Source organism: Leptothrix cholodnii SP-6, from assembly GCF_000019785.1.
Classification (GTDB): Bacteria; Pseudomonadota; Gammaproteobacteria; order Burkholderiales; family Burkholderiaceae_C; genus Sphaerotilus; species Sphaerotilus cholodnii.
Window position 1 is genome coordinate 3,012,638 of the sequence record NC_010524.1, and the last position, 456,035, is coordinate 3,468,672.

A 456,035-nucleotide genomic window follows, 5' to 3' on the forward strand; every position below is an offset into this window, starting at 1 on the left:
CCAGCAGGCCGTCGGGCATGACGTTGAGCGCACCGGCGCGGGTGTAGGCCTCGGTGCCGTCGAGCGACTGCACCGCCAGCCAGCCGTTGCCCTGCATCGCCACGTCGAGGTTGCGCCCGGTGGCGGTGATGTTGCCTTGCGCCGGGTTGTAGCCGGTGGTGGTCTCGAGCGCATAGGCGCGGGTGGTGGCGCCGTCGCCGCGCACCGGCACGGCCCGGAAGGCCTGCATTTCGGCCCGGAAGCCCACCGTCGACACGTTGGCCAGGTTGTTGGCCAGCGTCTCCTGGCGCTGCATGGTGGCCTTGGCGCCCCCCATCGAAAGGTAGATGCGGCGGTCCATCGTCTACTCCGGCGTCACTTCAGGTTGACCAGCGTCTGCAGCACCGAGTCCTGCGTCTTGATGGTCTGCGCGTTGGCCTGGTAGACCCGCTGCGCGGTGATCATGTTGACGAGTTCGGCGGTCAGGTCGACGTTCGAGTCTTCCAGCGAGCCCGACTGCAGCTGGCCGAAGTTGCCCGAATCGGGCGTGCCGACGGTGGCGCTGCCGGAGGCAAAGGTCGAGGCCCAGGCGTTGCCGCCCACCGCCTGCAGGCCCTGCGGGTTGCGGAAGTTCGCCACCTCGATCTGGCCGGCCGACTTGGTCAGGCCGTTCGAATAGCGCGCGGTGATGATGCCGTTGCTCTCGACGTTCAGGCTCGACATCTCGCCGGGCGCATAGCCGTTCTGGGTCAGGTCGGTGACGCTGAAGGTGGCGCCGTATTGCGTGGCCTGGGTGAAGTCGAAGCTCACGCCGGTGATCGGCTCGGTGGTCGAGCCGTCGGCGGCGGTGGTGCCGGGCACGTCGAAGACGACCGGTGCGGCCGGCGAGATCGGCGCCGCGCCGCTGGTCGGGAACTGCAGCTGCGTCACCGGCACCGGGCGGCCGCTGGCGTCGACGTTGATCGAGGTGCCGTTGGCGGTGGCGTAGATGTTCCAGGTGTCGGGCGCGCTCTTCTGGAAGTAGTAGGTCATCGCCACCGGCTGGCCCTTGACGTCGTAGGCCGTCATCGAGGTCGCCTTGTTGTAGGAGGCGGGATCCTCGAAGTCGATCTGCGCGGCCAGCGGCGCGGCGGCCGCGGCGTCGGCCGTGGTCGTCACCGTGGTGGCCGCCTGCGCGGCCACCGTGACGGCGCGGTCGCGGGCGGCCAGCGCCGCCGTCGCCAGCGACTGCAGCCGGGTGTCGGCCGGCGCGGCGTCGGCGTTGGCCTGGGCGGTGTCGTAGGCGGCCTGCGTGGTCACGACCGCGGCGTCGGCGGCGGCCTGGGCGGTCACCGCATCGGCGGCAGCCTTGTTGGCCACGGCGGTCGGATCGGTCAGCACGCCGCGCGAGTCGAGGTTCATCTCCATCTTGACCTCGTCGGTCGCCATCGGCGCGATGCCGGCGGTCGGCAGCTGCAGCGCGCCGGCCGCACCCGGCACCACCACGCCGTCGGCGTTGGCCGGGTAGCCGAGCAGCTTCTGGCCCGAGTTGTTGACGATGAAGCCTTCCTTGTCGAGCTTGAACTGGCCGTTGCGGGTGTAGAGCTGGTTGCCGGCGGTGTCCTTGACCTGGAAGAAGCCGGCGCCGTTGATCGCCATGTCCAGCGGGTTGTCGGTGGCCGACAGGCTGCCCTGCGTGAACTGCTGCGACACCGCAGCCACCTGCACGCCGATGCCGACGTTGCCGGTGCCGATGTTGTTGATCGTGCTGGCGTACATGTCGGCGAACTCGGCCCGCGAGGCCTTGGTGCCGTAGGTGTTGGCATTGGCGACGTTGTTGCCGATCACCTCGAGGTTCTTGCTGGTGGCGTTGAGACCGGAGAGGCCTTGCTGGAAGTTCATGATCGGATCCTTTCAGGACGAATGTCGGGGCGTGTCGGGGCGGGAGTCGGGTGCGCGGCTCAGGACGAGAACGCCTTGACGTCGCCGTAGTTGATCTGGTTGCCGCTGGCGAGGTCGAGCTTGAGGCTGCCGCTGCTGTTGCTGACCGCGACCACCTGATCGCGCACCAGCGCCGTGCTGGTGACGGCGGCCGCGCCGTTGGTGGCGACGACCCGGAAGCTGATGCCGCTGGTGTCGGCCGGCATCTGCGCCGGTGCCCAGGTGAAGCTGTGGCGCCCGGACGTCTCGGCGCCCAGGTCGACGGTGTCGATCACCCGGCCGGCGGCCGACAGCACCTCGATCCGGGCGGCATCGGCCGGGCCGGCGAGTTCGTAGCCGGCGCTGGCCTGGCCGGTGGCGGGGTCGAGATTCAGGCCCTTGCCCGCAACCATCACGCCCTGCCCGACCAGTTGCGCGCCCTGCAGCGCCTGCATCTGGGTGAACTGGCCGCCCATCGCCTGGATGCTCTCGTTGACCTTCTCGATGCCCGAGACGGTGTTGATCTGCGCCATCTGGCTGGTGACCTGGGCGTTGTCCATCGGGCTGAGCGGATCCTGGTTCTGCATCTGCGCGACCAGCAGCTTGAGGAAGCGGTCGGCCGAGGCCTCGGTGGTGCTGGCCGTGCTGCCGCTGCCCGAGAGCTGCGAATAGATCGAGGCCGAGCTGTTGGTGGAACCGGTGACGGTGGTGGACATGGCGGGGGCGGTCTCGGTCGGTTGGGCGGACGGGTTCGGTGCGGTTTCAGGCTGCGATCAGGCGGCTCACGAGCCCTGGCCCATCTGCAGTGTCTTGAGCAGCAGCGTCTTGGCGGTGTTCATCACCTCGACGTTGTTCTGGTACGAGCGCGAGGCCGAGATCATGTTGACCATCTCCTCGACCGCGTTGACGTTGCTGTAGGTCACGTAGCCCTCGGCGTCGGCCTGCGGGTGCTTGGGGTCGTGCACGCGGCGGCCGGGGCTCTGGTCCTCGGTGATCTGCGAGACCTTGACGCCGGCGGCGCCCATCTCGCCCATCTGCACCGACTGGAACATCACCTGGCGGGCCTTGAAGCTCTGGCCGTCGGGGCCGGCGACGGTGTCGGCGTTGGCCAGGTTGGTGGCCACCGCGTTGAGCCGCTGGCTCTGCGCGCTGACCGCGCTGCCGGCGACGTTGAAGATGTTGAGCATGGACATCGTGGGCTCCTGCAGGTGCGGTCAAAGGCCGCGGTCACTGGCCCTTGATGGCCGACATCAGCGTCGAGACGCTGCCGTTGATGAAGCGCAGCGTCGACTCGTACTTGACCGCGTTGTCGGCGAAGCTGGCGCGCTCGCGGTCCATGTCGACGGTGTTGTTGTCGAGGCTGCTCTGGCTCGCGGTGGCGTACGTCAGCTGCGACGCCGACCTGGCGCCCACCGCCACCGGGATGTGGCCACCGTGGGTGGTGGCCAGCGCACCGCCGACCGACTGCTCGCCGACGGCCTGCTTGAGCGCGCTGGCGAAATCGAGATCGCGGGCGACGTAGCCGGGCGTCTCGGCGTTGGCGATGTTGCTGGCGATCAGGCGCTGGCGCTCGGAGCGCAGCACCAGGGCCTGCGACTGGAAGTTCAGCGTGTCGGTGATGCGGTTGAGCATGATCGGGTTCCCCGGCGTCCCGCACGGGTGCGGAACTTGGCTGATTGTTGGCAGGCGAGGCGCCAAACATGAGCGCGATAAGCGACCGGTAAACCGTGCATCTCCGCGCCTGGCCGGGCCCGGCACCGATCTACATTGATGCTCATGTATCCACGCTGCCCTCAGCCCGCCATGGCCTTGCCGCCGCCGCAGCGCATGTGGCTGCGCGTCTGGCAGCGCATGCACGCCGCCCGGTTCCGGCCGGGCTGGCCGCTGATGAGCCTGCTGGCGCTGCTCTTCTCGATCAGCAGCGCCCAGGCCGACAGCGCGCCTCAGGGCGGCGCCCTGCCGATCGCCGACGTGCTGTCGCTGGCGCGCAGCCAGGCGGCGATTCCGGCCGGCGCGCGGCTCGAGATCGAAGTCGGCCAGCTCGACCCGCGCCTGCGCCTGGCGCCGTGCAACCGCATCCAGGCCTATCTGCCGCCCGGCGTGAAACCGTGGGGCCGCACCCGGGTCGGCCTGCGCTGCACCGAAGGGCCGGTGGCCTGGAATGTCTATCTGCCGGTGACGGTGCGGGTCTGGGGCCAGGCGGTGGTCACCGCCGGTTCGCTGCCGGCCGACACCGTGCTCGGCGCCGCCGATCTGCGCCTGGGCGAAGTCGATCTGGCCGAACAGGCGTCGCCGGCCTACACGTCGATGGCCGAGCTGATCGGCCGGCGCGTCGCCCGCGCCCTGCCCCCGGGCGCCACGCTGCGCGCCGACAGCCTGCGCGCGCGCCAGTGGTTTGCGGCCGGCGATACCGTGCGCGTCATCACCCAGGGCACGGGCTTTGCCGTCAGCAGCGAGGCACAGGCCATGTCACCCGGGCTCGAAGGCCAGCCGGCCCGGTTGCGCACCGAAAGCGGGCGCATCCTGTCGGCCTGGCCGGTGGGCGAGCGGCGTGCCGAGGTGCGAATGTGAAAAAACGCCTGCTGCGCACGATGTCCGGCCGAGCGCGACCCGGTCGACGCCTCAAGTTCTGCGGTTCTCCAGCCGATAGTCCCCACACCTCAGGGGGTTCGGCGCAATGTGTAACGACAGGGGCTCAAGTCGCCCGCCACCCAGTCGATAAGCTTGAGGACTGCATGGTGACGAGCCGGCAGTGCCCGACAGACAGCGTCTACGTACCACGGTTCCGACCGGCCCCGAGCCACGGCGCCGCGGCATGTCAGACAATGGCTGCCAATCCACTGCCCTATCGCGCCCAACCCGGGCCAGTCTGCGCCCCAAGGAGAACGTCATGAAGATCGGCCAAACCAATGCCCCACCGGCGATCACGCCGGCCGGCAGCGCCGCAACTTCTTCTGCACGCGCCGCCACCGAAGGCGCACGCGACAGCCAGGGCCCACGTGCCGCCGCCACCGATGGCAGCAGCACGGTGCAACTCTCGAGCACCGCACGCGCGCTGCTCGAGGGCGCGGACGGCACCTTCGATGCCGAGAAGGTCGAACGGGTGCGCCAGTCGATATCCGACGGCACCTACAAGATCAACCCCGACGCGATCGCCGACAAGCTGATCGCGAACGCCCACGAAGTGCTGGGCAAGATCGATCCGGCATGACCCTCACCCACCCCACCCGACCCGAGATTCGCCACACGGCCGGCGGCTCGGCGAGCGACCTGGAAGGCATGCTGAGCCAGGTCGAAGACGCACTGGCGTCGCTGGGCGATGCCCTGCGCCTGCGCGACAGCAACGCCATCGAAGGCCACGCACAGCAGCTGCAGCTGTCGCTGGAACGCGCTGTCCAGGCCTTTCACGGCGCTGCCCGCGCCGGCGGCATCCCGGCGCCCTTGCGCAAGCGGCTGGTCAAGGCCAGCGGCCAGGTGGCGGCGCAACGCGAATCGCTGGTGCGCGCCACCGTCGCCCTCGACCGTGCCATCGACGCCCTGATGCCGCGCGAAGCCCCGGCGCTCTACGGCAGCCGTGGCTGGATCAGCTCCGGCGCGAGCAGCTACCAGGCCTGAATCGGGTCAGTGTTCGCTCTGGGTCTTCAGTGCCAGACAGGCCTGCACGAGCCGCGCGATCAAGTCGTCGTCGACCGCCTGACCCTGGCGCTGCTTGAGCTGGCGCATGCCCTTGCCGACGCCGTCGAGTTGCGGAAAACCGCCGGCGAGTTCGGCACCACAGAAGACCTGCAGATTGACGTGGGCCTTGTGCGCGGAAATCGCCAGCAGATGGCGTCCGTCGTGCAGGAACGTGAGATTGCCCCATTTGACGACCTGATCGAGGTCGGGCGCCGCCGCCAGCACGGCACGCTGCAAGGCCCGGGCGATGTCGGCCTGCGCCGGTGGCAGGGTATCGAAATAGGTGGCCACCAGCGCGCTGGATCGAACGAGATGACGCATGAACACCCTCCGATCTGTGGGTGGCTGCCCACGGACCGGATCGTATCAGCGGGCCGCCGGCGTCAGTGCCAGACCTGCTGCGCCTCGTAGAGCCGGAACAGTTCGAGCGCCAGGCGGCGCAGATCGGCGCTGGTGGCGCTGCTGTAACCCAGCACCAGACGGTCGCGGGCGTAGAGCGGATCGAGGCGCATGCGCGTGGCCTGCGTGGCCCAGCCTTCCTGCGTCATCAGGCGACAGAAACGATCGACCTTGCGCACGTCCAGTTGCGGCGTCAGCACCGCTGCCTGCGCCAGACCCGCATCGGCACCCGGATCGAGCGACTCGAAATCGGCATGACGCTGGTCGGCGCCGGCACGCCACTGCGCCACCAGCGGTGCAAAGGCACTGACGAACACGAACTCGCTGGGAAGCTCGTCCGTGATTTCGGTTGCCACCGGGCAGGGCAGCAGATCGGTGGGAAGGCTGAAAGCGGTGGAAGGCATGGTCAGGCTCTGGGTTGAGGCGGCGCGATGGAGCCACGATAAGCCGAGGCACCGCGCGCCGATCACCTGAACAGCACCGGCCCGAGCCGGCAATTCCCTGCCCTGGCAGCGGCCGCACCGCCGCCGCCCCGAGCGTCAGGTCTTGGGCAGCGTCACGCCGGTCTGGCCCTGGTACTTGCCGCCGCGGTCGCGGTAGCTGGTTTCGCAGACTTCGTCACTCTCGAAGAAAAGCACCTGCGCACAGCCTTCACCGGCGTAGATCTTGGCCGGCAGCGGCGTGGTGTTGCTGAATTCCAGCGTCACGTAGCCCTCCCATTCGGGCTCGAAAGGGGTCACGTTGACGATGATCCCGCAGCGCGCATAGGTGCTCTTGCCCAGGCAGATGGTCAGCACGTTGCGCGGGATGCGAAAGTATTCCATCGTGCGCGCCAGCGCGAAACTGTTGGGCGGGATGATGCAGACATCGCTCTCGATGTCGACAAAACTCTTCTCGTCGAAGTTCTTCGGGTCCACCACCGTCGAATAGATGTTGGTGAAGACCTTGAATTCACGTGCGCAGCGGATGTCGTAGCCGTAACTGCTGGTGCCGTAGCTGACGATCTTCTGGCCGTCGGCCGACTGGCGCACCTGACCGGGCTCGAACGGCTCGATCATTCCGGATTCCTGCGCCATGCGGCGGATCCACTTGTCGCTCTTGATGCTCATCGTCTTCTGGCTCGCTGGGGTCGGTGGCGGATTCTAGGAGGCGCGGCAATCCGACTCGCCGCGCTGGCATAACGCTGCCATCTGAGGCAATATTTCAGGACATTGAGATGCAGAGGAGACGGCCATGGTCAGCCCCTTCCGCCCCGCGCTCGAGTTGCTCGGCCAGTACGCCCAGTACCACCGCGACCGACGCAACATCGTCACCCATTGCGTGGGCATTCCGCTGATCGTGTTCGCGACCGGCATCCTGCTGGCGCGCCCCGGCGTGATGGTGGCCGGCCACCTGCTGACACCCGCCTGGCTGCTCTGGGCGGCCAGCAGTGCCTGGTACCTGAGCCGCGGCGAGCCGGTGCTGGGGGCGGCGGTGAGCCTGGCCAATGCCCTGCTGGTGGCGGCGGCACAGCCCCTGGGGGCGCTCGGCACCGCCGTCTGGCTGGCATCGGGGATCTTCACCCTGGGGCTGGGCGCACTGGTGCAGGTCATCGGCCATTACTACGAGGGCCGCAGACCGGCGTTTTTCGACGACCGCATCGGCCTGCTGGTCGGGCCGATGTTCGTCACCGCCGAGGCGCTGTTCACGCTCGGCTGGAATCGCGAGCTGTTGCGCGCAATCGAACACCGCGCCGGGCCGCAAGTGCTGCACGACCTGGCCGCCCGGGCCTGAAACCCGGCGCGACCACCGCCGCACAGCCACCCCGCGCCGTCAGACCGCCAGGTCTTCGGGCTTCTTGCCCGCTTCGATGGCGGCCTTGAACCAGTTCGGCCGCTTGCCGTGACCGGTCCAGGTGTGACCGGCCTCGTCGCGGTACTTGATCTGCGACTCGGCCTTCTTCGCGGCCGCCTTCGGTGCCTTCTTGCCGACCACCGGCGCAGCAGCGACTGTGCGCTTCTGGCGAGCAGCAGGTTTCACGGCAGCGACGGCGTCATCGAACAGATCGGCGCTCGTCAGGCTGTAGATCGCAATCGCTTCCTTGATGCGGGAAACCACCCCGGCAACCTCTTTTGCCTTCAATGCATCGGCTTCCCTCTGCAGTTTGGCAATCTGTGCATTCACTTGTGCCAAGGATTTGGCCATTCATGTTCTCCTCATTGCGCGGGCCGCAAGCATACGACAGCGACCCTGCACTTCCGCGCGATGACATACGATTCTTCTTCTGCGCGCCACTCGTCCCCAATTCAGAAGAGACAACAGCCATGCCCACCATGCAAGCAGCTTTCATCACCGGCCACGGCGGCAATGAAGTGGTCCGGATCGGCGAGCGGCCGATCCCGCCACGCCGCACCGGCGAGGTACGGGTGCGCATCAAGGCGGCCACGCTCAATCGCGTCGACCTCTACATGCGCGACAGCGGCGCCGGCATCACGCACAGCCTGCCGCAGATCATGGGGCTCGATGGCGCCGGCATCGTCGACGAGGTCGATGCCGGCGAGACGCTGCTGCAGCCCGGCCAGGCCGTCGTGCTGCACCCCGGCGTGGGCTGCGGCCGGTGCGAGTTCTGCCATCGCGGCGACGTGCCGCTGTGCACCCGCGTGAGCTATCTCGGCGAACACCGCGACGGCACGCTGGCTCAATACGTGAGCCTGCCGGCCAGCAATGTCTTTCCGATGCCCGACGGGCTCGATTTCGCCGAGGCCGCCGCACTCGGCGTCAATCACCTCACCGCCTGGCGCATGCTTTTCGGCAAGGCACGCGTGCAGCCGTGGGAGACGGTGCTGATCTTCGGCATCGGCGGCGGCGTGTCGTTGGCGGCATTGCAACTGGTGAAGATGATCGGCGCGCGCGCCATCGTGACCTCGCGCGACGACGCCAAGCTGCAGCGCGCCCTGGCCATCGGCGCCGATCACGCCGTCAACGGCCGGACCGACGACGTCGCCCGCAGCGTGTTGGCACTGACCGGCGGGCGGGGCGTCGACGTGGTGATCGAGAACGTCGGCTCCGCCGTGTGGGCCAGTGCGCTGAAGTCACTGGTGCGCGGCGGGCGCATCGTCACCTGCGGCGCCACCACCGGCGACCAGCCACCGGCCGACCTGCGGCGCGTGTTCATCCGCCAGCTGCAGATCTTCGGTTCGACGCTGGGCGACTTCGACGAATACCGCAACCTGCTCGAGGTCGCCTCGCGCGGCCAGGTCAAGCCGGTGATCGACAGCCGCTACCCGCTGGCCGATCTGCACGCCGCCCTCGACCGGCTGGAGGCCGGCGCGCAGTTCGGCAAGATCGCGATCACGCTGCCGGACTGAAGCGGGGCTCGGCCGGCAGGCGCAGCGTGAAGGTGCTGCCCTCGCCGAGCCGGCTCTCGATCTCGAGCGAGCCGCCGTGCAGTTCGGCGATCTGCTGCACGATGCTCACGCCCAGGCCGGTGCCCGGCAGCGCGCCGGACTTGTCGACCCGGAAGAAGCGCTCGCCCACGCGCGCCAGCTGTTCGGCGCTCAGGCCGATGCCGCGGTCGTGCACCGCGATGGCCACCCACGGCCCGCCCGACGTGCCCGTATCGAGCCGCACGGCAACCCGCACCGGCCCGCCGTCGGGCGAATACTTGTAGGCGTTGGACAGCAGGTTGCGCATCGACTGCTGCAGCTTGCGGTAGTCGACCCTCGCCCGCAGCGGCAGCTCGCCGGCCACGCCCACGTCGATGGCCTCGCGGCCGGCGGGCACGGCGAAGTCGTGCACCACGCCGCGCACCAGCGCGGCCAGGTCGGTGTCCTCGAACTCGAAATCCATGCCGCGGCCCGATTCGATGCGCGCCAGGTCGAGCAGCTCGTTGAGGATGCTGACCATCGCACCGCTCTGGCGGTAGACACGTTCGAGCACGTCCTGGCGCCGCTGCGGCGCCATCTCGCGCGTGACCAGCAGTTCGGTGAAACCGAACACGCTCGCCATCGGCGTGCGCAACTCGTGCGCGGCGGTGGCGAGAAACTCGCTTTTCATCTGGTCGATCTGCTTCTCGCGGGTGATGTCGCGCAGGTGCAGCACCTGCGTGGCCTGGCCGTGCATGCCCCCGTAGAGGCCGAGCTTGAGGGTGCGCGGCGCCGGCCGCAACAGACGGACGACGTCGCGCCCGGAGCGGTCGGCCGGATCGGCGCCGAGCGGCACCCGCAGGCTCTCGAGGCTGACGAGCAGATGGGGCGCCGTGCAGCGCGTGTTCAGGCGAAACAGGAACACCGCCTCTTCGACACCGTGCAGCATCTCGGCCGTCAGGCCGGTCATGCGCGTGAACGCCGCATTGACGCGGCTGACGCGGCCCAGCGCATCGAACATCACCAGGCCATCGGGGCTGAGCGCGAACACCGCGTCGATCTGATCGTTGCGCTCGAGCAGCTGCAGCACCAGGCGCTGGACCCAGACGCTGATGGCATCGACGTCCGAGCACACCATGCGGGCGCCGCCGGACAGCAGCGGGTGGGCCAGGCCCTCGACACTCTGGCGCAGCAGCGCCAGGTCGGCGACCGTGTCACCGGCTGCCGCCGCAGGCGCCGATGCGGCACCTCGACGGCGACGGCGTGCATGCTGCGCCAGCGATCGGCGCCGTGCCCCCAGGGGCAGGGAACGTGAATCAGGAAACACGCACCGACTCCTGCAATGTGGCGGGCACGCCGAAAAAACCGCGCTCAGGCGGGCTGCTGCTGCAAGGCCGACGGGGTCGATGCCGCAGCGCCGGACGCCGCGCGCGCCGCGCCCTGCCCGAACTCGCCCAGCCGGAACGAGCTCAGCACCTGGCTCAGGCATTCGGCATGGTCCATCAGCTCGCGCGCGATGTCGTTGGAGCGCTCGGCCACCGCCACGTTCTGGCGCGTCACCTCGTCGAGTTCCTTGACCGATTGCGTCACCGCGTCGATGCCGGCGGCGTGTTCGCTGGTGTCGGCCGACAGGCTGTCGAACACCGCGCCGACCTTCTGCACCGACGACACCACCTCGTGCATCGTCTTGCCCGCCGCATTGACCAGCACGGTGCCGCTTTCGACCGTGTCCATCGAGGTGCCGATCAGCACCTTCACTTCCTTGGCCGAATCGGAGGCGCGCAGCGCGAGGTTGCGCACCTCGGCGGCCACCACCGCGAAGCCGCGGCCCTGTTCGCCGGCGCGGGCGGCTTCGACCGCCGCGTTGAGCGCGAGGATGTTGGTCTGGAAGGCGATGCCGTCGATCACCGCGACGATGTCGGTGATCTTGCGCGAGGCGCCGTCGATGTCGTGCATCTTGGTCACCACCTGCTCGAAGATGTCGCCGCCGCGCTTGGCCAGCTCCGACGCCTTGGCGGCCATCGCCCGGGCCTCGATCGCGGCTTCGGCGCTGCTGCGCACGATGACGGTGATCTGGTCGAGGCACATCGCCGCATCGCGCAGGCCGGCATGGCTGCGTTCGGTGCGCGACATCAGCTCGTCGCTGCTGTCGCCCAGCACCTTCGAGGCGCCCTGCACGCCCTGCGCGGCCACGCTGACCTGGCGCATCGCCGCGGCCATGCGCTCCTGCACGTGCTTGAGGCGCTCGCCCAGTGCGGACTCGGCCTTGATGGCGTCGAAGTTGAGCCGGATCGGGCCGCTGCTGCCCATCGCGCGGATCAGGAACTCGATGTCGAAGCGCTCGCGTTCACGCCGCTGGTCCTGCCACGCAACATGCACCAGCAGCAGCGCCTGGGCCAGCAGGAAACCCAGCGGCAGGCCGGCCGAATCCGGCATGACGCCGGGCAGCCAGCCGTTCATCAAGGCCAGCGGGATGAGCGAGAAACCGCCCGCCATCGCGACGATGAAACGCCAGCTGCGATACGACGGCATCAGGCTCATCGTCAGCATGATGTTGAGGAACAGCACGCTCTGCCCCGGCCGCAACACGATCTCCAGGCCCACCATCACCACCATCGCGGCCCCCAGCACGGCGCGCGACAGCACGGTGCCGCGCCACTGCCAGAGCACGAGGGCGGCGGCACCCAGGCACGGCAGGGCCCATTGCGCCCACAGCGCATGGGACTGATCCGGCCCGATCAGCGCAAATGCCAGGACGGCGTTGGCGAGCAGCGCCGCGCCGATCAGCAGGTCGGTGTGACGTGCGGACTTGGCGATGGGAGAGTGTGAGGAAGACGGCATCGTTCTGGCCTGCATGGGTAGCTGATCTCACGATAGCCGGCCGGCTGCGCGTCCATGCCCGGATATGCGGCGGGATTGCCCGCCCATTTGGTGCTTCGTGGGCAGGCGCTGTCTCTACAGTGCGCAACATCCCCCGCCACACGCCCATCCACGCCATGAAAAAGATCCTCATCGTCGAAGACCAGCAGGACATCCGCGAACTGATCCGCATGACGCTGGAGATCGAAGACTACGAGGTGCACGAAGCGCCGCAAGGCGACATCGCGCTGCAGATGATCGGGCGCATCAACCCCGACGTGATGCTGCTCGACGTGATGATGCCCGGCGGCATCGACGGCTTCGAGGTCTGCCGCCGCGTCAAGGCGGACGCCCGCTTCAAGCGCACGAAGGTGGTGATGCTGTCCGCGCGCGGCAGCTCGGCCGACCGCGACACCGGCAAGCGTGCCGGCGCGGCCGACTACCTCGTCAAGCCCTTCAGCCCGCGCCAGCTGCTGCAGGTCATCGACCGTGTGAGCTGAGCGCCGGGTTCAGCGGCCGAGCACCCGCTCGGCGTGGGCGTACAGCGTGGTGTGGTCGCCGCGCGTGAAGCCGGCCAGCACCAGCCCGGCCGCCTGCGCGGTGCGCACCGCCAGCCCGGTCGGCGCCGAGATCGCCGCCAGCAGGCCGATGCCCGCACTCGCCGTCTTGTAGACCATCTCGTAGCTGGCCCGGCTGGTGACGGCGACGAAGCCGGCGCCGACATCGAGCCCGTCGCGGGCGATGCGGCCGATCAGCTTGTCGAGCGCGTTGTGGCGGCCGACGTCTTCACGCACGAACTGCACCGCGCCATCGAGCGCGCACCAGGCCGCCGCATGCGCGGCGCCGGTGCCGCGCTGCAGGTCCTGCTGCGCGGCCAGCTCCTGCATGGCCCGCGTCAGCGCGGCGGCCTTGACCTCCAGCACCGCTGCTTCACGGCGCACCGGGCGCACCGCCTCGGCCAGGCTTTCGGTGCCGCACAGGCCGCAGCCGGTGCGGCCGGCGAGCGTGCGACGGCGCTCCTTCAGGCGCATGAAACAGCGCAGCGTCACGCGCAGGTCGAGCGTCAGGCCGACCTCCTCGCGAGCCTGGCCGTCGACGACCATGCTGCGGGTGCCGGTCAGATCGCTGTGCTGCAGCTCGAAATCGAGCAGGTCGTCGGGGCTGTCGATGATGCCCTCCGACAGCGAGAAACCGAGCGCGAAGTCCTCGAGATCGAGCGGACTGGCCAGCATCACCGCGTGCGAGATGCCGTTGTAGACCAGCGCCACCGGCACCTCCTCGGCGACCCGATCCTCGACCCGCTCGACCAGGCCGGCGCGCAGCCGCGTGACCGGCAATCTGACGGACGATTCGAGGGCGGGCGGGGGCACATCGATGGGCATCTGCATCGCCGGATTGTCCCACCGGGCCCGACGCGGCGTTGACATGGCTCAGCGGCGCAACGCCCCGCAGGCCTACCATCGTCGGCGTCGATCGCATCGGGTGACACGACCTCCGCGCCTCGCACCACAGGAGCTGACCCATGAAACGCCGGCAAGCCGCATTCCTCGTCCCCGCCCTGGTCGCCACCGCGGCATTGGGCGGCTGCGCATCGATGGACAAGGGCCACAAGCAGCGCCAGGTGGCTTCGGTGCTGAGCTTCCTGTTCCCGGGCACCAAGGACGGCGCGCCGCCGCCGGCATCGACCCAGGTGGCCGTCATCAAGGTGCCGTTCCGCATCGGCGTGGCGTTCGTGCCGGACGCGGCGCAGTCGGAGTTCCGCCTCTCCGAAACCGAGCGCCAGCAGCTTGCCACGCGGGTGCGCGAGGCGTTCGCGAACTACCCGTTCATCAGTCACATCGAAGCCGTGCCCTCGCTCTACCTCGAGGCGGGCGGCGGTTTCGACAACCTCGACCGGGTGGCATCGCTGCTCAACCTCGACGTGGTGGCGCTGATCTCGTACGACCAGGTGCAGCACGCCGATGCCAGCGGCTGGTCGTTCCTGTACTGGACCGGCGTGGGCGCCTACGTGATCGAGGGCGACCGCTTCGAGGTGCTGACCGCCGTCGAATGCACCGTGTTCGACGTCCGGAGCCGGCGCCTGCTGATGCGCGCCTCCGGCACCGCGACCAACAAGGGCGAGGCGACGATGGTCGCGTTCGGCGAAAAGTCCCGCGAGGGACGCGGCAAGAGCTTCGCCGAGGCGATGGACCAGATGATCGGCGCGCTGCAGAAAGAGGTGCAACGCTTCCGCGAAACGGCGCCCAGGGATCCGATGATCAAGCTGGTGCTGCCGCCGGGTTACGACCCGAAGGCCGCCCCGGCCGCCCGCTGACGACGCTCAGCCGCGCGGCTGCAGGTCGCCGCGTCGTGCGCTGACCGCCTCGCGCACCAGTTCGCTCAGCCCGGCGCCCTGCGCGGTGCCATCGAGATGGGCGTAAAGCTGGCGGCGCATGCGTGGCTCCCAGAACTTGTGGATGTGCGAGGCCACGCCCTCCAGCGCCTCGTCGTGGTCGGGATAGGCCCCGAAGAAGTCGCCGATGCTGTTGGCCATGCGCACCAGGTGGCCGGTGCTGTCGGCGTGCGCGTGCGGCTCGGCGTGGTGGGCCTGGTGACCCGGGTCGGCGGGTTCGCTCATCGTGTGGCCTCTTCGGATGTCAACGGGCCGCCGGCCTGGGCCAGCAGCGCCTGCTGGGTGTGGTTGAAACGGTTGTACTGCTGCTGCCAGTCGCTGAGCTGGCTGACCTTGCTGACCTGCACCGCCGTCACCTTGTACTCGGGGCAGTTGGTGGCCCAGTCGGAGCTGTCGGTGGTGATGACGTTGGCGCCCGACTCGGGGAAGTGGAAGGTCGCGTAGACCACGCCCGGCTGCACCCGCTCGGACACCTCGGCGCGCAGCACCGTCTGGCCGGCTCGGCTGGCGATGCCGACCCAGTCGTCCTGGCGGATGCCCCGCTCCTCGGCGTCGTGCGGATGGATCTCCAGCCTGTCTTCCTCGTACCAGCGGCTGTTGTCGGTGCGCCGCGTCTGCGCGCCGACGTTGTACTGGCTCAGCACCCGGCCGGTGGTGAGGATGAGCGGGAACTTGCGTGTCACCTTCTCGTCCGTCGCCACGTACTGCGTGAGCATGAAACGGCCCTTGCCACGCACGAAACCACCCACGTGCATGATGTCCGTGCCGGCCTCGGGCGTGTGCTCGTTGCATGGCCACTGCACGCTGCCCAGGCGCTCGATCTTCTCGTAGCTGACGCCGGCAAAGCTCGGTGTCAACGCGGCGATCTCCGCCATGATCCGCTCGGGATGCGTGTAGGCCATCGGATAACCGAGCGCGTTGGCGAGCAGTTGCGTCGCCTCCCAGTCGCCGTTGCCGGCCAGCGGCGGCATCACCTGGCGCACGCGGCTGATGCGGCGTTCGGCGTTGGTGAAGGTACCGTCCTTCTCCAGGAACGACGCGCCCGGCAAAAACACGTGCGCGTACTTGGCGGTCTCGTTGAGGAAGATGTCCTGCACGACGATGCATTCCATCGCCGACAGCGCCGCCGCCACGTGCTGGGTGTTGGGGTCCGACTGCACGATGTCCTCGCCGACGCAATACAGGCCCTTGAAGCTGCCTTCGAGCGCGGCGTCGAACATGTTGGGGATGCGCAGCCCCGGCTCGGCCTGCAGCGCCACGCCCCAGGCGGCCTCGAACTCGCCACGCACCGTGGCGTCGGAGATGTGCCGGTAGCCCGGCAGCTCGTGCGGGAAGCTGCCCATGTCGCAGCTGCCCTGCACGTTGTTCTGGCCACGCAGCGGGTTCACGCCCACACCCTCGCGGCCGACGTTGCCGGTGGCCATCGCGAGGTTGGCGATGCCCATCACCATGGTCGAGCCCTGCGCGTGTTCGGTCACGCCCAGGCCGTAGTAGATGGCGGCGTTCTTGCCCTTGCTGGCGTACAGCCGCGCCGCGCCGCGCAGCAGTTCGGCCGGCACGCCGCTGACCGCTTCCATCGCCTCGGGCGAGTTCTGTGGCTGGGCGACGAAATCGCGCCACTGCGCAAAACTCTTCGGATCACACCGCTCGGCCACATAGGCCTCGTCGACCAGCCCTTCGGTGACGACCACATGCGCCAGCGCGCTGATCACCGCCACGTTGGTGCCGGGCCGCAGCTGCAGGTGGTAGTCGGCCTTGACGTGCGCCGAGTTCACCAGGTCGATCGCGCGCGGGTCGATCACGATCAGCCGGGCGCCCTGGCGCAGCCGCTTCTTCATGCGCGAGCCGAACACCGGATGCGCCTCGTTCGGATTGGCGCCGATCACCAGGATCACGTCGGCCTGATCGACCGACTTGAAGGTCTGCGTGCCCGCCGACGTGCCGTAGGTCTGGCCCAGGCCGTAGCCGGTCGGGCTGTGACAGACCCGCGCGCAGGTGTCGACGTTGTTGTTGCCGAAGGCGGTGCGCACCAGCTTCTGCACCAGATAGGCCTCTTCATTCGTGCAGCGGCTCGACGTGATGCCGCCGACCGAATCGCGCCCGTGCTGGGCCTGGATGCGCTTGAACTCGCTCGCCGCGTGGCCGACCGCCACCTCCCAGCTCACCTCCTGCCACGGATCGGTGATGCTGGCGCGGATCATCGGGCGGGTGATGCGGTCCTTGTGCGTCGCGTAACCCCAGGCGAAGCGGCCCTTGATGCAGCTGTGGCCCTCGTTGGCCTTTCCGTCCTTCCAGGGCGTCATGCGCACGACCTGGTTGCCCTTCATCTCGGCCTTGAAGGCGCAGCCCACGCCGCAATAGGCGCAGGTGGTGATGACGCTGTGTTCGGGCTGGCCGAGCTCGATCACGCTCTTTTCGGTCAGCGTGGCGGTCGGGCAGGCCTGCACGCAGGCGCCGCAACTCACGCACTCGCTCTGCATGAACGGCTCGTCCATGCCGGCCGATACGCGCGACTCGAAACCGCGGCCCGAGATCGTCAGCGCGAAGGTGCCCTGCGTTTCTTCGCAGGCGCGCACGCAGCGGTTGCAGACGATGCACTTGCTCGGGTCGTAGGTGAAATACGGGTTCGACTCGTCCTTGGCCGCGGCCAGGTGGTGGCGCCCGGTGATGCCGGCCACGCTGGTTTCGCCGACGCCATACCTCACGTTGCGCAGGCCGACCACGCCGGCCATGTCCTGCAGTTCGCAGTCGCCGTTGGCGGCGCAGGTCAGGCAGTCGAGCGGGTGGTCGCTGATGTAAAGCTCCATCACGCCTTTGCGCAGCTCCTGCAGCTTCGGCGTCTGCGTGCGCACCTTCATGCCGGCTTCAGCCGGCGTGGTGCACGAGGCCGGAAAACCCTTGCGGCCCTCGATCTCGACCAGGCACAGCCGGCACGAGCCGAAGGGCTCCAGGCTGTCGGTGGCGCAGAGCTTGGGCACGGCGATGCCGGCATCCACCGCGGCGCGCATCAGCGAGGTGCCGGCCGCCACGGTGACCTGATTGCCGTCGATCTCCAGCGTCACTTCCTTGTCGCTGTAGCTGGGCGGCGTGCCGTAGTCGATCTCGTGGATCTTGAAGACGGGGTAGTTCATCGTGGGCTCCTCACGCCGCCGACCGCTGATCGGCGGCGAGGCCGAAATCGGCCGGGAAATGATTCAGCGCCGACAGCACCGGGTACGGCGTCATGCCGCCCATCGCGCACAGGCTGCCGCTGACCATCGTGTCGCAGAGGTCGCGCAGCAGCTTGACCTGCTGCTCGCGCACCGCCGGTTGATGGTGATTGGTGACGATGCGGTCGATCACCTCGACACCACGCGTCGAGCCGATCCGGCACGGCGTGCACTTGCCGCAGCTCTCGATGGCGCAGAACGCCATCGCGTAGCGCGCCAGTTTCGACAGATCCGCCGTGTCGTCATGCACCACCAGCCCGCCGTGGCCGACGACTGCGCCCACTGCGGCGTAGGCCTCGTAATCGAGCGGGATGTCCCACTGCGACTCGGGCAGATAGGTGCCGAGAGGCCCGCCCACCTGCACCGCCTTGACCGGCCGGCCGCTGGCGCTGCCGCCGCCCCAGTCGAACACCAGTTCACGCAGCGTCACGCCGAAGGCCAGCTCGACCAGCCCGCCGCGGGCGATGTTGCCGGCCAGCTGGAACGGCAGCGTGCCGGTCGAGCGACCGCGGCCGTGGTCCTTGTAGGCCTGCGCGCCATGGCTCAGGATCCACGGCGCGGCCGCGAAGGTCAGCACGTTGTTGATCACCGTCGGCTGGCCGAACAGGCCGCTGAGCGCCGGGATCGGCGGCTTGGCGCGCACGATGCCGCGTTTGCCTTCCAGGCTTTCGAGCATCGCGGTCTCTTCGCCGCAGACGTAGCTGCCCGCGCCCATGCGCACTTCCAGCTCGAAGGCGTGGCCGCTGCCGAGGATGTTGTCGCCCAGGTAGCCGGCGGTGCGGGCACGCTCGATCGCCTCTCCGAACACCTGCACCGCCAGCGGGTACTCGCTGCGCACGTAGACATAACCGCGCGTGGCGCCGCAGGCGAGCGCGGCGATCGTCATGCCTTCGATCAGCAGATAGGGGTCGTCCTCCAGCACCATGCGGTCGGCAAAGGTGCCCGAGTCGCCCTCGTCGGCATTGCAGACGACGTACTTCTGATCGGCCTGGGCCTGCGCCACCGTGCGCCACTTGATGCCGGCCGGAAACGCCGCGCCACCGCGCCCGCGCAGGCCGGAGTCGAGCACCGTCTGCCAGATGCCGTCGGCCGGCATCTGCAGCGCCTGGCGCAGCCCGGCCCAGCCGCCGTGGGTGGCGTAATCGGTGAGCGACAGCGGATCGGTCACGCCCATGCGCACGCAGGTCAGGCGCTGCTGGCGCGCCAGGTAGGGGATCTCGGCGGTGACGCCGTGGCCCAGCGGGTGCGCGCCGCCGGACAGGAACCCGGCGTCGAACAGTCCCGCGACATCCTCGACCGCCACCGGCCCGTAGGCGACCCGGCCGGCGGCCGTCATCACCTCGACCAGCGGTTCCAGCCAGAACAGCCCGCGCGAGCCGTTGCGGATCAGCTCGACCTGCGCGCCGCGTGCGGCGGCCTGGGCGACGATCGCGTCGGCCACCTCGTCGGCACCGACGGCGAGTGCGGCGCTGTCGCGCGGCACGTAGACCTGGATCGCCTTCATGCCGTGGCCTCCTGCGCCATGGCCGAGGCGGCATCACGCGCCTCGGTAGCGTCGAGCAGCGCATCGAGCCGGGTGGCGGTCACGCGAGCGTGCTGACGCTCGTCGATCTGGATCGCCGGCGACGACGCGCACAGGCCCAGGCAATAGACCGGCTCGACGCTCCAGGCGCCGTCGGCCGAGCGGTGCACGTCGGCGCTGCAGCCCAGCCGCTCGCGCGCCTGCGCCAGCAGCGCCTCGCCGCCACGCGCCTGGCACGACTCGGCCCGGCAGACCTGCAGCACGTGGCGACCGGCCGGCTCGGCGCGGAAGTGGTGGTAGTAGGTGATCACGCCGTGCACCTCGGCGCGCGACAGGTTGAGCGCGCGGGCGATCTCGGGCACCGCCTCGCTCGGGATGTGGCCGATGGCGTCCTGCACGCCGTGCAGGATCGGCAGCAGCGCGCCGGCCAGGTGGGCGCGCTCGGCGATCACGGCGCGCACGGTGGCGAGCGCCGCGTCGGCATCTTGGGGTCGGTTCATTCGGGGTCTCCGCGGATCGTCCGGGCGGGTGGCTCGGCCAGAGCCGGCCAGGGCCGGGCTCGTGATCCGACGACTATCACCAGCGCGCCGTCATCTGTCCAATTGAATCGGGAAACACGGCGATTCGGCGTTTGAATCAAGCCGGCCAGGCGCCGGTCTGGGTCTTCAGATGGGCGAGCCATTCGACCGACGCGGCCAGCGCCTGCGCGGCCTCCAGCGCGCGCGACGGCCGGCTGCTGCCCAGGCTCATGAACCCGATCGGCGTGCGCAGTTCGGGCTCGACCAGCGGGTGCACCGTCACCGGCGCCTGCGGGGCCAGCGTGCGCAGCAGCGCGCCGGGCAGCACGGCGCTGAACGGGCCGGTCTGCACGGCGGTGATCAGGGCCAGCACCGAGTCGGTCTCGATGGCGGCGGGCGGTGCCACCGCGGCGCTCTCGAACGCCGCGTCGATGATCGAGCGGTTGTGCATCTCGGGCGTCAGCAGCAGCAGCGGCTGGTGCGCCAGGTCGGCCCAGCGCAGCGGCGCGCCCAGGCTCAGGCCGGCGGCGGGTGCGGGCACCGGCTCGTCGGCCGGCGGCTCGCGCCGCACGGCGAAATAGTGTTCCTCGTACTGCGGCCGGATCTGCAGCGAGCGCGCCTGCGCGTCGGGGCGGCCGGTGTAGCCCAGCGCCAGGTCGACCGCCAGGTTCTCCAGCCCGGCCTCGATGGCCGGCGAGCTGAGCCCGCGCAGCACCACGCGCAGGCCCGGATGGTTTCGCCGCAGCCAGACCGCGAACTGCGCCGCCACCGGCACGGCAGTCGGCACGGCGCCCAGCGTCAACACGCCCTGGGGCTGGCCGGCGCTGCTGGCCAAGTCCTGGCGCAGCAGTTCCTGCTCGTGCAGCATGCGCCGCGCGCTGGCGAGCACGCGTTCGCCTTCGGGCGTCAGGCCTTCGTACTGGCGGCCGCGCCGCACGATCGAGGTGCCGAGTTCGGACTCGAGCGCACGCAGCGCGTTCGACAGCGCCGGCTGCGTGATGTGGCAGGCCAGCGCGGCGCGGCCGAAGTGGCGGTGCTGCTCCAGGGCAGCGAGGTAGCGCATCGCGTCGAGCAGGTTCATGGACAAATCATAGGGGCCGGCCCGGGCGCCGCCGCTGCAGCCGCCGACACCGCGGGATGCCCTGTAACAACCGGCCGGCGATCCCGTTTATGATTTTCGTCACACTTTTCGCCCGGACGCCCTGGGGAACTCATGACCCGAACTGCCATGTTGTGCCTCCTGCGACGGGGACTTGTCGCTGCAGCCTGCGGCCTGCTGGCGACCTCGGCGTCGGCCGACGGCGTGCGCCAGCCCGGTGACTCGGCGCGGCCCGGCGCGCGGGCGACGCCGCGCGTGCACAACGTGCGGCTGGCGTCCTGGCGCTCGCACAACATCTGCCCGATGCACGGCGCGGTGCACAGCGTGCGCAGCGTCGACTCGCTGCGCGAGTGGCGCGACACGCTGACGCAGGACGAAGCCGGCGCCGTCGGCCGGCGCGTGCTCTGGTCGCGCGAGAAGGTGCTGGTCTACGCGATGGCGATGCAGCCCAGCGCCGGCATCCGGCTCGAGCCGGCCAGTTCGGTGCTGCGGCTGAAATCGGGCGTGCTGTGGTGGCCGGTCAAGCGCTCGCCACCCGGCCCGGGCGGCATGCCGATCACGGTGCAGTCGCGCCCGTGCCTGATCGCGCTCGTCAACCGGGCGCAGTGGCACCGCATCCGGATCGTCGAGCGGACGATCTGAGGCTCAGGTGTTTTTGCTGACCGTGATGGTCGGGAACTTGGTCGAGTAGTCCTTGGCCGCGTCGGCGATCTTGACCGCCACCTGGCGCGCCAGCGCCTTGTAGAGGCCGGCGATCTCGCCGTCGGGTTCGGCCACCACGCTCGGGCAGCCGGTGTCGGCCTGCTCGCGGATGCTGCGGTTGAGCGGCAGCGCGCCCAGGTAGGCAATGCCTTGCTCCTGGGCCAGCTTCCTGCCGCCGTCGGCGCCGAAGATGTGCTCGGCGTGGCCGCAGTTCTCGCAGACGTAGACCGCCATGTTCTCGACGATGCCCAGGATCGGCACGCTGACCTTCTCGAACATCGTCAGGCCCTTGCGGGCGTCGAGCAGGGCGATGTCCTGCGGCGTGGTGACGATCAGCGCGCCGGTGACGGGCACCTTCTGCGACAGCGTCAGCTGGATGTCGCCGGTGCCCGGGGGCATGTCGACGATCAGGTAGTCGAGGTCGTGCCAGTTGGTCTGGCGCAGCAGCTGTTCGAGCGCCTGGGTGGCCATCGGGCCGCGCCAGATCATGGCCTGGTCGGGGTCGACCAGGAAGCCGATCGACATCACCTCGATGCCGTGGCCGACCATCGGCTCCATGGTCTTGCCGTCGGCGCTTTCGGGCCGGCCGGTGACGCCCAGCATCATCGGCTGGCTCGGGCCGTAGATGTCGGCATCGAGCACACCCACCTTGGCGCCTTCGGCCGCCAGCGCCAGCGCCAGGTTGACGGCGGTGGTGCTCTTGCCCACGCCGCCCTTGCCCGAAGCCACCGCGACGATGTTCTTCACGCCCGGCAGCAGCTGCACGCCGCGCTGCACGGCATGCGCCGTGATGCGGCTGCTGAGGTTGACGCTGACGTTGCCCACGCCCGGCAGCGCCGCACGCACGGCCTCGATCAGCTGCTTGCGCAGACCGGCGAGCTGGCTCCTGGCGGGGTAGCCGAGCTCGACGTCGAACGCCACGTCGGCACCATCGACCGACAGGTTGCGGACTTGTTTGCCGCTGATGAAATCGCGGCCGGTGTTGGGGTCGACGACGGTCTGGATCGCGGCGCGGACGGCGCTGTCGGTGATGGACATGGTGGCGGGGTCAGGTGATGGGAGCGGTTCGGGAAACGTTTGCGCGCGCAGTCTAGCCGCAGCCCCGCCGCCGACACGCCCGGGTTCAACCCGGCCCTGCATCAGCGCGGTGATTGGGTGCCGCCTGCGCCGCGGCGATGCGCAGCACCAGTGCCGAGCGGGCCTGCGCCACGCACGGCAGGATCCAGCCCTCGGCCTTTTCCTCGCGGCTCAGGCCCGGCCACTCGATGCTGTGCACCACCTCGCCGCTCTCGACCTGGCCGATGCAGGCGCGGCAGCTGCCGTTGCGGCACGAACTCGGCAGCCGCAGGCCGGCGGCGCGGGCGGCGATCAGCAGGCTCACGTCCGGCGGCGCATCGAAGCGCTGGTCGCTGCCCGCCAGGCGCACCGGCCAGCCGGCGGCGGGGGCCTCCTCGCTCAACGCGCGTACACCCGGGCCAGGAAGGCCAGGATGCCCTTGGCCGCGTTGTCGCGCGCCGCCACGTTGCTCTCGACCGACGCGCCGACGGCGCTGCAGGCGCTCTTGCGGACGTTTTCCAGCGCCTCGGCCGACAGCCGCTCGCCGGTGAACCGGTTCGAGAACACGAGCGTGTCGATGTCGAGCTGGATCGGGCAGCCTGCCAGCGTGCGCTGCGCGCCGCGCACCTGGATGCGCCCGCGGCCGTCGGCATCGAACTTGTGGCGCGCGCCTTCGAGCGTCAGGAACTCGGTGGGCGTGCCGGCCTGGCCGATCAGCGCGGCGTAGTCGCTGCACGGGCCGATCGGCGTGTAGTCGTCGGCGTCGCCGTGCACCCAGAACATCGGCGCCTTGCCGAACACGCCGGGCCTGACCGCCAGCCGGAAGCTGCCGACGCAGCCGCCCGCGTACATCGGGATGTGGGCCGCAAACCGCAGGCCGTCGGGCAGGTTCTGCGCGGTGATCAGGCGCTGCGCCGCCGAGCGCCAGGCGGTGATGCCGCCACGCGACGCGCCCATCACCGCGATGCGATTGCGGTCGATGCGCGGATGCGTGGCCAGCAGCTTGAGCGCGGCAAACGCATCGGCCGTGTCGGCCGCGAACGGCACCTGCGACTGGTCCTCGGCAGTGCTCTTGACACCGCGCGGGCCGAACAGGTCGAGCGAGAACAGCGCGATGCCGGCGGCGTTGAACTGTTTGGGCCAGTAGTCGAGCATGGCGCTGTAGATGCCGCCCGAACCCGGCACGAAGATCACCGCGCCGACCTTGCCCTCGCCCGGGGGCAGGAACAGGTGGCCGACCGGCTGCGCCGGCTCGCCCTGGCCGGGGTTGCGGATCAGGTCGGCGAAGGTCCTGGGCGTGGTGCTGGCAAAGGCGTAGGCGCCGCTGGGCGGACCGGCGGACATGTCGGCGATCAGGGTCTGCGCGTGGGCCTGGGCCGACAGGCCCAGCGCGAGCGCGCCCATCCAGGCGGCAAGGCGGCTGCAGGCACGCAGGCATGAGTCGATCGATGGCATCGGACGGATTCCTCTCGGGCTGAAGGGCAACAGCTTACGCAGCGCGTCAGGGAGCGTCCACCCGGCCGCCTAAAATCGCCTGCTTCTCGCGCCGCGAGCCTCCACCGGTTGCCCGTCCATGACCCGCCAGCTCTTCGTCACCACCGCCCTGCCCTACGCCAACGGCAAGTTCCACATCGGCCACATCATGGAGTACATCCAGGCCGACATCTGGGTGCGGTTCCAGCGGCTGATGGGCCACCAGGTGCACTTCGTGGGCGCCGACGACGCACACGGCGCGCCGATCATGATCGCCGCCGAAAAGGCCGGCAAGACGCCGCAGCAGTTCGTGGCCGACATCGCCGCCGGCCGCCGCGAATACCTCGACGGCTTCCACATCAGCTTCGACAACTGGCACTCGACCGACGGGCCCGAGAACCACGAGCTGGCGCAGTCGATCTACCGCGCGCTGCGCGACAACGGCCTGATCGAGGTGCGCTCGATCGAGCAGTTCTTCGACCCGGAAAAGGGCATGTTCCTGCCCGACCGCTTCATCAAGGGCGAGTGCCCGAAGTGCGGCGCGAAAGACCAGTACGGCGATTCGTGCGAGGTCTGCGGCGCGGTCTACACGCCCACCGAGGTCAGGAACCCGTACTCGGCGCTCAGCGGCGCCACGCCGGTGCTGAAGTCGAGCGACCACTATTTCTTCAAGCTCAGCGACCCGCGCTGCGCCGCCTACCTGGAGCAGTGGACACACGAGGGCGGCAAGCTGCAGCAGGAGGTCATCAACAAGGTCAAGGAATGGTTCACCAAGGACGATGAGGGCAAGGGCGGCCTGGGCGACTGGGACATCAGCCGCGATGCGCCCTACTTCGGCATCGAGATCCCGGATGCGCCGGGCAAGTACTTCTACGTCTGGCTGGACGCGCCGATCGGCTACCTGGCCTCGCTGAAGAACTATTTCGACAAGGGCGGCCCGCGGGCCAAGTACGGCGAGGCACGTTCGTTCGACGAGTTCATCGCCGACCCGGCGGTGGAGCAGTACCACTTCATCGGCAAGGACATCACCTACTTCCACACCCTGTTCTGGCCGGCGACGCTGCATTTCAGCGGCCGCAAGACGCCCAACAACGTCTTCGTGCACGGCTTCATGACCGTCAACAACGGCGAGAAGATGAGCAAGAGCCGCGGCACCGGGCTCGATCCGCTGAAGTACCTGTCGCTGGGCATGAACGCCGAGTGGCTGCGCTACTACATCGCCGCCAAGCTCAATGCCCACGTGGAAGACGTCGACTTCAACCCGGACGACTTCGTCAGCCGCGTCAACGCCGACCTGGTGGGCAAGTACATCAACATCGCCTCGCGCGCGGCGGGTTTCCTGGCCAAGCGTTTCGGCGGCCGGCTGTCGAGCGACCTCGGCGTCGACGGCATGAGCCTGCTGGAGACGCTGCGCGCGCACCGCGACACCCTCACCGGCCTGTACGAGGCGCGCGAGTTCGGCAAGGCGCTGCGCGAGGTCATGGGCCTGGCGGACCGCGTCAACGAATACGTCGACGCCAACAAGCCCTGGGAGCTGGCCAAGAAGGAAGGCGCCGACGCCGTGCTGCACGACGTCTGCAGCGTCTGCATCGAGGCCTTCCGGCTGCTGACGATCTACCTGAAGCCGGTGCTGCCGGCGCTGGCCGCGCAGGTCGAGTCCTTCCTGCAGGTCGAGCCGCTGACCTTCGCCCAGGCGCACCGGGCGCTGGGTGCGCACACCATCGGCAGCTACCAGCACCTGATGCAGCGCGTCGACCCCAAGCTGCTCGACGCGCTGTTCGAGCCACCCGCGGTCGAGGCGGTCGAGCCCGGTGGCGAGGACATCGCCGCCGAGATCAGGATCGACGACTTCAGCAAGGTGGACCTGCGCATCGCGAAGATCGTCAAGGCCGAGGCGGTCGAAGGCTCCGACAAGCTGCTGCGCCTGACGCTCGACGTCGGTGAAGGCCGCACGAGAAACGTCTTCAGCGGCATCAAGGGCGCCTACAAGCCCGAGGACCTGGAAGGCAAGTTCATCGTGATGGTGGCCAACCTGGCGCCGCGCAAGATGAAGTTCGGCATCAGCGAGGGCATGGTGCTGGCCGCCAGCCACGCCGACGAGAAGGCCCAGCCCGGCCTGTTCGTGCTCGAGCCCCACGCCGGCGCCACGCCCGGCATGCGCGTGCGCTGAAGCCGTCGCGCACCGTGCCCGCCAACTACCTGCGTGGGCTGACCGGGCGCACCCGCACACGCAGTGCCAACCGCCAGCTCGGCGCCCTGCTGGCGCTGACCGCCGGCGCCATCAACGCCGGCGGCTTCCTGGCGGTGCAGCGCTACACCTCGCACATGACGGGCATCGTCTCGGCGGTGGCCGACGACCTGGTGCTCGGCCAGTGGGTGCTGGCCGCGGCCGGGCTGCTGTCGCTGGTGTCGTTCGTGGTCGGCGCGATGACCACCGCCGTGCTCACCAACTGGGCCCGGCGGCGCGCCATGCACAGCGAATACGCGCTCGCGCTGCTGCTCGAGGCCGTGCTGCTGCTGATGTTCGGCCTGCTCGGCAGCCAGCTGGCGCTGTGGTCGGCCACGCTGATGCAGCACGCGCTGCTGCCGGCCACGGTGATGCTGCTGTGTTTCATCATGGGCCTGCAGAACGCGGTGGTCACGAAGATCTCGCGCGCCGAGATCCGCACCACCCACATGACCGGCGTGATCACCGACCTGGGCATCGAGCTGGGCCGGCTGGCGTACTGGAACCGCACCCGATCGATGCCTGCCGCCAACGGCCTCGACGCCCCCCTGCCGCCGGTGCTGGCCGACCGCGAGCGCCTCGCCATGCTGGGGCTGATCCTCGGCCTGTTCTTCCTCGGCGGCGTGCTCGGCGCGCTGGCGTTCAAGCGCTTCGGCTTCGGCGCCACCGTGCCATTGGCGCTTCTGCTGATTGCACTGGCCGCGCTGCCGGTGCTTGATGACCTGCGCGCCCAACGCGTCTGACGCTGCATTCTGGTGTCGACCGGCCGCGCCCCTGACCACGCTCTCGTCCAAGAACAACTCATGTCAACGCAGACGCCCCCCATCCCCGCCGACGAGCCGGTTGCCGACACCCGCAACCCGCGCCTGCACCGCTTCCGGCCACGCCTGCTCGACAGCCTGAAGGGCTACGACCGGTCGCAGTTCGGGGCCGACCTCGGTGCCGGACTCACGGTGGGTGTGGTGGCGCTGCCACTGGCGATGGCGTTCGCGATCGCCTCGGGCGTCAAACCCGAGGCCGGCATCTTCACCGCCATCATCGCGGGCTTCCTGATCTCGGCGCTGGGCGGCTCGCAGGTGCAGATCGGCGGGCCGGCGGGCGCGTTCATCGTCATCGTCTACGGCATCGTCGAGCGTTACGGCCTGGCCAACCTGCTGATCTCGACCATGCTGGCCGGCATGCTGCTGATGCTGCTGGGGCTGTTCAAGCTCGGCGCGATGGTGCGCTACATCCCGGTCAGCATCGTGATCGGCTTCACCAACGGCATCGCGGTGCTGATCGCGCTGTCGCAGGTGAAAGACCTGTTCGGGCTGCAGATCGACAAGCTGCCGGCCGACTTCTTCACCCAGCTGCGGGTGCTGGGCGGCGCGCTGCACACGCTCAATCCGGTGGCGTTGCTGGTGGGCGGGCTGTGCCTGGCGCTGGTGGTGGTGTGGCCCAAGAGCTACCGCATGGATGTCGACCCGCACAGCGCGCGCGCGCGCTTTTCGCGCATCGCCGCGCACGTGCCGGGCACGCTGGTGGCGCTGGTGCTGGCGACCACGCTGACGGCCTTGCTGAACCTGCCGCTGGAGACCATCGGCCAGCGCTTCGGCGGCATCCCGCGCACGCTGCCGTCGCTGGCGTTTCCGGAGGTCAGCTGGGCCACCGCCAAGCTGCTGCTGATGCCGACGCTGACGATCGCGCTGCTGGGTGCGATCGAGTCGCTGCTGTGCGCGCGGGTGGCCGACAACATGGGCGAGTTCAAGCGCCACGACCCGAACCAGGAGCTGATGGCGCAGGGCGTGGCCAACCTGGTGGCGCCGCTGTTCGGCGGCATCCCGGCCACCGGCACCATCGCGCGCACCGTCACCAACGTGCGCGCCGGTGCCCGCACGCCGGTGGCCGGCATGGTGCACGCGCTGGCGCTGCTGCTGGTGGTGCTGGTGGCCGCGCCGCTGGCGCTGCACGTGCCGCTGGCGGCGCTGGCCGGCATCCTGCTTTTCGTGGCCTGGAACATGGGCGAGTGGCGCGAGTTCGCCCGCCTCAAGCAGTTCAACATGCCCTACCGCACGGTGCTGGTCGGCACCTTCGTGCTGACGGTGGTGTTCGACCTGACGGTGGCGGTCGAGGTCGGCCTGATCCTGGCGTGCGGCTTCTTCATCTGGCGCATGGGCCAGCTCTTCAGCGTGCAGCGCCTGGGCGAACACCCGCAGGCCGGCGCGATGGTGGCCGCGGTCGACGACGACGACGCATCGCCGAGCCCGACCCCCGTGCCGCCCGTGCCGCAAGCCTTGCCCGACGGCGTCGAGGTGCGCGAGCTCTACGGCGCGCTGTTCTTCGGCGCGGTCGGCAAGATCGAGGGCCTGGCCGAGCAGCTGCCCGCGTCGACCCGGCTGCTGGTGCTCGAGATGCACCGGCTGATCTGGATGGACACCTCGGGGCTCGATGCGCTCGAGCAACTGCACCGCCAGCTGCACCGACAGGGCATCGCGCTGCGCCTGGCGGCCGCGCATGCGCAGCCGCTGTCGCTGCTGCGGCGCTCGGGTTTTGCCGATCAGCTGGGCGTGCACGGCATCGCCGCGACCCTGGCCGAGGCACTGGCCGAACCGCCGTCGGCAGACGCTGCTGCACAGCACAAGCCGTAAAATCGCCTTCAGTTCCGAATCACTCCCACCGCACCCACCGCCATGCCGCTCTTCTGGAAACCCTACAAGTCCGACGCCACCCAGTTCATCGAGAGCCTCAAGCAGAAGGATCCGCAGCTCGAGGCCCGTCAGCGCGAAGGCCGCAACCTGCTGTGGGATCGCCCGATCGACCACACCGCCGAGTCCGACTTCAAGCAGGCGCGCGTCGACCAGCAGCCTTACGTCTACCAGACCAAGGCTTGAGCAAGCCGGCCACGCGGGCCCGGGCCGACAAGCCGGGCCCGGAGACGCCGCTGCCTGCGGCGAGCGTCGACGGCACCAGCCCGGTGGTCGACAACGTGGCGGTGGCCACGCTCTACGGCGAGCCGCTGTTCGCGCTGCCGCAAGACCTCTACATCCCGCCCGATGCGCTCGAGGTCTTTCTCGAGACCTTCCAGGGCCCGCTCGACCTGCTGCTCTACCTGATCCGCAGGCAGAACTTCAACATCCTCGACATCCCGATGGCGGATGTGACGCGGCAGTACCTCGCCTACGTCGAGCAGATCCGCGACCGCAACCTCGAGCTCGCCGCCGAGTACCTGCTGATGGCGGCGATGCTGATCGAGATCAAGTCGCGCATGCTGCTGCCCCCGAAGCGGGCCGAGGGCGGCGACGAAGCCGAAGACCCGCGTGCCGAACTGGTGCGCCGGCTGCTCGAATACGAACGCATCAAGCTCGGCGCCGCGCATCTCGACGCGCTGCCGGTGCTGGGCCGCGACTTCCTGCGCGCGCAGGTCATGATCGAGCAGGCGCTGGCGCCGAGCTTTCCCGAGGTCAGCCTGATCGACCTGCGCGACGCCTGGGCCGACGTGCTCAAGCGCGCCCGGCTCACCCAGCACCACCACATCAGCCGCGAACACCTGTCGGTGCGCGAGCACATGACACAGCTGCTGCGGCGCCTGCAGGGCCGGCGCTTCGTCGAGTTCCACGAACTCTTCGAGCTGAACTCCAGCCAGCCGGTGCGGGTGGTCACCTTCATCGCGATGCTCGAACTGGCACGCGAACGACTGCTCGAGATCACCCAGGCCGAGGCATTCGCGCCGATCTACGTGCGCCTGGCGTATCAGGTCAAGGAAACCGGCAACAACGCGGAATCCGACCTCGAGGCGTAGCGCCGGAGCGACACCCGTCGGTGCGTGACCGGTCACGCACCGACGCGCTCATGAACGCATCAGCTGCGATTAATGCCCATAGTCAGCATTTGTGTTAATTGCGACAACAATTTGCAAATCAGGCAGCGATTTGCCATTTTGGGCGATTAACCTCGTCGACATGACAACAGTCTGACGGACACGGTGGCGCTCGCCGCCCGACGCAACCACAAGAATGGCCAAGCCCAGCCCCGCCGCCTGCGATGCCTGCACCGCTGCGGACTGCAGCAGTCGACACGGCGGCTCCCGTGCCCGGACAGCGTCGCATGCCCGCGGCTCCCGAGGCTGGCTCAGCGTGCAGCCCTGGTGGATGGCCACCGCGCTGGTCGCCCTGCTGATCGGGCTGGTCGACCCGCTGCTGCACCGCATCGAGTTCATCAGCTACGACATGTTGATGGAGCTGCCGGGCGTGCTGCTGCGAGGTGCCGGCGACGCGCGGCACCCACCGTCCGGGCGCCTGGACCCCGCGCGGCTGATACAGCCCCTGAACGAGTCGATCTGCCACGCGGTCAACCTGCTGCCGCTGCTGCTGCTGGCCCTGCTGCAGCAATGCCGGCCGCGGCGCTTTCACGTCCACGGCCTCTGGCTGCTGCCGTTGCCGATGCTGGTGACCGGGCTGGCGCTGGCGCTCTGGCAGCTCTGGATACCGACTGTCGGCCTGAGCATCGGGCTGGTCACGGGCTGGCTGCTGACACGCAACCAGGAGCTGCGCAGCGCGCGCATGGCGCTGCAGCACGAGCGCGGTCAGGCCGACGCCACGCTGCAGGCGATCACCGACAGCGTCATCACGGTCGACACCGGCGCTCGGGTGCAGTACCTCAACCCGAGCGCCGAACGACTGGCCGGTCACAGTCTGGCCGAGGCCCGCGGCCATGCCGTCGGCACGCTGTTCCAGTGGGACGAGCCGGACGCGCAGACACTCGAGCAGGCGCTGGCCGAATGCCTGCAGGAACGCCGCGTCGTGCAGGTCGGCTTGGCGCTGCGACTGAAGGCGCCGCAGGGCGAGCGCCAGGTGCAGATCATCGCCAGCCCGGTGTTCGAGCGCCAGATCGAATCCGGCCTGTCCGGCGATCGGCTCGACCGTCCGCTGCGCAGGGCGCCGGCCGATCACGACCGCGACCGCGTCACCGGGGCCGTGCTGGCGCTGAGCGATGTCACCGAGGCCCTGCGTGCGGCCGACAAGCTGCAGCACGAGGCCACCCACGACGCCCTCACCGGCCTGCCCAACCGGGCCTTGCTGAGCGACCGCCTGCAGCACGCCGTGCTCGGCGCGCAGGCCGGCCAGCGCAGCGTGGCGGTGCTGTTCATCGACCTCGATCGTTTCAAGCGCATCAACGACAGCCTCGGCCACCGCCACGGCGACGCCGTGCTGAAGGAAGTGGCCTCGCGCCTGCAGCAGTGCTGCCGCGCCCACGACACGCTGGCGCGCTGGGGTGGCGACGAATTCGTCGTGCTGCTCGAGGACGTGCCCAGCCGTGACGCCGTCGCTGCCCGCGCGGCGCAGATGATCGACAGCGTGACCCTCGAGTTCGCGATCGACCAGGTCGAGGTGGCCTGCGGCTGCAGCATCGGCATCGCGATGGCGCCGCAGGACGGCGTGGCGGTCGATGCCCTGCTGGCGATGGCCGACACGGCGATGTACCGCGGCAAGTCGCGTGGCGGCAAGCGGTTCGAGTTCTATGCCAGCGAGATGCCGTCCTGGACGCGCGAGTGGCTGGCGCTCGAGACCCGCCTGCGCCACGGCCTGGAGACGCAGAGCTTCGTGCTGCACTACCAGCCGCAGGTGAACCTCAAGACCGGCCAGCTGGTCGGCCTGGAAGCCCTGCTGCGCTGGCGTCAGCCCGACGGCGAGCTGTGGCTGCCAGGGCGTTTCCTGCCGGTCACCGAAGAGACCGGCCTGATCCTGCCGATCGGCGAATGGGTGATCCGCGAAGCCACCCAGCAGCTCGCCCGCTGGCGCGACCAGGGCCTGCCGCTGGTGCCGGTGTCGGTCAACGTGTCGACCCGCCAGTGCCTGGATCGCCGGCTGGTGCAGGTGGTGGCCGAAGCGCTGCTGTGCAGCGGCATCGACGCCGGGCTGCTCAAGCTGGAAGTCACCGAATCGACCGCGATGGCCGATCTCGGCCACCTGCGCGGCCTGCTGGTCGAGCTGCGCGCGCTGGGCGTGCAGGTGGCGATGGACGACTTCGGCACTGGTTTCTCGTCGCTGTCGCACCTCAAGCATTTCCAGATCGACCAGATCAAGATCGACCCCAGCTTCGTGCGCGACATCAGCCGCGATGCCAACGGCGCGGCGATCGTGCGCGCCACCATCGCGCTGGCCCACGGCCTGGGCCTGCCGGTGGTGGCCGAGGGGGTCGAGTCCGAGGAGCAGATGGCTTTTCTCTCCGCCCACCACTGCGACATCGCGCAGGGTTTCCTGTACGCCCGCGCCCAGGACAGCGACAGCGTCGCCTCGATGCTGAGCCTGAGCCTGGCCACCGGCACGCCGCTGCAGAGCTCGACCTGGCAGGCCATGCCCGAGCAGCCGGCCAGGATCGAGACCGCGACCGCGGCCCCGACCTGATGCCTCACATCAGCAGGTGCTCGCCGGCGTTTTCGCCGCCCAGGATCACGTAGTTGACGCGCCGCAGATCGCTCAGCTGGCGACCGCCGGCGTAGCTGATCGAGCTCTGCAGATCCTCGCGCATCTCGCGCAGCGTGTCGGCCAGCCGGCCCTTGACCGGCTCGAGGATGCGCTTGCCCTCGACGTGCTTGTATTCGCCCTTGTTGAAGTCGCTGGCCGAGCCGTAGTACTCCTTGTAGAGCCGGCCGTCGACCTCGACCGTGTCGCCGGGCGACTCTTCATGGCCGGCGAACAGCGAGCCCACCATCACCATCGCGGCACCGAAACGCACGCTCTTGGCGATGTCGCCGTGGTGGCGGATGCCGCCGTCGGCAATGATGGGTTTGGTCGCCACGCGGGCACACCACTTCAGCGCGCTCAACTGCCAGCCGCCGGTGCCGAAGCCGGTCTTGAGCCGCGTGATGCAGACCTTGCCCGGGCCGATGCCGACCTTGGTGGCGTCGGCGCCCCAGTTCTCGAGGTCGATCAGCGCCTCGGGCGTGCCGACGTTGCCGGCGATCACGAAGGCCTCGGGCAGGCGCTGCTTGATGTGGGCGATCATCCGGCGCACGCTCTCGGCATGGCCGTGGGCGATGTCGATGGTGATGTAGTCGGCACCGACGCCGCTGGTGGCCAGGCTGTCGATCACCGCGTAATCGGCCGGCTTGACGCCCGAGCTGATCGACACGCAGAGCCCTTGCTCGCGCATCGAACGCGCGAACGCCAGGGCGTCGAGATCGAAGCGGTGCATCACGTAGAAGTAGTCGTTGGCGGCCAGCCAGCGGGCGATACGCTCGTCGAGCACCGTCTTCATGTTGGCCGGCACCACCGGCAGCTTGAAGCGGCGCGGGCCGAACTCGACCGAGGGGTCGCATTCGCTGCGGCTTTCGACGCGGCATTGGCGCGGCAGCAGCAGGACGTTGTCGTAGTCGAAGATTTCCATCAGTAAGGCTCTCGCGTCAGGAACCGTGCGCGGGGCACGGCGAGCGGCGGCGTTGATGCAGTGCCGCCACAAGGCTGCGAGCGCTTGATCCGGTCCCGGCGTGGCCCCCGAAAAGCCGCCGGCAAGGGCGGTGGAGGCACAAGAAAACCGGGCGCCAGTATTTGGGCCCGGTGCCTGATTCTACGCGCGGCGGGGCCGCCGTCAGCGGTGCCGCCAGGCCTTCACCGGCACGCCGGCCCAGGCGCCGGCGCGGCTGCCCTCACCCGCGTGGGTGACGTCGGTGAGCGCGGCCAGGCTGAACAGCGCGGCGGTCTCGCTGGTCAGGAACCCGGACTCGCGCAAGGCCAGTTCGGGCAGTTCGACATCGTGCATCTCCATGCCCGGCAGCGGGCCACGGCCGAAGGCCAGCACGCGAGCGCTGGCAGCGGTGTTCTGCCCGCCGACCACCGAGGCCGGATCGATCACGACCCGGTGGCCGCCGCCGAGCCGGGCTTCGAGCAAGGCCTGTTCGGCGCGCTCGAACAGATCGAGCTCGTCGCCATCGCGCTTGAAACAGGCCAGCCCGAGGCTCAGGCTGAGCGTGGCCGCAGTGGGCGAATCCGGGTGCGGCAGGCCCAGGTGATCGAGGGCGCGGCGCAGACGTGCCACCACCTCGGCGGCACCCTCGCCATCGGTGGCGGGCAGCAGCAGCGCGAAGGTCTGCGGGCCGACGCGGGCGACGATGTCGTTCTCGCGTTCGCAGGCCGCCGCCAGCAGGCGCGCCACCCGCCGCAGCACGTCGTCGGCGGCATGCCGGCCACGGGCCTGGATGTAGGCCGGAAAGTGGTCGATCTCGGCCATCACCAGGCTCAGGCCGTCGCCGGCGCGGCGCGCGCACAGCACCTCGGCACGGATGCGCTCGTCGAACTCGCGGCGGTCGGCCAGGCCGGTCAGGCTGTCGGTGCCGACCAGCCGGCGCACGCCCTGGCGCGGCTGCAGCAGCCGGGTCAGATCCTGCAGGCTGAGCACCACGCCGTCGGTCAGCGGGCCCACGTTGACGGCGATCTGGCGCAGCTCGCCGTCGTCGTTGCCGACCAGGCGGTTGAGCTCGCGCGACGTGCCGAAGCGCATCGCCGCGACACAGTCGGCACCCAGGTCGAGCTCGCCCCAATGCGGCAGGGCCGCGCTGGCGGTGCGACCGACCAGCGTCGCGGGATCGATGCCGAACATGCGACCGAGCGCCGGGTTGGCGACCAGGATCAGCCAGTCGAGCACCACGCCGCGCTCGTCGCTGAGCGCGCGCAGGCACAGCATCGGCGCGCTGGTGGCGTTGATCATGGCGTCGACCCGCTGGTGCCGCCATTCGAGGGCGTTGCGGTAGACCAGCAGCCAGTCATGGCCATGGTCATCGACCAGCGGCAGCAGCAGCTGCTCCCAGGTCGAGACGGCTTCGCTGTGGTGGGCGAGATGCACGGTGTAGCGCGCCTGGTTGCCGACCGCGGTGTCGCGACAGACATCGAGGAAGAAGCCGGCCATCTCGCCGCCCAGCTGCGACAGGAAACGGCCGGAGGGGTCGAACGGCAACTGCACCGCGATCTGTGCGCCGTGGTGGTAGATGCGGAAGTCGGACGGCCCCTCGCGGCGCAGCAGCATCATCTGTCCGGCCAGCTGCGGCCAGGTGCTCGGCGCGAATTGGGCCAGGTTGGCTCGACGGCCGGCCTGTTCGGATTGCTGCCATTGGCGGACCAACATCACGACATCGGGGTTGTCGACCGACTGGTCGATCCCCTGCGTGATCACCTTGTGCCAGGTTGTCGTGTTCATGGGGCGATGTCTTGGTGTTCGGTCGAACCCCCCTATCGCGCGGGCACAACCAGAGAGGCGATGGCTGGCAGCATAGCCACGCCCCCCTCGTCGACCTATCCCCGATTCAGGCGAACAGCGCCTGCAGGTCGACGGTGGCGGATTTGCCGACTCGAGCGCCGTCCTCGTCCAGCCAGCGCAGCGCGCGGTGGCGCCCGAGGTCCCGCAGGTTTTCCAGAAACGGCTTGTGCGCCAGCAGCTTGGTTTCGCTGGCGAGGTGGCCCAGCGCGTCCTGGCCGTCGATCAGGTGCCAGCGCAAGGCGCGCAGGCGCCGCTCGAGGGCGCCCGACGGCCACCAGTTGCCGCGCTGCGCGGCCGCGCAGGCGCTGCCCAGCAAGGCGGCCTCGCGCTGGAAGGTGGCGTTGAAGGCGATCTCGACGGCGCGGCTGCGGATCTCGGCCACGCTGGTGGGCGACTTGCCACCCGGCTCGGCATAGGCCAGCGGGCTGAGCATGACGATCAGCACGTCGTCGGCATGGCCGGTGGCGGTCAGCGGGAACAAGGCCGGGTTGGCGCTGTAGCCGCCGTCCCAGTACGCCTCGCCGTCGATCTCGACGGCGTGGTGCATGGTCGGCAGGCACGCGGACGCCAGGGCCGCGTCGACGTTCAGCTCGTGTTCACGAAACAGCTTGAGCCGGCCGGTGCGCACCTGGGTGGCGGCGATGTAGAGCCGGATCGGGCTGGCCAGGCGCAGCCGCTCGAAATCGACCAGCCGCTGCAGCAGGTCGCGCAGCGGGTTGAGCCCCAGCGGGTTGAGCTGATAGGGCGACAGCAGCTGCGTCCACTGCAGCGCCACCCGCGCGGCCGGCGCCAGGCCGGGATCGCTGGCCTTGCCCTCGGTGAACCACTCGAAGGGCAGCTGGGTGCCGACCTCGCTCCACAACGCCGCCAGCGCCTCGCGGGCGGCCTCGTTGGCGGCCGGGCCCGGGCCGTGGCCGCTGCGCGCCAGGCCGTCAGCCATCACGATCGCGTTGAGCGCGCCGGCGCTGGTGCCGCTGACGGCATCCCAGTCGAAGCGATCCGCTTCGAGCAGGGCATCGAGCACGCCCCAGGTGTAGGCACCGTGGGCGCCGCCGCCCTGCAAGGCCAGGCTCAGACGCGGGCGTCGATTGAACTTTCCGAACATCAGATGGCACTCCTCGCACCGGCCCCGAAGGGGGAAATGCTGCAGTGCAGTATCGCGGCAAAAATAGAATCGCCGGATGTCAGCCCTGCCTCCCTCGCCCCCCCTGCCCGATTCCGGCCATCCCGCCTTTGCCGACATCGGCTTCGACGAGCCCGACCGGCGGGATGAAACACACGACCCGCACGAGCCGCCGGCGCGGCCTGCGCTGCCCGCGGGCCTGCTCGCCAACCTCAACCCGGAGCAGTACGCCGCCGTCACGCTGGCGGCCGAGCCGGCGCTGATCCTGGCCGGCGCCGGCTCGGGCAAGACCCGCGTGCTGACCACCCGCATCGCCTGGCTGCTGCAGACCGGCCAGATCGGCCCCGGCGGCCTGATGGCGGTCACCTTCACCAACAAGGCCGCCAAGGAGATGGTGCACCGCCTCTCGACGATGCTGCCTTACAACGTGCGCGGCATGTGGATCGGCACCTTCCACGGCCTGTGCAACCGCTTCCTGCGCGCGCACTGGAAAATGGCCGGCCTGCCGCAGAGCTTCCAGATCCTCGACTCGGGCGACACGCTGAGCGCGGTCAAGCGCGTCATCAAGGCCATGAAGCTCGACGAGGAACGCTTCGTGCCCAAGCAGGTGAGCTGGTTCATCGCGTCCAGCAAGGACGACGGCAAGCGCCCGAAAGACCTGCCCACCGACGACGGCCAGGCGCGCACGATGGTCGAGATCTACCAGGCCTACGAGGACCAGTGCCAGCGCGAGGGCGTGGTCGATTTCGCCGAGCTGATGCTGCGCAGCTACGAGCTGATGCGCGACCACCCGGAGATCCGCGAGCACTACCAGCGGCGCTTCCGCCACATCCTGGTCGACGAATTTCAAGACACCAACCGGCTGCAGTACCTGTGGCTGAAGATGTTCGCCGGCACGCCCGGCGCGCTCGCCGGGCGCGAGCCGGCGGCGGTGTTCGCGGTCGGTGACGACGACCAGAGCATCTACGCCTTCCGTGGCGCGCAGGTCGGCAACATGAGCGACTTCGAGCGCGAGTACCGCGTCAGGCAGGTCATCAAGCTGGAGCGCAACTACCGCTCGTTCGGCAACATCCTCGACTCGGCCAACGCGCTGATCGCCCACAACAGCCGCCGCCTGGGCAAGAACCTGCGCACCGAGGCCGGGCCCGGCGAGCCGGTGCGGATCTTCGAGTCGACCAGCGATTTCGCCGAGGCACAGTGGCTGCTCGAAGAACTGCAGCAACTGCACCGCGGCGGCATGGCGCGCAGCGAAACCGCGATCCTCTACCGCAGCAACGCGCAGTCGCGCGTGATCGAGTCGGCGCTGTTCAACGCCGGCATGCCCTACCGCGTCTACGGCGGCCTGCGCTTCTTCGAGCGCGCGGAGATCAAGCACGCGCTGGCCTACCTGCGCCTGACCGAGAACCCGAACGACGACACCAGCTTCCTGCGTGTCGTCAACTTCCCGGCCCGCGGCATCGGCGCACGCAGCGTCGAGCTGCTGCAGGACGCGGCCCGCGCCAGCGGCCGCAGCCTCTATCAAAGCGTGGGCGCACTCGGCGGCGCGGCCGGCACCAAGCTGGCGGGCTTCACCGCGCTGGTCGACCGGCTGCGTGACGCCACCCGCGGCCTGACGCTGCGCGAGATCATCGAACGCATGCTCGACGCCAGCGGCCTGATCAACTTCTACCGCACCGAGAAGGAAGGCCAGGACCGCATCGAGAACCTGGAGGAACTCGTCAACGCGGCCGAGGCCTTCGTGACGATCGAGGGTTTCGGCAAGGACGCGGTGGCGCTGCCGGTCGACGAGACCGCGCCCGGCACCATCGCCGCGCCCCTGCCCGGCGAGCCCGAGGCGGTGGCCGCGGTCGACCTGCTGCCCGACGCCGAAACCGGCGAGATCCTGTCGCCGCTGGCGGCCTTTTTGACCCACGCCGCGCTCGAAGCAGGCGACAACCAGGCCCAGGCCGGCCAGGACGCCGTGCAGCTGATGACGGTGCACTCGGCCAAGGGCCTGGAGTTCGACGCGGTCTTCATCACCGGGCTCGAAGAAGGCCTGTTCCCGCACGAGAACTCGCTCAACAGCATCAGCGCCGGCGGCAACGAAGGCCTCGAAGAAGAGCGCCGGCTGATGTACGTGGCGATCACGCGGGCGCGGCAGCGGCTGTACATCAGCTTCAGCCAGACCCGCATGCTGCACGGCCAGACGCGCTACAACGTCAAGAGCCGCTTCTTCGACGAGCTGCCCGAGGCGGCGCTGAAGTGGATCACGCCCAAGCAGCAGGGTTTCGGCTCGGGTTACGCGCAGCAATACCAGCAGGCCTGGCAGCGCGGCTCGGGCCCCGGCGGCATGGTCGGCGCCGGGCGCAACAGCGGCTGGCAACCGGCCCCGGCGGCGCCGCCGTCATGGGCCGCGCCGGTGCCCGCGGCGATGCGCCAGAGCGCGGCCAAGGACAACGGCCACGGCCTGCGCCAGGGCCAGGGCGTGTTCCACACCAAGTTCGGCGAGGGCGTGGTGCTGACGCTCGAAGGTGTCGGCGCGGACGCCCGCGCCCAGGTCAACTTCGGCCGCCACGGCACCAAGTGGCTGGCACTCGCGATCGCCAAGCTGACGCCGATCGAGTGAGCGCGGCGGCGTCACCGGCTCGGTGACGCTCGCCGCCTCACGGCCTCACGACCTCACTCTTCGAGCAGGACGCGCAGCATCCACGCCGTCTGCTCGTGGACGGTCAGGCGCTGCGTCAGCAGGTCGGCCGTAGGCTCGTCGCTGGCCTTGTCGGCCAACGCGAAGATCGAGCGCGCGGTGCGCGCCACCGCCTCGTGGCCCTCGACCAGGATCGCCACCATCTCGAGCGCCTTGGGCGGCGTGATCGGCGCGTCCTTCAGCGAGGTCAGCTGGCCGAACTGCGCGTAGGAGCCCGGCGCCGGGTGGCCGAGCGAGCGGATGCGCTCGGCGATCGGATCGACCGCGTTCCACAGCTCGGTGTACTGGGCCATGAACATCGCGTGCAGCGAGTTGAACATCGGCCCGGACACGTTCCAGTGGAAGTTGTGCGTGGTCAGGTACAGCGTGTAGGTGTCGGCCAGCAGCTTGGACAGGCCGCCGACGATGGCCGCCCGGTCCTTGTCGCTGATGCCGATGTTGATCGAGGGGGTGTTCTTGGTGCTCTTGGCCATGGGTTCATCCGGTGGGTCGAGGACGGAACTCTAGAACAAGGTCGGCTCGGCCGGCCGATGCAGGTCAAGACCGGCAACAAAAAGCCCCGCGGCGGCACTGCGCGCGGGGCCGTATCTCGATCGGGTGCGAGGCCAGGCCCCGCGCCACGATCACATGCAGTCGATCATGACCTGACCGAAGCCCGAACACGACACCTGGGTCGCGCCCTCCATCAGGCGGGCGAAGTCGTAGGTGACCTTCTTGCTGGCGATGGCGCGCTCCATAGACACGAGGATCAGGTCGGCCGCCTCAAGCCAGCCCATGTGGCGCAGCATCATCTCGGCCGAGAGGATCTCCGAGCCGGGGTTGACGTAGTCCTTGCCGGCGTACTTGGGCGCCGTGCCGTGGGTGGCCTCGAAGCAGGCCACCGAGTCGCTCAGGTTGGCGCCCGGGGCGATGCCGATGCCGCCGACCTGCGCGGCCAGGGCGTCGGAGATGTAGTCGCCGTTGAGGTTGAGCGTGGCGATCACCGAGTACTCGGCCGGGCGCAGCAGGATCTGCTGCAGGAAGGCGTCGGCGATGCTGTCCTTGATGGTGATGTCGCGGCCGTTCTTCGGGCTCTTGAACTTGCACCACGGGCCGCCGTCGATCAGCTCGGCGCCGAACTCGGTCTGCGCCAGCTTGTAGGCCCAGTCACGGAAGCCACCTTCGGTGTACTTCATGATGTTGCCCTTGTGCACGATGGTCACGCTGGAGCGGTCGTTGTCGATCGCGTACTGGATCGCCTTGCGCATCAGGCGCTCGGTGCCCTCGATCGAGACCGGCTTGATGCCGATGCCCGAGGTGTCGGGGAAGCGGATCTTCTTGACGCCCATTTCCTCCTGCAGGAACTTGATGAGCTTCTGCGCCTTCTCGCTCTTGGCCTCGTACTCGATGCCGGCGTAGATGTCTTCGGAGTTCTCGCGGAAGATCACCATGTCGATCTTGTGCGGCTCCTTCACCGGCGAGGGCACGCCCTTGAAATACTGCACCGGGCGCAGGCAGACGTAGAGGTCGAGTTCCTGGCGCAGCGCGACGTTGAGCGAGCGGATGCCGCCACCCACCGGCGTGGTCAGCGGGCCCTTGATCGAGACCACGTACTCGCGCAGCACCTCGAGCGTTTCGGCGGGCAGCCAGACGTCGGGGCCGTAGACCTGGGTGGCCTTCTCGCCGGCGTAGATCTCCATCCAGTGGATCTGGCGCTGGCCGGCGTAGGCCTTGACCACCGCGGCGTCGACCACCTTGAGCATCACCGGGGTGATGTCCAGGCCGGTGCCGTCGCCTTCGATGTACGGAATGATCGGGTTGCTCGGCACGTTGAGCGAGAAGTCCGCATTGACGGTGATCTTCTGGCCACTCGTGGGCACCTGGATGTGTTGATACATGTCGCCGTCTCCGTTGTTCGGATCTGAACAGGTCCGCTAGAACCTGAAATTCTAGAACTGCGCGCCGCTCAGGCGCACCAGGCGGCTTGCAGCGGCTCGAACAGGCTGTGGCCGAGCGACCAGCCCATCGTCACGACGACCAGCGCGCCGGCCAGCCGCAGGGCCAGGCTGCCGCCCTCGTTGAGGCCGGCGCGGGCGCGCACGGCTGCGGGCATCAGGCGCAGCCAGAAGGCCGGACCGAGGATCAGGCCGACGCTGCTGGTGACGGCAAAAGCCAGCATCACGCCGGCCCCTTCGACAGGCCCGGACGCCACCGCGGCCACCAGCAGGGCCGCGTGCAGCAGGCCGCACGGGATGGCCGGCCAGAGCGCGCCGATACCGGCCGCCTTGAGTTCGCCGGGCATGCGCATGCGCGTCCAGCCCTCGCGCGGCGGACGGCGCACCAGCTGCTCGGCCCAGGCCTGCACGCCGGTGGGCAGGCGCCCGCGCACCAGCAGCCACAGGCCGAGCATCAGCACCATCAGTTGCAGCGCGGACCAGATCGGCCGCATCCAGGCGACGCTGTCGCCCAGCCAGCGCAGGGCACCGGCGGCAGACGCCACGGCCGCACCGGCCAAGCCGTAACCGATCAGACGGCCCGTCAGCACGCCAGCCAGGGCCCGTTCGGCCTGCTGCGGCTTGCACAGCTTGGCCACGGTGGCGCACCCGGCCGCACACATGCCCGCGCAATGCGGCGTGCCGGCCAGGCCCATCAACGCGGCCGATGCGAGCAGCGCGACTGCACTCATCAGATCACGCGCGAGAAGCGCTCGCGGGTCTGGTCGGCGCGCAGGTGGCGATCGAACACCATCGCCACCGAGCGCACGAAGTACCAGCCCAGCGGGGTGAGTTCGAAGCCATCCGGGTCGAGCGTCAGCAGGCCTTGGTCGGCCAGGTCGACCAGGGCTTCGAGTTCGGTGGCAAAGTAGGTTTTCACGTCGATCAAGTGTGCCAGGGCGACCGACTCGTAGCTCAGCCGGCCGTGGCACATGATGGACATGATGACGGCGCGGCGCACCAGGTCGTCGCGCGTCAGGGCCAGGCCGCGCACCACCGGCAGCTCGCCGCGGTTGAGCGAGTCGTAGTAGTCGTCGAGCGTCTTGGCGTTCTGGCTGTAGGTGGCGCCGATGCGGCCGATGGCCGACACGCCCAGCGCGATCAGGTCGCAGTCGGCCTGCGTGCTGTAGCCCTGGAAGTTGCGGTGCAGCCGCCCTTGCCGCTTGGCCTGCGCCAGGCCGTCCTCGGGCAGCGCGAAGTGATCCATGCCGATGTACTGGTAGCCGTGGCTGATGAAGCCGCTGATGGCCTGCGACAGCATGCCGATGCGGTCGCTGCCACGCGGCAGCTCTTCGGTGACGATGCGACGCTGCGGCTTGAAGCGCTGCGGCAGGTGGGCGTAGCCGTACATCGCGATGCGGTCGGGCCGCAGTCCGGCGACCTGGCGCACGGTGCGCGCGAAGCTCTCGGGCGTCTGCTTGGGCAGGCCGTAGATGAGGTCGACGTTGATCGAATGGAAGCCGAGCTCGCGCGCATCCTTCATCAGCGCCTCGACCTGCTCGAAAGGCTGGACGCGGTGCACCGCCTTCTGCACGTCGGCGTCGAAATCCTGCACGCCGAACGAGACCCGGTTGAAGCCGAGCTCCTTGAGGTGAGCCAGGCGCTCGCGGCTGACGGTGCGCGGGTCGATCTCGATCGAATATTCGCCATGCGGCTCGATGTGGAAATGCCGGCGCAACTCGCCCATCAGGCGGTCGAGTTCGGCATCGCTCAGGAAGGTGGGCGTGCCGCCGCCGAAATGCAGTTGCGAGACGCGCTGGCCCCGGCCGAGCGTCTGCGTGACCAGTTCCAGCTCGCGCGCCAGCGCGTCGATGTAGGCGGTCGAGCGGCCGTGGTCGCGGGTGACGATCTTGTTGCAGGCGCAGTAATAGCAGACCGATTCGCAGAACGGCACGTGCACGTAGACCGACAGCGGCCCACCTGCGCCGCCCACCGCACCGATGCTGCGCTGGGACAGTGCCTGGCGGTAGTGATCGGCGGTGTAGGCCTCGACGAAACGATCCGCCGTGGGGTAGGAGGTGTAGCGTGGCCCGGGGCCGTCCATGCGGCGCAGCAGTTCCTCGCTCAGAACCGGCTGGTGGTCCGTGGCGGCCACGTCGGCGTTGATCGTGGTCGCGGATTGGGGCTGCGTGCCTGCGGAGATCGTCGTGTGCATGTGCGCACTGTGCCGTGCCGGTGGCGCTGTACCTTGACATGGCTCAAGCACCATGCGTCCGCGCTATTCAAGAATTCCCTGAGTCGACCCTCACTTCGCCATGACCACAGAGGCACTTTGCCGGTGCATGCTGGTAAGGTGTCGGCCATTCCTTCCCAGGATCAACCAAATCATGCAAGACACTGCCGCCTCCTCCCAGCTCAACGCGCTCAAAGTGGCCTGCTCGGCCTGCAATCTGCGCGAACTGTGCCTGCCAGTGGGCCTGTCAGACGACGAGATGTCTTCGCTCGACAACATGGTGAGCACGCGCCGCAGCGTCAAGCGCGGCGAGAGCCTGTTCCATTCCGGCGACGCGTTCGCGGCGCTCTATGCCGTGCGCACCGGCTTCTTCAAGACCGTGGTGTCGGCCACCGACGGCCGCGAGCAGGTCACCGGCTTCCAGATGGCCGGCGAGCTGATCGGCCTGGACGGCATCAGCAACGACCGCCACTCGTGTGATGCGGTGGCGCTCGAGGATTCGCAGGTCTGCCTGATCCCGTACGGCCAGCTCGAGAGCCTGTCGCGCGAGTTCACGCTGCTGCAGCACCAGTTCCACAAGATCATGAGCCGCGAGATCGTGCGCGACCACGGCGTGATGCTGCTGCTCGGCAGCATGCGTGCCGAGGAGCGCCTGGCAGCCTTCCTGCTGAACCTGACGCAGCGCCTGCAGGCGCGTGGTTTCTCGGCCTCGGCGCTGGTGCTGCGCATGACGCGCGAGGAGATCGGCAGCTACCTGGGCCTCAAGCTCGAGACCGTCAGCCGCACCTTCTCGAAGTTCCAGGACGAGGGCTATCTCGAGGTCAAGCAGCGCGACATCCGCATCATCGACCAGGACGCCCTGCAGCGCGTGGTCAACGGCGCCGGCTGCTGAAGATCTGCAGGCTCAGGGATAACGACGCCGGTTCAGGTCGTTCGACTCACGCATCAGCAGTTGCGTGAGGCTGGAGGCGATGCCGATCAGCACCCAGAACGCGAAGAAGGCCGCCGTGTAGACCGCCGTGCGGTCGAGGTCGACCGGCGCGCCGCCGAGCCAGCGCAGATCTTCCGGGTCGACGAAGGCGAACACCAGCATCTCGGTCACGCCCGCCAACAGGAAGGCCGGCCACCAGACGACCGACAGCCGCTTGGCCCAATTCGACATCGGGAAGGTCGTGGACGCTTCGTAGTCGGGCGCCAGGTCCTCGATGTCGGGGTCGTTGCGCAGTTCGGCTTTCATTTGCCGCCCGTGGCCGCATGGTTGCGAGCCTGCTGAGCAGGCAGGCGCGAAGGGTCGATCGCCGATCCGGTCGCGCCGGCCGATTCGGTGCGTGCGGACTGCGCCGTGCTCAGCACCGGGTCCGGATGACTCAACGCCAGCGCCAGGGTCACGAAACTGGCCATGATCACCACCAGCGGGCCACCGAGCACCAGCCACAACATGCGCTCACGCCACCACGGCAAGGTGGCTGGACCGGGGGCTTGTACTGCAATCGACATGGCTGCTCCTGCTTGTCAACGTGGAATCACGAAGGTCGACTTCTCGCGCAGCGTCGCCGGCGCAGCGCCGCCGGACTCCACGCGCTGGATGTCGAAATGGATGGTGTGCGCCCCGCTGCCGGCACGGCTGGCGGACTCGGGCGGCAACTGCACGGCCACGGTGATCCAGCGCGCCTCGGCGCTTGCCACCTGCACCGGCGCCGTCACGGGCAGGCTCAACCCCGGCAAGCCCTCGACGGCGACGCGGTAGGACTGCGTCGTTTCGGTGGCGTTCATGATCTGCAGGCGGTAGACGTTCTCGATCACGCCGTCGTCGACGATGCGCGCCAATGACGCGCGGTCACGCACCACGTCGACCTTGAACGGCGATCGCATCGCGATGCTCACGCCCAGGGCGACCACGATCACGATCAGGATCACGGTGTAGATCAGGACACGCGGTCGCAGCGCACGCCGCCACATCTGGGCGCGCGTCCAGCGTCCGTCGAGGCCGTTCTGCGTGGTGTAGCGCACCAGGCCGCGGGCATAGCCCATCTTGTCCATCACGCTGTCGCAGACGTCGATGCAGGCGGCGCAGCCGATGCACTCGTACTGCAGGCCCTTGCGGATGTCGATGCCGGTCGGACAGACCTGCACGCACAGGTTGCAGTCGACACAGGCGCCCAGGCCCAGCGCGGTCGGGTCGGCCTTCTTGCTGCGTGAACCACGCGGCTCGCCGCGCTCGGCGTCGTAGGTGATGATGAGCGTGTCCTTGTCGAACATCGCGCTCTGGAAGCGCGCGTAGGGGCACATGTACTTGCACACCTGCTCGCGCATGTAGCCGGCATTGCCATAGGTGGCAAAGCCGTAGAACAGCACCCAGAACCATTCCCACGGACCGAATCCGAGCGTCATGGCCTCGGCGGTCAGCGTGTGGATGGGGGTGAAGTAGCCCACCAGGGTGAAGCCGGTCCAGAGCGAAAAAAGGATCCACGCGAGCTGCTTGCCGGACTTGCGCAACCACTTGTCGGCGGTCCAGGGGCCGGCATCGAGCTTCATGCGCTTGGCCCGATCACCCTCGAAACGATGCTCGAACCACAGGAAGATCTCGGTGTAGACGGTCTGCGGACAGGCATAGCCGCACCACAGCCGCCCGGCCACCGCGGTGAACAGGAACAGCGCGTAGGCCGAGATGATCAGGATCGCCGTCAGGTAGATGAAGTCCTGCGGATAGAGAACCAGGTCGAAGATGTAGAAACGGCGCGAACCGAGGTCGAACAGCACCGCCTGGCGGTCGTTCCATGTCAGCCAGGGCAGACCGTAGAAGACGATCTGCGTGACCCAGACCAGGATCCAGCGCCAGCGGATGAACAGGCCGCTGACGGCCTTGGGATAGATCTTCTTGGTTTTCTCGTAGAGAGAAACCGTCTTGGCCGCTGCATTTGCGGCGGAACCCGAAGCCGGCGCCGGGCCGGCCGCAGGCGCGGAGGGCAGCGGCGAGGCCGCGTTACTGCTGTCTTCCATCACTGCTGCCCTGTCGCTCACTTCATTGCACCGTGTTCAGCGCGGTCTGTGCTGCCGGCTTGCGCGACAGGCTCCAGACATAACCCGCCAGCACCTTGATCTGCTCCGGCGTCAGACGCGATGCATGCTGCGGCATCATGTTCGACTTGCCGTTGTTGATGATGGCGATGACCGCTTCTTCGCCCCAGCCGTGCAGCCAGATCTTGTCGGTCAGGTTGGGGGCACCCAGTGCCTGGGTTCCCTTGCCATCAGCGCCGTGGCAGGCCGCGCAAGCGCCGAACTTGCTCTTGCCCAGCTGCGCGGAAATGCTGTTGTGGGCGCTGCCCGACAGGCTGAGCACGTAGTTGGCGACGTTCTTGACGTCCTCCGGGCCACCCACTGCGGCAGCCATCGGCGGCATCATGCCCTGACGGCCTTCGGCGATGGTCTTGGCGATGTAGGCGGGACTGCCGTCACCACCGAGCCAGTCGCCGTCGGTCAGGTTGGGGAAGGTCTTGCTGCCGCGCGCGTCCGAGCCATGGCAGCCGGCACAGTTGTTGGAGAACAGCCGCTCGCCGATGCCCATCGCCTGCGTGTTGGCAGCCAGCGTCTCGACCGGCATGTTCTCGAACTGGGCATAGACCTGGGTCAGAGCCTCCTTGGCCTTGGCCTGCTCCTTTTCCCACTGACCCACGCTGCTCCACTTGAGGGCGCCTTCGCTGCTGCCGAAACCCGGGTAGATCGCCAGGTAGAGCACCGCGAACACCACGGTGATCACGAACAGGCCCATCCACCAGCGCGGCAGCGGGTTGTTGAGTTCCTGCAGGTTTTCGTCCCAGACGTGGCCGGTGGTGTTGTCGTTGGCCATCACCTTGCGCTTGCTGGCGATCACCAGCAGGACAACGCAGAACACCAGGCCGAGGGCGACCACGCCGGCCACGAAGAGCGACCAGCCGCTGGAAATGAAGTCACTCATGGGTGCCTCCGAGAGATGCTTGAGGGGCTCCGCTGCCGTTCTTGGGCAGTTCGGGCGATTCGTCCTGGAACGGCAGGTTGGCCGCTTCGTCGAAGCTGTTCAGGTTGCGGCGCGAGTAGGTCCAGGCCACGATGGCCAGGAAGCCTGCAAACGACAGCACCGTCACCAGGCTGCGCCAGGTATTCAGATCGGTGTCCATGTGATCCTCACTTGGCCGCGCCGGCGGTGCCCATGACCTGCAGATAGGCCACCACGGCATCCATCTCGGTCTTGCCCTTGACGTCGTCGGCGGCCTTGGCCACTTCTTCGTCGGTGTAGGGCACGCCCACCATGCGCAAGGCATTCATCTTGGGCGCCATGTCGGCCGGATTGACGGCCGCATTCACGAGCCACGGATAGGCCGGCATGTTCGACTCGGGCACCAGGTCACGCGGATTGGTCAGGTGGATGCGATGCCATTCGTCGCTGTACTTGCCGCCCACGCGGTGCAGGTCGGGACCGGTGCGCTTGCTGCCCCACTGGAAGGGGTGGTCATAGACGAACTCGCCGGCCTGCGAGTAGGGGCCGTAGCGCAGCGTCTCGGAGCGGAACGGACGGATCATCTGCGAGTGGCAGTTGTAGCAACCCTCGCGGATGTAGACGTCGCGGCCGGCCAGCTGCAGCGCGGTATAGGGCTTCAGGCCCTCGATCGGCTGGGTGGTCGAGCGCTGGAAGAACAGCGGCACGATCTCGACGAGACCGCCCCAGATGATGGTCAGCAGCACCAGCACGATCATCAGGAAGTTGCTGGTCTCGATCTTCTCGTGACCACCAACGGGAGTGTTTGCATTAGCCATGTTGTCTTGACTCCGGTTGGCTCAGGCGTGGGCCGCCACGAGCGGGATCGGTGCGGCTTCGGCGCGGCCGTTGCGCACCGTCATCACGGTGTTCCAGGCCATGATGATCATGCCGCCCAGATAGAGCAGACCACCGGCGACGCGGATCACGTAGAACGGATAGGTCGCCTTGACGCTCTCGACGAAGCTGTAGACCAGCGTGCCGTCGGGGTTGACCGCGCGCCACATCAGGCCCTGCATCACGCCGGCAATCCACATCGCGGCGATGTAGAGCACGATGCCGATGGTCGCCACCCAGAAGTGCAGCTCGATGGCACGCACGCTGTACATGGCCTTGCGACCGAACATGCGCGGGATCAGGTAGTACAGCGCGCCCATCGACACCAGGCCGACCCAGCCCAGCGCACCCGAGTGCACGTGGCCGACGGTCCAGTCGGTGTAGTGGGACAGTGCGTTGACGGTCTTGATCGACATCATCGGACCTTCGAAGGTCGACATGCCGTAGAACGACAGCGAGACGATCAGGAACTTCAGGATCGGGTCGTCACGCAGTTTGTGCCAGGCACCCGACAGGGTCATGATGCCGTTGATCATGCCGCCCCAGCTCGGCGCCAGCAGCACCAGCGAGAACACCATGCCCACGCTCTGCGCCCAGTCGGGCAGCGCGGTGTAGTGCAGGTGGTGCGGGCCGGCCCACATGTAGGTGAAGATCAGGGCCCAGAAGTGCACGATCGACAGGCGATACGAATACACCGGGCGCTCGGCCTGCTTGGGGATGTAGTAGTACATGATCCCCAGGAAGCCCGCGGTCAGGAAGAAGCCCACCGCGTTGTGGCCGTACCACCACTGCACCATCGCGTCCTGCACGCCGGCGTAGGCCGAGTAGGACTTGGTCAGGCTGACCGGGATGGCCGCGCTGTTGACGATGTGCAGCAGCGCCACGGCGAGGATGAAGGCGCCGAAGAACCAGTTCGCCACGTAGATGTGGCGCACCTTGCGGATGCCCACCGTGCCGAAGAACACGATGGCGTACGAAACCCAGACGACGGCGATCAGCAGGTCGATCGGCCATTCGAGTTCGGCGTATTCCTTGCCCTGGGTGTAGCCCAGCGGCAGCGAGACGGCCGCAGCCAGGATCACCAGCTGCCAGCCCCAGAAGGTGAACTGGGCCAGCGCCGGCAGGAACAGCCGGGTCTGGCAGGTGCGCTGCACCACGTGGTAGCTGGTGGCAAACAGCACGCAGCCGCCGAAGGCGAAGATCACCGCATTGGTGTGCAGCGGTCGAAGTCGACCGTAACTGAGCCAGGAAATGCCGAAGTTGAGTTCGGGCCAGGCCAGCTGGGAGGCGACGATCACGCCGACCAGCATGCCCACCACGCCCCATAACACCGCGGCCAGGGCAAATTGCCTGACCACGGCATCGGTGTAGACGGGGCGAGCCGTCTGTGAATTCAAAGCCATTGATTGCTCCTTGGAAGCTTTTTCGTCCGGGATCTGCGCATTCTTTGTCAGCTTGTTACCGACCTGCTTGATCGGTATCAACCTCGGCAGGCTCGTCGCGCAACAGGCGCTCGCCCTGTCGCTCCATGTCGTCAAACTGGCCCGACTTCAGGGCCCAGGCAAACACGGCCAGGATCGCGAAGACCAGCACCACCGACAGAGGGACGAGCAGGAAAAGGATGTCCATGATTCAGGCCGGTGCACCGACCGCTCGAGGGCCGGTCACCGCGCTTTGGGATTGCATGTCTGAAGTGTTGCGTGCAAGCCGCAGTGCATTCAGAACCACGACCAGCGAACTCGCTGCCATGCCGATTCCGGCCAACCAGGGCGGCAACCAGCCGACCAGTGCCAGCGGCACACACGCCAGGTTGTATGCAAAGGCCCACCGCAGGTTCTGGCGCACGATGCGCATCGTACGGTGTGCAGTCCGGTGCAAAACTGACAGATCGCCGATCCGGTCGGACAACATGATCACGTCGGCGCGCGCCTGCGCCAGCGCGGCCGCGCTGCCCATCGCGATCGAGACGTCGGCACGCGCGAGCACCGGCGCATCGTTGATGCCGTCGCCCACCATCGCGACCCGCTCGCCGCTGCGCTGCAGGCGCTCGACCGCCTCGAGCTTGTCCTGCGGGCTGCACCGGGCCTGGAAGTGCGCAAGGCCCAACTGACGCGCCAGACGCTCGACGCTGCCGGGCTGATCGCCCGACAGCAGGTGCAGCTGCAGACCTTCGGCATCGAGCGCTGCCACGCCGCGCTCGGCATCGGCGCGCAGCTGTTCGTCGAACTCGACGTGCAGCATCGGCTGCCAGCCGTCGACCGATTGACGCGCCAGCCAGACGGACGGACGCTCGATCAGCCCTGGCTGATCCGGCGACACCGCCTCCGTTGTCGACACACCACACCAGAGCGCATGACCCAACCGCCAGGTCGTTGCGTCCAGCCCCTGCGTGACGGCAACGGCCTGCAGACCCGCCCCGGGCTGTTCGATCACGTCACGCCAGGCAGGCACCGACCCGGCGACCGCCGGGGCAGGCTCGACCGAGCGTGCCAGCGCCTGCGCCAGCGGATGGCGCGACTGGGCCGCCAGCGAGGCGGCCAGGGCCTGCAAGGCCTCGGTGGAGGGGCCGTCGAGCGCAGCGGACGGCCGCCTGACGGCGGCAAGCGTGAGGCGGTCTTCGGTCAGCGTGCCGGTCTTGTCGAACACCAGATGGCGCACCCGCGTGAGTGCCTCGAGGGCATCCAGGCGCTGCACCAGGATGCCGCGCCGCGCCAGCTGGCCGGCAGCAGCCAGCCAGGCCACCGGCGCACCGAGCGACAGCGCGCAGGGACAGGTGACGATCAGCACCGACACCGCCACCCAGATCGCCTTGTGCGGGTCGATGAACGACCACGCGACATACGCGCCGCCGGCCAGCAGCAGCACCACCCACAGAAACGGGCCGGCGATGCGGTCGGCGCTGATCAGGTACGACGGCCGCCCGGTGAGCGCGCGCTCGACCAGCTCGACGATGCGCTGGAAGCGGGTCTGCGCGCCCAGCCGGGTCACGCGCACCGACACCGGGGCGCCGAGGTTGAGGCAACCAGCAGCCACCTCGTCGCCCGGGCCACGCTCGACCGGGCGCGATTCGCCGGTCAGCATGGCCTCGTCGACCTGGGTGCGGCCTTCGAGCACCACGCCGTCGGCGGCAAAGGCCTGGCCGACGTGCACCCGGATGTGGTCGCCGATGGCCAGCTCGGCCGCGGTGACGAGCGTGGCCTGGCCGTCGTCGCCCAGACGCTCGACCGCATCGGGCAGGCGCCGCATGACGGCATCGAGCGACTGCGCGGCGCGTGCGCGGGCCTGGCTCTCGAGCAGGCGGGCGCCGAGCAGGAAGCTCACGAACATCGTCAGCGAATCGAAATAGACGTCGCTGCCGGCCAGCGCCGCCTGCTCGAAGGTGGCGATCGAACTGGCCACGAAGGTGACGACGATGCCCAGCACCACCGGCACGTCCATGCCGATGCGGCGCTCGCGCAGGGCGCGCCAGGCGCCCTTGAAGAACGGCGAGGCGGCAAACAGCACCACCGGCACGCTCAGCACCCAGCTGGCCCAGCGCAACAGGCGCACCATGTCGTCGGTCATGTCGCCGGGCTCGGCCACATAGGCGGGGGTGGCGTACATCATCACCTGCATCATGCAGAAGGCCGCCACGAACAGGCGCCAGATCGCCCGGCGGGACTCGCGTGCGGCCAGCGCGACGGCCTCGGCGCCGGTGTCCGGGAAGGCGCCGTAACCGGCCCTGCGCACCGCCTCGACCAGGGTCGAGATGCGGGTGCGTGCCGGATCCCACACCACCACTGCGCGCTGCGCGGCGCCGTTGACCTCGACCGACGCGACGCCCTCGACGCGCTGCAGCGCGTCCTCGATCAGGCCACCGCAGGCGGCACAATGCAGTCCGCTCAGCAACAGCCGCGAGCGGCCGCGTCTCTCGCCTGATTCGGTCTCGATCCACTGCGTGCACACCTCCAGCGACGACGGCGCATCGACGGCGGCCACCTGTGTGGCGCTCAACGCCGCGACAGCCGCAGGAGCGGCCATCTTGTAGGAAGGCGGATTGGGGGCAGGCATGTCTATCGATCAGGAACAGCAACCCGACGGGGCGCGAGCGGCGACTGGCATTGTTCAGACACTTTGACACACCCAGCATGATCCAAATCAAGAATGACATCCTGACCATCAAGGACAACCCGACCTGTCGTGGCCACGCGACGGCGGCGGCGCGGATCCTTCGGCGGGTGGGGGCCGGCATCCTCGCGCTGCTGCTGAGCGCAGGCGCGGTGACGGCAGGCGCCCAGGAAAGCGCACAGAAGCTCGAGACGATCCGCCTCAACGCCGGCATGCACCTGATCACCGCCGAGGTGGCACAGACCCCCGCGCAGCGCCAGATCGGCCTGATGCACCGCCCGAGCATGCCGGCCAACGACGGCATGCTGTTCGTCTTCGAGGAGCGTGGCATGCACTGCTTCTGGATGAAGAACACGCTGCTGCCGCTGGCGATCGCCTTCATCGCCGACGACGGCCGCATCGTCAACATCGCCGAGATGCAGGCCGGCAGCGAGGCCTCGCACTGCCCGCGCCAGCCGGTGCGCTACGCACTGGAGATGAACCAGGGCTGGTTCGCCAAACGCGGTTTCAAGGCCGGCGCCCGGATCGACGGCGGCCCGTTTCCGGTTCGTTGAACGCCACGCCAGACGCCGCTTCATATTCCGAAACGCCATAAGCATCATCTGAATATGTAGTTTGCTTATAAGCATCGGGTGCCTAGAGTTCGACCCTCAAGAACGCCATCACGGCGTAAGGCGAACTCATGCAATGGATACACGCGATTGACTGGCTGGCCATCCTCAGCGGTTTCGGCATCGGCCTGATCGTGGGCGTGACCGGCGTGGGGGGTGGCTCGCTGATGACGCCGCTGCTGATCTCGGTCTTCCATCTCGACAAGGCGGTGGCCATCGGCACCGACCTCTGGTTTGCCGGCCTGACCAAGGTGTCGGGTTCGTGGGCGCACCACCGCCACGGCCATGTCGACTACCGCATCGTCGCCCTCCTGCTGGGAGGCAGCATCCCGGCGTCGATCGCCACCACCGCCTACATGCACACGATCGGCATGAGCAAGCAGGCCGACAGCACGCTCAGCTACGCGCTGGGCATCGCGCTGGTGCTGACGGCGGTGACCATCATCTTCCGCCCGGTCTGGTACCGCGTCGGCCTGTACCTGGAGCGCTGGATCACGCCGTCGCGGCAGACCTGGCTGACGGTGCTGTGCGGCCTGATCCTGGGCGTGCTGGTGTCGCTGAGCTCGATCGGCGCCGGCGCACTCGGCGCCACCATGATCCTGATGCTCTACCCGCGACTGAGCACGGTGCGGCTGGTGGGTTCGGACATCGCCCATGCCGTGCCGCTGACCATCGTGGCCGGCATCGGCCACGCCACGCTCGGCAACGTGCACTGGGCGCTGCTGCTCGAACTGCTGGTCGGCTCGGTGCCGGCGATCTGGCTGGGCGCGCGCCTGACCAAGGTGCTGCCCGACCTGTTCACGCGCATGGCCTTGTGTGTATCGCTGTTGTTCGCCGCCCGCAAAATCCTGTTGAGTGTCTGACGCGCAGCCCGCGCCGCCGCCCTCGCCCCGTTACCCTGCCCGCCCTCGCGGGCCTCACGACCCGCCTGACGCCATGTACCAGTACACCCCTTTCGACCGCCAGTTCGTGCATGCCCGCGCGGCGCAGTTCCGTGACCAGCTCGAGCGCAACCTGGCCGGCACGCTGGGCGATGACGAGTTCCGTGCCCTGCGCCTGCAGAACGGCTGGTACATCCAGCGCCATGCGCCGATGCTGCGCGTGGCCGTGCCCTACGGCGAGCTCAACAGCGCCCAGCTGCGCGCGATGGCCGACATCGCCCGCAAGCACGACCGCGGCTACACCCACTTCACCACCCGCCAGAACGTCCAGTACAACTGGATCCCGCTGCCGCAGGCTGCCGACGTGATGGACAAGCTGGCCGCCGTCGACATGCACGGCATCCAGACCAGCGGCAACTGCATCCGCAACATCACCAGCGACGCGCTGGCCGGCGTGGCCGCCGACGAGGCGATCGACCCGCGTCCCTACTGCGAAATCATGCGCCAGTGGAGCACGCTGCACCCCGAGTTCGCCCACCTGCCGCGCAAGTTCAAGATCGCCGTCAGCGGCGCCACCGAGGACCGCGCCGCCACCGGCTGGCACGACATCGGCCTGGTGCTGCGCAAGAACGAAGCCGGCGAGATCGGTTTCCAGGTGCGCGTGGGCGGCGGCATGGGCCGCACGCCGATCATCGGCTCGGTGATCAGCGAGTTCGTGCCCTGGCAGCAGATCCTCGTGTTCATCGAGGCCGTGGTGCGGGTCTACAACCGCTACGGCCGGCGCGACAACGCCTACAAGGCGCGCATCAAGATCCTCGTCAAGGCCGAAGGCCAGAAGTTCTTCGACGCCGTTGCGGTCGAATTCAAGAACATCCTGGAGCGCGACCTCGACGGCAGCGCCCACCTCATCACGCAGGCCGAATTCGACCGCGTCAACGCCTGCTTCGTGCGCCCGGCCGGCGTGGTGGCGCAGCCCGAAGTGGCCGCTGCCGCCGACCTGCCGCTGGCCTACCGCCGCTGGCTCGAACGCAACGTGCACGCACACCAGGTGGCCGGCTACCGCGCCGTGACGCTGTCGGTCAAGCGCGCCGGCCAGGCGCCCGGCGACGTCACCGACGCTCAGATGGACCAGGCCGCCGATCTGGCCGACGTCTACAGCTGCGGCGAGCTGCGTGTCACGCACGACCAGAACCTGCTGCTGCCGTGGGTCAAGGCCGCCGACCTGCCGGCGCTGTACGAAGCCGCCAAGGCCGCCGGCTACGCCACGCCCAACATCGGCCTGCTGACCGACATGATCGCCTGCCCGGGCGGCGACTTCTGCGCGCTGGCCAATGCGCGCTCGATTCCCGTCGCGGCCGAGATCACCGAGCGTTTCGACGACCTCGACGAAGTCTTCGACCTCGGCGACATCGACCTGCACATCAGCGGCTGCATCAACTCCTGCGGCCACCACCACAGCGGCCACATCGGCGTGCTCGGCGTCGACAAGGACGGCACCGAGTGGTATCAGCTGACGCTGGCCGGCTCGGACGGCTCGAACCACGCGCCCACCGCCGTCACCGGCAAGGTGATCGGCCCGTCGTTCGCAGCCAGCGAGGTCGTGGATGCGATCGAGGCCATCCTCGACGTCTACCGCGCCGAGCGCACGGCCGGCGAGAAGTTCATCGACGCCGTCAAGCGCCTGGGTCTGGAGCCGTTCAAGGCCGCCGCCAACGCCCGGCGCACCGCCACCGCACGCCATTCGGACACCGCCGAAGCCTGAAACAGCCCACGAAGCGACGCACCATGAAGTTCATCGACACCCATCGCGACGCCTGGCACACCGCCCTCGGCGAAGACGGCCCGACGCCGCACCCGATCGCCCGTGAAGGCCTGCTGCTCACGCTCGAACAATGGCACGCCGTGCGCGACACCTGGCCCGCGGGCCTGCGCACCGGGCTGATGCTGGGCAACAACGCCGACGTCGAAGACATCGCCGACGACCTGCCGCGCCTGGCGCTGATCGTGCTGAACTTCCCCAAGTGGGTCGACGGCCGCGCCTACAGCCAGGCCCGCCTGCTGCGCTCGCGTTACCGCTACACCGGCGAAGTGCGCGCCACCGGCGAGGTGCTGGTCGACATGATGCAGCTGCTGCATCGCACCGGCTTCGACGCCGTGGTGCTGCGCCATGACCAGTCGGTCGAGGTGGCCGAGCGGGCTTTGAGCTTCTTCGCCGGCCACTACCAGGGCGACGTGGGCGAGACCCGCCCGGTGTTCGTGCGCCCGGCCAGCGAGGCCTGGACGCCACGCGACGAATTCCTGAACGAAGGGGCTTCGATATGAGCGCGATCGACCTGTACGCCCGTCACACCGCCGGTTTCGAGGAGCGCCTGGCCGCCACGCTGCAGACCCTGCGTGACGCCGCCGCGGCGCACCCGGGCCGCGTCGTGCAGTCGACCAGCCTGGGCGCCGAGGACATGGTCATCACCGACCTGATCGCCCGTCACCAGCTGCCGATCGCGATCGGGACGCTCGAGACCGGCGCGCTGCATGCCGAGACAGTGGCGCTGATCGGCCGCATCGAACAGCGTTACGGCGTGGCCGTGGAGGTCTACAAGCCGGTCGCCGACGCGGTGATCGAGTTCGTGCGCAAGAACGGCGACAAGGCGATGTACGAAAGCCTCGCGCTGCGCAAGGGCTGCTGCGGCATCCGCAAGCTCGAACCGCTGGGCCGCATGCTGGCGCCGCGCACCGCGTGGATCACCGGCCTGCGCCGCGAGCAGAGCAACAACCGCGGCGAGATGCAGCGCATCGAGGCCGACGACGCCGGCCGCGCCAAGATCAACGCGCTGATCGACTGGAGCTGGAACGACGTCTGGCATTACATCCAGCAGAACGACGTGCCCTACAACCCGCTGCACGACCAGTTCATGCCCAGCATCGGCTGCGCGCCCTGCACCCGCGCCATCGGCGTGGGCGAGGACTTCCGCGCCGGCCGCTGGTGGTGGGAAGACGAAGCGGCCAAGGAGTGCGGACTGCACGTCCACCAGGTCGAGCCGCTGCCGGCGCGCTGATCCCGGCGCCCGCAGCTCCCGACCGCACGACAATCGCGAAACATGAACGCCCCCACCACCATGACCCAACTGCTTCCTGAAGTGGATCACCGCCACCTCGACGCGCTGGAAGAAGAAGCGATCTTCATCCTGCGCGAAGTCGCCGGCGCCTTCGAGCGCCCCGGCCTGCTGTTCTCCAGCGGCAAGGATTCCTGCGTCGTCCTGCACCTGGCCGAGAAGGCCTTCAAGCGCAAGCTGAGCGCCGCGGGCGAGCGCCCGCGCTTCGCCGGCAAGCTGCCGTTTCCGCTGGTGCACGTCGACACCGGTCACAACTTCCCGGAAGTGATCAGCTTCCGCGACGAGCGCATCGCCGAGATGGGCGAGCGCCTGATCGTCGGCCACCTCGAAGACTCGATGAAGCGCGGCACCATCCGCCTGGCCCATCCGCTGGAATCGCGCAACGGCCACCAGACGGTGACGCTGCTCGAGACCATCGAGGAGCACCGCTTCGACTGCATGATCGGCGGCGCACGGCGTGACGAGGAAAAGGCGCGCGCCAAGGAGCGCATCTTTTCGCACCGCGACAGCTTCGGCCAGTGGCAGCCCAAGGAGCAGCGCCCCGAGCTGTGGAACCTGTTCAACACCCGCATCAAGCCGGGCGAGCACTTCCGGGCATTTCCGATCAGCAACTGGACCGAACTCGACGTCTGGCTCTACATCGAGCGCGAGAAGATCCCGCTGCCGCACATCTACTACACCCACAAGCGCGAGATCTACCGCCGCAAGGGCCTGCTGGTGCCGGTGACCGACGTGACGCCGCCGGACGCGAGCGACGTGATCGAGACGGTCGACGTGCGCTTTCGCACCGTCGGCGACATGACCTGCACCTGCCCGGTCGAGAGCGATGCCTCGACCACCGCCGACATCGTCGCCGAGACGCTGCAGGTCACCGTCTCCGAGCGTGGCGCCACCCGCATGGACGACCGCACCTCCGAGGCCTCGATGGAGCGCCGCAAGAAGGAAGGCTATTTCTGACGGCCCCCACGCTCACTGGCGTTCGCTGCCCCCGAGGGGGCTCGTGCAGCGGACCGGCAGAGCCGGATCCACGCACGCGACTTGATGAAGACGGAATACCTCATGACCACTGCACACATTGATGCGGCTGACGAACTGGCCCACAAGGCGCTGCGCTTCCTGACCGCCGGCAGCGTCGACGACGGCAAGAGCACGCTGATCGGCCGCCTGCTGTTCGACAGCCGCGGCATCCTGGCCGACAAGCTCGACGCGCTGGAGAAGCGCGCCGCCGGCGCGCCGATCGACCTGTCGCTGCTGACCGACGGCCTCGAGGCCGAGCGCGAGCAGGGCATCACGATCGACGTGGCCTACCAGTACTTCGCCACCAAGACGCGCAAGTTCATCATCGCCGACGCCCCCGGCCACGAGCAGTACACCCGCAACATGGTGACGGCTGCGGCCGGAAGCGATGCCGCGGTGGTGCTGGTCGACATCACCAAGCTCGACACCCGCGTGCCTGACGTCGTGCTGCTGCCGCAGACGCGCCGCCACAGCCTGCTGGCGCGCCTGCTGCGCGTGCCGAGCATCGTGTTCGCGATCAACAAGCTCGACGCGATCGAGGTCGGCACGCAGGCCGCGTTCGACGCCGTCGCCCGCGCGCTGAACCAGTTCGCGCTCGAAGCCGGCATCACCGTGCGCGGCATCGTGCCGGTGTCGGCGCTGCGCGGCGACAACGTCGCCACGCCGTCGGCCAACTGGGACTGGTACACCGGCCCGACGCTGCTGCAGATCCTCGAGAGCCTGCCCGTCACGGACGAGGCACATGACGGCAACCTGCTGCTGCCGGTGCAGTACGTCGCCCGCGACGAAGGCGAAGGCACGGGCCACCAGCACCGCGTGATGTGGGGCCGCATCGCCCACGGCAGCGTCAAGGCCGGCGACACGGTGCAGATCTTCCCGAGCGGCGAGACCGCCGTGGTCGCCGCCGTGCGCCACGCCGGCAGCGATGTCGACGGCTGCGAGGCGGGCCAGTCAGCCGGCCTGGTGCTCGATCGCCAGGTCGACGTGTCGCGCGGCGACTGGATCTTCACGCCCGGCAGCAGTGCCACGAAGCAGGAGTTCAAGGCGACACTGGCCTGGCTCGACACCGAGCCGGCCGTGATCGGCCGCAAGTACTGGGTGCGCCACGGCAACCGCTGGGTGCAGGCGCGCATCACGAGCATCGATCACCGGCTCGACATCAACACGCTCGAAGAGCTGGATGCGCACCAGCTGGCGGTCAACGAGATCGGCCACGTGCAGATCCAGACCCAGCAGGCGCTGCCGGTCGAGGCCTACGCGGCCAACCGCGTCGGCGGTGCGCTGATCGTGGTCGATCCGACCACCAACCGCACCAGCGGCGCGCTGCTGGTCAACGCGACCGCCTGAACCGCATGGCCCGCGTCGTCTTCATCGGTGCCGGACCCGGCGCGGCTGACCTGATCACCGTGCGCGGCCTGGCGCGCCTGCGCGAGGCGCAGGTGGTGCTGTTCGACGCCCTCACCGATCCGGCGCTGCGTGACGCCGCGCCCGATGCGCGCTGGATCGACGTCGGCAAACGCGGTTTCAGCGCCGACAGCACCGGCCAGCAGCGCATCAACGAGCTGCTGGTGGCCGAAGCGCAATCGACCGAACGGGTCGTGCGGCTCAAGGGCGGCGACCCGAGCGTGTTCGGCCGGCTCGAAGAAGAGCTGCAGGCCCTGGCGGCTGCCGGCATCGAGGCCGAGGTGGTGCCCGGCATCACCGCGGCGGTGGCCGCCGCTGCATTGACACAACGGCCGCTGACGCGCCGCGGTGTCGGCCGCAGCGTGGCGTTCAGCACCGCGATGACGCAGCACGGCGAACTCGAAGCCCGCCGCAGCGCCGACACCGAAGTGTTCTACATGGCCGGCCGCCAGCTCGACAGCCTGGCGCACAAGCTGCTAGAAGTCGGCTGGGCCGCGTCGACGCCGGCGCTGGTGGTCTCGCGTGCCGGCTGGCCCGACCAGCGCATCAGCACCCTCACGGTCGGCAGCCTCGGCCAGGCGGTGGCCGATCACGCCGGCCTGCCGACCATCGTGACGGTCGGCGCCGGCGCGGTCGCCATCACGGATGCCGCAGCGCAACGTCCCGACTGAAGTCCTTGTGCTTGACCGGCATCAATTCAGCAACCGGCACTGCGCAGCTTAAAATCTGCGTTGATGTTCGTTGCTGTCGGCGTTGTCTGAAGCAAGCACCCACCCACTCCAACTCTCTTGTGTCATGACCCACGTCGTCACCGAATCGTGCATCCGCTGCAAGTACACCGACTGTGTCGATGTGTGCCCGGTCGATTGCTTCCGCGAAGGCCCCAACTTCCTGGTCATCGACCCGGATGAATGCATCGATTGCGCGGTCTGCATCCCCGAATGCCCGGTCAACGCCATCCTGCCCGAGGAAGACGTGCCGGCCGATCAGATGAAGTTCATCGCCATCAACGCCGAGCTGTCGCCCAAGTGGCCGAGCATCACCAAGCGCAAGGCAGCGCTGCCCGATGCCGACGAATGGAAAGACCGCAAGGACAAGCTCGGCGAGCTCAAGCGCTGAGCCGGCCACGCACTGCCCTCGACTGCGGCCGCAGCATGCCCTTCGATCCCAACCGGCTCGCCTGACGTTGCAACCGACACGTCAGACCCCGTCTGCCACCGCCGCCATTTCTGGCGGCGGTGGCGCTTCTGCCGGGGCGATCGAAACCGACGCGCTGGTCATCGGCGCCGGGCCGGTCGGCCTGTTCCAGGTCTTCCAGCTCGGTCTGCAGGATCTGCGCTGTCATGTCGTCGACGTGCTCTCGCAGCCGGGCGGCCAGTGCGCCGAGCTCTACCCGGCCAAGCCGATCTACGACATCCCGGCACTGCCGGTGTGCAGCGGCACCGAACTGGTCGAGCGCCTGCTGCAACAGGTGGCGCCTTTCGACCCGGTGCTGCACCTCGGCCAGGAGGTCGAGTCGCTCGCCCCGCGCGCCGATGGTCGCTTCGACATCGGCACCTCGGCCGGCACGCAGTTCATCGCCCGCGCCGTCTTCATCGCCGCGGGCGTGGGGGCCTTTTCGCCGCGGCGACTCAAGCTGCCGGGGCTCGACACGCTGGCCGCCAGCTGCGTGAGCCATCAGGCGCCCGATGTGTCGGCTTGCCAGGGCCAGACGGTGCTGGTGCACGGCGGCGACGACCGGGCGCTCGATTGGGCCTGCCGGCTGGCCGAACACGGCGTGGCGGTCAGCCTGCTGTATCGCCGCGATGTCTATCCGGCGGCGCCGGAACAGGTCCGACGGCTGGAACTGCTGGCCAGCCAGGGCCGCGTGACGCGCCGGGTCGGCCAGCCGACGCAGGCCCGTGCCGATGCAGCCGGCCAGCTGACGGGCGTCGACCATCTCGACCCCTCCGGCCAAACGCATCACGAGCCGGCGACGCGGCTGTTCGTCAGCCTCGGACTCAGCCCGCGGCTGGGGCCGCTGAGCAGCTGGGGCCTGCAGATGGAGCGCAAGCTGCTGGACGTCGAGCCGTCGCGCTTCGAGACCAGCCTGCCGGGCGTCTACGCGGTGGGCGACATCAACAGCTATCCGGGCAAGCTCAAGCTGATCGTCTGCGGCTTCCACGAGGCCACGCTGGCCGCCTGGGCGGCCGCGCACCGGTTGCGTCCCGATGCGCCGCATCACCTCGAATACACCACCAGCAGCGCACGCCTGCAGCGCCTGCTGGGCGTGCTGCCACGAGGAGCCGAATGAGACACGCGGCGCTCGTCCACCCGTGCGGCGCCTGCCCGCGCCCGAGCCGATACCGGCCGTCGGACACCGTGGGGTGCGCGTGAGCAGCCGGTTCACCCTGCCCCCGCGCACCAATGCACCGGCGGCCCTGCCCGGCAGGCGGCTCAACAGCGCGTATCTGCCGTGGATCGGGCTGGCGCTGCTGGCGCTGCTGCTGGCGCTGAGCGCCGCACTGGCCATCACCCAGCGCCAGCACATCATCGAATCCGAGCGCAACAACGCGGCCTTGCTGGCGCGCATGCTCGAAGAGCAGGCCTCGCGCCACCTCGATGCCACCGAGCTGGTGCTCGACAACATCGGCGTCCAGGTCAAGCTCAGCACCGCCCAGCAGATGGTGGCCCTGAACCCGGCTCTGCTCGAAGCCAGCCGAGGCACGCCGATGCTGCGCAGCCTCTCGGTCGTCGACGAGCGCGGCCTGATCCTGGCCAGCTCCGGCGCCGAAAACCGGCGCGTGCGCATCGACCTGGAAATGGTCGGCCGACCCCGCCAGCCCGGCCAGTCGCGCCTGGGAACCTGGCTGGCGGGCCATGACCTGGTCCCGGCCGGCATCCCCAGCGATCGCCCGACCGCCAACGGCAGCGTGCCCGAGCCAATCCAGCCCGGCGTGGGCCTGGTGGCCATGACGCGCACGGCCACCAGTGCCGACGGCCAGACGCTCTACATGGTCGCGGCCCTGCACACCGGGTTCCTGGCCGACCAGTTCGAGAGCACCCTCAAGGACAGCGGCCACAGCGCCACGCTGCTCAACTACCAGGGCATGGTGGTGGCCACCACCAGCCGACGGATCGAGGCCGGCGACGTGGTGGCGATGCACCCCGATCTGCTCAACCAGCTGCCACGCGAGGACCATGGCAGCTTCGAAGGCGCCGGGCTCGACGGCATCGACGTGGTGGCGGCGTTTCGCGCCGTGCGCATCCATCCGTGGGTGGTGCTGGTCGAGCGGCCGGCCAGCGCGATCGTGGCCTCGTGGCGCACCGACATGACCTGGCTGGTCCTGGCGACGCTGTTCCTGGGCGCGCTGATCGCGGCGGCCACCGGCCTCGCCTGGCGCACCCTGCGCACCCACGAACAGCTCGAGGACGCACTCGCCACCGCCAAGCAGCGACTGGAAGAAAACGAGCGGGCCCTGCGCAGCGTGATCGAGGCCGCGCCGGCGCCGATGTTCGTGCTCGATGCGCTCGGCCACTACGCCATGGTCAACCACGCGTTCGAGGATTTTCTCGGCATCCAGCGCAGCGCGATCATCGGCACCGGCCTGCCGCTGGCCACGCACCTGCAGCAACTCGCCTATCACCCGACGCACGACGTCGCGATCTGGCAGGGTGCCGGCCGCAGCCATTACCTCGACGACCTGCCGGGCGCCGACGGCCGCCTGCGCGAGGCGCTGGTCTCGAAGGTGGCAATTGCGCGCGAAGACGGCCGACCACGCGCCGTGATCGGCAGCATCACCGACGTCACCGAACTGCGCGAGGCCGAACGCCACACCCGCGAGGCGATGCAGATCGCCCAGCAGGCCAGCGAAAGCAAGAACGAGTTCATCGCCAACATGAGCCACGGCCTGCGCACACCGCTGCAATCGGTGCTGGGTTTTGCCGAGCTCGGCAAATGGCGCAGCGCCGAACAGCGCCCCCTGCAAGAGATGTTCAGCGACATCCACGCGGCCGGCAAGCGCATGCTCTTGCTGGTCAACGACCTGCTCGACATGTCGAAACTCGAAAGCACCGTCGGCACGATGCACTGCGACCTCGCCGATGCGGTGAACCTGACGCGCGAACTGATCAACGAACTCCAGCCCCTGTGCACGGCGCGCGGCATCACCGTGCGTCAGTTCGGCCTGTTCGAGACCGACGGCGAATCCGGTGAAAGCGCCGTCTGGGTCGATCGCCTGCGGCTGCAGCAGGCCCTGCGCAACGTGCTCGAAAACGCCCTGCGCTTTTCGCCGGCCGGCTCGTCCATCGACATCGAGCTGATACGCAGCGCCGACGGCTACCTGAACTGGAACATCCGCGACCGGGGCCCGGGCATCCCCGAAAGCGAGCGGCCGTATCTGTTCGAAGCGTTCTTCCATGGACACCGCAACCGCGACGACGGCGGAGGCTTCGGCCTCGGGCTGGCCATCACGAGCAAGATCCTGCATGCCCACGGCGGCAGCGCGTGGGCTGAAAACCACCCGGACGGCGGCGCCGTCTTCCACCTGCGCATGCCGTCGGGCACCGACATGTCGAAGTCGAAACCCAGTTCGAGCAACCTCAACATCTCGGCGGTCTGACGATCCGTCGGTGCTTGTTGATCGACACGAAAAAAGTGCTTGCGTCCCATCGAAAAATCTTCCTATAATCTATGTCTCAGCAGATAGCTGATCCCCGATAGCTCAGTCGGTAGAGCGACGGACTGTTAATCCGCAGGTCCCAGGTTCGAGCCCTGGTCGGGGAGCCAAAACTCGAAGGAAATCAAAGGCTTGGAAGCAATCGCTTCCGAGCCTTTTTTCTTTGTGATGGATGTCGAGCGATCGCCTGCGTCGTCGCACAAGGATCAAGCCGCACAGCACGCCAGCGATCAGCGCGGCTTTGTCGGCGGTATTTCGGCTTACGCAGCGCCCGACGCCGATTACGCTGACAGCGCCAGTTCCAAAGCCTGCATGCAGGCCCGCAGACTCCGGCAAAGGCCCGCAAATGACACACGACCACGCACATCACCGCGCACCGACGACGCAAGCCGAACATCTGGCAGCGCTCACCAGCCCTAACCTGGTCAGAACCAGCCTGAGCCACCCCCTGCGGATCGACGAGGTTGCGGCAGGTCGCTGCGGCGGGCGGATCGGGATTTCGCTGTGTCCGGGCAAGCGCGCCAGCAGCCTGCTCGGGCCGCGCTGGGAACGCGACCTCGCGGCCGATATCGACGTGATCCGTCGCTGGCGGCCTGACGCCGTGGTGACGCTGATCGAGGATCACGAGTTCATCGAACTGAACGTGATCCAGCTCGGCGCCCAAGTGCGCGCCAGCGGGATTGCCTGGCATCACCTGCCCATCGTCGACGTGCATCCGCCCGATGAGCGATTCGAGACCGGCTGGCAGACGAGCGGCCCGGCGCTGGTCGGATGCCTGAACGCAGGCGGGCGCGTGCTGGTGCATTGCCGCGGGGGGCTGGGCCGTGCGGGCACGGTGGCGGCGCGCATGCTGGTCGAACTGGACGTCCCGGCCCCGGACGCCGTCGCGCGGGTTCGCCAGGCGCGACCGGGCGCGATCGAAACCGCCGATCAACTGAACTACGTGCTGCGACTGCAGGACATCTGCAACGCCTGAGGCCCCAAGCCGGCTGCAACCGCACCGCCAAAGACGATCGAACCACTGCGCTGCAGGGCCGAAAGCCCTGCCGGCGCAGTCGGTCATTGCAATCGCCTAATGTTGTGCATTGCAACAAATGCAGGTTCAGACACCGTTTCTTCATTTGATCAAAGGGGAAACCCTGATCTACTCTTGGCTTATGGACCACCCTCTTCTTACCCAGGATCAAGCTCACGGCGCCGCAGACCCATCCGTCATGCGGGCCGTGCCCGGCGCCGACTACGCCCAGGACGCGATCGAACGCAGCGTGCTGTTCCTCGATGCCCTGCGCCAACGCGGCAACATCTACGTCGAACACGTCAACGCCGGCGAGCCGGACCTGCTGAAGTTCGAGCACGAACTGGTGCTCGACGGGCGTGATCTGCCGCGGCCGTGCAACTACGCCCTGCTGCACATCCTGCAGCCGGCCGATGCGCCGCTCGATCCGCTGGCACGGCCGGTGATGGTGGTCGATCCGCGCGCCGGCCACGGGCCGGGCATCGGCGGCTTCAAGCACGACTCCGAGGTGGGCATGGCCTTGCGTGCCGGCCATCCGGTGTATTTCGTGACCTTCCGCCCGCAGCCTGAAGAAGGCCAGACGCTGCTCGACGTGGCCGTGGCCGAAGCCCGCTTCCTCGAGACCGTGGCCGCCCGCCACCCGCAATGCACCGCCAAGCCGCTGGTGATCGGCAACTGCCAGGCGGGCTGGGCGATGGCCGGGCTGGCCGCGATGCGGCCCGAGCTTTTCGGCCCGCTGATCCTGGTCGGCTCGCCGCTGTCCTACTGGGCCGGTGGCGCCCAGCTCAACCCGATGCGCTACAGCGGCGCGATGCTGGGCGGCGCCTGGCTGGCGGCGCTGACGTCCGACCTGGGCGCCGACCGCTTCGACGGCGCGCACCTGGTCAAGAACTTCGAGAACCTGAACCCCGCCAACAGCCTGTGGGGCCGCTACTACAAGCTGTGGTCGCAGGTGGACAACGAGTCGCAGCGCTTCCTCGAGTTCGAGCGCTGGTGGGGTGGCTACTTCCGCATGAGCGGGGCCGAGATCGAAGCCATCGTCGAGAACCTGTTCGTCGGCAACAAGCTCGCGCGCGGCGACGTGCAGATCGGCGGCAAGCGCATCGACCTGCGCAACATCACGTCGCCGGTGGTCGTGTTCGCCTCCTGGGGCGACAACATCACGCCGCCGCCGCAGGCGCTGAACTGGATCATCGACGTGTGGGGCGACGAACGCGCCATCGCCGCCGCCGGCCGGGTGATCGTCTACGTGCTGCACGAGAGCGTCGGCCACCTCGGCATCTTTGTCGGCACCGACGTCGCGCGCAAGGAGCACGACCAGATCGTGACCTCGCTGGACGTCATCGACAACCTGCCGCCGGGCCTGTACGAGATGAAGCTCGAGCTCAAGGATGGCAGCGCCCCCGCGCCCACCGACGTGCTCGAGCCCGGCAGCTACAGCGTGCACTTCGAGCACCGCACGATGGACCACCTGCGCGCCCTCAACCCGGAAGGGCGCGAGGAAGAACAGCTGTTCTCCACCGTGGCCAAGGTCTCCGAGATCAACACGGGGATCTACAAGACCTGGATGCGCCCGTGGGTGCGGCCGCTGGCCTCGCGCGCCCTGGCCGACGCGGCCACCGACCTGCACCCGCTGCGCAGCCAGCGCCAGACCCTGTCCGACGCCCACCCGGGCGCCGCGCCGCTGGCCGCCCTGGCCGAGCAGGTGCGCGAAAACCGCCACACCCTGCCGGACGACCACCCGGGCCGCTCGCTCGAACGCATCGCCTCGTCGTGGATCGAGACCTCGCTGAACCTGTACCGCGACCTGCGCGACCAGTCGGTGATCCAGTTCACCCGGACGATGTTCGGGCCGATGGGCTTCGGCGCCTGGCTGCCGCCGGAACCGCCGGACGAGCAGATCGCCGTGACACGCGCCCAGGCCGAGCTCGAGCGCGTGCGACACGACGTGCTCGCCCACATCGACGAGGGCGGCTTCCCGCAGGCCGTGTGCCGCATCGTGATGGCCGCGATGGCCAGCGGCGGCAGGCTCGAGCGCCGCAGCCTGCGCCTGGTTCAGCGGCTGGCCGAACGTCGGCATCCGCCGGCCGACGGCAGCGCACCGCGGCCGATCTTCAACTGGCACCAGGGTGTGCGCGAAGAAGCCCGCATCAGTGCCGTGGCCCCGGTCGAAGCCTACGGCGCCCTGGCCCGGATGCTGCCGGACATGCCCGCGCGCGAACGGGCACTGGCGATCGGCGCAGCGGCCGTGATGGTGGGTCAGACCACCGGCACCAACCTGGCGCTCGAACTGATCGATCGGCTGATCACGCTGCTGGGCGCCGACCCCGAGCGGGTGATGAACCTGGCCGACCAGCTGACCGCGGAGGCCACGCTCGACGCCGTGCCGGCCCCCGTCGCCGCCCCCCTGCCCGCCTGACCCGACCACGACCTCCGACCATGACCGAATCCATCCACCTCCGCCCGCTGACGGGCAAGAACATGCTCGTGACCGGCGTCGCCAACGAGCAATCGATCGCCTGGGGCTGCGCCAAGGCCTTCCACGACATGGGGGCGCGCGTCGCCATCACCTATCGCAACGAACGCGATCTGGCCGCCGTGACCCCGCTGGCCGAACAGATCGACGCGCTGTGCCTGCCGCTCGACGTCACCGTCGACGGCCAGATGCAGAGCGTGTTCGCCGAGCTCGGCCGACATTTCGGCACGCTGCACTCGGTCGTGCACTCGATCGCCTTCGCGCCCAAGTCCGACCTGCACGTGCCGCTGAGCGAATGCTCGCGCGCCGGCTTCCTGAAGGCGATGGACTGCTCCTGCTTCAGCTTCATCGAGATGGCCCATCTGGCCGCCCCGCTGATGACCGAGGGCGGCACGCTGTTCACGATGAGCTACCACGGCGCCCAGCGCGTGGTCGAGCACTACAACGTGATGGGCCCGGTGAAGGCCGCGCTCGAAGCCTCGGTGCGCTACCTGGCGCACGAACTGGGCCGCCAGGGCATCCGCGTGCACGCGATCTCGCCGGGGCCGATCCGCACCCGCGCGGCCAGCGGCATCGCCGATTTCGACGAGCTGATCAACGCCGCCAGCCAGCGCGCGCCGGCCGGCACCATCGCCGGCATCGAGGACGTCGGCTACGCCACCGCGATGCTGGCCGTCGACGGCGCACGCCTGCTCACCGGCACGACGATCCACGTCGACGGCGGTGCGCACATCATGAATTGAAGGAGCGAACCGTGTCCGCCGAACAGAGCGACGTGACGGAGACCCGACTGCTGATCTTCGGTCTGTCACGCGACGTCACCGTGCAAGAGGTTCAGGCGCTGCTGGGTCGCTGTAAGCTGGCTGCCGTCGAATTGCTGGTGCAACCGGGTCTTGACGAGGCGGTCGGTGTGGTTCATCTGCCATCGAACCGCACGCAGGCCTGGCGGCTGTCCGACCAGCTCAACCAGCGCAGCCTGCGTGGCCGGCGCCTGCATTCGTGGGTTCCGGTGATGGCCTGGGCGTGAGCCGCCAGGCGGCCCTCGTCAACCGATACAGAGAAAGTCCCCCATGAACATCGATCTCAACGACGCGTGGCTGGTCAACACCACCTTCGATGAACTCACCGTCGGTCAGGGCGCCACGATGCGCCGCTCGCTGACCGATGCCGACATCGCCGGCTTCGCCGCGATCTCGGGCGATCTCAACCCGACCCACCTCGACGAGGCCTACGCGCAGGGCGAAGGCATGGCCGGCCGCACCGCGCACGGCATGTGGAGCGGCGCGCTGGTGTCCACCGTGCTGGGCACGGTCTTCCCCGGCCCGGGCACGCGCTATGTCGAGCAGCGCCTGCGCTTTCTCGGCGAGGCGCGGGTCGGTGACCTGCTCGACGTCTCGGTGCGCGTGACGTCCAAGGATCCGGCCACCTTCTTCGTCACGCTCGACTGCGCGGTGCGCCGCCAGGACGGCCGCGAGCTGATGGCCGGCGAGGCCGTGGTGATGGCGCCGATGCACAAGCAGCGCGTGCGCAGCGCCAACGGCCTGCGCTGGCATGTGTTCGACGCCGCCGCCGGCGTGCGCGGCCTGATCGCCAAGGCGACCCAGCTCGGCCGCCTGAACTGCGCCATCGTGCACCCGTGCGACACCGAATCGCTGCGCGGCGCGCTCGATGCGGCGCATCACGGCCTGTTCACGCCCGTCATCGTGGCGCCGCGCGAGCGCATCCTGGCGATCGCCGGCCAGGCCGGCCTCGACCTCGGCTCGGCCGTGATCGAGGACGTGCCGCACAGCCACGCCGCCGCCGAACGCGCCGCCGCCCTGGCCGCGACCGGCGAAGTGCAGGCGCTGATGAAGGGCAGCCTGCACACCGACGAGCTGATGAAGGCGGTGCTGTCGCGCCCCGAACTGCGCACCAAGCGGCGCCTGTCGCACGTGTTCCGCTTCGACGCGCCGGCGTATCACAAGCCGCTGCTCGTGACCGACGCGGCGATGAACATCGCCCCCACGCTCGACGAGAAGGTCCACATCGTGCAGAACGCGATCGACCTGGCGCGCATCCTGGGTGTCGAGACACCCAAGGCGGCGATCCTCGCCGCGGTCGAGAGCGTCAACTCGAAGATGGCCTGCACGCTCGACGCCGCCGCGCTGAGCAAGATGGCCGACCGCGGCCAGATCACCGGCGGCATCGTCGACGGGCCGCTGGCCTTCGACAACGCCATCTCGGCCGAGGCCGCGCGCACCAAGGGCATCGTCTCGCCGGTGGCCGGCGACCCGGACATCCTGGTGGTGCCCGACCTGGTGTCCGGCAACATCCTGGCCAAGCAGCTCGAATACCTCGGCGGCGCGATGGGCAGCGGCGTGGTGCTCGGCGCCCGGGTGCCGATCGCGCTGACCAGCCGCGCCGACGGCGCCACCGCCCGCCTGGCCTCGGCCGCGCTGGCGGTGCTGGTGGCCCACAGCTACAAGGCAGCACAACCATGAACGCCCGGGATCCCCAGACAAGCGACATCGCCGTGACGCATGCACCGATGCGCCAGGCCGTGCTGAGCGTCAACGCCGGCTCGTCGTCACTGAAGTTCGCGGTCTATCCGGTCGGCGCCGACGAGGTCGGCGAGGCCGGCCTGTCGGGCCTGGCCGAAGGGCTGGAGCCGGGCGGCCAGCCCTCGATCAGCGTCAAGTCGCCAGGTGCTGCCAGTGTCAAGCAGGCGCTGACGTTGCGAGAGGGCGAAACGCCCTTCGACGCCGCGCTGCGCGCCGTCATCGCCGCGGTCGAACACGACGGCGGGCCGCGCCTGCTGGCGGTGGCGCACCGCGTGGTGCACGGCGGCAGCCACTACGCCGCCTCGGTGCTGATCGACGACGCGGTGCTGGCGATCCTCGACAGCCTGTGCCCGCTCGCCCCGCTGCACCAGCCGGCCAACCTGACCGGCGTGCGGGCCTTCCGGCGCGCCCGCCCCGATCTGCCGCAGGTGGCCTGTTTCGACACCGCCTTCCACGCCACCACGCCCGATGTCGAACAGCGTTTTGCGCTGCCCGATTCGTTCAACGACGAAGGCGTGCGGCGCTACGGTTTCCACGGCCTGTCGTACCAGTACGTCAGCGGCGTGCTGGCCCGGGCCACACCCCGTGCGGGCGGGCGCATGCTGCTCGCCCACCTCGGCAACGGCGCCAGCCTGTGCGCCGTGCGCGAAGGCCGCAGCATCGCCACGACGATGGGCTTCTCGGCGCTTGACGGCCTGATGATGGGCACCCGCAGCGGCGCCATCGACGCCGGCGTGCTGCTGCACCTGATGCGCGCGGGCTGGACTGCCGCGGCGATCGAGAAGCTGCTCTACAAGCAGTCGGGCCTGCTGGGTGTCTCGGGTGTGTCGGCCGACATGCGCACGCTGCGCGCCAGCACCGAAGCCGGCGCCGCGCGGGCGATCGCGCTGTTCACCTACCGCGTGGTGCGCGAGTGCGGTGCCTTGTCGGCCTGCCTGGGCGGGGTCGACGTGCTCGGCTTCACCGGCGGCATCGGCGAACACGACGTGGCGCTGCGCGCAGATGTCTGCGCCGCGCTGGGCCATCTGGGCGTGCGGATCGACGCCGCCGCCAACCGCTGCGCCGACGGCAGCACCGTCGCCGCCATCCACGCCGCCGACAGTGCGGTCGAAGTCTGGGTGGTGCCGACCGACGAGGGCCGCGTCGCCGCGCGCGATGCGATGGCGCTGCTGCACGCCGGCCGTTGATAGGCCGGGTCGAGCGTCGACATCGGCGCGGCCGGGTTCACCAGGCCGCGCTGCCGTTCGAGCCGTCGAACCTGGTGCAGTGGGTCTTGTAGAACGCCGCGATGTTGGCCTTGAGCGCGTCGCCTTCCTTGGTTCCGGAGGGCAGGTCGGCGAGCTGCCCCTTCATCGCCAGATCGAGCTTGAAGCAGAAGTCGATCAGCTGCCTGCGTTCGGAACGGTTGGGCGTGGGCTGGGCCGCAGAGGCCTGCAAGGCGCTCAGTGCCAGCACGGCGGCCAGAAGGAACGGGCGTGAGTTCATGTCGCATCTCCGGATCGAACAGTCAGGGGCTCGCATTAAACCCAGCTTCGGATCCGCTCCGACAAGGTTTGGCCCAGCCTGATCTGATAAAAATGCAAATGCTGTGATTTACGGCGGATCAGCCGATTGAGCACATCGGCCGGGTGCTCCCGGCTCGCCGACCTTCCAGACGGGAACTGCATGCAAACGGGGATTCGAGTGCGCCGACGGGTTCGGTGGGCGCTCATCGGCGCGGGCTTGCTGGCGTGCCTGTCGGGCGCCTGTGCCTGGACGGTGGTGGGCGAGGTGACGCGGGTCAGCGACGGCGACACCGTGACGCTGCTCGACCGCGAGCGCCGGCGCCACAAGATCCGCCTGGCCGGCATCGATGCGCCGGAGCGGCAACAGGCCTGGGGCAAGGTGGCCGCAAGCGCCTTGCGCTTGGCGCTGCTGCGCCGCACGGCATCGGCCGAGTGCGACAGCGTCGACCGCTACGGCCGCGCGGTCTGCACGCTGACGCTCGATCAGCAGGACGTTTCCCTGGCCATGCTGAACGCCGGTCTGGCATGGCATTACGTGGCCTACATCCGCGATCAGACACGTGCCGAGGCACGGCGTTACGCGGCCGCCGAACAGGATGCACGACAGGCTCGCCGCGGCCTCTGGGCCGAACACGATCCGACCCCGCCCTGGGAATGGCGGCGCGCCATGAAGGACCGGACAAAGGCCCGCGCCGACAGCCAGGGCAGCAAGCCACGGCGCCAGGCGATCGAGTCGATGTTGTAGTTCCGTCGCGCAGGGCCTGGAGGCAACCGGCAAGCGGCCCGGCCAGCGCCCACAATCCAAGGACAGCGCCCCGAGGCGCAGTCCGACCCGGAGGACCTGCCATGAGCTACGCGCACACCATCGGCTCGCGCCGCTACACCTTCGACGACCTGCGCACCCTGCTGGCACGCGCCAGCCCGGCACGTTCGGGGGATCGCCTGGCGGGCGTGAGCGCCGCCAGCGCGCAAGAGCGGGTCGCCGCGCAGATGGCGCTGGCCGACCTGCCGCTGACGACCTTCCTGCACGAAGCGGTGGTGCCCTACGAGGACGATGAAGTCACGCGGCTGATCGTCGATCACCACGACGCCGCCGCCTTCGCACCGGTGAGCCACCTGACGGTGGGCGACCTGCGCAACTGGCTGCTGGGCGACGCGGCCGATGGCGCGTCGCTGGCCGCGCTCGCGCCCGGCCTGACGCCCGAAATGGTGGCGGCGGTCAGCAAGCTGTGTCGCCTGCAGGACCTGATGCTGATCGCGCACAAGTGCACGGTGGTGACGCGCTTTCGCGGCACGATCGGCCTGCCCGGTCGGCTGGCGACGCGGCTGCAGCCCAATCACCCGACCGACGACAGCGCCGGCATCGCCGCCAGCCTGCTCGACGGCCTGCTGCACGGCAGCGGCGACGCGGTCATCGGCATCAACCCGGCCACCGACAACCTGCCACAGGTGATGCGCATCCTGCAGATGCTCGACGGCGTGATCTCGCGCTACGGCATCCCGACGCAATCGTGCGTGCTCACGCACGTCACCAACACGCTGCAGGCGATCGAACGCGGCGCGCCGGTCGACCTGGTGTTCCAGTCGATCGGCGGCACCGAGGCCACGAATCGCAGCTTCGGCATCGATCTGGCGGTGCTGGGCGAGGCGCGTGCGGCGGCGCTGTCGCTGCGGCGCGGCGCGGTGTTCGATGACGGCCATGGATCGACGATGGGCGACAACGTCATGTACTTCGAGACCGGCCAGGGCAGCGCGCTGTCGGCCGGCGCGAACCACGGTTGCGACCAGCAGACCATCGAGGCGCGCGCCTACGCGGTGGCGCGGCACTTCAAGCCGCTGCTGGTCAACACGGTGGTCGGCTTCATCGGGCCGGAGTACCTGTTCGACGGCAAGCAGATCATCCGCGCCGGGCTGGAGGATCATTTCTGCGCCAAGCTGCTGGGCCTGCCGATGGGCTGCGACGTCTGCTACACCAACCACGCCGAGGCCGACAGCGACGACATGGACGCGCTGCTGACGATGCTGTGCGCGGCCGGCTGCAGCTTCATCATGGGCATCCCGGGCTCGGACGACATCATGCTGAACTACCAGAGCACCTCGTTCCACGACGCACTGGTGATGCGCCAGCTGATGGGCCGACGCGCCGCGCCCGAGTTCGAGGCCTGGCTGCAGCGCATGGGCGTGTTCGAGGCAGGCGTCAGGTCGCGCCTGGCCGACACGCTGCCGGCACCGTTTGCCAGCGTGCTGCGGCGTCTGGAGGCAGCATGACCCCCCCCGTCACCCCGGCGCGCTGGGACACGCTGCGCCGCTACACCGACGCCCGCATCGCCCTGGGCCGCGCCGGCCACAGCCTGCCCACCGCGGCGCATCTGGCCTTTCAGCTCGCCCATGCCCAGGCGCGCGACGCCGTGCATCTGCCGTTCGACGTGCGCGGCGTGTCGGCCGCCTTGCAGGCGCTCGGCCTCGAGAGCCTGTCGCTGCACAGCGCGGCGATCGACCGCGCGGTGTATCTGCAGCGGCCCGATCTGGGGCGACGCCTCGATGAGCCATCACGCCAGGCGCTGGCGCAATGGCGCGCCGGTCAATCGGGCCGTTTCGACCTGGCCTTCGTGATCGCGGACGGGCTCTCCGCGCTGGCCGTGCACCAGAACGCGGTGGCGCTGATTTCGGCCACGCTGGCCCGGCTGCGCTCGGACCCGGTGCAGACGTGGTCGGTGGCACCGATCGCACTGGTCGAAGAAGGCCGCGTCGCCATCGGTGACGAGGCCGGCCACGGCCTGCGGGCCGACGCCGTGGTGGTGCTGATCGGCGAGCGGCCCGGCCTGAGTTCACCCGACAGCCTGGGCATCTACATCACCTGGGCGCCAGGCCCCGGGCTGACGGATGCCAGCCGCAACTGCATCTCGAACGTTCGGCCGGCCGGTCTGTCGATCGATGCGGCAGCCACCAGGCTGCATCGTCTGCTGGCGCAGGCACGACTGCGGCAACTCACGGGTGTTGCGCTCAAGGACGACGTCGATGAACAGCCGTCGGCATTGGCGCCTGGCCAGCCAAAGGGGGATGAGTCCGACAGCTTCCTGCTCGCGCCGACAGGGCCCGGACGACCCGGCTCACAGCCCGATTGACGAGCCGGCGTCGGGCGTCGGCCTCACGCGCAACTGGTCGACGGTGTAGCCCTCGTACAACAAGGCTTCGCGCAACCACTGGGGTTGCGGCCCTTCGCCGTCCCAGGTGGAGCCGGATACCGGGTGCCGATAGCGGGCAACGGCAGCCGCAGCAGGCGCCGGCCGTGGAGCCGGGACACCGCGCCCACGCAACTCGGTCGGGCTGATGCTCCAGAACGCCATCAGCCGGCGTATCTTGCGGATCGCGGCTTCTTTTTCAGGTTCGATCACGTCATTGACCATGGAATGGATCGTCTTCAGCCAGTCCGCCTGAGCGGCCGACTGTCGACTGAATAATGTCACAGCGTCAAAGTCCCCCCGCGACACGGAACCTGCAAGCCCCCCCGGACGCGTAGCCGGGATACAGGAAACCGTTGTTTGGCGGGGCGGGGCAGATGCCGCCAGGCGAGAGGCTCTCGCGGTGGCTTACAATCTCGCTCGACGGGCCTCCCCGCATGGGGGCGCGGCCAAACGGGTCAGGTCGGGAACGAAGCAGCCCTAACCGTTTGCCACCAGTGCCGGGGTTCAGGCTCGTCACCCTTCTGCAGAAAGCACAGGAAAATCAACGGATCAGGCCGTGCCTGATCGTTCTGGCCTCTCGTGCATCACCCAGCTGTGACACCTCGCCTTCAGAAGGTCGGGCGCCATCTCACGGCTCAGCGGCCTCTACATGCACGGCACTGCGCACGACCTGCGCATCGTCCTGCTCAACAGCCCCCCCCGCAAGAGGCCCAACCTCAAGCCGCCTTGGTCGAGAGGTGCTGGTTCAGCTTGACCCTGGCCTCCTGCAGCGCCAGCTTGAGCTTGTCGGGCGTGGTTCCGAGCGTCTTTGCATACCGGTTGGCAACCTGCGTCAGCGCCCGGGCCTGCGCCGCGCCGGCCAGCTTCAGCGTCGCCAGCGTTTCGTTGGCACAACTGGCCACGACACGCATCCAGCCGTCGGCGCTGGTCGGCATGTAGACCGCGTGTCGCAACGGCAGGGGTTGCATCATGTCCTGCACCGACTCGTCCAGACCCCAATGCTTGGCCATGGCGTGTGCCATCGAAGCCAAGTCGACGCCCAGAACGGCCATGGCCGCAGCCTCTTCGCTCAGGCCGGGAGCGACCGGGTCACCCTCCTGCAACGGCGGACTGGGCTGCATCAGGGCCGCGATCTGAACCGCCTCGTCCGGAAAGTGATACCGCACGAGCAAACGACCAAGATGCTGCAGTTGCGCGGCAAGCAGCGCGCCTTCGGCATCGAGTCCACCGGGCGACAGCACATCGGCCAGATGACCGGCCAGGCAGGCGAGTTTCAGCGCTTGCTCGAGGGCCCGCGCAGCCGGCTCGTTCAGGGGGCCGGGCCAGGCACGCAAGGTGCCGGCAGCCCGTCGCACACCGCTGATGCCGACGAGCTGGATGGCCCGGCGCACCGTCGTCACGCCATCTTCGGCCTGCACGCGAAACTGGGCGGCGTTGACGGTGCGCAGCAGCTCGAACGACAAGGCCGGATCCTCCAGCACCACATCGGTCAGCTCGTCGATGCGCTGCGTCTCCATCCGCGAGAGCTGAACCACGCGTTGCGCCAAGCCTGGCATGGCCGGCAGGTGGCCGCTGGTGCGCAGGCGATCGATCAGCAGCGCAAGCGGGCCGCCGCGGTCGCTGGCCTGCACCCGGCACCAGCCCGACAGCGCCCGCTCGAGGCTGCGTGCACCGAGGTAGCGGCGATGCGCATGCCGGTCGGTCGCCCGGTTGATGATCGCCCTCAGCGCGTCCGGCACCGGCTGCGGCAAGGCCCAGGGCAATCGCACGATGTCCTGCCCCAGGCGGGCAATGGCGGTGGGCATGTCCCGTTCGTCGAACGCTGCGCTGTGTGCGACCCACTGGTAGAGCAGCAGACCGATCGCCAGAACGTCGCGCTCTCCGGCGGCACGCTGCTGGCGAAGGAGATCCGACTCGAACTCGCCGGACGTGACACCTTGAACGTCAGCTCGCAGGTTGGCGCCCCACACGAGCAGGCGACCGTTCTTGTCGAGCAGCAGGCTGTGCAGGCCGACATCGCCGTGCGCAAGGCCGGCGTCATGGAGGTAGGCCAATCCTTCGAGCGCGTCGACGGCCCAGCCGGCAGCTTCAAGCGGCGGCGGAGCTGGCCGACCCGCCAGGAACTGCGAGAGCGTCTGGACCCCCTGTGGGGCCTCGCACACGAGGTAGGGCCAGGCGTCGCGCTCGCCGGTCTCGATGGCCGGCAGCAGACGGGGGTGCTCCAGCCGCGCCGCACGCCGCATGGCATCGACCGCCTCCGCAAGCTGCCGGCGCTCCTCGATCGCCTGGCGCGCGATCAGCAGCAGCACGTCGCGACGGCTGCGCGTGTCGTGCGCGATCCAGGCCATCGACAGCGAGCTGCGGCCGATCAGCTGCCTGAGCGCAAAGCGGCCGAAGCTGCGCAGGCCGGCAATTCCGGCGGCGGCGTTGTGACCATGGGCAGCGGTGGATGCGTTGGCGGACACGCTGATCAAATCCGGACTCGAATGGGACTGGCCTGATTCAAACGCCATTCCGAGCGGGTGCTTGCCGGAAACAACCACGGTTTTCAAGCCATCTCCGAGCCGATGCGGATGGGTGCGGCAGACTGCACCGGCAGCGATCGCTATCGCATGCATAGCGTCAGACGCTTCGGGCATGCCATTGCACATCGCCCGATCGTGCCAAAATCAAGCTCAACCCGCCGCATAGCCGAAGCGGTCTTTCTTCCAATGGATACCCCATGAGCAGCGACCTCATCAAACACGTTTCCGATGCGACCTTTGACGGCGACGTCGTTCAATCAGACAAACCCGTTCTGGTGGACTACTGGGCCGAATGGTGCGGCCCCTGCAAGATGATTGCCCCGATCCTTGACGAAGTGGCCAAGGACTACAGCGGTCGCCTGCAGATCGCCAAGATGAACGTCGACGAGAACCGCGAAGTGCCTGCCAAGTTCGGCATTCGCGGCATCCCGACGCTGATGCTGTTCAAGGGCGGTCAGCTGGCTGCCACCAAGGTCGGGGCGCTCTCGAAGGCGCAGTTGACGTCTTTCCTCGACGCCCACCTATAATCGTCCTCAGAGTTCGGCGGCAGCGCTGCCGGACTCCTGAATGCCACTGCGCGATTTACCTCCGGCTGAGCCCCACGGGCTCGTGAAGCGCGCGCAGAGTCGGCTCCCTCCCCCTTGTCGAGCGTTTTGGCTACATGGTGCGGCACGCAGCAATGCGCGCAGCCACACAGTCAAATGCCGTGCGGGAATGCCGACGCCCCCGGTGCAAGCGGCTGGCACCGTCGACACCTGACTTCCGGGTACTCCCCCACATGCACCTTTCCGAACTCAAGGCCCAACACATCTCGGCGCTGGTCCAGATGGCCGAGACGCTTGAGATCGAAAACGCCAGCCGCCTGCGCAAGCAGGAGTTGATGTTTGCGATCATGAAAAAGCGCGCCCGGCAAGGCGAACAAATCTTCGGCGACGGCGTGCTGGAAGTGCTGCCGGACGGCTTCGGTTTCCTGCGCTCCCTCGACGCGAGTTTCCTGGCCAGCACCGACGACATCTACCTGTCGCCGAGCCAGATCCGACGTTTCAACCTGCACACCGGCGACATGATCGAAGGTGAAGTGCGGGTACCCAAGGACGGCGAACGCTACTTCGCGCTGGTGAAAGTTGACCGAGTCAACGAACTGACGCCGGAGGAGAGCAAGAACAAGATCATGTTCGAGAACCTCACGCCGCTGTTCCCCAAGGAGCAGTTCCGGCTTGAGCGCGACGTCAAGAACGAAGAAAACATCACCAGCCGCATCATCGACCTGATCGCGCCGATCGGCAAAGGTCAGCGAGCGCTGCTGGTGGCGCCGCCCAAGAGCGGCAAGACGGTCATGATGCAGCACTTCGCACATGCCCTGATCGCCAACCATCCCGACGTGCACCTGATCGTGCTGCTGGTCGACGAGCGGCCCGAAGAAGTGACCGAGATGCAGCGCACCGTGCGCGGCGAGGTCATCAGTTCGACCTTCGACGAACCCGCCGCACGCCACGTGCAGGTGGCTGAAATGGTGATCGAACGCGCCAAGCGGCTGGTCGAACTGCGCAAGGATGTCGTCATCCTGCTCGACTCGATCACCCGACTGGCCCGTGCCTACAACAACGTGCTGCCCTCGTCGGGCAAGGTTCTGACCGGCGGCGTCGACGCCGGCGCGCTTCAGCGTCCGAAGCGCTTCTTCGGCGCGGCCCGCAATGTCGAGGAAGGCGGTTCGCTGACCATCATCGGCACCGCCCTGATCGACACCGGCAGCCGCATGGACGAGGTGATCTACGAAGAGTTCAAGGGCACCGGCAACTGCGAGATCCACCTGGATCGGCGCATGGCCGAGAAGCGTGTCTACCCGTCGATCCTGCTCAACAAGTCGGGCACCCGTCGCGAGGAACTGCTGCTCAAGCCGGAGATCCTGCAGAAGACCTGGATCCTGCGCAAGCTGCTCTATCCGATGGACGAGATCGAGGCGATGGAGTTCATCCTCGACAAGATGAAGGCCACCAAGAGCAACATCGACTTCTTCGACCTGATGCGCCGTGGTGGCTGAACATGGCTGGCAAGCCATGACGGCGGGTCGGTGCTCGACCAGCCTGCCAAGACCCTTATAATGTTCGATTTTCCGCTGTCGGAAAGTGCGCTTGCATGGTGCAGCGTGGCTCCCGGCATCACAGCGAGGTTCTCATGAAAGACGGCATCCACCCGAACTACCGCGAAGTCTGCTTCGTGGACTTGTCCAACGGCTTCAAGTTCGTGACGCGCTCGTGCGCCCCGGCCCGCGAAATGATCACGATGGAAGACGGCCGCGAACTGCCGCTGTTCAAGCTGGAAACCACCAGCGAAACCCATCCGTTCTACACCGGCACGCAGAAGAGCATCGACAGCCTGGGCGGCCGGGTCGAGAAGTTCCGCAACAAGTTCAAGGTCGGCATCAAGAAGTGAGCTTCACGCTCGCTTGATCCGCAAGGCAGTCGCTGCCTTGACTCGAAAGGCAGCCCAGGCTGCCTTTTTTATTGCCTCGGCCAGAACGCTGCAAGAATCCCGCAGTCCTGCGACAGCGCCTTCTTCACGTAGCCCATCCGATCCTTGTGAACACACCCAACCCTGCCCTGGTATCGCAGCGTGCCGTGCAGCGCCTGCCGCGACTGGCCCTCTGGCTGCTGTGTGCAGCCTATGTGCTGCCGGGCGTGTTCGGCCGTGAGCCCTGGAAGAACGCCGACGTCACCGCCGTCGGCTACATGTTCAGCCTGCTCAGGGGCGACGCATCCTGGCTCGATCCGACGATTGCCGGGATCGGCAGCGACGGCAGCCTGCTGCCCTACTGGATCGGTGCGGCCAACATGCACCTGATGGGCGGACTTGTCGGGCCGGTGCTCGCCGCGCGGCTCCCGTTCGTGCTGATGCTGGTCGGCACCCTCGCGCTGGTCTGGTATGCCACGCTGCACCTGGCGCGGACCGAAGCCGCACAGCCGCTGCCCTTCGCTTTCGGCGGCGAAGCCGACCCGGTGGACTACGCACGAGCGATCGCGGACGGCTCGGTGCTGGCGCTCATCTCGACGCTCGGGCTGCTTCAGCTCGGCCACGAAACGACGCCTGAACTGGTCCAGCTGCTGGGTACGGCGCTGTTCATCTACGGTCTCGCCGCAGGGCCGTATCGATGCTGGCAGAGCCGCCTGGGTGTGGTCGTCGCGCTGCCGATGATGGCCGCCAGCGGCGCCGCCACGACCGCCGTGATGCTGGCGCTGGCCGGCAGCTGGGTGTGCCTGCGCTCCAGTTCAGAGGGGCTGCGCCGGCTGCTGCCCTGGACGCTGGCCTCGGGCCTGCTGGCCGCGCTCACCGCCTGGGCGCTGGGTGGATGGATCTGGCGCATCCCGGCCCAGTTCGACGCCTTGAGCGTCCTGCGCCTGCTCGCCTGGTTCACCTGGCCGGTCTGGCCCCTGGCGGCGTGGACGCTCTGGCAGTGGCGCCGCCACATCCTGCGCCGACACCTGGCGATCCCGCTGACCACCGGCGGTGCGGGCGTCATCGCCAGCCTGGCGATGGGCGGCTCGGACCGCGCGCTGATGCTGGCACTGCCCGCCCTGGCGGTGCTGGCGGCGTTTGCATTGCCGACCCTGCGACGCAGCATGGGCGCAGCGATCGACTGGTTTTCGGTGTTCTTCTTCAGTGCCTGCGCGATCTCGATCTGGGTGATCTACGCCGCCATGCACACGCGGGTTCCGGCCAAGATCGCCGCCAACGTCTACAAGCTGGCGCCGGGCTTCGAGGCCGTCTTCCAGCTGCCCGCGCTCGTGCTTGCCGTGCTGGGCACGTTGATCTGGCTGGCGCTGGTCAGGTGGCGCACCGGACGCAATCAGCATGCGATCTGGAAGAGCCTGGTCCTGCCCGCCGGTGGCGTGGCCCTGAACTGGCTGCTGCTGATGACACTCTGGCTGCCGTTGCTCGACTATGCCCGCAGCTATCGCCCGCTGGTGCAGCGGGTGGCGCAGCAGGTGCCGGCGGGCGCCTGCGTCAACACCGATGGCCTGGCGCGCGGCCAGCTGGCGGCCCTGAGCGTGCATGCCGACCTGAAACTGGCCCCGCAGCCCGGAGATCCGGCGTGCGACTGGCTGCTGGTCGCATGGCACGAATCACGCCACCGGCGATTCGTGCCGCCCGTGCGCGCCGGCTGGCGCTGGGTCGCCAAGGCCGAGCGGCCCACCGACCGCAAAGAATCGATCCTGATCTATCGACGCCGCTGACCGCCGGCACTGTCTGTTCAGACGCGCACCCGGGCGGCCGGGAAAACGAGCCGGAAACACGAACCCCGCCCGGGTTCGCTCTCGACCTCGAGCTGGCCGCCATGACGCTGCATCACATGCTTGACGATCGACAGGCCGAGCCCGGTGCCACCGGTTTCGCGTGAGCGGCTGCCGTCGACGCGGTAGAAACGCTCGGTCAGGCGCGGCAGATGTTCCCGGGCGATGCCCAGGCCGTTGTCGCGCACCTCGAACACGCCATCGCCCCCCGGGCGACGCAACCACCGCACGTCGATGCGCCCGCCTTCGGGCGTGTAGCGGACCGCGTTGCTGCACAGGTTGGTGAAGGCCGACAGCAACTCGGTCTCGCTGCCGGCCAGCAGGCAGTCGGCGCCGTCTTCGGCCAGCACGTCAGGGCACCCCTCGGACTTGAACCCGAGCAGATGCCGCCCCTTGGACAAGGCCACGATCTCGGTTTCGACCTGCGCGAACAGGCCGCGCACCGAAACCCACTGATCGACCGCCGGCCGCGGACTGCCTTCGAGCTGGGCCAGGATCAGCAGGTCAGCCACCAGCGTCTGCATGCGCTGCGTCTGGAGCGTCATCAGTGTGAGCACGCGCTTTCGTTCCGGCTCCGTGAGCGGCAGGTTGCTCATGGTTTCGACGAAGCCACCCAGCACCGTCAACGGCGTGCGGATCTCGTGCGACACGTTGGCCACGAAATCCCGGCGCATGCCTTCCGAGCGCAGGCGCTCGGTGACGTCGTTGGACAGGATCAGCCGCAAGCCCTCGCCGTAGGGGCGGACCAGCACCGACAGCGTCAGGTCACGCCCGTGGTTGATCACCGGAACGGCCTCGTCGTAGTCGCCAGCCTGCAGATAGGCGACGAACGCCGGAGCGCGCACGAGGTTGGTGATGCGCTGACCGAGGTCGCGCACGGGGTTGAGGCCGAAGTGATCGGCAGCCACCGAGTTGCACCAGCTGATCTGCTCGTCGGCGTCGAGCAGCAGCACGCCGTTGGGCGAGACCTCGATGGCCAGGAGGAACTGGGCCAGCCGCTGCCGCTCGGTCACGAGCGCCCGTTCGCGCTGCTGCAGCGCGCGTTCGATGCGGTAGGCCAGTTCGCCCCACATCTGTCCGCCGCGCGGGGCACCGCCCTCTTGTGTACCGCGCAGCCAGTTCACCAGCGCCTGGCTGCGCAGCGCGTCGCGCAGGTTGACCAGCAGCAGCCCGATGCAGGCGCCGCCCCAGGCACCCCACCAGGGTGCGGCAAACACGCGTCCCGCCAGCCAGCCGATCAGACCGCCGACGGTCAAGGCAAAGATGGCGCTCAGCAAACGTCCAAACAGAAAGTTCATGCGCCCGGGCCGCCGAGTGGCAATGTCATGTCACGCACTGCCGCCGATCGACGGGAGCAGCACCTGTTCCTGATCCGTGGTCGGCGGCTCATCGACCGGATGGCCGCCCGACCGTCACCGGATCGCCGACTCGACCGCGTCGAGCGAGTTGTGGCGCACGTCGGTGCCCTTGACGATGTAGATGATCTGCTCGGCCAGGTTCTTGGCGTGGTCGCCCACGCGCTCGATCGCCTTGGCCACGAACACCAGATCGATCGACGCCGAGATGGTGCGCGGGTCTTCCATCATGTAGGTGATGAGCTTGCGCATCAGGCCGTCGAACTCGGCGTCGATCTGGTTGTCTTCCTTGAGCACGGCCAGCGCCTGCTGGGTGTCGAGCCGGGCGAAGGCGTCGAGCGCCTTGCGCAGCAGGCCGGTGGCGAGCTGGGCCTCGAACGACACGTCACCTACCGGCAGACGCAGCCGGCTCGACACACCGGTGTCGACCAGGCGCTGCACCGTGCGCGCGATGCGGGCCGCCTCGTCGCCGACGCGCTCGAGGTTGCCGATCGACTTCGAGATCGCGATCAGCAGACGCAGGTCGCGCGCGGTGGGCTGGCGGCGGGCGATGATGGTCGACAGGTCGCGGTCGATCTCGATCTCGAGCTGATTGACGCGCTCTTCGGTCTGGATGACCTGCAGCGCGCTTTCGCAGCTGAAGTTGGCCAGCGCATGCACGGCTTGCGCCACCTGCGACTCGACGATGCCACCCATCTCGAGCACGCGGGTCGAGATGGCACTGAGTTCGGCGTCGAACTGGCTGGAAAGATGCTTGTCCATGAGCGGTCGTCCTTGATGCGTCGGTTGCTTCAGCCGAAGCGGCCGGTGATGTAGTCCTCGGTCTCCTTGCGCTGCGGGCGCATGAAGATGTCGTTGGTGTCGCCGAACTCGATCAGGTCGCCGAGGTACATGTAGGCGGTGTAGTCGGAGCTGCGCGCCGCCTGCTGCATGTTGTGCGTGACGATGACCACCGTGTAGTCGCCCTTGAGCTCGTCGATCAGCTCCTCGATCTTGCCCGTCGAGATCGGGTCGAGTGCCGAACAGGGTTCATCGAGCAGCAGCACCTCGGGCTTGATCGCGATGCCGCGCGCGATGCACAGGCGCTGCTGCTGGCCCCCCGACAGGCCGGCGCCGCTCTTGTCGAGCTTGTCCTTGACCTCGCCCCACAGCGCCGCCTTCTTGAGCGCCCACTCGACACGATCGTCCATCTCGACGCGCGGCAGGTTCTCGAACAGCCGCACGCCGAAGGCGATGTTGTCGTAGATCGACATCGGGAACGGCGTCGGCTTCTGGAACACCATGCCGACGCGGGCGCGGATCAGCGAGACGTCTTCGCGGCTCTTCAGGATGTCCTGGCCGTCGAGCAGGATCTGGCCTTCGGCGCGCTGCTCCGGGTAGAGCTCGAACATGCGGTTGAAGGTGCGCAGCAGCGTCGACTTGCCGCAGCCCGACGGCCCGATGAAGGCGGTGACCTTCTTCTCCGGGATGTCGAGGTTGATGTTCTTCAGGGCGTGAAAGTGGCCGTAGTAGAAGTTCAGGTCGCGCACCGCGACCTTGGTCTTGACGTTCACGCTGGGATCGACCTTGGCGTCCATGTCGAGGTCCTCGGGTTCATTGTTTGTTGCGCAGGAAAGTGCGCGCGATGATGTTCAGCACCAGCACCCCCATCGTGATCAGCAGCACACCCGCCCAGGCGAGCTTCTGCCAGTTTTCATAGGGGCTCATCGCGAACTTGAAGATCGTCACCGGCAGGCTGGCCATCGGCTCGGACAGGTCCGACGTCCAGAACTGGTTCGACAGCGCGGTGAACAGCAGCGGCGCGGTTTCGCCAGAGATGCGCGCCACCGCCAGCAGCACGCCGGTGATCACGCCGGCGCGGGCCGATTTCAGGGTGATCGACAGGATCACGCGCCATTTCGGCGTGCCCAGCGCGTAGGCCGCCTCGCGCAGCGCGTTCGGGATCAGGCCGAGCATGTTGTCGGTGGTGCGGATGACCACCGGGATCACGATCAGCGCCAGCGCCAGCACGCCCGCGAAGCCCGAGAAGCTCTTGAAGCGCGCCACCCACACGGTGTAGATGAACAGGCCGATCACGATCGACGGCGCCGACAGCAGGATGTCGCTGACGAACCGCGTGATGCGGCCCAGCCAGGTGCTGCGGCCGTATTCCGCCAGATAGACACCGGCCAGCACCCCGACCGGCGTGCCGATCAGCGTGGCCAGCCCGACCATGATCAGCGAGCCGAAGATCGCGTTGGCCAGACCGCCGATCTCTTCCTGCGGCGGCGGCGTCATCTCGGTGAACAGCGCCAGGCTCAGGCCGCCCAGACCGAGGCGGACGGTCTCCACCAGGATCCAGATCAGCCAGAACACGCCGAACACCATCGCCAGCAGCGACAGCAGCATCGCCGCCTGATTGATCCATTTGCGGCGACGGTGCATCGCCTGGCGCGTGGCCAGCAAGGCTGCGTCTGCCATCAGTTGCCCTCGCCTTTCTTGAGTTGCGCCAGCAGCACCTTGGACAGCGCCAGCACCACGAAGGTGATGAAGAACAGGACCAGCCCGAGGTAGATCAGCGAAGCCTGGTGCAGGCCGTCAGCCGCCTCGGCGAACTCGTTGGCGAGCGCCGATGTGATGCTGTTGGCCGCCTCGAACACCGACAGCGAGTCGAGCTGGTTCATGTTGCCGATCACGAAAGTCACGGCCATCGTCTCGCCCAGAGCCCGGCCGAGCCCGAGCATCACGCCGCCGACCACGCCGATCTTGGTGTAGGGCAGTACCACGTTCCAGACCACCTCCCAGGTGGTCGAACCCAGCCCGTAGGCGGATTCCTTGAGCATCGGCGGCGTCACCTCGAAGACGTCACGCATCACCGAGGCGATGAACGGGATGATCATGATCGCCAGGATGATGCCGGCCGACAGGATGCCGATGCCCACCGGCGGACCCGCGAACAGCGTTCCCAGGACAGGAATGTCGCTCGTGACGGCCTGCAGCGGCTGCTGGACGAACTCTGCCAGGATCGGCCCGAACACCAGCAGTCCCCACATGCCGTAGACGATCGAAGGCACCGCCGCCAGCAGCTCGACCGCGATCCCGAGCGGTCGCTTGAGCCAGGTCGGCGACAGTTCGGTGAGGAAAAGCGCGATGCCGAAACTCACCGGCACCGCGATCAGCAGGGCGATGAACGAGGTCATCAGCGTGCCGTAGATCATCACGAGACCGCCGTAGCGGTTCTCGACCGGATCCCACTCGCTGCGCCACAGGAACGACAGGCCGTACTCGCGGATCGCCGGCATGGCGCCGAGCACGAGCGAAGCGATGATGCCCAGCAACAGCGCGAGAGTCAGCCAAGCGGCCGACTGCGCCAGCAAGGCGAACAGGGTGTCCGCCCAGGGTGCGCGAACCGTCGCGCGAGGGTCACTTGACCCCGAAGATTGCGCCATCTTGATCAATCCAGCTGCAAAGTGGCGCGAAGTGTAGCGGCCGACCCACCGATCAGGCGCCCCGGGAACTCACTTGTACTCGACGGCCTTGCCGCTGCTGTCCTTGAAGCCGGACCACTGCTTGCGAACCAGCGCCTTGACGGATTCAGGCAGCGCGACGTACTCGAGTTCGCCGGCCATCGCGTCTCCGCTGGCATAAGCCCAGTCGAAGAACTTCAGCGTGGAGACCGCCTGCTGTGGCTTGTCCTGCTGCTTGTGCATCAGGATGAAGGTGGCGCCCGTCAGCGGCCAGGCGTCCTTGCCAGGCTGTTCGGTCAGCACCTGATAGAAGGACTTCGACCAGTTCGCTGCAGCGGCGGCCGCCTTGAAGTTGGCGTCGTCCGGCGACACGAAGTTGCCCGCCGCGTTCTTCATCTGCACGTACGCCATCTTGCCCTGCTTGGCGTAGGCATATTCGACGTAGCCGATGGCGTTGGGCAGGCGCTGGACGAACGCCGAGACACCCTCGTTGCCCTTGCCGCCTGCACCGGTCGGCCAGTTGACGGCCGTGCCCTCGCCCACCTTGGACTTCCACTCGGCATTCACCTTCGACAGGTAGTTGGTGAAGATGAAGCTGGTGCCCGAGCCGTCCGCCCGCCGCACGACGGCAATCGGCGCATCGGGAAGCGCAACGCCAGCGTTCAATGCAGTGATCGCCGGATCGCTCCACTTGCGCACCTTGCCGAGGTAGATGTCGCCGAGCACGGCACCGGTGAGCTTGATCTGCCCCGGCTGTATGCCCTTGATGTTGACCACGGGCACCACGCCGCCGATCACGGTCGGAAACTGCACCAGACCGTCCTTGGCCAGATCGGCATCGCTCAGAGGCATGTCCGAGGCACCGAAATCGACGGTCTTGGCCTGGATCTGGCGTATGCCAGCCCCGGACCCCACCGACTGGTAATTCACCTTTGCGCCGGAGAGCTTGTGGAAAGCATCGGCCCATTTTGCATAGATGGGCGCCGGAAACGTGGCCCCGGCGCCGGTCACGTTCTGCGCTTGCACACCACCCGACAGGGACCACAGCGTCGCAGCAGCCAACACCGTGGAAGCCAGCCTCTTGCTACCGATCACATTGCTCATCACTGAACCCGTTACTGAAAAGGCGAGGGTCCGCCGTTGCCCGCAACTGTAATCACGATGTGTGACATGTTTATGACAATTCACCGACCCGATCTGACGGACGATCTGGTCGCGGGCAGCGCCGACGACCGATCGAGTATCCGGATCAGCCTTCCTGTGCAGCGACGGCCAGTCGGTCGGCACAAAGGCGGGCCTGCGCAGCGTCGCGCGCCTCGACCATCACGCGCAGAAGCGGCTCGGTACCGGACGGACGAATGAGCACACGGCCCGACTGACCCAGTTCATTGCCGATGGCGATGCGCTCGCGTGCCAGGCGATCGTTGAGTTTCCAGTCCTGACCGGCGGCGAGCCGCACATTGATCAGCGTTTGCGGGAACAGTTCGACGCCGTCGAGCAGTTCGGCAATCGAACGGCCATTGCGCTGCTGCGCCTGCAGCACCTGCAAGGCACTGACGATGCCGTCACCGGTGGTGTGCTTGTCCAGCGCCAGCAGGTGGCCCGAGCCCTCACCGCCAAGCTGCCAGCCCCGCGAAACCAGCTCTTCGAGCACGTAGCGGTCACCCACCTTGGCACGCACGAATTCGACGCCGCGCTGCTGGAGCGCCACCTCGACCGCCATGTTGGTCATCAAGGTGCCGACCGCGCCAGGCACCGGCTCGCCCTGGGCCAGTCGATCGGCGACCATCACGTAAAGCAGTTCGTCACCGTTGTAGAGCCGGCCGTTGCGATCGACCAGCAGCACGCGGTCGGCATCACCATCGAGGGCCACACCGTAGTCGGCACCGTTCATGCGGACAGCCTCGACCAGCGCCTGCGGCGACGTGGCACCGACACCATCGTTGATGTTCAGGCCATCGGGCTCGCAGCCGATGCGCACCACATCGGCGCCGAGTTCATGAAACACGTCCGGAGCCACGTGGTACGCCGCACCGTTGGCGGCATCGACGACGATCTTCAGGCCCTTGAGTGAGAGCTCGTTCGAGAAGGTCGACTTGCAGAACTCGACGTAACGCCCCGGCGCATCATGCAGACGCCTGGCGCGGCCGATCTGCGACGAATCGGACCACTGCGGCGGCGCTTCGATGGCGGCCTCGACCTCCATCTCCCAGGCGTCGGACAGCTTTTCTCCCCGTGCCGAAAAGAACTTGATGCCGTTGTCCATGAAGTGGTTGTGCGAGGCGCTGATCACCACGCCCAGACTGAGGCGCAACGCGCGTGTCAGGTAGGCCACTGCCGGCGTGGGCAGAGGTCCGGTGAGCATCACGTCGACACCAGCCGAGTTCAGACCCGCCTCGAGTGCAGATTCGAGCATGTAGCCCGAGATGCGCGTGTCCTTGCCAATCAGCACCACCGGCCGGTCATGCGTGCCACGCAACACCCGGCCGACAGCGTGCCCGAGTCGCAGGACAAAATCAGGCGTGATCGGAGACGTGCCAACTTCACCACGAATACCGTCGGTGCCAAAATACTTTCTGCTCATGTGTACTCGCTGAAAAACCTGAAGAACGCGATGGACTGCACCGCAAGCGGTCGAGCCTAGGTCAAGCTCAGCACTCGGGCAAGCCGGCAGCACGCCACACGGCCAGTGCGTCGACTGTCGCTGCCACATCGTGCACACGAATCACACGGGCACCACACTGAACCGCAGCCAGCGCAGCGGCAACGCTGCCATGAACCCGCTCCCCGACGGCACGCCCGGTGACCGTGCCGATCGACGACTTGCGCGACCAGCCCGCCAGCACCGGGTAGCCCAGATCCAGCAAGGCGCGCTGACCCTTGATCAATGCGAAGTTGTGTTCGACCGTCTTCCCGAACCCGATGCCCGGATCGAGCACGATGCGCGCGGCCTGCACGCCGCGCGAACGCAAGGCATGACTGCGGTCGGCCAGGAAGTCGCGCACCGACCGCGTCACGTCGTCGTACCTGGGATCGCGCTGCATCGACCTGGGTTCGCCCTGCATGTGCATGAGACAGATGCCGCACGACGGGTGCGCAACCACGGCCTCGAGCGCACCATCGGCTTGCAGGGCAAGGATGTCGTTGACGATGTCCACGCCGAGGTCGAGCGCGGCACACATGACCTCCGGCTTCCATGTGTCCACCGACACCGGCACCCCCATCTGCAGAGCCCCACGCAAGACCGGAATCACACGAGCCAACTCATCCTCGACCGATACCGCAGGCGCGCCTGGACGGCTGGATTCGCCACCGATGTCCAGGATGTCAGCACCCTCGCGCAGCAACATCTCGGCATGAGCGAGTGCCTGGTTCGGGCTGCGTCCACCGTCTGAAAACGAATCGGGCGTCGCATTGACGATACCCATCACGCGAGGTTGTGACAGGTCAATCTGGAAACGGCTGGTTTGCCAGTGCATCGCTCTACTCCTTTGCGGCCGGCAGCAAGCGGACAGAAGCCGCGGCACCAATGCAAACGGGGCCGAAGCCCCGTCATTGTGTTTCACCCGACGCCTGGATCAGACCGTCGCCGCAGCATTTGGACTCACGGACGGATTCGACGGACCACCGGGGGGCTTCGATGCGGGCGGCACCCAGTCCTTCGGCGGACGCGGTTGACGACCCTGCATGATGTCTTCGATCTGGTCAGAGTCGATGGTCTCCCAGTCGAGCAATGCACGCGCCATCGTGTGCATCTTGTCCTGGTTCTCCTCGATCAACTGACGAGCCAGCGAATACTGGGTATCGATGATCTTGCGGATCTCCTTGTCGACCTTCTTCATCGTTTCTTCGGAAACGTTGACCTGCTTGGTGATGGAGCGGCCCAGGAACACTTCGCCCTCGTTTTCAGCGTAGACCATCGGACCGAGTTCTTCGGTCATGCCGTAACGGGTCACCATGTCACGCGCGATCTGCGTGGCCCTTTCGAAGTCGTTGCTGGCGCCGGTGGTCATCTGGTTCATGAACACCTCCTCGGCAATGCGCCCACCGAACAGCACCGAAATCGTCGACAGCATCCGCTCCTTGTCAAGACTGTAGCGATCGCCTTCGGGCAGCTGCATGGTCAGACCGAGAGCACGGCCACGCGGAATGATCGTCACCTTGTGAACCGGATCGGTCTTGGGCATCAGGCGGGCAACCAGCGCGTGTCCGGATTCGTGGTACGCAGTGTTCTTGCGCTCCTCTTCGGGCATGACCATCGACTTGCGCTCGGGGCCCATCATGATCTTGTCCTTGGCCTTCTCGAAGTCGACCATCTCGACCACCCGCGCGCTGCGGCGGGCAGCGAACAGGGCTGCTTCGTTGACCAGATTGGCAAGATCGGCACCGGAGAAACCGGGGGTGCCACGCGCAAGGATGTCGGCACGAATGTCCTGACCCATCGGAATCTTGCGCATGTGCACGTTCAGGATCTGCTCGCGCCCACGCACGTCGGGCAAGGTCACGTAGACCTGCCGGTCAAAGCGGCCCGGACGCAGCAGCGCAGGATCCAGGATGTCCGGACGGTTGGTCGCTGCAATCACGATCACGCCGAGGTTGGTCTCGAAACCATCCATCTCGACCAGCATCTGGTTGAGCGTCTGCTCGCGCTCGTCGTTGCCGCCCCCCAGACCAGCACCGCGATGACGACCGACAGCATCGATTTCATCGATGAAGATGATGCACGGCGCGTTCTTCTTGGCCTGCTCGAACATGTCCCGCACGCGAGCAGCACCGACACCCACGAACATCTCGACGAAGTCGGAGCCGGAGATCGAAAAGAACGGAACCTTGGCTTCACCCGCGATGGACTTGGCCAGAAGCGTTTTACCGGTACCCGGCGGGCCGACCATCAAGACGCCACGCGGAATTCGTCCGCCCAGCTTCTGGAACTTTTGCGGGTCCTTCAGGAAGTCGACCAGTTCCTTGACTTCCTCTTTCGCCTCGTCGCAACCTGCAACGTCGGCGAAGGTGACGGAGTTGTTGCTCTCGTCGAGCATGCGCGCACGGCTCTTGCCGAAGCTGAAAGCGCCGCCCTTGCCACCGCCTTGCATCTGGCGCATGAAGTAGACCCATACGCCGATCAGCAGCAGCATCGGCCCCCAGGAAATCAGCAGGCTCGTCAGCAATGACGGCTCTTCACGCGGCTTGACCTTGAACTTGACTCCGTTGGCGATGAGGTCGCCCACGAGGCCACGATCCAGGTAGGTGGCCGTGGTGCGAATGCGCTTGTCATCGGTGGTCAGGGCTTCGATCTCGGCACCACCAGGATTTTCCTGCAGCACCACCTCGCGAATGCGCTTGGCGCGCACTTCCTCGAGAAACTCCGAATAGCCGATCTGGTTACCAGCGGTCGCCGTGCGGTCGAACTGCTTGAACACGGTGAACAGCACCAGGGCGATCACCATCCACACTGCAACTTTGGAGAACCATTGATTGTTCACCGCGGCTCCTTCTTACAAATCTGTCTGCCCCGGACGGGCCCAGCAGCCGCAGCAGATTTGCTGCAACCAACGCGGTAGGTGGGGACGATTCTAGTCGAGTCAATACCCCTGACCCGATCAGCTTCACCCTGCGAAACGATGGGCAAGCTGCACGTTCGTGCAGTCTCACACCGCATCGGCATTTGGCATGCCAGTCGATTTCAGACCGATGCCGACCAGAAAAGTTTCAGCCGACCTGTCACGTGAAGCCTTCGGCTTCACTGCCTTGACGACCCTGAACGTGCGCTTGAACTGGTCGACCAGTTGGCTGTAGCCGCTGCCATGGAAGACCTTGCACACGAGGGCCCCCTGCGGCTTCAGGTGACTCTGGGCGAACTCGAGCGCCAGTTCGACCAGATTGGCGATGCGCGCAGCATCGGTGACCTCGACGCCCGACAGGTTCGGCGCCATGTCGGACAACACGACGTCCACCGCGCGGCCATCGAGCAAGCCCACCAGTTGCGCAAGCACGGCCTCTTCGCAGAAGTCGCCCTGCAAGAACGCCACCCCCTCCAGCGGTTCGAACGGCAGCAGGTCGAGGGCGATGATCCGACCATTGAGTTCACCGGCCGCAGCCCCGCCGACACCCGCCTCGCGTGGCGCAAACCGGCGCCGGACGTACTGGCTCCAGGCGCCCGGGACGGCCCCGAGGTCGACCACCACCTGACCAGGCCTGATCAGGCCACAGGTCTCGTCGATCTCCTTGATCTTGTAGGCGGCACGAGAGCGATATCCCTCCTTGTGCGCCAGCTTCACATAGGTATCGTGGATGTGGTCGTTGAACCAAGCCTTGTTGACTTTCTTGCTTTTTGTATTGATCTTCATGTCGACCCGATAATACGGACATGGCTGCCCTACAACTCACCCCTGCCCAGCGCAAGCAATATCGCGCTGCGGCACATCACCTTCACCCGGTCGTCATGATCGGCGCCGAGGGCCTAACCCCTGCTGTCATCAAGGAGACCGACGCCGCGCTGCTGGCCCACGGCTTGATCAAGATACGCGTCTTCAGCGATCAACGCGCCGAACGCGAGACCTTGCTGTCCACTCTGGCCGATCAACTCAAGGCCGCTCCCATCCAGCACATCGGCAAGCTGCTCGTCCTGTGGCGCCCTGAGCCCGAGAAGCACGCCACCCCTGCCGCGGACGAGTTCAAGGCTTCCGGGCCTCGGGTGATCAAGATCCTGAAGTTTTCCAAGAGCGGATCCCAGCGCGCCCAAGTCAAGAAGATGACCGTCATGGGCAATGAACGACTCACCGTCGGCGGCATCGTCAAGCGGGCCAAGAAACGGATCATCAGCCAGAAGAAGCGCTCGCTCGCCGAATGAGCACGCAACCCGTCCACCGCCGGTTCGCGGCGAGTGGGCGGGTTCAGAGCGGAACGCGAGGCGCCGTTGCGCGCCAAGCCAGGACAAGCAACAGCACGCCCTTGAGTGCAAACAGGGCACTCGAGGCGCCATGAATCGCGCCGAAACTCCAGGCCCCCTGTCCTGCACGAGCGGCCTCCATCGCCGGCTGCAGCGCGAAATAACCCAGCACGGTACAGAAAAGCGCCCCGAGCACCAGCAGGATCTCGGCGGACATCACCGAGACCTGCGCCTCCGGCGCCTTCGCGGCACGGTCGCAAGCGAGGCGACGATGGATCAGCAACAGCAGCAGGGCCAAGCCCAGCGACAGCTGAGCCTCGATCCGGAAACATTGCCCCGCCACCCGGCCAGCCAACGAGCGCTCCAGCACGGCAAACGCCGCCGGTGCGGCCACCGCCCCCAGCGTCAGTACCAGACCCAGCCACAGGCTGGCCAGCAAGGCGGCGAGACGTCCGAGCATCACGACGCCGTTCAGACGTAACGCACTTCGACGACCTCGTAGCGCTTGACGCCACCGGGCGCCTGAACCTCGGCCACGTCACCGGCTTCCTTGCCGATCAGGGCGCGGGCGATCGGCGAGCCGACGGAGACCAGTCCCTTCTTGAGATCGGCCTCGTCCTCGCCGACGATCTGGTAGGTCACGGCGTCGCCGCTTTCTTCCTCCTCCAGATCGACGGTGGCGCCGAACACCACCCGTCCGCCGGCATCGAGCACGGCCGGGTCGATCACCTGGGCGATCGCCAGCTTGCCCTCGACGTCCAGGATGCGGCCTTCGATGAAGCCCTGCTTGTCCTTTGCGGCTTCGTACTCGGCGTTCTCGGACAGGTCCCCCTGGGCGCGCGCTTCGGCAATCGCATTGATCACCCACGGACGTTCGATGGTCTTCAGGCGCTGCAGCTCTTCCTTGAGCAGTTCAGCGCCACGTTTGGTCAGCGGAATCGTGGCCATGTGCTTCAGTCAGGTCATTCGGGTGAACAAAAAAATGAGCCGCCGACGGCCTCCTGTACAGGAGGCTGGCAGCGGCAGACGCGATGCAAACAGTTTAGTTCAGTTGCGCGTGCAGTTCCTGCAGGGAGACCACCGACAACCCGGCCTGATGCTTGAGCGCCTCGGTGGCCGCCTCGCAGCCGGCCATCGTGGTGTAGTAGGTCACCCGGTTGGCCAGAGCCGCGGTGCGGATGTGGCGCGAATCCGCGATCGCCGTGCGGGTTTCATCGACCGTGGTGAACACCAGCTGGATCTCGCCGCCCTTGATCATGTCGGCGATGTGCGGCCGGCCGTCCTTGACCTTGTTGACCACCTTGACCGGCACGCCGCCCTGGGCGATCGCGGCCGCGGTCCCCTTGGTCGCCACGATCGTGTAGCCGAGCTGATGCAGGTCGCGCGCGACACCGACGGCCCGCGCCTTGTCGCTGTTCTTGACCGAGATCACCACCGTGCCCTTGGTCGGCAGGCGCGAGCCGGCACCCAGCTGGCTCTTGAGCATCGCCTCGCCGAACGTCAGACCCACGCCCATCACCTCGCCCGTCGAGCGCATTTCGGGGCCGAGGATCGGATCCACGCCCGGGAACTTGTTGAACGGGAAAACCGCTTCCTTGACGCTGAAATAAGGCGGAATGACCTCGTGCGGCGCACGACCGCCCACACCGCGCTGGTCGGCCAGCTTCTGACCGGCCATGCAGCGCGCGGCGATCTTGGCCAGCGGCTGGCCGGTCGCCTTCGACACGAAGGGCACCGTGCGCGACGCGCGCGGGTTGACTTCCAGCACGTACACCGTGCAGGCATCGAGCCCCTGCGTGACGTCGCCCTGGATCGCGAACTGCACGTTCATCAGGCCGACCACCTTCAGCCCCTTGGCCATGACCGTGGTCTGGCGGCGCAATTCGTCCTGCAGCACGGTCGACAGGGTGTACGGCGGCAGCGAGCAGGCCGAGTCGCCCGAGTGCACGCCGGCCTGCTCGATGTGCTCCATGATGGCGCCCATCATCACGTCGACGCCGTCGCTGATGCAGTCGACATCGACCTCCACCGCGTCATCGAGGAAACGGTCCAGCAGCACCGGCGACTTCTCCGACACGCGCACCGCGTCGCGCATGTAGCGCTCGAGGTCCTTGTCGCCGTGCACGATTTCCATCGCGCGGCCACCCAGCACGTAGCTCGGGCGCACCACCAGCGGATAGCCGATCTCGTGCGCCAGCGCCAGCGCGGCTTCTTCGGTGCGCGCGGTGCGGTTGGGCGGCTGCTTCAGGCCGAGTTCGTGCAGCAGCTTCTGGAAGCGCTCGCGGTCCTCGGCCGCGTCGATCGAATCCGGCGAGGTGCCGATGATCGGCACGCCCGCGCGCTCCAGATCCAGCGCCAGCTTCAGCGGCGTCTGGCCGCCGTACTGCACGATCACGCCGACCGGCTTTTCCTTGTCGACGATCTCGAGCACGTCTTCGAGCGTCACCGGCTCGAAGTACAGGCGGTCGGAGGTGTCGTAGTCGGTCGAGACGGTTTCCGGGTTGCAGTTGACCATGATGGTTTCGTAACCATCCTCGCGCATGGCGAGCGCCGCGTGCACGCAGCAGTAGTCGAACTCGATGCCCTGGCCGATGCGGTTCGGGCCACCACCCAGCACCATGATCTTCTTGTTGGCGGTGGGTTCGGCCTCGCACTCGCCGTCCTCGTTCTCGTAACACGAGTAGAGGTAGGCGGTCTGGGTCGAGAACTCGGCCGCGCAGGTGTCGACCCGCTTGTAGACCGGCCGCACGCCCAGCGCATGACGCGCCTCGCGCACGGCGTGCTGGTTGGTGCCCATCAGCTTGGCCAGGCGGCGGTCCGAGAAACCCTTCTTCTTCAGGAAACGCAGTTCGGTCGCCGTCAGGCTCGCGAGCAACCGGGTCTTGAGCTCGGTCTCGGTCTGGATCAGCTGCTCGATCTGGGCCAGGAACCACGGGTCGATCGCTGTTTCCTCGAAGATCTCGTCGAGCGACAGGCCGATGCGGAAGGCGTCGCCGACATAGAGGATGCGCTCGGGGCCGGCCTCGCCGATCTCCTCGATGATCTCGTCACGATCGGTGGAGCGCTCGCTGAGGCCGTCGATGCCGGTCTCCAGACCGCGCAGCGCCTTCTGGAACGATTCCTGGAAGGTGCGACCCATCGCCATCACCTCGCCAACCGACTTCATCTGCGTCGTCAGGTGCGAGTCGGCAGCCGGGAACTTCTCGAACGCGAAACGTGGGATCTTGGTGACGACGTAGTCGATCGACGGCTCGAACGAGGCCGGCGTGGCGCCGCCGGTGATGTCGTTCTTCAGCTCGTCGAGCGTGTAGCCCACGGCCAGCTTGGCGGCGATCTTGGCGATCGGAAAACCCGTGGCCTTGGAGGCCAGCGCCGACGAGCGCGAGACGCGCGGGTTCATCTCGATGACGACCATGCGGCCGTCGACCGGGTTGATCGAGAACTGCACGTTCGAGCCGCCGGTGTCGACGCCGATCTCGCGCAGGATCGCGATCGAGGCGTTGCGCAGCAGCTGGTATTCGCGGTCGGTGAGCGTCTGCGCCGGCGCCACGGTGATCGAGTCGCCGGTGTGGATGCCCATCGGATCGAGGTTCTCGATCGAGCAGACGATGATGCAGTTGTCCGCCTTGTCGCGGACCACTTCCATCTCGTACTCTTTCCAGCCGATCAGCGATTCCTCGATCAGCAGTTCCTTGGTCGGCGACAGGTCGAGGCCGCGCTTGCAGATCTCCTCGAACTCTTCGGGGTTGTAGGCGATGCCGCCGCCGGTGCCGCCCAGCGTGAAGCTGGGGCGGATCACCATCGGGAAGCCTGCGCCGCCGATGTCGGCCTGGATCGCCTTCTGCACCGCCCAGGCTTCTTCCATCGAGTGCGCGATGCCCGACTTGGCCGAGCCCAGGCCGATCGAGGTCATCGCGTCCTTGAACTTCAGGCGGTCCTCGGCCTTCTCGATCGCGTGCTCGTTGGCGCCGATCATCTCGACCTTGTACTTGTCGAGCACGCCATTCTTGTGCAGGTCGAGCGCGCAGTTGAGCGCCGTCTGGCCGCCCATGGTCGGCAGGATCGCGTCCGGGCGCTCCTTGGCGATGATCTTCTCGACCACCTGCCAGGTGATCGGCTCGATGTAGGTGACGTCGGCCGTGGCCGGGTCGGTCATGATCGTGGCCGGGTTCGAGTTGACCAGGATGACCTTGTAGCCCTCTTCGCGCAGCGCCTTGCAGGCTTGCGCGCCGGAGTAGTCGAACTCGCAGGCCTGGCCGATGATGATCGGGCCGGCGCCGATGATGAGGATGGATTTCAGGTCAGCGCGCTTAGGCATTCTTCTTCTCCGCTTGGTCGCTCATCAGCTTGGTGAAGCGGTCGAACAGGTAGGCAATGTCATGGGGACCGGGCGAGGCTTCCGGGTGGCCCTGGAAGCAGAACGCCGGCTTGTCGGTGCGCGCCAGGCCTTGCAGCGTGCCGTCGAACAGGCTCACGTGCGTGGTGCGCAGGTTGGCCGGCAGCGACTCGGCATCGACCGCAAAACCGTGGTTCTGGCTGGTGATGGAGACGCGGCCGGTGTCGAGATCCTTGACCGGATGGTTGGCGCCGTGGTGGCCGAACTTCATCTTGAAGGTCTTGGCGCCCGAGGCCAGCGCCATGATCTGGTGGCCCAGGCAGATGCCGAAGGTCGGGATGCCGGTCTCGATCAGTTCGGCAGCCGCCTCGATGGCGTAGTCGCAGGGCTGCGGGTCACCCGGGCCGTTGCTCAGGAAGATGCCGTCGGGCTTGAGCGCGAGCGCTTCGGCGGCCGGCGTCCTGGCAGGCACCACGGTGACCTTGCAGCCGCGCTCGGCCAGCATGCGCAGGATGTTGCGCTTGACGCCGAAGTCGTAGGCCACGACATGGAAACGCGGTGCGGTCTGGTCGCCGAACCCTGGCGTGCCGTCGGCGCCGAGGAGCTGCCACTCGGTTTCGGTCCAGGGATACGAGACGTCGGTGGTGACGACCTGAGCCAAGTCGAGGCCGGCCATGCTGGGGGCCTTGCGGGCCAGCGCGACGGCCTCGTCGCGCATGGCTTGTGTCACGACGGTGTCAGCTGCAAACGCCACGATGCAGCCGTTCTGGGCACCGTGGGTGCGCAGGATGCGGGTGAGGCGGCGGGTGTCGAGGTCGGCGATCGCAACGGTGCCTTCACGCACCAAGTATTGCGACAGCGTCAGCGACTGGCGAAAGTTGGACGAACGGATCGGGAGGTCTTTGATGATCAGGCCCGCAGCGTGTACTTTGCGGGCCTCGACATCCTGTTCATTGACGCCGTAGTTGCCGATGTGCGGATACGTCAGGGTGACGATCTGCCGGCAGTAGCTCGGGTCGGTCAGGATCTCTTGATAGCCGGTGAGCGCTGTGTTGAACACAACCTCACCCACGGTGTGACCGGCAGCGCCGATCGAGACACCTTGAAAGACCGTACCGTCTGCGAGTGCGAGGATGGCGGGAGGCAGGACGGGCAGCACGGGGACTCCGGATAGGTGGCACGCCCAGCTCTGCAGGTGGCTCGCCGGATGGCCATCCCTTCAAGAGATGTCATCCGGTCGACTGGCGCGAGTCCGCGGGGGGATTCGACGACAAATTCGCTAGGCGGCGGTGTTGACGGGCAAACCGCGGGATTATAGACGGCCGCGGGTTTTCCCCGGCCGCTGCGACCTACTTTGGGGCGTTGGCGCTCACGCGCCCAGGGCCGCGATACCCGCCTTGGCGACCTGCGCGTCCTCGACCGACTTGACGCCGCTGACACCCACGGCACCGATGCACTCGCCATCGACCATGATGGGCACGCCACCTTCGAGCAGGCCGTCGATCTCGGGCGCGCTCAGGAAGGACGTGCGCCCCTGGTTGATCATCTCCTCGTAAATGCGGCTCTCGCGCCGACCCAGCGCCGAGGTGCGCGCCTTGGCCGGAGCGATGTGCGCCGACAGCGCCGCAGCCCCATCCAGGCGTTGCAGCCACAGCAGGTGCCCCCCGTCATCGACGATGGCGATCGTCACGGCCCAGTTGTTGTTCAGCGCCTCGGCCTCGGCGGCAGCGGCCATGCGACGCACATCTTCAAGGGTCAGAACGGGCTTGGTTTTCATCGGTCGATCTCGTCTTCAAGCTCCGAAACGGAGCGGCGCGCCACTCTACCAAAGCCGCAGGAACCATCCGGCAGCCCGCAGGCCGGGCAATCTGCACGGCGGCAACGACAATCGGCGCGGGAACTAGAATGGATTTGAGCGATCTCATGTCGCGTCTGTTCAACCTGACTCTGGAGGTCACATGAATCAAAGCCTGCACACCTACACCGGCAACGCTGGCACGGGAGCGCTGGGCCTGCAGCGCAACCGCGTGCTGCGCAACACGTACGGGCTGCTCGCGCTGTCGATGCTGCCCACCGTCCTGGGCGCCTGGATCGGCGTCTCGACCGGCATCATGGCCGCACTCGGAACGGGCGCCTCGCTGGCGGTGTTCCTGATCGGCGCCTTCGGTTTCATGTTCGCGATCGAAAAGACCAAGGAATCGGCGACCGGCGTGGCCGTGCTGCTGGCCTTCACGTTCTTCATGGGCCTGATGCTGTCGCGCATGCTGGCCGCAGTGCTGGGCTTCAAGAACGGCGGCTCGCTGATCATGATGGCCTTCGGCGGCACCGCCGGCGTCTTCTTCGCGATGGCGACGCTCGCCACCGTGATCAAGCGCGACCTCAGCGGCATGGGCAAGTTCCTGTTCGTCGGCGCGATCGTCCTGCTGGTGGCCGGCCTGATCAACGTTTTCGTGCAGTCGACGGCGCTGATGGCGACCCTGTCGGTGATCGCGATCGGCCTGTTCTCGGCCTTCATGCTGTACGACATCAAGCGCGTGCTCGACGGCGGCGAAACCAACTACATCAGTGCCACGCTGGCGATCTACCTGGACATCTACAACGTGTTCCAGAGCCTGCTGGCCCTGCTGGGCATCTTCGGCGGCGAGCGCGACTGAGCGACAACGCACAGCGCATCCAGATCCCTGAATGAAGAAGGGGCTCCGAGAGGAGCCCCTTTTTTCTGACCTGCCTGGCCGACGCGATCAGTACTCGCTGCCGCCGCCGAAGCTGCCCGGCGCCAGGTTCTCGAACTTGGTCAGCGGCCGCAGGAACGCCAGCCGCACCGTGCCCACGGGCCCGTTACGCTGCTTGCCGATGATGATCTCGGCCACGCCGGGCTCCTTCGACTCCTTGTTGTAGTACTCGTCGCGGTAGATGAACATGATGACGTCGGCGTCCTGCTCGATGGCGCCCGACTCGCGCAGGTCGCTCATCATCGGCCGCTTGTCGGTGCGCGTCTCGACCGAGCGATTGAGCTGCGACAGCGCGATCACCGGACACTGCAGCTCCTTGGCCAGCGCCTTCAGTCCGCGCGAGATCTCGCTGATCTCGGCCGTGCGGTTCTCGCCGCCGCCACTGTTCGAGCCGCTCATCAGCTGCAGGTAGTCGACGATGATCAGTCCGAGCTTGCCGCACTGGCGGGCCTGGCGCCGCGAGCGCGCACGCAGTTCGGCCGGCGTGAGCGCCGGGGTCTCGTCGATGAAGAGGCTGACATTGCGCAACTGGTCGACCGCCTCGGACAACCGCCCCCATTCATCGTCACGCAGCGAGCCGGTGCGCAGGTGCTGCTGGTCGATGCGCCCGAGCGAGCCCACCATCCGCAGCGCCAGTTGCGAGGCGCCCATTTCCATTGAGAACACGACCACCGGCAGCTGTTCCTTCACCGCCACGTGCTCGCCGATGTTGAGCGCAAAGGCGGTCTTGCCCATCGAAGGCCGTGCCGCCAGCACGATCAGGTCGCCGGGCTGCAGCCCGGACGTCATGCGGTCCAGATCGGCAAAACCGGTCGGAACCCCGGTGACTTCTCCAGCGCCGTTTTCAGCCAGCTCCTGGACCCGGTCGATCAGCTGAACCACCAGCGTGTCCATCGAATGAAAGCCCTGCTTGTTGCGCGAGCCCTCTTCGCCGATCTGGAAAATCCGGGTTTCCGCCTCGTCGAGGATCGAGGCAACGCCACGCCCCTGCGGATTGAACGCGTTGGTGGCGATCTCGTCGCTGGCGGCAACCAGCTTGCGCAGGATGGCGCGCTCACGCACGATTTCGGCGTATCGCCGCAGGTTGGCCGCACTCGGCACGCTCTGCGCCAGCGCGTTGAGGTAGGCCAACCCCCCCACCTCTTCAGCCTTGCCCAGGCTCTTGAGCTGCTCGAAGACCGTGATGACGTCGGCCGGCTTGTTGGCCGAGATCAGCGCCATCATGGCGCCGTAGATCAGCTTGTGTTCGAAGCGGTAGAAATCGCTCTCGGTCAGCAGGTCGCCCGCCCGGTCGGACGCCGAGTTGTCGATCAGCAGGCCACCGAGCACGCTCTGTTCGGCCTCGACCGAATGAGGCGGGATGCGCAGGCGGGCGACTTCGTCATCGGCGCCTCGTGGCGGGTAGGGGGATCCTGACAGCTGAGCAGACATCTTTTGATGATAGGCCGGTGCAGACGCCATGCGCGAGGCATGGAACCGAGGGAAGGGAGTCCGTTCGCTGCCGCAGCGTCACGACGCTTGCGGAGCGCACAAACAACAAGGCCGGCATGAAGCCGGCCTTGTCAGGTCCATCGCAGGCCGTGCCCGAGGCACAGGCCTGCCGTGTGCGTCAGACGTGCTCGCCGACCACCGCCACGGTGATTTCAACCACGGCGTCGGTGTGCAGAGCCACCGAGACCGGGAACTCGCCGACGGTCTTCAACGGCCCGTTGGGCAGACGGATCTGCGCCTTGACCACATCGAAGCCCAGCGCCTTCAGGCTCTCGGCGATGTCGGCGTTGGTCACCGAACCGAACAGACGGCCGTCGACGCCAGCCTTCTGGCTGATCGAGACGGTCTTGCCGGCCAGCTTGTCGCCTTGTGCCTTGGCGGCAGCCAGCTTCTCGGCCTGAACCTTCTCGAGCTCGGCGCGACGAGCCTGGAACTCGGCGACGGCCTTTTCGGTGGCACGACGAGCGGCACCGGTCGGGATCAGGAAGTTGCGGGCGTACCCGTCCTTGACCTTGACGACATCACCGAGGACGCCGAGGTTGGCCACTTTTTCAAGCAGGATCACTTGCATCGCGTTTCTCCTCAGACCTTGTGCTGGTCGCTGTACGGCAGCAGAGCCAGGAAGCGCGCACGCTTGATCGCGGTCGTCAGCTGGCGCTGGAAGAACGCACGGGTGCCGGTCAGGCGAGCCGGCGTGATCTTGCCGTTCTCACCGACGAAGTCGCGCAGCACGTCGAGATCCTTGTAATCGATCTCTTTGACGCCGGTGACGGTGAAGCGGCAGAAACGCTTGCGCTTGAACAGCAGGGACTGCTGGTTGCGCTTGGTCTTGCGGTCTTTGGAAAACTTACCACGTGGCGGGGGCATGAAGACCTCCTTAGTTCAATTCAGGTGACTGGGGACTGGAAACGAAAGCGCTGATGTGCAGCATCACCCCTTTGCCATGTCGCTGCTTGCCGAGAAAGCCGGTGAACTCGGCGGTGGTGCCCACCGCAAGTCGACCGAGCTCCAGGGCGACATCCCCGATGGCAGTGGCGTGGATCTCCATCGAGACCTGCCTGGCCTGACCGGCATGTTCGACCTGCGAGGCGTGAGCCAATCGCACGTCGAGCGCCGGCAGACCTGCCGGGGTGTAGCGCATGACCGCACGTTCAAGCAGCTGCGCGGTGAGCAGGACCCGATTCATCATCGAGCCTGTCGTGCAGCGCAAACGCGCAGGGGATCAGGCATTCAGGCTGCCGTCTCCTGTTGCGACGACTTGCGGGCTTCTTCCTTCTCAACCCGCTTCATCACGGCCGACGGGCCGGTCTCGGCCTTGTCGCGCTTGACCGTGAGGTGACGCAGCACGGCGTCGTTGAAGCGGAAGCCGGTCTCGATTTCAGCCAGGGTTTCCTTGCTGCACTCGATGTTCAGGCACAGGTAGTGCGCCTTGGCCAGCTTGTTGATCATGTAGGCCAGCTGGAAGCGGCCCCAGTCTTCGACCCGATGGACCTTGCCGTTGGCGGCCGTCACCAGGGTCTTGTAGCGTTCCAGCATGGCCGGAACCTGTTCGCTCTGATCCGGATGGACCAGCAGCACGATTTCATAATGACGCATAGATGCTCCTTGTGGATTCCAGTTGCGGAAGCCGCCCCGTTGCGTCAAGAAACAGGTGCGGCAAAGGCAAGCCGGCTAGTATATCAGCGCGGCAGGCGCGGCCCCGAGCATCACGCTCAGTCGGACTCTCGGCCCGGGTCGCGCAGGCGGTCGACCATCGCCAGTTCGGCCGGTCCGGGGCCGGGCGTCAGCAGACTCGCCACGAACATCACGGCGGCGCCGACCGGCACGCCGAAGACCCCGGCGGCGGCCGGATCCACATCCCACCAGCGGGCCTGATCGATCGGCATGCCGATTCCGAACAGATCACGCAAGCGCGGATGCGTCGTGATCATGTAGTACAGGCACACACCCAGCCCCGAGAGCATGCCCAGCGTCGCCCCGGATCGGTTGGCGCGCCGCCAGAAGATGCCCAGCACCAGGGCCGGAAAGAACCCCGCGGCCGCGAGCGAGAACGCGGCCGTCACGAACTGCAGGATGTCGGCAAACCGCATCGACGCGATGAACGCGGCCAGCAAGGCGATCACCAGTACCAGGAACTTCGACAGCATGACGCGCCGCATCGCCGGCGCCCGCGGGTTGACGAAGCCGAAATACAGGTCGTGCGACAAGGCGTTGGAGATCGTCAGCAGCAGCCCGTCGGCGGTCGACAGCGCCGCGGCCAATCCGCCCGCCGCGACCAGGTAGGTCACCACCAGCGGCAGGCCGCCGATCTCGGGGGCGGCCAGCACGATGACGTCGCCGGCCAGGCGCAACTCGGCCAGCTGCAGCAGGCCGTCGCCATTGATGTCCTCGACCGATACCAGCGACGGATCCAGCTTGGACCAGCGCCGGATCCAGCCGGGCAGCTGATCGAAAGGCGTGCCGATCAGATTGGTGAAGACCTCGTACTTCACCATGGCGGCCAGCGCCGGTGCCGCCATGTAGAGCAACGCGATGAAGAACAGAGACCAGGCCACCGACTTGCGTGTCTCGGTGACGGACGGCGTGGTGTAGTAGCGCGTCAGCACATGCGGCATGGCGGCCGTGCCCAGCATCAGGCACAGCACCAGTGCCAGGAAATTCCGTCGTGCCGCACCGGGCGCTTGATCCGCTTTCGCCGCCCCCGAATCCGGATAGGGCTGGGCCTGCGGCGGCATGCCTGCCAGCGGCAACGCCCGCAAGGCCGACTGGTCCATTTCGCGCTGATAGACGACCCGCGCCTCGTCGATCGTGTGAGGCCGTGTCGCCAGCTTGCGCTCGGCCTGCTGGATGCGCGCCAACGGCGCCTCGGCCGCCTGCAGCGCGCGCACCTGGGCGGCCATGGTTTCGGCGTCGTCGATCATGGCCTGCGGCACGTCGGCCAGCTTGCGCCGGGCGTCGTCGGCACGCACCTGCAGCTGGTTGCGCACCTGCAGCTCACGCGGATCGTGCAGCAGCGCCTGTTCGCGCAGGCCCACCTGCTGAAGCTGCTGCCCGTATGAAAAGAGCGGGAACGGACTGCCGGTCTGGTTCATCGAGAGCCAGAACACGGGCGTCAGATAGGCCAGGATCAGCACGATGTACTGCGCCACCTGCGTCCACGTCACCGCCCGCATGCCGCCCAGGAACGAGCACACCAGCACGCCACCCAGGCCGACGAAGATGCCGATCTCGAAACTGAAACCGGTCAGGTGCGACGTGATCAGCCCCACGCCGTAGATCTGCACCACCACGTAGACGAACGACACCAGCACGGCCGCAGCCACGCCCACGATGCGCGGCAGCACGCCGCCATAGCGGGCGCCGAGGAACTCGGGAACCGTGAAGTAGCCGACCCGGCGCAGATAGGGCGCGAGCAGCAGCGCCACCAGGCAGTAACCGCCGGTCCAGCCGAGGATGTAGGCCAGACCCGCAAAGCCCTGCAGGTACAGCACGCCGGCAGTGCCGATGAAGGACGCGGCCGACATCCAGTCGGCTGCCGTGGCCATGCCGTTGTAGATGGCAGGCACGCGCCGCCCGGCGACGTAGTACTCGGACTCGTCGGTGGTGCGCGACATCAGGCCGATCGCCGCATAGACCGCCACCGTGCCGATCAGGAAGGTGCCGCCGATCCAGGTGCGCGGCCAGCCCATGCGCTCGAGGAGCGCCATCAACACGATGAAGCAGAGCACGCCCACGGTGTACGCGGCATAGCGCCGGTGCAGCACATGGGTGAAGACGCGCGTGGCCTGGGTCGGCCGGATCTGGCCGCCTCGACGTTCAGCCATGGGCGATGGACGACGCGTCAGTCAAGTGAGGACTCCGGTGATGAGCGCCCTGGTGCGACATCGGCTGCGGCCTGGCTGCGCCGCTCCAGCGCATCCATGATCCGGCCGTGCACGATGATGATGATCAGGTAGCCCCCGATCGCGCCCTGTGCCGCCAGCCAGTAGCCGGCGGGCGCACCGGCAACGGTCCAGGCATTGAAATCGCTGGCGAACCAGACCACCCCCCAGGTCACCAGCAGCCATCCGGACAGGCCCAGTGCGGTCCAGAGACACACCTTGCGCCAGTGCAAGGCGCGCGCCTCGACGGAACCTGCAGCGACCTCAGCCGTTTCTTGAACTCCCATGGATGAGATTGTGTCCGTGGCGGCACGCAGCCGCCACGGGGGAGTCACGGAGTAGAAGACGCCCGCCGAATTCGACGGTCGCCGCGACGTGTCAGCGCTTGGCCAGGCGCTGCCAGGTGGCGATCACCGAATCCGGGTTCAGCGACATCGACACGATGCCCTCCTGCGCCAGCCAGTCGGCGAAGTCGGGGTGGTCGCTGGGGCCCTGGCCGCAGATGCCGATGTACTTGCCGTGCGCACGGCAAGCCGCGATGGCACGCGAGATCAGCGCCTTGACGGCCGGATCGCGCTCGTCGAAATCGGCCGCCAGCAACTCCATGCCCGAGTCGCGGTCCAGGCCCAGCGTGAGCTGGGTCAGGTCGTTCGAACCGATCGACATGCCGTCGAAGAACTCGAGGTACTGGTCGGCCAGGATCGCGTTGCTCGGGATCTCGCACATCATGATCACGCGCAGGCCGTCGACGCCGCGCTTGAGACCCTGGTCGGCCATCATGTTGACCACCCGCTCGGCCTGCTTGAGCGTGCGCACGAAGGGCACCATGATCTCGACGTTGGTCAGCCCCATGTCGCGACGCACGCGCTTGAGCGCCTCGCATTCCATGGCGAAGGCCTCGCCGAAATCGGCGCTCAGGTAACGTGCAGCGCCGCGGAAGCCGAGCATCGGATTCTCTTCTTCAGGCTCATAACGTGAGCCACCGATGAGCTTGCGGTACTCGTTGCTCTTGAAGTCAGACAGCCGCACGATCACCGGCTTGGGCCAGAACGCCGCCGCGATCGTGGCAACACCCTCGACCAGCTTGTCGACGTAGAACGCGCGCGGGCTGGCATGGCCACGCGCCACCGACTCGACCGCCTTCTTCAGGTCGGCATCGACGTTCGGGTAGTCGAGGATCGCCTTCGGGTGCACGCCGATGTTGTTGTTGATGATGAACTCCAGGCGCGCCAGGCCGACGCCCGAGTTCGGCATCTGGCAGAAGTCGAACGCCAGCTGCGGGTTGCCCACGTTCATCATGATCTTGACCGGCGAGTACGGCAGCTCGCCGCGCTGCACCTCGCTGACCTCCATCTCGAGCAGGCCGTCGTAGATGAAGCCGGTGTCGCCTTCGGAGCAGGCCACCGTCACCAGCTGGCCGTCCTTGAGGATCTCGGTGGCGTCACCGCAGCCGACCACCGCCGGGATGCCCAGTTCGCGCGCGATGATCGCCGCGTGGCAGGTGCGCCCGCCGCGGTTGGTGACGATCGCGCTGGCGCGCTTCATCACCGGCTCCCAGTTCGGGTCGGTCATGTCGGTGACCAGCACGTCGCCCGGCTGCACGCGGCTCATCTCGGCGATCGAATGCACCAGCCGCACCGGGCCGGTACCGATCTTCTGACCGATCGCGCGGCCTTCGGCCAGCACCGTGCTGTGGCCCTTGAGCTTGTAGCGGTGCTCGACCTGGTTGCCCGCCTGGCTCTTCACCGTCTCGGGGCGCGCCTGCAGGATGTAGAGCAGGCCGTCGCCGCCGTCCTTGCCCCACTCGATGTCCATCGCGCGGCCGTAGTGCTGCTCGATGATCACCGCGAAGCGCGCCAGCTCGGTCACGTCGGCATCGCTGAGCGAATAGCGGTTGCGCATCTCGGGCGGCGTGTCGGTGGTGCGCACCAGCTTGCCGCTCGCGGCCTTCTCCTCGGGCGTGGCGAACTCCATGCGGATCAGCTTGGAGCCCAGGCTGCGGCGGATCACCGCCAGCTTGCCGTTCTTGAGTGCCGGCTTGTGCACGTAGAACTCGTCGGGGTTGACGGCGCCCTGCACCACCGTCTCGCCCAGGCCGTAGCTGGAGGTGATGAAGACCACGTCCTCGAAACCCGACTCGGTGTCGATCGTGAACATCACGCCGGCTGCGCCCAGGTCGGAACGGACCATGCGCTGCACGCCGGCCGACAGCGCCACGTCGTGGTGGGCGTAGCCCTTGTGCACGCGGTAGCTGATGGCGCGGTCGTTGTAGAGCGAGGCGAACACCTCGCGCATCTTGTGCAGCACGTCGTCGATGCCGACCACGTTCAGGAAGGTCTCCTGCTGACCGGCGAACGAGGCGTCGGGCATGTCTTCGGCCGTGGCCGACGAGCGCACCGCGAACGAGGCGCCCGGGTGCTCGGCCGTCAGCTTGACGAACTCGGCACGGATCGCCGCCTCGAAGTCGGCCGGGAACGGCGCCGACTCGACCCAGCCGCGGATCTCGGCACCGGCCTCGGCCAGCGCGCGCACGTCGTCGGTGTCGAGCGCCGACAGCCGCGCGTTGATCTTGTCGGTCAGGCCGCCGGCGGTCAGGAACTCGCGGAAAGCCAGCGCCGTGGTGGCGAAGCCGCCCGGCACCCGCACGCCCGAAGCGGCAAGCTGGCTGATCATTTCGCCGAGCGAGGCGTTCTTGCCGCCCACGACCTCGACGTCGGTCATTCTCAGGTGTTCGAACGGTACGACCAGGGCGGTCGCCAGGTTGATTGCAGACATGGAAAAGCTCCGTGATGTAAAAAAACCGGGGCTCGCGTCGAAGGCGCACAGGCCGACCCACAGCGCTTTATGGGCTGTTTTTCGTGGCGTGGGTGGAACGGCAGGTGCATGACGGCGAGCGTATGGGCGCGGATTCTACGGGCGGCCCGGCCTATCATGTAATCCGAAAGTACCCAACGACCCCACACTCGCGCGCCCATGCCCAATCGCACCGTGTTCTTCGTCTCCGACGGCACCGGCATCACTGCCGAGACATTCGGCAACTCCATCCTGGCCCAGTTCGCGATCAAGCCGCGCCATGTGCGGCGGCCCTTCATCGACAACGCCGAAAAGGCCGATCAGGTCATCACCGAGATCAACGGCGCGGCACTGGCCGAAGGCAAGCGGCCGATCGTCTTCATCACGATCGTCAACGACACCGTGCGCGAGAAGATCGGCTCGCACTCCAATGCGCTGGTGCTCGACATGTTCCGCACCTTCGTCGAGCCGCTCGAAGCCGAGTTGCAGCTGACCAGCAACCACCGCGTCGGTCGTTTTTCGGACGTGGCCAAGAGCCAGGAGTATCACGACCGCATCGAGGCGATCAACTTCTCGCTCGCCCACGACGACGGCCAGTCGTCGCGCAACCTGGCCGAGGCCGACGTGATCCTGGTGGGCGTGAGCCGCAGCGGCAAGACGCCGACCTCGCTGTACCTGGCGATGCAGCACGGCATCAAGGCCGCCAACTACCCGCTGATCCCTGAAGACTTCGAGCGCGACAGCATCCCGTCAAGCCTGGCGCCCTACAAGCGCAAGTGTTTCGGCCTGACGATCGATGCCGACCGCCTGAGCCAGATCCGCAACGAGCGCCGCCCCGGCAGCAAGTACGCCGCGCTGGCGAACTGCCGCTACGAGATCAACGAGGCCGAACGCATGATGAAGCGCGAGGGCATCTCGTGGCTGTCGTCGACGCACAAGTCGATCGAGGAAATCGCCACCACCATCCTGCGTGACATCCGGCCCGACCGGCTGATCTACTGACCGACACGGCGGGCATCCCGCTCACGATTCAGCCCGTGAGCGCCTGCCGGGCCGATTCGTAGAGACAGATCGCCGCGGCCGCCGCCACGTTGAGCGACTCCTCGCCGCCCGGCTGCGGGATGCGCACCGTCAGCGCGCAGCGGCGCATCACCGCCTCGGCCACGCCCTGGCCTTCGTGGCCCAGCACCCAGGCGCAGGGCTGCGGCAGCCGCACCTCGTGCAGGGACTGCTCGGCATGCGAACTGGTGGCCAGCAGCGGCAGATCGAGCGTGTCGAGCTCGTTGACCTCGACCCCTTCCACCAGATGCAGCGCGAAATGCGCGCCCATGCCCGCGCGCAGCACCTTGGGCGACCAGAGCGCGGCGGTGCCCTTCATCGCCAGCACCTGCTTGACACCCAGCGCCGCCGCGCTGCGCAGCAGCGTGCCGACGTTGCCGGGGTCCTGCAGGCGGTCGAGCACCAGCGTGTTCACGCCCGACTGCGTCGGCACCCGCGCGGCCGGCGCGGCGATCAGGAAACCCAATGGCGCGGGTGATTCGAGCGAGCTGATCTCGGGCAACAGGTTGTCGGCGATCACCACCACCTCGGGTGCGGCCAGCGCCAGTTCGCGCCAGTTCGGCTGCAGCCAGGCACTGGCGCCGACCACGCAGATCTGTGGCCGTCCACCTCGCGCCAGCAAGGCGCGGGCGAGGTGATCGCCCTCGAGCCAGATGCGGCCGAGCTTGCGGTAGGCGCCGGCCTCGTGCGCCAGCCGGCGCAGGTCCTTGACCAGCGCATGGCTGTGCGAGCTGACCTCGCGCACCTTGTGGGCGGCGGCGATCGCCGAAACGGGTGTGGGCGTGAGATCGGAAGGTTGTGTCATCAGGATGAGCTGGAGAGGGTCAGCCGCTGCAGACCCGCCTCGCGCACCGGCGCATAGGACTTGCGGTGGCTTTCGCACGGCCCGTGATCCTTCAGCGCCTGCAGGTGCGCCGCGGTCGGGTAACCCTTGTGGACCGCAAAACCGTAGTGCGGATAAAGCTCGTGCAGCGCCTGGCAGAGCCGGTCACGGTGCACCTTGGCCAGGATCGACGCCGCGCTGATCGCCGGCACCTTGGCGTCGCCCTTGACGATCGCCTCGGCCGGGATGCGCAGCACCGGCACGCGGTTGCCGTCGACCAGCACCTGCGCGGGCTTGAGGCGCAGGCCTTCGACGGCACGTTTCATGGCCAGCATCGTCGCCTGCAGGATGTTCAGGCGGTCGATCTCCTCGACGCTGGCCTGCGCGATGCAGAAGGCCAGCGCCTTGGCGCGGATCTCGTCGAACAGCCGCTCGCGGCGGCGCTCGGTCAGGATCTTGGAATCGGCCAGGCCGGCGATCGGCTGCAGTTCGTCGAGGATCACCGCCGCAGCCACCACCGGGCCGGCCAGCGGGCCGCGGCCGGCCTCGTCGACACCGGCCATCAGGCCGACGCGCTCGAAGTGCAGCGGCAGCTGCTCGCGCAAGGGCTCAGCGACCGAGGACTTGCGCGATCGCATCGGTGGCGCGCTGCGCGGTGTTCTGGCGCAGCAGGTGATGGAGTTCGGTGAAACGCCGGGCGAGCTGCTCGCAGCGCACGGGGTCGTCCAGCCATTCGAGCGCGGCGGCGGCGATCGCCTGCGGCGTGGCGGCGTTCTGGATCAGCTCGGGCACGGCAAAGTCGCGCAGCAGGATGTTGGGCAGGCCGACCCACGGTTGATAGGCCAGGCGCTTCATGATCTGCCAGCTCAAAGCGTGCAGGCGGTAGGCGATCACCATCGGCCGCTTGAACAGCGCCGCCTCGAGCGTGGCGGTGCCGCTGGCGATCAGCGTCAGGTCGCAGGCGGCCAGCGCGCCGTGCGACTGGCCGTCGAGCAGTTGCAGCGCCAGGCCGGGTGCGTGTTCGGCGATCAGCGGGTCGAGCAGCGCACGCAGCCCCGGCGCGACCGGCAGCACGAACTTGAGTTCGGGGCGCTGGCGCGCCAGCAGCATGGCCGCTGCCAGCAGGCTGGGCGCGATGTAGCGGATCTCGCTGCGCCGGCTGCCGGGCAGCAGCGCGATCACGGTGTCGTTGTCCGACAGGCCGAGTTGCGCACGCGCCGCCGCACGCGGCACCTCGAGCGGGATGTGGTCGGCGATCGGGTGGCCGACGTAGGTGGCCGCGATGCCCGCGCGTTCGTAGATCTGCGGCTCGAACGGGAACAGGCACAGCACGTGATCGGCCGAGCGGCGGATCTTCTCGATGCGCCCGCCGCGCCAGGCCCAGATCGACGGGCTGACGAAATGCACCGTCGGCACGCCGGCGGCCTTCAGGCGCTCTTCGAGGCCGAGGTTGAAGTCGGGCGCGTCGACGCCGATCAGCACCTCGGGCTTGTCCTGCAGCAGCCGGTCGCCGAGTTCGCGGCGGATGCCGGCGATCTCGCGGTAGTGGCGCAGCGCGTCGACATAGCCGAACACCGCCAGCTTGTCCTGCGGCCACCAGCTTTCAAAGCCCTGCGCGATCATCTTCGGCCCGCCGATGCCCTGCGCGCGCAGTTGCGGCCAGCGCTGGCGCAGGCCGCCCAGCAGCAGGCTGGCGAGCAGGTCGCCGGAGGCCTCACCGGCCACCAGTGCGAGCCGGGGGTCGGCGCGATTCATGGGTGGATGCGTGTCGGGCAGGCCGCGCGTCAGCGCACCAGGCCGCGCTTGGCGCCGGCAATGAAGTCGAGCATCACGGCGATGTCGGCGTCGCTCTGTGCTTCGGCCTGCTGGCCGCGCAGGGCGCCGACCGCCTCGACGGCCTGTTCCAGCGTGAGCGAGTCGCGGTACAGCAGCTTGTGCATCTGGCGGATCACGCCGATGCGTTCGTTGCTGAAGCCGCGCCGACGCAGGCCGGTGAGGTTGACCGCACGCACGGTCAGCGGGTTGCCGTCGACCGTCATGTAGGGCGGCACGTCCTGCGAGACATGGCCCTGGAAGCCGATCATCGCGTGCGCGCCGATGTGCACGAACTGGTGCACGCCGCTCAGGCCGCCGATGGTGGCCCAGTCGCCCACGTGCACATGGCCGGCCAGCGTGGCGTTGTTGGCCAGCACGCAGTGGCTGCCCAGCCGCACGTCGTGGGCCAGGTGCACGTAGGCCATGATCCAGTTGTCGCTGCCGACACGGGTGACGCCGTCTTCCTTGCGGGTGCCGGTGTTGAAGGTACAGAACTCGCGCACGGTGTTGCGGTCGCCGATCACCAGCTCGGTGATCTCGCCGTCGTGGCTCATGTCCTGCGGCAGCGCGCCGATCGACGAGAACTGGAAGAAACGGTTGTCGACACCGATCGTCGTGCGACCCTCGATCACGCAGTGCGGGCCGATCGTCGTGCCGGCTCCGATGCGCACCTGAGGCCCGATGACCGCGTAGGCGCCAACGACGACCGAATCGGCCAGTTCGGCCGCAGGGTCGACGATCGCGGTGGGATGAATCTGCGCCATGGGATCGGGCCGCCTCAGGCGATCTTGCGCATCGTGCACATCAGCTCGGCCTCGGTGGCGAGCTCGCCGTTGACCGTGGCACGGGTCTGGTACTTGAAGATACCGCCCTTGGCGCGCACCAGGGTCGATTCGAGGATCAGCTGGTCACCCGGCTCGACCGGGCGCTTGAAGCGCGCGCCGTCGATGCCGACGAAATACACCACCGTGTCGTCGCCCGGGTCCTCGCCCATCGACGCGAACGACAGCAGCGCCGACGCCTGCGCCAGCGCCTCGAGGATCAGCACGCCCGGCATCACCGGCCGGTGCGGGAAGTGGCCCATGAAGAACGGCTCGTTGATGGTGACGTTCTTCAGCGCCTGGATGCGCTTGTTGAGCTCGAGTTCGACCACGCGGTCCACCAGCAGGATCGGGTAGCGGTGCGGCAGCTTCTTGAGGATCTGGTGGATGTCCATCACGGTCATGGGGAACTCTTCTTTTCAAGGGTGCGCAAACGGTCGCGCAAGGTATGCAATTGACGCAGGGTGGCGGCGTTCTTTTCCCAAGACGCGTTGTCGTCGATCGGGAACACGCCGCTGTATTGGCCGGGCTGCTTGATCGAGCGCATCACGACACTGGCCGCCGAGATGTGCACGCCGTCGGCCAGTTCGAGGTGGCCCAGAACGATGGCGCCGCCGCCGACGGTACAACCGCGGCCGATGCGCGCGCTGCCGGCCACGCCGGCACAGCCGGCCATCGCGCTGTGTGCGCCGATCTGCACGTTGTGGCCGATCTGGATCAGGTTGTCGAGCTTGACGCCCTCGCCGATCACGGTGTCGTCGAGCGCGCCACGATCGATGCAGGTGTTGGCGCCGATCTCGACGTCGTCGCCCACCACCACGCCGCCGAGCTGCTCGATCTTTTCCCAGCGGCCCTGGTGCGGCGCGAAGCCGAATCCGTCGGCGCCGATGACGACCCCGCCGTGCAGCAGGCAGCGCTGGCCCAGCCGCGTGCCGGGCATCAGCGTGACGTGCGGCGCCAGCCGGGTCTGTGCGCCGATCTGCACGCCCGCACCGATGTGGCACTGGCTCGCGATCACCACGCCGTCACCCAGTACCGCACCGGCCTCGATCACCGTGAGCGGGCCGACCGAGACGCCCTCACCCAGGCGCACATCGGCCGCCACCACCGCGGACGGGTGCACACCCGATGGCGGCGCGACACGCAACCGCGCCGCCCACCATTGCGTCAGGCGGGCGAAGTAGTGGTAAGGATCGGGCGTGACGATGGCCGCGCCGCGCTGGGCGGCGTCTTCGGCCAGCGCGGGTGCGACGATCACGCAGGCCGCGGCGGTCTGCGCCAGCTGGGCGCGATAACGCGCGTTGGAGACGAAGCTGATGGTCTCGGCGTCGGCGCTGGCGAGCGGGCCGATGCGGCGGATCACAAGCGACGGATCCCCCAGCAACTCACCGCCCAACGCCGCATGCAGTTCATGCAGAGCGGCTTGCATCACGGGCGTGAAACCGGCTGGGTTGGGATGCGTCGCGCAGCAGGTGGGCGCAGCGCTGTGGCCGCGCGGCTCACCGGGCAGCGGCGGGGGGAGCCGCGTTGAGCGCCTTGATCACCTTGTCGGTGATGTCGACCCGGGCACTCCAGTGCACCGCGTCCTGGATGATGAGGTCGTACTTTTCCTGTTCGGCGATCTGCTTGATCACCTTGTTGGCGCGTTCGACCACCGCCGCCAGCTCTTCGTTCTTGCGCTGGTTCAGGTCTTCCTGGAACTCGCGGCGCTTGCGCTGGATGTCGCGCTCCTGCTCGACCAGTTCGCGCTGCCGGCGACCGCGTTCGGTCTCGCCCAGCGTGGGCTGATCCTTCTGGAACCGGTCGTCGGCCGCCTTCAGCTTGGCGGCGGCTTCGTTGAGCTCCTTGTCGCGCCGGCTGAATTCGGTCTCCAGCTTGGCCTGCGCGGCCTTGGCAGGCAAGGCGTCACGCAGCACGCGGTCGCTGCTCACGAAACCGATCTTCAGCTCCTGGGCCTGAAGCACCGGGGCCGACAGCAGCAGGCTGGCCGCACTGGCCAGCGTCAAGAGCATGGACTTCATCATCAAAATGCGGTACCGATCTGGAACTGGAAGCGCTGAATTCTATCCGTACGCGCATAGCGCAAAGGGACACCCCAGCTCAGCTTGAGGGGACCGACCGGAGAGACCCACGACAGGCCCACGCCGGCCGAGACCCGGATGGGATTGGCCTCGGTATCGGCCATCGATTCACCCTCGCGCCAGACGTTGCCGGCATCGGTGTAGCCGAAGATGCGCAACGTGCGGTCGTTGCCGGTGCCGGGGAACGGCACGTAGAGCTCGGCGTTGAGGTTGAGCCGGCGATTTCCACCGATGTAGGCACCCGTCACGTCGACCGGGCCGAGCGAGTTCTGGTCGAAGGCCCGCACCGTGCCGAGGCCGCCGCCGTAGAAGTTCTTGTAGATCGGATAGGCACGCCCACCCAGCCCGCGGCCGATGCCGAACTCGCCGTTGAGTCCGAGCGTGAAGCGCTTGCTGAGCGGAAAGTACTGCTGATACTGGTAGTTGCTGCGCAGGTAGCGGGTGTCGCCGCCGATGCCCCACTCGAGATTCAGGCGCTGATAGCGGCCATCGTTGGGCACCAGTGCGCTGTCGCGGCCATCGCGCTGCCAGCCGAGCGTGAGCGGAACCGAGGTGCTGCTGTCACCGAACAGCGCACGCTGGCGGAAGAAGTTCTCCGGCAGCGCGTTGGCACCCTTGATGGTGGTGCGCTCGATGCCGATGCCGACAAACACCGTGTCGAGCTCGGAGAAGGGCACGCCGAAACGGATCGCCGCACCCGGCGTGACGAGCTGGTAGTCCTCGCCCTGGCTGTTGAGCGGCTTGGTGGTGCGGTAGAACACGTCGATGGCACGCGACACGCCGTCATCGGTGAAATAGGGATCGACCGTCGACACCACCAGCGAGCGCGCCGACTTGCTGGTGTTGAATTCGATGCCCAGGTAGTTGCCCGAGCCGAACACGTTCTCCTGCTTGACCGAGGCATTGAAGGCGAGCTTGTCGGCGCTAGAGAAGCTCGCCCCCAGCAGCAGGCTGCCGGTGGGTTTTTCCTTCACGCTGACGGTCAGGTCGACCTGGTCGAAGGTGCCGGGCACCTCGGTGGTCTCGATGTCGACTTCGCTGAAATACCCGAGCCGGTCGATCCGGTCGCGCGACAGCTTGATGCGCGCGCCGTCGTACCAGGCCGATTCGAACTGGCGCAGTTCGCGGCGGATCACTTCGTCGCGCGTGCGTGAATTGCCCGACACGTTGATGCGCCGCACGTAGACCCGGCGCGCCGGATCGGCGTTGAGCTGCACCTGCACGCGGCCGGTGTTGCGGTCGATCTGCGGCACCGCCTCGACCCGCGCGAAGGCGAAGCCGAACAGGCCGAAACGATCGGTGAAGGCCTTCTGGGTGTTCGTGACGGCCTCGGCGCGATACGGTTCGCCCGGCTGGATCGTCACCAGCGACTTGAACTCGTCGTCCTTGCCGAGGTAGTCGCCGCTCAGGCGGACCGCGGTGACGGTGTAGCGCTGGCCTTCGCGGATGTTGATCGTGATCGAGATGTTCTGCTTGTCGGGCGAGATCGCGACCTGGGTCGACTCGACCACGAACTCGAGGTAGCCGCGGTTGAGGTACCAGGCACGCAGGGTCTCGAGATCGGCATTGAGCTTGGCGCGCGAATAGCGATCGCTCTTGGTGTACCAGGTCATCAGGCCGCCGGCCGTCAGATCGAGCTCGGTGAGCAGCGTGTTCTCGGAGAACGCCTGGTTGCCGGTGATGCGGATCTCGTTGATGCGCGCCACGCCGCCTTCGGTGACGGCGAACGTCACGTTGACGCGGTTGCGTTCGACCGGCGTGATGGTGGTGACGACCTCGGCGCCGTAGAGGCTGCGTGTCAGGTACTGGCGCTTGAGCTCCTGCTCGGCGCGGTCGGCCAGGCCCTTGTCGAACGGCTGGCCTTCGCCGATGCCGATGTCCTTGAGCGCCTTGATGAGGGTCTCGCGGTCGAACTCCTTGGTGCCGGTGAAGTCGACGTTGGCGATGATCGCGCGCTCCTCGACCACCACCACCACCACCTGGCCGGTGACCTCGAGGCGCACGTCCTTGAACAGGCCGGTGGCGAACAGCGCGCGCAAGGCCGCCGAACCCTTGTCGTCGTTGTAGGTGTCGCCGACCCGGAACGGCAGCGAGGCAAACACGGTGCCCGCTTCAGTGCGCTGCAGGCCTTCGATGCGGATGTCCTTGAGCACGAAGGGCTGGACCGCCCAGGCCGGCAAGCTGACGCTGGCCGCACTGACCGCGATTGCAAGGACGAGGGGATGAAAACGAGGGTTGGAGGCGGGAAAGTGCATGCGATCAGTGCAGGCCCATCAGGCGGGCCACGTCGTTGTAGAGGGCGAGCGACATCATCATGAGGATGACCACCAGCCCACCTCGCTGCAGCCGCTCGATCCAGACATCCGGGATCGGGCGCCCGACCACCCCCTCGAACAGATAATACAAGAGGTGTCCGCCGTCGAGCATCGGCAGCGGCAGCAGGTTCAGCATGCCCAGGCTGACGCTGACGACCGCCAGAAAACCGAGGTAATAGGCGATGCCGAGCTCGGCCGACTGACCGGCAAATTCGGCGATCGTGAGCGGGCCGCTGAGGTTGCGCACCGAGGCGTCACCGGTCAGCATGCGGCCGAACATCTTGAGCGTCAGGGCCCCCATCTCGACGGTGCGATCGAGGCCACGCAGCAGGCCGTCGACCAGGCCGTGCTGCACAGGGTCCATCTGCACGCGCGCGCCCACCACCGCCTCGATGCGGCCGATGCGCTGGCCGCGGTCATCGACGATCGCCGGCGTCACGACGACCTCCATCGCCTGCCCCGCACGCTCGATGCGCCAGCGCTGGCTGCCGGGGGGCAGAGCCACCGCTTCGACCGGCAGATCCGGCGCCGACAGCTCCTGCGCCAGGGACGAGTCCGGCGCCGACGGTGTCGGGACGGGTGACGTGACCTCCTCGGCGGGCTTCTGCGCCTCGAGCGCCGCAGCCCGGATCGTGGCGCGCAGCGCCGCCGCATCGTTGACCGACTTGCCGTCGACGCTCAGCACCCGGTCGCCCGGTCGCAGTCCTGCGCGCGCTGCCGCTCCGCCAGCCACGACTTCGCCGAGCACCGGCTCGGCAAAGGGCGCGCCCAGGCCGATGCGGCGCATCAGGCCGGGATCGGCATCGGTGGCATCGAGTTCGGACAGCGGCAGGCTCACCGAATCGATCCCGGTGCCGCCCGAACGCCGCAGCTCGAGGCGAACATCCTGGCCGTTGAGGGCAGCACGGGTGAGCTGCCACCGCAGGTCGGTCAGCGACAGCACCTCGTCCCAGTCGGCGTCAGGCCCGACCGCCATGCGCAGCACGTGGTCGCCGGCACGCACACCGGCACGCTCGGCCTGGCTGCCGGCGATCGGCGTGCTCAGCAAGGCACGTGGTTCGTCGGTGCCGATCCAGCTTGCCGCGGCGTAGAGCATCACGGCGAGGATCAGATTGGCCAGCGGGCCGGCGGCGACGATGGCGGTGCGCTGCCACAAGGCCTTGCGGTTGAACGACTGATCGAGCTGGTCCGGCGGCACGGGCGCCTCGCGCTCGTCGAGCATCTTCACGTAGCCGCCCAGCGGCAGCATGCCGATCACCCACTCGGTATCGCCGGACTGGCGCCGCCACAGCGGGCGGCCAAAGCCGATCGAGAAGCGCAGCACCTTCACGCCGCAGGCCCGAGCGACCCGGTAATGGCCCCACTCGTGGGCCACGATCAGCACCGCCAGCGTGATCAGGAAAAACAGCAGACTGTTCATGCGTACTCAGATTCTTCCGGTGCGGATCAGTTCGCCCGCGAGCGACCGGGCACGCCCGTCGAGCGCCAGCAGACCCTCGACCGATGCAGCCGCGTCGGCCGGGACGGCCAGGCGCTCGAGCACGGTCGCATTCAGGCGGGCGATCTGGTCGAAGCGCAACCGGCGGTTCAGGAAGGCATCCACCGCGATCTCGTTGGCAGCGTTGAGCACCGTGGTGCTGCCTTCACGCGATTCGAGCGCCTGCCAGGCCAGTTGCAGGCCGGGATAACGCTGCGCGTCGGCCGGCTCGAAGGTCAGGTTGGCAAGGCCGAGGAAATCGAGCTGCGACGCGCCCGACTCGATGCGCTCGGGCCAGGCCAGGCCGTAGGCGATCGGCACCCGCATGTCGGGCGTGCCCAGTTGCGCCAGCACCGAGGCGTCGCGGCACACCACCATCGAGTGGATGATGCTCTGCGGATGGATCACCACCCGCACCTGCCGCGGCGTCAGGTCGAACAGCCAGCGCGCCTCGATGACCTCGAGCGCCTTGTTCATCATCGTGGCCGAATCGACCGAGATCTTGCGGCCCATCACCCAGTTCGGGTGAGCGCATGCCTGTTCGGGCGTGACCTCGGCCAGCGTCGCCGGATCACGGCTGCGGAACGGTCCGCCCGAGGCGGTCAGCACGATGTGGTCGATGCGCTGCGGCCAGGTACGACGGTCTTCGGGCAGGCACTGGAAGATCGCCGAATGTTCGCTGTCGATCGGCAGCAGCGTGGCACCGCCCTCGCGCACCGCCTGCATGAACAGGGCGCCGCCGACCACGATGGCCTCCTTGTTGGCCAGCAGCAGGCGCTTGCCGGCACGCGCCGCGGCCAGGCACGGCGCCAGGCCGGCGGCACCGACGATGGCGGCCATCACGGTGTCGACCTGGTCGTGACCGGCCACCTGCACCAGCGCGTCGGCACCGTGCAGCACCTCGGTGCCCAAGCCGGCTGCACGCAGGCGCTGCGAGAGATCGAGAGCCTGCGCGGCGGTCGCCATCACGGCCCAGCGCGGGCGCCATTGCAGGCACTGCGCGGCCAGTTCGTCGACCCGGCTGTGGGCGGTCAGCGCGACCACCTCGAAGCGGTCGGGATGGCGCGACAGCACGTCGAGCGTGCTGGTGCCGATCGAGCCGGTGGAGCCGAGGATGCAGACGCGTTGCCGCGCGGCGGGCTTGTGATCGAGGTTCATGTCAACACCAGCGCCAGGGCCAGGGGAAAGACCGACAGCAGCGCATCGATGCGATCGAGCACGCCGCCGTGGCCGGGCAGCAGCGCGCTGCTGTCCTTGGCACCGGCGCTGCGCTTGACGAGCGACTCGAACAGGTCGCCGACCACGCTCATCGCCGCCAGGAACAGGCAGCCGAGCAGCAGGCCGAGCCAGCCGGCGCGATCGAGCAGGACGGTGTAGAGGCTCGCGCTGTCGGTGCCGCCGGAGCGGTCGAACGCGATCCAGCCCAGCGCCAGCAGCACCACGCCCGCCATGCCCGTGTAGACCCCCGCCCAGCTCTTGCCCGGACTGATGGTGGGCGCCAACTTGCGTCGACCCCAGGCCCTGCCACCGAAATACGCCGCGATGTCCGCCGCCCACACCAGGCAGAAGACCGACATCAGGAAATTCAGGCCGCGCGCGTGGCTCTCGGCGATCGCCAACCACGCCAGCCACAGCAGCAGCACACCGCCGGCCATGCGCAGGCCACGCGGCGTCGCCGGCCATGCCGACACGCCCCGGCGCAGCGCCAGGGCACCGCCGAGCACCCACACCAGCAGCGCCAGCACCCAGACCACGCCAGGCGTGTAACCGATCCAGCCGGACCACCAGGCCCAGGCGGAGCCCAGAGCGACCAGCGCGCCGATCAGCCAGGCCCCCACTCCCGGCAACTGGTTCAGGCGCGACCATTCCCAGCCGGCCGCGCCGATCAGCACCAGCGTCAGCAGTGCAAACGGCCATGCCGCCTCGGCCATCAGGGCGGGCAGCAGGATCGACAGCAGGACCACTGCCGTGATGATTCGGGTCTTGAGCATGGGGGCCGATCAGCGGTCAGGCGCCAAGGCGATGCGCTGGCCGTCGGGCGTCACATCGGTCTTGACACGGCCGAAGCGGCGGTCGCGCGAGGCGTAGTCGGCCAGCGCTGCGTCGAGCGCACGCTCGTCGAAGTCGGGCCAGAGGCAATCGGTGAAATACAGCTCGGAATAAGCCGCCTGCCAGAGCAGGAAATTGGAGATCCGCACCTCACCGCCTGTGCGGATGAAGAAGTCGGGGTCCGGCGCGTACGCCAGCGACATGTGGCGCGACAGCGCCGCCTCGTCGATCTGATCGGCGGTGACCCCCGAGGCCACCAGCGCGCGGCAGGCCTGCACCACGTCCCAGCGGCCGCCGTAGTTGAACGCCACCGACACGGTGATGCGGCGGTTGTTCTCGGTCAGTCGCTCGGCCTCGTCCCAGGCGGTGCGCACCTTCTGCGACACCTCGGCACGGTCGCCGATGATGCGGATGCGCACGCCGTCCTCGGCCATGCGGGCGAGGTACTTCGAGACCGCCACCAGCACCAGGTTCATCAGCCCGGAGACCTCCTCCTGCGGCCGGTTCCAGTTTTCGGACGAAAACGCGAACACCGTCAGATGGCCGATGCCGCGATCGGCGCAGGCATTGATGATGCGGATCAGCGCATCGACACCGAACTTGTGGCCGACCACACGCGGCATCAGGCGCCGGTTGGCCCAGCGGCCGTTGCCATCCATGACGATGGCAACGTGGCGTGGCAGGGATGAGGTCAGATCGGTCACCTTGCTTGTCGTGCTGCTCATGCCATCAAGCCGGGCGCGCACTCAGACGGCCAGGATTTCGGCTTCCTTGCCATGCACCAGCCGGTCGATCTCGGCGATCACGCGGTCGGTCAGCTTCTGCACCTCGTCGACCGAGCGGCGCTCGTCGTCCTCGGAGATCAGCTTGTCCTTGAGCAGCTTCTTGGCCTGGTCGTTGGCATCGCGGCGCAGGTTGCGCACCGCCACCTTGGAGTCCTCGCCGGCATGGCGCACGACCTTGGTGAGTTCCTTGCGGCGCTCTTCGGTCAGGGCCGGCATCGGCACGCGGATCAGGTCGCCCATGCTCGACGGGTTCAGGCCGAGATCGGATTCGCGGATCGCCTTCTCGATCTTCTGCGCCATGCTCTTTTCCCACGGCTGGACGCTGATGGTGCGCGCATCGATCAGCGTGACGTTCGCCACCTGGCTGAGCGGCAGGTTCGAGCCGTAGTAGTCGACATGCACCTGGTCCAGGATGCCCGGATGGGCCCGGCCGGTGCGGATCTTCTGCAGTTCGTTCTTGAACGCTTCCACCGACTTGGCCATCTTGGCTTCAGCGTTCTTCTTGATCTCGGCGATGCTCATCACTCGGTTCCTTGCAATTCAATCTTCTAGCCGACTCGGGGGTCAGACGTGCACCAGCGTGCCCTCGTCCCCACCCATCACGACGCGCTTGAGCGCGCCCGGCTTGAAGATCGAGAACACCTTGAGCGGCAGCTTCTGGTCGCGGCACAGCGCGAAGGCGGTGGCATCGAGCACCTGCAGGTTCTTGATGATCGCCTCGTCGAAGGTCAGCGTCGGATAACGCGTGGCGGACGGGTCCTTCTTGGGGTCGGCGGTGTAGACGCCATCGACCTTGGTCGCCTTCAGCATGATCTGGGCGCCCATCTCGGCGCCGCGCAGGGCTGCGGCGGTGTCGGTGGTGAAGAACGGATTGCCCGTGCCACCGGCGAACACCACCACCTTGCCCTCTTCGAGGTACTGCAGCGCCTTCGGGCGCACATAGGGCTCGACCACCTGGTCGATGCTGATGGCCGACATCACGCGCGCGGTCATGCCTTCCTGGCGCATTGTGTCGGCCAGCGCCAGCGCGTTCATCACGGTCGCCAGCATGCCCATGTAATCGGCGGTGGCGCGGTCCATGCCCACCGAACCGCCGGCCACGCCGCGGAAGATGTTGCCCCCGCCGATCACCACCGCCACCTCGCAACCGAGCTGCGTCACCTCCTGGATCTCGCGCACCATGCGCACGATGGTCGCGCGGTTGATGCCATACGCGTCGTCGCCCATCAGGGCTTCTCCGGAAAGTTTCAGCAGGATTCGTTTGTAGGCCGGCATGCAGGATCCCTCAGGGGCAGTCAAAACAGATCGAGTTTAGGTCAAGCCAACCGCGCGGACACCGGAAGCCCGGGTCCGCGCCGCTGACTCACTGACCCTTGGCAGCAGCGACCTGAGCCGCCACTTCGGCCGCGAAGTCGTCCTGCTTCTTCTCGATGCCTTCGCCCACCACGTACATGGTGAAGCCCTTCACCGTGGTGCCGGCAGCCTTGAGCATCTGCTCGACCGTCTGCTTGTCGTTCTTGACGAAGGTCTGGTTGAACAGCGAGACCTCCTTCAGGAACTTCTGGATCGAGCCTTCGATGCGCTTGGCGACGATCTCGGCCGACTGCGCCGGCTTGCCGGCCGCTTCGGCGGCCTTGGCATCTTCGGCAGCCTTGCCGGCCGCAACGGCACGCTCTTTCTCGATCAGGTCGGCGGACACGTCGGCCGAGGTCAGCGAGACCGGCTTCATGGCGGCGATGTGCATCGCCACGTCCTTGGCGGCGACCGCGTCACCGCTGTACTCGACCATCACGCCGATGCGCACGCCGTGCAGGTAATGCGCGAGGCTGCCGCCGTCGCCATAACGCTTGAAGCGGCGGATCGCCAGGTTCTCGCCGATCTTGCCGATCAGGCCCTTGCGCACGTCCTCGACCGTCGGGCCGAAGTCTTCCATCGCCAGCGGCAGCGCCGACAGCGCAGCCACGTCGGCCGGGTTGTGCTCGACGACCAGATTGACACAGGCCTGCACGAAGGCCAGGAACGAGTCGTTCTTGGAGACGAAGTCGGTTTCGCAGTTGACTTCGATCAGGGCGCCGGTCGAGCCCGACACGGCCGAGGCGACGACGCCTTCGGCGGTCACGCGCGACGCGGCCTTGCTGGCCTTGTTGCCGAGCTTGACGCGCAGCAGCTCTTCGGCCTTTTCCATGTTGCCGTCGGCCTCGGTGAGGGCCTTCTTGCATTCCATCATCGGGGCGTCGGTCTTGGCGCGCAGGTCGCCCACCATCTTGGCAGTAATCGTGGCCATGTATTTCTCCTGTTCAGGCATGACGCGCACGGGTGCGGTCACGAAAAATCTTGAAAAAAAGGGGCTGAATCAGCCCCTTGCACAGCGAGCCGGGAAGACTCAGGCGGGGTCGCTGACCTCGACGAACTCGTCGCTGGCGCCGGCGGCAGCCTCGACCACTTCATTGAGCGAGTTGGCCTTGCCTTCGATGATCGCGTCGGCCATGACACGGGCGTACAGCGCAACCGCCTTGGCCGAGTCGTCGTTGCCGGGGATGACGTAGTCGATGCCGACCGGCGAGTGGTTGGTGTCGACCACGCCGATCACGGGGATGCCGAGCTTCTTGGCTTCGGCGATCGCGATCTTGTGGAAACCGACGTCGATCACGAACAGCGCGTCAGGCAGCGCGTTCATGTCCTGGATGCCGCCGATGTCCTTCTCGAGCTTGGCGATCTCGCGCTGGAACATCAGCGCTTCCTTCTTGATCGCGGGCTGGGTGCCGGCCTCGACCTGGGCCTGCATTTCCTTGAGCTTCTTCAGCGAACCCTTGACGGTCTTGAAGTTGGTCAGCATGCCGCCGAGCCAGCGGGTCTCGACGAACGGCATGCCCGCGCGTGCGGCTTCCATCGCCACGACGTCACGCGCCTGGCGCTTGGTGCCGACGAACAGGATGGTGCCGCGCTTGCCTGCGAGCTGGCGTGCGTACTTGGTCGCCTCGTTGAAGAGCGGAACCGTCTTCTCGAGGTTGATGATGTGGATCTTGTTGCGATGGCCGAAGATATACGGGGCCATCTTGGGGTTCCAGAAGCGGGTTTGGTGACCGAAGTGGACACCGGCTTCCAGCATTTCGCGCATCGTGAATGACATAAGCACTCCAAAGGTTGGATCTAGAATCCGGCTCGAATTGCTAACAGTGACAAAAGATGCAAAACCTTGCGAACAGGTTCGATCTTTTGCGGCGCAACACCTTCAGGCAGCCGGATTCGGACTAGGCTCTCCCGCCCGAACGTGGGCGGAAAAACCCGAAAAGTATAACAGCCGTGAACGTCACCGACCTGAGCGCACACACATCGCAGGTTCGGCAGCGCACCGTCCGTGCCGCCGACCTGATCGAAACCAGCCTGACCGCAGCCGCGGCACCCTCGGCAAGACACGCCTTCATGGCGGTCGACGCGGAAGGTTCGCGCCAGGCGGCCGCCGCGGCCGATCGAGCCCTCCTTGAAGGCCGCGACGCCGGCGTGCTGTGCGGCCTGGCGGTCAGCATCAAGGATCTGTTCGACGTCCAGGGCCAGCCCACCCGAGCCGGCTCGACCTGGCTCGGCGCCGATCAACCGGCCCGGGCCGATGCCCCCGCCGTGGCGCGCCTGCGCAAGGCCGGCGCAGCGCTCGTCGGACGCACGCAGATGACCGAGTTCGCCTTTTCGGGCGTGGGCATCAACCCGCACAGCGGCACGCCGGCCAATGCCGCGATGGCAGCGCTCGGGCGGCCCGATTGTGTGCCCGGCGGATCGACCTCCGGCGGCGCCGTGTCGGTCGCCTGCGGCGCGGCCTGGGCGGCACTCGGCAGCGACACCGGCGGCTCGATCCGCATTCCCGCGGCACTGCACGGCCTGGTCGGCTACAAGAACACCCAGGCCCTGACGCCGCTGCACGGCAGCGTGCCGCTGGCGCCCAGCATGGACACCGTCTGCGCCGTCACCCGCAGCGTGCGCGACGCCGTGCTGCTGCACCAGGTGCTGGCGCAGCGTCGCGTCGCCCTGGCCGGGCGGACGTTGTCGAACCTGCGGCTGGGCTGGATCCGCAACCACTTTCTGGACGGCCTCGATGCCGAGGTCGCACAGGCCTTCGAGGCCAGCCTCGGCACGCTCGCCGCGGCTGGCGTGCAGCTGAAGGAACTCCGCGTGGACGCCCTCGCCGAGCTGCCGGCGCTGACCGAACAGGGCGGCATCACCGCAGCCGAAGCCTGGGCCTGGCACGCGCCGCACCTGGCGGCGCACGGCCACGAATATGACCCGCGCGTGCTCGGGCGCATCCGCCGGGGTGCGTCGATCTCGGCCGAGCAGCTCGCTGCATTGCATCAACGCCGCCGCGCCTGGATCACGCGCATGGAAGCGGCGCTGGCCGACGTCGACCTCGTGCTCAGCCCCACCGTGCCGCTGATCGCCCCGGCGATGGCGCCGCTGCTGGCCAGCGACGACGAATTCTTCCGCGTCAACGCGCTGCTGCTGCGCAACCCCGCCGTCGTCAACCTGCTCGACGGCTGCGCGATCACGCTGCCTTGCCACACGCAAAGCCAGCCCCCCGTCGGGCTGATGCTGTGGGCGCCAGGCGGGCGTGACGATCTGCTGCTCGACGCCGCCGGCGCGGTCGAAGCCGCCTTGCAACCGCAGCGGGGCGCCTGATGCGCGTCGGGGTCGTCGGTGCCGGCATTGCCGGAGTCACCACCGCGTTCGAGCTGGCCGAAGCCGGCCACGAAGTGACCGTGTACGAGCGCTGCGATGCGGTCGCCGAGGCCGCCAGCTTCGCCCACGCCGGGCTGCTGACGGCCGGACTGGTGTCCCCGGCCGCAGCACCCGGCCTGCGTCGCTGGCTGCTGCGCGGACTGCGCCACCACGAGTCGGCGCTGCGCTGGCGCCCCGGCCTGGATCCGGCGCACTACCAGTGGCTGTGGCAATGGTGGCGCGCCAGCAGCAGCGGACACGCCGGCGACGTGCGCGCCATGACCGAGCTGGCGGTCATCAGCCTGCAGCGCCTCGACCAGCTCACCCGCGACCTCGGCCTCAGCCACGAGCGCAGCCGCGGCGTGCTGGTGCTGCTGCGCGACAGCCGCGAGCTCGCGCCCACCCACCGCCACGCCGGCATGCTGCGCGAGCTGGGCTGGGCAGTGAACGAGCTGACGCCGCAGGCCTGCCTGGAGATCGAGCCCCACCTCGGCCGTTCGCGCCTGGCCGGCGGCCTGCACCTGCCCGACGACGGTGTCGGCAACTGTCGCCAGATGACCCAGCAGCTGCGCGACCACGCCGAGCGGCGCCAGGGCGTGCAGTTCACGTTCGGCACCGAGGTCGGCGCCATCCGCACCGAGGGCCGACAGATCACCCTGCAGCTGCGCGCACGTGAGCGCGACGCTGCCACGCCCTCACGGCCCGGGCCCGTGCTGCGAAGCCGCGCCAGTGCGGCCCATCCGCCCGATACCGCCGAGGCCGACTTCGTGCCGACCCAGCCGCTCGACCGCGATCGTCAGGCAACCCACGATGCCGTGGTGCTGTGCAGCGGCGCCGACACGACACTGGTCCACCGGCACGCCCAGGCCCTGCCGATCCAGCCGGTCTGGGGTCACGCCGCCACCTTCCGCATCCATCCGGACGGTCAGGCGCTGCAATCGGCGGTGGTCGACGCCAGCGCGGGGGTGACGCTGTCACGGCTGGGCCCGCGGTTGCGCGTGACCGGCGGCTTCGAGCTCGGTGGCTCGCCGGGCCCGGCCGGCGAGGCCGCGCTGAGCCCGCTCTATGCCGCGCTGGACCGCTGGTTTCCGCATGCGACCGAGCGCCGGCAGGCGCAGATCTGGCGCGGCGCGCGGCCGATGCTGCCGCACGGCCCGCCGGTGATCGGGCCGAGCGCGACGCCGGGCGTCTGGCTCAACCTCGGCCACGGCGCCCACGGCTGGACACTGGCCTGCGGCAGCGCGCGCCTGCTGGCCGAACAGATCAGCGGCCGGCCCTGCTCGACCGATCCGGCGCCGTTTGCGGCCTCACGCTGGGCGCACCCATGAACCCGCCGTCCGACGTCATTCTCGACACCAACGCTGTACTCGACTGGCTGGTGTTCGCCGAACCCGCAGCCCAGCCGCTCGGCGACGCGGTACGCCGCGGCGCGCTGCGCTGGATCGCCACCCCCGACATGCGAGTCGAGCTGCACGACGTGCTCGGCCGGCTCCTGACCCACCCGCCACTGCAACGCTGGCAGGCCGCCCATGCGCCGGCGCACGCCGAAGTCGAGCGCTGGATCCGGTTGGTCGACACGCCCGCGCCGCTGTCGGCGGCGCTGCGCCTGCATTGCACCGACCCGGACGACCAGGGCTTCATCGACCTGGCGCTGGCCCGCCGCACGCCGTGGCTGGTCACCCGCGACCGCGCGCTGCTGCGCCTGGCTCGTGGCGCCCGGCCGCATGGCGTGGCGGTGCTGACGCCCGCCCAGTGGAGCGCCACGGCCGCCGCCGGGCTGGTCTGACGATGACGCCGCACCCGTTCGACGCCGCAAGCGCACCGCCCCGGTCGGTGCTGACCGGCCGCGACCGCTCGAACCTGCTGCTGCACGATGCCCGCCACGGCAGCGAGCTCGAGCGTCTGCACGCGCTGGCGCTGCCACCGCACACGCTGATGCAACGCGCCGGCCAGGCGCTGGCACGGCTGGCCATCGCGCTGGCGCCGCACAGTCGGCGGATCGAGATCGTCGCCGGCCCCGGCAACAACGGCGGCGACGGCTTCGAAGCCGCGGCCCTGTTGCAGCAGGCCGGCAAGACGGTTCGGGTCTGGTGGCTTGGCCAGCCCGATCGACAACCGGCCGATGCCGGCGCTGCGCGACTGCGGGCACTCGCCTTCGGCGTGCCGGTCGTGCCGATCGACGACACCGGCCAGACGCTGCTTCAGGACACCCTGAGCCGCTGCGATCACGGCACGCTGGTGATCGACGCCCTGCTCGGTCGCGGCCTGAACCGCGCCGCCGACGGACGGATCGCCGAACTGATCGCGACCATCAATGCGAGCGCCGCAGCCGTGCTGGCGGTCGATCTGCCGTCCGGGCTGAACGGCGACACCGGCAGCTGGCCACCGGCTCCGGCAGGCGGTGCGGCGGCGGTGATCGACGCCGACTGGACGCTCGCGCTGCTCAGCCCGGCGCCCGGACTGTTCACCGGCTCCGGCCGCGATCACGCCGGCGAGATCTGGTGGCACGACCTGGCGGTCGACCTGCAGGCCGTGCCGGCGCAGGCCGTGCTCGAGCGTGGCGCCGCCTTCGATGCGGTGGCGGTGCCGCGGCGCCACGCCCAGCACAAGGGCAGCTTCGGCGACGTGTGGGTGATCGGCGGCGCGGCATCGATGGCGGGCGCCGCGTGGCTGGCCGCACGCGCGGCGCTGCAGTGCGGCGCGGGGCGGGTCTATGTCGATCTGCTGGACGCCCGCTCGCGCCACGCCGACACGCTGCATCCCGAACTGATGCCGGGCGCCACGCCCGACGCGGCGCGGCTGGGCGCATCGACCGTGGTAGCCGGTTGCGGCGGCGGCACCGACATCGCCGCACGCCTGCCGTCGCTGCTGGCGCACGCCGCCCGCCTGGTGCTCGACGCCGATGCGCTCAATGCGATCGCCGCCGATCCGGCACTCGATCGAGCGTTGCGGGCGCGTGGCACGTCGGGCCGGCCCACCGTGATGACACCGCACCCGCTGGAGGCCGCACGGCTGCTCGGCTGCAGCGCCGCCGACGTGCAGCGCAACCGGTTCGAGGCCGCGCAGACCCTGGCCGATCGCTGGCAGGTCGTGGTCGTGCTCAAGGGATCGGGCTCGGTGATCGCCGCGCCAGGCGAGCTGCCGTCGATCAACGGCAGCGGCAACGCCGCACTGGCCACGCCCGGCAGCGGCGACGTGCTGGCCGGCTGCCTCGGCGGCCTGTGGAGCCGTCACGCCAGCACGCGCCGCGACGCAGCCTCGGGCCCGCATGCGGACTCGCTGCAAACCGCAAGGCAGGCCACGCTGGCGGCCTGCCACCTGCACGGCGCCACCGCCCAGGCGCTCAGCCCGCAGGCCGAAGCACTGCCCGCGGCACGCGTCGCCGAAGCGCTCGGCGACGAGCTGCGACGCATCGCCGCGGCACGCCGGGCCTGAGGGCAGACCCGGCGGCGGGCTCAACCGCGGCCGTTGCGCCTGGCCTTGGCCTTGCGCGCCTCGGCACCCGCGGCGCTCTTGCGTGGCGTCGCCGGCTTGCCGGTCGACTTGCCGCCGGCCTCCTTGCGGCCGGCACGGCGCACCTGGCGATCGGCGTCCTTGATGGCCGCCAGCTCGTCCTGCGCATTGGCATGGCGTTCACGCGGAGCTCGCGCCGTCGGCTGCGGCGCGGCGCCTTCGCGCACCATCCGGAAATCGATCTTGCGGCCGTCGAGATCGACGCGACTGACCTGCACCCGGATGCGCCCGCCCACCACGTAACGCACGCCGGTGCGCTCGCCACGCATTTCCTGGCGCGCCTCGTCATAGCGGAAATACTCGCCACCGAGTTCGGTGATGTGCACCAGGCCCTCGACGTAGAGCTCGTCCAGCTGCACGAACAGCCCGAAGCTGGTGACGGAACTGATCGTGCCGGCGTACTCCTCGCCGAGGCGATCGCGCATGAACTTGCACTTGAGCCAGGCCTCGACGTCGCGCGAGGCCTCGTCGGCACGCCGCTCGTTGGCGCTGCAGTGCGCGCCGGCGGCTTCCCAGGCGGCACTTTCATGGTGTGCGGCCGACACCGGTTTGCCGCGCCGGGTCTCGGCCGGCGCGGCATGGCCTTGCGGCAGCGTCAGGTGATAGCGCTTGTTGTGCAGCAGCGCCTTGATCACCCGGTGCACCAGCAGATCCGGATAGCGCCGGATCGGGCTGGTGAAGTGCGTGTAGGCGTCGTAGGCCAGGCCGAAGTGGCCGCTGTTGGTCGGCGTGTAGATCGCCTGCTGCATCGAACGCAGCAGCATCTGGTGGATCTGCGCGACGTCGGGCCGATCGCGCGTCTGCTGCGCGATCATCTGCAGCTCCGCCGGCTTGGGTTCTTCGCTCAGGACGAAACCGAGGCCCATGCTGCGCAGGTAGTTCTGCAGCGTGGTGCGTTTTTCGGGCGTCGGCCCCTCGTGCACGCGATAGACCGACGGATGTTTGCCGCCGTGGATGAAGTCGGCCGCGCAGACGTTGGCCGCCAGCATCGCCTCTTCGATCAGGCGGTGCGCCTCGGTGCGGGTGCGCGGCACGATCTTCTCGATGCGGCCGTTGTCGTCGCAGACGATCTGGGTCTCGGTGGTCTCGAAATCGACCGCCCCGCGCAGTGCGCGCTGCTTGAGCAAGGCGCGATAGATCTCGTGCAGGTGCACCAGATGAGGCACCAGTTCATGACGACGCTGCGCCTCGGGGCCGCGCGTGTTGGTCAGGATGGTCGCCACCTCGGTGTAGGTGAAGCGTGCATGCGACAGGATCACCGCCGGATAGAACTGGTAGGCGTGCACCTCGCCGCTGGCGTTGACCAGCATGTCGCACACCATCGACAGCCGCTCTTCGTCAGGGTTGAGCGAACACAGCCCGTTGGACAGCTTCTCGGGCAGCATGGGAATCACGCGCCGCGGGAAGTAGACCGAGGTCGCGCGCTCGTAGGCGTCGTCATCGAGCGGCTCGCCGGGCTTGACGTAATGGCTGACGTCGGCAATCGCCACCAGCAGGCGCCAGCCCTTGGTGCGACCGACCTTGGCCGGCTCGCAATAGACCGCGTCGTCGAAGTCGCGGGCATCTTCGCCGTCGATCGTGACCAGCGGCACATCGCGCAGGTCGATGCGGCCCTTGCAGTCGGCCGCCCGCACGCGGTCGGGCAGCTTGCCGGTCTGCGCCAGCGTCTCCGGCGAGAAACGATGCGGCACCTCGTACTTGCGCACCGCGATCTCGATCTCCATGCCGGGGTCGTCGATGTCACCCAGCACCTCGGTGATGCGGCCAACGGGCTGGGCATAGAGCGAGGGCGGCTCGACCAGTTCGACGGCCACCACCTGCCCGACTTCGGCCTTGGCCAACGCGTTCTTGGGAATCAGGATGTCCTGACCGTAGCGCTTGTCTTCCGGTGCCACCACCCACATGCCGTTTTCGTTGAGCAGCCGGCCGATGATCGGCGCGCGCTTGCGCTCGAGGATCTCGAGCACGCGGCCTTCCGGTCGACCCTTGCGATCCTGGCGTATGACGCGCACCTTGACCCGGTCGCGGTGCAGAACCGCCTTCATCTCCTGGGGTGCCAGATAGATGTCGGGCTCGCCACCACCTCGGATCACGAAGCCGTGCCCATCGCGGTGGCCTTGCACCGTGCCCTCGATTTCACTCATCAGTGTTGTAGTCAAACAATACCTCTTGCTTTTCTGTTTGAATGGATGCTACACTTTCTTTCTCGGTTGATTACAGCAGTTCAGCAATCAACCGGAAGAAAATCCTGAAAGCCCAGGTGGCGGAATTGGTAGACGCACTAGTTTCAGGTACTAGCGGGTAACTCCGTGGAGGTTCGAGTCCTCTCCTGGGCACCAAACTCAATAATGGCCAGCACATGCTGGCCATTATTGTTTGTGGCGGCGAGAAATGTGCCGCACAGAGCCACACACCCGGTTGTATCGATGATCGTGTGAGCTGAACGTCGTCGATCCGATCGACGACCCAATAAAAAAGCGGGCCACAGACGGCCCGCCTTCTGACGACGGCGTCTTCACGCCTCATCATCGTCCGTCAAACCGACAGCTTCTTCGCCAAGCCATCCGGACGAAGATCGTCGTACTCCTCGAACGGCTGGTGGATCCAGGGGCTGGTCGGAAGCATCTCGACAAAATAGTCCGGCGTGTAGGTCGACACGCCCTTGACCCACAGCACGGCCGAGCGCAGATCGCTGATCGCAGGCATGCCGCGCAGCCGATCGACGACGGCCCGCAACGTCACACCGGAATCGGCCAGGTCGTCGACGAGCAGCACCCGCCCGGCCAACTCGCCCTTGGGCATGGTGATGTACTTGGCCAGATCGAGTCGACCCTGGATCGTGCCGGCCTCGGCGCGATAGGAACTGGTCGACATGATCGCCAGGGGCTTGTCGAACACGCGCGACAACACGTCACCCGGGCGCATGCCACCACGCGCCAGGCAGATGATCTGATCGAAGGCCCAGCCCGAGTTGTGAACCTTGATGGCCAGGCGCTCGATCAGCAGGTGGTACTCGTCCCAGGAAACATAGAGATGTTTTCCGTCATCGGTCAGCATAGGGGGCTCCTCTTGGGCACGATCTTCAACGGTCAAACCTTGTACGGATGCCGCAGCAAGATGGTGTGGTCGCGATCCGGACCGGTCGACACCATGTCGATGGGCGCGCCGATGAACGCCTGCACACGCTCCAGGTAACGACGCGCATTGAGCGGCAGGTCGTCCCAGTTCGTCACGCCGAAAGTTGTCTCGGTCCAGCCCGGGAACGTTTCGTAGATCGGCTGGCAGGCAATGATGTCGTCGGCGTCGAGCGGCAGGATGTCGACCTTCGTGTCACCCAGGTCGTAGCCGATGCACATCTTGATCTCGGCGAGACCATCGAGCACATCCAGCTTGGTCAGGCACAGCCCCGAGATGCCGTTGATCAGGATCGAGCGCTTGAGTGCAGCCGCATCGAGCCAACCGCAACGGCGGGCACGGCCGGTGACCGTGCCACGCTCCTGGCCGACGGTCGACAGGTGATGGCCCACCGTGCCGGGCTCGTCCATCGGCAGCTCGGTCGGGAACGGGCCACTGCCGACGCGGGTGGTGTAGGCCTTCGTGATGCCCAGGATGTAATGCAGCTTGTCAGGCCCGACGCCGGAGCCCGCCGCCGCATTGCCGGCCACGCAATTGCTCGACGTGACATACGGGTAGGTGCCGTGATCGATGTCGAGCAGCGTGCCCTGCGCGCCTTCGAACAGGACACTGCCGCCCTGCACATTGACCGCATGGATGCGCACGCCCACGTCGGCCAGCATCGGCTTGATCTGCTCGGCCACCTTCATGGCGTGATCGAAGATCGGCTGGAACTCGAGCGGCTGGCCATGGAGGTATCCCTCCAGCACGAAGTTGTGCAGGGCCAGCAGTTCCGTCAGCTTGGCGGCGAAACGCTCGGGATGCTTGAGATCCTGGGCACGCAGCGCGCGACGAGCCACCTTGTCCTCGTAGGCGGGCCCGATGCCCTTGCCGGTGGTGCCGATCTTGCCGATGCCGCTGGACTCGCGCATCGCCTCGCGCGCACGGTCGACCTCGACGTGGAACGGCAGGATCAGGGGGCAGGACTCGCTGATGTAGAGGCGCGAACGCACCTCCAGACCAGCCGCCTCCAGGCGCTCGATCTCGAGCAGCAGGTGGGTCGGGTCGACCACCACGCCGTTGCCGATGTAGCAGTTCACGCCGGCCCGCATGATGCCCGAGGGGATCAGCTGCAGCGCAGTCTTCTTGCCATTGATCACCAGCGTGTGACCCGCGTTGTGGCCGCCCTGGAAGCGCACCACGGCTGCAGCATGGTCGGTCAGCCAGTCGACTACCTTGCCTTTGCCCTCGTCACCCCATTGGGTGCCGACCACGACCACATTCCGGCCCGACGCAGCACTGCGTGTATCCATCTCAAACATCCGATCGAAAGGAAAGATCCAGCAACAACGGCGCGCGTTCAGCGCAACCGCACCTGCCACTGGCCATGCTCGGCGACCAACTCGCGGTCGCAATCAAATTCATCCGCCTCATGCTCGTGGCCCGGCAGCGCGCAGACCACGGCGTGGCCTTCGCCGCGCAGGCGTCGGACCTCGGCGCGCAGGCCCGGGTCTTCGCTCCAGGGTGCACGGATCGCCGAACGACGGCCATCGAAACCGACCAGGCCCACCACGGTCTTCAGGTCGAGACTGAAGCCCGCAGCAGGCCGCTTGCGACCGAAGACGGCACCGACATCGTCGTAACGGCCACCACGTGCCAGGGCATCGATGCCGCCCCGGCCGTAGATCGCAAACCGGGCACCGCTGTAATAGGCATGCCCCGACATGTCGCCCAGATCGAAGCCGACCGTGACAGCCGGATGGACCGCACCGATGTGCCGGGCCAGCCAGGCCAGGTCGGCGAGCGCGGCCTCGATCATCGGCACGGCCGGAAGCCGTTGCCGCGCCAGATCGAGAACACCGCTGTCACCATACAGGTCGACCAGAGCGAGCAGGCCGTCACGCACGGCAGGTGGCAACTCGGCCCCGATGGCCTCGAGCTCGGCCCGATCCTTGGCGGCCAACGCCGATTGCACCGCTTCGAGGACCGATGCCGAAATGGCTGCCGATCCGAGCACGCCGCGCAGCAGGCGCGCATCCGAAAGATCCAGCACCAGACCCTGGATACCCGCCAGGCTCAGGCAGTCGATCGCCAGCTCGAGCACCTCGAGATCGGCTTCGAGCCCGGCGTGACCGTAGGTCTCGGCCCCGAACTGCAGCGGTTCGCGGCTGCCATGCAATCCGGCCGGCCGCGTGTGCAGCACCGGGCCGCAGTAGCACAGCCGCGTCAGGCCGGCACGGTTGAGCAGGTGCGCGTCGATGCGCGCAACTTGCGGCGTCGTGTCGGCACGCACACCGAGCGTGCGGCCGCTGAGCTGATCCACCAGCTTGAAGGTCTTCAGATCCAGCTCGTGCCCGGTGCCGGAGAGCAGGGATTCGATGTATTCGAGCAGCGGCGGCATGACCAACTCGTAGCCACAGGTGCGCGCAGCGTCGAGCATGATGCGCCGCAACTCTTCGATGCGGCGCGCTTCGTGCGGCAGCACATCGGCTATGTGCTCGGGCAAAAGCCAAGCTGATGACATGGAAATCCGTGAAATCGAAACGGTGGATTCTAACGGGCCGGGCGTCGTGCTTCGACTCAACCCGCCACGAACACCAGGAGCAACAGCCCGACCAGGATGCTGCTGAGTCCGATGAAACGGATCTGCCCGTCACTCAGGCGCAGCACCTGCTCGAACACCTGGCGCCATCGGGTCGGATTCATGAACGGCATCAGGCCTTCGAACACCAGCATCAAGGCCAGTGCCGCCAACAGGATGTCGCCCATCCTGGTCGACTTACTTGCGTGGCGCAGGCGCGGCAGCGCCGCCACGCATGGCCCGGAAGAAATCGCTGCTCGGATCGACCACGATCACGTCGCTCTTGCTGCGAAAGCTCGCCCGATAGGCCTCGAGGCTGCGATAGAACTGCGCGAACTGCGGATCGCGGCCGAATGACTCGGCATACAGCGCCGATGCCTTCGCATCGCCCTCGCCCTTGATCTTCTGCGCATCACGATAGGCTTCGGCAAGCACGATTTCGCGCTGGCGATCGGCATCGGCGCGGATCTTCTCGCCTTCGGCCGACCCTTCCGACCGCAACTCGTTGGCCACACGCTTGCGTTCGGACTCCATGCGGCGATAGACCGACTCGGTCACCGACGAAGCGAAGTCGACACGCTTGATCCGCACATCCACCACCTCGATGCCGAAGTTCTTGGCGTCGTCACCCAGGCGGGCAAGCACGCCCTGCATGACACGATCGCGCTCACCCGACAACATCGCACGCACGCTGCGCTTGGTGACTTCCTCGTTCATCGCCGCCTGCACGATCGGCGACAAGCGGGCTTCGGCATTGCGAAGATCGGTGCCGGTGTTGCGGATGAACTGGCGGGCATCGACCACGCGCCACTTGACCAGCCAGTCGATCACCAGGCTCTGCTTTTCCGCCGTGAAGATGGGGCGCGTTTCCGGGCTGTCGAGCGACTGGGTGCGGCGATCGAGAAAGATCACGTTCTGCAGCGGCGGCGGCAGCTTGAACTTCAGGCCCGGCTCGGTGATCACTTCCTTGATCTCACCGAGTGAATAGACAACGGCAAAGTTACGTTGGTCGACCACGAAGAGGGTCGACATCGCGGTCATCAGCACCAGCAGGATGCCGACGACAATCAGTCCCAGACGGTTCATTTCTTGGTATCTCCGACTCAACGACCGTCACGGTCGCGGCTGCGCTGGCCATCGCGCGAACGCACATCCGTGACCGCACCCTGCATGGATTCAGGCGAGGGAATCACGGGCCCGGCCGCGGGTGCCGGACCGGACGCGGCCTGCTGGATCAGCTTGTCCAGCGGCAGATAAAGCAGATTGCTGCCATTGCGTGAATCGACCATCACCTTGCTGACGTTCGAATAGACCTGCGCCATGGTGTCGATGTAGAGGCGGTCCCGCGTCACGGCCGGCGCCTTCTGGTACTCGGTCAGCACGGAGCGGAAACGTTCGGCGTCACCTTCGGCCTGGGCGATCACGCGCGCGCGATAACCCTGCGCCTCTTCGGACAGCCGCGCCGCAGCACCCTGCGCCTTGGGCAGGATGTCGTTGGCATAGGCCTGGCCTTCGTTCTTCAGGCGCTCGCGATCGGCACCGGCCTTGAAGGCGTCATCGAACGCGGCCTGTACCTGCTCGGGCGCCTGAACGCTCTGAACGTTGACATTGACGACCAGGATGCCCGCCTTCAGGCGATCGAGCTGGGTCTGGATCGACTTGACCAGATCGACCGCGATCGCGTCACGCTGCTCGTAGAGCACCGAATCCATGTTGCTGCGCCCGACGATCTCGCGTACCGCCGATTCGGCCGCCTGCAGGACGGCCTCGTCGACATTGCGATTCTCGAACAGGAAGTCCTTGGCATCCTTCAGGCGCCATTGCACCGTGAACCGGATGTCGACGATGTTCTCGTCCTGCGTGAGCATCGACGAATCACGCAAGCCGGTGGCCTGCACGACATTGCTGCGCCCCACCTCGGTCGAGCGGGTCTGCGTCACCGACACGGTGTCGTGCGACTGGAACGGATAAGGCCAGCGGAACTGGATGCCGGCATCGACCGTGCGCGTGAACTTGCCGAAGGTCAGCACCACGGCTTGCTGGCCTTCCTGGACGATGAAGAAGCCGCTGCCGAACCACAGCAACGCGACGACGCCGGCGATCAGCCCACCACCGATGCCCATCACGCGGGCATCCGGCGGCTCACTTCCTGAGCCACCCGGATTGCCACGGCCGCCACGCGGACCACCGTTGCGACCGCCAAACAGGCCGCCGAGCTTCTGGTTGAAATCACGCCACAACTCGTCGAGATCGGGCGGCCCATCGTTGCGGCCATTGCTGGCCATGCCCGAGGCGCCTGCAGGCGAAACGAGGCGACGCACGGCAGCTGAAATCGAGGTCAAGCCTGATCCGATGGTGGCTCTCAGGCGCACTGGAAGACTGGGAAAGTAACGAATGGAAGTCATGAGAGTCAATGCTAACGGCAACGGCTCAAGCCTCGTGCGGGTGCGCCGGGACATCATTGGATGCCTCTGGCGCCATAGGTTCCGCATCAGGGGGCACGGGATCAAAACGGACATCGGCCAGAGGCTGGCCGCGACGGGCGTCGGCGTCGAGAGAAGCCTGGGCGATCGCGCGGCGCAATGCGCCCAGGCCTTCGTTGGCCGCTGCGCTGATGAAGAATCGGGACACGACCCGTCCCGGCTCGATCTCGTACTGATCGCACATCACACGCGGGAGCGCGTCATCCTCGAGAAGATCGATCTTGTTGAAGACCAGGAACTGCGGCACCGACTCGGCACCGATCTCGCGCAGAACGCGCTGCACTTCATGCAGCTGTTCAAGCCAGGTCGGACTGGCCGCATCGACCACGTGCAGCAGCAGGTCGGAGTCGGCAGACTCCTGCAGCGTGGCCTGAAAAGCCTCCACGAGGCTGTGCGGCAGATCGCGAATGAACCCCACCGTGTCGGATAGCGACACGCTGCGCCTGGCATCTTCGAGGTACATCTGCCGCGTGGTGGTGTCGAGCGTGGCGAAGAGCTGATCGGCCGCGTAGGCCTGCGCCTTCACCAGCACATTGAACAGCGTGCTCTTGCCCGCATTGGTGTAGCCGACCAGCGAGACCCGGAACGTGCCATGCCGCTCGCGCGACTTGCGTTGCGTGCCGCGCTGGCGCTTGACCTTCTCGAGGCGTTCCTTGACCGACTTGATGCGCACGTCGATCATGCGGCGATCGAGTTCGATCTGGGTTTCACCCGGGCCACCGCGCAGGCCGACACCACCGCGCTGGCGCTCCAGGTGCGACCAGCGGCGGACGAGCCGTGTCGAAAGGTATTGCAGCCGGGCCAGCTCGACCTGCAGCTTGCCCTCGTGGCTGCGCGCGCGGGCGGCAAAGATCTCGAGGATCAGGCCGGTGCGATCGAGCACCTCGACACCGAGATGGCGCTCGAGATTGCGCTGCTGGGCCGGGCCGATCGCCTGGTCGAAGATGACGCAATCGGCCTGATGGAGCGCGATCAGCTCCTTGATCTCGTCGGCCTTGCCCGAGCCGACGAACAAGGCCGGATCGGGCGCCTTGCGGCGGGCGATCAGGCGCGCGACGGCTTCGTCGCCAGCCGACTCGGCCAGCAACGCCAGCTCATCCAGCGTGGGATCAAATGAAGAACCGACCCCCAGATCCACGCCCACGAGCAAGGCACGTGGGCGGGGGGTGACATCCGATGCAGTCAAGGTGCTGATGGCGGGTGCGCTCTGGGTGCCGGTAGGGAAGCTCAGTTGGAGTCCTGGGCTTCGGTGGCGTGGAAATTCACGGGGCGACCCGGGACCACAGTGGAAATTGCATGCTTGTAGACCATTTGCGTGACCGTGTTGCGCAGCAGGACGACGTACTGGTCGAACGACTCGATGTGGCCTTGCAGCTTGATGCCGTTGACCAGATAGATCGAGACCGGCACATGCTCTTTGCGCAGCAGGTTCAGAAACGGGTCTTGTAGCAATTGCCCTTTGTTGCTCACGATATGCTCCGTGTTGGAAAGTTCGGAAGCCCTCACGTTATCACACGTGTACGGGCCGGCCGGGAGGGCTCAGGAATCCTTCGAGACGAAGGGATTGTGCGAGGCGCGCAACTCGATTCGCATCGGCGTGCCCACGAGCTTGAAGTGCTCGCGGAAGCGCGCTTCCAGATAGCGTTTGTAGACCTCGGTGACGTGCTCGACCGCATTGCCGTGGATGACGATGATCGGCGGGTTCTGGCCGCCCTGGTGGGCATAACGCAGCTTCGGACGCACGGCGCCGGCGCGCTTGGGCTGCTGGTACTCCACCGCCTCCAGCAACAGGCGCGTGAGCTGCGGCGTCGGCAGCTTGCGCGTCGCCGAGGCCCAGGCATCGTCGATCGCCTTCCACAGCGGCCCCAGGCCCTGGCGCTTCTTGGCCGAGATCATCAGCACCGGCGCGAACTTCAGGAATGCCAGCCGCTGCTCGATCGAACGCTGCAGCGTCTCGCGCTGGTAGCTGTCGATCGCGTCCCACTTGTTGATCGCGATCACCACCGCCCGGCCGGCATCGAGCACGTAGCCGGCGATGTGCGCGTCCTGGTCGGACACGCCTTCGGTGGCGTCGATCAGCAGCAGCACGACGTTGGCATCCGAGATCGCCTGCAGCGTCTTGACGACCGAGAACTTCTCGATCGACTCGAACACCTTGCCCTTGCGGCGCAGGCCGGCGGTGTCGATCAGCTCGTACTTCTTGTCGCCACGCTCGAACGGCACGTGGATGGCGTCGCGCGTGGTGCCCGGCAGGTCGAAGGCGACCAGCCGCTCCTCGCCCAGCCAGGTGTTGATCAGCGTCGACTTGCCGACGTTGGGACGGCCGGCCACCGCCAGCCGGGTCGGCCGGTTGCGCAGTTCTTCTTCCGAGTAGCCTTCTTCGGGCTCGGGCGGCTCGATGCCTTCGAGCGCCATCTCGATCAGGCTGCGCACGCCCTGGCCATGCGCCGACGACACCGCCAGCGGCTCGCCCATGCCGAGCTCGTAGAACTCGGCCAGCTGCGGGCCGTCCTTCATGCCCTCGGCCTTGTTGGCCGCCAGCAGCACGCGCTTGCCGGTGGCGCGCAGATAGCGGGCGATGTCGTGGTCCTGCGCCGACAGGCCGGCGCGCACGTCGACCACGAACACCACCGCGTCGGCCTCGGCCACCGCCTGGCGCGTCTGCTTGGCCATCTCCTTGTAGATGCCCGAGGTCGAATCGGGCTCGAAGCCGCCGGTGTCGATGACGATGAACTCGTGGTTGTCGAGCTTGCCGTCGCCGTAGTGGCGGTCACGCGTGAGGCCGGCGAAGTCGGCGACGATGGCGTCGCGCCGGCCGGTCAGGCGGTTGAAGAGTGTGGACTTGCCGACGTTGGGTCGTCCGACGATGGCAATCACGGGTTTCATCAAGGGATTCCGTTCAATGCGGTGCGCTGGCGTTCATTGCGGGCGGAAGGCGTAGACGCCCCCCGACCGCGACACCGCCAGCAGGGTCTGGCCCGAGCGCACCAGCGGCGCGGCGATGCCGCTGCTGTCGGTGGGCAGGCGTAAAAGGGTTTCGCCGCGATCGCGGCTGAGGAAGTGCAGCCAGCCTTCGAAATCGCCGAAGACCACGGTGCTGCCGCTCACCAGCGGCGCGCTCAGGCCGCGGTTGCGCAGCCGCTCGCTGGTCCAGGCGATGTCGCCGCTGGCGCGTTTCCAGGCGCTGATGCGGTCGCTGCCATCGGCGGCAAAGACGAAGTCGGCATCGGCCGCCAGGCCCTGGTAACCGCCGAAGGTGCGGGTCCAGACCGACACGGCACGCTCGACCTGGATGCAGCCGACCGACGACTGGAAAGCGCGCGCGCAGACCACGTCGCCCACCCGCGCCGCCGGCCCGACCAGGTCGGCCAGGCGTTCGACCTCGTTGGTGCCGCGCTGCGCCGGCAGGCCGACCTCGTTGCGCACCGAGCCCGTCAGCGGGTCGATCGCCACCAGCCGCGACCCCTGGCCCGCCAGCAGCGTGTCCTTGTAGGGCAGCAGCAGGCCGGCCTGCGCCAGCGCCAGCGGCTCGCCGCTGCGCGCCAGGCTCCAGAGCCGGCGGGCATCGAGCACGTCGTAGGCCTGGATGGTGCGATCGACCATCTGGATGAAGACCCGCTCGCCCGCCACCAGCGGCGCCGTGACGACCCGCGACGACAGGCGGATGCGCCAGCGCTCCTTGGCGCCGTCGATCAGCACCAGGTCGTTGTTGTCGCTGACGACCGCGCTGTAGCGGCCATCGCTGCCGACCCCCGCCGACAGCTTGACGCCCAGCGCGACGCGGCTGCGTTCGGCACCGGTCGCGACGTCGTAGCTGAGCACCACGCCGTCGCGGCTGGCGAGCACGAACCGGTCGCCGACCACGGCCACCGACAGCGCCGCCACCGGCTCACCCAGGCTCTGGCGCCAGATCTGCTTGCCGGCGATCTTGGCCGTCACGGCCTCGAGCGGGGCCGGCGTCGGCTTGCTCGGTGACGAACACGCCGCCAGCGCGGCGAGGCCCAGCCCGGCCCACGCCAGCACCCAGCGACGCGCCGGCGCGCTGCGCCCGACCTGCGGTCGTGCCGTGGCGTGTGCGCTCATGGCTTGGCAGCCGCCGATGCGGCTTCATCGACCGGCGCAGCGCCCAGCGCGGTCAGCTTGGCCTCGATCAGGCGGCGGTAATCGAGCGTGCGGTCCATGCCCTTGAACGCCACCTGATAGGCCGCCACGGCCTCGGCGTTCTTGCCTTGTGCGAGCAGGATGTCGCCGCGGCGGTCGGCCACCAGGGCCTCGTAGCTCGGCGGCACGTCACCGGCCAAGCGGGCCAGCGCCTCGTCGTATTGCTTGGCGTCCAGCAGCAGGCCGGCCAGACGCAGCCGTGCGCCCGCGCTGTATTCGGGTTCGCGGGCCTTGTCGGCCACCCAGGCCAGCGTGGCCTGCGCGGCATCGATCTGGCCCTTGTCGAACTGCACCTGCGCGGTCAGCAAGGCGGCCTGCTCGGCGAACGTGGTGCCCGGATAACGGTCCTTCAGGTCGGCAAAGACCTTGGCGGCGCGGTCGGCCTCGCCGGCCAGCACGGCGCGCTCGACCTCGTCGTACATGCCGCCAGCCTTGGAGGCCTGGTCACGCTGCCAGTAGTTCCAGCCGTTCCAGGCGGCGTAGGCACCGAACACCAGCACCAGCGTCCAGGTGATGAGGTTGCCGTAGGCGCGCCAGAAATGCTTCAGCTGGTCGAGCTGTTCCTGTTCTTCGAGGTCGAGATGCGTGGCCATGCTGTGCCTGATGGGAGAGAGCGTGCCGGGCGAGCTGGGCTGCGTCCGGCCTGTTGTGTGGGCCGCCGGGAGACGGCGACCGATGATCCGCGGGCGGCGCAGGCAGGCTGCGCGGCCACGGCGGACAGGTTCGCGATTATGCGGGCAGCGCGGCTTCGCCCTGCAGGCCGGCAGCCCAGAGCGCCACGTCGGCGATCGGGCGCAAGACCTGCGCGCCGCCACCGGCACGCAGCGGCTTGACCGCCACCATGCCCTGCGCCAGCTCGTCGGCGCCGAACACCAGTGCGAACGTGGCGCCGCTCGCGTCGGCCTTCTTGAACTGCGACTTCATGCTGCCCGGGCCGTCCTTGCCGGCGGCATGCATGACGACGGCGATGCCGGCCGCGCGCAGCGCCTCGGCGCAGGCGGTGGCGATCGGCAGTGCCGCCGCATCGGGCACCACGGCGTAGGCGTCGGGCGAGGTGGCGGGCGCGGTCACGCCGCTTTCCTTCAGCAACTCGATCACCCGCTCGATGCCCAGACCCCAGCCCACGGCCGGCGCCGGCTTGCCGCCGATCTGCTCGATCAGGCCGTCATAACGCCCGCCGCCGCAGATCGTGCCCTGCGCGCCGAGGCGGTCGGTGACCCACTCGAACACCGTCAGGTTGTAGTAGTCCATGCCACGCACCAGCCGCGGGTTGATGCGGTAGGGCTGGCCGACCGCATCGAGCTGCGCCTTGACCGCATCGAGGTGCTTGAGCGAAGCCTCGCCGAGAAAATCCATCAGCTGCGGCGCGGCCTCGACGATCGCCTGCATCGCCGGATTCTTGGTGTCGAGGATGCGCAGCGGGTTGCTGTGCAGGCGGCGCTGCGCCTCGGCATCCAGCTCGTCGAGGTGCTGCTCGAAATAGGCGATCAGCGCGGCACGGTGCGCGCGGCGCTCATCGGCCTGGCCCAGGCTGTTGAGCTCCAGGCGCACGTCGGTCAGGCCCAGATCGCGCCACAGGCTGCGCGCCATCAGGATCACCTCGGCGTCGACGTCCGGCCCGGCAAACCCCAGCGCCTCGACGCCCACCTGGTGGAACTGCCGGTAGCGCCCGCGCTGCGGCCGCTCGTGGCGGAACATCGGGCCGATGTAAAACAGCCGCTTGCCGCCCTCGTAGAGCATCGAATGCTCGACCACCGCGCGCACCACGCCGGCGGTGCCCTCGGGGCGCAGCGTGAGGGCGTCGCCGTTCATCTTGTCCTCGAAGGAATACATCTCCTTCTCGACGATGTCGGTCACCTCGCCCAGGCCGCGCACGAACAGCGGCGTGGGTTCGACGATCGGCGTGCGGATGTTGGCGTAGCCGTAGCGGCGCATCAGCGCGCGCACGGTGTGTTCGAACCACTCCCAGCGCGCCGACTCGGGCGGCAGGAGGTCGTTCATGCCTTTGACGGCTTTGAGGGCTTCGGCCATGGGAAATGTGTCTTCTGAAAAAACAAGGCCGGCCACGCACCGCGGGCCGGACCGGATCTGACGTGCCGTTCAGGCCTGCGGCGCGGTGGCGGCAGCGCCGAAACGCCGCTCGATGTACTGCTCGACCAGCGCCTGGAACTCGCCGGCGATGCCCTCGCCGCGCAGCGTCAGCGCCTTCTCGCCGTCGATGAACACCGGCGCGGCCGGCGCCTCGCCGGTGCCGGGCAGGCTGATGCCGATGTCGGCGTGCTTGCTCTCGCCCGGGCCGTTGACGATGCAGCCCATCACGGCCACCTTCATGGCCTCGACGCCCGGATAGCGGGCGCGCCAGACCGGCATCTGCGCGCGCAGGAAGTCGTCGATCTGCTTGGCCAGTTCCTGGAAGGTGGTGCTGGTGGTGCGCCCGCAACCCGGACAGGCCGTCACGCTGGGCACGAAGGTGCGCAGGCCGAGCGCCTGCAGGATCTCGTTGGCGATCAGCACCTCCTGCGTGCGCGATTCGCCCGGCTGCGGCGTGAGGCTCACGCGGATGGTGTCGCCGATGCCCTGCTGCAGCAGCACCGCCAGCGCCGCCGCCGACGCCACCGTGCCCTTGGTGCCCATGCCGGCTTCGGTCAGGCCCAGGTGCAGCGGGTAGTCGCAGCGCTGGCGCAGCGCCTGGTAGACGGCGATCAGGTCCTGCACGCCGCTGACCTTGCAGCTCGGGATGATCTGCGACGGCTTCATGCCCAGCTCGACCGCATAGGCGGCCGAATCGAGCGCCGACTGGATCAGCGCCTCGTACATCACCTGGCGCGCCTCCCAGGGCTGGGCGCGAGCGTGATTCTGATCCATCAGGCGGGCGAGCAGCTCCTGATCGAGGCTGCCCCAGTTGACGCCGATGCGCACCGCCTTGTCGTGCTTCAGGGCGGCCTCGATCATCATGCCGAACTGGCGATCGCGCTTGTCGCCCTTGCCGACGTTGCCGGGGTTGATGCGGTACTTCGACAGCGCCGCAGCGCAATCGGGATACTGGCTCAGCAGCGTGTGGCCGTTGTAGTGGAAGTCGCCGATCAGCGGCACGTCGATGCCCATGCGGTCGAGCTGCTCGCGAATGTGCGGCACGGCCATCGCCGCCTCGGGCGTGTTGACCGTGATGCGCACCAGCTCGGAGCCGGCGATCGCCAGTTCCTTGACCTGGATCGCCGTGCCGATGACGTCGACCGTGTCGGTGTTGGTCATCGACTGCACGCGCACCGGGGCGCCGCCGCCGATCGTGACCACGCGCTCGCCCCAGGTCACGCGCGCCTGCAGGCTGCGCTGCTGCCGGGGCTCGCCCAGCGCGATCGGTTGCAGTTCGGACGAATCGGACTCGATGGCCATGGCCGGACTCACTTCAGTTCGAGACGCGCCACGTTGTCGCGCGTGTGGGGGTTCAGGTCGATCGGCTGGCCTCGAAAGTGCAGCCGGGTGCCGTCGGCGTTGCCGATCTTGAGCCGGATCGGCAGGCTGCCGTCGAGCCCGACCACCTCGCCGGCCGGCAGCATGCGCGACATCAGCAAGGCACCGGCGCCGTCACGCGCCTCGATCCACGAATCGGCGCTGGTGCGCAGCACCACCGAGCCCGCGGCGGCCGCATTCTGCGACGACGCCGGCTCCTCGGGCGGCGCCGAATGCACCGTCTCGACCACGGCGCTGGCGCTCGACTCGAGGGTGGTGCTGACCGCGCCACCGTTGTCGGCGCCGTCGGCCGAGCGCACCTCGTTGGTGACCGCCTGGCTGGCCGCCACGGTGGCCTGCACGGCGCTGGCCGCGGCGGCCACCGGCTCGCGCATCAAGGCGCGCATCGGCGGCGCCAGCCAGAACAGCAGCGCCAGCAGCAGCAGCAGGGCCGGCACGATCACGCCCGGGCGCAGCCACTCGGGCCAGCTGCCCGGCAGCATGCGCGAGCCCGGTTCGCGATAGGGCGTCGCCAGCCCGCGGGTGACGTTCTCGAGCGCCTGCGGTGCCTGCGCCGCGGCCGGCAGCGCGGCCAGGATCGGCTGCGGATCGATCTCGAGCTGGCGGGCGATCGCCGTCGCCAGGCCACGCACGAAGGCCAGGCCGGGCAGCTGGTCGAGGCGATCGGCCTCGAGCGCCTGGAGCTTGGGCACCGGCACCTTCAGCAGCAGCGCGAACTGGTCGAGCTCCAGGCCACGGGCCTCGCGGGCGGCGCGCAGCAAGGCTCCGGCGCTGGTCCGGGCGCCTTCGGCGGATGGCGTTGCCGAGGCCGGCGACTTCGGTTCACTCATCGAGTTGTCCTCGTTCAAAAGCCGCACTTTCCCGTGAACCGGGGAAGCGGGTGCGCAACTGGCTGCCGAACTCGTCGACCGCCGTCGGATTCTTGCGCTTGTGTTCGATGCGTGCGGCCAGCCACAGCGTCTCGGCGGTGGCCAGTTCGTTGGCCTGGTTGACACGCTGGATGTAGAAGCGCGCCCGATCGAGGTCGCCCTTGCGCAGCAGCACCTCGGCCAGGTTGAAGGCGGTGGCCGGGTTGCCTGCGTCGAGCTCGTAGCTGCGCAGCAGCAGGCGCTCGGCCGCGTTCAGGTCGCCGGCGCGGGCTTCGCAGACGCCTTGTGCCAGCAGGCTCTTGGTCTGTTCGCGGTATTGGGGGATCGCCAGTGCCTGCTCGAAATAGCGGCGCGCATCGGGGTAGCGCTGCTGCCGGCACAGGAACCAGGCGTAGTTGTGCAGCGCGTCGGCATCGCCGCCGTTGAGCGACAGCGCGCGCCGGAAGCTCTCTTCGGCCAGCGCGTTCTCGGACATGCTGGCGTAGATCAGGCCACGCAGGTTGAAGGCCGAGGCGCTGTTCGGGTCGGCCACCAGGGCGCGCTTGACTTCGTCGAGCGCCGTGCCGGCCTGGCCCTGGGCGAAATAGGCCGAAGCCAGCTCGAGGCGGATGCGCGAGCGCTTGGCCGCATCGGTTTCATCGGACGCCGTGACCAGATCCGGCCGCGTCGCCGCATTGCTGCTGCTGTTGACCGCGACAGGCTGGGAGGGCGCCGGGATGCGCGTGTCGCCCACCGTGGTCGACACCACCTCGGTGGTCGTGGTGCACGCCAGCAGCGTCGACGCCAGCAGCAGCGCAGCGCCGAGCCGGACACCGATCCGGGTCAGGTGCGCGCCGGTCACGGGCCGGCGCTCGGATGAAGCAGGTTCACGCATGCGGGTTCACCGGAAATGGGAGGAGCAGGCCACCGAGGGCACCGACAGCGCCAGCACGCATCAAGCGGCGTCGGGCTGGGCGGCCGAGCGGATCACGCGGATCGGCGAGCGCGTCATGCGCTCCTGGACGCGGGTGCGGTCCTGCACCTCGCCGGCGAGCTGGCCACAGGCGGCGTCGATGTCGTCGCCGCGGGTCTTGCGCACGGTGGTCACCAGGCCACCGTCGATCAGCACCTGGGCGAAGGCCTGCACGCGCTCGTTGCCCGAGCGCTTGAGGCCCGACTCGGGGAAGGGGTTGAACGGGATCAGGTTGAACTTGCACGGCAGGCGCCCGACCGGCCCCTTGTCGCCGACCAGCTTGAGCAACGCACGCGCCTGCTCGTCGCTGTCGTTGACGCCGTCGAGCATGCAGTATTCGAAGGTGATGAAGTCGCGCGGCGCCGAAGCCAGATACGCCTGGCAGGCGCCCAGCAGTTCGGCCAGCGGGTACTTGCGGTTGAGCGGCACCAGCACGTCGCGCAGCGCGTCGTCGCACGCATGCAGCGACACCGCCAGCGCCACCGGCAAATCGGCGGCCAGGCGATCGATCATCGGCACCACGCCGGAGGTCGAGACCGTCACGCGGCGCCGCGACAGGCCGTAGCCGTGGTCGTCGAGCATCACGCGCAGGGCCGGCAGCACGGCGGCGTAGTTCTGCAGCGGCTCGCCCATGCCCATCATCACGACGTTGCTGATGATGCGCTCGCTGGCCGGGCCGGTGGCCGCACGCGCGCCCACCGAAACACCCTCGGCGCGCTCGCGGCGCAGGCTGTGCTCGGCATACCAGAGCTGCGCCAGGATCTCGGCGGTGCTCAGGTTGCGTGAAAAGCCCTGGTGTCCGGTCGAGCAGAAACGGCAGCCCACCGCACAGCCCGCCTGCGACGAGATGCACAGCGTGGCGCGGTCGTCCTCGGGGATGTAGACGGTCTCGACGGCGTTGCCGTCACCCACGTCGAACAGCCACTTGATCGTGCCGTCGGACGAGCGGTGTTCGGACAGCACCCGCAGGGGCGCGATGCACGCCACGTCGGCGAGCTTGCTGCGCAGCGACTTGGCCAGATCGCTCATCTGGCCGAAATCGGCCGCGCCGCGCTGGTGGATCCAGCGGAACAGCTGGACCGCACGGAAACGCTTCTCGCCCAGCTGCTCGCAGTAGGCGGCCAGCGCGTCGAGGTCGAAATCGAGCAGGTTGACCGCGGTCATGGCGTGCCAGGAAGTAGAAGCCGGCTGCAAGGCCCGCCTCGAACCGATCGCGGCTCGAGGCAGCTTGCAGCCAGGGGTTCCTCAGCGGCTGTAGACAGCCATGCCGGGGAAGAAGAACGCGATCTCGACCGCAGCGGTCTCGGGCGCGTCGGAGCCGTGCACGGCGTTGGCGTCGATCGAGTCGGCGAAGTCGGCGCGGATGGTGCCCTTCTCGGCCTTCTTCGGATCGGTGGCGCCCATCAGGTCGCGGTTCTTCAGGATCGCGCCTTCGCCTTCGAGCACCTGGATCATGACCGGGCCGGAGATCATGAAGTTGACCAGGTCGTTGAAGAACGGGCGGGCCTTGTGCACGGCATAGAACTGCTCGGCTTCGGCGCGCGACAGCTGTGCCAGGCGGGCGGCAGCGATCTTCAGGCCGGCGCCTTCAAAGCGGGCGAGGATCTGGCCGATGACGTTCTTGGCGACGGCGTCGGGCTTGATGATCGAGAGGGTGCGTTCGATGGCCATGTTTTTCTCCTGAATTCGGGGATGGGGGCAAAGCCCGATATTTTAGCCTGCGAGGCCACCCGGTGCCCGGTGGGGGCCACCGGTGCAGCCAGGCCCTGCCGCATGCAGGCCCGGCAGGTCAGCGGCGGCGACCGCCACGGCCGCGGTTCGGACCGCCCGGCTTGTTGAAATAGGCATCGGAGCCGATGTAGCCGACCGAGGTCTGCAAGGGATCGGGTTCGCGCGGGCCGCCCTTGCGGTTGTCGCCACCGCGGCCACCCGGCACGTCGTCGCTCGGCCTGCCGAAACCGGCGCTGATGCGCTTGGAACCGGTGGCAAAACGGCGATCGAAGGTCTGCTCGAGCGGGTTCGGGATGTGCAGCGGATCGTCGCCGAAATCGCCGTCTTCGCGCTCGCGCGGCGGCTCACGACTGACGTTGCCGTCGCGCGCCGGGCGCTCGTCGCGCCACTCGGCGCCCCCGCTGCGCGGCGCGCCGGGCCGGCCGTCCGGACCGCGGCGCTCGAAGCCCTGTCCACCCTGCCCGCCCTTGCCCACCGGCTTGTTGCCGCGCTGCTGATTGCCACGTCCACCCGGCGCGTTCTGGCCGCCCTGGGACATCTGCGGACCCTGGCCCTGGCCTTGGCCGCCACCCTTGCCCTTGCCGGCGCCGCGGCCGGGCTGCTGGCCGTCACGCGGGCCACGCTCTGCACGGTCGGCACGCGGGCCCCGTTCTTCGCGCTCGCCACGCTCGGCACGCGGGCCGTTGGCGATCTGGCGGATCTGGCGCACGTCGTTGTCGTCGAGTTCGACCCAGACGCCGCGCTTGAGGCCACGCGGCAGCACCACGGTGGCGTAGCGGATGCGGATCAGGCGGCTGACCGTCAGGCCGACCGCATCGAACAGCCGGCGCACCTCGCGGTTGCGGCCTTCGGTGATCACCACGCGATACCAGTGGTTGATGCCTTCGCCGCCGCCGTCATCGATCGACTTGAACATGGCCCGCTGGCCCTCGATCTCGACACCTTCGAGCAGGCGCGCACGCGCGGCCTCGTCGAGCGAACCCAGCACGCGCACCGCGTACTCGCGCTCGACGCCGAAACGCGGGTGCATCAGCTGGTTGGCCAGTTCGCCCGAGTTGGTGAACAGCAGCAGGCCTTCGGTGTTGATGTCCAGACGCCCCACCGACAGCCACTTGCCGACCGGCAGGCGCGGCAGCCGGCGGAACACGGTCGGCCGGCCTTCGGGGTCGTGGTGCGTGACCACCTCGCCGACCGGCTTGTGATAGGCCAGCACACGTGCCGGCGGCGGCGCGATGCGCACCTTGATCGGCCGGCCGGCAATCTTGATCTGGTCGCCCTGGGCGATGCGCATGCCGATGTGCGCCACCTCGCCGTTGACCGACACCTGACCCTCCTGGATCAGCTGTTCCATGTCGCGGCGCGAGCCGACACCCGCCTGCGCCAGCACCTTGTGCAGCTTGGGCGCCTCGGGCTCGGGACGCAGCACGCGCTTGCCCGGATCGGCGGAAACCTCTTCCTCTTCGGCGTCCTCGACGTCGTAGTCGCCCGACAGCACGGCAGCGAACAACTGCCCGGCATCGACCGGCAGCGCAAGCGCGGCGTCGGCAGCACCGGCCTCGCCTTCGGGCATCTCGCCCAGCGTGAAGATCGCCGGAGCCGCCTCGGCCTCGACCGCGCGCGGGCGCTCTTCACGCTGCTTCTGGCGGCGATCGCGGCGGCGCGTGTCGCGCTCGGGGGCCTGGACGACCGCACCGGACTGCGACGTTTCGCCCGGCTCGACAGCGGCCTCGACGCGGTCGCCTGTCGGCGCGTCGCCGGACGGAGCCGCCGACGCCTCATCGGCAGCCGCCACGGCGACGGCATCGCCTTGCGTCTTGCGGCCGCGCGAGCGACGAGCCGGACGGACTGCCGCATCGGCGCCCTCGTCCGACTGGACCGACGCCTCGGCCACGGGAGCCGGCGCGACGGCGTCAGGCGCAGCCACCACCTCGACAGGCGACGCATCGGCGCTCGGTGCGTCGACCCGCCGCGGCGCACGCGGCTTGCGGGCCGGGGCGGCAACGCCTTCAGCAGGCGCCTCGGCCGCAGCAGCGACAGGCTCGACCGACGCACGCGCAGCCCTGCGCTTCTTCTCGGCCGGCGCCTGAGCAGCGGGCGCCTGCTCGACCGGCGTCTCGACCGGCAGCTCAGCCGCCTGCGCAGCGCTGCTGTCGAGCGCGGGGACCGTGTCGTCCGCAGACTTGCGGGTGCGGCGACGCTTAGGTGCAGCGGTCGAGTCGGACGAGGGCGTGGCCGCAGTCGTGTCGGGTGTGTCGGGCATGTCGTTCATGGGTGCGGCCTCAGGCCTCGGAAGAAAGTGGAACATCGCTCGGCGCGAGATCGCGCTCCAGCGCATCGAGCAAGGAAGGTTGTATCGGCAAGGCCTGGGCATTGCCGGCGGCACTCGGCAGCGCCGCATCGAGCAGGGGCAGCTGGTCCAGCGACTTCAGCCCCAGGTCATCGAGAAATTGCCGTGTCGTTGCCAACAAGGCGGGACGCCCCGGCGCCTCGCGGTAGCCGATGGTGTCGACCCAGCCGCGGTCCTCGAGCTGGCGCAGCATCTGGCTGCTCACCGTCACACCGCGGATCTCTTCGATGTCGCCGCGCGTGACGGGTTGGCGGTAGGCAATGATGGCCAGGGTTTCAAGCGCCGCGCGGGTATATCGCGGCGGTTTCTCGGGGTGCAATCGGTCGAGATAGGTGCGCATCTCGGGTCGGCTCTGGAAACGCCAGCCGCTGGCGACGCAGACCAGTTCGACGCCGCGATCGCGCCAGTCGCGACCCAGTTCATCGAGCAGGTGCCGCAGCGTGTCGGCACCGATTTCGCCATCGAACAGCACCCGCATCTCGCGCAGCGGCAAGGGCTGATGCGCGCAGATGAGCGCCGTCTCGAGGACGCGTTTGGCATCCTGTGTATTCATGTGATCCGTCAACCACCTCGGCAACCGTCCCGGCTGCCCGTGCGTCGGGCCTGAGCCCAGGGATACTGACCATCCGGTCACGCGCCAGTGAGATGAGGCCTTGCCCATCATCACCTTGCATCGCGCCAGTCTGTGTTGTGTGCGGGAGACTTGGTCCCGTCTGATCTTGTCGTCCTGACGCCACTCACCGTTACTCGGGGCGACAGTCGAATGCGTTCGATGGGCTTGTCGCAGGCGGTGGACTTTTCAGTCCCGTGCAGGCCCTCTTCGGGGCCGCGACACCTGCTGCGGGCAAGCGACATCTCTCGTTATTGGCCCCGATTGTAGCCATATGGCGGCAATGCACTCGCGGGATCTCCCGCAACCGCGCGCCAGGCCAGCGCCAGATCGGCCGGCAGTGCGGCTTCGAAGGCCAGCGGCCGACCATCGATCGGATGCAGCAGATGCAGCCGTGCCGCGTGCAAGGCCTGTCGCTGCAGACCGAAGGCCGGCGCGCCACCGTACATGGCGTCGGCCAGCAAGGGGTGGCCACGCGAAGCCAGATGCACCCGGATCTGATGCGTGCGCCCGGTGTGCAGCTGGCAGTGAACGGCGCTCACCTGCCGCGGCGCGCGGGTGGCGCCGGGCAACTGGCGAACGCCGTCACCGGGCAGCTCGGCCACCGCAAGACGCCGCACGTCGGTGCGCGCTGGCTTGCCGCTGGCAACGATCGCCATGCGCACGCGCGACACCGGATCGCGGCCGAGCGGCGCATCGATCACCTGCAGGCCGTCCATCACCGCGCCATGCACGAGCGCCAGGTACTCGCGCTTGACGTCGCGTGCCGCGATCGCCCGCACCAGCGCGGTGTGCGCCTGCAGCGACTTGGCCACCAGCATCAGGCCCGAGGTGTCCTTGTCGAGCCGATGCACGATGCCGGCACGTGGCAGGTGGGCCGCCGCGGCGTGATGCGCCAGCAGGCCGTTGAGCAGGGTGCCGCTCCAGTGGCCCGCCGCCGGGTGCACCACCAGGCCGGCCGGCTTGTCGATGACCAGCAGGTGCGCGTCCTCGTGGACCACCGCCAGCGTCATCGCCTCGGCGCGAAAGGCCGTGCTCTGCGCGGTCGGCCAGAGCGCCACTTCGATCTGCTGGCCGGCCATCACCTTCTTGTGCGACTGCCGCAGCACCTGCTCGCCGCAGCGCACATGACCCCCCTCGACCAGCCCCTGCAGATGAGCGCGAGAGAACTCGGGCGCGATGCGCACCAGCCACTTGTCGAGCCGTTCGCCATGCGCAGCAGCCTCGACCACCGCCAGGCGCCGCTCGACTTCCAGCGGCTCGACCGTCGCCGCATCGGCCGATGCGACCTCGTCGTCGTCGGCCACGACCTCGTCATCGCCGAGCGGCCTCGATTCGTCGACCACGGAAACCCCGTTCATATAATCGACCGGATGCACCAGCCCGCGCCGGCGCCGATCAACCGGCAAACCCAGATCATGTTCAAGTTCGTTCAACCCCAAGGTTTGCGTGTGCTGACCGCGACTGCCGTCGTGGCCGTGCTGCTGGCGGGCTCGCTCGGCGGCTGCGCGGCCGATCCGAAGGCGCTGCCCGAGCACCAGAATGTCGGCAAATTGTACGAAGAGGCCCGCGAGGAAGCCGCCGCCGGTGCGAGCGACCGCGCCATCAAGCTCTACGAGCGCCTCGAAGGCCTGGCCGCCGGCACGCTGTTGGCCCAGCAGGCGCAGCTCGAACGCGCCTTCCTGCACTACAAGATGCAGGAGAAGGCGCAGTCGCTGGCGATCATCGAGCGCTTTCTCAAGCTGCACCCGACCAGCCCGGCGGCCGACTACGCCTATTACCTGCAGGGGCTGATCAACTTCAACGACGACCTGGGCCTGTTCGGCAGCATCGTCAAGACCGATCTGGCCGAGCGCGATCAGCAGGCCTCGCGCGACGCCTACCAGAGCTTCAAGCAGCTGGTCGATCGCTACCCCGACTCGCGTTATGCGCCGGATGCGCGGCTGCGCATCAACTACATCATCAACGCGCTGGCGGCGCATGAAGTGCACGTGGCGCGCTACTACTACCAGCGTGGCGCCTATGTGGCGTCGGCCAACCGGGCCCAGCAGGCGGTGCAGGATTTCCGCGGCGTGCCCGCGGCCGAGGAGGCGCTCTACCTGATGGCGGCCAGCTACCACCAGCTCGGCATGGCGCCGCTGCGTGACGACGCCTGGCGGGTGCTGCAGAACAACTATCCGAAGAGCCGCTGGCTGAGTCAGCGCCTGGGCAGCAGCGCGCTGCGCTGAGGTGCAGGCTCAGGCCGGCTCGGCAGGCCGGGCCAGCGAGGCCAGCCACTGCAGCGCCTCGGCCTCGTCGCCCACCAGCGGCATCGGTGGCAACGCGCCCATCAGGCGGCGCCCGTAGTTCATCGTCAGCAGGCGGGTGTCGCAGATCACCAGCAGCCCGCGATCGGTCTCGCTGCGGATCAGGCGCCCGGCGCCCTGCTTGAGCGCCACCGCCGCCTCGGGGATGAAGTAGTCGTCGAACGGCTTGCCGCCCTGCGCCTCCAGGCTGCGGCAGCGCGCCTCGGCCAACGGATCGTTGGGCGGCGGGAACGGCAGCTTGTCGATCAGCACGCACTGCAGCGCCGAGCCCGGCACGTCGATGCCCTCCCAGAAGCTGTGCGAGCCCACCAGCACCGCCCGCGGCGTGGCCAGGAAGCGCGCCATCAGCGCCCGCTTGGGCGCTTCGCCCTGCACCAGCACGTCGATCGGATCGGGCAGGGTCGCCAGACGGGCGCGCAGGTCGGCGCCGATGCCCTGCAGCGCCCGCAAGGTGGTCGTCAAGACGAAGCAGCGTCCGCCCAGCGCCTGCGCGCAGCGCGCAGCCAGCTGGCTCACGGCGGCCGGATGCGTCGCCTCGCTGGGCCGCGGGAAGCGCGCCGGCACGAACAGCCGCGCGTTGCGCCCGTAGTCGAACGGGCTGCCGGCGCGCAGCGTGTGGGCATCCTCGACGCCGGCGCTGCGCGTGAACCAGCTCAGCGCCGGGTCATCGCCCAGCGTGGCCGAGGTGAAGATCCAGGCGCGCCGCTCGCCCTCGATCTGCTCGCGCAGCGTCTCGCGGATGTCGAGCGGCGATTCGGCCAGCCGCGCCTGGTGCAGCGTCAGGTCGATCCAGCGCACGTGGCCATGTTCGACCGGGCCGAGAAACGCCGCCAGTTGTGCGGCCAGCGCCTGCGCGCGCTCCTGCAGCTTGGCGAGATCGGGCGCGGCGTCGGCCACCACGCCCAGCGCGTCCGACGCCGCCACGCAGGCCGCGCGGGCATCGGTCAGCGCGGCGACAAAGTCTTCCGACAGCCCGCGCTCGTCCCAGCGCAGGCGACCGGCCGCGCGCAAGGTGCCGGCGCAGGCCAGCCGCAGGCGGCGCGCGCCCTGTTCGACGGCACCGGCCAAGGCCTGCCAGTCCTGCAGGCCGCGGGCATGGGCCAGGCCGGCGGCGAGCAGGTCCCGGCCGATGTCGAGCAGCTGGCCGGTGCCGATGTGGCGGCCGAGGAACTGCACGCCGGCCTCGTTGAGCTGGTGCGCCTCGTCGAACACCACCGCGTCGACGCTCGGCAGCAGCTCGGCCATGCCGGTGTCGCGCAGGGCCATGTCGGCAAAGAACAGGTGGTGATTGACGACCACGATGTCGGCCTGCATCGCCTCGCGGCGCGCCTGCACGAGATGGCATTGGCGGAACTGCGGGCAGTCGCTGCCCAGGCAGTTCTCGCGGTTCGAGGTCACCAGCGGGATCACCGGCGAGCGTTCGTCCAGCACCTCGAGTTCGGCCAGGTCGCCGCTGCGGGTGGTCTTGGACCATTGTTCGACGCGCGCGAGCACCCGCAGCGAATGGCGATCGGGCAGCTCGGCGGTGTGGCGGGCGTGGTCGAGGCGGTGCAGGCACAGATACGACGCGCGGCCCTTCAGCAAGGCGACCTGCACCGGCAGGCCCAGCAGCTGCACCAGCCGCGGCAGGTCGCGCAGATAGAGCTGATCCTGCAGGCTCTTGGTGGCGGTGCTGACCAGCGCGCGCAGGCCCGACAGCAGCAGCGGCACGAGGTAGGCGTAGGTCTTGCCGACACCGGTGCCGGCTTCGGCCACGAGCACGCTGCGTTCCTCGAGCGCGTGAGCGACGGCGTCGGCCAGCCGGGTCTGCACTTCGCGGGGGCGGAACTGCTTTTCCGTGCGGGCCAGCACACCGGTCGCGGCAAAGGCCAGCGCGACTTCTTCGCGCAGCGCGCTCACTGGCGTCATGCGGGCTCGGGCGGGTTCTGCGTCATTTCCATTCGGACAATCATGTCGCGCAAGGCCAGTCGGCGCTTCTTCAGGCGCCGCAGCGCCAACTCGTCCAGCGGCTGCTGGTGCACGAGGCGGTCGATCATGTCGTCGAGATCGGCGTGTTCAATGCGCAATTCGATCAATCGACGCTGGGGAGAGTGCAGGTTGTCGTCCATCCTCGTGCATCGTCGACATGCTGAGACAGCACAAGCGATTATAGTTTTCGTCCATGACACTCAAGGCACCGGGACACCGGCTATCGGCCGCCACCGGCATCGACCGGGGCGACCGACTCTATCAACAAGATCAGGTCGAGATCTTCTCCCACCCACGTGTGTCCGGCTGTCTGCTCGCGGTACTCGCCGACGGCATGGGCGGCAAGAGCGGTGGCCGCAAGGCGGCCGATCAGGTGCTGCTGATCGCCAAGCAGCTGTTCGAACGCTTCGTGCCCGGCAAGGACAACGCCGCCGACCTGCTGCGCAAGCTGGTCGAGGAGTCGCACCTGCTGATCAAGCTGACCGCCATCACCTCCGAGCAGGAGCCGCACAGCACCATCGCCGCCAGCCTGCTGCTGCCGAGCCGCGAATGCCACATCATCCATGCGGGCGATTCGCGGGTCTACGTGTTCAGGGGTGCGCAGATGTTGAGCCGCACCTTCGACCACTCGCTGGTGCAGCGCCTGATCGAGCAGGGCGAGATCCGCGAAGAAGAAGCCAACGACCACCCGCACGGCCACCTGCTGATCGGCTGCCTGGGCGCCGACGAGGATCCGCCGATCACGCTGGCCCGCCACGACCAGCTCGAGGTGGGCGACTCGGTGCTGCTGTGCAGCGACGGCCTGTGGCACTACTTCACCCCGCGCGAACTGGGCACCATCACGCATGCGCTGCGTCCGCGCGACGCCAGCAAGATGCTGATCAGCAAGGCCCGCCAGCGCGCCCGTGGCGGCGGCGACAACCTGTCGCTGGCGCTGGTGCGGGTCGACACGCTGGCCTGACGCCCGACCCGCGCGCTGGCTCACCTGCCGAGCCAGCGCGCGCTCGCATCAGGTCAGCGAGGTGTCGACGTCGCGCCGCTCGAGCGCCAGGAATTCGGCCGACTGCATCTCGGTCAGGCGCGAGACCGTGCGCGGGAACTCGTGCGCCAGCGGGCCTTCGGTGTAGAGCGCTTCCGGCGGCACCGCGGCCGAGACGATCAGCTTGACGCGACGGTCGTACAGCACGTCGACCAGCCAGGTGAAACGGCGTGCCTCGGACGCCAGCTTGGGTGGCATCAACGGCACGTTCGACAGGATCAGCGTGTGGAACTGCGTCGCCAGCTCGAGGTAGTCGTTCTGAGAACGCGGCCCGCCGCACAGCGCCTTGAAATCGAACCACACCACGCCGCCGGCCTTGCGACGAGCCTGGATGCTGCGTTGCTCGATCTGCAGCACCGGCTCCTCGTCACGCGCCTCGGCCAGCTCGTCGAAAGCCGCGCCCAGCGCCGCATCGGCCTGCGGGCCCAACGGCGTGTGGTACAGCTTCACATGCTCGAGCGTGCGGCGGCGGTAGTCGGTGCCGTTGTCGACGTTGATGACCTCCATCTGCGCCTTCAGCAGCGCGATCGCGGGCAGGATGCGGTCGCGGTGCAGGCCGTTCGGATAGAGCCCGTCTGGGTGGAAGTTCGACGTCGTGATGATCGAGACGCGATTGCGGAACAGCGCGTCGAGCAGCCGGTGCAGGATCATCGCGTCGGTCACGTCGGCGACGTGGAACTCGTCGAAGCAGATCAGCCGGAAACGCCGCGCGATGCGCCGGCCGAGCTCGTCGAGCGGGTTCTGCACGCCCTTGAGGTCCTGCAGCTCGCGGTGCACCTCGCGCATGAACTCGTGAAAGTGCAGCCGGGTCTTGCGCGTCAGCGGCACGGCCTGGAAGAACGCATCCATCAGGAAGCTCTTGCCGCGCCCCACCCCGCCGTACATGTAGACGCCGCGCGGGATCGGCGGGCGCACCAGCGCCTTGGTCAGCGCATTGCTGCGCCGCGACTTGTAGGCCGCCCACTCGTCCTGGCAGCGCTGCAATGCGGCGACGGCGCGCAGCTGGGCCGGATCGGCCTGGTAACCCCGCTCGATCAGGGTCTGGTGATAGAGCTCGGTGACGCTGGTCATGCTGCTGACGCTTGATCGGACAGGAAATGGAAAAAGGGGCGACTCGCGCCGCCCCCGTTCGGGATCAGACCGACGGCCTGGCTCAGAAGTTGAGCGTGCGCTTGTCGACGGCCAGCGCGGCTTCCTTGGTCGCCTCCGACAGCGACGGGTGCGCGTGGCAGATGCGCGCGATGTCCTCGGCCGAGGCCTTGAACTCCATCGCCACGACGGCCTCGGAGATCAGTTCGGAAGCGAACGGACCGACGATGTGCACGCCCAGGATCTCGTCGGTCGTGGCATCGGCCAGGAACTTGACGAAGCCCGTGGTGTCACCCAGCGCACGCGCGCGACCGTTGGCGACGAAGGGGAACTGGCCCGCCTTGTACGCCACGCCGTCGGCCTTGAGCTGCTGCTCGGTGCGGCCGACCCAGGCGATCTCGGGCGAGGTGTAGATCACCCACGGGATGGTCGCGAAGTTCACATGGCCGTGCTGGCCGGCGATGCGCTCGGCCACCGCCACGCCTTCTTCCTCGGCCTTGTGCGCGAGCATCGGGCCACGCACCACGTCACCGACCGCCCACACGCCCGGCAGGTTGGTCTTGCAGTCGCCGTCGACCACGATCGCGCCGCGCTCGTCAAGCGCCAGGCCGACCGCTTCGGGGTTCAGGCCGATGGTGTTGGCGACCCGGCCGATCGAGACGATCAGCTTGTCGACCGCCAGCGTCTGCTCGGCGCCCTTGTCATCGGTGTAGGCCACGGTGACGCCGGCACCACTGGTGTCGACGGCCGAGATCTTGACGCCGAACTCGAACTTCAGGCCCTGCTTCTTGAACGCCTTGAGCGCTTCCTTGGCCACGCCTTCGTCGGCGGCGCCGAGGAAGTTGGGCAGCGCTTCGAGAATGGTCACTTCAGCGCCCAGGCGACGCCAGACCGAGCCCATTTCCAGGCCGATCACGCCCGAGCCGATCACGCCCAGCTTGGCCGGCACCGCGCCGATGCGCAGCGCGCCGTCGTTGGACAGCACCTTGTCTTCGTCGAACGCGGCACCCGGCAGCGCACGGGCATTGGAGCCGGTGGCGATGATGATCTGCTTGCCCACCAGCGTCTCGGCGGCGGCGCCGGCGACGTTGATCTCGTAGCCGCCCTCGACCGCCTTGGCGAACGAGCCGCGGCCGTGGAAGAAGCTGATCTTGTTCTTCTTGAAGAGATACAGGATGCCGTCGTTGTTCTGCTTCACGACGGTGTCCTTGCGGCCCACCATCTTGGCGACATCCATCTTCAGGTTGTCGAGCGTGATGCCGTGGTCACCGAAGTGGTGGGCGGCCTGTTCGTAGTGCTCGGACGACTGCAGCAGCGCCTTCGACGGGATGCAGCCGACGTTGGTGCAGGTGCCGCCGGGAGCGGGGCCGCCCTTGTCGTTCTTCCACTCGTCGATGCAGGCGACGTTGAAACCCAGCTGCGCTGCACGGATGGCAGCGATGTAGCCACCGGGGCCGCCGCCGATCACGACGACGTCGAATTGTTTGGACATGTTCTTGACCTATCTCGCCCGATCAGGCGGGTGGTTTGACGAGGGACGACGGCCCGCTCTCGAGGGGCACGAAGATCCACATCAGGATGTAGAGCAGCACGCCGGTGCCGGCAAAGAAGAAGAGCACCGCGAACACCAGGCGCCAGACCCAGGACTCGGCCCCGGTGATGCGTGCCAGCCCGCCGCAGACACCGGCGACCCAGCGGTCGCCGGCCGAGCGGCGAAAGTGATTGACCGCCACCACCGCCGGCGCAGGCATCGGCTGCGCCGTGAGCAACCGGGCCTTCGCGGCCGCGAACTCGTCATCACTGAGCACGCCGCGCTGGCGCAGTTGCTCGAGTTGCATCAGTTCGTCGGCCAGGCTCATGGCGGTCTCCTTGCGGTGGCAGGCCCGCACGCACGGCGCGCGGGCTCAGGTGACGCTCAGATGTCGAACAGCAGGCGCGCCGGGTCTTCCAGGGCGTCCTTCATCGTCACCAGGCCCAGCACGGCTTCGCGGCCGTCGATGATGCGGTGGTCATACGACATGGCGAGGTAGTTGATCGGACGCACGACCACCTGGCCGTTCTCGACCACGGCGCGGTCCTTGGTGGCGTGCACGCCCAGGATGGCCGACTGCGGCGGGTTGATGATCGGGGTCGACAGCATCGAGCCGAAGGTACCGCCGTTGGAGATCGAGAAGGTGCCGCCGGTCAGTTCTTCCATCGACAGCTTGCCGTCCTTGGCCTTCTGGCCGAAGCCGGCGATAGTCTTCTCGATGTCGGCAAAGCTCAGCTGGTCGGCGTTGCGGATGATCGGCACCACCAGGCCACGCGGCGAACCCACCGCGATGCCGATGTCGAAGTAGCCGTGGTAAACGATGTCGTTACCGTCGACCGAGGCGTTGAGCACCGGGTACTTCTTCAGCGCGGCGACCGCGGCCTTGACGAAGAAGCTCATGAAACCGAGCTTGACGCCGTGTTCCTTCTCGAACTTGTCCTGGAACTTCTTGCGCATCTCCATCACCGGCGCCATGTTCACTTCGTTGAACGTGGTCAGGATGGCGTTGGTCGATTGCGACTGCAGCAGGCGCTCGGCGACGCGGGCGCGCAGGCGGCTCATCGGCACGCGCTGTTCCGAGCGGTCACCCAGGTTCTGTGCGACCGGCGCGGCAACGGCGGGCAGCGGCTTGGCAACGGCCGGTGCTGCAGCGACCACGATCGGCGCGGCGGCGGGCTTGGCGCCGGCGGCCAGGGCATCACCCTTGGTCACGCGACCGTCCTTGCCGGAGCCGGCCACGTCGGTGGCCGACAGGCCCTTCTCGGCCAGGATCTTGGCGGCGGCGGGCATAGCCACGTCGCCCTTGTTGGCGGCGGCAGCCGGAGCAGCGGCAGCGGCGGCGGGGGCGGCAGCCGCAGCGGCGGCAGCGACAGCGCCGGCCTTGCCTTCGGTGTCGATCTGCGCGATCAGCTGGTCGCTGACCACCGTGCCGCCGTCACCCACCACGTGGGCGACCAGCACGCCGGCGGCCGGCGCGGGCACTTCGAGCACGACCTTGTCGGTCTCGATCTCGATCAGGATCTCATCGATGGCCACGGCTTCACCGGGCTTCTTCTTCCACGTCAGCATCGTCGCTTCTGCGACCGACTCGGACAACTGGGGGACTTTGACTTCAACGATAGCCATTTGGATTCTCTTGTTCGATAGGAAGGTGCGGCGCGTCGACAGACCGGCCCGGCCGGTCAAACACACGCGGTGGAGACGGCGCGCGGCGCCCGCCTCCACCACCCGTTACATCACTTGGTCAGGACGAAGCCCTTGAGCTTGCCGAATGCCTGGTCGAGCAGAGCCTTCTGCTGTTCCTGGTGCAGGTGGGCGTAACCCACGGCCGGCGAAGCCGATGCGGGGCGACCGGCGTAGCCGAGCTTCTGGCCGTCCTGCATGTTCTCGTGGATGTAGTGCTGCACGAAGAACCAGGCACCCTGGTTCTGCGGCTCGTCCTGGCACCACACGATGTCGTTCGCGTTCGGGTACTTCTTGAGCTCGTTGGCGAAGGCCTTGTGCGGGAAGGGATAGAGCTGCTCGACGCGGATGATCGCCACGTCGTTGCTCTTCTTCTCGTCGCGCTTCTTGACCAGGTCGTAATAGACCTTGCCCGAACAGGCGATCACGCGCTTGACCTTGGCTGCGTCGATGCCGGTATTGAGCTCGCCGATGACGGTGCGGAACTCGCCCTTGGTGAACTCGACCAGCGTCGAGGTGGCGTCCTTGTTACGCAGCAGCGACTTCGGCGTCATGATGACCAGCGGCTTGCGGAACTGGCGCACCATCTGGCGACGCAGCACATGGAAGATCTGGCTGGCCGTGGTCGGCTGCACGATCTGCATGTTGGTGTCGGCGGCCAGCTGCATGAAGCGCTCCAGGCGTGCCGAGCTGTGCTCGGGGCCCTGGCCTTCGTAGCCGTGCGGCAGCATCAGCGTCAGGCCGTTGACGCGGCCCCACTTGACTTCGCCCGAGGCGATGAACTGGTCGATCACGACCTGCGCGCCGTTGGCGAAGTCGCCGAACTGCGCTTCCCAGATCGTCAGCGTGTTGGGTTCGGCGGCGGCGTAGCCGTATTCGAAGCCCAGCACCGCCTCTTCCGACAGGATCGAGTCGATGACGGTGAAACCGGCCTGGTTGTCGCCGACGTGCTGCAGCGGGATGTAGGTGCCTTCGTCCCACTTCTCGCGCTTCTGATCATGGATCACGGCATGGCGGTGCGTGAAGGTGCCACGGCCGCAGTCCTCGCCCGACAGGCGCACCGGATACCCGGCAGCCACCAGCGAGGCAAACGCCATGTGCTCGCCCATGCCCCAGTCGACGTTGATCTCGCCACGGCCCATCGCGGCGCGGTCGTCGAAGACCTTCTTGACCAGCGGGTGCGGGCTGACGCTGGCGGGAATGGTGGTCAGGCGCTCGGCCAGACGCTTCCACTCGGTCAGCGGAATCGCGGTGTCGGCCGCGTCGGTCCACTTCTTGCCCAGGAACGGAACCCAGTCGACCGCGTACTTGCTCTTGAAGTTGCTGATGACCGGATCGACCGTGTGACGGCCTTCGTCCATCGCGGCGCGATAGGCCTTGGACATGTCGTCGCCGATGGTCTCGCCCAGACCCTGGGCGGCCAGCTTGTCGGCGTACAGGCGACGGGTGCCGGGGTGGGCACTGATCTTCTTGTACATCAGCGGCTGGGTCAGCGCCGGCGTGTCCTGCTCGTTGTGGCCGAGCTTGCGGAAGCAGATGACGTCGATGACCACGTCCTTGCGGAAGGCCATGCGGAACTCGAGCGCCAGCTGGGTGGCCAGCACGACGGCTTCCGGATCGTCACCGTTCACGTGCAGCACCGGGGCATCGATCATCTTGACGATGTCGGTGCAGTACAGCGTCGAGCGCAGGTCGCGCGGGTCGCTGGTGGTGAAGCCGATCTGGTTGTTGATGATCAGGTGCACCGTGCCGCCGGTGGAATAACCACGCGTCTCGGACAGCGCCAGGGTTTCCTGGTTGACGCCCTGGCCACCGAAGGCCGAGTCGCCGTGCACCAGCACCGGCAGCACCTGGGCGCCGATGGTATCGCCGCGACGGTCCTGGCGCGCACGCACCGAGCCTTCGACGACCGGGTTGACGATTTCCAGGTGCGAGGGGTTGAAGGCCAGCGACAGGTGGACCGGGCCGCCCGGGGTCGAGATGTCGGAGCTGAAGCCCTGGTGGTACTTGACGTCGCCGGCCGGCAGGTCTTCGGGCGCGGTGTGGTCGAATTCGGCGAACAGGTCCTTGGGCATCTTGCCCAGGGTGTTGACGAGCACGTTCAGGCGGCCGCGGTGGGCCATGCCGATGACGATCTCCTGCACGCCCTTCTCGCCGGCACGCTGCACCAGCTCGTCCATCGCGGCGATGAAGCTTTCGCCACCTTCGAGCGAGAAGCGCTTCTGGCCGACGTACTTGGTGTGGAGGAAGCGCTCCAGGCCTTCGGCCGCGGTCAGGCGGTCGAGGATGTGCTTCTTCTGCTCGACATTGAAGGTCGGCTTGGCACGGATGCTCTCGAGCCGCTCTTGCCACCAGCGCTTCTGCGTCTGGTCGGTGATGTGCATGAACTCGGCGCCGAGCGTGCTGCAGTAGGTCTCGCGCAGAGCCTGCAGGATCTGGCGCAGCGACATGTCCGCCTTGCCGAAATAGGTGTTCGTCGCGCTGAACGTGATGTCCATGTCGGACTCGGTCAGGTCGTAGAACGCCGGCTCGAGTTCGGGGATCTTCGGACGCTCCTGGCGCTTGAGCGGGTCGAGATCGGCCCAGCGGGCACCGACGTTGCGGTAGGCCGCGATCAGCGACTGGACGTGAACCTGCTTGCGCGCGACGGCGAGATCGGTCGAGCTGGCCTTGACGGCGAAGGCATTCGACTTGGCGCGCTGGGCGAACGATTCGATGACGGGGGCGTGAGCCACGTCACGGCTGTCGGTGCCGTCGGTGGCGGGAACGTGCTGGAGTGCGTCGAAGTAGGCGCGCCAGTTGTCCGGAACGGAGCCTGGGTTGTCGAGGTAAGCCTCGTACATCTCTTCCACGTAAGGGGCGTTGCCCCCGAACAGGTACGAGTTCGTCCTGTATTGCTGCATCATCTTGCGCTCACCTTTTGCCCTGGTATCCAGGACCTCGATGGGTTGAAAAACCTTCCGCGACACGGCTTGACCGGTTGGCGGATTGCGACCCGCCTTGACTGTTGCCAGATAAGGGGACGGGAAGGACCTTGTTCGTCAGGCGGGTGACTGTATCACCAGGGACCCGACGCGAAACTTGCAGCGACGCCTGAAAAGTGACGGGGTATATCCCGATGACACCGGCACACGGAGATGACTATCGCGAAGCAGGCGCACCGATGCTCAGCGGCGGGCAAACGGAGCCGCCAAGGGCTCGCCCACGAAAACGCCCTGCTGCGGCCAGCGCACGCTCTTCCAGTACGCCTCGATCAGCGTGCTGCCCTGCATGTAGTGCAGCAACACGAGTTGCGGGTCGGGGAATTTCTGCGGGTGGTTGCAGGGCTCGCTGACCGTGCCGTAACTGGCGGTCGCGCCCGAGTCGATCCACGCCAGGGCGGTGGTCTGACCGGACAGCTGATCGAGTTGGCCGGCATACGACGTCAGGTGATCCCCCAATGCGCCGGGCACCCAGCCCAGCGTGTCGAGGCCATCGAGCACCGCCAGACCGGTCTGGACCATCAGAAGCCGATCCTGTCCGCGGGGCAGATCGCCTTGTGCAAGCTTGATCGCCACCCCGGCGCGCGGCACCAGGCCCGGCGGCGGAAACATCGGCGCTCGCACATTGCGCGCGGCATCGGTGGTGGCCATGAAATAGGCGTCCACCGGAATCGCACCCCGCAAGCCGAGGCTCGCGTCAGCCGCGATGCCGCGATCGATCAACTGGCGGGCCGAGGCGGCGCTGCCGGCGGCCACCAGCATCGACGGACGGAATCCGTGATCACGAAACGGTTGCCCGCTGGCCGAGTTGAAATACGGCGACAGCGAGGTCTTGCCGCATGTGCTGCGGCACAGTTCGTCGTCGATCCCCAGCGCCAGCGCTGCGGTGATCGACATGCAGGAGACGGCGTAGGGCTGCACCCAGGTCAGCGCCAGCGCCTGCACCTGCGACCCGAAATGCGCATCGACATGCCGCTTCAGGACATCGAATTCAGGAACGGAAAGGCGGGCTTGCGTGGACAGTTCCAACCGCAGCACGTGAGCTGCGGGTATCTGCCGCTGGCGCACGTAGTACTCGCCCACCTCGACCGAATACGGATCGGCGGTATTGATCACCACCCCCAGTTCGGCCGGCATGACGCGCCCGATCACCCGGGGCGCCTGCGCGAACGTCCGCCGCACCGGCGCCGAAGCCGGCATCGATGCCGTCCGTGCTGCGGTGACGGGCAGCACGCCAGGCGCACTCGCTGACACCGCATGCTCCGACGCAGCGCTGGCGACACCGGCGGCAGCGCTGGCAGCAACGCGATCGCGCGCCGCTGCGGCAACGCCTTGTGCCTGTGCAGACACGCTGATGAGCATGGCAACCAGCATCGCAGCGGCCGGCATCGCGTTTGCACTCAGACGACACAAGGCCGCACGTTTGAACAGGCCCGAGGCCAAGGATGCTGACATCAACCTTTTCGCCATGCAAAAATAGCTTTTACGATTCAAGAGCACAGCCATGATCAAGAAAGACGGTCACACCCCGACGATCCAGGTACTGGAGCGGGTGTTCCATCTGCTGGACGTGCTGGCCACGCACCAGGATCCGGTATCGCTCAAGCAGATCAGCGAGCATACCGGGCTGCATCCGTCAACAGCCCATCGCATCCTCAACGACCTGGTGGCGGGGCGCTTTGTCGACCGCCCCGAGGCGGGCAGCTACCGGCTGGGCATGCGCTTGCTGGAACTCGGCAACCTCGTCAAGGCCAGGCTCGACGTGCGCGACGCGGCACTGGGGCCGATGCGAGAACTCCACAAGCTCACGCATCAGCCCGTCAACCTGTCCGTGCGGCAAGGCGACGAGATCGTCTACATCGAACGCACCTATTCCGAGCGCTCCGGCATGCAGGTGGTGCGCGCCGTCGGTGGCCGGGCGCCACTGCATCTGACATCGGTCGGCAAGCTCTTCCTGGCCCACGACGACCCGCAACGGGTTCGTGCCTACGCCACGCGCACCGGCCTGGCCGGCCACACGCGCAACAGCATCACCGATCTGCCGCAACTCGAGCGTGATCTCGCCAAGGTCAGGCAGACCACGCTGGCACGGGACAACGAAGAACTGGAACTGGGCGTGCGCTGCATGGCAGCAGGCATCTTCGACGATCAGGGCCGGCTGATCGCGGGGTTGTCGATTTCGGCACCGACCGACCGCCTTGAAGAAGGCTGGAGCGAACGACTCCGGGAAACGGCCAGCCAGATCTCGAAGGCCCTGGGCTATCTGCCGGCCTGACGAGGCAGGCCGATCACCTCAATGCGCGGTGCGCACACGGGGGCTGGCAGTCGGGTGTGCAGCGGTGGCGATCCCGGTGTCGCTCTCGAGCCAGCGGCGCACCCGCTCGGCATCGCCAAGACGCGAGTACTTGCCGGTTGAATCCAGGAACACCATGATCAGCTGGCGACCGGCAAACTTCGCCTGCATGACCAGGCAACGACCGGCTTCGACGATGTAGCCGGTTTTCTGCAGCCCGATGTCCCAGGTCGGATTGCGGATCAGGCCATTGGTGTTGCGGAACTGCATCGTGCGCCGCCCGACTTCGACCTCGGCCTCGGGCGTGGTCGAGAAATCACGAAGCAGCGGGTAGGCGTAGGCAGCCTTGACGAGACGTGCCAGATCAGGCGCGCTGGCCTGGTTGCGACTCGACAGGCCGGTCGGCTCGACGTAGTGCGTATCGGCCATGCCCAGCGAAGCGGCCTTGAAGTTCATCGCGTCGACAAACGCATTGAGGCCACCCGGAAAATGCCGTCCGAGCGCGTGGGCGGCACGGTTCTCGGATGACATCAATGCCAGGTGCAGCATGTCTTCACGGGTCAGACGGGTCCCCACGGCCAAGCGCGATCGACTGAATTTTTCAGTGTCGACGTCGGCCTCGCTGACTTCGAGGATCTCGTCCAGCGGCTGACCGGCCTCGACGACCACCAGGGCCGTCATCAACTTGGTCAGCGATGCGATGGGCAGGACGGCCTGCGGGTTCTTGCTGAACAGGACTTCGGAGGTTTCCTGATCGATCACGAACGCGACGCTGGATTTCAGGTCGAGCGCATCCTCGGTCAGGTGCAAGCCGAAACCCTGTCCGAAAGACGCCCTGACCGGGGCGTCCACGATGGCACGTGCACGCACGACACTGCGCCGCGGAATGACCTTCGCCGACTTGGACGCCTTGGCGATCTTGACGATCTTGGCGGCCTTGACGCGTTTCTTCCCCACGCGCTCCGCAGCCATCACCGGAGCAACCGAGGTTGCAGAGAAGACCAGCGCCAGAACGGCGGCAAGCCACCTCAGCATCGACCAAGGTTGTTGACGGAAAGGTGTGCGTACGGACATTTCAGCTGCAAAACGATACAAACTGAAATCAGTCTAGGCGAATTGACAATCATGCGCAACGCCTTGATTTATCGAAGATTTTCAGTTTTGGACCGCTTATTCGGGCTTGCACATCCGGGGCTTGCGGCCATCAACCCTGCGCAGCCACGCGTTCGGCCTTGCTGTGCAGCTTGTTCAACGCGGCCAGGTACGCCTTCGCCGAGGCCACCACGATGTCGGGATCGGCCCCCACGCCGTTGACGATGCGCCCGCCCAGTTGGAGGCGAACCGTCACCTCACCCTGCGACTCGGTGCTGCCGGATGTGATGGCGTTCACCGAATACAACAGCAGTTCGGCCCCCGTGCCCACTTTCGACTCGATCGCCTTGATGCTGGCATCGACCGGGCCGTTGCCATCGGACCGGGCGTGGTGTTCCACGTCACCCGCGGCAAACGCGACCTCGGCATGCGGGCGCTCACCCATTTCGGAATGCTGCGACAAGGCCAGCAGCCGGTAGTGCTCGGCCTGGTTGTCGCTCTGCTCGTCGCTGACGAGGGCCAGGATGTCCTCGTCGAAGATCTCGCTCTTGCGATCGGCCAGGTCCTTGAACTTCATGAACGCGGCATTGACCTCGGCCTCGGATTCGAGGGCGATGCCCAGATCCTGCAGTCGCTGCTTGAAGGCGTTGCGGCCCGACAGCTTGCCCAGCACGATCTTGTTGGCCGACCAGCCGACGTCTTCGGCACGCATGATCTCGTAGGTGTCGCGCGCCTTGAGCACGCCGTCCTGATGGATGCCCGATGCGTGGGCGAAAGCGTTCGCCCCCACCACCGCCTTGTTGGGCTGGACGACGAAACCGGTGGTCTGCGCCACCATGCGCGAGGCCGGCACGATCTGGCTGGTGTCCACCCGCAGGTCGAGGCCGAAGTAGTCGCGCCGGGTCTTCACCGCCATCACGACCTCCTCGAGCGAGCAGTTGCCGGCGCGCTCGCCAAGGCCGTTGATGGTGCACTCGACCTGACGCGCCCCGCCGATCTTGACACCCGCCAGCGAGTTGGCCACGGCCATGCCGAGGTCGTTGTGGCAGTGCACCGACCAGATCGCCTTGTCGGAGTTGGGCACGCGCTCGCGCAGATTGCGGATGAAGTTGCCGTAGAGCTCGGGGATCGCGTAGCCCACCGTGTCGGGGATGTTGAGCGTGGTCGCGCCTTCGTCGATCACCGCCTCAAGCACGCGACACAGGAAATCCGGATCGGAGCGATACCCGTCCTCGGGCGAGAACTCGATGTCGCCGCACAGGTTGCGGGCAAAGCGCACCGACAGCCTGGCCTGCTCGAGCACCTCGTCGGGCGACATGCGCAGCTTCTTCTCCATGTGCAGCGCACTGGTGGCGATGAAGGTGTGGATGCGCGCCCGGTTGGCACCGCGCAGCGCCTCGGCGGCGCGCGAGATGTCGCGGTCGTTGGCACGTGCCAGCGAGCAGATGGTCGAGTCCTTGATGACATCGGCGATCGCCTTGACGGCCTCGAAATCGCCGTTCGACGAAGCAGCAAAACCGGCCTCGATGACGTCGACCTTGAGCCGCTCGAGCTGGCGTGCGATGCGCAGCTTCTCGTCACGGGTCATCGACGCACCGGGCGACTGCTCGCCGTCGCGCAAGGTGGTGTCAAAAATGATGAGTTGATCGCTCATGACCTGTCTCCTCAGACGGTGGCGTCTTGTTGATTCACGGTGGATGGGCTGCAGGCTGCGCGGTGCCAGCCTGAAAGCACGGCCTTGATCGAGGCGGTGGCGATGTTGGCATCGATGCCGACACCGAACAGCGATGCACCGCCGCCGACTCGCAATTCCAGGTAGGCCGCCGCACGCGCCTGGGCGCCGGCACCGATCGAATGCTCATGGTAGTCGAGCACCTGGATCGCATCCCCGGTGGCCTTCGACAAGGCATCGACGAAGGCGTCGACCGGCCCGTTGCCGATGCCGTCGAGCAACAGCGGCGCCGGACCGCCGGCCCATGCACCGTCCAGGCTCGCCTGCAACTCGACCTGACCGTGACCGCGGTCCGTGATGCAGGGTGGCTGTGCGATCGCATCATCGACACGCCCGAGGCCGTACTCGCGCCCGAAGATGGCCCAGATGTCGGAGGCGTTCAACTCCTTGCCGGAGTCGTCCATCACCGCCTGGACCACCTGGCTGAATTCGATCTGCAGGCGACGTGGCAACTCGAGGCCGTACTCGGTCTCCAGCAGATAGCTGATGCCGCCCTTGCCCGACTGGCTGTTGACGCGGATGACCGCCTCGTAGCTGCGGCCGAGGTCCTTGGGGTCGATCGGCAGGTAGGGGATCTCCCAGGCATCGCCCTCACGCCGGGCGGCAAAGGCCTTCTTGATCGCATCCTGGTGCGAACCCGAGAACGAGGTGTAGACCAGATCGCCCACATACGGATGACGCGGATGCACCGGCAGCTGGTTGCAGTACTCCACCGTGCGGCGCAACTCGTCGATGTCCGAGAAATCCAGCCCCGGCGCCACGCCCTGGGTGTAGAGGTTGAGCGCCACGTTGACGAGGTCGAGGTTGCCGGTGCGCTCGCCGTTGCCGAACAGGCAGCCCTCGACCCGATCGGCCCCTGCCATGATCGCCAGCTCGGCCGCGGCAGTGCCGGTGCCGCGGTCGTTGTGCGGATGCACGCACAGCACGACACCATCGCGGCGCGCGATGTGACGATGCATCCACTCGACCATGTCGGCAAAGACGTTGGCGGTGCAGTGCTCGACCGTCGACGGCAGGTTGATGATGCAGCGCTGCTCGGGCCGTGCGTTCCAGACCGCGGTCACCGCGTCGACCACCTGCAGCGACACCTCGAGTTCGGTGTCGGAGAACATCTCCGGCGAGTACTGGAATGTCCAGCGCGTGCCCGACTGACGCGCGGCGTGTTCGGCCAGCAGCCGGGCGTGGCTGGTGGCCAGATCGATGATGCCGGCGACATCGAGCCCGAGCACCACGCGCCGCATCACCGGTGCGGTGGCGTTGTACAGGTGCACGATCACCTGCCGGGCGCCCTGCACCGACTCGAAGGTGCGTTCGATCAGATGCGCGCGGGCCGGCGTCAGCACCTGGATCGTGACGTCGTCGGGAATCAGCCGCTCCTCGATGAGCGTGCGCACGAAATCGAAGTCGGCCTGCGATGCCGACGGGAATCCGACCTCGATCTCCTTGAAGCCCACCCGCACCAGCGTCTCGAACAGCCGCAGCTTGCGCTGCACGTCCATCGGCTCGATCAGCGCCTGATTGCCGTCGCGCAGATCGGTGCTCAGCCAGATCGGCGCGCGGTCGATCACCGCATCGGGCCAGCGGCGGTCCGGCAGTCGCACCGTTGCAGCGGCACGGTACTTGACGGCTGGGTTCTCGAGCATGCTCATGAAAAGACTCCTGTGTGGCGCAGCGCCTGGGCTTGAAGGGACAGACAACGCAGGGTGTCGACAGACAAAAGAAAACGGCCCGCTGCGTTGCGCAAAGCGGGCCGTTGACTTGAAAAAGGATGAACGAAGTCGATCAGCGCGCCCTGTGCACGGTCGCTAGTAGCAGCGCAGGAAGCGCAGGGCGTTGGGCGGTCGAATTCATCACGACTTCAATGTATCACAGGCACTCACAGGCACAGCGGGCCTCAGCGATGCAGGCCCTCTTCATCGGGCTCGTCGGTCGAGGTGGCAATCACGCTGACCGGCTTGCCGCGCGACTTCTTGATGCCGTAGATCACGTATCCCGACAGGCCGTAGGCGCAGAACAGCGCGAACAGGACCCGTGGCGGATCGAGGCTGACCACCGCGATGCCCAGCGCGATCGCCACCAGCACGATGAAGGGCACGCTGCGTCGACCACCGAAGACCTTGAAGCTGTAGAAAGGCGCGTTGGTCACCATCGACAGCCCGGCGAACAAGGTCACGGCAAACGCCGACCAAGCCGCCCAGTCGACGCGGCCCACACCCTTGATGCCGGCGTCGTCGACGACCCAGATCAGCCCCATCACCAAGGCCGCAGCAGCCGGACTGGGCAAGCCCTGGAAATAGCGCTTGTCGACCACGCCGATGTTGACGTTGAAGCGCGCCAGGCGCAGAGCGGCTCCGGCGATGTAGACGAAGGCAGGAATCCAGCCGAGCTTGCCCATGTCCTTGAGCGCCCACTGGTAGACGATCAGCGCCGGCGCGGCACCAAAGCTGACCATGTCGGCCAAGCTGTCCATCTGCTCGCCGAAGGCGCTCTGGGTGTTGGTCATGCGCGCGACACGGCCGTCGAGGCTGTCGAGCACCGCCGCGGCGAAGATCGCGATGCAGGCGGTCTCGAAGCGGCCGTTCATCGCCATCACGATGGCGTAGAAGCTCGCGAACAGCGCCGACAGCGTGATCGCATTGGGCAGCGCGTAGATGCCTTTGGGTCGGGGCCGTGGCCCGACCGGCTCCAGATCGTCGTCGGCGTCGGGAGCGTTGTTCGGACTCTGGGGCAGGTTCATGGCTGGGGAAACGACCGCTGGCGGCGGCCATCGAATGGCAGGACAAACAGAGGCCGATGAGGATACATCAGCATGCACCAACAAAAAGGCCACCCGAAGGTGGCCCGATCAGCGCGCAAGCGGACTCAGTTGCGGCTCTTGTCGACCAGCTTGTTGGCCTTGATCCAGGGCATCATCGCGCGCAGCTTTTCGCCGACGACTTCGATCTGATGCTCTTCCGTCAGGCGACGGCGCGAGATCAGGGTCGGGGCACCGGCCTTGTTCTCGAGGATGAAGGACTTGGCGTACTCGCCGGTCTGGATGTCCTTCAGGCACTGGCGCATCGCGTCCTTGGTGGCTGCGGTCACGACGCGCGGGCCGGTCACGTACTCGCCGTATTCGGCGTTGTTGCTGATCGAGTAGTTCATGTTGGCGATGCCGCCTTCATAGATCAGGTCGACGATCAGCTTGAGTTCGTGCAGGCACTCGAAGTACGCCATCTCGGGCGCGTAGCCGGCTTCGACCAGCGTCTCGAAACCGGCCTTGATCAGCTCGACGGTACCGCCGCACAGCACGGCCTGTTCGCCGAACAGGTCGGTCTCGGTCTCTTCGCGGAAGTTGGTCTCGATGATGCCGGCCTTGCCGCCGCCGTTGGCGGCCGCGTAGCTCAGGGCCAGATCACGTGCCTTGCCGGTCTTGTCGGCATGCACGGCGATCAGGTGCGGCACGCCGCCACCCTGGGTGTAGGTGTTGCGCACGGTGTGGCCGGGGGCCTTGGGGGCGACCATCCAGACGTCGACGTCAGCGCGCGGCACGACCTGGCCGTAGTGCACGTTGAAGCCGTGGGCGAAGGCCAGCGATGCGCCCTCCTTCATGTTGGGAGCGACTTCGGCGTTGTAGACCGCGGCGATCTGCTCGTCGGGCAACAGCATCATCACGACGTCGGCGCTCTTGACCGCATCGGCGACCTCGGCGACCTTCAGGCCGGCCTTCTCGACCTTGGCCCACGAAGCACCACCGCGGCGCAGGCCGACGGTGACCTTGACGCCGGAATCGTTCAGATTCTGGGCGTGGGCGTGGCCTTGCGAGCCGTAGCCGATGATGGTGACGTTCTTGCCCTTGATCAGGCTCAGATCGGCGTCTTTGTCGTAAAAAACCTTCATGATCATCTCTCTCAAAATATGGGGCGACGGCTGAGTACAAGGGCTGGCGGGCCAGGGGCTCCACCGAAAAACCTGTCGCCGGGCCGCCCCAAAGACAGGTTTTGCGCCCCCTCGGGGGGCCAGTGCGCGGACCGCCGAGCAGCCGCACACCGTGGGGGTTCAGGAATCAGACACGCAAGATGCGCTCACCGCGGCCGATGCCGCTGGTGCCGGTGCGCACGGTTTCCAGGATCGCGGTGCTGTCGACGGCCTGGATGAAGGCGTCGAGCTTGTCGGCGTCACCGGTCAGCTCGATGGTGTAGGTCTTGTCGGTCACGTCGATGATGCGGCCACGGAAGATGTCGGCCATGCGCGTCATCTCCTCGCGCTCCTTGCCGACCGCGCGCACCTTGATCAGCATCAGTTCGCGGGCGGTGAAGTTGCCTTCGGTCAGGTCGACCACCTTGACCACCTCGATCAGGCGGTTCAGGTGCTTGGTGATCTGCTCGATCACCTCGTCGGAGCCGTTGGTGACGATGGTCATGCGTGACAGCGAGGCATCTTCGGTGGGGGCCACCGTCAGGCTCTCGATGTTGTAGCCACGTGCAGAAAACAGCGCGACCACGCGGGACAGGGCGCCCGGCTCGTTTTCGAGCAACAGGGCAATGATGTGTTTCATCTCGGGTCTCCGGACCCCCAGCGCCGGCCGGCGGCGGTAACCGCCGGCCTGGCTGAAGATCGGTCAACGAATCAGGAAATCAGACTGCCGCAAAAAGCCGGCTCGACACCCGTCGGGCAGCTGTTGGCCGCCACGCAATGAGGAGCCCGACCGATCACAGCTCCTCGGAACCCAGCAGCATCTCGGTGATGCCCTTGCCCGCCTTGACCATCGGCCAGACGTTTTCGGTCGGGTCGGTGCGCACGTCGAGAAAGACCGTGCGGTCCTTCAGGCGGATCAGCTCCTTGAGCGCCGGCTCCACCTCGGACGGCCGCTCGATCTTCAGGCCGATGTGGCCATAGGCCTCGGCCAGCTTGACGAAGTCGGGCAGTGCATCCATGTAGCTGTGCGAGTAGCGGCTGCTGTATTCGAGCTGCTGCCACTGCCGCACCATGCCGAGGTAGCGGTTGTTCAGGGCGATGACCTTGACCGGCGTGCTGTACTGCTGGCAGGTCGAGAGCTCCTGGATGTTCATCTGGATCGAGCCTTCGCCGGTGATGCAGAACACGTCCGCATCGGGCTTGGCCAGCTTGATGCCCATCGCGTACGGCAGGCCCACGCCCATCGTGCCCAGGCCGCCGGAGTTGATCCAGCGGCGCGGCTCGTCGAACTTGAAGTACTGCGCCGCCCACATCTGGTGCTGGCCGACGTCCGAGGTGATGTAGCTGTCGGAGCCGCGCGTCAGGTTCCAGAGCGTCTCGACCACGAACTGCGGCTTGATGACCTCGTCGGAGCCCTTGTAGCTCAGGCAGTCCTGCTTGCGCCAGTCGTTGATCTGCGACCACCAGGCGTTCAGCGCAGCCGGTTCGGCGCGCTGCTGCGACTCGCGGATCTGTGCGATCAGTTCCTGCAGCACGTCCTTGACGTCGCCGACGATCGGGATGTCGACCTTGACGCGCTTGGAGATCGACGACGGGTCGATGTCGACGTGGATGATCTTGCGCTCGACGCTGGCAAAGTGCTTCGGGTTGCCGATCACGCGGTCATCGAAACGCGCGCCCACGGCCAGCAGGACGTCGCAGTTCTGCATCGTCATGTTGGCTTCGTAGGTGCCGTGCATGCCCAGCATGCCCAGGAAGCGCGGGTCGGTGGCCGGCATCGCGCCCAGGCCCATCAGCGTGTTGGTGACCGGGTAACCCAGCAGGTCGGCCAGTTCGCGCAGCTCGGCCGAGGCATTGCCCAGGATCACGCCGCCACCGGTGTAGATGTACGGACGCTTGGCGCCGAGCAGCAGCTGCACGGCCTTGCGGATCTGGCCGCCGTGGCCCTTGCGCACCGGGTTGTAGGAGCGCATTTCCACCGTCTCGGGATAGTGGAAGGCGGTCTTGTTGAGCGAGACATCCTTCGGGATGTCGATCACCACCGGGCCCGGACGGCCGGTGCGGGCGATGTGGAAGGCCTTCTTGATCGTCAGCGCCAGGTCGCGCACGTCCTTGACCAGGAAGTTGTGCTTGACGATCGGGCGCGTGATGCCGACGGTGTCGCACTCCTGGAAGGCATCCAGTCCGATCGCCGGCGTGGGCACCTGGCCGGTGATGATCACCATCGGGATCGAGTCCATGTAGGCGGTGGCGATGCCGGTCACGGCATTGGTCACGCCCGGGCCCGACGTCACCAGCGCGACGCCGACGTCGCCGGTGGCGCGCGCATAGCCGTCGGCCGCGTGCACGGCGGCCTGCTCATGGCGCACCAGCACGTGCTGGATGGTGTCTTGCTTGTAGAGTGCGTCGTAGATGTAGAGCACCGACCCGCCAGGGTAGCCCCACATGTATTGCACGCCCTCGGCCTGCAGGCAGCGCACGAGGATTTCCGAACCGTTGAGTTCGGCGGAAGAAGAATCGCGGGAGGCTTGTGCCGATGCGGCACGCTTGTGTTCCGCGGCAGACATGTCCATGGTGTGAACCTTTCGGGTTTTCTCTGACGAAAATCGAACGGTGCTCCTCCTCGCGCCCCCAACGTCAACGGGGACTCGCCCTTGTGGGGCGGAATCAGAGCCTGCGCTGTCAAAACGGAGCCACCCGGGGTCGGGTGGCCGAAACTGACCAGTCCGCGCACGGTGTGCGGGGGGCCGGATTATGGCACCTTGCGTTGCAATGCAGCACGCCGCCTGGCGGTGCAGGCACTGCCCCAGCCCGGTGCCATAATCGCGCCCGCCTCTTTTCTGCCCTGACGGCACCCCTGCATTGGCCGCCGATCAAGAACTGTCAGACTTTCTCCAGAACGTCGAAAAGCGCGCCTTCAAACGCACCTTCTATGCGGTGCGCGACGAAGACGCGGCACTGGACATCGTGCAAGACGCGATGATCCGCCTGTCCCAGCGCTACGCCGACCGCCCCACCGCGGAGTGGCCGATGCTGTTCCAGCGCATCCTGTCGAACGCGACGATGGACTGGTTCCGCCACCAGAAAGTGCGCAAGGGCGTTCTGCAGGTGTTCTCGGATTTCGAGCCCGCCGGCGGCGATCCGGATTTCGATCTGCTCGAAACGCTCGAGATGCTGTCGAGTTCCGAGGGCACGGAAAGCTCGGCCGATGCCGCACAACGCTCACAGACGCTGCAGATCATCGAAGGCGAGGTGGCCAAGCTGCCAACCCGTCAACGCGAAGCGTTTCTGATGCGTTACTGGGAGGAAATGGATGTTGCCGAAACTGCCGGCGCCATGGGATGCTCTGAAGGCAGTGTCAAGACACACTGCTCCAGGGCGGTTCATGCGCTGGCAAAAGCATTGAAGCTCAAGGGAATTTCGCTGTGAATACCGTGTGGTCGAACCGTACCGTGCTGCCAGGCGAGGCAGAAGCGCTGGAGGCGCGATTTGGCCTGCGCGTGACGGCGCGCCTGAATGCCGGCACCGACATGCTGCCCCACGACGTGAGCGAGCGCCTGCGGGTCGCGCGCCAGCAGGCCGTGGCGATGGCCGCCAGTCCGGCCATCTCGGCCAAGCGGGCCGCCGCGACAACCGCGCAGATCGTCTCTGCACAATCGAGCACGAGCAGCGTAGCCTTCGGTCTGTTCAGCGGGGAACGGACCTCCTGGTGGAATTCGTTTGCGCGAGCAGTGCCGGTGCTGGTGCTCCTGCTGGGCCTGTTCGGCATCGATTACTGGAAAGACCTTGAGCAGATCGACACCGCCGCGACGATGGATGTCGCACTGCTCGGCGACGACCTGCCCCCTTCAGCTTTCACCGATCCCGGCTTCGCAGAGTTTCTGCTGGAGCCCGTGGTCGACGTCGCACCGCAATGAAACCTGATCTGCGAGCGCACGCTGCACCCATGACAAGAAATGGAACGCATGCGGCCCGGCCGATGGCCGTCTGGTCGGCGGTCATGGCGCTGGCTGCGGCACTTTCGATGGGCACGGTCAACGCCCAGGGGATCGCCAACACGCAATGGAACGAACTGACTGCGGCACAGCGCCAGGTGCTGCAGCCGCTGCAGCCGCGCTGGAACGAGATCGATGCGCTGCGCAAGCAGAAGTGGATCGACATCGCCGCCCGCTATCCGAAGATGACGCCCGAACAGCAGGCCCGCACCACCTCGAGAATGGCCGAATGGGCGGCCATGACACCGGCGCAGCGCAACGCGGCACGGCTGCAGTTCGAGCAGGTCAAGCAAGTGCCCGCCACCGAGCGCCAGGCCCGCTGGGACGCCTACAAGTCCCTGCCACCCGAACAACGGGACGCCCTGAGCAAGCAGGCCGCCGACCGCAAGCCGGTGCCTGTCAAGCCGGCCAAGCCGGTCGGCCAGGCACAGGTCAAGTCCAACATCGTCGACACCAGCCGCCCCATCGCCAAGCCCAGCCCGGTGGCTCCCGCCACCGTGCAGGCCGCCGTCGGCGCCAGCACCCGTCCGATCACGCAGCAGCCGATTCCGCCACGGCATCAACAAGCAGGCATGCCCAAGATCGCAGCCACGCCAGGCTTTGTCGACAGCGCGACCCTGCTGCCGCAACGCGGCCCGCAGGGCGCGGCCGTGGAGCCTCCCCGAGCACAGAAATGAATCCCGTGAACCTGGCCGGAGAGCCAAGCGGCACGGCCCGCACCGAAAACACCCCCGCCGCGGCCAATATCCCCACCCTGCGCCGCCGCCTGGCTGCCATGGTCTACGAGGGCGTGCTGCTGTTCGGCGTGGTGATGATCGCGGGCTTTGTCTATTCGGTCCTGACCCAGCAGCGGCACGCCCTCGCCGGCCGCCACGGCATGCAGGCCTTCATGTTCGTGGTGCTGGGCGTCTACTTCAGCTGGTTCTGGGCCAGAGGGCGCCAGACCGTGGCGATGAAGACCTGGCAGTTGCACCTGCAGACCGCCAGCGGCGAAGACGTCTCGCAGACCCGGGCCGCAGCCCGCTACCTGCTGAGCTGGCTGTGGTTCCTGCCGGCCCTGCTGGTGGCCGAACTGGCCGGCTGGCACAGCAGCCGCGACGTATCCGGCGCGCTGATCGTCGGCGTGCTGGCGTACGCCGGCCTGAGCTGGTGGATGCCGCAGCGCCAGTTCCTGCATGACCGGCTGTGCGGCACGCGTCTGGTCCATCTGCCGCGCGCCGCCAGATCACGCTGAATCGGCGAACGCCAGCCGCCCGAAGACCCGCTGGCACAATCGCGCGCATGTCAAATCCCTACAAAGGCCGCACAGGCCTGGATCGGGTCGTGCGAGCGGCCGGCTACTCATGGTCAGGCCTGCAAGCCGCCTACCGCAACGAAAGTGCCTTCCGCCAGGAGACCTGGCTCGCCGTGATCCTGTTGCCCCTGTCTTTCTGGATGGGCCGCGGCTGGGTCGAGGTGGCGCTGCTGGCCGGCAGCGTCTTGCTGGTGATGATCGTCGAACTGCTCAACTCGGCCGTCGAAGCCACCGTCGACCGCATCTCCTTCGATCTGCACGAACTCGCCAAACGCGCCAAGGACTTCGGCAGCGCGGCCGTCCTCATCGCGCTCGCGATCTGCGGCGGCATCTGGGCCGCGGCGCTCTGGGCTCGATTCACGGCCTGAAGACGCATGAAAAAAGCCCGTTCAGCCGAAGCGGAACGGGCGTCCTGACCCGCCGCAGCGGGTGGCCATGACGACGTCAGATGGCCTGTTCGTCGGTCTCGCCGGTGCGGATGCGCACCACCTGCTCGACCGCCGTCACGAAGATCTTGCCATCGCCGATCTTGCCGGTCTTGGCGGCCTTGACGATCGCCTCCAGGCAGCGATCGACGTCGGCGGTCTTGACCACCACCTCGATCTTCACCTTGGGCAGGAAGTCGACCACGTATTCCGCACCCCGATACAGCTCGGTGTGGCCCTTCTGACGGCCGAAACCCTTCACCTCGGTGACGGTGAGCCCGGTGACGCCGACATCGGCCAGCGCCTCACGCACTTCTTCCAGTTTGAAGGGCTTGATGACCGCGGTGATTTGTTTCATGACAAAGCTCCAAAAACGTTGCTGCGACTCAATTTAACCGATTTCACTGCCCTGCGTTACAGGCGCTCCTGATAACGCAAGGCAGGCCATGAAACGGTGCGGACGGCCTTATTTCAGGGCCTTGTAACGCACACGCTTGGGTCGCGCACCTTCTTCGCCCAGGCGCTTCTTCTTGTCGGCTTCATATTCCTGATAGTTGCCCTGGTAGAAGAACCATTGCGAATCGCCTTCGCAGGCCAGGATATGCGTGGCGATGCGGTCCAGGAACCAGCGATCGTGGCTGATCACCATCGCCGAGCCGGCGAACTCGAGCAGCGCGTCTTCGAGCGCGCGCAGGGTTTCGACGTCGAGGTCGTTGGACGGTTCGTCGAGCATCAGCACGTTGCCGCCAGTGGCCAGGGTCTTGGCCAGGTGCAGACGACCGCGCTCACCGCCCGAGAGGTTCTTGACCAGCTTCTGCTGGTCGTTGCCCTTGAAGTTGAAGCGGCCCAGATACGCCCGGCTGGGCATCACGAACTTGCCGACCACCAGGTTGTCGAGCCCGCCCGACAGGTCTTCCCAGACCGTCTTGTCGCCTTCGAGCGATTCGCGGCTCTGGTCGACGAAGGCCATCTTGACGGTCTTGCCGATCTTGACCTCGCCCGCATCCGGCTGCTCCTTGCCCGAGATCATGCGGAACAGCGTCGACTTGCCGGCGCCGTTCGGGCCGATGATGCCGACGATCGCACCCATCGGCACCTTGAAGCTCAGGTTGTCGATCAGCACCCGGTCGCCGAAGCTCTTGCTGACGTTGGTGAACTCGATCACCTCGGTGCCCAGGCGCTCGGCCACCGGGATGAAGATCTCGTTCGTCTCGTTGCGCTTCTGGTAGTCGAAGTCGCTCAGTTCCTCGAAGCGGGCCAGGCGCGCCTTGCTCTTGGCCTGGCGGCCCTTGGCGTTCTTGCGCACCCATTCCAGCTCGATCTTCATCGCCTTGGTGCGGGCGTCCTCGGTGCGCTGCTCCAGCTCGAGGCGCTTTTCCTTCTGCTCGAGCCAGGTCGAGTAGTTGCCTTCGTAGGGGATGCCACGTCCGCGGTCGAGCTCCAGGATCCACTCGGCGGCGTTGTCGAGGAAGTAGCGATCGTGGGTGATGGCCACCACGGTGCCGGGGAAGCGGCTCAGGAACTGCTCCAGCCACTCGACCGACTCGGCGTCCAGGTGGTTGGTGGGTTCGTCGAGCAGCAGCATGTCGGGCTTGGACAGCAGCAGGCGGCACAGCGCGACGCGGCGCTTCTCACCACCCGAGAGCTTGCCGATGTTGGCCTCCCACGGCGGCAGGCGCAGCGCGTCGGCGGCGATCTCGAGCTGCATCTCGGTGTTCTCGCTGCCGGCTGCGGCGATCACGGCCTCGAGCTGGGCCTGCTCGGCGGCCAGCGCGTCGAAATCGGCGTCTTCGTCGGCATAGGCTGCGTAGACCTCGTCGAGCCGCTGCTTGGCGGCCAGCACGCCGCCGATGCCCTGCTCGACCGCCTCGCGCACGGTGGCGTTCGGGTCGAGCTGCGGCTCCTGCGGCAGGTAGCCGATGCGCAGATCGGGCATCGCGGTGGCTTCACCTTCGATGTCGCGGTCGATGCCAGCCATGATCTTGAGCAAGGTCGACTTGCCCGAGCCGTTGATGCCCAGCACGCCGATCTTGGCGCCGGGGAAGAAGGACAGCGAGACGTCCTTCAGGATCTGCCGCTTCGGCGGCACGATCTTGCCGACGCGGTTCATGGTGAATACGTATTGGGCCATGGTGTGGAGGGTGTCTCCGAACAATCGAGGAGGCGGCGCAGCCGCGAATCCCGCGATTATCCGGGAGGACGGCCCCGCGGCGCCGACACGACCGGGGTGACGGTCGCAAAACCCGCTCAAGACCACGCGCGGCCCGATGGCCGGCGCGCGACGGCCAGGGGCTTGCGGACACCTGTAGACTGTATGAACATACAGTCATTTGAGACAACTTGTCGCTCCGATCACCCCCCCATCCGTCGCTCGATCCGTCAGCCGAGCCCGCGCACGACCTGCCCCGGCATCTGCATGCGGCGATCTGGCAGGGCGACCAGCTCGCCGGCTCGCCCGTGCCGGCCTGCCCGAGCGGCTACGCCGTGCTCGACGCCCAGCTGCCCGGCGGCGGCTGGCCCGGCGGCGGGTTGACCGAATTGCTGCTCGACGCCCCCGGCCAGGGCGAATGGCGCCTGCTCGCCCCGGCGCTGGCGCGACTCGGCCAGGCCGGTGGCGAATGGGTCGGCATCAGCCCGCCGCTGCGCCCGCATGCGCCGGCGCTGCAGGCGCTCGGGCTCGACCTCGGCCGCTCGCTGTGGATCGAGCCCCGCCACGGCGCCGACGCCGCCTGGGCCGCCGAACAGGCGCTGCGGTCCGGCAGCTGCGCCGCGGTGTTGTGGTGGGCCGACGACTGCAGCACGCCGCTCTCGGGCGGCGGGCCGGCGCTGCGGCCGGGCGCCTTGCGACGCCTGCACCTGGCCGCGCAGGCCAGCGACGCGCTGCTGTTCGTGCTGCGCGCGGCCGGCGCCACCGCGCAAGCCTCGCCGGCCGCGCTGCGCCTGCATTGCCGGGTGGTGGCCGAGGCGCCTCAGCAGCTGGCGCTGCAGATCATCAAACGCCGCGGCCCGCCGCTGGCCGAACGCCTGCTGATCGACACCCGCACGCAACTCGCCCCGGCGCTGGCCCACCGGCTGAGCCAGTCACTGCCGCAGGATCGGCGCCCGCCCGACGCCATCGCCCCACGTCGCCTGATGCGCACCAACCCTGCGCCCGCTCCACCATGCCGCCCGCCCTCTGGTTGTGCCTGAACCTGCCGACGCTGGCTCTCGACGCGCTCGGCCCCTGGCCGCCCGGGGTGAGCCTGCCGGCGCTGGTCTGGCAGGCCGATGCCGGCGGGCGGACTCGCACCGTGCTGATCGCCAATGCCGCCGCGCAGGCCCTGGGCGTGCAGGCCGGGCAGCGGCTCGGCAGCGCGCAGGCGCTGGCGCCGCAAGCCCTGGTGCTGGCGCGCGATCCGGCCCGCGAGGCGGCCCTGCTCGAACGCCTGGCGCTCGGCCTCGGCAGCCTGAGCCCGCAGCGGGTGATCGAGCCGCCCGACCTGCTGCTCGACATCCACGCCAGCCTGCGTCTGTTCGGTGGCCTGCGGCCGCTGCTGCGGCGAGCCGATCGGCTGGTGCGCGCGCAGGCCGTCCAGCCGCGCTGGAGCCTGGCCAGCACGCCGCTGGCCGCGCGCCTGCTCGCCCACGCCCCGCCCGCGCAGCGGCAGCGCCGCTGCGTCCAGCTGCGCAGCACGCGCCGACGGGTGTTGGCGTTGCCGCTGGCGCTGCTGGGCGCGTGGGGCCTGCCCTGCGGCGCAACCGACACAGAGCGCCGTGCAGCCGATGGCCCGGCAGACGCTGCCGGCGTGGCAGCGCGCCGGGTCGCGGCCGCTCACATCGCCACGCTGGAAATGCTGCACGCCCTCGGCGCGCGTTGCCTGGCCGACCTGCAGCGCCTGCCACGCGCCGGTCTGCGGCGCCGCGGCGCGCAAGACTGGGTCGACGCCCTCGACCGCGCCCTCGGCGATCAGCCCGACCCGCGGCGCTGCCACGAACCCCCCGAGGCCTTTGCACTGGCGCTCGAACTGCCCTGGCGCGCCGACGCCGTGCCCGCCATCGAAGCCGCCGCCGCACCGCTGGTGCAGGCGCTGTGCGGCTGGCTCGCCCTGCGCTGGCGTGCCGCGCAGGGCCTGAGCCTGATCCTGCGGCACGACTACAGCAGCCGCCGCAGCCTGCCCGACCAGGTGCTCAGGCTCGACCTCGCCACGCCCTCACGCGAGGCGCGCCACCTGCAGACCCTGCTGCGCGAGCACCTGCAGCACCTGGTGCTGGCCGCGCCGGTGGACGCCATCACGCTGCAGCTCGACACCAGCCTGCCCGAAGCCGGCCGGCCCACCACGCTCTGGCCCGACGCCCACCAGCAGGCGCAGGCGCACACCAACCTGGTCGACCGCCTGCAGGCCCGCCTCGGCGCCGCGCAGGTGCGGCGCCTGCTGCCGCAGGCCGACGCCAGGCCGGAGAAGGCCGATCGCTGGGTGAACGCCGGCACCGCAGACGCCAAGCCCCTCGCCCCGCATGCCGCGTCACGCGACGCCCTGCCGGCCCTGACCCACGCCCTGCCCCGCCCGACCTGGCTGCTGCCGGCGCCGCTGCCGCTGGCCGAGCACGACGGCCAGCCGCTGCACCAGGGCCGGCCGCTGCGCATCCTGAGCCGCGCCGAGCGCATCGAGACCGGCTGGCACGACGGCGCGCTGGTGCGCCGCGACTACCACGTCGCGCTCGGTCAGGCCGGCACGCTGTGCTGGATCTATCGCGAACGCGGCAACCCGGCCTTCGACGACAGCCCGGCCCAGCCGCGCTGGTTTCTGCACGGCCTGTTCGGCTGAACCCATGCAAGCCGGTCTGCCCGACTATGCCGAGCTGCACTGCCGCAGCAACTTCAGCTTCCTGAGCGGCGCCTCGCACGCCGAGGAACTGATCTCCCGCGCCGCCCGGCTCGGCTACCGCGCGCTGGCGATCACCGACGAATGTTCGGTGGCCGGCGTGGTGCGCGCGCATGAAGCCGCCAGGCACCCGCGTGGTGAACGCGCACCCGACGACCCGGGCCTGCTGCGCCTGATCATCGGCAGCGAATTCACCCTCTCGCCTGCAGCCGCCTCGGGGACCCGGCCCCCCCACCCGGGCGGCCGGCTGCTGCTGCTGGTGCGCAACCGGGCCGGCTACGGCCAGCTCTGCACGCTGATCACCCTGGCGCGCAGCCGCTGCGCCAAGGGCGACTACCGGCTAGACGCCGACGACTTCGACCCGGCCCCGAGCGACTGCTGGGCCCTGCTGCTGCCGCGCCGCGAGGACGACCTGCCGACGCTGCTCACGCAGGCCCGCTGGCTGGTGGCCCGCTTCGGCGAGCGCGCCCGCATCGCCATCGAGCTGCTGCAGCACGCCGACGACAACCTGCGCATCGCCCACGCCCGCGCCGCCAGCCAGGCCAGCGGCGCGCCGCTGGTGGCCGCCGGCGACGTGCTGATGCACGTGCGCTCGCGCAAGCCGCTGGCCGACACGCTGACCGCCATCCGCCACCACCTGCCGCTGGCCGACTGCGGCCACCTGCTGATGCGCAACGCCGAGCAGCACCTGCGCTCGCGCCTGGCGCTGGCGCAGATCTACCGGCCCGAGTGGCTGGCCGAGAGCGTGCGCATCGCCGACGCCTGCACCTTCAGCCTCGACGAGCTGCGCTACGAATACCCCGACGAGATCGTGCCCGCCGGCCACAGCGCCAGCAGCTACCTGCGCCAGGAAACCCTTGCCGGCGCGGCCCGCCGATACCCGCCGCACAGCCACCCCGACGGCATCCCGCCCGGCGTGCTGGCGCAGATCGAGCACGAGCTCGCGCTGGTGGCCGAGATGCGCTACGAGGCGTTTTTCCTGACCGTGCACGACATCGTGAGGCAGGCGCGGCGGCTCGGCATCCTGTGCCAGGGCCGCGGCTCGGCGGCCAATTCGGCGGTCTGCTACTGCCTGGGCATCACCGAGGTCGACCCGACGCAGACCACGCTGCTGTTCGAGCGCTTCATCAGCCGCGAGCGCGGCGAGCCGCCCGACATCGACGTCGATTTCGAGCACGAGCGGCGCGAGGAGATCATCCAGTACATCTACGCCAAGTACGGCCGCCACCGCACCGCGCTGGCCGCGGCGGTGAGCACCTACCGGGTGCGCGGCGCGCTGCGCGACGTGGGCCGCGCGTTCGGGCTCGACGAGCTGCTGATCGACGCGGTGGCCAAGTCCTACCAGTGGTTCGACGGCCGCGGCGCCTTGTCCGAGCGGCTGGCCGAGCAGGGGCTGGACGCCGAATCGCCCGTCACGCAGCAGTGGCTCGAGCTGGCGACCACGCTGATGGGCTTTCCGCGCCACCTGTCGCAGCACAGCGGCGGTTTCGTGATCGCGCGCGAGTCGCTCTCGCAGCTGGTGCCGATCGAGCCGGCGGCGATGGACGGCCGCCAGATCATCCAGTGGGACAAGGACGACCTGGAATCGCTCGGCCTGCTCAAGGTCGACGTGCTGGCGCTGGGCATGCTGACGGTGCTGCGCAAGTCGCTCGACCTGGCCAACGCCTGGCACGGCCGCACGGCGCAGGCGTGGCGCGGCGGCAGCGGTTCGTTCTCGCACCGCGCGCCGCAGCGCCCCGAACGCGAGCCCTGGACGCTGCACCACATCCCGCGCGACGACCCCGCCACCTACGCGATGATCCGCAAGGCCGACACGGTGGGCATGTTCCAGATCGAGAGCCGGGCCCAGCAGAGCATGCTGCCGAGGCTGCGGCCCGACAAGTTCTACGACCTGGTGATCGAGGTGGCGATCGTGCGGCCCGGGCCGATCCAGGGCGGCATGGTGCACCCCTACCTGCGGCGCAAGCAGGGCAAGGAGCGGGCCGATTCACCGTACCCGGCGCTCGATGCCGCGCTGGCGCGCACGCTGGGCGTGCCGATCTTCCAGGAGCAGGTGATGCAGGTCTGCATGATCGCCGCCGGTTTTTCGCCCGGCGAGGCCGACGGCCTGCGCCGCGCGATGGCGGCCTGGCGGCGCAAGGGCGGCGTGCACCATTTCCACGAGCGCATCGTCGGCGGCATGGTCGAGCGCGGTTACGAGCGCGCGTTCGCCGAGGGCATCTTCCGGCAGATCCAGGGCTTCGGCGAATACGGCTTCCCGGAGAGCCACGCCTACAGCTTCGCGATTCTTGCGTGGTTCAGCGCCTGGCTGAAATGCCACGAGCCGGCCGCCTTCCTGGCCGCGCTGCTGAACTCGCAGCCGATGGGCTTCTACGGCCCGGCGCAGCTGGTGGCCGATGCGCGGCGGCACCAGGTCGAGGTGCGGCCGGTCGACGTGACACGCAGCGACTGGGACTGCACGCTGGAGGCGCCGAGCCCGGCCGCGGCGGCGCCGGCCACCGATCCCCCAGCATCGGCCCGGCCGCCCGGCTCGGGCGCGGGGGGCCCGGCGGTGCGGCTGGGGCTGCGGCAGGTCGGCGGGCTGTCGCAGGCCAGCGCCGAGCGGCTGCTGCAGGCCCGGCGCGAGGCAGCCTTCATCGACGTGCACGACCTGGCCCGGCGCGCCGCGCTCGATCCGCACGAGCTGCAGACGCTGGCACGCGCCGATGCGCTCGCCGCCTTGGCGGGACATCGCCGCCAGCAGGTCTGGGCCGCCGCGGCGCCGCCGGCCGCACCGCTGACGACCGGCACCGGCCCCGGCGCCGGCCTGCTGCAGGACGCGCCGATCCGCGAGCCGCAGCTGTCGCTGATCGAGGCGCCCGAGGGCGAGGCCGTCACGCTCGACTACGCCGCCACCGGCCTGAGCCTGCGCCGCCACCCGCTGGCGCTGCTGCGTGAGCGGCTGCGACGCCAGGCGGTCAAGAGCGCCGCCGAGCTGGCGCGCGTGCCCGACGGGCGCGTCGTGCGCGCCTGCGGGCTGGTCGTCAGCCGCCAGCAGCCGGGCACCGCCCACGGCACGGTGTTCGTCACGCTCGAGGACGAGACCGGCGTGGTCAACCTGATCGTCTGGCAGGACGTGCGCGAGCGGTACCGCCGCGCCCTGCTCGAATCACGCCTGCTGGCCGTGCGCGGCACCTGGCAGCAGCGCGACGGCGTGGCGCATCTGCTGGCGCACGACCTGTTCGACATCAGCGGCTGGCTCGGCCCGCTGCAGACCCGTTCGCGCGACTTCCACTGAGCCGCACAGGCCGGGCCGGCCACCCTCCGGCCCGGATTACAAATGCAAGCACTTGCAACCGACAAACGGATCGGCGGCGCCGACGAGCGGCAGCGGCGCGGTTGCCCGGGCGCGCGGCCGCGACCTAACATCCCTTCACAGTCCGAAGAACCCTCGCCCCACCACCGCCGCCGAGCCCCTGCCATGCCTTCTGCCGACCACCGCTCCCCCCGTTCGACCGGTCCGCTCGTGACGCACCCGAGCCCCGGCACCGGTCGGCGGCGCAGCCGGGGCTTCACGCTGATCGAGCTGATGATCGCGGTGGCCATCGTCGGCATCCTGGCCGCGGTGGCGCTGCCCTCGTACACCGACTACCTGCGCCGCGGCCGCATCCCGGAGGCCTTCACCTACCTGAGCAACTACCGGGTGCAGATGGAGCAGTACTACCAGGACAACCGCAACTACGGCACCGGCACCGACTGCGCCGGCGGCGCCATCCTCAGCGCGCCGGCGGGCACCAAGTTCTTCACCTACAGCTGCGCGATCACCGACAGCGGCCAGGGTTACGACCTGACCGCCACCAGCACCGCCGAACTCAACAGTGCCCACGTCTACACCATCGACGAGGCCAACAACCGCGGCACCACGGCATTCAAGGGCGAAACCGGCCTCACCAACGCGTGCTGGCTGGTCAGGGGCAACGAATGCTGAAGCCCGGGCGTGTGGCGAGCGGCCCGGTGGCGGCAGGCTTCTCGCTGATCGAGCTGATGGTGACGATGACCATCCTCGGCCTGCTGCTGCTGGCCACGATGCCCAGCATCGGCGCCTGGCTGCGCAACACCGAGATCCGCAACGCCGCCGAGTCGATCAACAGCGGGCTGGCCAAGGCCCGCAGCGAGGCGGTGCGGCGCAACCAGCCGGTGCTGTTCTCTCTGGTGACGCCGCAGAGCGGCAACCCGGGCGTGCTCGACAACAGCTGCGCGCTGTCGGCCACGTCGGCGTCGTGGGTGGTCAGCCTGGAGACGCCGGAAACCCAATGCGCCGTGGCCGTCAGCGAGGACACCTCACCCAAGATCCTCGCCAAGTACGCCCAGGGCGACGGTGCGCGCAACGTCGCCATCGCCATCAAGAATGCCGACTGCAGCGCCGCGGCCAGCACCACCCAGGTCAGCTACAACAGCTACGGTCGCATCACCACGCCGGCATCGGCACTGCGCTGCATCGACATCAGCCACACCGCCAGCGGAGCCAGCCGGCCGCTGCGCCTGATGCTGGGCAACGGCGGCAACGTGCGCATGTGCGACCCCGCCGTCACCGACGACAACGACCCGCGCAAGTGCTGACGCGCCCCATCGGCCGAAGCCCCTCAACCGAAGCGACACCGACCATGCGCCGCATCACATCCCCCACCGCCCGAGGCCGCAGCGATCGGGGCTTCGCGCTGATCGAGGCGCTGATCGCGATCGTCATCTTCTCGCTCGGCGCGCTCGGCCTGCTGGGCCTGCAGGTGTCGATGATGAAGGCCACCAGCGGCGCCAAGTTCCGCGCCGACGCCGCCTATCTGGCCAACGACCTGGTCGGCACGATGTGGGCCGACGCCGCCAACCTGGCCGCCTACCGCGACAGCTGCTCAAGCCATCTGCCGTGCAGGAACTGGATTGCCAAAGTCAGCCAGACACTTCCGGGCAACGTTCCGCCCGAGTTGGAGATCGTTCCGAGCACCGGCTATGTGGGCATCAAGATCTTCTGGATCGTGCCCAACGAAGCGCAGCACAGCTTCAACACCAGCACCTCGATCAATCGCTGAGGATTCCGCGTGAACCTGCATCCAAGCGCCCGCACACGCCGCCCGCTGCTCGCGCGCCAGCGCGGCGTCACCCTGGTCGAGCTGATGGTCGGCCTGGTCATCGGCCTGCTCGCCACCCTCGTGATCGCGCAGGTGGCGATCGTCTTCGAGGGCCAGAAACGCAGCACCACCGGCGGCTCCGACGCCCAGCTCAACGGCGCGCTGGCGCTGCAGACGCTGCAGCGCGACATCCAGCTCAGCGGCTACGGCATCGCCACCGGCGGCGGCGCGGGCTGCGAATTGCGCGGCTCGCGCAATGGCACGGTGCCGCCGTGGAATGGCCAGCCGATGGTGGCGGTGCGCATCGTCGACGGCACCGACGTCGCCACCGGCTCGCCCGACTCGCTGTTCATGCTGTTCAGCGGCAAGGCCGACTCGTCGTTCTATTCGCTGCCGATCCGCGTCTATCAGAACCACCGCCGCGACGGCAGCGAGTTCGTGCTCGACGAGCGCACCAACATCGGCACGGCGCAGGGCGACATGATGGTGGTGGTGCCCACCCCCACCCCGCTGCCCAGCGCCAGCCAGGTCACGCCCAGCTGGTGTTCGGTGTTCAACATCAGCGTCGACCCGGCCACCACGGACAACCGCATCGTCCACCAGCCCGGCACCGACGGGCCGTGGAACCAGGACAGCACCAACACCGTCTTCCCCGGCGCCGTCAACGCCGACACCAGCTACGCCGCGGGCAGCCACCTGGTCAACCTGGGCACCATGACCTACCGCGAATACAGCCTCAGCACCAGCACCACCGGCAGCGCGCTGCAGATGCGCTCGGTCGACAACAACACCGCGCAGTGGGTCACGGCCGACGCGCTGTTTCCGCAGATCGTCAACCTGCAGGCGGTCTACGGCCGCGACACCTCGGTCACCCGCGACAACGTCGTCGACGCCTGGGACAACACCGCGCCGACCACCGCCGACGGCTGGTCGCGCGTGATCGCGGTGCGCATCGCGCTGGTGGCGCGCAGCAACCAGCGCGAGAAAGAGATCGTCACCGTCACCGAACCCACCTGGATGCCCGACGGCGTGAACACGCAGCCCCTCAAGGTCGACCACCTCGACAGCTGGCAGCACTACCGCTACAAGGTCTTCGAGGCCGCGGTGCCGCTGCGCAACATGCTCTGGCAATCGTGAGGTGACCGAGATGCTGCCCAACACATCCTCCCTGATCCGCCGCAGCCGGCGCACGGCCCAGCGCGGCATGTCGCTGGTGTTCTCGCTGATCACGCTGGTGGCGCTGTCGCTGGCGGCGGTGGCGCTGATCCGCTCGGTCGACACCGGCTCCACCATCCTCGGCAACCTGAGCTTCAAGCAGGACACCCTGCTCGCCGCCGACGATGCCTCGCGCCAGGCGATCCAGTGGCTGGCCGACAACGCCGGCAGCATCGGGCTGCAGAACGACATCGTCGCCCAGGGCTACAGCGCCAGCCTGATCCCCACGCTCGACCCCACCGGCGCACGCACCGCCGACACCACCCGGGCCGTGATCGACTGGGACTGGAACGACTGCGACAGCTACGCCAGCGGCAGCTACGCGCGCTGCCTGAAGCCACGCGAACTCGAGCTCGACCTGGCCAACGGCATCAAGGCGCGCTGGGTGATCCTGCGGGTCTGCAACAACGCCGGGGATCCGACGCTGACGACCGTCTCCTGCGCCAAGCCGATCACGGCCGCACTGTCGGGCAGCACCGAACGCGGCGACATCCGCTACGACGACCCGCGCCTGCAGCAGACCGTGCTGGCGCAATATTTCCGCGTCATCGTGCGTGCCAAGGGCGGTCGCAAGACCACCAGCACCACCGAGACGCTGGTGCACTTCTGATTTTTCGATCGAGGCCTGCCATGTCCATCCGCCCCACAAGCCCTGCAGCGCGCGGCGCCCGGCTCACATCGAAGGCCGGGCCACGGGCCCTGCGCAGCCCGATCCTGTCCGCCGTGCTGCTGGTGCTGCTGGGCAGCACCTGGGCCGCCACGCCCGACATCTCGAACGTGCCGCTGAGCTCGACGTCGACCACGACGGCCAAGCCCAACATCATGTTCATCCTCGACGACTCGGGCTCGATGGCCTGGGACTTCATGCCCGACGAGCTCGACGACAACAACGACCAGGTCGGCGACAACGTCTACGGCTTCAGGTCGGCGCAATGCAACGGCGTGGCCTACAACCCCGACATCACGTACACCCCACCGGTCCGGATCGACCCGACCACCGGCGCGGTCAGCAACTACGCCGACGCCAGCTTCACGGCGGCGCGCTCGGACGGCTTCAGCACCTCATCGGGTGTCACAGATCTGACGGGCCGCGTCTACTACCACTACCTCGGCAGCGAGCCCGCGCTGTCGTGGCGCTACGGCAGCAACGGCACGGTCGACAGGACCACCACGTTCTTCACCGAGTGCATGACCGCGATCCCCGCTGACGGGGCCGGCAACGCGCGCTTCGAACAGCGCACGATGAGCAACGCATCGACCGATGCACAGAACTACGCCAACTGGTATTCCTACTACCGCAAGCGCCAGCTGACCATGCGCTCGGCGGCAGGCCGGGCCTTTGCCGACCTGTCGAATGCCTACCGCGTCGGCTTCACCAGGATCAGCCAGACGGGTGTCACCGGCACCAGCTTCCTGAACGTCGGCGACTTCGACACGGCACAGAAAACCAGCTTCTTCAACCTGCTCTACACCAGCGGCATCAGCGGCAGCACGCCCTTGCGCGGCGCACTCTCCAAGGTCGGGCGCTACTACGGCAACGTGATCGCCGGCCAGACCGACCCGGTGCAGTACTCGTGCCAGCGCAACTACGCCGTGCTGTCCACCGATGGTTACTGGAACACCGGAAACGAGAGCACCACCTACCGGGCGCTGGCGCTCGACGGCACCACGCTCGTCGGCCAGCAGGACGGCACCGAAGTCCGGCCGATGAAGGACGGCAGCACCGTGACCGTCACGCGCGTGACGATCTCGGGCTCGGTCGACCGCACGCAGACGATCCTGGATCGGCGCACCGACATCACGCTGCGGCGCACCGCCAACACCATCACCAACAACAGCTGCAACTCCGGCAACGGCCGGCGCGTCTCCCAGCAGGGTCAGCGCCGGATCGACACCGCATCGTTCCAGCGCACGCTCGTCCAGGACGTCACCAACCGGACCACCGTCACGCAGGTGACCACCAACGGCATCCCCGCCAACCCGACCTCGACCACCACGGCCAACGCCGCGCAGGTCAGCGCGACCGACGGCAGCGTCACGGCCACGACCACCGGCACCTGGAACAACAACGGCGGCTCGAACACCAACTGCATTGCCCGGTCGAGCCTGCCGACCGGCTGGAGCACCGGCACGGTGTACTACACACCGGGCGTCGACGGCACCGAGCTGAGCCGCAACACGGTCACCCTCGCCACCGGCACGCCGACCGTGCTGAGCACGGGCCCCCTGGCCGACGCCGGCACGACGGAGACCACCGCCACCACCGCCGGCGACAGCAACTCGCTGGCCGACATCGCCCAGTACTACTGGAAGACCGACCTGCGCCCCGACATGGTCGACAACGTGCCCACCAGCGGTGACGACAGCGCAGCGCACCAGCACATGACCACCTTCACGATCGGCCTCGGCCTGAAGGGCACGCTCAGCTACGACCGCAACTACCTGACGCAGACCACCGGCGACTTCGCCGATCTGCGCAGCGGCGCGAAGAACTGGCCGGTGCCACGCGGCACCACCGGCGGCAGCGAAAACGCCACCCACATCGACGACCTCTGGCACGCCGGCGTCAACGGCCGCGGCCAGTACTTCTCGGCGGCCGATCCGAACCAGCTCGACGACGCCATCTCGACCACCCTGAGCGCGATCCGTCGGGTGACCGAATCCGGCGCAGCGGCGGCCGCCAGCACGCTCACGCCCGTGACCGGCGACGACTGGGTCTTCCTGCCCAGCTTCACCACGATCGACTGGACCGGCGACCTGCGCGCCTTCAAGTTCACCTTCAACAGCGCCAATGAACTGGTCGCGCCCAACACCGCCGCCGGCAACGAGATCTGGAGCGCCGGCAACCAGCTGCGGGCGCGCACATCGTCACGCCGCATCCTGTTCAACAACGCGGGCACGCTCGGGGACTTCACCTACGACAACCTGACCGCGGCCGGCCAGGGCGCGCTGTTCGACAACCGCTGCGGCAGCGCCCTGAGCTCGCCCGCGACCAACCTGAGCCAGTGCGCCACCCTGACCCCCGCCGCACTGGCCAAGGTCACGGGGGCCAATCTGGTCAACTTCCTGGCCGGTGACGCCACGCTCTACCAGAGCGCCGCCGATGTCGACAACCAGGTCTTCCGCACCCGCAACGGGCTGCTGGGCGACTTCGTCAACGCCTCGCCGGTGTATGTGGGCAAGCCGCCGTTCCGCTACGCGGACGCCGACTACGCCAGCTTCGTCAGCGCACAGGCCAACCGGACCAAGGTGGTCTACGCCGCCGCCAACGACGGCATGCTGCACGCCTTCAAGGTCGGCACCGGCGCCGGCGACGGCACCGGCGGTGCCGAGCTGTGGGCCTTCGTGCCGAGCGCGGTGATGCCCGAGATGTGGCGCCTGGCCAGCGAAAGCTACGACACCGACCACCGCTTCTTCGTCGACGCCACGCCCAACGTCTCGGACATCTACGACAGCGCCGCCGGACGCTGGCGCACCATCCTGGTCGGCGGCCTCGGTGCGGGCGGGCGCAGCTACTACGCGCTCGACGTGACGACGCCGGAGTCTCCCGTGCTGCTGTGGGAATTCAGCGACGCCAACCTCGGCCTCACCTACGGCAACCCGGTGGTCACGAAGGATGCGACGGGCACCTGGGTGGTGGTGTTCACCTCCGGCCTCAACAACAACGCCGGCTCCGGCGACGGCGTCGGCCGCCTCTACGTGGTCAACGCCGTGACCGGCGCGCTGGTCCGCACGGTCGCCACCAGCGCCGGCGATGTCGGCACCCCCAGCAACCTGGGCCGCCTGAACGCCTGGATCAACGCCGACTCCGACAACACGGCGCTGCGTTTCTACGCCGGCGACATGCTCGGCAACGTCTGGCGCTTCGACCACGACGACCGCCTGGCCCCGGCCGGCCGTGAAGCCGTGCTGCTGGGCAAGGCCCAGAGCGCCGACGGCACGGCCCAGCCGATCACCGGCAAGCTGGTGCTGACCGAAGCCAGCATCAACGGCCTGCAGACGCCGGTGGTGAGCTTCGGCACCGGCCGCCTGCTCAATCTCGATGACCTCACCAACACCACCCTGCAAAGCATCTACTCGATCAAGGACACCCTCGGCGAAACCGGCGTGGGCGTGTTGCGCGACACCGGCGCCGCCCTGGTGCAGCAGACCCTCAACAGCAGCCGCGGCATCGACACCGTCGCGCCGGTGGACTGGGGCACGAAGAACGGCTGGTACGTCGACCTCACGGTGTCGAGCAAGGAGCGCGTGCACCTCGACGGCGTGCAGCTGGCCTCGGGCGTGCTGGCCTTCGCCTCCACCGTGCCGACCGCCGACGCCTGCTCGCAAGGCGGCGTCTCCTACCTCTACCAGTTCGACCTGACCAACGGCAACGTGCTCGGCACGTCGTCGTTCACCACCATGATCGTCGGCCTGAACCGGGTCATGAGCATCAACGGCAAGGTCAGCGCCATCGTGACCACGCAGGACCAGAAGACCACGCTGACGGCCGGCGGCGGCGGCTCGGTGTCGCCGGGCAACACCGTCAAGCGCTCGTCGTGGCGCGAACTGACGGACTGATCGCCATGCGCGGCGCGGCCACCTTGCCGCCCCGGCCCACGCCCGGCGTGGCCGGCCGCGCCACCCGCCACCCGCGCCGGCTGCTGCTGATCTGCGCGCTGCTCTCGGCGCTGGTTCACGCCGCCCTGCTGGTGAACTGGCAGGATGGCGGTGGGCGCAGCGGCGGCGCCAGCAGCCGCCGGGCGGTGCCACCCTCGCCTGAGCCGGCCGGCATCTCGACCGTGCGGCTGCTCGATGGGCCGTCAGCACCCGCCGTGGCGGTTGCCGCCGTGGAAGCGCCCGCCGCAGCGACGGCGCCGGATCCGGTACCTGAAACCGCCCCGATCGCCGCGCCGGACGCAACGCCCCCGGCCCTGCCCGCAGCACCTGACGCCGCCACCGAGGCCGGCGCGATCGCCCGCGCAGGTCGCGACGATGACGGAACCGGCGGCAACGGCGATGGCGACGACCACTACCTGAGCCGCAGCCAGCTCGACCAGCCGCCCGCGGCGCAGGCCGAGATCGCGCTGCCCTTCCCGGACACCGCGCCGCTGGGCCGCTATCGCGCGGTGCTGACGCTGTTCATCGATCCGTCGGGCCAGGTGCAGCGGGTGCGCACCGAAAGCGACAGCCTGCCGCCGAGCCTGGACGACGCCGCCCGGCAAGCCTTTCTGGCCGCCCGTTTCACGCCCGGCATGAAGGACGGCCAGCCGGTGCGCAGCCGCATCCGCGTCGAGGTGCTCTACAGCACCGAGCTGCTGCCGCAGCGCTCGGCCTCGGCCGGTGCGACCGGCGGCGGATCGGCGCCCTGAACATCAGGGCGCGTGCCGCTCAGACCCCCGCCAGCACCCGCAGATGCGCCGCCACGCTGCGCGCCAGCGAGCTGAGCGAATAGCCGCCCTCGAGACACGAGACGATGCGAGCGCCGCTGTGGCGCTCGGCCACGTCGACGATGCGCTGCGTGATCCAGGCGTAGTCGGCCTCGACCAGGCCGAGCTGGCCGAGCTCGTCTTCGCGGTGGGCATCGAAGCCGGCCGAGATGAAGATCATCTGGGGCTCGAAGGCCTCCAGCCGAGGCATCCAGTTGGCCTCGATCAGCTCGCGGATCTCGGCGCCGCGGGTGTAGGCCGGGATCGCCAGATTGACCATGTTCGGCCCCATCGGGATGCCGCCGCTGAAGGGGTAGAGCTGATCCTGGAAGAAGCTCACCATCAGGATGCGGTCGTCGCCGGCCACGATGTCTTCGGTGCCGTTGCCGTGGTGCACGTCGAAATCGATGATCGCCACCCGCTCCAGGCCGCGCACGTCGAGCGCATGGCGTGCCGCCACCGCCACGTTGTTGTAGAAGCAGAAGCCCATCGCCTCGTTGCGCGTGGCGTGGTGACCGGGCGGGCGGATGGCGCAGAAGGCGTTGACCACCTTGCCGTCGAGCACCGCATCGGTGGCCGCGACCGCGGCGCCGGCGGCACGCAGCATCGCCTGGCGGGTGGCGGGGCAGACGGTGGTGTCCTGGTCGAGCGCACGGTGTTCGCCGGTCTCGGCGGCCTGGCGCATGAACTCGTCGAGCTCGAGCAGGTAACCCTCGCCGTGCGCCAGCATCAGGTCGCTGTGCTCGACCAGCGGCGGATCCATGCGCGTGAGCGCGATGTCCAGGCCGGTGGCGAGCAGGTGGTCCTCGATCGCGTCGAGCCGCTGCGGGCACTCGGGGTGGCCGGGGCCCATGTCGTGGCCGCGGCAGTCGGGATGGCTGAAATAGGCTGTGCTCATGTTCGGTCACGGCGCGCGGGTGCACGCTCATGCTGTCTCTCTGGTTTGGGTTATGGTGAGAATGATGAGGCCAACGGATCACCTGCAACTGACGCCTGCCACCGCCGGTGGCGCTGCCACAACGCCACGCCATGACCTGGCTCAAGGTCTGTCGCACAGGCCCGCCCGGGCGCCGCTGGCCCTCGTTCTCGACCGCCTCTTGCACCAGATTAGCACGGTGGTGGTGGGCAAACCGGCGCAGATCCGCGACGGCGTCGCCTGCCTTCTGGCCGGTGGCCATCTGCTGATCGAGGACCTGCCCGGCGTCGGCAAGACCACCCTCGCGCACACGCTGGCGGTGTCGATGGGGCTGCGGTTTTCGCGCGTGCAGTTCACCGCCGACCTGATGCCCAGCGACCTGATCGGCGTCAGCGTGTTCGAGCGCGGACGGGTCGGTTCGGGCGATGCCTTCGTGTTCCACCCCGGCCCGCTGTTCACGCAGGTGCTGCTGGCCGACGAGATCAACCGCGCCGGCCCGCGCACGCAGAGCGCGCTGCTGGAGGCGATGGAAGAACACCAGGTCAGCGTCGACGGTCAGAGCCACCCGCTGCCGGCGCCGTTCTTCGTCATCGCGACGCAGAACCCGGCCGAGCAGCTGGGCACCTACCCGCTGCCCGAGAGCCAGCTCGACCGCTTCCTGATGTGCCTGAGCCTCGGCTATCCCGACGCCGCGGCCGAGCGCGAGCTGCTGGTCGGCACCGACCGGCGCACCGCCATCCGCGAGCTGCAGCCGGTGATGAACGGCGAGCAGCTGCTGGCCGCGCAGGCCGCGGTGCTGCAGGTGCACGCCGCGCCGGCCCTGCTCGACTACCTGCAGGCGCTGATCGCCGCCACCCGCTCGGGCGCCTGGTTCACGCAGGGCCTGTCGCCACGCGCCGGCCTGGCCTGGCTGCGCGCCGCCCGCGCCCGCGCCCTGCTCGACGGCCGCGACCACGTCGTGCCCGACGACCTGCAGGCGGTCGCGGTGCCGGTGCTCGCGCACCGCCTGCTGCCGCGTGCCGGCGCCGGGCGCGGCCGCGCCGCGCAGGTGCAGGCGATGCTGGAGCACGTGGGGCTGGTCTGATGGCAGACCTCGGCGCAGCGGGCGCATGGCGCGCCGGCCCGGCAGGCTGGTGGCGCAACTGGTGGGACAGCCGCCACCCCCGCACCGAGCGCTGGCTGCTGACGCAGCGCAGCGTCTACATCCTGCCGACCAGCGCCGGCTGGCTCTACGCTGCGCTGCTGATCGCGCTGCTGCTGGGCTCGATCAACTACCAGCTCAACCTCGGCTACCTGCTGACCTTCGTGCTCGCCAGCGCCGGCGTGGTGGCCATCCACGCCACCCACGCGACGCTGCGCGGGCTCGAACTGAGCCTGCGCAACGACGGCCCGACACCGGTGCGCGGCCACGTCGGCCAGGTCATCGAGCTGCCGCTGCACCTGCAGGACACGCTGCAGCGCGGCGCCCTGGCGCGCTGGCTGTTCCTGGGCCGCCACGGCATCGGCCTGAGCTGGTCGGCACGCCAGTCCGGAACACCGGGCGAAGCCGGCCTGCAATGGATCGACGTGCCCACCGGCGGCAGCCAGGATCTGCGGCTCGGCCACGCCCCGCTGCAGCGCGGCCCGCAGCTGCTGCCGGCGCTGCGCATCGAAAGCCGTTTCCCGCTCGGCCTGCTGCGCGCCTGGTCGGTCTGGCGGCCGGCGGCGCAGATCCTGGTCTGGCCGGCGGCCGAGGCCGATCCGCCGCCCATGCCGCCGCTGACCGCCAGCGGCGACGACACCACGCCCGACTCGGCGCCACGCCCCAGCTGGATGGCGCGTGGCAGCGACTTCCCCGAGCCCGACGGCGTGCGCCCCTGGCGCCGCGGCGACAGCCCGAGCCAGGTGCTGTGGCGACTGTCGGCGCGCCAGCTCGACAGCGGCGGCGAACTGCTGGTGCGCGAACACCGTGCGCCGCCGCAGCGCGGCCGGCTGCTGGCCTGGCAGCACACCGCCGCGCTCGGTGGCGACGCCGAGGCGCGACTGTCACGCCTGTGTGCCTGGGTGCTGATGGCCGAACGCGCCGGCCTGCGCACCACGCTGCGCCTGCCCGGCGCCGAGGTCGGCGAAGGCAGCGGTGCGGCGCACCGGCTGGTCTGTCTGGATGCGCTGGCGAACGCCCGTGTCGATTGAGATGAACAGCCCCGCCGCGCCATCCGCCCCAACCCGCCGCGCACGCCTGGGCGCCGCCTGGCGCGAGCGTGCCGCGCAGCCCGGCCGCGAATCGCGCGACACCCTGTTCATGCTCGCGGTGCTGGCCTGGACGCTGCTGCCGCAAGCCCCGCACGTGCCGCTCTGGTGCAGCCTGTTCAGCGCCGCGGCGCTGCTGTGGCGCGCCGTGCTGGCCTGGCGCGTGCGTCCGCTGCCGCCGCGCTGGCTGCTGATCCTGCTGCTGCTGGCCTGCATCGGCGCCACCGTGCTGACCTACCGCAGCCTGACCGGCAAGGAGGCCGGCCTGGCGCTGCTGGTGCTGCTGACCGCGCTCAAGACGCTGGAGCTGCGGGCCCGCCGCGACGCGCTGGTGCTGTTTTTCCTCGGCTTCTTCCTGGTGCTGGCGAACTTTTTGCACTCGCAGTCGCTCGCCACCGCGGTCGCGATGGTGCTGTCGGTCTGGGGGCTGCTGGCCGCGCTGGTGCTGGCGCACATGCCGGTCGGGCGGCCGCGGCTGGCGCAGGTGGCGGGGTTGGCGGGGCGCATGCTGGTGCTGGGCGCACCGCTGATCGCGGCGCTGTTCATCTTCTTCCCGCGCATGGCGCCGCTGTGGGGCGTGCCGGGCGAGGCCGGCGGGCGCACCGGCCTGTCGGATCAGCTGCAGCTCGGCGACGTGGCCGAGCTGGCGCTGGACGACAGCACCGCGCTGCGGGTGCGTTTTTTCGGCCCGGCGCCGGCCGCGTCGACGCTCTATTTCCGCGGCCCGGTGCTGAGCCTGCCCGACGGCCAGCGCTGGGTCGCGCTGCCGTGGCGGCCGGGTGACACCAGCCTGGCGCTGCCGAATCCGTCGCCGCGCGACACCGCGCTGGCCTACGAGATGACGGTCGAGCCGCTGCGCGTGTCGACGCTGCCGCTGCTCGAAACCAGCGTCAGCCGGCCGCAGGTCGACAGCGGCGAGGTCGAGCTCTACGCCCACCCCGACGGCCAGTGGATCACCGGCCGGCCGATCGCCGAGCGCGTGCGGCTGCAGGCACAGGCCGCCGTGCGCTCGCGTGCCGCCGCGTCGCCCGAGGGCCTGCTGCCGACCTATCTGCAGCTGCCGCCCGGCCAGCACCCGCGCAGCATCGCCTGGGCCCAGGCGCTGCGCAGCCAGCCGGCCTTCGCGCAGGCCAGCCCGAACCAGCTCGCCGATCTGCTGGCGGTGGCGCTGGTCGTGCACATCCGCCAGGGCGGCTACAGCTATACGCTGGCGCCGGGCACCTATGGCGAGCAGCCGCTCGACGCCTTCTGGCTCGACCGCCGCGAGGGCTTCTGCGAGCACTTCGCCACCGCCTTCGTGGTGCTGATGCGGGCGATGGGCGTGCCCGCGCGCATCGTCACCGGCTACCAGGGCGGCCAGTTCAACCCGATCGACGGCGTGCTCGAGGTGCGCCAGAGCGACGCCCACGCCTGGGCCGAATACTGGCGCGCCGGCGACGGCTGGGTGCGCGTCGACCCCACCGCCGCGGTGGCGCCCGACCGCATCCAGCGCAGCCAGCGGCTGGCCCCGCCGCGCGGGCTGATGGCCGGTGCGCTGGCGCAGGTCGACCCGGCGCTGCTGGCGCGCGTGCGCGCGGTCTGGGGTGCGCTCGACCACCAGTGGAACCAGTGGGTGCTCAGCCACGGCCGCCAGCGCCAGCTCGACCTGCTGCGTGCGCTGGGCTGGCAGTCGCCCGATCTGGCGGATCTGGGCCGGCTGCTGGCGATCGGGCTGGCCGGGCTCGCCCTGCTGGGCGCGGCGTTGGGCGCCTGGCAAGCGCGCCGGGTGCGTCAGCGCGACCCCTGGCTGCGCGCCTACGCCGGCGTGCGCAAGGCGCTCATGCAGCGTGGCATCGACTGCCCGGCGCACCTGCCGCCGCGCAGCCTGGCCGCGGCGCTGCGCCGGCAACACGGCACGGCCGCCGAGACACTGGCCGCCGCGCTGCTGGCGCTGGAGGCCTGGCGCTACCAGGCGCCGTCCGGTGCGGCGACCGACCGGCGTACCCTTGGCGAGCTGCGCCGCCGGGCCCTCGCCGCCGCCCGCACGATGGCGCGTCAGCCCGCTGAAAATCGATCTTCCACCTGAAGGACAACCCGATGCGATTCCTCCACACCATGCTGCGCGTGGGCAACCTGCCGCGCTCGATCGCCTTCTACACCGAGGTGCTCGGCATGCAGCTGCTGCGCACCACCCATCGACCCGAGCAGCAGTACGACCTGGCCTTTCTCGGCTACGGCGGCAACCCGGAACAGGCCGAGCTGGAGCTGACCTACAACCACGGCGTCGACCACTACGAGCTCGGCACCGCCTACGGCCACGTCGCCATCGGCGTCGACGACGCCGCCGCCACCTGCGAGGCGGTGCGCGCCAAGGCCGCGCAGCTCGGCGGCGCCATCACCCGCGAGGCCGGCCCGGTCAAGGGCGGCAGCACCGTGATCGCCTTCATCACCGACCCCGACGGCTACAAGATCGAGCTGATCCAGCACGGCACCTGAACGATGCGTGGCGCGCCGCGCACCACCGACAATCCCGCGCCATGCCCATGACCCCATCCCCCGCCGATCCGGCCCTCGACATCGCGCGCGACCTGCCGCGCCTGCCCCATGACGCACTGAACGCCCTGCACGCGCTGGCGCTGGGCGCCGCGCCCCGGCCGCGCACCTGGGTGATGGGCCTGATGGTCGAGCTCGGCTGGCGCGACAGCCAGAACCGCCGCTACACCAACGACAGCGTGCGGGTGGCGCTGGCCCTGCTGGCCGAGCAGGCCTGGATCGCCGAGGCCTCCACCAAGCCGGGCTTCTGGCAGATCCATCCGCTGGTGCTGAGCGCGGTCTACCGCCACCTGCTCGACCAGTACCCGAGCGCCGACCTGCTGGCCGCGCTGGTGCGCCACGAACACTTCGGCGGCCTGGGCGGCGCGCGCGGCTACGACCATTTCCCGACCGTCGAAGCCGGCTGCGCGCTGACACGGCTGTCGCTGCTGAGCGGCCACGGGCCGGCCGAGGTCGAGCGCCTGAAAGCCGGCTGCGCCTGGGGCATGAGCTGGGAGCACGTGTTCGGCCGCGCCGTGCTCGACGTGCTCGACCAGCCCCTGTTCAACCACCTGCACCCCGCCGTGCAGGTCGAGGTGCTCAACCACGAGCTGGCCCAGCTCAACGGCCACTGGCTGGCGCAGACCGCCCTGCCGGCGGCCAGCCTGACCGAGACGCTGCTGGCCTGGCGCGGCCGGCCGGCCACCCATGCCGGCGCATCGGGCGCCGGCCTCGACCTCGCCGCGCTGCGCCTGAACTGGGCCGAGACCCTGCTGCTGGCCGGCCGCCACGACGAGATCGCCGCCGTGATGCAGCCGCTGGTGCAGCAGCACCCGGCCTGGGCGCCGGTGGCGCAGGTGCTCGACGCCGCGCGCCTGAGCCGCCAGGCCGATTGGCCGCAGGCGCTGGCCGGCTACGAACAGGCGCTGGCGCAGATGAAGAAGGACACCGGCCAGCGCAAGGGCCTGCTGTCGCTGACGCTGGCCACGCCGTATGTGCTGTCGCTGATGGCGCAGCGCGAGCCGGCGCAGTGGCAGGTCGCGCTCAAGTTCTGCCTGGCCGAAGCCGGCAAGCGCAGTCCCAGCCCCGACACCGCCTGGGGCCTGATGGCACTGGCGCTGCAGATGCGCCTGGGCGAGGCGCGCCGTGACCTGTCGCTGATGCGCCCGCACAGCCGCACGCCCTACGTGATGACGCTCGACTGGTGGCGCTGGCTGATGCGCGCCTGGCTGACCGAACAGGGCGACGCGCCCGAAGACGCCACGCTCGAAGGCGCCACGCTCGACCCCCACGACCAGGCCGCCGCCGCGCTGCTGCGCCGCCGCCTGGTGTCGGCCGGCCATCTGGGCCTGGTCGAGCAGCTCGACGCCGCGCTGGCGGTGATCCAGCACCAGCCCAGCCCGGAGTGGTTCTTCGTGCCGCCGCCTCGGGCCGGCTGGGAAGTGGCGCTGGCCGCGCTGGCCGCCATCGGCAGCGGCGCGCCGGCCGGCCCGGCCGGGGGCGCCGCGCTGGCCGAGACGCGGCTGTGGTGGCAGCTCGACGTCAGCCCGCAGGGCGCGCTGCGCGCCATCACGCCGCTCGAGCAGAAACAGGGCCCGCGCGGCTGGGGCAAGGGCAAGGTGGTGGGCCTGGCCCGCCTCGCCAAGACCGAGAGCCTGCCGCCGTGGGACGCCGCGGTGGCGCGCTGCATCCGCCAGAACACCGCCGACCGCAGCCTGCGCATCGACCTGGCTGCTGCCGCCGCCGCGCTGATCGGCCATCCGCTGGCGGCCTGGGCCGACGCACCCGATCTGCCGGTCACGCTGGTCGAGGCCAGCCCCGAGATCGAGGTGATCGACCACGGCGACACGCTGCAGGTGCGCCTCACCCCGCCGCCGCGCAGCGGTCTCGACGACGACGGCGAGGCCGACCTCAACGACGACTGGGGACGCCGCTGGCAACCCAGCGCCGCCGAGCTGAAGGAGGCCGAGGCCCTGCGCGGTCTGACGCTGCTGCGCGACGAGCCGCAGCGCGCCCGCGTGATCCGCTACAGCGCGGCGCAGAAACGCGTCGCCCAGCTGGTCGGCGCCGGCCTCACGGTGCCCAAGTCGGCGGTCGCGCAGCTGCAGCCGGTGCTGCACAACCTGGGCGCGCATTTCCACATCCACGCCGACGAGCTGCAGGCCAGCCGCGAGGTGCCGGCCGATCCGCGCCTGCGCGCCGAGCTGACGCCCGAGGGCGACGGCGTGCGGCTGCGGCTGGTGGTGGCGCCGTTCGGCGACGACGGCCCGCGCCAGACACCCGGCCACGGCCGCGCCCGCCTGATCGCCGCGGTCAAGGGCGAGACGCTGGGCGCGCAGCGCGACTTGGCGGCCGAGCTCGGCCACCTCGAGACGGTGATGGACGCCTGCCCGATGCTCACGCCGCTGCCGGTGCCGCGCACGCCCGGCCAGCTGGTGCCGGCGCAGTGGGCGATCGAGAACGCCGATGCCACGCTGGCGCTGATCGAGCGCCTGCACAGCCTCAACGCGGTGGCCGCGCTCGACTGGCCGAAAGGCCGCTCGATCCGCGTCGACAGCGTCGGCATCGGCCAGCTCAGCGTGCAGGTCCAGTCCGGCAACGAATGGCTGGCGCTGCAGGGCGGCCTGCAGGTCGATGAGAAGCTGGTGTTCAGCCTCGGCCAGCTGCTCGACTGGAGCGACAGCTCCCGCAGCCGCTTCGTGCCGCTGGGCGAAGGCCGCTACCTGGCGCTGACCGAGGAGCTGCGCGCCCGCCTCGACGACCTCGCCGCCGTCGCCGAACTGCAGCGCAAGGCCGGCGAAACCACCGCCCGGCTCGCCCCGGTGGCCGCGGCCTGGCTCGACAGCGCGCTGGCCGGCGCCCAGGTGCAGACCGACGGCGCCTTCCAGGACCGGCTCGAAACCCTGGTGCGCGCGCAGCACTGGGCGCCCGGGCTGCCGGCCACGCTGCAGGCGCAGCTGCGGCCGTATCAGGAAGAAGGCTACCAATGGGCGATGCGGCTGGCCGAGGCCGGCCTGGGCGCGGTGCTGGCCGACGACATGGGCCTGGGCAAGACGCTGCAGGCGCTGGCCGTGCTGCTCGAGCGCGCCGCCGGCGGCCCCGCGCTGGTGGTGGCGCCGACCTCGCTGATCGGCAACTGGCAGGCCGAGGCGCGCCGCTTCGCACCCACGCTCAATCTGCTGGCCTACGCCGAAGGCGACGAACGCGGCAACCGCGACGCGCTGATCGAGGCCGCCGGCCCGGGCGACGTCATCGTCGTGTCCTACCAGATGCAGCAGGTCAACGCAGAGGCCTTTGCCGGACGCAGCTGGCACACGCTGGTGCTCGACGAGGCGCAGGCGATCAAGAACGCCGCGGCCAAGCGCAGCCAGGCGGCGTTCGAGCTGAGCGCGGGCTTCCGGCTGGCGCTGTCGGGCACGCCGATCGAGAACCGGCTGACCGAGCTGTGGTCGATCATGCGGGTCTGCAACCCCGGGCTGCTGGGCACGCTGGCGCAGTTCAACAGCCGCTTCGCGGTGCCGATCGAGCGCGACCGCCACCGCGGCGCCCAGCGCACGTTGCGCCGGCTGATCGCGCCCTTCATCCTGCGCCGCAGCAAGGCCGAGGTGCTCGACGACCTGCCCCCGCGCACCGAACAGACCCTGATGGTGCAAGGCAACGCCACCGAACAGGCCCACTACGAGGCGCTGCGCCGCCAGGCCCTGCGCGACGCCGAGCGGGCAATGAGCGCCGACGGCGCCGGCCAGGCGCACCTCAACATCCTGGCCCAGCTGATGCGCCTGCGGCGCGCCGCCTGCGACCCGCGGCTGGTCACGCCCGACCTGGTCCAGCCCGGCGCCAAGGTGATGGCGTTCGGCGAGCTGGCGGCCGAGCTGGTCGCCAACGGCCACAAGGCGCTGGTGTTCAGCCAGTTCGTCGACTTCCTGGCGCTGCTGCGCGAGCCGCTCGACGCCGCCGGCCTGCGCTACCAGTACCTCGACGGCAGCACGCCGTCGGCCGAGCGCACCCGGCGCGTCGCCGCCTTCCAGGCCGGTGAGGGCGATTTCTTCCTGATCAGCCTGAAGGCCGGCGGCTTCGGCCTGAACCTGACGGTGGCCGACTACGTCGTGATCGCCGACCCGTGGTGGAACCCCGCCGCCGAGGACCAGGCCAGCGGCCGCGCCCACCGCATCGGCCAGCAGCGGCCGGTGACGGTCTATCGGCTGGTCAACAAGGGCACGCTGGAGGAGAAGATCGTGGCGCTGCACGCGGACAAGCGCGAGCTCGCCGACAGCGTGCTCGAGGCCGACCGCGACGGCCGCCAGGGCGCCGGCGTGCTCAAGGTCGACGAACTGATGAGCCTGATGATGGGCTGACCGAGAATCAGCCCCCGCCCGCGTCCCCCGACCCACAAGAAGAGACATGCAATCCAAAGAGACCGCCCGCCGCCTGCTGAGCTATCTGCGGCCGCACAAGCTCGAGTTCGGCCTCGGCATCCTGTGTTTCTTCCTGTCCGCGGCGGTCGAGCCGCTGATCCCGGCGCTGCTCAAGGAGCTGCTCGACCAGGGCTTCAAGCCCGAGCAGACGATCCCGACCTGGATCATGCCGGTGATCGTGATCGGGCTGTTCGCCGGGCGCGGTTTCCTGTCGTTCTGTGGCACCTACCTGTTTTCATCGTCGACCTCGAAGGCGGTGCTGACGCTGCGCCGCGAGCTGCTCGGCGCGGTGATGCGCGCCGACGCCAGCCTCTACAACTCGCTGAGCCCGGGCGTGGCCGCCTCGCGTGTCATCAACGATCCGCAGAACGCCACCGCCACGCTCGGCGGCGCGGTGGTCACGGTGCTGCGCAACGGCACCACGCTGGTGGCGATGCTCGGTTATCTGTTCTATCTGAACTGGCAGCTCACGCTGGTGACCTTCGCGATCGCGCCGCTGCTGGCGCTGGTGGTGCGGCGGGTGCAGCAGCGGGTGCACCGACTCAGCCGGTCGTCGTACGAGCTGCAGCACCGGCTGATCGGCATCGTCGACGACATCACGCGCGCCTGGCGGGTGGTGCGCACCTTCGGCGCCGCCGAGTTCGAGCAGAAGCGCTTCGACACCGAAGCCCAGCTGTTTCGCCGCGTCACGCTCAAGAGCGTGGCCGCCGGCGCCACCATGACGCCGCTGACGCAGATCGTCGCCAGCATCGGCGTGGCGGTGATCCTGACGCTGGCGCTGATCGAGGCGCGCCAGGGTCAGGCGACGGTGGGCGACTTCATCGCCTTCATCACCGCGATGCTGCTGACGATCTCGCCGATGAAGCATCTGACCGACGTTTCCCAGCCCATCACCTCCGGCCTGGTCGGCGCGGGGGCCTGCTTCGACCTGATCGACACCCCGCCCGAGCCCGACCGCGGCAGCCGCGACGTGCCCACCGACACGGCGGCGCGCGACATCCGCTTCGAGCGCGTGGCGCTGAGCTATCCGGGCTCGGAACAGAAGGCATTGGCCGGCATCGACCTGGCCATCCCCGAGGGCCGCACGATCGCGCTGGTCGGGCCGTCGGGCTCGGGCAAGACCACCGTCATCAACACGCTGCTGGGTTTCGTCGCGCCCACCAGCGGCGCGGTGACGCTGGCCGGCATCGACCTCCAGGAGATCCGCAAGGCCTCGCTGCGCAGCCAGTTCGCGGTGGTGTCGCAGGACATCGTGCTGTTCGACGGCTCGATCGCCGACAACGTGGCCTATGTGCAGCCCAAGGATCCGGCGCGCATCGAGCAGTGCCTGAAGGCAGCCAATCTGTGGGAGTTCGTGCAGCGCTCGCCCGACGGCATCGAGACGCTGGTCGGCAGCAACGGCAGCCGGCTGTCGGGCGGCCAGCGCCAGCGCCTGGCGATCGCGCGGGCGCTCTACAAGGACGCGCGCATCTGGGTCTTCGATGAAGCCACCTCGGCGCTCGACACCGAAAGCGAGCGCGTGGTGCAGCAGTCGATCGAGCAGTGGCACGGCAACAAGACGCTGATCCTGATCGCGCATCGGCTCAGCACGGTGCGCAACGCCGATTGCATCTACGTGCTGGCCGACGGCCGCGTGCTGGAGCAAGGCTCGCACGCCGAGCTGATGACACGCAGCGGGCTCTACGCCAGCATGGTGCAGGCCCAGGCGGTGGAATGACGCCGCCGGCAGCGGAATGAAAAACGGCCTCCGAGGAGGCCGTTGTTTCGTCCGGAAAGACGCTGGAGTCAGGCGCGCAGCGCGTGCGTCTCGCTCGCCAGCTTGGTGATGCGGGCCCAGTCGCCCGACTTGACCGCATCGGCCGGCGTCAGCCAGGAGCCGCCGCAGACCTTGACGTTGGGCAGCGACAGGAACTGCGGCGCGGTCTCGAGCGTGATGCCGCCGGTGGGGCAGAACGCGACGTCGTGGAAGGGGCTGGCAAAGGCCTTCAGCAGATTGACGCCGCCGACCGCGGTGGCCGGGAAGAGCTTGAGGAACTGGTAGCCGTCGGCGTTGGCCATCATGACCTCGCTGGCGGTCGACACGCCGGGCAGCAGCGGCAGGCCGATGTCGAGGCAGGCGCGGCCGATCTCGCTGGTGTAACCCGGGCTGACGGCGAACTGGCAGCCCAGTGCCTTGACGGCGCGGGCATCGGCCACCGAGCGGATGGTGCCGGCGCCGACGATGGCGTCGGGCACCTCGGCGATCATGGCCTCGATGCATTTCAGCGCGGCGGCGGTGCGCAGCGTCACCTCCAGCACGCGCACGCCGCCGGCGACCAGGGCGCGCGCCAGCGGCACGGCGTCCTCGACGCGGTCGAGCACGATGACGGGGATCACGGGGCCGTGGCTGGCGAGGCTGAGTGTGTTCATGGGTTCAGACTTTGTGGTTGAAAGGGTCACAGCCAGGTGATCGCGCCTTCTTCGGCGGTCAGCACGCTGCGGCGCATGCCGCCGAAGAGTTCGCGGCCAAGGCCGTAGGCGGCCTCTTCGGCCACGGCGGCGGGACGGTCCTCGATGGCACGGGCGGCCCATTCCTCGGCACTCACCAGGGCGTCGAGCGTGCCGGTGACGGCGTCGACCCGCACGATGTCGCCGCTGCGAACCTTGCCCAGCGGCCCACCGGCCAGCACTTCGGGGCTGACGTGGATGGCGGCCGGCACCTTGCCCGAAGCGCCGCTCATGCGGCCGTCGGTGACCAGCGCGACGCGGAAGCCGCGGTCCTGCAGCACCGCCAGCGGCGGGGTCAGCTTGTGCAGCTCGGGCATGCCGTTCGCCTTGGGGCCCTGGAAGCGCACGACGGCGACGAAGTCGCGTTCGAGTTCGCCCTTCTTGAAGGCGACGTGCAGTTCGTCCTGGCTGTTGAAGACGATCGCGGGCGCTTCGATGACGTGGCGGTCTTCGGGCACCGCGCTGACCTTCATCACGCCGCGGCCGAGGTTGCCGGCCAGCAGCTTGAGGCCGCCGGTCTCGCCGAACGGGGCGCTGGCCTTGCGCACGATGGACTCGTCGCCCGACTCGGCCGGCAGCGGCGCCCAGGCCAGCCGGCCGTCGGCACCGAACGCCGGCAGCGTGCCGTAGGCGGCCATGCCGCCGTCGGCCACGGTCATGACGTCGCCGTGCAGGCAGCCGCTGTCGAGCAGCTCGCGCAGCACGAAGCCGGGGCCGCCGGCGCTCTGGAACTGGTTGACGTCGGCCTTGCCGTTCGGATAGACGCGGGCCAGCAGCGGCACGCAGCCCGACAGCTCGGAGAAGTCGGTCCAGTCGATCAGGATGCCGGCCGAGCGCGCCACCGCCACCCAGTGGATCAGGTGGTTGGTGGAGCCGCCGGTGGCGAGCAGCGCGATCATGGCGTTGACGATGCAGCGCTCGTCGACCAATTCGCCGATCGGCCGGTATCGATCGCCGCCCGACCCGTCGGCGAGGCGCTGGCCCTGGCGGATGGCGAGCACCTGGCGCACCGCGGCGCGGGTGAGTTCCTCGCGAAGCTGGGCGTGCGGGTGCACGAAGGCCGAGCCCGGCACGTGCAGGCCCATCGCCTCGAGCAGCATCTGGTTGCTGTTGGCGGTGCCGTAGAAGGTGCAGGTGCCGGCGCCGTGGTAGGCGGCCGATTCGGCTTCGAGCAGCTTGTCGCGGCCGACCAGGCCTTGTGCGAACTGCTCGCGCACCTTGGACTTGTCGCTGTTGGACAGGCCCGTGCTCATCGGCCCGGCCGGCACGAACACGCACGGCAGGTGGCCGAAATGCAGCGCGCCGATCAAGAGGCCGGGCACGATCTTGTCGCACACGCCCAGCAGCAGCGCGGCATCGAACACGTCGTGCGTCAGGCCGACCGCGGTGGCCATCGCGATGGTGTCGCGCGAGAACAGGCTCAGCTCCATGCCGGGCAGGCCTTGGGTGACGCCGTCGCACATCGCCGGCACGCCGCCGGCGACCTGCACGGTGGCGCCGAGCTTGTGCGCCTCGTCGCGGATCACGGCCGGGAAGCCCTCGTACGGCTGGTGCGCCGAGAGCATGTCGTTGTAGGCGGTGATGATGCCGATGTTGGGTGCCTTCTCGGCCACCACGCGGAACTTGTCGGCGCCCGGCAGCGCGGCAAAGGCGTGCGCCACGTTGGCGCAGCCCATGCGGTCGGCGCCTCTGGGACGGGCGGCGGCGGCACGGGTGCGGGCGAGGTAGGCGTCACGCGTCGGGCGGCTGCGTTCGCGGATGCGCTGGGTGATGTCGGCGATCTGGGGCTTCATGGCGTTAGGTGGTTCAAGACGCTGATGGATGGCGGCCGAGGCGGAACCTTCGGCATGAAACTGGCTAATCAATTAGACCGAAACTAAGTTACATCGTCAAATCATTCCCCGATGCCCATGACGTCCGATCAGGCCCTCCCCGACACCGCGACACACATCGCGGCACACACGACGGCGCTCACCGCCCTGCACGCCGCGCAGGCACGCAGGCGCGCACTCGACCAGGTGCGCGAGCAGATGCGCGGACGCAGCGAGTTCTGGGTCTTCGCCTACGCGTCGCTGATCTGGAAACCCGCGTTCGAACCGGCCGAGCAGCGCATCGCGCGGGTCTGGGGTCATCACCGGGCGCTGCAGATGCATTCACGGCTGGATCGCGGCACGGCGCAGCGTCCGGGCCTGGTGTTCGCACTGTTGCCGGGCGGTTCGTGCCAGGGTCTGGTGCAGCGGGTGCACCGACCCGACGATGACGCCACCCTCGAACTGCTCTGGTCACGCGAGATGGACACCGGCGTCTACCGCCCGCGCTGGCTGAACTGCCAGACCGCCCACGGCCCGGTGCACGCGCTGTCGTTCACGCTGTCGCGCCGCAGCCCGAGCCATGCCGGCGACCTGAGCGAGTCGCAACTGCTCGAGATCCTGCGCCACGCCCGCGGCCGCTACGGTCGCACGCTCGATTACCTGCTGCACACCGCGCACGCCTTGCAGGCGCTGGGCATCCGCGACACCGACGTGCAGCGCCTGGTCGCGCTGGCGCAGCGCCATCGGCTGCTCGACGGCGACGCGCCGCATGCCCTCACGCCGTGGCGCCAGCCTCTGGCGCAGTCGGCAAGCGCAGGTTGAGCTGGGCACTGCGTGCCGCGAGCAGGTCGGCCTGCGTGTCGACATCGAGCAGGACACCGGGGTCGTCGACCTCGATCCCGTGCGCCGGATAGCGTGCGATCAGACGGCGTGCGCCCTCGTCGCCGCTGAGCGTGACGAGTTCGGTGTAGAGCTCGGCCGAGAAGCCCACCGGATGACCCCGCCGGCCGCGGTGCTGGGCGTAGACCACCGGGTACTGGCTCATGGCATGCGCCACCTGGCGCAGCGTTTCGGGCCGCACCAGCGGCATGTCGCCCGGCAGCACCATCCAGCCGTTGGCATGCGCGCGTGCGCTCACGCCGGTGGCGATCGAATAGCCCATGCCGAGCGGCTCGTGGGTGTGCGTGCCCACCGGCGGCAGCAGCACGATGTCGCGCGCCGCCACCACCTGCTGGGCCAGCGGCACCAGCGCCGCGGTGGTGACCACGACACACGGCAATCCGGCGGCCAGCACCTGCTCGAGCGTGGCGGCCAGCACGCTGGTGTGGCCCAGCGACTGAGCCAGCTTGTGCCCTTCGCCGTCGAAGCGTTCGCCCCGACCTGCGGCAAGCACCACCACCATCGGCAAGCCACGGACAGCGGTCATGGCGACCCCCTGTGCGACAGATGAAAAGAAGGAGCCCCTGCTGCCCCGTTACGCCTGCTCTTGTTCATGCTCGACTCCCGCTGGATTGCGACCCGGACGGCCCCGCCATGACATCTGGCTGTGAGAGTGGCATCCGATCCTCCGGCTCGACTGTGCGCGCACCGGCCCGGATGCCGAAAGTGGTGTGTTCACCTAAGTGCAATCGCTAGGCGCGAGCGCAGCCACCTCGTATCGGTATTTCTATACTGAGCCCATGAAGCACATCGCAGACCTGCGCAAGAGTTACGAGAGCGGCGAACTCGACGAGGCCTTCGCCGCCGACACCCCGCTGCTCCAGTTCGACACATGGCTGCAGCAGGCGCTGTCGGCCGGCCTGCCCGAGCCCAACGCCATGACGGTGGCCACCGTGTCCGCCGATGGCCGGCCGTCGACACGCGTGGTGCTGATCAAGGGCTACGACTCGCGCGGCATCGTCTGGTACACCAACTACAAGAGCCGCAAGGGCCAGGAACTGGCGGGCAACCCGTTTGCCGCACTGCAGTTCCATTGGGTGACACAGGAGCGCGTGGTGCGCATCGAAGGCCGGGTCGAAAAGACCAGCGCCGAGGAGTCGGACGCCTACTACGACTCGCGCCCGCTCGATTCGCGGCTGGGCGCATGGGCGTCGCCGCAGAGCCAGCCGATCGGCTCGCGCGCCGTGCTGGTGGCCAACGCGGCACGCACGGCGGCCCAATACGGCCTGCATCCGCCGCGCCCGCCGCATTGGGGCGGCTATCGACTGGTTCCCGATCGCTGGGAGTTCTGGCAGGGACGCAAGTCGCGCCTGCACGACCGGCTGGTCTACCGGCTGGTCGACGGCACCTGGCTGCGCGAACGCCTGGCGCCCTGAGCGCGACCGCGCGCCGGCACGCAGCGCAAGGCCGGATCAGCCCTTGCGCTGGTGCCGCGCAAACGCCTGGCGGAACTTGTTCACCTTGGGCGCGATCACGTAGGCGCAGTAGCCCTGGCCCGGATGGTTCTCGAAATAGCGCTGGTGGTAGGCCTCGGCCGGCCAGTAGTTGTCCAGCGCCAGCAGTTCGGTGACGATCGGCGCCGACCAGGCCTGCCCCGCCTCCTGCATCACCGCCTTCGCCACCTCGACCTGCTTCGGGTCGTGCCAGTAGATGCCCGAGCGGTACTGCGTGCCCACGTCATGGCCCTGGCGGTTCAGCGTGGTCGGGTCGTGGATGACGAAGAAGATGCGCAGCAGTTCCGCCAGATCGATCACGTCGGGCGAAAACCGCAACTGCACCACCTCCGCGTGACCGGTGTCCCCGCCGCAGACCGCCTCGTAGCCCGGGTTCACGACCCGGCCGTTGGTGTAGCCGCTCTGCACCGACTCGACGCCTTCGACCTGCAGGAAAACCGCCTCCAGGCACCAGAAGCAGCCGCCGCCGAGCGTGATCGTCTCGGCAGGCTTGGCCGCTGCGGGCGTGGTCGGATCGGATGGCGAGGCGGACATGTCGGACTCCAGGTTGAACGCCCGCGGATTATTGGACGAATGCGATGGCCCGGCCGCGTCACCCAGAATCGCGCCCCGGCCCCAGACCTCGAATGGAATCGAACCCCGTGCTCACCCTGATGCTGCCAGGCGACTGGAAACCCGTGCTGTCGGCGCTGATCCAGCCGCCCGCCAGCCTGCTGCTGATCATCGGCCCGGCGTTGCTGCTGCAGCGCCGCCACCGGGCGTGGGCCGCGACGGTGATCGGCCTGTGCTGTGCGCTGCTGTGGCTGCTGTCGTGCACGGTGACGGCCCACTGGCTGCAGGAGCGCTGGCTGCGCCCGCCACCGGCGCTTGGCAGCCAGCAGCGCAGCCAACTGCACGCCGGGCCGGATCAGGTGCCGACGGCGATCGTGGTGCTGGGCGCCGGCCTGCACAAACGGGCGCCCGAATACGGCGATCGGCCCACGCTGACGCAGCAAGCCATGGTGCGCCTGCGCTACGGCGTCTGGCTGGCCCGTCAGACCGGCCTGCCGCTGGCCTACAGCGGCGGCCGCGGCTGGGCGCAGGGCGACGGGCCGAGCGAGGCGGAAACGGCTGCCCAGATCGCCCGCGACGAAGCCGGCATCGCGATGAAGTGGCTTGAACACGATTCGCGCGACACGCGCGAAAACGCCAGCGGCACGGTCGCCATGCTGCGCGCGGCGGGCGTGCGGCGCATCGTGCTGGTGACGCACGCGTCGCACATGCCGCGCGCGCTGCGGGCGTTCAACGAGGCGGCCGGCAGCGACATCGCATGCCTGCCGGCGGCGGTGGCCTACACCACTCAGGACGATCTCGAGGTGCTCGACTGGCTGCCGTCCGCACAGGGATTCCAGCAGGTGCACGCCTTGTTGCATGAACTGATCGGCCTGTTGGCCGGCGCCTGAACGCAACGCCCCTCGACGCTGGCGAAAGACGCGTCGCACAAACAGATACCCGCCCGGGACGTGCTGTCCGCGGGCGGGCCTTGGAGGCCTGCGGCCGCCATTCGGAACTCCGGAGGATTGAGGTCCGGGGTTCCTTCCGCGCAGAGACTGCGTGGAGTGAAGTACCTGCAGTTGGAGCAGGCAGACGAAGCCTACGCCCGGCCATTCCTCACGGCAAGTGTGATGTATTTATCACTCCAGGAGCCGTCATCGCCAGACCTGCATTGACCGGGATGCTCCGTTGTGATGACGGATACCTCCGTGGCGTCCGGTCAGACGGATCTGCTCGCATGGAGACGGGACCACAGGGCCTCCATGCGCTGCGTCACGTCGGCATCCATCGTGATGTTGCGGCCCCATTCGCGGCTGGTTTCGCCCGGCCACTTGTTGGTGGCGTCCAGCCCCATCTTGCCGCCCAGGCCCGAGACCGGCGAGGCGAAGTCAAGGTAGTCGATCGGCGTGTTCTCGACCAGCGTGGTGTCGCGCACCGGGTCCATGCGGGTGGTGATGGCCCAGATCACTTCCTGCCACGAGCGGATGTCCACGTCGTCGTCGACCACCACGATGAACTTGGTGTACATGAACTGGCGCAGGTAGCTCCACAGGCCGAACATCAGCCGCTTGGCATGGCCGGGGTAGCTCTTCCTGATGCTGATGACCGCCATGCGGTAGCTGCAGCCTTCGGGCGGCAGGTAGAAGTCGACGATCTCGGGAAACTGCTTGCGCAGGATCGGCACGAAGACCTCGTTGAGCGCCACGCCCAGGATGGCCGGCTCGTCGGGCGGCTTGCCGGTGTAGGTGGAGTGGTAGATCGCGTTGTCGCGCATCGTCATGCGCTCGATCTCGAACACCGGGAACCAGTCCTGCTCGTTGTAATAGCCGGTGTGGTCGCCGTAAGGGCCCTCGAGCGCATGCAGGTAGCCGCCGATCGACTTGAGCGCCACGCCGTGTTCGCTGCGGCCCTCGAAGCCCGCTGCGGCCACCGGGATGTGGCCCTCGAGCACGATCTCGGCGCTGGCCGGCACCTGCAGCTTCAGGTCGCCCTCGCCAACACCGCTGTGCGCCAGCTCGGTGCGGGCGCCGCGCAGCAGGCCGGCAAACTGGTACTCCGACAAGGAGTCCGGAACCGGCGTGACGGCGCCCAGCATCGTCGCCGGATCGGCGCCCAGCGCCGTCACGATCGGAAACGGCTGGCCCGGATTGGCGCGCGAGAAATCGCGGAAATCGAGCGCGCCGCCGCGATGAGCGAGCCAGCGCATGATGGTCTGGCGCGGCCCGATCACCTGCTGGCGGTAGATGCCCAGGTTCTGGCGCAGGCGCGGGCGGGGCACCGACTGCGGACCGCGCGTGACGACCAGGCCCCAGGTGATCAGCGGCGCCACGTCGCCGGGCCAGCAGTGCTGGATCGGCAGTTCGGCCAGATCGACGTCAGCACCCTCCCGCACCACCTGCTGGCACACCGGACGGCGGACCTGCGACGGTTTCATGTCCCACAAGGTGCGAGCCAGCTGGAACAGGCGCCCGGCATCTTTCAGGCCCTTGGGCGGCTCGGGCTCCTTGAGGCTGGCGAGCAGCTCACCGATCTCGCGCAGCGCGGAAACATCCGGCGCCCCCATGCCCAGGGCGACACGACCCGGCGTTCCGAACAGGTTTGTTAAGACCGGAACCTGAAAATGTTTGTGTCCGTTGCATGGAACTCGAAACAGAAGAGCCGGCCCGGATTCGCGCAAGGCCCTGTCGGACAGACAGGTCATTTCCAGGTGCGTGGAGACCGGATCAGGGACTTCGAGAAGTTCGCCGCGGGTCTTGAGGACGGCGAGAAAGCCGCGCAGGTCTTGGTAGTTCATCACAAAAGAAGCTAACGCCTCGATCTCTCATGGTTGACCGGTTATTAGGAGCCCCCCTAGAATGCGTTCACTTATCCAGGGCGCGGGTAATTCTCTATTGCATGCCGCACGCCCATCTCGACCCCGTCGCACCCAGAGTGCTTCACCTGAAGCAGCTTCCTTCTGAGCAGTGTCAGCGGCGGGATTATCGAGGCGACTTGCGCAGGCCTGCCGGCCCGTCGCCGCAGGCGCCTCGCTTGAAGTGCAGGGAGTGTCATGCTTGCATTCCGATCCTGGGCACATCTGCGTCTGGCTGTATTGGCGTCTGTCCGTGTGTTCTTTTCCGACCTGGGTCACGGCATGCTTGCCGTCGGCCACAACAGCCTGGCTGTGATCGGCCTGGCCGTGCTGAGCGCGGTGTTCGTGTTGGGTGGCCGTGCCGAAGTGCGTGGCGTCCTCGAAGAGCGGGCCCTCGACTGGCTGCTCGAACGCCAGGAAGCCCGCGCCGTCGGCGCTGACGACCTGATCGAGGTGGGCGACCTGTCGGCCGTCGACCGCGCGACCGCGATCGACCCGGCCGAGCTCAACCGCCAGCAGGCGACCGTCGCGCAGTGGCTGGCCAGGCGCTACCGCGTCGCCCCCGAGCCGGTCAGCCGTCTTGTCCAGGAAGCCTGGAGCCTGGGCCAGCGCGTCGGCCTCGAACCGACGTTGATCCTCGCCATCATGGCGATCGAGTCGAGCTTCAATCCGTTCGCCCAGAGTTCCGTCGGCGCGCAGGGTCTGATGCAGGTGATGACCCGCGTGCATGACGACAAGTACGAGGCCTTCGGCGGCAACCACGCCGCCTTCGACCCGCTGACCAACCTGCGCGTGGGCGTGCAGGTCCTGAAGGATTGCATCGCCCGGGCCGGCTCGCTCGAGGGCGGCCTGCGCTACTACGTCGGCGCAGCCAACCTGGCCGACGACGGCGGTTATGCGTTCAAGGTGCTGGCCGAGCAGGAGTTCATGCAGCAGCTGCTGCGTGGCCGCTCGGTGCCTGCGACGGCGCGACTGCCGGTGCCACCGGTCCCTGTCGGCAGCGCAGCGTCCAGCCCCGTGACGACTCAGGCACAGGCCGACAGCCCGGCAGCCGCACGCCCGACGACCAAGCCGCCGGCTGCACCGGCCGAGCGCAAGAGCAACAAACCCGAGCGACTGGCGCTCGCGCAGTGAGTCTGGCGGGAGCCGACGGGCTTCCGCTACACTTTCGACACCACGCAACTGGCGTTCAAGGGCCTGCGCAATGCAGGCCTGAGGTGGGCAACCACCAGGGAGCGTGGACCACAACGGCTGTCGAGCCTTGTCGGTTTTAGCCGTGCGCCTGGGCAGCCCCACCGTTTTCGCGTGTGCGCCGCCTTGCTTGCGCGCGCAGCGGCAGGGGTCCAGCAACCATCGACCGGACTGCCTCACCATGTTTGACCGCGCCACCCAGACCCTGGCTGCCATCGACCCCGAAATCACCGCTGCGATCGACGCCGAAGTGCGTCGCCAGGAAGAGCACATCGAGCTCATCGCCAGCGAAAACTACACCTCGCCGGCCGTGATGGCCGCGCAGGGCTCGCAGCTGACCAACAAGTACGCCGAAGGTTATCCGGGCAAGCGCTACTACGGCGGCTGCGAACACGTCGACGTGGTCGAGCAACTCGCCATCGACCGCGCCAAGCAGCTGTTCGGCGCACAAAACGCCAACGTGCAGCCCAACTCCGGCTCGCAGGCCAACCAGGCCGTGTTCTTCGGCCTGCTGCAGCCCGGCGACACCATCATGGGCCTGAGCTTGGCCGAAGGTGGCCACCTGACCCACGGCATGCCGCTGAACATGTCGGGCAAGTGGTTCAAGGTCGTCTCCTACGGCCTCGACGCCCAGGAAGACATCGACTACGACGCGATGGAGCGTCTGGCCCACGAGCACAAGCCCAAGCTGATCATCGCCGGCGCCTCGGCGTTTGCGCTGCGCATCGACTTCGAGCGCTTCGCCAAGGTCGCCAAGGCGGTCGGTGCCTATTTCATGGTCGACATGGCGCACTACGCCGGCCTGATCGCCGCAGGCGTCTACCCGAACCCGGTGCCGTTTGCCGACGTCGTTACCACCACCACCCACAAGACCCTGCGCGGCCCGCGTGGCGGCCTGATCCTGATGACCGACGCGGTCGCCAAGCAGATCAACAGCGCGATCTTCCCCGGCATCCAGGGCGGCCCCCTGATGCACGTGATCGCCGGCAAGGCGGTGGCATTTCAAGAGGCGCTGCAGCCCGAGTTCAAGGCCTACCAGGAACAGGTGGTCAAGAACGCGACCGCGATGGCTGAAACCTTGACTGCACGCGGCCTGCGCATCGTCTCGGGCCGCACCGAGAGCCACGTGATGCTGGTCGACCTGCGCCCCAAGGGCATCACCGGCAAGGAAGCCGAGGCGCTGCTGGGCCGGGCCCACATCACCTGCAACAAGAACGGCATCCCCAACGACCCGCAGAAGCCGATGGTCACCAGCGGCATCCGCCTGGGTTCGCCGGCGATGACGACGCGCGGCTTCAAGGAAGAACAGGCCGTGCTGACCGCCAACCTGATCGCCGATGTGCTCGAAGCGCCCAACGACGAAGCCGTGCTCGAGCGCGTGCGTGCCCAGGTTGCGCAACTCACGCGCGACTTCCCGGTGTATCGGTGAGCCCCCACGTCGCTGCGCTCCTGCCCCCCGAGGGGGCGCCCAGCCGCCTTGGGACGGCCCGGCGGCGGCTGGGGCCAGTGAGCCCTCGCGTCGCGGCAGGTCTCTGACGCCACCCGACAGTGCGCTGCCCCTACTGCGGAAACGTTGAAACCACCGTCGTCGAGACCCGCGAGTCCGACGAGGGTGACGCCGTGCGTCGGCGCCGGCGCTGCAGCGCCTGCGACAAACGCTTCACCACCTACGAACGCGCCGAACTGGCGATGCCGGCGGTGGTCAAGAAGAACGGCGACCGGCGCGAGTTCGACCGCGAGAAGCTGCGCGCCTCGATGACGTTGGCGCTGCGCAAGCGCAATGTCAGCGTCGACCTGATCGATGCCGCGATCGCCCGCATCGAGGACAAGGTCTTCACCAGCGGCGCCAGCGAAATGAGCACCTCGCGCATCGGCGAGATGGTGATGCGCGAACTCAAGCGCCTCGACAAGGTGGCCTACGTGCGCTTCGCCTCGGTCTACCGCGAGTTCGAGGACATCGACGCCTTCAGCAAGCTGATCCAGGAAATCTGAGCGTCCTGAGCGGCGCTGGACGATCTCGCGCGCGACCGCAATCCCCCATCGACACCCCCTTAATGGGGACGCCGGCGCCGCGGCGTCTGCCTAGACTGGCTGTACACCACGCAGCCAGACATGACCGAGACCCCCTCCTCTGCCAGCCCCGCCAGCCCGGCCGCCAAGGGCTTCACGCTGATCGAGATGCTGATCACGGTGGCGGTTCTCGCCATCATCCTGACCAGCGTCGTGCCGTCGATGCGGGCATTCGTCGCACGCAGGCATCTCGACGGCGCATCGGCGCAGTTGCAGGCCGACCTGCACTTCCTGCGCAGCAGCAGCGTCGCCCTCAACCAGGCCCTGCGCATCAGCGTGCACAGCGGCAGCGCCGGCAGCTGCTACCTCGTTCACAGCGGCGATGCCGACCAATGCGCCTGCACTTTCGTGGCCGGCGCCGAGCCCGTCGGCAATTGCGAGCCGGGTGCCGAACTGCTGCGCAGCCAGGCCTGGGCCGGCAACGCCGTGGCGGTGCGTGCCAACGTCGCATCGATGCGCGTCGACCCGCGACACGGCACCTTCAGCCCCACCGGAAGCATCGAGATCCAGGCCGGCGACGGCCCGGTGCTGCGTCATGTCGTGAACATCCTGGGCCGCTTGCGGTTGTGCGCACCGGGCACGGCGATCACCGGCGTGGCAGCATGCTGAAACACCGCGGCTTCACGCTCATCGAACTGCTGATCGGCGTGGCGGTGCTCGCCATCGTGTCCACGCTGGCCTGGCCCAGCTATCAGCAGCAGGTGCAACGGGCTCGCAGGGCCGATGCCTACGCCGCCCTCGCCCGCCTGCAGCAGGCCCAGGAGCGCCGACGCAGCCAGCTGCCGGCCTACACCGCCACGCTCGGTGAAGGCGGCCTCGGCCTGAGCGCCGCCAGCACCGACGGCCACTACGCGTTGTCCACCAGCGTCGCCGACGAAACCGCCGGCACGGCCTACCGCGTCAGCGCCAGCGCATCGGGCGCGCAGAGTGCGGACACCGCCTGCCGCCACCTGGCGATCGACGTCGACGGCGGCCGCCTGCAGATGCGCTCGGGCAGCAGTTCCGCGCTGGGCAACGACAGCGCCACCAACCTGCGCTGCTGGAACCTGTGACCGCCATGCCCGACAGAAGCACCGGCCTGGGCCTGATCGAGATCATGGTGGCGATCGCGCTGGGGCTGTTCCTGGTGGCCAGCGTGGCGGCGCTGGTGGTCGGGCAACTGGCCGAACAGCGCCGGCTGCTGCTCGAATCGCGCCTCAACCAGGACCTGCGCGCCACCGCCGACCTGATCGTGCGCGACCTGCGCCGCGCCGGTCACTGGGGCAGCGCCGAACGTGGCGTGTGGTCGGGCGGCCCGACTGCCCCCGCAGCCAATCCCTACGCCGGCCTGCATCCCGGCGCCGACACCGCCGCCGCCAGCCTGGGCTACAGCTACAGCCGCGACACCACCGAAGACCAGGCCAGCGGCAACGCCGAAAAGTTCGGCTTTCGCATCAACACCAACACCCGCGCCTTCGAACTGCGCCTGGCCGGCAACGACATCACGCCCGGCAACGGCGACCAGTGGCAGGCCCTCACCGACCCGGCCCTGCTGCGCGTCACGCGCTGGCAGGTGCGCCACGAATCGCGGTCGGTGAGCCTGCTCGGCCACTGCGCCATCCCGGTCTGCCCCACCGGCAGCAGCACCTGTCCGCCCACCGTGCGGCTGCGTCAGGTCCACATCGAGCTCGACGCCACCGACGCACGCGACAGCAGCGTGCAGCGCAGCCTGGTGACGCGGGTGCGACTGCGCAACGACGAGGTCAGCGGTGCCTGCCCGGGGGCCTGACCGTCCACCGGCGGCGCAGGCCGGCAGCGGCACCCTGCCGGTGCTGCTGATCCTGCTGATGGCACTGGCCCTGATGCAGCTCTACAGCCAGCGCGCGCTGATCTTCGAGCAGCGCGCCGTCGCCAACCAGGTGCGTGCAGCCTGGGCCGCCGAAGCCGCCGAGGCCGGCCTCGCCTGGACGCTCGCCCAGCTCAACCGCAGCGGCAGCGTCGACGCCGCCTGCCTGCCCTTGGCCGCGCATCCCGCCGGCGGCAGCAGCTTGCGCGAACGCCTGCTCGGCACCGAGCCCGACACCGGCGCCCTGTCGATCGCCACGACCGACGCCGCCTGCGTGCGCGACGGCCACTGGCGCTGCAGTTGCCCGACCACCGGTGCGGCCAGCCTCGCGGCGAGCGCCGATGCACTCAACCACCCGGCGTTTTCGGTGCGACTGCAGGACGGCCCGCCGGGTACCGCCCCGAACGGCCTGATGCGGCTGGTGGTCACCGGCTGCAGCCACCTCGGACAAGGCTGCGGCGGCAGCGCCGCGGCCGACGCACGCGCCGAGATCCGCGCCCTGCTCGCCCCCTATGGCCAGCTGCTGCGCCCGCCCGCCGCGGCGATCACCGCGCTGGGCGGTGTCACCGTCGGCCCGGGGGTCTCGCTGGTCAACGGCGACGCCGGCAGCGGCGGCCTGACCGTGCAATCGGCGGCGGCCATCGCGATCGACCCGGCCGGCCGGCTGTTCGGCCCACCGGGCCGCCCGGCCGAAGCCACGCTGGTGGCCGACGACCCGTCGCTGGGCGGCGACAGCGACGCGCTGTGGCGGCGCCATTTCGGTGCCGGCGCCGGCAGCGTGCGCGATCTGCCCACCCTTCACCGCATCGCCTGCCCGGCCGGTGGCTGCGGCGCCACCGAGGTGCAGGCCGCCATCGACGCCGGTCACCGCAGCCTCTGGCTCGAGGGCGATCTGCGTCTGGCCACCCCGGTTCGCTGGGGCGACGCCGATCGCAGCCTGCTGTTGCTGGTGGACGGCACGGCGCAGTGGCAAGGCCCGCTCGAGATCGACGCCTTGCTGGTCGCCCGCAGCCTCGCCTGGCAGGCCGGCGCGACCGGCGTGGCACGCCTGCGTGGTGCGCTCGTCAGCCTGGGCGTGGTCGACCTGCAGGGCAACGCCGAGATCGTGCGCGATCGCGCCGTGCTCGATCGCCTGCGCCATGCAGCGGGCGCCTACGCCGTGGTGCCCGGCAGCTGGCAGGACTTCGTCAACCGATGAAACCGGTGTCCGGGCTCGCGCTGATCGAGGTTCTGGTCGCGATGGCGGTGCTGGCGATCGGTCTGGGCGGCACGCTGCGGCTGCAGACCTGGCTGCGTGTGGGCACCGACCTGTCGCGCCAGCGGGCCGAAGCGCTGCGGCTGGCCCAGGACAGCCACGAATCCCTGCGCGCCTACGCCAGCCTGGCGGACTGGACGGCCATTGCCGGCCACAGCCCCACGGGTGTCGCGCTGACGCATGCCAACACGGCGTACCAGCTCGAACGCAGCGTGACGACGCAGACCGATCCGCGCCTGAAGCACGTCAGCACGGTGCTGAGCTGGCCGGACCGCGACGGCCAGCAGCAGCAACTGCAGCTCGACACCCTGCTGGTCGGGCAGGACCCGACGCTCGCGGCCGCGCTGACACTCGACCGCGGCGCAGGGGCCACCGCGGGCAGCGTGGGCCGCGGGGCCAGCCCGCGCCACGCGCTGATCCCGGCCCGCGCCAAGTCGCTGGGCGGCGGACGCAGCGTCTTCAAGCCACGGGCGCAAGACCTGCTGGCCTGGGTCTTCGACGATCAGACCGGCAGCGTGGTGGCACGCTGCGACAGCACCGCCGGCCTGTCGAGCGCACAGCTCGACGCCAACAGCCTGGGCGCCTGCCGCGCCATCGCCGGCCTGCTGATCGGCGGCCACGTGCGCTTTGCGCTCGACACCGACAGCCCCGGCGCCGGCGACGCCCAGAACCCGCTGAGCCCCGCCCTGCCGCTCGACCTGCGCCTGCAGCTGACCAGCACCGGCCACCCCGACCCCGGTTGGGAATGCGCCGACGACGCGCCCGACTCGATCGGCGGCGCGCCGGCCCAGCTCGGCGTGATCTATCACTGCGTGATCCAGGGCGCCGGCCTGCCGCCGCGCTGGTCGGGCCGGCTCGACATCGTGCCGATCGGCTGGACGCTGGCCAGCAGCGGTGTCACCGGCTACCGCGTCTGCCGCTACAGCGCCGACCACAACCGCAACGGCCGCATCGACAACGCCGAACACCCGGCCAGCCACGCCGCGGTCGGCGAACCGCTGGGCGACCAGAACTTCCTGATCCTGCGCGCCGCGGCCGGCTGCCCGACCGACAGCGGCGTCTCGTTTGCGGGGCAAGGCGGCAACTGGCTGGACGACAGCAGCGTGGCGCACCAGCCCTGACGACGACATCGGCAAGATCGGCAATCTGCGACACGACACCGCGCCGCGCTGGCCGACCGCGATCACGCCGACAATGCCCGCCATGCCCGAGAACCACCCCCACGCCGACGCACCGGCCCCCTCGCCCGCCCCGTTCAGCCCGCAGGATCAGCAGGCGATGGCCCAGGCCCTCGCACTGGCCGAGCAGGGTTTCGGGCTGACCGAACCCAATCCGCGCGTCGGCTGCGTGATCGTCGACGCCCAGGGCCGGCTGCTCGGCAGCGGCCACACCCAGCAGGCCGGCGGCCCGCATGCCGAGGTGATGGCGATGCGCACGGCGCGCGCCGCCGGCCACTCGCTGATCGGCGCCACCGCCTACGTGACGCTCGAACCGTGCGCGCACCACGGCCGCACGCCGCCCTGCGCCGACGCGCTGATCGAAGCCGGCCTGAAGCGCGTGGTCGCGGCGATCACCGATCCGTTTCCGCTGGTCGCCGGCCAGGGCCTGGCGCGGCTGGCGGCGGCCGGCATCCAGGTCGAACAGGGCCTGATGGCCGAGGCCGCCACCGCCATCAACATCGGTTTCTTCTCGCGCGTGCTGCGCCAGCGGCCGTGGGTGCGCATGAAGGTGGCGGCCAGCCTGGACGGCCGCACCGCGCTGATGAACGGCCAGAGCCAGTGGATCACCGGCGCGGCCGCACGCGCCGACGGCCACGCCTGGCGGCGCCGCGCCAGCGCCGTGCTGACGGGCATCGGCACCGTGCTCGACGACGACCCGCGCCTCGACGTGCGCCACGTGCCCACGCCGCGCCAGCCGATGCGGGTGGTGGTCGATGCGCCGCTGCGCACGCCGGTCACGGCCCGGCTGCTCGCGCCGCCCGGCGAGGTGCTGGTCTACACCAGCGCCGACGAGACCGCCCAGGCCGCCTGGCTGGCCGAGGTGCAGGCGGCGCACGGCGCCCGCGCCGCGCTCGGCCCGGACGGCACCGACGTCGCGCCGCCGCTCGTGCAGTGCGTGTCGATGCCGGGCGGACCGGCCGGCAAGGTCGATCTGGCGGCGATGCTGGCCGACCTGGCGCGGCGCGGCGTCAACGAGCTGCACGTCGAGGCCGGCCATCGGCTCAACGGCTCGCTGCTGCGCGAGGGCCTGGTCGATGAATTCCTGGTCTACCTCGCACCCAAGCTGCTCGGCCTGGGCCGCGAGATGTGGAGCTGGGGCCCGCTCGAAAGCCTGGACCAGGCGATCGAGCTCGAATGGGGCGACGTCCAGTCCGTCGGAGGCGACCTGCGTCTGCTGGCGCGCCCGCGCGGCCGGCTCGCCGGCTGGCTGCCCGGCACGCCCTGAAGCCGCGATTGCAGCGGGCCCGGGCACCAGCCGCCTACAATTCACGGATGGCAATATCTCCAATTCCCGAGCTGGTGGCCGAACTGGCCGCCGGACGCATGGTCATCCTCGTCGACGAGGAAGACCGCGAAAACGAAGGCGACCTGGTCCTTGCGGCCGAGATGGTCACACCGGAAGCGATCAACTTCATGGCCAAGCACGGCCGTGGGCTGATCTGCCTGACGATGACGCGCGAGCGCTGCGATCACCTGCAACTGCCGCCGATGACGCCGCGCAACGGCACCAAGCACAGCACTGCGTTCACGGTCTCGATCGAAGCCCGCACCGGCGTGACCACCGGCATCTCGGCCGCCGATCGCTCGCGCACCGTCGAAGTGGCGGTGGCCCGCGACACCACGGCCGCCGATCTGGTCCAGCCCGGCCACATCTTCCCGCTGCAGGCGCAGGATGGCGGCGTGCTGATGCGCGCCGGCCATACCGAAGCCGGCTGCGACCTCGCCCGCATGGCCGGCCTGTCGGCCTCGTCGGTGATCTGCGAGATCATGAACGACGACGGCACGATGGCGCGCCTGCCCGAGCTGGAAGTGTTCGCCCAGCAGCACGGCCTGAAGATCGGCACCATCGCCGACCTCATCACCTACCGCAGCCGCAACGAATCGCTGGTCGAGCAGCTCTCGCGCCAGCAGCTCGCCACGCCGTGGGGCGGCTTCGACTGCCGCACCTTCCGCGACCGCACCGGCCAGATCCACCTGGCGCTGAGCCTGGGCGACTGGCAGCCCGAGGACGAAGTGCTGGTGCGCGTGCACGAGCCGCTGTCGGTGCTCGACCTGCTCGACGCCAGCACCTCGCGCCATTCGTGGTCGCTGCCGCAGGCGCTGACCACGCTGCAGGCCACCGGCCGCGGCGTGGCCGTGCTGCTCAATGCCGGCCGCGATGCCGAGGCGCTGCTCGGCCAGATCAAGCCCGACGGCTTCGAGCCGCAGCGCGGCTCCACCGACCTGCGCACCTACGGCGTGGGCGCGCAGATCCTGCTCGAGCTCGGCGTGCGCCGCATGAAGCTGATGAGCAACCGCCGCCGCCTGCCCAGCATGACCGGCTACGGCCTCGAAGTGACCGGCTTCATGCCGACCCCCGGCTGAATGCGCGCCCGGTCGTCGTCACCCACCCAGCACTCGAACCTTTCCAGGGAAACGCCATGAAAAACGCAGACCGGGGCGTCGCCGCGGAACTCGACGGATCGGACCTGCGCGTGGCCATCGTGCAGGCGCGCTTCAATGCCGCCATCACCGAACAGCTCGCCAGCAGCTGCATCGCCGAACTCGAGGCGCTGGGCGTGCTCGCCAAGCACATCAAGCACGTCACCGTGCCCGGCGCGCTCGAAGTGGCGCTGGCGCTGCAGGCGCTGGCCGAGCAGAAGGACCACGACGCGCTGATCGCGCTGGGCTGCATCATCCGCGGCGAGACCTACCACTTCGAGCTGGTCGCCAACGAAAGCGGCGCGGCGGTGACGCGGGTCTCGCTCGAACACGGCGTGCCGATCGCCAACGCCATCCTCACGGTCGAGAACGAGGCCCAGGCCTGGGCCCGTGCCGACGAAAAAGGCCGTGACGCCGCGCGTGTCGCGGTCGAGATGGCCAATCTGATGGAAGACCTCTCTTGAACGCTCCCCTGTCCAAGCCGGCGCCCGGCGGCAAGCCGCGCGGCAACGCCACGCCCGCCGGCGCGCCGCGCCCGAAGTCGGCCCGCCGACGTTCGCGTGAGCTGGCGCTGCAAGGCCTCTACGAATGGCAGGTCGGCCAGGCCGACTCGCACGTCGTCGAGGCCCACATGCGCGAGCAGGAAGACCACGCCAAGTGCGACACGGCGCATTTCTCGGCGCTGCTGCACGGCTGCATCGCCCAGGTGGCGGCGCTCGACGCGGTGCTGACGCCGCACCTCGACCGCCGCGTGCAGGAGCTGTCGCCGGTCGAACACGGCGTGCTGCTGATCGGCGCCTACGAGCTGCAGCACTGCCTCGACGTGCCGTACAAGGTGGCGATCAACGAGGCGGTCGAACTGGCCAAGTCGTTCGGCGGCACCGACGGGCACAAGTACGTCAACGGCGTGCTCGACAAGGCCGCCGCCGACCTGCGCCCCGCCGAAGTGGCCGCCCAGCGCAACCGCCGCACCTGATCCGGCCCGCAGCCGGATCGATCCTCCCACCCCACCGTCGCCACTAGCGTGTCCCACGCTGCAGGTTTCACCCTGAACCCGACCCCGGCCCGGACCGGGCCTTTGCGCCTGGCCCGCCGGGTCGACCAGATCGAGCCGTTCTGGGTGATGGAGTGCGCCAAGGCGGCCGACGAGATCGCCCGCAGCCCGGCCTGCGACCCGGCACTCGGCGGCGAGTCGATGATCTACCTGAACATCGGCGAGCCCGACTTCACCGCGCCGCCGCGGGTGCTCGAAGCCGCGCAGCGGTGCCTGGCCGAGGGCCGCACCCAGTACACGAGCGCCACCGGCCTGCCGGCGCTGCGCGAGGCGATCGCGCGCTGGTACGCCAGCCGCTGGGGTCTGGACATCGACCCGGCGCGCATCGTGATCACCGCCGGCGCCTCGGCCGCGCTGCAGCTGCTGTGCACCGCGCTGGTCGAGCCGGGCGACGAGATCCTGATGCCCGACCCGAGCTACCCCTGCAACCGCCATTTCGTGACGGCCGCAGGCGGCGTGCCCCGGCTGCTGCCGGCCGGCCCGGCGCAGCGTTTCCAGCTCGACGCCGCCTCGGTGGCCGAGGCCTGGGGCCCGGCCACGCGCGGCGTGATGCTGGCCTCGCCGTCCAACCCGACCGGCACCTCGATCGACGCCGACGAGCTGCAGCGCATCGTCGAAGTCGTGCGCGCGCGCGGCGGCATCACGATCGTCGACGAGATCTACCTCGCGCTCGGCTACGACAGCGCACACGACCGCAGCGCGCTGGCGCTGGGCGACGACGTGCTGGTGATCAACAGCTTCAGCAAGTACTTCGGCATGACCGGCTGGCGGCTCGGCTGGCTGGTGCTGCCGCCGGCGCTGGTCGGCGCGGTCGAGAAGCTGGCGCAGAACTTCTACATCTGCGCCTCGGCCGTGGCCCAGCACGCCGCGCTGGCGTGTTTCCACCCCGACACGCTGGCCGAGTGCGAGCGCCGCCGCGAGGTCATGCGCCAGCGCCGCGACGCCATCGTGCCGCAGCTCGAAGCGCTCGGCCTGGCCGTGCCGGTGCGCCCGGACGGCGCCTTCTACGTCTGGATGGACACCCGCCGCCATGCGAGCAACAGCTGGGATTTCTGCTTCGACATGATGCGCAGCGCACACGTGGCCCTCACCCCCGGACGCGATTTCGGCCATGCCGAGACCGCCCACTACGCCCGACTGTCGTTCGCCAGCTCGCTGCCGCAGCTGGAAGCGGCGGTGGCTCGCCTGCAGCGCGTCCTGCGCCCACAGTCATGAGCCGCATCACCCCGCACGCCCCCACCCGGCCCGGCCTGCTCGACACCACCGGGCCGCTCGACGCCGAGCTGTCCGGCCCGCTCAGCACCAGCGGCGCGCTCGATTTCCTGTCGCCGCGCCGGCACGAGGACACCCAGCGGCTCGACGGCAAGCCCGGGGCCCCCGCGGGCGCCGGGCCGAGCGGCCCCGACACCACGCCGCAGGTCGACCAGGTCGGCCGCTACAGCCTGGAGCAGCGCCTCGGCCAGGGCGGCCTGGGCACCGTCTGGTCGGCCTACGACACCGTGCTGGCGCGCCAGGTGGCAGTCAAGACGCTGACCATCGCCGCCGCGCCGGGTCAGCGCGAGGAACTCGCCGCCCGGGTGCTCGACGAGGCCCGCGCCGCCGCGCGCCTGAGCCACCCGCACATCGTCACCGTGCACGACGCCGGCGTCAGCCCCGAGGGCGCCTACATCGCGATGGAACTGCTGCGCGGCAAGGACCTTGCCGACCTGCTGCGCAGCGGCTGGCGGCCCAGCCCCGAGCAGGCCGCGCTGATCGTGCGGCGGGTCGCCGACGCGCTCGGCTACGCCCACAGCAAGGGCGTGATCCACCGCGACGTCAAGCCGGCCAACATCTTCATGGTCGGCCGCACCCGGCCGGTGGTGCTCGATTTCGGCATCGCCCGCCTGATCAACCGAGACCAGGGCGGCCCCGCGCTGGGTTCGCCGTATTACGCCGCGCCCGAGCAGTACGACGGCCGCGAATGCGATCAGCGCAGCGACGTCTACTCGCTCGGCGTGGTGCTCTACGAACTATTGACCGGCCAGCGGCCCTACAACGGCAGCTCGCTCGACGAGATCCGCCAGGCCGTGCGCACCGGCCGGGCTCAGCGGCCGACCCAGATCATCGCGGCGGTGCCGCCCGCGCTCGAGACGCTGGTGATGCAGGCGATCGACATCGATCCCGCCGCACGCCCACGTTCGGCCGGCGCGATGGCGCGCGAGCTGCGCACCTGGCTCGCCACCCTGCCCAACGCCCCCAACGCCACCTGGCCGCAGCAGCCCCCGGCCGCCAGCGCCGACCCGGCCCGTGCGCAGCGCCCGAACGCCGAGGCGGTCACGCGCCGGCGCGCCGAGCTGGAGGTGGCCTCGCTGCCGCCGGCTGCCAATCCGGGCGTCGCGCCGGCCGCCGACTTCCCGTCGCTGCCGACGAATCCGGCCGCCGGCGAAGCCGATCCCGCATCTCGGGGCACCGGCACGGCGCCGGGCCGGCCCTCCTTGCTGCCCGCCGTGCTGGTGGCCTGCGTGCTGGGGCTGCTGGTGCTGGTCGGCTGGCTGATGCTGAGCCGTTGAACCGAGCCATCCCATCACCGTGAACGCACCGATCCGGCCCGCAGACCGCGCGGCGACTGCCCCCTTCACCTGGCCCCTGCGCGTCTACTGGGAAGACACCGACGCCGGCGGCGTGGTCTTCTACGCCAACTACCTGAAGTTCTTCGAGCGCGCGCGCACCGAATGGCTGCGCAGCCTGGGCTTCTCGCAGGAGCAGTTGCGCCTCGATACCGGCGTGATGTTCGTCGTCACCGATACTTCGGTGCGCTACCGCCAACCCGCCCGGCTCGACGAAGAACTGCACGTCAGCGTGCGGGTGGTCGAACAAGGCCGCGCCAGCCTGGTGATCGACCAGCAGGTGCAGCGCGCCGACACGCTGCTGGTCGAAGGCCGCATCCGCATCGGCTGCGTCGACAGCCGCACTTTCGTGCCGCGACGCATCCCCCCTTTCATCCTTGAACGAATGACTGCTGCATGAACCAGGACCTGAATATCCTGCACCTCATCACCCAGGCCAGCTTTGTGGTCCAGCTGGTGATGGCGACACTGATGCTGGTTTCGCTGGCGAGCTGGGCCGTGATCTTCGGCAAGCTGATCGGCCTGCGCCGGGTGCGCGGCGCCAACGACGGCTTCGAGCGCGAGTTCTGGTCGGGCCGCAACGTCCAGGAGCTCTACGCCCACAGCGAGCGCAACGCCGAGATCGGCGCGCCGCTCGAACGCATCTTCGCGTCGGGCATGCGCGAGTTCCTGAAGCTGCGCGAGCGCCGCGTCGGCGATGCCGGCTCGCTGCTCGACGGCGCGCGCCGCGCCATGCGCGCGAGCCTGCAGCGCGAGATGGACGCGGTCGAGCACAACCTGTCGTTCCTGGCCACGGTCGGCTCGGTGTCGCCGTACGTGGGCCTGTTCGGCACGGTGTGGGGGATCATGCATGCCTTCACCGGCCTGGCCAACGTGCAGCAGGTGTCGCTGGCCACCGTCGCGCCCGGCATCGCCGAGGCCCTGGTGGCGACCGCGATCGGCCTGTTCGCGGCCATCCCGGCGGTGATCGCCTACAACCGCTTCTCGCGCGACATCGACCGCATCGCGATCCAGCTCGAGACCTTCGTCGAGGAGTTCTCCAACATCCTGGCGCGCAACATCGGCCAGGGCGCGGGCGCGGGTGCCTCGGCGCCCAACACGCGCTGAGCCGGAGACACCCATGGCAGCCCTCGCCAGCCGCGGCTCACGCCGGCGCACCATCAACGAGATCAACATGGTGCCGTTCATCGACGTCATGCTGGTGCTGCTGATCATCTTCATGGTCAGCGCCCCGCTGATGACACCCGGCGTGATCGACCTGCCCAGCATCGGCCAGGCCCAGCGCCAGCCCGACAAGGTGATCGAGGTCATCATCGACAGCGCCGAGATGCTGCGCCTGAAGGTCAGCGGCCCGCCCGGCAGCGCCGGCGCCGGCACCCCGGCCGACAAGGCAGGCAGCGAAGGCGAGCGCATCGCGCTGCGCCAGCTGAGCCCGCGCGTCAAGGCGCTGCAGGGCGGCTCGAACCAGGTGCCGGTGATCATCTCGGCCGACAAGGGCGTCAAGTACGAGGCCGTCGTGCGCATCATGGACACGCTGCAGAAAGCCGGCGTGGCCCGCGTCGGACTGGCCGTGCGCACCACCGGCACCTGAACGATGGCGACGAGGATGGCAAGCCCCGAGCTGGCGCTGGACGCGATGCGCCGCCCGCCGTCGCCCGACGGCATGGGCGCGGGCACGACGCTGGCCGTGCTGGTGCACGTCGGCCTGGTCGCCGCGCTGGCCTACGGCGTGGCTTGGCGGCGCCACGAGGTCAACACCGTCTCGGCCGAACTCTGGGCCGCCGTGCCGCAGATCGCCGCGCCGATGGCCGCCGAGCCCCCGCCGCCGGCCGTGCCCACGCCGGCACCGAAGCCGGCCCCTACCCCGCCGCCGCCTCCTGCGCCAGCCCCGCAGCCGCCACCCAAGGCCGAACCGAAACCCAGCCGCGACGCCGACATCGCGCTCGAGAAGGCACGCAAGAAGGCCGAGGCCGAGCGCGAAGAAGCCGAGCGCCTGGCCGAGAAGAAAAAGGCCGACGAGAAGAAGGCCCGGGACAAGCGCCTGGCCGACGAGAAGGCCGAAAAGCTCGCCAAGGCCGAGAAGGAAAAGGCCGAGAAGGCTGAAAAGGCGGAGAAAGCCGAAAAGGCCGAAGCCAAGCGCCTGGCTGACAAGAAGGAGGCCGAGGCAAAGGATCGCGCCGAAGCCGCCAAGGACGCCCGCGCCGCCAAGGCGCAGGCCGACGCCCTGGCCAAGCAGCGCGCCGACAACCTGCGGCGCCTGAACCAGCAGCTGGGCAACAACCCGGCCGTCGGCAACGCGACCACGCCCAGCGCCGGCACCGCGGCGCAGTCGGCCGCGCCGTCGGCCGGCTACGAGGGCCGCATCCGCGCGCGCATCCTGCCCAACATCGTCTTCACCGGCCGCATCAGCGGGCCGACGGTGGCCGAGGTCGAGGTGCGGGTGGCGCCCGACGGCACCATCCTCGGCAGCCGCCTGCTCAAGTCGAGCGGTCTGGCCGAATGGGACCAGGCGGTGCTGCGCGCCATCGAGCGCACCGAGATCCTGCCGCGCGACATCGACGGCCGGGTGCCGCCGCTGATGGTGCTGAGCTTCGACCCGAACCGGCGCTGATTCAAGTTCGCTCGGCGCGTCACCGATAAAGCTCTCAGAACCGGCCTGGCCGGTGCCTGACTGGGCCTGATCGATGACCGCCACCGCCAACCGCCTGCTCCTGAAAATCGACGCCCTGCGACTGGGCATGTTCGTCCAGCTCGACCTCGGCTGGATGAATCACCCGTTCCCGCGCAGCCGCTTCAAGCTCGACGATCCGGCGCAGATCGCCACCCTGCGTCAGCTCGGCGTGCTGGAAGTGCTGGTGCGACCGGACCTGAGCGATCCGGTGGCGTTTGCCGACAGCGCCCACGACGCCGGCCACGTCGCGGCTGCCGAGCCGGCGCCGTCTGGCGACACGGCCGCTGCCATCCCGACCCCCGCAGCAGCCACGGCTGCCGCCGACAGCAGCCCGCTGCGCCGGCGCATGCTCGAGCCGTGCTCGCAGCGCGAGCCGCTGCGTGCCGGCGACCCGACGCTGGCGATGCGGCGCGCGCAGCTCGGCCGCGAACGCGACAGCCTGGCACGCAGCGAACGCCTGCACGCGCAGGCCAGCCGCGCCTGGCTCGGCATCACCCGCGACGCGGTCAACAACCCGACCGGCGCGCACCACGCTGCGCTGCTGCTGGCCGACGGGCTGGTCGACGAACTGCTGGGCGACGACGACACCACCATCCGCGTGCTCAGCGAAGCCGCCGGCACCGCCGCTTCGCAGCATGCGCTCAACGTGACGGTGCTGTCGCTGCTGCTCGGCCGCAGCCTGGGCCTGGACGAAGCGACGATGCAGACCCTGGCCCTGGGCGCGCTGCTGCACGACATCGGCAAGCTGCTGCTGCCCGACCACCTGCGCAACGCCGACGCCAGCAACGGCGCGCTGCTGCTGCGTGAACGCCGCGAACACGTCGCCCAGGGCGCGCGCCTCGGCCTGGCGATGGGCCTGCAGGCCGCGGCGCTGCAGGTGATCAGCCAGCACCACGAGCAGCACGACGGCAGCGGCCTGCCGCTGGGCCTGGCGGGCAACGCGATCGCGATGCCCGCGCGCGTGGTCGCGCTGGTCGACACCTACGACCGGCTGTGCAACCCGATGGCCGGCCAGCCGCTGCGCACCCCGCACGAGGCGCAGGCGCTGCTGTTCGCGCACATGCGCAAGCAGCTCGATCCGGCCGTGCTGGCCGCGTTCATCAAGCTGCTGGGCGTCTACCCGCCCGGCTCGGTGGTGCAGCTCAACGACGAGCGGCTGGCGCTGGTGGTGGCGGTGCATCCGCAGCGCCCGCTCAAGCCGAGCGTGGTGGTGCACGACCCGCGCGTGCCGCGCGACGAGGCGCTGATCGTGCACCTGCAGCAAGAGCCCGGCCTGGGCATCCGCCGCAGCCTGCACCCGCAGCACCTGCCGCGGGCGGTGGTGGACTACCTGTCGCCCCGCGAGCGCGTCAGCTACTACTTCGCCCACGGCCTCGAACCGGCGGTGACAGCCACACACGGCCAGGCGGCGTGAAGCCCGACACCATGTCTCATCGCCTGCCCCCTCCCCTGCGCGACATCGAGTCGCCCGCCGGCGGCCCGGCCGCCCAGCCGACGGTCGAACCGGCCCTGCAGCAGCTGCTCGCCGGCCTGATCGAGGCCGCGTGTGTCGTCGACGCCCGTGCGCTGCACCTGCTCGCCGCCAACGCCGCCGCCTGCGACCTGTGGGGCTGCAGCCTGCCCGAGCTGCTCGGCCGGCCGGTGGTCGAACTGGCCGTCACGCCGGAAGACCAGCTGTTCTGGCTCGACCTCGAGGCCGACCCCGGCCAGCACGACGTGCACCTGCATTCCGACAGCCTGATCGAGCGCGGCGACGGCAGCCTGCGCGTGGTCGAGCGCCGCGTCAGCCTGATCCGCCTGGCCTGCGGCAGCCCCGCCTGGCTGCTCGTGCTGGTCGACCAGCAGAACGCCCAGCAGCTCGCCGACGAGGTCAGCCGGCTCGCCAGCGAACTCGGCGCCACGCTCGAATCGAGCCACGAGGCCATCCTCGTCACCGACCTGAACGGCCAGGTGCGCAGCCACAACGCGGCGTTCGCGACGCTCTGGCGACTCGGCGACGATGATGACAGCGGCGCCGACGACGGCACGGCCCGCACCGCCGGCGCCCGCCTGACCGCGCAGATCAGCCGCGCCATGGCCGACCCGCTCGGCTACGAGACCCTGCTCGACCAGCGCCAGGCCAGCCTGAGCGCCCCCCTCGGCGCCACCGAACCGGTCGGTGCCCGCTGCGCCACCGACCGGCTGCTGCTGGCCGACGGCCGCACCTTCGAGCGCCGGCTGGTGCCGCAGTACGGCCGCGGCCAGGCGGTCGGCTGGGTGCAGGTCTGGCGCGACCTGAGCCTCGAACTGGCCCAGCAGGCGCGCCTGCAGGTGGCCGCGCAGGTGTTCGAGGCCAGCCTCGACGCCCTGATCGTCACCGATGCGCAGCACCGCATCGTCGCCACCAACCCGGTCACGCAGGCCTTGACGGGGCTCGATGCCGGCGCGCTGCAAGGCCGCACACTGGCCTCGCTGCTGGCCGACACGATGCAGGCGCAGGTGATCTCCAACGCGCTGGCCGAGCTGCCGCGGCTCGGCCACTGGCAGGGCGAACTGACGCTCGGCAGCCCGCTGGGCGCGCTGCCGGTGCAGGCCCACCTGATCGACATGGCCGGCCTCGAACGTGGCGGCGCAGGCGGCTGCATCGTGGTGCTGCGCGACCTGCGCGAGCGCCTCGCCCAGGAGCGCCGGCTGCGTGAGCTGGCGCTCACCGACGCGCTCACCGGCCTGCCCAACAGGCTGCAGCTCGACCAGAAAGTGCGCGACGAGGTGCAGCGCTGCCAGAAGGCGACCGGCGGTTTTGCGCTGCTGCTGTTCGGCCTGGACCGCTTCACCCACATCAACGACTCGCTCGGCCACGGCTGTGGCGACCGGGTGCTGGTCGAGGTGGCGCGCCGGCTCAGCGCCAACGTGCGCCTGGGCGACGCGGTGGCGCGGCTGGGCGGCGACAGCTTCGTCATGATGCTCAAGGACAGCGACGCCGCCGCGGCCGAGCCGATCGCCCGCCGGCTGCTCGAGCAGCTGGCCGAGCCGCTGGCGCTCGACGGCCTGCGCCTGACGATCAAGGCCAGCGTCGGCATCGCGCTGTTCCCGGCCGACGGCGCCGACGCCGACAACCTGCTCAAAAACGCCGACAGCGCGATGCACCGCGTCAAGGAACGCCAGGGCGGCGCGCTGCGCTTCTATCAGCCGCAGATGAACGACGACCTGCTGGCGCGCATGCAGCTCGACCACGCGATGCGCCAGGCGCTCGCCCGCGGCGAGTTCCGGCTGCACTACCAGCCGCAGCTCGACCTGCACAGCGGCGCGGTGATCGGTGCCGAGGGCCTGTGCCGCTGGCGCGATGCCGAGCGGGGCGAGGTGTCGCCCGGGCGCTTCATTCCGGTGGCCGAGGAGACCGGCTTCATCGCCGAGCTCGGCCACTGGGTGCTGTGCGAGGCGGTGGCGCAGGCGGCGAGCTGGCGCCGCCAGGGGCTGCGGATGCCGGTGTCGGTCAACGTGTCGGCGCTGCAGTTCCAGGCCGCCGGTTTCGTCGACAGCGTGGCGGGCGTGCTGGCGCAGGCGCAGCTGCCGGCCGAGCTGCTCGAACTGGAGCTGACCGAGAGCATCCTGCTGGGCGACATCGACGAGATCGTCGGCCAGCTGCAGCGCCTGGCCGACCTGGGCGTGAAGCTGGCGATCGACGATTTCGGCACCGGCTACTCCAGCCTGCGCTACCTCAAGCGCCTGCCGATCCACCGCCTGAAGATCGACCGCGACTTCATCCGCCGCCTGCCCGACGACCCGAGCGACGCCGCCATCACCCGCACCATCGTCGACCTCGGCCGCGCGCTGCACCTGCAGGTGATCGCCGAGGGCGTCGAGACGCCCGAGCAGCACGCCTGCCTGGCGGCGATGGGCTGCCACGAGTACCAGGGTTTCCTGTTCGCGCCGGCGCTGCCGGCCACGCAGTTCGAGGCGCTGCTGCGGCAGAGCCTGCGCCGGCTCGCCTGACGGCCCGCCGATGCGCGATAACCCGCATGTCGGCGGGTCGGGGCGATGCGCGACACTGCCGCGCATGCCCGATTTCACTCCCTTCACCGCCACGCACGACCGCGAGCACCAGCGTTTCGAGGTGGTCATCGACGGCCATGCCTGCGTCGCCGACTACCGGCGCAAGGACGGCGTCGTCACCTTCACCCACACCGGCGTGCCGCGTGAGCTGCAAGGCCGCGGCATCGCCGCCGAGCTGGTCCGCCAGGTGCTTGCATGGGCCGAGGCCGAAGGCCTGAGGGTGATCCCGGCCTGCTCCTACGTGCAGGTCTACATGCGCCGCCATCCGCAGACACTCGGCCTGCTGGCGCAGCGCGGCGCGGTCTAGACCCGCCAGCGCGCGCTCACTCGCGCAGATCGATCACCCGCACCTTGACGCGGCGCTCGCGCTCGCCGCGGCGCACCGTCAGCTCGACGCTGTTGTCGACCCCGGCGCGCTCGAGTTCGGCCACGAACGACGACAGCGTCTCGGTCGGCCGGCCGTTGACCGCGGTGATCACGTCGCCGACATCGCCGGTGCGCTGGTTGAACGGCACCAGCCCCGCCTGCGCGGCCGGCGTGCCGCGGCCCACTTCGGCCAGCACCACGCCGGTGATGCCCGCGCGCGCCACCAGATCGGGGCGCACGGGGGTCACGCCGATGCCCGGCAGCGGCGCGCGGCCCTTGTTGATGAGCGATGGCACCACCCGGTTCACCAGGTCGGCGGGGATCGCGAAACCGATGCCCGAGCTGCTGCCGCTGGCCGAGCGGATCGCGCTGTTGACGCCGATCAGCCGGCCGGCGCTGTCGAGCAGCGGGCCGCCCGAGTTGCCGGGGTTGATGGCCGCGTCGGTCTGGATCACGCCCACCACCTCGCGGAAGTTGGCGGTCGGCAGCTCCCGGTCGAGCGCGCTGACCAGGCCCTTGGTCAGCGTGCGCTGCAGGCCGAACGGGTTGCCGATCGCGTAGACGGTCTGGCCGATGCGCAGGTCGCGGCTGCTGCCCAGCGGCACCGGGCGCAGGTTGGCCGGCACGCGCTTGAGGCGGATCACCGCCAGGTCGTATTCGGGCGCGCCACCGACCGGCTCGGCCTCGATCGGCTTGCCGGCGTCGAGCTGCACGAACACCCGCCGCGCGCCCTTGACGACGTGGAAGTTGGTGACCACGTGGCCGGCGTTGTCCCACACGAAACCGCTGCCCGCGCCCTGGCTGACCTCGGCGCCGCCCAGCACGTTGCGCTGCACCGTCTCGGTGGTGATGTAGGCCACCGACGGCGCGGTCTCCTCGAACAGCCGCACCACCGCCTGCTCGTCGGGCAGCAGGCCGCCGCGGGGGCTGACGCTGCGCGGCTGGGCCTCGCGCGCCAGGCTGTCGGCGCCCCACAGCAGGCCGCCCGCCGACACCAGCATCAGGGCGACGAGCGCGAAGCCGCTCACCGCACGGGCGCGGAGCTGGGCTCTGAGAGGGGCAAGGCGGGGCAGCAGCGGCATGGCGATGGGGAAGGAGCAGATCGACGCCGATTCAGATGATGGCGCAGCGGCGCGGCTTCAAGGGCCGGGAACGCGGTGTCACAAAGAGAGCGCACCCTCGGCCGGCCGACCGCCGGCAGGCCGGCTATGCTCGCCAGCCCCCAACGGGTCTCGACCGGCACCAGCCCGCCCGCCACCGCAACCCGCACCATGCCCATCGATCTGCCGCCGACCCCTCCCGCCCTGCCCGGAGCCGCCCGCTGATGCGCCGCGGTGCGCTCTACGCGGCAGCGGCGTACACGCTGTGGGGGCTGTTCCCGCTCTATTTCGCGCTCGTCAGCGAGATCCCGGCGCTCGAGATCACCGCGCACCGCGTGGTCTGGTCGCTGCTGTTCATGCTGGTGCTGATGGGCGCGCTGCGCCGCCACGCCTGGCTCGGCCCGGCGCTGCGCGACCGGCGCGTGCTGCTGGCCTTCCTGGGCAGCTCGGCGCTGCTGGCGCTCAACTGGTTCATCTACGTCTGGGCCGTCACGCACGGGCGGGTGGTCGAGGCGAGCCTGGGCTACTTCATCAACCCGCTGTTCAACGTGCTGCTCGGCCGGCTGGTGATGCACGAGCAGCTGCGCCCGGCGCAATGGGCCGCCGTGGCGCTGGCGGCGCTGGGCGTGGCCTGGCTGACCTGGCACCAGGGCGCGCTGCCGTGGATCGCGCTCGGCCTGGCGGCCAGCTTCGGCACCTACGGCCTGCTGCGCAAGGTGGCGACGCTGGGCGCGCTGGAGGGCCTGACGCTCGAAAGCCTGGTGCTCGCGCCCTTTGCCGCCGCCGGCCTGATCTGGGCGGGCTGGCACGGCCAGACCGGCTTCCAGCACGCCGACATCGGCCTGCAGGCGCTGCTGGTCTCGGCCGGCCCGCTCACCGCCATCCCGCTGCTGTTCTTCGGCGCCGCGGCGCAGCGCATCCCGCTCAGCCTGCTGGGCATGCTGCAATACATCGGGCCGACCCTGCAGCTGCTGATCGGCGTGTGGTTCTTCAACGAACCGTTCGCCGGCGCCCGCGCCCAGGGTTTCATGCTGATCTGGTGCGCCTGCGCGGTCTTCAGCCTCGAATTCTGGCTGCGCACGCGCGCCACCCCGGCGCCCCTGCCGACCTGATCCGAACCACGACCTCGAGACACCACCGCCGATGCGAAAGATCAAGACCACGATGCTGCAGATCTGGGATCTGCTCGTCACCGCCGGGCCGGTCATCCTGCTGGCTGCGCTGCTGCTGGTGCTGGCCTACCGCTTCCTGAACCCGACGCCGCCCAAGACCATGGTGCTGGCGACGGGGCCGCAGCAAGGCGCCTACGCCGAGTTCGGCAAGCGCTACGCCGCCTCGCTGGCCAGGCACGGCATCGCCGTCGAGCTGCGCGAAACCCGCGGCTCGCAGGAGAACCTGGCGCTGCTGCAGCAGGGCGCGGTCGACGCGGCCTTCGTGCAAGGCGGCGCCGATGACGTGCGCGAGCTCGACGAAGCGCCGCCCGAAGGCCTGGCGAGCCTGGGCAACCTGTTCCGCGAGCCGGTCTGGGTCTTCTACCGCGAAGCCGCCGTGCACGAGCGCAAGGGCCGGCGCACGCCCGACACCCTGGCGCAGCTCGACGGCTGGAAGATCAACATCGGCCACGAAGGCAGCGGCGTCACCAACCTGATGCGCCGCCTGATCGCCGCCAACGGGCTGGACCTGGCCAAGCAGCGCCTCGGCCGCCTCGAACCCACGCCCGCGGTGGTCGAGCTGCTGGCCGGGCGCATCGACGCGCTGGCGCTGGTGTCGGCGCCCGAGTCGGCGCTGGTGCGCATGCTGCTGATCACGCCGGGCATCCGCCTGCTCGACTTCGCCCAGGCCGAGGCCTATTCGCGCCGCGTGCCGCAGGTCGGCCCGGTGCTGCTGCCGCGCGGCGTGGTCGATCTGGCCCGCGACCTGCCGAAACAGGACGTGCGCCTGCTCGCCGCCAACGCCACCCTGGTGGTGCGCGACGAAACCCACCCCGCGCTGCAGCAGCTGCTGGTGCAGGCGGCCGGGCGCATCCACGGCGAGGCCAACTGGTTCCAGCGCAAGGGCGAGTTCCCGCAGGCCGGCGCCAGCGAGTTCGCGCTGGCCGCCGAGGCCCAGCGCTTCTACGAGACCGGCACGCCGCTGCTGCAGCGCTACCTGCCGTTCTGGGCCGCCAACCTGGTCGACCGGATGTGGGTGGTGCTGGTGACGATCATCGCGGTGCTGCTGCCGCTGTCGCGCGTGGTGCCGCCGCTCTACACGCTGCGCATCCGCTCGCGCATCTTCCGCTGGTACGGCAAGCTGCGCGACATCGAGGAGCAGGCCAGCCGCGAAGGCCGCAACCAGGAAGACACGAAGCAGCTGCTCGAAGAACTGGCCGAGGTCGACGCACGCGTCGAGCGCCTGCCGGTGCCGCTGTCGCACGCCGAGGAGCTGTACGCGCTGCGCAGCCACATCAGGCTGGTGAGGCGGCGTCTGCAGGAGGATTGAAGGGGCGTGCCGAGACCTCAGGTCCGGCTGCCGACCCAGTTCTCCACCAGCAAGCCGGGCACCCGCTCGAACTCACCGAGGTTGTTGGTGACCAGGGTGAGCCCCTCGCTGCGGGCATGGGCCGCGATGTGCAGGTCGTTCAGCCCGATGGGTTGCCCTGCCTTCTCCAGCGCCGTGCGGATGGCGCCGTAGTGGGACGCGGCCTTCGCGGTGTAGGGCAGCACTTCGAGCAGGCTGGAGAACTCTTCCACCACCGCCAGGTTCTGCGCGACCTTGGCGCTCTTCTCGGCCCCGTGGTAGAGCTCGCTCAGGGTGATGGCCGAGATGGCCATGCGGCCGGCGTTTTCGTTGAAGACACCCATCACCTCGATCGGCCGACGCTTGATGACGTAGATGACGATGTTGGTATCGAGCAGGTACTTGAGCATCTGCGCGCCGCCGTCAGAAGGCCTCGCGGTCGGCTTGCTGCTGCGAGGCCCGCTCGGCCATGAAGTCCTCGGAGGCCTGCGGTCCGCCCAGGAAGAACGAGTCCCAGGTGTGACCCACCGGCGAGATGATGCGGTCCAGGCCGCGGGCGCGCACCTGCACCTTCTTGACGCCTTCCGGCAGTCGCAAATCCGCCGGCAGGCGCACGGCCTGCGATCGGTTGTTCGTGAAGACCGATGTGATGCTCATGGGGGCTCCGGCGATTGGGATATGGCATCAGTATATGCCGTCAGACCGAGGCCGGACTCTGGCGCAGGAGCTCGATTTCGAGCGGATGGCGCGATGCCTGCAGCGGCTGGCCGAGGGTGAGGTGGTGATCCGCCGCACGCAGCGGTTCTCGCCGTTTGCGTTTCCGCTGGTGGTGGAGAGGTTGAGGGAGGAGGGGAGTACGGAGCAGTTGGGGGAGCGGGTGAGGAGGCTGGTGGAGGAGATGGAGAGGGCGTTGGTGGCGGGGAGCTGAGATAGTCCGGAATCGACCCGGATTAGTCCTTGCCGCATCAATTCGACGTCCGGAAACTGCTGCTCAAAGTTTGATGCGAGGGATAAGAATATTCTGATTTTGTGGGCGGTTGCTTTCGACATAACTCCCGACAAGCATTTGACTCACGCGCCAAGAGAAAATGTCACAAAATCTCGCGCGATTAGGCGATACTGACATCGCGCACTATCGGTGCGCCACTGCTAAATATAGCCGCTGAGTGACGTATGTAGTGAATGTGCTTTCAAGATGCGCTACCACATCCACCACAGCATCAAGACGCTGCAGCAACTCCGCTGAGCGGTAGGCTCGCCCCACTTCCTCCGCACCGGAGCGCCCATGCGATACAGCCCTTCGCTTCTCAACGAGTTCGTCGAGGTACCCAAAATAGCGTGGCGTAGGCACAACTGGAGTACGTATTCCAAAACAAGCAAATACCTGCTCAAGCGATTCGCGATCGATATTCTGGAGATACATTGAGAGCACTCTGTCGTCTATGACGCAGGGCTTGATCTGGGATTGCGCCTCAAACAATGTTATTCGGCGCTTCCATTTTGCCTGATTCATTCCACTCTCAATCGACGTGAGTTGCGGATGTAGCGCCAATGCAAAAAATGGCTGCTGCACTTTCGAGATGTCTACTGCTGCGCTGGATATTTCACGCAATGTCGCGCTGACAATTTGATTTACAGCGAATTCAAACCCACCATAAAGCAAAACATAGAATAGCCCTCTAAGAATTACGGCTCGAGTTGGGTCGGACTGCAACGGGTTCGATGACTCTAATTCGGTAATCGTTTGGTGCAAAGCACGCACTTCCAGCATGCGCTCTGCAAAGGACACCTGCTCCGCTTCGAACATTACACGGCATTCGCGACAAATTCGATTCGTCCCGAGACCATATTTCTGTTATTCGTTGCTCCAGTTGTGAGCTTCTTTAGTCCAGCGCTGTTGACAACACCCTTCAACTTTTGAGAATCTGGCGTCTTGCCCGCCTTGAGAGCCAAAGCGCATCCAACCGCCACCGCTTCAAACAAGTTGATTGGGGTGACAGCGCGGTTTCCACGGACTATTCCATCAGGCAGGGCAGCACCAATCAAATCAAATGTTTGATTGAATAGAGTGACCGATTGATGCTTCAAGGGCTTAGAGGCGCGTTCCTTCATATAGCCATTCAAGAAGTCTTTGACACTATGATCAAACTGCTGATAACACTCAAGATACGCAAAAAATCTAAGAACTAGCTCTTCCGCAGCTCCATTGCTCGCATCGGATGGCTTCAGTCGAATAGACTCGATGAAATTCGCCTGCTTGGAAAGCTTCTTTAAATGATCGTTGAGCTTTCCTCTAAAAATGCAGTTTCGAATTTCTTGATTCGTTAGCAATACGCCGCCAGTATTAAGGCGCTCAAAAAGATCAAAACGAACATTTAAGTCGCTCTTGTCATTCAGAACCGTCGCTCGGAGTGGCCTTGTCTCAAAGAGCAACTGAAGCGTCGCCGGTAGATCGGTGAAGCGCTTCCCATTAAGTTCTGATAGCTTTTCTAGGCCCTCGATTACAAGTGGGCCTTCCTTTTCAATCTGCTCAAGAAGCTCCTGCGATCCAACGAAATGAGCCAGCGAACCCAATCGCTGAACACCATCAACAACCTCCCATGTTGAATCTTCATTTGTGGCCATGAATACATTCGGAACGGGAATCCCGAGAAAAACAGACTCGATCAACTGCGACTCTCTGGCAGAGTCCCAAACAAACTGCCTTTGATATTCTGGGGGAACATGAATAGCCCCAGATTTTCTCATGTCAATCAATTGCTTGACACTAATGTCATAGTTATCAAAAGATACTAGGCGGCGTTCCTTCTGAAGTTGCGCTTGAAGTTTTTCTACTTGTTTATTGTTCATTGCCATTGGCAAGCACCTGACTTGTTTGGAGGATCGTAAACAGACGACAAAACCAGCACTTGGGCGGACCTCAGGGCACGCTAGGCGGCTCGATTGCCGGGAAAAAGCGGTGCTGTCCGGGCATCAAGGTAGCGCGGGGCGAGCCAACGTGCTTGTCGGTGCATGAGTTCCCCATGAGTTTGGCATCTAGTCTGTGGCATTACAGCCGTTTAAGGCAGCGTTACTTGCAACAGATTCTGTCTGTCCACAGCGAAAGTGCCAAGACCAACAGCTATCTTTTCGTGAGCACCCGCTCCTGGCCGAAAGCCATCACCCCCGCCTCGCCTCCTCCACCCCCGCAATCTCAATCTTCGTCATCCCCATCATCGCCTCGAACACCCGCCGCGCCGCCTCGCGGTCCGGGCTGGCCAGCGCATCGATCAGCGCGCGCGGCGTGATCTGCCAGTTCAGGCCCCACTTGTCCTTGCACCAGCCGCAGGCGCTGGCTTGGCCGCCGTGGTCGATGAGGGCGTGCCACAGGCGGTCGGTCTCGGCCTGGTCGTCGGTGGCGATCTGGAAGGAGAACGCCTCGGTGTGCGGAAAGATCGGCCCGCCGTTCAGGCCGATGCAGGGGATGCCGGCGACGGTGAATTCGACCGTCAGCACGTCGCCCTGCTTGCCCATCGGGTAGTCGGCAGGCGCGTGGAACACGGCGCCGACGGCGCTGTCCGGAAAGGTGGCGGCGTAGAACTGCGCGGCTTCGAGCGCGGTGCCGTCGAACCAGAGGCAGATGGTGTTCTTGGCGGTCATGAGCGGGCTCCTGTCGGGGGTGGATGCGGCAGACGCGGGTGATGATGCGCCCGCGAGCGGCGTGCAGGTCTTTGCATGCAGAAACCCGAACACGGTAGTTCGTTACGCGGTGATTGACTACTGTCAAGGCACGGTCTCGCCACCGTCCATGCACCGGGTTTCAGCCGGGTGCGGCGGAGCGGCGTGGCACGCAGCCGATCCACCTTCTGCCGAACAGGACGTCCATGAGCCACCGCACCTTGCCATCCTTCCGCTTCGACCCAGGCACCTGCATCGCGCAGGCCCAGCCGCCGCTGGCGCCGGTGGTGACGCTGGCCTCGCCCGCCAGCTCGGTCATGACCGACCTGACCCGCACCAAGGCCGCCACCATCGGCCAGGACGCCACGCTGGCCGAGGCCCGCCAGGTGATGATCCACCAGGGCGTGCGGCTGCTGTTCGTGGTCGAGAACCTGCCGTGCATTGAAGGCCTGATCACCTCGACCGACCTCGACGGCGACCGGCCGATGCAGGTGCAGTCGCAGCGCAATTGCCGTTACGACGAGCTGCTGGTGTCCGACGTGATGACCGGGCTGACGCACATCGACGCGATCGATTTCGACGACCTCGGCCACGCCGACGTCGGCTCGGTGGTGGCCACGCTCAAGCAGCTCGGCCGCCGCCACATGCTGGTGGTGCAGAAGGCCAGTGCCAGCGCCGGGCCGCGGGTGCGCGGCGTGATCTCGCAGACCCAGATCGAGCGCCAGCTCGGCCGCAGCATCGGCGCCACCGAGATCGCCAGCACCTTCGCGGAGATCCAGCAGGCGCTGCGGGCCTGAGGGCGGCGCCCTTGCGGCAAACTCGCCCGACGCGCCGCCAAGCCGGCGGGCGACAGCAGCGAAGGAGCCTGAACCATGAGCGAACTGGTCCTGTACACGAACCCGCAGTCACGCGGTCGCATCGCCCACTGGATGATCGAGGAAACCGGCCTGCCCTACCGCACCGAATGGGTCGCTTACGGCCCGCCGATGAAGGGCCAGCCCTACCGCTCGATCAACCCGATGGGCAAGGTGCCGGCGCTGCAGGACGGCAGCGCGGTGGTGACCGAAGCCGCCGCGATCTGTGCCTGGTTGGCCGAACGCAACCCCGAAGCCGCACTCGCCCCGCCGATCGGCAGCCCGGTGCGCGCCGCCTATTACCGCTGGCTGTTCTTCGCCGCCGGCCCGCTGGAGCAGGCCACCACCGCCCGCGCGATGGGCTGGCAGGTGCCCGAAGGCCGCAACGGCATGGTCGGTTTCGGCTGCTACGAGGACACCCTGAACGCGCTGGAATCGGCGCTGCAGCCTGGCCCCTGGATCTGCGGCGAACCGTTCACCGCCGCCGACGTCTACATCGGCTCGGCGCTCGGTTGGGGAATGATGTTCGGCACCATCGACAAGCGGCCGGCGTTCGAGGCCTATGTGACGCGGGCGCGGGCTCGGCCGGCCTGGTTGCGGGCGGAGGCGTTGAATGCGGCGCGGTTGAAGGAAACAGAGGCCGCCAAGCACTGAAGGCAAGGCCGGACGGGGCGTTATTGCACCTCAGCGTGCCCCTGCTGCCGTGAGAACTGCTCGCTCGATGGCAAGGAACGATGGCGCACACACCGTACGATCGAATTTTCCGCTTTCGGGCGGTTTTGATCAGGGTGCTGCATGGCCATCTTCCCGCAGGGATTGACGAACATCTCGCAACGCTGCCGCAACACCGAAGACGGTGGCGCCGAGCGGCGCGTGCTGGTGCAGCTGCAACTCTGCCTCGAAGACGACTACCTCGTCTGGCACAACATCCCGGTCGGGACGAAGGGGCGACAGCCCGATTTCGTGATCCTGCACCCGGGCCGCGGGCTGCTGGTCCTGGAGGTCAAGGGCTGGCGCGCCGGCAGCCTGCGCAACGCCACGCGCAACGACATCAGCCTGGCGACGCAGCGCGGCCTCGTGAACTGCATCCACCCGGAGCTGCAGGCACGCGGCTACGCCACCGAGCTGGTCAACCAGATGCAGCGCGACCCGGGCCTGTGCCATGCCGAAGGCCGCTGGGCCAACAAGCTGATCACGCCCTACGGCTGGGGCTCGGTGCTGGCCAACATCGAGCGCAAGAAGATCACCGACGAAGCCTGGGACGAGATCTTTGCGGTCTCGCGCACGCTGACGCGCGAAGACCTCGATGAGAGCGTCGACCCGGGCGCCTTCCAGGACCGGCTCTGGGGCATGTTCACCGTCAACGTCAAGCACACGCTGACCCTGCCGCAGCGTGACCGCGTGCGCTGGCACCTGTTTCCCGAGATCCGCATCCAGACCCAGGCCTCGCTGCTCGACGAGGCCGACGAGACGCCGGCCCCCTCGCCCGCCGACGAACTGCTGCAGGTGATGGACCTGCAGCAGGAAACGCTGGCCCGGTCGCTCGGCGACGGCCACCGCGTCGTGCACGGCGTGGCGGGCTCGGGCAAGACGATGCTGCTGGTCTACCGCGCCATGCAGCTGGCGGCGGCGGCCAAGCCGGAGCGGCCGATCCTGGTGCTTTGCTACAACCGGCCGCTCTCGGCCCGCATCGACGCCCTGCTGCGCCAGCGTGGCGTCGACGAACGGGTGCAGGTGCGCACCTTCCACAGCTGGTGCGAGGAGATGGTGCGCGCCTACCAGCTGGCGGTGCCGGTGCACCGGCAGGACCGCAACTACTGCGACGCGATGGTCGACACCGTCATCCAGGCCATCGATCACGGCCGCGTGCCGCGGGCCCAGTACTGCGCGCTGATGATCGACGAGGCGCATGATTTCGAGGACGCCTGGCTGCGGCTGGCGCCCCAGCTGATCGACCCCGACACCCGCTCGCTGCTGGTGCTCTACGACGACGCGCAGTCGATCTACCGCAAGCCGCGCCGCAACTTCAGCTTCGCCAGCGTCGGCATCGAGGCGCGCGGGCGCACCAGCGTGCTCAAGGTCAACTACCGCAACACCAGCGAGGTGCTGGCCCTGGCCACGCGCACGGCCGGCCAGTTGCTGAGCGGCGCCAACCCCGGCGCCGACGACGAGATCGCCCACCTCGCGCCGATGGCCGGCGGCCGCCGCGGCCCGGTGCCCGAGCTGATGCGGGCCCGCAGCGCCCGCGAAGAAGCCGACCTGATCGCCGAGCGCCTGGGCGATGCGCTGGCCGACGGCGTGCATCCGAGCGACATCGGCATCCTGGCGCGCCGCCACGATCTGCTCGATGCGGTCGAGGCCGCGCTGCGCGAGCGTGGCATCGCGTCGCAGCGGCTCAAGGGCCCGCAAGGCCGGGCCTGGGCGGCCGACAGCATCAAGCTGACCACCTTGCATGCATCGAAAGGCCTCGAGTTCCACACCGTGGCCATCGTCGGCCTGCAGGCCGTGCCCGACGCACGCCAGGCCGCCGACGAAGAGTGGCGGCTGCTGTACGTGGCGATGACGCGGGCGACCCACCGGCTGGTGCTGTCGGGCTGCGGCGACTCGTTGGCCGTCAAGCGGGTCGGCGAGGCGTTGAGCCAGTTGGGGCAGGCGTTTCAGGAAGCGGCTTGAGGGCGCGCTCGGCGATGGCTCAGGCCACCAGATGCCGCCTGACCACCTCTTCGATGAAATCGAAAGCGGCTTGCGGCACCACGTCGGCGAACTGCTTGCGGCGATGGATCGACACCGTGCCCTGATGCTGGAAGGCGCCGAGCAACAAGGTGGCCAAGGCGTTGGCGCGCAGGTCGAAGCGGTTGTTGACCTCCTGGTAGGCCCGGTCGTAGGCCACCAGAAACCGGGTTTCCTCGCGCAGGTCTTTTTGCAGCGCCTGCTCGGTCATGTCGAGCACGAACTCCACGCAGGCGGTGGCGTCCCAGTAGCGGTAAAGGCTGTCGTCACTCAGGCACTGGAACGCGTACTGGCCCTGATCGATCCAGGTCACGTTCCAGAAGGCCCGTAGCGGTTTCGAAAACCCCTGCAAAACCCGCAGGTACTCGGCCTCGTGGCGCTTCATCGCGATCGACACCGGCAGCACGAAGCCTGGGGGCAAACGTCCCGACTGGCCCAGGACGTGGTGCACCAGGAATCGCGAGAGTCGCCCGTTGCCGTCCATGAAGGGGTGGATGAAGACGAAGCCGAAACACGCCAGCGCCGCCATCACCAACGGGTCGGCGTGATGCGGGCCGTCGACCATGGCCAGCCATTCGCGCATCAGAGCATCCACCGCTTCCGGCGGTGGCGGCACATAGGTCACACCTGCGGCGCCACGGGCCGCGCCGCGCAGCCAGTTCTGCTCGGTGCGGTATTGCTGGGCGTGTTCCAGGGGATTGGTGATGACCGAGTTCTGCCATTGCACCAGCACGTCTTCGCTGAGTGCCGGGCCCTCTCCAGCCTGTTGCAACAACGCGGCAAACGCCTGCGCCTTGTCAGCGGTCGGCGCCTCACGTTCGATGGCGAAGGAGCTTTCCGTCTCGCCAAGATAGGCCCAGGTCAGCGCGCGGTCGAGCATATCCGGTCCGATCTCATGCGCGAACTGGCGGGCCTGTCCCAGCAGGTCGGCGGCCAGCAGGCGCTCGATGACCGGTGTGCGGCGCACGGCCGGGCAATAACGCAAGGAACCCAGGCCATTGAACGCCACCCGCTAGCGGGGATCGCGCCGTGCAGGCCCGGTGAGGTACAGGGCGGGGTCGAACAGCTCGACGGTGTTGCCACGTGGCGCCACGCCCTCCAGCACGCGGCCGGTGAATTGCTCCCACAGGTAACCCGCCTTGCGCACGAATTGGCCGCTGGGGGTGGCGGCAAGAGCCTGGCTCAGGCGGTCGGCGCTCACATGCGGTAGCGCATGGCGCAGCACCAGCAAGTCGGTGCCCTCGTGCTTGAGCGCAAAGAGCAGGTGTTCGAGCACGTCATCGGACTGCGGCGCCACACCGGGCGGCACCGCCAGGGTGCCGTCTGCACCGGGCGCCACGCGGATCACCGGCTGGACGGTGGCGGGGCGGGGCCGAGGCGGGATCGGCAACTGCAGATGCGCTCTCAGATGGTCGTAGCCGATCACCATGATTTTGGGTTGCCGCTCAGGATTTTTGATGAATCGGCCGATTCCAGCACTTTTTCAGGTTGGCTGTCTGGCATGACAAGAAGATGCCCCGTTCACCCCGGATTGCAGTCTGGCGGCGAAACCCACGAGGCGGACGGCTTGGTGAGCTTCAGATCGGCCGCCAGGATCGAGAGCCCGACGCGGTTGGCGCCCACCCGGCCTTCGAGCGTGTTCACGCTGACGATGTAATCGTCGAGCGCCCCCAGCCCGACGGCATTCGGAAACAGCCAGGCGATCACACGGGTGGCGCCGCTGCCGGGCTCGGTCGTCACCAGCGTCATCCAGAACCAGTCGGGCGTGCGGATGCCGTGCGAGGCCAGGAACAGGTCGTTGGCGGTGTCGTCGTAGACCACGCCGCCGGCGACCTGCACCGGCGCCAGGTCGCGATGGCACTCGGCGATGGTTTCGGCATCGGCCCAGAGGCCCTGGTTGAACGCCGAGCGCTGCGGCACGATGTTGGTCATGTGGAAGGTCTCGGCGATCAGCGCGTCGGACGCGTCCATGTGGTTGGCCGGGACCAGGTGGCCGCGGTCCCAGCCCGTCGACACGCTGGCGTAGCTGGCGGCGCTGAGCTGCTGGCCGCAGCCGGACGGCAACTGGGGGTCGCCGAGCGTGAACGTGGTCGGCCGCGCGGCGCTGCCGGTGTCGACCGCGAGCGTGTAGCCGTAGCGCAAGGCGGTGTGGGCGTCGCAGTCGTACAGCAACTCGAAGGTGCCGTGATTCAGCGTGACGAGGCGGTTGCCCGCGCCGGCCTGCAGCGTGAGCGGCTCGACCGTGCTGTGGCCGGCGCCGTCGGACACCATGAGCTCGACGCGATAGTCGCCCGCCACATCGGGCACCAGCGTGGCGAGTGCGCTGGCGGCATCGGCGAGTACTGCCTGGCTGCCGGCCGGGCGCTGCACGAGGGCCCAGGCGTAGGTGAGCAGGTCGCCGTCGGCATCGCGGCTGGCGCTGGCGTCCAGGCGCAGCGGGGTGTCGACGGCGGGTGCCACGTTGCCGAGCACGGCCAGCGCGGCTTGCGGCGCGGTGTTGGTGGCGGTCGAGGGCGGCGTCGAGCCTGAATCGCCACCGCCGCCGCAGGCGGACAGGCCGATGACGATCAGGAACATGACCGCCCTCGCGGCCGACCGCGATCGAGCCAGCCTGGCAACAAGAATCGCTTTGAAAGCGATCTTGAGTCGATCTGATGGGCCTGACCGGCTGTCAAGGCGGCTGCAGCGGTGGTTCAGCAGCGGCAGCTCACTCATAGTGGCTCCACATCCGAAGCACCCGAACCACGCGTTCTTCCACGAACACCTCGTACACCAGCCGGTGCTGGATGTTGATCCGACGTGAGTACGCGCCGGCCAGATCGCCGACCAGTTTTTCATAGGGGGGCGGGTTCTGAAAGGGATCGTTGGCCATGACAGCCAGCAGCTCTTCGGCCTTGGGCTTCAAGCCGGCGGCCAGCAGTTTCCTGGCGTCTTTCTGCGCGTGTTTGGCGAACACCAGTTTCCAGTTCACCACTCGAGACTTTCAGCGCTGTCTGCCAGCGGCTCGGCCATGCCTTCCTTGATGGATTCGCGCATGCCGGGAACCGACAGCAGATAGAGCGTCTCCTGGATCGCCTGCCAGTCGTCGGCCGAGACGAGCACGGCGCTCGTTCGCTTGCCGGCGATGTGGATGGGTTGGTGCGACGCAGCGGTTTCGTCGATCAGGCGATAGAGGTTGGCGCGCGCTTGGCTGGCGGTGAGGGTCGTCATGGTGAACTCCAAAACATAAAGCGTACGCTTAGTCGTACGTTTTGTCGACAAACCCGGCTGACACCTTCTGCACGCCAGCCTCTTGCCGAGCTTGTCAGAATCACCCATCCCGCCCCCAGATTCATCCTGCCCCAGGCCGCCCATGGACACCCGCACCGCATCGATCCGACAACGCCTCACCGAACTGCGCGAGGCACTCACCCGCCACGGCCTTGGGGCGCTGCTGCTGCCCTCGGCCGACCCGCATCTGAGCGAATACCTGCCCGAGCGCTGGCAGGGCCGGGTGCGCTATTCGGGCTTCACCGGCTCGATGGGCACGCTGGTGGTGACGACCGAGCGGGCCGTCGTGTTTGCCGACAGCCGCTACTGGGTGCAGGCCGAGGCCGAGCTGGCGGGCACCGGCGTGGAGCTGTTCAAGATCCCGACCGGCGCGGCCACGCATCACCTGAACTGGCTGGCCGAGAACCTGCCGCGCGGCGCCACGCTGGCGGTCGACGGCGCGGTGCTCGGGCTGGCGAGCGCCAAGGCGCTGGCCGACACGCTGGCGGCCAAGGGCATCGTGCTGCGCACCGATCTGGATCTGCTCGACGAGGTCTGGGCCGACCGCCCCGCCCTGCCCACCGCGCCGGTCTACGAACACCGCGCGCCGCACGCCGCCGTGAGCCGCGCGGCCAAGCTGGCCAACGTGCGGCAGGCGATGCTGCAGCACGGCGCGAGCCACCACTTCGTCTCGACGGTCGACGACATCGCCTGGATCACCAACCTGCGCGGCGCGGACGTCGACTACAACCCGGTGTTCCTCGCGCACCTGCTGATCGGTGCCGAGCGCGCCACGCTGTTCGTCGGCGCCGGCAAGGTCGATGGCGACGTCGCTGCGGCGCTGGCCGCCGACAACATCACGCTCGCGCCCTACGACGCCGCGTCGAGCCATCTGGCGCATCTGCCGGCCCACGCGGTGCTGCTGGTCGACCCGCGCCGCATCACGCTCGGCTTCCGCCAGGCGGTGCCGGCGGCGGTGAAGGTGATCGAGGCGATCAACCCGAGCACGCTGGCCAAGAGCCGCAAGACGGCCGACGAGGCCGCCTTCATCCGCCGCGCGATGGAGGTGGACGGCGCCGCGATGTGCGCGTTCTACGCCTGGTTCGAGGCCGCACTGGGCCGCGAGGCGATCACCGAGCTGACGATCGACGAACGCCTGAGCGCCGAGCGCACCAGGCAGCCCGATTACGTTTCGCTGAGCTTCCCGACCATCGCCGGCTTCAACGCCAACGGCGCGATGCCGCACTACCGCGCCACCGACGAATCGCATGCGGTGATCTCGACGCCACACGGCCTGGCCGCCGAGGGCCTGCTGCTGATCGACTCGGGCGCGCAGTACCTGGGCGGCACCACCGACATCACGCGGGTCTGGCCGATCGGCATGCCGAGCGCGGCGCAGAAGGCCGACTACACGCGGGTGCTCAAGGGCACGCTGGCCTTGAGCCGCACGCGTTTTCCGCTCGGCACGCTGGCGCCGATGCTCGACTCGATCGCGCGCGCGCCGCTGTGGGAGGCCGGGCTCAACTACGGCCACGGTACCGGCCACGGCGTGGGCTATTTCCTCAACGTGCATGAGGGGCCGCAGAGCATCTCGCCGGCCATCCCCGAGCCGCAGATGGCGATGCAGCCGGGCATGGTGACGTCGATCGAGCCGGGCCTCTACCGCCCCGGGCGCTGGGGCATCCGGATCGAGAACCTGGTGCTGAACGTGGCGTCAGCGGCGGGCGACGAGTTCGGCGAGTTCCTCGAATTCGAGACCCTCACGCTGTGCCCGATCGACACCCGCTGCATCGACTTCAGCTTGCTGCGCGATGACGAGCGGGCTTGCCTCAACGCCTATCACGCCGAGGTGCGACGCCGGCTGGCGCCGCGGGTGACGGGCGCGGCGCGCGACTGGCTCGAAGCGCGCACGCAGCCGATCTAGAAGTTCGACCAGCCGCGTTCGGGCCCCGGGCGCGGCGGGCGGCTGCCCTTGCGGGCGCCATCGGGGCCGTCGTGGCCGCCACCCGCGTCGGAGCCGGGGCCACCCAGCGGATCGAGCCCGCCGGGCTGGGTCTCGCCACGCGCGCTGGTGCGGGCGCTGTGGATGGCGGTGTGGGCGGTCCAGGCGGCTTCCTGGGTCTGCTGCAGCAGGCGGAACGCGCCGACCACCTTCTGCAGCCGCTCGGCCTGCTGGCGCAGCGCGTCGGCGGCCGACGCGCTCTGCTCGACCAGCGCGGCGTTCTGGCGCGTCAGGTCGTCGAGGCGGCGCACCGACAGGTCGGCCTCGGCCAGCTTGGCGGCCTCGTCGCTCGGGTGCTGGGTGATCTGGCCGACCAGGTCGGTGACGCTCTGCACCGACGAGACGATGGCGTCCATCGTGGCGCCGGCGTCGCGCGCCAGCCGGGTGCCGGCCTCGGCCTTCTCGACCGAGGCGGTGATCAGGCCCTTGATCTCGCGCGCCGCGCTGGCCGCGCGCTGGGCCAGGCCGCGCACCTCTCCGGCCACCGCACCGGCGCCCTGGCTGTCCTGGCCGGCACGGGCGGCCTGCACCGCGGCATTGAGCGCGAGGATGTTGGTCTGGAAGGCGATGCCGTCGATGGTGGCCAGGATCTCGTTGATCTTGCGGTTCGAGGCCGAGATGTCCTCCATGTTGGAGACCACCTGCGTGACCACCTCGCCGCCGCGTTCGGCCACCCGCGCGGCGTTGATGGCCAGCGCCTGGGCGCTGACCGGCGCACCCGCCAGGCCCGCATGCAGCGACGGCAGCGAGGCCATCGCGTCGAGCGACGGCGTGGCGACGAAGCCACCTTCAGCGTCCGCGGCGATCGGCCGGTTCGATGCGGCCGGCGCCGCAGCAGGCCGCTCGCTGAAATCGGCCACCGACTGCGACAGTGACGGCGGCAGATCCGCGGCCGGCTGCGGCGCGGCGGTGGCGTGGCTGTCGATGCCGCGCAGCGTGCCTTCGCGCAGGCGTCGCTGCAGGCCGGTCATGGCGTGATGCAGGCGGTCGAGTTCATCGCCCTGCAGCTGCGGCGTGTGCGCCGGCTCGCTGCCGTGCATCAGGCCTTCAGCCATGCGCACGGCCTGATCGACCGGCTCGCGCACGCTGCGCACCAGCGCCCAGGCCATCGCCGAGCCGGCCAGCAGGCAGGCCAGCGTGACCACCGCGATCAGCCCGACGGCCTGCTCGTGGCGGGCCTGCGCCGCGGCGGCTGCGCGCTGGCCCTGCTCGATCAGGGTCTGCGTCAGGCGGCGGGTCTGTTCGCGCCATTGCAGCTCGGCCGGGCCGACCTGCTTGAGCAGCTCCTGCACCGCCTCGCGGTTCTGGCCCTCGTGGCCCATGCGCGCGGCGGCGTCGATCAGCGGGCGCGCGGCGGCGCCGGCACCGAGCACCGCATCGACCACCGTGCGCTGTTCGGGCGCCCAGTCGAGCCCGCGCAGCGTCTGCTCGAGCTGCTGCACGCGGGTCTGCTGCTGCGCCAGCAGGCGGGCCTCGCGCGACAGCTGCAGCGGCGCATCGAGCAGCGCCAGCGCGCGGCTGTGCAGGCCGATCTGGCCGATGCCGTCCTGCAGGTCACGGGTGGTGGACAGGCGAGTCTGGCGCAGCGATTCGACCTGGTCGACGTCGGCACGCAGGTCGGCGAGCGACTGCAGGCCGATCAGCCCGATCAGCAGCTGCGCCAGCAGCAGGACCGCAAAGCCCAGTCCGAGCCGCTTCGAGACGGTCATGCGGACCCAGGACAGGCCGGAGCGTTCAGGCGAATGTGCAGACATGGGACACGATCAGAGTGGAAGCGAACAGCCGCCATTCTTCGCCGCCTGGGCCTGGCCACAAGCCACGAAACACGGGATGCAGCCGGCCTGATCCGGCAGACAACGCAAAGCCGATTCGATTCAGCGCCATGGCTCAGCATGCCACCACGCCATGACCCCGGCATGCCCCGGGCGATTGAAAAAACTGCACGGACCGAGCGCGGTCACAGCCCCGGTTCGGGGGCGCCTGAAGCTTCGCCGCCGATGCGGCTGCGGCGCCACAACAGGCCGGCACCGGTGCGGCAGGCTGGCTCAGCGGCTGAGCCCATCGGCCCGACTCGCGCGATCGAGCCGGTTCACCCGGCCGAAACGCGCACCACCCGGGCCGTCAGCGCCTCGCGCAGCAGCACGCCGATGTCGCGCAGGTGGGCGCGGCTGGCCTCGCTCCAGCGGCGCTGGCCGGCCACGCGGCTGACCGAAGCGAGCAGTTCGCGGGTCTGGCTGGCCACCAGCGTGCGGGCATCGCTGCGGCCGCTGCCGGCCGGGCGCAGCAGCAGCGCGACCAGCCGGTTGGCGTGTTCGCGCTGCAGTTCGCGGCGCAGTGGCGCGATGTCGCCGCCCGCACCCGCCAGCTCGGCCCAGACCTGCGACGCGATGCGCTGGTACAGCTCGGCCAGCTGCAGGCTGTCGTCGGGGCGGCTGGCCTTGCCCTCGCTGTCGAGCAGGCGCTGCGCCAGCGGGTCGCTCATCAGCTGACCCACCGCCGCGCGCTGCAGGCCCGACAGCAGCTGTTGGGGCACGAAGTCGGTGCCGATGCCGGTCTCGCCATGGCCGAGGCTGTCGGCGCGGTCGAAGAAGTCCGGCGCCAGCCGGCGCTGCAGCGCCGGCGAGATCGTCAGGCCCTGCGGCGACAGCACCGCGCCGGTGATCAGCTCGAGCGCGGCGCGCTGCTGCGCGGCGCTGACCGGCACCAGCGGATCGCGGCCGGTGCCGGGCTGGTCGCGCAGCGTGCGCACGCCGCCGATCTGGCGCATCAGCACGCCGGTGGCGGCCCCCACGTCACGCAGCGCGTACGACACGCTGCGGCGCAGGCGCGGGTAGTCCGAGCCGGCGTCACCGGCCTGCAGCGGCCGGGCCTCGATGCGCTGGATCAGGTCGCGCGCGATCTCGATGCGCTTGCGCGCGTGCGCCACCGGGTCGTCGCCCAGATCGAACTGCAGCGACTCGGGGTCGAGGCCGAGAAAGCTGTCCTCGTCGGTGCCGAACGCCAGCTCGGGCTCGGCGCTGCGCCCGGCGATGCGCGCCAGCTCGGCCTTTTCTGCGGCAGCCTCGATGGGCTTGTAGGCGTATTCGATCGCCCAGAAGTCGTACGGGCCGAGCACGGTCTGGAACGGCACCGGCGTGGGCGCGCCCGGCGCCGGCAGGTTGATCGCGGCGTAGTCCATCACCGAGCCGGTCAGCGGCCGGGTCTGGCCATAGGCCGGGTCGGCGATCTGGCGCTCGCCATAGGCGTGCGAGGCGCGGAAGTTGTGCCGCAGCCCGAGCGTGTGGCCGACCTCGTGCATCACCAGGCTCTTGAGGTAGCTGCGCACGAAGGCCTCGGTCACGTCGCCGGCCGGGTCGAGCGCGTCGCGGGCGGCCAGCACGTCGAGGCCGTAGCCGAGCTGGATCGCGCCCATCTCGGCCATCTCGCAGCGTTCGGTGTGGACGTGGGCCGGCCGGGTGTCGGCCTGGGCCTGATCGAGCGTGCGCGCGTCGGGCGACTGCATCAGCCGGGCCCAGTCGAAACCGGCCGTGGCGGTCGTGTCGGCCAGGATCTGCGAGCGCAGCAGGCGGTTGAAGCGCAGCGAGCTGCTCTCGAAGCCGATGTCGGCGTCGAGGATCTCGCCGCTGCGCGGGTCGACGTGGCTGGGCCCGATCGCCGCCATCCCGGACGGGCCGTTGACCATCCAGCGCACCGAGGCGACGCCGACGTCGAGGGTGTCGAAGTCGGCGTCGTCGGGCTGCACCTTGACGACGATGGCGTCCTGGAAGCCGATGCGCTCGAAGGCGGCGTTCCAGGCCAGGATGCCGTCGCGGACGGCGTCGCGGTACTTGAGCGGGATGGTGCGGTCGAGCCAGTAGGTGATCGGCTTGACCGGCGGCGACAGTGCGGCGGACGGGTCTTTCTTCTCGAGCCGCCAGCGGTTGACGTGGCGCAGCTTGGGGCTGCGCTGCAGGTCGTCGCTGAAGTCGCTGACGACGGTGGTGAAGTGGCCGACGCGCGCATCGGCGGGCCGCGCCGCCATCGGCTGCTCCGGCAGGCGCGACAGCGAGTAGTGCAGCTTGACGAACAGGCTGCGCGGATCCGGCAGCGTGACCGGCAGGCGCGGCGCCGGTGCGCCGGCCGGCGCGCCGGGCTGCGGCTGCGCCAGCGAGGCGGTGGCGTAGTGGTTCTGCACCTCCAGCACTAGCAGATCGGGCTTGTTGCGCACGCCGGTGATGGCCGAGTTGCGGCCGTCGTAGCTGTAGCCCTGCCGGTAGTTGCGCTGCAGCGCGCCGGCCAGGCCGAGGGTGTCACCCATCAGCAGCGCCCCGGCGTCGACCAGCACGGTCTTGCGCTCGGGGTGCGGCTGGCTGGCCACGGCGGTGCTGCCGATCAGGCTGGGCGAGTAGCTCGCCGCCACCGCGCGCGCCTCGGGCGTGCCGGCGCGGGCCACGTATTCGGCGTTGCGCTCGATCAGCTGCACCTGGTTGTGGATGCGCCGCAGTTCCACCCAAGCGCCGCTGCCGACCATCAGGCCGCCGAGCAGCCGGCTCTCGCCGATGCCGCTGGCGAGCTTGGGCGACAGGAACAGCGGCCGGTCGAAATCCGACTCGGCCAGCTCGAGCCAGAATTTCTCGTCCTTCTGCCAGACCGTGAACAGGCCGTCGATCTGGCGGGCGTCCTTGATGACGGTGGCGAATGCCGGCGGCTGGCCCGGTGACGGCGGCGTCGAGGCGGCGGCAGGTTTGCCGGCACCCGATGCGGCGCCCGATGCAGCGGCGGACACCGGTGTCGCCGGTCCCGCCGCCGGCGACGACGCCGCCACCGCCTGGGCCGGCACGGCGCCCGGGTTCTGCGCACACGCCAGCAGCGTGAGCGTCAGCGTGGCCAGCGCCAGCGTGCGGGCACCGCGGCGCAGCGGCAGCGCGGCGGCACAGCCGGTCAGGGACGACGGGAAGAATCGGGACATGGCGCAATCCTGGTGAGCCGGGCCGGCAGGCCTCAGGCGCGGAACTTGGAAGTGATCGGGTAACGCCAGTCGCGCCCGAAGCCGCGGTGCGTGATGCGCAGCCCCACCGGCGCCTGGCGCCGCTTGTACTCGTTGAGCTTGATGAGCCGCGTCACGCGCTCGACGTCGGCCGGTGCAAAGCCTGCGGCGACGATCTGCTCGATCGAGCGGTCTTCTTCCATGTACATCGACAGGATCGCGTCGAGCACCTCGTAGGGCGGCAGGCTGTCCTGGTCGGTCTGGTCGGGGCGCAGCTCGGCCGAGGGCGGCCGGGTGATGATGCGTTCGGGGATCACCTCGATCGGGCCCTGGCGGTTGCGCCACTGCGCCAGCCGGTAGACCAGCGTCTTGGCGACGTCCTTGATGACCGCGTAGCCGCCGGCCATGTCGCCGTAGAGCGTGCAGTAGCCGGTCGCCATCTCGCTCTTGTTGCCGGTGGTCAGCACGATCGAGCCGAACTTGTTGGACAGCGCCATCAGCAGCGTGCCGCGGATGCGGGCCTGGATGTTCTCTTCGGTGGTGTCTTCGGCGCGGCCCTCGAACTGCCCGGCCAGCGTGGCGCGGAAGGCGTCGAACATCGGCACGATGCTGAGCTCGTCGTAGCGCACGCCCAGGCGCTGCGCCATGTCACGCGCATCCACCCACGAGATCTCGGCCGTGTAGGGGCTGGGCATCATCACGCAATGGATCTTGTCGGCGCCGATCGCGTCGACCGCGATCGCCAGCACCAGCGCCGAATCGATGCCACCCGACAGGCCGATGATGGCGCCGGGGAAACCGTTCTTGCCGAGGTAGTCGCGCACGCCGGTGGTCAGCGCGCCCCAGGCCTGCGCCTCCAGCGACGGCAGCTCGGCACAGGCGCCGCTCACGGCGCCCGCGGCGTCGAGCGTGAGCATCAGCGTGTGCTCGGCGAACATCGGCGCGCGCGCGGCCAGGCGGCCGTCGGCCTGCAGCGCGAACGAGGCGCCGTCGAACACCACCTCGTCCTGCGCGCCCACCAGATGCGAATACAGCAGCGGCAGGCCGGCGTGGCGGGCGCGCTCGGCCATGCGCTGCTCACGCTCTTCCTGCTTGCCGAGGTGGAACGGCGAGGCGTTGAGCACCAGCAGCACCTGCGCACCGGCGGCGCGGGCGGCGGCGGCGGGCTCGTCGAACCAGGCGTCCTCGCAGATCAGCACGCCGAAACGCCGGCCGGCGGCCTCGAACACCAGCGCGTCCAGGCCGGCGTCGCGGCCGCTGACGAAATAGCGGCGCTCGTCGAACACCTGGTAGTTCGGCAGCTCGCGCTTGGCGTAGCTGGCGATCACCCGTCCGCCGCTCAGCACCGAGGCCATGTTCAGGCAGCCCTGCAGCGCCCACGAACGTGAACGATCATGCGTGCGAACATCCGACCCGCCCGCAGCGGCGAGCGTGGACAAGGCACGCGGGTGGCCCAGCACGAGGTGGAAACCGGCCAGATCGGCGAGGGCCGCGGCGCAGTCGGCCAGCGCCTGTTCGCAGGCGGCCAGGAAGGCCGGGCGCAGCAGCAGGTCTTCGGGCGGATAGCCGCACAAGGCCAGTTCGGGCGCCACCGCGACGCTGGCGCCCTGCGCGTGGGCGGCACGGGCGGCCTCGACGATGCGGCGCAGGTTGCCGGCCAGGTCGCCGACGGTCGGATTGATTTGCAGCAGGGCCACCTGGGCGGCAGCAGCCGGCAGCGCGGACGACACGGGAGTCGAAGAGGACATGGACGGCAGGGCAGACAAGGAAAACGGCGCGATCAGCGGCGGCGACAAGGCCCCGGCGAGCGGGCCCACGACAGACGCCGCAGGCGGGCCGGCGACGCCAGCTCATGGTAATCGGCCGCCTGCAGCCGCTTGGCCGCGTGGGCAAGCCGCGGCAACGGATGCATCGGCGGACTGGACCGTTCAACTGCGCGAAGGCCCGCACGCCGTGCCCGCGCACGCGTGGGACGCGCTGCTGGCCGACTGCAGCGAGCCGACACCCTTCATGCAGCACGCTTTCCTGGCCGCGCTGCACGCCAGCGGCAGCGCCTGCGACGCCACCGGCTGGCAGCCGCTGCTGCTGACGGCCGAACGTGGCGGCCGCATCGAGGGCGCGATCGCGCTCTACCTCAAGGATCATTCCTACGGCGAGTACGTGTTCGACTGGGCCTGGGCCGACGCCTACCAGCGCGCCGGCCAGCGTTATTACCCCAAGCTGCTCGGCGCGGTACCGTTCACGCCGGTGCCTGGCAGCCGGCTGCTGGCGCGCAGCGACGAAGCGCGTGCGGTGCTGCTGCAGGGCCTCGAGCAGGTGATGCGGCAGCACCGGCTGTCGTCGGCGCACCTGCTGTTCATGAGCGAGGCCGACCGCACCAGCGCCCAGGCCGCGGGCTGGCTGATGCGCAGCACGGTGCAGTTCCACTGGCAGAACCGCAGCGGGCTGCCGTACGCGGATTTCGCCGATTTCCTGGCCACGCTGCAGCGCGACAAGCGCAAGAAGATCGCCCAGGAGCGGCGCTACGTGCGCGAGGCCGGCGTCACCTTCCGGGCCCTGCGCGGCGCCGAGATCGGCACGGCGGACTGGGATTTCTTCTACCGCTGCTACACGCTGACGTATCGGGCGCACCGCAGCGAGCCGTATCTGACGCGCGATTTCTTCGCCCGCATGGCCGCCGAGATGGCCGAACACTGGCTGCTGTTCATCGCCGAGCGCGGCGGCGAGCCGATCGCCGCGTCGCTGATCGCGCTCGACCCGGCGCGCCAGGTGGCCTACGGCCGCTACTGGGGCGCCACCGAGGCGGTCAGCTGCCTGCATTTCGAGGCCTGCTACTACCAGCCGCTGGCCTGGTGCATCGCGCAGGGCTGGCAGCGTTTCGAAGGCGGTGCGCAGGGCGAGCACAAGATGGCACGCGGCCTGCTGCCCGTCACCACCTGGTCGGCCCACAAGCTGAGCCACCCGGCCTTCGAGGAAGCGGTGGCGCGTTACCTCGAGCGCGAAGGCCCGGGCGTGGCCGCCTACGTGGACGAACTGCGCGAGCACAGCCCGTTCAAGCGCAGCCAGTCGGCTGATTCAACAGCACCGACGCGACGTTGAATCCAGTTTGAATCGGATTATCTGAAAATGGGTCCGTCAATCCAGAAAACATCGCCACGGTGACCCGCAAGTGGCAAATATGAAAATCCTGGCATTATCTTCTTGAGGTGCCCGCCTAGCAGTTTGCAATCGATTGCGTCACCACCGGTTCAGGTGTCCGATCAAAACCGGCAGACAGCACCCGAAACATAATCACGAATTCGCATCCGGAAATCAGGCCGACCGAGACAGGCGAATGGACTTTGCCTATTATCAATATTCGACCGAAACAACGCTTTCTGGAATCACCGTTCCAGCCCCGACCTGCGACCGGACCCACCCCACGATGTCATGCACCATCAATCCCTTACGCGAACTCGACGGCTTCATCGCCGCAGCCCTGGTGGATTCCACCAGCGGCATGATGCTGGAATCCAACTCGACCGGCAGTTTCGAGATCGAAGCCGCCTCGGCCGCCAACACCCAGGTGGTGCAGGCCAAGCTGAAGGCCATGAAAGCGGTCGGGCTGGGCGACCAGTCGATCGAGGACATCCTCATCAGCCTGACCGGCCAATATCACCTGATCCGGCCGCTGTCGGCCAATAACGAGGTTTTCATCTACCTGGCCATCGACCGCAAGCACGGCAATCTGGCGATGGCCCGGATGGAATTGAAGAAACTCGACCAGAGCATCAAGAAAATCTGATCGGCGGCTCAGGCCGAGCCGAGCGCCCAGCGGCCGTCGCGCGCGAGTTCCAGCACCTGATCGTGAAACGCATGCAGCGTTTCGCGATGCCCGACACTGACCAGCATCGCCTGCGGCAGCTCGCGGCGCAGCAGGCTGTAGAGGCTGTGCTCCAGGCCGGTGTCGGTGGCCGAGGTGGCCTCGTCCAGAAACACCAGCGCCGGCCGATTGGCCAGCACGCGACCGAAGGCCAGGCGTTGCTGCTCGCCCGGTGACAGCACCTGCGACCAGTCCTGGTCGACGTCGAGCTGCTCGCCCAGGTGGCCGAGCTGGACCTGCTGCAGGATCGCGCGCGCCTCGCCGTCGCCGATGTCGGCCGACGGATAGGCCAGCGCGCCGCGCAGCGTGCCCAGCGGCAGATAGGGCCGTTGCGACAGGAACAGGCAATCGGCGTCGGCCGGCCGGGCGGCGTCGCCGCTGGCAAACGGCCACAGACCGGCCAGCGTGCGCAGCAACGTGGTCTTGCCGCTGCCCGATGGCCCGCGGATCAGCAGCGCCTGGCCGGGCGCGAGGCTCAGCTCGATGGACTGCGCCAGCACCTGGCCATCGGGGCGGCGCACCGTCAGGCCCTGCAGCTGCAGCGCATCGGCGCGCACCTGCAGCTGCGGCAGCTGCAGCGCGCGGGCGCCGTCGACGTTGCTGGTGAAGCCGCTCAGACGTTCGAGCACCGCGCGGTAGCTGGCGAACGAGTCGTACGAGGTGCGGAAGAACGACAGCGCCTCTTCCACCTGGCCGAAGGCCTGGCTGGTCTGGATCACGTCGCCGAGCTTGATGGTGCCGGCGAACAGCCGCGGCGCCTGGATCAGGAACGGGAACACCACCGCGACCTGGCTGATGCCGAGGTTGTAGCCGTCGAACTTGAGCGAGCGCCACAAGGTGGCCCAGGCGTTGGCGATCACCGCCGCGAAGCCGCTCGTCAGGTTGCGGTGCTCGACCGCCTCGCCGCGATACAGCGCCACGCTCTCGCCGTACTCGCGCAGCCGCATCAGCAGATAGCGGTAGGTGGCGTTGAGCTTCTCGTTCAGGAAGTTCAGGCGGATCAGCGGCCGGCCGATCCAGACCGCGAACACGGTGGCGGTCAGCACGTAGAGGTAGACCAGGAACACCATCGCACGTGGCAGCTCGACGCCGGCGAGCGTCAGCGGTGCCGACAGGCTCCAGAGGATGCCGGTGAACTCGACCATCGACACCACCGCGCCGACCAGGCCCATCGACAGCGCCAGGGTGTCCGACGCCAGGCTGGTGGCGTCCTGCTGGATGCGCTGCTCGGGGTTGTCGACCACCGGCTCGGCGAAGCGGCCGAGGTAGTAGGCCCGGCCGTCGAGCCAGCGCGCGACCATGCGCTCGTTCATCCACAGCCGCCAGTGGATCGTGAACGACGAGCGGATGTAGGCGTTGAGCAGCGCGCGCGCCACGTGCAGCGCCGCCAGCAGGCCGAACAGGCTCATGTGGAACCAGAACGCGCCGGCGTCGAGCGTCTGCATCGAGGTGTAGAAGCCGTTGTACCAAAAGGAGAACAGCACGTTCATGCGCACCGCGAGCAGCACGAAGAACAGGATCAGCGCGATGCCGGCCAGGCGCCGCCACGGCCGCTGCCAGCCGTGGCCGGCCCAGAAGTAGTCGCCGCTCAGGGCCCAGAACTGGCGGCCCCAGATCGTCGTGCGCGCAAGCGTCGCCATCACGGCGCCGAAACACACCAGCGTCAGCGCGTAGGCCTGCGCCAGCCAGGTGGCGCTCTTGATCAGTTCCTGGTTCCAGTCCATGGCAGCGGCAGCGTGGGCCGTCGGGGCCCCGTGGTTGGCAAGCCGCGTAGGCTAGCGCATCGGACGGACAAAAAAAGAGAGCCCGCAGGCTCTCTGTTCGGGTCGGCGCGGAGCCGATTTACTTGGCCAGTTCCTTGGCGTAGTTGGCCATGCCGTCGGTGATTTCCTTCTTGGCCTGCTCCGGACCTTCCCAGCCCTTGACCTTGACCCACTTGCCGGCTTCGAGGTCCTTGTAGTGCTCGAAGAAGTGCTGGATCGCCTTCAGGCGCATCTGGTTGATGTCTTCGGGCTTGTTCCAGTGCGAGTAGATCGGGCAGACCTTGGTGATCGGCACGGCCAGCAGCTTGGCGTCGCCGCCGGCTTCGTCGTCCATCTGCAGCACGCCCAGGGCGCGGCAGGTCACGACCACGCCCGGGGTCAGCGCGTAGGGGGTGATCACCAGCACGTCGACCGGATCGCCGTCATCGGCCAGCGTCATCGGCACGTAGCCGTAGTTGCACGGGTAGTGCATCGCGGTGGTCATGAAACGGTCGACGAACATCGCGCCGCTTTCCTTGTCCACCTCGTACTTGATGGGGTCGGCGTTCATCGGGATCTCGATGATCACGTTGAACTCTTCGGGGCACTTGGTGCCGGGGGTGACGTTGTGCAGACTCATGCTGGTGGACTCGCTGAGGTGGAATCGTTGAACGGGACGAACCTTCGGATAGGCGGCGATTTTACGGCCCGTGCTTTCAACGGCCTTGCTGCGCCGGAGTCTGCGGCAGGTCAATCGACTTCGATTGCGCCGTGTTGCTGATGGAAAACACGGGGCGTGGCGGTCCGGGCCTTCCCCTAGCATGCCCCGGGCACGTTAGCCTACGGGCAACCGGCGCAGCGAGCGACGCCGGCGTGACGGTTCTGTCAAGAAGTCCAATATCGATTGACCCCATGAGGAAGGAGAACCCATGTCGACATCCACAGCGCTGATGCTGGCGCTGCTCTGCGGCGTAGCCGCCGTCATCTACGGCTTCGTCTCGCGAAGCTGGATCCTCGGTCAGGACGCGGGCAACGCCCGCATGCAGGAGATCTCGGCGGCGATCCAGCAAGGTGCGGCCGCCTACCTGGCGCGCCAGTACAAGACCATCGCGATCGTCGGCGTGGTGCTGGCGGTGCTGATCTTCGCGTTCCTGGACGGCAAGTCGGCGGCGGGCTTCGTGCTCGGCGCGGTGCTGTCGGGCGCCTGCGGATTCATCGGCATGAACGTCTCGGTCAAGGCCAACGTGCGCACCGCGCAGGCCGCCACCCAGGGGATCGGCCCGGCGCTCGACGTCGCCTTCCGCGGCGGCGCCATCACCGGCATGCTGGTGGTCGGCCTCGGGCTGCTGGGCGTGGGCCTGTTCTTCTGGTACCTGACCGGCGGCACCGATGCGACGCCGGACACCCTCAAGCCGCTGCTCGGATTCGCCTTCGGTGCCTCGCTGATCTCGATCTTCGCGCGGCTGGGCGGTGGCATCTTCACCAAAGGCGCGGACGTCGGCGCCGATCTGGTGGGCAAGGTCGAGGCCGGCATCCCCGAGGACGACCCGCGCAACCCGGCGGTGATCGCCGACAACGTCGGCGACAACGTCGGCGACTGCGCCGGCATGGCCGCCGACCTGTTCGAGACCTACGCCGTCACGCTGATCGCCACCATGGCGCTGGGTGCGCTGATGGTCACCGGCGCCACGCTGCAGGCGGTGATCTACCCGCTGGTGCTGGGCGGCGTGTCGATCATCGCGTCGATCATCGGCTGCTACTTCGTCAAGGCCAGCCCGGGCATGAAGAACGTGATGCCGGCCCTCTACAAGGGCCTGGCGGTGGCGGGTCTGCTGTCGCTGATCGCCTTCTGGTTCGTCACCTCGATGGTGATGCCGGCCGACGCGCTGGGCGCGGGCACGCACGGCAAGCTGTTCGGCGCCTGCGCCGTCGGCCTGGTGCTGACCGCCGCGCTGGTGTGGATCACCGAGTACTACACCGGCACGCAGTACGCGCCGGTCAAGCACATCGCGCAGGCCTCGACCACCGGCCACGGCACCAACATCATCGCCGGCCTGGGGGTGTCGATGCGCTCGACCGCCTGGCCGGTGCTGATGGTGTGCGTGGCGATCCTGGTCTCCTACGGCCTGGCCGGCCTGTACGGCATCGCGGTCGCCGCCACCTCGATGCTGAGCATGGCCGGCATCGTGGTCGCGCTCGACGCCTACGGTCCGATCACCGACAACGCCGGTGGCATCGCCGAGATGGCCGAGCTGCCCAAGAGCGTGCGCGACGTCACCGACCCGCTCGACGCCGTCGGCAACACCACCAAGGCCGTCACCAAGGGCTACGCCATCGGCTCGGCCGGCTTGGCCGCGCTGGTGCTGTTCGCCGACTACACCCACTCGCTCGACGCGCGTGGCATGGACGTGTCGTTCGACCTGAGCGACCCGAAGGTGATCGTCGGCCTGTTCATCGGCGGGCTGATCCCCTACCTGTTCGGCGCGATGGCGATGGAGGCGGTGGGCCGCGCCGCCGGTGCGGTGGTGGTGGAAGTGCGCCGCCAGTTCCAGGACGGCCTGATCATGGCCGGCAAGCGCAAGCCCGACTACAGCGCGGCGGTCGACATGCTCACCAGCGCAGCCATCAAGGAGATGGTGGTGCCCTCGCTGCTGCCGGTGGTGGTGCCGATCGTGGTCGGCCTGACGCTGGGTGCTGCGGCGCTGGGCGGCCTGCTGATGGGCACCATCGTGACCGGCCTGTTCGTGGCGATCTCGATGTGCACCGGCGGCGGCGCCTGGGACAACGCCAAGAAATACATCGAGGACGGCCACTTCGGCGGCAAGGGCAGCGACACCCACAAGGCCGCCGTCACCGGCGACACCGTGGGCGATCCGTACAAGGACACCGCCGGCCCGGCCGTCAACCCGCTGATCAAGATCATCAACATCGTGGCGCTGCTGATCGTGCCGCTGCTGCCGATGACCGGCAGCAGCCAGCCGGCCAGCGCCGCCCATGCACCGGCCGCACAGGTCGCCGCCAGCGCCGTTCAGCAGGCCGCGCCGGTCGCGCCGACCGCAAGTCAGTAAAGTCAGAAGGGTCTTTGGGGTCTCGATCCCCTGAACCGATCTCGAGGCGTGGCTGCGGCCACGCCTTTTTTCATGGGGATCGGGAAATCCCGGTGCCCTCGCAGGCTTCTTTGTAAGAACGCTTTCAGTACGATCTCGCAAGCTGCTCGGCCACATGACCGACATCAAGACTTGGACTGCCGACAAAGAATTGAGGCACTGAAAACCGCGTCGCAGCGTAGAATGCTGCACTGCAACATGAGCCGCCGGCTCGTACGCGGCTCATCGTCGGCGCCAAGCCGACCGGAACTCGAAGGAATCGACATGCTTTACCAGCTCTATGAAGCCCAACGCGCTGTGCTGAGCCCGTTCGCCGAGTTCGCCACGGCCACGGCCAAGCTTTACAGCCATCCGCAATCGCCGTTCTCGACGGCACCGGGTTCGCAGCGCGTGTCGGCCGGTTTCGACCTGCTGCATCGCCTGACCAAGGAATACGAGAAGCCCGCCTTCGACATCACGTCGGGCAAGGTCGACGGTGTCGACGTGGCGATCCAGGAACAGCTGGTCGAGGTGCGCCCCTTCTGCCGCCTGCTGCGCTTCAAGCGCTACACCGACAACATCCAGGTGCTCGAGCGCATGCGCGCGCAGCCGTCGGTGCTGGTGGTGGCGCCGTTGTCGGGCCACCACTCGACCCTGCTGCGCGACACCGTGCGCACCCTGCTGCAGGACCACAAGGTCTACATCACCGACTGGGTCGATGCCCGCATGGTGCCGCTGGCCGACGGCGAGTTCCACCTCGACGACTACATCGGCTACATCCAGGATTTCATCCGCAAGCTCGGCCCCGACATCAACGTGATCTCGGTCTGCCAGCCGACCGTCCCGGTGCTGGCCGCGATCTCGCTGATGGCCTCTGCCGGCGAGGCCACGCCGCGCACGATGACGATGATGGGCGGCCCGATCGACGCCCGCAAGAGCCCGACCGCGGTCAACAACCTGGCGCTCAACCGCAGCCACGAGTGGTTCGAGCACAACGTGATCTACCGCGTGCCGCAGAACTACCCGGGCGCCGGCCGCCGCGTCTACCCGGGGTTCATGCAGCACACCGGCTTCGTCGCGATGAACCCGGACCGCCACGTCAACTCGCACTACGACTACTTCCTCGACCTGGTGCGCGGCGACGACGACAGCGTCGAGGCGCACCGCAAGTTCTACGACGAATACAACGCCGTGCTCGACATGCCGGCCGAGTACTACCTCGACACCATCAAGACGGTGTTCCAGGACTTCGCCCTGGTGCACGGCACCTGGGTCGTGCGGGGCAAGCCGGTGCGTCCGCAGGACATCACCGCCACCGCGCTGCTGTCGGTCGAGGGCGAGCTCGACGACATCTCGGGTGCCGGCCAGACCGAAGCCGCGCAGCACCTGTGCAGCGGCATCCCGGAAAGCATGCGCCAGCACTACACGGTCGAAGGCGCCGGTCACTACGGCATCTTCTCGGGCCGCCGCTGGCGCGAGATGGCCTATCCTCAGGTTCGCGACTTCATCCTCGCTCACCAGCGTTGAACCCGGGCACCGGCCGCCGCCGGTGCCACAGCGAATCGGGGCCGTCTTGCGGCCCCGTTTTTTTTACCCGCCATGATCGCCCCGCTCCGCCCCGTCGATGTCGACCCGATCGACGCCCTGCTGCCGCAGACCCAGTGCACGCGCTGCGGCTACCCCGACTGCCGCGCCTACGCGCAGGCGATCGCCGAGGGCGCGGCGCCGATCAACCGTTGCCCGCCCGGCGGCGCCGAGGGCATTCGGCGCCTGGCTGCACTGACCGGCCAGCCCGAGTCGCCGCTCGACCCCGAGTGCGGCACGGAAGGCCCGCGCACCGTGGTCTGGATCGACGAAGCCTGGTGCATCGGCTGCACCCTGTGCATCAAGGCCTGTCCGGTCGACTGCATCGTCGGCGGACACAAGCGGATGCACAGCGTGATCGAAGCCGATTGCACCGGCTGCGAACTGTGCCTGCCGGCGTGCCCGGTCGACTGCATCCAGGTCGAGGTGGTCACGCCGGGGGCCTCGGGCTGGAACGCCTGGAGCCCGGCCCAGGCCGGCCGATCGCGCAGCGCCTACGAGCAGCGCACCCGACGCCTGGAAGCCGCCGAGCGCGCACATGCCGACGCCCTGCTGGCCAAGACCGAAGACAAGCTCGCGCATCTCGAAGAACTCACGCGCCACAACACGCCGGCCGAGCTGCAACGCAAGCGCAGCGTCGTCGAAGCGGCCCTGGCACGCGCCCGCGCGCAGCGCAAGCCGCAGCCCTGAACACACGCCGGGCGACCTGCCGATCAGGCGCCCTGATCCAGCAATTCCCAGGCGAGCGACTGCACCCGCGTCCCCGGCTCGGCCAGTTCGTCGACGATCGACAGGTGATGAACGCCCGGCAGGGCCTCGCAGACCGGTACCACGCGCCGGCCCCAGGCCGATGCGATGAGCTGGTTCTGACGCAGGAACTCCTCGCTCTCCAAGCCCCCCACCAAAGCGGCGAAACGGCCCTTGGGCGCGGTCAGGCGCGCCGGACTCAATCGCGCCACCTGGCCTTCATCGAGCCGCAGATCCTGCTGCAGGAACGGCGTCGCCATCAGCGGCCCGAGATCGTAGACACCCGACAGCCCCAGACCGCTGCGCAGCATGGCGGCCGGCAGATCGGGCGCCAGCTTCGGCCAGTCAAGACCCAGCAACATCGCCGCCAACTGCGCGCCGGCCGAGTGCCCGGCCAGCACGATGCGGCGCCTGTCGGCCCCGAAACGCGCCGCATTGCGCCACACCCAGGCCACCGACTGCGCCACCTGCTGCACGATGGTGTCGATGCCGACGGCAGGGCAAAGGTCGTAGTTGGGCACCACCACCATCGCACCGCCGCGCACGAAAGCCGGCGCCACCAGCGACTGATCGGACTTGTCGAGCGAGCGCCACCAGCCGCCGTGCAGATAGACCAGCACCGGCGCACCATCGTCGTCACACGGAAAGACATCCAGCCGCTGCCCCGCGGTCGGGCCGTACGGCAGGTCGAGCTCACAGTGCGACTGCGCCCTCACCTGTGCCGAGACCGCAGCCCAGCGCGCAAAGATCTGCGGGTGCTCGGGAATGCGGGCCCGATTGTTGTACTGCACCTCGAGCCAGCGCGTTCGCTCGTCGTCCGGAGCAGTCCCTTCTTCTGCAACGCCCGGATGCGCCGGAACCTGCGACATGACCGTCATCTTCGCCCCTCTGCCGTCATGGAAAACCCAGTTTCTACACCATCACAACCGGCCGTTCAGGCACCTGATCGGCCTGTGTAGGGGGGCAATCTGTCTGCTAGACTTTGCATGTCGTGTGGGGGGGTAGCTCAGCTGGGAGAGCGTCGCGTTCGCAATGCGAAGGTCGGGAGTTCGATCCTCCTCCTCTCCACCACACAAGACCCCGCCAAGCACCGCTTGGCAACAAAAGCTCTAGAGAATCAACGCTCTAGAGCTTTTTCTTTGCCCGTATAGCAACGCATGGCAACGCTTGAAACCGGGGCATCGTGGGGGCAACATTGGGGGCAACTCAAAACGCATCTGAAAAGTTGCCCCCAGTTGCCCCCAAGCCATGGCCACCATCAACAACCTGACCGACACCGCCATCCGCAAGGCGACTCCCGGCGAAAAGCCGCGCAAGCTCGCTGATGGTGGCGGCCTGTACCTGGAACTGCAGCCCAGTGGCGCGCGTTACTGGCGGATCAAGTACCGGCTCGACGGCAAGGAAAACCGGCTATCCCTCGGTGTCTACCCGGCCGTCAGCCTGGCCGATGCGCGACGGCGCCGCGACGAAGTGCGAGCCCTGATCGCCGCCGGCACCGACCCCAGCCAGACCCGCAAAGACACGAAGGCAGCCAAGGTGCAGGTTCAGGTGATCGCCACGCTGCAGGCCGGCGGCGAGCCCCTGCCCGGCACCTTCGAGGCGGTGGCACTCGCCTGGCTGGTCATCCGCCGTGGCGACTGGGCGCCGCGCTACTTCGACAAGATCGAGGCCCGGCTGGCCAACGACGTGTTTCCCTACATCGGCCACCTGCCCGTGGCTGACGTCACACCGCCTGCGCTGCTGGTGATGCTGCGGCGCATCGAGGCCCGGGGCGCCATCGAGACCGCCCGGCGGGTGCGCGAGACGTGCTCGCTGGTGTTTCGCTTCGCGGTGGCCGAAGGCAACGTGACCAGCGACCCCGCGCGCGACCTGGCCGGCGCACTCAAGACCCATACCACCCGGCACATACCGGCCATCACCGATCCGCAGCGCTTCGGTGAGCTGCTGCGCTCGATTGACGCCTACCGCGGCACGCCCGCGGTGCGCACGGCGCTGCAACTGGCCGCGCTGGTGTTCCTGCGGCCTGGTGCTGAACTGCGTGAGGCGCAATGGAACGAGTTCGACCTGGATGCAGGCACGTGGCTGGTGCCTGCTGCGCGCATGAAGCGGCGCAAGACCGGCAAGGAGAACGGGCCCGACCACCTGGTGCCGCTGAGCCGCCAGGCGGTGGCGCTGCTGCGCGATCTGCACCCACTGACCGGCCGCGGTGCCTACCTGTTCCCGGGTGTGCGACACCGTGACCAGCCGATGAGCGAGAACACGCTGAATGCGGCGCTCGACGCCATGGGATACACCGGCGACGAACACCGCGCCCACGGCTTTCGGTCGAGCGCCCGCACGATGCTGCACGAGCGCCTGAACCTACCTACCGAGGCCATCGAAGCGCAGCTGGCGCACTCGGTGCCCGATGCGCTGGGCCGGGCCTACAACCGCACCGAATTCGTCGCGCAGCGCCGGCTGATGATGCAGACGTGGGCCGACTACCTCGACCGTCTGCGCACCGGTGCGCAGGTGGTGCATTTCAAGGGCGTGGCGTGACTGAAGACGCACAAGACGATCCAGCCAAAACTTTTTTCCGGGCGCACTCTGTATTGATGCGTGGAGGCGATCAGGCCACGGTCGACCGCGCAGCTCAAACCGCCATCGAATGCGCTGAGCGGCTTGAAGACCCTGGCGTGTGGGCGTTTCTTTTTGCTCGGCTTGAAGATTGCGTTTCTTCTGGGATCAGCATCCCATTGCCTTTGGTTCGTGGCATTTCTGCAGCACTTCAGCGCCACGGAATCAATTTGAAGCGCCCCACGAGGGGACGACCAAAGAGCGTGATGCACGACGAGTGGAGCCGGACAAATGCAGCGATGGTGAACCACTACTACACGAGGTGCGGAAACTTGGAAGAGGCATGTGAGCTTGCTTCTGAGTTTCGCCGCGGCGCGGTGTCGGCCCGGCAACTGCGGCGCGATTTCCGGGCATGGGTCAAGGTCAGTAAATCCGAATAAGTGGCCTTCGGCTTTTGGGCGGCGTCGCTTCTCATGAGCACATGAACACCGCAAAGCAACACATTTCGCCGCTTAAAGCGTCCACACCCCGCACTGTCCCCGTGCTCGCATCCAACGACTTGGCCGACATGCAGCGGCTCACGATCCGTGAGGTCAGCGTACTGGTCGGCCGCAGCGCATCGAACATCCGCGAGCTGATAGCTGAAAAGCGCTTCCCGGCCGCCGACTACCGCGACGGCCCGCGCTGCGTGCGCTGGTCGGCCGGCCTGGTCAAACGCTGGCTGGCGCAAACCACCACGCAGGGGCCGAAGTGATGCGCCTGCACCCTGACGTCTCCCTGGCCCTGCTGACCCAGGCCGCGGCGCTGCTGAAGGCCCGGCACCCGGGCTGCAAGGCCACCTTCTCGCGCGGTGGCGACAAGTACCTGGCCCGCTTCAATTGGCCCGGCCAGGTGGTGGTGACCGACCACAACACCGGCGTGGTGGTGGCGACATCCAAGCCTGGCCAGCCCACCACGCTTGAAGATCACCTGTGCGCAGTTGTGCGCGGTGACCCCTCGATGGCCGGGAAGGCGCATGAGAACGCTTGACCGCCCACAAGCCCGGCCGGCATACTGGCCGCAGGTGCTTGAAATCACCTCGAAATCAGCGTTTGGCGCCCACGACAGCGGCGCTTCGTCATGCCCGAATTCCGTCAAGGTTTCAATGGGCGAGATGGGTCATAGCGCGAGCGTGGCCGCCAGACTGATTTCTGGATTTCAACATCTCGCCCACCCTCTGCCGCGTGAAATCGGCAATGGTGGTTCTTCGATGCTCAATCAGGAGCCCGAGACCATGACGACCCCCAAAGTCGGCACATCCGCTGCCGCATCCGCGCCCCAGGCGCACACCCCGCCCCGCCACTACCTGAAGCGCCTCGCCTTCCGCCTGGCCGACCGCGCAGCCCTGCGCCGTGCCGAGCTGCGTGCCCGCACCTATGGCGTGATCGCCGCCGACCGCCTGAGCCGTGGGGGTGCCGACCATGCGTAAGCCCACCCCGATCATGAAGATCGCCCACCAGTGGCGCGACCTCACCGCGCAGATGGCCGCGCTGTGCGCCCCTGACCGCACCGATCTGGCGACCCTGAGCGCGCGCGACATCGAGTCCCTGCGCGTCGATGCGCAGTCGCTCGAAGTCCTGCTGTCCTGCTGGCAGCTGCAGCACCCCACCACCGAACAAGGAGGCTGACATGGCCGCCAAGAAGAAGACCGGCGCGGCCGGTGACGCCGCTGCATTGCCTGCCGTGTGGGATCAGCTGCCGTTCCGCACCAGCAAAAAGGACTGGGCACCGCGTGCGCCGGGTGCCGATGAAGACGCGTTCAGCGTTGCCCTGGAGGCAATGCGCGCCATGATGGTCTCGACCAAGGAGGTCGCGCCGGAGGACGTTCGCGCCCTGACCTACCGCATCTACTGCTCAGTGATGAGCGCCGCCACCGCTGCGCGGGGCGATTGGGACAACCGCGACCAGACGGCGCACTGGTTGATGCACGAGCTGATCGAGTGGGCGTGCCTGGCGATGCGCGAGGCTGGCCGCGTCGAGTACATCGACGCGAAGATCGCCAACCATCGCAAGGCGCTGGAGTCTGTTCGCCAGATCGAAGCCAAGAAGAATGCCGAGCGGGTGGCGCGGCTGGCCGCTGGCCGGCGTGCTGCTGCCGAGCGCCGCGCCGTCGCTGCGCTGAGTGCGTTTCCGCGCCAGGTGGAGGCAACAGAATGAGCGCCGCCGACCACTTCGAGGCCTTCATGCGCTCGGTCGGCCTGGCGCCGGCCAAGCCGCTGAATCTGACAGACGGCAAGCTCGAACGCTTCCGCGTGGAGGGCGACAAATCCGGCTCCCGCAACGGCTGGGCCGTGATGTACAGCCACCCCGACGTGTGGGGCGTGGTCGGTTCCTGGCGCACCGGTGAACAGCACAGCTGGCGCGAGCTGGTGCGCCAGCACATGACCGCGCAGGAACGCCGCCAGCTGCAGCTGCAGCGCGAGCAGGCGACCGCGGCGCGGCTGGCCGATCAGCAGCGGGCCCACGCCGAAGCGCAGGCCAAGGCGCTGAAGCTGTGGCGTCTGGCCAGGCCGGCGATCGACGCGCATCCCTACCTGCAGCGCAAACGCGTACACGCCTATGGCTTGCGCCAGCTGGGCGAGCGCCTGCTGGTGCCGGCGCGTGACCGCCAGGGCGAGCTGCACACGCTGCAGTTCATCGACGCCGACGGCACCAAGCGCTTCCTGACCGGCGGGCGCATCGGCGGCTGTTACTGCGCCATCGGCGAGCCCCGTGACGGGCTGCTGGTGTGCGAGGGCTACGCGACGGCGGCGACGCTGTTCGATGCCACCGGCATAGCCACGGCTGCGGCTTTTTCGGCCGGCAACCTGGCGCGGGTGGCGGTGGCGCTGCGATCGAAGTTCCCGCAGGCCCGCATCGGGATCTGTGGCGACCGCGACGACAGCGGCACCGGCCAGGCCGCAGCGATCGAGGCGGCGCGTGCGGTCGGTGGCCTGGTGGCGCTGCCGACCTTCGGAGGTAGCCAATGAACAAGCCGACCGACTTCAACGACCTGGCGGCGGCGGCCGGCCTTGACGCGGTGCGCGCACAGGTGGCCGACGCACTGCGCCTGTCTGAGCCCGCGCAGCTGTCCACCGATGCCCAGGCATGGGGATCGGGTGTCGCGGCGCTTGGTGATCCTGCTGCTGACGCTGAGGGCCTGCCCTGGCCGGCGCCGGTGCTGCCGGGCACACGCCCGACTCCCGAGATCCCGGCGCGGCTGCTGCCGACCTGGCTGGGCGACATGGCCGCGGCGGTGGCGGCGAGCACGCAGACCCCGCCGGCGCTGGCGGTGCTGACGGGCCTGTCGGTGCTGGCCACGGCGCTGCAGCGGCGCTTCGAGGTCTCGCCCTACGGCGACGACTACCGCGAGCCCCTGGCTCTGTTCGTGGCCGTGCTGCTGGGCAGCGGCAACCGCAAGAGCGCGGTCTTCACCGCGATGACGGCGCCGATCGTGCTGAGCGAGAAGCGGGCGCGGGATCGAGCGCGGGCACGGATCGCGCGCAACGAGTCGGAGCGGGCGGTGGCGCGCAAGCGCATCGAGCGCCTACTCGCCGAGTCGGCCAAGGCGAAGGACGAAGGCGAGCGCGAGAACGTGCGCGCGGCGATCCAGGCCGAAGAGGAGGCCATGCCCGAGGAGCTGCACACGCCGCGGCTGTTCACCACCAACGCCACCGCCGAGGTGCTGCAAGCCCTGCTGGTCGAACAGAAGGGCCGCATGGCCATCCTGGCCGACGAAGGCGACGTGCTGGCCGTGCTGGGCGGGCTCTACTCGGGCGGCAAGGCGGCGCTCGACGTGCTGCTGATGGGGCACGCAGGAACGCCGATCCGGGTGGACCGGGCGGGCCGTACCGCGCACATCGACCGGCCAGCGCTCACGATCGGCCTGGCCATCCAGCCCGGCACCATGGCGGAGCTGGCCGGATCGAAGCGCTTCCGGGATTCGGGCCTGCTGGCGCGCTTCCTGGTGGCCATGCCGGCGAGCAACCTCGGACGGCGTGACGTGCGCCAGCGGCTGCCGATCCCGGCCGAGGTGCGCCAGGCCTATCAAGAGCGCCTTCTCGCGCTGCTGGAAGCCGGGGAAGAGCCGCCCGAGGAGCCGGCGGTGCTGGTGTTCTCCGACTCGGCGCGCGAGCTGTGGCTCGACCTGGCCGAGTACGTCGAGCTCGGGCTCGCACCGGGCGGCGCCTTCGATGCGATCGGCGACTGGGCCGGCAAGCTGCCGGGCGCAGTGGCACGCATCGCGGCGCTGCTGGAACTGGCCGAGACGGGCCTGCATGCCGACATGGTGCACGAGGACACCATGCGCCGAGCCATCGAGCTTGGCGAGCTGCTGACCGTGCACGCGCAGGCCATGTTCGGCCTGTTGGGTGCCGATGCGGTCGACGTCGACGCGCAGGCGGTGCTGGCCTGGTGCCGGGCTCAGCAGCACCACGAGTTCACGGCGCAAGAGTGCCGGCTGGCCATGCGCGGGCGGTTCTCGACCACGGCGCGCCTCGATGCAGCGATGCACCGGCTGATGTCTGACCACGTGCTGCGCGAGGTGAGCCGGGCCAATCCGGGCGCGCGGCCTTCGCGTCTGTTCCTGGTCAATCCTGGCCTGTTTGTGCAGTAAATCCAGTAAGAGCCATTAAAGCCAAATGAAGACATTTCTTCTTCTATATCAATCACTTACCTCGCACGGACAAAAACCCACTGCACAAACCGCACAAACCGCACAAACCATGCCGAAGGGTCTGAGCGGTGCAGGTCGGTGCAGGGTGCTGAAAGCGGGTTTGTGCAGTTTGTGCGGTTTGTGCAGTGGGTTTGTGCGTGTGGGCGGTGGGGCTGGAAACCGTGCCGTGTCGACCAGTGGAGAGCGGCGTGCGAATGCCCCGGGTCCTCCCTGGTCCCTGCCAGCGCGGGTAGTTCTAATCCCGTTCTCGCGCTGTTGTGTGGGTCTCCTAAGGGGGTTATGTGATGGACGATGAGGTGATGACTCAGGCCGCCTTCGGTGCCCTGGTGGGCATCAGTCAGCCGGCGGTGTCTGGGCTGGTGCAGGCCGGCGTGATCGAAGCCGGTGACCCGTGGAAGATGTGGCTGCTGGCCTACTGCGCCCGACTGCGTGAGCAGGCCGCCGGGCGGCTGTCGGCTGATGGCCAGGGGCTCGACCTGGTGCAGGAGCGCGCCGCCCTGGCTCGCTCGCAGCGTGAGGCGCAGGAGATGCGCAACGCGGTGGCGCGCGGCGAATACGCGCCGATCGGTCTGCTGGCCGATGTGCTGGGCGCAGCGTCGGCCGCGGTGGTCGACCGCTTCGACCAGCTCGACGGCTCGCTGCGCAAGACCTGCCCCGACCTGCCCGAAGCGGCACGCACCGCCGTCCAGCAAGTGATCGCATCAGCACGCAACGAGTGGATTCGCTCGACGGTCGCACTGGTAGAGGCCCAGCTTGACGCGCTCGACGACGAAGTACCGGAGGAGGTCGGCCATGAAGACGATGCAACCGCCCGCTGAGGTCTCGGGTGGTTTGGGCGCGATGGCAGCCTGGCTGACCGGCGAGACAGCGAACCCGCTGCCGACGCCTGCTGATCGTGGCGAGCAGCTGCACAAGGTGATCGACCTGCTGCGCGCTTTCCCGGACGATCCGGCAGCACGCTGGTGTGCCGATGGCTTCGAGGCCTGGCTGAAGGACGGGCACGATCTGCAGGCCGCCTTGGGTCTCAGGCCGCGCCAGGGCGGTGCGTATGACGTGCCGGCTCGGGCCTTGCCACTGCAGCGCCGTGATGCCGCCCTGCGCGACCTGGCAGCCACACTGACAGATCCGAACAAGGCCCGGGCGCTGGTGGCCATGGTGCGCGAACGCCATCCGCTGATCCTGCGCATCGAGGCCGAAACCTGCGCCGCGCCCGGGTCCACTTCTCATATCAAGCGCATCTTGCACAGCACTGCCGGCGACTGATCGCCATAGGCTCATTGTGTGAGCCTGAGCCGATGGCGCCGACGATCGGTGCCATGAACACACCCACCCCACCCAGTACGCCACGCCCCGCCAGCGTGAGCCTGTACCTGCGCGTCGACGGCTCGCTGCTGATCGTTCGCGATGGCCAAGACATCGAGATGAAGTTGACCCCACGCCAACTTCTCGAACTGGGCATGGACGCGCTGCAGCTGGCCGCGCAACAAGAGCCCATGCTCATGGATGACGTGGCCGAAGTCTTGGCCAACACCCGCATCCCCACCGTTCAAGAGGCTGGCCATGTCCCGCACTGAGCTGGTCAACCGCTCTGCCACCTTCGAGCGGGCGCTGGTCGACCTGGCCGCGCGGACCGTGCCGGTTTCGTTGTCCAGCGAACGGCCAGTGATGCGTTACGGCGAGTTGGAGGTTCTGCGCCACGAACCCCAGTGCATCGACCTGAGCCGCGCCATCGGGGGCTTGCCGCTGCTGTACTGCCACGACCACGCCCAGCCTGTCGGCGTGGTCGAGAACGTGCGCCTCGATGGCCGGCGCCTGGTCGGCACCGCACGCTTCGGCCAGTCGGAGAAGGCCCAGGAGGTCTTCCAAGACGTGCGCGACGGCTTGTTGCGCGGCATCTCGGTGGGCTACCGCATCAACGCCACCGAACCCATTCTCGGCGGCATTGCCGCCACCTCGTGGACGCCCTACGAGGCGTCCGTCTTGGCCGTTCCTGAAGATTCAACCGTCGGTATCGGCCGCAGCGCTGGCCAACTCCAAACCCCTGAAGGGAATTCCCCCATGCCCGCAAACACCCTCGACCTGCACACCCGCGCAGCTGCCCCCAACGAAGTGCGCGAGCTGGTCAAGCTCCACGGCCTCAACGCCAGCGTGGCCGATGGCCTGATCCAGCGCGGCGCCACCCTGGACGCGGTGCGCGCCCACGTCCTGGACGCCCTGGCGTCGAGCGACCGGGCCTCGGGTGGCCACCTGAACACGACCTCCAACGGCATGGAGTACCACGGCCGCAGCCTGGCCAGCATCGGCCACGAAATCCACGGTCCGCAGGTTGAGCAGATGCAAGAGGCCCTGGTGGCTCGGATGGGCGGCCCGGCCGCCAAGACCGGCAACCAGTACCGCCACGCCCGCATGGCCGACATGGCGCGCGACCTGCTGGAGCATCGCGGCCTTCGCACAACGTCGATGGCACCGCGCGAGCTGGTCGAGCGGGCGTTGCATACCACGAGCGACTTTGCGGGCCTGTTGCAGGGCGCTGGAAATCGGCTGCTGCGCCAGGGCTACGAGTCGGCCCCCAGCATCAAGCGGGTGTTCAAGGCCAGCACCGTGGCCGATTTCCGCGCCAAGCAGAAGCTGAACTTGGGCGAAGCGCCAGCCCTGCTGAAGGTCAACGAACACGGGGAGTTCAAGAGCGGCTCCATGGCCGACACGACCTCGAGCTACAGCCTGGCCACATTCGGCCGCATCTTCGGCATCTCGCGCCAGGCACTCGTGAACGACGACCTGAACGCCTTCGGCGACATGTCCGTGCGCTTGGGTAAGGCGTCGGCCGAATTCGAAAATCAGTTCCTCGTGGATCTGCTGACCAGCAATCCCTCGATGTACGACGGCACCGCGCTGTTCCACGCCGCCCACGGGAACCTGGCCACCGGCGCAGGCTCTGCGCTACAGCTGTCCGCTCTGACGGTGGCCCGCCAGGCGATGCGACTGCAGAAAGGCCTGGACGGCAAAACGCCGATCGATGCTTCCCCGCGTTACCTGGTGGTGCCGGCTGCACTGGAAACGACCGCCGAGCAGTTGGTGAGCGCCATCACACCGAACCAGTCTTCCAGCGTCAATCCGTTCGCCGGCCGGCTGGAGTTGGTGGTAGATCCGCGCCTCGATGCGGTGTCTCCGACGGCCTGGTATCTGGCCGCCGATTCGGCCGTGATCGAGACGATCGAGTACGGCTACCTGGACTCGGCCAACGGCCCGGAGATCTTCACCGAAGAAGGCTTCGAAATCGACGGCCTGCACATGAAGGTTCGCCTCGACTTCGGCGGCGGTGTGATCGACTGGCGCGGCCTCTACAAGTCCGTAGGCGCCTGACAGTCCAACGAATCGGCGTGGGGTTGAGCGAGGCGACCATAGCCCCCACGCAATGAGCCTGGTCAACATGGCCGCCACCCGCTGGCTACTGCGTTTTTCTTCCTCCTCGCAGAGTCAGCCCGTCGACTTGGGCCGCACACCACGCGGGGAGGTCGACCCTATTCAACCCAACAGGGCGCCTTCGGGGCGCCCTTTGCACATGCGCAAGAGAACCCGCCGCAAGCACTTTGACTCTGACGCCCACCCGGTGCGCCTGGCGCTGTTCGCGAGCAAGCTGACCGAGGCGGACGACCTTTGCAGCCTGCGCACGCTTGAACTGATGAGCATGGCCGCGCTCGATGCTGGCCAGGCCACGCCCGCCGATTTGCTCACGCTGCGTCGATCGTGCCGGATCAGTGCCGAGCTGGCCGCCGCCGGCATCGGCCCCGAGGCTGCGCCGCTGGCGCAGGCCGCGCTCGATGCATTGCGCCGCTGCGGGCCCGGTGCCGAGCAGGTAGACCGCGAGGCAGTTCGCCAGTTGCTCGACGTCTACGATCAGCAGCGCCTGCTGACGAGCTGGGCCGGCCTGGACCGGGCAATCAACCGGGTGGTGCGGGGCCGGGTCCAGTAGCTCAAGCTTGCCAGCGCTGGGGGCAACTTTGGGGGCAACTGCTGGTGCCGAAAGTCCATGATCCGTCTTGAATCAACAGCTTGTGCCTGTGTTGCGAACCCCCTCCTCCCACCACCGTCAAAGAAGGCTCACTCTCCGATGGGGAGTGGGCCTTTTTCTTTGGTCAGCAGGCCGTGCAGACCGGGTACAGCGTTCTGGGCGCCGGGTCTCGAATCACAGCAAAGCGTTCTTTGATTTGATGCTCGATCTCAATACTTGACCTTCAGCATGTCGAGCTGTTCCTTCGTGATGGCAGGAACCTCGCCGCGTTTTTCCCAGCGATTGAGATTCCAGGCGCCTGGGCCGCCGACCCAGGTCTTGATGATCTCGAGGTTCTTCGCCCGCTCGGCCTCGGTCTCGCCCAGGTGCTTGTACATGTTGCCGGGCTTCTTGTCGGCGGTGTTGCTGCCGTCATCGAGCCGGCGCATCAGTGCGCCCGTGTCGGGCCAGCTGATCAGCTGGACCAGGTCGGCGTAGGTGTCGGTGCGCGGGCCGAGCTTTTCCTTCTTGTAGCGCTCCTCGGCCAGCTTGAACTCGGCCAGCGTCGGTGCCGTGTCGCCGTGGCATTCGTCGCACTGCGCCTTGATCAACGGGCGGATGTCGTTGCGGTAGGTCACGTCCGCGGCCACGGCGGGCACAAGCGCGGTGGAGAAGGCCAATGCGAGGGCGAAGCGAATCGTCATGTCGTTTTCCTTTCGGGTTCAACTGTCGATTCGACGGTCTGATGCGGCGCATCGACACCGTCGATCCTGTCTGCTGCAGCTGCCGGCTCTGTCACGAGTCTTGCCTGACGGCAAGGTTCGATGTTGCGCCGGCTCGCACTTGACGGGTCATCGATCTGATTGACCCAGGTCAAGTACCGCGATCGCTACGATGACGGCATGCGCCGGACGCTCAAGCCCCGTCTCCTGCCGTTGGCCGCGATCCTGTCTCTGCTGACGCTGTCGGCGCTGTCGGCGCCACTGGCGGCGGCCGAGGTGCAGACGGTCTGCACCGTCACCGTCAACTCCGCCGACGAGAAGGAAGCCTTTCGCCGCCACCTGCCCGAGGCACGGTTCCGCTTCGTCGAACTTGTCGAGCGCGGGCGGCCCGACTGGCTGGCGTCGGCGTGCCGTGCGGACGTGCAGTGCGACGTGCTCATCGTCTCCGGCCATTACGACGGCAGCAGCCAGTTCTTCTCGGACCAGCTCGACACCGGCGAGCACCTGCCGGTGGCCGAACTGGAGCGCATCTCCTGCAGCCAGTCGTGCCCGGCGCTGTTCTCGCAGCTGAAGGAGGTCTACCTGTTCGGCTGCAACACCCTGAACCCGAAACCGCTGGGCAGCACGTCGGCCGAGATCGTTCGGGCGCTGGTGCGCGAGGGGCACTCGCGCGCCGAGGCCGAGCGCGAACTGGCGTCGTTGAACACGGGGCTGGGCAACAGCAGCCGCGACCGGATGCGCCACGTGTTCAAGGACGTGCCGGTGATCTACGGCTTCTCGTCGACGGCGCCGCTGGGCCCGCTGGCAGGCGCCACGCTGGATCGCTATCTGCAGGCGAACGGCGGCCGCGAGATCGGACGCGGCCACCCGAGCGGCAGCCTGCTCGGGTATTTCGCGCCCTACCCGATGGCCGTGGCGCACGGCATCACCGACCAGGATCCGCACGCCGACGCCCGGCGCGACATGTGCCAGTTCGCCGACGAGCGGTCGTCGATCGCAAGCAAGCTGGCGTTCGTGCGCCGGCTCCTGCGCAGCGGGACGGCCGCCACGCTGCTGCATCTCGACCGCATCGAGCAGCTGATGACGGCGCTCGACGAGCCCGCGCGGCAGGCCCCCGAGACCGCCCTGGCGCTCGATCGCATCGCGCAGGACATCGTCGCCAGCGGCCACTTCCTGGCGTTTGCGCGCCAGACCGATCAGCCGGAAATGCGCGTGCGCATGGTCGATGTCGCACGCGAGCTGGGCTGGCTGTCGGCCGATGAACGCCGGGAGGAATTCGTGCGGATGCTGCGCGAACTGCAGGCGCGCCCCGCGGTCGGCCTGACCGAGGTCAACCTGGCCTGCACCCTGAACCGGCGGCACGAGCTCGACGGCGCCTTCAGCCGGCGCCTGCCGGCCGACGACATGCCGCACGCGGCCGTGCGCGCCTGCCTGGGCAGCGCCGAGGACCACGCGCGCACGCTGGCCGGGCTGGTGGGCGGCAACGAGGCCGATGCGCTGATCGCGCAGGCCTACCTGCGGCATCGGCCGCTCACCGACCCCGTCGCGCTGCAAGGCCTGGCGGCCGAGATCGTGCGCATGGACGCGCCCGTGGCCCAGGTGCGCGCGCTCGAGGCACTGGGGCGACACCACGTCGCCGACCGCGGCATCGTCGATCTGCTGGTCGAGCTCTATGCGAGGACGCCGTCGGAGCCCGTGCAGGACGCCGTCGCGGGCATCCTGATCCGCGCCGACCGGGCGTCGATCGCCAGCCCGCAACTCGTGCGCACCCTGCGCGAGCACCGCCTGGAGTCGCCCGCCGACGACACCCTGATCGACGCGCTGATCCGCCGGCTGGAATCGCCCTGAGCGTGCGCAGCGCGCCGACCCGCGGGCGCCGACCCGGGTTCGCCGACGGCCGTCAGCGCGCCGCGGTGCCGATCAGCGCAGCAATCGCCTCGCCCATCTCGGTGGTCGATGCGCTGCCGCCCAGGTCGGGCGTGCGCGGGCCCTGCGCCAGCACGGTCTCGATGGCGCGCACGATCGCGTCGTGGGCGTCGCGATGGCCGAGAAAGTCGAGCATCAGCGCGCCCGACCAGATCATCGCCACCGGGTTGGCGATGTTGCGGCCGTAGATGTCGGGCGCCGAGCCGTGCACCGGCTCGAACAGCGACGGGAAGCGGCGCTCGGGGTTCAGGTTGGCCGACGGCGCCAGGCCGATGGTGCCGGTGGTGGCGGGGCCGAGGTCGCTCAGGATGTCGCCGAACAGGTTGCTCGCCACCACCACGTCGAAGCGGCCGGGCTGCAGCACGAAACGTGCGCTGAGGATGTCGATGTGCTGCTTGTCGACCGTCACCTCGGGATAGGCCATCGCCATCGCATCGGCGCGGCCGTCCCACCACGGCATGCTGATGGCGATGCCGTTGCTCTTGGTCGCCACCGTCAGGTGCTTGCGGGCACGGCTGCGGGCCAGCTCGAAGGCGTACTTCAGCACCCGGTCGGTGCCGTGGCGCGAGAACACCGACTCCTGGATCACGATCTCGCGTTCGGTGCCGGCGAACATCACGCCGCCGAGGTTGGTGTACTCGCCCTCGGTGTTCTCGCGCACAACGCAGTAGTCGATGTCACCGGCGCGGCGCCCGGCCAGCGGGCACGGCACGCCCTCGAACAGCCGCACCGGCCGCAGGTTGATGTACTGGTCGAACTCGCGCCGGAACTTCAGCAGCGAGCCCCACAGCGAGACGTGATCGGGCACCGTCGCCGGCCAGCCGACCGCGCCGAAATAGATCGCGTCCATGCCCTGCAGCTGCGCCTTCCAGTCGGCGGGCATCATCTCGCCGGTGCGGGCGTGGTAGTCGCAGCTGGCCCATTCGATCGGCGTGAAATCGAAGGCCAGGTCGAAACGGCGCGCCGCGGCCTGCAGCGCGCGCAGGCCCTCGGGCATCACTTCGCGGCCGATGCCGTCGCCGGGGATGACGGCGATCTTGTAGCGGGCTTGCATGGGGGTCTCCGGTGTGACGATGTGGAAATGGCGCCGATGCTAGGCGCCTGCGACATCGTCACGCGTCGACACCGGCAAGGCCACCATCACCGCCTGGCCGGGCTGCGTGCAGCCGCTGTCGCAGCAGCGCCCGGGCTGGCGGTTGCGGGTGATGGCGCGGGTGTCGCCGCCTTCGGTGGGCGCGAGCACGCCACGGTCGAGCAGGCGCTCGACCAGATCGACCTTGTTGCCCAGCGGGTAGTTGCGCCAGATCTCCTGCTTCATCGCCGCCGGCGAGCCGCCGCCGTGCAGGCTGATGACCGAATACCAGCCGGCTTGGTACGACGCCGTCAGGTCCTCGACGAAGCGCGCCACCTCGATGCGCTTGTCGTAGGGCACCGCCGGATTGGCGCGCAGCACCTCGGCCAGCGTGGCGGCGGTAGCCGGGTTGTGGTCCTCGTCGGGCCCGGGCAGCGCCACGATCAGGCCGCCCGAGACCTCGTGCGCGAGCCGGTGCATGTCGTAGATCTGCGTGGCCAGCAGCAGCTTGCCGATGTTGGCGAACACCGGCTCGGGCATGAAGGTCCCGCTGTGTTGATCGGCCGTGCCGTAGACGCTGGCCGCCACGCCGCAGGCGAAGAAGCCTTCGGTGATCTTGATCAGCTCGACCATCGGCTCGCGCAGGCTCGACGTCTGGCCTGGGTCGAAGCCGTTGGCCTCGCACATCAGCGCGCCCGCGCCGATCAGCAGGTCGCCGAAACCGGCCCGCGCACCGATGCAGCTGTGGCGGTGGTGGGTGGCGTAGTGGTAGGTCAGCGTGCCCGAGTGCTCCCATTCACCGGCGTAGAACACGCGCTCCCACGGCACGAACACTCGGTCGAAGATCACCACGCCGGTCGACTGCCCGTAGCGGCGCGAGAACAGCGGCGCGCCGTGTTCGACCTTCTCGCCCGGCCGCCCCGCCGGGCGCGCCACGATGGTGATGCCCGGCGCATCCACCGGCACCGCGCAGCAGACCGCGAAATCGGCGTCCTCGCGGCTCATGTTGCGACCGGGCATGACGAGGAACTCGTGCATGTACGGCGCACCCGTGACGATCGCCTTGGTGCCCGAGATCACGATGCCTTGGGGCTTGCGCTCGACCACGTGCACATGGGTGTCGGGATTGGCCTGCTGGTGCGGGCGGCGCGAGCGGTCGCCCTTGGCGTCGGTCATCGCGATGCCCAGCGCCAGGTCCTCGGTCTGCACGCGCTGCAGGTAGGCCTCGAAACGGGCGCGGTGTTCGGTGCTGCCGCGGGCGTCGTCGATGCGGGCGCTGACCTGGCCGATGGCGTTGAGCGCGTCGTGCGCCAGGTAGCGCTGCGCGCAGCCGGTTTCCTGGCACAGCAGGCGCACCGCCTCGAGCTTGTCGAGCAGGTCGCCGGCCGACTCGTTGACGTGCAGCATGCGGTTGACGGTGCGGCCGCTGCGCGTGTGGCGCGCCGTCATCAGCCGCGCCATCGCCGGGTCGTGCGCCAGGTCGTAGGTGACGCCCAGCGCGTTGATGCCCGGCTGCAGGCTCGGCGCATCGGCCACCGACTCGATCCGCTGGCCGTCGACGTAGACCACGGGCCGCAAGCGGCGCAGCGATTCGCGGTAGTCGACCGCGGTCATCAGGCCGGCGGTGGCGGCGGTCCGGGTGGGCGGGGCAGCGTGCATCGGGTGTCTCCTCAAGCTCGTTGTCGAACGATTCTGACACCCGGGTCGAACGACGCCATCGACACCCGATTGCGCGATACGCTGGCGCCCGCCCGTGACGCGCCGATCGCGCGCACCTCGATCCTCGCCAAGAACCCTGGAGCCACGCCCATGAACCTGATCAACCTGCAACGCTCGACGCTCGTGCTGGTCGACTACCAGCAGCGCCTGCTGCCCGCCCTGCACGGCGGCACCGAGGCGCTGGCGCAGGCCACGCTGCTGGCCGACATCGCCCGCGACCTGGGTGTGGCCGTGATCGGCACCGAGCAATACCCGCAAGGCCTCGGGCCCAATCACGAGGCGATCCGCACGCGCTGCGACCACACGCTCTCGAAGCTGCATTTCGACGCCTGCGCCGACGGTCTGCTCGAGCAGCTGCCACCGGCCACCGCCAGCCATCCACGCGAGGTGGTGGTGGCCGGCTGCGAGGCCCATGTCTGCCTGATGCAGACCGCGCTCGGCCTGCTCGACGCGGGCCTGCGGGTGTGGGTGGTGGCGCCGGCCTGCGCCTCGCGTGTGGCCGACAACCACGCGCTGGCGATGCAGCGCCTGCAGTCGGCCGGGGCAGGCATCGTCAGCGTCGAGATGGTCGGGTTCGAGTGGCTGCGCAGCTGCGAGCACGCGCAGTTCAAGCAGGTGCTCAAGCGTTTGAAGTAGTCCGACGGGCCTCGCGGCCCACCATCTACTGCGTCGTCTGCAGCCGCAAGCGGCGAGCCGCCTCTTCGTCGCGCGCGTCGTCGATCTCGCGCAGCACGCTGCCCAGGTCGACCGCGCCGGCCTTGTGCTTGAAGCGGCCGGTCAGCGGCGTGTCGGGGTGCAGTTCGCCGCGCTGGAACAGCTCCCAGATCTCGTGGCCGTATTCGGTGCGCAGCAGCTCGGGTGCGAAGCGGCCGAAGAAACCGCGCAGGTTGTCGACGTCGCGCAGCAGCATGCGCTGGGCGTGGTTGTTGCCGGCCGCGTCGACCGCCTGCGGCAGGTCGATGATCACCGGCCCGTCGAGCGCGAGCAGGATGTTGAACTCCGACAGGTCGCCGTGCACCACCCCCGCGCCGAGCATGCGCACCACCTCGGCGATCAGCGTGGCGTGGTGGCGGCGCGCGTCTTCGGGCGTGAAGACGACGTCGTTCAGGCGCGGCGCGGCGTCGCCGTTTTCATCGGTCACCAGCTCCATCAGCAGCACGCCGTCATGGAAGTTGTACGGCTTGGGCACCCGCACGCCCGCGCCGGCCAGGCGGTAGAGCGCGTCGACCTCGGCGCTCTGCCAGGCCTCTTCCTGCTTCTCGCGGCCGAACTTGCTGCCCTTGGCCATCGCGCGGGCCTGGCGGGTGTTCTTGACCTTGCGGTTCTCGGTGTAGTCGACCGCCTGGCGGAAGCTGCGGTGGGTGGCTTCCTTGTAGATCTTGGCGCAGCGCGTGTCGTCGCCGCAACGCACCACGTAGACCATCGCCTCCTTGCCGCTCATGAGCTGGCGCACCACCGTGTCGATCAGGCCTTCGTCGACCAGCGACTGCAGCCGCTTGGGCGCCTTCATGCTCAGCGGCGCGCGCGGTGGCGCACCTGCGACAGCGGGCGCTTGCCCTTGAGCTGGCGCTCGATGCCGTCGTTCAGGTCCGAGCGCAGCGCGATCACCTCGTCGAGGTGGCCGTAGACGCCGGGGAACCGCAGGTCCAGCCACAGCCACAGCGTGCACGCACGCAGTGCCTGCTCCATGCGGTCGAGCCGGCTGTGGCCGTCGACGCCCTGCAGGAACCACGGCGTGCCGGCACGGCCGGTGCGGGCGTGGTTGCTGCTCCACTCCAGGTATTCCTGCACCTGCGATTCGGTGCGGGTGTCGACCGGCGCCTGCGCGTAGGTGAAGCGCTCCTTGAGCGTCAGGCCCGCGGCGCTGATGTCGAGCTTCTCGGCCAGGTCGAGCATCTGCTCGAGTTCGGCCACCGCGAAGTGGGCGTCGTCGAGCTTGAGCTGGTCCATGAAGACGTCGAGCACCTCGCGCAGGCGGGTCTTGTTGAGCCGCCTCGAGATCGTGTCGACGTGCCAGCCGTTGGGCGCCACCGGCGCCTTGAAGTCGCGCGGCGCGCGCGGGGCGCGGTGCAGCAGGTCCTTCAGGCTGCGCTCGGCCGAGGGCTCGGCCTCCTTCAGCACGCCGGTGAAGCCTTCCTCGTGCATGCCGTAGCGGCCGGCCCGGCCGGCGATCTGGTGCACCTCGGACTCGCTCAGCGAGCGGTCGGCCTGGCCGTCGAACTTGGTCAGGGTGCTGAACAGCACGCGGCGGATCGGCAGGTTCAGGCCCATGCCGATGGCGTCGGTGGCGACCAGCACGTGCGACTCGCCGTGCGCGAAACGCTCGGCCTCGCGGCGGCGCACCTCGGGCGGCAGCGCGCCGTAGATCACCGACACCGGGTGGCCGCTGGCGGCGATCTTGTCGCGCAGCGACAGCACCTCGCGGCGGCTGAACGCCACCACAGCGTCGCCGAGCTTGAGGCCCGACAGCGACACCGCGTGCGGCAGCAGCTCGACGTGCTGCTTGCGCTCGAACTCGCGCACCGTGCAGCGCTCGCCGCACAGGCCCAGCAGGTTCTCGATCGCCGGCACCGCGTAGGCCGAGCAGATGATGATGACCTCGCGCGCGGGCACCGCCACGATCGCCTGGGTCCAGGCCCAGCCGCGCGAGTTGTCGAAGATCATCTGCGCCTCGTCGATCACCGCCACGTCGATCGGCGTGTTGGTGCTGACCATCTCGATGGTGCTCGACACCACCCGCGCGCCCTCGGCCGGCACGTTCTCCTCGCCCGTCAGCAGCGAGCACGGCACGCCGCGCCCGACCAGGCGATCACGCCCTTCGAGCGCCAGCAGCCGCAGCGGCGCCAGGTAGGCGCCGTCGATCGCCTGGGCCAGGCGCTCGAAGGCGGCGTAGGTCTTGCCGCTGTTGGGCGGGCCGACGTAGAGCGTGACGTTGCGCTGCAGGTTGCGCGCCTTCACGAAGGTGTCCGGGTAGCCCTGGAACGCCAGCTCGGAGTTCAGGCCTTCGAGCGTGTCGAGCTCGGTGGCGCGGTGTTCCCAGCGTTCCTGGGCCCGGCTGCAGGCGGCCTTCAGCTCGGCGAACTGGGCCGGCGACTGCGGCACGGCACATTCGGCCAGCAGGCGCGGCAGCAGCGACTCGAGGTGCTGCGACTTGAACGAGCGGCTGCGCGCCAGCAGCGATTCGAGGTGCGCCAGCAGCTCGGCCGCATGCGGATAGCCGACCGGCGCGCCGATCGCCGCCAGCAGCGCGGCGCGGTCGCCGGTGCGGTAGAAGGCCCAGACCGGCTGCGCATCGACCGGCAGCCGGAACAGCACCGGCACGCGCCAGCCCGGCTCCGACAGCGTCAGCGCGTGGCTGATCAGGCGCGTCCACTCGCCCAGGTGGCGCGACACGCCCAGCGCCTCGAGCGCGGCGGTGCGTTCGAGCAGCGCCGGGCGCATCGTCGGCCCGGTGCCGACCGCCTCGATGTGGGCCAGCGCGACGTCCATCAGCTCGGGCGCGATCCAGCGGCTGGGCCGCGCGCCGGCCACCGCCTTCTGCAGCAGCACCATGCCGAGCGTGTCGAGGTGTTCTTCGAGGCCTTCGCTGTTTTCCGGCAGGTAATCGGCCGGCTTGACCACCTGCGGCAGGTTGTAGGCGTTCTGTCGAAGGCGCCCGACCTGCTCCTTGCTGATGTGCGCCGGCACCCGTTTGGCGTGGCGCGGCACGGGCAGGTTGAGGGTCTCGTTGGCGCGCACGGGCGCGCGCTTGGGCAGGGAGGGAGTCGGGTTCGATTGGTCGGGCATGGAGGGGGTTGGCATCTGGGCCGGGCGAACTCTAACCGCAGACTCACGATAATCGCGCATGAGCAGCTCTATCACCTCCGCGGCCGCGGCCGCAGATCCGGCATCGAACGCCGCCCTTTCCTTCAGCAGCCTGCCGCTGCCACCGGCCACGCTGGCCAATCTGCAGCAGCTCGGCTACACCGCCATGACCCCGATCCAGGCCGCCAGCCTGCCGCTGGCCCTGGCCGGCCACGACCTGATCGCGCAGGCCAAGACCGGCAGCGGCAAGACCGCCGCCTTCGCGCTGGCGCTGCTGGCCAACCTGAATCCGCGCCGCTTCGCGGTGCAGAGCCTGGTGCTGTGCCCGACCCGCGAGCTGGCCGAGCAGGTGACCCAGGAGGTGCGCCGCCTGGCCCGCGCCGAAGACCACATCAAGGTGCTGACGCTGGTCGGCGGCACCACCATGCGCCCGCAGCTGGCCAGCCTGGAGCACGGCGCGCACATCGTCATCGGCACGCCCGGCCGCATCATGGACCACCTCGAGCGTGGCAGCCTCGACCTGTCGGCGCTCAACACCCTGGTGCTCGACGAGGCCGACCGCATGCTCGACATGGGCTTCTTCGACGACATCAAGACCGTCATCCAGCAGTGCCCGAAAGAGCGCCAGACGCTGCTGTTCTCGGCCACCTACCCCGAAGGCATCGCCCGCATCAGCGCGGCCTTCATGCGCGCGCCCAAGGAGATCAAGCTGACCGAAAAGCACGCGGCCGGCAAGATCCGCCAGATCTTCTACGAGGTGCGCGAAGACGAACGCCTGCACGCCGTCTCGCTGCTGCTCGACCACTACCGCCCGGTCAGCACGCTGGCCTTCTGCAACACCAAGCAGCAGTGCCGCGACCTGGTGCAGGTGCTGCGCGCGCAGGGTTATTCGGCGCTCGAGCTGCACGGCGACCTGGAACAGCGTGACCGCGACCAGGTGCTGATCCAGTTCGCCAACCAGAGCTGCAGCGTGCTGGTGGCCACCGACATCGCCGCCCGCGGCCTCGACATCAGCCAGCTCGGCGCGGTCATCAACGTCGAGATCACGCCCGACATCGCCACCCACACGCACCGCATCGGCCGCACCGGCCGGGCCGACGAAGAAGGCTGGGCCTTCAGCCTGGCCAGCATGGACGAGATGGGCCGGGTCGGCCAGATCGAGGTGATGCACGGCTTCACCGCGCAATGGCAACCGCTGGCCACGCTCACCAAGACCAGCGCCGAGCCGCTGCTGCCGCCGATGCAGACGATCCAGATCCTCGGCGGGCGCAAGGAAAAGATCCGCCCCGGCGACGTGATGGGCGCGCTGACCAAGGACATGGGTTTTGCCGGCGCGCAGATCGGCAAGATCAACGTCAACGAGTTCTCGACCTACGTGGCGGTGGCGCGCGAGATCGCGCCGCAGGTCGAACGCAAGCTGGCCGCCGGCCGGGTCAAGGGGCGCAGCGTGAAGGTGCGGTTGATGGCGGGCTGACCGCCCCAAGCACAGAAGTCGTCTCGGATCAAGGCCTGCAGGCCTCCACCTCTTGGGGGATATCCACATCCCAAATCGGCAAATTACATTCTGGCGTGAATTGTTGATCTCCGATCATCCAGGTGCGGGAAGGCGTGCAATCGAACGCTTTCGCGTGCCGTGCCACGCCAAGCATGCAGCCCGCCCAGCGCCATCCCGATCCCGATCCCGCGCCCGTCGCGCCAAAACCCACGGTGGGCCACCGCGCCGATGCCAGCGGCCTGCCGGCCCTGTGCCTGCTCGCTCGCCTGCACCACCTGGGCGCCGACGCCGCCAGCCTGCGTCACCAGTTGGGCAAGTCACCGAACGAGGTATTCACCACCGACGACCTGCTGGTGGCGGCCCAGCACCTGGGCCTCAAAGCCAAGCGCCTGGCCAGCAGCGCCGAGCGCCTGCCGCTGGTGCCGCTGCCGGCGCTGGCGCGCCTGCGCATCGACACCGGTGACGGCTCAGCCGTCGAACGCTGGGTGCTGCTGGCCCAGTGCGACGGCCAGCGTGTGCTGTTCCAGGATGCCGCTGCGGCCGACGGCGGCCGCCCCACGATCGAGCCGCTGGCCACCTTCGCCGCGCAATGGAGCGGCGAACTGATCGTCGCCAGCAGCCGCGCCAGCGTCGCCGGTGATCTCGCCAGGTTCGACTTCAGCTGGTTCATCCCCAGCCTGGTCAAGCACCGCCGCCTGCTCGGCGAAGTGCTGCTGGTGTCGCTGTTCCTGCAGCTGTTTGCGCTGGTCTCGCCGCTGTTCTTCCAGGTCGTGATGGACAAGGTGCTGGTGCACCGGGGGCTTTCCACGCTCAACGTGCTGATGGTCGGGCTGGTGGTCGTGGTGCTGTTCGAGAGCCTGCTCACGCTCTTGCGCAGCTACGTCTTCACCCACACCACCAGCCGCATCGACGTCGAGCTGGGCGCGCGGCTGTTCCGGCATCTGCTGGCGCTGCCCTTGTCTTACTTCCAGGCCCGCCGGGTCGGCGATTCGGTCGCGCGTGTCAGGGAGCTGGAAAACATCCGCAGCTTCCTGACCGGCAGCGCGCTGACGCTCGTGCTCGACCTGCTGTTCTCGGGGGTCTTCATCGCCGTGATGCTGCTCTACAGCGTGCCGCTGACGCTGGTCGTGCTGGCCAGCGTGCCGATCTACCTGGGCCTGAGCCTGAGCGTGGTGCCGCTGCTGCGCGCCCGATTGAACGAGAAGTTCGCCCGCGGCGCCGAGAACCAGGCGCTGCTGGTCGAGACTCTCACCGGCATCCAGACCGTCAAGGCCAGCGCGCTCGAACCCGCCCTGGCGCGGCGCTGGGACGGCCAGCTCGCCGCCTACGTCAGCGCGAGCCTGCGCACCCAGACCCTGGCCAACGCCGCGCACGAAGGCGTCAACCTCACCGCCAAGCTCGTCAACGTGGCCACGCTGTGGCTCGGCGCCCAGCTGGTGATGGACGGCGCGCTGACGGTGGGCATGTTCGTCGCGTTCAACATGTTCGCCGGCCGGGTGGCGCAGCCCATCATGCGCCTGGCGCAGATGTGGACCGACTTCCAGCAGACCGGCATTGCGATGCAGCGCCTGGGCGACATCCTCGACACCCGCACCGAGGTGCCACCGAGCAGCGCCGCGCAACTGCCCGCGCTGCAAGGCCGCATCACGCTCGACGGCGTGAGCTTCCGCTACCGCCCCGACGCGCCGCTGGTACTGCAGGGCCTGAGCCTGGAGATCGCGCCCGGCGAGGTGATCGGCATCGTCGGGCGCTCCGGCTCGGGCAAGAGCACGCTGACCAAGCTGATCCAGCGCCTGCACGTGCCCGAACAGGGCCGCGTCAAGGTCGACGGCATCGACATCGCGCTGATCGACGCCGCCCAGCTGCGCCGCCAGGTGGGGGTGGTGCTGCAGGAGAACTGGCTGTTCAACCGCAGTATCCGCGACAACATCGCCATCGCCGACCCCGGCGCGCCGCTCGAGGCGGTGCTGGCGGTGGCGCAGCTGGCCGGGGCGCACGAGTTCATCAGCCAGCTGCCCGAAGGCTACGACACGTTGGTGGGTGAACAAGGCGCCAGCCTGTCGGGCGGCCAACGCCAGCGCATCGCCATCGCCCGCGCGCTGTTCGGCAACCCGCGCATCCTGATCTTCGACGAAGCCACCAGCGCGCTCGACTACGAGAGCGAGGCGATCCTGCAGCGCCACATGGCGATGATCTGCCGCGGCCGCACCGTGATCATCATTGCGCACCGCCTGTCGAGCGTGCGCGGCGCGCACCGCATCATCGCGATGGACCAGGGCCGCATCGTCGAGGCCGGCAGCCATGAGGTGCTGCTGCGTACTGACGGGCTGTATGCGCAGCTGTGGCGGCTGCAGGCGGGCGGGCCCGCAACAGGCCCCGCCACTCCCGCAGGCCAACAGGAGCCACGGCCATGACGCCCACATCCGCAGCCGCACCCGCATCGGCGCAACAGCTGCCGCATCCCTGGCTGGCCTTGCTGGGGCGCTACGGCGCCGTGCTGAACGCCGCCTGGGCCGCGCGCAAAGAACTCGCCGGCCCGAAGCGCCTGGCCGACGAACGCGCCTTTCTGCCCGCCGCCCTGGCGCTGCAGGAGAGCCCGCCGCATCCGGCACCCGGGCGCGCGGCGATCGCAATCTGCGCCCTGTTCGTGATCGCCATCGCCTGGGCCTGCCTGGGCGAGATCGACGTGGTGGCGGTCGCACCCGGCCGGCTGGTGGTGCACGAGCGCAGCAAGATCATCCAGCCGCTGGAGAGCGCGGTGGTCACCGCCATCCACGTGCACGACGGCGACAGCATCGAAGCCGGCCAGTTGCTGGTCGAGCTCGATGCCACCGCGCCGCAGGCCGATGCGGTGAGCGTCGAGGAACAACGCCGCCATGCGCAGGCCGAGCTGCTGCGCGCCGAAGCGCTGTTGCGCGAGAGTGCGGCGATCGAGCGCGGTGCAGCCGCGGGCGAGCGGGTTTCCAGTCAGCGAGGGCAAGCCGCCGACCTGCAGCTCGAAGCCGAGCGGCAGGACCTGCAGGCCCGGCTCGCCCGCCTCGAAGCCGATATCCGCCGCCGCGAGGCCGAGTTGGTCACCGCTGGCGCGCAGCGCGCCAAGCTGCAAGCGACGCTGCCGCTGGCGCAGCCCCCCCGCGTCAGAATAGTTGTCGCCCCGATAGGAATCTGAATCCCGGGGGTAGGAAGAGAGACGGAAGTGGCCCGATACGGACAAGCGTTCAAGGACAAGGCGGTGGCGAGGTTGTTGCCACCTGAGAGTGCATCGCTGGAAGACGTGGCACTGGAGACAGGAGTTTCGTCGGCCACGTTGGAGCGCTGGCGCAGCGAAGCCCTGGGTCAGCCCGAACGTGAGCGGGTATGGACCGCGGCGGCGAGGTTTGATGCCGTGCTGACGACGGCGGCCATGGATGAAGCCTCCAAGAGCGCATGGTGCCGCACGAACGGCGTGTACCCCCAGGAACTTGATCAGTGGCGGGCGTCGGCCACACAGGCGTTGGCAGCGCCCGAAGAAGCGCGGGCCAGTCCGCAGCAGACCAAACTCGACCGCAAGCGCATCCAGGAGTTGGAGCGCGAACTGCGGCGCAAGGACCGGGCCTTGGCTGAGACGGCGGCGCTGCTGGTACTGTCAAAAAAAGTCGAGGCGATCTTCAACAGGGGCGAGGACGAATGATCGGACTCGAAGATCGCCGTGAGTTGACCCGAGAAGTGGAGACGGCCCATGCCAAGGGGGCGCGACTGCGACAGGCCTGCGAGATGGTGGGCATCAGCGTGCGCACGCTGCAGCGGTGGAAATCGGCGGGGCTGGAGCGAGGTGACGGCAGACCCGGTGCCGTTCGTCCCCAACCTGCCCGCGCGTTGAGTGCCGCCGAGCGAGAGCGGATTGTCTGCGTGGCCAACGAGCCCCGGTTTGCCGACATGCCACCCGCGCGCATCGTGCCGATGCTGGCCGACGAAGGGGTGTATCTGGCCAGCGAATCCACCTTTGCGCGGGTGTTGCGCGAGCAAGGCCAGAACATGCGCAGGGGAAGAGCCAGGACGCCCAGCACGAGCAAGCCGCCGAGCACGCACATCGCGTGCGCGCCGGGCGAGGTGTGGTGCTGGGACATGACCTATCTGCCCGCCACGGTGGTGGGGCGCTGGTTCTACCTGTACCTGATCCTGGATCTGTACAGCCGCAAGATCGTGGGCTGGGAAGTGCACGAGGCCGACGATGCCGATCACGCGGCCCATCTGGTGCGGCGATGCGCGCTGGCCGAAGGCATTGCGGCCAAGGTCCGCAAACCCGTTCTGCACGGGGACAACGGCGCCACGCTCAAGGCCACCACGGTGCTGGCGATGCTGAACTGGCTGGGTGTGAAACCGTCGTACTCGCGCCCCAGGGTGAGCGACGACAACGCGTTCGTGGAAAGCCTGTTCCGCACGGCCAAATACAGGCCGGAGTTCCCGGTCAAGGGGTTTGCGGATCTGCAGGCCGCGCGCATGTGGGCGGCCGGCTTTGTGCATTGGTACAACGTCGAGCACCGCCACAGCGGTATCCGATATGTGAGCCCGGCGCAGCGGCATGCGGGTGAGGACCGGGCGATTCTGGATGCACGCCACGAGCTGTACCTGAGCGCTCGACGGGCCAACCCCGCAAGGTGGTCGGGGCCGACGCGCAACTGGAAAGTGATCTCGGCCGTGACGCTCAATCCCGAACGGGACGCAGTCATTACGGCCCACCTGGATCAGCTCGGCAAACAGCCCGAAGCTGCATGACTCAGGCGACAACTATGTTGACACGTACCGCAGCAGCGCGAGCGCGACATCCAGGGTTTGAGCGAACAGGGCTTCGTGGCCCACCACGCCGGCCAGGACCGCACCCGCGAACGAGTCGAGCAGGAGCGCGACCTGGCCACCGCCGAAGCGCGCCTGGCCGAGACGCAGGCCAGCCTCGCCGAGGGGCAGCAGGCCCGTGCGGCCTACCTCGCCGAGCTGCGCCGCACGCTGCAGGAGCGCGCCACCAAGGCCCGGCTCGAACTGGCTCAGCTCGGCCAGGCCGGGCGCAAGGCCGACCAGCGCAGCCGTCAGACAAGACTCACCGCGCCGGTGGCGGGCACGGTGCAGCAACTGGCCGTGCACACGGCCGGCGGCGTGGTCACGCCTGCGCAGGTCTTGATGGTGATCGTGCCCACCGACGCGCCGCTCACTGCCGAGGTGCAGTTCGACAACAAGGACATCGGGTTTGTGCAGCCAGGCCAAGCCGCCCAGATCAAGCTGGAGACGTTCAACTTCACGCGCTACGGCACGCTGGCGGCGACGGTGCAGTGGGTGGCGGCGGACGCGGTGGCGGCCGGGCAGCGCAGTGATGGGGCGGGGGCACCCCTGCAGGCGGGTAATTCAGCGCAGGCTGGGCAAGCAGTGTTTCCGGCGCGGCTGCAGTTGCAGAAAAACGACCTCGACATCGACGGCAAACGCGTCCGGCTGGGCGCCGGGTTGAATGTGACGGCGGAGGTCAAGACCGGCAGGCGGCGGGTTATCGAGTATCTGCTCAGTCCGATTCACCGGCAGGTGAGTGAAAGTCTAGGGGAGCGGTGATGCTAAATCATTTCAACGTCAACAGGAATCAATGCTATGAACCTCCTATTTGGGCGAACTTCGTTCCGAAGGGCTGACGGAATCAGCGTGAATATTGTGGCTCGGTTCGGGGCGTTCGCAGTATTTTTTCTTACTTTGACGGCGTGCGAACGTGCCCCCTCACTCAACTCACCGGAAACGAATGATAAGGTTTCTGAATTTATCGGAGAACAGTCAAAGTCGTGCATAGATCAGGCGACCGCCAAGATCAAAGCCACCGGCCAAAGGGTGAGTTCAAACTATTCTGGATATTTATCGTCAGATGGTAGCATCGATGTTTGGGTCGGTATACATCACTGGAAATTTAAACCACCCCATCTCGGGTGGATAGAATACAACAAGCCATTTCCAGGTGCGCAGGCTTTCGCGCAAACATCATTGGTGGATTGGAGTCGCGGCAACAGCGAATCCGATCGTGAGATTTATCCTGATGGCAAAGATCACGGCCTGTACGGACAACTACGCATCTTCTGTATAGAGACCGACAATCAGCGCCGTTCAATGCAGACCAACGATCGTCTGCTGATGTCCATAGATTCTATCCTAAGAAGTCCAACGAGTACCAAGCGACCACTTCCGGAAATTGGACTCATCGAGTGGCGCGAATCCCCGACATCAGGAGCAAACATCCTTTATGTCAGCGACGATTCTTCAATGAAAAACGAAGACGGCAGCCTCATCGAGATAGGGTGCCAAGTACCTATTGGCACCAGCAGTTTATCCGCACAAACCAACGGATTAAATCAGGACCGATGTAGATACGGCTATGTCTTCGCACCAGGAATAGCCGTTCAGATCGACTTCCCAGTCGCCTATCTTCCTGAGTGGCGCAAAGCCATTAAGGAGACCAAGCAGCACCTTCAAGTCAACCATATCAGGGATTGAACCATGCCAACAAATTTTAACTTTACGCAGGTCCAAATCAACCGTATTGCTACGCTCGGTGCACAAGGTGCTTCGCAAGGAAGCGCCATAGGTGCCTACGCACCTGTTTATCGGTATGTGGTTACGGCAGTACTCGGCGTGCCTGAGAATAGCCCTGACGACCTGCTACGGTCTTTACTCATGGTAATGCCAAGAGGGGATATTAAGAACTCCCTAACATGGCTAATAGGTGGCTATCAGGTCAACAAAAGCCAAGGCCTATTTTCGAAAATTATCCGAGAATACAACCGACGCGAAGGCGAACTACGTGGATTCACGTTTTCCGATGAAAAACTGCAAGAGGCGTCGAACGAAGTTGGCCGCTTGTTTGTCGACCAGATAGTCGCTGCAGGCTCGCAGACACAGGGCTTTCTCCCCTCAGTGCAGGAGATTGGAAACAGCGACCTGCTAGGCGTGAGAAATATATTATATCCAGGTAATGAAGTAACTGGTTCTGAACTAAATCTTAACCAAGCTTGGCCCGGCATCGTAATGCTCGGAAAACTGAACGGTCAGTACACCGATCGACTATTGTGGACGGACGGGCAAACATCGCCCACTTTCGATACCCTACTTGACCTAAAGCAAGTACTGTTTACATGGGACTCATTCAAAACGGCATTCGATCGCACATCAGCAACACTGTTTAGTTCCGCAAGCGGATTTGATTCAATTCTTACGGATGCAACGATCGGCCTTACGATTAATTCAATCGGTGAAATTATTACGGCCGGATTCGATCCTCGAGCATGGTTTAAGCAGTTGATTGTGTCTCAAAATCAAAAAGCGGGAATCGTTTTGTCGCAGGTCTCTGATATTGGTAGCGCGACAATCCTCGATATGGTATCTGGGGCCACAAAGGGACAGACATTGATTGGCACAACCACCGACGCCAACTTCAAGACGCAATCCCAAGAGTTCTTTGCTGGCTACACGCTGACCCAACTTCAGGCGTTGGCCGTCAAGTTACTGCCAGCCAACGCGGCAGCCTTGGCATCGCGTGCTGCGACTGACGTCAATGTTCGCGCTGCTTTGGGCGCACTATCTGTCATTAGTGTGGCTGTCGACAGCACAGTTGCACAGCAGTTCAGCCTGTATGACGCCATTGCAGGCACTGGCAACATAACTGACGCATGGATACGTGACCGCGCTGCGATGACTGACTGGCTCGTCGTGCGCAACAAAGCCGGCACCACGGGAGCGATTACCGGCGGTATGTCTGGCCGCACCATTACTGAATCGACCAACTACGAAGTCCGGAAGAATGACGGCACACTTGGTACTCGAATCTTGGTCGGCACCGCAGATCTGATAAACCTGCGAGTACAAATCCTCTTCGGTGGTGATGCTGCAGATTCAATTTCCGGTTCCGGTCGCAATGACCACCTTTATGGAGGTGCTGGCAATGACACTCTGAGTGGCCAAGGTGGCAATGATTATCTCGAAGGCAATTCCGGTTCAAACGTCTTGGACGGCGGTGATGGCAACGACAACCTTCTCGGTGGTATCGACAACGACACCCTCGACGGCGGCTTGGGTAATGACACGCTCAACGGTGGCCTTGGACTCGACACCTACAAATTTGTCACTTCAGCGGGAGAATTTGGCAAGGATGTGATCGTTGACGCAGACGGCTCGGGTTCCATCACGATGGACGGCGTGCTCCTGAACGGTGCCAGCACCACCAAGGTCGGCGAAGGCGTTTGGCGTAGCGCGGATCGCCGATATACCTACGCGCTCGTCAGTGCCAGTGCAACGCAAAAAGACCTGATCATTAGCATTTCAGACCGCAGCGACCGCATCATCGTGCGCGATTGGACGGTGAATCGCAGCGTTGGCATCACGTTGTCAGACGTGGCTGCGACGCAGACTGGTACAAGAATTTTTCCCGGAGAATTCATCAAGCAAAAAAGTCCGACGGACACGACCAAATACGCTTTTGACGCCGATGGGAACTATGTTTCTGCGGGGCCGCTGGCAGGTTCGGCTGATTTGATCACGGCTTCTGCTGGTGCCGACATCGTTCTGGGACTTGCCGGTGATGATGCATTGCTAGGTCGCGCTGGCGATGACTGGATCGATGGGGGAATCGGTAACGACGTGCTGATGGGTGGGGTCGGCGCTGACAACCTTTTCGGCGGTTCCGGAACCGACATCATTTATGGCTCTAGTTCGGGTGTGCTCACATATCCGATAGCGACAAACTTCGTGTCGCCAGTACAGTCCTATCCGAACCTTCTTGCGTCTGGATTCAATTGGTTGATCCAGTCTCCCGCACTGGACAGTGAAGGGTTTTACGGCGCCCTATTGACAACCACGATCCAGCGTGACCAGCAGCCCAGTGATGCCGGCAACTTCATAGATGCCGGTACGGGTAATGATTTTGTCTTGGCAGGTACTGGCAGTGATGTCGTGTTGGGTGGCGAAGGCAACGACGAAATCACTGGCATGGGAGGCTCAGACATTCTGCTGGGTGGCGCGGATGTCGACCGTATTTGGGGCGATGGCCCGGTCGTTCCGGTAACCGAATCAGTAGCAGCGACTGCTGGGACCGTGCACGGCGCCGATGTCATCGACGGCGGGCTCGGGAACGACATATTGATGGGACAGGGTGGCGATGACGTTATCTATGGGGGCGAAGGCAACGACAAGATCTGGGGTGATGATCGTAGCCTTGCTTCGACACCAGAAGAGTTTGACGGTCAAGACTACCTTGAGGGCGGTTCTGGCGACGATCAGTTGAATGGCGGTGGTGGAAGCGATGTTCTGATTGGCGGGGCCGGCGGCGATGTCTTGAATGGTGGAAAAGGCAATGACACTTATGTTTTGAGAGTGGGGGATGGCGGCCTGACGGGACAAGGCACGGCCGAGTCGATCTACGATGAAGCGGGCATCGAGAATATAGTTTTTGAAAACTTCGTGATCAACAGCGTTGCCACATCGCCCAATTTTTCAATCAATGGCAATGCCCTGGTTATCAACATCGGAACTGATATTTTCGCAGTCGATGGCGGCATGTCAGGGCGATTCAAGTATTCGATTGGTGGCAACCAGTCACGTTCAGCCGGTGAACTCATCGGCAGTTACAGCACACGGTTTGATGGCCTCAGTTCTGTAGATGCTTCAGGTCATTTGATGTGGTACGGCGGCGTGTGGGGTGACATTATCGGTTCGCAGACTGCTCATGCTGTTCTTTCAGGTGGCCGCGGCGACGACGAGATTACCATTGGGGCGGGCGATACGACCGTCCTGTACAGCTTGGGCGACGGCGCCGATACGGTAAGAGGAGGCGGTTCGGCCATAGACGAGAACGGACAATCAGCGCCAAACCGAATCCGGTTTGGCGAAGGAATATCTGCTGACGATATCAGTGTCAGCCTGAATGGAGGCTTGTCTGTTCAGGTGGGAAGCGAATCGGCAAATCGCCTAACTCTGACAGGCTACGACATTGCCAATTCCACTAACTCACCAGTAACTCGCTTCGAATTTGCGGATGGCGGAATACTGACCTACGAAGAACTGCTCGCGCGCGGGGTCGCCGGCAGTACTCTGGATGACATCATCGTTGGCACGGCGGTGGCCGACCTCATACGTGCGAATAATGGCAACGACCATGTCTCCGGTCAAGCCGGCAACGATACTCTCATAGGCGGCTGGGGCAACGACAGTCTGGCCGGCGGCTGGGGCAGCGACCTATATTCGGGCGGTTTCAAGTCCCAAGTGCAACACCCGGGTCAATGAATAGAAGAATCGGGTTGATCGAGCTTTTTCAACACGGCTGCGAATACCTCCAGGGGCGAATGGAAGTTGTGCGTCGCGCGGGGCCGGTTGTTGAGGCTGTCAGCAATGGCATCAAGCGCATCCTGCGTATGGACCGACAGATCGGTGCCCTTGGGCAGGTACTGGCGCAGCAGCCCGTTGGTGTTCTCGCAGGTGCCGCGCTGCCAGGGGCTGTGCGGATCACAGAAGTAGACCTTCACGCCGGTCGCGGCGGCCAACGCCTGGTGGCGGCTCATCTCCCGGCCCTGGTCGTAGGTCAGACTCTGGCGCATCGGCGCGGTGATCGAATTGAGCTTGGCAGCAAAGCCCGCCAGCGCTGAAGCGGCCGTCGCATCGTCCATCTTGGCCAGCAAGACCAGACGGCTGGTGCGCTCTACGAGCACGCCCACCGAGGACTGATTGCCCGCGCCCTTGATGAGGTCGCCCTCCCAGTGACCGGGCAGGAGTCGATCCTCGACCTCAGGCGGACGCACGTGGATGCTCACCATCTCGGGGATCTGGCCGCGCCGATCCTGGCCCCGCGTGCGTGGCAGGCGTGTACTGTGGCCCTGGCGCAGGCAGGCGATGAGTTGGCGACGCAACTCACCGCGGGGTTGCGCGTAGATGGCCGTGTAGATGGTTTCGTGGGACACGCGACGTTCGGGCTCTTGGGGGAACACGCGCTCGAGCGTAGCGGCGATCTGCTGGGGCGACCACTTCCAGCCCAGCAGGATCTGCACGACGCTCCACATCACACTGCGCGGATCGAGTTTGGCCATCGGTCGACTGGCCTGGCGGCGCGCGGTGCGCATCGATTGCGCGGGCACACTCGCATACCCGCCCGCAGTGCTGACGTTGCGGCGCAGTTCGCGACTGACCGTGCTCGCCGGCCGCCCCAGCGCACGCGCCATGGCGCGAATGCTGCACCCCTGCTGTTTCATGCTCGCCAGCGTCATGCGCTCTTCGGGTTGAAGTTGTCTGTACGTCGATCTGTCTTGCATCTGGGCACCTTACCGGAGGCAAGGTGTTGCACTTCAGATTTGAGGCCGCCTCGTTTGATCTTGGGGATGGACTGGATGAAGTCGACAATAGTGCAGTAGACAGTGCCACTACCACTGACGTGATCAAGTTTGGGGCGGACATTACAGCCGCACAAGTGATCGTCAATCGTGCTGAAAATGATCTTGTTCTGTATGTCGGCGACTACGACCGCATCATCGTCAAAAATCATTTTGCGGCTGATTCTGTGAGCCAGATCGATCAGATCAATTTCTCCGATGGTCTGATTTGGAGCACTGCAATACTGGCAACCCTGATTATCCCGACTGTGGCATCGGACCGCAGTGACGTTATAGCTGGCACCAATGGCACCGATGTGGTGTATGCCTCCTTCGGAAACGACGATCTGCGCCCGTCGGCTGGAAATGACTACCTTGACGGCGGGTATGGGAGCGACAATTACCACCTGACAACAAACTCCGGAATGGACGTCATCGTTGAGCTGGCTGTTGATGGCCAGTCCGTCAACACCCTAAATCTAGGCCCGGGCATCACTCGCGAAAATATTTCCATTGGTCGATCATGGTCCTCTATTTCGGGCGACGTGAACTTATCGATCGGATACAATCCGCAGCCCGGTCAAAACATAATTAATAGCGTAGACATCCACGGCTTCTTTGAAGGTGATGATTATTCTGACTCGATCGATATCGTGAGGTTCTCAGATGGATCAACACTGACAGCGCAGGATATATGGTCTTCAAACGGAATTCCGACCGGTGAACTTGTACTTCCTGGCAACACTGCCTTTGGAGGCATGACAAGTGATTTTATTGAAGGAGATGGTTTCCAGAACTATCTCTATGGGCTCGCGGGAAATGACACTATATGGGGAGGCGTCGGGGATGACTTGATCTGGAGTCACTCGGGAGACGACACCTTGAACGGCGGAATCGGCAATGATAAGCTGGACGGCGGCGCGGGCGTCAATGTGTATGAGTTCTCGCGTGGCGATGGTGTCGACACGATTGCAGCGCGTCGGGCCTGGACTGATGGCGGAACGGAAGTCGTGCGATTCGGCAGTGGCATTTCATCCAGTGACATTAGTGTTCGTTGGGATGATTCGTTCGACACGTATTGGCAAGAGCAATCAGCATCCACCAATAACGGCATCAGTGTGCGCCGCATACGCTTAGACGTGAACAGTGCCGGCGGTCAAGTGTTATTAAGCAGCCAATACCTGGAGATCGCATCTCAAACGGAACTGCTAGTTGAATTCGCCGACGGCACCGTGTGGCAGGCCGATGATCTACTGGCCAAATTGGAGTTCACTGGGACCGCAGGCTCGGACGTCATAGTCGGCACTGCGAACGCAGATCGCATTAATGGCGTGCAGGGCGATGACTTTTTGCAGGGTGAAGCTGGCAATGACACCTACACCTTCGTTGCAGGCGATGGCATCGATATCGTCAGCGATACAGAGGGGGCTGATACGGTTTATTTCGGCGCTGGAATCACCGCTTCGCAGTTATTCCTAAGCGAGCAGGCAGCCGGTCCGCTTGAGATTTTTTATTCTTCATTCGATCGCGTCAGCATACAACGCACCGTGAATGGCACGCGGGCAATTGAGAACATCAAATTCGCCGACGGCACCATCTGGTCACCTACGGATATTACTGATCATGTCAGCAAGGAAGCGGGCACGCCATTTTCAGATGTGATCAATGGAACTGACACCGTCGATTTGTTGAATGGACTTGCCGGCGACGATGAGATCGTCGCACTCGGTGGTAACGATACATTGACAGGGGGTGCCGATCGAGATCGGCTCAATGGTGGAACTGGAGCAGATACCTATATTTTCGCACCTGGCTCTGGGCGTGATTCGGTTACTGATAGCAGAGACGGTGTCGCCGACGACAACATCATTCGAATACAAAGCCTCTTGCCCGCACAGATAATCGTATCGAGGGATCAATCAGATCTTTATATTGGGGTGACTGGCACAAACGACTGGATCGCCTTGCGAGACTGGATGCGATCTCCCGTTTTACCGACTGATCTGAACTACCAAGCCTATCGGGTGCAATTTGATGATGGAACCCTATGGAACTCAACTGCACTTCTGTCGCGGTTGAATACATCTGTTCTCTCGACCTCTGACGATGTCTGGTACGGCAGCAGTGGCAATGATGCAGCTGACGGGCTCGCCGGGAGCGACGTACTCAGCGGTGCGGCTGGCAATGACCGCATATCCGGGGCTGGGGGTAACGATACCCTCGATGGTGGGGTCGGCAACGACTTGCTGTTCGGAGGTTCAGGCGACGATCACCTCTGGAGCGACGAGGGTGTCGATCTCCTGGATGGGGGCGACGGACTGGATGAATCGTCCTTGTACAGCACGGGCATCTTGATTGGCGGCACTGGCAACGACTTCGCCGATGTGGGCGATTTCAGTGGTGTCGGGATGAAGGTGTTGGGATTATTCAATAGCGGCGATGGTGACGACGAAATCCATCTCGATGTAGGCACCAATTCAACATTTGTGCTATCGCTTGGCGGTATAGGTGCCAGCGAAGTCGCTCTTTCGTCTAGTTCGACAGGGGGAGGTTTTCCTACGATCGGATTCGGCACCAAGGGCTCGGTTGCCTTGAATATCGTCGGCCCCCTGCCCACGACCATTCTGCAAACAGTCGCGCTGAATTCGATTCAAACCTAGGCGGCCTCAAATCTGAAGTGCAACACCTTGCCTCCGGTAAGGTGCCCAGATGCAAGACAGATCGACGTACAGACAACTTCAACCCGAAGAGCGCATGACGCTGGCGAGCATGAAACAGCAGGGGTGCAGCATTCGCGCCATGGCGCGTGCGCTGGGGCGGCCGGCGAGCACGGTCAGTCGCGAACTGCGCCGCAACGTCAGCACTGCGGGCGGGTATGCGAGTGTGCCCGCGCAATCGATGCGCACCGCGCGCCGCCAGGCCAGTCGACCGATGGCCAAACTCGATCCGCGCAGTGTGATGTGGAGCGTCGTGCAGATCCTGCTGGGCTGGAAGTGGTCGCCCCAGCAGATCGCCGCTACGCTCGAGCGCGTGTTCCCCCAAGAGCCCGAACGTCGCGTGTCCCACGAAACCATCTACACGGCCATCTACGCGCAACCCCGCGGTGAGTTGCGTCGCCAACTCATCGCCTGCCTGCGCCAGGGCCACAGTACACGCCTGCCACGCACGCGGGGCCAGGATCGGCGCGGCCAGATCCCCGAGATGGTGAGCATCCACGTGCGTCCGCCTGAGGTCGAGGATCGACTCCTGCCCGGTCACTGGGAGGGCGACCTCATCAAGGGCGCGGGCAATCAGTCCTCGGTGGGCGTGCTCGTAGAGCGCACCAGCCGTCTGGTCTTGCTGGCCAAGATGGACGATGCGACGGCCGCTTCAGCGCTGGCGGGCTTTGCTGCCAAGCTCAATTCGATCACCGCGCCGATGCGCCAGAGTCTGACCTACGACCAGGGCCGGGAGATGAGCCGCCACCAGGCGTTGGCCGCCGCGACCGGCGTGAAGGTCTACTTCTGTGATCCGCACAGCCCCTGGCAGCGCGGCACCTGCGAGAACACCAACGGGCTGCTGCGCCAGTACCTGCCCAAGGGCACCGATCTGTCGGTCCATACGCAGGATGCGCTTGATGCCATTGCTGACAGCCTCAACAACCGGCCCCGCGCGACGCACAACTTCCATTCGCCCCTGGAGGTATTCGCAGCCGTGTTGAAAAAGCTCGATCAACCCGATTCTTCTATTCATTGACCCGGGTGTTGCACTTGGGACTTGAAACCGCCCTACGACCTGAACGCGGTCTACGCCGATTTCCAGGCAGCGATCGTGGCCAATCCAGGCCTGACGACCTGGTCCGCCAGCACATCGCTGGCTGCGCACCGCATTTCGAGCAGCAGCAGCCAAGCCTACGGGGGTGACGTTGCCTACCGCTACGCGATCGATGGTGGTTTCGCCAACTTGGCGGACAGTGCCCTCACCCAATACCTGGGCAGCGCTGGTTTCCTCGTCAACCCGGAGGTTGTATCCACGGGATCGATCGTGGGTACGGCGGGCAATGACACCTTGGTAGGCACCGCAGCCGCAGACACCATCAACGGCTTGGCCGGCAATGACACGCTGGACGGTGGCGCGGGAATCGACACGATGGCCGGGGGTGTGGGTGACGACACGTACTTGGTAGACAACACCAGCGATGTCGTCACAGAGTTGGCTGGCGAAGGCATCGACACGGTCCGGTCGGCAATCACGCTGACCCTGGCCACCAACGTCGAGAATCTCACGCTGACCGGAACAAGCCTGATCAACGGTACGGGCAACACGCTGGCCAACGTGCTGACCGGCAACTCGGGCAACAACACCCTCACCGGCAACGCCGGCGACGACACCTTGGACGGTGGCGTTGGAACCGACAGCCTGGTGGGCGGTGCGGGCAATGACCTCTACTTTGTCGATGTGTCCACCGATGTGGTGACCGAAGCGGCCAGTGCCGGCACGGACACCGTGCGCTCGGCGGTGACGTTGACCTTGGCTACCAATGTCGAGAATCTGATCCTCATCGGAGCGGCGACCATCAATGGCACGGGCAATACGTTGGCCAACACCCTCAGCGGCAATGCCGCCGCCAATGCCTTGAACGGCGGCACTGGCGCAGACAGCATGTCGGGCGGCGCCGGTAATGACAGTTACACGGTGGACAACGTCGGCGACGTCGTCACCGAACTCGCGAACGAAGGCACAGACGCCATCAGCAGCAGCGTGACGTACACATTGGGAGTCCATGTCGAGAACCTCACGCTGACCGGCAGCAGCCTGCGCAATGGCACCGGCAACACGCTTGCAAACGTACTGACCGGAAACTCGGCCAACAACGTTCTCACAGGCCTGGAGGGTGACGACACGCTCAACGGCGGCACCGGCAATGACACGATGCGCGGTGGCGCCGGCAACGACGTCTACTTCGTGAACGTCGCCACCGACGTGGTGACCGAGGCGGCCAACGAAGGCACGGACACCGTGCAGTCAGCGGTCACCTTGACCCTGGGCAGCAGCGTCGAAAACCTCGTCCTGACCGGAACAGGCTTGATCAACGGAACAGGTACTACGCTCGCCAACACGCTCACTGGCAACTCAGGCAACAACACCCTGACCGGCTTGGCTGGCAACGACACCCTCAATGGGGGTGCCGGAACCGACATCCTGATCGGCGGCACGGGTGCGGACACCTACCAGTTCGGCGTGGGGTCGGGTGTCGACACCGTGCAGGAGAACGACAGCACCGCGAGCGTGATCGACGGGGTCAGCCTCTCGGGCAGCCTGACGCAGGCCAATTTGCAGTTCTCGAAGGTGGGCAACAACCTCGAGATGCTGATTGCCGGCGGCACCGACAAGATGATCTTCAAGGACTGGTATCTGGGCAGCGCCTTCCACGTCGAGCGATTCAGTTTCAGCAACGGCTCGGTGTTGACCGACACCCAGGCGCAGGGTCTGGTGGGAGCGATGGCCGCTTTTGCAGCACCAGCGGCGGCGAGCACATCGCTCGACAGCACGATGACGTCGAGCACGACGATGCGGATCGGCATCGCCGTCAGCGGGCTGCTGTGAGCCGGTTGCGGACATGCGCCTTCTTGTCATTCACCAGAACTTCCCGGGGCAATTCGGTCACCTGGTCCGGGCATGGTCGACACGCCGGGATTGGTCCATGTGGGCTACGCGGCGCGGCGATCGGCCTGATCGGGCCGTCGCTGACCGGCGTGGACCTGCAGGCCGAGGTCGAACGGTAGCGCGCCACCAGGCGCTGGCGCGCGAGTTCGGGCTCGTGCCGCCGCGATAAACCGCGAGCCGGTTCAGCCCAGAAATTTGCCCGGGTTCATCAACCCGAGCGGATCGAGCGCGTCCTTGAGCGCACGCATCAGCCCGAGCTCGACCGCCGACTTGTAGCGCGTCGATTCGTCGCGGCGCAGCACGCCCAGGCCGTGTTCGGCCGAAATCGAGCCGCCGCGTGCGGCCACCGCGTCGTGCACCAGCCGGTTCAGCGGCGCCTCCAGCGCGAGGAAATCGGCGGCGTGTCCGGCGCCGGTGCGGCCCACGGCGGGCGACAGGTTGTAGTGCAGGTTGCCGTCGCCGAGGTGGCCGAACACGACCAGCCGCACGCTCGGGAAAGTCGACGTGATCGCCGCATCGGTGGCCTCGATGAACTCGGCGATGCGCGAGATCGGCAAGGCGATGTCGTGCTTGATGGTCTTGCCTTCGGCGCCCTGCGATTCGGAGATGTTCTCGCGCAGCGCCCACAGCGCCTCGAACTGCGCCAGCGAGCTCGACACCGCCGCGTCACTGGCCAGGCCCTGCTCCAGCGCGGACTCCAGCAGCGCCTCGATCGCGGCGTCGGCGTGGGACTGGTCCTCGGCGTCGCTCGCCTCGATCAGCACGTACCACGGCGCGGCATCGGCCAGCGGGCGACGGCTGCCGGGCACGTGTTTTTCGACCAGGCCGAGGCAGGTGTCGCTGATCAGCTCGAAAGCCGTGAGCTGCGCGCCGAGCACGGCCTGCGCCTGCTGCAGCAGCTTGACCGCATCGGCCGGCGACGGCACCGCCGCCAGCGCCACCGCCTGCGCCGCCGGCAGCGGGAACAGCTTCAGCACCGCCGCGGTGATGACACCCAGCGTGCCCTCGCTGCCGATGTAGAGGTCGCGCAGGTCGTAGCCGGTGTTGTCCTTGCGCAGCGCGCGCAGGCCGCCCCAAAGTTCGCCCTCGGCGGTCACCACCTCCAGGCCCAGGCACAGCTCGCGGGCGTTGCCGTAACGCAGCACCTGCACGCCGCCGGCGTTGGTGGCCAGGTTGCCGCCGATGGTGCAACTGCCCTTGGCCGCCAGGCTGAGCGGGAACAGCCGCTCGGCCGCCAGCGCCGCAGCCTGCACCTGCGCCAGCGTGACGCCGGCCTCGACGGTGAGCGTGTTGTTGAGCACGTCGACCTCGCGCACGCGGTTCAGGCGTGTCAGCGACAGCAGCAGCGCGCGGCCGGAGTCATCGGGCACCGAGCCGCCCGACAGCCCCGTGTTGCCGCCTTGGGGAACGACCGGAACCTGATGCTCATGGCACCAGCGCAGCACCGCGGCCACGTCGGTGGCGCGGTCGGGCTGGGCCACGGCCAGGGCGCGGCCGGTCCACTTGCCGCGCCAGTCGGTCAGGAACGGCGCCATCTCGGTGGGATCGGTGAGCAGCCGGCCGCCGAAGGTGGCGCGCAGATCGTCGAGCGAGGGGATTGCGGTCATGGCGTCAGGCCTTCTCGTCGGCGACGGGGCACAGTCGCCGCGTCAGTTCACCGGCCGGCAGCGCCTGGCAGCCCGAGACGTTCTGGCCCGCCCACAGCGGCGTGAAATCGGCGCTGCCACGCGCCTCGGCGGCCGCGCGCAGCGGCGCGATCGCGGCGGTGGCGAGCGGGAAGGCCGGCGCCAGCGCGCTGATCGGTCCGCACTCGCGCATCAGCCGGTTGACGATGCCGCGCGCCGGCCTGCCGGTGAACAGGTTGGTCAGCGCCGTGTGCGCCGCCGCCGGGCTGGCGAGCGCGGCGCGGTGCAAGGCGCTGATGCTGGCCTCGGGGCACAGCAGGTAGGCGGTGCCGACCTGCACGCCCGCCGCGCCCAGCGCCAGCGCCGCGGCCACGCCGGAGGCATCGGCGATGCCGCCGGCGGCGATCACCGGCACCGGCACGGCGCGCACGATCTGCGGCAGCAGCGCGAAGGTGCCGACCTGGGTGCTGATGTCGTTGCTGTCATCGCTGAGGAACAGGCCGCGGTGACCGCCGGCCTCCAGGCCCTGCGCGATCACCGCGTCGGCGCCGTGCTGCACCAGCCAGCGCGCCTCGTCGACCGTGGTGGCCGACGACAGCACCTTGGCGCCCCAGGCCTTGATCGGCGCCAGCAGCGCGGCGTCGGGCAGGCCGAAGTGGAAGCTCACCACCGGCGGGCGGAACTCGGCCAGCACCGCGGCGAACTCGGCGTTGAAGGGCGCGCGGCCCGGGCCGGGCTGGATCGCGGCGGGGTCGAGACCGAACTCGCGGTAATACGGCGCGAGCGTGTCCTGCCAGGCGGCCTCGCGCGCGGCGTCATGCACCGGCGGGCGGTGGCAGAAGAAGTTGACGTTGAACGGCCGCTGCGTGGCGGCACGGATCGCCGTCAGCTCGGTGCGCAGGGCGGCCGGCGTGAGCATCGCGCACGGCAGCGAGCCCAGCCCGCCGGCCTCGCTGACGGCGATCGCCATCGCGCTGCCCTGGGCGCCGGCCATGGGCGCCTGGATGATCGGCCGGTCGATGTGAAGCAGGTCCTGCAAGGCGGTCATGGCGTGTCGATCCGAGGCAATCGGTGGATGGTTTCGGGCGCTTTTCGCGTTCAGCACGCAGTGTGCACCGAGCCGGCGGCTCACCTTAATGAACCGCTAACCCCGGTTGGCGATGCTCTGCACAACCGAATCGGACACCGCCCCACGCTACACCCCCCAGGAGCCGCCATGCACCCACGATGGAATGTCTACCGCGCCCTGCGGCTCGCCGCAGTGCTTGCCGTGACCTGCACCGCCAGCCTGACCGCACACGCCGGCGCGGCCACCACGCCGCAGGATCAGCTCAAGAGCTATGTCGACGCCGCCGGCGCACCGGCCCAGGCCGCACGCGGCGAGCAGTTCTTCAACAGCCGCCACGGCGCGGACTGGAGCTGCTCGTCGTGCCACACGCTCAAGCCGGCTGCCGACGGCAAGCACGCCAGCACCGGCAAACGCATCGCGCCGATGGCGCCGGCCGCCAACCCGGAGCGCTTCACCGACGTCGCCAAGATCGAGAAGTGGTTCGGCCGCAACTGCAAGGACGTGCTCGCCCGAGCCTGCACCCCCGCTGAAAAGGCCGACGTGATGGCCTACCTGATGAGCATCAAATCATGAATTCCAACCTGTCTTCCAACGGCACCGGATCGCTGATGGCGCCGCGCAGCAAGTGGATGCGGGTGTCGCTGGCCTTGCTGACGCTGGGCCTGGGCCTGGGCATTGCCGAGGTGGCCCAGGCCGACAGCGACCGCAAGCTGCGCGTGCCGCTCAACCCGAGCTACGTGACCGAGTGCGCCGCCTGCCACGTCGCCTACCCGCCGGGGCTGCTGCCGGCCCAGTCGTGGCAGCGCCTGATGGGCGGGCTCGACAAGCACTTCGGCAACGACGCCACGGTCGACGCTGCCGCGGCCAAGGAGATCGGCGCCTGGCTGGTTCAGAACGCCGGCCGGAGCGATCAGGCCGCGCCACCGCAAGACCGCATCACCTTGAGCCGCTGGTTCCAGAAGGAGCACGACGAGATCGACGCCGCCACCTGGAAGCGCCCCTCGATCAAGAGCGCGGCCAACTGCTCGGCCTGCCACGGCAACACCGAGCAGGGCCGCTACAGCGAACACGACGTGAAGATCCCGAAATGAGCACGCACACGAGCCCCTGCGAGCCGACCGGCCGGGTGCTGGTCTGGGACCTGCCGGTGCGGGTCTTCCACTGGCTGCTGGCGATCAGCTTTGCCGGCGCCTGGCTGACCTCCGAGAGCGAGCGCTGGCACCTGGCGCACATCACCTTCGGCTACACGATGGCGGGGCTGGTGGCCTTCCGGCTGGTGTGGGGGCTGGTGGGCACGCGGCATGCGCGTTTTGCCTCGTTCGTGCGCGCACCGGCCGCCGCCTGGCGCTATCTGAAATCGCTCGTCACGCCGACGCCCGAGCACCCGATCGGCCACAACCCGGCCGGCGCGCTGGCGATCGTCGGCCTGCTGGCGCTGATCGCCCTGACCACCGCCACCGGCTGGGCCAACGAGAACGACCTGGCCGGCGACTGGCTCGAGGAGCTGCACGAACTCGGCGCCAACGCCCTGATGCTGCTGGTGCTGGTGCACCTGGTCGGCGTGGCGGTGGGCAGCCTGATGCACCGCGAGAACCTGGTGCGCAGCATGATCACCGGCATGAAACGCGGCCCGGCCGCACAAGGCATCACGCGCTCGTGGCGCTGGCTGGGCGCGCTGGTGCTGCTGGCGGTGCTGGGTTTCTGGGGCCTGCAATGGCAGACTGCGCCGACCCCGGAGCAGCTGGCCGAGGCCACCTCGGCCGGCCAGTCCGGCCGTGACCATGACGACGACGATTGAGTTGAGCCCCCATGCGCATCCTGCTGGTTGAAGACGATCCCCTGCTCGGCGACGCGCTGCGCGCCGGCCTGCGCCAGCAGGGTTTCCAGGTCGACTGGGTGCGCGAGGGGCCGGCCGCCGAACGCGAGCTGCTGACCGGCGCCTACCAGGCCGCGGTGCTCGACCTCGGCCTGCCCGGCAAGGACGGCATCGAGGTGCTGGCCGACCTGCGCCGGCGCAAGATCGCCACCCCGGTGCTGGTGCTGACCGCGCGTGCGGCGGTGCGCGACCGGGTGCACTGCCTCGACCTCGGCGCCGACGACTACGTCGTCAAGCCGGTCGACCTCGACGAACTGGCCGCCCGCCTGCGCGCGCTGGTGCGGCGCGCCCACGGTCAGGTCGAGGACAACCTGCGGGTCGGAGAGGTCGAGCTGCGCCCGGGCTCGCGCGACGTCTTCTTCCGCGGCGAGCGGATCGCGCTGGCGGTGCGCGAGTTCGACCTGCTGCACGCGCTGCTGCTCAACGCCGGGCGGGTGCTCACGCGAGACCAGATCGAGCAGCATCTGTACAGCTGGGGCCGCGAGGTCGAGAGCAACGCGATCGAGGTGCACATCCACCACCTGCGCAAGAAGCTCGCGCCCGAGCTGATCGAGACGGTGCGCGGCGTCGGCTACATGATCGCGCGCGTCGACGGCTGATGGCAGCGCCCGAGCCTCTGACGGTGCCCGGCCGAGCCCGCAGCCACTCGCTGCAGGGCCGGCTGGTGGCGCTGGTGCTGTCGGTCGTCACCGCCGCGTGGCTGATCGCGGCGCTGCTGATCTGGCGCGACACCGAACACGAGCTCGAAGAGCTGCTCGACGGCCATCTGGCGCAGGCGGCGGCGCTGCTGGTGGCGCAGCAGTCACCCGAGTTCGACGACGACGAGCTCGAGGACGCGCCCAACCTGTACCGCTATGCACCACGGGTGGCGTTCCAGTTCTGGCACGAGGGCGAGCTGGTGCTGCGCTCGGCCAATGCGCCGGCCGAGCCGATGTCGACGCTGATACGCGGCATCGAGACCCGCCGCATCGGTGACGACGCCTGGCGGGTGTTCGCCACCCGCGGCAAGGAAAGCGACGTGCAGGTGTTCGTCGGCGAGCGCATCCAGGCGCGCGAGGACATCCTGGGCGCGCTGATCCGCAACCTGTTCATGCCGCTGGCGCTGGTGCTGCCGCTGCTGGCGCTGGCGCTGTGGTGGGCGGTGCGGGTGGGCCTGGCGCCGCTGCGCCAGCTCGCCGCGCTGCTGCGCCAGCGCGAGCCGCAGGCGCTCGACACGCTGCACCTGCCGGCGCCTTTTGTCGAGATGGCGCCGCTGCTCGAGGCGCTGAACCGGCTGTTCGAGCGCATCGCGATGCTGCTCGAACAGGAGCGCCGCTTCAACGCCGACGCAGCCCACGAGCTGACCACGCCGATCGCCGCCATCCGCGCCCAGGCCCAGGTGGCGCTGCGCGAGAGCGATGCCGAGCAGCGCCAGCACGCCCTGCGCGCCACGCTGTCGGGCTGCGACCGCGCCAGCCACCTGGTGGCGCAGCTGCTGCAGCTGGCGCGCATCGAAAGTGCCGACGCCGACGAGCGCGCGGCACAGGCGCCGCTCGACCTGAGCGCCCTGACCCGCAGCGTGCTGGCCGACCTGAGCCCGGCGGCGCGCGCACGCGGGCAGTCGATCGAGCTCGACGCACCGCCGCACTGCCAGGCCCGCGGCGACGCCGCGCTGCTGGGCGTGCTGATGCGCAACCTGGTCGACAACGCGATCCGCTACAGCCCGCCGGGCACGCCGATCCTGGTCACGATCGGCGACGGCACGGACGAACCGGGCGGCACCCGCGGCCGCGCGCCGAGCTGGCAGATCGACGACGGCGGCCCCGGCCTCGCCGACGCCGAGCTGGCGCGGCTGGGCGAGCGTTTCTTCCGCGTGCTCGGCAACGATGCGCCGGGCAGCGGGCTGGGCTGGTCGATCGTGCGGCGCATCGCCCGCGCGCTGGGGCTGAGCGTCGAGGTCGAGCGCTCGCGCCGGCTCGGCGGCCTGGCGGTGCGGCTGCGCTGGCCCGAGCCGGGCGCCCGACCGGGTGGGAGCGTGGCGCGCTGACGTCGTTGCGGCGCCGGTTCAGCCGAACGGCAGAAAGCGCCAGGCGGCGGCCCGCATACTTGCGGCGCGGCTGTCCGGCCGCCCGGCCGCGTGTGGCCGTCAACGCCCCCGGAGCTTCTGGATGCGCATCACCCGCCTGATCTGCCCGCCCCTGATCGCCGCCCTCGCCGCCTTGTCCGGCTGCGGCCTGTTCGGCCCGCGCGAGGCCCCGCCGGTGGCGGTCAAGGTGCTGGCGATCAACGACTTCCACGGCAACCTGAAGCCCCCGCTGGGCGGCGTGCGCATCCGCGATCCGCAGGATGCGGGCAAGACCGTCAGCGTCCCCGCCGGCGGCGCCGAGCACCTGGCCAGCGCGCTGCGCGAGGCCCGCGCGAAGAACCCGAACCACATCTTCGTCGCCGCCGGTGACCTGGTGGGCGCCAGCCCGCTGCTGTCGGCGCTGTTCCACGACGAGCCGACGATCGAGGCGCTCGGCCTGATGGGCCTGGAGGCCAGCGCGGTCGGCAACCACGAGTTCGACCGCGGCGCGGCCGAGCTGCTGCGCCAGCAGAACGGCGGCTGCCACCCGAAGGACGGCTGCCGCGGCCCGCAGGACTTTCGCGGCGCGCGCTTCCAGTACCTGGCCGCCAGCACGATCGACACGCGCACCGGCCGGACCTTGCTGCCGGCCTATCACGTCAAGCGTTTCGAGGGCATCCCGGTGGCCTTCGTCGGCCTGACGCTGGCCGGCACGCCGCGCATCGTGACGCCCGCCGGCGTGGCCGGGCTCGCGTTCCGCGACGAGGCGCAGACCGTCAACGCGCTGGTGCCGCAGCTGCGCGCGCAGGGCATCGAGGCGATCGTGGTGCTGATCCACGAGGGCGGTTTCCCGAGCGGCGACCACAACGAGTGCCCGGGCATCTCGGGGCCGATCGTGGGCATCGTCGAGCGGCTCGACCCGGCCGTCGACCTGGTGGTCAGCGGCCACACCCACCGCGCCTACAACTGCCGCATCGGCGGGCGGCTCGTCACCAGCGCCGACAAGTACGGCACCGTGCTGACCGAGATCGACCTGCAGCTCGACCCGCGCAGCGGCGACGTGCTGCAGGCGCGCGCCGACAACCTGATCGTGCGCACCGACCGCTACGCCCGTGACGCCGAACAGAGCCGCCTGATCGCCCGCTACGAAACGCTCGCCGCGCCGCTGGCCGGGCGGGTGGTCGGCTACATGAGCGGGCGCCTGACACGCGAGGAAAACGCCGCCGGCGAATCCGTCATCGGCCAGGTGGTGGCCGACGCCCAGCTGATGGCCACCGAACACCCGCTCAGCGGCGGCGCCCAGATCGCGCTGATGAACCCGGGCGGCCTGCGCGCCGACCTGGCCGCGGGCGACGGCGGCGTGGTGCGCTACGAGGACATCTTTGCGGTGCAGCCGTTCTACAACAACCTCGTCACGCTCTCGCTGACCGGCGCGCAGCTGCGCCAGCTGCTCGAACAGCAGTGGCTCGACCAGCCCCGGCCGCGCATCCTGCAGGTCTCGCGCGGTTTCAGCTACAGCTGGGACGCCAGCCGCCCGCCCGGCCAGCGCGTGCGGGCCGACAGCCTGCGGCTCAACGGTCAGCCGATCGGGGCGGACACGCGCTACCGGGTGTCGGTCAACAGCTTCCTGGCCTCGGGCGGCGACGGGTTCTCGGTCTTCAGGCAGGGCCTGGAGCCGGTCACCGGGATGATGGACGTCGACGCCTTCGAAGCGTATTTCCGCAGCCACGAGCGGCTTGACGTACGTCACGACGAACGCATCCGCCGCCTGCCCTGACGCCACGGCGAATTGGGTATGCTGTTCGGTTGATCCCACCCCGTTCCAGATTCACAGCTTCACCTGCGGAGACCTTTGCATGACACGCGTGTTCAACTTCAGCGCCGGCCCGGCGGCCTTGCCCGAGTCCGTGCTGCGCCAGGCGGCCGACGAGATGCTCGACTGGCACGGCTCGGGCATGTCGGTGATGGAGATGAGCCACCGCGGCCGCGAGTTCATCTCCATCCACGCCGAGGCCGAGAGCCTGCTGCGCGAGCTGCTGGCGGTGCCCGCCGGCTACAAGGTGCTGTTCCTGCAGGGCGGCGCGCTCGGCGAGAACGCCTTCATCCCGATGAACCTGCTGCGCGGCAAGACCAGCATCGACTTCGTCAACACCGGCGAGTGGTCGAAGAAGTCGATCAAGGAAGCCAGGAAGTACGCCCGCGCCAATGTGGTCGCCAGCGCCGCGGAGACCGGCTTCGACCGCGTGCCCGCACGCGACACCTGGCAGCTCGACCCCGACGCGGCCTACGTGCACATCTGCTCGAACGAGACCATCGGCGGCGTCGAATACCACTGGACGCCCGACACCGCCGGCGTGCCGCTGGTGGCCGACATGTCGAGCAACCTGCTGAGCCGCCCGGTCGACGTCTCGAAGTACGCGCTGATCTACGGCGGCGCGCAGAAGAACATCGGCCCGGCCGGCCTGACGATCGTGATCGTGCGCGAAGACCTGCTCGGCCAGGCCCTGCCGATCACGCCCTCGGTGTTCGACTTCAAGGAGCAGGCCGACAACGACTCGATGCTCAACACCCCGCCGACCTACGCGATCTACATGGCCGGCCTGGTGTTCAACTGGATCAAGGCGCAGGGCGGTCTGGTGGCGATGGAGGCGCACAACCGCCAGAAGGCGGCGCTGCTGTACGACTTTCTCGATGCCAGCAAGTTCTTCTCGAGCCCGGTGGCGCGCGCGGACCGCTCGCTGATGAACGTGCCGTTCAAGCTGCGCGACGAGTCGCTCGACGCCGAGTTCCTGAAGGGCGCGCAGGCGCGCGGCATGCTGCAGTTGAAGGGCCACCGCTCGGTGGGCGGCATGCGCGCCTCGATCTACAACGCCATGCCGATCGAGGGGGTGCAGGCGCTGGTCGCCTACCTGAAGGAATTCGAGGCCCGCCATGGCTAGGACCTTCGAGATCCTGGTGCTCAACCAGATCTCGGCCAGCGGCCTCAAGCGCCTGCCGGCGCCGAGGTATCACGTCGGCAAGGAGGTCACGCAACCCGACGCCGTGCTGCTGCGTTCGGCCGACATGCACACGATGGCGATCCCGGCCAGCGTGCAGGCGGTCGCCCGGGCCGGCGCCGGCACCAACAACATCCCCGTGCCGGCGCTCAGCGCTCGCGGCGTGCCGGTCTTCAACGCACCGGGCGGCAACGCCAACGCGGTCAAGGAACTGGTGCTGACCGGCATGCTGCTGGCCGCGCGCAACGTGCCGGCGGCGCTGCAGTTCGTGGCCGGCCTCGACACCGCGGCGGCCGATCTCGACCAGGTCGTCGAGGACGGCAAGAAGGCCTTTGCCGGCTACGAGCTGGCCGGCCACACGCTGGGCATCGTCGGCCTGGGCAAGGTCGGCGCGCTGGTGGCCGACGCCGCGATCAAGCTCGGCATGGACGTGCTGGGCTACGACCCCGAGATCACGGTCGACGCCGCCTGGAGCCTGCCCTCGCAGGTGCGCCGCGCCACCAGCGTGGCCGAGGTGCTCAAGAGCGGCCATTTCGTGACGCTGCACGTGCCGCTGGTCAAGGCCACGCGCGACCTCGTCAACGCCGACAACATCGCCCTGATGCGCCGCGGCGCGGTGCTGCTCAACTTCTCGCGCGACGGCGTGGTCAACGAGCAGGCGGTGCTCGGCGCGCTGGCGGGCAAGCACCTGGGCCGCTACGTCTGCGATTTCCCGAGCGCGGCGCTGGCCGGCAACGACGGCGTGATCGCGCTGCCGCACCTGGGCGCCTCGACCCGCGAGGCCGAGGACAACTGCGCCGTGATGGTGGCGCAGCAGCTGCGCGACTACCTCGAGCACGGCAACGTCGCCAACGCGGTGAACTTCCCGTCGGTCAGCATGGCGCGCGAGTCGGCCTGGCGGGTGGCGATCGCCAACGCCAACGTGCCCAACATGCTGGGCCAGATCTCGACCACGATGGCGCGCGCCGGGCTCAACATCCACAACATGGTCAACAAGTCGAGGGGCGACGTGGCCTACACGCTGGTCGACGTCGACAGCCCCGTGAGCGCGCAGGTGCTGGCCGAGCTGGCGGCGATCGCCGGCGTGCTGGCGGTGCGCTACCTGCCGCAACCGACCGACGGCGCGACCTCAGATCCGGACTGAAACGACCGCAACAACAGCCGGCCCGATGAGCCGGCCAGGGGAGGAAACCGCGATGAAACAGGCGACAAAAAGCCCGCATCCGGACAGTTTCGAAACACGCCGGATCGGCCCGCGGATGGCACGACGGCGGATGCTCGGCGGGGCTGCTGCAACCGCGGCCGCAACCGTGGCCGCGGCGATCGGCCTGACCGGCTGCAGCCGGCGCGAGCCGCTGCTGCGCATCGCCAGCAATGTCTGGCCGGGCTACGAACTGATGCACGCCGCCCAGGCGCTGGGCCGCTTCGACGAGGCCGAGCTGCGCATCATCGAGATGCCCTCGTCGACCGACGTGCTGCAGTCGCTGGCCTCCGGCGTGATCGAGGGCGGCGGCCTGACGCTCGACGAACTGCTGAGCGCACGCGCCGACGGGCTCGACCTGTGCGCCGTGCTGGTGTTCGACGAATCGACCGGCGCCGACGCGCTGATCGCGCAGGCCGAGATCGGCAGCCTGGCGGCGCTGGTGGGCAAGCGCATCGGCGTCGAGCAGACCGCCACCGGCGCGCTGGTGCTGCACGCCGCGCTGCAGGCGGCGGGGCTGCGGCTCGAGCAGGTTCAGCCGGTGTTCATGACGGTGGCGAACCACCTGGCGGCTTGGCAGACTCGTCAGGTGGATGCCCTCGTGACCTTCGAGCCGGTGCTCGGCGCCGCTGCCGCACAGGGCGCCAGGCGCCTGTTCGACAGCCATGCGATGCCGGGCCAGATCATCGACGTGCTGGCGGTGCATCGCAGCACGCTGCAGCGCAACCCGCAGGCCCTGCGCCGGCTGGTGCAGATGCATTTCGAGATGCAGGCGCTGTGGCTCACCGAGCCGCAGCGGCTGGCGCCGGGCATCGGCGCGCGCCTGGGCCTGGCGCCCGCGCAGGTGCCGGGCTTCCTGGACGGCCTGTCGATGCCCGGCCTTCTCGAGAACCACCAGTGGCTGGCCGGCAACCAGCCGCGCCTGCTGACGTCGGCGCGCCACCTGGAGCAGGTCATGCGCAAGGCCCGCCTGCTCACGCGCGCCGCGCCGCAGACGCCGCTGTGCAGCACCGCCGTGCTGCCGGCCCTGCCCGCGGGAGCCGACACGTGAACCCTGCTCTTGCCCGGTTGCCGCTGCGCGCGGCCCTGCCGCTGGCGGTCGGCCTGCTGCTGTTGCTGGTCGTCTGCGCCGGCTTGTGGGGGGCCTGGAAAGAAGGCCTGCAGCAGCTCGACACGACCGCCGAAACGGTGCTGCGCGACGAACTCTTCCGCCTGGCGCGCCACGCCGGCGAGCACGGCAACGTCCATCCGGACGCCCTGGCGCAGGACATCGGCCAGATCGCCACCCACCCGCTGGTGCGGCAGGTGGCGCTGATCGACCACCAGGGGCGCATCAAGCAGGCCCACCGGCGCGCCTGGGTCGGTCGGCCGGCCGCCGAGGTGATCGCCGAGTGGCAGCCGCAGCGGCTCGACGACAGCCTGGCGCAGCGCCGCGCCGACGTGCGCTGGGACGAGCCGACGCGGCGGCTCAGCGGCCTGCTGTCGTACCTGCAGCCGGTGTTCGAGGCGACGCACACGCGCCAGCTCGAGCCGGCGCTGGCCTACGTGCAGCTCGACCTGCGGCGCGCCCGCGAGGATCTGGCGCTGGCCACCTTGCGCAACCGCCTGCCCGACCTGCTCGCGATCGGCGCCCTGCTGGCGCTGCTGGCGGGCGGGCTGCAATGGGCGGTGGCGCGCCCGCTGCACGCCCTGGAGCGCGCGAGCCGGCTGTGGGCCGACGGCAACCTGGAGGCACGTGCGGCCGAACGCGGGCCGGCCGAGATCGCCCATCTGGCCCGGGCCTTCAACCAGATGGTGGCGGCGCTGCAGCACAGCCGGGGCGAACTCAGCGCCAGCAAGGAGCAGCTCTCAACCGTGCTCTATTCGACCGGCGACGCCCTGCTGGCGACCGACACCGAGCGGCGTATCACGCTGCTCAACCCGGCGGCCGAACGCCTGACCGGCTGGCGCGAACACGAGGCGCGTGGCCGCCGGGTCGACGAGGTGTTCCGCATCGAGCACGCCCACACCGGCGAGCCGGCGGAGATCCCGGTGCAGCGCGTGCTCGACAGCGGCATGGTGGTCGGCCTGGCCAACCACACCGTGCTGGTGTCGCGCCAGGGCGAGCGCATCCACATCGCCGACAGCGCCGCGCCGGTGCGCGACGGCCGGGGCACGCTGCACGGCGTGGTGCTGGTGTTCCGCGACGTCTCCGAGGCCTACCGCCTGGAGCAGGCGCTGGCCGACAGCGAGCACCACTACCGCACGCTCGCCAACGCCGGCCACGCGCTGCAGTGGGTCACCGACCTGCAGGGCCGCGGCAGCTGGTGCAACGACCCCTGGCTGGCCTTCACCGGCCAGGGCCGCGAAGACGCGCTGGCGGCGGGCTGGCTGGGTGCCGTGCATGCCGACGAGTTCGACCAGGCCCTGCTCGGCTGGCGCGGTGCGGTCGACGCCCACCTCGACTTCCAGCAGATCCTGCGGCTGCGCCGCCACGACGGCACCTGGCGCTGGATGCACGTCGAGGCGGTGCCGCGCCGCAGCCCGGACGGCCGCAGCCTCGGCCATGTGCTGCTGGCGGTCGACATCACCCGCGAGCACGAGATCGACTCGCGGCTGATGGCGCAGGTCGAAGAACTGCGGCGCTGGCAGAGCGCCGTGCTCGGCCGCGAGGAGCGCATCGCCGAGCTGAAGGCCGAGGTCAATACACTGCTGATTCGAATGGGCGAGACCCCGCGTTACGAACTGCTCACCACAGCCGCCCCGCGGACCGAGTCCCGGAGCCTGCCCGCCTCGTTGACCGATAGCCTTCCGACGTGACTCCGATGCAACGCGCCGCCGGCGGCGCCACCCTCATCCTGCTGCTCGGCACCGCCTGGCTGGTCGCCGGGCCGCAGCCGGCGTCGTGGTTCACCGCGATCCAGACGCTGCTGTGCGCCAGCCTGGCCGGCTGGCTGATCCGGCGTGCCGCACGGGCCCAGGAGCAGGCCGAGCAGGCGCACAAGCGGGTCGCGGACGTGGTGGCCGACGCCGCGGTCGGCATCAGCCTGACCGCGCTCGACGGCCGCCTGACCGAGGTCAACCGGCGCTTTGCCGAGATCGTCGGACGCACGGTCGAGGAAACCCAGCGCCTGCGCTTCCAGGACATCACCCACCCGGACGATCTGGCCGCCGACCTCGACAAAGTCGCGGATCTGCTGGCCGGCCGGATCGACCGCTACCGGATGGAAAAGCGCTACCTGCGGCCCGACAGCAGCACGATCTGGGTGACGCTGACGGTCTCGCTGGCACGGGGTGCCGACGGCCAGCCGCGCCAGTTCATCTCGGTGGTGCAGGACATCACCGCGGTCAAGCAGGCCGAAGGCGACCTGCTGCGCCAACGCCGCCAGCTGCAGCAGATCATCCAGAGCATCCCCGACTGCGTGGCGGTGCGCGACCTCGACGGCCGCTACCTGCTCGCCAACCCGGCCGCCGAACGACTGATCGGCCTGTCCGAAGCCGAGATCTGCGGCCGCACCCTCGAGCAGATCTACCCGGAGCCCGAGGCCGGCCAGGCACGCCGGGCCGACCGGCTGGCGCTCAGCCAGAACGGCCTGGTGCGGCGCGAGGCCAGCTACACCGCCGCCGACGGCAGCGTCGCCACGGTCGACCTGGCGATCTCGCCGCTGCTGGGCATCGACGGCCGCGCCACCGGCATCATCTCGGTCGGCCGCGACGTCAGCCGCGAGCGCCACAACCTGCGCCTGCTCGAACAGGCCCACCGGCGCAACCACGAACTGCTGGCCGAGGCCGAACGCTCGCGGCTGGCGCTGCTGTCGCTGCTCGAGGACCAGCAGCTGGGCCAGCAGGCGCTCGCCGCCAGCGAACGCCACCTGCGCGCGGTGGTCGCCGCGCTGCCGGACCTGATCTTCCTGTTCGACGCGGACGGCGTGATCGTCGACCTGTGGGCCAGCCAGCAGGACAAGCTGCTGATGCCGCGCGAGCAGGTGATCGGCCGGGCCATCGCCGACCTGCTGCCCCCCAGCCTGACCGCCACCGCGCTGCACCACATCGCCCGCGTGCTGGCCGAGGACGCGGCACAGATCTTCGAGTACACCCTGCCGCTGCCCGACGGCGAGCACGGCTTCGAGATGCGCATGGCCCGCGCGGGGAGCCGCGAGGTGCTGGCGATCGCGCGCGACATCACCGCCGAACGCGACGCCCGCGCCGCCCTGCAGCGCAGCGAAGCCAGCCTGCGACTGGCGGTCGACGGCAGCGGCGACGGCCTCTGGGACTGGGACCTGATCACCGACAAGATCAGCTTCGGCGCCGCCTACGCCCGCCTGCTGCGCTACCCCGGCAACGACCTGGCGCGTGATTTCCGGTTCCGCGAGCGGCTGCATCCCGACGACCGCGACCGGAGCATCGCCGCGGTGCGCAACTCGATCGAATACGGCACCCCGTTCGTCGCCACCTACCGCATGCGGTGCTTCGACGGCGAGTACCGCTGGTTCCAGGGCCGCGGCATGTGCCACCGCGACGCGCACGGCACGCCGCAGCGCTTCTCGGGCGTGCTGACCGACCTGACCGACCGCCTGCAGGCCGAGGAGCGCCTGCGCCTGGCCGCGCAGGTGTTCGACAGCACCCAGGAGGGCGTGATGATCACCGACGCGCGGCGCCGCATCGTCTCGGTCAACCGCGCCTTCACCACGCTGCTGGGCTACACCGAAACCGAGGTGCTCGGCCAGACCCCGCGCATGCTCAGCTCGGGGCGCCACGACCGCGACTTCTACGAGGCGATGCAGGCCCAGCTGGACCACACCGGCCTCTGGCAGGGCGAGATCTGGAACCGCCACAAGGACGGCTCGCCGGTGCCCGAACTGCTGTCGATCAGCGCGGTGCGCGATCCGCACGGCCAGGTGACCCATTACGTCGGCGTGTTCACCGACATCACGCACCTGAAGGAATCCGAGGCGCGGCTGGAGTTCCTGGCCCATCACGACCCGCTCACGCACCTGCCCAACCGGCTGCTGTTCAACAACCGGCTCGACCAGGCGCTGCACCAGGCCGAACGCGAGGGCCGCCGGCTGGCCGTGCTGCTGCTCGACCTCGACCGCTTCAAGGACATCAACGACAGCTACGGCCACCTGGCCGGCGACGAGCTGCTGAAGTACGTGGCGCAGCGCCTGACGCAGCGCCTGCGCCAGTCCGACACCCTGGCGCGGCTGGGCGGCGACGAATTCGCGCTGCTGATGCACGACCTGCGCCACGACGACGACGCCGCGCGGCTGGCCTCCGAGCTGCTGAGCGGGCTCAGCGAGCCGTGGCGCAGCAGCGAGGGCGTCGAGGTCAGCGTGGGCGTGAGCATCGGCATCTGCATCTACCCCGACCACGGCCGGACCCCGCAGACGCTGCTGCAAGGCGCCGACGCCGCGCTCTACCGCGCCAAGGGCGACGGCCGCGGTGTCTACCGCTACTACGCCGACGAGATGACGAGGATCGCACGCGAGCGCCTGCACATCGAGGCCCGGCTGCGGCGCGCGCTCGCCGACGGCCAGCTGCTGCTGCACTACCAGCCGCAGGTCGACCTGCGCAGCGGCCGCATCATCGGCGCCGAAGCGCTGGTGCGCTGGCAGGATCCCGAACAGGGCCTGATCCCGCCGGTGCGCTTCATCCCGGTGGCCGAAGCCACCGGCCTGATCGGCGAGATCGGCGCCTGGGTGCTCGGCGAGGCCTGCCGCCAGGCTCGGGCCTGGCTCGATGCCGGCCTGCCGGCGCTGACGGTGGCCGTCAACGTCTCGCCGCGCCAGTTCCACCAGGCCGATCTGGCCACGCAGGTGATGCAGGTGCTGGTCGAGACCGGCCTGCCGCCGACCCACCTCGAGCTCGAGCTGACCGAAGGCGCGCTGATGGAGCGCGAGGCCGAAGCGCTGCAGGTGCTGCAGCGCCTGCGCGGGCTCGGCGTGGGCGTGGCGATCGACGACTTCGGCACCGGCTATTCGTCGCTCGCCTCGCTCAAGCGCTTTCCGATCGACGTGCTCAAGATCGACCGCAGCTTCATCACCGACATCCCCGACGACCCGGACGACATGGAGATCGCCGCCGCCATCATCGCGATGGGCCACAGCCTGGGCATCCTGGTGCTGGCCGAAGGGGTCGAGACGGCCGAGCAGCTGGCCTTCCTGCAGCAGCGCAACTGCGACCGCTACCAGGGTTTCCTGCGCAGCCGGCCGCTGCCGGCCCAGGCCTTCGAGCAGCTGCTGCGCGAGCAGGCCAGCCTCACGGCCTGAGCCCGGCCGCCAGCCGGGCGACAACGGTGCACGGCAGGACATCGGCGGGCGATGCGCACCAGGTTGCGCAGGTCGCCACGGCAGCGCCGACCGCGCGACAACACTGCCCGCAGCAGGGCGGCTGAGCGGCCAGGGCTGACAAGCGGGCCGACCCGGCGCTAGTCTTGCTCCAGCGTGCTGATGAACCGCCCGACGCCCATGACCGCTGCCCTGCTCAACACCCTGCTCGACCAAGGTCTGAACTTCGCCCCCGAGTACCACGGCGGCCTCAGCAATCACCTGCCGATGGCGCTGGTGGCGCTGCAGCGGCTGGGCGCCGACGCCGCACGGCTGAGCCGGTTTGCCCACAGCCACGCGCAGCGGCTGCAGCCGCTGGCCGCCGACACCGCGAGCCTGATGGCCACGCTCGACCACACGCCCGAGCCCCAGGGCCTGCGCCGGCCCGAGGCCTACCGCGAGCTGTTCGACTCGTTTCGCGACCGGCTCGCGCTCGACGGCCGCGCCAGCGTGCTGACCGCGGTGCTGCCGCAGTTGCTGCCGGGCATCGGCGCGGCGGCTTTCCACGGCCTGATCCGCACCGCCTACGGGCTCGACAGCGGCCACGACGGCGAGCTGGCCGCCGGCCTGGCCTACTGGGCCAGCCGCCACCTGCCGCTGCTGGCCGCGCTGCCGCAAGCCGGTCACCAGGGCGGCAACGGCCACGACAGCGACCTGGGCGTGCGCGCCTGGATCGACGGCCTGGCGCACGCCTGCGCGCACTGGCAGGCCACGCCGGGGCTGATCTCGGAACAGATGCGCAGCGTCGCCGCCACCGAGGCCTTCCGCCAGCACGTCGGCCGGCTGCGGGTCGATGCGCAGACGCTGCCGCAGCTCGCCGCCCTGGCCGCCGATCGCTACCTGGCGAGCCGCAACTTCACCGTGCTGCACCTCGTCACCAGCGGCCACGCGCTGCGCCTGCTGCTGCCGCTGCTCGACGAGCCGCTGGCCGCGGTGCGCTGGTATTCGGTGGCGTTCGCCGCCGCCCTGCTGGGCAGCCGGGTCAGCCCGGGCCGCATCGCGCCGCCCCCCGACCCGATGGACTGGCCCGAACTGGCCGCCCGTGCCATCGCGTCCGACGACGAACACGTGATCAAGCTCGTCTACACCTGCCGTGCCGAGGCGCAGGCCCGTGACGAGCGGCTCTACCGCTGCGTCGCGACCCGCGCGATCGCCGGCTGAGCGCGCTGCCCGACCGGGGCGGCGCCCGCCTCAGCGCCGGGCCCGCCCGCGGGCCTCGTGCAGCGTCGACAGCGTGATCTTGCGCACCTCGGTCTTGCTCTGCTCGATGTGGCTGCGCAGCAGCAGCTGGGCCTGGTCGAGCTTGCGCTGCAGCACCGCGCGCAGGATCTGCGCGTGTTCGTCGTAGGTGGCGGCGATGCGCTCGCCGCGGGTGAAATCGAGCCGGCGCACGATGCGCACGCGCTCGGTCACGTCCCAGTGCACGCGCGCGATCTCGGCGTTGCCGGCCGCGCGCACCAGCGTGGCGTGGAAGTCCTCGTCGAGCTCGCCGACCTCGTGCGTGCCGGCCAGGCGTTCCTCGGGCGGCACCAGCCAGGCGGCCTTGAGGGCATCGAGCTCGGGCGGATCGGCGCTGCGCGCGCACAGCCGCGCCACGCTGGCCAGCTCGAGCACCACGCGCAGGTCGTAGAGCTGGTCGAGGCGGTCGAAATCGATCGGCCGCACGAACCAGCCGCTCTTGCTCTCGACTTCCAGGAAACCCTCGTTGCGCAGCCGGAACAAGGCCTCGCGCACCGGCGTGCGGCTCACGCCCAGGCGCGCGCCCATCTCGGACTCGGTGAAGCGGTCGCCGGGCAGCAGTTCGAAATCGTGGATCAGCCCCTTGAGCTGCACGTAGGCCTGTTCGGCCAGGTTGCTGCGGCCCCCGTCGTTGGCGGCAGCGTTGCGGGCTCGGGCAGTGGTCAGGGGCATGGGAAGAAGTCTAAGCGGCGGCCGGACGTGCCTCCTGCATGGCGCCCCGCAGCGCATCCTGCACGGCAGCCAGCGGCGCCGCCCAGCCGACGATGCCGCCCTGCGCCACCACCATCTCGACCACCGCGGCGTGAAAGTGCGGGAAGTAGCTCGCCGCGCAATCCTCGACCAGCAGGCACTCGTAGCCGCGGTCGTTGGCCTCGCGCATCGTCGTCTGCACGCAGACCTCGGTGGTGACGCCGCCGATCAGCAGGTGCGTGATGCCGCTGGCGCGCAGCATGGCATCGAGCCCGGTGGCGTGGAAGGCGCCCTTGCCCGGCTTGCGCAACACCGTCTCGCCAGGCAGCGGCTGCAGCTCGGCGACGAAACCCGCGCCCGGCTCGCCGGCCACCAGCACCCGGCCGAGCGGACCGACATCGCCGATGCCGCAGCTCAAGCCGCCGCGCGCGCGCTTGGACGGCGGGCAGTCGAGCAGCTGCGCGTCGTGCGCCTCTTGCGTGTGGATGACCCGCATCTCGTGCGCGCGCGCCAGCGCCAGCAGCGCCTGGCAGGCCGGCACGATGCGCTGCAGCGTCGTCACGTCATTGCCCAGCATCGCGCCGAAGCCGCCGGGCTCCAGGAAATCGCGCTGCATGTCGATCAGCACGACTGCCGTGTGCGCGGGGTCGAATGCGTAGGGATACGGACGGGCGTCGACGATGGGTTTCATGCGGCCTCGGCGGTGGATGGGACGGGGTGGCTGTCGTGGGCGCCTTCGCCGGCCATCGCGTGGCCGATGCGGGCGATGTCGGCCGTCGCGGTGGTGCATTCGAGTGCCACGCGGCCGTGCGACAGCACCACCAGCCGCGAGGCCAGCGCCAGGATCTCGTCGAGGTCTTCGCTGACCAGCAGCACGCCGCAGCCGGCGTCGCGTGCGGCGCGCAGGCGGGCGTGGATCTCGGCGGTGGCCTGGAAATCGAGGCCGAAACAGGGGTTGGCGACGATCAGCACCCGCGGCCCGCCGGCCTGGTCGTGTGACAGCTCACGCGCCAGCACGGCGCGCTGCACGTTGCCACCCGACAGCGTCTCGATCGGCGCGTCCGGGCCGGGTGTCTTGACCTTGAAGTTGGCGATGTGGGCGAGCGCCTGCCGGCGCATCGCGCTGCGCCGCAGCCACAGGCCGGCAGCCAGCGGCGCGCGGTCGAAGTTGCGCAGCGCCAGGTTCTCGGCCACCGAGAGCTTGCCGACGCAGGCGTTCTGCAGCGGCTCCTCGGGCAGGCTGCGCACGCCGAGCGCGAGCATCTGCGCGCGCGTCGGCGCATAGGGCTGGCCGTCGACGAACACCGAGCCACCGGCAATCGGCAACGTGCCGGTGAGCGCGGCCACCAGCTCGCGCTGGCCGTTGCCGGACACCCCGGCCACACCGACGATCTCGCCCGGCATGACCTGCAACCGCAGCCGGTCGATCGCCGACTGGCCGGCGTGGCCGAGCACCGTGAGCGCGTCGATCCTGAGGCGCGGGGCAGAGGCTGCAGGAGTGGCGGCCTCCGGCGCGACGGGCGTGACGGCTGCGACCGGCGCATCGACACCGACCAGCTCCGCCACCAGCGCCGAAGGCAGCACCTCACCGGTCGGCCCGGCGGCGTCGTGCGGCACGCCCATCATCCAGCTGGCGAGCTGGTCGCGCGAGGTGTCGACCACGCGCGTGCCGCCGGTACGCCGGCCGCGCCGCAACACCGTCACCTCGTCGCAGAAGCCGAAGACCTCGCGGAACTTGTGCGTGATGATCAGCACCGACAGTTGCCCCTCGCGGCAAAGCGCCTTGACGCGGCCCAGCACCTCGTCGGCTTCCTGCGGCGTCAGCACCGAGGTGGGCTCGTCGAGCACCAGGAAACGCCGCCGCGCGTACAGCGCCTTGAGGATCTCGAGCTTCTGCTTCTCGCCCGCGGCCAGCTCGGCCACGCGGGCGTCGAGCGCGAGCGGGAACGGCGCCGTGCGCATGAAGGCGGCCAAGCGCGCACGCTCGGCCTTCCAGTCGATCAGCGCGGTCAGATCGCGCCCGGCCAGCGCCAGGTTCTCGGCCACCGTCATGCCGGGCACGACGGTGAAGTGCTGAAAGATCATGCCCAGGCCGAGCGCCGCCGCGTCGCGCGGGCTGCCGATGGCACGCTCGCGGCCGTCGACCGACACGCTGCCGGTGTCGGCCTGGTAGAAGCCGATCAGCGCCTTGACCAGCGTCGACTTGCCGGCGCCGTTTTCGCCCAGCAGCGCGTGGAAGGATCCGGCCTCGACGGTGAGCGACACGTCATCGAGCGCCTGCAGCGCGCCGAAGCGTTTCGAGAAACCCATCATCTCGACACGGGCGGCGCCGGTCACTTCAACGGGCGGGGGAATCAACTCGCTCATGATGACTGCCCCTCGTCCGACGGGTACGTCGACCGATCCCCCGAGGGGATGTGGGCCGGCTTGGGAGCGGCCCGGCGCTCGGCCCACGTGCGCATCGAAACAGTCACTTTCATCACATCACTCCCAAAGCGGTGAGGATCGCGGCCGACGACGCCACCGCGCCGAACACGCCGCCCTGCATCGTCACCATCTTCAGCGCCGCATCGTGGTTGCCGCGGTCGGTGGCTGCCGTGCCGTCGCTGACGATCAGGCACTCGAAGCCGCGGTCGTTGGCCTCGCGCATCGTGGTGTGCACGCAGACGTCGGTGGTGATGCCGGTCAGGATCAGGTTGCGGATGCCGCGGCTGTGCAGGATCAGCTCCAGGTCGGTGGCGCAGAACGAACCCTTGCCGGGTTTGTCGATCACCGGCTCGCCAGGCGCGGGCGCAAGTTCTTCGATGATCTGCCAGCCGGGTTCGCCGCGCACCAGGATGCGCCCGCACGGGCCCGGATCGCCGATGCCCACGCCGCCCTCGCCGATGCGGCGCGAGCGCCAGCGCTTGTTGGCGGGCAAGTCCGACAGATCAGGCCGATGGCCCTCGCGGGTGTGGATCACGTGCATGCCGATGGCGCGGGCCTTTGCCAGCAGCGACGCGATCGGGCCGATCGGCGCACGTGTCAGCGACAGGTCGTAGCCCATGCGGTCGACGTAGCCGCCGACGCCGCAGAAGTCGGTCTGCATGTCGATGATGACCAGCGCGGTGTTGGCCGCGGTCCAGTCGCCATCGAAGGGCCAGGGGTAGGGGTTGGCGTCGACTGGGGAGTAGCGGTTCATGCGATGACTCCGGTCAGCGGTTCAACGACAGTTCACCCGGCGCGCCGTCGCTCGGCCCCGGTTTGCCCAGGCCGATCAGCAGCGCCAGCGTCAGCACATAGGGCAAGGCGCCGAACAGGTAGTAGCCGGCCGAATAACCCATCGCCTGCAGCGCCGGGCTGATGGCGCTGGCGCCGCCGAACAGCAGCGCGGCGAGCACGCAGCGGCGCGGATCCCAGCGCGCGAAGATCACCAGCGCCACCGCCATCACGCCCTGCCCGCTCGACAGCGCCTCGCTCCACGCGCCCGGGTAGACCAGCGACAGCGACGAGCCGCCCACCCCCGCGCAGGCGCCGCCGAATGCGGTGGCCAGCACGCGGTAGGCGGTGGGCGACAGGCCGAAGGCACGCGCAGCGTTTTCGCTGTCGCCGACCACCCGCAGGCGCAGGCCGAAGCTGGTGTGGACTAGCGCCCAGTGCACGATGAACGCCAGCACCAGGCCGACCACGAACAGCGAGTTGATCGATAACGCGGCCTTCAGCGCCGGTTGATCGGTCCAGCCGCCCAGCACGATCGGCGGCAGACCGGGCGCGGTCGGCTGGATCAGCGGCTTGCCGAGCCAGAACGCCAGGCCCGAGCCGGCCAGCATCAAGGCGATGCCCATCGCCGTGTCGTTGACCCGCGGCAGGCTGCACAACACGCCGTGCAGCACGCCAAACACGATGCCCATCAAGGCGGCTGCGATCACGCCCAGCCACGGGTTGCCGGTGCTCATCGAAACCGCGAACGCCGTCATCGCGCCCATCAGCAAGGTGCCTTCGAGGCCGAGGTTGATGCGGCCGGCCTTCTCGGTGACCGTCTCGCCCAGGCTCACCCACAGCAGCGGCGTGCCGACGCGGATCGCGCCGCCGATGATGGCCAGGGGCACGCCCCACCAGCCGATGTCGTTGCCGTCCATGCTTCAACCTTTCCGAGCGCCGCGGCGCAGAGTGAACGTGCGGCCGCGCAATGTCTCGCAGCCGATCAGCGCGACGAAGGCGAAGCCCAGCAGCACCGTGACCGACGCATCGGGCAGGCCGAGCCGGCGTTGCAGCAAGCTGCCGCTGGCGGCGATGCCGCCGACCAGGATCGCCACCGGGATCACACCACCCGGCGAGAAGCGCGCCGCGAACGCGATCAGGATGCCGCTGTAGCCGTAACCCGCCACCAGCGACACGTTGGCCGCGCCGTGTACCGCCGCCACTTCGACCGCACCCGCCAGGCCGGCACAGGCACCACCGGCCACGCAGGCGCCGACCGTCAGCCACGCCACCGGCAGGCCGACGCCGAGAGCCGCACGCGGGTTGCCACCGGCGATGCGCAGCGCCAGGCCCAGCGGCGTCAATCGCATCACGCCCCAGGCGATCAGCGCCACCACGATGCCGACCGCCAGGCCCCAGTGCACGTCCAGCCCGGGCATCGGCGGCAGCATCAGCGCCTCGGGCAGCGTGCGCGTCGAAGGCTTGTTCAAGCTGGCCGGGTCGCGCAGCACCGTCTCGACACACTGGTTGAACAGCGCGATGGCGATGAACGACATCAGCAGGCTGGCGATGGTCTCGTTGACCTCGCGCCGCTCGCGCAGCCAGCCGACCCCGCCGATCCAGATGCCACCGGCCAGCGCCCCGGCCAGCGCCATCGCCGGCCAGACGATCAGTGCCGGCACCTTCGCATCGGCCAGCACGTTGCCGAAGGCCGACGCCACCAGCCCGCCAAGCACCAACGCCCCTTCGGCGCCGATGATCACGCGCCCGGCCTGCGCCGGCAGCGCCACCGCGAGGCCGGTGAGCAGCAGCGGCGCGGCGCGCTGCAGCGTGTTCTGCCACGCAAAAGCGTCGCCGAAACCGCCGAGGAAGATCAACGACCAGACCTCGCCCGGATTGAAGCCCGCCAGCGCCACCGCCAGCGAAAACAGCAGCACCGTGAGCAACAGCGCGGCGCCGGCTGGCAGCAGCGCGTCGAACATCGCACGCACTTTCAGCGCGACCGGCGACGGCGCCGTGATCGGCGCGCTGGCCGGGATCGAGATGCTGCTCATGGCGGTACTCCTCGTTCAGCCTGGGATCGAACCGAGCACGCCCTCGACCAGGTAGTTCATCTTCTCCAGCTCGGGGTTGAACTGTTCGAGGTTGCTACCCGCCGGGATCACGACCGCGCCCTTGTTGTCCTTCAGGCCGCCCTTGAAGATGACGTACTTGCCCGCCACCATCGCGGCCTTGATCTCGTCGGCCTTCTTCTTGGCCGCGGCCGAGACGGCGGCGCCGTAGGGCGACAGCTTCACGTAGCCGTCCTTCAAGCCGCCGCGCAGGAAGTTGGGCATCGCCGCACCGCTTTGCGCCGCCTTGATCTGCGCGGCATAGGGCGTGGCCCAGTCCCACTCGGCGCCGGTGAGATAGCCCTTGGGCGCGAGCGCGGCCTGGCTGGCGTGGTAGCCGCAGCTGAAGACGCCACGCTTCTCGGCGGTCTCGACGATCACCTTCGGGCTGTCGACGTGGCAGGTCAACACGTCCACGCCCTGGTCGATCAGGCTGGTGGCGGCTTCGGCTTCTTTCACCGGCATCGACCACTCGCCGGTGAAAATCACGCGGGTGGTGAAGGCCGGGTCGACCGAGCGTGCGCCCATCGTGAAGGCGTTGATGTTGCGCAGCACCTGCGGGATCGGCTTGGCGGCGATGAAACCGAGTTTCTTGGTCTTGCTGGCGTGGGCAGCGACCACGCCGGCCAGGAACTGGCATTCGTCGATGTAGCCGAAGTAGCTGCCGGTGTTGGTCGGATGTTTGCCGGCGGTCCACATGCCGCCGCAGTGGGCGAAGCGCACCTTGGGGTACTTCTCGGCCATCTTCAGCATGTGCGGGTCGAAGTAGCCGAACGAGGTCGGGAAGATCAGCGTGGCCTTGTCCTGGTTGATCATGGCCTCCATGGTCTTCTGCACCGCGGCGGTTTCGGGCACGTTTTCTTCCTCGACCACCTTGACGCCCGGCAGCTTCTTGATCGCCGCGGCAGCCGCGGCCTGCGCCTGGTTGTAGCCGAAGTCGCCGCGCGGGCCGACGTAGATCACGCCGACCACGACCGGCGTCTGCGCCAGTGCGGCGCGCAGTGCGCCGGGCAGCGCAAGCGAGGCACCCGCCAGGGCGCCGCCGGCCAGCAGCTGGCGGCGCAGCGGGGAGGTGGTTTCGGGCTTGTCGGCGTCGTGTTTCATGGGGGCTACCTTTCAGGGTTCGGGTCGGAAGGACAGGGACAGGAAGGAAATCAGTCGGCAGGCAGGTCGAGCAGGCTGACGTGCGCGGCCACCACGCGCCAGCCGCCGTGGCCGGGCTCTGCCGTGCGCACCCACGTCTGGCTCTGCCGGCCCACGCGCAGCAGCCGGCCGTCCTGGCGGTAGGAGGGGCGCACGAACTCGGTCATGGCGGTGCCGAAGTCGCGGCCGAAGGTGGTGATGACGGTGTGGCTCAGCACGCGAGCCAGGCCTTGCGACGAGCGCGCGTTGCGGAAGGCGCGGATCGCCTCGATGCCGATCAGGTTCTCGCCGGTGCCGTAGCGCACGGTGTGTTCGCTGGCCCAGAACAGGGCGTCGAGGGTGGCGACGTCGTTGCTGACGAGGGCGGCCTCGTAGGCGTCGAACACGCCGCAGAGTTCGGCCTGCACGTCGCTCAGGTTGATGTCCATGCGGTGTCTCGCTGCGTCGATCAGTTCAGCTTGGCGATCGGTGCGCTGCACAGGCCGCGCGCCTCGAGGTGGGCGGCCACCCGCAGCGCCAGGTCTTCGCGCCAGGGCGCGGCGATCACCTGCACGCCGATCGGCAGGTGCGGCAACGTCGGGTTCATGCCCCACACCGGCACCGTCACCACCGGCAGGCCGATGCACGACACCGGCTGCGTCAGCAGGCCCAGGCTGGGGCGCGCGGGCAGGCGCTTGCCGTCGATCTCGAGCCATTCGGTGCCGATCACCGGCGCGACGCAAGGCGTGGCCGGCGCGAGCACGACGTCGACAGTCTCGAACGAACGCGCCACCCGGCGGGCAAACCAGTGCCGCACACGCTGCGCCTGCTGCACCCAGGCGGCGGGCAACAAGGCGCCGGCCAGGAAACGATCGCGTGACAACGGCTCGAAATCCTGCGCGCGCCGGCGCAGGTCGTTGAGGTGCAGCGTCGCGCCTTCGGAGTTGCTGATCAGGAAGGCCGCCGCGCGGGCCCGCTCGACCTCGGGCCATTCGATCAGCCGCGTCGTGCCGAGCGCCTGCGCCAGCGCGTCGACGGCAGCCAGCGCCTCGGGCATCGCCATGTTGCGGAACCAGCCGCCCAGCACGCCGATGCGCAGACCTTCGGCGCCGAGCCCGAGCTCGCCGGTCACACGTTCGGGGGCCCGCCGGGCGCAACCGGGATCGTCGTGCGACGGGCCTTGCATCGCGTCATACGTCAGCGCCAGATCGGCCACCGTGCGGGCAAACGGCCCGAGGTGATCGAGGCTGGCCACGAACGGGTAGCTGCCGGTGCGCGGCAGCCGGCCGAAGGTGGGTTTCAGGCCGAAGGTGCCGCACAGCGACGCGGGCACACGGATCGAGCCGTTGGTGTCCGAGCCGAGCGTGATCGGCACCTGGCCGGCCGCGATCGCCGCGCCGCAGCCGCCCGACGAGCCGCCCGAGATGCGCGTCAGGTCATGCGGGTTGCGGGTGGTGCCGTAATGGGTGTTTTCAGTGGTGAAGCCGTAGGCGTACTCGTCCATGTTGAGCGCGCCGACCAGGATTGCGCCGGCCGCTTCGAGCCGGCGCACCAGCAGCGCGTCGCGGGCCGCCGGCAGCGTGTCGCGCTCGATCTTGGAGCCCGCCAGCGTCGGCAGGCCGGCAACGTCGAACAGGTTCTTGACCGCGAACGGCACGCCCGCCAGCGACAGCTCGCTGCGGCGCGTGTGCTTGTCGATCTGGCCGGCGCGGCGCAGCGCCCGATCCGCCAGCACCGAGGTGAAGGCGTTGACCTGCGGCTCGGTGGCTGCGATGCGCGCCAGGCATTGTTCGACGCCGGCTCGCGCCGAGGTCGAGCCATCGCGCACGCCGGCGGCGATGCCGGCCGCGTCCGATTGCCAGAGCGCCGTCATGTTTGCCCCTCGTCAGACGGGTACGTCAGCCGGCCTTGCAGGCCGCGCTGGGCCGCACGGCCCAGCCCTTCGCCAGGCACGACCAGTCCACCGGACTGATCGTGTCCGGGCTCAGCCCCCGAGGGGATCCGGGCCGGCTTGGGAGCGGCCCGGCGCTCGTCCCGCGAGAGCGCGTTCAACGCTGAGTTGTTCATGCTGCAGACCCAGGCGACACCGGCGTGAAGACGCTGCCCGATTCGTCGTCGCGGCCGAGCGGCAGGCCCTGCACCAGATCGGCCATCTCGGCGGCCAGCGCCAGGTAGGTGGCCACACCGCGCTTCTGCTCGAAGGTCAGCTTCAGGCCGACGGCCGGCGCGGCGCCGTTGATGAGGTGTTCGATTTCAGTGGGCGTCAGGGCCATGGCTCAACTCCTCGGGGGGACAGGAAGGGCGGCGGCAACGGCTTGCAGGTAGGCCCGCCAGCCGCCCAGCTCGGTGATGTCGCTTGCCTGCGCGGTGGCTTCGGCCTCGCAGACGAAACCGTGCACCCAGCGGCCGTCGGCCAGCTCGATCGAGCCCAGGCCGAGCGGCTGCGGGATCAGCGCCAGGAAGCTGCCGACCGCGCGCTGCGGCATGCGCCAGACCTCGAGCGCGATCGAGCCGCCGCGCAGGCTGTCGCGCACCATGCCGGGCTTGGGCGGCACGGTGCCGGGCAGCGCGTGCAGGCGGTAGCGCGGCGCGGTGCGGGTGGCTTCGATCAGCGTGGCGCCGCGTTCGGTCAGCTGCCAGTTCAGCGGCAGGCCGGACAGATGCGCGCCGACCACCGCGATCGCCATCTCGGGCTCGGACTGGGGCCAGAGAGCGGGCGTCGCCGCCGGTGAGGCAACGCCCTGCGCCGCCTGCCAGCCCAGGCCGAAACGCGCCAGTGCGGCGTCGTGATTGCCCGGCGCGATGAAGGTCACGCCGAACGGCAGGCCAACCGCGGTGCGCCCGGCCGGCAGCGCCAGCGCGCACCAGCCCAGCAGGTTGACGAAGTTGGTGTAGCGGCCGAGCAGCGAGTTGACGCCCACCGGGTCGGCATCGAGTTCGCTGAAACGCGGATGGCCGGGCGCGGTCGGCACCATCAGCAGGTCGCAGCGCGACCAGGTGGCCTCCCCCGCCGCCTTCAGGTCCTGCAGGCGATAGAGGCCGCGGAAGGCGTCGGTGGCGCTCATGCCGACGGCGCGCGTGATGACGCGGCGCACGGTGGCGTCGAGCGCATCGGGTTGCGCGCTCAGCAGCGCCGCGACGACCGCATGGCGCTCGGCCACCCACGGGCCGTCGTAGAGCAGAGCCGCCACTTCGTCGAGCGGCGCGAAGTCGAGCGCGACGATCTCGTGGCCGAGCGCGGCCATCTGCGCCACGGCCCAGGACCACGCGGCCTCGTAACCCGCGTCGCCGAAGAAGAACGGCACGCGCGGCACGCCCACCTTCAGGCGCGGCGCCCAGGTCGACGGGCCGGGCGCGAAGTGGCTGTAGGCATCGGCCGCATCGGCGCCTTCGATCACCGACAGCACCACGGCGGCGTCCTCGACCGAGTGGGCGAACACCGACACGCAATCGAGGCTGCGGCAGGCCGGCAGCACGCCGGCGGTGCTGACCCGCCCGGGCGTCGGCTTGAGGCCCACCAGTTCGTTGAAACCCGCCGGCACGCGACCCGAGCCGGCGGTGTCGGTGCCGAGCGCAAAAGCCACGTCGCCACGCGCGGTCAGCACCGCCGAGCCCGAACTGGATCCGCCGCTGATGCGCGCGGCGTCGAACACGCTGGCTGGCCGGCCGTAGGGGCTGCGAGCGCCGACCAGGCCGGTGGCGAACTGGTCGAGGTTGGTCTTGGCGATCCACACCGCACCGGCTGCTTCGAGCCGGCGCACGGCCTCGGCCGACTGGCCGGCCACGTGCGCAAAGGCCGGGCAGGCGGCGGTGGTCTCGATGCCGGCGATGTCGATGTTGTCCTTGACCGCGAACGGCACGCCGAACAGCGGCAGCACCTTGAGCAGCGCGGCGCGGTCGGCATGGGCCGCGGCCACCTCGGCCAGCTGGCCGAGGCGGCGTGCCAACTCGTCGCCCGTCACCCAGCGGATCACCGCCGGATCGTCACCACGGATCAACCGATGTCGCAGCGCCGGCAGCAGGTCCGCCGGCTCGGCTCCGGCCCGGTAGGCCTCTTGCCATTGCGTCAGGGTACGGGGGGCTTGTGTGGTGGATGTCACGGTTTTGGTGCACTCACTGGTATACAACAAGGGATATTGCATGGAGCGTGCCATCCGACCGCAGGCCTTCGAGCCCGAGGCAAAGTGGTCCTGGGCGGCACAAACAGCCCCCCAGGTCGGTGCATTCACGGCAGATCGAACCCTGATCTGCGCCAATTCGGGGCTCGGGAAAGGGTGTGAGGCAACCCGTGGTTACATAAATCGGGGCACCCCGCTTGTCCGGTTTTTCGCGCTCTACTAGATTCAGAGCAGGCGCCAGTGGTCCGGCGTCCGCAGCGGGGGAGTCGACATGTCAGAACAATCACCTTCGTCCCGACAGACACGAGGCCGAGCGCGGGCCTGGTGCCCTGCGAGGGTTCGCGGATGAGCGCGGCCGCACCGCGGCTGATCGGCCGCTCGCCGGTGTTCCTGCAGGTGGTGGCGCTGATCGAGCGCATGGCGCGCAACGACGCGCCGGTGCTGATCGAAGGCGAGACCGGCACCGGCAAGGAACTCGCCGCCCGCGCCATCCACTACCAGTCGGCGCGCTGCGATGCGCCGTTCGTGCCGCTGAACTGCGGCGCCATCCCCGAGGCGCTGATCGAGAGCGAGCTGTTCGGCTGCGAACGCGGCGCCTACACCGACGCTCGCCAGGCGCGCGCCGGGCTGGTCCACGCGGCCGACGGCGGCACGCTGTTCCTCGATGAGCTCGACTCGCTGCCGCAACGCGCCCAGGTGGCGCTGCTGCGTTTCCTGCAGGACTACACCTACCGGCCGGTGGGCGGCTCGCGCGAATGCCTGGGCAACGTGCGCATCATCGCGGCGGCCAGCCCGCGGCTGCGCGAGCTGCTGCAGTCGGGCGCCTTCCGCGACGATCTGGCGTTCCGCCTCAACGTGCTGCCGCTGGAGATGCCGCCGCTGCGCCAGCGCCCGGGCGACGCCCGCATCCTGGCCGAACATTTCATCGCCCGCCATGCGCGCCAGTACGGCGTGGCCGCGCGGCAACTGCATGCCTCCAGCCTCGATTGGCTCGACAGCCACAGCTGGCCCGGCAACGTGCGCGAACTCGACAACTGCGTGCAGCGCGCCCTGCTGCTGTCCGACAGCCACGGCGCGGTGCTGCTCGAACCGCCGCGGCCGGCCGCGCCGCCGGCCATCGCGCTGCGCCGGCGGGCCACGGATCGCCTGCCGCTGCGTCTGGTCAGCGATTTCGCAGCCCTCACCGGTCTGACAACGCCAGCCCGCCCGAGCGACGAGCGCCGCCAGCCGCTGTGCGCCTACAACGAGGCGCGTGAGCAGGTCATGCAGCGCTTCGAGCGCGAATACCTCGAACAGCTGATGCTGGCCACGTCCGGCAACGTGACCCACGCCGCGCGGCTGGCCGGCAAGGAGCGCCGCGCGCTCGGCAAGCTGCTCAAGAAACACGGCCTGGGCCACACCCCAGAACCGCTCGACAGCCGCTTCTGAGCGCCCGCGGCCCACCCGCCAGGGGTGGGTCGAATCTGCCCCGGCGGGTCACGCCAGGCGGGTCGAAAACCACCCACCACCGGGCCGAGATGAAGGCGATATTCAATCGAATCAATCACTTGCGATGACATCGCAGGCTGGCACGCGCTTCGCGTCAGTTCTCCCAAGCTTGGGGAGACTTCCTTGCCCGATGACACAGGCGCCCGATCACAGCGTGCGATGCAGGCCATCCTGGCCTACCTGGCACGCCACCCAACGGCCGCTGACAGCGAGCAGGGCATCGCCCAGTGGTGGTTGCCTGAGATGAACGTGGAAGCGCCGCCGCCCGACGTGCGGCGGGCGCTCGATGAGCTGGTGCGGCAACAGGCCCTGGGCCGCACCACCCTGCCCGATGGCAGCGTGATCTATCGCGCTGTGCAGTCGGCCGTTCCCTGAGGCGGGCCCTTCGAACCCAATCAATCGGATCCCAACACGACGCATCCATGGCCAACGTCCGGGCAGTTCATTCGGTGGGGCAATCCATCGTGACCTATCTGCGCAACACCTATCCGAACAACCTCGGGGGCTCGCCGATGCCGGCCTGCGAGTTCGCGCTGCTGTCGTCAGGCGAGCTGGCCGCCGCGGTCGAGGAAGGCACGCGGATCTCGCTCTACCTCTACCGCGTCACCGTCAACGAACACAACCGCCAGCAGCGCCCCGACCGCATGACGCCCGAACAGCAGGCGCCGCTGGGCCTTGATCTTCACTACCTGCTGACGGCCTGGTCGGCCACCGCGCAGGAGGAGCAGATCACGCTGACCTGGGCGCTGCGCCAGCTCTACCTGCACCCGATCCTCGACGCCTCGTCGCTCTCGCCCGAGGCCGACTGGGCGCCCGACGAGGTGATCCAGGTGATCCCGTCCGAGCTGGCCAACGAGGACATGATGCGCATCTGGGACGCACTCGAGCCGGCCTACCGGCTGTCGGTGTCGTACATCGCGCGGTTGGTGCGCATCGACCCCGACGCCGTCACCGAAGGCCGCCCGGTGGTGGCGCGCCGGCTCGGCCTGGGCTCGCTCACCGGCACCGAGGGCACGCCATGACACGCGTGATCCACGAGCTGGAGCGGGTCGAGCACCGCGTGCTGGGCGCGCTGCGCTGCATCGACGTCAACACCGGCGTGGCGCTGAACACGCCGATGACGGTCGAGATCCCCCAGGCGCGCCTGCTGCGCAACCGCAGCGGCCTGCACGTCATCCACCAGCTGCCGGCGCTGGCCGCGCACGAGGCCGTGTTCGATGCACCACCCGCCAGCCCCGCCCAAGGCAGCGTGCAGCTCACCGCCACCGTGCGCGACCCGGCCGGCCGCTACCTGCCGCGGCTGGCCGCGATCGCGCTGCCACGCGACCCGGCAGCCGACAACGCCGACCAGGCCGATTCGCTGTTCCGCCCGATCGACGTGGCGCTGTTCCCGGCCAGCACCGCCGCCACCGGCGCCAACTGGTGCGTGCTGCGCGTCAGCGTCACCCACAACACCAGCGACGACGCGCTCGGCGGCGCGCTGCTGCTGGTGCGCCAGGGCAACCGCACCCTCGCCCGCGGCCTGACCGACTGGCGCGGCGAGGCGCTGGTGAGCGTGCCCGGCGTGCCGATCACGACCTGGTCGGACGTGCCGGGCTCGGTGGTCGTCAACGAGATCACCGCCCAGATCATCGCCGTGTTCGACCCCGCCGCCGGCCTGCGCACCAGCGCGGCGCGGGTGCGCGACGGCCGCGAGCCGGCCGCCCTGCCGCTGGTCGATCCCGACCGGCTCGAAGCCCAGCGCAACACGCTGCCACGCGCCAACCGCGCGGTGCAGCTGTCGGCCGGCACGAACCTCGTGTTGTCTCTTTCGCTCGCATTGCCATGAAGGCCCGCGAGTGCGTTGTCACGACCTCCCCCTTCATGCAAAGGAGTCCCAGCCATGCCTGAATACCTGGCACCCGGTGTCTACGTCGAAGAGACGAGCTTTCGCGCCAAGTCCATCGAGGGCGTGGGCACCAGCACCACTGCCTTCGTCGGCCCGACCCGGCGCGGCCCGGTCGGCACCCGCTCGGAGCTGATCACCAGCCTGCCGGACTTCGAGCGCTACTACGGCAGTCTCGAGAACCTCGCGCTCAGCGACGTCAGCGCGGCGGCGAATCGGCTCAACTTCCTGGCCCACGCGGTGCGGGCGTATTACGACAACGGCGGCTCGCGGCTCTACGTGGTGCGCACCGCCAACGGCGCCGGCAGCGCCAGCGCGCCGCTGATCCTGACCGGCGCCCCGCCGGCTGAACCCGCCACCGAGGCCGACCGCGTCACCGCCCGCGCCCGTTTCCCCGGCGCCAGCGGCAACGGCCGCCTGCTGCTGCGCGAAGTGCCGCGCCCGGCTACCGCCCGCACGCTCGACACCGCACCCGCCGGCAGTCTGGCGCGTGTCACCGTGAGCAGCGGCGCGCCACCGGTCGACACCGTCACGCTCTACCAGAAGGTCGGCAACCTCTGGCAGGACAGCGCCACGCCCGCCGGCACGCTGACCGTGGCCGACCCGATCCGCGCCGAGCTGCTGACGCTGGCCGCCGAGTTCATCGACGCCGACGGCTACGTGCAAGGCTGGGACGAGCTCGGCCTGGCCGCCGGCCACCCGCGCGCCATCGGCACCGTGCTGGCCGAACACCCGAGCACCCGCAGCGACGACCTGCAGAACCTGGTGTGGCTGCAGATCGGCAGCGGTGTCAACGCCTTCGAGCTGCAGGCCGCGATCGCCGCGCTGCCCGCGCTGGCCGGCGACACCGAAGGCCGACGCTTCGCCAACCTGAGTGGCGGCAGCGACGGCGCCGCACCCGGCGTGGGCGCCGCCACCAGCGTCGGCAGCTACGCCCACGCGCTGGCGCAACTGCTCGCGCTCGAAGACGTCGCCATCGTCGCCGCCCCCGGCAGCAGCGCCTACGCCGACGCGCAGGCGGTGCAGAACGCGCTGATCGGCCACGCCGAAACGCGCCGCGCCTACCGCATCGCCGTGCTCGACACGCCGCCGCTGCAGACCCCCGGCCAGGTGCGCGATGCGCGTGGCCGCATCGACAGCAAATACGCCGCGCTCTACTACCCGTGGGTGGTCACGCCCAACCCGCTGGCACGGCCCGGCCGCGACGACATCCCGCGCGAGATCACGCTGCCGCCGTCGGGCTTCGTGGCCGGCGTCTACGCCCGCAACGACATCGAACGCGGCGTCTACAAGGCGCCGGCCAACGAGGTGGTGCGCGGCGCGCTGCGTTTCGAGACCGACATCAACTTCGCCCAGCAGGAGGTGCTCAACCCGATCGGCATCAACTGCCTGCGCTACCTGAGCGGGCGCGGCTACCGGGTGTGGGGTGCACGGCTGGCGTCGAGCGATCCGGAATGGAAGTACGTCTCCGACCGGCGCTACTTCAACTACCTCGAATCGTCGATCGACCGCGGCACGCAGTGGGCGGTGTTCGAGCCCAACGGCGAGCGCCTGTGGGCCAACGTGCGGCAGACCATCTCCGACTTTTTGTACAACGAATGGCGCGGCGGCGCGCTGCTCGGCGGCTCGGTCGAAGAGGCGTTTTTCGTGCGCTGCGACCGCAGCACCATGACGCAGAACGACCTCGACAACGGCCGCCTGATCTGCCTGATCGGCGTGGCCATCATCAAGCCGGCCGAGTTCGTGATCTTCCGCATCGGCCAGAAGACCGCCGACGCCCGCGCCTGATGACGGCATAGCCCAAGGAGCATCAGCATGGCCAATCGCACCACGCCCTACGGCGCCTTCAACTTCATCGTCAACTTCGACGGCGGCGAGGTCTTCGGCGGCTTCTCCGACGTCTCGGGCATCGGCACCGACATCACGGTGGCCGAGTACCGCAACGGCAACGACAAGGAAAACCACGTGCGCAAGCTCGGCGGCGTGCACAAGGTCAACGACGTCACGCTCAAGCGTGGCATCCTCGACTCCAAGACCCTGTTCGCCTGGATCGGCGACGCCCGCACCAAGGGCCCCGAGGCGCAGAAGAGCGTGACCATCACGCTGCTCGACGAGTCGCAGAAACCGGTGCAGTCGTGGCTGCTGCGCGGCGTGATCCCGATGAAATACAGCGGGCCCACGCTGGCGGCCAAGGGCGGGGGCGACGTCGCGATGGAAGAGATCGTGCTGTCGGCCGAAGCGATGGAACTGGGCGATTGAGGCCATCCAGGCAAACGCCATGAGCCTCGTCTTCGAAGTTGCCAGCGCGCCGGTCGAACCCGATCGGCAGCGCGCCGACGTGGCCTGTTTCATCGGCCACGTGGCGCGCCGTCGCGGGGCGGCGCTGCCGGCGTCGGTGCGGGCGCAACTGCGGGCCGACGGCTGGATCGACGGCGTCTGGGCCCGGCCGGCGGTGCAGGTCGAGGCGCTCGACAACCTGCCCGTCGTGATCGACAACTGGGCGCTGTTCGACCAGCTCTACGCCTGGGAGCGACGCCCGCTCGCGGCCACGGGCAGCGCCGTCTGCGCCACCTACCTGGGCGCCGCGCTGCGCAGCTTCTTTGCCCGCGGCGGCCGGCGCGCGATCGTGATCCGGGTCGGCGATCCGTGGCCCTTCCTCGAAGACGACACCCAGCGCAGCGCCCAGTTACGCCCACGCCTGCGCCGCCTGATCCCCGACTTCGCCCAGACCGTCGCGCCCAGCCGCCCGTTCGCACCGCACGATCCGAGCACCTGGCAAGGCATCGAACACCTCTACGGCCTGCGCGACAACAGCTTCGTGCTGTTCCCCGACCTGGCCGACGCCTGCGCCAGCCAGCCGGTGGCGCCGCTCGCCAGCCCGGCCCAGACCACGCCCGAAACCTTCGTCGAATGCAGCGTCGAGGCCGAGCCGCCGCCCGACACCGGCCTGCGCCGCCTGCCCGCGCCGCGGCTCGACAGCGCCGGCTACGCCGCCTGGATGCTGGCGGTCGGGGCCGCGCGCGGTTTCCTGGCACGGCGCCAGCGCGAGCACCTGCTGCTGGCCTCGCTGCCGCTGCCATGGGTCGACACCCGCCGCACCGCGAGCGGCGGCGCGGCGGTGCACGCACAGGCCGACATGCGCGCCTACCTGGAGCGCATCGGCGTGCTGCGCCCGGACGGCAGCCGCGCCCCGGACGACGACACCGGCAGCGCCAGCGCCTTCGTGCAGCTGGCGTGGCCGTGGCTGCGCAGCGCCGCCGGCACCGATCTGCCCGAAGGCCTGGAGCCGCCCGAAGGCGTGCTCGCCGGCCTGCTGGCCAGCAACGCCACGCGGCGCGGCTGTTTCCGCTCGGTGGCAGGCGACTTCTCGCTGCCGTATCTGCGTGACCTGTTCGATGCGGAGCCGCCGCTGTCGTGGGGCCTGGGCGAAGGTGGCGCGGTGCAGCGGCTGGCGCGCCAGGTGTGTGTCTTCACGCCCGGCCCGCTGGGCTGGATGCTGCAGTCGGACGTGACCACCTCGCCGCAGGAGGCCTGGCGCTTCGGCGGCGCCAGCCGGTTGCTGGCGAGCATCCTGCGCACCGCACGCGCGCAGGGCGACCACCTCGCCTTCGAGACCAACGGCACGCAGACCTGGGCCCGGCTGCGCCGCAGCCTCGAAGACCTGCTGCTCGGCTACTGGAACGAAGGCGCCTTTGCCGGCGCCAACGCGGCGCAGGCCTTCCAGGTGCGCTGCGACCGCAGCACCATGACGCAGGCCGATCTCGACGCCGGTCGGCTGATCGCCGAGATCAGCGTGCGGCCGGCGCAGGCGATCGAAGTCATCACGGTGCGGCTGCAGCTGGGCAATGCGCTCGGTGCGACCGGACTGCGGGAGGCGGCATGAGCGACGAGAACCTGTTGGCGCCGTTGCACGTCTTCCGCTTCCACATCCGCTTCAAGCGCGCCAGCGGCGGCAGCAGCGATGCGGTCGAGGTCTGCAGCGGCGCGTTCTCCGAATGCAGCGGGCTCGAAGCCACGATGGAGCCCAAGGTCGTGAAACCCGGCGGCGCCAACTACGGTGCGGTGCAGCTGGCCGGGCCGGTGAGCTTTGCCACCGTGGTGCTCAAGCGCGGCATGACGCGCACGCGCGACCTCTTCAAGTGGTTCCAGCTGGTGGGCGGCGGCGGCTATGCGTGGCGGCTGTCGGCCGAGATCGAGATGCGCAACGCGGCCGACGAGACCGTCGTCACCTGGGGCCTGGACCGCTGCCTGCCGGTCAAGTTCAAGGCCGCCAACCTCGACGCCAAGAGCAACGAGATCGGCATCGAAGAACTGCACCTGGCGCACGAAGGCCTGCGCCTGGTCGACGCGGAGGGAGGCTGACATGGCCAGCCTGCCTGAAGTCCAGTCGATCGCGAAGGCGAACTTCCGCGTGCTCGAAGGCGCCGGCGGCGGTGCGACCGAGTTCGACGTGCAGTTCAACCCGGCCTCGCTCGAATACACCATCACCAACCAGTTCGACGACCGCAACGGCAACAACGGCGCGCGCCAGTTCGTCAAGAAGAGCAGCGCCAAGCTGGTGATGACACTGATCTTCGACAGCACCGACGACGGCAGCGACGTGCGCATCAAGACCGAACAGGTCTCGCGCCTGCTCGAACCCTCGCCCGACGGCAAGAAGAAGTTCGCGCCCAAGGTCGAGTTCGGCTGGGGCACCTACCGCTTCAAGGGCGTGATCGAGCAGTACAAGGAAACCATCGACTTCTTCGCCGCCAGCGGCGTGCCGCTGCGCGCCAGCATCGCGCTGACATTGGCCAGCCAGGAGGTCGAATTCGAGAGCAGCAAGAACCCGGCGGCGGCGGTGGACGGCAGCTTCGCGCCCGACCCGGTCGTGCTGCCGGCCGGCCCGGGGCCGACCGCCGGCGGCGCGGCGGCCATCGCCAGCGCGCTGGGCGACCCGCGGGCGGCACGTGCCATCGCCGGCGCCAGCGGCTCGGCCAGCCTGCGCTTTGGCGCTGGCGCGGGGCTGAGCGTGGGTGGCGAGATCTCCTTGTCGGCCGCGGTCGGATTCGCGCCGGCGGCGAGTGTCGGCGTGGGCGTGGGGATCGGAATCGGCGGCGGCATCGGTGTGGGTGCGAGCGTCGGCGCCGGTGCGGCCTTCGGTGGCCTGCGTGCCAGCCCGCCAAAGGTCTCGATCGGCCTGCCCGAAGCCCGCGCCGCGCTGCTGCCACCACCGCGCGGCGCCGGTGCAGCAAGCTTCGGCCCGGGCGGGCGGGTCCAGGTGGGCGCCGGCGGCAGCCTGAGTGCCGATGTGGGCGCGGGCGCCGACTTACATCAACGCATCAAGTTCGGAAACTGAAATGACCGACCACCCCCACGCTCACTGCGTTCACTGCCCCCCGAGGGGGCGCTCAGCCTCCTTGAGGCGGCTCGGCGGAGGCTGACATGGCCATCACCTTCGAAGAAGTCAGCGCCGACATCCAGCGCGACCCGGCCCGCGAGGCGCCGCCCACGCCACCGGCCGCGCCGGCTGCGGCGGGGGGCGAAACGCTGCGAGCCTCGCTCGAAACCGAGCTACGGCTGCTGGCCGAACGCAGCGCCCGACTGAGCGCGGACTGATCGATCGCCGACGAGCCGCCACCATGTCCGAGACCACCCTCAGCCGCACGGCGATCTTCAGCGCCCGCCCGACGCTGCGCATCGCCGACCAGCCCGACGAGCGGCTGTCGACGCTGATGACCGCGCTGAAGATGGACGAGTCCGAAGGCGGCCTGAGCGCACTCGAACTGCACCTGACCAACTGGGTGGCCACCCCCGAGGGCGGCGCCGAGCTGGCCTTCAACGCCGACAGCAGCCTGCGCCTGGGCGCGGACCTGGCGGTCTATTGCGGTGACGAGGCAAGCCCGCGCGAACTCTTCAAAGGCAAGGTCACGGCACTGGAGATGGTCTGCAACTACGGCACACCGCCCGAACTCGTGGTGCTGGCCGAGGACGGCCTGAACGCCGCGCGACGCAACCGCCGCAGCGAGGTCTACACCGACCAGAGCCCGGCCGACGTGGTGCGCACGATCGGCGCTCGCAACGGCCTCACGGTCAACGTCAACGGCCTCGCCAGCCCGACCGGCACCTGGGTGCAGCTCGACGAAACCGACCTCGGTTTTCTGCGCCGGCTGCTGGCGCGTTTTGACGCCGACCTGCAAGTGGTCGGCAGCGAACTGCAGGTGGCGGCCCGCCAGGATGCCGCACGCGGCGAGATCGAGCTGACGCTCAACAGCCAGCTGGCCCGCGTGCGCATCTGCGCCGATCTGGCGCACCAGGCCAGCGCCGTCAGCGTGGCCGGCTGGAATGCGGGCGACGGCAGCGCCGTCAGCAGCGAGGCGAGCAGCCTGTCGAGCACCGGGCCGGGCTCGGGCCGCAGCGGCATCGACTGGGCGAAAGATGTCTTTGGCGAGCGCAGCGAGCACCTCGCCACACCCGCGGTCGGCAGCAACGACGAGGCCCGCGCAGTCGCGCAAGCCGCGCTTGATCAGCGCTGCCGCCGCTTCGTGCGTGCCGAGGGGCTGTCCGAAGGCAACGCGCAGCTGCGGGTGGGCAGCACCGTGAAGCTGGTCGGCATCTCGGCGCAGTTCGACAACCGCTACTACGTGGTGCGCACCCGCCACCTGTTCGACATGGAACAGGGCTACCGCACCGAATTCAGCGCCGAGTGCGCCTACCTCGGCGGCTGAAACGAGACCTCGTCACCATGCACCGCGACCCCGTCTTCAGCCCACCCCCCGCCTGGACCCACGGCGGCTTCCTGGCGCGGGTGGTTTCGCTCGACGACCCCGAGCGGCGCAACCGCGTGCAGGTGCGCCTGCTCGCCTTCGACGCCGTGGCGCAGCAGGACGCGCCGCTGTGGGCGCGCGTGGTGGCGCCGTTCGCCGGTGACGACCGCGGCGTGTTTTTCCTGCCCGATGTCGACGACGAGGTGCTGGTGGTGTTCGTGCAGGGCGATGCGCGTTACCCGCTGATCGTCGGCGGCCTGTGGAACGGCGGGGCGCAGTCGCCGGCCGACATCGAGTCGGGCGGTCAGAACCGCTACAAGCGCATCAAGTCGAAAAACGGCATCGTCATCACGCTCGACGACCAGAGCGGCCAGGAGACGCTCCAGCTCGAAACGCCGGGTGGCCAGAAGCTGACGCTGAAAGACGGCCCCGGCACGGTGACGATCGAGGACAGCAACGGCAACAGCATCAAGCTCGAAGCGGCGGGCATCACCGTGCAGGCCAGCGCCAAGGTCAAGGTGCAGGCGGCGCAGGTGGAGGTGACGGCCGGCATGGTCAAGGTCGACACCGCGATGGCCACCTTCACCGGCATGGTCAAGTGCGAGGTGCTGCAGGCCACCTCGGTGATCTCCACCAGCTACACACCGGGAGCGGGCAATGTCTGGTGAACTGCGCAGCGCCCACCACGACGTCGTGATCGGCGCGCCGCGCGACCTCGTCGCCACGCGCCGCCCGGCGCTGCTTCAGCGCAGTGACGACGACTTCATCGGCGCCACGCTCGAAGCGCTGCGCGCACCGGCCGGCCGCGCGGCCTTGCGCGCCAAGCTCGCCCGTGCCACCGACGCACAGGGCCGGCTCAAGCTGTTCCAGCCGATCCAGCGCCAGTTCCACGTCGCGCTGATCGAGGCCTGGTGCGACACCCCCGGCGCGCCGCGCATCGACCCCAAGCGGGTCGATGCCGCCGGCCTGGTGGTGCGCCGACTCGGGCCTCAGGGCGCCGAAGGCTGGATGCACGCCAACGGCCAGGTGCGCGGCTGGGTGCCGCTCGCACGCATCGGCGGCGAGACGGCCGAACCGCAGGCCGCCGCACGCTTGACGGCGCGACTGACCGGCGTGGCGCAGATCGATCGGCAGCTCAGCCTGCACGCCCGCGAGGACGCTGACCACCCGCTCGAAGAGCAGATCAGCGGCCTCTATCTGGCGCCGCCCGACGTCAACGCCGACGCCGGCAAGACGCTGTTCTACGGGCTGGTGCCGACCACCAGCAGCGAGCTGAGCGACGTGCCGCCCGCACCCACAGGCGACGACGGTTTCGGCGCCGGCTCGGACGCCTTCCGCAACCACCTGGTCGAGGCGCTGCGCGGCGACGCGATGGACTTGCCCTTCCCCGGCGATCTGCTCGTGCCCGGCTGGTTCGAGGCCAGCGAATCACCCGGCGTACGCCCACCCGACGGCGTCACGCAAAACCAGTTCAACCTGCTGCAACAGGACGTGCGCACCGCGGCCGGCGCGACCGCCTTGCGCATGCAGCGTTTCCTGCTGTTCCTGCGCCAGATCGCGGGCGAGTTCAATGCCTTCGCGGGTGGCAACGAAGTCAAGACGCTGAAGACGATCCTTGCCTCCATCCAGCTGCCACTGGTGCTGCGCCCGGATGAAAAGGTCGTGCGCTTCGTCCGGGCCGATCAGTTCCTCGCCAAGGCCAGCGCGATCCTGCTGGAGCAGACCGCCAGCGCTAGCGTCGTCGAGATGCCGGCTTACTGGCCCGCGCTGGCCCCGGCCGACGCGACCCGCCTGAAGAACGCGCTGCACCAGGCGCTGCAAGCCCGGCTGGCCGCGATGCAGACCCAGGCCGGCCGCTACGACGAGCCGACCGCGCGCTACAGCGTGCGCGCCTTCGTGCGCCTCAAGCCCGAAGGCCACTGCCCCGCGCGCACCGTCTGGAGCGAGCCGAGCGAGCCCTTCGTGATCGCGCCCTGGTACGAAGGCGGCGGCGCGCCGCCGGTGCAGATCCGCCTGCCCGATGCGTCCGACCGCACGCTGCTCAAGGCGCTCAAACCCAACGTCGCCTTCATCGTGCCGCCGTCGATGCAGAACCTGCTGTCGGGCAAGGCGAAGGATCTGCTCGAAGGCAAGGGCAGCGTCGGCACGGCGGGCTTGAGCTGGATCTGCAGCTTCAACATACCGGTGATCACGATCTGCGCCTTCATCGTGCTGAACATCTTCCTGACGCTGTTCAACTTGGTGTTCGGCTGGCTGTTCTTCATCAAGATCTGCATCCCGTTCCCGAAGCTGGGCAACAAGCCACCCGGAGGGTCTTCACCATGAGCACGGCCTCGCGTCCGCTGATTGGTTGGCCCTTGCTGCCGCTGCCCGACGAGCAGGGCACGCTCGCCTGGCCCGATCTGGCGACCAGCGTGCGCCAGCAGATCCAGGTGATCCTGAGCACGCGAGCGGGCGAGCAGCTCATGCGCGCCGAGTTCGGCGGCGGCCTGGACCAGCTGCTGCACGAGCCCAACACGCTGGCCACCCGGCGCCAGATCCGCGACCTGGTGCAGGAGTCGCTGGCGCGCTGGGAGCGCCGCATCCTGCTCGACGCGGTCGAGGTCTGGGAGGTGCCCGACGCGCCCAGCCACGTGCGCGTCGAGATCGCCTATCGGCTCGCGCGCAGCGGCGCACCCGGTGCCCTCAACGTCACCGTGCAACTCGAAGGCTGAGCCATGCCCATCCGACCGCCCTCACTCGACGACCGCCGTTTCGACGACCTGGTCGACGACCTGATCGCACGCATCCCCGCGCACACGCCGGAGTGGACGAACCCGCGCCTGGGCGACCCGGGGCGCACGCTGATCGAGCTGTTCGCCTGGCTGGGCGACGCGCTGCTGTACCGCGCCAACCTGATCCCCGAGCGCCAGCGGCTGGTGTTTTTGCAGCTGCTCGGCATGGGGCTGAAGCCGGCGCTGCCCGCGCGCGGCATCGTCGGGCTGGCGTTCGCGCAGGAGAAGGAACTGGGCGCGCATATCCTCGCGCCGTTCGGCCGCATCAAGGCCACGCCGGCGTTCGAGACACTGGCCGAAATCACCGTGCTGCCGATCAGCGGCGAGGCCTACGTCAAGCGCCGCCTGCCTTCGGCCGAACTGGCGCGGCGCAGCGATTTGCTGCACGGCCTCGTACGCATCCACCAGCTGAGCGCCGCGCCCAAGGCCTACACGACCACGCAGGTCTACGCCGACGGCCGCGCCGCTGCAGAGGGCGTCGACGTGTTCGGCCAGAGCGCCGACCGCGCGCTGTGGATCGCGCTGCTGGCGCCGCCGGCCGGCAATCCCGAGGATCAGCCCGCCACCAACGAGGCGGTCAAATCGGCCATCGGCGGCGGCGACAGCGGCCTGCCCGCGCTGCTGTCGGTCGGCGTGGTGCCGGCCATCAAGCCGCTGCAACCCTTCGAGCAGACCAGCGCGCCGAGCCCCGTGCCGGTGTGGTGGGAGATCACCACGCGCGGGCAAAGCGACGTCGACACCGATTACCTGCGCCTGACCGTCGAACCCGGCACCGACACCAGCGCCGGCCTGACCCGCGCCGGCACGCTGCGGCTGCGTTTGCCCGACGAGCGCCACCTGTGGGCGCCATCGAACGACGTCGGCATCAACCCGCGTGCCGGTGTCGGCGATGCACCGCCGCGGCTCGACGACGCGGAGCGCGCCGCCCGCCTGATCGCCTGGCTGCGCCTGCGCCCGCAACCGGGCGCCAACGTCGAACACCTGGCGCTGACCTGGCTGACGCTCAACGCCGCCGAGATCGACCAGCGCCAGACGATCACCGCGCAGGTACTCGGCAGCGCGACCGGCGCGGCCGACCAGAGCTACGCGCTGCCGCTCGGTTCGGTCGATGCGGCGACGCTGGCGATCCAGGTCGAGGAGCCCGGCCGCGGTTACCAGGATTGGCAACGTGTCGACGACCTCGCCGCCATCAGCGCCGACCCCAACGTGGCGCGCGAGGCCCGTGCCTTCGAGCTCGACGCCGAAGCCGGCCGACTGCGTTTCGGCGACGGCCTGCGCGGGCGCGTGCCCGAGGCCGGCATGCGGGTGCGGCTGGCGAGCGGGCGTTTCGGCGGCGGCCGTGCCGGCAACCTGCCGCCGCAGAGCCTGGCCAAGCTCGAAGCGCGCCGCATCGACGGCCAGCCCGCGCCGGCGATCAAGGTGCTGCAGCCGCTGGCCTTGTCGGGCGGCGAGGATGCCGAAACGCTCGATCTGGCCGAGCGCCGCATCCCCGCGCTGCTGCGCCATCGCGACCGCGCCGTCACCGAAGAGGACTTCCGCCGCCTGAGTTTCGAGACACCCGCGGTCGACGTCGGCCGGGTCGACGTGCTGCCGCGTTTCAAGCCGAGCGATCGGCGTTTCAACATGCCGGGTGTGGTCAGCGTGATGGCGCTGCCGGCGGTTCAATTCGGCAGCACGCCGCACCCGCGGCCCGACCGGCCTTTCATCGAGCGCGTGCACGCGCACCTGTCGGCGCGCACGCCGCTGGCCACCGAGCTGTACGTGATCGGCTGCGACTACGTGCCGCTGGGGCTCAGCGTGGCGGTGACGCTGCGCGACGGTTTTGCGCGCGACCAGGTGCTGCTCGACATCAAGCAGGCGCTGACCCGCTTCCTCTGGCCGCTGGCGCCGGGCGGGCTGGACCAGGCCGGCTGGGCGCTCGGCCGCGCGGTGCGCAGCCGCGAGCTGGAGGTCGAGGTGTCGCGCGTGGCGGGGGTCGACGAGCTGCGTGGCCTGGCGCTGTTTGGCCAGCGTGACCCGGCCCAGGGCGACACCACCTGGCAGCGCCTGCCGGTGATCGCCGCCGATGGCGCGCAGATGCTGACGCTGCAGCCCTGGCAGCTGCCCGAACTGCTGGCAGTGGTGGCGGTCGAAGGCCCGAACGCGCCGGCCGACCTGCGCGCCTTGCCCAACCCCTACGCCGACCCGACCGCGATCGCGGTTCCTGTCGTGCCGGAGGTCTGCTGATGGACGCCAACGGCGCGCGTTTCTGGCTGCTCGGCGAGGCGCGGCACTTTCCGAGCCGCAGCGCGCTGCACTGGGACGACAGCTGCCGTGTGCTGCGGCTGGCCTCGCAGCGCACGCTCGTCAGCAGCCTGACGCCGGCGGCGGCCTTCACGCTGGCGCAGAGCGCGCTCGAGCGCGTGCCGCGTGCAGTCGACGCGCTCGAAGGCGTGGCGCGCTGGGACGCGGCGCGCTCGGCGGTGGTCGCCACCAGCCACCTGCCGGGTGACGCGGTGCTGCTGGCGCTCGGCGAGACGCCGACCGACCTGTGTGCCGCGCCCGACGGCGTGCTCTACATCGCCCTGCCCGGCCGCGTGCTGATGCACGACCTGCGCGGGCGCTGGGCCGATGCGTCGGTCAGCCTCGCAGGCTTCGAACCCTGGCGGCTGGCGCCGGCCGCAGTCGGTGGCGCCTGGGTGCTGGAGCGCAACACCGGCCGCGTCGCGCGCCTGAGCGGCCGGCCACTGCGCACGCAGACGCCACAGCCCGACGACTACGACGGCCGCACCTTCCGCCCCACGCCCGAAAACCGCTGCCCGCCACAACTGCGCCTGCTGCCCACGCCCACGCTGGCGCCGATCGAACGGGTGCTGGCGCTGGCCGGTGGCGCCGACGGCGTGCTGGCGCTGCTGTCGTGGCGCGATGGTGAAGGCACCGCGTGCGTGCGCTGCTGGCGCGAAACGGTCCCGGACGGCAGCATGACCGGCATCCCGCCGCGCTGGAGCGAGCCGCTGCAGCTGACCGGCGCGAGCTACGCCTACGCGATCACTTGGCTGGAGGCCGGCCGGCTGGCGGTGCGCGTGCCGGGCCGGCGCGATGCACCAGCGTTCGATCTGAGCGACGAGCCGACCGGCAGCGTGGCGCCGCTCGGCGACATCTACCCGCTGGCCGGCGAGAACAACGGCCCGCCGCTCGAAGCGCCGTTCGCCAACGGCGTCGCGCTGCCGCCGCATTACCCGCGCGGCGAAACCGGCACGGCGCCGCTACACGCGCTGTCGCTGAACCAGTTGGCGCGCCGCGGCGAAGCGGGCAACGCAGCCGACCCCACAGCCCCCGACACGCGCCACTGGCTGATCGACAGCGGCGACAACACCACCGTCTGGCACCGCCTGTTCGCCGAGGCAGAAATCCCGCCGCACACCGGTTTCGTGGTCTGGCTGGCGGCCGGCAACCAGGCCCAGCCGCCGGACTGGAACGCCGCGCAGGTCGACCGCGTCAGCTGGCAGCCGCATGGTTTCGGCGCCGACATTCACCAGCTCGACCCGGCGATGCGCGCCCCGCAACTGCCGCACGCGGTGTGGGAAAGCGCCGCCAGCGAACTCGCCGGCCACCCCGGCCTGCTGGGCGGCGTTCGCGAGCCAGGCCGGCGCGGGCTGTTCTCGGTGCTGGTGCAGGACAGCCGCCAGCGCGTGCGCCAGCTCGTCGGCCGCTACCTGTGGGTGCGCGTGGTGCTGCATGGCGACGGCCGCGCCAGCCCCGAGCTGGCCGCGCTGCGCGCCTGGGGCAGCCGCTTTTCGTACGCCGAGCAGTACCTGCCGCGGCTCTATCGCGAGCAGCTTTACGGCGACGCGGCCGCCGCGCCGGGCCGCCGGCTGGGGCAGATCGCCGCCAGCTTCGCCGCCGAGCTGGATGCGGCCGGCGCGGCCGATCCGCTCGACCTCGGCGCACCGCTGCTGACCGCGCTCGCCCTCGTCGACATCGAACCCGGCGCGCTGGCGCGGCTCACGGTCGAGCGCGCCGGCGCCGCTTGGCTGCTGCAGCAGGATCGCCAAGCGTGGCGCCTGCGCGTCGAGGCCGATCCCTTGCGCCCCGATCAGCTCGACTCGGTGGCCATCGGCATCTACCAGCCGCAGGCCACGCCGGCCGATTTCAACGCCCGCATGCTGGCCAGTTTCGAAGGCGTGCTGACGCAGCTCGAAGACCGCGTGGCCGCAGCGCATCTGCTGAGCGACCCGGAGGTCGTGCCCGAGGCCAGCCTCGACTGGCTCGGCAGCTGGATCGGCGTGGCCTTCGACCCCGCGCTGCCGGCGGCGCGTCGGCGCGAGTGGCTGCGCGCTGCGCCCGAGCTGGCGCGCTGGCACGGCAGCCTGCGCGGCCTGCGCGGTGCGCTCGACGTCGCCACCGGCGGCGCGGTGCGGCAAGGTGGGGTGGTCGTGATCGAGGATTTCCGGCTGCGCCGCATCCTCGCCACGCTGCTGGGGGTCGACCTGGCCGATGAAGACGACCCGCTGCTGCCGGGCCTCGCACGCAGCGGTAACTCGATCGTGGGCGATACGCTGGTGATCGGCGAGAACGAGAGCGTCGAGCTGCTGGCACTGTTCAACGAGGCCGTGGCCAGTGCGCGCGAAGACGCCGCGGTGGTCGCTTTTCAAGAACGGCTGGCGCACCGCACCACCGTGCTCGTCCATCAGGAAGTCGAGCCGCAGGACTTGGCGCTGATCCGCCGCATCGTCCGGCTCGAAGCGCCGGCGCACGTCGAGGTGCGGGTGGCCAGCGCCACCTGGCCGCTGCTCGTGGGCATTGCCAGCCTGGTGGGCGTGGACACCTACCTCGCGCCACCCCGCACGCCGCGGCCCGTGCAGGTTCAGCGCTCGGTGCTGGGCCTGGGCGACTACCTGATCGGCGCGCCGCTGCTCGACCCACGCCTGAGCGGCATCGCGCAGCCGGTGCCGCCGCCCGAGGCACACGCCGGGCCGGACCGCACCGTCGGCTCGGCCGCCAGTTTCGTGCTCGACGCCAGCGGCTCGACCGCCGCGCCGGGCCACCAGATCACCGAATACCGCTGGCGCTGGCTGGCGCCAGATCTCACCTAACCCCAGGAGCGCAACATGGCTGAATTCATCATCGGCACCGAGATCAAGTCCGACGTCCCGACGATCGAGGTCACGGTCAATCCGGACCGGCCGCTGCCGATCGGCCGCCAGCGTTTCCAGCTGGTGGTGGTCGACGACGCCGGCAATGTGTCGAGGGCCGACGAGGTCGTCATCATCGTGGCCGACCAGTCGGCGCCGACCGCGGTGATTCGCGCGCCCTCGCTGGTGCCGTCGGGCCAGAGCTTCACGCTCGACGGCAGCGCCTCGTTCGACGTCGGCGGCGGCCGGGTCACGACCTGGGTCTGGACCTACGCCGGCCCGGCCGTCTGAGGCCACGGCCATGGTCGCGTTCGTCATCGGTCAGCCGGTCACGACCAAGGTGCCGCAGGTCACGGTCGATGCCGGCCTGAAACCCGGCGCGCACCGGTTCCGGCTGGTGGTGACCGACGAACAAGGCCTGCAGTCGGTGGCCGACGAGTTCGTGGTGCAGGTGCGCGAGGTGATCGTGGCCCCGCCACCGCCGGTGTTGACCGATCCGATCGTGACGCGCCCGCCGATCCCGTTCCCGAGCAACCCGACGCTGCCGGTGTCTCCCATCGTGCCGGTGCGGCCGATCTCGCCGTTGCCCACGCCACCGTTGACGACCCGGCCGAGCGTGATTCCCCCGCGCCGCCCCAGGAGCAAGAAGCCATGAGCATCCAGACCCGGCTCGCCGATCCGCTGTTCAGCAGCCTGCCGCGTGCGGAGCGGCCGGCCTACGCCACCGGCATGCTGCTCGACGCGCAGGATTTCGGCGACGAGCAGACCTATCACCGCGGCCGGCTGGCGCGGGCGCTGGCCTTCCTGGCCGGCGGCGGCACGCTGGCCGGGTTGCCGGTGAGCCACGCCGCGGCGGTGACGCCGCAGCCGGAGGAGATCCGCGTCGCCGGCGGCCTGGCGGTCGATCGGCTCGGCCGCTTGATCGAGCTGCCGCGGCCGGCCTGCGTGCGGCTGGTGCGCTGGTACGAGGCCACCCGCGCGGCTGACGACGGCGCCACGCTGCGCCGCGCGACCTACGACGACCTGGCGCGATTTGTTTCGCCGCGCCTGGCCGCCAGCGGCGCCACGCTGCCAGCGCGCGCCGTGGTGGCCGACGTCTTCATCCGCTTCGCCGCCTGCGAGGTCGGCCTGACACCGAGTTTTGCCGCCGGCCCGTTCGATGCGCTGAACGCCGTCTCGACCTCGCGCCTGCGCGACGCCTGGGAACTGCAGCTGATCGCTCGCGAAGGCCTCGACGACAGCTACAGCGGCCTGCCGCTGCCACCCGGCGGCGCGGCGATTCCGCCGCTCGAAACTGACACCGCCGCCAGCCTGGCCGCGCGCCGCGACGCGCTGCAGGATGCCGTGCTCGGCGCCTACGCCGCCCTCGCCCGCCGCAGTGACGGCACCGAAGGCCTCGCCCCCGCGCCCGAACACCCGCCGACGCTGCTGGACACCAGCGCCATCTTCCTAGCCCGGGTGCTGATCCCGGTCGACGCCGCCGACCCGCCGCAGCGCACCGCCGACGCACCGCTGGTCGACAACGGCGCGCGCCGTTTCCTGCCCGCGCTGGCGCTGCTGGCGCAGGCCGGCGGGCTGTGAAAAACATGACCTGGAGCCTGCCATGACCCTCTCCCTGACCCGCGGCGCCGCACGTGTGCTGATCGGCGCCGGCGAAGTCCAGACGCTGCGCACCAGCGGCGTGCTGGTGGAAGATCCGCGGCGCGAGCGGCCACGCTACTTCGACGGCCGCTTCCTCGCCGCACGCGACCTGATCCGCGATCAGCAGTACATGCTGACCCGCGAGGCCGACCTGGCGCGCACCGCCGGCAGCGGCGTTGGCAACGGCCTGCTGGTCGATGCGGGACCGACACCGCAGAGCCTGCGCATCAGCGCCGGCCAAGGTGTGACGCCGGCCGGCGAGCTGGTGCGGCTGCCGCACGACCTCGACCTCAACCTGGCCGACATCCCGCTGGCCGAGCAGCTGTCGGCGCATTTCGGGCTGTCGCGCATCCCGGTCGCGCCGCTGCGCAGCCGCACCGGGCTGTTCGTGCTGGCGCTGCGGCCGGTGGAGTTCACCGCCAATCCGATCGGCGCCTACCCGACGTCGCTCACGGGCGCCCGCAGCGTCGAGGACGGCGACGTCATCGAGGCCACCGCGCTGGTGCTGGTGCCGTGGCAGGAAGACGGCGCCGCCGATGCGCCCGAGGCACGGCGCGGCCGGGCGGCGCGCATCATCTTCACGCAGTCGCAGCAGACCTCTAAAACGGCCACCTCGGCCAACGTGCTGCCGATCGCGATGCTGGCGCTGCAGTCCAACAGCATCGTCTGGATCGACGAGGCGATGGTGCGGCGCGAACTCGGCGCCGACCGCGGCGACCTGCCCGGCCTCGGTTTCGCGCCGCGTGCGCTGCGGCTGGCGCACCTGATGCAGCATCAGACGCACCTGGCCGAGGTGGTGGCGCAGCTGGGCGGGCGCAGCTTCTCGGCCGCCAGCCAGTTCGCCGCGCTGCCGCCGGCCGGGCCGCTGCCGCCGGGCACCATCAACACGCGCGACTTCACGCAGCGCTACTTTCCGGCCGAGGTCGACGTCGATTTTTCGATCATCCCGGACGACGAGCTGCCGGCGCTGGTCGAAGAATCGCTGGCGCTGCCACCGATCGACCTGCTGGCCAGCGATGCGGTGCTCGACCTGACCGCCGTGCTGGTGCTCGCACCCGTGCCGCGCGGCGAATTCCGCAGCGTGCTGGCGCGGCTGGAGAGCCGCACGCGCACGCTCAAGGCCGTCGCGCCGAACCTGATCGCGCAACGCAAGCCACTGGACATCCTGCAGCGCCTGCGCCTGCCGCTGCCGATCCCGCTGCCCGACATCAGCAACCCGGCCGACGCCGAATGGGCGCGGCTGGCCCGGCTGCCGACGCTCTGGTACGTGCGCCGGCGCAACCTGGCCTACCGCGACGACCTAGCCGGCACGCCGGTGGCGGTGGCCGGTGGCAACGAGCTGCTGATCGAGCGCTCGGTGCGCGACCGCATCGCCACGCTGGGCCTGAGCGGCGTGCTCGACAACGTGCTGCTGAACGCCAGCCCGAAGGCCGTGACCAGCACGCTCAACCTGCTGGGCTCGCCACGGCTGGTCGCGTCACCGGCGCTGACCGCGGCCACGCTGGGCGCGCTGGTGACGAAGGTCGAGGCCCAGCCCGCGACGGGCGACACCGTCAGCGGCGGAACCGGGGGCACACCCACCACGACCGCCGTGCTCGATCAGGCCAGAGTGCTGGCCGTCGCCGCCGATCTGGCCAAACCGAACGTCGGCGACGGCCTGACGCGGCTGGAGCAAAGCACGAGCACGCCGCTCGACACCGTCGCCTTGACCGAAATCGCCAAGGGCACCGACTGGCGCGTGCTCGACAGCGCCGCGCTGACCGCGAGCAAGACCGAGGTGCCAACGCTGACCACGCGGCTGACGACCGGCGTGCTGAAGACCGGCACGCGGATCAGCACCGGCATCACCGCGCCGATCGCAACGCGCAGCGCACGCAATGGCAGCAAGCCGGCATGAGCCATGCGGCCGGCCAGCCCATCACCGGGCCCACTACCGCGCATCACAGGGGAAAGCCGTGAGCAAGCGAAGCAACACTCCGATCACCCAGCCCTTGCCGGGCGAGCGGGTGATCGCGCTGTCACCGCAAAACGCCGAAGAGGCGGCCCTGACCTGGCAGCACCGCCCGAACATCTTCGCCGGCCGCGCGCTGACCGCCGGCACGCTCGACCAGCGCCAGCAATGGCAGGCCGGCCACATCGCTACCCGCGGCCAGTCGCTGGTGGCGGGCATCGACGACGGCCTGCAACTCGACATCGGCCCGGACGGCGGCGCCTCGCTGGCCGACGCCACGCTGCACATCGAGGCAGGCCGTGCGCTGACGGTCAGCGGCGAGGACGTGGTGCTGACCCGCACCCTCGAATGCCGCCTGGCCGACGTGCCGGTGGTGGCGCCGCCGGGGTTCTTCGTCGATGGCAGCGGCGTGGGTGACAGCAGCGGCGACGGCACCGTGCTGGCGCGCCGGGTCGGCCTGACGCTCGGCACCCTGCCCGCCGCGGCGCTGGCCACGCTGCCGGCGATCGGCATCCTGCTGCTGCAGCCGGCGCTGGTCGACCGCAGCAACTTCGATCCGCTCGACCCCTGCGACCGCAGCGCCTGCGCCGATGGTGCGGTCGACGATGTCACCGCCTTCGAGGACTGGCGCATCGGCGACGCGGTGCGGTTGCTCTGGTACGTCTGGCCGAGCGAGTGGCGCGCGCTGCCCGCCATGCCCGATCTGCAACTGCGCAACGCGCTGGCCTGGACGGTGTTCGACGCCGAGGCCCGCATGGCTGTCGGCGACTGCCTGCCGTGGGAGGAATGGGGCGCGCCGCTGGCGATGGTGCGGCTGGATGCCAACCGCTTCCCGGCCTGGGCCGACCGCGCCAGCGTGGCGCGCCACGGCGGCATGGCACGCGACGCGCGGTTGCAGCTCGGCGTGGCCCCGCCCGCCGATGCGGACTCGACGCCCAACGGCGTCGCGCTGATCGCCAACAGCCGCCTGCCGTCGTTGTGGCAGGCGCAGATCGAGCAGTTTGCCGAGCAGGTCGCCGCCGCCGGCAGCATCCCCGCGGGCGATCTGGCCGACGCCTTCGCGCGCCGCCTGCCGCCGGTCGGCCTGCTGCCGCGCAATGCCTACGACCCGGCGGCGTTTCGCAGCGACTTCTTCCCGCCCGGATTCGACATCGACGCCGCGCCGGTGCCGATCGAGCAGCTCGACATCGCCGTGCGCGCCAACGCCGCGCTGGCGCCGCTCGACCCGAGCGTGCCCGAGAGCGTGCGGCTGCTGGTGCCCGTGCCGCTGCAATCGTGGGAGCCGCGTCTGCTGCTGAGCGAGGCGGTCGACCCGCTGTTCTTCACCACGCTGAACCGCTTTCTGCTCGATCGCGCCCGCGCGCTCGGCGGCCGCCAGGGCCTGCGCCTGCGAGACGCCGTGCTGCAGCACGCGCTCGCCGGCATCGACGTGACCGTGCCCGCCTTCGACAACGACGCCGCCGCGCTCGAGACTGAAACGCTGTCGCCCTGGGGCCCGCCGCCAGCCGGTGGCGGCCACCGCAGCGCGCTGCTGGCGGGCATGCACCAGCACTTCTTCTTCGGCGCCAGCGAGACGCTGCCGGTGCGCGAGGACGCGCTGTTCTGCTGGGTCTACCTCGACCCGATCAACCCGCCGCGTGAGCTGATGCTGCAGTGGCACGTCGACGGCCAGTGGGAGCAGCGCGCCTACTGGGGCGAGAACCTGATCGGCTGGGGCGTCGACGGCACGCCCTCGCGCCAGCGCATCGGCGATCTGCCCGAGGCCGGCCGCTGGCTACGCCTGGACGTGCCGGCGGCGCTGGTGGGACTGGCCGGGCGCAACGTCGACGGCATCGCCTTCACGCTGTTCGACGGCCAGGCCGCCTACGGTTCGAGCGGCGCGTTCAACGCCAACGGCGAGCGGCGCTGGTTCGACAACCCGCTGCCCGCGCTGGCCCGCATCGGCGGCGAGGAGCCGTGGGTGCTGCTGACGCACAACGACCTGTGGACGCCGTTCGAGCCCACCGCCGGCGTGCTGCCGGCAGTGCCCGCGGCCCTGCCGTCGACGCTCGGCGGTCATTTCGATGCGCTGGCCAGCGGCATGCACCAGCACTTCTTCGACACCGTGAGCACGCCGTTCACGATCACGGCCGGCGAGAAGCTGTTCTGCTGGGTCTGGCTCGACCCCAACCACCCGCCGCGCGAGCTGATGCTGCAGTGGTTCACCGCCAAGGACGGCTGGGAGCAACGTGCCTTCTGGGGCTGGGACATGATCGGCTGGGGCGTGGCCGGCACGCGTTCGCGGCTGCGCCAGGGCGCGCTGCCGGCGCCGGGCGGCTGGCTGCGGCTGGAGGTCAGCGCCGCCAGCCTCGGCCTCGAAGGCGCGCCGCTGCTGGGTATGGCGTTCACACAGTTCGACGGCATGGCGGCTTTCGGTGCGACGGGGGCGTTGACGGCGACCGGCAACGGCGAGCGGGTCTGGTTCGCCGGCAGCGTGCCGCCGGGCGCGGTGCAACGCGGCGACACCTGGCACTTCATCGGCGCCGATGCGATGGCGATGCGCAGCCCGCTGCCGAGCGCGCAGATCGGCCAGGCGCAGGCGCTCGCCGATCTGGCCCAGCACCCCGCGCTGCAGGTGCTGTCGGCGCAGGAGCGCGCGCAGATCCACCTGCTCGGCGCCGAGGGTTTCACCGCCTATCTGAAAGCACGCACCGACCGCGCCGACGACGTCGTCGACTACGGTTTCGTCAAGGTGCAGACCGACATCTACCGCGTGCGCCAGCTCGTGCTGGGCAACACCGCGGCGACCCGGCTGGCGGTGTCGCCCACGCTGGCGGGCATCGCGCAATCGGAAACCGCCACCGCCTCGCAGACGCAGATCAACAGCTTCATCGCCGACCTGAAGCTCGGCCAGAGTACCGCGGGTGCGTTCGCCTCGATGGCCACCGCGCCGAAGGTGCAGGCCACCGAAACCGTCTCGCTGGCCACCAGCGCCGCCACGAGCACCGCGCCGGTCGCCAGCCGCGCCTTCCTGAGCAGCGGGCTGACGAGCAGCCTGTCGACCGGGCTGATCGGCAACCTCGACCTGTCGGCGATCCAGCTCGGCACGGTCAGCACCGTCAGCTCGCCCACGCTGCTGACGAGCAAGGAGCTGGCGAGCACCACCGCGATCCAGCGCCTGCCCACCGCCAGCATCGCGGTCAGCCCGTCGCCGCTGGACGTGGCGAGCGCCGCGCCGCTGGTCGGCCAGACCTTCATCCGCACCACCACCATCGCCAAGCGGCTCGAAGACCCGAAGTCCAAGGAGGTGCGCGACTACTCGACCTCGTCGCGTTTCGACGCCATCAACGCGCTGGTGCGGCTGGTCGATGCGCTGAGTGCCGAGGACGGCGGCGCCACGCCGGGCCTGTTCGAGGGCATCGACGTGCACGGCCTGCAGGGCGACGAGTTCCTGGCCGACCTGCCGGGCGAGGTCGGCCAGAAGCCGATCCGCCGGCCGTTCACCGACTTCATCGCCAACCGCGCCCTGCTCGGCCGGCTGATGACAGTGCCGCTGCGTGTGGTGCAGGGCGACCCGGACGAGGGCGCGTTCTTCTCCGACGCCACCGACCTGTCCGACCACGTGATCGCGCTGATGCGGCAGGTGGAGGGGCGCGTCAAGCGCTACCGCGAGGCGCTGACGGTGTGCCAGCAGACGGTCGACAGCTTGCGTGGTTCGCGTGCTGTCGTGCTGTCGGGGCTGGCGCGTTTTGCCGAGGATCTGGCCGAGGCGCGCCACGACGTCAGCGTGACCCGCGCGCTGCTGGCCGAGGAAACCGAGCGCATCACCGCCATCAATGCCCGGCGCGCCCAGGTGCTGGCCGAGCAGGTGCCGTTCATCGCCTACGTGCGACCACGCGAGGCCGACAACCTGCGCGCCACGCTCACGCATTCGGTCGACCCCGGCCTGCTCGAAGCGCCGGTGCCGGCCTGCCTGCGCGAGCACCCGGACCTGCCCGAAGAGCTGGCCGACATGCTGCGCGTGGTGCGCGAGGCGCCGGCCAACTGGTTCGTGCACCTGCCGCCGCTGATCCGCCGGCTCGACAAGGTGGAGCCGCTGATCCGCACGCTGCAGACCGCGCAGGTGCGCGCGCTGTCGGGCATCGCATCGCCGCTGCTGTCGGCGGCGGGCGGCGTGGCGGTGGGCAGCGGCGGCAACACCCGGCTCGCCGCGGCGATCTCGCAGGTATCCACACGCCAGGCCCAGGCGCTGGCGCCGCGGCTGGCGACGCTGCAGACGCTCAACATCACGAGCCTGCTCACCACCACCTGGCAGGGCCTGCGCGTGCAGGCCGAGCAGGTGCTGTCGTTTGCCGACGTGGCCGAAGGTGGCCACGGCCGCAGCGACGTGGCGCGCGCGGCGGCCAGCGAGCTGGAGAACATCCGCCGCATCGTGGCCTGCCTGCACGCCGAGTTCTCGATGATCACGCCGGCGCTGCGGCTGATCTGGTCGGAGACGCTGTCCGAGTTCGACGCCGCGCCGAACCTGCGCAACCTCGCCAGCCTGCCGCGCTGGGCCGAGATCGGTTATGTCGACCGGCGCCAGATGCAGGCTTATGTGGATTGGCTGTTCGGCCAGATCGAGCCCGGCCAGCCGCAAGCGGTGGCGCTGGTCAACGACGTGGTGCGCATGTGCCTGCTGCTGGCCAGCCACGCGCCGGTCGACCGCATCGTCACGGGCAGGCTGGCGCGGCCGATTCCCGGCGTGCGGCCTGGCATCCGCATCCCGCTGACGGTGCTGGAGCCGGCCAAGCTGCGCGTGGGCATGCAGGCGGTGCTGTACCGCGCCGACCAGGTGGTGGCGCGCGCGGTGGTCGAGGACCTGGGGCAGCTGGAGGTGTCGGCGCAGGTGATCCACACCACGGCGGCGCAGGTCGATCTGGGCGACGACGTGCGGGTGCATTTCGACGACAACGCGTCGCTGAGCCTCGCCGCGGCGAGCGCACGGCGCAGCCTGTTCGGGCGCTGAGCGATGACCAGCGACGCGCGGCTCGTGCGCCATCTGCGCGTCAGCGCGCCGGATGAAGCGGCCGTGCGCGCGCTGCTGCCGCGACTCGAAGACGCGCTGCGCTGCGCCAGCCTGCCCGACGGCGGCGCGCGCGTGCTGCTGGTGCGGCGGCTGGCGCTGGGCCGCGTCGCCGCGGGCATCAGCGCGGGTGCGCTGGCGCAGCGGGTCGAGCAGCGGCTGGCCGAGAGCGACGTGACCTGGATCGACGGCGGCACCGCAATGGCCGAGCGCGCCGAGCACGTCTGTTTTGCGAGCGCGCTCGACGCCCGCCTGCAACTCGCCGCCCGGCTGCTGCGCGGCCAGCCGTGCGAGGCCTGGTACTGGCGGCTGGCGGTGCCGGAGTGGCGCCGGGGCGAGCCGCTGGCGCTGCAGTTGCGCGCCATCACGCTGACCGTGGCCGGCTGGCCCGAGGCGGCGGTGGCGTTGCCGGTCTGGGCGGCGGGCGTGGTGCGCGCGTGGGGTGCCGGCTTGCTGGGGCAGGCGTTCGATGAAGCCCAGGGCGCGGCGCTGCTGCGCCACGTCGGCCGGCCATCGGTGCCGGCGCACGCGCTGGCGGCCGCTTCGCCCTCGCGCGCATCGTGGCTCGACACCTTGCTGGGCGGGGGCGGGACGGCCGTGACGGCGAGCCGATCGTCCGCCACGGCGCCGCCTGCACGGGCGGCCGCGCCGGGCATCGAGCCCGATCCGGTGCCCACCGGCCCCGGCATCAGGCCGGGCGTCGACCTCGTCCGCGATCGGCAGCCACGGCCAGGCGTCGAGACATCGGCCGATCACGCTGACGCCGCAGGGCCGGCGAACGAGGCGGCGATCAGGATCGGGCATCGCCAGCCCGCCGCCGCGCAGCAGGACACGGGCGATGACGCGGGCGCTGCAACCCTGGCGTCTGACGGCGCGTCAAAGGGACAGGCAGCGGCGGCCCACCTGCCGTCGCCACACGCGCCCAAGGCGTCGCCGGCCGATGCGGGTTCGAGCGCGCGGCCCGGGCCCGCGCCGCAGCCGGTCATTCAAGCCGCGTCGGGCCAAGCCGCAGACGACAGCGTCGCGCCGCCCCACCGGACCGCCGCGCCCGGATGGCCTGCCGCCACGCTGGCGCGCAGCCGCTGCGCCGGCCTGCTGTTCCTGCTGCCGGTGCTGGCGCGGCTGGGCATCGTCGACGCGTGCGAGGCCGCCGGGCTGGACTGCGCCACCTTCGCGCGCGCGGTCCTGCGCAGCGTGCTGCAGCGCCTGCGTGTGCCGCCGGACGACCCGGCCTGGGCGCTGGCCGAAAACCCGTCCGGGCGCGTGACACCCGCGCTGCCACCCGACGCGCTGCGGCTGGCCCACGCCTGGCGGCACGACACGCAGCGCTGGCTGCGCCGCGCCGGGGGGGGCGGTGGCCTGGGGCTGGCGCGGCTGGTGCTGCGGCCGGGGCAGATGGCGCTGACGGCCACCCACGCCGACATCCATTTCCGCCTCGCCGACGCCGACCTGCGGGTGCGCCGCCTCGGGCTCGACATCGACCCGGGCTGGTTGCCGTGGTTCGGCCGCGTCGTCGCCTTCCACTATTCGTCCGGCGATGCCCCGCTCGGCCGCGAGCCACCGCCATGAACGCGCCGGCCTGCGCCACCACCCTCGCGGCCAGCCTGATGCCGCCGCTGCACGCGCTGGCGCTCGGCGCCTTGCCACAGGCCGCGGGCGATGCGGCGGATTCCAATGCATCGGCCGAGGCCGGCTGGCTGCGCGCGCAGCGGGTCGGCGAGCCGGGGCTGTACAGCTGGCACGCCTGGGCCGCGTCGCCGCCGCCGGCCGACCGCCTGCTGCACACGCTGGCGACGGGCCTGCCGCTGCGGCCGGTCGAGGTGATCGCGGTGGCGCTGGCGGTGGCCGCCGAACTCGATGCCAGCGTGGCGCGGGTGGTGGCGTGGCTGCAGGCGCCGGCCGGCACCAGCGCGAGCAGCAGGCCGAACGTCGGTCTGCTGCTCGCGCTGGCGCAGGCGCTGGGCGTGGGCGCATCGGCGGGCGATCTGCTCGACGGCAGCGCCCGCGCGACCGGTCTGCTGCAGCTGGAGATGGACGCCGACCCGGCCGCCGGCCCGCGCGCGACGGCAGCGCCCGTGCTGCCGCTGGTCGAGCAGTCCGTGCAGGTGCCGCTGCCGCTGGCGCTGCTGCTGCGCGACGGCCAGGCGCGCTGGCCCGGCGTGGCGCTGCTGACGGGCGACGAGGAGCCCGCGCCCGCTTCCTTGCGCGAGGCCGCGGCGCGCCAGGCCGCGGCGCTGCGCCTGGCGCAGTCCTGGCGTGCGGATGCGGCCTCGCACTCCAGCGGCCCGGCGCTGGTGGTGCGCGCCGGCCATCCGCGGGTGGCGCGCGCGGCGGCGGCCTGGGTGGCGCAGGCGCTGGGGCAGCGCGCGGCGGTGTTCGACAGCGATGCGGCGGATCGGCACGGTGCCGGCAGCCCGGCCGGCGCCGCTCACGGCACCGGCGCGGCGCCACGTGGCAGCGGCCTGTGGCTGGTGGCCAACGGCGCGCTGCCGGTGTGGTGCGTCGAGCTGGCGCCCGGCGAGACCCGCCACCTGCCGAGCTGGCCCGGTTACCGCGGCCCGGTGCTGGTGGCCTGCGGGCCCGACGGCTGCATCGAGAGCGATGGCGACACGCTGCCGAGCTGGCGCGTGCCGCTGCCGCTGGCCGGCGAACGCAGCGCGTTGTGGCTGGCCGTGACCGGCGACGCCGCCCTCGCCGCGCAGCTGGGCACGCAGCAGCGCCACGACGCCGCGCGCATCCGCCTGCTCGGCCGCGCCGCCCGGCACCAGGCGCATCTCGAAGGCGCCGCGCAGGTCGGCTGGGCGCAGCTGGGCCGCGCCGCGCGCCAGGGCGTGGCGGCCGATCTCGGCACGCTGGCCGAGCTGATGCCCGAGGCGATCGACGACGCAGCGCTGGTGGTCTCGCCCGCACTGGGCGCCACGCTGGCCGCGCTGCAGCAGCGCTGCCAGTGCCGCGAGGGCCTGACCGACGGCCTCGGCCCGGCCGCGCGGGCGCGTTACCGGCCGGGCGTGCGCTCGCTGTTCGTCGGCCCGTCGGGCACGGGCAAGACGCTCGCTGCCGGCTGGCTGGCGACCCGGCTCGGCCTGCCGCTGTACCGCGTCGACGTGGCGTCGGTCAGCAGCAAGTACATCGGCGAGACCGAGAAGAACCTGTCGCAGCTGTTCGCGCGCGCCGAACACGCCGAGGTGGTGCTGCTGTTCGACGAGGCCGACGCGCTGTTCGGCAAGCGCACCGAGGTCAAGGAATCGAACGACCGCCACGCCAACGCGCAGACCAACTACCTGCTGCAGCGCATCGAGTCGTTCGAGGGCATCGCGATCCTGACCAGCAACAGCCGCAGCCGCTTCGACAGCGCCTTCACGCGCCGGCTCGATGCGATCGTCGACTTTCCGGCGCCGACGCCGCAGGAGCGGCACGCGCTGTGGCGCGCGCATCTGGGGGAGACACAGCTGCAGGAGCAACTGCACGGGCGCCTGCATGCACGACAGCAGCCACAGCGGCTCGACGTCGCGCTGCTCAACCGCATCGCCAGCAGCTGCGACCTGGCCGGCGGCCACATCCGCAACGCCGTGCTGGCCGCCGCGGCCTGTGCCCACGCGGCGGGCGGCGCGATCACCGAGGCGCAGCTGCTGCAGGCGATCGCGGCCGAATACCAGAAGCTCGGCAAGGCGCTGCCGGCCGGCCTGGCCGAGAGACACGGCGCCACCCCGCGCCCACCATCCGATCCGCAGGAGTCGCCATGAAACACAGCACCCACACCCGCCCGTCGCCGGGGACCGGCACGGCCGCCCAGGGCGGCGTCAAGGCCAGCACGAAGGGCCGTGTGAAAAGTGCCGGCATGCCGCGCTACGTCACCACCCACCTCCCGCTGCCGTCCAACCCGGCAGCCGAACGCGAGGCGCAGGCCCGCGCGCAGGCGCCCGATCAGGCGGCGGCCCACGCGTCGGGCCCCGGCGGTGCGCCGTCGGCGGCGGTGCAGACCACGCCGCTGGCGCGGCAGATCTCGCGCCGGATCGTCGACCAGGCCGGCAGCGGCCAGGCGCTGCCGGGCGGCTGGGCGCAGCAGGCTGCGGGGCTGGGGGCGCAGCCCGAGCAGGTGCGCGTGCACGCCGACAGCGCGGCGCAGCGGCTGACGGCGTCGATGGGCGCCAACGCGGTCACGGTCGGGCGCGACATCTTCTTCGCCCCCGGCCGCTACGCACCCGACACCCACAGCGGCGGCGCGCTGCTGCGCCACGAACTCACCCACGTCGGCCAGCAGGGCGGCGAACCCGTCGCGCCGCAGTGCGACCTGACGACGCCCCAGCCGACCGACATGGGCATCTTCAACATGGCCATGATCACGCAGGCGGCGCCGCCCGGCCTGATGGGCACGATCAGCTTCATGCCCGACACCGACGGGCCGTATTCGGCCGAGATCGGCCTGGTGCAGGCGATCAACATCACCGACGTGCCGGGCACTTCGACGGGCACGCCCAACACGCCGGTGGACTGGCGCAACATCACCGACTCCAACAGCATCACCCCCGCCAATCCGGCCGGCACCGTGGGCACCGAGGGCGGCCGCATGGACCTGATGACCACCGGCACCGACGGCGCACCGGCGGGCACCTACATCGACTCGATGACCGCCAACAACCCGCGCGGCAGTGCGATCGGGCCCAACTACGTCGAGCACTTCGGCAACTCGCAGCAGTTCGGCTGGCTGCGCTCGGACACCGACGTCGGCCCGGCCCAGCTGTGGGACTACCCGAACTTCAGCTTCGACACCAACTTCGACTTCGAGACCGTCGCAAAGGGCACCGACAACCAGGTGGTGTACGGCGCGCTCGAATGGGGCTTCCAGATCCGCTCGGGTGCGGTGGTGGCGACCTCCGAATACGCACGCGCCGGCAACGACACCTCGGCCACCTTCGACGAGGCGCTGGAGCGTTTCAGGGGCTACTTCACGCACGAGCCGATCGTCATCTACTTCGACACCGGCTCGGACCAGCCGATGGCCGGCGAGGAGGCCAAGCTCGACGGCATCCAGGAGTACCTCGACAACTACCCCGACGCGACGCTGGGCATCGACGGCTTTGCCGACATCCGTGGCTCGGAGCAGTTCAATTTCAGGCTGTCGGACCAGCGCGCACAGACCGTGCAGGCGCTGGTGCTGGCCGAGGGCATCGCCGCCGGGCGCATCGACTGGGCGGTGGGGGTGGGCGAGACGCAGGACTTCTCGCAGCACGGCACCGCGCCGGGCACGGCCCAGCCGGTCGACGCCGGGCGGCTGCGGGCGAACCGGCGGGTGGTGATCAGCTTCAACCGATCCAGCAGCACCGCGCCGATCGTGGTGCCGTGACCGGTGTCATGAGCGACACCGGACAGCCCGCCGACGACGCCGGCTTGCAGGCACTGATCGACCGGCTGGCAAGCGGCCCGCCGACCGGCCATGCCGACTGGACGCAAGGCGCGCTGCAGTGGGCGGCCGAAGGCCTGCCCGGCCTGCCGGCACTGCTGCCGCTGCTCACGCACGCCGAGCCGCTGGTGCGCCTGCGCGCGCAGCGGGTGCTGGAGCGCGCCAGCCGCGACTGGGTGGCGCAGCGGGTGGTCGAGCGGCCGCTGGCGCGGCGTGTCGACACCGCCTGGGCGTACCTGTGGGCGCACAACGGCAGCTACGACTGGCAGGGTGACGAGGCGAACCGTGCGGCCTCGGTCGAGCGCTGGCGCCAGTGGCTGGTGACGCCACAGTTGCCGGCCGCGCCGGGCTGACTCACGAGGCCGGTCGCAGCCGGCGAGGCTGCAGCCTCGCGATCAGGCCGCGCGCTTGCGGCCCTTCTTCGGCGGCGGCTCGGGGGCGTGCGCGCCCGGGGGCGGCGCGGTGAACAGCTTGGCGGCGCGGCCCTTGAGCTCGAGCAGTTCGCTCGGCGTGATCGAGTAGCGGCGGCCCATCACGTCGACCTCGATGCGGAACTCGACTTCCTTCGTGCCGTTGCTCAGCGTGCCGCAGGTGAATTCGTAGTCTTCGGCGTCGGCCGGGAAGCCGTCGGCCTCGAGGTCGTGGTCGACGTACTTGACGTTGCTGATCTCGCCGCTGGCGAGGTCGAGCATGCCGCTGGCTTCGATCACGTCTTCGGTCAGTTCGTCGTGGATGACGATGGGCAGTTTCAGGTCCATGGCTGGCTCCGGCGTTTCAGGGCTGAGCGACGCGGAAACGGCGCCTCTGGCTCAGGGGGCGCGGATCATGCCACAGGGGCATGACGCCAGAATCGTTCACCGCAGCGGCGGGCTGGCGAGCGAGGCGGTCGCGGGCACGCTGCCGGCGCTGTCGAGCAAGGCCTGCACCTGCGACTGCAGCAGTTCCGGGCTGACCTGCGCGGCCGCCAGCGGCGCACCGACGATCACCTCGACCCGGCTGAACAGCCCGCGGCGGAACGGCCGTGCCATCGCCTGACCGCCTTCGATGCGCGAGAAAAACGAGCCCCAGAGGTTGCACAGCGCGATCGGCACCACGGGCACCACCGGCGCGGGCAACTCGGCCAGGATCTTCATGATGCCGCCCTTGAAGGGCTGCAGCAGGCCATCGCGGGTGATGCCGCCTTCGGGAAAGATCGCAAGCAGGTCGCCGTCGGTCAGCACCTGGCGGGCCTGGGCGAAGGCCTGTTCGTAGAGCTTGGGGTCTTCTTTTTGCGGCGCGATCGGGATCGCCTTGCCGAGCCGGAACAGCCAGCCGAGCACCGGCACCGCGAAGATGCGGTGGTCCATGATGAAGCGGATCGGCCGCGGGCTGACCGCCATCAGCACCACCGCGTCGACGAAGCTGACGTGGTTGGCCACGATGATGGCCGCGCCGCTGGCGGGCAGGTTCTGATCGCCGCGCAGGCGCAGCCGATAGATCAGCCGGGTGGCGATGAAGGCGACGAAACGCAGCAGGTACTCGGGCACCAGCAGGAAGATGTAGGTCGCCACCACCGCATTGGCCAGGCCGGTGAACAGGAAGATCTGGCCGATGCTGGCGCCCGACGCCAGCAGGGCGCCTGCGATCAGCGAGCTGGCGATCATGAACAGGGCGTTCAGGATGTTGTTGGCCGCGATGATGCGGGCGCGGTGGCTGGCCGGCGAGCGGATCTGGATCAGCGCGTACATCGGCACGCTGTAGATGCCCGCCGCGAGCGCCAGCAGCGCTAGGTCGGCCATCACGCGCCAGTACCACGACAGCGACAGGAACTGCCCGACCGTCAGCGCCACGCCGTCGGCCAGCGGCGGCAGCGCCTGGGTGGCGAAGTAGAGGTCGATCGAGAACACGCTCATGCCGATCGCGCCCAGCGGCACCAGGCCGATCTCGACATGGCGGCGCGACAGCATCTCGCACAAGAGCGAGCCGATGCCGATGCCGATCGAGAACACCACCAGCAGCAGCGACGCCACCTGCTCGCTGCCGTGCAGCACCTCCTTGGCGAACGACGGGAACTGGCTCAGGAACACCGCGCCGAAGAACCACATCCACGAGATGCCGAGCAGCGACCGGAAGACGACGATGTTGCCGTGCGCGAGCTTGAGGTTGCGCCAGGTCTCGCTCACCGGGTTGAGGTTGATGCGCAGGCCGGGATCGGTGGCGGGCGTGGCAGGCACCGCCTGCGCGGTGAGCCGGCCGATCACGGCGACGCCGAAACAGGCCATCGCCACCGCCGTCGGGCCGACCTGCGGCAGCGCGATCAGCACGCCGCCGGCGACGTTGCCGAGCAGGATGGCCACGAAGGTGCCCATCTCGACCATGCCGTTGCCGCCGGTGAGTTCGCGCTCGCTCAGGTGCTGGGGCAGGTAGGCGAACTTGACCGGGCCGAACAGCGTCGAGTGCAGCCCCATCAGGAACACGCAGGCCAGCAGCACGGGCACCTTGATGTCGGCGTCCGGGTGCATGAAACCCCAGCCGGCCAGCGCCATGATGGCGATCTCGAGCGACTTGACCAGCCGCATCACGCGGGCCTTGTCGAACTTGTCGGCCAGCTGGCCGCTGGTGGCCGAGAACAGCAGGAACGGCAGGATGAACAGCGCGCCGATCACCAGCCCGGCCATCGCCGGCGGCAGCCAGGCGAGCTGCAGCTGGTAGGTGACCAGCACCGTGAAAGCGAACTTGAACAGGTTGTCGTTGGCCGCGCCGAGGAACTGGGTCCAGAAGAACGGCGCGAAACGGCGCTGGCGCAGCAGCGCGAACTGGCTCGGGTGGCCGTGCGCGTCGGCGTCGATCGGGGACTGGGGCATGGATTCCTCTGCAGGGCTGGGCCGGGAACGCGGTTGACTTTAGTGTGTTTTTTCAGCGCAAGGCCTGCGCCGCGCCGCCCAGGCCGCTGGCCTGCAGGAAGGTGAACACCGAGTCGACCGTGACGGTGGCGATGCGGTCGCCGTAGCGCTGCTCGCTCGGGTGGTCGTCGAAGGCGATGTGCGCCGTGCCGACGCGGGCGCCCAGGCGTTTCATCGCGCCGATGCGCAGCACGGTCGGCTGGTAGCCCTTGAACTGCAGCCAGGCCTGGGCCCGCGCGCGGTTGCCGGCGCCGGGCTCCATCGCGTAGGCCAGCGTTTCGAGCGCCCACTGGTTGCTCTGCTGGTAGCGCTGCGACCAGGGGTAGGCGAGCATGTTGTAGCTGGGCGTGTGCAGGGTGGCGACACGGGTGTTGTCCTGCAGCAGCGGCAGCAGGGCGTCCTGCACCGCGGTGCTGGGCACGATGGCGCCGCCTTCGGGCCGGTAGAGGTCGTCCATGAAGAACTCGCCCAGGCCCTGGCGATACAGGCCGCTGCTGGCGGTGCCGCACTGGTTGAGCTTGTGGACCACACGCCAGGCGCCGGCTGCCTCGTCGCGGTAGGCGTAGCCCAGGTGCGAATAGCGCAGGCCCCATTCGTCGAGGTTCTGGCCGCGCCGCGCCAGCACCACCACGCGGGCGCCGCTGGCGTCGAGCCACTGCGCGGTGCGGGCGGCCAGTTCGAGCGACTGCGCCACCTGGGCCACTCCGGGCGGCTTGGCATCGCAGTTCTGGCCGGCGTGAGCCGGCGTGGCGAGCAGGAGGCTGGCCGCGCAGAAGGCGGCAGACAGGGCGCGGTTCGGGGCGGTGGACATCGGGGTTCTCCTCGATCAGTACGCGATGCGCTCGTTGTGGAGCAGCGAGGTGCCGATCTGGTTGGGCACGAAACACAGCAGCTCGCCGGCGGCCGACAGCAGCACGCCCGCGCTCATCGCCGTGACCATCACGGTGGCGCCGACCGCCGCCGACGTGCCGTGCGCCACGTGGCCCGAGAAACGCAGCACCACGCGAGCCCCGTCGGAGGCGCGCTCGAGCACCCAGACCGTGCCGACGGCCGAGGCCTGCACGGCCACCACCGTCAGCACCACGCCGCCGGCCAGGATCGCCACCGGCGCCGAGGCCACCACCGCCACCGGCAGGCTCAGCGACAGCGCCGAAGCCGCGCTGGCGTCGACCGGATCGCCGCCGTGGGCCCGGGCCGCCGCCGGGCTCAGCAGCGTGGCGCCGGCGATCAGGCCGGCCAGCACCACGTGGTGACAGGCTTTGCGCAGGGCGGAAAGGGGGTTGGTGTTCATCGTGATCTCCTTCGGTCAGGTGCGGGTGCGGGGTTTTCAGCGATCAGGCGTCGGTGCCCAGCGCGGCGGCGCGCTGCTGCATGCGGCGCTCGTACTGGCGCACGTCGTGGGCGTCGCGCAGCGTCTTGGCCAGCGTGAACACCGTCGAGATCAGGAACAGCCAGCTCACCGCGAGGTAGGCCTTCCAGACCGGCTGTATGTCCATGCGCCACAGGCCCCAGGCGGTCAGTGCCATCGCCAGCATGAAACCGCCCCAGACCACGGCCGACCACATCGGCGTGGTCTCGCTGCGGGTCTGCTGCTGATCGCGCACATGCTTGGACAGCACGAAGGCCGAGCACAGACAGAACAGGTAGCCCATCACCATGAAGGCGCGGTCGAGGTCGACACCCGGCAGCCAGGCCAGGCCGGTGCCGCACAGCGTGACGGCGATGGCAAACGAGAGCCAGACCTGGAGCGTCCAGGCGCGGGTGTCGCGGCGCGGCGCGGCAGCGGCAACAGCGGTGGAAGAAGCCAGCAAGGAGTCGGTGGTCTGCATCACGAGGCCCGGTCGGTTGAACATGGACGCAATACTCGTTGCGCACCGACACAAGTGCAATCAGAAGAGACAGAATACCGTCGAGTGCCCCATCAGGTATCGAATGGCGATACCTCATGCACCATCACCCTCGTTCACCTTGTGGGCTCGACCCGCCGACCGCCATGTCATCCACCGCCGACCTCATCAGCGTGCTCAAAGCCGAACTCAAGGCCGCCGGCATGACCTACGCGCAGCTCGCCGCGGCGCTCGGCCTGGCCGAATCGAGCGTCAAGCGCATGTTCGCGGCTGGCGACATGCCGCTGTCGCGGATCGACGAGATCTGCCGCGTGCTGCGCACCGATTTCGCCGAGCTGGCGCTGAAGGTGGCGGACCGCCAGCCGCCACGCCGCGAGCTGACGCTGGAGCAGGAGCGCGCGGTGGTGGCCGACCGCAAGCTGCTGCTGGCCGCGATCTGCTGCCTGAGCCAGTGGACCTTCGATCAGGTGCTGACCAGCTACCGCTACGACGAGGCCGAGCTGGTGCGCTATTTCGTGCAGCTCGACCGGCTCGGCATCATCGAGCTGAAGGCGCACAACCGCTACCGGCTGCAGGTGGCCAAGACCTTCCGCTGGCGGCCGATGGGGCCGGTGATGCAGTACTTCCGCGCCGAGGTCGTGCCCGACTACTACCGCGGCGGCTTCGATGGCGCCAACGAGCTGCTGATGCTGGTGCACGGCGAGATCGGCCACAGCCTGGCGGCGCTGTTCAACGACCGCCTGGCCCGGCTGGCGCAGGACTTTGCCCAGCAGCACCTGGCCGACCAGAAGCTGCCCGAGGCGCAGAAGCGGCCCTACACGCTGGTGATCGGCATGCGCTCGTGGCTGTTCGGCGCGTTCAGGGAGCTCAAGCGCGAGGCTTGAGGCCGAACACGGAACAGGGGACGCCAATGAAAACGCCCCGCAGTGCGGGGCGTCGAACCGTCAGATCACCCCGCGCCAGGCGGGGCGACCCGATCAGTAGGCCTGGCCGAGCTGGTCCAGGATGGCCGGGTTTTCCAGAGTGCTGGTGTCCTGGGTGATGGTCTCGCCCTTGGCGATCGAGCGCAGCAGGCGACGCATGATCTTGCCCGAGCGGGTCTTGGGCAGGTTGTCGCCGAAGCGGATGTCCTTGGGCTTGGCGATCGGGCCGATCTCCTTGCCGACGTGGTCGCGCAGCTGCTTGGCGATCGCCTTGGCCTCGTCGCCGGTGGGCGCCGGGCGCTTGAGCACGACGAAGGCGCAGACCGCCTCGCCGGTGGTCTCGTCGGGGCGGCCGACCACGGCGGCTTCGGCCACCAGCTCGGTGCAGCTGACCAGCGCGGACTCGATCTCCATCGTGCCCATGCGGTGGCCGGAGACGTTGAGCACGTCGTCGATGCGGCCGGTGATGGTGAAGTAGCCGGTCTCGGCGTCGCGGATCGCGCCGTCGCCTGCCAGGTAGTACTTGCCCTGGAAGTCGGCCGGGTAGTAGCTCTTGACGAAGCGCTCGTTGTCACCCCAGATGGTGCGGATCATCGACGGCCACGGACGCTTGACGACCAGGATGCCGCCCTGGCCGTTGGGCACGTCCTTGCCGGTCTCGTCGACGATCGCGGCCTGGATGCCCGGGAAGGGCAGCGTGCACGAACCCGGCACCATCGGCGTCGCGCCCGGCAGCGGGGTGATCATGTGGCCGCCGGTCTCGGTCTGCCAGAAGGTGTCGACGATCGGGCAGCGGCTGCCACCGACGTTCTTGTAGTACCACTCCCAGGCGGCCGGATTGATCGGCTCGCCGACCGAGCCCAGCAGGCGCAGGCTCGACAGGTCGTAGCTCTTCGGGTGCACGGCGTCGTTGGCCTCGGCGGCCTTGATCAGCGAGCGGATGGCGGTGGGCGCGGTGTAGAAGATCGAGACCTTGTGGTCCTGGATCATCTTCCAGAAGCGGCCGGCGTCCGGGTAGGTCGGCACGCCTTCGAAGACGATCTCGGTGCCGCCCAGCGCGAGCGGGCCGTAGGTGATGTAGGTGTGGCCGGTGACCCAGCCGATGTCGGCGGTGCACCAGAACACGTCGTCGGCCTTCAGGTCGAAGGTCCACTGGGTGGTCAGCGCGGCGTGCAGCAGGTAGCCGCCGGTGCTGTGCTGCACGCCCTTGGGCTTGCCGGTCGAGCCGGAGGTGTAGAGCAGGAACAGCGGGTGTTCCGCGCCGACCCACTCGGGCTCGCAGGTGGTCGGCTGGCTGGCGGCCAGGTCGGCCAGCCAGAGGTCACGGCCTTCGACCATGTTGATCGGCGAGCCGGTGCGCTTGACGACCAGCACGTTCTTGACCGCATCGCAGCCGCCCAGGCCGAGCGCCTCGTCGACGATGCCCTTGAGCGCCAGCGGCTTGCCGCCACGCACCTGGTGGTCGGCGGTGATCACGGCGACGGCGCCGGTGTCCTCGATGCGGTCACGCAGCGACTGCGCCGAGAAGCCGCCGAACACCACCGAGTGGGTGGCGCCGATGCGGGCGCAGGCCTGCATGGCAGCCACGCCGTCGATCGACATCGAGATGTAGATGACGACCCGATCGCCCTTGGTGACGCCCAGCGACTTCAGCGCGTTGGCGTACTGGCAGGTCTTGGCCAGCAGTTCGCTGTAGGTGACCTTGGTGACTTCGCCGCCGTCGGCCTCGAAGATGATGGCAGTCTTGTCGCCCAGGCCGCGCTCGATGTTGCGATCCAGGCAGTTGTAGGAGGCGTTGAGCGTGCCGTCCTCGAACCACTTGAAGAACGGCGCGTTGCTCTCGTCGAGCACGGTGGTGAACGGGGTCTTCCAGCTCAGCAGCTCGCGTGCCTGACGGGCCCAGAAACCCTCGTAGTCCGTTTCGGCTTCCTTGCACAGCGCGTGGTACGCATCCATGCCCGACACGTGGGCAGAGGCCACCACGGCATCGCTGGGCAGGTACAGCTTCGATTGGGTTTCTGCTTGACTCATCTTTGTCTCCGAAGGTCGAAATGGAATGCCACGGACAATAGGCACAGGCTCTTACGAGCCCCTGACTTTTTCACGGTCTGCGAGGGGCTGCCGCGATGGCGCGCGGCGCAAAACGGCCCCGATGCTGACACGAAGCGCCGCCTAGAATCGCCCCGGTTTTCCCGATGGCCGGCGCCGGTGCGTGCCGGCGTCCGCCACTCACACACCAACACGACACCACGGATCCCATGAAAGAACCCCTCAGCCCGAAACCGGGCGCGTTGGCCAACCTGATCTTCGCCAGCCGCTGGTTGCAATTGCCGCTCTACCTGGGACTGATCCTGGCGCAGGGTGTCTACGTCTTCCACTTCTGGGTCGAACTGGTGCACCTGATCGAGGCGGCGTTCGGCAACCAGGCCGCGCTCGCCCAGCTGGTGGGCAGCATCGGCTACAAGAGCGACATCCAGGTCTCGCAGCTCAACGAGACCATCATCATGCTGGTGGTGCTAGCACTGATCGACGTGGTGATGATCAGCAACCTGCTGATCATGGTGATCATCGGCGGCTACGAGACCTTCGTGTCGCGCCTGGGCCTCGAGGAGCACCCGGACCAGCCCGAGTGGCTGAGCCACGTCAACGCCTCGGTGCTCAAGGTCAAGCTGGCCACCGCCATCATCGGCATCAGCTCGATCCACCTGCTCAAGACCTTCATCAACGCCGAGAACTACTCCGAGAAGGTGCTGATGTGGCAGACCGTGATCCACATCGCCTTCCTGTTCTCGGCGCTGTCGATCGCCTACGCCGACCGCCTGATGTCGGCAGGCAAGCCTGACGACCACTGATCCGGGCCGATGACCCTCCCCGCGGGCCTGTCACACGTCAGCCCCGGTGCAGATCGGGGTCCTAAACTTCCGTTCACACAGCCTCTTCGAGTTCTGCCATGACCACCACCATCCGCCAGGCCGACCTGATCGAAAGCGTCGCCGCCGCCCTGCAGTACATCAGCTACTACCACCCGGCCGACTACATCGCCCACCTGGCGCGCGCCTACGAGCGCGAGGCCTCGCCGGCCGCCAAGGATGCGATCGCGCAGATCCTGACCAACTCGAAGATGTGCGCCGAAGGCCATCGGCCGATCTGCCAGGACACCGGCATCGTCAACGTGTTCCTGAAGATCGGCATGGACGTCAAGTGGGAGGGTTTCACCGGCTCGATCGCCGACGCTGTCAACGCCGGCGTGCGCCAGGGTTACCTGAACCCCGACAACGTGCTGCGCGCCTCGGTGCTCGACGATCCGATCTTTGCCCGCAAGAACACCAAGGACAACACGCCGGCCGTGATCCACATGGAGCTGGTGCCGGGCAACACGGTCGACGTGATCGTGGCGGCCAAGGGCGGTGGCAGCGAGAACAAGTCGAAGATGTACATGCTCAACCCGAGCGACAACATCGTCGACTGGGTGCTCAAGACCGTGCCGACGATGGGCGCGGGCTGGTGTCCGCCGGGCATGCTGGGCATCGGCGTGGGCGGTACGGCCGAGAAGGCCGTGATGATGGCCAAGGAAGCGTTGATGGAAGACATCGACATGTACGAGCTTCTGGAACGCGGCCCGCAGAACAAGCTCGAAGAGCTGCGCATCGAGCTGTACGAGAAGGTCAACGCGCTGGGCATCGGCGCCCAAGGCCTGGGCGGCCTGACCACCGTGCTGGACGTCAAGATCAAGACCTTCGCGACCCACGCGGCCAGCAAGCCGATCGCGATGATCCCCAACTGCGCCGCCACCCGCCACGGCCACTTCGTGCTCGACGGTTCCGGCCCGGCCTACATGGAGCCGCCGAGCCTCGACCTGTGGCCCAACGTGGCCTGGGCGCCCGACTACAACAAGAGCAAGCGCGTCGATCTCAACACGCTGACCAAGGCCGAAGTGGCGAGCTGGAAGCCGGGCGACACGCTGCTGCTCAACGGCAAGATGCTGACCGGCCGCGACGCTGCCCACAAGCGCATCAACGACATGCTGGCCAAGGGCGAGCCGCTGCCGGTGGACTTCACGAACCGCGTCATCTACTACGTCGGCCCGGTCGATCCGGTGCGTGACGAGGTCGTCGGCCCGGCCGGCCCGACCACCGCCACCCGCATGGACGGCTTCACCCGCATGATGCTGGAGAAGACCGGCCTGATCTCGATGGTCGGCAAGGCCGAGCGCGGCCCGGTGGCGATCCAGGCGATCAAGGACAACCAGAGCGCGTACCTGATGGCCGTGGGCGGCGCCGCCTACCTGGTCGCCAAGGCGATCAAGGGCGCGAAGGTCGTCGGCTTTGCCGACCTCGGCATGGAAGCGATCTACGAGTTCGACGTCAAGGACATGCCGGTGACGGTGGCGGTCGACGCCAGCGGCACCAGCGTGCACAACACCGGGCCGAAGGAATGGCAGGCCCGCATCGGCAAGATCCCGGTCGTCGAAGCCTGAATCAGCCGCTGGCGTTCGTATCCGTCAGCGCTTCGTTCGATCCGGCCGCCAGCCTTGGCGCCGCGGCCGGTGTTTCTCGCAGGATGCGCAGCACCCGCTGCGGATAGGGAATCTCGATCCCGTCGCGGTCGAGGAGGGCCAGGATCGCCAGATTCACCTCCGACAGCACGTTGCCCTGGCCCTGGTCGGGGTCGGCGATCCAGAACGTGATCTTCAGATCGAGGCCATCGGCACCGAAGGCGACGAAGTGCGCGGTAGGTGCCGGATCGGGCAGCACGCGTCCGATCGATCCGACCGTCGTGCAGATGCGCTCGCACAGCGCGGCGACGTCGGTGCCGTAGGCCACGCTGACCCGGGTCGTCAGCAGCAGGCGGGAATCGCCCAGCGACAGATTCTGCACCGTGGTGGTGATCAGCGTTTCGTTGGGCACGATGGCCTCGCGCCCGTTGCCGGCACGGATCACGGTGTAGCGGGTGGTGATGTCGGTGATGCGGCCCTCGAAATCGGCCACCTGCACCAGGTCGCCGATGCGCAGCGAGCGCTCGGCCAGGATCACGAACCCCGAGACGTAGTTGGCCGCCAGCTTCTGCAGGCCGAAGCCGATGCCGACGCCCAGCGCGCCGCCGAGCACGCCGAGCGCGGTGAGGTCGATGCCGACCGCACTCAGCGCCACCAGCAGGCCGACGAACATCAGGAAAGCCCGCAATGCATTGGCCGCCGCCTTGCGCAGCGAGAGCTGGCCGCCCTGCACGCCGTCGAGCAGACGGGCCTCGAGCGCCGCCGAGACCCACAGGGCCAGCATCAGCACGAAACCGGCCGACAGCGTGCCTTCGATGAGGGTGCGCAGCGTCACCGGCTTGGCGCCAAGCTTCCAGCTGATCTCGTCGAGCCCGTCCATGAACGCCGGCAACACGCCCGTCAGCCACAGCACCAGCGCGCCCCAGGCCAGCCAGGAGATCGTGCGTTCGGCCACCCGCATGAACAGCGAATGCGGGAACGCCACCGTCAGCACCCGCACGCTCAGGCGAATCAGCGCCAGCGACAGCAGCACCGGGATTGCCAGCTTGAACACCGCCAGCGGCCAGCCCTGCAGGAACAGCACCTGGCGCGCCAGATAGGCCAGCGCGAGCGCCAGGCTCGGGAACAGCACGCCGTCGACGAGGTAGTCGCCGAACCAGATCGAGGCCAGCGGCGCGGTGCGGCCGGCTTCGGCGCGAACGCTGCGGGCCACGGAGCGCATCACGTACACCAGCACGGCGGTGACGGCCAACACGGTTGCCAGAACGCCCAGTTCGATCAGGGCGGCCGGCTTGGTCAGGGCGGCCAGCAGGGAGTCGAGCGCGGGAGGAGTGGGCAGCATCGGTGTCGGCATCGTGGTCGGATCTCGAGGGAGCGCGATTGTCTGACAAGGCCGGGCCGCGCATCGTCTCAGTGCGTATCAGCAGGTCGGGCTGCGACGGCACAATCGCCACCGCCCACTCCCGATTCCGACCGCTGCATCGACGCGCCGTGCCATCCGAGCCCCTCATCGACATCCTTCACCACGACGACAGCCTGCTGGTGGTGCGCAAGCCGGCCGGGCTGCTGTCGGTGCCCGGGCGCGGCGAGCATCTGCAGGACTGCGTGGCGGCCCGTGTGCAGGCCATCTGGCCCGACGCCCTGATCGTGCACCGGCTCGACATGGCCACGTCCGGCCTGATGGTGATGGCGCGCGGCCCGGCCGCCCAGCGCGCACTCGGCAGCGCCTTCGAGCACCGCAGCGTGACGAAACAGTATGTCGCGGTCGTGGCCGGCGACGTCGCCGGCGACGCAGGTTCGGTCGACCTGCCGCTGTGCGCCGACTGGCCGAACCGGCCGCGGCAGAAGGTCGACGCCGCGATGGGGCGTCCGTCACTGACCCATTGGCGCCGGGCCACGCCGGCGCACGAAGGCTCGACGACCGGCGACATCGACCGCACCCGGCTGGAGCTGGAGCCCGTGACAGGACGCTCGCATCAACTGCGGGTGCATCTGCTGGCGCTCGGCCATCCGATCCTGGGCGACACCCTCTATGCACCCGACGCGGTGCAACGCATGGCGCCGCGCCTGCTGCTGCACGCCAGCCGGATCGCATTGCCGCATCCGGCGGGGGGTGGAATCTGCGTCTTCAGCGACCCACCCGCATTCTGAGCGGACAAAAAAGCGCCCCCCGGCTTGCGGCGGGGGGCGAATGCTCTGATGCGCCGATCAATGGCTACCTGACCGCGATCGACAGGCTCAAGACTACGCTCACACGGCGAAAGGTCTACTAGGGAATGCGTTGAGGAACACCCCGGCACACCGTTCCTGGCCTTGACGCCGCGACATATGCACGCCGATCAGGCTGCCGCGTTGGCCACGTACCAGGCGATCGCCTCGGCCAGGCCTTCATGAACGTCGTGCGTGGGCTCATAGCCCAGCAACGTGCGCGCCTTGCTGACGTCGGCCAGCGAATGGCGCACGTCGCCTCCGCGGAAGTCGGCGTACGCCGGCTGCGCCACCTGGAGCGACGGCCGCTCCCGCTCGACGCCGGCAGCCAGCGCCGCATGCAGCTGATTGAGCGTGGTGCGATCGCCGACGGCGACGTTGTAGACCTGGTTCACGGCGGCGTCCTGGGTGGCCAGGGCGGCGCGCAGATTGGCCTGCACGGTGTTGGCGATGTAGCAGAAATCGCGCGACGTCTCGCCATCGCCGTTGATCGTGCACGGCTCGCCGCGCAGCATCGCGGCGATCCAGCGCGGGATCACCGCGGCGTAGGCGCCGTTCGGATCCTGGCGCGGGCCGAAGACGTTGAAGTAGCGCAAGCCGATCGTCTGCATGCCGTAGCAGCGCCCGAACACCTCGGCATACAGCTCGTTGAGGTACTTGGTGACCGCGTACGGCGACAACGGCCGGCCGATCACGTCCTCGACCTTGGGCAAGGTGGGCGAATCGCCGTAGGTCGAACTGGAGGCGGCGTAGACGAAGCGAGCGCCGACATCACGCGCAGCCACCAGCATGTTCAGGAAGCCGGTCGCGTTGGCGCGGTGCGTGGTCTGCGGATCCTTCAGCGAACGCGGCACCGAACCGAGCGCGGCCTGGTGCAGCACGAACTGGGCGCCCTCGCAGGCGGCCACGCAGGTGTCCGGGTCGGCGATGTCGCCTTCGATGAAATGGTGGCGCGCCCAGGCGGCCTCGCCCACCGATTCACGCACCGCCTGCAGGTTGTGACGGTGCCCGGTGGCGAAGTTGTCCAGGCTGGTGACCTGCTGGCCGTGCGCCAGCAGGGTCTCGAGCAGGTGCGAGCCGATGAAACCGGCGCTGCCGGTCACCAGCCAGCGGCGCGACTGGCCTTCGAGCAGCGCGACGAGGTCGGGTTGCAGCGTCAGCATCACAGGCGCCACACGTGGATGCCACGTGCCTCCAGCGCGGCACGGTCGGCCTGGGCCTTGACGTCGACGTACAGGCCGCCCGGCGCCAGCTTGGTCAGCAGGGCGTCGATCGGGCGATGCGCCAGTTCATCGTGGGCCACCGCCGCGACGATCGCGTTGGCGCGGGGCAGGTGCGCCCACTCGACCAGCTCGACGCCGTATTCGTGCATCGCCTCGGCCGGGTCGGCCACCGGGTCGTGCACGTGCACCGTCACGCCGTAGGTCTCGAGCTCGCGGATCACGTCGATGACCTTGGAGTTGCGCAGGTCGGGGCAGTTTTCCTTGAAGGTCAGGCCCTGCACGATCACGTGCGCACCCTTGACCGGCGCGCCCAGGCGGATCAGCTCCTTGACGGTCTGCTCGGCGATGAACTTGCCCATGCCGTCGTTGATGCGCCGCCCGGCCAGGATCACCTGCGGGTGATAGCCCATCCGTTCGGCCTTGTTGGTCAGGTAGTACGGATCGACGCCGATGCAATGGCCGCCGACCAGGCCCGGGCGGAACGGCAGGAAGTTCCACTTGGTGCCCGCAGCCTGCAGCACCTCGGTGGTGTCGATGCCGATGCGGTGGAAGATCAGCGACAGCTCGTTGACGAGCGCGATGTTGAGGTCGCGCTGGGTGTTCTCGATCACCTTGGCGGCCTCGGCCACCTTGATCGAGCTGGCCTTGTAGACCCCGGCGGTGATGATGCTGCCGTAGACATCGGCCACCTTGGCCAAGGTTTCGGGGCAGTCGCCCGACACCACCTTGGTGATGGTGGTCAGCGTGTGCAGCTTGTCGCCCGGGTTGATGCGCTCGGGCGAATAGCCGACCCAGAAGTCCTTCTGCCACTTGAGGCCGGACTCTTTTTCCAGGATCGGGATGCACACCTCTTCGGTCGCACCGGGGTAGACGGTCGACTCATAGACCACGATCGCACCCGGCTTGAGGTTGCGCCCGACCGAACGGCTGGCGCCCACGAGCGGGCTGAAGTCGGGGTTGTGAGCGTCGTCGACCGGCGTCGGCACGGCGACCACCACGAAATCGGCCTCGCGCAGCGCCGAGGCGTCGGTCGTGGGCTCGAGCCCGGTCGACGACTGCAGCAACTCGGTGCTGACCTCGCCTGTCGGATCGACATGGCGCTTGTACGCATCGATCTTGGCCTGCGACAGGTCAAAACCGATGGTGCGGTGCTTCTTGCCGAACTCGACGGCAAGGGGCAGGCCGACATAGCCCAAACCCACGACAGCAATAGTTGTCATCTTCTATTCAACCCAGCACAAGAGAACTGACTCGCGGGGGCCCCTGCGACCACCGCTCCCTCGCAATTAGACTGCACTGCACCGATCGTCCATGATCGAGACGAACCGTCGCACAGACGATGCGAGAACTCCCACACAGACAATCTGCCGCTGCTGACCGCTATCGTTCGGCAATCGCCTCAGGCGAGTGCTCCGAATTCTCGGGACCAGGGTTCTTGCGTGCCTGCGCCTGCCCGAGTCGAGCTGCCCGGGCCCGTTTTGCCTTGTTCAACTGGTAGAGCACCAGACCCCGCCAGTTGTCCCGGAACAAGGTGAACTCCAGCACGGGATTGCCCTCCGGCCGCCAGGGATCGGCCCATGCCGGATGTGTGATGAAACACAGACGATCCAGTTCCGGATCTTCACAGGCCCGCTTGAAGGTCTCGCGCAAGAGCAGCTTGCCGGGGCCGATCTGCGAGAGTTCCTCCAGATAGCCGATCTTCTGCAGGTGGATCTGACGCCCGGTTCGAAACCAGAGCACCGACGCAACCGGACGTTCACCGACATGGAGCACGTCGATTTCACACTGGCCGCGCGAGCCGAATCCGTCCAGCAGAGCGTTGTAGAACCGCATCAAGGCCGGGTTGCTGGCCACCGCACTGCCCGCCGCACCCTTCCATCCTGACGCCTCGATGGCGAGGAAAATCGGCATCAGACGAGCCAGATCCTGAGGGCTGCGGGCAAGTTCATACCGAAGAGGACCCAGGGCTTCTGCGCGCTTGCCCCCCCGTGACACACTGCTGCGGTGATTTGCACTGCATGACTTCAGCAGTTCTTCCATCGAGCGCCGGCAGTCGACGCGCGCACTGCTGGAAGCCACTGAGTGCAACATCCGCTGCGGCGCGAAGTGCTGCAACCAAGCCGCCATGACGCCATCAGCGGGAATCTGAGGCAAGACAAACCGGTCCCACTCGGGCGCATCACGCCCCTGCAACCAATTCCAGAACGCGGGCCACAGTGTCACATCGGCCCGATCTGCACAGACATCTGACAGTGTCATGTGCCCGTGATTGACAAAGCGAAGTTCGGGCACACGCAGCGGCCCCACCTTTCGCACCACGGACTGCAACGCAAACACAGCCTTCAACTGGCCCTCGTGATGAACGGAAACCCAAATCGATTTTTCCGGATTTTCGTTTATCGCCTGATGCGCATGAAACCACTGAGGACGTTGAAAGTACTCGGCATCGGGGAGCGAGTCAGCCAGCGCCTGCCATGCTGGCGCCAGTTCCCTCAAACCTGCGATACCGCTCGACCACGAAAACTGCCAGCCGTTCGACATTGCCTGTCCATCCTGTCAGATGACAGTCCGAGAAGCAGGCATGTGAAACGCACATGCCCATCGACTCATTTGCCACCGTTACATTCTGAACCATCATCGTGACAATGATCTGCGCACGAGTCCACTGACGAAAGTACTAGTCGCCCACCGAACTCATGCCTCCTCGGCAGCCTGTCTGGCTTCTTCCTGAGCGGGACCCGAGGCCTTATCGACTCGCGCAGCACGCCAGCGTCGATAGCTTCCAACAGCACTGCGGAGTTGTCGCTCGACCGCGAACCGGATCGCGGGCTTGCGCCAGACCGACCATGTCAACGTCTCGTGCACCGTCGAGATGGTGGACTTGTACTGCGATTCACCGGCCATCAAGTCATAGACATCGAAGCCGAGAGCCGCGTTGTGCTGCACCGCCAAGGTATGAGTCACCAAGCCGGGACGGCCGTGCTTCTCCAGCACGGTGTAATCGAAACCGGACTGATAGACGTAAAGTCGCTTCCCTCGTATGAAACTGTAGAGATACCCGACATCCCGCTCACCGGCTCGGACCCGCAGCATCTGGATTTCGCCCCGCGCCAACTGACGCGCAATGACCAGCCGATGGAGTTGGAACCGGAATTCGCTCTTGAATGAGCCATCTTCGCCGAGAGCCGCCCAGCGATCCTGATGCAGGGCCACCATCTTGTCGAAGAAACTCAGTGCCTGTTCAACATCAACGGCGACAGTCACCTCGATCGGACCCAGGGTCTGATACTCCTTGATGCTGCGACGGATGAACCGCCGAGCGTGGCCACTCACCAAAGGCGTGAAATCAAGCTTGTGCGCTCGAACAGGTTCGAGCGCAATCGCATAGGACATGCGCTGCTCATCGTGACGCTCCAGGTTTCCGCTCACTTCGGCAGAGTAGCCGTGCCCTTCGAGACCGGGCAGGTGCAACTCTTGACCGGCGCCCACGCAGTCGGCCCACCGCTTGACAAGGGCCTCCCGCAAGGCGTCGCCATGTTGACCGTCCAGCAGAAAATCATTGTGCTCGACCATCGCACCGTTGTAGATGGGATCTCCCGCAGCGTGCAGGTGCCAAGCCGTGCAGAACGGCATTCCGCCCAACTTTCGCGTGTTGCGCACCAGGACACCGAGCCCAACGACACGTCCACCAGAGACGGCCTTGAGCAGACGACGCTCGAACTGGTCCGGCAGCAACTCGAGCCAACAGCCGATCCAAGACCACGAGTTGAAGAAACTGGCATCTGGAGCGCGCAACTCAAGATCGCGCCAGAGAGCTTCAAGTTCGTTCAGGGGCGGAAGCGCATCAAATGAGATGCCGTATTGCGTTGCTGCCACGTTGATGTTTCGTTGGAGATTGGTGATCAGTCACTGCTTACGCATCGAACGTCGCAGTGACACGGGTCAAGTCAGCGATGGTTCCGTGCAGGAGACCACCGGACCATCGCGTGAAAGTCTTCAGGTTCAGACGGCACCCTGTGGCTCGACGCCGCGCCGTGGGGCCAGCAGATGCGCCCAGGCAGGCCGCTTGAAAAGAAACGAGAAGACGGTATTGCGCGTGATCAGATTGAACAGCAAGGCCGCAAGCAGACTCAATACGACCGTCAGGGTCGACAGAAGATTGATTTCAATCTGCCAACCAAAATGCGTGTAGGCAGCCAGCCACCATTGCAATGGCAGGTAAAAGCCGACGTAGACCACGATCGAATTCTTGCCGAGGTATCGGACCCACTGCATCCAGTCCTTGTCGGCCAGCAGACTGCTCAGTGCGATGATTGCACTGATACCGACAAAACCGCTGACCATATCCCAGAAAGGCAACAGCGACCACCCTTTCGAAACGACAAACGCATTCGCGATTGCCCAGCCGACGATCATCAACCACGCCTGCCGTCGATGCCCCGCGACCCAGTCCGCCCAACTGAAGATACGTGACGCAAAAAGATAGCCCGACAAGAAGAAAACATAGTAAACGCCAAAATTGTCAACCGGCGAGAAGCCGGTCCGCACGCGCACCACCATCAAGACTGCGGCCGCGGCGATCAACAGCCAGCCCGGCACGTTCCGCAGCAGTCTCGTCACGACAAAATAGGTCGCAAGAATCTGGATGAACCAGAGCATCGCCATCGGTTGGATCAGAAAATAGATATAGAGCTTGATCGCCTTGACGACCGTCAGGTCGGGCGGCGTCTCGTAGATCAGCCGCCACGCCAGATATGGCAAGGTCCACACGACCAGAAAGAAAAGGTAATGCGCAACCTTGGTATCCAGATAACTGCGCCAGGGTCGGTCGATGACGCGCGACAGGAAAAGGCCGGACAACAAGAAGAAGTCGGGCATGCGAAACGGCTTCGCGAAGGCCGACCACGCATCGAGCCACCCCGTCGAGGGCAAGATGTAACCAATGTAAGTGTGGGCGTAATAACACACGACGGCCACGATGCAGATGCCCTTGGCGATGTCGACCCAGCCATGGCGGCTGCGTCGAGGCACCTCGGCTTGAGCGGATGTTGAAGTCATGCACTGCCTTTCTTTTGGAAGGTGTCAAGGGCGGCGAGAGCGACCGACTGCGACAACGTTTCAGCGCTGGCCCGCAGGCGATGCACCGTGGCGCGGCAACCCCTGATCAATCGGGGCATTTTCAATGATCGGAGTCGAACAGTCGCTATCGGGCGGTACGGTCGACATCCGAAGCGGCATTCCTGCGCAACGAAAACCACCCCGCAACCACGAATCGAGGCATAGTTCACGAAGTTCGCGCCGGAAGTGATCAAGTGGGTGCGTCGAGCAGCGTAAATCCTGATCCCACTCAAAGTGGATAACGTGTGCGAAGCACGCCAGAAGTTCGCCCAGCATTTCACTTTTTTGGCCTACTCCGGATCGAGACGAGCACTGCGAACACCGGCCCCCCCGACAATGCCAGCTGGCAACGTACCCAGCGGCCGAGGCAGTTCGCACCACGCCGAGTGCGCGAACAGCATGACACATGCTGCAGAGCTGCCTACGCCATGGCGGCTCCCGCCCCACTCTCACAGGATCTGAATGTTCAAGCGCCTCGCTGTCCACGTCACCAACTACTCGTTAGGCACGTTGTTGGTCATTGTTGCCGGACTTGTGTCGTTCCCCATCTTCACGCGCGCATTCACGCTGGAGCAATACGGCACCCTGAGCCTCGTCTCGACCACTTTGCTGCTCGCCACCGTGGTCGGGAAATTTGGCATGCAGCATTCGATCGTGCGATTTCACGCAGAAATGCGGGCCGGCAAATATCCGGAGACCGAGTCCCAGTTCTTCTCGACGGTCGTTCTGGGAATGGCTGCCGTGGGGGCCTGCGTCGCTGGAACCTGGCTGATCGTGAGCCAGTTGGTGCCCGAAGCATGGTGGGGCCAAGAAGGCATTCGCGGTCTTTTCGCACTGACTGCACTGCTGATCGTCGTGCGGGTCATCGACAGCGCACTCGTGAATCTGCTCAGAGCACAACAACTCAGCGGCTGGTACAGCATCTACAGCGTCGCCCGTCGCTACGGGGTTCTTTTGAGCACCTTGATTGCGGTATTTCTCCTGGTACCCGGTCTGGAAGGATTCTTCGGCGGGGCCATGGTTGCCGAGATCATTGCAACAGGCATCCTCTGTTACATCCTGCTGAAGCACCACAATGTCTCTGCCAGCAATGTTTCGCCGCGCCTTCTGAAGTCAATGGCTGTATTCGGCCTGCCGATGGTTGCGTATGAATTTGCCGGCGTCATCCTGAACCTGGGCGATCGCTACGTGATCCAGTCGATCATGGGATCTGCTCCCCTCGGCGCCTATTCGGCGGCCTACAACATGTGCGAATACGTGCAGTCGATACTGGTTGCAGCGGTGGGCCAGGCCGTGACTCCGATGTACATGCGCCTCTGGGAAGAGCAAGGAAAAGATGCCACTCGGGCCTTTGTCGAGCGGGTTTTCCACTTCTACGTGCTGGCTGCATTTGCGGTCATTACCTGCATGTGCCTGATCGGATCGGATCTGCTGATACTGCTTGCATCCGAAAAGTACGCCCCTGGCACCGCCATCATTCCGGCAGTCATTGCCGGAATGGTGATCGACGGCTCTGTGCCGATCTTGGCTGCGGGGCTGTTCCTGGCCAAGCAGACCAAGGCGCTGATGTTGATCGTGATCGGCAGTGCAATCCTCAACCTGGGATTGAATCTCTGGTGGATTCCTGGCCATGGCCTGCAGGGCGCAGCGATTGCCATGCTCGTCAGCTATGTCGCGCTGACCGCGGGTGCTGGCTGGATCGGTTCCCGGACCCTTGCGATCCGTGTGCCGATACTGAGCATCTGCAAATTCGCTCTCTGTGGCGTCGCAGCCTACGGGATTGCCGACTGGGGCATTCCCTCGACCGGCATGCTCGGAATCACGGAAAAAGTTGCGCTCGGCGGTTGCATCTACTTTGCCTGTGTCCTGCTGATCGACGGCCAGTGCCGCAACATTCTGCGTGCAGCGTTGCAGCGCTTGCGTCCCATGCCGGGTTGATGACCGAGCCAGACATCTCTTTGCAGTAAAAGTGAGCAGCACCCCATGTTGAAGTCTCTCCTCAAGGTAGCCCTGACTCAGACCCCGGCCTGGAAGGTGGCCAGCTCGAGCTGGCGCCCTGATGGCGTGACAGTACTGATGTATCACCGCATCAAGAACGAGACCGATCCGTTTCCTGGCACCGATGCCCGGACGTTCGAGATGCAGATGCGATGGCTCAAGAAGAACTGCAACGTCATCACGCCCGAACAACTCGGCGATGTGGCACGTCAGCCACCACGCAGTTGCCCCGCGGTCCTGTTGACGTTCGACGACGGCTTCCGCGACTATCACGACAACGCCTGCCCGGTGCTGCGTGAACTGGGCTTCACGGGCCTGGTTTTCCTCGCCACCGGTGCGATGGACGACGAGATCCTGATCTGGACCGATGCGGTCACCTGGGCCACGCACGCCACCCGAATGGCATCGGTGACCCTGCCGTGGGACGCCACCCAACGCATGGCGATCGACGACGAACCCAGTCGCCACAGACTGGCCGAAGCCTGCAAGCGCTTCCTCAAGGACATCCCCGATCAGCAGCGCAAGGCTTGGCTGAAGCAACTCACGCAGGCACTTGAGATCGACCCCGACGACGGCACCCTGCCACGCCAGATGCTCAGTTGGGACGAAGTGCGGGCCACGATGGATTGCACTTTCTACGGCGGCCACACCCACAACCATCCGATCATGTCGCAACTCGATGATGCGACGATGGAAGCCGAGATCGAGACCTGTCGCAGACGCATCATCGAAGAGACCCAGGTCGCCCCGCGTTACTTCGCCTACCCGAATGGCCGGGCGCGGGACTTCACGGCGACCACCCAGGCGCTGCTGCGCAAACACGGGTTCGAACTGGGTTTTTCGACCATCGAAGGCATCCATCACGACGGCGATGACCTCTATGCGATCCGGCGCCAGAACACGGCTGGCAACACGCTGGGCGACTTCGCCCTGCGCGTGATCGGTCGCTGACGGAAGGACGCCATGCAGACCCTTTTCTGGATTGCCCTGCTGTTTGTCGCCTACACCTATGCGGGTTATCCGCTTGCGGTGTGGCTGCTGGCTCGGGCACGCGGAGCCGAGCCGATCGCCAATGATGACCCCACCGAATGGCCGGCCGTGACGGTGGTGATCGCCGTTCACAACGAGCAGGCGAGGGTTCTGAAGAAGATCGAGAACCTGCGCAACCTCGACTATCCGGCCGATCGCCTGCACTGGATCTTTGTCTCGGACGGATCCACCGACGCCACCAATGACCTGCTGCGGGCACAACCGCAGGGGCGCCTGATCGCCTATCCGGATCGACAAGGCAAACCGCATGCCCTGAACACGGCCCTGCGTGAAGTGACGACGCCGATCGTCGTGTTTGCCGACGTGCGCCAGCACATCGAACGATCGGCTGTTCGCAAGCTCGTGACGCGCCTGCTCCAGCCGGGCATCGGCGCCGTCAGCGGCGAACTCACGCATGTCGAGCCAGGCACGCAATCGGCAGCCAGCATCGGCCTCTACTGGCGCTATGAAAAATGGATCCGCAAATCGGAGTCTCGACTGGCCTCCACGGTCGGGGCCACGGGTGCGCTGTATGCGATGCGAACGGCCGACTACACGCCGCTTGCCTCGGACACCATCCTCGACGACTTCGAACAACCGATGCTGGTCGCGCGCAGCGGCAAGCGGGTGGTGTTCGAGCCTGGCGCCGTGATCTTCGATGAACTGCAGTCGGACATGGCCGGCGAGCGCAAGCGCAAGATCAGGACCCTGACCGGCAACTTCCAGTCCTTCGCACGCCACGGCTGGATGTTCGTGCCGTGGCAGAACCCGCTGTGGCTGCAGTTCCTGTCGCACAAGGTGTTTCGCCTGCTGGTGCCCTATGCGCTGATGGTGATGCTGGTCACCTCCGCCTTTCTACCTACTGCGTGGATGGCGCTGTTCCTGCCGGGCCAGTTGCTGTTCTACGCCCTGGCGGCACTCGGCCAGCGCACGGCCGCGTTCAAGCGCATGCGGCTCGCCAGTTTTGCGGGCGTCTTCGTCGAGATGAACTGGGCCGCCGTGATCGCGCTGCGCAACTGGCTGGCAGGCGGCGTCAATGCACGATGGGAAAAGACATGACACGCTGTTCCGTTCTGATGTATCACGGCCTCTACGCCAACGAGCGGGAATACCAGGCCATCGATGCGGCCGATCGCCCCTACGCCGTATCGACCCAGCGGTTCACCGAACAGCTGCAAGCCATGCAGCGCAGCAGGCTGAACATCATCGATCCCGGCCAGCTCGGCAGCCCGGCGATGTCGGCGGGCGGTGTCGTGCTCACCTTCGACGACGGCCACGCCAGCAACCATCGGCATGCCCTGCCGATCCTGCAGCAGCTCGGCTTGAAGGCGGTGTTCTTCGTCACCTCCGATTTCATGGAGCGACGCCCCGGCTTCTGCAGCTGGGCGCAACTGCGCGAGATGGCCGATCAGGGCATGACCATCGGCTCGCACGGCCGAACGCACCGCTTTCTCGACGATCTCTCCGATGCCGAGGCGATGGCCGAACTGTCCGATTCGAAACAGGCCATCGAGCAGGGCATCGGGCGCGGCATCGACCAGGTGTCGTTCCCCGGCGGGCGTTTCAGTGTGCGGCAGCTGGCCTTGTGGCAACCGCTCGGCTATCGCGCATTCCACTCCTCGCGCGTGGCGGCCGCCCCGGCGCGCCCCGTGCAGCCGGGCGACGTCCTGCCGCGGCTCGCGATCCGCCGTGACACCTCGCTGCCGGACGTGCTTGCGATGGCTCAGGCCGATCGCCGCTGGTTGATGCGCGCGACCGCGCTCGCGTCGGCCAAACAACTGGTGCGCCGGCTTGCGGGCAATCGCCTTTATCACCACCTGTATGAACGACTTCATCCCCAGACGCGTGGCTGAAATCGGCAACGCCTTGGCGGATGGGGTGCCGCTTGCAACCGGACAGGCCGAGCCCCCTTGGTGGCAACCCCTGCAATCGACGTTCAAGTTCTTTGCGATACCGGCGCTGATCGTGCTGGTGCCCAGGCTGTTCGGCTCGACCCTTCCCGTGCCGGCGCTGTATCTGCTGGCGCTCGTTTGCTGCTTGCTGCTGGCCAAACGGGCCCTGTCGGATCCTGAACTGATCCTGGCCACCTTCATTCTCTATCTGCCGTACACCCTCACCTACGCAGCGACGATCGCGCCCGGCGTCAATGGCACGAACGGACTCTATGCACTGCTGATCCTGGCCTGGGTCGCCCGTTCGGTGCGTGAACAGAGGCCGTTTTTCACCCCGATGCCATTCACCGGGCTGGTCAAGACCTGGGCCATCCTGAGCTTGATATCGGTGGCCACGGCGATCTCGACCATGGGCTTGGGGTTCATCACGAACGGCAAGCTGCCCGATATCAAGGGATGGTGCGATCAGTTCATCGTGTTCTTCGTGGTGCTCAACCTCATCCGCGACGGCGCCGCCGCGCGGCGTGTGGCGGTCTACATGATGGTCGGCACGCTTCTGGTGATTTGCTCGGGATTCACGGAGTGGCTGGACAAGCGCCACTACGACCGCATCGACAAGGCCCGGCTGCTCGGACCGCAGAACCAGCCGAACGATCTGAGCGCCTTCATCGTCTACGGCTTCGGGATTCCGGGTGCACTGATCATCTGCTACATGTGGCGCTTGCGCACCTGGGTCGTGGCAACACCGATGCTGCTCGTGACGGCACGCGTGCTGCTGGCCACCTTCTCGCGCGGAGGCCTGATCGGCATGGGCGCGGTGGTGGCCGCACTGCTGCTGATCCGTGGCCGCGTGCTGTTCGCGACGATTGCCGTGGCCGGCACCCTGCTCGTCCAGGTCGTGCCCGAAGTCCTGCCCGACTCGATGAACGCGCGCATGTCGCAGACCAGCGAACCCAGCGGTGAACTCGACAAGAGTTCGCAGACCCGGCTCATCTTGTGGAACGCCGCAATCGCGATCACGCTGGAAAACCCCATCTTCGGCACGGGCTTCCATACCTTCCGGGTCATCAAGGGCATGTACACGGAGATCCCGGTGCACGAGTCCGACAACCACAACATGTTCCTGTTCATCTGTTCGCAGATGGGCCTGCCGACCTTGTTCGTGTTTCTGCTGATCTTTGCCCGCCTGGCCTATGTGGGCGTCAGCCTGCACAAGCACGCCCTGCACCCGTTCGACAAGGCGATCGGCCTGGGTGGCGTCGGCCTGGCCGCCGGCGTGATGAGCATCAACATGTTCGGTTCACGCATGACCGACACCATCGTGATGGGCTACGTGTGGATCACGATCGCCGTGATTTCGCACCTGCGGAAAGAGCAGTTGGCCCGGCAGGCTGATGCGAGCGGCCGTGTCGACGTCGGCCCAGCACCCGGCGCGTCGACTTGACGGGCCATGCCTTTACGATCACGCGCATGAGTGCCTTCACCTCCCGACCCCTGCCTGAAGTCGACAACACCTTGGCCGGCACGGTTGCGGTCGCGCCGACGCAAGTCGACCCACCTTGGTGGCACCCGCTTCGGTCGACGTTCGTGTTCCTGCTCGTGCCGGCACTGATCGTGTTCGTCCCGCGGCTGTTCGGCGCCACCCTGCCGGTGCCGCTGCTCTACGTGCTGGCCGCCGTGTGCGGCGCCATCATGGCGGTGCGCGCCCTGTCGAACCCTGAACTCCTGCTGGCCACCTTCATCCTCTACCTGCCCTTCAGTCGCACCTACGCCGCAGCGATCGCCCCGGGCATCAATGGCACCAACGTGCTCTACGCGCTGGTCATCGTGGCGTGGATCGCCACCGTCGTGCGCGAGAAACGGCCGTTCTTCGTCGCGATGCCGTTCAGCCGGCTGGTCACGATCTGGGCTGCCATCAGCATCCTTTCCGTGTTCACGGCCATGTCGACCATGGGCGTCTCGTACATCACGACAAGCCGTCTGCCGCAGGTCAAGGCCTGGTGTGATCAGTTCTTCGTGTTCTTCGCGATGCTCAACCTGATCCGCAATGGCGCGGCGGCGCGTCGCATGGCCGTCTACATGATGCTCGGAACGCTGCTGGTGCTGATCTCGGGCTTCTTCGAGTGGCAGGACAAGCGCTACTACGACCGCATCGACAAGGCGCGCCTGCTCGGCCCCCAGCAGCAGCCCAACGACTTCGGCGCCTTCATCGTCTACGGGTTCGGGATTCCCGGCGCACTGATCCTGTGCCACATGTGGCGGGTGCGGACCTGGCTGCTGGCCACACCGGTGCTCTACATCGCCGCTCGCGTGTTGCTGGCCACCTTCTCGCGTGGCGCCGTGCTCGGCATGGGCGCCCTGGCCGCCGCGCTGCTGCTGGTGCGCGGCCGCATCCTGGCCGCGTCGATTGCCCTGATCGGAGCCCTCGTGGTGCAGGTCGCACCCGAAGTCCTGCCTGCATCGCTGAGCGCGCGCATGTCGCAAACCACCAGCGAAAGCGATGGCGAGCTCGACAAGAGCTCTCAGACGCGTCTGGTCCTGTGGGATGCGGCCATCCAGATCACGCTCGACTATCCGATCTTCGGCACCGGCTTTGCGACGTTCCCGAAGATCAAGGACCAGTACGCGTCGATACCGACGGTCGAATCCGACAACCACAACATGTTCCTGTTCATCTGCTCGCAGATGGGATTGCCGGCGTTGTTTGTCTTCCTGTTGATCTTTGCCCGCATGGCCTACATCGGAGCGTGCGTGCACAAGCATGAGCACGAACCCTTCGGCAAGGCCATCGGGCTCGGCGCCGTGGGCACGGCCGCCGGTACGCTGGCCATCAACATGTTCGGCTCGCGCATGACCGATGCCGAGGTGATGGCCTATGTGTGGATCACGATCGCCGTGCTGTCGCACCTGTGGCGAGAAAACCAGGCCCGGCAAGCCGGGCCTGCCGAGCCGCCGGCTCAGGTGACGCGGTAGTAGGCCTTGTACCAGGCGACAAAACGGTCGATGCCAGTCCGGATCGATGTCTTCGGCTGCACGCCGGTCCATTCGGCCAGCGCCGACACGTCGGCATAGGTCGCCTGAACGTCGCCCGGCTGCATCGGCAACATCTCCTTGATCGCCGACTTGCCGACGGCCGCTTCGATGGCGGCGATGAAATCGCCGAGCGCCACCGGATCCTGATTGCCGATGTTGAAGACACGGAACGGCTTCTGAGCCCGCCCCGGGTGCGGCAGCAACGGATCGAATGCCGCATCGGCAGTGGCGGGCCGATACAAGGTGGCCACGACGCCGTCGACGATGTCATCGATGTAGGTGAAGTCGCGCAGCATGTCGCCGTTGTTGAACACCTGGATCGGCCGGCCTTCGACGATCGCCTTGGTGAACGAGAAGTAGGCCATGTCAGGCCGGCCCCACGGGCCGTAGACCGTGAAGAAGCGCAGGCCCGTGGTCGGGATGGCGTAGAGATGGCTGTAGGCATGCGCCATCAGCTCGTTGGCCTTCTTGGTGGCGGCGTACAGGCTCACCGGGTGATCCACCGAGTCACCTTCCGAGAACGGCATCTTGCGGTTGCCGCCGTAGACGCTCGAACTGCTCGCATAGACCAGGTGTTCGATGCGGTGCTGCCGGCAGGCCTCGAGCATGTTCAGGAAGCCGACCAGATTGGCCTCGCCGTAGGCGTGCGGGTTGGTGATCGAATAACGCACCCCCGCCTGTGCCGCCAGGTGCACGACCCGCGTGACCGCATGGGCATCGAACAGCGCCATCAGCGCGTCGCGGTCGGCCACGTCGACCTGCACGAAGGTGAAACCCGGCAGCTCGGCCAGCCGGGCCAGGCGATCGCGCTTGAGCTGGACGTCGTAGTAGTCGTTGAGGTTGTCGATGCCGACCACCTGATGTCCGTCGGCGATCAGGCGTTGGGCCGTGTGCATGCCGATGAAACCGGCCGCGCCCGTGATGAGTATCTTCATGGTGTGTTCGATCGAGGGTCGTGAGTCAAGCGGCCGAGCCGGCGTACACCGCTTCGAGCTGGCCGAGCACGCGCTCGGAGCCGTAGCGGTCTTCGATGAAGCGGCGCGAGGCCTGGCCCATGCGGTGCATGGCGGCGGGGTCGGCCAGTGCGCGTGTCAGCGCAGCAGCCAGCGAGGCGCTGTCGCCCGCTTCGGCCAGGTAGCCGTTGACGCCGCTGACCACCAGATCTTCATTGCCCGACACGCGGGTCGCCACGATCGGCAGGCTGGCGGCCATCGCCTCCAGCACCGAGTTGGGCAGGCCTTCGTTGAGCGAGGGCTGCACGTACAGATCGGCATCACGCAGCGCACTGCGCACGTCGTCGGTCCAGCCCGAAAAACGCACGCCGGCGCCGAGCTGGTGCTGCGCCACATAGGCCTCGATCTCGACGCGTTGCGGGCCGTCGCCGACGATGTTGAGCTCGAGCTGATCGCGGTTCGGCAGCTCGTTCCAGGCCCGCAGCAGCACGTCGACGCCTTTGACCGGCGCCAGCCGGCCGGTGTAGACCACGCGCAGAACCTTGCGCGCCGGGTCGAATTCACGCGAGCCGTAGAGCGACAGATCGACCGCGTTCGGAATCGCCAGCACCTTGCTCGCCGGCATGCCCGAGGCCAGCAGACGGCGTTCGGTCTCGACGCTGATGGCCTGGAAGGCATCGTTGCGCTGCATCAGACGGCGCAGCGTCGAATAGACCGGATGCTTCTTCATGCGCTCGTCGAGCACGCCGCCCTCGAACTCCCAGGCACCCGACACCTTGACCAGCACCGGCCCCGGCAACCAGGGCCGCACGGCGCCGGCAGCGGCGGCCAGGTTCTTGGCCATGTGGATGTGCAGGGCGTCGTAGTGGCTGCGCTCGCGCAGCAGGAACAGCATGAACTTCAGGATCAGGAACACCGCACCGAAGCCCTTGATCTTGGGGTAGTCGATGCGCGTGACACGGGTGCCGTCGACCATCTCCTCGAGCGGCTTGGCCGGGTCCAGGCGTGGCGCGATGATGCGCACCTCGTGGCCGCGGCGCTTGAACAGCCGCGCCAGCAAGGCCACCTGGCTCTCGGTGCCACCGGGCCAGGGATAAAAACCGTCGATCACCAGGAACAGGCGCATGCTTGTACAGCCTCGAATTGTGCAGAGAGCGGGATGAGGACCGGGCGCGCGTGAATCACGCGGCCAGGTGCCCGAGAGACGGCGCCTGACCTGCACGCACACGCTGGGCGTAGCCGGCCAGCGTGGCACCGCTGAAATGCTTGGCGATGGTCTCGAACAGCTGCTCGAGATCGGAATACAGCGCCTCGATGTCGGCCTCGCTCACGAAGGTCGGATTGCCGCCCGGCATGAACTCGGACGAGTGCAGCATGAACTCGATGTAGGGCGCGTCGTCGGCCACCATGTCCTGCACCAGCTGCTGCATCTGCGCCAGGTTGCCGCGGCCGGGCCGCAGCCAGCGCGCCTTGCTGAGTTTCGGACCGATGCGCGGCAGGCGCTCGAACGCCGCGGGCAGGTGCCGGGCCCAGGAGCGCCGGCTGCTGCGGATGGTCATCGGCAGTTCGAGCAGCGGGCTGCGGCCGGGCCGATCGATCTGATCGAGGTCCATGAAATAGGCCTGGCTCGGAAACGGCCGGAAGTCGGTGCCGCCGTGCTGGGCCGGATCTCCGGGCGTGTCGCGCCACGACACCGTCGGCGTCACCGAGCAGTCGACGATGTAGCCGCAGTCGACCAGCGTCCTGGCATAGCGGCTGTCGAAGCTCCAGCGACCGGCCCGGTGGCTGAGCATCTTGGTGGCAAAGGTCTGCTCGAGCAGATCGGTCAGATGACGCACCTTCTGCTGCAGCACCGCGGTCGGATACTCGATCAGGAAGGGCTGGTGATGCAGATCGTCAGGCGTGAGCGCGTGCTCGGGCGGCGAGTGCCAGGCATGCAGGTGCATGCCGATCTCGCCGGTGCCGCGCCGGATGATGTCGTGGCCGAGCTCCTGCATCGCCGGGGCCAGCGCCATCTCGTAGTTGGTCAGATAGGTCGGCTTGAAGCCGAAGCGTTCGCACAGCGACTGGAAGCGCTGCAGGTACTGCGCATTGCGCGTTTCGATCACGCGAGGCTGTGCCCAGGCGGCATCACCCTCGGTGTCGATGGTGATCAGAAAGGCTTTGTCCCTGGCAATTTTCATGGCCGCCATCTTGCCAGAGGGCGGGCCATGAACCCGTCCGGGACGCGTGAGTTAAGCCACGCCGGCCCCGCGCAGCAACACCGTCAGGGCGTGTAGCCGGGCAGCTCGACGACGTAGGTGTCGACCGTCGAGCCGTTGTTCCAGTCGGACGCGAAGATCATCCGCGTGCCACGCGGGCTGATGTTCACGTGCGGCTCGGCCCAGTAGCCGATGTTGCCTTCCTGCCCCGCCGACCGGTGGTGCGCCACCCGGCAGACCACGCCGTTGTTGACGTTCGCCAGCGCGATCTCCTGGTCCAGGAACCGCTGGCCGGTCGGGCTGCCCGTCATCGACACCGCCACCCAGCCCGGGTTCTTGAACGCATGCGCCGACATGTGCGTGCCCACCCGCGGGTACCCCCAGCCGTTGCTCTCGCCGATCACCGTCGTGTTCACGCCGGTCGTCAGGTTGGTCGCGATCAGGTTGCCGTTGCCTCCCGTCGCGCTGGTGCCGTCGAACTGCACCGACGCCCAGAAGTCCTGCCCGTTGGCGTACATGCCGGTGGCCGCGTGTTCGCTGGCCTTGATCGTCAGCGTGCGCAGCAGGGCGTTCGTGCCCGCGCTGTAGACGTTCTGGCCTTGCACGTACAACGTACCCGAGGAGCCGATCTGAGGCGCCCCCGTGCTGGCCGCCGTCTTCTGCGTGGCAGTCGACTGGGTCCACAGGATGTTGCCCGCACCGCCCGACAGGCCGAACAGGTCGGACTTCCAGTCGCCGTACACCGGGTCTCCGCCGAAGCTGACGCTGCCCGTGAAGGTCTTGAGCGTGGTCGACGTGTTGGTGCTCGGCTTGTAGACCTTCAGCGTGCTGCCGCTCGGGTAGTACAGCGCGTCCGGATCGGTCGCCGACCAGTAAACGTGCTCCAGGTCCGCCGGGCTGATCGACAGGTTGCGGATGAACTCGTAGGTCTTGCCGTTGAACAGCTTGTGGCCCTGGCCCGGCACGTACAGGATCAGGTAGCTCTCGTCGGCGTTCCACGCCGGCATCGTCGAGTACACCGGCTTGGCGTACTGCCCTCCGAACTGCGCCACCACGTCCGTGATGCGCCTGACCGTGGTGCCGAAGTTCGGATCCCGGTACGACGCCAGCCGCGCCGGCTTGGCCACCGTCGTCATCGGATGCGCCGCCTTGTCGGTCACCAGACCGTCGCACAGATTCGCCGAGGTCGACGGCGCCGGAGACGGAGACGGAGACGGCGATGGCCCGGGTGACGGACTCGGAGAAGGAGACGGACCTGGCGAAGGAGAGGGGCTCGGCGACGGACTCGGAGAAGGAGAAGGGCTCGGAGAAGGAGAAGGCGTGGCCGACGAATCGGCTGCACTGTCGTCACCACCGCCGCCACATGCAGCCAGATTGACTGCGGCAAACATCACGGCCAGCACGGCCAGGCGGGTTGTAGAGATCATCACGAATACCTCGGAAAAACAGGCTCGATGTCAAAGGCCCGTCGCCCTCGTCCGGTTCGTGCATGCATCAACAGGCACCACGATCAGGACGTCGGCAATCGTGCGCTCAACGCTTGTTCGTAGAGTGACTCATAAGCGCGCGCGGTCTGTGTCGAGCTGTAGCCGGCCTCGACCGTGGCGCGGGCCGCCCGACCGATCTTTTCGCGCAAGGGTGCATCACGCAGAAGGCGTGACAGGGCCGCCGCCAGTCGTGACGGATTGCTCGGTTCGACCAGCATGCCGTTCTCGCCGTCGGTGATGACTTCAGGGATCGAACCGACCGCCGTGGCCAGCACCGCGCGCGCCATCGCCATCGATTCGAGCAAGGCCATCGGCAGCCCCTCGCGGCGCGACGGCATGGCAAAGATGTCGATCGCGGCCAGCACGTCGGCGACGTCGCTGCGCTGCCCCAGCAGGCGTACGACACCGTTCAGGCCGGCCTCGTCGACCTGCTGCTGCAACGCGTCGTGCAGGTCGCCGCCACCGACGAAGACACACTGGAAATCGACGCCCTCGCGATAGAGCTGAGCCAGTGCCACGATCAGATCGGCATGGCCTTTGAGCGGATGCAGGCGCCCGATCACGCCGATCAGCACCTGGCCCGGCAGAACGCCCAGTTCAGCGCGCAGACGCCGTCCGTCGGCACTTTCGAATCGCCGCAAATTGATGCCATTTGCAACCGTCTTGACACGATTGGGCGCAATTCCTTCCTGGGTCACCAGCATGCGTTCGACTTCGGCACCGCAGGCGATCGTGGCATCTGTCACACGGCTCAGGCTGCGGGCAATCCAGCGCCGCGACGCGCTCGGCCACGGCACCGTGCTGTGGCGGGTGGTGAAGAGCGTCGGCACGCCCGCCAGCCACGCGGCCAGGCGCGCGTAGCTGTCGGCGTTGTAGAGATGGGTGTGCACGACATCGGGCCGATGCTCGCGGAACCAGCCGAGCAGCGCCGGCACCGTGCCGAGATCGATGCCGGGCTTGCGCCCGAGCACGTGCACCGGCACGCCGATGCTCGCGAGCTCGGCTTCGAGCACGCCGCCCTTGACCATGCACAGCACCGAATAGCGGAAGCGCCGGCTGGCGTTCTGCAGCACCTCGACGATCAGGCGCTGCGCGCCGTCGGGCGGCAGTTCATCGATGACGTGAACGACGTGTGGAACCGGATGAGCCTGGGGATCGGACATGTCTCGAGAATGGCTGCGGCCCGATGCTCGGACCAGTTGAAAAGCGCGGGGCATGATCGCAGAAGGGCTGCCGGCGCCATCGCCTGCCGCTTCACGCTTTTGGCCAAAAGCGTGTACCTGCCACTGTCGCCGCACCGTCGCGGGCTGCGCATCAAGTGAGAATGCCGGGCGCGCAAACAGGCGCACACACGCGCTCCGACACGCGCCCCACACGAGCCCCATCCGCATGCATCCTCCATCAGTCGCCTATCTGCTTTCGGCCTATCCCGACTTCCACGAGACCTTTGTGGCCCGCGAGGTCGAGGCGATGCGGCAGTTGGGCATCAACCTGCGCATCTACTCGCTCAAGCGACCCGATCCCGGCGCCTACCTGTACCCCGATCACGCCAGGATGGTGCGCTACCTGCCGTTCCTGTTCGACGCCCAGGTGCTGCGCGGCGTGGCACGCAGCGTGGTGCGCCACCCGCTGCGCGTGGCGCGTGCGATCGGCTGGCTGGCATCGACCTACTGGCGGCGCCCGCTCGAGCTGGCCAAGTCGATCGCGATCCTGCCCAAGACGCTCGCGATCGCCGACGAACTCGAAGGCACCGACATCGCGCTGCACGCGCACTGGGCCACCATTCCGACCTCGGCCGCGGTGGTGATCCAGACCGTCAGCGGCCGGCCCTTCAGCATCACCGCGCACGCCTGGGACATCTACCTGCCCAGCCGCGCCGAACTGCAGGACAAGATCCGGCGCTGCTCGGGCCTGGTCACCTGCACCGGCTACAACGTCGGCTTCCTGCGCGATCTGGCCGGCCCCGGCAACGATGACAAGGTCCACCTCAACTACCACGGCATCGACCTCTCGAAGATCACGCAGACCACCCGCGTGCGCGAGTCCGGCCAGCCGCTGAAGGTGGTGGCGGTGGGCCGGCTGGTCGAGCAGAAGGGGTTTGCCGATCTGGTCGAGTCGGTCGGGCTGGCCAACAAGGGCGGCCGCCGGGTCGAGGTCACGCTGATCGGCGACGGCCCGCTCGAAGCCGAGCTCAAGCAGCTCGCGGCCAAACACGGCGTGGCCGATCGCATCGTGTTTGCCGGCCGCGTCGGCCATGCGCAGACCATCGCGACGATGTGCGCCGCCGACCTGCTGATGGCGCCCAGCGTGATCGCCAGGAACGGCGACCGCGACGGCATCCCCAACGTCGTGCTCGAGGCGATGGCCTGCGGCCTGCCGATCATCGGCACCTCGGTCTCGGGCATCCCCGAGGTGGTGCGCACCGGCGCCACCGGCGTGCTGGTGCCCCCGGGTGACGCGCCCGCGCTGGCCCAGGCGCTGGCCACGCTGCACGACGACCCGGCGCATGCACGCGAATGCGGCCGCCGGTCGCGCCAGTTCATCGAAGAGAACTTCATGGCCGAGAAGAACGTCTGCGATCTGGCCGGCCACCTCGGGCGCTTCCACAACTACCGATGAACTGGCTGGTGCACCTGACCGAGCCGGCGACCTTTGTCGCCGTGCTGCTGCTGCTGGCCACGCTCTACCGCCTGCGTGCCGCACCACGCGATCGCCGCAGCACGGGGGCCGGGCTGTGGGCCGGCATGCTGCTCGTCTACCTGGCCTTCGCGACGCCGCTGGGCGGCAATGCCCTGTTGCGGCCGCTCGAAGACCGTGCGCGCGAAGCCGCCGCGCTGTGCCTGGCCGACGGGCCACCGCCCACCACCGCCATCGTGCTGGCCGGGGGTGTCGACGCCGGCGCCAGCCAGCCGGGCGACTACCAGTTCCTGACCGAAGGCAGCCTGCGCCGCACCGTCGCTGCCGCACACTGGGCCCGTGCCGACGACACGCGGCGCCTGCTGGTATCGGGCGGCCACGGCAGCATTCCCGAAGCCGTGCTGATGACACGCATGCTAGCCGACCTGGGCATCGACAGCCGCCGCATCCGCATCGACAGCGCATCGACCAACACGGCACAGAGCGGCCGCAACATCGCCGCACAACTGGGCCCGGTGCAGGCCGGCCGCGTGGGCGTCATCACCTCGGCCGATCACATGCCGCGTGCGCTGCGCGAACTGCAGAGCCAGGGCATCGCCACCTGCGCGATGCCGATGGACTACCGCCACGTCGCACCGATCCTGCCCGGCCACCTCGTGCCGCAACTCACCGCGCTGGGCAAGAGCACCCGCGCGCTGCACGAGTACATCGGCCTGCTCAAGCACGCGCTGCTCGATCGCGGGTGATGGCGGCGCACCGGTCACGCCTTTCATCGCTCGCCGTTCTTCGGTCCGGCATCGGGCCGGCTGTCACGGCTTCAAAAAAGGAGCATCACATGCACCGATTTCCACGTACCTCCCGGCCCACCGCACAGGCCAGCGCACTCGCCTGCGCGATCACGAGCGTGCTGTTCGCCACGGCCAGCCAGGCCCAGGCGCCTGCGGTCGACCTCTGCGCCGGGCTGGTCACCGACAAGGCCGCTCACCCGCAGACATCGGCGCCACGGCCGGCCAAGGGCGTGCCGTTCAAGGATCCGGTGTTCGGCACGAAAGTGACGCGCATCAGCGATGTCCGTGCCGACTTCGGCAGCGGCGTCGCCAAGCCGATGTACGCCACCATCCCGGCCTGGAACATCGACGAGAGCCGCCTCGTGCTGTTCGTCAAGGACAAGGGCCACGCGCTGTTCGATGGCCGCACCTACGAGTTCCTCGGCATGCTCAAGGTCCAGCCGTCCGACATCGAGCAGCTCTACTGGGATCCCGTCGACCCCGACGTGCTCTGGTACAACTATTCGTGGGAAATGGGCGGGCGCTCGATGCGCCAGCTGACGCGCTACCAGGTCTCCAGCGGCCAGAAGACCGTCGTCTACGACTACCCGAATGCCGGCAAGCCACGCGCCTTCAACGTCGACAACGGCGGCGATCCGCAGTACCCGTCGTGGGACATGAAGCTCTGGGGCGTGCGCGTCGAGATGCCCAAGGGCAGCGAGAAGTTCTCGTTCTCCCTGCCCGACAAGGTCGAAGGTGCGCGGGTCTTCAACGACGGCCCGACACCGCAGGCCTGCCCGTCCGGCCGATGCATGTGGGCACCCGAGAAGAACGGCTCGCGCGTGGTCGATCCCAAGACCCTCGAGACCGTGCGCAAGCTCAGGCTCTGGGGCTACGAACACGGCAACATGGGGATGAACGCGGCCGGGCAGGACTTCTTTGCCGCGGTGCAGTTCGACTCCAAGCCGGCCGGGACGCTGATCGTCGAGAACCTGCAGACGGGCGAGATCAAGCCGATCATCTCCACCGCCAACGGCTACCCTTACCCGCCCACCAGCACGCACATCTCGGCCGTCGCGCTGCGCGCGCCGGGCTGGGTGGCGGTTTCCGCGGTGGGCAAGCCCGAAGGCCGGCGCCCGCTGGACCAGGAGGTGCTGCTGGCCAACGTCGACACCGGCAAGGTCTGCCGCATCGCCCATCACCACTCGTCGGGCAAGGACGGCAAGTTCGGCTACTGGGCCGAGCCTCACGTGACGATCAGCCCGAGCGGCACCCGTGCCATCTTTGCCTCCGACTGGGAAAACGGTGATGCCGTCGACACCTATGTGGTGGAGTTGCCGGCCTACAAGCCGGCCGCGGCCAAACACTGACCCAAGACAGACCGGGTGGTCCCGCGCCAGCGGGCCACCCGGTCTTTTTCATCGGCCCGACTGATCACTGTTCAGCCGGGCCACTGGCGTCTCAGGGCTTGTAGCTGGGCAGTTCGACGACGTAGGTGTCGACCGTCGAGCCGTTGTTCCAGTCGGACGCGAAGATCATCCGCGTGCCACGCGGGCTGATGTTCACGTGCGGCTCGGCCCAGTAGCCGATGTTGCCTTCCTGCCCCGCCGACCGGTGGTGCGCCACCCGGCAGACCACGCCGTTGTTGACGTTCGCCAGCGCGATCTCCTGGTCCAGGAACCGCTGGCCGGTCGGGCTGCCCGTCATCGACACCGCCACCCAGCCCGGGTTCTTGAACGCATGCGCCGACATGTGCGTGCCCACCCGCGGGTACCCCCAGCCGTTGCTCTCGCCGATCACCGTCGTGTTCACGCCGGTCGTCAGGTTGGTCGCGATCAGGTTGCCGTTGCCTCCCGTCGCGCTGGTGCCGTCGAACTGCACCGACGCCCAGAAGTCCTGCCCGTTGGCGTACATGCCGGTGGCCGCGTGTTCGCTGGTGTTGATCGTCAGCGTGCGCAGCAAGGCGTTGGTGGCCGCGCTGTAGACCCGCGTGCCCTGCACGTACAAGGTGCCCGACGAGCCGATCTGCGGTGTGCCGGTGCTGGCCGCCGTCTTCTGCGTGGCGGTCGACTGGGTCCACAGGATGTTGCCCGCACCGCCCGACAGGCCGAACAGGTCGGACTTCCAGTCGCCGTACACCGGGTCTCCGCCGAAGCTGACGCTGCCCGTGAAGGTCTTGAGCGTGGTCGACGTGTTGGTGCTCGGCTTGTAGACCTTCAGCGTGCTGCCGCTCGGGTAGTACAGCGCGTCCGGATCGGTCGCCGACCAGTAAACGTGCTCCAGGTCCGCCGGGCTGATCGACAGGTTGCGGATGAACTCGTAGGTCTTGCCGTTGAACAGCTTGTGGCCCTGGCCCGGCACGTACAGGATCAGGTAGCTCTCGTCGGCGTTCCACGCCGGCATCGTCGAGTACACCGGCTTGGCGTACTGCCCTCCGAACTGCGCCACCACGTCCGTGATGCGCCTGACCGTGGTGCCGAAGTTCGGATCCCGGTACGACGCCAGCCGCGCCGGCTTGGCCACCGTCGTCATCGGACGCGCCGCCTTGTCGGTCACCAGACCGTCGCACAGGCTGGCCGTCGGCGCTGGAGCCGGTGAAGGTGCAGGAGCCGGTGCGGGCGTCGGAGCGGGTGCCGGTGCGGGCGTCGGAGCGGGTGCCGGTGCAGGCGTCGGCGCCGGTGCCGGTGCGGGAGTGGGTGCCGGAGCCGGAGCCGGAGCAGGCGTCGGCGCGGGAGCGGGTGCCGGCGTCGGGGCGGGTGCCGGCGCGGATGCCAGCGAGAATTTCGCGGTGATATTTCGAGTGCGCGAATTGTCAGTTCTGCAGATATTGACCGTGCCGCTGCAATCTCCGCCCCAGCCGCGGAAAACCCAGCCGGCCTTCGGTTGCGCGGTCAGCGTGACACGGGTGTAGTTATTGAACTTCTGCGTGCACTGGATGGCACCATCGCCGCAAAGCAGCGTACCGGGTGCGCTCGACACCTTGCCGCTGCCGCTCACCGTGACGGTCAGCGGACGTTGCGAGTAGGTGCGACGAGCGCGCTCGATGGTCTGCATCGACTCGGCTTCGGCAGCCGCGTCGACCGTCGCCACGCTGCCGTCGACCGTTCCGGCCGCATCGCCACCGCCGCAACCGCTGATCGCCAGCACGATGGCTGAGAGTGAAAAGATCCCCGACCTGAATGCACGCATTTTCATCTCCGATTCTGCGAAAAACATATTCCTGATCCCACGACCTGTCTTTTATCAATATCTGCACCAGATACTTGCGGATACAAGCTGGCGGAGGGCACTGAATGAGTCGGGGTGATCCGAGGAATCAAGGATGCCTGTGCGCCGGAATATCCAGGTTTCCATTTGTGTGAATCGCCAGGAACCCCGGAAACCCCGTTTACAAATGGCGCCAGAGGTAGCAGGTGGGTTGCGCCCAGATTGTTCGTGAACAAAATCACGCCGGCGCAGCGACAGTTTGACCGCGCTTGTTACAAACAAGACCGAATCCGGACACCCCGTCTTGACCGGGTTGCGGCCGCTGGCCGCGCCGTCGTTTCAGCGCGGACGGCGCCGCGATCGACTCCGGATCAGCGCGAAAAGAAGGATCAGTCGGCCGCCGACAGCACGCTGCGCACCAGCGCGAGCTGGCGGCGCGAGATCGCCAGCCACTCGTCGGTGGCGCCGATGTGCACGGCCCAGGCCCAGGCGCCGTTGCGGTCGTCGGCGTCGAGTGCATCGGCCGCGTCGGTGAACGGGTGGCGCTCGAGCGCGCGCACCGCCGACACCGCCACCAGCGCGTTGCGGTGCACCCGCAGCAGGCGCGTGCCGAGCCGCTCGGCCAGATCGGCCAGCGAGTCGTCGAGCAGGTAGATGCGCGCGGCGGTGCGCAGCGTCACGTACTTCAGCTCGGCCTTCAGGTACAGCACCTCGGCCAGCGGCACGCGCACGCGCTCGCCGCGCTCGTGCACGACGATCACCTGATCGTCGGCCAGCGCCGGGGGAGCAACGGGCGGCCGGGTTGACGGCTCGGGTGCCGCGCGCGAGCCGATGCGCTGGGCCACCCGCGCCAGCGCCTCCTGCAGACGGGCGCGCCGCACCGGCTTGGTCAGGTAGTCGACCGCCTGCACGTCGAACGCCGCCAGCGCGTGTTCGGCGTGCGCGGTGACGAACACCACCGCCGGCGCCTGCGGCAGGCCGCGCAGGCGCTGCGCCAGCTGCAGGCCGTCGAGGCCGGGCATGCGGATGTCGAGCAGCAGCACGTCGCAGCGCTGCTGGGCCAGCCACTGCAAGGTGGCAGCGGCGCTGGCCAGTTCGGCCACCACCTGCGCGGCGGGCGCCACGCAGTCACCCAGCAGCGTGCGCAGGCGCAGGCGGGCGAGTTCCTCGTCGTCGACGATCGCCACCCGCAGCGGCGCCAGCGGCCGCACGTCGTCGCCCGCCATCGTCACGGCACCAGCGGCACGGCGATGCGTACCCGGTAGCGGCCGCCCTCGATCGCGCCGGCCTCGAAGCGCATCGTCAGGTCGTGCAGCAGCAGCAGGCGTTCGCGCACGTTGCGCAGCGCCATGCCCTGGCCGGGGCGCGGCGGGCCGCTGGGCACGCTGTTGGTGATGCTGATCAGCGCCTGGCCCTTGTGCGCCTGGGTGCGGATGCGGATCTCGCCGCCTTCGGCCGCTGCCTCGACGCCGTGCTTGACGGCGTTCTCGACCAGCGGCTGCAGCATCAGCGACGGCACCCGGGCGGTGGCCGCGCGCGGGTCGAGCTGCCAGCTGACCTTCAGGCGCGCGCCGAAGCGCACCTCCTCGATCGCCAGATAGCGTTGCGCCAGCTCGATCTCCTCACCGAGCGTGACCTGCTCGCCCGAGCCGACCAGCGCAGCGCGGAACAGCTCGGCTAACGCCTCCAGCACGTCTTCGGCGCGCTGCGGATCGATGCGCACCAGCGCCACCGCGCTGTTGAGCGCGTTGAACAGGAAGTGCGGGCGGATGCGCGACTGCAGCTCGGCCAGCCGCGCCACCGTGGTGGCCGGCAATTGCAGCCGCATGCGCTGCTGCAGCCAGTGAAAGATCGCCGCCGCCAGCGCAGCCCCGGCGGCCAGCGGCGCCCAGCCGCCCAGGCCGGTGGGTTCGAGCAGATGCAGCGCGACCAGCGGCGCCCAGCCCGCCACCGCACAGAGTGCGCCCAGGCCCGCCATCGCCGCCCACTGGCCGGGCAGTGGCAGCTTGACCCACAGCTTCTGCGCCGCGCACACCAGCACCAGCCACAGCAGCGTGGCCGGCAGGGCGATCGCCACCGCCAGGCCCAGATCGGTCAGCCAGCCCAGCCAGCCGGCGCTGCCGAAGGCCAGCCCCAAGGCGACCACGCCGTGCACGAACAGGATCGCACGCAGCACCACGCCGCCCTGGCAGACGTCGAAGGCCGAGCGCGACTGGCGCGGCACGGCACGAGGCGCAACGCGACGGTCGGCGGGGGGCTCTGAGTGGAGGTTGGACATCGCGGCTGGATGGCGGTCCGGGCGGGCCGGCTCTCTACAATCGCGGCCATTGTCGTCAATCCAGGCCCGAGATCCTCCGCCAGCATGAGCACCAATCAACTCGACACCAAATCCCAGGCCTGGTCGGCGCTGTTCTCCGAGCCGATGAGCGAGCTGGTCAAGCGCTACACCGCCAGCGTCTTCTTCGACAAGCGGCTCTGGCAGGCCGACATCGCCGGCAGCCTGGCGCACGCCGAGATGCTGGCCGCGCAACAGATCATCGGCGCGCAGGACCTGGCCGACATCCAGCGCGGCATGGCGCAGATCACGCAGGAGATCGAATCCGGCGCCTTCGAGTGGAAGCTCGAACTCGAGGACGTGCACCTCAACATCGAGGCGCGCCTGACGCAGCTGGTTGGCGACGCCGGCAAGCGCCTGCACACCGGACGCAGCCGCAACGACCAGGTCGCCACCGACGTGCGGCTGTGGCTGCGCGGCGAGATCGACGCCACCGCCGTGCTGCTGGCCGACATGCAGCGCGCGCTGGTGCATGTGGCGTCGAACAACGTCGACGTCATCCTGCCCGGCTTCACGCACCTGCAGGTGGCTCAGCCGGTGAGCTTCGCGCACCACCTGCTGGCCTATGTGGAGATGTTCGCGCGTGACGCAGAGCGCCTGGCCGACTTGCGCAAGCGCGTCAATCGCCTGCCGCTGGGCTCGGCCGCGCTGGCCGGCACCAGCTACCCGCTCGACCGCGAGCGCGTGGCGCGCACGCTGGGTTTCGATGGCGTCTGCCAGAACAGCCTCGATGCCGTGAGCGACCGCGACTTCGCGATCGAGTTCACCGGCTTCGCCACGCTGGTGATGATCCACGTCTCGCGCATGGCCGAGGAAATCGTGCTGTGGATGAGCCAGAACTTCGGTTTCATCAACCTGAGCGACCGCTACTGCACCGGCAGTTCGATCATGCCGCAGAAGCGCAACCCCGACGTCGCCGAGCTGGCGCGCGGCAAGAGCGGCCGCGTGGTCGGCCACCTGATGGGCCTGATCACCTTGATGAAGGGCCAGCCGCTGGCCTACAACAAGGACAACCAGGAAGACAAGGAGCCGCTGTTCGACACCGTCGACACGGTCAAGGACACGCTGCGCATCATGGCCGAGATGATCGGCGGCGAAGTGGCGGCCGACGGCAGCCGCTCGGGCGGCCTGACCGTCAAGGCCGAGGCGATGGAACGCGCCGCGCTGCGCGGCTATGCCACCGCCACCGATCTGGCCGACTACCTGGTCAAGAAGGGCCTGCCGTTCCGCGACGCCCACGAGGTGGTGGCGCACGCGGTCAAGGACGCCATCGCGCTGGGCAAGGACCTGTCCGAACTGCCGCTCGAAACGCTGCAGGGCTACAACGCCACCATCACCGCCGACGTGCACGCCGCTCTGACGCTGGCCGGCTCGCTCAACGCCCGCAACACGCTGGGCGGCACCGCGCCGAGCCAGGTGCGCGCGCAGATCGAGCGTCACCAAGCCCGCCTCGGCTGACGCAGGCGCGCGGGCCGTGGCGCACCGTGCGCCCGGCCCGCGCCGCATGGATCGGTGTCTGATCGCCGGGCGCACAGCGCAGAACCGACCGGCGTTTCTCGCGTTTTTTCGGGCTTCGGCCCGACCCCACCCCCCGCACCATCGGCTTCACATCAAAGTGGAGCGTGTCGTGCTGGTTTGGTCTGTCAAACGTCTGCAGCCGGGTTGGATCGCCGTTGCGCCAACGGGTGCGACGGCGCAGGCCGTGCATGTGGTCTGGCCCGCGGGCGAACGGCCCGCGCTGCGCTGGGCCTGCAGCACCGACTGGGCCGACCCCGCCACCGGCCTGCGCCAGTTGCGCCGCAGCCTGCCGCTGCAGCAGCACCGCTGCGTGGCCTTGCTGCAGCGCCATCAATACCAGCTGCTGCCGATGGACGCGCCCGACGTGCCGCGCCCCGACTGGCGCGACGCGGTGCGCTGGCGCCTCAAGGACATGGTCGATTTCCCGGTCGAGGACGCCGGCATCGACCTGCTCGAAATCCCCGCCGAACACAGCCAGCGTGGCCGCGCCGGCCTGCTCGCTGCCGTCGCCCCCCGGCGTGAACTCGAAGCCCTGGTGCAGGCCGGCGACAGTGCCCGCACGCCCTGGCAGGCGCTCGATCTGCCCGACACCGCGCTGCGCAACCTCTGCGCGCTGACCGAAGAACCCGGCCGCGGCCAGGCCCTGCTGAGCCTGGGCGCGGCGCACAGCGCGCTGGTGATCACGGCGCACGGCGAGCTGCTGCTGTCACGCCAGATCGACATCACGCTGGCCCAGCTCGGCGAGGCCGATGCCGACACCCGCCAGGCCACCTGGGACCGCGCCGCGCTCGAACTGCAGCGCACGCTCGACAACTTCGAGCGCCAGTTCAACCGCGTCGGCCTGTCGCGCCTGCTGGTGAGCCCGGCCGCGCCCGAGGGTTTCGTGGCCTATCTGGGCGAGCTGGTCTACCTGCCGGTGCAGAACTTCGCGCTCGACCAGGCGGTCGATCTGTCGGCCGTGCCGCTGCTGGCCGACCCGCTGGAGCAGGCGCGCTACCTGTGCGCCATCGGCGCCGCGCTGCGCACCGATTGACGGGCCACCGACCATGTCGCAACAACTCAATCTGCTCAGCGCCGACCTGCTGCGCCAGCGCCAGCGCTGGACCCTGCAACAAGGCCTGTGGCTGCTGCTCGCGCTGGCCGCGGCCGGCCTGATCGGCACGCTGGTGCTGCAGTTCCTGACCCGCCAGGCCGCGGCCGACCTGCAGCAGCTGCAGCAGGCGATGGACAGCCAACGCATCGAACTGACCACCCGGCAGGGCGAGGCGCAAGCCGGCCCGGCCGGCCGCATCGAGACCGAGCTGCGCCAGCTGCGTCAGCGTGAAGCCGCCGAGCGCCGTCTGCAGGAGGTACTGGCCGGCGGACAGGCCGGGCGCGAAAACGGTCACGCCGCGGTGCTGCAGGCGCTCGCCCGCCAGGCCGACCCTGCCGTCTGGATCACCGGCCTGAGCCTGGGCCAGGACGGCGACACGATGGAGCTGCAAGGCCGCATGGCCGATGCCGCCGCGCTGCCGGCCTATCTGCGGCGGCTGCAGAACGAAGCGCTGTTCCACGGCCGGCAGTTTGCGCAGCTCAGCCTGCAACGCGTCGAAGCCGGCGCCGAAGGCAACCTGGCCATCAGCGCCTACACCGAGTTCGTGCTGCGCACCCAGCTCGGCCCGGCCGGGGCAACCGCGGGGCGCACACCATGAAGATCGACCGCGAACACCTCGACCGCCAGTGGGCCCAGGCCGCACGCAGCTTCAATCAACGCCCGCAACGCGAACGCGTGCTGCTGATCACGGCCGCGGCGGTGCTGCTGCTGTGGCTGTTCAACCAGCTCTGGCTCAGCAGCCAGTGGCAGCACTGGAGCCAGGCGCGCCAGCAACGCCTGGCCACAGCCAGCGCCCTGGATACGCTGCGCGACAACAGCGCCCAGCAGCTCGCGCAACAACAGGCCCAACAGCAGCAGGCGCAGACCGACATCCTGGCCCTGCGCGAGCGACTCGACGGGCAGGCCCAGCACCCCACGGCCGGCACCACCGGCCTGGTCGACGCACAGGAGATGCTGCCGCTGCTGGCCCGCCTGCTCGACCGCGAACACGGCCTGCGCGTGCGCACGCTGCGCTCGCTCGGCCAGACCGCCGTGAGTGGGAGCGAAGGCGCCGGCCAGCCGCAGCTCTATCGCCACGCGGTCGAGCTGAGCGTCGAAGGCAGCTACGCCGACCTGCTGGGCTATCTGCAGGCACTCGAGGCGCTGCCGCAGAAGCTGCTGTGGGGCTCGCTGCAGCTCAAGGTCGAGAAGTACCCGCAGGTGCTGCTGACGCTGCGCCTCTACACGCTGAGCCAGCAGGCAGGATGGGTCGAGCTATGAGCATGCGCACCGTCTCATGGATGGCGGCACAGGCGCTGATCGCCTGCGCCTGTTTCGCCTGGATCGCCACCGCAGCGCAGGCGCAGAACAGCCCGGCCGCGGGCCGCACCGGCATCGCCGATCCGACCCGTCCGCCGGCCGGCCTGGGTGGTGCCCCGGCCGATGCCGCACCGGTCAACGCACCCGGCAACCCACCCCGCAGCGCACAGGCGGCCAGCAGCAACGCCGCCCGCCCCCTGCCCCGGCCAGCGCCGCCACCGAGGCTGCAATCGGTGCACCTGCCGCAGAGCGGGCCGGCCAGCGCGCTGGTCGACAACCGGCTGCTGCGCACGGGCGAGCGCATCGACGAATGGCAGGTCGAACGCATCGCGCACGACGGCCTGATGCTGCGCAGCGCCACGCGCCAGCTCTGGCTGCCGCTGCTGCCCGCGACCGCCATGTCCACGGCTACGGCCACGGCCACGGCCATCGGCGATGCAGCGGCCACGGACCGCCCCGCTGCGCCGCGGTCCGACACCCCTCACCTGGCCCGCACCACCGTGCGCAAGGAACCCTGATGCCCATTCCATCCACGCTGGCGTCCGCGGCGCTGAGCCTGCTGTTGCTGATGGCACCGGCCGCGGCCCGCAGCGCCGAACCACGCTTCGACCTGGCACTCAACAACGCGCCGGCCGCACAGGTGTTCATGCAGCTGTCGATGGGCTCGAACTGGCAGGTGCTGGTCGGCCCCGAGGTGGCCGGCCACATCACGCTGCACCTGCGCGACACCAGCGTGCCCGAAGCGCTGGAGGCGCTGCGCGAGCTCTACGGCTACGACTACCGCATCAGCGGGCGGCGCATCTACGTGCAGCCCAACACCGTGCAGACACGGCTGTTCCACGTCAACTACCTGCCCGGGCGGCGCCAGGGCACCAGCGACCTGCACGTGTCGTCGGCCTCGATGACCCACGGCGGCGGCGGCTCGGGCAGCAACGCCGGCCAGGGCGGCAACACACCCGCGTCCTACGGCAGCAGCAGCAACAACACGGCCGGCAACGGCAGCGGGCTCAACAACCGCAGCGACGACAGCGCCTACGTGCGCACCAGCTCCGACGCCGATTTCTGGCGTGACGTGCAGGCCTCGCTGCAATCGATGCTCGCGATCGGCGAGAGCGGCGGCGAAGCTCCCGCCGCAGCCGCCGCCAACCCGCAGCAGCGCCGCAGCCTGGTACTGAACCCGGCCGCCGGCGTGATCGTGGTGCGTGCCACGCCGGCCGAGCTGCGCCAGGTGGCCGACTACCTGAAGGCGGTGCAGGTCAGCATCGAACGCCAGGTGATGCTCGAAGCCAAGATCCTCGAAGTCGAGCTCGGCAGCGAGGCGCAGTCGGGCATCAACTGGAGCGCCTTCGGCCGCGCGCTCGGCGGCGCGCTCAGCATCGGGCTGGTGCAACCGGGTGTCACGCTGGCCGGCAGCGGCGCGCTGACGCTGGGCGGCACCTCGATCACGCCGGGTGGCAACCTCGCCGCCAGCAGCAGCGGGGCGCCGTTCTACGGGCTGGCCTTCCAGTCGGCCAACTTCGCCGCGCTGCTGAGCTTTCTCGAATCGCAGGGCAAGGTGCAGGTGCTGTCGAGCCCGCGCATCGCCACGCTCAACAACCAGAAGGCGGTGCTCAAGGTCGGCAGCGACGAGCTCTACGTCACCGGCGTGTCGTCGACCACCACCGCCACCGGCAGCACGTCGACGTCGACGCCGTCGGTGGTGCTGCAGCCCTTCTTCTCGGGCATCGCGCTCGACGTCACGCCGCAGATCGACGATCAGGGCCAGGTGATGCTGCATGTGCACCCGGCCATCAGCACCGTGAGCGAGAAGCAGAAGAACATCAACCTCGGCTCGCTCGGCAGCTACCAGCTGCCGCTGGCCAGCAGCACCGTCAACGAGACCGACAGCATCGTGCGGGTGCGCGACGGCCAGATCGTCGCCATCGGCGGCCTGATGAGCCAGGAGCAGCGCGAAGAGCGCAGCGCCGTGCCCGGCCTGGGCGACGTGCCGCTGGTAGGCGGCCTGTTCCGCCAGACCAGCACCGTGATGCGCAAGCGCGAGCTGGTGATCCTGATCAAGCCGACCGTGATCCGTGCCGACGGCCCGTGGCCCGAGGCCGACACCCATCAACCCGCGAGCCAGCTGCAACCGTGGCGGCCCGATGCGATGAGCCAGCTGCAACTGCCGCAGGCCGCGACCGACAGCCCGAGCGACGCCGCCACCGCGCCACGCCCGGCGTTGACGATCAACGGCCCGGTCGCGGCCCACTGAGAAAGCGCCATGGCCCGCCCCGAACGTGTCCGCCTCGGTGACCTGCTGGTCACGCAAGGCCTGATCAGCGCCGACCAGCTCACGCAGGCCCTGGCCGCGCAGAAGACCAGCGGGCGCAAGCTCGGCCGCGTCTTCATCGACAACGGCTGGGTCAGCGAGATCCAGATCGCGCAGGCGCTGGCCGGGCAGCTGCGCGTGCCGTTCATCGACCTCGGCCAACGCTCGGTGCGCACCGAGGTCGCGCGCCTGCTGCCCGAGGTACAGGCGCGCCGCCTGCGCGCGCTGGTGCTCGAAGAAACCCCCGCCGGCGTGCGCGTGGGCATGGCCGACCCGACCGACATCGCCGCCTACGACGAGGTCAGCCGGCTCGTCAGACGCGAGATCGCGCTGGTGGTGGTGGCTGAGAGCCAGCTGCTCGGCGCGATCGACCGCAGCTACCGCCACACCGAAGAGATCGCCGGCCTGGCCAAGGAGCTGACCAGCGAGCTGACCAGCGTCGAGGTCGGACTCGGCCTGGCGGGCAATCTGGGCAACCTCGGCGATCTGCTCGGCATGGCCAGCAGCAGCGCCGAAGACGCGCCGGTGGTGCGGCTGCTGTTTTCGGTGTTCGAAGAAGCCCTGCGTGTGCGGGCGTCGGACATCCACATCGAGCCGCAGGCCGGCTCGCTGCGCATCCGCTTTCGCATCGACGGCGTGCTGCACGTGCAGACCGAAGCCGACGCCAAGATCGCCGCCGCGGTGGCGCTGCGCCTGAAGCTGATGTCGGGCCTGGACATCTCCGAAAAGCGCCTGCCGCAGGACGGCCGCTTTGCCGTCAACCTGCGCACCGGCGCGGTCGACGTGCGGATCTCGACCATGCCCACGCAACACGGCGAATCGGTCGTGATGCGGCTGCTCAATCAAGGCACCGGCCTGCTGTCGATCGACGGCATGAACCTGCCGCCGCGGGTGGCCGCGGCGCTGCGCCGCGCCATCGCCAAACCGAGCGGCATGGTGCTCGTCACCGGCCCGACCGGCAGCGGCAAGACCACCACGCTGTACGCGGCGCTGAATGCGCTCAACAACAGCGAGCGCAAGATCATCACGGTCGAGGACCCGGTCGAATACCGCCTAGCCGGCCTGAATCAGGTGCAGGTGCACGAGAAGATCGACCTCAGCTTCAGCCGCGTGCTGCGCGCCGCCTTGCGGCAGGACCCGGACGTGATCCTGGTGGGCGAGATGCGCGACCAGACCACCGCCGAGATCGGCCTGCGCGCCGCGCTGACCGGCCACCTGGTGCTGTCGACGCTGCACACCAACGACGCGCTGTCCACGCCGATCCGCCTGATCGACATGGGCGTGCCGCGCTACATGGTGGCGCTGTCGCTGCAGATGGTGCTGGCGCAGCGGCTGCTGCGGGTGATCTGCCCGCATTGCGCCGAGCCGCACGAGCCCGATGCCCACGAGCTGGCCTGGCTGCAGGCCAACGGCAGCGGCGCGCCCGACCTCGCCACGCTGCGCCACGGCCGCGGCTGCAACGAATGCAACCACACCGGCTACAGCGGCCGCACCGGCGTCTACGAGTTCATCGAGATGACGCAGGAGCTGGTCGAGGCCATCAACCACGGCGACCCGGCGCAGTTCGTGGCCGCCGGGCGCCGCCAGATGGCCGGCCACACGCTGGCGCGCGACGCCGCCGCGCTGGTGCTGGCCGGGCGCACCACGGTGAACGAAGCCATGCGGATCAGCCATCAACTCGCCGAATGATGACCACCCCCACGCTCACGTCGTTCGCTGCCCCCCGCGGGGGCTCAGCCGGCTTGGGGCGGCCCGGCGCCGGCTGGAGACGCTGACACCATGCCGCACTTCACCTGGACCGGACACGCCAGCACGGGCGCCACCGAAGGCCGGCTCGAAGCGGCCTCGGCCTCGGCGGTGGCCGATGTGCTGCAAGGCCGCGGCATCACGCCGTTGACGATCCGAGCCGCAGCGGGTGGCGGCGGCGCGCGGGGCATCGACCTGTCGGCGCTGAAGAAGCTCGACTGGTTCGAGCCCAAGGTGCGCACCGTCGACCTGCTGCTGTTCAGCCGCCAGCTCAACACGCTGCTGCGCGCCGGTGTGCCGATCCTGCGCGCACTCGCCGGGCTGCAGGAGTCGGCCACCAACGAGAAGATGAAAAGCACGCTGGCCGAGGTGCGGCACAGCCTGGAGTCGGGCATCGCGCTGTCGATGAGCCTGGCGCAGCAGGGCAAGGTGTTCGATCCGTTCTACGTCGCGCTGGTGCGGGTGGGCGAGATGACCGGCCGGCTCGACGAAGTCTTCCTGCGGCTGTTCCACCACCTCGAGTTCGAGAGCGCGATGCGCCAGCAGGTCAAGGCCGCGCTGCGTTACCCGATCTTCGTGGTCAGCGCGATGGTCGTCGCACTCGGCGTCATCAACCTGATGGTGATCCCGGCGTTTGCCCCCGTGTTCGAAGCCGCCGGCACCGCCCTGCCCTTGCCCACGCGCATCCTGATGGCGAGCTCGCGTTTCACCATCGATTGGGGCTGGCTGATGGCGATCGGCGCGGTGGCCGGCTTCTTCGCGCTGCGCGCCTGGCGCACCACGCCCGACGGTCGGCTGCGCTGGGACACCGCGCTGCTGAAGATGCCGGTGGCCGGCAAGATCGTGCGCAAGGCGATGCTGGCGCGCTTTGCGCGCAGCTTCGCGCTGTCGCTGAAAAGCGGCGTGCCGATCGCACAGGCGCTGTCGGTGGTGGCGCAGACGGTCGACAACCAGCACATCGCCCGCAAGGTCGAGGGCATGCGTACCTCGGTCGAGCGCGGCGACTCGATCCTGCGTTCGGCCGCCGCCGCGGGCGTGTTCACGCCGGTGGTGTTGCAGATGATCGCGGTGGGCGAGGAGACCGGCGCCGTCGACGAACTGATGGACGAGGTGGCCGAGCTCTACGGCAACGAGGTGCAGTACGAACTCAAGACGCTGGGCCAGCAGATCGAGCCGATCCTGATCGTGTTCCTGGGCGTGCTGGTGCTGATGCTGGCGCTGGGCGTGTTCCTGCCGGTGTGGGATCTGGGCCGCACGGCGATGGCGCATTGACCACGGGGCCTGCACATGAAACCCCTCAAGCCCCAGACGGCAAAGCCGATACCTCAGATGACAAAGGTGTTCCTGCTCTGCAAGAACGCCGACAGCCCGCACCGCCACCGGGCCCGGTGCCGTGAACCCTGCGATCTGGCCGGCTTGCCTCAATTTCCGTTGCAATTCCATTGAGAACCTGGAGAACCACCATGAGACTGCGTCAACAAGGCTTCACGATGATCGAACTGATCGTCGTCATCGTCATCCTCGGCGTGCTCGCCGCCACGGCATTGCCGAAGTTCATCGACATGCGTGGGGATGCCGAAGGGGCTGCCGTCAAGGGCATGGCCGGTGCCGCCGCTGCGGCGATGAACCTGAACTACAGCGGCTGCGCGCTGACCAACAACGCCGTCACCGCCGGCAAGTGCGTGGCCGTCGACGCCTGCAGCGACGTGAGCTCGCTGATGCAAGGTGGCCTGGACGCAGCATATGCCGCCGCACCAGCCGCCAGCGGCGTCGACATCGGCACCACCAACGGCGCCACCGCGACCTGCCAGATCAGCAAGGGCACCTACAGTGCGACCTTCGTGGGCGTCGCCGCCGGCAACGCCACCCCCTGACGAGACGCAAGCTTCCGTTGCCGCAAGGCACCGGAATCGAGGTCCTGGCACGTGACCACTCCCGTCAACCTCCACACAGGCGCAACCGCCCCCGCAACCGCGGCGTGGCTGTTGCGCCTTTGCGCATTTGCGTGGCTGCTATTGGCCGGCACACTGGCTCACGCGGCGAGCTACACCTACCGCAGCGACAGCTACAACTGGGAAAGCGCCACCAACGCCGTCGCCTGGGACCGGACCTGCACCAGCTACCCCGGCGACGACGACAAGGCCACGCTCGCCTTCACCGGCGGCTTCACCTTCACCTTCGCCGGCATCAAGTACAGCTCGGTGCGCGTGCTCAGCAACGGCGGCCTGCAGTTCGGCACCGACAGCGGCTTCTTCCGCACCTACGGCAACACCAACCTGCCCGCCGCCGCCGCGGGCAGCCTGAACAAGTCCTGCGCGGGCGGCGCCACCAGCAACGTGCTGATGGCCTACTGGACCGACCTCGACCCCAGCCGCGCCGGCAGCGGCAACGTCACCTGGCAGCAGAAGGGCACGGCGCCGAACCGCTACGTGGTGGTGTCGTGGAACGCGGTCTACCAGTACAACACCAGCACGCCCTACGCCTTCCAGATCATCCTGTTCGAGAACGGCGAGTTCAAGTTCCAGTACGGCAACGCCAATGCCTCCGGCTCCAACGCCACCATCGGCGTGCAGGTGAGCGGCAGCGACTACACGCTCTACTCGTACAACAGCGGCTACAACGCCAACGGCAGCGCGATCCGCTGGTTCGTGCCCAGCGGCGCGGCGGCGCGGGTGGCCGAATACCGCTTCGACGAATACGGCTGGAGCGGCACGCTCGGCGAGGTGGCCGACGCCACCGGCAACGGCTACGGCGGCGTGCGCCTGGGCAGCGCCAGCCCGGTGGCCGGCGGCGTGGTCTGCCGTGCGCTCGACGTGCCGGCCAATACCAGCAGCACCAGCGCGGGCGTGGACACGCTGCTCAACGTCGCGAGCGTGCTCGGCACCGGCGGCTCGATCTCGTTCTGGCACCGCGCCAACGCCGCCTGGGCCAGCGCGGCCGACGGCCAGCTGTTCGACGCCACGCTGACGTCGAACCGGTCCTTCCACCTGGTGCGCCGCTCCGGCGGCACGCTGCGTTTTGCCGTCACCGACAGCGCCGGCGCGACGCTGGTGGCCGACACGCCCGCCCAGGTCGTCCTGGCCGGCACCTGGGTGCACATCACCGCCACCTGGCGGCTGGCCGCCGGCAGCAACCAGAGCGTGCTGCGGCTGTATGTCAACGGCGTGCTGGCCGCCACCCGAACCGGTACCACCAGCGGCGTGATCTCGCCCACGCTGGGCACGCTGGTGATCGGCGACAGCCGCGCCAACCTCACCAGCAACAACGCCACCCTCAGTTCGGCCAACGGCCGCATCGACGAGCTGCGCATCTCCAACTACGAGTTGAGCCCGGCCGAGATCGCACTCGACCTCGTGCAGACCCACGACTGCGCGCCGCCGCTGCACCACATCGAGATCCGCCACGCCAGCGGCAGCGGCCTGACCTGCATGGCGTCGACGCTGACCGTGGTGGCCTGCCAGGACGCCAGCTGCAGCACGCCCTACACCGGCGGCATCGCCGGCACGCTCAGCGGCAGTCACGCCGCCACGCTGTGGCCGGCCACGGCGGCCTTCGTGATCGCGACCGGCAGCAGCAGCACCACCGTGCCGGTGCAACTGCTCAGCGCCGGCAGCACACGCCTGGGCGTGGCCGCATCGATCCCGTCGGCACCGAGTGCGGCCACCTGCGACTTCGGCAGCCCAGCCTGCACCTACACGGCCGAAGACAGCGGCCTGCTCGCCAGCATCGGCCATCACGTGGCCGAGAGCAGCCAGACACTGACCCTGCAAGCCGTGCGCAAGGCCGACAACAGCGCCGCCTGCGTGCCCGCGTTTGCCAACCTGACCCGCGCGCTGCAGTTCAGCTGCAGCTACGCCAACCCGTCCAGCGGCAGCCGGCCGGTGCGCATCGGCGGGCGGGCCTTGAACGCGGCCAACAACGCGGGCGCCGCCTGCGACGGCAGCGGCCAGACGCTCAGCCTGCTGTTCAACGCCGCCGGCATCGCCAGCACCCCGCTGCAATACGCCGACGCCGGCCAGGTCGACCTCGGCGTGAGCTACACCGGCAGCAGCCTCACCAACGACCTGGGGCTGACGCTGGCCGGCAGCAGCAGCTTCATCGCCGCACCCGCGTCGCTGGCCTTCAGCGCCATCACGGCCGGGCCGATCCGGGCGGGCACGGCGTTCAGCGCGTCGCTCTCGGCGCTCAACAGCGCCGGTGCGGTGATGCCCAACTTCGGCCGCGAGATCACGCCGGCCACGGTCAGCCTGAGCCACAGCCGCGCCCAGCCGAGCGGCAGCGGCGCGAGCAACGGCAGCTTCACCGGCAGCCTGGGCAGCTTCAGCAACGGCAGCGCCAACGCCGGCAACCTGGTGTGGAGCGAGGTCGGCCGCATCGACCTCAACGCCGCCCTGACGAACTACCTGGGCAGCGGTCTGGGCGCCGTCGGCAGCACCGGCAGCAGCGGCGCGGTCGGGCGCTTCATCCCGCACCACTTCGACCTGAGCGCCACGCCGGCCTGCGGCGTCTTCAGCTACGCCGGCCAGCCGTTCAAGGTGGTGATGACGGCCCGCAACGGCCTGCCGATACCCGGCACCACGCTCAACTACGACGGCAGCACGAGCACCAGCCCCAACTTCGCCAAGGCGCTGACGCTCAGCGACACCGCGCTCGGTGGCATCGGCAGCTTCGGCGCCAGCGCGGGCGTGGCCGCGACGGCCTTCCGCGCCGGCGTGGCCACGGTGACGACGCCCGCCTACAGCTACACCGACAAGCTCACCGCGCCGCGCAGCCTGGCGCTGCGCGCGATCGACAGCGACGCCGTCAGCTCCGCCGGCACCACCGAACCCGCGATGCCGCTGCGCAGCGGCCGGCTGCGCGTGTCCAACACCTTCGGCTCCGAGAAAACCGCGCTCGCCCTGCCGGTGCAAACGCAATACTGGAGCGGCAGCGCCTGGGTGCTCAACAGCGCCGACAGCTGCAGCGTGGTGCCGGCCGCGGCGATCGCGCCGGTGCAGTACCTCGACCACAAGGGCGCCGCGCGCAGCGCCTGGGCCGGCAGCATCGGCGCCTTGAGCCTCACCGGCGGCCTGGGCCAGATCAGCGTGGCGGCGCCGCCGGCCGGCGTGACCGGCAGCATCGACCTGGCGATCAACCTCGGCACCAGCGCGGTCGACACCAGCTGCCTGGCCAGCCATCCGGCCAGCAGCGGCGCCGGCCTGCCGTGGCTGCGCGCGCGCAACGGCAGCTGCGCCAGCGGCTGGGGCAGCGACCCGAGCGCGCGCGTGAGCTTCGGCATCGCCGCGCCCGAGACGCGCAAATCGGTGCACGTGCGGGAGATGTTCTGATGCGCCGCAACCGCCGCTGCGAACGGGGCTTCACGCTGCCCGAGCTGATCGCGGTGATGGTCATCATCGGCGTGCTGGCGGTGGTGGCGATGCCGAAGTTCGACGTGGCGCTGAACCTGCGTGCCGACACCTACCGCGACCAGATCGTCGCCGCGCTGCGCCACGCGCACAGCAGTGCCGCCAGCCACCGCCGGCTGGTCTGCGCCAGCGTCGGCAGCCACGCCGTCAACCTCGCCATCGCCGCGGCCAACCCGGCCACGGCCTGCAGCACCGCGCTGCCCGGCCTTGACGGCGGCGCTGCCGCCAGCAGCAGCGCCAGCACCAGCAGCATCAGCCCGGCCGGCACGCTCTACTTCCAGCCCTCGGGCCGGGTGACGAGCGACGCCGCCGGTGTCAGCGCCGGGCTCTGGCGCATCGGCGTGAGCGGCGCCAGCGCGATCACGCTGACCGGGGAGACCGGCCATGTCGAGTGAGCGCCGACGACGCCATCAGCGGCCGCCACGCGGCTTCACGCTGATCGAGATGGTGGTGGCCATCGTCGTCATCGGCGTCGGCCTGGCCGGCGTGCTGCTGGCCTTCGGCGCCGTCACCCGTGGCTCCGGCGACGCGGCGGTGCGCAAGCAGATGCTGGCGGTGGCCGAGGAGCTGATGGAGGAAATCCAGCTCAAGCCCTACGCCGCCGCCGCCAACGCCGCCCCGGCGGCCTGCGCGCGCGACACCTACAACGACGTCGCCGACTACGACGGCTACAACGCCGGCTCGGTCTGCGGCATCGACGGCACGGCGATCCCCGCGCTGGCCGGCTACGCGGTCAGCATCAGCGTGCAGGCGGCGACGCTGCAAGGCGTGAGCGCCACCCGCAAGATCATCGTCACGGTGCGCCGTGGCAGCGACACGCTGGTGCTGACCGGCTGGCGGGCCGACTATGCGTCCTGAGACGCGCCTGCGCTCGCGCGGCTTCACGCTGGTCGAGCTGATCCTGGTGATCGTGATCGGCGGCGTGCTGGCGGCCACGCTGACGGTGTTCATGCGCCCGGCGCTCGACAGCTACCTGGCCACCCGCTCGCGCGCCGATCTGGTCGCCCAGGCGGACACCGCGCTGCGCCGCATGGTGCGCGACCTGCGGGTGGCGGTGCCGAACTCGATCCGCATCCCCAACAGCCAGTGCTTCGAGCTGCTGCCCACCGCGAGCGGCGGGCGCTACCGCATGGAGCCCGACACCGTCAACGACAGCGGGCCGGGCTGCACACCGGGCGCCGACTGCTCGGCCCCGCTCGACACCACCCAGCCCGTCACGCTGTTCGACGTGCTGACGCCGCTGGCCGCCACGCCGGCCGTCGGCGACGCGGTGGTGATCGGCAACCAGACGCCCGAGCAGGTCTACGGCGGCAGCAACCGCGCCACCATCACGCAGGTGAGCACGCCCGACGCGCGCTACGGCCGGCACCGCATCGGCATCGCCAGCACGCAGTTCCCGAGCGGCTACGACGGCGGCCGCTTCGTCATCGTGCCGGCCGCCCAGGGGCCGGTGTTCTACGTCTGCAGCGGCGCCGACGGCAGCACCGACGCGCAGGGCAACGGCCGCGGCACGCTGGTGCGGCTGATGGGCTACGGCTACAACGCCGGCTATCCGGCGAGCTGCCCTTCGGCCGCCACCGGCCACGTGCTGGCCAGCCATGTGCTGAGCTGCCAGTTCGTGCACGACCCCAACCAGGGTGCGACGCAGCAGAACGGCTTCGTCTGGCTGCAGCTGGTGCTGGCGCGCGCCGGCGAGCAGACCACGCTCGCCTTCGGCGCGCATGTGGACAACGCGCCATGAACCGGCCGTGCGGTTCGCAATCGGGCCTGGGCAGCATCGCGGTGCTGGTGGTGCTGGTCGCACTGGCTGCGCTGGCCGCGGCGATCGTGCGCATCGGCGGCACGGCGCAGGTGACGCTGGCGCAGGACGTCCTCGGCGCACGCGCCGGGCAGGCTGCGCGCGCGGGCACCGAGTGGGGCCTCTACCAGGCGCTCAAGGGCAGCTGGAGCACCTGCAGCAACCAGAGCCAGACCCTCGACCTGCGCGCCGACACCGGCATGCGCGTGACCGTGCGCTGCAGCTCGCAGGTCTACAACGAGGGCGAGTCCAGCCCCGGCGTGCCCGCCACCCTGCGCCTGATCACCCTCGACGCGGTGGCCTGCAACAGCAGCACCTGCCCGGACGACGCCATGGCCGTGACACCCGGCTACGTCGAGCGGCGCCGCCAGGTGCAGGTGACGCAGTGACGGCCGTGACGTCACGCCGAGTCACTGTCACCCACCCCGCCCGGTGCAACACTTTGCTCCGAATCTGAGGACGGCCACGGCGCAGTCGGCCTGCCGTCGCGGCCCCGGGCAGGTTGCTGCGCCGCAGCAACTCTCGCCCTGAGCCGCGCTGCCCCACGGACTTTCCCTAGGTTCGCGGCAGCGCCGGATCGACAGCGCAGGCCCGGCACTTGATCGAACGCACCCTGGCCGCCCATGTGCCGCCCGTGCAGGGCGTTCTTTCAGGGTATCCACCGAGAACCGGGGCAGACCCGGTTCGGGCGCCGGTGGCGGGCCCGGTTCGAGGCGTCAAGACAGGCACGGGAGTTGCGGAATTGCTCACGACGAGAAGGTCGCCGGGTTCCGGTGGTTGCCGGCGAGCTCACGTCCCCACGTCAGACAAGACCACCCGTGAGCAAGGAGACACATCCATGAAAGCATCCGGTGCAAGGAGCAATTGGCTGCTCGGCAGTGCGTGCATCGCCCTGCTGGGCCTGCCGACGCTGTCGATGGCCAACGCCGATGTCGAGAAGAACATCAGCAACCCGAAGAACTGGGCGATGCAGGCTGGCGACATGTTCAACCAGCGCTACAGCAAGCTCAAGCAGATCAACAAGGGCAACGTCGGCAAGATGCAGGTCGCCTGGACCTTCTCGACCGGCGTGCTGCGCGGTCACGAAGGCTCGCCGCTGGTGATCGACGGGACGATGTATCTGCACTCGCCGTTCCCGAACAAGGTCTTCGCGATCGACATCGACACCCAGAAGATCCTCTGGAAGTACGAGCCCAAGCAGGATCCGGCAGTGATCCCGCAGATGTGCTGCGACACCGTCAACCGCGGCCTGGCCTATGCCGAGGGCAAGGTCTTCCTGCAGCAGGCCGACTCGAACCTGGTCGCGCTCGACGCCAAGAGCGGCAAGGTGGTCTGGACCGTCAAGAACGGCGACCCCAAGCTCGGCGCGGTCAACACCAACGCGCCCCACGTCTTCAAGGACAAGGTCATCACCGGCATCTCGGGCGGTGAGTGGGGCGTGCGCGGCTTCCTGGCGGCCTACGACATCAACACCGGCCGGCAGGTCTGGAAGGGCTACAGCGTCGGCCCCGACAGCGAGATGCTGATCGACCCCGACAAGACCACCACCTGGATGGACGGTGCGGTCAAGCCGGTGGGCAAGGACTCGTCGCTCAAGACCTGGCAGGGCGACCAGTGGAAGATCGGCGGCGGCACCACCTGGGGCTGGTACAGCTACGACAAGGCGACCAACGCGGTCTACTACGGCACCGGCAACCCGTCGACCTGGAACCCGGCGCAGCGCCCGGGCGACAACAAGTGGTCGATGTCGATCTGGTCGCGTGACGTGGATACCGGCAAGGTCAACTGGGTCTACCAGATGACGCCGTTCGACGAGTGGGACTTCGACGGCATCAACGAGATGATCCTGGCCGACATCCCCGTCAAGGGCAAGATGACCAAGGCGCTGGTGCACTTCGACCGCAACGGCTTCGGCTACACGCTCGACCGCGTGACCGGCGCGCTGCTGGTGGCCGAGAAGTACGACCCGAAGGTCAACTGGGCCACGCACGTGGACATGAAGTCCGGGCGGCCGCAGGTGGTCAAGCAGTACTCCACCGCGCAGAACGGGCCCGACGTCAACACCAAGGGCATCTGCCCGGCCGCGCTGGGCTCGAAGGACCAGCAACCGGCCTCGTTCGACCCCAACACCGGCCTGTTCTACGTGCCGACCAACCACGTCTGCATGGACTACGAGCCGTTCAAGGTCGAGTACACCGCCGGCCAGCCGTACGTGGGCGCCACCTTGTCGATGTACCCCGCGCCGGGCAGCCATGGCGGCATGGGCAACTACATCACCTGGAACGCCGGCACCGGCAAGATCGTGCAGAGCAAGGCCGAGAAGTTCTCGGTGTGGAGCGGCTCGCTCAACACCGCGGGCGGCCTGAGCTGCTACGGCACGCTGGAGGGCTACCTGAAGTGCGTCGATGCCAAGGACATCAACAAGGAACTGTTTAAGTTCAAGACCCCGTCCGGGATCATCGGCAACGTGTTCACCTACGAGCACAAGGGCAAGCAGTACATGGGCGTGTTCTCGGGCATCGGTGGCTGGGCCGGCATCGGCATGGCCGCAGGCCTGGAGAAGGACACCGACGGCCTGGGTGCCGTGGGCGGCTACAAGGAACTCAACCAGTACACCGAGCTGGGCGGTTCGCTGACCGTGTTCGCGCTGCCGAACTGAGGGAAATCCCTTTCCCCCGAAGGACCGGGGGCGCGCGTTGAATGCAGAGGATGCACATCGACGCCGCCCCCGCACCGACCCGGACGGCCCGGTCTCCCGTGGCCGGCCCGGGTCGGGTCACCCCCTGACCTGGAGACATCCGACGTGAAGAGATACGCCGCCCTGGCCTTGATGCTGACTCTGACCACCGGCGCCGCGATGGCCGACGAGCCTGTGTACACCGTGACGGATGGCTACAAGGTCGATGCCAACACGATGAAGGGTTTCCGCACCTGGCGCGCGGCCGCCTGCGACCGCTGCCACGGCGCCAACCAGGAGGGCATGGTCGGCCCCTCGCTGGTCAACAGCCTGAAGACCCTGACCAAGGAAGAGTTCGTCAAGACCGTGCGCGACGGCCGGCTCGAAAAAGGCATGCAGAGCTTCGGCACCAGCCAGCAGGTGATGGACAACATGGACCACCTCTACGCCTACCTCAAGGGCCGCTCCGACGGGGCGATCACCCGCGCCAAGGTCGAAGAAGCCAAATGAATCCCACCCCGCGTCACACGCCTCGCCCGGCACGGCTCGCCGCCGCTGCGCTGCTGGCTGCCCTGGCCTGCAGCGCGCCCGTCGCGCAGGCGCAGGACGCCCCCGCGCGCAAGGCCCTGAAGGTCTGCCAGGACCCCAACAACCTGCCGTTCTCCAACCTCGCCGGCGAGGGCCTGGAGAACCGCCTGGCCGAGCTGTTCGGCCAGGCGCTGGGCCTGCCCGTCACCTACTACTCGTTTCCGGCGCGGCTCGGTTTCATCCGCAACACGCTGCGCTTCAAGCTGCCGGGCGACGACTATCCGTGCGACATCGTGATGGGCGTGCCGGTCGGCTTCGATCAGGTCTCCGTCACCAAGCCGGTGTACCGCTCGACCTACGCGCTGGTCTATCCGAAGGGCAAGGGGCTCGACGGCGTCGAGTCGGTGGCCGATTTCCTGGCACTCGGCCCGCAGCGCCTGAAGGCCCTGCGCATCGGCCTGCACGACCGCTCGCCCGCCACCGAATGGCTGCGCCGGCACGACCTGGTCGATCAGGGCGTGCCGTACGCGATGATGAATCCCGACCCGGCGCAATACCCCGGCGAGCTGCTCGAGAAGGAGCTGGTCTCGGGCAAGGTCGACGTCGCCATCGTCTGGGGCCCGATCGCCGGCTTCTTTGCCAAGCGTGTCACCTCGGTCGAGCTGAAGGTGGTGCCGATGAAGTCCGAGCCGGGCGTGCGTTTCGAGTACGAGATGGCGATGGGCGTGCGCTACGGCGAGCGCGAATGGAAACAGCAGGTCGAGCAGCTGATCGACAGCCAGGGCGCCGCGATCCGCGACATCCTGGCCGAGTACCGGGTGCCGCTGGTCGGCGACGGCGCCACCGCCGCGAAGAAATGAGCGTCGCGCCACGACCATGAAACACAGTGTCACTGCCCGCCGGCTCGCTGCGGGCCTCGGCCTGATCGCCGCCACGCTCACCGCCCTGCCCGGCCGCGCCCAGGCGCAGGACGGCAAGCAGGACTTCTCGCCGGCCGAGCGCCTGCTGCTGATGAGCCCGCAGCTGGGCGCCATCCGGCCGCCGACGACGCTGACCTACCGTTTCCGCAAGACCGGCACGCTCGAAGAAGCGTTCGAGGACAGCGTCGGCGTCCGGCTGGAGCGCCAGACCGATGGCCGATGCTGCAAGGCCAGCAGCGAGTTCCTGAACGGCGCCCGCCGGCTCCAGCTCGCCGAGATCGAGCAGGCCGAGAGCAACCCGGTGATCGTGTACTACCTCGAACACGACATCCGCGCGATGCAGCGCCGCACCAAGGGCGCGGCCAACCACTTCCGCAAGCGCATCCGCATGGCGCTCTACGACGGCGCCAGCATCACCGACCTGAAACTGACGTATCGCGGCCGGGCGATCGACGCCCAGGCGATCACGATCGAACCCTACCGCACCGACCCCAACCGCGCCCGCTTCGCGCAGCTGGCGGGCAAGCGCTACGTGTTCGTGCTGTCGGACGCCGTGCCCGGCAGCGTGGTGTCGATCCGCAGCACCGCGCAAGCCGACGGCAGCGCCGCAGCGCTGATCGACGAGGAGCTGCTGCTCGACGGCGCCGAGATGCCCGCCGCACCGCCTGCCGCGTCACCCTCATCCTGAAACGGAGTTCATCCCCATGACGATGCCGACCTCGATGACGCTCATGGCCCTGGGCGCGGCCCTGCTCGCCGCTGCCGGCCCGGCCGGTGCGCGGGTCAACGACTTCCCGACCACCGACCGCGTGCTCTACGTGCAGGAGTGCATGCGCAACCACCCCGGCCCGCACTACGAGATGGTCAACAAGTGCGGCTGCGCGCTCGACAAGCTGGCCGCCGAAGTGAGCTTCGACGACTACCTGACGATGTCGACCGCCTTCAATGCCAACAGCATCGGCGGCGAACGCGGCAACAGCATCCGCGATGTCGAGATGCTGCAGGACCAGATCAAGCGCTACCGTGGGCTGCAGAGCAAGGTCAAGAAGGCCTGCTTCGTGACGCCCTGAGCGGCCCGCCGCACCGCCTGCCACGACGCCCGCCGCAGCGCACCATGCCTTCACCCTGGCACCCGACCCGCCGCGCCCTGCCGGCCACGCTGATCGGCCTGGCCGCAGCGGCGCGGGCCCAGCTGCCCGCCGGTGACAACCCCGAAGCCAGCCCGCGCTGGCAGCAGGTGCGGGCCTCCTTGTTCGGCACGCGGCCCATCGCCAATGCCAGCGCCGCGCAGCTGGTGCTGGGCGCACCGGGCCGGGCCAGCGACCCGGCCTTCGTGCCGATCTCGATGCGCAGCCCGATCGCACCCGGCGAGCCCACGGCGGTGCGGCGCCTGACGCTGGTCATCGACAACAACCCCTCGCCGATCGCCGCCCACATCGACCTGCCAGCCGACGGCGCGCTGCCCGACATCGAGACCCGCGCCCGGGTCGACGAATACACCTTCGTGCGTGCCATCGCAGAAACCGCCGACGGCCGGCTGCTGATGGCCACGCGCTTCGTCAAGGCCTCGGGCGGCTGCTCGGCACCACCCGGCGGCGACGAGGCGGCGCTGCAGGCCGCGATGGGCCGCATGCTGTTTCGCGCCGGTGATCCGGTCGTCGACGGCCAGCCGCTGACGGTGCAGTGGATGGTCAACCACCCGAACCATTCGGGCATGGCGATGGACCAGCTCACCCGCATGTTCACGCCGGCGCATTACGTGCGCACGGTGCAGATCTGGCAAGGCGAGCGGCTGCTGCTGAACGCCGATGTCGACTTCGCGCTGAGCGAGAACCCGACGCTGCGGTTCCGATTCACGCCACGGGGCGACGCGCCGCTGCGCGCCGAAGTGACCGACACCCGGCAGCGCCGTTTCAGCGGCAGCACCGCGCTGAAGGACCTGCGGTGAACCTGTCGGGATCAGATGCCGTAGCGCGGCTGGCGGGCGCGCCGCTCGACCATGTCGCGCAGCATGTAGGCCACGCCGCGGCGCCAGGATTCATCGTTGTCACCGCGGATGTCGACCGACTTGGTCAGCACCAGGCGGTCCTCGCGCACCTGCCAGACGCCCAGGTTGATGTTGAGGATCAGGTTGCTGACGCGCTGCACCCAGCCCACCCCCACCCGCTGCGTGCCCAGCGCATCGCCCACGCCCGCCAGGCAGCCGTTGCAGCGGTGCAGGTACTGGTTCTCGGCACGCGCATGTTCGATCGCGGCCTGCGCCGGCGCCAGCGCCAGCACGCGGTAAAGTCCGCGTTCGTCGAGCCCCTGCGCCATCTGCCGATCGATCATCGCCAGGCGCGCCTGCAGCGCCGGCAGGCGGGCCGGATCGGGCTGGTCATCGATCAGCTCGAAGCCGAGGAAGGCCAGCGTCGGCACCTCGGCCTGCGCCTGCACGGCGCGGCTGCTGACGACACAGGCCCCGGCCGCCGCCAGCAGGCAGCGGCGGCGGGTCAACAGGGCCGGGGTCTCGATGCGGTCGATGGTCATGGCGATGCGGTGCTTTCGAGTGGGCCTGCGAACGCGCGGGCAGCGGAACTGGCCACGCATGATGACGGCCACCGAGGCGGCTGCAAAGCGGCCTTCTGGAAAGCACCGAGGCCGACCGCCCCAAGCCGCCTTGTTCGTGTTCATCGGGCCTGCGCCGCGATCGCCCTGCTGCTGGCTCAGGCCATGAGCCAGCCCGCTGCGGCCGCACCGTTTGCCTACGTCACCAACCAGGGCAGCCACGACGTCAGCGTGATCGACCTGGCCGACCCGCGCACCATCGCCCGCGTACCGGTGGGTCAATCGCCGGCCGGCGTGGTGGCAGCCAGCGCGCGCGGCGAGGTGTTCGTGGCCAACGCGGCGGGCAATAGCATCTCGGTGATCGACATGCGCAGCCAGCAGGTGGTCGACACCTTCGCGGCCGGCCAGGGTGCCGTCGGGCTGGATGCCAGCGCCGATGGCCGGCGGCTGTTCGTGGTCGACTGGTACGGCGCTGCGCTGCGGGTGTTCGATGCCAGCACGCGCCGCCAGATCGCCCACGTGCCGCTGGGCCCGGCCCCGGCCGGCGTGGCGGCCTTGCCCGACGGCAGCGCGGCCTGGGTGGCCGAACGCGACGACGACCGCGTCGCCCTGATCGACGTCGCCCGCGCGCAGGTGGTGGCACGCGTGGCGGTGGGCAGCCACCCGTTCGCGCTGCTGCTCGACAGCGCGCGCGAGCGGCTCTACGCGCTCAACGTGCAGAGCGACAGCGTCTCGGTGATCGATACCCGCAGCCGCCAGGTGATCGCCACGCTGCCGACCGGTCGCGCCCCGTACGGCGCCGTGCTGGCCGATGGCGCACGGCTGCTCTACGTCACCAACCAGCACGACGACAGCGTCAGCGTGTTCGATGCCCAGAGCCTGAAACCGCTGCGCACGCTGGGCGGTTTCGGCTACCCCGAAGGCATCGCGGCCAGCGGCGAGCGGGTCTACGTCGTCAACTGGATGGACGACCAGCTGAGCGTGCTTGACGCCGCCAGCGGCCGGCTGCTGGCCACGCTCGCCACCGGCCGCAACCCGCGCGGTTTCGGCGCCTTCATCGGCACACCCCCACCCCACCCACGGAGCCCTGACGAATGACCCGACGCCCCTTTCATCGCCACCTCCTGATGCTGCTGGCGCTGCTGACCGTGCCGCTGGCCGGCCAGGCCCACGGCCCGACCCGCCAGAAGGTGACCGAGAGCATCACCATCGACGCCCCCGCCGCCACCGTCTGGGCCCGCATCCAGGATTTCGACGCGCTCAAGAACTGGCACCCGGCGGTGGCCGAGAGCGCGGCCGACAAGGGCAACGAGGTCGGCTCGGTGCGGATCGTCAAGCTCAAGGGCGGCGGCGAGCTGGTCGAATCGCTCGAACGCCACGACGCCGCGCAGAGGCTCTACAGCTACCGCGCCAAGAACGGCGGCGCGCTGCCGGTCACCAACTACAGCTCGACGATCCGCGTCAGCGAGGCCGCCGGCAAGGCCAGCGTCGAGTGGCGCGGCGCCTTCTACCGCGGCTACCCCAACAACGACCCGCCGCCGGACCAGAACGACGAGGCCGCGGTCAAGGCCGTCACCGGCGTCTACCAGAGCGGGCTGGCGAACCTGAAATCGCTGGTCGAAGGCAAGTAGCGATGGACGACGGCGGGCGTCGACACATGCTGCGCGCGCTCGGCGCCTTTGCGGGCGTCGGCGTGGCCAGCCTGTGGGCGGGCTGCGCAGCGCCGACCGCCGCGCATGAATCGGGCGGTCTGCCCGTCCCACCGAGCGGCGTGTCTGGCTTTGCACCAGCCGGCACCCGCCGGATCGAGCAGATCGCCCCCGGCGTCTACCTGCAGCACGGCCTGCGTGGCGAGATCGGCCCCGACACGCTCGGCCGCACCGGCAACGCCGGTTTCATCGTCGGCGCGAGCGGCGTGCTGGCGATCAACAGCGGCGGCTCGCACCGCGACGGCCAGGCGCTGCTGGCGGCCATCACGCGCAGCACCGCGCTGCCGCTGCGCGGCGTGCTGCTGACACACGCGATGCAGGAGTTCATCTTCGGCGCCAGCGCCTTCCAGGCCGCCGGCGTGCCAGTGCTGATGCACCACGACGCCGCCCGCCTGATGGCCGCGCGCTGCGAGGGTTGCCTGAAGACGCTGCAACGCGTGCTCGGCGCCGACGAGATGGCCGGCTCCCGCGTGCCGCGCGCCGACATCACCTTCACCGCCGCCGACGCCGCACGCGCGCTGCCCGACATCGGCCGCCCGCTGCGCCTGCTCGCGCCCGCGGCAATCGCCGCCAGCCCGGGCGACAGCGCCGTGTTCGACGACAGCAGCGCCACGCTGTTTGCCGGCGCGCTGCTCGATGCCGACACCATCCCCGACGTGCAGGACGCCGACCTCGCCGGCTGGCATGCCGCGCTCGCCGCGCTGGCGCGGCTGCCGCTGCGCCGCATCGTGCCCGGCCACGGCCCCGTCGCAGGCGCCGGCCTGGTCGCGTCGGTCGACAGCTACCTGCGCCAGCTCGAACAGCGCACCGCCGCATTGCTGCAGGCCGGCACCGCCTTGAGCGAGGTCGCCGATGCGGTCGACCTGCCCGCGTTTGCGCATTGGCAGCGTTACGACAGCACGCACCGGCGCAACGCCTCGATCGTGTTCCTGCGCCAGGAGCGCGCACTGATGTTGAAGGACGCCCGACATGGCACATGACCCCGACCGTCGCCGCCTGCTTGTAGCGGCATGGGGCGGCAGCGCCGCGCTGATCGGCGCCTGGCTGCCCGGTGGCAGCCACGCCGCGATCGGCGGGCTGCCGAGCAACGTCGGCCACGCCGACAGCTCGCCGCAGTGGGAGCTGCTGCGCGGCAAGCTGTTCGGCGAGCGGCCGATCGCCGCCGGCGCCGCCAGCCAGGTGCAGATCATCGTGCCGCTGCGCGCGGCCTACGGCGCCTCGGTGCCGGTCAAGATCGTCTCCAGGATCGCGCAGACACCCGAGCGCCAGGTGCGCCGCATGACGCTGCTGGTCGACAAGAACCCCTCGCCGATCGCCGCCACGCTGACGCTCGGCACAGCGCTCGGCCAGGCCGATTTCGAGACCCGGCTGCGGGTCGACGAATACAGCCACGTGCGCGTGGTCAGCGAGCTGAGCGACGGCACGCTGCACATGGATTCGCGCTACGTCAAGGTCTCGGGCGGCTGCAGCGCACCGCCCAACCGCGAGGCCCTGCACCTGATCGGCCGCACCACGATGCGCCTGCCCGCCGGCCTGCACCCCGGCGCGCCCACGCCGGTCGAGCTGAGCGTGGTGCACCCCAACGACACCGGCTTCGAGCTCAACCAGGTCACGGTGATGTTCATCCCGCCGCACTTCGTGCGCAGCATCCGCGTGCGGCTGGGCGAGGCGCTGCTGTTCGAGGCCGACACCGATTTTTCGATCAGCGAGAACCCGAGCTGGCGCTTCAACTTCGTGCCACGCGCCGATCAGCACGCGCTGCTGACCGCAGAGGTCGAGGACACAAAAGAACAGCGCTTTCGCGGCACGCTCGACCCGTGGGCGGCGGCGTGATCGGCAGAAGATTCCTCGTGCTGATCGGCCTCGTCGGGCTGCTGAGCACGGCGCACGCGGCCTTGCCGGCGCCCTACGCACCGATCGTGATCCAGCCGCTGGTCGACGGCAAGACGCATGAATTCGACCTGCGCGCCGCCCAGCAGCGCGCCCGCAGCGAGGGCAAGTGGCTGTACGTCTACCTGGGTGCCAGCGACTGCGCGTACTGCCGCAAGTACGAGGCCTTTCTGGCGGCCAACGCCACCGAGCTGGTGCCGCATTTCGCGGCCAAGTATCTGGTGGTCGACCTGCGCAGCCAGCTGAGCGTGACCGAGCGCCAGCTGATCCTGCGCACCGAGGCGCACCGCCTGCCCTACGCCGACTTCCAGCGCGCCATCGGCGACCAGCGGGCTCGGCTGCTGGTCTATCCCAGCGTGTGGCTGCTCGAGCCCGACGGCAAGCCGCTGATGCAGATGCCGGCGGGCACCGGCACCTTCCAGACCGTGGCCGAGCAGTTGGAGATCCTGCGGCTGGAGGAGTGAATCGCGGCGACCGCGAGGGGTTTGCTCAGGCGCAGCGGCCGGCCTCGTACCAGCCCTTGCTCTGGTTCACCCACTTGACCACCAGCAGCATCACCGGCACCTCGATCAGCACGCCGACCACGGTGGCCAGAGCGGCGCCGGATTCGAAGCCGAACAGGCTGATCGCCGCCGCCACCGCCAGCTCGAAGAAGTTGCTCGCGCCGATCAGGGCCGACGGGCAGGCCACGCTGTGCGATTCGCCCAGCCGGCGGTTGAGCCAGTAGGCCAGGCCCGAGTTGAAGAACACCTGGATCAGGATCGGCACCGCCAGCATCGCGATCACCAGCGGCTGGTCGATGATCGCCTTGCCCTGGAAAGCGAACAGCAGCACCAGCGTGGCCAGCAGCGCGGTGATCGACCAAGGGCCGATCCTGGCCAGCGCGGCGTCGAACGCCGCCTGCCCGCGCCGCAGCAACTGCTTGCGCCACAGCTGCGCGATCACGACCGGGATCACGATGTACAGCACCACCGACGTGATCAGCGTGTCCCACGGCACCACGATCGACGACAGCCCCAGCAGCAGCGCCACGATCGGCGCGAACGCGAACACCATGATCGTGTCGTTGAGCGCCACCTGCGACAGCGTGAACAGCGGGTGGCCGCCGGTCAGCCGGCTCCACACGAACACCATCGCCGTGCACGGCGCCGCCGCCAGCAGGATCAGGCCGGCGATGTAGCTGTCGGCCTGGTCAGCCGGCAGGTAGGGCGCGAACACGTGGCGGATGAACAGCCAGCCCAGCAGCGCCATCGAGAACGGCTTGACCGCCCAGTTGACGAACAGCGTCACGCCGATGCCGCGCCAGTGCTGCTTGACCTGGTGCAGCGCGCCGAAGTCGACCTTGAGCAGCATCGGGATGATCATCACCCAGATCAGCAGGCCGACCGGCAGGTTGACCCGGGCGACTTCCATGCGGCCGATCGCCTGCACCGGGCCCGGCAGCATCTGGCCGAGGGCGATGCCGGCGACGATGCACAGGAACACCCAGACGGTGAGGTAGCGCTCGAACACGCTCATCGGCGCGGGCGCGGGCGCTGTGGAAGGGGCAGAAAAGACAGTGGTGTTCATGAATGTTCTTGCTCCGCGGCGATCAGCTGCGGCCGATCTCGACCAGGGCGGCCTGCAGTGCGGCGCGGTCCATCGTCGCCAGCGGCAAGGCCAGCAGTTGCAGCATCCGGTAGCCGATCGCCTGGCGCGTCAGCTCGAAGGCGCGGCGCTTGCCCTCGTCACCGCCTTCGGCGTTGGACGGGTCGGGGTAGCCCCAATGCACCTTGACCGGCTGGCCCGCGCTGCCGCCGAAGAACACCGGGCAGCTCTCTGCGGCCGCGCTGTCGCACACGGTGATGACGATCGACAGCGGCGGCGCGCCGTCGGTGCTGAACTCGTCCCAGCTCTTGCTGCGGTAGGCGCGGGTATCGATGCCGGCACGCTGGAGCGCTTCGAGTGCGAACGCATTGATGCGGCCACTCGGCGCACTGCCCGCACTGTGGGCTTGCACGTCAAGGCCCAGCTTGGCGGCCCAATGATTGAGCATGCCCTCGGACAGCACGCTGCGCGCCGAGTTGTGGGTGCAGAGGATGAGAACGTGTGTGGTCATGGCTCAGCAGCACGGGCTCAGCAGCACGAATTGGCCGACTTGACCGCAATGCCGATGGGCTTGCCACGCGGCGTGGGCGCGCAGCAGGCGGCGGGTTCGCTGCTTGCGGCGGCAGCGTCGGTCGGTGCACAGCAAGCCGATGCGGCAGCGGCCGGGGCAGCGGCTTCGTTGAACACCGGGATGTTGCCCAGCGTATGGAAATGCTCCCAGGCGATGCCCTGCGGGTCGGTGATCCAGTGCTTTTCGCTGCGGGCGTAGCAGCAGGTCGTCTCACCCTCGTCGAGCAGGGCCATGTCGGCCGCCTCGGCGCGCGCTTTCAGGGCGGCCAGCTCGGCGGGATCGTCGGTCTGGATGCCGAGGTGGTCGATGCCCGGTTTCGAACCCCGGGTCGAGATCGCGAAGTTGACCGGCGGATCTTCGAGCATCCACTTGGCGTAGTCGCCCTCGAGCCGGGCCGGTTCGGCCGCGAAAAGCTTGGAGTAGAAGCCGACGCTGGTGGCCAGGTCGTCGACATGCAGATGGACGTGAAAGCGCTTCATGGTGGGTCTCCGATCAACAGGTGGTGCAGCCGGGCGTGCTCGTGACCTCGCAGGCCGAGCCCTGGCAGCAGTGGGCGGTGAGGTAGGCCAGCAGATCGTTCATCTGCGCGATGGACGGCCGGTAGATCAGGTTGCGGCCATCACGCTCCTGCGACACGAGGCCGGCATGCATCAGTTCCTTCAGGTGGAACGACAGCGTGGAGCCGGGCACGCCCAGGGTGGCGGACAACTCGCCCGGCGTCATGCCTTGCGGCGCAGCGCCCACCAGCGCACGAAAGATGCGCAGGCGCATGCCCTGGGCCAAGGCAGCGAGAGAGGCGATGGCAGCTTTTTCTTCCATGCTTCCATTTTGTTGGAATCATGGCGATGAGTCAATGCATGCCGATCGCCCGCCCCCTCTCCAAACCCGACGGGATCAGACCACGATGATGTTCACCGGCTCGGTCCAGAGCCCGTTGCCACCACTGCCAACGGCACGCACGCGCACCCAGAAGGATTGCGTCGGCGGCAGATCATTGAGCCTGATGCGCGACGCGGTCACGGAGGTCATGGCGTGTTTCCAGTCGAGCTCCGAGGTCGGGTCGCCCTGGGTGATCTGAACCTCGTAGCTGGCTGCGCCGAGCACGCGGTTGACACGCACATCCAGGCTGCCGCGACGCGGGCCATGCTGCACCCTGAAACCACCGGGGACCGGCAGCGGCTCAAAACCGCTGGTGCGACTGGCGTTGCGGCGCAGGTCGAATCCCGTCGATGCCAGTGCCTCGACATCACCATGGGGCACTTCCTAAAACTATCGTGCCGACCATCTCCGGCACGTGATCGACGTCATGACGGCTCGCACGGCGTCATCGCATGCCGAATTCGAAGATCAGTTCTACCCGGCGGCCTGTCTTTCAGCCCTTCGCGCCCCTCGCGAAGGGCTTTTCTGCCCTCACACCGGCCTCGCAGACGCACCCGTGCTCTTGACCAGCCACACCAGCCTGCGCGCGTTGTAGGCCGCGCACTGCAGCGTGATGGCCAGCGCATTGCGCGCCAGCGTCATCGCCCGCACGCACTTGCCGCCCTGCTGGGCCAGGCTGGCGAAGACGTGCTCGACGCGCGAGCGGGTCCGGTTGATCGTGCGATTGCGCTGCTTCAGTCGGGTCTTGGCGGTCTGCCCCGGCCTGGCCCGCCGCGCGATGCCGTCGACCAGGCCCTGCTGCGCCAGCACCTGCCGGTTGGCCTGGCTGTCGTAGCCGCGGTCGGCCAGCAGGCGATCGCGCGTGTTGGCCGACTGCAGCACGTGGGGGAGCTGCTGGCCGTCGTCGGCATTGGCCGCCGTGATCTTCAGGGTGCGGATGAGCTTGTAGCGCGCATCCGCGTTGGCGTGCAGCTTGTAGCCGTAGTAGCTCTTGCCGTGCTTCTGCGTCCAGCGTGCGTCGCCATCGGTGTGCGCCATGCGCTTCTTGCTCCAGCCTTCGGGCGTCTCGCCCTTGTTGAGCGCCTCGCGCTCGGCGGTGTTGGCCTGGGTGATGGGTGCGGCCACGATGCTGGCGTCGACGATCTGCCCGCCGCGCGGGATGAACCCGTGCTGCTGCAACTGCTGACTCAGCGTCTCGAAGATCGCCCGTCCGCCCAGCCCGCCCTGGGCCAGGCGCTGCCGAAAGCTCCACAGCGTGCGGGCGTCGGGGATGTTCAAGGCGCCGTCGAGCCGGCAGAAGCGCTGGAAGCTCAGCCGGTCGAGCACCTGGTGCTCGCACTGCTCGTCCGACAGGTTGTAGAGCCCTTGCAGGAAGACCATGCGCACCAGCACCTCGCTCGGGTACGGCGGGCGGCCACCCTTCTTGCGGTCGGCGCGCGGACACGCCGCATCGACCGCCGCGGCCATCGCCGTGAAGTCCACCAGCGCGTCGATCGCCGCCAGCGTCTGCACGTAGCCCTCGAGCTTGGCCTTGCGCTGGCGCGCCAGGAACAGGTCGTCCACCGCTTCCTCCTCAGGGAAGAAGCTCGAGGGCTTGATGCGCGGCGTGATCATGGCTGCGCATCTTGCCGGCTCAGGCTGCGGGCGAACAGGGAGGTTTCGAGAAGTGCCCCTAGGCTTGGGCCCAACGTTTGAAAATTCACCGACCGCCAAAGGCGATCCGGTGGAATGATGGGTTGGGCTTCATATGCATATTTCAGCGATTTGAGCTCGGAATTGCTCAAGCATTTCTTGCCCCGTTTTTTCCGAGGCCCGTACTGAGAAGCCAGCGTCTTGATATGCCCGAACAAGTGATATCAGCCATTCTCGGTATAGGCACGCAGAATGAAGTGCCCAAGTGATGTTTGGTGGGTCACCGACGGGCGCGTGAACAAAGTGGGCGAGTCTCTTATTGCGGAATTCCGTCATTCTCTGGTGATAATGCATCCAGGCTGTCTCTGTCGTATTCAGGCACGAAACGATCATGCTTCGATGAAAAGGGCGGAGCGGCGAGTTTTTCGGAGGGGAGACCTTTGCAACCCAATTCTTCCAGTGTGAGTCTTGTGAATCCGTGCCGAAAATTGCATTCCAAGACATGATTGCGTCGGAATAGCACATGTCAAGCAAGCTTGGCCATGCAGATGCCTTCGGTTTTGTTTTTTGAATGTGGTCGGCGAATATGCAGGCACGTATGCAGTCGTGCGCAAGCCCAAACTGAACATCCAATGGATCGATATCAACGTTCTTCATAAAGCTCAACGAATGAATGAACCGGCCGGCACCCCGGTCCGCTTGCATGCTGGGTTAGACATCGCCGCTCCTCTGAACGCCATACGTTTGCATAGCAGACGCTACCTGCGATTTCTCTGTTGTTTCGGTGGCATAGAGGCGATAACTCGGGGCGATGATTGGCTCCACTGAGACAGCCTGAATGACGAAGACGGAGCGAATAGGAAACTTCGCACCGGCCATAGCTTCCAGCGGGGTAGACCATTTAGAGAAATCGGCGTCGGATCTTCTTATATTCCGCGCGGCACCGATGACCTTGAATCCTTTTTGAACAAAGATATCGACGAAGCTGATGCAAACACGAGGATTGACTTCGATGTTGCGTGCACTCGTTGGCGATGCAAGGTTTGCAACTACGATGTACTGAGAATCAAAGGGAGTAAATATCTCCTTCGGGGAGACGTTCGGCTGACCCGTTTCGTCGACGGTGGCAAGCCAGCACAGCACGCTGCGACTGGCGTAATCCAGGACTTCAGAGGAGAGCATGAGGCGGCCAGATGTTTGGGTTTGCGATGTCTAACGAATGGGGTTAGGCCTGCCCGGGCTCACACTTTTTGGTGGCCCGAAGATCTCGTAACTGCTCAATCCTCTTGTTGGCACTCTCAAGGGCGGCGCTCTTCTCCATGTTGTTGCCAATTCCGAAGTCACCAAGAATCGCCAATACATCGCGGCCGCTGAATTCGCTTTCTTTATTGACGTGGTCAACAAACCCCCTGGTTTTGGCAAGTTCAAGATCAATTTCTCTGCAATTCATTGTGTCTTTTTCGTAGCTCGTCAAAGTGCCTTGACGTCCATAGGTTTTCGTGGCGCATCCCTGAGTCATAAGCAAGGCGACGAAGATCGATGCAAAAGATAGCGACCGCAGCATGAGGGCTTCCTGTAGTTGAGGATGAGGTTCAATCGTAACGTGGAGCGAGCGGCAGGTATGAGAAGTTGTTCGAGAATCCCGGATGTTCGATTGGCAGGCCCAACGAATGAAAGGGATATCCACATCCCACCCCGGCAGGCCTTGGTTTGACCCGAAATCGTTGCCGGAACTCAGTGCCACGATGGGGTTGCGAAATCTCACGCGATCACTGACTGAAATGGAATGTCCATGACCATGGTCTTTGTCGGTATTGACCTCGCCAAGAGCGTATTCGCCCTGCATGGTGTCGATGAGGTCGGCAAGCCTGCGCTGGTGCGACCGCTGGTGCGTCGCGATCGACTGCTGGAAATGGTGGCCAAACTGCCGCCGTGCACCATCGGCATGGAGGCGTGCTCCGGTGCGCATTGCTGGGCTCGGCAGTTTGTGGCGTTCGGTCACACCATTCGCCTGATCGCTCCCAAGTTCGTCATGCCCTACCGCATAAGCGGCAAACAGCAACTCGGACGCATCACCAAGTCCGGGGATGCGTACTTGCGAACCCTGCTGATCCTGGGCGCCCGGGCGGTGCTGGCCGCAGCGGCAAACAAGATAGACCGAATCAGCCGGTGGGCGATCACGTTGGCCGAGCGACGCGGTTACTGGAAAGCGGTCGTGGCCATCGCCGCCAAGAACGCGCGCATGGCCTGGGCGATGTTGGCCAAAGGTGAGAACTTCAAACCGATCGCCTGAGCCGACAGTCGCAGCCGACAAACCCGACTTCCCGCGGGAGAACCGTTCACCGAACCTCGAAGAATCTGCCACCGCGTGATGCCTGCGTTGATGGAACAAGGTTGGACCTGCGTGGGGAGTGCTCGTTTAACTCAAGGCGGCGTCGATGACGACCGCGGCTAACAAATGGAGCCCCGCGCGCGTCTTTCGTCAGGGTCAGCGGCATTGAAAGCCGCAACAAAGACCGGTTGTAGTTTTGCAGTCCGCACCCTTGTTCTCCCTGAAATAGCTGGCGTCGCCTTAGCTGATTTGAATCAAGACCTCCCTGAAAAATTGCTGCACAATTCGTCAGGGGTTGGTTTTGCTTGACAGATGGGGATGCCATTGTAGTTTGTTAAGAGGCCGGCTTTAGCCGGTCCCAGTGAGCACAGCGAACGATTTAAACCAGTTTTTATAAGCCGTTCGCAATAAGGCTCATAATAAGCTGGAAGAGTTCATCAGCACGATTTGTTGAGCCGTTGGCGCCTCGTTCACGAGCTTCTTTTTTGTGCTCAGGAAGATTTGAGCCGGCATAGATTACAAAAGGCGTTTTATTTCCAGATGACCTTAATTTCTCCAACAAAACATAGCCTTCATCCAGACCCTCTTTTCTTCCCATATCTGAAATAATGGCCGCATACTTATTATTCCTCAAAAGCTCTAGTGCTTCTTGTGTTGATAGTGCCAGAGTAAATTCAACACCTTGAGCTTCAAAAGCTTGGCGTTCATAAACATTGTTTCCCGGCCGGTCATCAACCCATAGAACTCTATTCTTCCATTTTTCTTTAACGGGATTTTTAGGTGTGTTTGATACTACGTTGACAATTTCTCTTAATTGAGATTCTTGAAGACCTCCTTCGTGCCCTGGCTGCCTTACTGTAGCCGCTACTAGAGACGCAGTTGTTGCCATTTGGGCTTTTAGGAAGTTGTCTTCGTTTTTGAAGTCAGATGGACCGTATAGCTTGTTGTAGTGCTTTGCTACCAGCCATAAGAAGCCCAAAAAAACTAGTATTGGAAAAAATACCATGAAGTAAATTAGTGGTGCTATATGGTCGGATATCCCTCTACCTAAGCCCACGACTATAGAGGCGAATCCATAAACAAGAACAATGAATAGAGCGATTATTCCGAGCGGGCTTTTGGTAAACCCCTTAGCCGATTCGGCGAATTTTTCCGTACTCACGAGAAACTCCCTATGACTTATAACGTCTTTTTGTACATCCACGCACCCCGGCCTCGTTATGTTCTAAATCGGCATCGCGTGGCGTCATGTCCATCAATCCTAGACCACTCGCCCCCTCTGTGAGCGCCTTTTTGCCTCATCCTTTTGGGGGATAGCCAAGTCGATTTAGGCCGCCTAAATTTATTGGGATGAATCAGACCGCTCGACGCTGCCGCAGACGGTTCCCGCGAGCGTAGAAAGCACCGAGGTCAATCCGACACAGCCATGGCCGCGGTTGACGGTGCAAGCGCACAAGGCCTTGCAGGTACGCCACATTCGTCGGGAGCATCGAGCTCCTGCGCCCTGTGGTCTCCATGCACATGCAAACCAAAAAAAATGTGCATGCAAGGTCCGCGGCCTGCATGAGCAACCTGCATGCGGTGTGCATAGAACCCGACCTCGATGTCCATGCACACCGTGCTCGATGTCTATGCGCATGACCATCGATGCACATGCACACCGTGATGCGATTGCCCCGTACAGGGATGCCGATGGAGATGAACGTCGTGTCGATGTGCATGCACACCGTGATCGATGCACATGCAAGGTGATGGCACGGTGCATGCGCACCGCAGGCGTTGTCGCCCTGCAAGATCGGTCGCGTGACCGCCCCCCCCCCTCTGTCAGGATAGATGTCGCGTCGAGTGAGGCGACGATCGATAACCGCAGGGGGCAAGCAGAGGACGGGAATGCCAAGGTATTCGAAAGAGAAGAAGGAACACGCGCTGTCGCTGATGAGTGCGCCACACAACCTGGTGGTGGCGGAGGTGGCCAAGCGCACGGGGGTGACGGAGCCCACGCTTTACGCGTGGCGAAACCAGGCCCGTGGAGCGGGTCGAGCCGTGCCTGGAGACGGCAGCAACCCCGAAGACTGGAAGCCTGAGGACAAGTTCGCCGTCGTGGTCGAGACCCTGGGGCTGGCGCAGGCCGAGCTGGGCGAGTACTGCCGCAAGAAGGGGCTGCACGTCGAGCAGATCGCCCGCTGGCGGGGCGCGTGCCTGCAGGCCAATGCGGCCGGGGCCGAGCGGGTCAGCCCGGCGGCGCTGGCCGAGGAGCGCAAACGCAGCCGGGAGCTGGAGAAGGAGTTGCGCCGCAAGGAGCGCGCGCTGGCCGAAGCCGCTGCGCTGCTGATCCTGTCGCGAAAACTCGAGGCGTTCCAGAACAGAGACGAGGACGCATGACTGCGTTGCTGGAACGCCAGGGGCTCGTGGAGATGGTCAAGACCGCACAGGCCAGCGGCGCGCGCCTGCACAGCGCGTGCGCGGAGGTGGGCGTGTCGGTGCGCACGTACCAGCGCTGGATCGACGATGGTGAGGTGCAGGCCGACGGCCGGCCGGGGGCGGTGCGGGCGCAGCCGAGCAACAAGCTCAGCGGCGACGAACAGCGCGCGGTGCTCGATGCGTGCATGCAGCCGCGCTTTGCCGACCTGCCGCCCACGCAAATCGTGCCGGCTCTGGCCGACGAGGGGACCTATCTGGCCAGCGAGTCGACCTTCTACCGGCTGCTGCATGCGCACGGCGCGCAGCAGCACCGGGGGCGTGCTCGACAGCGCAGCCACAAGCCCGCGCCGATGCACGTGGCGCACGCGCCCAACGAAGTCTGGTGCTGGGACGTGACCTACCTGCCCAGCCAGGTGCGGGGGCTGTTCTTCTACCTGTACGCCGTCATCGACCTGTACAGCCGCAAGCTGGTGGCCTGGGAGGTGCATGCCAGCGAGAACGCTGACCTGGCCGCCGAGCTCGTCGAGCGGGCGCGCTGGCGTGAGAAGCTCGCGGGCAAGCCGCTGGTGCTGCACGCTGACAACGGCGCGGTGCAGCGCTCGCACACGCTGCGCGCCAAGCTGCAGGATCTGGGCATCGCGCCCAGCTACAGCCGACCCGGCGTGAGCGACGACAACGCCTTCATCGAGTCGTGGTTCCGCACGCTCAAGTACATGCCGACCTTCCCGAGCACCGGGTTCGGCGAGCTTGATCAGGCGCGAAACTGGTGTCGCACGTTCATCGATTGGTACAACGGCGAGCATCGCCATCGAGAGATCGGCTTCGTGACGCCGAACCAGCGCCACAGCGGGCAGAGCAAGGCGGTGCTAAGGCAGCGGCGCGCGGTCTACCAGGCCGCCCGGGAAGCCAACCCCAGCCGCTGGAGCCGAGAGATCCGCAGATGGAGCGAGCCTGATCACGTCTGTCTCAACCCGCGTGACAAGGAGCGTCAAGCCGCATAGAAACTTCATGCGCCAAGCGTCATCTATGTTGACAGACACCGCCCCGCGCTCAACTCATGCGGTCAAAAGCCATCGACGATCAGCCAGCCGTGTTCGGTCGCATGGGCCCGCAGCCGCTCGTCCGGGCGCACGGCCACCGGGTGGCTCACCGCCTGCAGCAGCGGCAGGTCGCTGATCGAGTCCGAATAGAAGTGGCACGACTCGGCCGCCGCGATCGACGGCAGGCGCTGGCGCCGCAGCCAGTTCTCGACGTGGTCGATCTTGTAGGCGCGCACGCAGGGCACGCCGGCAATCTCGCCGGTGGGCCGCCGTTCGCCCGAGGGGTGGTGCAGCGCGCAGGCGGCTTCGGTGCTCAGCAGCTGGTCGATGCCGAACAGGGCCGCAAACGGTGCGGCGACGATGCGTGAGGTGGCGGTGACGATGGCGCACAGGTCGCCGGCCTCGCGGTGCGCAGCCACCAGGCGCTGCATCGCGGGCGGGATCAGCGGTGCCATCGCGGCCTGAAAGTCGATCTGCCAGGCCGCCAGCGTGGCCGTGTCGACCTGCGCGAGCGGGCGGATCAGGATGCGGTGCACCGCGTTGATGTCGAGCCGGCCGGCCACGTACTGCAGGCAGTGGTCGACGTACTCGGCCTCGGCCTGCGCCGGCAGGTGGCCGCGCTCGGCCAAGAAGCGCGTCCACAGCATGCCGCTGTCGAACGGGATCAGCGTGTGGTCGAGGTCGAACAGCGCCAGGCGCATGCCGCAGCTCAGCTCCAGTCGTCCATGTCGTGCTTGATGGTCTGCCGGTTGGCGATCAGCTCGTCGATCGACGGCTCGTCGGCCAGAGCGCGCTTGATGGCGAGTTTGGTGGCCTCGTAGTTGGTGCGGTACATGTCCTTCTTGTCGAGGTTCGGATCCTTGGCGCAGCGCGGGTCGATCCACACCAGGCTGACGATGCACAGCTCGTTGGCCAGCTCTTTCGGGATCACGCCGTCGATCACGCTGTCGATCACCGCGTCCGCCGTGGCGCTCTGCACCACGCCACCGAACAGCTCGACGTTGGCCATGTCCTTGAGCGTCACCTTGGGCACGGTGATGGTGGCCGGGCGCACCAGCTGGTTGCAGGCGCGGATCGCGAACATCGCGGTGTGGCCCTTGCTCTGCGCCATCATGTTGGCAAACGCCTGGCCCACCGGGCCGTCGACGCGGCCGATCAGGATCTCGGGCATGGCGTCGGTGAACTGGCCGTCGGCAGCGAGCACGGTGGCTTCGCCGGCGTGGAAGGTGTACGGCAAGGCACGGGGCTGGGTCATCGGTGGAACTCCGGGTCGTGAAGTCGGGTTGGGGATCAAAGTATCAGCGCACCACGATCAGCTCGCCCTTGCCGTCGACCGCCAGGTCGCCGAGGTGGCGGGTGATGGCGCGGCGCGGCAGGTCGGTGAGGGGTGATGAAGGCGCATGGGCCGCCGCCAGCCGGGCCAGATCGCGCGCCAGCAGTTGCCAGAACACGGCGGCCTCGGCCTGCGCCGGCACGAAGGTGGGCGGCACCTCAAACGCCGCCGCCGCTTCGGGCGAGGCCAGCACCAGGCTGCCGCGCCGCATGCCGTAGGCCGGGTGCGCGCCGCAGCGCCTGCCCAGCACCACGGTGCCGGCCACCAGCCGCGAGGCGAAGCCGTCGCCCGCATCGCCCAGCACGATGGCCGTGCCGCGCCGCATGCGGTCGGCGAAACGCGCGCCGGCGTTGCCGTGCACCAGCAGCAGGCCGCCACGCATGCCGTCCATGCTGCCGGGCAGGGTCGAGGCGGCGTAGTCGCCCACGTGGCCGGTGATGTGCAGCTCGCCGCCCTGCATCTCGCAAGCGGCCATCGCGCCGGCATCGCCACGCACGGTGATGACGCCGCCGCGCATCGCGCCGCCCACGCCGTCGCCGGCGGTGCTGTCGATCTCGATGCGCCCGCCGCTCATCTGCCAGCCGATGTGGTCGACGCGGCCCAGGTCGCCGGCCAGTTGCAGCGTCGGCTCGGCGGCGTCGAAGGTGACGATGTCGAACCAGTCGGCCAGCACGCAGAAGTCGCGGCCATGGGCGAGCGGCAGGCGGGCGATCTGCGCCAGGCTGAGCGCGGCCAGTGCCTCGGGCAGCACGCCGCGCAGGTCCAGGCGCAGCCGTGGCGCGTCGCGCAAGGTGAGTCGGATGCCGTTCATGTCGCGGCCCTCGCCTGCTCGCCCAGCAGCTTGTGCAGGTGGAAGTGATAAGGCCCGAGCTTGCCGCCGTAGTTGCCCGCCGAGATGCGCAGCAGGCCACCGGCCGCACCCAGCGCGATGCCGGCCTGCATGCCTACGCGCATCGCCTCGCCCACCGCGGCTTCGCTCAGGCCGTCGATCACGATCTCCATCACGCAGCGGGTGCGCGCGTCCAGTTCGCTGTGTTTGACCAGGCCGAGCAGGCCGGGGCAGAAGGCGTCGTTGGTCGACGCCATCAGGCTCGGGTACTTGCTGCCCACCTTCGAGCCCGAGCGCACCACGCCGCCGGGGAACGGCATGATGACGTCGCGCAGGCGCTGCATCGCCACCACGGCGGCCTCGGCCGCGGCCAGCGCGGCGTCGGTATCGCGCGCCAGCAGCAGCAGGTTGCCGCCGCCCACGCCCTTGATGACCGCGGTGGTTTCCTGCGCGACGAACTCGCCGTCCATCACCGGCACGCGCCAGTAGCGCTGGCCGGCGATGAGCTTGGAGGTCTGCCAGCCGTCGCCGAAGAAGCGCAGGTTCTTGCCCAGCGGCACGGCTTCACCTTCGGCAATGCCGGAGAAGACGGCGGTGGTCGGGCAGGTCAGCACGCACTGGCCGACCCGCCGCTCGATCTGCTTGGCCAGCTCCTTGCCGCTCATCGAGAAGATCAGGATCGCGATGCCGGGCCGGCCGTCGGGCGTCTCGTCGGGCGGCAGTTCGCGTTCGATGCCGGCCTCGCAGCCGCAGGCGATCACCGAGGTGGCGAAGCCGGTGGCGGCCACCGCGGCGTGGCGGGCCCAGGTCGGGTTGTGGGCGGTGATGATCAGCCGCGTCGCCTTCATCGGGAAGGCTTCGGCAAAGCCGTCGTCGATCACCACGCCGTTGAGTTCGAGCGGCGTTGTTGTCGTGGCCGCGCTCATGCCGACGCTCCCTGGAAACACGCGGTCGGCAGCAGCCGGCCGCCGTGGCAGCACTCGCACAGCTCGTCGCGGTCGATCGCGAGGTGGTCGATGTTGACCGAGCCGTAACGCGCCAGCCGCTTGCGCAACGTGTGCTGGAAGCTGGTGTCGTAGGCCGGTTCGACAAAGTGCGTGCCGCCGGTCGGCACCGCCGTGATGAGCCCGGCGCGCGACACCAGCGTGCCGTCCTTGAACACCCACTCGGGCGTGCTGAACATGCGCTCACGGTCGGGGTCGTCGCGGTAGACGGCGATGTCGGCCGCCGCACCCACGCCGAGCTGGCCGCGGTCGGCCAGGCCCAGCAAGCGGGCCGGCGCGGCGCGGGTCAGGATCGCGATCTCCTGCAGCGTCAGCTCGCGGGTGATGGCTTTCAGCGCGCTGTTGGCGGCCACGTCGGGGTGCAGGCGGGCGAGCTGTTCTTCGCGGAAGCTGCGGTCCATCAGCAGGCGGATCAGGTGCGGATAACTCGTGAACGGCCCGCCGTTGGGGTGGTCGGTGGTCAGCACCACCTGCCAGGGGTTGCGCACCAGCAGGAACAGCTCCAGCCCGATCGCCCATTGCAGTGCGTTGACGTAGCTGCTCTCGCGGTAGCGGAACGGCACCACGCCGCAGCCGGCTTCGCATTCGATGTCGGAGCCGATCCACTTGCGCGGGCTGGCGATGCCTGAATTGGCGTGCTGGCGCATGGTGTCGCCGCTGGCGGTGACGGTCTGGCCGAAGATGATCTGGCCGACGTCGATGCTGATGTTCGGATGCGCGTTGACCGCCTCGGCCAGCTGCAGCGCGGCGGATGAAAACTTCTTCGGCCCTTCGGTGCCGTAGGCGTGGAACTGCACGTGCGTAAGGTGCGCCGGCAGGCCTTCGAGCGCGGCGATGGTTTCGAGCGTCGAGGCGATGTTGCCGGCCACGCCCAGGTTGCTGCCGTGGATGTGCAGCGGGTGCGGCACGCCCAGCTGCTGCAGCCCCTGCGCCAGCGCATGCACCACCTGGCGCGGCGTCACCTGCCAGTGGGTGTGCGCCTCGTCGACATCGAGCTTGCGCTGGTTGAACTTGAAGGCCGAGATGCCGCCGGGGTTGACCACCTTCACGCCCATCGCCTTGGTGGCGTGCAGCGTCCAGCCGATCAGGTCGCGGATCTGGTCGGGGTGGGCGCCTTCGGCGAGCATCTGCAGCAGCAGCTCGTCGTTGCCGAGCATCACGTAGGCGCCGTGGTCGAGGATGGGGGTGTCGCCCATCTCCATGTGGGCGTGGCGCGCGTTGGCCGCCACCATCGCCGGCTCGAACGCTGCCGTGTAGCCCATCTGCACGTAGCGGTAGCCGGTGGCCAGCGTGCCGGGCGTGACGTGGCCACACGAGTCGAATTCGAGCGCATTGCCGGGCCGCCCGCAGGGGTTGGCATCGACGCGGTGGTCCTCGGGCAGCAGCAGGCGCGACAGGTTGACCTTGCCGCCGCCGATGTGGGTGTGCAGGTCGATGCCGCCGGCCATCACGGTGCAGCCGCTGGCGTCGATGTCTTCGTCGACCGGCTCGCCGGCTTGCAGCGCGACGATGCGGCCATCGCGCCAGGCGAGGTCGCGCAACTCGCCGTCAATGCCGTGCACCGGGTCGTGCAGCCGGCCGCCGCGCAGTCGGATCGTCGTCATGGCAGCACCTCGGCGAGCGACTCGGGAACGGGTTCTCGCGCGGGTAACTGGCTCAGCAATTGAGTCACCACGTCGGCAACGCCGGGCAGGCTGTCCTCATGTCGGTCAGGCAGGCGATGCAGCCGCACGAGCACGATGCCGTCGGTGCGGAACAGGTGGCCGCCCGACTGCACACCCGGCGTCGCGACCGGGATGAAGATGGTGTTGCGCTCGTCGCCCAGCTCGGCGGCGAGTGACGGCAGGCCGAGCACGATGCGCGGCAGGCCCGGCGTGGCGGGTGGTGGCATGCCGGGGAATGCGGCCACCCACAGCAGCAGGTCGACCGCTTCGTCGGCCAGCAGGCGGGCGGCGTCGAAACGCAGCGGATCGTGTTCGAGCCCGCGCGGGCCGACCCGCGTGCGCAGCGGCAGGCCCGACAGCCACGTGTGCACGGCCTGCGCGGTCAACGCACCCTGCCCGCCGCCGAGCGGGAAACCCGCCGCGCGGGTGCGCTGGTTGAGTCGGCCGACCAGCTGGTGCAGGCGCTCGATCAGCAGGCCGGCGTGGGCGCCGAGCTGGGCGGGTTCCCACATCAGCACGGCGTAGGTGGCCGCTCGCAGCCGCGCGGCCAGATCGGCCAAGGCCGGCGCTGCGGTGCCAGGCAGCGGCCGGTTGTCGACCAGCAGGTGCAGGCAGGCAAGTGTGTCGGCCAGATCACCCTGCAGCGGCACTTGCAGCACGGGCAGGCGGTGCGCGCCGATCTCGACCTCGGTCTGGCTGATGCCAGGCTCGCCGACGAACACCAGCACCGGCGCCTGCTCGCGCTCTTCGAGCACCCGGTGCAGCAGCCGCGGCGCGCGCTCGGGCGCCCAGCTGCCGACCATCACGATCAGGTCGGCGCGCTCGCGTACCTCGGCCAGCGTGGTGGTGTAGCCGCCGCGGTCCTGCAGCGCGCGCAGGGCCTGGCTCATGGCTTCGCCGCCGGCGGCGTCGCTGATCGCACCGGTGGCGCAGGCCAGCCGGTAGAGCGCGCGGGCGCCGGCCACGTCGGTGCCCCAGCCGCCGAGCAAGGGCTGGCGGCTGGCAGACAGCAGTTTGGCGGCGGCGGCGAGGGCGGCGTTCAGCGACACGTTGTGGCCGTTGAGACGCGGGTGGCTCGGCATCGACGCGGTCGCGGCCAGGCCGGCACGCGCGAGAGCGCAGTCGGGCGCGCTGGCGTTCTGGTCGTCGCACAGCAGGGGGCAGAACGGGCAGGTCCAGACCGAACTCGCCGAGGTCGGCGTCGACGCAGCCGGCGATGGGGCATTCGTGGGGCTCATGAAACCCTGTCAAGGCAAACCGCGTGCCATCGCGCATCTGCCCACCCAGGCGCCTGAAACCGGCCCACCGGGGCGCTACAGAGACAGGCTGTATCCGCGAGGCCGCCGGCCGCCGCGACACAGCGCCACACAGTGTGCCGTTCCCGGGCCGCCGAAACGGCAACCCGAGGGCGATCGCGGGCGCGATCCATCCCCCAGGGCAGTGCCCGGGATGGCACGAAAACTGATTGCGCGATTGAGCATGCGCAAGCCCTTTTCACCTTGTGGCCATGGCCGAGCGGCGTGCCGCTCAGCCGGCAGCACCCCGCTCGCGCGAGGCAGACGCGTCGGACGCGGCCAGGCGGCCGTCATGCAGCGCACTCGCCACCAGCCACGCCTGGGCGCCGGCCGCGGCGGCGTGCCGCAGGTCAGCCGCATCACGCACCCCGCCGGCGCCGATGAACTGCGTGTGCGGCGAGCGCAGCCGCAGCGCGGCCAGGGTGTCGAGATCGGGCCCGGCCTGGGCGCCGACCCGTTCGAGCGTCATCACGATCACGCGCTGCGGCCAGGCGTCGGGGCGCTCCCAGCAGCCGGCGGCATCAAGGCGCTGGCCGTCGCGGCGGTCGAGCGAGAGGATAGCGCGCGCGCCGATCGCGTCACGGGTCACAACCTCGGGCGCAAAACACGCGGCCAGCGCCTGCGCGTCACGCAGCGATTCGCTTGCGAACACCGGGTCGATCGCGGCGGCCTCGGCCGGGTCGAGCTGATCCAGCACGGCGCTCGCGGCGGCCCGGTCGGCAAAACCGGCGTCGAGCCAGATGCGCAATCCGGGCAGGCCGGCGAGCAGCTCGCGCAGCACCGCGTGCTGCACGGCGCCGCCTTGCAGCGCGTCGAGATCGGCAACGTAGAGCACGCCGCTGCTGGTGTGGCGGCGCAGCGCACGCGCCATCGCGAGTGGATCGCTGCCCTCGCACAGCATCGACTGCATGGGCAGATAAGCGCTGCGCTGGCCGCGCACGGCACGCACCACCTGGCCGCCCATCAGGTCGAGCACCGGAATCAAGTCCATCGTCCGTCCCCCTCACAATGATCCGCAACACTGCGCCGCCCGGTGCCGCCCAAGATGAAGACGATACTGGTTTACGAGTTCCTCAGCGCCGGCGGCCTGGCGGGCGAGCCGGCCGAGGCCGAGCTGATGCCGCTGGGCGTGTCGATGCGCGACGCGATGGCGCGTGACCTGCTGCAGCTGGGCGCCGAACACGTCGGCCACGTCACGCTGGCCGACTGCAGTGCCGCCCCGGCCGACGCACTGCGGCAGGCGCTGGCCGACGAAGGCGGCACCGATGCGCGCCTGCACAGTCAACGCGCCCGCGCGGGCCAGAGCCCGCTCGATTTCCTGGCCGAACAGGCGGCGCTGCACGACCACGTCTGGGTGGTGGCACCGGAAACCGCCGGCCTGCTGCAGCAGTGCCAGGCCGCGGTGGGCGACACCCGCTGGCTCGGCAGCGACGCCCAGGCGCTGCGCATCGCCGCCAGCAAGACACAGACGCTGGCCCGCCTGGCCGCGCGCGGCGTGACCACGCCGCTCGACTTCGCCGGCCCCGGCCAGGCGCAGCGCTGGGTCGTCAAGCCCGACGACGGCGCCGGGGCGGTCGACACCCGGGTGTTCGACGACCTGGCCGCCGCGCGGGCCGACGCGCAGCGCCGCCAGGACGCCGGCCAGGCCGTGACGCTGCAGCCCTGGGTGGAGGGCAAGGCGATGAGCCTGTCGATGATGTGCGGCACGCGTGGACGCGGCGGCCTGCCGCAGGCCGAGCTGCTGAGCCTGAACCGCCAGCGCATCGGCGTGGCGGCCGACGGCCAGGTGCGCTTCGACGGCGTGCACCGCATCAGCACCGACCCCGCCGACCCGCGCTGGCCGCAGCTGCAGGCGCTGGCCGACACGGTGCTGCAGGCGCTGCCGGGGCTGCGCGGTTTTGTCGGCATCGACCTGGTCTGCCATCCGCAGCGCGGGCCGGTGGTGATCGAGGTGAACGCGCGCGTCAGCTGCGCCTATGTCGGCCTGTCGGTGGCGCTCGGTCGCAACCTGGCGGCGCTGACGCTGGGGCTGCGGTCGCGCCGGGCCAATCACGGAGCCGTGCATGTCGGGCGCTGAATTCGACGTCGGTTCCGACACCGACACGGTGATCGGCTGGGACATCGGCGGCGCCCACGTCAAGGCCTGCCTGCGGGTCGACGGCGCGGTGCGCGACGTGGCGCAATGGGCCTGCCCGCTGTGGCAGGGGCTGCAGCACCTCGACGCCGCGCTGGCCGATGCGCAGCGGCGCTGGCCGCAATGGCTGGGCTCGGCGGCTCACGCCGTCACGATGACCGGCGAGATGGTCGACCTGTTCACCGACCGCGAAGACGGCGTGCGCCGCATCAGCGCGCTGCTGGCACAGCGCTTGGGCGGGCCGGTGTGGATCTACGCCGGCCCGGGCCAGTGGGTGGCGCCGGCCGATGCCGCGGCGCACTGGCCGCAGATCGCCTCGGCCAACTGGCGCGCCACCGCGCAGCACGCCGCCGCGGTGCTGGGGCGCGGGCTGCTGATCGACATCGGCAGCACCACCACCGACCTGATCGCCTTCGACCGCGGCCAGGTGCTCGGCAACAGCGTGAGCGACCGCCACCGCCTGGCCAGCGGCGAGCTGGTCTACCAGGGCGTGGTGCGCACGCCGCTGTGCGCGCTGGCGCCGCGCATCGTGCTGCAGGGCGAGGTGCTCAACGTGATGAACGAGTTCTTCGCCACCACGGCGGATGTCTACCGCCTGAGCGGCGAACTCGACCCGGCGCACGACCTCTACCCGAGCGCCGACAACGCCGACAAGGGCCTGCCCGCCACGCGCGCCCGGCTGGCGCGCATGGTCGGCTGCGACGTGCGCGATGCCAGCGCGGCCGAGTGGCTCGCCTTTGCCCACGCCTGGCGCGCCGCGCAGCTCGACGAGCTGGCCGGCCAGGCGCTGCGGGTGCTGCAGCGCCACGACCTCGATCCCGCCGGACTGCGCGTGGTGGCGGCGGGCTGCGGTGCTTTCCTGGTGCCCGAGTTGATGGCGCTCATCCGGCGGCGTGGTGGCCACCACGAAACGCGCGAAAGCGTGAACGACTGCATCGACTACGGCCACGCGGTGGCGCGCATCGAAGCCGGCGCGGGCCACGATGAGCGCGCCCGCTGGGCCCGGGTCTGCGCCCCGAGCGTGGCGGTCGCCACGCTGTACCGGCCAGGCCGGCAACCGAAGTCACCCGAGGTGCGCTGATGTGGGTCGTCAAACTCGGAGGCAGCCTGTGCACCGATGCGCTGCTGCCCGACTGGCTGGCGCTGCTGGGCCAGCTCGGCGGTGGCCGCGTGGCACTGGTGTGCGGCGGCGGCACGCTGGCCGACGAGGTGCGCAGCCTGCAGGGCCGCTGGCAGGTGGGCGACCTGAGCGCACACAACATGGCGGTGCTGGCGATGGTGCAGAACGCCTACCTGCTGCACGGCCTGAACCCGGCCCTGCAGCCGGTCTGCCGCGAGGTCGACGTGCTGCCCACGCTGCGCCGCGGCGGCGTGGCGCTGTGGATGCCGCTGGAGCTGCTGCGCGACCAGTGCGACGCCACCACCAACTGGGACGTCACCTCCGACAGCATCGCGCTGGGCCTGGCGCAGCGCCTGAACGCCGAGCGGCTGGTGGTGATCAAGAGCTGCCAGGTCGACGAGCAGTTGAGCCTCGAAGCCCTGGTGGCGCACGAGGTGCTCGACCGCAACTTCGCCGCCCAGGCGCGCCAGTCCGGCATGCCGATCGACCTGCTGAGCCGCGAACAGGGTGGCGAGATGAAGTCGCTGCTGCTGCAAGGCTGCCGGGCGCATTGAGCGCAAGGCGGGCAACCGCCCCGACGCGGCACGGCTGACCGGCACCTCAAGCGCCCAGCACCTCGACCAGTTGCGCCAGCAGCCGCGCATCCATCCCCTCGCGCCGATCGCCCACGCACACGGCGGAGCGGA

General features: G+C 68.5%; 410 protein-coding genes, 3 tRNA genes, 1 other RNA gene, 1 pseudogene and 1 riboswitch (2 of these 416 running past the window's edge). Of the genes and pseudogenes, 218 read left to right on the forward strand and 197 right to left on the reverse strand.

Annotated elements, in window-relative coordinates; translation table 11 throughout:
* The 5 genes from flgF to flgB all read right to left on the reverse strand — a co-directional run.
* A protein-coding gene (gene flgF, locus LCHO_RS13655) for a flagellar basal-body rod protein FlgF (protein ID WP_012347749.1) crosses the window boundary here: on the reverse strand, positions 1–340 show its 5' portion. 386 nt of this gene lie to the left of the window's left edge; only the first 340 of its 726 coding nucleotides appear in the window; the start codon lies at positions 338–340; its stop codon lies off the left edge, out of view.
* Between the two features lie 14 nt (positions 341–354).
* Positions 355–1,860 (reverse strand): flagellar hook protein FlgE, encoded by a 1,506-nt coding sequence (locus tag LCHO_RS13660; RefSeq protein ID WP_012347750.1) that lies wholly within the window; start codon positions 1,858–1,860, stop codon positions 355–357.
* Between the two features lie 59 nt (positions 1,861–1,919).
* Positions 1,920–2,594, reverse strand: a complete 675-nt coding sequence (locus LCHO_RS13665) for a flagellar hook assembly protein FlgD (protein WP_012347751.1) — start codon at positions 2,592–2,594, stop codon at positions 1,920–1,922.
* A 66-nt stretch (positions 2,595–2,660) separates the two neighbouring features.
* The gene (flgC, locus tag LCHO_RS13670) at positions 2,661–3,071 is read right to left on the reverse strand and encodes a flagellar basal body rod protein FlgC (protein WP_012347752.1); all 411 of its coding nucleotides are present in this window, start codon (positions 3,069–3,071) and stop codon (positions 2,661–2,663) included.
* A gap of 34 nt (positions 3,072–3,105) precedes the next feature.
* Positions 3,106–3,510, reverse strand: coding sequence for a flagellar basal body rod protein FlgB (gene flgB / locus LCHO_RS13675; protein ID WP_012347753.1), 405 nt, complete (start codon positions 3,508–3,510; stop codon positions 3,106–3,108).
* 171 nt (positions 3,511–3,681) lie between these two features.
* On the opposite strand from flgB, the gene flgA reads away from it, so the two are divergent.
* The 3 genes from flgA to LCHO_RS13690 all read left to right on the forward strand — a co-directional run bounded on the left by flgA (position 3,682) and on the right by LCHO_RS13690 (position 5,493).
* Entirely contained in the window at positions 3,682–4,449 is a 768-nt protein-coding gene (gene flgA, locus LCHO_RS13680) for a flagellar basal body P-ring formation chaperone FlgA (RefSeq protein WP_012347754.1), read from the forward strand.
* Positions 4,450–4,768: 319 nt separating this feature from the next.
* On the forward strand, positions 4,769–5,089 hold the full coding sequence (flgM, locus tag LCHO_RS13685) for a flagellar biosynthesis anti-sigma factor FlgM (protein ID WP_012347755.1): 321 nt from the start codon (positions 4,769–4,771) through the stop codon (positions 5,087–5,089).
* Positions 5,086–5,493 (forward strand): hypothetical protein, encoded by a 408-nt coding sequence (locus LCHO_RS13690; RefSeq protein WP_012347756.1) that lies wholly within the window; start codon positions 5,086–5,088, stop codon positions 5,491–5,493. Before flgM ends, LCHO_RS13690 begins: the two co-directional genes overlap by 4 nt.
* 6 nt (positions 5,494–5,499) lie before the next feature.
* Here LCHO_RS13690 and LCHO_RS13695 read toward each other — a convergent pair whose 3' ends face one another.
* From LCHO_RS13695 to dcd, 3 genes are all read right to left on the reverse strand, one after another.
* Complete coding sequence (locus LCHO_RS13695; RefSeq protein WP_012347757.1) at positions 5,500–5,874, reverse strand: DUF1801 domain-containing protein; 375 nt, start codon at positions 5,872–5,874, stop codon at positions 5,500–5,502.
* A gap of 62 nt (positions 5,875–5,936) precedes the next feature.
* Complete coding sequence (locus LCHO_RS13700) at positions 5,937–6,356, reverse strand: hypothetical protein (RefSeq protein WP_012347758.1); 420 nt, start codon at positions 6,354–6,356, stop codon at positions 5,937–5,939.
* Between the two features lie 135 nt (positions 6,357–6,491).
* Complete coding sequence (gene dcd, locus LCHO_RS13705; protein ID WP_012347759.1) at positions 6,492–7,061, reverse strand: dCTP deaminase; 570 nt, start codon at positions 7,059–7,061, stop codon at positions 6,492–6,494.
* A gap of 124 nt (positions 7,062–7,185) precedes the next feature.
* On the opposite strand from dcd, the gene LCHO_RS13710 reads away from it, so the two are divergent.
* Positions 7,186–7,725, forward strand: coding sequence for an Mpo1 family 2-hydroxy fatty acid dioxygenase (locus tag LCHO_RS13710; protein ID WP_012347760.1), 540 nt, complete (start codon positions 7,186–7,188; stop codon positions 7,723–7,725).
* A gap of 39 nt (positions 7,726–7,764) precedes the next feature.
* Here LCHO_RS13710 and LCHO_RS13715 read toward each other — a convergent pair whose 3' ends face one another.
* The gene (locus LCHO_RS13715; protein WP_012347761.1) at positions 7,765–8,136 is read right to left on the reverse strand and encodes an H-NS histone family protein; all 372 of its coding nucleotides are present in this window, start codon (positions 8,134–8,136) and stop codon (positions 7,765–7,767) included.
* A gap of 119 nt (positions 8,137–8,255) precedes the next feature.
* Here LCHO_RS13715 and LCHO_RS13720 point away from each other — a divergent pair, with 119 nt between their 5' ends.
* Positions 8,256–9,299 (forward strand): zinc-binding dehydrogenase, encoded by a 1,044-nt coding sequence (locus tag LCHO_RS13720; RefSeq protein ID WP_012347762.1) that lies wholly within the window; start codon positions 8,256–8,258, stop codon positions 9,297–9,299.
* On the opposite strand, the gene LCHO_RS13725 is transcribed toward LCHO_RS13720, so the two are convergent.
* Both LCHO_RS13725 and LCHO_RS22270 read right to left on the reverse strand, forming a co-directional pair.
* Positions 9,283–10,623, reverse strand: a complete 1,341-nt coding sequence (locus LCHO_RS13725; RefSeq protein ID WP_012347763.1) for a sensor histidine kinase — start codon at positions 10,621–10,623, stop codon at positions 9,283–9,285. The two genes, LCHO_RS13720 and LCHO_RS13725, sit on opposite strands and share 17 nt — an antisense overlap.
* Before the next feature lie 44 nt (positions 10,624–10,667).
* Entirely contained in the window at positions 10,668–12,137 is a 1,470-nt protein-coding gene (locus LCHO_RS22270; RefSeq protein WP_012347764.1) for a methyl-accepting chemotaxis protein, read from the reverse strand.
* A 155-nt stretch (positions 12,138–12,292) separates the two neighbouring features.
* Here LCHO_RS22270 and LCHO_RS13735 point away from each other — a divergent pair, with 155 nt between their 5' ends.
* Positions 12,293–12,655: a response regulator transcription factor gene (locus LCHO_RS13735; RefSeq protein ID WP_012347765.1), complete on the forward strand. Its 363-nt coding sequence runs from the start codon at positions 12,293–12,295 to the stop codon at positions 12,653–12,655.
* A gap of 9 nt (positions 12,656–12,664) precedes the next feature.
* On the opposite strand, the gene fdhD is transcribed toward LCHO_RS13735, so the two are convergent.
* On the reverse strand, positions 12,665–13,543 hold the full coding sequence (gene fdhD, locus LCHO_RS13740; protein ID WP_012347766.1) for a formate dehydrogenase accessory sulfurtransferase FdhD: 879 nt from the start codon (positions 13,541–13,543) through the stop codon (positions 12,665–12,667).
* 134 nt (positions 13,544–13,677) lie between these two features.
* On the opposite strand from fdhD, the gene rhlP reads away from it, so the two are divergent.
* Positions 13,678–14,469, forward strand: coding sequence for a rhombotarget lipoprotein (rhlP, locus tag LCHO_RS13745; RefSeq protein WP_012347767.1), 792 nt, complete (start codon positions 13,678–13,680; stop codon positions 14,467–14,469).
* A 6-nt stretch (positions 14,470–14,475) separates the two neighbouring features.
* Here the strand turns inward: rhlP and LCHO_RS13750 are convergent, their stop codons facing one another.
* From LCHO_RS13750 to LCHO_RS13770, 5 genes are all read right to left on the reverse strand, one after another.
* Positions 14,476–14,688, reverse strand: coding sequence for a formate dehydrogenase subunit delta (locus LCHO_RS13750; protein ID WP_043705429.1), 213 nt, complete (start codon positions 14,686–14,688; stop codon positions 14,476–14,478).
* 80 nt (positions 14,689–14,768) lie between these two features.
* Positions 14,769–17,678, reverse strand: a complete 2,910-nt coding sequence (fdhF, locus tag LCHO_RS13755; RefSeq protein ID WP_012347769.1) for a formate dehydrogenase subunit alpha — start codon at positions 17,676–17,678, stop codon at positions 14,769–14,771.
* 10 nt (positions 17,679–17,688) lie between these two features.
* Positions 17,689–19,260 carry a formate dehydrogenase beta subunit gene (locus tag LCHO_RS13760; RefSeq protein ID WP_012347770.1) on the reverse strand — a complete coding sequence of 524 codons (1,572 nt, stop codon included), beginning with the start codon at positions 19,258–19,260 and terminating at the stop codon, positions 17,689–17,691.
* On the reverse strand, positions 19,257–19,778 hold the full coding sequence (locus tag LCHO_RS13765) for a formate dehydrogenase subunit gamma (protein WP_012347771.1): 522 nt from the start codon (positions 19,776–19,778) through the stop codon (positions 19,257–19,259). Before LCHO_RS13765 ends, LCHO_RS13760 begins: the two co-directional genes overlap by 4 nt.
* Positions 19,779–19,914: 136 nt before the next feature.
* A complete protein-coding gene (locus LCHO_RS13770) occupies positions 19,915–20,877 on the reverse strand; it encodes a LysR family transcriptional regulator (RefSeq protein WP_012347772.1) in 963 nt (320 codons plus the stop codon).
* 147 nt (positions 20,878–21,024) lie between these two features.
* Here LCHO_RS13770 and LCHO_RS13775 point away from each other — a divergent pair, with 147 nt between their 5' ends.
* The gene (locus LCHO_RS13775) at positions 21,025–21,537 is read left to right on the forward strand and encodes a hypothetical protein (protein ID WP_012347773.1); all 513 of its coding nucleotides are present in this window, start codon (positions 21,025–21,027) and stop codon (positions 21,535–21,537) included.
* A 3-nt stretch (positions 21,538–21,540) separates the two neighbouring features.
* Here the strand turns inward: LCHO_RS13775 and apbC are convergent, their stop codons facing one another.
* The 3 genes from apbC to LCHO_RS13790 form a co-directional block, all read right to left on the reverse strand.
* Positions 21,541–22,635 (reverse strand): iron-sulfur cluster carrier protein ApbC, encoded by a 1,095-nt coding sequence (gene apbC / locus LCHO_RS13780; RefSeq protein ID WP_012347774.1) that lies wholly within the window; start codon positions 22,633–22,635, stop codon positions 21,541–21,543.
* Positions 22,636–22,720: 85 nt separating this feature from the next.
* The gene (locus tag LCHO_RS23980) at positions 22,721–23,056 is read right to left on the reverse strand and encodes a 2Fe-2S iron-sulfur cluster-binding protein (protein WP_012347775.1); all 336 of its coding nucleotides are present in this window, start codon (positions 23,054–23,056) and stop codon (positions 22,721–22,723) included.
* Positions 23,053–24,108: a dienelactone hydrolase family protein gene (locus LCHO_RS13790; RefSeq protein WP_012347776.1), complete on the reverse strand. Its 1,056-nt coding sequence runs from the start codon at positions 24,106–24,108 to the stop codon at positions 23,053–23,055. Before LCHO_RS13790 ends, LCHO_RS23980 begins: the two co-directional genes overlap by 4 nt.
* 118 nt (positions 24,109–24,226) lie before the next feature.
* On the opposite strand from LCHO_RS13790, the gene metG reads away from it, so the two are divergent.
* From metG to LCHO_RS13820, 6 genes are all read left to right on the forward strand, one after another.
* On the forward strand, positions 24,227–26,296 hold the full coding sequence (gene metG / locus LCHO_RS13795; protein ID WP_012347777.1) for a methionine--tRNA ligase: 2,070 nt from the start codon (positions 24,227–24,229) through the stop codon (positions 26,294–26,296).
* 14 nt (positions 26,297–26,310) lie between these two features.
* Entirely contained in the window at positions 26,311–27,096 is a 786-nt protein-coding gene (locus LCHO_RS13800; protein WP_012347778.1) for a YoaK family protein, read from the forward strand.
* A gap of 60 nt (positions 27,097–27,156) precedes the next feature.
* Positions 27,157–28,980, forward strand: coding sequence for a SulP family inorganic anion transporter (locus LCHO_RS13805; protein ID WP_012347779.1), 1,824 nt, complete (start codon positions 27,157–27,159; stop codon positions 28,978–28,980).
* A 42-nt stretch (positions 28,981–29,022) separates the two neighbouring features.
* A complete protein-coding gene (locus LCHO_RS13810) occupies positions 29,023–29,223 on the forward strand; it encodes a DUF3460 family protein (protein WP_012347780.1) in 201 nt (66 codons plus the stop codon).
* Entirely contained in the window at positions 29,220–30,131 is a 912-nt protein-coding gene (locus tag LCHO_RS13815; protein WP_012347781.1) for a segregation and condensation protein A, read from the forward strand. The genes LCHO_RS13810 and LCHO_RS13815 overlap by 4 nt, the downstream gene beginning before the upstream one ends.
* A 334-nt stretch (positions 30,132–30,465) precedes the next feature.
* Entirely contained in the window at positions 30,466–32,736 is a 2,271-nt protein-coding gene (locus tag LCHO_RS13820) for a putative bifunctional diguanylate cyclase/phosphodiesterase (RefSeq protein ID WP_050757367.1), read from the forward strand.
* Between the two features lie 4 nt (positions 32,737–32,740).
* On the opposite strand, the gene LCHO_RS13825 is transcribed toward LCHO_RS13820, so the two are convergent.
* The 3 genes from LCHO_RS13825 to LCHO_RS13835 form a co-directional block, all read right to left on the reverse strand.
* On the reverse strand, positions 32,741–33,718 hold the full coding sequence (locus tag LCHO_RS13825; protein WP_012347783.1) for a GMP reductase: 978 nt from the start codon (positions 33,716–33,718) through the stop codon (positions 32,741–32,743).
* Between the two features lie 201 nt (positions 33,719–33,919).
* Positions 33,920–35,521, reverse strand: a complete 1,602-nt coding sequence (locus tag LCHO_RS22275; protein WP_012347784.1) for a GGDEF domain-containing protein — start codon at positions 35,519–35,521, stop codon at positions 33,920–33,922.
* A gap of 106 nt (positions 35,522–35,627) precedes the next feature.
* On the reverse strand, positions 35,628–36,686 hold the full coding sequence (locus LCHO_RS13835) for a patatin-like phospholipase family protein (RefSeq protein WP_012347785.1): 1,059 nt from the start codon (positions 36,684–36,686) through the stop codon (positions 35,628–35,630).
* A 76-nt stretch (positions 36,687–36,762) separates the two neighbouring features.
* Between LCHO_RS13835 and LCHO_RS13840 the strand changes: the two genes are divergently transcribed.
* Positions 36,763–39,309, forward strand: a complete 2,547-nt coding sequence (locus tag LCHO_RS13840) for a UvrD-helicase domain-containing protein (RefSeq protein ID WP_012347786.1) — start codon at positions 36,763–36,765, stop codon at positions 39,307–39,309.
* Between the two features lie 53 nt (positions 39,310–39,362).
* Here LCHO_RS13840 and LCHO_RS13845 read toward each other — a convergent pair whose 3' ends face one another.
* The 4 genes from LCHO_RS13845 to hemN form a co-directional block, all read right to left on the reverse strand.
* A complete protein-coding gene (locus tag LCHO_RS13845) occupies positions 39,363–39,860 on the reverse strand; it encodes a Dps family protein (protein WP_012347787.1) in 498 nt (165 codons plus the stop codon).
* 150 nt (positions 39,861–40,010) lie between these two features.
* Positions 40,011–41,264, reverse strand: coding sequence for an NADP-dependent isocitrate dehydrogenase (icd, locus tag LCHO_RS13850; RefSeq protein ID WP_012347788.1), 1,254 nt, complete (start codon positions 41,262–41,264; stop codon positions 40,011–40,013).
* Between the two features lie 68 nt (positions 41,265–41,332).
* Positions 41,333–42,052 (reverse strand): sulfite exporter TauE/SafE family protein, encoded by a 720-nt coding sequence (locus LCHO_RS13855; RefSeq protein ID WP_012347789.1) that lies wholly within the window; start codon positions 42,050–42,052, stop codon positions 41,333–41,335.
* Positions 42,052–43,515: an oxygen-independent coproporphyrinogen III oxidase gene (gene hemN, locus LCHO_RS13860; protein WP_012347790.1), complete on the reverse strand. Its 1,464-nt coding sequence runs from the start codon at positions 43,513–43,515 to the stop codon at positions 42,052–42,054. The genes LCHO_RS13855 and hemN overlap by 1 nt, the downstream gene beginning before the upstream one ends.
* 172 nt (positions 43,516–43,687) lie before the next feature.
* Here hemN and fnr point away from each other — a divergent pair, with 172 nt between their 5' ends.
* A complete protein-coding gene (gene fnr, locus LCHO_RS13865; protein ID WP_012347791.1) occupies positions 43,688–44,425 on the forward strand; it encodes a fumarate/nitrate reduction transcriptional regulator Fnr in 738 nt (245 codons plus the stop codon).
* Positions 44,426–44,437: 12 nt separating this feature from the next.
* Here the strand turns inward: fnr and LCHO_RS13870 are convergent, their stop codons facing one another.
* From LCHO_RS13870 to LCHO_RS13910, 9 genes are read right to left on the reverse strand one after another with little or no spacing between them, the layout of a single operon-like run.
* Positions 44,438–44,770 carry a hypothetical protein gene (locus tag LCHO_RS13870; protein ID WP_012347792.1) on the reverse strand — a complete coding sequence of 111 codons (333 nt, stop codon included), beginning with the start codon at positions 44,768–44,770 and terminating at the stop codon, positions 44,438–44,440.
* Positions 44,767–45,030: a PI-PLC domain-containing protein gene (locus LCHO_RS13875; protein WP_012347793.1), complete on the reverse strand. Its 264-nt coding sequence runs from the start codon at positions 45,028–45,030 to the stop codon at positions 44,767–44,769. The genes LCHO_RS13870 and LCHO_RS13875 overlap by 4 nt, the downstream gene beginning before the upstream one ends.
* 15 nt (positions 45,031–45,045) lie before the next feature.
* Positions 45,046–46,533 carry a cytochrome c oxidase accessory protein CcoG gene (gene ccoG / locus LCHO_RS13880; RefSeq protein WP_012347794.1) on the reverse strand — a complete coding sequence of 496 codons (1,488 nt, stop codon included), beginning with the start codon at positions 46,531–46,533 and terminating at the stop codon, positions 45,046–45,048.
* A 22-nt stretch (positions 46,534–46,555) separates the two neighbouring features.
* Positions 46,556–47,488: a cytochrome-c oxidase, cbb3-type subunit III gene (gene ccoP / locus LCHO_RS13885; RefSeq protein ID WP_012347795.1), complete on the reverse strand. Its 933-nt coding sequence runs from the start codon at positions 47,486–47,488 to the stop codon at positions 46,556–46,558.
* The gene (locus LCHO_RS13890; RefSeq protein WP_012347796.1) at positions 47,481–47,687 is read right to left on the reverse strand and encodes a CcoQ/FixQ family Cbb3-type cytochrome c oxidase assembly chaperone; all 207 of its coding nucleotides are present in this window, start codon (positions 47,685–47,687) and stop codon (positions 47,481–47,483) included. Before LCHO_RS13890 ends, ccoP begins: the two co-directional genes overlap by 8 nt.
* A gap of 7 nt (positions 47,688–47,694) precedes the next feature.
* Complete coding sequence (gene ccoO / locus LCHO_RS13895) at positions 47,695–48,324, reverse strand: cytochrome-c oxidase, cbb3-type subunit II (RefSeq protein ID WP_012347797.1); 630 nt, start codon at positions 48,322–48,324, stop codon at positions 47,695–47,697.
* 21 nt (positions 48,325–48,345) lie between these two features.
* Entirely contained in the window at positions 48,346–49,785 is a 1,440-nt protein-coding gene (gene ccoN, locus LCHO_RS13900) for a cytochrome-c oxidase, cbb3-type subunit I (protein ID WP_012347798.1), read from the reverse strand.
* 55 nt (positions 49,786–49,840) lie between these two features.
* Positions 49,841–50,011, reverse strand: a complete 171-nt coding sequence (gene ccoS, locus LCHO_RS13905; protein WP_012347799.1) for a cbb3-type cytochrome oxidase assembly protein CcoS — start codon at positions 50,009–50,011, stop codon at positions 49,841–49,843.
* A 3-nt stretch (positions 50,012–50,014) separates the two neighbouring features.
* A complete protein-coding gene (locus LCHO_RS13910) occupies positions 50,015–52,432 on the reverse strand; it encodes a heavy metal translocating P-type ATPase (protein WP_012347800.1) in 2,418 nt (805 codons plus the stop codon).
* A gap of 77 nt (positions 52,433–52,509) precedes the next feature.
* On the opposite strand from LCHO_RS13910, the gene LCHO_RS13915 reads away from it, so the two are divergent.
* The 18 genes from LCHO_RS13915 (at position 52,510) to LCHO_RS14000 (ending at position 71,388) form a co-directional block, all read left to right on the forward strand.
* Positions 52,510–53,043 carry a DUF192 domain-containing protein gene (locus tag LCHO_RS13915; RefSeq protein WP_012347801.1) on the forward strand — a complete coding sequence of 178 codons (534 nt, stop codon included), beginning with the start codon at positions 52,510–52,512 and terminating at the stop codon, positions 53,041–53,043.
* Between the two features lie 128 nt (positions 53,044–53,171).
* On the forward strand, positions 53,172–53,963 hold the full coding sequence (locus LCHO_RS13920) for a sulfite exporter TauE/SafE family protein (RefSeq protein WP_012347802.1): 792 nt from the start codon (positions 53,172–53,174) through the stop codon (positions 53,961–53,963).
* Between the two features lie 73 nt (positions 53,964–54,036).
* Entirely contained in the window at positions 54,037–55,743 is a 1,707-nt protein-coding gene (locus LCHO_RS13925; RefSeq protein ID WP_012347803.1) for a nitrite/sulfite reductase, read from the forward strand.
* Between the two features lie 23 nt (positions 55,744–55,766).
* The gene (locus LCHO_RS13930) at positions 55,767–56,303 is read left to right on the forward strand and encodes a DUF934 domain-containing protein (RefSeq protein WP_012347804.1); all 537 of its coding nucleotides are present in this window, start codon (positions 55,767–55,769) and stop codon (positions 56,301–56,303) included.
* Positions 56,300–57,034, forward strand: coding sequence for a phosphoadenylyl-sulfate reductase (locus LCHO_RS13935; RefSeq protein WP_012347805.1), 735 nt, complete (start codon positions 56,300–56,302; stop codon positions 57,032–57,034). Before LCHO_RS13930 ends, LCHO_RS13935 begins: the two co-directional genes overlap by 4 nt.
* A gap of 42 nt (positions 57,035–57,076) precedes the next feature.
* Positions 57,077–58,048, forward strand: coding sequence for a sulfate adenylyltransferase subunit CysD (cysD, locus tag LCHO_RS13940; RefSeq protein ID WP_012347806.1), 972 nt, complete (start codon positions 57,077–57,079; stop codon positions 58,046–58,048).
* A gap of 102 nt (positions 58,049–58,150) precedes the next feature.
* Positions 58,151–59,455, forward strand: coding sequence for a sulfate adenylyltransferase subunit 1 (locus LCHO_RS13945; protein ID WP_043705449.1), 1,305 nt, complete (start codon positions 58,151–58,153; stop codon positions 59,453–59,455).
* 5 nt (positions 59,456–59,460) lie between these two features.
* Positions 59,461–60,183 (forward strand): uroporphyrinogen-III C-methyltransferase, encoded by a 723-nt coding sequence (cobA, locus tag LCHO_RS13950; RefSeq protein WP_012347808.1) that lies wholly within the window; start codon positions 59,461–59,463, stop codon positions 60,181–60,183.
* A gap of 124 nt (positions 60,184–60,307) precedes the next feature.
* Positions 60,308–60,631 (forward strand): ferredoxin FdxA, encoded by a 324-nt coding sequence (fdxA, locus tag LCHO_RS13955; RefSeq protein WP_012347809.1) that lies wholly within the window; start codon positions 60,308–60,310, stop codon positions 60,629–60,631.
* Positions 60,632–60,737: 106 nt separating this feature from the next.
* A complete protein-coding gene (locus tag LCHO_RS13960) occupies positions 60,738–61,805 on the forward strand; it encodes an NAD(P)/FAD-dependent oxidoreductase (RefSeq protein WP_083772814.1) in 1,068 nt (355 codons plus the stop codon).
* A gap of 79 nt (positions 61,806–61,884) precedes the next feature.
* Positions 61,885–64,113 (forward strand): sensor histidine kinase, encoded by a 2,229-nt coding sequence (locus LCHO_RS13965; RefSeq protein WP_190274805.1) that lies wholly within the window; start codon positions 61,885–61,887, stop codon positions 64,111–64,113.
* A 91-nt stretch (positions 64,114–64,204) separates the two neighbouring features.
* Positions 64,205–64,280, forward strand: a tRNA-Asn gene (locus LCHO_RS13970).
* Between the two features lie 236 nt (positions 64,281–64,516).
* Entirely contained in the window at positions 64,517–65,146 is a 630-nt protein-coding gene (locus LCHO_RS13975) for a cyclin-dependent kinase inhibitor 3 family protein (protein WP_012347812.1), read from the forward strand.
* A gap of 238 nt (positions 65,147–65,384) precedes the next feature.
* Positions 65,385–67,604 carry a DUF3141 domain-containing protein gene (locus tag LCHO_RS13980; RefSeq protein ID WP_012347813.1) on the forward strand — a complete coding sequence of 740 codons (2,220 nt, stop codon included), beginning with the start codon at positions 65,385–65,387 and terminating at the stop codon, positions 67,602–67,604.
* Positions 67,605–67,624: 20 nt separating this feature from the next.
* The gene (gene fabI, locus LCHO_RS13985; RefSeq protein ID WP_012347814.1) at positions 67,625–68,404 is read left to right on the forward strand and encodes an enoyl-ACP reductase FabI; all 780 of its coding nucleotides are present in this window, start codon (positions 67,625–67,627) and stop codon (positions 68,402–68,404) included.
* An 11-nt stretch (positions 68,405–68,415) separates the two neighbouring features.
* Positions 68,416–68,688: a hypothetical protein gene (locus LCHO_RS13990; RefSeq protein ID WP_012347815.1), complete on the forward strand. Its 273-nt coding sequence runs from the start codon at positions 68,416–68,418 to the stop codon at positions 68,686–68,688.
* Positions 68,689–68,731: 43 nt separating this feature from the next.
* Positions 68,732–70,141, forward strand: a complete 1,410-nt coding sequence (locus tag LCHO_RS13995; RefSeq protein ID WP_012347816.1) for a bifunctional enoyl-CoA hydratase/phosphate acetyltransferase — start codon at positions 68,732–68,734, stop codon at positions 70,139–70,141.
* The gene (locus LCHO_RS14000; protein ID WP_012347817.1) at positions 70,138–71,388 is read left to right on the forward strand and encodes an acetate/propionate family kinase; all 1,251 of its coding nucleotides are present in this window, start codon (positions 70,138–70,140) and stop codon (positions 71,386–71,388) included. The genes LCHO_RS13995 and LCHO_RS14000 overlap by 4 nt, the downstream gene beginning before the upstream one ends.
* A gap of 37 nt (positions 71,389–71,425) precedes the next feature.
* On the opposite strand, the gene LCHO_RS14005 is transcribed toward LCHO_RS14000, so the two are convergent.
* Positions 71,426–71,686: a hypothetical protein gene (locus LCHO_RS14005; RefSeq protein ID WP_012347818.1), complete on the reverse strand. Its 261-nt coding sequence runs from the start codon at positions 71,684–71,686 to the stop codon at positions 71,426–71,428.
* 237 nt (positions 71,687–71,923) lie between these two features.
* Between LCHO_RS14005 and LCHO_RS14010 the strand changes: the two genes are divergently transcribed.
* The 3 genes from LCHO_RS14010 (at position 71,924) to eutC (ending at position 74,831) form a co-directional block, all read left to right on the forward strand.
* The gene (locus LCHO_RS14010; protein ID WP_223210443.1) at positions 71,924–72,451 is read left to right on the forward strand and encodes a thermonuclease family protein; all 528 of its coding nucleotides are present in this window, start codon (positions 71,924–71,926) and stop codon (positions 72,449–72,451) included.
* Between the two features lie 101 nt (positions 72,452–72,552).
* Positions 72,553–73,974, forward strand: a complete 1,422-nt coding sequence (locus LCHO_RS14015) for an ethanolamine ammonia-lyase subunit EutB (protein ID WP_012347820.1) — start codon at positions 72,553–72,555, stop codon at positions 73,972–73,974.
* On the forward strand, positions 73,971–74,831 hold the full coding sequence (gene eutC / locus LCHO_RS14020; protein WP_012347821.1) for an ethanolamine ammonia-lyase subunit EutC: 861 nt from the start codon (positions 73,971–73,973) through the stop codon (positions 74,829–74,831). The genes LCHO_RS14015 and eutC overlap by 4 nt, the downstream gene beginning before the upstream one ends.
* Here the strand turns inward: eutC and LCHO_RS14025 are convergent.
* Positions 74,817–75,113, reverse strand: coding sequence for an H-NS histone family protein (locus LCHO_RS14025; protein ID WP_012347822.1), 297 nt, complete (start codon positions 75,111–75,113; stop codon positions 74,817–74,819). The two genes, eutC and LCHO_RS14025, sit on opposite strands and share 15 nt — an antisense overlap.
* Positions 75,114–75,310: 197 nt before the next feature.
* Here LCHO_RS14025 and ffs point away from each other — a divergent pair.
* An RNA gene (gene ffs, locus LCHO_RS22815) (signal recognition particle sRNA small type) lies at positions 75,311–75,409 on the forward strand.
* A 198-nt stretch (positions 75,410–75,607) separates the two neighbouring features.
* Here ffs and LCHO_RS14030 read toward each other — a convergent pair.
* On the reverse strand, positions 75,608–77,530 hold the full coding sequence (locus tag LCHO_RS14030; protein ID WP_190274806.1) for a serine/threonine protein kinase: 1,923 nt from the start codon (positions 77,528–77,530) through the stop codon (positions 75,608–75,610).
* Between the two features lie 83 nt (positions 77,531–77,613).
* On the opposite strand from LCHO_RS14030, the gene trxA reads away from it, so the two are divergent.
* The 4 genes from trxA to LCHO_RS14050 all read left to right on the forward strand — a co-directional run bounded on the left by trxA (position 77,614) and on the right by LCHO_RS14050 (position 81,648).
* Positions 77,614–77,943, forward strand: a complete 330-nt coding sequence (gene trxA / locus LCHO_RS14035) for a thioredoxin TrxA (RefSeq protein WP_012347824.1) — start codon at positions 77,614–77,616, stop codon at positions 77,941–77,943.
* A 251-nt stretch (positions 77,944–78,194) separates the two neighbouring features.
* On the forward strand, positions 78,195–79,457 hold the full coding sequence (gene rho, locus LCHO_RS14040) for a transcription termination factor Rho (RefSeq protein WP_012347825.1): 1,263 nt from the start codon (positions 78,195–78,197) through the stop codon (positions 79,455–79,457).
* A 134-nt stretch (positions 79,458–79,591) separates the two neighbouring features.
* Positions 79,592–79,849, forward strand: coding sequence for a type B 50S ribosomal protein L31 (locus LCHO_RS14045; RefSeq protein ID WP_012347826.1), 258 nt, complete (start codon positions 79,592–79,594; stop codon positions 79,847–79,849).
* A 146-nt stretch (positions 79,850–79,995) separates the two neighbouring features.
* Positions 79,996–81,648, forward strand: coding sequence for a hypothetical protein (locus LCHO_RS14050; protein WP_043704321.1), 1,653 nt, complete (start codon positions 79,996–79,998; stop codon positions 81,646–81,648).
* A gap of 17 nt (positions 81,649–81,665) precedes the next feature.
* On the opposite strand, the gene phoR is transcribed toward LCHO_RS14050, so the two are convergent.
* From phoR to LCHO_RS14100, 10 genes are all read right to left on the reverse strand, one after another.
* Complete coding sequence (phoR, locus tag LCHO_RS14055; RefSeq protein ID WP_012347828.1) at positions 81,666–83,003, reverse strand: phosphate regulon sensor histidine kinase PhoR; 1,338 nt, start codon at positions 83,001–83,003, stop codon at positions 81,666–81,668.
* A gap of 114 nt (positions 83,004–83,117) precedes the next feature.
* On the reverse strand, positions 83,118–83,822 hold the full coding sequence (phoU, locus tag LCHO_RS14060; protein ID WP_012347829.1) for a phosphate signaling complex protein PhoU: 705 nt from the start codon (positions 83,820–83,822) through the stop codon (positions 83,118–83,120).
* 29 nt (positions 83,823–83,851) lie between these two features.
* Positions 83,852–84,637 carry a phosphate ABC transporter ATP-binding protein PstB gene (pstB, locus tag LCHO_RS14065; protein ID WP_012347830.1) on the reverse strand — a complete coding sequence of 262 codons (786 nt, stop codon included), beginning with the start codon at positions 84,635–84,637 and terminating at the stop codon, positions 83,852–83,854.
* 16 nt (positions 84,638–84,653) lie between these two features.
* The gene (pstA, locus tag LCHO_RS14070; protein WP_012347831.1) at positions 84,654–85,520 is read right to left on the reverse strand and encodes a phosphate ABC transporter permease PstA; all 867 of its coding nucleotides are present in this window, start codon (positions 85,518–85,520) and stop codon (positions 84,654–84,656) included.
* Positions 85,520–86,488 carry a phosphate ABC transporter permease PstC gene (gene pstC / locus LCHO_RS14075; RefSeq protein ID WP_012347832.1) on the reverse strand — a complete coding sequence of 323 codons (969 nt, stop codon included), beginning with the start codon at positions 86,486–86,488 and terminating at the stop codon, positions 85,520–85,522. Before pstC ends, pstA begins: the two co-directional genes overlap by 1 nt.
* A 69-nt stretch (positions 86,489–86,557) precedes the next feature.
* Positions 86,558–87,610, reverse strand: a complete 1,053-nt coding sequence (gene pstS / locus LCHO_RS14080) for a phosphate ABC transporter substrate-binding protein PstS (protein WP_012347833.1) — start codon at positions 87,608–87,610, stop codon at positions 86,558–86,560.
* A 145-nt stretch (positions 87,611–87,755) separates the two neighbouring features.
* Positions 87,756–89,090 (reverse strand): phosphoglucosamine mutase, encoded by a 1,335-nt coding sequence (glmM, locus tag LCHO_RS14085; RefSeq protein WP_012347834.1) that lies wholly within the window; start codon positions 89,088–89,090, stop codon positions 87,756–87,758.
* A 67-nt stretch (positions 89,091–89,157) separates the two neighbouring features.
* The gene (gene folP, locus LCHO_RS14090; RefSeq protein ID WP_012347835.1) at positions 89,158–89,985 is read right to left on the reverse strand and encodes a dihydropteroate synthase; all 828 of its coding nucleotides are present in this window, start codon (positions 89,983–89,985) and stop codon (positions 89,158–89,160) included.
* Between the two features lie 99 nt (positions 89,986–90,084).
* Positions 90,085–91,989, reverse strand: coding sequence for an ATP-dependent zinc metalloprotease FtsH (gene ftsH, locus LCHO_RS14095; protein ID WP_012347836.1), 1,905 nt, complete (start codon positions 91,987–91,989; stop codon positions 90,085–90,087).
* Positions 91,990–92,154: 165 nt separating this feature from the next.
* Complete coding sequence (locus LCHO_RS14100) at positions 92,155–92,853, reverse strand: RlmE family RNA methyltransferase (protein WP_012347837.1); 699 nt, start codon at positions 92,851–92,853, stop codon at positions 92,155–92,157.
* 20 nt (positions 92,854–92,873) lie between these two features.
* Between LCHO_RS14100 and LCHO_RS14105 the strand changes: the two genes are divergently transcribed.
* Complete coding sequence (locus tag LCHO_RS14105) at positions 92,874–93,356, forward strand: YhbY family RNA-binding protein (protein WP_043704323.1); 483 nt, start codon at positions 92,874–92,876, stop codon at positions 93,354–93,356.
* 43 nt (positions 93,357–93,399) lie between these two features.
* On the opposite strand, the gene LCHO_RS14110 is transcribed toward LCHO_RS14105, so the two are convergent.
* The 5 genes from LCHO_RS14110 to LCHO_RS14130 all read right to left on the reverse strand — a co-directional run bounded on the left by LCHO_RS14110 (position 93,400) and on the right by LCHO_RS14130 (position 99,508).
* Positions 93,400–93,855, reverse strand: coding sequence for a DUF4149 domain-containing protein (locus LCHO_RS14110; RefSeq protein ID WP_012347839.1), 456 nt, complete (start codon positions 93,853–93,855; stop codon positions 93,400–93,402).
* A gap of 11 nt (positions 93,856–93,866) precedes the next feature.
* Positions 93,867–94,343, reverse strand: a complete 477-nt coding sequence (gene greA / locus LCHO_RS14115; protein ID WP_012347840.1) for a transcription elongation factor GreA — start codon at positions 94,341–94,343, stop codon at positions 93,867–93,869.
* A 94-nt stretch (positions 94,344–94,437) separates the two neighbouring features.
* Entirely contained in the window at positions 94,438–97,713 is a 3,276-nt protein-coding gene (gene carB / locus LCHO_RS14120) for a carbamoyl-phosphate synthase large subunit (protein ID WP_012347841.1), read from the reverse strand.
* Positions 97,706–98,890 carry a glutamine-hydrolyzing carbamoyl-phosphate synthase small subunit gene (gene carA, locus LCHO_RS14125; protein ID WP_012347842.1) on the reverse strand — a complete coding sequence of 395 codons (1,185 nt, stop codon included), beginning with the start codon at positions 98,888–98,890 and terminating at the stop codon, positions 97,706–97,708. Before carA ends, carB begins: the two co-directional genes overlap by 8 nt.
* 210 nt (positions 98,891–99,100) lie before the next feature.
* Positions 99,101–99,508 (reverse strand): GlcG/HbpS family heme-binding protein, encoded by a 408-nt coding sequence (locus tag LCHO_RS14130; RefSeq protein WP_012347843.1) that lies wholly within the window; start codon positions 99,506–99,508, stop codon positions 99,101–99,103.
* 181 nt (positions 99,509–99,689) lie between these two features.
* Here LCHO_RS14130 and LCHO_RS14135 point away from each other — a divergent pair, with 181 nt between their 5' ends.
* The gene (locus LCHO_RS14135; protein ID WP_012347844.1) at positions 99,690–100,385 is read left to right on the forward strand and encodes a Bax inhibitor-1/YccA family protein; all 696 of its coding nucleotides are present in this window, start codon (positions 99,690–99,692) and stop codon (positions 100,383–100,385) included.
* Between the two features lie 87 nt (positions 100,386–100,472).
* Here LCHO_RS14135 and dnaB read toward each other — a convergent pair whose 3' ends face one another.
* The 8 genes from dnaB to ppsA all read right to left on the reverse strand — a co-directional run bounded on the left by dnaB (position 100,473) and on the right by ppsA (position 108,610).
* Positions 100,473–101,894 (reverse strand): replicative DNA helicase, encoded by a 1,422-nt coding sequence (gene dnaB, locus LCHO_RS14140; RefSeq protein WP_012347845.1) that lies wholly within the window; start codon positions 101,892–101,894, stop codon positions 100,473–100,475.
* Positions 101,895–102,072: 178 nt separating this feature from the next.
* Positions 102,073–102,525, reverse strand: a complete 453-nt coding sequence (gene rplI / locus LCHO_RS14145; RefSeq protein ID WP_012347846.1) for a 50S ribosomal protein L9 — start codon at positions 102,523–102,525, stop codon at positions 102,073–102,075.
* A gap of 11 nt (positions 102,526–102,536) precedes the next feature.
* A complete protein-coding gene (gene rpsR / locus LCHO_RS14150; RefSeq protein ID WP_012347847.1) occupies positions 102,537–102,821 on the reverse strand; it encodes a 30S ribosomal protein S18 in 285 nt (94 codons plus the stop codon).
* A gap of 10 nt (positions 102,822–102,831) precedes the next feature.
* Complete coding sequence (gene priB / locus LCHO_RS14155) at positions 102,832–103,140, reverse strand: primosomal replication protein N (RefSeq protein WP_012347848.1); 309 nt, start codon at positions 103,138–103,140, stop codon at positions 102,832–102,834.
* Positions 103,141–103,184: 44 nt separating this feature from the next.
* Positions 103,185–103,550, reverse strand: a complete 366-nt coding sequence (gene rpsF, locus LCHO_RS14160) for a 30S ribosomal protein S6 (protein ID WP_012347849.1) — start codon at positions 103,548–103,550, stop codon at positions 103,185–103,187.
* Between the two features lie 116 nt (positions 103,551–103,666).
* Positions 103,667–105,778: a sodium:solute symporter family protein gene (locus LCHO_RS14165; protein WP_012347850.1), complete on the reverse strand. Its 2,112-nt coding sequence runs from the start codon at positions 105,776–105,778 to the stop codon at positions 103,667–103,669.
* 17 nt (positions 105,779–105,795) lie between these two features.
* Entirely contained in the window at positions 105,796–106,068 is a 273-nt protein-coding gene (locus LCHO_RS14170) for a DUF4212 domain-containing protein (protein ID WP_012347851.1), read from the reverse strand.
* 145 nt (positions 106,069–106,213) lie between these two features.
* A complete protein-coding gene (gene ppsA, locus LCHO_RS14175) occupies positions 106,214–108,610 on the reverse strand; it encodes a phosphoenolpyruvate synthase (protein WP_012347852.1) in 2,397 nt (798 codons plus the stop codon).
* A 198-nt stretch (positions 108,611–108,808) separates the two neighbouring features.
* Between ppsA and ppsR the strand changes: the two genes are divergently transcribed.
* A complete protein-coding gene (gene ppsR / locus LCHO_RS14180) occupies positions 108,809–109,630 on the forward strand; it encodes a posphoenolpyruvate synthetase regulatory kinase/phosphorylase PpsR (protein WP_012347853.1) in 822 nt (273 codons plus the stop codon).
* Between the two features lie 28 nt (positions 109,631–109,658).
* Here ppsR and LCHO_RS14185 read toward each other — a convergent pair whose 3' ends face one another.
* The 16 genes from LCHO_RS14185 to rpsB all read right to left on the reverse strand — a co-directional run bounded on the left by LCHO_RS14185 (position 109,659) and on the right by rpsB (position 124,983).
* Complete coding sequence (locus tag LCHO_RS14185; RefSeq protein WP_012347854.1) at positions 109,659–110,492, reverse strand: TrmH family RNA methyltransferase; 834 nt, start codon at positions 110,490–110,492, stop codon at positions 109,659–109,661.
* Positions 110,492–111,148, reverse strand: coding sequence for a ribonuclease HII (gene rnhB / locus LCHO_RS14190; RefSeq protein ID WP_012347855.1), 657 nt, complete (start codon positions 111,146–111,148; stop codon positions 110,492–110,494). Before rnhB ends, LCHO_RS14185 begins: the two co-directional genes overlap by 1 nt.
* Entirely contained in the window at positions 111,120–112,265 is a 1,146-nt protein-coding gene (gene lpxB, locus LCHO_RS14195) for a lipid-A-disaccharide synthase (protein WP_012347856.1), read from the reverse strand. The genes rnhB and lpxB overlap by 29 nt, the downstream gene beginning before the upstream one ends.
* 29 nt (positions 112,266–112,294) lie before the next feature.
* The gene (lpxA, locus tag LCHO_RS14200; RefSeq protein WP_012347857.1) at positions 112,295–113,089 is read right to left on the reverse strand and encodes an acyl-ACP--UDP-N-acetylglucosamine O-acyltransferase; all 795 of its coding nucleotides are present in this window, start codon (positions 113,087–113,089) and stop codon (positions 112,295–112,297) included.
* A gap of 14 nt (positions 113,090–113,103) precedes the next feature.
* Positions 113,104–113,544 carry a 3-hydroxyacyl-ACP dehydratase FabZ gene (gene fabZ / locus LCHO_RS14205; RefSeq protein ID WP_043705467.1) on the reverse strand — a complete coding sequence of 147 codons (441 nt, stop codon included), beginning with the start codon at positions 113,542–113,544 and terminating at the stop codon, positions 113,104–113,106.
* Positions 113,545–113,546: 2 nt separating this feature from the next.
* Complete coding sequence (lpxD, locus tag LCHO_RS14210) at positions 113,547–114,575, reverse strand: UDP-3-O-(3-hydroxymyristoyl)glucosamine N-acyltransferase (RefSeq protein ID WP_012347859.1); 1,029 nt, start codon at positions 114,573–114,575, stop codon at positions 113,547–113,549.
* 70 nt (positions 114,576–114,645) lie between these two features.
* The gene (locus LCHO_RS14215) at positions 114,646–115,170 is read right to left on the reverse strand and encodes an OmpH/Skp family outer membrane protein (protein ID WP_012347860.1); all 525 of its coding nucleotides are present in this window, start codon (positions 115,168–115,170) and stop codon (positions 114,646–114,648) included.
* The gene (gene bamA / locus LCHO_RS14220; RefSeq protein WP_012347861.1) at positions 115,170–117,482 is read right to left on the reverse strand and encodes an outer membrane protein assembly factor BamA; all 2,313 of its coding nucleotides are present in this window, start codon (positions 117,480–117,482) and stop codon (positions 115,170–115,172) included. The genes LCHO_RS14215 and bamA overlap by 1 nt, the downstream gene beginning before the upstream one ends.
* A 4-nt stretch (positions 117,483–117,486) precedes the next feature.
* The gene (rseP, locus tag LCHO_RS14225) at positions 117,487–118,962 is read right to left on the reverse strand and encodes an RIP metalloprotease RseP (RefSeq protein ID WP_012347862.1); all 1,476 of its coding nucleotides are present in this window, start codon (positions 118,960–118,962) and stop codon (positions 117,487–117,489) included.
* A 6-nt stretch (positions 118,963–118,968) separates the two neighbouring features.
* A complete protein-coding gene (ispC, locus tag LCHO_RS14230; RefSeq protein ID WP_012347863.1) occupies positions 118,969–120,177 on the reverse strand; it encodes a 1-deoxy-D-xylulose-5-phosphate reductoisomerase in 1,209 nt (402 codons plus the stop codon).
* Positions 120,174–121,010 (reverse strand): phosphatidate cytidylyltransferase, encoded by an 837-nt coding sequence (locus LCHO_RS14235; RefSeq protein WP_012347864.1) that lies wholly within the window; start codon positions 121,008–121,010, stop codon positions 120,174–120,176. Before LCHO_RS14235 ends, ispC begins: the two co-directional genes overlap by 4 nt.
* A gap of 9 nt (positions 121,011–121,019) precedes the next feature.
* Positions 121,020–121,793 carry a polyprenyl diphosphate synthase gene (gene uppS / locus LCHO_RS14240; RefSeq protein WP_012347865.1) on the reverse strand — a complete coding sequence of 258 codons (774 nt, stop codon included), beginning with the start codon at positions 121,791–121,793 and terminating at the stop codon, positions 121,020–121,022.
* 21 nt (positions 121,794–121,814) lie between these two features.
* On the reverse strand, positions 121,815–122,375 hold the full coding sequence (gene frr / locus LCHO_RS14245; RefSeq protein WP_012347866.1) for a ribosome recycling factor: 561 nt from the start codon (positions 122,373–122,375) through the stop codon (positions 121,815–121,817).
* A 42-nt stretch (positions 122,376–122,417) separates the two neighbouring features.
* Positions 122,418–123,128, reverse strand: a complete 711-nt coding sequence (pyrH, locus tag LCHO_RS14250; RefSeq protein ID WP_012347867.1) for a UMP kinase — start codon at positions 123,126–123,128, stop codon at positions 122,418–122,420.
* 88 nt (positions 123,129–123,216) lie between these two features.
* Entirely contained in the window at positions 123,217–124,137 is a 921-nt protein-coding gene (gene tsf, locus LCHO_RS14255; protein WP_012347868.1) for a translation elongation factor Ts, read from the reverse strand.
* Positions 124,138–124,236: 99 nt separating this feature from the next.
* Positions 124,237–124,983 carry a 30S ribosomal protein S2 gene (gene rpsB, locus LCHO_RS14260; protein ID WP_012347869.1) on the reverse strand — a complete coding sequence of 249 codons (747 nt, stop codon included), beginning with the start codon at positions 124,981–124,983 and terminating at the stop codon, positions 124,237–124,239.
* A gap of 173 nt (positions 124,984–125,156) precedes the next feature.
* Between rpsB and LCHO_RS14265 the strand changes: the two genes are divergently transcribed.
* The 4 genes from LCHO_RS14265 to LCHO_RS14280 are packed head-to-tail and all read left to right on the forward strand — an operon-like array spanning position 125,157 to position 129,992.
* Positions 125,157–126,518 carry an amidase gene (locus LCHO_RS14265; RefSeq protein ID WP_223210444.1) on the forward strand — a complete coding sequence of 454 codons (1,362 nt, stop codon included), beginning with the start codon at positions 125,157–125,159 and terminating at the stop codon, positions 126,516–126,518.
* Positions 126,518–127,885, forward strand: a complete 1,368-nt coding sequence (locus LCHO_RS14270; RefSeq protein ID WP_012347871.1) for an FAD-dependent oxidoreductase — start codon at positions 126,518–126,520, stop codon at positions 127,883–127,885. Before LCHO_RS14265 ends, LCHO_RS14270 begins: the two co-directional genes overlap by 1 nt.
* Positions 127,882–128,343 (forward strand): PIN domain-containing protein, encoded by a 462-nt coding sequence (locus LCHO_RS14275; RefSeq protein WP_012347872.1) that lies wholly within the window; start codon positions 127,882–127,884, stop codon positions 128,341–128,343. Before LCHO_RS14270 ends, LCHO_RS14275 begins: the two co-directional genes overlap by 4 nt.
* 2 nt (positions 128,344–128,345) lie before the next feature.
* On the forward strand, positions 128,346–129,992 hold the full coding sequence (locus LCHO_RS14280) for a bifunctional ADP-dependent NAD(P)H-hydrate dehydratase/NAD(P)H-hydrate epimerase (protein ID WP_012347873.1): 1,647 nt from the start codon (positions 128,346–128,348) through the stop codon (positions 129,990–129,992).
* A gap of 20 nt (positions 129,993–130,012) precedes the next feature.
* On the opposite strand, the gene rnr is transcribed toward LCHO_RS14280, so the two are convergent.
* Complete coding sequence (rnr, locus tag LCHO_RS14285; RefSeq protein ID WP_012347874.1) at positions 130,013–132,214, reverse strand: ribonuclease R; 2,202 nt, start codon at positions 132,212–132,214, stop codon at positions 130,013–130,015.
* A gap of 110 nt (positions 132,215–132,324) precedes the next feature.
* On the opposite strand from rnr, the gene LCHO_RS14290 reads away from it, so the two are divergent.
* A tRNA-Leu gene (locus LCHO_RS14290) sits at positions 132,325–132,409 on the forward strand.
* A 196-nt stretch (positions 132,410–132,605) separates the two neighbouring features.
* Here the strand turns inward: LCHO_RS14290 and LCHO_RS14295 are convergent.
* The 20 genes from LCHO_RS14295 to LCHO_RS14390 all read right to left on the reverse strand — a co-directional run bounded on the left by LCHO_RS14295 (position 132,606) and on the right by LCHO_RS14390 (position 153,750).
* Positions 132,606–133,127 carry a phosphoribosyltransferase gene (locus LCHO_RS14295; protein WP_012347875.1) on the reverse strand — a complete coding sequence of 174 codons (522 nt, stop codon included), beginning with the start codon at positions 133,125–133,127 and terminating at the stop codon, positions 132,606–132,608.
* Between the two features lie 32 nt (positions 133,128–133,159).
* The gene (locus LCHO_RS14300) at positions 133,160–134,497 is read right to left on the reverse strand and encodes an adenylosuccinate synthase (protein ID WP_012347876.1); all 1,338 of its coding nucleotides are present in this window, start codon (positions 134,495–134,497) and stop codon (positions 133,160–133,162) included.
* Between the two features lie 47 nt (positions 134,498–134,544).
* On the reverse strand, positions 134,545–135,708 hold the full coding sequence (locus LCHO_RS14305; RefSeq protein ID WP_012347877.1) for an ATP phosphoribosyltransferase regulatory subunit: 1,164 nt from the start codon (positions 135,706–135,708) through the stop codon (positions 134,545–134,547).
* 56 nt (positions 135,709–135,764) lie between these two features.
* Entirely contained in the window at positions 135,765–135,953 is a 189-nt protein-coding gene (locus tag LCHO_RS14310) for a DUF2065 domain-containing protein (RefSeq protein ID WP_012347878.1), read from the reverse strand.
* Positions 135,954–135,963: 10 nt separating this feature from the next.
* Positions 135,964–136,851, reverse strand: a complete 888-nt coding sequence (gene hflC / locus LCHO_RS14315; RefSeq protein WP_012347879.1) for a protease modulator HflC — start codon at positions 136,849–136,851, stop codon at positions 135,964–135,966.
* A 17-nt stretch (positions 136,852–136,868) separates the two neighbouring features.
* Entirely contained in the window at positions 136,869–138,050 is a 1,182-nt protein-coding gene (hflK, locus tag LCHO_RS14320) for an FtsH protease activity modulator HflK (protein ID WP_012347880.1), read from the reverse strand.
* A gap of 145 nt (positions 138,051–138,195) precedes the next feature.
* Positions 138,196–139,443, reverse strand: a complete 1,248-nt coding sequence (gene hflX / locus LCHO_RS14325) for a GTPase HflX (protein WP_083772739.1) — start codon at positions 139,441–139,443, stop codon at positions 138,196–138,198.
* Positions 139,444–139,475: 32 nt separating this feature from the next.
* On the reverse strand, positions 139,476–139,718 hold the full coding sequence (gene hfq / locus LCHO_RS14330) for an RNA chaperone Hfq (protein WP_012347882.1): 243 nt from the start codon (positions 139,716–139,718) through the stop codon (positions 139,476–139,478).
* A 69-nt stretch (positions 139,719–139,787) separates the two neighbouring features.
* Positions 139,788–141,134 carry a ribosome biogenesis GTPase Der gene (gene der / locus LCHO_RS14335; protein ID WP_012347883.1) on the reverse strand — a complete coding sequence of 449 codons (1,347 nt, stop codon included), beginning with the start codon at positions 141,132–141,134 and terminating at the stop codon, positions 139,788–139,790.
* Between the two features lie 33 nt (positions 141,135–141,167).
* Entirely contained in the window at positions 141,168–142,331 is a 1,164-nt protein-coding gene (locus tag LCHO_RS14340) for an outer membrane protein assembly factor BamB (RefSeq protein ID WP_012347884.1), read from the reverse strand.
* The gene (locus tag LCHO_RS14345; RefSeq protein WP_012347885.1) at positions 142,328–143,002 is read right to left on the reverse strand and encodes a YfgM family protein; all 675 of its coding nucleotides are present in this window, start codon (positions 143,000–143,002) and stop codon (positions 142,328–142,330) included. Before LCHO_RS14345 ends, LCHO_RS14340 begins: the two co-directional genes overlap by 4 nt.
* 136 nt (positions 143,003–143,138) lie before the next feature.
* Complete coding sequence (hisS, locus tag LCHO_RS14350) at positions 143,139–144,440, reverse strand: histidine--tRNA ligase (protein ID WP_012347886.1); 1,302 nt, start codon at positions 144,438–144,440, stop codon at positions 143,139–143,141.
* Positions 144,441–144,509: 69 nt separating this feature from the next.
* Positions 144,510–145,802 (reverse strand): flavodoxin-dependent (E)-4-hydroxy-3-methylbut-2-enyl-diphosphate synthase, encoded by a 1,293-nt coding sequence (gene ispG / locus LCHO_RS14355; RefSeq protein WP_012347887.1) that lies wholly within the window; start codon positions 145,800–145,802, stop codon positions 144,510–144,512.
* A gap of 8 nt (positions 145,803–145,810) precedes the next feature.
* Positions 145,811–146,710 carry a helix-turn-helix domain-containing protein gene (locus LCHO_RS14360; RefSeq protein WP_012347888.1) on the reverse strand — a complete coding sequence of 300 codons (900 nt, stop codon included), beginning with the start codon at positions 146,708–146,710 and terminating at the stop codon, positions 145,811–145,813.
* On the reverse strand, positions 146,703–147,623 hold the full coding sequence (gene pilW, locus LCHO_RS14365; RefSeq protein WP_012347889.1) for a type IV pilus biogenesis/stability protein PilW: 921 nt from the start codon (positions 147,621–147,623) through the stop codon (positions 146,703–146,705). The genes LCHO_RS14360 and pilW overlap by 8 nt, the downstream gene beginning before the upstream one ends.
* Positions 147,624–147,683: 60 nt before the next feature.
* Entirely contained in the window at positions 147,684–148,865 is a 1,182-nt protein-coding gene (rlmN, locus tag LCHO_RS14370) for a dual-specificity RNA methyltransferase RlmN (protein WP_012347890.1), read from the reverse strand.
* A gap of 81 nt (positions 148,866–148,946) precedes the next feature.
* The gene (gene ndk, locus LCHO_RS14375) at positions 148,947–149,372 is read right to left on the reverse strand and encodes a nucleoside-diphosphate kinase (protein WP_012347891.1); all 426 of its coding nucleotides are present in this window, start codon (positions 149,370–149,372) and stop codon (positions 148,947–148,949) included.
* Positions 149,373–149,490: 118 nt separating this feature from the next.
* Positions 149,491–151,701, reverse strand: coding sequence for a 23S rRNA pseudouridine(2605) synthase RluB (gene rluB, locus LCHO_RS14380; RefSeq protein ID WP_012347892.1), 2,211 nt, complete (start codon positions 151,699–151,701; stop codon positions 149,491–149,493).
* Positions 151,702–151,711: 10 nt separating this feature from the next.
* Positions 151,712–152,443 carry an SMC-Scp complex subunit ScpB gene (gene scpB, locus LCHO_RS14385; RefSeq protein ID WP_223210445.1) on the reverse strand — a complete coding sequence of 244 codons (732 nt, stop codon included), beginning with the start codon at positions 152,441–152,443 and terminating at the stop codon, positions 151,712–151,714.
* Positions 152,444–152,640: 197 nt separating this feature from the next.
* Positions 152,641–153,750: an RluA family pseudouridine synthase gene (locus LCHO_RS14390; protein WP_012347894.1), complete on the reverse strand. Its 1,110-nt coding sequence runs from the start codon at positions 153,748–153,750 to the stop codon at positions 152,641–152,643.
* Positions 153,751–153,807: 57 nt separating this feature from the next.
* On the opposite strand from LCHO_RS14390, the gene LCHO_RS14395 reads away from it, so the two are divergent.
* A complete protein-coding gene (locus tag LCHO_RS14395) occupies positions 153,808–154,617 on the forward strand; it encodes an outer membrane protein assembly factor BamD (RefSeq protein ID WP_043705477.1) in 810 nt (269 codons plus the stop codon).
* Between the two features lie 9 nt (positions 154,618–154,626).
* Here the strand turns inward: LCHO_RS14395 and LCHO_RS14400 are convergent, their stop codons facing one another.
* Together LCHO_RS14400 and LCHO_RS14405 are read right to left on the reverse strand one after the other, a co-directional pair.
* A complete protein-coding gene (locus tag LCHO_RS14400) occupies positions 154,627–156,603 on the reverse strand; it encodes a DNA repair helicase YoaA (protein ID WP_012347896.1) in 1,977 nt (658 codons plus the stop codon).
* Positions 156,600–156,803, reverse strand: coding sequence for a YdcH family protein (locus LCHO_RS14405; protein WP_012347897.1), 204 nt, complete (start codon positions 156,801–156,803; stop codon positions 156,600–156,602). Before LCHO_RS14405 ends, LCHO_RS14400 begins: the two co-directional genes overlap by 4 nt.
* 53 nt (positions 156,804–156,856) lie before the next feature.
* Between LCHO_RS14405 and LCHO_RS14410 the strand changes: the two genes are divergently transcribed.
* On the forward strand, positions 156,857–157,624 hold the full coding sequence (locus LCHO_RS14410) for a PP2C family protein-serine/threonine phosphatase (RefSeq protein WP_012347898.1): 768 nt from the start codon (positions 156,857–156,859) through the stop codon (positions 157,622–157,624).
* Positions 157,625–157,672: 48 nt separating this feature from the next.
* Here the strand turns inward: LCHO_RS14410 and zapE are convergent, their stop codons facing one another.
* The 6 genes from zapE to LCHO_RS14440 form a co-directional block, all read right to left on the reverse strand.
* Positions 157,673–158,773, reverse strand: a complete 1,101-nt coding sequence (gene zapE / locus LCHO_RS14415) for a cell division protein ZapE (RefSeq protein WP_012347899.1) — start codon at positions 158,771–158,773, stop codon at positions 157,673–157,675.
* Positions 158,774–158,855: 82 nt separating this feature from the next.
* A complete protein-coding gene (gene lpdA / locus LCHO_RS14420) occupies positions 158,856–160,283 on the reverse strand; it encodes a dihydrolipoyl dehydrogenase (protein ID WP_012347900.1) in 1,428 nt (475 codons plus the stop codon).
* A 22-nt stretch (positions 160,284–160,305) separates the two neighbouring features.
* Positions 160,306–160,650, reverse strand: a complete 345-nt coding sequence (locus LCHO_RS14425; RefSeq protein ID WP_012347901.1) for a PspC domain-containing protein — start codon at positions 160,648–160,650, stop codon at positions 160,306–160,308.
* 56 nt (positions 160,651–160,706) lie between these two features.
* Positions 160,707–161,948, reverse strand: coding sequence for a 2-oxoglutarate dehydrogenase complex dihydrolipoyllysine-residue succinyltransferase (gene odhB, locus LCHO_RS14430; protein WP_012347902.1), 1,242 nt, complete (start codon positions 161,946–161,948; stop codon positions 160,707–160,709).
* Positions 161,949–162,058: 110 nt separating this feature from the next.
* Positions 162,059–164,911: a 2-oxoglutarate dehydrogenase E1 component gene (locus LCHO_RS14435; RefSeq protein WP_012347903.1), complete on the reverse strand. Its 2,853-nt coding sequence runs from the start codon at positions 164,909–164,911 to the stop codon at positions 162,059–162,061.
* Between the two features lie 261 nt (positions 164,912–165,172).
* Complete coding sequence (locus tag LCHO_RS14440) at positions 165,173–166,492, reverse strand: TIGR03790 family protein (RefSeq protein WP_223210446.1); 1,320 nt, start codon at positions 166,490–166,492, stop codon at positions 165,173–165,175.
* Between LCHO_RS14440 and LCHO_RS14445 the strand changes: the two genes are divergently transcribed.
* Positions 166,491–167,261: an IclR family transcriptional regulator gene (locus tag LCHO_RS14445; protein ID WP_012347905.1), complete on the forward strand. Its 771-nt coding sequence runs from the start codon at positions 166,491–166,493 to the stop codon at positions 167,259–167,261. The genes LCHO_RS14440 and LCHO_RS14445 overlap by 2 nt on opposite strands.
* 18 nt (positions 167,262–167,279) lie before the next feature.
* Here LCHO_RS14445 and pbpG read toward each other — a convergent pair whose 3' ends face one another.
* From pbpG to LCHO_RS14480, 7 genes are all read right to left on the reverse strand, one after another.
* Entirely contained in the window at positions 167,280–168,353 is a 1,074-nt protein-coding gene (pbpG, locus tag LCHO_RS14450) for a D-alanyl-D-alanine endopeptidase (protein WP_190274807.1), read from the reverse strand.
* 130 nt (positions 168,354–168,483) lie between these two features.
* Positions 168,484–170,025 carry a 2-isopropylmalate synthase gene (locus tag LCHO_RS14455; protein WP_012347907.1) on the reverse strand — a complete coding sequence of 514 codons (1,542 nt, stop codon included), beginning with the start codon at positions 170,023–170,025 and terminating at the stop codon, positions 168,484–168,486.
* 11 nt (positions 170,026–170,036) lie between these two features.
* Complete coding sequence (leuA, locus tag LCHO_RS14460) at positions 170,037–171,746, reverse strand: 2-isopropylmalate synthase (protein ID WP_050757507.1); 1,710 nt, start codon at positions 171,744–171,746, stop codon at positions 170,037–170,039.
* A 251-nt stretch (positions 171,747–171,997) separates the two neighbouring features.
* Complete coding sequence (gene pssA / locus LCHO_RS14465) at positions 171,998–172,840, reverse strand: CDP-diacylglycerol--serine O-phosphatidyltransferase (protein WP_012347909.1); 843 nt, start codon at positions 172,838–172,840, stop codon at positions 171,998–172,000.
* Positions 172,841–172,965: 125 nt separating this feature from the next.
* The gene (gene ilvC / locus LCHO_RS14470) at positions 172,966–173,982 is read right to left on the reverse strand and encodes a ketol-acid reductoisomerase (protein WP_012347910.1); all 1,017 of its coding nucleotides are present in this window, start codon (positions 173,980–173,982) and stop codon (positions 172,966–172,968) included.
* A 166-nt stretch (positions 173,983–174,148) separates the two neighbouring features.
* Entirely contained in the window at positions 174,149–174,640 is a 492-nt protein-coding gene (ilvN, locus tag LCHO_RS14475; RefSeq protein WP_012347911.1) for an acetolactate synthase small subunit, read from the reverse strand.
* Positions 174,641–174,794: 154 nt separating this feature from the next.
* Positions 174,795–176,573, reverse strand: a complete 1,779-nt coding sequence (locus tag LCHO_RS14480; protein WP_012347912.1) for an acetolactate synthase 3 catalytic subunit — start codon at positions 176,571–176,573, stop codon at positions 174,795–174,797.
* A gap of 289 nt (positions 176,574–176,862) precedes the next feature.
* Here LCHO_RS14480 and LCHO_RS14485 point away from each other — a divergent pair, with 289 nt between their 5' ends.
* From LCHO_RS14485 to LCHO_RS14505, 5 genes are read left to right on the forward strand one after another with little or no spacing between them, the layout of a single operon-like run.
* On the forward strand, positions 176,863–177,429 hold the full coding sequence (locus LCHO_RS14485; RefSeq protein WP_012347913.1) for an RNA polymerase sigma factor: 567 nt from the start codon (positions 176,863–176,865) through the stop codon (positions 177,427–177,429).
* Positions 177,426–177,917 carry a DUF3619 family protein gene (locus LCHO_RS14490; protein WP_012347914.1) on the forward strand — a complete coding sequence of 164 codons (492 nt, stop codon included), beginning with the start codon at positions 177,426–177,428 and terminating at the stop codon, positions 177,915–177,917. The genes LCHO_RS14485 and LCHO_RS14490 overlap by 4 nt, the downstream gene beginning before the upstream one ends.
* A 29-nt stretch (positions 177,918–177,946) precedes the next feature.
* Complete coding sequence (locus LCHO_RS14495) at positions 177,947–178,672, forward strand: DUF3106 domain-containing protein (protein WP_043704336.1); 726 nt, start codon at positions 177,947–177,949, stop codon at positions 178,670–178,672.
* Positions 178,669–179,229, forward strand: coding sequence for an RDD family protein (locus tag LCHO_RS14500; RefSeq protein ID WP_012347916.1), 561 nt, complete (start codon positions 178,669–178,671; stop codon positions 179,227–179,229). Before LCHO_RS14495 ends, LCHO_RS14500 begins: the two co-directional genes overlap by 4 nt.
* Before the next feature lie 47 nt (positions 179,230–179,276).
* Entirely contained in the window at positions 179,277–179,657 is a 381-nt protein-coding gene (locus LCHO_RS14505) for a diacylglycerol kinase (RefSeq protein ID WP_012347917.1), read from the forward strand.
* A gap of 76 nt (positions 179,658–179,733) precedes the next feature.
* Here LCHO_RS14505 and LCHO_RS14510 read toward each other — a convergent pair whose 3' ends face one another.
* Both LCHO_RS14510 and ettA read right to left on the reverse strand, forming a co-directional pair.
* A complete protein-coding gene (locus LCHO_RS14510) occupies positions 179,734–180,072 on the reverse strand; it encodes a P-II family nitrogen regulator (RefSeq protein ID WP_012347918.1) in 339 nt (112 codons plus the stop codon).
* Between the two features lie 108 nt (positions 180,073–180,180).
* The gene (ettA, locus tag LCHO_RS14515) at positions 180,181–181,845 is read right to left on the reverse strand and encodes an energy-dependent translational throttle protein EttA (protein WP_012347919.1); all 1,665 of its coding nucleotides are present in this window, start codon (positions 181,843–181,845) and stop codon (positions 180,181–180,183) included.
* Between the two features lie 209 nt (positions 181,846–182,054).
* Here ettA and imuA point away from each other — a divergent pair, with 209 nt between their 5' ends.
* The 10 genes from imuA to LCHO_RS14565 all read left to right on the forward strand — a co-directional run bounded on the left by imuA (position 182,055) and on the right by LCHO_RS14565 (position 196,244).
* Positions 182,055–182,903 carry a translesion DNA synthesis-associated protein ImuA gene (gene imuA / locus LCHO_RS14520; RefSeq protein ID WP_012347920.1) on the forward strand — a complete coding sequence of 283 codons (849 nt, stop codon included), beginning with the start codon at positions 182,055–182,057 and terminating at the stop codon, positions 182,901–182,903.
* Positions 182,876–184,519: a Y-family DNA polymerase gene (locus tag LCHO_RS14525; RefSeq protein ID WP_012347921.1), complete on the forward strand. Its 1,644-nt coding sequence runs from the start codon at positions 182,876–182,878 to the stop codon at positions 184,517–184,519. Before imuA ends, LCHO_RS14525 begins: the two co-directional genes overlap by 28 nt.
* Before the next feature lie 4 nt (positions 184,520–184,523).
* Positions 184,524–187,853 (forward strand): error-prone DNA polymerase, encoded by a 3,330-nt coding sequence (locus LCHO_RS14530; protein ID WP_012347922.1) that lies wholly within the window; start codon positions 184,524–184,526, stop codon positions 187,851–187,853.
* A gap of 183 nt (positions 187,854–188,036) precedes the next feature.
* A complete protein-coding gene (locus tag LCHO_RS14535; RefSeq protein ID WP_012347923.1) occupies positions 188,037–188,543 on the forward strand; it encodes a type IV pilin protein in 507 nt (168 codons plus the stop codon).
* On the forward strand, positions 188,537–189,175 hold the full coding sequence (locus LCHO_RS14540; protein WP_012347924.1) for a GspH/FimT family pseudopilin: 639 nt from the start codon (positions 188,537–188,539) through the stop codon (positions 189,173–189,175). The genes LCHO_RS14535 and LCHO_RS14540 overlap by 7 nt, the downstream gene beginning before the upstream one ends.
* Positions 189,176–189,219: 44 nt before the next feature.
* A complete protein-coding gene (locus LCHO_RS22280; RefSeq protein WP_012347925.1) occupies positions 189,220–189,639 on the forward strand; it encodes a type IV pilus modification PilV family protein in 420 nt (139 codons plus the stop codon).
* A gap of 9 nt (positions 189,640–189,648) precedes the next feature.
* Positions 189,649–190,815 (forward strand): PilW family protein, encoded by a 1,167-nt coding sequence (locus LCHO_RS14550; RefSeq protein WP_012347926.1) that lies wholly within the window; start codon positions 189,649–189,651, stop codon positions 190,813–190,815.
* A gap of 10 nt (positions 190,816–190,825) precedes the next feature.
* Positions 190,826–191,503 carry a pilus assembly PilX family protein gene (locus LCHO_RS14555; RefSeq protein ID WP_012347927.1) on the forward strand — a complete coding sequence of 226 codons (678 nt, stop codon included), beginning with the start codon at positions 190,826–190,828 and terminating at the stop codon, positions 191,501–191,503.
* A gap of 20 nt (positions 191,504–191,523) precedes the next feature.
* Positions 191,524–195,453 (forward strand): pilus assembly protein, encoded by a 3,930-nt coding sequence (locus LCHO_RS22285; RefSeq protein ID WP_012347928.1) that lies wholly within the window; start codon positions 191,524–191,526, stop codon positions 195,451–195,453.
* Between the two features lie 5 nt (positions 195,454–195,458).
* Positions 195,459–196,244: a TonB family protein gene (locus tag LCHO_RS14565; protein WP_012347929.1), complete on the forward strand. Its 786-nt coding sequence runs from the start codon at positions 195,459–195,461 to the stop codon at positions 196,242–196,244.
* Between the two features lie 19 nt (positions 196,245–196,263).
* Here LCHO_RS14565 and LCHO_RS14570 read toward each other — a convergent pair whose 3' ends face one another.
* A complete protein-coding gene (locus tag LCHO_RS14570) occupies positions 196,264–197,199 on the reverse strand; it encodes a histone deacetylase family protein (RefSeq protein WP_012347930.1) in 936 nt (311 codons plus the stop codon).
* A gap of 52 nt (positions 197,200–197,251) precedes the next feature.
* Here LCHO_RS14570 and LCHO_RS14575 point away from each other — a divergent pair, with 52 nt between their 5' ends.
* The 6 genes from LCHO_RS14575 to msbA are packed head-to-tail and all read left to right on the forward strand — an operon-like array spanning position 197,252 to position 208,089.
* Positions 197,252–198,301, forward strand: a complete 1,050-nt coding sequence (locus LCHO_RS14575; RefSeq protein ID WP_012347931.1) for an AAA family ATPase — start codon at positions 197,252–197,254, stop codon at positions 198,299–198,301.
* Positions 198,301–199,389, forward strand: a complete 1,089-nt coding sequence (locus LCHO_RS14580) for a DUF58 domain-containing protein (protein WP_012347932.1) — start codon at positions 198,301–198,303, stop codon at positions 199,387–199,389. Before LCHO_RS14575 ends, LCHO_RS14580 begins: the two co-directional genes overlap by 1 nt.
* Position 199,390: 1 nt before the next feature.
* Positions 199,391–201,511, forward strand: a complete 2,121-nt coding sequence (locus LCHO_RS14585) for a transglutaminase TgpA family protein (protein ID WP_012347933.1) — start codon at positions 199,391–199,393, stop codon at positions 201,509–201,511.
* A gap of 11 nt (positions 201,512–201,522) precedes the next feature.
* Positions 201,523–201,921, forward strand: a complete 399-nt coding sequence (gloA, locus tag LCHO_RS14590) for a lactoylglutathione lyase (protein ID WP_012347934.1) — start codon at positions 201,523–201,525, stop codon at positions 201,919–201,921.
* A gap of 47 nt (positions 201,922–201,968) precedes the next feature.
* Positions 201,969–206,312 carry a DEAD/DEAH box helicase gene (locus tag LCHO_RS14595; RefSeq protein WP_223210447.1) on the forward strand — a complete coding sequence of 1,448 codons (4,344 nt, stop codon included), beginning with the start codon at positions 201,969–201,971 and terminating at the stop codon, positions 206,310–206,312.
* Between the two features lie 46 nt (positions 206,313–206,358).
* Positions 206,359–208,089: a lipid A export permease/ATP-binding protein MsbA gene (gene msbA, locus LCHO_RS14600; protein WP_012347936.1), complete on the forward strand. Its 1,731-nt coding sequence runs from the start codon at positions 206,359–206,361 to the stop codon at positions 208,087–208,089.
* Between the two features lie 68 nt (positions 208,090–208,157).
* Here msbA and eda read toward each other — a convergent pair whose 3' ends face one another.
* Complete coding sequence (gene eda, locus LCHO_RS14605) at positions 208,158–208,781, reverse strand: bifunctional 4-hydroxy-2-oxoglutarate aldolase/2-dehydro-3-deoxy-phosphogluconate aldolase (protein WP_012347937.1); 624 nt, start codon at positions 208,779–208,781, stop codon at positions 208,158–208,160.
* A gap of 26 nt (positions 208,782–208,807) precedes the next feature.
* Complete coding sequence (gene edd / locus LCHO_RS14610; protein ID WP_012347938.1) at positions 208,808–210,652, reverse strand: phosphogluconate dehydratase; 1,845 nt, start codon at positions 210,650–210,652, stop codon at positions 208,808–208,810.
* Positions 210,653–210,763: 111 nt separating this feature from the next.
* Between edd and LCHO_RS14615 the strand changes: the two genes are divergently transcribed.
* The gene (locus LCHO_RS14615; RefSeq protein WP_012347939.1) at positions 210,764–211,492 is read left to right on the forward strand and encodes a gamma-glutamylcyclotransferase; all 729 of its coding nucleotides are present in this window, start codon (positions 210,764–210,766) and stop codon (positions 211,490–211,492) included.
* Here the strand turns inward: LCHO_RS14615 and LCHO_RS14620 are convergent.
* A complete protein-coding gene (locus LCHO_RS14620) occupies positions 211,446–212,096 on the reverse strand; it encodes a nucleotidyltransferase family protein (RefSeq protein WP_012347940.1) in 651 nt (216 codons plus the stop codon). The two genes, LCHO_RS14615 and LCHO_RS14620, sit on opposite strands and share 47 nt — an antisense overlap.
* A gap of 253 nt (positions 212,097–212,349) precedes the next feature.
* Here LCHO_RS14620 and pdxH point away from each other — a divergent pair, with 253 nt between their 5' ends.
* Positions 212,350–212,985, forward strand: a complete 636-nt coding sequence (gene pdxH, locus LCHO_RS14625) for a pyridoxamine 5'-phosphate oxidase (RefSeq protein ID WP_012347941.1) — start codon at positions 212,350–212,352, stop codon at positions 212,983–212,985.
* A 36-nt stretch (positions 212,986–213,021) separates the two neighbouring features.
* Here the strand turns inward: pdxH and msrA are convergent, their stop codons facing one another.
* A complete protein-coding gene (msrA, locus tag LCHO_RS14630) occupies positions 213,022–213,597 on the reverse strand; it encodes a peptide-methionine (S)-S-oxide reductase MsrA (RefSeq protein ID WP_012347942.1) in 576 nt (191 codons plus the stop codon).
* A 92-nt stretch (positions 213,598–213,689) separates the two neighbouring features.
* On the opposite strand from msrA, the gene LCHO_RS14635 reads away from it, so the two are divergent.
* On the forward strand, positions 213,690–214,505 hold the full coding sequence (locus LCHO_RS14635; RefSeq protein WP_012347943.1) for a YdcF family protein: 816 nt from the start codon (positions 213,690–213,692) through the stop codon (positions 214,503–214,505).
* A 311-nt stretch (positions 214,506–214,816) separates the two neighbouring features.
* On the opposite strand, the gene LCHO_RS14640 is transcribed toward LCHO_RS14635, so the two are convergent.
* Positions 214,817–216,391, reverse strand: a complete 1,575-nt coding sequence (locus LCHO_RS14640; protein ID WP_012347944.1) for a UbiD family decarboxylase — start codon at positions 216,389–216,391, stop codon at positions 214,817–214,819.
* A gap of 255 nt (positions 216,392–216,646) precedes the next feature.
* On the opposite strand from LCHO_RS14640, the gene LCHO_RS14645 reads away from it, so the two are divergent.
* From LCHO_RS14645 to LCHO_RS14745, 21 genes are all read left to right on the forward strand, one after another.
* Positions 216,647–217,582, forward strand: coding sequence for a lytic transglycosylase domain-containing protein (locus LCHO_RS14645; protein WP_012347945.1), 936 nt, complete (start codon positions 216,647–216,649; stop codon positions 217,580–217,582).
* Between the two features lie 34 nt (positions 217,583–217,616).
* Positions 217,617–217,743, forward strand: a riboswitch (ZMP/ZTP riboswitch).
* Positions 217,744–217,820: 77 nt separating this feature from the next.
* Positions 217,821–219,068 (forward strand): serine hydroxymethyltransferase, encoded by a 1,248-nt coding sequence (gene glyA / locus LCHO_RS14650; protein WP_012347946.1) that lies wholly within the window; start codon positions 217,821–217,823, stop codon positions 219,066–219,068.
* 119 nt (positions 219,069–219,187) lie between these two features.
* Positions 219,188–219,631, forward strand: a complete 444-nt coding sequence (nrdR, locus tag LCHO_RS14655) for a transcriptional regulator NrdR (protein ID WP_012347947.1) — start codon at positions 219,188–219,190, stop codon at positions 219,629–219,631.
* Between the two features lie 120 nt (positions 219,632–219,751).
* The gene (locus LCHO_RS14660; RefSeq protein ID WP_012347948.1) at positions 219,752–220,318 is read left to right on the forward strand and encodes a GspH/FimT family pseudopilin; all 567 of its coding nucleotides are present in this window, start codon (positions 219,752–219,754) and stop codon (positions 220,316–220,318) included.
* The gene (locus LCHO_RS14665; RefSeq protein ID WP_012347949.1) at positions 220,312–220,761 is read left to right on the forward strand and encodes a type IV pilin protein; all 450 of its coding nucleotides are present in this window, start codon (positions 220,312–220,314) and stop codon (positions 220,759–220,761) included. Before LCHO_RS14660 ends, LCHO_RS14665 begins: the two co-directional genes overlap by 7 nt.
* Before the next feature lie 5 nt (positions 220,762–220,766).
* A complete protein-coding gene (locus LCHO_RS14670) occupies positions 220,767–221,477 on the forward strand; it encodes a PilW family protein (protein WP_012347950.1) in 711 nt (236 codons plus the stop codon).
* A complete protein-coding gene (locus LCHO_RS14675; RefSeq protein WP_012347951.1) occupies positions 221,458–222,732 on the forward strand; it encodes a hypothetical protein in 1,275 nt (424 codons plus the stop codon). Before LCHO_RS14670 ends, LCHO_RS14675 begins: the two co-directional genes overlap by 20 nt.
* Complete coding sequence (locus tag LCHO_RS14680; protein ID WP_012347952.1) at positions 222,729–223,910, forward strand: type IV pilus modification PilV family protein; 1,182 nt, start codon at positions 222,729–222,731, stop codon at positions 223,908–223,910. Before LCHO_RS14675 ends, LCHO_RS14680 begins: the two co-directional genes overlap by 4 nt.
* 73 nt (positions 223,911–223,983) lie before the next feature.
* On the forward strand, positions 223,984–225,234 hold the full coding sequence (gene ribD / locus LCHO_RS14685) for a bifunctional diaminohydroxyphosphoribosylaminopyrimidine deaminase/5-amino-6-(5-phosphoribosylamino)uracil reductase RibD (protein WP_012347953.1): 1,251 nt from the start codon (positions 223,984–223,986) through the stop codon (positions 225,232–225,234).
* A 47-nt stretch (positions 225,235–225,281) separates the two neighbouring features.
* Positions 225,282–226,373: a bifunctional 3,4-dihydroxy-2-butanone-4-phosphate synthase/GTP cyclohydrolase II gene (gene ribBA, locus LCHO_RS14690; RefSeq protein WP_012347954.1), complete on the forward strand. Its 1,092-nt coding sequence runs from the start codon at positions 225,282–225,284 to the stop codon at positions 226,371–226,373.
* 56 nt (positions 226,374–226,429) lie between these two features.
* A complete protein-coding gene (ribH, locus tag LCHO_RS14695; RefSeq protein WP_012347955.1) occupies positions 226,430–226,894 on the forward strand; it encodes a 6,7-dimethyl-8-ribityllumazine synthase in 465 nt (154 codons plus the stop codon).
* Positions 226,891–227,406 carry a transcription antitermination factor NusB gene (gene nusB / locus LCHO_RS14700; RefSeq protein WP_012347956.1) on the forward strand — a complete coding sequence of 172 codons (516 nt, stop codon included), beginning with the start codon at positions 226,891–226,893 and terminating at the stop codon, positions 227,404–227,406. The genes ribH and nusB overlap by 4 nt, the downstream gene beginning before the upstream one ends.
* A gap of 102 nt (positions 227,407–227,508) precedes the next feature.
* Positions 227,509–228,699 (forward strand): pyridoxal phosphate-dependent aminotransferase, encoded by a 1,191-nt coding sequence (locus LCHO_RS14705; RefSeq protein WP_012347957.1) that lies wholly within the window; start codon positions 227,509–227,511, stop codon positions 228,697–228,699.
* Positions 228,696–230,033 carry a serine/threonine-protein kinase gene (locus LCHO_RS22290; protein ID WP_012347958.1) on the forward strand — a complete coding sequence of 446 codons (1,338 nt, stop codon included), beginning with the start codon at positions 228,696–228,698 and terminating at the stop codon, positions 230,031–230,033. Before LCHO_RS14705 ends, LCHO_RS22290 begins: the two co-directional genes overlap by 4 nt.
* Before the next feature lie 19 nt (positions 230,034–230,052).
* On the forward strand, positions 230,053–230,490 hold the full coding sequence (gene ybgC, locus LCHO_RS14715) for a tol-pal system-associated acyl-CoA thioesterase (RefSeq protein ID WP_012347959.1): 438 nt from the start codon (positions 230,053–230,055) through the stop codon (positions 230,488–230,490).
* Entirely contained in the window at positions 230,487–231,197 is a 711-nt protein-coding gene (gene tolQ, locus LCHO_RS14720; RefSeq protein WP_012347960.1) for a protein TolQ, read from the forward strand. The genes ybgC and tolQ overlap by 4 nt, the downstream gene beginning before the upstream one ends.
* A gap of 13 nt (positions 231,198–231,210) precedes the next feature.
* Complete coding sequence (locus tag LCHO_RS14725; protein ID WP_012347961.1) at positions 231,211–231,681, forward strand: biopolymer transporter ExbD; 471 nt, start codon at positions 231,211–231,213, stop codon at positions 231,679–231,681.
* Positions 231,682–231,696: 15 nt separating this feature from the next.
* Positions 231,697–232,701 (forward strand): cell envelope integrity protein TolA, encoded by a 1,005-nt coding sequence (gene tolA, locus LCHO_RS14730; protein ID WP_083772742.1) that lies wholly within the window; start codon positions 231,697–231,699, stop codon positions 232,699–232,701.
* Between the two features lie 73 nt (positions 232,702–232,774).
* Positions 232,775–234,175 (forward strand): cyclic di-GMP phosphodiesterase, encoded by a 1,401-nt coding sequence (locus tag LCHO_RS14735; RefSeq protein WP_012347963.1) that lies wholly within the window; start codon positions 232,775–232,777, stop codon positions 234,173–234,175.
* Positions 234,176–234,186: 11 nt separating this feature from the next.
* Positions 234,187–236,733 carry a sensor domain-containing protein gene (locus LCHO_RS14740; RefSeq protein WP_012347964.1) on the forward strand — a complete coding sequence of 849 codons (2,547 nt, stop codon included), beginning with the start codon at positions 234,187–234,189 and terminating at the stop codon, positions 236,731–236,733.
* Between the two features lie 64 nt (positions 236,734–236,797).
* Positions 236,798–237,100 (forward strand): GNAT family N-acetyltransferase, encoded by a 303-nt coding sequence (locus LCHO_RS14745; RefSeq protein WP_012347965.1) that lies wholly within the window; start codon positions 236,798–236,800, stop codon positions 237,098–237,100.
* Between the two features lie 16 nt (positions 237,101–237,116).
* Here the strand turns inward: LCHO_RS14745 and LCHO_RS14750 are convergent, their stop codons facing one another.
* A complete protein-coding gene (locus tag LCHO_RS14750; RefSeq protein ID WP_012347966.1) occupies positions 237,117–238,241 on the reverse strand; it encodes a S1C family serine protease in 1,125 nt (374 codons plus the stop codon).
* Positions 238,242–238,483: 242 nt separating this feature from the next.
* Between LCHO_RS14750 and rarD the strand changes: the two genes are divergently transcribed.
* Positions 238,484–239,371, forward strand: coding sequence for an EamA family transporter RarD (gene rarD / locus LCHO_RS14755; RefSeq protein ID WP_012347968.1), 888 nt, complete (start codon positions 238,484–238,486; stop codon positions 239,369–239,371).
* 31 nt (positions 239,372–239,402) lie between these two features.
* Positions 239,403–240,740 (forward strand): TAXI family TRAP transporter solute-binding subunit, encoded by a 1,338-nt coding sequence (locus tag LCHO_RS14760; protein WP_012347969.1) that lies wholly within the window; start codon positions 239,403–239,405, stop codon positions 240,738–240,740.
* 17 nt (positions 240,741–240,757) lie between these two features.
* On the opposite strand, the gene vapC is transcribed toward LCHO_RS14760, so the two are convergent.
* Both vapC and vapB read right to left on the reverse strand, forming a co-directional pair.
* Positions 240,758–241,168, reverse strand: a complete 411-nt coding sequence (gene vapC / locus LCHO_RS14765; RefSeq protein WP_012347970.1) for a type II toxin-antitoxin system tRNA(fMet)-specific endonuclease VapC — start codon at positions 241,166–241,168, stop codon at positions 240,758–240,760.
* A gap of 13 nt (positions 241,169–241,181) precedes the next feature.
* Positions 241,182–241,415, reverse strand: a complete 234-nt coding sequence (vapB, locus tag LCHO_RS14770; RefSeq protein WP_012347971.1) for a type II toxin-antitoxin system VapB family antitoxin — start codon at positions 241,413–241,415, stop codon at positions 241,182–241,184.
* Here vapB and LCHO_RS14775 point away from each other — a divergent pair.
* Positions 241,408–241,686 (forward strand): hypothetical protein, encoded by a 279-nt coding sequence (locus LCHO_RS14775; protein ID WP_043704348.1) that lies wholly within the window; start codon positions 241,408–241,410, stop codon positions 241,684–241,686. The genes vapB and LCHO_RS14775 overlap by 8 nt on opposite strands.
* A 204-nt stretch (positions 241,687–241,890) precedes the next feature.
* Here the strand turns inward: LCHO_RS14775 and LCHO_RS23425 are convergent, their stop codons facing one another.
* The 3 genes from LCHO_RS23425 to LCHO_RS14780 all read right to left on the reverse strand — a co-directional run bounded on the left by LCHO_RS23425 (position 241,891) and on the right by LCHO_RS14780 (position 244,397).
* Positions 241,891–242,565 carry an MAE_28990/MAE_18760 family HEPN-like nuclease gene (locus tag LCHO_RS23425; protein ID WP_012347972.1) on the reverse strand — a complete coding sequence of 225 codons (675 nt, stop codon included), beginning with the start codon at positions 242,563–242,565 and terminating at the stop codon, positions 241,891–241,893.
* Positions 242,565–243,614, reverse strand: coding sequence for a DUF262 domain-containing protein (locus LCHO_RS22820; RefSeq protein ID WP_012347973.1), 1,050 nt, complete (start codon positions 243,612–243,614; stop codon positions 242,565–242,567). The genes LCHO_RS23425 and LCHO_RS22820 overlap by 1 nt, the downstream gene beginning before the upstream one ends.
* 303 nt (positions 243,615–243,917) lie before the next feature.
* Positions 243,918–244,397, reverse strand: a complete 480-nt coding sequence (locus LCHO_RS14780) for a VOC family protein (protein WP_012347974.1) — start codon at positions 244,395–244,397, stop codon at positions 243,918–243,920.
* Between the two features lie 224 nt (positions 244,398–244,621).
* On the opposite strand from LCHO_RS14780, the gene LCHO_RS14785 reads away from it, so the two are divergent.
* The 3 genes from LCHO_RS14785 to LCHO_RS14795 all read left to right on the forward strand — a co-directional run bounded on the left by LCHO_RS14785 (position 244,622) and on the right by LCHO_RS14795 (position 247,942).
* Positions 244,622–245,212, forward strand: a complete 591-nt coding sequence (locus LCHO_RS14785; protein WP_012347975.1) for a CBS domain-containing protein — start codon at positions 244,622–244,624, stop codon at positions 245,210–245,212.
* Between the two features lie 75 nt (positions 245,213–245,287).
* A complete protein-coding gene (locus LCHO_RS14790) occupies positions 245,288–245,923 on the forward strand; it encodes a glutathione S-transferase family protein (protein ID WP_012347976.1) in 636 nt (211 codons plus the stop codon).
* A 141-nt stretch (positions 245,924–246,064) separates the two neighbouring features.
* Positions 246,065–247,942 carry a 3'-5' exonuclease gene (locus LCHO_RS14795; RefSeq protein ID WP_012347977.1) on the forward strand — a complete coding sequence of 626 codons (1,878 nt, stop codon included), beginning with the start codon at positions 246,065–246,067 and terminating at the stop codon, positions 247,940–247,942.
* 19 nt (positions 247,943–247,961) lie between these two features.
* On the opposite strand, the gene LCHO_RS14800 is transcribed toward LCHO_RS14795, so the two are convergent.
* The 5 genes from LCHO_RS14800 to LCHO_RS14815 all read right to left on the reverse strand — a co-directional run bounded on the left by LCHO_RS14800 (position 247,962) and on the right by LCHO_RS14815 (position 251,209).
* A complete protein-coding gene (locus tag LCHO_RS14800) occupies positions 247,962–249,008 on the reverse strand; it encodes a Fic family protein (RefSeq protein WP_223210449.1) in 1,047 nt (348 codons plus the stop codon).
* Between the two features lie 3 nt (positions 249,009–249,011).
* Complete coding sequence (locus LCHO_RS23990) at positions 249,012–249,428, reverse strand: hypothetical protein (RefSeq protein WP_223210450.1); 417 nt, start codon at positions 249,426–249,428, stop codon at positions 249,012–249,014.
* Positions 249,429–249,520: 92 nt separating this feature from the next.
* Positions 249,521–250,576 carry a DNA/RNA non-specific endonuclease gene (locus tag LCHO_RS14805; protein ID WP_012347978.1) on the reverse strand — a complete coding sequence of 352 codons (1,056 nt, stop codon included), beginning with the start codon at positions 250,574–250,576 and terminating at the stop codon, positions 249,521–249,523.
* A 130-nt stretch (positions 250,577–250,706) separates the two neighbouring features.
* Positions 250,707–250,970, reverse strand: coding sequence for a Txe/YoeB family addiction module toxin (locus tag LCHO_RS14810; RefSeq protein ID WP_043705522.1), 264 nt, complete (start codon positions 250,968–250,970; stop codon positions 250,707–250,709).
* The gene (locus tag LCHO_RS14815) at positions 250,967–251,209 is read right to left on the reverse strand and encodes a type II toxin-antitoxin system Phd/YefM family antitoxin (RefSeq protein ID WP_012347980.1); all 243 of its coding nucleotides are present in this window, start codon (positions 251,207–251,209) and stop codon (positions 250,967–250,969) included. Before LCHO_RS14815 ends, LCHO_RS14810 begins: the two co-directional genes overlap by 4 nt.
* Before the next feature lie 142 nt (positions 251,210–251,351).
* On the opposite strand from LCHO_RS14815, the gene LCHO_RS14820 reads away from it, so the two are divergent.
* Positions 251,352–253,172, forward strand: coding sequence for an aminopeptidase P family protein (locus LCHO_RS14820; RefSeq protein ID WP_012347981.1), 1,821 nt, complete (start codon positions 251,352–251,354; stop codon positions 253,170–253,172).
* On the opposite strand, the gene LCHO_RS14825 is transcribed toward LCHO_RS14820, so the two are convergent.
* The 3 genes from LCHO_RS14825 to LCHO_RS14835 all read right to left on the reverse strand — a co-directional run bounded on the left by LCHO_RS14825 (position 253,169) and on the right by LCHO_RS14835 (position 259,964).
* Positions 253,169–254,959 carry a methyl-accepting chemotaxis protein gene (locus LCHO_RS14825; protein ID WP_012347982.1) on the reverse strand — a complete coding sequence of 597 codons (1,791 nt, stop codon included), beginning with the start codon at positions 254,957–254,959 and terminating at the stop codon, positions 253,169–253,171. The two genes, LCHO_RS14820 and LCHO_RS14825, sit on opposite strands and share 4 nt — an antisense overlap.
* Positions 254,960–255,339: 380 nt before the next feature.
* Positions 255,340–258,198 (reverse strand): zinc-dependent metalloprotease, encoded by a 2,859-nt coding sequence (locus LCHO_RS14830; RefSeq protein ID WP_012347983.1) that lies wholly within the window; start codon positions 258,196–258,198, stop codon positions 255,340–255,342.
* A gap of 32 nt (positions 258,199–258,230) precedes the next feature.
* Positions 258,231–259,964, reverse strand: coding sequence for an NAD+ synthase (locus LCHO_RS14835; RefSeq protein WP_012347984.1), 1,734 nt, complete (start codon positions 259,962–259,964; stop codon positions 258,231–258,233).
* A 205-nt stretch (positions 259,965–260,169) separates the two neighbouring features.
* On the opposite strand from LCHO_RS14835, the gene LCHO_RS14840 reads away from it, so the two are divergent.
* Together LCHO_RS14840 and LCHO_RS14845 are read left to right on the forward strand one after the other, a co-directional pair.
* A complete protein-coding gene (locus LCHO_RS14840; protein WP_012347985.1) occupies positions 260,170–261,315 on the forward strand; it encodes a GNAT family N-acetyltransferase in 1,146 nt (381 codons plus the stop codon).
* A gap of 235 nt (positions 261,316–261,550) precedes the next feature.
* Positions 261,551–262,000, forward strand: coding sequence for a hypothetical protein (locus LCHO_RS14845; protein ID WP_012347986.1), 450 nt, complete (start codon positions 261,551–261,553; stop codon positions 261,998–262,000).
* A gap of 8 nt (positions 262,001–262,008) precedes the next feature.
* Here LCHO_RS14845 and LCHO_RS14850 read toward each other — a convergent pair whose 3' ends face one another.
* Both LCHO_RS14850 and ppa read right to left on the reverse strand, forming a co-directional pair.
* Positions 262,009–263,802, reverse strand: a complete 1,794-nt coding sequence (locus LCHO_RS14850) for an ABC transporter ATP-binding protein/permease (RefSeq protein WP_012347987.1) — start codon at positions 263,800–263,802, stop codon at positions 262,009–262,011.
* A 118-nt stretch (positions 263,803–263,920) separates the two neighbouring features.
* Entirely contained in the window at positions 263,921–264,460 is a 540-nt protein-coding gene (gene ppa / locus LCHO_RS14855) for an inorganic diphosphatase (RefSeq protein WP_012347988.1), read from the reverse strand.
* A gap of 289 nt (positions 264,461–264,749) precedes the next feature.
* Between ppa and LCHO_RS14860 the strand changes: the two genes are divergently transcribed.
* The 3 genes from LCHO_RS14860 (at position 264,750) to LCHO_RS14870 (ending at position 269,180) form a co-directional block, all read left to right on the forward strand.
* Positions 264,750–266,888: a sodium-translocating pyrophosphatase gene (locus tag LCHO_RS14860; protein ID WP_012347989.1), complete on the forward strand. Its 2,139-nt coding sequence runs from the start codon at positions 264,750–264,752 to the stop codon at positions 266,886–266,888.
* 303 nt (positions 266,889–267,191) lie between these two features.
* Positions 267,192–268,433, forward strand: a complete 1,242-nt coding sequence (locus tag LCHO_RS14865) for a polyhydroxyalkanoate depolymerase (RefSeq protein ID WP_012347990.1) — start codon at positions 267,192–267,194, stop codon at positions 268,431–268,433.
* Positions 268,434–268,505: 72 nt separating this feature from the next.
* Entirely contained in the window at positions 268,506–269,180 is a 675-nt protein-coding gene (locus LCHO_RS14870) for an RnfABCDGE type electron transport complex subunit B (RefSeq protein ID WP_012347991.1), read from the forward strand.
* Positions 269,181–269,203: 23 nt separating this feature from the next.
* Here the strand turns inward: LCHO_RS14870 and LCHO_RS14875 are convergent, their stop codons facing one another.
* On the reverse strand, positions 269,204–270,115 hold the full coding sequence (locus LCHO_RS14875; RefSeq protein WP_012347992.1) for an alpha/beta hydrolase: 912 nt from the start codon (positions 270,113–270,115) through the stop codon (positions 269,204–269,206).
* A gap of 117 nt (positions 270,116–270,232) precedes the next feature.
* On the opposite strand from LCHO_RS14875, the gene LCHO_RS14880 reads away from it, so the two are divergent.
* The 15 genes from LCHO_RS14880 (at position 270,233) to LCHO_RS14945 (ending at position 280,459) form a co-directional block, all read left to right on the forward strand.
* A tRNA-Ala gene (locus tag LCHO_RS14880) sits at positions 270,233–270,308 on the forward strand.
* A gap of 177 nt (positions 270,309–270,485) precedes the next feature.
* Complete coding sequence (locus LCHO_RS14885; protein WP_012347993.1) at positions 270,486–271,775, forward strand: tyrosine-type recombinase/integrase; 1,290 nt, start codon at positions 270,486–270,488, stop codon at positions 271,773–271,775.
* Positions 271,772–272,233, forward strand: a complete 462-nt coding sequence (locus LCHO_RS23430; RefSeq protein WP_150105482.1) for a hypothetical protein — start codon at positions 271,772–271,774, stop codon at positions 272,231–272,233. Before LCHO_RS14885 ends, LCHO_RS23430 begins: the two co-directional genes overlap by 4 nt.
* A 101-nt stretch (positions 272,234–272,334) precedes the next feature.
* On the forward strand, positions 272,335–272,547 hold the full coding sequence (locus tag LCHO_RS14890) for a helix-turn-helix transcriptional regulator (protein ID WP_150105483.1): 213 nt from the start codon (positions 272,335–272,337) through the stop codon (positions 272,545–272,547).
* Positions 272,547–272,822 carry a hypothetical protein gene (locus tag LCHO_RS14895; RefSeq protein WP_012347995.1) on the forward strand — a complete coding sequence of 92 codons (276 nt, stop codon included), beginning with the start codon at positions 272,547–272,549 and terminating at the stop codon, positions 272,820–272,822. The genes LCHO_RS14890 and LCHO_RS14895 overlap by 1 nt, the downstream gene beginning before the upstream one ends.
* 244 nt (positions 272,823–273,066) lie before the next feature.
* Positions 273,067–273,261, forward strand: coding sequence for a hypothetical protein (locus LCHO_RS14900; protein WP_150105484.1), 195 nt, complete (start codon positions 273,067–273,069; stop codon positions 273,259–273,261).
* The gene (locus tag LCHO_RS14905) at positions 273,254–273,460 is read left to right on the forward strand and encodes a hypothetical protein (protein ID WP_012347997.1); all 207 of its coding nucleotides are present in this window, start codon (positions 273,254–273,256) and stop codon (positions 273,458–273,460) included. The genes LCHO_RS14900 and LCHO_RS14905 overlap by 8 nt, the downstream gene beginning before the upstream one ends.
* Position 273,461: 1 nt before the next feature.
* On the forward strand, positions 273,462–273,989 hold the full coding sequence (locus LCHO_RS14910; protein ID WP_012347998.1) for a hypothetical protein: 528 nt from the start codon (positions 273,462–273,464) through the stop codon (positions 273,987–273,989).
* Positions 273,986–274,801, forward strand: coding sequence for a toprim domain-containing protein (locus LCHO_RS14915; protein WP_012347999.1), 816 nt, complete (start codon positions 273,986–273,988; stop codon positions 274,799–274,801). The genes LCHO_RS14910 and LCHO_RS14915 overlap by 4 nt, the downstream gene beginning before the upstream one ends.
* Positions 274,798–276,426, forward strand: a complete 1,629-nt coding sequence (locus LCHO_RS14920; RefSeq protein WP_012348000.1) for a YfjI family protein — start codon at positions 274,798–274,800, stop codon at positions 276,424–276,426. The genes LCHO_RS14915 and LCHO_RS14920 overlap by 4 nt, the downstream gene beginning before the upstream one ends.
* 359 nt (positions 276,427–276,785) lie before the next feature.
* The gene (locus LCHO_RS14925; protein WP_223210451.1) at positions 276,786–277,304 is read left to right on the forward strand and encodes a hypothetical protein; all 519 of its coding nucleotides are present in this window, start codon (positions 276,786–276,788) and stop codon (positions 277,302–277,304) included.
* A complete protein-coding gene (locus LCHO_RS14930; RefSeq protein ID WP_012348002.1) occupies positions 277,279–277,749 on the forward strand; it encodes a hypothetical protein in 471 nt (156 codons plus the stop codon). Before LCHO_RS14925 ends, LCHO_RS14930 begins: the two co-directional genes overlap by 26 nt.
* Positions 277,750–277,802: 53 nt before the next feature.
* Positions 277,803–278,060 carry a hypothetical protein gene (locus LCHO_RS14935; RefSeq protein WP_150105485.1) on the forward strand — a complete coding sequence of 86 codons (258 nt, stop codon included), beginning with the start codon at positions 277,803–277,805 and terminating at the stop codon, positions 278,058–278,060.
* A complete protein-coding gene (locus tag LCHO_RS14940) occupies positions 278,047–279,849 on the forward strand; it encodes a prohead protease/major capsid protein fusion protein (RefSeq protein WP_012348004.1) in 1,803 nt (600 codons plus the stop codon). The genes LCHO_RS14935 and LCHO_RS14940 overlap by 14 nt, the downstream gene beginning before the upstream one ends.
* 52 nt (positions 279,850–279,901) lie before the next feature.
* Positions 279,902–280,459: a hypothetical protein gene (locus tag LCHO_RS14945; RefSeq protein ID WP_223210452.1), complete on the forward strand. Its 558-nt coding sequence runs from the start codon at positions 279,902–279,904 to the stop codon at positions 280,457–280,459.
* 248 nt (positions 280,460–280,707) lie between these two features.
* Here the strand turns inward: LCHO_RS14945 and LCHO_RS14950 are convergent, their stop codons facing one another.
* Positions 280,708–281,181 (reverse strand): hypothetical protein, encoded by a 474-nt coding sequence (locus LCHO_RS14950; protein ID WP_012348006.1) that lies wholly within the window; start codon positions 281,179–281,181, stop codon positions 280,708–280,710.
* 198 nt (positions 281,182–281,379) lie between these two features.
* Here LCHO_RS14950 and LCHO_RS14955 point away from each other — a divergent pair, with 198 nt between their 5' ends.
* On the forward strand, positions 281,380–283,047 hold the full coding sequence (locus LCHO_RS14955; protein ID WP_150105486.1) for a hypothetical protein: 1,668 nt from the start codon (positions 281,380–281,382) through the stop codon (positions 283,045–283,047).
* 52 nt (positions 283,048–283,099) lie between these two features.
* Here LCHO_RS14955 and LCHO_RS14960 read toward each other — a convergent pair whose 3' ends face one another.
* Entirely contained in the window at positions 283,100–284,179 is a 1,080-nt protein-coding gene (locus LCHO_RS14960) for a tartrate dehydrogenase (protein ID WP_012348008.1), read from the reverse strand.
* Positions 284,180–284,218: 39 nt separating this feature from the next.
* Complete coding sequence (locus tag LCHO_RS14965) at positions 284,219–285,856, reverse strand: 4-hydroxyphenylacetate 3-hydroxylase family protein (protein WP_012348009.1); 1,638 nt, start codon at positions 285,854–285,856, stop codon at positions 284,219–284,221.
* Positions 285,857–286,006: 150 nt separating this feature from the next.
* On the opposite strand from LCHO_RS14965, the gene LCHO_RS14970 reads away from it, so the two are divergent.
* On the forward strand, positions 286,007–286,552 hold the full coding sequence (locus tag LCHO_RS14970; protein ID WP_012348010.1) for an isochorismatase family protein: 546 nt from the start codon (positions 286,007–286,009) through the stop codon (positions 286,550–286,552).
* 25 nt (positions 286,553–286,577) lie between these two features.
* Here LCHO_RS14970 and LCHO_RS14975 read toward each other — a convergent pair whose 3' ends face one another.
* Positions 286,578–287,426, reverse strand: coding sequence for a PA4780 family RIO1-like protein kinase (locus LCHO_RS14975; protein ID WP_012348011.1), 849 nt, complete (start codon positions 287,424–287,426; stop codon positions 286,578–286,580).
* A gap of 2 nt (positions 287,427–287,428) precedes the next feature.
* Positions 287,429–289,702, reverse strand: a complete 2,274-nt coding sequence (locus tag LCHO_RS14980; RefSeq protein WP_012348012.1) for a helicase-related protein — start codon at positions 289,700–289,702, stop codon at positions 287,429–287,431.
* 58 nt (positions 289,703–289,760) lie between these two features.
* Between LCHO_RS14980 and dbpA the strand changes: the two genes are divergently transcribed.
* The 7 genes from dbpA (at position 289,761) to LCHO_RS23440 (ending at position 301,493) form a co-directional block, all read left to right on the forward strand.
* Entirely contained in the window at positions 289,761–291,194 is a 1,434-nt protein-coding gene (gene dbpA / locus LCHO_RS14985) for an ATP-dependent RNA helicase DbpA (protein WP_012348013.1), read from the forward strand.
* 173 nt (positions 291,195–291,367) lie between these two features.
* Positions 291,368–293,629 carry a type I secretion system permease/ATPase gene (locus LCHO_RS14990; RefSeq protein WP_012348014.1) on the forward strand — a complete coding sequence of 754 codons (2,262 nt, stop codon included), beginning with the start codon at positions 291,368–291,370 and terminating at the stop codon, positions 293,627–293,629.
* Positions 293,626–294,384, forward strand: a complete 759-nt coding sequence (locus tag LCHO_RS14995; RefSeq protein WP_083772745.1) for a putative HlyD family type I secretion protein — start codon at positions 293,626–293,628, stop codon at positions 294,382–294,384. Before LCHO_RS14990 ends, LCHO_RS14995 begins: the two co-directional genes overlap by 4 nt.
* 27 nt (positions 294,385–294,411) lie before the next feature.
* Positions 294,412–295,970 (forward strand): IS3 family transposase gene (locus tag LCHO_RS15005; protein ID WP_085986844.1). Its coding sequence is split into 2 segments (ribosomal slippage): positions 294,412–294,850 and positions 294,850–295,970, totalling 1,560 coding nucleotides; the frame shifts between segments, so codons are not numbered across the junction.
* Positions 295,971–296,045: 75 nt separating this feature from the next.
* A complete protein-coding gene (locus LCHO_RS15010) occupies positions 296,046–296,789 on the forward strand; it encodes an HlyD family type I secretion periplasmic adaptor subunit (protein ID WP_262925501.1) in 744 nt (247 codons plus the stop codon).
* A gap of 87 nt (positions 296,790–296,876) precedes the next feature.
* Positions 296,877–297,713: a hypothetical protein gene (locus LCHO_RS23435; RefSeq protein ID WP_150105487.1), complete on the forward strand. Its 837-nt coding sequence runs from the start codon at positions 296,877–296,879 to the stop codon at positions 297,711–297,713.
* A 3-nt stretch (positions 297,714–297,716) separates the two neighbouring features.
* Positions 297,717–301,493 (forward strand): calcium-binding protein, encoded by a 3,777-nt coding sequence (locus tag LCHO_RS23440; protein ID WP_150105488.1) that lies wholly within the window; start codon positions 297,717–297,719, stop codon positions 301,491–301,493.
* Here the strand turns inward: LCHO_RS23440 and LCHO_RS15020 are convergent.
* A complete protein-coding gene (locus LCHO_RS15020) occupies positions 301,487–302,512 on the reverse strand; it encodes an IS30 family transposase (protein ID WP_043703846.1) in 1,026 nt (341 codons plus the stop codon). The two genes, LCHO_RS23440 and LCHO_RS15020, sit on opposite strands and share 7 nt — an antisense overlap.
* 26 nt (positions 302,513–302,538) lie before the next feature.
* Between LCHO_RS15020 and LCHO_RS22830 the strand changes: the two genes are divergently transcribed.
* From LCHO_RS22830 to LCHO_RS15030, 3 genes are read left to right on the forward strand one after another with little or no spacing between them, the layout of a single operon-like run.
* Positions 302,539–305,229 (forward strand): calcium-binding protein, encoded by a 2,691-nt coding sequence (locus tag LCHO_RS22830; RefSeq protein WP_150105489.1) that lies wholly within the window; start codon positions 302,539–302,541, stop codon positions 305,227–305,229.
* A 49-nt stretch (positions 305,230–305,278) separates the two neighbouring features.
* Positions 305,279–306,304 (forward strand): IS30 family transposase, encoded by a 1,026-nt coding sequence (locus LCHO_RS15025; protein ID WP_043703846.1) that lies wholly within the window; start codon positions 305,279–305,281, stop codon positions 306,302–306,304.
* Between the two features lie 21 nt (positions 306,305–306,325).
* The gene (locus LCHO_RS15030) at positions 306,326–308,155 is read left to right on the forward strand and encodes a calcium-binding protein (RefSeq protein WP_050757374.1); all 1,830 of its coding nucleotides are present in this window, start codon (positions 306,326–306,328) and stop codon (positions 308,153–308,155) included.
* Between the two features lie 242 nt (positions 308,156–308,397).
* On the opposite strand, the gene LCHO_RS15035 is transcribed toward LCHO_RS15030, so the two are convergent.
* Together LCHO_RS15035 and LCHO_RS15040 are read right to left on the reverse strand one after the other, a co-directional pair.
* Positions 308,398–309,822: an FAD-binding oxidoreductase gene (locus LCHO_RS15035; protein ID WP_012348017.1), complete on the reverse strand. Its 1,425-nt coding sequence runs from the start codon at positions 309,820–309,822 to the stop codon at positions 308,398–308,400.
* A gap of 4 nt (positions 309,823–309,826) precedes the next feature.
* Positions 309,827–310,888 carry an NAD(P)H-dependent flavin oxidoreductase gene (locus LCHO_RS15040; protein ID WP_012348018.1) on the reverse strand — a complete coding sequence of 354 codons (1,062 nt, stop codon included), beginning with the start codon at positions 310,886–310,888 and terminating at the stop codon, positions 309,827–309,829.
* Positions 310,889–311,056: 168 nt separating this feature from the next.
* Here LCHO_RS15040 and LCHO_RS15045 point away from each other — a divergent pair, with 168 nt between their 5' ends.
* The 12 genes from LCHO_RS15045 (at position 311,057) to LCHO_RS15100 (ending at position 326,492) form a co-directional block, all read left to right on the forward strand.
* Entirely contained in the window at positions 311,057–311,482 is a 426-nt protein-coding gene (locus tag LCHO_RS15045; protein WP_012348019.1) for a DUF1924 domain-containing protein, read from the forward strand.
* Positions 311,479–312,000: a diheme cytochrome c gene (locus tag LCHO_RS15050; RefSeq protein WP_012348020.1), complete on the forward strand. Its 522-nt coding sequence runs from the start codon at positions 311,479–311,481 to the stop codon at positions 311,998–312,000. Before LCHO_RS15045 ends, LCHO_RS15050 begins: the two co-directional genes overlap by 4 nt.
* The gene (locus tag LCHO_RS15055; RefSeq protein ID WP_012348021.1) at positions 311,997–312,707 is read left to right on the forward strand and encodes a cytochrome b/b6 domain-containing protein; all 711 of its coding nucleotides are present in this window, start codon (positions 311,997–311,999) and stop codon (positions 312,705–312,707) included. Before LCHO_RS15050 ends, LCHO_RS15055 begins: the two co-directional genes overlap by 4 nt.
* A gap of 11 nt (positions 312,708–312,718) precedes the next feature.
* Positions 312,719–313,384, forward strand: a complete 666-nt coding sequence (locus LCHO_RS15060; protein WP_012348022.1) for a response regulator — start codon at positions 312,719–312,721, stop codon at positions 313,382–313,384.
* Positions 313,384–314,811: an ATP-binding protein gene (locus LCHO_RS15065; protein WP_012348023.1), complete on the forward strand. Its 1,428-nt coding sequence runs from the start codon at positions 313,384–313,386 to the stop codon at positions 314,809–314,811. Before LCHO_RS15060 ends, LCHO_RS15065 begins: the two co-directional genes overlap by 1 nt.
* A 121-nt stretch (positions 314,812–314,932) precedes the next feature.
* Positions 314,933–316,606 carry a bifunctional metallophosphatase/5'-nucleotidase gene (locus tag LCHO_RS15070; protein WP_012348024.1) on the forward strand — a complete coding sequence of 558 codons (1,674 nt, stop codon included), beginning with the start codon at positions 314,933–314,935 and terminating at the stop codon, positions 316,604–316,606.
* Positions 316,607–316,685: 79 nt separating this feature from the next.
* On the forward strand, positions 316,686–317,768 hold the full coding sequence (gene serC / locus LCHO_RS15075; RefSeq protein ID WP_012348025.1) for a 3-phosphoserine/phosphohydroxythreonine transaminase: 1,083 nt from the start codon (positions 316,686–316,688) through the stop codon (positions 317,766–317,768).
* On the forward strand, positions 317,761–318,969 hold the full coding sequence (locus LCHO_RS15080) for a phosphoglycerate dehydrogenase (RefSeq protein WP_012348026.1): 1,209 nt from the start codon (positions 317,761–317,763) through the stop codon (positions 318,967–318,969). The genes serC and LCHO_RS15080 overlap by 8 nt, the downstream gene beginning before the upstream one ends.
* A 166-nt stretch (positions 318,970–319,135) precedes the next feature.
* The gene (locus tag LCHO_RS15085) at positions 319,136–320,077 is read left to right on the forward strand and encodes an ABC transporter substrate-binding protein (protein WP_190274808.1); all 942 of its coding nucleotides are present in this window, start codon (positions 319,136–319,138) and stop codon (positions 320,075–320,077) included.
* Entirely contained in the window at positions 320,074–321,825 is a 1,752-nt protein-coding gene (locus tag LCHO_RS15090; protein ID WP_012348028.1) for a PAS domain S-box protein, read from the forward strand. Before LCHO_RS15085 ends, LCHO_RS15090 begins: the two co-directional genes overlap by 4 nt.
* A 5-nt stretch (positions 321,826–321,830) precedes the next feature.
* Positions 321,831–325,274, forward strand: a complete 3,444-nt coding sequence (locus tag LCHO_RS15095; protein ID WP_012348029.1) for a sensor domain-containing protein — start codon at positions 321,831–321,833, stop codon at positions 325,272–325,274.
* Between the two features lie 198 nt (positions 325,275–325,472).
* Positions 325,473–326,492 carry a questin oxidase family protein gene (locus LCHO_RS15100; RefSeq protein ID WP_043704364.1) on the forward strand — a complete coding sequence of 340 codons (1,020 nt, stop codon included), beginning with the start codon at positions 325,473–325,475 and terminating at the stop codon, positions 326,490–326,492.
* 30 nt (positions 326,493–326,522) lie between these two features.
* On the opposite strand, the gene LCHO_RS15105 is transcribed toward LCHO_RS15100, so the two are convergent.
* The 11 genes from LCHO_RS15105 to atzF form a co-directional block, all read right to left on the reverse strand.
* Positions 326,523–327,242: a GntR family transcriptional regulator gene (locus LCHO_RS15105; RefSeq protein ID WP_012348031.1), complete on the reverse strand. Its 720-nt coding sequence runs from the start codon at positions 327,240–327,242 to the stop codon at positions 326,523–326,525.
* 10 nt (positions 327,243–327,252) lie between these two features.
* Entirely contained in the window at positions 327,253–327,951 is a 699-nt protein-coding gene (locus tag LCHO_RS15110; protein WP_012348032.1) for a cysteine hydrolase family protein, read from the reverse strand.
* Entirely contained in the window at positions 327,948–329,627 is a 1,680-nt protein-coding gene (locus LCHO_RS15115) for an ABC transporter ATP-binding protein (protein ID WP_012348033.1), read from the reverse strand. Before LCHO_RS15115 ends, LCHO_RS15110 begins: the two co-directional genes overlap by 4 nt.
* Positions 329,628–329,739: 112 nt before the next feature.
* Positions 329,740–330,441, reverse strand: coding sequence for a biuret amidohydrolase (biuH, locus tag LCHO_RS15120; RefSeq protein WP_012348034.1), 702 nt, complete (start codon positions 330,439–330,441; stop codon positions 329,740–329,742).
* A 13-nt stretch (positions 330,442–330,454) separates the two neighbouring features.
* Positions 330,455–331,378: an ABC transporter permease gene (locus LCHO_RS15125; protein WP_012348035.1), complete on the reverse strand. Its 924-nt coding sequence runs from the start codon at positions 331,376–331,378 to the stop codon at positions 330,455–330,457.
* 3 nt (positions 331,379–331,381) lie between these two features.
* Positions 331,382–332,494, reverse strand: coding sequence for an ABC transporter permease (locus LCHO_RS15130; protein ID WP_012348036.1), 1,113 nt, complete (start codon positions 332,492–332,494; stop codon positions 331,382–331,384).
* Positions 332,495–332,509: 15 nt separating this feature from the next.
* Positions 332,510–333,655 (reverse strand): BMP family ABC transporter substrate-binding protein, encoded by a 1,146-nt coding sequence (locus tag LCHO_RS15135; RefSeq protein ID WP_012348037.1) that lies wholly within the window; start codon positions 333,653–333,655, stop codon positions 332,510–332,512.
* A 50-nt stretch (positions 333,656–333,705) separates the two neighbouring features.
* Positions 333,706–334,122 (reverse strand): oxalurate catabolism protein HpxZ, encoded by a 417-nt coding sequence (gene hpxZ / locus LCHO_RS15140; protein ID WP_012348038.1) that lies wholly within the window; start codon positions 334,120–334,122, stop codon positions 333,706–333,708.
* A gap of 20 nt (positions 334,123–334,142) precedes the next feature.
* Positions 334,143–335,546, reverse strand: a complete 1,404-nt coding sequence (locus tag LCHO_RS15145) for an AtzE family amidohydrolase (protein ID WP_012348039.1) — start codon at positions 335,544–335,546, stop codon at positions 334,143–334,145.
* Positions 335,547–335,736: 190 nt separating this feature from the next.
* Positions 335,737–335,946 carry a DUF4089 domain-containing protein gene (locus tag LCHO_RS15150; RefSeq protein ID WP_012348041.1) on the reverse strand — a complete coding sequence of 70 codons (210 nt, stop codon included), beginning with the start codon at positions 335,944–335,946 and terminating at the stop codon, positions 335,737–335,739.
* Between the two features lie 3 nt (positions 335,947–335,949).
* Positions 335,950–337,815 carry an allophanate hydrolase gene (gene atzF / locus LCHO_RS15155; RefSeq protein ID WP_012348042.1) on the reverse strand — a complete coding sequence of 622 codons (1,866 nt, stop codon included), beginning with the start codon at positions 337,813–337,815 and terminating at the stop codon, positions 335,950–335,952.
* Between the two features lie 321 nt (positions 337,816–338,136).
* Between atzF and LCHO_RS15160 the strand changes: the two genes are divergently transcribed.
* The 25 genes from LCHO_RS15160 (at position 338,137) to LCHO_RS15275 (ending at position 370,188) form a co-directional block, all read left to right on the forward strand.
* Positions 338,137–339,219 (forward strand): sigma 54-interacting transcriptional regulator, encoded by a 1,083-nt coding sequence (locus tag LCHO_RS15160; protein ID WP_012348043.1) that lies wholly within the window; start codon positions 338,137–338,139, stop codon positions 339,217–339,219.
* Between the two features lie 219 nt (positions 339,220–339,438).
* Positions 339,439–339,654, forward strand: a complete 216-nt coding sequence (locus tag LCHO_RS15165; RefSeq protein ID WP_012348044.1) for a hypothetical protein — start codon at positions 339,439–339,441, stop codon at positions 339,652–339,654.
* Between the two features lie 47 nt (positions 339,655–339,701).
* Positions 339,702–340,301, forward strand: coding sequence for a Pvc16 family protein (locus LCHO_RS15170; protein ID WP_012348045.1), 600 nt, complete (start codon positions 339,702–339,704; stop codon positions 340,299–340,301).
* Positions 340,298–341,107 carry a hypothetical protein gene (locus LCHO_RS15175; RefSeq protein ID WP_012348046.1) on the forward strand — a complete coding sequence of 270 codons (810 nt, stop codon included), beginning with the start codon at positions 340,298–340,300 and terminating at the stop codon, positions 341,105–341,107. The genes LCHO_RS15170 and LCHO_RS15175 overlap by 4 nt, the downstream gene beginning before the upstream one ends.
* 54 nt (positions 341,108–341,161) lie before the next feature.
* Positions 341,162–342,952, forward strand: coding sequence for a phage tail sheath family protein (locus tag LCHO_RS15180; RefSeq protein ID WP_012348047.1), 1,791 nt, complete (start codon positions 341,162–341,164; stop codon positions 342,950–342,952).
* A 27-nt stretch (positions 342,953–342,979) separates the two neighbouring features.
* Positions 342,980–343,423 (forward strand): phage tail protein, encoded by a 444-nt coding sequence (locus LCHO_RS15185; protein WP_012348048.1) that lies wholly within the window; start codon positions 342,980–342,982, stop codon positions 343,421–343,423.
* Positions 343,424–343,442: 19 nt separating this feature from the next.
* Entirely contained in the window at positions 343,443–345,047 is a 1,605-nt protein-coding gene (locus LCHO_RS15190) for a phage tail protein (protein WP_012348049.1), read from the forward strand.
* Positions 345,044–345,526: a phage tail protein gene (locus LCHO_RS15195; RefSeq protein WP_012348050.1), complete on the forward strand. Its 483-nt coding sequence runs from the start codon at positions 345,044–345,046 to the stop codon at positions 345,524–345,526. The genes LCHO_RS15190 and LCHO_RS15195 overlap by 4 nt, the downstream gene beginning before the upstream one ends.
* 1 nt (position 345,527) lies before the next feature.
* Positions 345,528–346,502, forward strand: coding sequence for a CIS tube protein (locus tag LCHO_RS22295; RefSeq protein WP_012348051.1), 975 nt, complete (start codon positions 345,528–345,530; stop codon positions 346,500–346,502).
* A gap of 86 nt (positions 346,503–346,588) precedes the next feature.
* Positions 346,589–346,762: a hypothetical protein gene (locus LCHO_RS23735; protein WP_012348052.1), complete on the forward strand. Its 174-nt coding sequence runs from the start codon at positions 346,589–346,591 to the stop codon at positions 346,760–346,762.
* A gap of 23 nt (positions 346,763–346,785) precedes the next feature.
* Positions 346,786–347,871 carry a phage late control D family protein gene (locus tag LCHO_RS15205; RefSeq protein ID WP_012348053.1) on the forward strand — a complete coding sequence of 362 codons (1,086 nt, stop codon included), beginning with the start codon at positions 346,786–346,788 and terminating at the stop codon, positions 347,869–347,871.
* A gap of 17 nt (positions 347,872–347,888) precedes the next feature.
* Positions 347,889–348,578: a phage baseplate assembly protein V gene (locus tag LCHO_RS15210; protein ID WP_012348054.1), complete on the forward strand. Its 690-nt coding sequence runs from the start codon at positions 347,889–347,891 to the stop codon at positions 348,576–348,578.
* Positions 348,568–350,235: a hypothetical protein gene (locus LCHO_RS15215; protein WP_012348055.1), complete on the forward strand. Its 1,668-nt coding sequence runs from the start codon at positions 348,568–348,570 to the stop codon at positions 350,233–350,235. Before LCHO_RS15210 ends, LCHO_RS15215 begins: the two co-directional genes overlap by 11 nt.
* Positions 350,232–350,624: a GPW/gp25 family protein gene (locus tag LCHO_RS15220; RefSeq protein WP_012348056.1), complete on the forward strand. Its 393-nt coding sequence runs from the start codon at positions 350,232–350,234 to the stop codon at positions 350,622–350,624. Before LCHO_RS15215 ends, LCHO_RS15220 begins: the two co-directional genes overlap by 4 nt.
* Positions 350,625–350,627: 3 nt before the next feature.
* A complete protein-coding gene (locus LCHO_RS15225; protein WP_012348057.1) occupies positions 350,628–352,910 on the forward strand; it encodes a putative baseplate assembly protein in 2,283 nt (760 codons plus the stop codon).
* The gene (locus LCHO_RS15230) at positions 352,910–355,759 is read left to right on the forward strand and encodes a phage tail protein (RefSeq protein WP_012348058.1); all 2,850 of its coding nucleotides are present in this window, start codon (positions 352,910–352,912) and stop codon (positions 355,757–355,759) included. The genes LCHO_RS15225 and LCHO_RS15230 overlap by 1 nt, the downstream gene beginning before the upstream one ends.
* Positions 355,760–355,774: 15 nt before the next feature.
* Positions 355,775–356,089, forward strand: a complete 315-nt coding sequence (locus LCHO_RS15235) for a hypothetical protein (protein ID WP_012348059.1) — start codon at positions 355,775–355,777, stop codon at positions 356,087–356,089.
* Positions 356,090–356,099: 10 nt separating this feature from the next.
* Positions 356,100–356,453 (forward strand): hypothetical protein, encoded by a 354-nt coding sequence (locus tag LCHO_RS15240; protein WP_012348060.1) that lies wholly within the window; start codon positions 356,100–356,102, stop codon positions 356,451–356,453.
* A complete protein-coding gene (locus LCHO_RS15245; RefSeq protein WP_012348061.1) occupies positions 356,450–357,379 on the forward strand; it encodes a hypothetical protein in 930 nt (309 codons plus the stop codon). Before LCHO_RS15240 ends, LCHO_RS15245 begins: the two co-directional genes overlap by 4 nt.
* A 22-nt stretch (positions 357,380–357,401) precedes the next feature.
* Positions 357,402–359,336, forward strand: coding sequence for a hypothetical protein (locus LCHO_RS15250; RefSeq protein ID WP_012348062.1), 1,935 nt, complete (start codon positions 357,402–357,404; stop codon positions 359,334–359,336).
* A 58-nt stretch (positions 359,337–359,394) separates the two neighbouring features.
* Positions 359,395–364,377 carry a hypothetical protein gene (locus tag LCHO_RS15255; RefSeq protein WP_012348063.1) on the forward strand — a complete coding sequence of 1,661 codons (4,983 nt, stop codon included), beginning with the start codon at positions 359,395–359,397 and terminating at the stop codon, positions 364,375–364,377.
* A 3-nt stretch (positions 364,378–364,380) separates the two neighbouring features.
* Complete coding sequence (locus LCHO_RS15260) at positions 364,381–366,003, forward strand: hypothetical protein (RefSeq protein WP_012348064.1); 1,623 nt, start codon at positions 364,381–364,383, stop codon at positions 366,001–366,003.
* A complete protein-coding gene (locus tag LCHO_RS15265) occupies positions 366,000–368,177 on the forward strand; it encodes an AAA family ATPase (protein ID WP_012348065.1) in 2,178 nt (725 codons plus the stop codon). Before LCHO_RS15260 ends, LCHO_RS15265 begins: the two co-directional genes overlap by 4 nt.
* A complete protein-coding gene (locus LCHO_RS22300) occupies positions 368,174–369,778 on the forward strand; it encodes an eCIS core domain-containing protein (RefSeq protein WP_012348066.1) in 1,605 nt (534 codons plus the stop codon). The genes LCHO_RS15265 and LCHO_RS22300 overlap by 4 nt, the downstream gene beginning before the upstream one ends.
* An 8-nt stretch (positions 369,779–369,786) precedes the next feature.
* A complete protein-coding gene (locus LCHO_RS15275; RefSeq protein WP_012348067.1) occupies positions 369,787–370,188 on the forward strand; it encodes a hypothetical protein in 402 nt (133 codons plus the stop codon).
* 42 nt (positions 370,189–370,230) lie between these two features.
* Here the strand turns inward: LCHO_RS15275 and LCHO_RS15280 are convergent, their stop codons facing one another.
* From LCHO_RS15280 to LCHO_RS15300, 5 genes are all read right to left on the reverse strand, one after another.
* Complete coding sequence (locus LCHO_RS15280) at positions 370,231–370,593, reverse strand: hypothetical protein (protein WP_012348068.1); 363 nt, start codon at positions 370,591–370,593, stop codon at positions 370,231–370,233.
* 96 nt (positions 370,594–370,689) lie between these two features.
* Positions 370,690–372,678: an MFS transporter gene (locus LCHO_RS15285; RefSeq protein ID WP_012348069.1), complete on the reverse strand. Its 1,989-nt coding sequence runs from the start codon at positions 372,676–372,678 to the stop codon at positions 370,690–370,692.
* A gap of 52 nt (positions 372,679–372,730) precedes the next feature.
* Complete coding sequence (locus LCHO_RS15290; RefSeq protein ID WP_012348070.1) at positions 372,731–373,528, reverse strand: DUF2145 domain-containing protein; 798 nt, start codon at positions 373,526–373,528, stop codon at positions 372,731–372,733.
* Between the two features lie 15 nt (positions 373,529–373,543).
* Positions 373,544–374,008: a hypothetical protein gene (locus LCHO_RS15295; protein ID WP_012348071.1), complete on the reverse strand. Its 465-nt coding sequence runs from the start codon at positions 374,006–374,008 to the stop codon at positions 373,544–373,546.
* A 43-nt stretch (positions 374,009–374,051) separates the two neighbouring features.
* Entirely contained in the window at positions 374,052–374,570 is a 519-nt protein-coding gene (locus tag LCHO_RS15300) for a YiaA/YiaB family inner membrane protein (RefSeq protein WP_012348072.1), read from the reverse strand.
* A gap of 140 nt (positions 374,571–374,710) precedes the next feature.
* Here LCHO_RS15300 and LCHO_RS15305 point away from each other — a divergent pair, with 140 nt between their 5' ends.
* On the forward strand, positions 374,711–375,448 hold the full coding sequence (locus tag LCHO_RS15305) for a helix-turn-helix domain-containing protein (protein WP_012348073.1): 738 nt from the start codon (positions 374,711–374,713) through the stop codon (positions 375,446–375,448).
* Between the two features lie 93 nt (positions 375,449–375,541).
* On the opposite strand, the gene acs is transcribed toward LCHO_RS15305, so the two are convergent.
* Positions 375,542–377,518: an acetate--CoA ligase gene (gene acs / locus LCHO_RS15310; RefSeq protein ID WP_012348074.1), complete on the reverse strand. Its 1,977-nt coding sequence runs from the start codon at positions 377,516–377,518 to the stop codon at positions 375,542–375,544.
* 227 nt (positions 377,519–377,745) lie between these two features.
* Here acs and LCHO_RS15315 point away from each other — a divergent pair, with 227 nt between their 5' ends.
* Both LCHO_RS15315 and LCHO_RS15320 read left to right on the forward strand, forming a co-directional pair.
* The gene (locus tag LCHO_RS15315) at positions 377,746–378,339 is read left to right on the forward strand and encodes a TIGR00645 family protein (protein ID WP_012348075.1); all 594 of its coding nucleotides are present in this window, start codon (positions 377,746–377,748) and stop codon (positions 378,337–378,339) included.
* A gap of 98 nt (positions 378,340–378,437) precedes the next feature.
* Entirely contained in the window at positions 378,438–379,964 is a 1,527-nt protein-coding gene (locus LCHO_RS15320) for a fumarate hydratase (RefSeq protein WP_012348076.1), read from the forward strand.
* Position 379,965: 1 nt separating this feature from the next.
* Here the strand turns inward: LCHO_RS15320 and LCHO_RS15325 are convergent, their stop codons facing one another.
* Entirely contained in the window at positions 379,966–381,324 is a 1,359-nt protein-coding gene (locus LCHO_RS15325; protein ID WP_012348077.1) for a mechanosensitive ion channel family protein, read from the reverse strand.
* A gap of 149 nt (positions 381,325–381,473) precedes the next feature.
* Between LCHO_RS15325 and LCHO_RS15330 the strand changes: the two genes are divergently transcribed.
* Positions 381,474–382,133, forward strand: a complete 660-nt coding sequence (locus LCHO_RS15330) for a pseudouridine synthase (RefSeq protein ID WP_050757377.1) — start codon at positions 381,474–381,476, stop codon at positions 382,131–382,133.
* A 188-nt stretch (positions 382,134–382,321) separates the two neighbouring features.
* On the opposite strand, the gene LCHO_RS15335 is transcribed toward LCHO_RS15330, so the two are convergent.
* The 5 genes from LCHO_RS15335 to LCHO_RS15355 form a co-directional block, all read right to left on the reverse strand.
* Entirely contained in the window at positions 382,322–383,353 is a 1,032-nt protein-coding gene (locus LCHO_RS15335; RefSeq protein ID WP_012348079.1) for an SDR family oxidoreductase, read from the reverse strand.
* Positions 383,353–384,633: a nucleotide sugar dehydrogenase gene (locus LCHO_RS15340; RefSeq protein ID WP_012348080.1), complete on the reverse strand. Its 1,281-nt coding sequence runs from the start codon at positions 384,631–384,633 to the stop codon at positions 383,353–383,355. The genes LCHO_RS15335 and LCHO_RS15340 overlap by 1 nt, the downstream gene beginning before the upstream one ends.
* A gap of 160 nt (positions 384,634–384,793) precedes the next feature.
* Positions 384,794–385,954 carry a GNAT family N-acetyltransferase gene (locus tag LCHO_RS22835; RefSeq protein WP_012348081.1) on the reverse strand — a complete coding sequence of 387 codons (1,161 nt, stop codon included), beginning with the start codon at positions 385,952–385,954 and terminating at the stop codon, positions 384,794–384,796.
* 153 nt (positions 385,955–386,107) lie between these two features.
* Positions 386,108–387,289, reverse strand: a complete 1,182-nt coding sequence (locus LCHO_RS22305; RefSeq protein ID WP_012348082.1) for a GNAT family N-acetyltransferase — start codon at positions 387,287–387,289, stop codon at positions 386,108–386,110.
* 126 nt (positions 387,290–387,415) lie between these two features.
* Positions 387,416–388,471, reverse strand: a complete 1,056-nt coding sequence (locus tag LCHO_RS15355) for an acyltransferase family protein (RefSeq protein WP_012348083.1) — start codon at positions 388,469–388,471, stop codon at positions 387,416–387,418.
* Between the two features lie 522 nt (positions 388,472–388,993).
* Between LCHO_RS15355 and LCHO_RS15360 the strand changes: the two genes are divergently transcribed.
* From LCHO_RS15360 to LCHO_RS15385, 6 genes are read left to right on the forward strand one after another with little or no spacing between them, the layout of a single operon-like run.
* Positions 388,994–390,469 carry an oligosaccharide flippase family protein gene (locus LCHO_RS15360; RefSeq protein ID WP_012348084.1) on the forward strand — a complete coding sequence of 492 codons (1,476 nt, stop codon included), beginning with the start codon at positions 388,994–388,996 and terminating at the stop codon, positions 390,467–390,469.
* Between the two features lie 45 nt (positions 390,470–390,514).
* On the forward strand, positions 390,515–391,480 hold the full coding sequence (locus tag LCHO_RS22310; RefSeq protein WP_012348085.1) for a polysaccharide deacetylase family protein: 966 nt from the start codon (positions 390,515–390,517) through the stop codon (positions 391,478–391,480).
* A 12-nt stretch (positions 391,481–391,492) separates the two neighbouring features.
* The gene (locus LCHO_RS15370; RefSeq protein ID WP_012348086.1) at positions 391,493–392,617 is read left to right on the forward strand and encodes a glycosyltransferase family 2 protein; all 1,125 of its coding nucleotides are present in this window, start codon (positions 391,493–391,495) and stop codon (positions 392,615–392,617) included.
* Positions 392,614–393,411, forward strand: coding sequence for a polysaccharide deacetylase family protein (locus LCHO_RS15375; RefSeq protein ID WP_043704373.1), 798 nt, complete (start codon positions 392,614–392,616; stop codon positions 393,409–393,411). Before LCHO_RS15370 ends, LCHO_RS15375 begins: the two co-directional genes overlap by 4 nt.
* On the forward strand, positions 393,380–394,894 hold the full coding sequence (locus tag LCHO_RS15380) for an O-antigen ligase family protein (protein ID WP_012348088.1): 1,515 nt from the start codon (positions 393,380–393,382) through the stop codon (positions 394,892–394,894). The genes LCHO_RS15375 and LCHO_RS15380 overlap by 32 nt, the downstream gene beginning before the upstream one ends.
* Before the next feature lie 26 nt (positions 394,895–394,920).
* On the forward strand, positions 394,921–396,423 hold the full coding sequence (locus LCHO_RS15385; protein ID WP_012348089.1) for an O-antigen ligase family protein: 1,503 nt from the start codon (positions 394,921–394,923) through the stop codon (positions 396,421–396,423).
* Here LCHO_RS15385 and LCHO_RS15390 read toward each other — a convergent pair.
* The 5 genes from LCHO_RS15390 to LCHO_RS23445 all read right to left on the reverse strand — a co-directional run bounded on the left by LCHO_RS15390 (position 396,408) and on the right by LCHO_RS23445 (position 402,473).
* Positions 396,408–397,418, reverse strand: a complete 1,011-nt coding sequence (locus tag LCHO_RS15390) for an NAD-dependent epimerase (RefSeq protein ID WP_012348090.1) — start codon at positions 397,416–397,418, stop codon at positions 396,408–396,410. The genes LCHO_RS15385 and LCHO_RS15390 overlap by 16 nt on opposite strands.
* Positions 397,419–397,443: 25 nt before the next feature.
* Positions 397,444–398,562, reverse strand: coding sequence for a glycosyltransferase family 4 protein (locus LCHO_RS15395; protein ID WP_012348091.1), 1,119 nt, complete (start codon positions 398,560–398,562; stop codon positions 397,444–397,446).
* 55 nt (positions 398,563–398,617) lie between these two features.
* Positions 398,618–399,619 carry a polysaccharide deacetylase family protein gene (locus LCHO_RS15400; RefSeq protein ID WP_150105491.1) on the reverse strand — a complete coding sequence of 334 codons (1,002 nt, stop codon included), beginning with the start codon at positions 399,617–399,619 and terminating at the stop codon, positions 398,618–398,620.
* Between the two features lie 83 nt (positions 399,620–399,702).
* On the reverse strand, positions 399,703–400,773 hold the full coding sequence (locus LCHO_RS15405) for a hypothetical protein (protein ID WP_012348093.1): 1,071 nt from the start codon (positions 400,771–400,773) through the stop codon (positions 399,703–399,705).
* 374 nt (positions 400,774–401,147) lie between these two features.
* Entirely contained in the window at positions 401,148–402,473 is a 1,326-nt protein-coding gene (locus LCHO_RS23445) for a glycosyltransferase (RefSeq protein WP_190274809.1), read from the reverse strand.
* Between the two features lie 40 nt (positions 402,474–402,513).
* On the opposite strand from LCHO_RS23445, the gene LCHO_RS15415 reads away from it, so the two are divergent.
* The 3 genes from LCHO_RS15415 (at position 402,514) to LCHO_RS15425 (ending at position 405,898) form a co-directional block, all read left to right on the forward strand.
* Positions 402,514–403,743 (forward strand): glycosyltransferase, encoded by a 1,230-nt coding sequence (locus LCHO_RS15415; protein ID WP_012348096.1) that lies wholly within the window; start codon positions 402,514–402,516, stop codon positions 403,741–403,743.
* Positions 403,740–404,507 (forward strand): YdcF family protein, encoded by a 768-nt coding sequence (locus tag LCHO_RS15420; protein ID WP_012348097.1) that lies wholly within the window; start codon positions 403,740–403,742, stop codon positions 404,505–404,507. Before LCHO_RS15415 ends, LCHO_RS15420 begins: the two co-directional genes overlap by 4 nt.
* Positions 404,508–404,596: 89 nt before the next feature.
* Positions 404,597–405,898, forward strand: coding sequence for a hypothetical protein (locus LCHO_RS15425; RefSeq protein WP_012348098.1), 1,302 nt, complete (start codon positions 404,597–404,599; stop codon positions 405,896–405,898).
* Positions 405,899–405,989: 91 nt separating this feature from the next.
* On the opposite strand, the gene LCHO_RS15430 is transcribed toward LCHO_RS15425, so the two are convergent.
* On the reverse strand, positions 405,990–407,060 hold the full coding sequence (locus LCHO_RS15430) for a hypothetical protein (protein WP_012348099.1): 1,071 nt from the start codon (positions 407,058–407,060) through the stop codon (positions 405,990–405,992).
* A 252-nt stretch (positions 407,061–407,312) separates the two neighbouring features.
* Positions 407,313–407,582 (reverse strand): annotated as a pseudogene (locus LCHO_RS24330) (InlB B-repeat-containing protein); the annotation flags it as partial.
* Between LCHO_RS24330 and LCHO_RS23740 the strand changes: the two are divergent.
* Entirely contained in the window at positions 407,572–407,835 is a 264-nt protein-coding gene (locus LCHO_RS23740; protein WP_190274810.1) for a hypothetical protein, read from the forward strand. The pseudogene LCHO_RS24330 and the gene LCHO_RS23740 overlap by 11 nt on opposite strands.
* A 289-nt stretch (positions 407,836–408,124) precedes the next feature.
* Here the strand turns inward: LCHO_RS23740 and LCHO_RS15435 are convergent, their stop codons facing one another.
* The gene (locus tag LCHO_RS15435) at positions 408,125–408,961 is read right to left on the reverse strand and encodes a LytR/AlgR family response regulator transcription factor (protein WP_012348100.1); all 837 of its coding nucleotides are present in this window, start codon (positions 408,959–408,961) and stop codon (positions 408,125–408,127) included.
* Between the two features lie 2 nt (positions 408,962–408,963).
* Positions 408,964–409,959 carry a sensor histidine kinase gene (locus tag LCHO_RS15440; RefSeq protein WP_223210453.1) on the reverse strand — a complete coding sequence of 332 codons (996 nt, stop codon included), beginning with the start codon at positions 409,957–409,959 and terminating at the stop codon, positions 408,964–408,966.
* A 138-nt stretch (positions 409,960–410,097) separates the two neighbouring features.
* On the opposite strand from LCHO_RS15440, the gene argH reads away from it, so the two are divergent.
* The 20 genes from argH (at position 410,098) to LCHO_RS15540 (ending at position 431,310) form a co-directional block, all read left to right on the forward strand.
* Positions 410,098–411,528, forward strand: a complete 1,431-nt coding sequence (argH, locus tag LCHO_RS15445) for an argininosuccinate lyase (protein ID WP_012348102.1) — start codon at positions 410,098–410,100, stop codon at positions 411,526–411,528.
* A 169-nt stretch (positions 411,529–411,697) separates the two neighbouring features.
* Positions 411,698–412,621 (forward strand): type IV pilus biogenesis protein PilM, encoded by a 924-nt coding sequence (locus LCHO_RS15450; RefSeq protein WP_012348103.1) that lies wholly within the window; start codon positions 411,698–411,700, stop codon positions 412,619–412,621.
* Positions 412,622–412,634: 13 nt separating this feature from the next.
* Entirely contained in the window at positions 412,635–413,279 is a 645-nt protein-coding gene (locus LCHO_RS15455; RefSeq protein WP_012348104.1) for a PilN domain-containing protein, read from the forward strand.
* Entirely contained in the window at positions 413,276–413,941 is a 666-nt protein-coding gene (locus LCHO_RS15460; RefSeq protein WP_012348105.1) for a hypothetical protein, read from the forward strand. The genes LCHO_RS15455 and LCHO_RS15460 overlap by 4 nt, the downstream gene beginning before the upstream one ends.
* A 2-nt stretch (positions 413,942–413,943) precedes the next feature.
* Positions 413,944–414,498 carry a hypothetical protein gene (locus LCHO_RS24005; RefSeq protein WP_223210454.1) on the forward strand — a complete coding sequence of 185 codons (555 nt, stop codon included), beginning with the start codon at positions 413,944–413,946 and terminating at the stop codon, positions 414,496–414,498.
* Positions 414,498–416,231 (forward strand): pilus (MSHA type) biogenesis protein MshL, encoded by a 1,734-nt coding sequence (gene mshL, locus LCHO_RS15470; RefSeq protein ID WP_012348107.1) that lies wholly within the window; start codon positions 414,498–414,500, stop codon positions 416,229–416,231. Before LCHO_RS24005 ends, mshL begins: the two co-directional genes overlap by 1 nt.
* Before the next feature lie 9 nt (positions 416,232–416,240).
* Positions 416,241–417,977 carry a GspE/PulE family protein gene (locus LCHO_RS15475; RefSeq protein ID WP_012348108.1) on the forward strand — a complete coding sequence of 579 codons (1,737 nt, stop codon included), beginning with the start codon at positions 416,241–416,243 and terminating at the stop codon, positions 417,975–417,977.
* Between the two features lie 90 nt (positions 417,978–418,067).
* The gene (locus LCHO_RS15480; protein ID WP_012348109.1) at positions 418,068–419,306 is read left to right on the forward strand and encodes a type II secretion system F family protein; all 1,239 of its coding nucleotides are present in this window, start codon (positions 418,068–418,070) and stop codon (positions 419,304–419,306) included.
* A gap of 191 nt (positions 419,307–419,497) precedes the next feature.
* On the forward strand, positions 419,498–419,908 hold the full coding sequence (locus LCHO_RS15485) for a type II secretion system protein (protein WP_012348111.1): 411 nt from the start codon (positions 419,498–419,500) through the stop codon (positions 419,906–419,908).
* Between the two features lie 141 nt (positions 419,909–420,049).
* Positions 420,050–423,361 carry a LamG domain-containing protein gene (locus LCHO_RS24145; protein ID WP_262925502.1) on the forward strand — a complete coding sequence of 1,104 codons (3,312 nt, stop codon included), beginning with the start codon at positions 420,050–420,052 and terminating at the stop codon, positions 423,359–423,361.
* Positions 423,361–423,834, forward strand: coding sequence for a pilus assembly FimT family protein (locus tag LCHO_RS15495; protein WP_012348113.1), 474 nt, complete (start codon positions 423,361–423,363; stop codon positions 423,832–423,834). The genes LCHO_RS24145 and LCHO_RS15495 overlap by 1 nt, the downstream gene beginning before the upstream one ends.
* Positions 423,824–424,297, forward strand: a complete 474-nt coding sequence (locus LCHO_RS15500) for a prepilin-type N-terminal cleavage/methylation domain-containing protein (protein WP_012348114.1) — start codon at positions 423,824–423,826, stop codon at positions 424,295–424,297. Before LCHO_RS15495 ends, LCHO_RS15500 begins: the two co-directional genes overlap by 11 nt.
* Positions 424,287–425,180: a type II secretion system protein gene (locus tag LCHO_RS15505; protein WP_012348115.1), complete on the forward strand. Its 894-nt coding sequence runs from the start codon at positions 424,287–424,289 to the stop codon at positions 425,178–425,180. The genes LCHO_RS15500 and LCHO_RS15505 overlap by 11 nt, the downstream gene beginning before the upstream one ends.
* Positions 425,177–425,626, forward strand: a complete 450-nt coding sequence (locus tag LCHO_RS15510; RefSeq protein ID WP_012348116.1) for a hypothetical protein — start codon at positions 425,177–425,179, stop codon at positions 425,624–425,626. Before LCHO_RS15505 ends, LCHO_RS15510 begins: the two co-directional genes overlap by 4 nt.
* Positions 425,627–426,075: 449 nt before the next feature.
* A complete protein-coding gene (xoxF, locus tag LCHO_RS15515; protein WP_012348117.1) occupies positions 426,076–427,896 on the forward strand; it encodes a PQQ-dependent ethylene glycol dehydrogenase XoxF in 1,821 nt (606 codons plus the stop codon).
* A gap of 171 nt (positions 427,897–428,067) precedes the next feature.
* Positions 428,068–428,424: a c-type cytochrome gene (locus tag LCHO_RS15520; RefSeq protein WP_083772755.1), complete on the forward strand. Its 357-nt coding sequence runs from the start codon at positions 428,068–428,070 to the stop codon at positions 428,422–428,424.
* Positions 428,421–429,302, forward strand: a complete 882-nt coding sequence (locus tag LCHO_RS15525) for a quinoprotein dehydrogenase-associated putative ABC transporter substrate-binding protein (protein WP_012348119.1) — start codon at positions 428,421–428,423, stop codon at positions 429,300–429,302. Before LCHO_RS15520 ends, LCHO_RS15525 begins: the two co-directional genes overlap by 4 nt.
* Positions 429,303–429,318: 16 nt before the next feature.
* The gene (locus tag LCHO_RS15530; RefSeq protein WP_012348120.1) at positions 429,319–430,050 is read left to right on the forward strand and encodes a hypothetical protein; all 732 of its coding nucleotides are present in this window, start codon (positions 429,319–429,321) and stop codon (positions 430,048–430,050) included.
* Between the two features lie 16 nt (positions 430,051–430,066).
* On the forward strand, positions 430,067–430,432 hold the full coding sequence (locus LCHO_RS15535; RefSeq protein ID WP_012348121.1) for a hypothetical protein: 366 nt from the start codon (positions 430,067–430,069) through the stop codon (positions 430,430–430,432).
* Positions 430,433–430,476: 44 nt separating this feature from the next.
* A complete protein-coding gene (locus tag LCHO_RS15540; protein WP_012348122.1) occupies positions 430,477–431,310 on the forward strand; it encodes a quinoprotein dehydrogenase-associated SoxYZ-like carrier in 834 nt (277 codons plus the stop codon).
* A gap of 11 nt (positions 431,311–431,321) precedes the next feature.
* On the opposite strand, the gene LCHO_RS15545 is transcribed toward LCHO_RS15540, so the two are convergent.
* Entirely contained in the window at positions 431,322–431,891 is a 570-nt protein-coding gene (locus tag LCHO_RS15545) for a DUF3280 domain-containing protein (protein WP_012348123.1), read from the reverse strand.
* Positions 431,892–432,074: 183 nt separating this feature from the next.
* On the opposite strand from LCHO_RS15545, the gene LCHO_RS15550 reads away from it, so the two are divergent.
* The 5 genes from LCHO_RS15550 to LCHO_RS15570 are packed head-to-tail and all read left to right on the forward strand — an operon-like array spanning position 432,075 to position 435,972.
* Positions 432,075–433,007 (forward strand): YVTN family beta-propeller repeat protein, encoded by a 933-nt coding sequence (locus LCHO_RS15550; RefSeq protein WP_012348124.1) that lies wholly within the window; start codon positions 432,075–432,077, stop codon positions 433,005–433,007.
* The gene (locus LCHO_RS15555) at positions 433,004–433,540 is read left to right on the forward strand and encodes an SRPBCC family protein (protein ID WP_012348125.1); all 537 of its coding nucleotides are present in this window, start codon (positions 433,004–433,006) and stop codon (positions 433,538–433,540) included. The genes LCHO_RS15550 and LCHO_RS15555 overlap by 4 nt, the downstream gene beginning before the upstream one ends.
* 26 nt (positions 433,541–433,566) lie before the next feature.
* A complete protein-coding gene (locus LCHO_RS15560; protein ID WP_050757383.1) occupies positions 433,567–434,598 on the forward strand; it encodes an MBL fold metallo-hydrolase in 1,032 nt (343 codons plus the stop codon).
* On the forward strand, positions 434,588–435,451 hold the full coding sequence (locus LCHO_RS15565; RefSeq protein ID WP_012348127.1) for a quinoprotein dehydrogenase-associated SoxYZ-like carrier: 864 nt from the start codon (positions 434,588–434,590) through the stop codon (positions 435,449–435,451). Before LCHO_RS15560 ends, LCHO_RS15565 begins: the two co-directional genes overlap by 11 nt.
* Before the next feature lie 17 nt (positions 435,452–435,468).
* The gene (locus tag LCHO_RS15570; protein ID WP_150105494.1) at positions 435,469–435,972 is read left to right on the forward strand and encodes a thioredoxin domain-containing protein; all 504 of its coding nucleotides are present in this window, start codon (positions 435,469–435,471) and stop codon (positions 435,970–435,972) included.
* A gap of 25 nt (positions 435,973–435,997) precedes the next feature.
* Here the strand turns inward: LCHO_RS15570 and arsB are convergent, their stop codons facing one another.
* The 8 genes from arsB to LCHO_RS22855 all read right to left on the reverse strand — a co-directional run bounded on the left by arsB (position 435,998) and on the right by LCHO_RS22855 (position 441,921).
* A complete protein-coding gene (gene arsB / locus LCHO_RS15575) occupies positions 435,998–437,077 on the reverse strand; it encodes an ACR3 family arsenite efflux transporter (RefSeq protein ID WP_043704382.1) in 1,080 nt (359 codons plus the stop codon).
* A gap of 22 nt (positions 437,078–437,099) precedes the next feature.
* The gene (locus LCHO_RS15580) at positions 437,100–437,606 is read right to left on the reverse strand and encodes an arsenate reductase ArsC (protein WP_012348130.1); all 507 of its coding nucleotides are present in this window, start codon (positions 437,604–437,606) and stop codon (positions 437,100–437,102) included.
* Positions 437,607–437,623: 17 nt separating this feature from the next.
* The gene (locus LCHO_RS15585; protein WP_012348131.1) at positions 437,624–438,145 is read right to left on the reverse strand and encodes an ArsI/CadI family heavy metal resistance metalloenzyme; all 522 of its coding nucleotides are present in this window, start codon (positions 438,143–438,145) and stop codon (positions 437,624–437,626) included.
* A gap of 13 nt (positions 438,146–438,158) precedes the next feature.
* Positions 438,159–438,485, reverse strand: a complete 327-nt coding sequence (locus LCHO_RS15590; RefSeq protein WP_012348132.1) for an ArsR/SmtB family transcription factor — start codon at positions 438,483–438,485, stop codon at positions 438,159–438,161.
* A gap of 75 nt (positions 438,486–438,560) precedes the next feature.
* Positions 438,561–438,926, reverse strand: coding sequence for a fibronectin type III domain-containing protein (locus LCHO_RS15595; protein ID WP_012348133.1), 366 nt, complete (start codon positions 438,924–438,926; stop codon positions 438,561–438,563).
* 150 nt (positions 438,927–439,076) lie between these two features.
* Complete coding sequence (locus LCHO_RS15600) at positions 439,077–440,159, reverse strand: IS5 family transposase (protein WP_012345989.1); 1,083 nt, start codon at positions 440,157–440,159, stop codon at positions 439,077–439,079.
* Between the two features lie 729 nt (positions 440,160–440,888).
* Positions 440,889–441,359: a pyridoxamine 5'-phosphate oxidase family protein gene (locus tag LCHO_RS22850; protein ID WP_012348135.1), complete on the reverse strand. Its 471-nt coding sequence runs from the start codon at positions 441,357–441,359 to the stop codon at positions 440,889–440,891.
* 43 nt (positions 441,360–441,402) lie between these two features.
* Positions 441,403–441,921 (reverse strand): hypothetical protein, encoded by a 519-nt coding sequence (locus LCHO_RS22855; protein ID WP_223210455.1) that lies wholly within the window; start codon positions 441,919–441,921, stop codon positions 441,403–441,405.
* A gap of 48 nt (positions 441,922–441,969) precedes the next feature.
* Between LCHO_RS22855 and LCHO_RS15605 the strand changes: the two genes are divergently transcribed.
* Entirely contained in the window at positions 441,970–442,470 is a 501-nt protein-coding gene (locus LCHO_RS15605) for an IS110 family transposase (protein WP_012348137.1), read from the forward strand.
* A 430-nt stretch (positions 442,471–442,900) separates the two neighbouring features.
* Here LCHO_RS15605 and LCHO_RS22860 read toward each other — a convergent pair whose 3' ends face one another.
* The gene (locus LCHO_RS22860; protein ID WP_083772757.1) at positions 442,901–443,671 is read right to left on the reverse strand and encodes a response regulator; all 771 of its coding nucleotides are present in this window, start codon (positions 443,669–443,671) and stop codon (positions 442,901–442,903) included.
* Positions 443,672–444,399: 728 nt separating this feature from the next.
* Here LCHO_RS22860 and LCHO_RS15615 point away from each other — a divergent pair.
* Positions 444,400–445,931 (forward strand): IS3 family transposase gene (locus tag LCHO_RS15615; protein WP_420805685.1). Its coding sequence is split into 2 segments (ribosomal slippage): positions 444,400–444,856 and positions 444,856–445,931, totalling 1,533 coding nucleotides; the frame shifts between segments, so codons are not numbered across the junction.
* A 62-nt stretch (positions 445,932–445,993) separates the two neighbouring features.
* Here LCHO_RS15615 and LCHO_RS15620 read toward each other — a convergent pair.
* The 7 genes from LCHO_RS15620 to LCHO_RS15650 all read right to left on the reverse strand — a co-directional run bounded on the left by LCHO_RS15620 (position 445,994) and on the right by LCHO_RS15650 (position 453,086).
* Positions 445,994–446,671, reverse strand: a complete 678-nt coding sequence (locus LCHO_RS15620; protein WP_012348140.1) for an HAD family hydrolase — start codon at positions 446,669–446,671, stop codon at positions 445,994–445,996.
* A gap of 8 nt (positions 446,672–446,679) precedes the next feature.
* On the reverse strand, positions 446,680–447,225 hold the full coding sequence (gene fae / locus LCHO_RS15625) for a formaldehyde-activating enzyme (RefSeq protein WP_012348141.1): 546 nt from the start codon (positions 447,223–447,225) through the stop codon (positions 446,680–446,682).
* Between the two features lie 43 nt (positions 447,226–447,268).
* Positions 447,269–448,114 (reverse strand): formylmethanofuran dehydrogenase subunit C, encoded by an 846-nt coding sequence (locus tag LCHO_RS15630; protein WP_012348142.1) that lies wholly within the window; start codon positions 448,112–448,114, stop codon positions 447,269–447,271.
* Positions 448,111–449,058, reverse strand: a complete 948-nt coding sequence (gene fhcD / locus LCHO_RS15635) for a formylmethanofuran--tetrahydromethanopterin N-formyltransferase (protein WP_012348143.1) — start codon at positions 449,056–449,058, stop codon at positions 448,111–448,113. Before fhcD ends, LCHO_RS15630 begins: the two co-directional genes overlap by 4 nt.
* On the reverse strand, positions 449,055–450,740 hold the full coding sequence (locus LCHO_RS15640; protein WP_012348144.1) for a formylmethanofuran dehydrogenase subunit A: 1,686 nt from the start codon (positions 450,738–450,740) through the stop codon (positions 449,055–449,057). The genes fhcD and LCHO_RS15640 overlap by 4 nt, the downstream gene beginning before the upstream one ends.
* Complete coding sequence (locus LCHO_RS15645) at positions 450,737–452,038, reverse strand: molybdopterin-binding domain-containing protein (protein ID WP_012348145.1); 1,302 nt, start codon at positions 452,036–452,038, stop codon at positions 450,737–450,739. The genes LCHO_RS15640 and LCHO_RS15645 overlap by 4 nt, the downstream gene beginning before the upstream one ends.
* A gap of 289 nt (positions 452,039–452,327) precedes the next feature.
* A complete protein-coding gene (locus tag LCHO_RS15650; RefSeq protein ID WP_012348146.1) occupies positions 452,328–453,086 on the reverse strand; it encodes a HisA/HisF-related TIM barrel protein in 759 nt (252 codons plus the stop codon).
* A 54-nt stretch (positions 453,087–453,140) separates the two neighbouring features.
* Here LCHO_RS15650 and LCHO_RS15655 point away from each other — a divergent pair, with 54 nt between their 5' ends.
* From LCHO_RS15655 to LCHO_RS15665, 3 genes are read left to right on the forward strand one after another with little or no spacing between them, the layout of a single operon-like run.
* Entirely contained in the window at positions 453,141–454,172 is a 1,032-nt protein-coding gene (locus tag LCHO_RS15655) for an ATP-grasp domain-containing protein (RefSeq protein WP_012348147.1), read from the forward strand.
* Entirely contained in the window at positions 454,159–455,310 is a 1,152-nt protein-coding gene (locus LCHO_RS15660; RefSeq protein WP_012348148.1) for a hydantoinase/oxoprolinase family protein, read from the forward strand. The genes LCHO_RS15655 and LCHO_RS15660 overlap by 14 nt, the downstream gene beginning before the upstream one ends.
* A complete protein-coding gene (locus LCHO_RS15665) occupies positions 455,310–455,903 on the forward strand; it encodes an amino acid kinase family protein (RefSeq protein ID WP_012348149.1) in 594 nt (197 codons plus the stop codon). The genes LCHO_RS15660 and LCHO_RS15665 overlap by 1 nt, the downstream gene beginning before the upstream one ends.
* Before the next feature lie 46 nt (positions 455,904–455,949).
* Here the strand turns inward: LCHO_RS15665 and LCHO_RS15670 are convergent, their stop codons facing one another.
* Positions 455,950–456,035 carry the final stretch of a (5-formylfuran-3-yl)methyl phosphate synthase gene (locus LCHO_RS15670; protein ID WP_012348150.1) on the reverse strand. The gene runs 673 nt beyond the window's last position, so the window shows 86 of its 759 coding nt (coding positions 674–759); its start codon lies off the right edge, out of view; it ends in the stop codon at positions 455,950–455,952.

What these genes read in the sequence shown, in the direction of transcription:
- LCHO_RS13660 (WP_012347750.1), bottom strand. Translation starts at nt 1,860, where the DNA reads ATGAACTTCCAGCAAGGCCTCTCCGGTCTCAACGCCACCAGCAAGAAC.
- LCHO_RS13665 (WP_012347751.1), bottom strand. Translation starts at nt 2,594, where the DNA reads ATGTCCACCACCGTCACCGGTTCCACCAACAGCTCGGCCTCGATCTAT.
- flgC (WP_012347752.1), bottom strand. Translation starts at nt 3,071, where the DNA reads ATGTCCATGCTCAACATCTTCAACGTCGCCGGCAGCGCGGTCAGCGCG.
- flgB (WP_012347753.1), bottom strand. Translation starts at nt 3,510, where the DNA reads ATGCTCAACCGCATCACCGACACGCTGAACTTCCAGTCGCAGGCCCTG.
- flgA (WP_012347754.1), top strand. Translation starts at nt 3,682, where the DNA reads ATGGCCTTGCCGCCGCCGCAGCGCATGTGGCTGCGCGTCTGGCAGCGC.
- flgM (WP_012347755.1), top strand. Translation starts at nt 4,769, where the DNA reads ATGAAGATCGGCCAAACCAATGCCCCACCGGCGATCACGCCGGCCGGC.
- LCHO_RS13690 (WP_012347756.1), top strand. Translation starts at nt 5,086, where the DNA reads ATGACCCTCACCCACCCCACCCGACCCGAGATTCGCCACACGGCCGGC.
- LCHO_RS13695 (WP_012347757.1), bottom strand. Translation starts at nt 5,874, where the DNA reads ATGCGTCATCTCGTTCGATCCAGCGCGCTGGTGGCCACCTATTTCGAT.
- LCHO_RS13700 (WP_012347758.1), bottom strand. Translation starts at nt 6,356, where the DNA reads ATGCCTTCCACCGCTTTCAGCCTTCCCACCGATCTGCTGCCCTGCCCG.
- dcd (WP_012347759.1), bottom strand. Translation starts at nt 7,061, where the DNA reads ATGAGCATCAAGAGCGACAAGTGGATCCGCCGCATGGCGCAGGAATCC.
- LCHO_RS13710 (WP_012347760.1), top strand. Translation starts at nt 7,186, where the DNA reads ATGGTCAGCCCCTTCCGCCCCGCGCTCGAGTTGCTCGGCCAGTACGCC.
- LCHO_RS13715 (WP_012347761.1), bottom strand. Translation starts at nt 8,136, where the DNA reads ATGGCCAAATCCTTGGCACAAGTGAATGCACAGATTGCCAAACTGCAG.
- LCHO_RS13720 (WP_012347762.1), top strand. Translation starts at nt 8,256, where the DNA reads ATGCCCACCATGCAAGCAGCTTTCATCACCGGCCACGGCGGCAATGAA.
- LCHO_RS22270 (WP_012347764.1), bottom strand. Translation starts at nt 12,137, where the DNA reads ATGCCGTCTTCCTCACACTCTCCCATCGCCAAGTCCGCACGTCACACC.
- LCHO_RS13735 (WP_012347765.1), top strand. Translation starts at nt 12,293, where the DNA reads ATGAAAAAGATCCTCATCGTCGAAGACCAGCAGGACATCCGCGAACTG.
- fdhD (WP_012347766.1), bottom strand. Translation starts at nt 13,543, where the DNA reads ATGCAGATGCCCATCGATGTGCCCCCGCCCGCCCTCGAATCGTCCGTC.
- rhlP (WP_012347767.1), top strand. Translation starts at nt 13,678, where the DNA reads ATGAAACGCCGGCAAGCCGCATTCCTCGTCCCCGCCCTGGTCGCCACC.
- LCHO_RS13750 (WP_043705429.1), bottom strand. Translation starts at nt 14,688, where the DNA reads ATGGCCAACAGCATCGGCGACTTCTTCGGGGCCTATCCCGACCACGAC.
- fdhF (WP_012347769.1), bottom strand. Translation starts at nt 17,678, where the DNA reads ATGAACTACCCCGTCTTCAAGATCCACGAGATCGACTACGGCACGCCG.
- LCHO_RS13760 (WP_012347770.1), bottom strand. Translation starts at nt 19,260, where the DNA reads ATGAAGGCGATCCAGGTCTACGTGCCGCGCGACAGCGCCGCACTCGCC.
- LCHO_RS13765 (WP_012347771.1), bottom strand. Translation starts at nt 19,778, where the DNA reads ATGAACCGACCCCAAGATGCCGACGCGGCGCTCGCCACCGTGCGCGCC.
- LCHO_RS13770 (WP_012347772.1), bottom strand. Translation starts at nt 20,877, where the DNA reads ATGAACCTGCTCGACGCGATGCGCTACCTCGCTGCCCTGGAGCAGCAC.
- LCHO_RS13775 (WP_012347773.1), top strand. Translation starts at nt 21,025, where the DNA reads ATGTTGTGCCTCCTGCGACGGGGACTTGTCGCTGCAGCCTGCGGCCTG.
- apbC (WP_012347774.1), bottom strand. Translation starts at nt 22,635, where the DNA reads ATGTCCATCACCGACAGCGCCGTCCGCGCCGCGATCCAGACCGTCGTC.
- LCHO_RS13790 (WP_012347776.1), bottom strand. Translation starts at nt 24,108, where the DNA reads ATGCCATCGATCGACTCATGCCTGCGTGCCTGCAGCCGCCTTGCCGCC.
- metG (WP_012347777.1), top strand. Translation starts at nt 24,227, where the DNA reads ATGACCCGCCAGCTCTTCGTCACCACCGCCCTGCCCTACGCCAACGGC.
- LCHO_RS13805 (WP_012347779.1), top strand. Translation starts at nt 27,157, where the DNA reads ATGTCAACGCAGACGCCCCCCATCCCCGCCGACGAGCCGGTTGCCGAC.
- LCHO_RS13810 (WP_012347780.1), top strand. Translation starts at nt 29,023, where the DNA reads ATGCCGCTCTTCTGGAAACCCTACAAGTCCGACGCCACCCAGTTCATC.
- LCHO_RS13825 (WP_012347783.1), bottom strand. Translation starts at nt 33,718, where the DNA reads ATGGAAATCTTCGACTACGACAACGTCCTGCTGCTGCCGCGCCAATGC.
- LCHO_RS22275 (WP_012347784.1), bottom strand. Translation starts at nt 35,521, where the DNA reads ATGAACACGACAACCTGGCACAAGGTGATCACGCAGGGGATCGACCAG.
- LCHO_RS13835 (WP_012347785.1), bottom strand. Translation starts at nt 36,686, where the DNA reads ATGTTCGGAAAGTTCAATCGACGCCCGCGTCTGAGCCTGGCCTTGCAG.
- LCHO_RS13840 (WP_012347786.1), top strand. Translation starts at nt 36,763, where the DNA reads ATGTCAGCCCTGCCTCCCTCGCCCCCCCTGCCCGATTCCGGCCATCCC.
- LCHO_RS13845 (WP_012347787.1), bottom strand. Translation starts at nt 39,860, where the DNA reads ATGGCCAAGAGCACCAAGAACACCCCCTCGATCAACATCGGCATCAGC.
- icd (WP_012347788.1), bottom strand. Translation starts at nt 41,264, where the DNA reads ATGTATCAACACATCCAGGTGCCCACGAGTGGCCAGAAGATCACCGTC.
- LCHO_RS13855 (WP_012347789.1), bottom strand. Translation starts at nt 42,052, where the DNA reads ATGAGTGCAGTCGCGCTGCTCGCATCGGCCGCGTTGATGGGCCTGGCC.
- hemN (WP_012347790.1), bottom strand. Translation starts at nt 43,515, where the DNA reads ATGCACACGACGATCTCCGCAGGCACGCAGCCCCAATCCGCGACCACG.
- fnr (WP_012347791.1), top strand. Translation starts at nt 43,688, where the DNA reads ATGCAAGACACTGCCGCCTCCTCCCAGCTCAACGCGCTCAAAGTGGCC.
- LCHO_RS13870 (WP_012347792.1), bottom strand. Translation starts at nt 44,770, where the DNA reads ATGAAAGCCGAACTGCGCAACGACCCCGACATCGAGGACCTGGCGCCC.
- LCHO_RS13875 (WP_012347793.1), bottom strand. Translation starts at nt 45,030, where the DNA reads ATGTCGATTGCAGTACAAGCCCCCGGTCCAGCCACCTTGCCGTGGTGG.
- ccoG (WP_012347794.1), bottom strand. Translation starts at nt 46,533, where the DNA reads ATGGAAGACAGCAGTAACGCGGCCTCGCCGCTGCCCTCCGCGCCTGCG.
- ccoP (WP_012347795.1), bottom strand. Translation starts at nt 47,488, where the DNA reads ATGAGTGACTTCATTTCCAGCGGCTGGTCGCTCTTCGTGGCCGGCGTG.
- LCHO_RS13890 (WP_012347796.1), bottom strand. Translation starts at nt 47,687, where the DNA reads ATGGACACCGATCTGAATACCTGGCGCAGCCTGGTGACGGTGCTGTCG.
- ccoO (WP_012347797.1), bottom strand. Translation starts at nt 48,324, where the DNA reads ATGGCTAATGCAAACACTCCCGTTGGTGGTCACGAGAAGATCGAGACC.
- ccoN (WP_012347798.1), bottom strand. Translation starts at nt 49,785, where the DNA reads ATGGCTTTGAATTCACAGACGGCTCGCCCCGTCTACACCGATGCCGTG.
- ccoS (WP_012347799.1), bottom strand. Translation starts at nt 50,011, where the DNA reads ATGGACATCCTTTTCCTGCTCGTCCCTCTGTCGGTGGTGCTGGTCTTC.
- LCHO_RS13910 (WP_012347800.1), bottom strand. Translation starts at nt 52,432, where the DNA reads ATGCCTGCCCCCAATCCGCCTTCCTACAAGATGGCCGCTCCTGCGGCT.
- LCHO_RS13915 (WP_012347801.1), top strand. Translation starts at nt 52,510, where the DNA reads ATGATCCAAATCAAGAATGACATCCTGACCATCAAGGACAACCCGACC.
- LCHO_RS13920 (WP_012347802.1), top strand. Translation starts at nt 53,172, where the DNA reads ATGCAATGGATACACGCGATTGACTGGCTGGCCATCCTCAGCGGTTTC.
- LCHO_RS13925 (WP_012347803.1), top strand. Translation starts at nt 54,037, where the DNA reads ATGTACCAGTACACCCCTTTCGACCGCCAGTTCGTGCATGCCCGCGCG.
- LCHO_RS13930 (WP_012347804.1), top strand. Translation starts at nt 55,767, where the DNA reads ATGAAGTTCATCGACACCCATCGCGACGCCTGGCACACCGCCCTCGGC.
- LCHO_RS13935 (WP_012347805.1), top strand. Translation starts at nt 56,300, where the DNA reads ATGAGCGCGATCGACCTGTACGCCCGTCACACCGCCGGTTTCGAGGAG.
- cysD (WP_012347806.1), top strand. Translation starts at nt 57,077, where the DNA reads ATGAACGCCCCCACCACCATGACCCAACTGCTTCCTGAAGTGGATCAC.
- LCHO_RS13945 (WP_043705449.1), top strand. Translation starts at nt 58,151, where the DNA reads ATGACCACTGCACACATTGATGCGGCTGACGAACTGGCCCACAAGGCG.
- cobA (WP_012347808.1), top strand. Translation starts at nt 59,461, where the DNA reads ATGGCCCGCGTCGTCTTCATCGGTGCCGGACCCGGCGCGGCTGACCTG.
- fdxA (WP_012347809.1), top strand. Translation starts at nt 60,308, where the DNA reads ATGACCCACGTCGTCACCGAATCGTGCATCCGCTGCAAGTACACCGAC.
- LCHO_RS13975 (WP_012347812.1), top strand. Translation starts at nt 64,517, where the DNA reads ATGACACACGACCACGCACATCACCGCGCACCGACGACGCAAGCCGAA.
- LCHO_RS13980 (WP_012347813.1), top strand. Translation starts at nt 65,385, where the DNA reads ATGCGGGCCGTGCCCGGCGCCGACTACGCCCAGGACGCGATCGAACGC.
- fabI (WP_012347814.1), top strand. Translation starts at nt 67,625, where the DNA reads ATGACCGAATCCATCCACCTCCGCCCGCTGACGGGCAAGAACATGCTC.
- LCHO_RS13995 (WP_012347816.1), top strand. Translation starts at nt 68,732, where the DNA reads ATGAACATCGATCTCAACGACGCGTGGCTGGTCAACACCACCTTCGAT.
- LCHO_RS14000 (WP_012347817.1), top strand. Translation starts at nt 70,138, where the DNA reads ATGAACGCCCGGGATCCCCAGACAAGCGACATCGCCGTGACGCATGCA.
- LCHO_RS14005 (WP_012347818.1), bottom strand. Translation starts at nt 71,686, where the DNA reads ATGAACTCACGCCCGTTCCTTCTGGCCGCCGTGCTGGCACTGAGCGCC.
- LCHO_RS14015 (WP_012347820.1), top strand. Translation starts at nt 72,553, where the DNA reads ATGAGCTACGCGCACACCATCGGCTCGCGCCGCTACACCTTCGACGAC.
- eutC (WP_012347821.1), top strand. Translation starts at nt 73,971, where the DNA reads ATGACCCCCCCCGTCACCCCGGCGCGCTGGGACACGCTGCGCCGCTAC.
- LCHO_RS14025 (WP_012347822.1), bottom strand. Translation starts at nt 75,113, where the DNA reads ATGGTCAATGACGTGATCGAACCTGAAAAAGAAGCCGCGATCCGCAAG.
- LCHO_RS14030 (WP_190274806.1), bottom strand. Translation starts at nt 77,530, where the DNA reads ATGCCCGAAGCGTCTGACGCTATGCATGCGATAGCGATCGCTGCCGGT.
- trxA (WP_012347824.1), top strand. Translation starts at nt 77,614, where the DNA reads ATGAGCAGCGACCTCATCAAACACGTTTCCGATGCGACCTTTGACGGC.
- rho (WP_012347825.1), top strand. Translation starts at nt 78,195, where the DNA reads ATGCACCTTTCCGAACTCAAGGCCCAACACATCTCGGCGCTGGTCCAG.
- LCHO_RS14045 (WP_012347826.1), top strand. Translation starts at nt 79,592, where the DNA reads ATGAAAGACGGCATCCACCCGAACTACCGCGAAGTCTGCTTCGTGGAC.
- phoR (WP_012347828.1), bottom strand. Translation starts at nt 83,003, where the DNA reads ATGAACTTTCTGTTTGGACGTTTGCTGAGCGCCATCTTTGCCTTGACC.
- phoU (WP_012347829.1), bottom strand. Translation starts at nt 83,822, where the DNA reads ATGGACAAGCATCTTTCCAGCCAGTTCGACGCCGAACTCAGTGCCATC.
- pstB (WP_012347830.1), bottom strand. Translation starts at nt 84,637, where the DNA reads ATGGACGCCAAGGTCGATCCCAGCGTGAACGTCAAGACCAAGGTCGCG.
- pstA (WP_012347831.1), bottom strand. Translation starts at nt 85,520, where the DNA reads ATGGCAGACGCAGCCTTGCTGGCCACGCGCCAGGCGATGCACCGTCGC.
- pstC (WP_012347832.1), bottom strand. Translation starts at nt 86,488, where the DNA reads ATGGCGCAATCTTCGGGGTCAAGTGACCCTCGCGCGACGGTTCGCGCA.
- pstS (WP_012347833.1), bottom strand. Translation starts at nt 87,610, where the DNA reads ATGAGCAATGTGATCGGTAGCAAGAGGCTGGCTTCCACGGTGTTGGCT.
- glmM (WP_012347834.1), bottom strand. Translation starts at nt 89,090, where the DNA reads ATGAGCAGAAAGTATTTTGGCACCGACGGTATTCGTGGTGAAGTTGGC.
- folP (WP_012347835.1), bottom strand. Translation starts at nt 89,985, where the DNA reads ATGCACTGGCAAACCAGCCGTTTCCAGATTGACCTGTCACAACCTCGC.
- LCHO_RS14100 (WP_012347837.1), bottom strand. Translation starts at nt 92,853, where the DNA reads ATGAAGATCAATACAAAAAGCAAGAAAGTCAACAAGGCTTGGTTCAAC.
- LCHO_RS14105 (WP_043704323.1), top strand. Translation starts at nt 92,874, where the DNA reads ATGGCTGCCCTACAACTCACCCCTGCCCAGCGCAAGCAATATCGCGCT.
- LCHO_RS14110 (WP_012347839.1), bottom strand. Translation starts at nt 93,855, where the DNA reads ATGCTCGGACGTCTCGCCGCCTTGCTGGCCAGCCTGTGGCTGGGTCTG.
- greA (WP_012347840.1), bottom strand. Translation starts at nt 94,343, where the DNA reads ATGGCCACGATTCCGCTGACCAAACGTGGCGCTGAACTGCTCAAGGAA.
- carB (WP_012347841.1), bottom strand. Translation starts at nt 97,713, where the DNA reads ATGCCTAAGCGCGCTGACCTGAAATCCATCCTCATCATCGGCGCCGGC.
- LCHO_RS14130 (WP_012347843.1), bottom strand. Translation starts at nt 99,508, where the DNA reads ATGAAAACCAAGCCCGTTCTGACCCTTGAAGATGTGCGTCGCATGGCC.
- LCHO_RS14135 (WP_012347844.1), top strand. Translation starts at nt 99,690, where the DNA reads ATGAATCAAAGCCTGCACACCTACACCGGCAACGCTGGCACGGGAGCG.
- dnaB (WP_012347845.1), bottom strand. Translation starts at nt 101,894, where the DNA reads ATGTCTGCTCAGCTGTCAGGATCCCCCTACCCGCCACGAGGCGCCGAT.
- rplI (WP_012347846.1), bottom strand. Translation starts at nt 102,525, where the DNA reads ATGCAAGTGATCCTGCTTGAAAAAGTGGCCAACCTCGGCGTCCTCGGT.
- rpsR (WP_012347847.1), bottom strand. Translation starts at nt 102,821, where the DNA reads ATGCCCCCGCCACGTGGTAAGTTTTCCAAAGACCGCAAGACCAAGCGC.
- priB (WP_012347848.1), bottom strand. Translation starts at nt 103,140, where the DNA reads ATGAATCGGGTCCTGCTCACCGCGCAGCTGCTTGAACGTGCGGTCATG.
- rpsF (WP_012347849.1), bottom strand. Translation starts at nt 103,550, where the DNA reads ATGCGTCATTATGAAATCGTGCTGCTGGTCCATCCGGATCAGAGCGAA.
- LCHO_RS14165 (WP_012347850.1), bottom strand. Translation starts at nt 105,778, where the DNA reads ATGGCTGAACGTCGAGGCGGCCAGATCCGGCCGACCCAGGCCACGCGC.
- ppsA (WP_012347852.1), bottom strand. Translation starts at nt 108,610, where the DNA reads ATGTCTGCAATCAACCTGGCGACCGCCCTGGTCGTACCGTTCGAACAC.
- ppsR (WP_012347853.1), top strand. Translation starts at nt 108,809, where the DNA reads ATGCCCAATCGCACCGTGTTCTTCGTCTCCGACGGCACCGGCATCACT.
- LCHO_RS14185 (WP_012347854.1), bottom strand. Translation starts at nt 110,492, where the DNA reads ATGACACAACCTTCCGATCTCACGCCCACACCCGTTTCGGCGATCGCC.
- rnhB (WP_012347855.1), bottom strand. Translation starts at nt 111,148, where the DNA reads ATGCGATCGCGCAAGTCCTCGGTCGCTGAGCCCTTGCGCGAGCAGCTG.
- lpxB (WP_012347856.1), bottom strand. Translation starts at nt 112,265, where the DNA reads ATGAATCGCGCCGACCCCCGGCTCGCACTGGTGGCCGGTGAGGCCTCC.
- lpxA (WP_012347857.1), bottom strand. Translation starts at nt 113,089, where the DNA reads ATGGCGCAGATTCATCCCACCGCGATCGTCGACCCTGCGGCCGAACTG.
- lpxD (WP_012347859.1), bottom strand. Translation starts at nt 114,575, where the DNA reads ATGCAAGCCGCTCTGCATGAACTGCATGCGGCGTTGGGCGGTGAGTTG.
- LCHO_RS14215 (WP_012347860.1), bottom strand. Translation starts at nt 115,170, where the DNA reads ATGATGAAGTCCATGCTCTTGACGCTGGCCAGTGCGGCCAGCCTGCTG.
- bamA (WP_012347861.1), bottom strand. Translation starts at nt 117,482, where the DNA reads ATGCACTTTCCCGCCTCCAACCCTCGTTTTCATCCCCTCGTCCTTGCA.
- rseP (WP_012347862.1), bottom strand. Translation starts at nt 118,962, where the DNA reads ATGAACAGTCTGCTGTTTTTCCTGATCACGCTGGCGGTGCTGATCGTG.
- ispC (WP_012347863.1), bottom strand. Translation starts at nt 120,177, where the DNA reads ATGAACCTCGATCACAAGCCCGCCGCGCGGCAACGCGTCTGCATCCTC.
- LCHO_RS14235 (WP_012347864.1), bottom strand. Translation starts at nt 121,010, where the DNA reads ATGCTCAAGACCCGAATCATCACGGCAGTGGTCCTGCTGTCGATCCTG.
- uppS (WP_012347865.1), bottom strand. Translation starts at nt 121,793, where the DNA reads ATGAGCAGCACGACAAGCAAGGTGACCGATCTGACCTCATCCCTGCCA.
- frr (WP_012347866.1), bottom strand. Translation starts at nt 122,375, where the DNA reads ATGAGCATCGCCGAGATCAAGAAGAACGCTGAAGCCAAGATGGCCAAG.
- pyrH (WP_012347867.1), bottom strand. Translation starts at nt 123,128, where the DNA reads ATGCCGGCCTACAAACGAATCCTGCTGAAACTTTCCGGAGAAGCCCTG.
- tsf (WP_012347868.1), bottom strand. Translation starts at nt 124,137, where the DNA reads ATGGCCACGATTACTGCCAAGATGGTGGGCGACCTGCGCGCCAAGACC.
- rpsB (WP_012347869.1), bottom strand. Translation starts at nt 124,983, where the DNA reads ATGTCATTCACGATGCGCGAAATGCTGGAAGCCGGTGTCCACTTCGGT.
- LCHO_RS14270 (WP_012347871.1), top strand. Translation starts at nt 126,518, where the DNA reads ATGCGCGTCGGGGTCGTCGGTGCCGGCATTGCCGGAGTCACCACCGCG.
- LCHO_RS14275 (WP_012347872.1), top strand. Translation starts at nt 127,882, where the DNA reads ATGAACCCGCCGTCCGACGTCATTCTCGACACCAACGCTGTACTCGAC.
- LCHO_RS14280 (WP_012347873.1), top strand. Translation starts at nt 128,346, where the DNA reads ATGACGCCGCACCCGTTCGACGCCGCAAGCGCACCGCCCCGGTCGGTG.
- rnr (WP_012347874.1), bottom strand. Translation starts at nt 132,214, where the DNA reads ATGAGTGAAATCGAGGGCACGGTGCAAGGCCACCGCGATGGGCACGGC.
- LCHO_RS14295 (WP_012347875.1), bottom strand. Translation starts at nt 133,127, where the DNA reads ATGCTGACCGATGACGGAAAACATCTCTATGTTTCCTGGGACGAGTAC.
- LCHO_RS14300 (WP_012347876.1), bottom strand. Translation starts at nt 134,497, where the DNA reads ATGGATACACGCAGTGCTGCGTCGGGCCGGAATGTGGTCGTGGTCGGC.
- LCHO_RS14305 (WP_012347877.1), bottom strand. Translation starts at nt 135,708, where the DNA reads ATGTCATCAGCTTGGCTTTTGCCCGAGCACATAGCCGATGTGCTGCCG.
- LCHO_RS14310 (WP_012347878.1), bottom strand. Translation starts at nt 135,953, where the DNA reads ATGGGCGACATCCTGTTGGCGGCACTGGCCTTGATGCTGGTGTTCGAA.
- hflC (WP_012347879.1), bottom strand. Translation starts at nt 136,851, where the DNA reads ATGAACCGTCTGGGACTGATTGTCGTCGGCATCCTGCTGGTGCTGATG.
- hflK (WP_012347880.1), bottom strand. Translation starts at nt 138,050, where the DNA reads ATGGCCAGCAATGGCCGCAACGATGGGCCGCCCGATCTCGACGAGTTG.
- der (WP_012347883.1), bottom strand. Translation starts at nt 141,134, where the DNA reads ATGAAACCCGTGATTGCCATCGTCGGACGACCCAACGTCGGCAAGTCC.
- LCHO_RS14340 (WP_012347884.1), bottom strand. Translation starts at nt 142,331, where the DNA reads ATGAGCGCACACGCCACGGCACGACCGCAGGTCGGGCGCAGCGCGCCG.
- LCHO_RS14345 (WP_012347885.1), bottom strand. Translation starts at nt 143,002, where the DNA reads ATGGCCACGCATCTCGACCTCGAAGAACAGGAACAGCTCGACCAGCTG.
- hisS (WP_012347886.1), bottom strand. Translation starts at nt 144,440, where the DNA reads ATGGCCGAAGCCCTCAAAGCCGTCAAAGGCATGAACGACCTCCTGCCG.
- ispG (WP_012347887.1), bottom strand. Translation starts at nt 145,802, where the DNA reads ATGGCCATCGAGTCCGATTCGTCCGAACTGCAACCGATCGCGCTGGGC.
- LCHO_RS14360 (WP_012347888.1), bottom strand. Translation starts at nt 146,710, where the DNA reads ATGAGTGAACCGAAGTCGCCGGCCTCGGCAACGCCATCCGCCGAAGGC.
- pilW (WP_012347889.1), bottom strand. Translation starts at nt 147,623, where the DNA reads ATGCGTGAACCTGCTTCATCCGAGCGCCGGCCCGTGACCGGCGCGCAC.
- rlmN (WP_012347890.1), bottom strand. Translation starts at nt 148,865, where the DNA reads ATGACCGCGGTCAACCTGCTCGATTTCGACCTCGACGCGCTGGCCGCC.
- ndk (WP_012347891.1), bottom strand. Translation starts at nt 149,372, where the DNA reads ATGGCCATCGAACGCACCCTCTCGATCATCAAGCCCGACGCCGTCGCC.
- rluB (WP_012347892.1), bottom strand. Translation starts at nt 151,701, where the DNA reads ATGAACGACATGCCCGACACACCCGACACGACTGCGGCCACGCCCTCG.
- scpB (WP_223210445.1), bottom strand. Translation starts at nt 152,443, where the DNA reads ATGATGGGCAAGGCCTCATCTCACTGGCGCGTGACCGGATGGTCAGTA.
- LCHO_RS14390 (WP_012347894.1), bottom strand. Translation starts at nt 153,750, where the DNA reads ATGAACGGGGTTTCCGTGGTCGACGAATCGAGGCCGCTCGGCGATGAC.
- LCHO_RS14395 (WP_043705477.1), top strand. Translation starts at nt 153,808, where the DNA reads ATGTTCAAGTTCGTTCAACCCCAAGGTTTGCGTGTGCTGACCGCGACT.
- LCHO_RS14400 (WP_012347896.1), bottom strand. Translation starts at nt 156,603, where the DNA reads ATGACGCCAGTGAGCGCGCTGCGCGAAGAAGTCGCGCTGGCCTTTGCC.
- LCHO_RS14405 (WP_012347897.1), bottom strand. Translation starts at nt 156,803, where the DNA reads ATGGACGACAACCTGCACTCTCCCCAGCGTCGATTGATCGAATTGCGC.
- LCHO_RS14410 (WP_012347898.1), top strand. Translation starts at nt 156,857, where the DNA reads ATGACACTCAAGGCACCGGGACACCGGCTATCGGCCGCCACCGGCATC.
- zapE (WP_012347899.1), bottom strand. Translation starts at nt 158,773, where the DNA reads ATGACCAGCGTCACCGAGCTCTATCACCAGACCCTGATCGAGCGGGGT.
- lpdA (WP_012347900.1), bottom strand. Translation starts at nt 160,283, where the DNA reads ATGTCCAAACAATTCGACGTCGTCGTGATCGGCGGCGGCCCCGGTGGC.
- LCHO_RS14425 (WP_012347901.1), bottom strand. Translation starts at nt 160,650, where the DNA reads ATGAGCCTGGCCGACGAACTGATGCAACTCGAGCAACTGCGCCAGCGC.
- odhB (WP_012347902.1), bottom strand. Translation starts at nt 161,948, where the DNA reads ATGGCTATCGTTGAAGTCAAAGTCCCCCAGTTGTCCGAGTCGGTCGCA.
- LCHO_RS14435 (WP_012347903.1), bottom strand. Translation starts at nt 164,911, where the DNA reads ATGATGCAGCAATACAGGACGAACTCGTACCTGTTCGGGGGCAACGCC.
- LCHO_RS14445 (WP_012347905.1), top strand. Translation starts at nt 166,491, where the DNA reads ATGATCAAGAAAGACGGTCACACCCCGACGATCCAGGTACTGGAGCGG.
- LCHO_RS14440 (WP_223210446.1), bottom strand. Translation starts at nt 166,492, where the DNA reads ATGGCTGTGCTCTTGAATCGTAAAAGCTATTTTTGCATGGCGAAAAGG.
- pbpG (WP_190274807.1), bottom strand. Translation starts at nt 168,353, where the DNA reads ATGTCCGTACGCACACCTTTCCGTCAACAACCTTGGTCGATGCTGAGG.
- LCHO_RS14455 (WP_012347907.1), bottom strand. Translation starts at nt 170,025, where the DNA reads ATGAGCGATCAACTCATCATTTTTGACACCACCTTGCGCGACGGCGAG.
- leuA (WP_050757507.1), bottom strand. Translation starts at nt 171,746, where the DNA reads ATGCTCGAGAACCCAGCCGTCAAGTACCGTGCCGCTGCAACGGTGCGA.
- pssA (WP_012347909.1), bottom strand. Translation starts at nt 172,840, where the DNA reads ATGAACCTGCCCCAGAGTCCGAACAACGCTCCCGACGCCGACGACGAT.
- ilvC (WP_012347910.1), bottom strand. Translation starts at nt 173,982, where the DNA reads ATGAAGGTTTTTTACGACAAAGACGCCGATCTGAGCCTGATCAAGGGC.
- ilvN (WP_012347911.1), bottom strand. Translation starts at nt 174,640, where the DNA reads ATGAAACACATCATTGCCCTGTTGCTCGAAAACGAGCCGGGCGCCCTG.
- LCHO_RS14480 (WP_012347912.1), bottom strand. Translation starts at nt 176,573, where the DNA reads ATGGACATGTCTGCCGCGGAACACAAGCGTGCCGCATCGGCACAAGCC.
- LCHO_RS14495 (WP_043704336.1), top strand. Translation starts at nt 177,947, where the DNA reads ATGACAAGAAATGGAACGCATGCGGCCCGGCCGATGGCCGTCTGGTCG.
- LCHO_RS14500 (WP_012347916.1), top strand. Translation starts at nt 178,669, where the DNA reads ATGAATCCCGTGAACCTGGCCGGAGAGCCAAGCGGCACGGCCCGCACC.
- LCHO_RS14505 (WP_012347917.1), top strand. Translation starts at nt 179,277, where the DNA reads ATGTCAAATCCCTACAAAGGCCGCACAGGCCTGGATCGGGTCGTGCGA.
- LCHO_RS14510 (WP_012347918.1), bottom strand. Translation starts at nt 180,072, where the DNA reads ATGAAACAAATCACCGCGGTCATCAAGCCCTTCAAACTGGAAGAAGTG.
- ettA (WP_012347919.1), bottom strand. Translation starts at nt 181,845, where the DNA reads ATGGCCCAATACGTATTCACCATGAACCGCGTCGGCAAGATCGTGCCG.
- LCHO_RS14525 (WP_012347921.1), top strand. Translation starts at nt 182,876, where the DNA reads ATGCCGCCCGCCCTCTGGTTGTGCCTGAACCTGCCGACGCTGGCTCTC.
- LCHO_RS14530 (WP_012347922.1), top strand. Translation starts at nt 184,524, where the DNA reads ATGCAAGCCGGTCTGCCCGACTATGCCGAGCTGCACTGCCGCAGCAAC.
- LCHO_RS14535 (WP_012347923.1), top strand. Translation starts at nt 188,037, where the DNA reads ATGCCTTCTGCCGACCACCGCTCCCCCCGTTCGACCGGTCCGCTCGTG.
- LCHO_RS14540 (WP_012347924.1), top strand. Translation starts at nt 188,537, where the DNA reads ATGCTGAAGCCCGGGCGTGTGGCGAGCGGCCCGGTGGCGGCAGGCTTC.
- LCHO_RS22280 (WP_012347925.1), top strand. Translation starts at nt 189,220, where the DNA reads ATGCGCCGCATCACATCCCCCACCGCCCGAGGCCGCAGCGATCGGGGC.
- LCHO_RS14555 (WP_012347927.1), top strand. Translation starts at nt 190,826, where the DNA reads ATGCTGCCCAACACATCCTCCCTGATCCGCCGCAGCCGGCGCACGGCC.
- LCHO_RS22285 (WP_012347928.1), top strand. Translation starts at nt 191,524, where the DNA reads ATGTCCATCCGCCCCACAAGCCCTGCAGCGCGCGGCGCCCGGCTCACA.
- LCHO_RS14565 (WP_012347929.1), top strand. Translation starts at nt 195,459, where the DNA reads ATGCGCGGCGCGGCCACCTTGCCGCCCCGGCCCACGCCCGGCGTGGCC.
- LCHO_RS14570 (WP_012347930.1), bottom strand. Translation starts at nt 197,199, where the DNA reads ATGAGCACAGCCTATTTCAGCCATCCCGACTGCCGCGGCCACGACATG.
- LCHO_RS14575 (WP_012347931.1), top strand. Translation starts at nt 197,252, where the DNA reads ATGGTGAGAATGATGAGGCCAACGGATCACCTGCAACTGACGCCTGCC.
- LCHO_RS14580 (WP_012347932.1), top strand. Translation starts at nt 198,301, where the DNA reads ATGGCAGACCTCGGCGCAGCGGGCGCATGGCGCGCCGGCCCGGCAGGC.
- LCHO_RS14585 (WP_012347933.1), top strand. Translation starts at nt 199,391, where the DNA reads ATGAACAGCCCCGCCGCGCCATCCGCCCCAACCCGCCGCGCACGCCTG.
- gloA (WP_012347934.1), top strand. Translation starts at nt 201,523, where the DNA reads ATGCGATTCCTCCACACCATGCTGCGCGTGGGCAACCTGCCGCGCTCG.
- LCHO_RS14595 (WP_223210447.1), top strand. Translation starts at nt 201,969, where the DNA reads ATGACCCCATCCCCCGCCGATCCGGCCCTCGACATCGCGCGCGACCTG.
- msbA (WP_012347936.1), top strand. Translation starts at nt 206,359, where the DNA reads ATGCAATCCAAAGAGACCGCCCGCCGCCTGCTGAGCTATCTGCGGCCG.
- eda (WP_012347937.1), bottom strand. Translation starts at nt 208,781, where the DNA reads ATGAACACACTCAGCCTCGCCAGCCACGGCCCCGTGATCCCCGTCATC.
- edd (WP_012347938.1), bottom strand. Translation starts at nt 210,652, where the DNA reads ATGAAGCCCCAGATCGCCGACATCACCCAGCGCATCCGCGAACGCAGC.
- LCHO_RS14615 (WP_012347939.1), top strand. Translation starts at nt 210,764, where the DNA reads ATGCCCATGACGTCCGATCAGGCCCTCCCCGACACCGCGACACACATC.
- LCHO_RS14620 (WP_012347940.1), bottom strand. Translation starts at nt 212,096, where the DNA reads ATGACCGCTGTCCGTGGCTTGCCGATGGTGGTGGTGCTTGCCGCAGGT.
- pdxH (WP_012347941.1), top strand. Translation starts at nt 212,350, where the DNA reads ATGAAGCACATCGCAGACCTGCGCAAGAGTTACGAGAGCGGCGAACTC.
- msrA (WP_012347942.1), bottom strand. Translation starts at nt 213,597, where the DNA reads ATGTCCGCCTCGCCATCCGATCCGACCACGCCCGCAGCGGCCAAGCCT.
- LCHO_RS14635 (WP_012347943.1), top strand. Translation starts at nt 213,690, where the DNA reads ATGGAATCGAACCCCGTGCTCACCCTGATGCTGCCAGGCGACTGGAAA.
- LCHO_RS14640 (WP_012347944.1), bottom strand. Translation starts at nt 216,391, where the DNA reads ATGAACTACCAAGACCTGCGCGGCTTTCTCGCCGTCCTCAAGACCCGC.
- LCHO_RS14645 (WP_012347945.1), top strand. Translation starts at nt 216,647, where the DNA reads ATGCTTGCATTCCGATCCTGGGCACATCTGCGTCTGGCTGTATTGGCG.
- glyA (WP_012347946.1), top strand. Translation starts at nt 217,821, where the DNA reads ATGTTTGACCGCGCCACCCAGACCCTGGCTGCCATCGACCCCGAAATC.
- LCHO_RS14660 (WP_012347948.1), top strand. Translation starts at nt 219,752, where the DNA reads ATGACCGAGACCCCCTCCTCTGCCAGCCCCGCCAGCCCGGCCGCCAAG.
- LCHO_RS14665 (WP_012347949.1), top strand. Translation starts at nt 220,312, where the DNA reads ATGCTGAAACACCGCGGCTTCACGCTCATCGAACTGCTGATCGGCGTG.
- LCHO_RS14670 (WP_012347950.1), top strand. Translation starts at nt 220,767, where the DNA reads ATGCCCGACAGAAGCACCGGCCTGGGCCTGATCGAGATCATGGTGGCG.
- LCHO_RS14680 (WP_012347952.1), top strand. Translation starts at nt 222,729, where the DNA reads ATGAAACCGGTGTCCGGGCTCGCGCTGATCGAGGTTCTGGTCGCGATG.
- ribD (WP_012347953.1), top strand. Translation starts at nt 223,984, where the DNA reads ATGCCCGCCATGCCCGAGAACCACCCCCACGCCGACGCACCGGCCCCC.
- ribBA (WP_012347954.1), top strand. Translation starts at nt 225,282, where the DNA reads ATGGCAATATCTCCAATTCCCGAGCTGGTGGCCGAACTGGCCGCCGGA.
- ribH (WP_012347955.1), top strand. Translation starts at nt 226,430, where the DNA reads ATGAAAAACGCAGACCGGGGCGTCGCCGCGGAACTCGACGGATCGGAC.
- LCHO_RS22290 (WP_012347958.1), top strand. Translation starts at nt 228,696, where the DNA reads ATGAGCCGCATCACCCCGCACGCCCCCACCCGGCCCGGCCTGCTCGAC.
- tolQ (WP_012347960.1), top strand. Translation starts at nt 230,487, where the DNA reads ATGAACCAGGACCTGAATATCCTGCACCTCATCACCCAGGCCAGCTTT.
- LCHO_RS14725 (WP_012347961.1), top strand. Translation starts at nt 231,211, where the DNA reads ATGGCAGCCCTCGCCAGCCGCGGCTCACGCCGGCGCACCATCAACGAG.
- tolA (WP_083772742.1), top strand. Translation starts at nt 231,697, where the DNA reads ATGGCAAGCCCCGAGCTGGCGCTGGACGCGATGCGCCGCCCGCCGTCG.
- LCHO_RS14735 (WP_012347963.1), top strand. Translation starts at nt 232,775, where the DNA reads ATGACCGCCACCGCCAACCGCCTGCTCCTGAAAATCGACGCCCTGCGA.
- LCHO_RS14740 (WP_012347964.1), top strand. Translation starts at nt 234,187, where the DNA reads ATGTCTCATCGCCTGCCCCCTCCCCTGCGCGACATCGAGTCGCCCGCC.
- LCHO_RS14745 (WP_012347965.1), top strand. Translation starts at nt 236,798, where the DNA reads ATGCCCGATTTCACTCCCTTCACCGCCACGCACGACCGCGAGCACCAG.
- LCHO_RS14750 (WP_012347966.1), bottom strand. Translation starts at nt 238,241, where the DNA reads ATGCCGCTGCTGCCCCGCCTTGCCCCTCTCAGAGCCCAGCTCCGCGCC.
- rarD (WP_012347968.1), top strand. Translation starts at nt 238,484, where the DNA reads ATGCGCCGCGGTGCGCTCTACGCGGCAGCGGCGTACACGCTGTGGGGG.
- LCHO_RS14760 (WP_012347969.1), top strand. Translation starts at nt 239,403, where the DNA reads ATGCGAAAGATCAAGACCACGATGCTGCAGATCTGGGATCTGCTCGTC.
- vapC (WP_012347970.1), bottom strand. Translation starts at nt 241,168, where the DNA reads ATGCTCAAGTACCTGCTCGATACCAACATCGTCATCTACGTCATCAAG.
- LCHO_RS14775 (WP_043704348.1), top strand. Translation starts at nt 241,408, where the DNA reads ATGCTCATGGGGGCTCCGGCGATTGGGATATGGCATCAGTATATGCCG.
- vapB (WP_012347971.1), bottom strand. Translation starts at nt 241,415, where the DNA reads ATGAGCATCACATCGGTCTTCACGAACAACCGATCGCAGGCCGTGCGC.
- LCHO_RS23425 (WP_012347972.1), bottom strand. Translation starts at nt 242,565, where the DNA reads ATGTTCGAAGCGGAGCAGGTGTCCTTTGCAGAGCGCATGCTGGAAGTG.
- LCHO_RS22820 (WP_012347973.1), bottom strand. Translation starts at nt 243,614, where the DNA reads ATGGCAATGAACAATAAACAAGTAGAAAAACTTCAAGCGCAACTTCAG.
- LCHO_RS14780 (WP_012347974.1), bottom strand. Translation starts at nt 244,397, where the DNA reads ATGACCGCCAAGAACACCATCTGCCTCTGGTTCGACGGCACCGCGCTC.
- LCHO_RS14785 (WP_012347975.1), top strand. Translation starts at nt 244,622, where the DNA reads ATGAGCCACCGCACCTTGCCATCCTTCCGCTTCGACCCAGGCACCTGC.
- LCHO_RS14790 (WP_012347976.1), top strand. Translation starts at nt 245,288, where the DNA reads ATGAGCGAACTGGTCCTGTACACGAACCCGCAGTCACGCGGTCGCATC.
- LCHO_RS14795 (WP_012347977.1), top strand. Translation starts at nt 246,065, where the DNA reads ATGGCCATCTTCCCGCAGGGATTGACGAACATCTCGCAACGCTGCCGC.
- LCHO_RS23990 (WP_223210450.1), bottom strand. Translation starts at nt 249,428, where the DNA reads ATGGTGATCGGCTACGACCATCTGAGAGCGCATCTGCAGTTGCCGATC.
- LCHO_RS14805 (WP_012347978.1), bottom strand. Translation starts at nt 250,576, where the DNA reads ATGTTCCTGATCGTCATCGGCCTGTCCGCCTGCGGCGGCGGTGGCGAT.
- LCHO_RS14815 (WP_012347980.1), bottom strand. Translation starts at nt 251,209, where the DNA reads ATGACGACCCTCACCGCCAGCCAAGCGCGCGCCAACCTCTATCGCCTG.
- LCHO_RS14820 (WP_012347981.1), top strand. Translation starts at nt 251,352, where the DNA reads ATGGACACCCGCACCGCATCGATCCGACAACGCCTCACCGAACTGCGC.
- LCHO_RS14825 (WP_012347982.1), bottom strand. Translation starts at nt 254,959, where the DNA reads ATGACCGTCTCGAAGCGGCTCGGACTGGGCTTTGCGGTCCTGCTGCTG.
- LCHO_RS14830 (WP_012347983.1), bottom strand. Translation starts at nt 258,198, where the DNA reads ATGTCCCGATTCTTCCCGTCGTCCCTGACCGGCTGTGCCGCCGCGCTG.
- LCHO_RS14835 (WP_012347984.1), bottom strand. Translation starts at nt 259,964, where the DNA reads ATGTCCTCTTCGACTCCCGTGTCGTCCGCGCTGCCGGCTGCTGCCGCC.
- LCHO_RS14845 (WP_012347986.1), top strand. Translation starts at nt 261,551, where the DNA reads ATGGACTTTGCCTATTATCAATATTCGACCGAAACAACGCTTTCTGGA.
- LCHO_RS14850 (WP_012347987.1), bottom strand. Translation starts at nt 263,802, where the DNA reads ATGGACTGGAACCAGGAACTGATCAAGAGCGCCACCTGGCTGGCGCAG.
- ppa (WP_012347988.1), bottom strand. Translation starts at nt 264,460, where the DNA reads ATGAGTCTGCACAACGTCACCCCCGGCACCAAGTGCCCCGAAGAGTTC.
- LCHO_RS14860 (WP_012347989.1), top strand. Translation starts at nt 264,750, where the DNA reads ATGTCGACATCCACAGCGCTGATGCTGGCGCTGCTCTGCGGCGTAGCC.
- LCHO_RS14865 (WP_012347990.1), top strand. Translation starts at nt 267,192, where the DNA reads ATGCTTTACCAGCTCTATGAAGCCCAACGCGCTGTGCTGAGCCCGTTC.
- LCHO_RS14870 (WP_012347991.1), top strand. Translation starts at nt 268,506, where the DNA reads ATGATCGCCCCGCTCCGCCCCGTCGATGTCGACCCGATCGACGCCCTG.
- LCHO_RS14875 (WP_012347992.1), bottom strand. Translation starts at nt 270,115, where the DNA reads ATGACGGTCATGTCGCAGGTTCCGGCGCATCCGGGCGTTGCAGAAGAA.
- LCHO_RS14885 (WP_012347993.1), top strand. Translation starts at nt 270,486, where the DNA reads ATGGCCACCATCAACAACCTGACCGACACCGCCATCCGCAAGGCGACT.
- LCHO_RS14895 (WP_012347995.1), top strand. Translation starts at nt 272,547, where the DNA reads ATGCGCCTGCACCCTGACGTCTCCCTGGCCCTGCTGACCCAGGCCGCG.
- LCHO_RS14900 (WP_150105484.1), top strand. Translation starts at nt 273,067, where the DNA reads ATGACGACCCCCAAAGTCGGCACATCCGCTGCCGCATCCGCGCCCCAG.
- LCHO_RS14905 (WP_012347997.1), top strand. Translation starts at nt 273,254, where the DNA reads ATGCGTAAGCCCACCCCGATCATGAAGATCGCCCACCAGTGGCGCGAC.
- LCHO_RS14910 (WP_012347998.1), top strand. Translation starts at nt 273,462, where the DNA reads ATGGCCGCCAAGAAGAAGACCGGCGCGGCCGGTGACGCCGCTGCATTG.
- LCHO_RS14915 (WP_012347999.1), top strand. Translation starts at nt 273,986, where the DNA reads ATGAGCGCCGCCGACCACTTCGAGGCCTTCATGCGCTCGGTCGGCCTG.
- LCHO_RS14920 (WP_012348000.1), top strand. Translation starts at nt 274,798, where the DNA reads ATGAACAAGCCGACCGACTTCAACGACCTGGCGGCGGCGGCCGGCCTT.
- LCHO_RS14925 (WP_223210451.1), top strand. Translation starts at nt 276,786, where the DNA reads ATGACTCAGGCCGCCTTCGGTGCCCTGGTGGGCATCAGTCAGCCGGCG.
- LCHO_RS14930 (WP_012348002.1), top strand. Translation starts at nt 277,279, where the DNA reads ATGAAGACGATGCAACCGCCCGCTGAGGTCTCGGGTGGTTTGGGCGCG.
- LCHO_RS14935 (WP_150105485.1), top strand. Translation starts at nt 277,803, where the DNA reads ATGAACACACCCACCCCACCCAGTACGCCACGCCCCGCCAGCGTGAGC.
- LCHO_RS14940 (WP_012348004.1), top strand. Translation starts at nt 278,047, where the DNA reads ATGTCCCGCACTGAGCTGGTCAACCGCTCTGCCACCTTCGAGCGGGCG.
- LCHO_RS14945 (WP_223210452.1), top strand. Translation starts at nt 279,902, where the DNA reads ATGAGCCTGGTCAACATGGCCGCCACCCGCTGGCTACTGCGTTTTTCT.
- LCHO_RS14950 (WP_012348006.1), bottom strand. Translation starts at nt 281,181, where the DNA reads ATGACGATTCGCTTCGCCCTCGCATTGGCCTTCTCCACCGCGCTTGTG.
- LCHO_RS14955 (WP_150105486.1), top strand. Translation starts at nt 281,380, where the DNA reads ATGCGCCGGACGCTCAAGCCCCGTCTCCTGCCGTTGGCCGCGATCCTG.
- LCHO_RS14960 (WP_012348008.1), bottom strand. Translation starts at nt 284,179, where the DNA reads ATGCAAGCCCGCTACAAGATCGCCGTCATCCCCGGCGACGGCATCGGC.
- LCHO_RS14965 (WP_012348009.1), bottom strand. Translation starts at nt 285,856, where the DNA reads ATGCACGCTGCCCCGCCCACCCGGACCGCCGCCACCGCCGGCCTGATG.
- LCHO_RS14970 (WP_012348010.1), top strand. Translation starts at nt 286,007, where the DNA reads ATGAACCTGATCAACCTGCAACGCTCGACGCTCGTGCTGGTCGACTAC.
- LCHO_RS14975 (WP_012348011.1), bottom strand. Translation starts at nt 287,426, where the DNA reads ATGAAGGCGCCCAAGCGGCTGCAGTCGCTGGTCGACGAAGGCCTGATC.
- LCHO_RS14980 (WP_012348012.1), bottom strand. Translation starts at nt 289,702, where the DNA reads ATGCCCGACCAATCGAACCCGACTCCCTCCCTGCCCAAGCGCGCGCCC.
- dbpA (WP_012348013.1), top strand. Translation starts at nt 289,761, where the DNA reads ATGAGCAGCTCTATCACCTCCGCGGCCGCGGCCGCAGATCCGGCATCG.
- LCHO_RS14990 (WP_012348014.1), top strand. Translation starts at nt 291,368, where the DNA reads ATGCAGCCCGCCCAGCGCCATCCCGATCCCGATCCCGCGCCCGTCGCG.
- LCHO_RS14995 (WP_083772745.1), top strand. Translation starts at nt 293,626, where the DNA reads ATGACGCCCACATCCGCAGCCGCACCCGCATCGGCGCAACAGCTGCCG.
- LCHO_RS23440 (WP_150105488.1), top strand. Translation starts at nt 297,717, where the DNA reads ATGCCAACAAATTTTAACTTTACGCAGGTCCAAATCAACCGTATTGCT.
- LCHO_RS15020 (WP_043703846.1), bottom strand. Translation starts at nt 302,512, where the DNA reads ATGCAAGACAGATCGACGTACAGACAACTTCAACCCGAAGAGCGCATG.
- LCHO_RS15025 (WP_043703846.1), top strand. Translation starts at nt 305,279, where the DNA reads ATGCAAGACAGATCGACGTACAGACAACTTCAACCCGAAGAGCGCATG.
- LCHO_RS15035 (WP_012348017.1), bottom strand. Translation starts at nt 309,822, where the DNA reads ATGACCGCAATCCCCTCGCTCGACGATCTGCGCGCCACCTTCGGCGGC.
- LCHO_RS15040 (WP_012348018.1), bottom strand. Translation starts at nt 310,888, where the DNA reads ATGACCGCCTTGCAGGACCTGCTTCACATCGACCGGCCGATCATCCAG.
- LCHO_RS15045 (WP_012348019.1), top strand. Translation starts at nt 311,057, where the DNA reads ATGCACCCACGATGGAATGTCTACCGCGCCCTGCGGCTCGCCGCAGTG.
- LCHO_RS15050 (WP_012348020.1), top strand. Translation starts at nt 311,479, where the DNA reads ATGAATTCCAACCTGTCTTCCAACGGCACCGGATCGCTGATGGCGCCG.
- LCHO_RS15055 (WP_012348021.1), top strand. Translation starts at nt 311,997, where the DNA reads ATGAGCACGCACACGAGCCCCTGCGAGCCGACCGGCCGGGTGCTGGTC.
- LCHO_RS15060 (WP_012348022.1), top strand. Translation starts at nt 312,719, where the DNA reads ATGCGCATCCTGCTGGTTGAAGACGATCCCCTGCTCGGCGACGCGCTG.
- LCHO_RS15065 (WP_012348023.1), top strand. Translation starts at nt 313,384, where the DNA reads ATGGCAGCGCCCGAGCCTCTGACGGTGCCCGGCCGAGCCCGCAGCCAC.
- LCHO_RS15070 (WP_012348024.1), top strand. Translation starts at nt 314,933, where the DNA reads ATGCGCATCACCCGCCTGATCTGCCCGCCCCTGATCGCCGCCCTCGCC.
- serC (WP_012348025.1), top strand. Translation starts at nt 316,686, where the DNA reads ATGACACGCGTGTTCAACTTCAGCGCCGGCCCGGCGGCCTTGCCCGAG.
- LCHO_RS15080 (WP_012348026.1), top strand. Translation starts at nt 317,761, where the DNA reads ATGGCTAGGACCTTCGAGATCCTGGTGCTCAACCAGATCTCGGCCAGC.
- LCHO_RS15095 (WP_012348029.1), top strand. Translation starts at nt 321,831, where the DNA reads ATGCAACGCGCCGCCGGCGGCGCCACCCTCATCCTGCTGCTCGGCACC.
- LCHO_RS15100 (WP_043704364.1), top strand. Translation starts at nt 325,473, where the DNA reads ATGACCGCTGCCCTGCTCAACACCCTGCTCGACCAAGGTCTGAACTTC.
- LCHO_RS15105 (WP_012348031.1), bottom strand. Translation starts at nt 327,242, where the DNA reads ATGCCCCTGACCACTGCCCGAGCCCGCAACGCTGCCGCCAACGACGGG.
- LCHO_RS15110 (WP_012348032.1), bottom strand. Translation starts at nt 327,951, where the DNA reads ATGAAACCCATCGTCGACGCCCGTCCGTATCCCTACGCATTCGACCCC.
- LCHO_RS15115 (WP_012348033.1), bottom strand. Translation starts at nt 329,627, where the DNA reads ATGAGCGAGTTGATTCCCCCGCCCGTTGAAGTGACCGGCGCCGCCCGT.
- biuH (WP_012348034.1), bottom strand. Translation starts at nt 330,441, where the DNA reads ATGAACCGCTACTCCCCAGTCGACGCCAACCCCTACCCCTGGCCCTTC.
- LCHO_RS15125 (WP_012348035.1), bottom strand. Translation starts at nt 331,378, where the DNA reads ATGGACGGCAACGACATCGGCTGGTGGGGCGTGCCCCTGGCCATCATC.
- LCHO_RS15130 (WP_012348036.1), bottom strand. Translation starts at nt 332,494, where the DNA reads ATGAGCAGCATCTCGATCCCGGCCAGCGCGCCGATCACGGCGCCGTCG.
- LCHO_RS15135 (WP_012348037.1), bottom strand. Translation starts at nt 333,655, where the DNA reads ATGAAACACGACGCCGACAAGCCCGAAACCACCTCCCCGCTGCGCCGC.
- hpxZ (WP_012348038.1), bottom strand. Translation starts at nt 334,122, where the DNA reads ATGGACATCAACCTGAGCGACGTGCAGGCCGAACTCTGCGGCGTGTTC.
- LCHO_RS15145 (WP_012348039.1), bottom strand. Translation starts at nt 335,546, where the DNA reads ATGACGGCGCTCTGGCAATCGGACGCGGCCGGCATCGCCGCCGGCGTG.
- LCHO_RS15150 (WP_012348041.1), bottom strand. Translation starts at nt 335,946, where the DNA reads ATGGCCCTGACGCCCACTGAAATCGAACACCTCATCAACGGCGCCGCG.
- atzF (WP_012348042.1), bottom strand. Translation starts at nt 337,815, where the DNA reads ATGCAATATCCCTTGTTGTATACCAGTGAGTGCACCAAAACCGTGACA.
- LCHO_RS15160 (WP_012348043.1), top strand. Translation starts at nt 338,137, where the DNA reads ATGAGCGCGGCCGCACCGCGGCTGATCGGCCGCTCGCCGGTGTTCCTG.
- LCHO_RS15165 (WP_012348044.1), top strand. Translation starts at nt 339,439, where the DNA reads ATGCAGGCCATCCTGGCCTACCTGGCACGCCACCCAACGGCCGCTGAC.
- LCHO_RS15170 (WP_012348045.1), top strand. Translation starts at nt 339,702, where the DNA reads ATGGCCAACGTCCGGGCAGTTCATTCGGTGGGGCAATCCATCGTGACC.
- LCHO_RS15175 (WP_012348046.1), top strand. Translation starts at nt 340,298, where the DNA reads ATGACACGCGTGATCCACGAGCTGGAGCGGGTCGAGCACCGCGTGCTG.
- LCHO_RS15180 (WP_012348047.1), top strand. Translation starts at nt 341,162, where the DNA reads ATGCCTGAATACCTGGCACCCGGTGTCTACGTCGAAGAGACGAGCTTT.
- LCHO_RS15185 (WP_012348048.1), top strand. Translation starts at nt 342,980, where the DNA reads ATGGCCAATCGCACCACGCCCTACGGCGCCTTCAACTTCATCGTCAAC.
- LCHO_RS15190 (WP_012348049.1), top strand. Translation starts at nt 343,443, where the DNA reads ATGAGCCTCGTCTTCGAAGTTGCCAGCGCGCCGGTCGAACCCGATCGG.
- LCHO_RS15195 (WP_012348050.1), top strand. Translation starts at nt 345,044, where the DNA reads ATGAGCGACGAGAACCTGTTGGCGCCGTTGCACGTCTTCCGCTTCCAC.
- LCHO_RS22295 (WP_012348051.1), top strand. Translation starts at nt 345,528, where the DNA reads ATGGCCAGCCTGCCTGAAGTCCAGTCGATCGCGAAGGCGAACTTCCGC.
- LCHO_RS23735 (WP_012348052.1), top strand. Translation starts at nt 346,589, where the DNA reads ATGGCCATCACCTTCGAAGAAGTCAGCGCCGACATCCAGCGCGACCCG.
- LCHO_RS15205 (WP_012348053.1), top strand. Translation starts at nt 346,786, where the DNA reads ATGTCCGAGACCACCCTCAGCCGCACGGCGATCTTCAGCGCCCGCCCG.
- LCHO_RS15210 (WP_012348054.1), top strand. Translation starts at nt 347,889, where the DNA reads ATGCACCGCGACCCCGTCTTCAGCCCACCCCCCGCCTGGACCCACGGC.
- LCHO_RS15215 (WP_012348055.1), top strand. Translation starts at nt 348,568, where the DNA reads ATGTCTGGTGAACTGCGCAGCGCCCACCACGACGTCGTGATCGGCGCG.
- LCHO_RS15220 (WP_012348056.1), top strand. Translation starts at nt 350,232, where the DNA reads ATGAGCACGGCCTCGCGTCCGCTGATTGGTTGGCCCTTGCTGCCGCTG.
- LCHO_RS15225 (WP_012348057.1), top strand. Translation starts at nt 350,628, where the DNA reads ATGCCCATCCGACCGCCCTCACTCGACGACCGCCGTTTCGACGACCTG.
- LCHO_RS15230 (WP_012348058.1), top strand. Translation starts at nt 352,910, where the DNA reads ATGGACGCCAACGGCGCGCGTTTCTGGCTGCTCGGCGAGGCGCGGCAC.
- LCHO_RS15235 (WP_012348059.1), top strand. Translation starts at nt 355,775, where the DNA reads ATGGCTGAATTCATCATCGGCACCGAGATCAAGTCCGACGTCCCGACG.
- LCHO_RS15240 (WP_012348060.1), top strand. Translation starts at nt 356,100, where the DNA reads ATGGTCGCGTTCGTCATCGGTCAGCCGGTCACGACCAAGGTGCCGCAG.
- LCHO_RS15245 (WP_012348061.1), top strand. Translation starts at nt 356,450, where the DNA reads ATGAGCATCCAGACCCGGCTCGCCGATCCGCTGTTCAGCAGCCTGCCG.
- LCHO_RS15250 (WP_012348062.1), top strand. Translation starts at nt 357,402, where the DNA reads ATGACCCTCTCCCTGACCCGCGGCGCCGCACGTGTGCTGATCGGCGCC.
- LCHO_RS15260 (WP_012348064.1), top strand. Translation starts at nt 364,381, where the DNA reads ATGACCAGCGACGCGCGGCTCGTGCGCCATCTGCGCGTCAGCGCGCCG.
- LCHO_RS15265 (WP_012348065.1), top strand. Translation starts at nt 366,000, where the DNA reads ATGAACGCGCCGGCCTGCGCCACCACCCTCGCGGCCAGCCTGATGCCG.
- LCHO_RS22300 (WP_012348066.1), top strand. Translation starts at nt 368,174, where the DNA reads ATGAAACACAGCACCCACACCCGCCCGTCGCCGGGGACCGGCACGGCC.
- LCHO_RS15275 (WP_012348067.1), top strand. Translation starts at nt 369,787, where the DNA reads ATGAGCGACACCGGACAGCCCGCCGACGACGCCGGCTTGCAGGCACTG.
- LCHO_RS15280 (WP_012348068.1), bottom strand. Translation starts at nt 370,593, where the DNA reads ATGGACCTGAAACTGCCCATCGTCATCCACGACGAACTGACCGAAGAC.
- LCHO_RS15285 (WP_012348069.1), bottom strand. Translation starts at nt 372,678, where the DNA reads ATGCCCCAGTCCCCGATCGACGCCGACGCGCACGGCCACCCGAGCCAG.
- LCHO_RS15290 (WP_012348070.1), bottom strand. Translation starts at nt 373,528, where the DNA reads ATGTCCACCGCCCCGAACCGCGCCCTGTCTGCCGCCTTCTGCGCGGCC.
- LCHO_RS15295 (WP_012348071.1), bottom strand. Translation starts at nt 374,008, where the DNA reads ATGAACACCAACCCCCTTTCCGCCCTGCGCAAAGCCTGTCACCACGTG.
- LCHO_RS15300 (WP_012348072.1), bottom strand. Translation starts at nt 374,570, where the DNA reads ATGTTCAACCGACCGGGCCTCGTGATGCAGACCACCGACTCCTTGCTG.
- LCHO_RS15305 (WP_012348073.1), top strand. Translation starts at nt 374,711, where the DNA reads ATGTCATCCACCGCCGACCTCATCAGCGTGCTCAAAGCCGAACTCAAG.
- acs (WP_012348074.1), bottom strand. Translation starts at nt 377,518, where the DNA reads ATGAGTCAAGCAGAAACCCAATCGAAGCTGTACCTGCCCAGCGATGCC.
- LCHO_RS15315 (WP_012348075.1), top strand. Translation starts at nt 377,746, where the DNA reads ATGAAAGAACCCCTCAGCCCGAAACCGGGCGCGTTGGCCAACCTGATC.
- LCHO_RS15320 (WP_012348076.1), top strand. Translation starts at nt 378,438, where the DNA reads ATGACCACCACCATCCGCCAGGCCGACCTGATCGAAAGCGTCGCCGCC.
- LCHO_RS15325 (WP_012348077.1), bottom strand. Translation starts at nt 381,324, where the DNA reads ATGCTGCCCACTCCTCCCGCGCTCGACTCCCTGCTGGCCGCCCTGACC.
- LCHO_RS15335 (WP_012348079.1), bottom strand. Translation starts at nt 383,353, where the DNA reads ATGCTGACGCTGCAACCCGACCTCGTCGCGCTGCTCGAAGGCCAGTCG.
- LCHO_RS15340 (WP_012348080.1), bottom strand. Translation starts at nt 384,633, where the DNA reads ATGACAACTATTGCTGTCGTGGGTTTGGGCTATGTCGGCCTGCCCCTT.
- LCHO_RS22835 (WP_012348081.1), bottom strand. Translation starts at nt 385,954, where the DNA reads ATGTCGAACGGCTGGCAGTTTTCGTGGTCGAGCGGTATCGCAGGTTTG.
- LCHO_RS15355 (WP_012348083.1), bottom strand. Translation starts at nt 388,471, where the DNA reads ATGACTTCAACATCCGCTCAAGCCGAGGTGCCTCGACGCAGCCGCCAT.
- LCHO_RS15360 (WP_012348084.1), top strand. Translation starts at nt 388,994, where the DNA reads ATGTTCAAGCGCCTCGCTGTCCACGTCACCAACTACTCGTTAGGCACG.
- LCHO_RS22310 (WP_012348085.1), top strand. Translation starts at nt 390,515, where the DNA reads ATGTTGAAGTCTCTCCTCAAGGTAGCCCTGACTCAGACCCCGGCCTGG.
- LCHO_RS15370 (WP_012348086.1), top strand. Translation starts at nt 391,493, where the DNA reads ATGCAGACCCTTTTCTGGATTGCCCTGCTGTTTGTCGCCTACACCTAT.
- LCHO_RS15375 (WP_043704373.1), top strand. Translation starts at nt 392,614, where the DNA reads ATGACACGCTGTTCCGTTCTGATGTATCACGGCCTCTACGCCAACGAG.
- LCHO_RS15380 (WP_012348088.1), top strand. Translation starts at nt 393,380, where the DNA reads ATGAACGACTTCATCCCCAGACGCGTGGCTGAAATCGGCAACGCCTTG.
- LCHO_RS15385 (WP_012348089.1), top strand. Translation starts at nt 394,921, where the DNA reads ATGAGTGCCTTCACCTCCCGACCCCTGCCTGAAGTCGACAACACCTTG.
- LCHO_RS15390 (WP_012348090.1), bottom strand. Translation starts at nt 397,418, where the DNA reads ATGAAGATACTCATCACGGGCGCGGCCGGTTTCATCGGCATGCACACG.
- LCHO_RS15395 (WP_012348091.1), bottom strand. Translation starts at nt 398,562, where the DNA reads ATGCGCCTGTTCCTGGTGATCGACGGTTTTTATCCCTGGCCCGGTGGC.
- LCHO_RS15400 (WP_150105491.1), bottom strand. Translation starts at nt 399,619, where the DNA reads ATGAAAATTGCCAGGGACAAAGCCTTTCTGATCACCATCGACACCGAG.
- LCHO_RS15405 (WP_012348093.1), bottom strand. Translation starts at nt 400,773, where the DNA reads ATGACGACGGTGGCCAAGCCGGCGCGGCTGGCGTCGTACCGGGATCCG.
- LCHO_RS15415 (WP_012348096.1), top strand. Translation starts at nt 402,514, where the DNA reads ATGCATCCTCCATCAGTCGCCTATCTGCTTTCGGCCTATCCCGACTTC.
- LCHO_RS15420 (WP_012348097.1), top strand. Translation starts at nt 403,740, where the DNA reads ATGAACTGGCTGGTGCACCTGACCGAGCCGGCGACCTTTGTCGCCGTG.
- LCHO_RS15425 (WP_012348098.1), top strand. Translation starts at nt 404,597, where the DNA reads ATGCACCGATTTCCACGTACCTCCCGGCCCACCGCACAGGCCAGCGCA.
- LCHO_RS15430 (WP_012348099.1), bottom strand. Translation starts at nt 407,060, where the DNA reads ATGACGACGGTGGCCAAGCCGGCGCGGCTGGCGTCGTACCGGGATCCG.
- LCHO_RS23740 (WP_190274810.1), top strand. Translation starts at nt 407,572, where the DNA reads ATGGTCTGCATCGACTCGGCTTCGGCAGCCGCGTCGACCGTCGCCACG.
- LCHO_RS15435 (WP_012348100.1), bottom strand. Translation starts at nt 408,961, where the DNA reads ATGGCGGGCGACGACGTGCGGCCGCTGGCGCCGCTGCGGGTGGCGATC.
- argH (WP_012348102.1), top strand. Translation starts at nt 410,098, where the DNA reads ATGAGCACCAATCAACTCGACACCAAATCCCAGGCCTGGTCGGCGCTG.
- LCHO_RS15455 (WP_012348104.1), top strand. Translation starts at nt 412,635, where the DNA reads ATGTCGCAACAACTCAATCTGCTCAGCGCCGACCTGCTGCGCCAGCGC.
- LCHO_RS15460 (WP_012348105.1), top strand. Translation starts at nt 413,276, where the DNA reads ATGAAGATCGACCGCGAACACCTCGACCGCCAGTGGGCCCAGGCCGCA.
- LCHO_RS24005 (WP_223210454.1), top strand. Translation starts at nt 413,944, where the DNA reads ATGCGCACCGTCTCATGGATGGCGGCACAGGCGCTGATCGCCTGCGCC.
- mshL (WP_012348107.1), top strand. Translation starts at nt 414,498, where the DNA reads ATGCCCATTCCATCCACGCTGGCGTCCGCGGCGCTGAGCCTGCTGTTG.
- LCHO_RS15475 (WP_012348108.1), top strand. Translation starts at nt 416,241, where the DNA reads ATGGCCCGCCCCGAACGTGTCCGCCTCGGTGACCTGCTGGTCACGCAA.
- LCHO_RS15480 (WP_012348109.1), top strand. Translation starts at nt 418,068, where the DNA reads ATGCCGCACTTCACCTGGACCGGACACGCCAGCACGGGCGCCACCGAA.
- LCHO_RS15485 (WP_012348111.1), top strand. Translation starts at nt 419,498, where the DNA reads ATGAGACTGCGTCAACAAGGCTTCACGATGATCGAACTGATCGTCGTC.
- LCHO_RS15495 (WP_012348113.1), top strand. Translation starts at nt 423,361, where the DNA reads ATGCGCCGCAACCGCCGCTGCGAACGGGGCTTCACGCTGCCCGAGCTG.
- LCHO_RS15500 (WP_012348114.1), top strand. Translation starts at nt 423,824, where the DNA reads ATGTCGAGTGAGCGCCGACGACGCCATCAGCGGCCGCCACGCGGCTTC.
- LCHO_RS15505 (WP_012348115.1), top strand. Translation starts at nt 424,287, where the DNA reads ATGCGTCCTGAGACGCGCCTGCGCTCGCGCGGCTTCACGCTGGTCGAG.
- LCHO_RS15510 (WP_012348116.1), top strand. Translation starts at nt 425,177, where the DNA reads ATGAACCGGCCGTGCGGTTCGCAATCGGGCCTGGGCAGCATCGCGGTG.
- xoxF (WP_012348117.1), top strand. Translation starts at nt 426,076, where the DNA reads ATGAAAGCATCCGGTGCAAGGAGCAATTGGCTGCTCGGCAGTGCGTGC.
- LCHO_RS15520 (WP_083772755.1), top strand. Translation starts at nt 428,068, where the DNA reads ATGCTGACTCTGACCACCGGCGCCGCGATGGCCGACGAGCCTGTGTAC.
- LCHO_RS15525 (WP_012348119.1), top strand. Translation starts at nt 428,421, where the DNA reads ATGAATCCCACCCCGCGTCACACGCCTCGCCCGGCACGGCTCGCCGCC.
- LCHO_RS15530 (WP_012348120.1), top strand. Translation starts at nt 429,319, where the DNA reads ATGAAACACAGTGTCACTGCCCGCCGGCTCGCTGCGGGCCTCGGCCTG.
- LCHO_RS15535 (WP_012348121.1), top strand. Translation starts at nt 430,067, where the DNA reads ATGACGATGCCGACCTCGATGACGCTCATGGCCCTGGGCGCGGCCCTG.
- LCHO_RS15540 (WP_012348122.1), top strand. Translation starts at nt 430,477, where the DNA reads ATGCCTTCACCCTGGCACCCGACCCGCCGCGCCCTGCCGGCCACGCTG.
- LCHO_RS15545 (WP_012348123.1), bottom strand. Translation starts at nt 431,891, where the DNA reads ATGACCATCGACCGCATCGAGACCCCGGCCCTGTTGACCCGCCGCCGC.
- LCHO_RS15550 (WP_012348124.1), top strand. Translation starts at nt 432,075, where the DNA reads ATGAGCCAGCCCGCTGCGGCCGCACCGTTTGCCTACGTCACCAACCAG.
- LCHO_RS15555 (WP_012348125.1), top strand. Translation starts at nt 433,004, where the DNA reads ATGACCCGACGCCCCTTTCATCGCCACCTCCTGATGCTGCTGGCGCTG.
- LCHO_RS15560 (WP_050757383.1), top strand. Translation starts at nt 433,567, where the DNA reads ATGCTGCGCGCGCTCGGCGCCTTTGCGGGCGTCGGCGTGGCCAGCCTG.
- LCHO_RS15565 (WP_012348127.1), top strand. Translation starts at nt 434,588, where the DNA reads ATGGCACATGACCCCGACCGTCGCCGCCTGCTTGTAGCGGCATGGGGC.
- arsB (WP_043704382.1), bottom strand. Translation starts at nt 437,077, where the DNA reads ATGAACACCACTGTCTTTTCTGCCCCTTCCACAGCGCCCGCGCCCGCG.
- LCHO_RS15580 (WP_012348130.1), bottom strand. Translation starts at nt 437,606, where the DNA reads ATGACCACACACGTTCTCATCCTCTGCACCCACAACTCGGCGCGCAGC.
- LCHO_RS15585 (WP_012348131.1), bottom strand. Translation starts at nt 438,145, where the DNA reads ATGAAGCGCTTTCACGTCCATCTGCATGTCGACGACCTGGCCACCAGC.
- LCHO_RS15590 (WP_012348132.1), bottom strand. Translation starts at nt 438,485, where the DNA reads ATGGAAGAAAAAGCTGCCATCGCCTCTCTCGCTGCCTTGGCCCAGGGC.
- LCHO_RS15600 (WP_012345989.1), bottom strand. Translation starts at nt 440,159, where the DNA reads ATGATCACGCCGCGCATCAAGCCCTCGAGCTTCTTCCCTGAGGAGGAA.
- LCHO_RS22850 (WP_012348135.1), bottom strand. Translation starts at nt 441,359, where the DNA reads ATGCTCTCCTCTGAAGTCCTGGATTACGCCAGTCGCAGCGTGCTGTGC.
- LCHO_RS15605 (WP_012348137.1), top strand. Translation starts at nt 441,970, where the DNA reads ATGACCATGGTCTTTGTCGGTATTGACCTCGCCAAGAGCGTATTCGCC.
- LCHO_RS15620 (WP_012348140.1), bottom strand. Translation starts at nt 446,671, where the DNA reads ATGCGCCTGGCGCTGTTCGACCTCGACCACACGCTGATCCCGTTCGAC.
- fae (WP_012348141.1), bottom strand. Translation starts at nt 447,225, where the DNA reads ATGACCCAGCCCCGTGCCTTGCCGTACACCTTCCACGCCGGCGAAGCC.
- LCHO_RS15630 (WP_012348142.1), bottom strand. Translation starts at nt 448,114, where the DNA reads ATGAACGGCATCCGACTCACCTTGCGCGACGCGCCACGGCTGCGCCTG.
- fhcD (WP_012348143.1), bottom strand. Translation starts at nt 449,058, where the DNA reads ATGAGCGCGGCCACGACAACAACGCCGCTCGAACTCAACGGCGTGGTG.
- LCHO_RS15640 (WP_012348144.1), bottom strand. Translation starts at nt 450,740, where the DNA reads ATGACGACGATCCGACTGCGCGGCGGCCGGCTGCACGACCCGGTGCAC.
- LCHO_RS15645 (WP_012348145.1), bottom strand. Translation starts at nt 452,038, where the DNA reads ATGAGCCCCACGAATGCCCCATCGCCGGCTGCGTCGACGCCGACCTCG.
- LCHO_RS15650 (WP_012348146.1), bottom strand. Translation starts at nt 453,086, where the DNA reads ATGGACTTGATTCCGGTGCTCGACCTGATGGGCGGCCAGGTGGTGCGT.
- LCHO_RS15655 (WP_012348147.1), top strand. Translation starts at nt 453,141, where the DNA reads ATGAAGACGATACTGGTTTACGAGTTCCTCAGCGCCGGCGGCCTGGCG.
- LCHO_RS15660 (WP_012348148.1), top strand. Translation starts at nt 454,159, where the DNA reads ATGTCGGGCGCTGAATTCGACGTCGGTTCCGACACCGACACGGTGATC.
- LCHO_RS15665 (WP_012348149.1), top strand. Translation starts at nt 455,310, where the DNA reads ATGTGGGTCGTCAAACTCGGAGGCAGCCTGTGCACCGATGCGCTGCTG.